General features: G+C 57.1%; 402 protein-coding genes, 2 tRNA genes, 1 other RNA gene, 6 pseudogenes and 1 other annotated feature (1 of these 412 running past the window's edge). Of the genes and pseudogenes, 243 read left to right on the top strand and 168 right to left on the bottom strand.

The features are described from left to right. Positions 1–414 precede the first annotated feature (414 nt). Positions 415–1,818, top strand: coding sequence for a YchO/YchP family invasin (locus FFB58_RS05220; protein WP_039030701.1), 1,404 nt, complete (start codon positions 415–417; stop codon positions 1,816–1,818). A 2-nt stretch (positions 1,819–1,820) separates the two neighbouring features. Here FFB58_RS05220 and narL read toward each other — a convergent pair whose 3' ends face one another. Together narL and narX are read right to left on the bottom strand one after the other, a co-directional pair. Next, complete coding sequence (gene narL, locus FFB58_RS05215; protein ID WP_039030700.1) at positions 1,821–2,471, bottom strand: two-component system response regulator NarL; 651 nt, start codon at positions 2,469–2,471, stop codon at positions 1,821–1,823. Beyond that, complete coding sequence (gene narX, locus FFB58_RS05210; RefSeq protein WP_138369223.1) at positions 2,464–4,260, bottom strand: nitrate/nitrite two-component system sensor histidine kinase NarX; 1,797 nt, start codon at positions 4,258–4,260, stop codon at positions 2,464–2,466. The genes narL and narX overlap by 8 nt, the downstream gene beginning before the upstream one ends. A gap of 309 nt (positions 4,261–4,569) precedes the next feature. On the opposite strand from narX, the gene FFB58_RS05205 reads away from it, so the two are divergent. From FFB58_RS05205 to narI (FFB58_RS05185), 5 genes are all read left to right on the top strand, one after another. Next, positions 4,570–5,964, top strand: a complete 1,395-nt coding sequence (locus FFB58_RS05205) for a NarK family nitrate/nitrite MFS transporter (RefSeq protein WP_138369222.1) — start codon at positions 4,570–4,572, stop codon at positions 5,962–5,964. A gap of 383 nt (positions 5,965–6,347) precedes the next feature. After that, positions 6,348–10,091: a nitrate reductase subunit alpha gene (locus FFB58_RS05200; RefSeq protein WP_138369221.1), complete on the top strand. Its 3,744-nt coding sequence runs from the start codon at positions 6,348–6,350 to the stop codon at positions 10,089–10,091. Then, positions 10,088–11,623, top strand: a complete 1,536-nt coding sequence (narH, locus tag FFB58_RS05195; RefSeq protein WP_039030696.1) for a nitrate reductase subunit beta — start codon at positions 10,088–10,090, stop codon at positions 11,621–11,623. Before FFB58_RS05200 ends, narH (FFB58_RS05195) begins: the two co-directional genes overlap by 4 nt. Continuing rightward, a complete protein-coding gene (gene narJ, locus FFB58_RS05190; RefSeq protein WP_138369220.1) occupies positions 11,620–12,330 on the top strand; it encodes a nitrate reductase molybdenum cofactor assembly chaperone in 711 nt (236 codons plus the stop codon). Before narH (FFB58_RS05195) ends, narJ begins: the two co-directional genes overlap by 4 nt. After that, entirely contained in the window at positions 12,330–13,007 is a 678-nt protein-coding gene (gene narI / locus FFB58_RS05185) for a respiratory nitrate reductase subunit gamma (RefSeq protein WP_039030694.1), read from the top strand. The genes narJ and narI (FFB58_RS05185) overlap by 1 nt, the downstream gene beginning before the upstream one ends. On the opposite strand, the gene FFB58_RS05180 is transcribed toward narI (FFB58_RS05185), so the two are convergent. After that, positions 13,004–13,900, bottom strand: a complete 897-nt coding sequence (locus FFB58_RS05180; RefSeq protein ID WP_039030693.1) for a DMT family transporter — start codon at positions 13,898–13,900, stop codon at positions 13,004–13,006. The genes narI (FFB58_RS05185) and FFB58_RS05180 overlap by 4 nt on opposite strands. Before the next feature lie 107 nt (positions 13,901–14,007). On the opposite strand from FFB58_RS05180, the gene FFB58_RS05175 reads away from it, so the two are divergent. Further along, positions 14,008–14,451 carry an Lrp/AsnC family transcriptional regulator gene (locus tag FFB58_RS05175; protein ID WP_039030692.1) on the top strand — a complete coding sequence of 148 codons (444 nt, stop codon included), beginning with the start codon at positions 14,008–14,010 and terminating at the stop codon, positions 14,449–14,451. 156 nt (positions 14,452–14,607) lie between these two features. Here the strand turns inward: FFB58_RS05175 and FFB58_RS05165 are convergent. From FFB58_RS05165 to FFB58_RS05145, 5 genes are all read right to left on the bottom strand, one after another. Continuing rightward, positions 14,608–14,738, bottom strand: a non-coding RNA gene (locus FFB58_RS05165) — RtT sRNA. Positions 14,739–14,783: 45 nt separating this feature from the next. Then, positions 14,784–14,868 (bottom strand) — tRNA-Tyr (locus FFB58_RS05160). A gap of 34 nt (positions 14,869–14,902) precedes the next feature. After that, positions 14,903–14,987, bottom strand: a tRNA-Tyr gene (locus FFB58_RS05155). Positions 14,988–15,143: 156 nt separating this feature from the next. Continuing rightward, on the bottom strand, positions 15,144–15,986 hold the full coding sequence (purU, locus tag FFB58_RS05150) for a formyltetrahydrofolate deformylase (protein WP_039030691.1): 843 nt from the start codon (positions 15,984–15,986) through the stop codon (positions 15,144–15,146). 45 nt (positions 15,987–16,031) lie between these two features. Next, the gene (locus FFB58_RS05145; protein ID WP_072036690.1) at positions 16,032–16,490 is read right to left on the bottom strand and encodes a YchJ family protein; all 459 of its coding nucleotides are present in this window, start codon (positions 16,488–16,490) and stop codon (positions 16,032–16,034) included. A gap of 115 nt (positions 16,491–16,605) precedes the next feature. Between FFB58_RS05145 and rssA the strand changes: the two genes are divergently transcribed. From rssA to galU, 3 genes are all read left to right on the top strand, one after another. Next, positions 16,606–17,505: a patatin-like phospholipase RssA gene (rssA, locus tag FFB58_RS05140; protein ID WP_039030689.1), complete on the top strand. Its 900-nt coding sequence runs from the start codon at positions 16,606–16,608 to the stop codon at positions 17,503–17,505. A 92-nt stretch (positions 17,506–17,597) separates the two neighbouring features. After that, complete coding sequence (rssB, locus tag FFB58_RS05135) at positions 17,598–18,611, top strand: two-component system response regulator RssB (RefSeq protein ID WP_039030688.1); 1,014 nt, start codon at positions 17,598–17,600, stop codon at positions 18,609–18,611. A gap of 201 nt (positions 18,612–18,812) precedes the next feature. After that, positions 18,813–19,721 carry a UTP--glucose-1-phosphate uridylyltransferase GalU gene (galU, locus tag FFB58_RS05130; protein ID WP_039030687.1) on the top strand — a complete coding sequence of 303 codons (909 nt, stop codon included), beginning with the start codon at positions 18,813–18,815 and terminating at the stop codon, positions 19,719–19,721. A gap of 202 nt (positions 19,722–19,923) precedes the next feature. Here galU and hns read toward each other — a convergent pair whose 3' ends face one another. Then, a complete protein-coding gene (gene hns / locus FFB58_RS05125) occupies positions 19,924–20,337 on the bottom strand; it encodes a histone-like nucleoid-structuring protein H-NS (RefSeq protein ID WP_039030686.1) in 414 nt (137 codons plus the stop codon). 536 nt (positions 20,338–20,873) lie between these two features. Between hns and tdk the strand changes: the two genes are divergently transcribed. Next, entirely contained in the window at positions 20,874–21,488 is a 615-nt protein-coding gene (gene tdk / locus FFB58_RS05120) for a thymidine kinase (RefSeq protein WP_138369219.1), read from the top strand. 63 nt (positions 21,489–21,551) lie between these two features. Here the strand turns inward: tdk and adhE are convergent, their stop codons facing one another. Further along, positions 21,552–24,227, bottom strand: a complete 2,676-nt coding sequence (gene adhE, locus FFB58_RS05115) for a bifunctional acetaldehyde-CoA/alcohol dehydrogenase (protein ID WP_138369218.1) — start codon at positions 24,225–24,227, stop codon at positions 21,552–21,554. 476 nt (positions 24,228–24,703) lie between these two features. Between adhE and FFB58_RS05110 the strand changes: the two genes are divergently transcribed. From FFB58_RS05110 to oppF, 6 genes are all read left to right on the top strand, one after another. Further along, positions 24,704–25,351, top strand: a complete 648-nt coding sequence (locus tag FFB58_RS05110) for a YchE family NAAT transporter (protein ID WP_138369217.1) — start codon at positions 24,704–24,706, stop codon at positions 25,349–25,351. 774 nt (positions 25,352–26,125) lie between these two features. Further along, positions 26,126–27,757: an oligopeptide ABC transporter substrate-binding protein OppA gene (gene oppA, locus FFB58_RS05105; protein WP_039030682.1), complete on the top strand. Its 1,632-nt coding sequence runs from the start codon at positions 26,126–26,128 to the stop codon at positions 27,755–27,757. An 85-nt stretch (positions 27,758–27,842) separates the two neighbouring features. Beyond that, positions 27,843–28,763, top strand: coding sequence for an oligopeptide ABC transporter permease OppB (oppB, locus tag FFB58_RS05100; RefSeq protein WP_039030681.1), 921 nt, complete (start codon positions 27,843–27,845; stop codon positions 28,761–28,763). Positions 28,764–28,777: 14 nt separating this feature from the next. After that, a complete protein-coding gene (gene oppC / locus FFB58_RS05095; protein WP_138369216.1) occupies positions 28,778–29,686 on the top strand; it encodes an oligopeptide ABC transporter permease OppC in 909 nt (302 codons plus the stop codon). Positions 29,687–29,697: 11 nt separating this feature from the next. Then, positions 29,698–30,711 (top strand): ABC transporter ATP-binding protein, encoded by a 1,014-nt coding sequence (locus FFB58_RS05090; RefSeq protein WP_039030679.1) that lies wholly within the window; start codon positions 29,698–29,700, stop codon positions 30,709–30,711. Further along, positions 30,708–31,712: a murein tripeptide/oligopeptide ABC transporter ATP-binding protein OppF gene (oppF, locus tag FFB58_RS05085; protein WP_039030678.1), complete on the top strand. Its 1,005-nt coding sequence runs from the start codon at positions 30,708–30,710 to the stop codon at positions 31,710–31,712. The genes FFB58_RS05090 and oppF overlap by 4 nt, the downstream gene beginning before the upstream one ends. A gap of 59 nt (positions 31,713–31,771) precedes the next feature. Here oppF and FFB58_RS05080 read toward each other — a convergent pair whose 3' ends face one another. Both FFB58_RS05080 and cls read right to left on the bottom strand, forming a co-directional pair. Then, positions 31,772–32,101: an HI1450 family dsDNA-mimic protein gene (locus tag FFB58_RS05080; RefSeq protein ID WP_138369215.1), complete on the bottom strand. Its 330-nt coding sequence runs from the start codon at positions 32,099–32,101 to the stop codon at positions 31,772–31,774. A 32-nt stretch (positions 32,102–32,133) separates the two neighbouring features. Further along, positions 32,134–33,594, bottom strand: coding sequence for a cardiolipin synthase (gene cls / locus FFB58_RS05075; RefSeq protein WP_039030676.1), 1,461 nt, complete (start codon positions 33,592–33,594; stop codon positions 32,134–32,136). Between the two features lie 142 nt (positions 33,595–33,736). Between cls and FFB58_RS05070 the strand changes: the two genes are divergently transcribed. Then, positions 33,737–33,910: a YciY family protein gene (locus FFB58_RS05070; protein WP_098946243.1), complete on the top strand. Its 174-nt coding sequence runs from the start codon at positions 33,737–33,739 to the stop codon at positions 33,908–33,910. A 70-nt stretch (positions 33,911–33,980) separates the two neighbouring features. After that, on the top strand, positions 33,981–34,616 hold the full coding sequence (leuE, locus tag FFB58_RS05065; RefSeq protein ID WP_138369214.1) for a leucine efflux protein LeuE: 636 nt from the start codon (positions 33,981–33,983) through the stop codon (positions 34,614–34,616). A gap of 36 nt (positions 34,617–34,652) precedes the next feature. Here the strand turns inward: leuE and FFB58_RS05060 are convergent, their stop codons facing one another. Continuing rightward, entirely contained in the window at positions 34,653–34,949 is a 297-nt protein-coding gene (locus FFB58_RS05060) for a YciI family protein (RefSeq protein WP_032611245.1), read from the bottom strand. Positions 34,950–35,170: 221 nt separating this feature from the next. Here FFB58_RS05060 and tonB point away from each other — a divergent pair, with 221 nt between their 5' ends. Next, complete coding sequence (gene tonB, locus FFB58_RS05055; protein ID WP_138369256.1) at positions 35,171–35,902, top strand: TonB system transport protein TonB; 732 nt, start codon at positions 35,171–35,173, stop codon at positions 35,900–35,902. A 30-nt stretch (positions 35,903–35,932) separates the two neighbouring features. Here the strand turns inward: tonB and yciA are convergent, their stop codons facing one another. The 4 genes and pseudogenes from yciA to FFB58_RS05035 form a co-directional block, all read right to left on the bottom strand. Then, the gene (gene yciA / locus FFB58_RS05050; protein WP_138369213.1) at positions 35,933–36,328 is read right to left on the bottom strand and encodes an acyl-CoA thioester hydrolase YciA; all 396 of its coding nucleotides are present in this window, start codon (positions 36,326–36,328) and stop codon (positions 35,933–35,935) included. Positions 36,329–36,383: 55 nt separating this feature from the next. Continuing rightward, positions 36,384–36,923: a septation protein A gene (locus tag FFB58_RS05045; RefSeq protein WP_039030674.1), complete on the bottom strand. Its 540-nt coding sequence runs from the start codon at positions 36,921–36,923 to the stop codon at positions 36,384–36,386. A gap of 56 nt (positions 36,924–36,979) precedes the next feature. Then, the gene (locus tag FFB58_RS05040) at positions 36,980–37,723 is read right to left on the bottom strand and encodes a YciC family protein (protein ID WP_039030673.1); all 744 of its coding nucleotides are present in this window, start codon (positions 37,721–37,723) and stop codon (positions 36,980–36,982) included. Between the two features lie 25 nt (positions 37,724–37,748). Then, a pseudogene (locus FFB58_RS05035) lies at positions 37,749–37,841 on the bottom strand (YkgJ family cysteine cluster protein); the annotation flags it as partial. Between the two features lie 221 nt (positions 37,842–38,062). Between FFB58_RS05035 and ompW the strand changes: the two are divergent. Then, entirely contained in the window at positions 38,063–38,695 is a 633-nt protein-coding gene (ompW, locus tag FFB58_RS05030; protein WP_039030672.1) for an outer membrane protein OmpW, read from the top strand. A gap of 32 nt (positions 38,696–38,727) precedes the next feature. Here ompW and FFB58_RS05025 read toward each other — a convergent pair whose 3' ends face one another. The 8 genes from FFB58_RS05025 to FFB58_RS04990 all read right to left on the bottom strand — a co-directional run bounded on the left by FFB58_RS05025 (position 38,728) and on the right by FFB58_RS04990 (position 47,233). Then, positions 38,728–39,000 carry a DUF883 family protein gene (locus FFB58_RS05025; RefSeq protein WP_052246198.1) on the bottom strand — a complete coding sequence of 91 codons (273 nt, stop codon included), beginning with the start codon at positions 38,998–39,000 and terminating at the stop codon, positions 38,728–38,730. A 102-nt stretch (positions 39,001–39,102) separates the two neighbouring features. Continuing rightward, positions 39,103–39,336: a sulfurtransferase-like selenium metabolism protein YedF gene (gene yedF, locus FFB58_RS05020; RefSeq protein WP_039030671.1), complete on the bottom strand. Its 234-nt coding sequence runs from the start codon at positions 39,334–39,336 to the stop codon at positions 39,103–39,105. Continuing rightward, positions 39,333–40,544 carry a selenium metabolism membrane protein YedE/FdhT gene (yedE, locus tag FFB58_RS05015; protein WP_039030670.1) on the bottom strand — a complete coding sequence of 404 codons (1,212 nt, stop codon included), beginning with the start codon at positions 40,542–40,544 and terminating at the stop codon, positions 39,333–39,335. Before yedE ends, yedF begins: the two co-directional genes overlap by 4 nt. Positions 40,545–40,700: 156 nt before the next feature. Further along, positions 40,701–41,510: a tryptophan synthase subunit alpha gene (gene trpA / locus FFB58_RS05010; RefSeq protein WP_039030669.1), complete on the bottom strand. Its 810-nt coding sequence runs from the start codon at positions 41,508–41,510 to the stop codon at positions 40,701–40,703. After that, entirely contained in the window at positions 41,510–42,703 is a 1,194-nt protein-coding gene (gene trpB / locus FFB58_RS05005; RefSeq protein WP_039030668.1) for a tryptophan synthase subunit beta, read from the bottom strand. The genes trpA and trpB overlap by 1 nt, the downstream gene beginning before the upstream one ends. 10 nt (positions 42,704–42,713) lie before the next feature. Beyond that, complete coding sequence (trpCF, locus tag FFB58_RS05000) at positions 42,714–44,072, bottom strand: bifunctional indole-3-glycerol-phosphate synthase TrpC/phosphoribosylanthranilate isomerase TrpF (protein WP_138369212.1); 1,359 nt, start codon at positions 44,070–44,072, stop codon at positions 42,714–42,716. Positions 44,073–44,075: 3 nt separating this feature from the next. Continuing rightward, positions 44,076–45,671: a bifunctional anthranilate synthase glutamate amidotransferase component TrpG/anthranilate phosphoribosyltransferase TrpD gene (gene trpD, locus FFB58_RS04995; RefSeq protein WP_138369211.1), complete on the bottom strand. Its 1,596-nt coding sequence runs from the start codon at positions 45,669–45,671 to the stop codon at positions 44,076–44,078. Next, positions 45,671–47,233 (bottom strand): anthranilate synthase component 1, encoded by a 1,563-nt coding sequence (locus tag FFB58_RS04990; RefSeq protein WP_138369210.1) that lies wholly within the window; start codon positions 47,231–47,233, stop codon positions 45,671–45,673. The genes trpD and FFB58_RS04990 overlap by 1 nt, the downstream gene beginning before the upstream one ends. Positions 47,234–47,257: 24 nt before the next feature. Continuing rightward, positions 47,258–47,352, bottom strand: a sequence feature (Trp leader region). A gap of 159 nt (positions 47,353–47,511) precedes the next feature. On the opposite strand from FFB58_RS04990, the gene rnm reads away from it, so the two are divergent. Next, positions 47,512–48,393, top strand: a complete 882-nt coding sequence (rnm, locus tag FFB58_RS04985; RefSeq protein ID WP_138369209.1) for an RNase AM — start codon at positions 47,512–47,514, stop codon at positions 48,391–48,393. After that, positions 48,390–49,010 carry an L-threonylcarbamoyladenylate synthase gene (locus tag FFB58_RS04980; protein ID WP_138369208.1) on the top strand — a complete coding sequence of 207 codons (621 nt, stop codon included), beginning with the start codon at positions 48,390–48,392 and terminating at the stop codon, positions 49,008–49,010. Before rnm ends, FFB58_RS04980 begins: the two co-directional genes overlap by 4 nt. Positions 49,011–49,333: 323 nt before the next feature. Here FFB58_RS04980 and FFB58_RS04975 read toward each other — a convergent pair whose 3' ends face one another. Together FFB58_RS04975 and FFB58_RS04970 are read right to left on the bottom strand one after the other, a co-directional pair. Next, on the bottom strand, positions 49,334–49,597 hold the full coding sequence (locus FFB58_RS04975; RefSeq protein WP_138369207.1) for a hypothetical protein: 264 nt from the start codon (positions 49,595–49,597) through the stop codon (positions 49,334–49,336). Further along, positions 49,587–50,735 carry a PAAR domain-containing protein gene (locus FFB58_RS04970; protein ID WP_138369206.1) on the bottom strand — a complete coding sequence of 383 codons (1,149 nt, stop codon included), beginning with the start codon at positions 50,733–50,735 and terminating at the stop codon, positions 49,587–49,589. The genes FFB58_RS04975 and FFB58_RS04970 overlap by 11 nt, the downstream gene beginning before the upstream one ends. Positions 50,736–51,119: 384 nt before the next feature. On the opposite strand from FFB58_RS04970, the gene rluB reads away from it, so the two are divergent. Further along, on the top strand, positions 51,120–51,995 hold the full coding sequence (rluB, locus tag FFB58_RS04965; protein ID WP_039030662.1) for a 23S rRNA pseudouridine(2605) synthase RluB: 876 nt from the start codon (positions 51,120–51,122) through the stop codon (positions 51,993–51,995). Positions 51,996–52,023: 28 nt separating this feature from the next. On the opposite strand, the gene cobO is transcribed toward rluB, so the two are convergent. Together cobO and FFB58_RS04955 are read right to left on the bottom strand one after the other, a co-directional pair. Next, entirely contained in the window at positions 52,024–52,614 is a 591-nt protein-coding gene (gene cobO / locus FFB58_RS04960) for a cob(I)yrinic acid a,c-diamide adenosyltransferase (protein ID WP_039031850.1), read from the bottom strand. Continuing rightward, on the bottom strand, positions 52,611–53,372 hold the full coding sequence (locus FFB58_RS04955; protein ID WP_138369205.1) for a YciK family oxidoreductase: 762 nt from the start codon (positions 53,370–53,372) through the stop codon (positions 52,611–52,613). Before FFB58_RS04955 ends, cobO begins: the two co-directional genes overlap by 4 nt. A 249-nt stretch (positions 53,373–53,621) precedes the next feature. Here FFB58_RS04955 and sohB point away from each other — a divergent pair, with 249 nt between their 5' ends. Beyond that, entirely contained in the window at positions 53,622–54,668 is a 1,047-nt protein-coding gene (sohB, locus tag FFB58_RS04950; RefSeq protein ID WP_138369204.1) for a protease SohB, read from the top strand. Between the two features lie 35 nt (positions 54,669–54,703). On the opposite strand, the gene FFB58_RS04945 is transcribed toward sohB, so the two are convergent. Beyond that, positions 54,704–54,955, bottom strand: coding sequence for a YciN family protein (locus FFB58_RS04945; protein WP_138369203.1), 252 nt, complete (start codon positions 54,953–54,955; stop codon positions 54,704–54,706). 396 nt (positions 54,956–55,351) lie between these two features. Between FFB58_RS04945 and topA the strand changes: the two genes are divergently transcribed. The 6 genes from topA to acnA (FFB58_RS04925) all read left to right on the top strand — a co-directional run bounded on the left by topA (position 55,352) and on the right by acnA (FFB58_RS04925) (position 62,812). Beyond that, on the top strand, positions 55,352–57,946 hold the full coding sequence (topA, locus tag FFB58_RS04940) for a type I DNA topoisomerase (RefSeq protein ID WP_039031854.1): 2,595 nt from the start codon (positions 55,352–55,354) through the stop codon (positions 57,944–57,946). Positions 57,947–58,132: 186 nt separating this feature from the next. Continuing rightward, positions 58,133–59,107, top strand: a complete 975-nt coding sequence (gene cysB, locus FFB58_RS04935) for an HTH-type transcriptional regulator CysB (RefSeq protein ID WP_032611190.1) — start codon at positions 58,133–58,135, stop codon at positions 59,105–59,107. Positions 59,108–59,441: 334 nt separating this feature from the next. Continuing rightward, entirely contained in the window at positions 59,442–59,582 is a 141-nt protein-coding gene (locus FFB58_RS04930; protein WP_218015341.1) for a YmiA family putative membrane protein, read from the top strand. Between the two features lie 2 nt (positions 59,583–59,584). After that, positions 59,585–59,755: a hypothetical protein gene (locus tag FFB58_RS22865; RefSeq protein ID WP_072036729.1), complete on the top strand. Its 171-nt coding sequence runs from the start codon at positions 59,585–59,587 to the stop codon at positions 59,753–59,755. 124 nt (positions 59,756–59,879) lie between these two features. After that, positions 59,880–59,981, top strand: a complete 102-nt coding sequence (gene ymiC, locus FFB58_RS23015) for a small membrane protein YmiC (protein WP_231568169.1) — start codon at positions 59,880–59,882, stop codon at positions 59,979–59,981. Between the two features lie 155 nt (positions 59,982–60,136). Next, positions 60,137–62,812 carry an aconitate hydratase AcnA gene (gene acnA, locus FFB58_RS04925; RefSeq protein WP_138369202.1) on the top strand — a complete coding sequence of 892 codons (2,676 nt, stop codon included), beginning with the start codon at positions 60,137–60,139 and terminating at the stop codon, positions 62,810–62,812. A gap of 40 nt (positions 62,813–62,852) precedes the next feature. Here the strand turns inward: acnA (FFB58_RS04925) and ribA are convergent, their stop codons facing one another. After that, positions 62,853–63,443 (bottom strand): GTP cyclohydrolase II, encoded by a 591-nt coding sequence (ribA, locus tag FFB58_RS04920; protein ID WP_039031856.1) that lies wholly within the window; start codon positions 63,441–63,443, stop codon positions 62,853–62,855. Positions 63,444–63,640: 197 nt separating this feature from the next. Here ribA and pgpB point away from each other — a divergent pair, with 197 nt between their 5' ends. The 5 genes from pgpB to yciH all read left to right on the top strand — a co-directional run bounded on the left by pgpB (position 63,641) and on the right by yciH (position 67,287). After that, complete coding sequence (gene pgpB / locus FFB58_RS04915) at positions 63,641–64,405, top strand: phosphatidylglycerophosphatase B (RefSeq protein ID WP_138369201.1); 765 nt, start codon at positions 63,641–63,643, stop codon at positions 64,403–64,405. Positions 64,406–64,556: 151 nt separating this feature from the next. Next, entirely contained in the window at positions 64,557–64,865 is a 309-nt protein-coding gene (locus FFB58_RS04910) for a LapA family protein (RefSeq protein ID WP_039031858.1), read from the top strand. Positions 64,866–64,871: 6 nt separating this feature from the next. Continuing rightward, positions 64,872–66,041 carry a lipopolysaccharide assembly protein LapB gene (lapB, locus tag FFB58_RS04905; RefSeq protein ID WP_039031859.1) on the top strand — a complete coding sequence of 390 codons (1,170 nt, stop codon included), beginning with the start codon at positions 64,872–64,874 and terminating at the stop codon, positions 66,039–66,041. A gap of 182 nt (positions 66,042–66,223) precedes the next feature. After that, positions 66,224–66,961: an orotidine-5'-phosphate decarboxylase gene (gene pyrF, locus FFB58_RS04900; RefSeq protein WP_138369200.1), complete on the top strand. Its 738-nt coding sequence runs from the start codon at positions 66,224–66,226 to the stop codon at positions 66,959–66,961. Beyond that, the gene (gene yciH, locus FFB58_RS04895; RefSeq protein ID WP_039031861.1) at positions 66,961–67,287 is read left to right on the top strand and encodes a stress response translation initiation inhibitor YciH; all 327 of its coding nucleotides are present in this window, start codon (positions 66,961–66,963) and stop codon (positions 67,285–67,287) included. The genes pyrF and yciH overlap by 1 nt, the downstream gene beginning before the upstream one ends. A 116-nt stretch (positions 67,288–67,403) precedes the next feature. On the opposite strand, the gene osmB is transcribed toward yciH, so the two are convergent. From osmB to FFB58_RS04880, 3 genes are all read right to left on the bottom strand, one after another. Next, on the bottom strand, positions 67,404–67,622 hold the full coding sequence (gene osmB, locus FFB58_RS04890) for an osmotically-inducible lipoprotein OsmB (RefSeq protein ID WP_039031862.1): 219 nt from the start codon (positions 67,620–67,622) through the stop codon (positions 67,404–67,406). Between the two features lie 264 nt (positions 67,623–67,886). Further along, a complete protein-coding gene (locus FFB58_RS04885) occupies positions 67,887–68,642 on the bottom strand; it encodes a DNA-binding transcriptional regulator YciT (RefSeq protein ID WP_138369199.1) in 756 nt (251 codons plus the stop codon). 68 nt (positions 68,643–68,710) lie between these two features. After that, on the bottom strand, positions 68,711–68,893 hold the full coding sequence (locus tag FFB58_RS04880; protein ID WP_072036731.1) for a hypothetical protein: 183 nt from the start codon (positions 68,891–68,893) through the stop codon (positions 68,711–68,713). Positions 68,894–69,085: 192 nt separating this feature from the next. Here FFB58_RS04880 and FFB58_RS04875 point away from each other — a divergent pair, with 192 nt between their 5' ends. Beyond that, complete coding sequence (locus FFB58_RS04875) at positions 69,086–69,955, top strand: crotonase/enoyl-CoA hydratase family protein (RefSeq protein WP_039031864.1); 870 nt, start codon at positions 69,086–69,088, stop codon at positions 69,953–69,955. Here FFB58_RS04875 and pdeR read toward each other — a convergent pair. The 10 genes from pdeR to pspF form a co-directional block, all read right to left on the bottom strand. Next, the gene (pdeR, locus tag FFB58_RS04870; protein WP_039031865.1) at positions 69,952–71,943 is read right to left on the bottom strand and encodes a cyclic di-GMP phosphodiesterase; all 1,992 of its coding nucleotides are present in this window, start codon (positions 71,941–71,943) and stop codon (positions 69,952–69,954) included. The two genes, FFB58_RS04875 and pdeR, sit on opposite strands and share 4 nt — an antisense overlap. A gap of 318 nt (positions 71,944–72,261) precedes the next feature. Then, positions 72,262–74,196 carry an exoribonuclease II gene (locus FFB58_RS04865; RefSeq protein ID WP_138369198.1) on the bottom strand — a complete coding sequence of 645 codons (1,935 nt, stop codon included), beginning with the start codon at positions 74,194–74,196 and terminating at the stop codon, positions 72,262–72,264. 89 nt (positions 74,197–74,285) lie between these two features. Further along, the gene (locus FFB58_RS04860) at positions 74,286–75,278 is read right to left on the bottom strand and encodes a CMD domain-containing protein (RefSeq protein ID WP_039031867.1); all 993 of its coding nucleotides are present in this window, start codon (positions 75,276–75,278) and stop codon (positions 74,286–74,288) included. Positions 75,279–75,439: 161 nt separating this feature from the next. Then, positions 75,440–76,228 (bottom strand): enoyl-ACP reductase FabI, encoded by a 789-nt coding sequence (gene fabI, locus FFB58_RS04855; RefSeq protein WP_039031868.1) that lies wholly within the window; start codon positions 76,226–76,228, stop codon positions 75,440–75,442. A 124-nt stretch (positions 76,229–76,352) separates the two neighbouring features. Then, entirely contained in the window at positions 76,353–77,159 is an 807-nt protein-coding gene (sapF, locus tag FFB58_RS04850) for a putrescine export ABC transporter ATP-binding protein SapF (RefSeq protein ID WP_138369197.1), read from the bottom strand. A 1-nt stretch (position 77,160) separates the two neighbouring features. Next, positions 77,161–78,153 (bottom strand): putrescine export ABC transporter ATP-binding protein SapD, encoded by a 993-nt coding sequence (sapD, locus tag FFB58_RS04845; protein WP_039031870.1) that lies wholly within the window; start codon positions 78,151–78,153, stop codon positions 77,161–77,163. After that, on the bottom strand, positions 78,153–79,043 hold the full coding sequence (gene sapC, locus FFB58_RS04840; RefSeq protein ID WP_039031871.1) for a putrescine export ABC transporter permease SapC: 891 nt from the start codon (positions 79,041–79,043) through the stop codon (positions 78,153–78,155). The genes sapD and sapC overlap by 1 nt, the downstream gene beginning before the upstream one ends. Then, positions 79,030–79,995, bottom strand: coding sequence for a putrescine export ABC transporter permease SapB (gene sapB, locus FFB58_RS04835; protein ID WP_138369196.1), 966 nt, complete (start codon positions 79,993–79,995; stop codon positions 79,030–79,032). Before sapB ends, sapC begins: the two co-directional genes overlap by 14 nt. Continuing rightward, entirely contained in the window at positions 79,992–81,632 is a 1,641-nt protein-coding gene (gene sapA / locus FFB58_RS04830) for an ABC transporter substrate-binding protein SapA (protein ID WP_039031873.1), read from the bottom strand. Before sapA ends, sapB begins: the two co-directional genes overlap by 4 nt. Before the next feature lie 88 nt (positions 81,633–81,720). Beyond that, on the bottom strand, positions 81,721–82,695 hold the full coding sequence (gene pspF / locus FFB58_RS04825; protein WP_138369195.1) for a phage shock protein operon transcriptional activator: 975 nt from the start codon (positions 82,693–82,695) through the stop codon (positions 81,721–81,723). A gap of 167 nt (positions 82,696–82,862) precedes the next feature. On the opposite strand from pspF, the gene pspA reads away from it, so the two are divergent. From pspA to FFB58_RS04750, 15 genes are all read left to right on the top strand, one after another. Continuing rightward, positions 82,863–83,531 (top strand): phage shock protein PspA, encoded by a 669-nt coding sequence (pspA, locus tag FFB58_RS04820; RefSeq protein ID WP_039031875.1) that lies wholly within the window; start codon positions 82,863–82,865, stop codon positions 83,529–83,531. 51 nt (positions 83,532–83,582) lie between these two features. Next, positions 83,583–83,807, top strand: coding sequence for an envelope stress response membrane protein PspB (gene pspB / locus FFB58_RS04815; protein WP_039031876.1), 225 nt, complete (start codon positions 83,583–83,585; stop codon positions 83,805–83,807). Beyond that, positions 83,807–84,163, top strand: a complete 357-nt coding sequence (gene pspC, locus FFB58_RS04810; protein WP_039031877.1) for an envelope stress response membrane protein PspC — start codon at positions 83,807–83,809, stop codon at positions 84,161–84,163. Before pspB ends, pspC begins: the two co-directional genes overlap by 1 nt. Before the next feature lie 14 nt (positions 84,164–84,177). Further along, positions 84,178–84,399, top strand: coding sequence for a phage shock protein PspD (pspD, locus tag FFB58_RS04805; RefSeq protein ID WP_039031878.1), 222 nt, complete (start codon positions 84,178–84,180; stop codon positions 84,397–84,399). Between the two features lie 188 nt (positions 84,400–84,587). Further along, positions 84,588–86,285, top strand: coding sequence for a sugar phosphorylase (locus tag FFB58_RS04800; RefSeq protein WP_138369194.1), 1,698 nt, complete (start codon positions 84,588–84,590; stop codon positions 86,283–86,285). Positions 86,286–86,299: 14 nt separating this feature from the next. Then, complete coding sequence (locus tag FFB58_RS04795) at positions 86,300–87,592, top strand: ABC transporter substrate-binding protein (RefSeq protein WP_138369193.1); 1,293 nt, start codon at positions 86,300–86,302, stop codon at positions 87,590–87,592. 20 nt (positions 87,593–87,612) lie between these two features. Next, positions 87,613–88,494, top strand: a complete 882-nt coding sequence (locus FFB58_RS04790) for a sugar ABC transporter permease (protein WP_138369192.1) — start codon at positions 87,613–87,615, stop codon at positions 88,492–88,494. Further along, positions 88,481–89,323, top strand: coding sequence for a carbohydrate ABC transporter permease (locus tag FFB58_RS04785; RefSeq protein WP_032611132.1), 843 nt, complete (start codon positions 88,481–88,483; stop codon positions 89,321–89,323). Before FFB58_RS04790 ends, FFB58_RS04785 begins: the two co-directional genes overlap by 14 nt. Positions 89,324–89,351: 28 nt before the next feature. Continuing rightward, positions 89,352–90,404, top strand: a complete 1,053-nt coding sequence (locus tag FFB58_RS04780) for a zinc-binding alcohol dehydrogenase (RefSeq protein ID WP_138369191.1) — start codon at positions 89,352–89,354, stop codon at positions 90,402–90,404. A gap of 17 nt (positions 90,405–90,421) precedes the next feature. Continuing rightward, positions 90,422–91,210, top strand: coding sequence for a sugar phosphate isomerase/epimerase (locus FFB58_RS04775; RefSeq protein WP_138369190.1), 789 nt, complete (start codon positions 90,422–90,424; stop codon positions 91,208–91,210). An 11-nt stretch (positions 91,211–91,221) separates the two neighbouring features. Beyond that, complete coding sequence (locus tag FFB58_RS04770) at positions 91,222–92,280, top strand: Gfo/Idh/MocA family oxidoreductase (protein ID WP_138369189.1); 1,059 nt, start codon at positions 91,222–91,224, stop codon at positions 92,278–92,280. After that, a complete protein-coding gene (locus tag FFB58_RS04765; protein ID WP_138369188.1) occupies positions 92,274–94,553 on the top strand; it encodes a glycoside hydrolase family 65 protein in 2,280 nt (759 codons plus the stop codon). The genes FFB58_RS04770 and FFB58_RS04765 overlap by 7 nt, the downstream gene beginning before the upstream one ends. Next, a complete protein-coding gene (pgmB, locus tag FFB58_RS04760) occupies positions 94,546–95,220 on the top strand; it encodes a beta-phosphoglucomutase (RefSeq protein ID WP_039031886.1) in 675 nt (224 codons plus the stop codon). The genes FFB58_RS04765 and pgmB overlap by 8 nt, the downstream gene beginning before the upstream one ends. Before the next feature lie 2 nt (positions 95,221–95,222). Then, the gene (locus FFB58_RS04755) at positions 95,223–96,305 is read left to right on the top strand and encodes an ABC transporter ATP-binding protein (protein WP_138369187.1); all 1,083 of its coding nucleotides are present in this window, start codon (positions 95,223–95,225) and stop codon (positions 96,303–96,305) included. 66 nt (positions 96,306–96,371) lie between these two features. Then, positions 96,372–97,283, top strand: coding sequence for an OmpG family monomeric porin (locus FFB58_RS04750; RefSeq protein WP_138369186.1), 912 nt, complete (start codon positions 96,372–96,374; stop codon positions 97,281–97,283). 33 nt (positions 97,284–97,316) lie between these two features. Here the strand turns inward: FFB58_RS04750 and FFB58_RS04745 are convergent, their stop codons facing one another. Next, complete coding sequence (locus FFB58_RS04745) at positions 97,317–98,327, bottom strand: LacI family DNA-binding transcriptional regulator (RefSeq protein ID WP_138369185.1); 1,011 nt, start codon at positions 98,325–98,327, stop codon at positions 97,317–97,319. A 155-nt stretch (positions 98,328–98,482) separates the two neighbouring features. Between FFB58_RS04745 and FFB58_RS04740 the strand changes: the two genes are divergently transcribed. The 3 genes from FFB58_RS04740 (at position 98,483) to tyrR (ending at position 102,596) form a co-directional block, all read left to right on the top strand. Continuing rightward, entirely contained in the window at positions 98,483–99,880 is a 1,398-nt protein-coding gene (locus FFB58_RS04740) for a YcjX family protein (RefSeq protein ID WP_138369184.1), read from the top strand. Beyond that, on the top strand, positions 99,877–100,926 hold the full coding sequence (locus FFB58_RS04735) for a YcjF family protein (RefSeq protein WP_138369183.1): 1,050 nt from the start codon (positions 99,877–99,879) through the stop codon (positions 100,924–100,926). Before FFB58_RS04740 ends, FFB58_RS04735 begins: the two co-directional genes overlap by 4 nt. 128 nt (positions 100,927–101,054) lie before the next feature. Further along, on the top strand, positions 101,055–102,596 hold the full coding sequence (gene tyrR, locus FFB58_RS04730; protein WP_138369182.1) for a transcriptional regulator TyrR: 1,542 nt from the start codon (positions 101,055–101,057) through the stop codon (positions 102,594–102,596). 39 nt (positions 102,597–102,635) lie between these two features. Here tyrR and tpx read toward each other — a convergent pair whose 3' ends face one another. Continuing rightward, complete coding sequence (gene tpx / locus FFB58_RS04725) at positions 102,636–103,142, bottom strand: thiol peroxidase (RefSeq protein ID WP_039031893.1); 507 nt, start codon at positions 103,140–103,142, stop codon at positions 102,636–102,638. A gap of 105 nt (positions 103,143–103,247) precedes the next feature. Between tpx and ycjG the strand changes: the two genes are divergently transcribed. Beyond that, positions 103,248–104,213, top strand: a complete 966-nt coding sequence (gene ycjG / locus FFB58_RS04720) for an L-Ala-D/L-Glu epimerase (protein WP_138369181.1) — start codon at positions 103,248–103,250, stop codon at positions 104,211–104,213. Here ycjG and mpaA read toward each other — a convergent pair. Further along, positions 104,204–104,917, bottom strand: coding sequence for a murein tripeptide amidase MpaA (gene mpaA / locus FFB58_RS04715; RefSeq protein ID WP_138369180.1), 714 nt, complete (start codon positions 104,915–104,917; stop codon positions 104,204–104,206). The genes ycjG and mpaA overlap by 10 nt on opposite strands. 185 nt (positions 104,918–105,102) lie before the next feature. On the opposite strand from mpaA, the gene FFB58_RS04710 reads away from it, so the two are divergent. The 23 genes from FFB58_RS04710 to FFB58_RS04600 all read left to right on the top strand — a co-directional run bounded on the left by FFB58_RS04710 (position 105,103) and on the right by FFB58_RS04600 (position 136,302). Next, complete coding sequence (locus tag FFB58_RS04710; protein WP_138369179.1) at positions 105,103–106,719, top strand: peptide ABC transporter substrate-binding protein; 1,617 nt, start codon at positions 105,103–105,105, stop codon at positions 106,717–106,719. 368 nt (positions 106,720–107,087) lie between these two features. Then, entirely contained in the window at positions 107,088–107,579 is a 492-nt protein-coding gene (tssB, locus tag FFB58_RS04705; RefSeq protein WP_138369178.1) for a type VI secretion system contractile sheath small subunit, read from the top strand. Between the two features lie 42 nt (positions 107,580–107,621). After that, complete coding sequence (tssC, locus tag FFB58_RS04700; RefSeq protein WP_138369177.1) at positions 107,622–109,157, top strand: type VI secretion system contractile sheath large subunit; 1,536 nt, start codon at positions 107,622–107,624, stop codon at positions 109,155–109,157. Between the two features lie 17 nt (positions 109,158–109,174). Further along, complete coding sequence (gene tssK, locus FFB58_RS04695; protein WP_138369176.1) at positions 109,175–110,515, top strand: type VI secretion system baseplate subunit TssK; 1,341 nt, start codon at positions 109,175–109,177, stop codon at positions 110,513–110,515. Then, positions 110,512–111,204 carry a type VI secretion system protein TssL, short form gene (gene tssL / locus FFB58_RS04690; RefSeq protein ID WP_138369175.1) on the top strand — a complete coding sequence of 231 codons (693 nt, stop codon included), beginning with the start codon at positions 110,512–110,514 and terminating at the stop codon, positions 111,202–111,204. Before tssK ends, tssL begins: the two co-directional genes overlap by 4 nt. Beyond that, a complete protein-coding gene (locus tag FFB58_RS04685; protein WP_138369174.1) occupies positions 111,201–112,916 on the top strand; it encodes an OmpA family protein in 1,716 nt (571 codons plus the stop codon). Before tssL ends, FFB58_RS04685 begins: the two co-directional genes overlap by 4 nt. A 5-nt stretch (positions 112,917–112,921) precedes the next feature. Beyond that, positions 112,922–113,413: a type VI secretion system effector Hcp gene (gene hcp, locus FFB58_RS04680; protein ID WP_138369173.1), complete on the top strand. Its 492-nt coding sequence runs from the start codon at positions 112,922–112,924 to the stop codon at positions 113,411–113,413. Positions 113,414–113,585: 172 nt separating this feature from the next. After that, positions 113,586–116,234: a type VI secretion system ATPase TssH gene (gene tssH, locus FFB58_RS04675; protein WP_138369172.1), complete on the top strand. Its 2,649-nt coding sequence runs from the start codon at positions 113,586–113,588 to the stop codon at positions 116,232–116,234. Next, entirely contained in the window at positions 116,231–118,732 is a 2,502-nt protein-coding gene (gene vgrG / locus FFB58_RS04670; RefSeq protein ID WP_138369171.1) for a type VI secretion system Vgr family protein, read from the top strand. The genes tssH and vgrG overlap by 4 nt, the downstream gene beginning before the upstream one ends. A gap of 3 nt (positions 118,733–118,735) precedes the next feature. Continuing rightward, positions 118,736–120,355 (top strand): hypothetical protein, encoded by a 1,620-nt coding sequence (locus FFB58_RS04665; protein WP_138369170.1) that lies wholly within the window; start codon positions 118,736–118,738, stop codon positions 120,353–120,355. Then, on the top strand, positions 120,348–121,472 hold the full coding sequence (locus FFB58_RS04660; protein WP_171029928.1) for a T6SS immunity protein Tli4 family protein: 1,125 nt from the start codon (positions 120,348–120,350) through the stop codon (positions 121,470–121,472). The genes FFB58_RS04665 and FFB58_RS04660 overlap by 8 nt, the downstream gene beginning before the upstream one ends. 43 nt (positions 121,473–121,515) lie before the next feature. Continuing rightward, complete coding sequence (locus tag FFB58_RS04655; RefSeq protein ID WP_138369169.1) at positions 121,516–122,640, top strand: T6SS immunity protein Tli4 family protein; 1,125 nt, start codon at positions 121,516–121,518, stop codon at positions 122,638–122,640. 527 nt (positions 122,641–123,167) lie between these two features. Beyond that, complete coding sequence (locus FFB58_RS23010; protein ID WP_286172522.1) at positions 123,168–123,740, top strand: PAAR domain-containing protein; 573 nt, start codon at positions 123,168–123,170, stop codon at positions 123,738–123,740. After that, a complete protein-coding gene (locus FFB58_RS04645; RefSeq protein WP_286172521.1) occupies positions 123,740–124,519 on the top strand; it encodes a hypothetical protein in 780 nt (259 codons plus the stop codon). Before FFB58_RS23010 ends, FFB58_RS04645 begins: the two co-directional genes overlap by 1 nt. Beyond that, a complete protein-coding gene (locus FFB58_RS04640; RefSeq protein ID WP_138369168.1) occupies positions 124,504–124,851 on the top strand; it encodes a hypothetical protein in 348 nt (115 codons plus the stop codon). The genes FFB58_RS04645 and FFB58_RS04640 overlap by 16 nt, the downstream gene beginning before the upstream one ends. A gap of 84 nt (positions 124,852–124,935) precedes the next feature. Beyond that, complete coding sequence (locus FFB58_RS04635) at positions 124,936–126,120, top strand: hypothetical protein (protein ID WP_353620490.1); 1,185 nt, start codon at positions 124,936–124,938, stop codon at positions 126,118–126,120. Beyond that, positions 126,117–129,554 carry an ImcF-related family protein gene (locus tag FFB58_RS04630; protein ID WP_138369167.1) on the top strand — a complete coding sequence of 1,146 codons (3,438 nt, stop codon included), beginning with the start codon at positions 126,117–126,119 and terminating at the stop codon, positions 129,552–129,554. The genes FFB58_RS04635 and FFB58_RS04630 overlap by 4 nt, the downstream gene beginning before the upstream one ends. Further along, a complete protein-coding gene (tssA, locus tag FFB58_RS04625) occupies positions 129,554–131,155 on the top strand; it encodes a type VI secretion system protein TssA (protein WP_138369166.1) in 1,602 nt (533 codons plus the stop codon). Before FFB58_RS04630 ends, tssA begins: the two co-directional genes overlap by 1 nt. A gap of 43 nt (positions 131,156–131,198) precedes the next feature. Beyond that, a complete protein-coding gene (tssF, locus tag FFB58_RS04620; protein ID WP_138369165.1) occupies positions 131,199–132,953 on the top strand; it encodes a type VI secretion system baseplate subunit TssF in 1,755 nt (584 codons plus the stop codon). Next, on the top strand, positions 132,917–134,002 hold the full coding sequence (tssG, locus tag FFB58_RS04615) for a type VI secretion system baseplate subunit TssG (protein WP_138369164.1): 1,086 nt from the start codon (positions 132,917–132,919) through the stop codon (positions 134,000–134,002). Before tssF ends, tssG begins: the two co-directional genes overlap by 37 nt. Then, positions 133,980–134,525, top strand: a complete 546-nt coding sequence (tssJ, locus tag FFB58_RS04610; RefSeq protein WP_138369163.1) for a type VI secretion system lipoprotein TssJ — start codon at positions 133,980–133,982, stop codon at positions 134,523–134,525. Before tssG ends, tssJ begins: the two co-directional genes overlap by 23 nt. Next, positions 134,525–134,980 (top strand): type VI secretion system baseplate subunit TssE, encoded by a 456-nt coding sequence (gene tssE, locus FFB58_RS04605; protein WP_138369162.1) that lies wholly within the window; start codon positions 134,525–134,527, stop codon positions 134,978–134,980. Before tssJ ends, tssE begins: the two co-directional genes overlap by 1 nt. Positions 134,981–135,003: 23 nt before the next feature. Then, positions 135,004–136,302, top strand: a complete 1,299-nt coding sequence (locus FFB58_RS04600) for a VasL domain-containing protein (RefSeq protein ID WP_138369161.1) — start codon at positions 135,004–135,006, stop codon at positions 136,300–136,302. A 114-nt stretch (positions 136,303–136,416) separates the two neighbouring features. Here the strand turns inward: FFB58_RS04600 and FFB58_RS04595 are convergent, their stop codons facing one another. Both FFB58_RS04595 and FFB58_RS04590 read right to left on the bottom strand, forming a co-directional pair. Further along, on the bottom strand, positions 136,417–136,983 hold the full coding sequence (locus tag FFB58_RS04595; protein WP_138369160.1) for a DJ-1/PfpI family protein: 567 nt from the start codon (positions 136,981–136,983) through the stop codon (positions 136,417–136,419). A gap of 41 nt (positions 136,984–137,024) precedes the next feature. Continuing rightward, on the bottom strand, positions 137,025–138,257 hold the full coding sequence (locus FFB58_RS04590) for a sensor domain-containing diguanylate cyclase (RefSeq protein ID WP_138369159.1): 1,233 nt from the start codon (positions 138,255–138,257) through the stop codon (positions 137,025–137,027). 544 nt (positions 138,258–138,801) lie between these two features. Here FFB58_RS04590 and FFB58_RS04585 point away from each other — a divergent pair. From FFB58_RS04585 to dbpA, 3 genes are all read left to right on the top strand, one after another. After that, positions 138,802–139,929: a methyl-accepting chemotaxis protein gene (locus FFB58_RS04585; RefSeq protein WP_138369158.1), complete on the top strand. Its 1,128-nt coding sequence runs from the start codon at positions 138,802–138,804 to the stop codon at positions 139,927–139,929. A gap of 155 nt (positions 139,930–140,084) precedes the next feature. Continuing rightward, positions 140,085–141,068: a zinc transporter ZntB gene (zntB, locus tag FFB58_RS04580; RefSeq protein ID WP_138369157.1), complete on the top strand. Its 984-nt coding sequence runs from the start codon at positions 140,085–140,087 to the stop codon at positions 141,066–141,068. 486 nt (positions 141,069–141,554) lie between these two features. Continuing rightward, positions 141,555–142,928 (top strand): ATP-dependent RNA helicase DbpA, encoded by a 1,374-nt coding sequence (gene dbpA, locus FFB58_RS04570; protein WP_138369156.1) that lies wholly within the window; start codon positions 141,555–141,557, stop codon positions 142,926–142,928. A gap of 45 nt (positions 142,929–142,973) precedes the next feature. Here dbpA and ttcA read toward each other — a convergent pair whose 3' ends face one another. Next, positions 142,974–143,909 (bottom strand): tRNA 2-thiocytidine(32) synthetase TtcA, encoded by a 936-nt coding sequence (gene ttcA, locus FFB58_RS04565; RefSeq protein ID WP_138369155.1) that lies wholly within the window; start codon positions 143,907–143,909, stop codon positions 142,974–142,976. 242 nt (positions 143,910–144,151) lie between these two features. Here ttcA and FFB58_RS23005 point away from each other — a divergent pair, with 242 nt between their 5' ends. The 3 genes from FFB58_RS23005 (at position 144,152) to FFB58_RS04555 (ending at position 145,453) form a co-directional block, all read left to right on the top strand. Then, positions 144,152–144,229 (top strand): hypothetical protein, encoded by a 78-nt coding sequence (locus tag FFB58_RS23005; RefSeq protein ID WP_225759512.1) that lies wholly within the window; start codon positions 144,152–144,154, stop codon positions 144,227–144,229. A 215-nt stretch (positions 144,230–144,444) separates the two neighbouring features. Further along, complete coding sequence (locus FFB58_RS04560; RefSeq protein WP_138369154.1) at positions 144,445–144,951, top strand: hypothetical protein; 507 nt, start codon at positions 144,445–144,447, stop codon at positions 144,949–144,951. Between the two features lie 85 nt (positions 144,952–145,036). Beyond that, positions 145,037–145,453: a GFA family protein gene (locus FFB58_RS04555; protein WP_138369153.1), complete on the top strand. Its 417-nt coding sequence runs from the start codon at positions 145,037–145,039 to the stop codon at positions 145,451–145,453. Positions 145,454–145,472: 19 nt separating this feature from the next. On the opposite strand, the gene FFB58_RS04550 is transcribed toward FFB58_RS04555, so the two are convergent. From FFB58_RS04550 to nifJ, 3 genes are all read right to left on the bottom strand, one after another. Beyond that, a complete protein-coding gene (locus tag FFB58_RS04550) occupies positions 145,473–145,685 on the bottom strand; it encodes a KTSC domain-containing protein (protein WP_039028499.1) in 213 nt (70 codons plus the stop codon). A 196-nt stretch (positions 145,686–145,881) separates the two neighbouring features. Beyond that, positions 145,882–146,991, bottom strand: a complete 1,110-nt coding sequence (gene ompC / locus FFB58_RS04545) for a porin OmpC (RefSeq protein WP_138369152.1) — start codon at positions 146,989–146,991, stop codon at positions 145,882–145,884. Positions 146,992–147,393: 402 nt separating this feature from the next. Beyond that, entirely contained in the window at positions 147,394–150,918 is a 3,525-nt protein-coding gene (gene nifJ, locus FFB58_RS04540) for a pyruvate:ferredoxin (flavodoxin) oxidoreductase (RefSeq protein WP_138369151.1), read from the bottom strand. A gap of 268 nt (positions 150,919–151,186) precedes the next feature. Here nifJ and FFB58_RS04535 point away from each other — a divergent pair, with 268 nt between their 5' ends. Continuing rightward, the gene (locus tag FFB58_RS04535; protein WP_039028502.1) at positions 151,187–151,453 is read left to right on the top strand and encodes a DUF333 domain-containing protein; all 267 of its coding nucleotides are present in this window, start codon (positions 151,187–151,189) and stop codon (positions 151,451–151,453) included. On the opposite strand, the gene hslJ is transcribed toward FFB58_RS04535, so the two are convergent. Together hslJ and FFB58_RS04525 are read right to left on the bottom strand one after the other, a co-directional pair. Next, the gene (gene hslJ, locus FFB58_RS04530; protein WP_039028503.1) at positions 151,454–151,867 is read right to left on the bottom strand and encodes a heat shock protein HslJ; all 414 of its coding nucleotides are present in this window, start codon (positions 151,865–151,867) and stop codon (positions 151,454–151,456) included. A gap of 260 nt (positions 151,868–152,127) precedes the next feature. Beyond that, the gene (locus FFB58_RS04525; RefSeq protein ID WP_039028504.1) at positions 152,128–153,117 is read right to left on the bottom strand and encodes a 2-hydroxyacid dehydrogenase; all 990 of its coding nucleotides are present in this window, start codon (positions 153,115–153,117) and stop codon (positions 152,128–152,130) included. Between the two features lie 209 nt (positions 153,118–153,326). Here FFB58_RS04525 and FFB58_RS04520 point away from each other — a divergent pair, with 209 nt between their 5' ends. From FFB58_RS04520 to FFB58_RS04510, 3 genes are read left to right on the top strand one after another with little or no spacing between them, the layout of a single operon-like run. Then, the gene (locus tag FFB58_RS04520; RefSeq protein ID WP_138369150.1) at positions 153,327–155,966 is read left to right on the top strand and encodes a YdbH family protein; all 2,640 of its coding nucleotides are present in this window, start codon (positions 153,327–153,329) and stop codon (positions 155,964–155,966) included. Then, a complete protein-coding gene (locus tag FFB58_RS04515) occupies positions 155,963–156,154 on the top strand; it encodes a YnbE family lipoprotein (RefSeq protein ID WP_039028506.1) in 192 nt (63 codons plus the stop codon). Before FFB58_RS04520 ends, FFB58_RS04515 begins: the two co-directional genes overlap by 4 nt. A gap of 7 nt (positions 156,155–156,161) precedes the next feature. Continuing rightward, entirely contained in the window at positions 156,162–156,482 is a 321-nt protein-coding gene (locus FFB58_RS04510) for a YdbL family protein (RefSeq protein WP_039028507.1), read from the top strand. On the opposite strand, the gene feaR is transcribed toward FFB58_RS04510, so the two are convergent. Next, positions 156,483–157,388 (bottom strand): transcriptional regulator FeaR, encoded by a 906-nt coding sequence (gene feaR, locus FFB58_RS04505; protein WP_138369149.1) that lies wholly within the window; start codon positions 157,386–157,388, stop codon positions 156,483–156,485. A gap of 235 nt (positions 157,389–157,623) precedes the next feature. Between feaR and FFB58_RS04500 the strand changes: the two genes are divergently transcribed. Next, positions 157,624–159,123 (top strand): aldehyde dehydrogenase family protein, encoded by a 1,500-nt coding sequence (locus FFB58_RS04500; protein ID WP_138369148.1) that lies wholly within the window; start codon positions 157,624–157,626, stop codon positions 159,121–159,123. A gap of 166 nt (positions 159,124–159,289) precedes the next feature. On the opposite strand, the gene FFB58_RS04495 is transcribed toward FFB58_RS04500, so the two are convergent. The 3 genes from FFB58_RS04495 to paaZ form a co-directional block, all read right to left on the bottom strand. Further along, positions 159,290–160,339 carry a GGDEF domain-containing protein gene (locus tag FFB58_RS04495; protein ID WP_138369147.1) on the bottom strand — a complete coding sequence of 350 codons (1,050 nt, stop codon included), beginning with the start codon at positions 160,337–160,339 and terminating at the stop codon, positions 159,290–159,292. A 168-nt stretch (positions 160,340–160,507) separates the two neighbouring features. Beyond that, entirely contained in the window at positions 160,508–162,775 is a 2,268-nt protein-coding gene (gene tynA / locus FFB58_RS04490; RefSeq protein ID WP_138369146.1) for a primary-amine oxidase, read from the bottom strand. Positions 162,776–162,951: 176 nt separating this feature from the next. Further along, a complete protein-coding gene (gene paaZ, locus FFB58_RS04485; RefSeq protein WP_138369145.1) occupies positions 162,952–164,997 on the bottom strand; it encodes a phenylacetic acid degradation bifunctional protein PaaZ in 2,046 nt (681 codons plus the stop codon). Between the two features lie 282 nt (positions 164,998–165,279). Here paaZ and paaA point away from each other — a divergent pair, with 282 nt between their 5' ends. The 13 genes from paaA to paaY all read left to right on the top strand — a co-directional run bounded on the left by paaA (position 165,280) and on the right by paaY (position 176,443). Beyond that, a complete protein-coding gene (gene paaA, locus FFB58_RS04480; RefSeq protein ID WP_039028513.1) occupies positions 165,280–166,209 on the top strand; it encodes a 1,2-phenylacetyl-CoA epoxidase subunit PaaA in 930 nt (309 codons plus the stop codon). A gap of 11 nt (positions 166,210–166,220) precedes the next feature. Beyond that, on the top strand, positions 166,221–166,508 hold the full coding sequence (gene paaB / locus FFB58_RS04475) for a 1,2-phenylacetyl-CoA epoxidase subunit PaaB (RefSeq protein WP_032611057.1): 288 nt from the start codon (positions 166,221–166,223) through the stop codon (positions 166,506–166,508). Between the two features lie 7 nt (positions 166,509–166,515). After that, positions 166,516–167,262, top strand: coding sequence for a 1,2-phenylacetyl-CoA epoxidase subunit PaaC (gene paaC, locus FFB58_RS04470; RefSeq protein WP_039028514.1), 747 nt, complete (start codon positions 166,516–166,518; stop codon positions 167,260–167,262). A 14-nt stretch (positions 167,263–167,276) separates the two neighbouring features. Next, a complete protein-coding gene (gene paaD / locus FFB58_RS04465; protein WP_138369144.1) occupies positions 167,277–167,774 on the top strand; it encodes a 1,2-phenylacetyl-CoA epoxidase subunit PaaD in 498 nt (165 codons plus the stop codon). 7 nt (positions 167,775–167,781) lie between these two features. After that, a complete protein-coding gene (paaE, locus tag FFB58_RS04460; RefSeq protein ID WP_039028516.1) occupies positions 167,782–168,852 on the top strand; it encodes a 1,2-phenylacetyl-CoA epoxidase subunit PaaE in 1,071 nt (356 codons plus the stop codon). Continuing rightward, positions 168,849–169,616, top strand: a complete 768-nt coding sequence (gene paaF / locus FFB58_RS04455) for a 2,3-dehydroadipyl-CoA hydratase PaaF (RefSeq protein ID WP_138369143.1) — start codon at positions 168,849–168,851, stop codon at positions 169,614–169,616. The genes paaE and paaF overlap by 4 nt, the downstream gene beginning before the upstream one ends. Before the next feature lie 2 nt (positions 169,617–169,618). Then, a complete protein-coding gene (gene paaG / locus FFB58_RS04450; RefSeq protein ID WP_138369142.1) occupies positions 169,619–170,404 on the top strand; it encodes a 2-(1,2-epoxy-1,2-dihydrophenyl)acetyl-CoA isomerase PaaG in 786 nt (261 codons plus the stop codon). 1 nt (position 170,405) lies between these two features. Continuing rightward, positions 170,406–171,827: a 3-hydroxyacyl-CoA dehydrogenase PaaH gene (gene paaH, locus FFB58_RS04445; RefSeq protein ID WP_138369141.1), complete on the top strand. Its 1,422-nt coding sequence runs from the start codon at positions 170,406–170,408 to the stop codon at positions 171,825–171,827. Then, the gene (gene paaI / locus FFB58_RS04440) at positions 171,817–172,239 is read left to right on the top strand and encodes a hydroxyphenylacetyl-CoA thioesterase PaaI (RefSeq protein WP_039028520.1); all 423 of its coding nucleotides are present in this window, start codon (positions 171,817–171,819) and stop codon (positions 172,237–172,239) included. Before paaH ends, paaI begins: the two co-directional genes overlap by 11 nt. Then, a complete protein-coding gene (gene pcaF / locus FFB58_RS04435) occupies positions 172,239–173,444 on the top strand; it encodes a 3-oxoadipyl-CoA thiolase (RefSeq protein ID WP_138369140.1) in 1,206 nt (401 codons plus the stop codon). Before paaI ends, pcaF begins: the two co-directional genes overlap by 1 nt. A gap of 52 nt (positions 173,445–173,496) precedes the next feature. After that, on the top strand, positions 173,497–174,813 hold the full coding sequence (gene paaK / locus FFB58_RS04430) for a phenylacetate--CoA ligase PaaK (RefSeq protein WP_138369139.1): 1,317 nt from the start codon (positions 173,497–173,499) through the stop codon (positions 174,811–174,813). An 87-nt stretch (positions 174,814–174,900) separates the two neighbouring features. Continuing rightward, positions 174,901–175,836 carry a phenylacetic acid degradation operon negative regulatory protein PaaX gene (gene paaX / locus FFB58_RS04425; protein WP_138369138.1) on the top strand — a complete coding sequence of 312 codons (936 nt, stop codon included), beginning with the start codon at positions 174,901–174,903 and terminating at the stop codon, positions 175,834–175,836. Positions 175,837–175,846: 10 nt separating this feature from the next. Beyond that, a complete protein-coding gene (paaY, locus tag FFB58_RS04420) occupies positions 175,847–176,443 on the top strand; it encodes a phenylacetic acid degradation protein PaaY (RefSeq protein WP_039028524.1) in 597 nt (198 codons plus the stop codon). 26 nt (positions 176,444–176,469) lie between these two features. On the opposite strand, the gene nadS is transcribed toward paaY, so the two are convergent. The 3 genes from nadS to azoR form a co-directional block, all read right to left on the bottom strand. After that, positions 176,470–176,754: a NadS family protein gene (gene nadS, locus FFB58_RS04415; RefSeq protein ID WP_138369137.1), complete on the bottom strand. Its 285-nt coding sequence runs from the start codon at positions 176,752–176,754 to the stop codon at positions 176,470–176,472. 266 nt (positions 176,755–177,020) lie between these two features. After that, positions 177,021–177,173, bottom strand: coding sequence for a Hok/Gef family protein (locus tag FFB58_RS04410; protein ID WP_039028525.1), 153 nt, complete (start codon positions 177,171–177,173; stop codon positions 177,021–177,023). Positions 177,174–177,445: 272 nt separating this feature from the next. Next, positions 177,446–178,051 carry an FMN-dependent NADH-azoreductase gene (azoR, locus tag FFB58_RS04405; protein WP_138369136.1) on the bottom strand — a complete coding sequence of 202 codons (606 nt, stop codon included), beginning with the start codon at positions 178,049–178,051 and terminating at the stop codon, positions 177,446–177,448. A gap of 203 nt (positions 178,052–178,254) precedes the next feature. Between azoR and hrpA the strand changes: the two genes are divergently transcribed. After that, positions 178,255–182,157 (top strand): ATP-dependent RNA helicase HrpA, encoded by a 3,903-nt coding sequence (gene hrpA / locus FFB58_RS04400; protein ID WP_138369135.1) that lies wholly within the window; start codon positions 178,255–178,257, stop codon positions 182,155–182,157. Positions 182,158–182,585: 428 nt separating this feature from the next. Here the strand turns inward: hrpA and FFB58_RS04390 are convergent, their stop codons facing one another. The 5 genes from FFB58_RS04390 to FFB58_RS04370 all read right to left on the bottom strand — a co-directional run bounded on the left by FFB58_RS04390 (position 182,586) and on the right by FFB58_RS04370 (position 188,962). Beyond that, a complete protein-coding gene (locus tag FFB58_RS04390; protein ID WP_138369133.1) occupies positions 182,586–183,245 on the bottom strand; it encodes an O-methyltransferase in 660 nt (219 codons plus the stop codon). 98 nt (positions 183,246–183,343) lie between these two features. After that, entirely contained in the window at positions 183,344–184,720 is a 1,377-nt protein-coding gene (locus tag FFB58_RS04385) for an efflux transporter outer membrane subunit (RefSeq protein WP_138369132.1), read from the bottom strand. Continuing rightward, positions 184,717–185,796 (bottom strand): HlyD family secretion protein, encoded by a 1,080-nt coding sequence (locus FFB58_RS04380; RefSeq protein ID WP_138369131.1) that lies wholly within the window; start codon positions 185,794–185,796, stop codon positions 184,717–184,719. The genes FFB58_RS04385 and FFB58_RS04380 overlap by 4 nt, the downstream gene beginning before the upstream one ends. A 34-nt stretch (positions 185,797–185,830) precedes the next feature. Beyond that, positions 185,831–187,477 carry an MFS transporter gene (locus FFB58_RS04375; protein WP_138369252.1) on the bottom strand — a complete coding sequence of 549 codons (1,647 nt, stop codon included), beginning with the start codon at positions 187,475–187,477 and terminating at the stop codon, positions 185,831–185,833. A 162-nt stretch (positions 187,478–187,639) separates the two neighbouring features. Continuing rightward, the gene (locus FFB58_RS04370; RefSeq protein WP_138369130.1) at positions 187,640–188,962 is read right to left on the bottom strand and encodes an MFS transporter; all 1,323 of its coding nucleotides are present in this window, start codon (positions 188,960–188,962) and stop codon (positions 187,640–187,642) included. 391 nt (positions 188,963–189,353) lie between these two features. On the opposite strand from FFB58_RS04370, the gene FFB58_RS04365 reads away from it, so the two are divergent. Further along, positions 189,354–190,157: a YdcF family protein gene (locus tag FFB58_RS04365; protein ID WP_039028533.1), complete on the top strand. Its 804-nt coding sequence runs from the start codon at positions 189,354–189,356 to the stop codon at positions 190,155–190,157. Between the two features lie 199 nt (positions 190,158–190,356). Beyond that, on the top strand, positions 190,357–191,796 hold the full coding sequence (gene aldA, locus FFB58_RS04360; protein WP_039028534.1) for an aldehyde dehydrogenase: 1,440 nt from the start codon (positions 190,357–190,359) through the stop codon (positions 191,794–191,796). Positions 191,797–192,023: 227 nt separating this feature from the next. Here the strand turns inward: aldA and FFB58_RS04355 are convergent, their stop codons facing one another. Then, the gene (locus tag FFB58_RS04355; RefSeq protein ID WP_138369129.1) at positions 192,024–192,950 is read right to left on the bottom strand and encodes an alpha/beta hydrolase; all 927 of its coding nucleotides are present in this window, start codon (positions 192,948–192,950) and stop codon (positions 192,024–192,026) included. A gap of 103 nt (positions 192,951–193,053) precedes the next feature. Then, positions 193,054–194,055, bottom strand: a complete 1,002-nt coding sequence (gene gap, locus FFB58_RS04350; RefSeq protein ID WP_138369128.1) for a type I glyceraldehyde-3-phosphate dehydrogenase — start codon at positions 194,053–194,055, stop codon at positions 193,054–193,056. A 184-nt stretch (positions 194,056–194,239) separates the two neighbouring features. On the opposite strand from gap, the gene cybB reads away from it, so the two are divergent. Both cybB and FFB58_RS04340 read left to right on the top strand, forming a co-directional pair. Continuing rightward, entirely contained in the window at positions 194,240–194,767 is a 528-nt protein-coding gene (cybB, locus tag FFB58_RS04345; protein ID WP_039028537.1) for a cytochrome b561, read from the top strand. Positions 194,768–194,776: 9 nt separating this feature from the next. Further along, positions 194,777–196,045, top strand: a complete 1,269-nt coding sequence (locus tag FFB58_RS04340) for an MFS transporter (protein WP_286172494.1) — start codon at positions 194,777–194,779, stop codon at positions 196,043–196,045. 78 nt (positions 196,046–196,123) lie between these two features. Here FFB58_RS04340 and FFB58_RS04335 read toward each other — a convergent pair whose 3' ends face one another. The 3 genes from FFB58_RS04335 to FFB58_RS04325 all read right to left on the bottom strand — a co-directional run bounded on the left by FFB58_RS04335 (position 196,124) and on the right by FFB58_RS04325 (position 198,281). Continuing rightward, entirely contained in the window at positions 196,124–196,357 is a 234-nt protein-coding gene (locus FFB58_RS04335) for a hypothetical protein (RefSeq protein WP_138369127.1), read from the bottom strand. 119 nt (positions 196,358–196,476) lie between these two features. Then, positions 196,477–196,659 (bottom strand): general stress protein, encoded by a 183-nt coding sequence (locus FFB58_RS04330; RefSeq protein WP_039028538.1) that lies wholly within the window; start codon positions 196,657–196,659, stop codon positions 196,477–196,479. Positions 196,660–196,946: 287 nt separating this feature from the next. Continuing rightward, positions 196,947–198,281, bottom strand: a complete 1,335-nt coding sequence (locus FFB58_RS04325) for a PLP-dependent aminotransferase family protein (protein WP_138369126.1) — start codon at positions 198,279–198,281, stop codon at positions 196,947–196,949. 90 nt (positions 198,282–198,371) lie between these two features. Here FFB58_RS04325 and FFB58_RS04320 point away from each other — a divergent pair, with 90 nt between their 5' ends. Continuing rightward, positions 198,372–199,250, top strand: coding sequence for a DMT family transporter (locus FFB58_RS04320; protein ID WP_138369125.1), 879 nt, complete (start codon positions 198,372–198,374; stop codon positions 199,248–199,250). Between the two features lie 18 nt (positions 199,251–199,268). After that, entirely contained in the window at positions 199,269–200,156 is an 888-nt protein-coding gene (locus FFB58_RS04315) for a dihydrodipicolinate synthase family protein (RefSeq protein WP_138369124.1), read from the top strand. 255 nt (positions 200,157–200,411) lie between these two features. On the opposite strand, the gene FFB58_RS04310 is transcribed toward FFB58_RS04315, so the two are convergent. Next, entirely contained in the window at positions 200,412–201,335 is a 924-nt protein-coding gene (locus tag FFB58_RS04310; RefSeq protein ID WP_286172492.1) for a hypothetical protein, read from the bottom strand. A gap of 493 nt (positions 201,336–201,828) precedes the next feature. Here FFB58_RS04310 and FFB58_RS04305 point away from each other — a divergent pair, with 493 nt between their 5' ends. The 13 genes from FFB58_RS04305 to FFB58_RS04245 all read left to right on the top strand — a co-directional run bounded on the left by FFB58_RS04305 (position 201,829) and on the right by FFB58_RS04245 (position 225,800). After that, the gene (locus FFB58_RS04305; protein ID WP_039028543.1) at positions 201,829–203,421 is read left to right on the top strand and encodes an arylsulfatase; all 1,593 of its coding nucleotides are present in this window, start codon (positions 201,829–201,831) and stop codon (positions 203,419–203,421) included. 48 nt (positions 203,422–203,469) lie between these two features. Next, positions 203,470–204,765, top strand: coding sequence for an anaerobic sulfatase maturase (locus FFB58_RS04300; RefSeq protein ID WP_039028544.1), 1,296 nt, complete (start codon positions 203,470–203,472; stop codon positions 204,763–204,765). Beyond that, entirely contained in the window at positions 204,762–205,760 is a 999-nt protein-coding gene (locus tag FFB58_RS04295) for a MoxR family ATPase (protein WP_138369122.1), read from the top strand. Before FFB58_RS04300 ends, FFB58_RS04295 begins: the two co-directional genes overlap by 4 nt. After that, positions 205,760–206,665, top strand: a complete 906-nt coding sequence (locus FFB58_RS04290) for a DUF58 domain-containing protein (protein ID WP_039028546.1) — start codon at positions 205,760–205,762, stop codon at positions 206,663–206,665. Before FFB58_RS04295 ends, FFB58_RS04290 begins: the two co-directional genes overlap by 1 nt. Beyond that, positions 206,666–207,106 (top strand): DUF4381 family protein, encoded by a 441-nt coding sequence (locus FFB58_RS04285; protein WP_039028547.1) that lies wholly within the window; start codon positions 206,666–206,668, stop codon positions 207,104–207,106. Beyond that, positions 207,099–208,076, top strand: a complete 978-nt coding sequence (locus FFB58_RS04280; RefSeq protein ID WP_138369121.1) for a VWA domain-containing protein — start codon at positions 207,099–207,101, stop codon at positions 208,074–208,076. Before FFB58_RS04285 ends, FFB58_RS04280 begins: the two co-directional genes overlap by 8 nt. Next, positions 208,073–209,596 carry a tetratricopeptide repeat protein gene (locus FFB58_RS04275; protein ID WP_039028549.1) on the top strand — a complete coding sequence of 508 codons (1,524 nt, stop codon included), beginning with the start codon at positions 208,073–208,075 and terminating at the stop codon, positions 209,594–209,596. The genes FFB58_RS04280 and FFB58_RS04275 overlap by 4 nt, the downstream gene beginning before the upstream one ends. Next, entirely contained in the window at positions 209,593–210,603 is a 1,011-nt protein-coding gene (locus FFB58_RS04270) for a BatD family protein (protein ID WP_138369120.1), read from the top strand. The genes FFB58_RS04275 and FFB58_RS04270 overlap by 4 nt, the downstream gene beginning before the upstream one ends. A 3-nt stretch (positions 210,604–210,606) precedes the next feature. Next, positions 210,607–211,602: an HAD family hydrolase gene (locus FFB58_RS04265; protein ID WP_039028551.1), complete on the top strand. Its 996-nt coding sequence runs from the start codon at positions 210,607–210,609 to the stop codon at positions 211,600–211,602. 257 nt (positions 211,603–211,859) lie between these two features. Beyond that, positions 211,860–221,552: an autotransporter-associated beta strand repeat-containing protein gene (locus FFB58_RS04260; RefSeq protein ID WP_138369119.1), complete on the top strand. Its 9,693-nt coding sequence runs from the start codon at positions 211,860–211,862 to the stop codon at positions 221,550–221,552. A 107-nt stretch (positions 221,553–221,659) separates the two neighbouring features. Continuing rightward, positions 221,660–223,276, top strand: coding sequence for a mechanosensitive ion channel domain-containing protein (locus FFB58_RS04255; protein WP_039028553.1), 1,617 nt, complete (start codon positions 221,660–221,662; stop codon positions 223,274–223,276). Next, the gene (locus FFB58_RS04250; RefSeq protein WP_138369118.1) at positions 223,273–224,388 is read left to right on the top strand and encodes a BamA/TamA family outer membrane protein; all 1,116 of its coding nucleotides are present in this window, start codon (positions 223,273–223,275) and stop codon (positions 224,386–224,388) included. Before FFB58_RS04255 ends, FFB58_RS04250 begins: the two co-directional genes overlap by 4 nt. Positions 224,389–224,612: 224 nt before the next feature. After that, positions 224,613–225,800 (top strand): outer membrane protein transport protein, encoded by a 1,188-nt coding sequence (locus tag FFB58_RS04245; protein WP_039028555.1) that lies wholly within the window; start codon positions 224,613–224,615, stop codon positions 225,798–225,800. A 42-nt stretch (positions 225,801–225,842) separates the two neighbouring features. Here the strand turns inward: FFB58_RS04245 and FFB58_RS04240 are convergent, their stop codons facing one another. The 4 genes from FFB58_RS04240 to FFB58_RS04225 form a co-directional block, all read right to left on the bottom strand. Beyond that, complete coding sequence (locus tag FFB58_RS04240) at positions 225,843–226,370, bottom strand: LuxR C-terminal-related transcriptional regulator (RefSeq protein ID WP_138369117.1); 528 nt, start codon at positions 226,368–226,370, stop codon at positions 225,843–225,845. 149 nt (positions 226,371–226,519) lie between these two features. Further along, a complete protein-coding gene (locus FFB58_RS04235; RefSeq protein WP_171029927.1) occupies positions 226,520–227,410 on the bottom strand; it encodes a LysR family transcriptional regulator in 891 nt (296 codons plus the stop codon). Between the two features lie 18 nt (positions 227,411–227,428). Beyond that, positions 227,429–228,154: a hypothetical protein gene (locus FFB58_RS04230; RefSeq protein ID WP_138369116.1), complete on the bottom strand. Its 726-nt coding sequence runs from the start codon at positions 228,152–228,154 to the stop codon at positions 227,429–227,431. A 219-nt stretch (positions 228,155–228,373) separates the two neighbouring features. Then, on the bottom strand, positions 228,374–228,565 hold the full coding sequence (locus FFB58_RS04225) for a hypothetical protein (RefSeq protein ID WP_138369115.1): 192 nt from the start codon (positions 228,563–228,565) through the stop codon (positions 228,374–228,376). A gap of 244 nt (positions 228,566–228,809) precedes the next feature. On the opposite strand from FFB58_RS04225, the gene FFB58_RS04220 reads away from it, so the two are divergent. Further along, complete coding sequence (locus tag FFB58_RS04220) at positions 228,810–229,229, top strand: translesion error-prone DNA polymerase V autoproteolytic subunit (protein ID WP_039028559.1); 420 nt, start codon at positions 228,810–228,812, stop codon at positions 229,227–229,229. Between the two features lie 70 nt (positions 229,230–229,299). Further along, on the top strand, positions 229,300–229,791 hold the full coding sequence (locus FFB58_RS04215; protein ID WP_138369114.1) for a GNAT family N-acetyltransferase: 492 nt from the start codon (positions 229,300–229,302) through the stop codon (positions 229,789–229,791). A 90-nt stretch (positions 229,792–229,881) separates the two neighbouring features. On the opposite strand, the gene FFB58_RS04210 is transcribed toward FFB58_RS04215, so the two are convergent. Continuing rightward, complete coding sequence (locus FFB58_RS04210; protein ID WP_138369113.1) at positions 229,882–230,373, bottom strand: DUF523 domain-containing protein; 492 nt, start codon at positions 230,371–230,373, stop codon at positions 229,882–229,884. 314 nt (positions 230,374–230,687) lie between these two features. On the opposite strand from FFB58_RS04210, the gene FFB58_RS04205 reads away from it, so the two are divergent. The 8 genes from FFB58_RS04205 to pgaD all read left to right on the top strand — a co-directional run bounded on the left by FFB58_RS04205 (position 230,688) and on the right by pgaD (position 241,474). Continuing rightward, positions 230,688–231,191 (top strand): GNAT family N-acetyltransferase, encoded by a 504-nt coding sequence (locus FFB58_RS04205; RefSeq protein WP_197057118.1) that lies wholly within the window; start codon positions 230,688–230,690, stop codon positions 231,189–231,191. Then, on the top strand, positions 231,188–232,300 hold the full coding sequence (locus tag FFB58_RS04200; RefSeq protein ID WP_138369112.1) for a PrpF domain-containing protein: 1,113 nt from the start codon (positions 231,188–231,190) through the stop codon (positions 232,298–232,300). Before FFB58_RS04205 ends, FFB58_RS04200 begins: the two co-directional genes overlap by 4 nt. A 388-nt stretch (positions 232,301–232,688) precedes the next feature. After that, positions 232,689–233,429, top strand: coding sequence for a Slam-dependent surface lipoprotein (locus FFB58_RS04195; RefSeq protein ID WP_138369111.1), 741 nt, complete (start codon positions 232,689–232,691; stop codon positions 233,427–233,429). A 52-nt stretch (positions 233,430–233,481) separates the two neighbouring features. Then, a complete protein-coding gene (locus tag FFB58_RS04190) occupies positions 233,482–234,897 on the top strand; it encodes a surface lipoprotein assembly modifier (protein WP_171029926.1) in 1,416 nt (471 codons plus the stop codon). Between the two features lie 384 nt (positions 234,898–235,281). Further along, positions 235,282–237,684 (top strand): poly-beta-1,6 N-acetyl-D-glucosamine export porin PgaA, encoded by a 2,403-nt coding sequence (gene pgaA / locus FFB58_RS04185; protein ID WP_286172486.1) that lies wholly within the window; start codon positions 235,282–235,284, stop codon positions 237,682–237,684. Between the two features lie 9 nt (positions 237,685–237,693). Then, positions 237,694–239,709: a poly-beta-1,6-N-acetyl-D-glucosamine N-deacetylase PgaB gene (gene pgaB, locus FFB58_RS04180; RefSeq protein WP_138369108.1), complete on the top strand. Its 2,016-nt coding sequence runs from the start codon at positions 237,694–237,696 to the stop codon at positions 239,707–239,709. After that, positions 239,706–241,040 carry a poly-beta-1,6-N-acetyl-D-glucosamine synthase gene (gene pgaC / locus FFB58_RS04175; protein ID WP_138369107.1) on the top strand — a complete coding sequence of 445 codons (1,335 nt, stop codon included), beginning with the start codon at positions 239,706–239,708 and terminating at the stop codon, positions 241,038–241,040. The genes pgaB and pgaC overlap by 4 nt, the downstream gene beginning before the upstream one ends. After that, positions 241,037–241,474 carry a poly-beta-1,6-N-acetyl-D-glucosamine biosynthesis protein PgaD gene (gene pgaD / locus FFB58_RS04170; RefSeq protein ID WP_039028573.1) on the top strand — a complete coding sequence of 146 codons (438 nt, stop codon included), beginning with the start codon at positions 241,037–241,039 and terminating at the stop codon, positions 241,472–241,474. The genes pgaC and pgaD overlap by 4 nt, the downstream gene beginning before the upstream one ends. A gap of 201 nt (positions 241,475–241,675) precedes the next feature. On the opposite strand, the gene FFB58_RS04165 is transcribed toward pgaD, so the two are convergent. Continuing rightward, positions 241,676–242,470: a helix-turn-helix transcriptional regulator gene (locus FFB58_RS04165; protein ID WP_138369106.1), complete on the bottom strand. Its 795-nt coding sequence runs from the start codon at positions 242,468–242,470 to the stop codon at positions 241,676–241,678. A gap of 87 nt (positions 242,471–242,557) precedes the next feature. Between FFB58_RS04165 and FFB58_RS04160 the strand changes: the two genes are divergently transcribed. Next, positions 242,558–243,748, top strand: coding sequence for an MFS transporter (locus FFB58_RS04160; RefSeq protein WP_138369105.1), 1,191 nt, complete (start codon positions 242,558–242,560; stop codon positions 243,746–243,748). A 77-nt stretch (positions 243,749–243,825) separates the two neighbouring features. On the opposite strand, the gene FFB58_RS04155 is transcribed toward FFB58_RS04160, so the two are convergent. Next, complete coding sequence (locus FFB58_RS04155; RefSeq protein WP_138369104.1) at positions 243,826–244,758, bottom strand: LysR family transcriptional regulator; 933 nt, start codon at positions 244,756–244,758, stop codon at positions 243,826–243,828. A gap of 128 nt (positions 244,759–244,886) precedes the next feature. Here FFB58_RS04155 and FFB58_RS04150 point away from each other — a divergent pair, with 128 nt between their 5' ends. The 3 genes and pseudogenes from FFB58_RS04150 to FFB58_RS04140 all read left to right on the top strand — a co-directional run bounded on the left by FFB58_RS04150 (position 244,887) and on the right by FFB58_RS04140 (position 247,683). Further along, a complete protein-coding gene (locus tag FFB58_RS04150; protein ID WP_138369103.1) occupies positions 244,887–246,284 on the top strand; it encodes an amidohydrolase family protein in 1,398 nt (465 codons plus the stop codon). 14 nt (positions 246,285–246,298) lie between these two features. Then, positions 246,299–246,766 (top strand): DMT family transporter, encoded by a 468-nt coding sequence (locus FFB58_RS04145; RefSeq protein WP_205735737.1) that lies wholly within the window; start codon positions 246,299–246,301, stop codon positions 246,764–246,766. 57 nt (positions 246,767–246,823) lie between these two features. Further along, a pseudogene (locus FFB58_RS04140) lies at positions 246,824–247,683 on the top strand (SMP-30/gluconolactonase/LRE family protein). 185 nt (positions 247,684–247,868) lie between these two features. Here FFB58_RS04140 and FFB58_RS04135 read toward each other — a convergent pair. The 6 genes from FFB58_RS04135 to otnK all read right to left on the bottom strand — a co-directional run bounded on the left by FFB58_RS04135 (position 247,869) and on the right by otnK (position 256,661). Then, positions 247,869–249,230 carry a TolC family protein gene (locus FFB58_RS04135; RefSeq protein ID WP_138369101.1) on the bottom strand — a complete coding sequence of 454 codons (1,362 nt, stop codon included), beginning with the start codon at positions 249,228–249,230 and terminating at the stop codon, positions 247,869–247,871. Continuing rightward, on the bottom strand, positions 249,230–252,340 hold the full coding sequence (locus tag FFB58_RS04130; protein ID WP_138369100.1) for an efflux RND transporter permease subunit: 3,111 nt from the start codon (positions 252,338–252,340) through the stop codon (positions 249,230–249,232). The genes FFB58_RS04135 and FFB58_RS04130 overlap by 1 nt, the downstream gene beginning before the upstream one ends. After that, positions 252,340–253,461: an efflux RND transporter periplasmic adaptor subunit gene (locus FFB58_RS04125; protein WP_138369099.1), complete on the bottom strand. Its 1,122-nt coding sequence runs from the start codon at positions 253,459–253,461 to the stop codon at positions 252,340–252,342. Before FFB58_RS04125 ends, FFB58_RS04130 begins: the two co-directional genes overlap by 1 nt. Before the next feature lie 147 nt (positions 253,462–253,608). Next, positions 253,609–254,178 (bottom strand): TetR/AcrR family transcriptional regulator, encoded by a 570-nt coding sequence (locus FFB58_RS04120; RefSeq protein ID WP_039028579.1) that lies wholly within the window; start codon positions 254,176–254,178, stop codon positions 253,609–253,611. Between the two features lie 592 nt (positions 254,179–254,770). Then, positions 254,771–255,409 (bottom strand): aldolase, encoded by a 639-nt coding sequence (locus FFB58_RS04115; RefSeq protein ID WP_138369098.1) that lies wholly within the window; start codon positions 255,407–255,409, stop codon positions 254,771–254,773. Then, a complete protein-coding gene (gene otnK / locus FFB58_RS04110; RefSeq protein WP_138369097.1) occupies positions 255,402–256,661 on the bottom strand; it encodes a 3-oxo-tetronate kinase in 1,260 nt (419 codons plus the stop codon). Before otnK ends, FFB58_RS04115 begins: the two co-directional genes overlap by 8 nt. Positions 256,662–256,986: 325 nt before the next feature. Here otnK and FFB58_RS04105 point away from each other — a divergent pair, with 325 nt between their 5' ends. From FFB58_RS04105 to FFB58_RS04075, 7 genes and pseudogenes are all read left to right on the top strand, one after another. Beyond that, positions 256,987–258,057, top strand: coding sequence for an isocitrate/isopropylmalate dehydrogenase family protein (locus FFB58_RS04105; protein WP_039028582.1), 1,071 nt, complete (start codon positions 256,987–256,989; stop codon positions 258,055–258,057). 52 nt (positions 258,058–258,109) lie between these two features. After that, a complete protein-coding gene (locus FFB58_RS04100) occupies positions 258,110–258,763 on the top strand; it encodes an arylsulfatase (protein ID WP_138369096.1) in 654 nt (217 codons plus the stop codon). Between the two features lie 9 nt (positions 258,764–258,772). Next, positions 258,773–259,657, top strand: coding sequence for an amidohydrolase family protein (locus tag FFB58_RS04095; protein ID WP_138369095.1), 885 nt, complete (start codon positions 258,773–258,775; stop codon positions 259,655–259,657). 14 nt (positions 259,658–259,671) lie between these two features. Next, positions 259,672–261,051, top strand: coding sequence for an MFS transporter (locus tag FFB58_RS04090; RefSeq protein WP_138369094.1), 1,380 nt, complete (start codon positions 259,672–259,674; stop codon positions 261,049–261,051). Then, positions 261,038–261,715 carry an ABC transporter substrate-binding protein gene (locus FFB58_RS04085; protein ID WP_138369093.1) on the top strand — a complete coding sequence of 226 codons (678 nt, stop codon included), beginning with the start codon at positions 261,038–261,040 and terminating at the stop codon, positions 261,713–261,715. The genes FFB58_RS04090 and FFB58_RS04085 overlap by 14 nt, the downstream gene beginning before the upstream one ends. Before the next feature lie 55 nt (positions 261,716–261,770). Next, on the top strand, positions 261,771–261,968 hold the full coding sequence (locus FFB58_RS22855) for a hypothetical protein (protein ID WP_171029925.1): 198 nt from the start codon (positions 261,771–261,773) through the stop codon (positions 261,966–261,968). Further along, positions 261,883–262,110, top strand: a pseudogene (locus FFB58_RS04075) (SDR family oxidoreductase); the annotation flags it as partial. The gene FFB58_RS22855 and the pseudogene FFB58_RS04075, both read left to right, overlap by 86 nt. A 10-nt stretch (positions 262,111–262,120) precedes the next feature. Here the strand turns inward: FFB58_RS04075 and FFB58_RS04070 are convergent. Together FFB58_RS04070 and FFB58_RS04065 are read right to left on the bottom strand one after the other, a co-directional pair. Beyond that, positions 262,121–263,032 (bottom strand): alpha/beta hydrolase, encoded by a 912-nt coding sequence (locus tag FFB58_RS04070; RefSeq protein WP_138369092.1) that lies wholly within the window; start codon positions 263,030–263,032, stop codon positions 262,121–262,123. A 72-nt stretch (positions 263,033–263,104) separates the two neighbouring features. After that, positions 263,105–263,680, bottom strand: a complete 576-nt coding sequence (locus FFB58_RS04065) for a histidine phosphatase family protein (protein ID WP_286172485.1) — start codon at positions 263,678–263,680, stop codon at positions 263,105–263,107. A gap of 213 nt (positions 263,681–263,893) precedes the next feature. Between FFB58_RS04065 and FFB58_RS04060 the strand changes: the two genes are divergently transcribed. Further along, positions 263,894–264,478, top strand: coding sequence for an XRE family transcriptional regulator (locus tag FFB58_RS04060; protein ID WP_138369091.1), 585 nt, complete (start codon positions 263,894–263,896; stop codon positions 264,476–264,478). Between the two features lie 19 nt (positions 264,479–264,497). On the opposite strand, the gene FFB58_RS04055 is transcribed toward FFB58_RS04060, so the two are convergent. Continuing rightward, a complete protein-coding gene (locus tag FFB58_RS04055) occupies positions 264,498–264,941 on the bottom strand; it encodes an acetyltransferase (RefSeq protein ID WP_138369090.1) in 444 nt (147 codons plus the stop codon). 98 nt (positions 264,942–265,039) lie between these two features. Continuing rightward, positions 265,040–265,423, bottom strand: coding sequence for a helix-turn-helix domain-containing protein (locus tag FFB58_RS04050; protein ID WP_138369089.1), 384 nt, complete (start codon positions 265,421–265,423; stop codon positions 265,040–265,042). A gap of 112 nt (positions 265,424–265,535) precedes the next feature. Here FFB58_RS04050 and FFB58_RS04045 point away from each other — a divergent pair, with 112 nt between their 5' ends. The 5 genes from FFB58_RS04045 to FFB58_RS04025 all read left to right on the top strand — a co-directional run bounded on the left by FFB58_RS04045 (position 265,536) and on the right by FFB58_RS04025 (position 268,422). Beyond that, entirely contained in the window at positions 265,536–266,585 is a 1,050-nt protein-coding gene (locus FFB58_RS04045; protein WP_039028592.1) for an NAD(P)-dependent alcohol dehydrogenase, read from the top strand. 76 nt (positions 266,586–266,661) lie between these two features. Next, positions 266,662–267,186, top strand: a complete 525-nt coding sequence (locus FFB58_RS04040; RefSeq protein ID WP_171029924.1) for a GNAT family N-acetyltransferase — start codon at positions 266,662–266,664, stop codon at positions 267,184–267,186. Positions 267,187–267,226: 40 nt separating this feature from the next. Then, positions 267,227–267,622 (top strand): Imm63 family immunity protein, encoded by a 396-nt coding sequence (locus FFB58_RS04035; RefSeq protein ID WP_039028593.1) that lies wholly within the window; start codon positions 267,227–267,229, stop codon positions 267,620–267,622. A 229-nt stretch (positions 267,623–267,851) separates the two neighbouring features. After that, positions 267,852–268,103 carry a hypothetical protein gene (locus FFB58_RS04030; protein WP_072036612.1) on the top strand — a complete coding sequence of 84 codons (252 nt, stop codon included), beginning with the start codon at positions 267,852–267,854 and terminating at the stop codon, positions 268,101–268,103. Further along, positions 268,075–268,422: a phosphotyrosine protein phosphatase gene (locus FFB58_RS04025; protein ID WP_138369088.1), complete on the top strand. Its 348-nt coding sequence runs from the start codon at positions 268,075–268,077 to the stop codon at positions 268,420–268,422. The genes FFB58_RS04030 and FFB58_RS04025 overlap by 29 nt, the downstream gene beginning before the upstream one ends. Before the next feature lie 15 nt (positions 268,423–268,437). Here the strand turns inward: FFB58_RS04025 and FFB58_RS04020 are convergent, their stop codons facing one another. Both FFB58_RS04020 and FFB58_RS04015 read right to left on the bottom strand, forming a co-directional pair. Continuing rightward, the gene (locus FFB58_RS04020; RefSeq protein ID WP_286172484.1) at positions 268,438–268,668 is read right to left on the bottom strand and encodes a hypothetical protein; all 231 of its coding nucleotides are present in this window, start codon (positions 268,666–268,668) and stop codon (positions 268,438–268,440) included. Positions 268,669–268,820: 152 nt separating this feature from the next. Beyond that, positions 268,821–269,381 carry a hypothetical protein gene (locus FFB58_RS04015; RefSeq protein ID WP_138369087.1) on the bottom strand — a complete coding sequence of 187 codons (561 nt, stop codon included), beginning with the start codon at positions 269,379–269,381 and terminating at the stop codon, positions 268,821–268,823. Positions 269,382–269,686: 305 nt separating this feature from the next. On the opposite strand from FFB58_RS04015, the gene FFB58_RS04005 reads away from it, so the two are divergent. The 4 genes from FFB58_RS04005 (at position 269,687) to FFB58_RS03990 (ending at position 274,304) form a co-directional block, all read left to right on the top strand. Continuing rightward, positions 269,687–269,944, top strand: coding sequence for a hypothetical protein (locus FFB58_RS04005; RefSeq protein ID WP_138369085.1), 258 nt, complete (start codon positions 269,687–269,689; stop codon positions 269,942–269,944). Positions 269,945–270,001: 57 nt separating this feature from the next. After that, entirely contained in the window at positions 270,002–270,574 is a 573-nt protein-coding gene (locus tag FFB58_RS04000; RefSeq protein WP_138369084.1) for a DUF1349 domain-containing protein, read from the top strand. 167 nt (positions 270,575–270,741) lie between these two features. Beyond that, the gene (acnA, locus tag FFB58_RS03995; protein ID WP_138369083.1) at positions 270,742–273,390 is read left to right on the top strand and encodes an aconitate hydratase AcnA; all 2,649 of its coding nucleotides are present in this window, start codon (positions 270,742–270,744) and stop codon (positions 273,388–273,390) included. 2 nt (positions 273,391–273,392) lie between these two features. After that, the gene (locus tag FFB58_RS03990; protein ID WP_138369082.1) at positions 273,393–274,304 is read left to right on the top strand and encodes a LysR family transcriptional regulator; all 912 of its coding nucleotides are present in this window, start codon (positions 273,393–273,395) and stop codon (positions 274,302–274,304) included. On the opposite strand, the gene FFB58_RS03985 is transcribed toward FFB58_RS03990, so the two are convergent. Beyond that, entirely contained in the window at positions 274,305–275,393 is a 1,089-nt protein-coding gene (locus tag FFB58_RS03985) for a lactonase family protein (protein ID WP_138369081.1), read from the bottom strand. It abuts the gene before it with no gap. 310 nt (positions 275,394–275,703) lie between these two features. Here FFB58_RS03985 and phbB point away from each other — a divergent pair, with 310 nt between their 5' ends. Next, a complete protein-coding gene (phbB, locus tag FFB58_RS03980; protein ID WP_039028602.1) occupies positions 275,704–276,447 on the top strand; it encodes an acetoacetyl-CoA reductase in 744 nt (247 codons plus the stop codon). A 74-nt stretch (positions 276,448–276,521) separates the two neighbouring features. Then, positions 276,522–277,859: a CitMHS family transporter gene (locus FFB58_RS03975; protein ID WP_138369080.1), complete on the top strand. Its 1,338-nt coding sequence runs from the start codon at positions 276,522–276,524 to the stop codon at positions 277,857–277,859. Between the two features lie 45 nt (positions 277,860–277,904). Here FFB58_RS03975 and FFB58_RS03970 read toward each other — a convergent pair whose 3' ends face one another. Then, positions 277,905–278,798, bottom strand: a complete 894-nt coding sequence (locus FFB58_RS03970) for a GntR family transcriptional regulator (RefSeq protein WP_138369079.1) — start codon at positions 278,796–278,798, stop codon at positions 277,905–277,907. Between the two features lie 562 nt (positions 278,799–279,360). Here FFB58_RS03970 and FFB58_RS03965 point away from each other — a divergent pair. The 4 genes from FFB58_RS03965 (at position 279,361) to FFB58_RS03950 (ending at position 284,001) form a co-directional block, all read left to right on the top strand. Then, a complete protein-coding gene (locus FFB58_RS03965; protein WP_171029923.1) occupies positions 279,361–279,750 on the top strand; it encodes a copper-binding protein in 390 nt (129 codons plus the stop codon). 46 nt (positions 279,751–279,796) lie between these two features. Continuing rightward, entirely contained in the window at positions 279,797–281,818 is a 2,022-nt protein-coding gene (locus FFB58_RS03960) for a protein-disulfide reductase DsbD domain-containing protein (RefSeq protein ID WP_138369078.1), read from the top strand. A gap of 20 nt (positions 281,819–281,838) precedes the next feature. Continuing rightward, the gene (gene dsbG / locus FFB58_RS03955; RefSeq protein ID WP_286172535.1) at positions 281,839–282,570 is read left to right on the top strand and encodes a thiol:disulfide interchange protein DsbG; all 732 of its coding nucleotides are present in this window, start codon (positions 281,839–281,841) and stop codon (positions 282,568–282,570) included. Between the two features lie 168 nt (positions 282,571–282,738). After that, positions 282,739–284,001 (top strand): Y-family DNA polymerase, encoded by a 1,263-nt coding sequence (locus tag FFB58_RS03950; protein WP_138369076.1) that lies wholly within the window; start codon positions 282,739–282,741, stop codon positions 283,999–284,001. A gap of 432 nt (positions 284,002–284,433) precedes the next feature. Here FFB58_RS03950 and FFB58_RS03945 read toward each other — a convergent pair whose 3' ends face one another. Then, on the bottom strand, positions 284,434–285,111 hold the full coding sequence (locus tag FFB58_RS03945; RefSeq protein ID WP_138369075.1) for an SOS response-associated peptidase: 678 nt from the start codon (positions 285,109–285,111) through the stop codon (positions 284,434–284,436). 196 nt (positions 285,112–285,307) lie between these two features. Between FFB58_RS03945 and FFB58_RS03940 the strand changes: the two genes are divergently transcribed. The 4 genes from FFB58_RS03940 (at position 285,308) to FFB58_RS03925 (ending at position 289,804) form a co-directional block, all read left to right on the top strand. Further along, complete coding sequence (locus FFB58_RS03940) at positions 285,308–286,786, top strand: DUF1254 domain-containing protein (protein WP_138369074.1); 1,479 nt, start codon at positions 285,308–285,310, stop codon at positions 286,784–286,786. 14 nt (positions 286,787–286,800) lie between these two features. Continuing rightward, a complete protein-coding gene (locus FFB58_RS03935) occupies positions 286,801–288,264 on the top strand; it encodes a DUF1254 domain-containing protein (RefSeq protein ID WP_138369247.1) in 1,464 nt (487 codons plus the stop codon). Positions 288,265–288,323: 59 nt separating this feature from the next. After that, positions 288,324–288,806, top strand: coding sequence for a glutathione peroxidase (locus FFB58_RS03930; RefSeq protein ID WP_138369073.1), 483 nt, complete (start codon positions 288,324–288,326; stop codon positions 288,804–288,806). 104 nt (positions 288,807–288,910) lie between these two features. Then, the gene (locus FFB58_RS03925) at positions 288,911–289,804 is read left to right on the top strand and encodes a siderophore-interacting protein (protein ID WP_138369072.1); all 894 of its coding nucleotides are present in this window, start codon (positions 288,911–288,913) and stop codon (positions 289,802–289,804) included. Between the two features lie 36 nt (positions 289,805–289,840). Here FFB58_RS03925 and FFB58_RS03920 read toward each other — a convergent pair whose 3' ends face one another. From FFB58_RS03920 to FFB58_RS03905, 4 genes are all read right to left on the bottom strand, one after another. After that, on the bottom strand, positions 289,841–290,872 hold the full coding sequence (locus FFB58_RS03920; RefSeq protein ID WP_138369071.1) for a methionine synthase: 1,032 nt from the start codon (positions 290,870–290,872) through the stop codon (positions 289,841–289,843). A gap of 27 nt (positions 290,873–290,899) precedes the next feature. After that, positions 290,900–291,883, bottom strand: coding sequence for a DUF1852 domain-containing protein (locus FFB58_RS03915; protein WP_138369070.1), 984 nt, complete (start codon positions 291,881–291,883; stop codon positions 290,900–290,902). 163 nt (positions 291,884–292,046) lie between these two features. Continuing rightward, positions 292,047–292,817 carry a hypothetical protein gene (locus FFB58_RS03910; protein ID WP_039028616.1) on the bottom strand — a complete coding sequence of 257 codons (771 nt, stop codon included), beginning with the start codon at positions 292,815–292,817 and terminating at the stop codon, positions 292,047–292,049. A gap of 1 nt (position 292,818) precedes the next feature. Continuing rightward, a complete protein-coding gene (locus FFB58_RS03905; protein ID WP_039028617.1) occupies positions 292,819–293,016 on the bottom strand; it encodes a hypothetical protein in 198 nt (65 codons plus the stop codon). A gap of 173 nt (positions 293,017–293,189) precedes the next feature. On the opposite strand from FFB58_RS03905, the gene FFB58_RS03900 reads away from it, so the two are divergent. The 8 genes from FFB58_RS03900 to FFB58_RS03865 all read left to right on the top strand — a co-directional run bounded on the left by FFB58_RS03900 (position 293,190) and on the right by FFB58_RS03865 (position 300,031). After that, complete coding sequence (locus FFB58_RS03900) at positions 293,190–294,575, top strand: FAD-binding oxidoreductase (RefSeq protein WP_138369069.1); 1,386 nt, start codon at positions 293,190–293,192, stop codon at positions 294,573–294,575. 431 nt (positions 294,576–295,006) lie between these two features. Next, positions 295,007–295,246 carry a regulatory protein YcgZ gene (gene ycgZ, locus FFB58_RS03895; RefSeq protein WP_039028619.1) on the top strand — a complete coding sequence of 80 codons (240 nt, stop codon included), beginning with the start codon at positions 295,007–295,009 and terminating at the stop codon, positions 295,244–295,246. 47 nt (positions 295,247–295,293) lie between these two features. Continuing rightward, the gene (locus FFB58_RS03890; protein ID WP_052246150.1) at positions 295,294–295,593 is read left to right on the top strand and encodes a hypothetical protein; all 300 of its coding nucleotides are present in this window, start codon (positions 295,294–295,296) and stop codon (positions 295,591–295,593) included. Positions 295,594–295,609: 16 nt separating this feature from the next. Further along, positions 295,610–295,888: a biofilm development regulator YmgB/AriR family protein gene (locus FFB58_RS03885; protein WP_039028620.1), complete on the top strand. Its 279-nt coding sequence runs from the start codon at positions 295,610–295,612 to the stop codon at positions 295,886–295,888. A gap of 228 nt (positions 295,889–296,116) precedes the next feature. Then, a complete protein-coding gene (locus tag FFB58_RS03880) occupies positions 296,117–296,392 on the top strand; it encodes a metal/formaldehyde-sensitive transcriptional repressor (protein ID WP_039028624.1) in 276 nt (91 codons plus the stop codon). Between the two features lie 29 nt (positions 296,393–296,421). Beyond that, entirely contained in the window at positions 296,422–297,540 is a 1,119-nt protein-coding gene (locus FFB58_RS03875; protein WP_138369068.1) for an S-(hydroxymethyl)glutathione dehydrogenase/class III alcohol dehydrogenase, read from the top strand. Positions 297,541–297,711: 171 nt separating this feature from the next. Continuing rightward, a complete protein-coding gene (locus tag FFB58_RS03870; RefSeq protein WP_039028626.1) occupies positions 297,712–299,403 on the top strand; it encodes a methyl-accepting chemotaxis protein in 1,692 nt (563 codons plus the stop codon). A 175-nt stretch (positions 299,404–299,578) separates the two neighbouring features. Beyond that, a complete protein-coding gene (locus tag FFB58_RS03865; protein WP_138369067.1) occupies positions 299,579–300,031 on the top strand; it encodes an energy transducer TonB in 453 nt (150 codons plus the stop codon). Positions 300,032–300,077: 46 nt separating this feature from the next. Here FFB58_RS03865 and FFB58_RS03860 read toward each other — a convergent pair whose 3' ends face one another. Together FFB58_RS03860 and FFB58_RS03855 are read right to left on the bottom strand one after the other, a co-directional pair. Further along, positions 300,078–302,456: a glucose/quinate/shikimate family membrane-bound PQQ-dependent dehydrogenase gene (locus FFB58_RS03860; RefSeq protein WP_138369066.1), complete on the bottom strand. Its 2,379-nt coding sequence runs from the start codon at positions 302,454–302,456 to the stop codon at positions 300,078–300,080. A gap of 280 nt (positions 302,457–302,736) precedes the next feature. Then, entirely contained in the window at positions 302,737–303,660 is a 924-nt protein-coding gene (locus FFB58_RS03855) for a LysR substrate-binding domain-containing protein (RefSeq protein ID WP_039028629.1), read from the bottom strand. Positions 303,661–303,933: 273 nt separating this feature from the next. Here FFB58_RS03855 and FFB58_RS03850 point away from each other — a divergent pair, with 273 nt between their 5' ends. Both FFB58_RS03850 and FFB58_RS03845 read left to right on the top strand, forming a co-directional pair. Continuing rightward, on the top strand, positions 303,934–305,277 hold the full coding sequence (locus FFB58_RS03850) for a VOC family protein (protein ID WP_138369065.1): 1,344 nt from the start codon (positions 303,934–303,936) through the stop codon (positions 305,275–305,277). A gap of 42 nt (positions 305,278–305,319) precedes the next feature. After that, positions 305,320–306,828: a carboxylesterase/lipase family protein gene (locus FFB58_RS03845; RefSeq protein WP_138369064.1), complete on the top strand. Its 1,509-nt coding sequence runs from the start codon at positions 305,320–305,322 to the stop codon at positions 306,826–306,828. On the opposite strand, the gene FFB58_RS03840 is transcribed toward FFB58_RS03845, so the two are convergent. Continuing rightward, positions 306,815–307,657, bottom strand: a complete 843-nt coding sequence (locus FFB58_RS03840) for a LysR family transcriptional regulator (RefSeq protein ID WP_138369063.1) — start codon at positions 307,655–307,657, stop codon at positions 306,815–306,817. The genes FFB58_RS03845 and FFB58_RS03840 overlap by 14 nt on opposite strands. Before the next feature lie 110 nt (positions 307,658–307,767). Here FFB58_RS03840 and FFB58_RS03835 point away from each other — a divergent pair, with 110 nt between their 5' ends. From FFB58_RS03835 to rimL, 4 genes are all read left to right on the top strand, one after another. Further along, on the top strand, positions 307,768–308,937 hold the full coding sequence (locus FFB58_RS03835) for a pyridoxal phosphate-dependent aminotransferase (protein WP_138369246.1): 1,170 nt from the start codon (positions 307,768–307,770) through the stop codon (positions 308,935–308,937). Positions 308,938–308,948: 11 nt separating this feature from the next. After that, the gene (locus tag FFB58_RS03830) at positions 308,949–309,722 is read left to right on the top strand and encodes an ABC transporter substrate-binding protein (protein WP_138369062.1); all 774 of its coding nucleotides are present in this window, start codon (positions 308,949–308,951) and stop codon (positions 309,720–309,722) included. Between the two features lie 376 nt (positions 309,723–310,098). Next, on the top strand, positions 310,099–311,754 hold the full coding sequence (locus FFB58_RS03825) for a glucan biosynthesis protein (RefSeq protein WP_138369061.1): 1,656 nt from the start codon (positions 310,099–310,101) through the stop codon (positions 311,752–311,754). A 105-nt stretch (positions 311,755–311,859) separates the two neighbouring features. Further along, positions 311,860–312,411 carry a 50S ribosomal protein L7/L12-serine acetyltransferase gene (gene rimL / locus FFB58_RS03820; RefSeq protein WP_138369060.1) on the top strand — a complete coding sequence of 184 codons (552 nt, stop codon included), beginning with the start codon at positions 311,860–311,862 and terminating at the stop codon, positions 312,409–312,411. Here the strand turns inward: rimL and ydcK are convergent. After that, complete coding sequence (gene ydcK / locus FFB58_RS03815; RefSeq protein WP_138369059.1) at positions 312,406–313,386, bottom strand: YdcK family protein; 981 nt, start codon at positions 313,384–313,386, stop codon at positions 312,406–312,408. The two genes, rimL and ydcK, sit on opposite strands and share 6 nt — an antisense overlap. Before the next feature lie 122 nt (positions 313,387–313,508). Here ydcK and tehA point away from each other — a divergent pair, with 122 nt between their 5' ends. Beyond that, entirely contained in the window at positions 313,509–314,513 is a 1,005-nt protein-coding gene (gene tehA, locus FFB58_RS03810) for a dicarboxylate transporter/tellurite-resistance protein TehA (protein ID WP_138369058.1), read from the top strand. Beyond that, positions 314,510–315,106 (top strand): tellurite resistance methyltransferase TehB, encoded by a 597-nt coding sequence (tehB, locus tag FFB58_RS03805; RefSeq protein ID WP_039028638.1) that lies wholly within the window; start codon positions 314,510–314,512, stop codon positions 315,104–315,106. Before tehA ends, tehB begins: the two co-directional genes overlap by 4 nt. 85 nt (positions 315,107–315,191) lie before the next feature. Here the strand turns inward: tehB and pepT are convergent, their stop codons facing one another. Further along, positions 315,192–316,421, bottom strand: coding sequence for a peptidase T (gene pepT / locus FFB58_RS03800; RefSeq protein ID WP_138369057.1), 1,230 nt, complete (start codon positions 316,419–316,421; stop codon positions 315,192–315,194). 114 nt (positions 316,422–316,535) lie between these two features. Between pepT and FFB58_RS03795 the strand changes: the two genes are divergently transcribed. Together FFB58_RS03795 and FFB58_RS03790 are read left to right on the top strand one after the other, a co-directional pair. Next, positions 316,536–318,128: an ABC transporter substrate-binding protein gene (locus tag FFB58_RS03795; RefSeq protein WP_138369056.1), complete on the top strand. Its 1,593-nt coding sequence runs from the start codon at positions 316,536–316,538 to the stop codon at positions 318,126–318,128. 137 nt (positions 318,129–318,265) lie between these two features. Beyond that, positions 318,266–318,937 (top strand): DUF3313 domain-containing protein, encoded by a 672-nt coding sequence (locus FFB58_RS03790; protein ID WP_039028641.1) that lies wholly within the window; start codon positions 318,266–318,268, stop codon positions 318,935–318,937. A gap of 34 nt (positions 318,938–318,971) precedes the next feature. On the opposite strand, the gene FFB58_RS03785 is transcribed toward FFB58_RS03790, so the two are convergent. Beyond that, positions 318,972–319,868, bottom strand: coding sequence for a DMT family transporter (locus FFB58_RS03785; RefSeq protein WP_039028642.1), 897 nt, complete (start codon positions 319,866–319,868; stop codon positions 318,972–318,974). Between the two features lie 185 nt (positions 319,869–320,053). Here FFB58_RS03785 and FFB58_RS03780 point away from each other — a divergent pair, with 185 nt between their 5' ends. After that, on the top strand, positions 320,054–320,926 hold the full coding sequence (locus FFB58_RS03780; protein WP_138369055.1) for a helix-turn-helix domain-containing protein: 873 nt from the start codon (positions 320,054–320,056) through the stop codon (positions 320,924–320,926). On the opposite strand, the gene FFB58_RS03775 is transcribed toward FFB58_RS03780, so the two are convergent. Beyond that, a complete protein-coding gene (locus FFB58_RS03775) occupies positions 320,906–322,093 on the bottom strand; it encodes a benzoate/H(+) symporter BenE family transporter (RefSeq protein WP_255296768.1) in 1,188 nt (395 codons plus the stop codon). The genes FFB58_RS03780 and FFB58_RS03775 overlap by 21 nt on opposite strands. Positions 322,094–322,161: 68 nt before the next feature. On the opposite strand from FFB58_RS03775, the gene FFB58_RS03770 reads away from it, so the two are divergent. Both FFB58_RS03770 and FFB58_RS03765 read left to right on the top strand, forming a co-directional pair. Further along, a complete protein-coding gene (locus FFB58_RS03770) occupies positions 322,162–322,689 on the top strand; it encodes an XRE family transcriptional regulator (protein ID WP_138369054.1) in 528 nt (175 codons plus the stop codon). A gap of 80 nt (positions 322,690–322,769) precedes the next feature. Then, on the top strand, positions 322,770–324,734 hold the full coding sequence (locus FFB58_RS03765; protein WP_039028646.1) for a U32 family peptidase: 1,965 nt from the start codon (positions 322,770–322,772) through the stop codon (positions 324,732–324,734). On the opposite strand, the gene FFB58_RS03760 is transcribed toward FFB58_RS03765, so the two are convergent. The 7 genes and pseudogenes from FFB58_RS03760 to FFB58_RS03730 all read right to left on the bottom strand — a co-directional run bounded on the left by FFB58_RS03760 (position 324,735) and on the right by FFB58_RS03730 (position 330,300). Next, a complete protein-coding gene (locus FFB58_RS03760) occupies positions 324,735–324,965 on the bottom strand; it encodes a DUF2554 family protein (protein ID WP_039028647.1) in 231 nt (76 codons plus the stop codon). 171 nt (positions 324,966–325,136) lie between these two features. Beyond that, on the bottom strand, positions 325,137–325,265 hold the full coding sequence (locus tag FFB58_RS03755; protein WP_032610877.1) for a DUF2474 domain-containing protein: 129 nt from the start codon (positions 325,263–325,265) through the stop codon (positions 325,137–325,139). Continuing rightward, positions 325,265–326,275: a cytochrome d ubiquinol oxidase subunit II gene (gene cydB, locus FFB58_RS03750; protein WP_138369053.1), complete on the bottom strand. Its 1,011-nt coding sequence runs from the start codon at positions 326,273–326,275 to the stop codon at positions 325,265–325,267. Before cydB ends, FFB58_RS03755 begins: the two co-directional genes overlap by 1 nt. Further along, complete coding sequence (locus FFB58_RS03745) at positions 326,275–327,681, bottom strand: cytochrome ubiquinol oxidase subunit I (protein ID WP_138369052.1); 1,407 nt, start codon at positions 327,679–327,681, stop codon at positions 326,275–326,277. Before FFB58_RS03745 ends, cydB begins: the two co-directional genes overlap by 1 nt. Positions 327,682–328,131: 450 nt before the next feature. Next, entirely contained in the window at positions 328,132–328,611 is a 480-nt protein-coding gene (locus FFB58_RS03740) for a DUF2778 domain-containing protein (RefSeq protein WP_138369051.1), read from the bottom strand. A gap of 59 nt (positions 328,612–328,670) precedes the next feature. After that, positions 328,671–329,089: pseudogene (gene tssD, locus FFB58_RS03735) on the bottom strand (type VI secretion system tube protein TssD); the annotation flags it as partial. Positions 329,090–329,271: 182 nt separating this feature from the next. Continuing rightward, on the bottom strand, positions 329,272–330,300 hold the full coding sequence (locus FFB58_RS03730) for an LLM class flavin-dependent oxidoreductase (protein ID WP_138369050.1): 1,029 nt from the start codon (positions 330,298–330,300) through the stop codon (positions 329,272–329,274). 357 nt (positions 330,301–330,657) lie between these two features. Here FFB58_RS03730 and FFB58_RS03725 point away from each other — a divergent pair, with 357 nt between their 5' ends. The 8 genes from FFB58_RS03725 to FFB58_RS03690 all read left to right on the top strand — a co-directional run bounded on the left by FFB58_RS03725 (position 330,658) and on the right by FFB58_RS03690 (position 339,685). Continuing rightward, positions 330,658–330,846: a hypothetical protein gene (locus FFB58_RS03725; protein ID WP_039028652.1), complete on the top strand. Its 189-nt coding sequence runs from the start codon at positions 330,658–330,660 to the stop codon at positions 330,844–330,846. 112 nt (positions 330,847–330,958) lie between these two features. Beyond that, positions 330,959–332,377, top strand: a complete 1,419-nt coding sequence (locus FFB58_RS03720) for a PLP-dependent aminotransferase family protein (RefSeq protein WP_138369049.1) — start codon at positions 330,959–330,961, stop codon at positions 332,375–332,377. A 291-nt stretch (positions 332,378–332,668) separates the two neighbouring features. After that, positions 332,669–333,814 (top strand): putative ABC transporter substrate-binding protein YdcS, encoded by a 1,146-nt coding sequence (ydcS, locus tag FFB58_RS03715; protein ID WP_138369048.1) that lies wholly within the window; start codon positions 332,669–332,671, stop codon positions 333,812–333,814. A gap of 17 nt (positions 333,815–333,831) precedes the next feature. Continuing rightward, positions 333,832–334,845, top strand: a complete 1,014-nt coding sequence (locus tag FFB58_RS03710; RefSeq protein WP_138369047.1) for an ABC transporter ATP-binding protein — start codon at positions 333,832–333,834, stop codon at positions 334,843–334,845. A gap of 1 nt (position 334,846) precedes the next feature. Then, on the top strand, positions 334,847–335,791 hold the full coding sequence (locus tag FFB58_RS03705; protein ID WP_138369046.1) for an ABC transporter permease: 945 nt from the start codon (positions 334,847–334,849) through the stop codon (positions 335,789–335,791). Next, positions 335,781–336,587: an ABC transporter permease gene (locus FFB58_RS03700; protein ID WP_138369045.1), complete on the top strand. Its 807-nt coding sequence runs from the start codon at positions 335,781–335,783 to the stop codon at positions 336,585–336,587. Before FFB58_RS03705 ends, FFB58_RS03700 begins: the two co-directional genes overlap by 11 nt. A 24-nt stretch (positions 336,588–336,611) precedes the next feature. Then, positions 336,612–338,036, top strand: coding sequence for an aminobutyraldehyde dehydrogenase (gene patD, locus FFB58_RS03695; RefSeq protein WP_138369044.1), 1,425 nt, complete (start codon positions 336,612–336,614; stop codon positions 338,034–338,036). 200 nt (positions 338,037–338,236) lie between these two features. Then, positions 338,237–339,685 (top strand): flagellin, encoded by a 1,449-nt coding sequence (locus FFB58_RS03690; protein ID WP_138369043.1) that lies wholly within the window; start codon positions 338,237–338,239, stop codon positions 339,683–339,685. A gap of 17 nt (positions 339,686–339,702) precedes the next feature. On the opposite strand, the gene FFB58_RS03685 is transcribed toward FFB58_RS03690, so the two are convergent. Further along, positions 339,703–339,885 (bottom strand): DUF1869 domain-containing protein, encoded by a 183-nt coding sequence (locus FFB58_RS03685; RefSeq protein ID WP_039028660.1) that lies wholly within the window; start codon positions 339,883–339,885, stop codon positions 339,703–339,705. Positions 339,886–339,900: 15 nt separating this feature from the next. Next, positions 339,901–340,230, bottom strand: coding sequence for a DUF1971 domain-containing protein (locus tag FFB58_RS03680; protein ID WP_039028661.1), 330 nt, complete (start codon positions 340,228–340,230; stop codon positions 339,901–339,903). Positions 340,231–340,651: 421 nt separating this feature from the next. On the opposite strand from FFB58_RS03680, the gene FFB58_RS03675 reads away from it, so the two are divergent. Further along, positions 340,652–340,825: a GhoT/OrtT family toxin gene (locus FFB58_RS03675; RefSeq protein ID WP_072036615.1), complete on the top strand. Its 174-nt coding sequence runs from the start codon at positions 340,652–340,654 to the stop codon at positions 340,823–340,825. A 9-nt stretch (positions 340,826–340,834) separates the two neighbouring features. Here FFB58_RS03675 and FFB58_RS03670 read toward each other — a convergent pair whose 3' ends face one another. The 8 genes from FFB58_RS03670 to FFB58_RS03635 all read right to left on the bottom strand — a co-directional run bounded on the left by FFB58_RS03670 (position 340,835) and on the right by FFB58_RS03635 (position 354,561). Then, positions 340,835–341,719: a GNAT family N-acetyltransferase gene (locus tag FFB58_RS03670; RefSeq protein WP_138369042.1), complete on the bottom strand. Its 885-nt coding sequence runs from the start codon at positions 341,717–341,719 to the stop codon at positions 340,835–340,837. Then, positions 341,716–342,990, bottom strand: coding sequence for an AMP-binding protein (locus tag FFB58_RS03665; protein ID WP_138369041.1), 1,275 nt, complete (start codon positions 342,988–342,990; stop codon positions 341,716–341,718). Before FFB58_RS03665 ends, FFB58_RS03670 begins: the two co-directional genes overlap by 4 nt. A 42-nt stretch (positions 342,991–343,032) precedes the next feature. Further along, positions 343,033–345,441, bottom strand: coding sequence for an acyl-CoA reductase (locus FFB58_RS03660; RefSeq protein ID WP_138369040.1), 2,409 nt, complete (start codon positions 345,439–345,441; stop codon positions 343,033–343,035). 1 nt (position 345,442) lies between these two features. Further along, positions 345,443–346,570, bottom strand: a complete 1,128-nt coding sequence (locus FFB58_RS03655) for an acyl-protein synthase (protein ID WP_138369039.1) — start codon at positions 346,568–346,570, stop codon at positions 345,443–345,445. A gap of 27 nt (positions 346,571–346,597) precedes the next feature. Continuing rightward, complete coding sequence (locus tag FFB58_RS03650; RefSeq protein WP_138369038.1) at positions 346,598–347,839, bottom strand: MFS transporter; 1,242 nt, start codon at positions 347,837–347,839, stop codon at positions 346,598–346,600. Between the two features lie 233 nt (positions 347,840–348,072). After that, a complete protein-coding gene (locus FFB58_RS03645) occupies positions 348,073–350,235 on the bottom strand; it encodes a virulence factor SrfC family protein (RefSeq protein ID WP_138369037.1) in 2,163 nt (720 codons plus the stop codon). Continuing rightward, positions 350,232–353,213: a virulence factor SrfB gene (locus tag FFB58_RS03640; protein WP_138369245.1), complete on the bottom strand. Its 2,982-nt coding sequence runs from the start codon at positions 353,211–353,213 to the stop codon at positions 350,232–350,234. Before FFB58_RS03640 ends, FFB58_RS03645 begins: the two co-directional genes overlap by 4 nt. Before the next feature lie 4 nt (positions 353,214–353,217). Further along, the gene (locus FFB58_RS03635; protein WP_138369036.1) at positions 353,218–354,561 is read right to left on the bottom strand and encodes an SrfA family protein; all 1,344 of its coding nucleotides are present in this window, start codon (positions 354,559–354,561) and stop codon (positions 353,218–353,220) included. A gap of 281 nt (positions 354,562–354,842) precedes the next feature. On the opposite strand from FFB58_RS03635, the gene FFB58_RS03630 reads away from it, so the two are divergent. Together FFB58_RS03630 and FFB58_RS03625 are read left to right on the top strand one after the other, a co-directional pair. Then, on the top strand, positions 354,843–356,441 hold the full coding sequence (locus tag FFB58_RS03630; RefSeq protein ID WP_138369035.1) for an ABC transporter substrate-binding protein: 1,599 nt from the start codon (positions 354,843–354,845) through the stop codon (positions 356,439–356,441). A gap of 299 nt (positions 356,442–356,740) precedes the next feature. Then, a complete protein-coding gene (locus tag FFB58_RS03625) occupies positions 356,741–356,974 on the top strand; it encodes a YdcY family protein (RefSeq protein WP_138369034.1) in 234 nt (77 codons plus the stop codon). A 1-nt stretch (position 356,975) separates the two neighbouring features. On the opposite strand, the gene FFB58_RS03620 is transcribed toward FFB58_RS03625, so the two are convergent. Together FFB58_RS03620 and FFB58_RS03615 are read right to left on the bottom strand one after the other, a co-directional pair. Continuing rightward, entirely contained in the window at positions 356,976–357,425 is a 450-nt protein-coding gene (locus FFB58_RS03620) for a DMT family transporter (RefSeq protein WP_138369033.1), read from the bottom strand. Beyond that, entirely contained in the window at positions 357,422–357,940 is a 519-nt protein-coding gene (locus tag FFB58_RS03615; protein WP_138369032.1) for a GNAT family N-acetyltransferase, read from the bottom strand. Before FFB58_RS03615 ends, FFB58_RS03620 begins: the two co-directional genes overlap by 4 nt. A 151-nt stretch (positions 357,941–358,091) precedes the next feature. Between FFB58_RS03615 and FFB58_RS03610 the strand changes: the two genes are divergently transcribed. The 4 genes from FFB58_RS03610 to FFB58_RS03595 all read left to right on the top strand — a co-directional run bounded on the left by FFB58_RS03610 (position 358,092) and on the right by FFB58_RS03595 (position 362,417). After that, positions 358,092–358,667: a helix-turn-helix domain-containing protein gene (locus FFB58_RS03610; RefSeq protein WP_138369031.1), complete on the top strand. Its 576-nt coding sequence runs from the start codon at positions 358,092–358,094 to the stop codon at positions 358,665–358,667. 65 nt (positions 358,668–358,732) lie between these two features. Further along, a complete protein-coding gene (locus tag FFB58_RS03605; RefSeq protein WP_138369030.1) occupies positions 358,733–359,773 on the top strand; it encodes an NADP-dependent oxidoreductase in 1,041 nt (346 codons plus the stop codon). Between the two features lie 257 nt (positions 359,774–360,030). Then, positions 360,031–360,699 carry a GntR family transcriptional regulator gene (locus FFB58_RS03600; RefSeq protein ID WP_138369029.1) on the top strand — a complete coding sequence of 223 codons (669 nt, stop codon included), beginning with the start codon at positions 360,031–360,033 and terminating at the stop codon, positions 360,697–360,699. A 179-nt stretch (positions 360,700–360,878) separates the two neighbouring features. Further along, positions 360,879–362,417: a methyl-accepting chemotaxis protein gene (locus FFB58_RS03595; RefSeq protein WP_039028676.1), complete on the top strand. Its 1,539-nt coding sequence runs from the start codon at positions 360,879–360,881 to the stop codon at positions 362,415–362,417. Between the two features lie 35 nt (positions 362,418–362,452). On the opposite strand, the gene pqqU is transcribed toward FFB58_RS03595, so the two are convergent. Beyond that, positions 362,453–364,567: a TonB-dependent receptor PqqU gene (gene pqqU / locus FFB58_RS03590; protein ID WP_138369028.1), complete on the bottom strand. Its 2,115-nt coding sequence runs from the start codon at positions 364,565–364,567 to the stop codon at positions 362,453–362,455. A gap of 265 nt (positions 364,568–364,832) precedes the next feature. On the opposite strand from pqqU, the gene FFB58_RS03585 reads away from it, so the two are divergent. Then, entirely contained in the window at positions 364,833–365,894 is a 1,062-nt protein-coding gene (locus tag FFB58_RS03585; RefSeq protein WP_039028678.1) for a YncE family protein, read from the top strand. A gap of 105 nt (positions 365,895–365,999) precedes the next feature. Here the strand turns inward: FFB58_RS03585 and FFB58_RS03580 are convergent, their stop codons facing one another. Then, positions 366,000–366,545 carry a TetR/AcrR family transcriptional regulator gene (locus FFB58_RS03580; protein WP_138369027.1) on the bottom strand — a complete coding sequence of 182 codons (546 nt, stop codon included), beginning with the start codon at positions 366,543–366,545 and terminating at the stop codon, positions 366,000–366,002. Between FFB58_RS03580 and FFB58_RS03575 the strand changes: the two genes are divergently transcribed. Then, positions 366,481–366,870, top strand: a complete 390-nt coding sequence (locus FFB58_RS03575; protein WP_286172478.1) for a RidA family protein — start codon at positions 366,481–366,483, stop codon at positions 366,868–366,870. The two genes, FFB58_RS03580 and FFB58_RS03575, sit on opposite strands and share 65 nt — an antisense overlap. Before the next feature lie 70 nt (positions 366,871–366,940). On the opposite strand, the gene ansP is transcribed toward FFB58_RS03575, so the two are convergent. After that, positions 366,941–368,437: an L-asparagine permease gene (gene ansP, locus FFB58_RS03570; RefSeq protein ID WP_138369026.1), complete on the bottom strand. Its 1,497-nt coding sequence runs from the start codon at positions 368,435–368,437 to the stop codon at positions 366,941–366,943. Between the two features lie 346 nt (positions 368,438–368,783). Next, on the bottom strand, positions 368,784–369,674 hold the full coding sequence (locus FFB58_RS03565; RefSeq protein ID WP_138369025.1) for a LysR family transcriptional regulator: 891 nt from the start codon (positions 369,672–369,674) through the stop codon (positions 368,784–368,786). Between the two features lie 111 nt (positions 369,675–369,785). On the opposite strand from FFB58_RS03565, the gene FFB58_RS03560 reads away from it, so the two are divergent. Beyond that, positions 369,786–370,184, top strand: coding sequence for a cupin domain-containing protein (locus FFB58_RS03560; protein ID WP_039028681.1), 399 nt, complete (start codon positions 369,786–369,788; stop codon positions 370,182–370,184). Here the strand turns inward: FFB58_RS03560 and FFB58_RS03555 are convergent. Together FFB58_RS03555 and FFB58_RS03550 are read right to left on the bottom strand one after the other, a co-directional pair. Continuing rightward, the gene (locus tag FFB58_RS03555; RefSeq protein WP_138369024.1) at positions 370,156–371,463 is read right to left on the bottom strand and encodes an MFS transporter; all 1,308 of its coding nucleotides are present in this window, start codon (positions 371,461–371,463) and stop codon (positions 370,156–370,158) included. The genes FFB58_RS03560 and FFB58_RS03555 overlap by 29 nt on opposite strands. 2 nt (positions 371,464–371,465) lie before the next feature. Further along, entirely contained in the window at positions 371,466–372,710 is a 1,245-nt protein-coding gene (locus tag FFB58_RS03550; protein WP_138369023.1) for an MASE1 domain-containing protein, read from the bottom strand. 233 nt (positions 372,711–372,943) lie between these two features. Here FFB58_RS03550 and FFB58_RS03545 point away from each other — a divergent pair, with 233 nt between their 5' ends. Further along, on the top strand, positions 372,944–373,558 hold the full coding sequence (locus FFB58_RS03545) for a Fic family protein (RefSeq protein ID WP_138369022.1): 615 nt from the start codon (positions 372,944–372,946) through the stop codon (positions 373,556–373,558). Here FFB58_RS03545 and FFB58_RS03540 read toward each other — a convergent pair. Both FFB58_RS03540 and FFB58_RS03535 read right to left on the bottom strand, forming a co-directional pair. After that, on the bottom strand, positions 373,555–373,701 hold the full coding sequence (locus FFB58_RS03540; RefSeq protein WP_138369021.1) for a hypothetical protein: 147 nt from the start codon (positions 373,699–373,701) through the stop codon (positions 373,555–373,557). The genes FFB58_RS03545 and FFB58_RS03540 overlap by 4 nt on opposite strands. 136 nt (positions 373,702–373,837) lie before the next feature. Further along, the gene (locus tag FFB58_RS03535) at positions 373,838–375,373 is read right to left on the bottom strand and encodes a methyl-accepting chemotaxis protein (protein ID WP_138369020.1); all 1,536 of its coding nucleotides are present in this window, start codon (positions 375,371–375,373) and stop codon (positions 373,838–373,840) included. A 344-nt stretch (positions 375,374–375,717) separates the two neighbouring features. On the opposite strand from FFB58_RS03535, the gene FFB58_RS03530 reads away from it, so the two are divergent. The 10 genes and pseudogenes from FFB58_RS03530 to pptA all read left to right on the top strand — a co-directional run bounded on the left by FFB58_RS03530 (position 375,718) and on the right by pptA (position 384,801). Continuing rightward, positions 375,718–376,257: an adenylate kinase gene (locus FFB58_RS03530; RefSeq protein WP_138369019.1), complete on the top strand. Its 540-nt coding sequence runs from the start codon at positions 375,718–375,720 to the stop codon at positions 376,255–376,257. Between the two features lie 110 nt (positions 376,258–376,367). Next, the gene (locus FFB58_RS03525) at positions 376,368–377,363 is read left to right on the top strand and encodes an LLM class flavin-dependent oxidoreductase (RefSeq protein ID WP_138369018.1); all 996 of its coding nucleotides are present in this window, start codon (positions 376,368–376,370) and stop codon (positions 377,361–377,363) included. After that, positions 377,360–378,481 carry a M20 peptidase aminoacylase family protein gene (locus FFB58_RS03520; RefSeq protein ID WP_138369017.1) on the top strand — a complete coding sequence of 374 codons (1,122 nt, stop codon included), beginning with the start codon at positions 377,360–377,362 and terminating at the stop codon, positions 378,479–378,481. Before FFB58_RS03525 ends, FFB58_RS03520 begins: the two co-directional genes overlap by 4 nt. Positions 378,482–378,496: 15 nt before the next feature. After that, a pseudogene (locus FFB58_RS23000) lies at positions 378,497–380,768 on the top strand (NtaA/DmoA family FMN-dependent monooxygenase). 9 nt (positions 380,769–380,777) lie between these two features. Next, the gene (locus tag FFB58_RS03505; RefSeq protein ID WP_138369015.1) at positions 380,778–381,287 is read left to right on the top strand and encodes a GNAT family N-acetyltransferase; all 510 of its coding nucleotides are present in this window, start codon (positions 380,778–380,780) and stop codon (positions 381,285–381,287) included. A gap of 9 nt (positions 381,288–381,296) precedes the next feature. Continuing rightward, the gene (locus FFB58_RS03500) at positions 381,297–382,220 is read left to right on the top strand and encodes an amino acid ABC transporter permease (RefSeq protein WP_138369014.1); all 924 of its coding nucleotides are present in this window, start codon (positions 381,297–381,299) and stop codon (positions 382,218–382,220) included. Further along, positions 382,204–382,977, top strand: a complete 774-nt coding sequence (locus FFB58_RS03495) for an amino acid ABC transporter ATP-binding protein (RefSeq protein WP_039028692.1) — start codon at positions 382,204–382,206, stop codon at positions 382,975–382,977. The genes FFB58_RS03500 and FFB58_RS03495 overlap by 17 nt, the downstream gene beginning before the upstream one ends. 9 nt (positions 382,978–382,986) lie before the next feature. Next, the gene (locus FFB58_RS03490) at positions 382,987–383,874 is read left to right on the top strand and encodes a transporter substrate-binding domain-containing protein (protein ID WP_138369013.1); all 888 of its coding nucleotides are present in this window, start codon (positions 382,987–382,989) and stop codon (positions 383,872–383,874) included. A gap of 43 nt (positions 383,875–383,917) precedes the next feature. Then, positions 383,918–384,538: a glutathione S-transferase family protein gene (locus FFB58_RS03485; protein ID WP_138369012.1), complete on the top strand. Its 621-nt coding sequence runs from the start codon at positions 383,918–383,920 to the stop codon at positions 384,536–384,538. Positions 384,539–384,570: 32 nt separating this feature from the next. Beyond that, a complete protein-coding gene (gene pptA / locus FFB58_RS03480) occupies positions 384,571–384,801 on the top strand; it encodes a tautomerase PptA (protein ID WP_138369011.1) in 231 nt (76 codons plus the stop codon). A gap of 153 nt (positions 384,802–384,954) precedes the next feature. On the opposite strand, the gene FFB58_RS03475 is transcribed toward pptA, so the two are convergent. Further along, the gene (locus tag FFB58_RS03475) at positions 384,955–385,851 is read right to left on the bottom strand and encodes a LysR family transcriptional regulator (protein ID WP_138369010.1); all 897 of its coding nucleotides are present in this window, start codon (positions 385,849–385,851) and stop codon (positions 384,955–384,957) included. Positions 385,852–385,979: 128 nt separating this feature from the next. Here FFB58_RS03475 and FFB58_RS03470 point away from each other — a divergent pair, with 128 nt between their 5' ends. Genes FFB58_RS03470 through FFB58_RS03460 form a run of 3 tightly spaced genes read left to right on the top strand, consistent with a single transcriptional unit; the run spans position 385,980 to position 389,636 of the window. Further along, positions 385,980–387,287 (top strand): MFS transporter, encoded by a 1,308-nt coding sequence (locus tag FFB58_RS03470; RefSeq protein WP_039028697.1) that lies wholly within the window; start codon positions 385,980–385,982, stop codon positions 387,285–387,287. 15 nt (positions 387,288–387,302) lie between these two features. Then, complete coding sequence (locus FFB58_RS03465; RefSeq protein WP_138369009.1) at positions 387,303–388,370, top strand: tartrate dehydrogenase; 1,068 nt, start codon at positions 387,303–387,305, stop codon at positions 388,368–388,370. Positions 388,371–388,373: 3 nt separating this feature from the next. Continuing rightward, positions 388,374–389,636: a glycerate kinase gene (locus FFB58_RS03460; protein WP_138369008.1), complete on the top strand. Its 1,263-nt coding sequence runs from the start codon at positions 388,374–388,376 to the stop codon at positions 389,634–389,636. A gap of 259 nt (positions 389,637–389,895) precedes the next feature. Here FFB58_RS03460 and FFB58_RS03455 read toward each other — a convergent pair whose 3' ends face one another. Together FFB58_RS03455 and FFB58_RS03450 are read right to left on the bottom strand one after the other, a co-directional pair. Beyond that, on the bottom strand, positions 389,896–390,885 hold the full coding sequence (locus FFB58_RS03455) for a zinc-dependent alcohol dehydrogenase family protein (protein ID WP_138369007.1): 990 nt from the start codon (positions 390,883–390,885) through the stop codon (positions 389,896–389,898). An 85-nt stretch (positions 390,886–390,970) separates the two neighbouring features. Beyond that, the gene (locus tag FFB58_RS03450; protein ID WP_138369006.1) at positions 390,971–391,906 is read right to left on the bottom strand and encodes a LysR family transcriptional regulator; all 936 of its coding nucleotides are present in this window, start codon (positions 391,904–391,906) and stop codon (positions 390,971–390,973) included. Positions 391,907–392,026: 120 nt separating this feature from the next. On the opposite strand from FFB58_RS03450, the gene FFB58_RS03445 reads away from it, so the two are divergent. From FFB58_RS03445 to FFB58_RS03435, 3 genes are all read left to right on the top strand, one after another. Next, positions 392,027–392,905, top strand: coding sequence for an MBL fold metallo-hydrolase (locus tag FFB58_RS03445; protein ID WP_138369005.1), 879 nt, complete (start codon positions 392,027–392,029; stop codon positions 392,903–392,905). A gap of 122 nt (positions 392,906–393,027) precedes the next feature. Next, entirely contained in the window at positions 393,028–395,130 is a 2,103-nt protein-coding gene (gene fusA / locus FFB58_RS03440; protein ID WP_138369004.1) for an elongation factor G, read from the top strand. Between the two features lie 13 nt (positions 395,131–395,143). Continuing rightward, positions 395,144–395,761 carry a trypsin-like peptidase domain-containing protein gene (locus tag FFB58_RS03435; RefSeq protein ID WP_039028702.1) on the top strand — a complete coding sequence of 206 codons (618 nt, stop codon included), beginning with the start codon at positions 395,144–395,146 and terminating at the stop codon, positions 395,759–395,761. Here FFB58_RS03435 and FFB58_RS03430 read toward each other — a convergent pair. Further along, positions 395,755–396,330 carry a flavin reductase family protein gene (locus FFB58_RS03430; protein ID WP_138369003.1) on the bottom strand — a complete coding sequence of 192 codons (576 nt, stop codon included), beginning with the start codon at positions 396,328–396,330 and terminating at the stop codon, positions 395,755–395,757. The genes FFB58_RS03435 and FFB58_RS03430 overlap by 7 nt on opposite strands. A gap of 136 nt (positions 396,331–396,466) precedes the next feature. On the opposite strand from FFB58_RS03430, the gene FFB58_RS03425 reads away from it, so the two are divergent. The 5 genes from FFB58_RS03425 (at position 396,467) to FFB58_RS03405 (ending at position 401,378) form a co-directional block, all read left to right on the top strand. Further along, positions 396,467–397,159 (top strand): ABC transporter ATP-binding protein, encoded by a 693-nt coding sequence (locus tag FFB58_RS03425; RefSeq protein ID WP_138369002.1) that lies wholly within the window; start codon positions 396,467–396,469, stop codon positions 397,157–397,159. Continuing rightward, positions 397,156–398,124, top strand: coding sequence for an ABC transporter substrate-binding protein (locus FFB58_RS03420; RefSeq protein ID WP_138369001.1), 969 nt, complete (start codon positions 397,156–397,158; stop codon positions 398,122–398,124). Before FFB58_RS03425 ends, FFB58_RS03420 begins: the two co-directional genes overlap by 4 nt. Before the next feature lie 38 nt (positions 398,125–398,162). Beyond that, a complete protein-coding gene (locus FFB58_RS03415; RefSeq protein WP_138369000.1) occupies positions 398,163–399,818 on the top strand; it encodes an iron ABC transporter permease in 1,656 nt (551 codons plus the stop codon). Between the two features lie 71 nt (positions 399,819–399,889). Then, the gene (gene nhoA, locus FFB58_RS03410; RefSeq protein WP_138368999.1) at positions 399,890–400,735 is read left to right on the top strand and encodes an N-hydroxyarylamine O-acetyltransferase; all 846 of its coding nucleotides are present in this window, start codon (positions 399,890–399,892) and stop codon (positions 400,733–400,735) included. Between the two features lie 193 nt (positions 400,736–400,928). Next, complete coding sequence (locus FFB58_RS03405) at positions 400,929–401,378, top strand: hypothetical protein (RefSeq protein WP_138368998.1); 450 nt, start codon at positions 400,929–400,931, stop codon at positions 401,376–401,378. A 315-nt stretch (positions 401,379–401,693) separates the two neighbouring features. Here the strand turns inward: FFB58_RS03405 and narI (FFB58_RS03400) are convergent, their stop codons facing one another. The 6 genes from narI (FFB58_RS03400) to FFB58_RS03375 form a co-directional block, all read right to left on the bottom strand. Further along, positions 401,694–402,374 carry a respiratory nitrate reductase subunit gamma gene (gene narI, locus FFB58_RS03400; protein WP_039028710.1) on the bottom strand — a complete coding sequence of 227 codons (681 nt, stop codon included), beginning with the start codon at positions 402,372–402,374 and terminating at the stop codon, positions 401,694–401,696. Then, positions 402,371–403,066 carry a nitrate reductase molybdenum cofactor assembly chaperone gene (gene narW / locus FFB58_RS03395; RefSeq protein ID WP_138368997.1) on the bottom strand — a complete coding sequence of 232 codons (696 nt, stop codon included), beginning with the start codon at positions 403,064–403,066 and terminating at the stop codon, positions 402,371–402,373. The genes narI (FFB58_RS03400) and narW overlap by 4 nt, the downstream gene beginning before the upstream one ends. Then, positions 403,066–404,610, bottom strand: a complete 1,545-nt coding sequence (gene narH / locus FFB58_RS03390) for a nitrate reductase subunit beta (RefSeq protein ID WP_138368996.1) — start codon at positions 404,608–404,610, stop codon at positions 403,066–403,068. The genes narW and narH (FFB58_RS03390) overlap by 1 nt, the downstream gene beginning before the upstream one ends. Beyond that, positions 404,607–408,347: a nitrate reductase subunit alpha gene (locus FFB58_RS03385; RefSeq protein ID WP_138368995.1), complete on the bottom strand. Its 3,741-nt coding sequence runs from the start codon at positions 408,345–408,347 to the stop codon at positions 404,607–404,609. Before FFB58_RS03385 ends, narH (FFB58_RS03390) begins: the two co-directional genes overlap by 4 nt. Positions 408,348–408,413: 66 nt before the next feature. Continuing rightward, positions 408,414–409,805, bottom strand: a complete 1,392-nt coding sequence (locus FFB58_RS03380) for a NarK family nitrate/nitrite MFS transporter (RefSeq protein ID WP_138368994.1) — start codon at positions 409,803–409,805, stop codon at positions 408,414–408,416. A gap of 196 nt (positions 409,806–410,001) precedes the next feature. Beyond that, a complete protein-coding gene (locus tag FFB58_RS03375; protein ID WP_138368993.1) occupies positions 410,002–410,577 on the bottom strand; it encodes a TetR family transcriptional regulator in 576 nt (191 codons plus the stop codon). 115 nt (positions 410,578–410,692) lie between these two features. Between FFB58_RS03375 and FFB58_RS03370 the strand changes: the two genes are divergently transcribed. Further along, on the top strand, positions 410,693–412,180 hold the full coding sequence (locus FFB58_RS03370) for an MFS transporter (RefSeq protein WP_138368992.1): 1,488 nt from the start codon (positions 410,693–410,695) through the stop codon (positions 412,178–412,180). Between the two features lie 89 nt (positions 412,181–412,269). Here FFB58_RS03370 and FFB58_RS03365 read toward each other — a convergent pair whose 3' ends face one another. The 9 genes from FFB58_RS03365 to FFB58_RS03325 all read right to left on the bottom strand — a co-directional run bounded on the left by FFB58_RS03365 (position 412,270) and on the right by FFB58_RS03325 (position 419,484). After that, on the bottom strand, positions 412,270–412,587 hold the full coding sequence (locus FFB58_RS03365) for a helix-turn-helix domain-containing protein (RefSeq protein WP_039028717.1): 318 nt from the start codon (positions 412,585–412,587) through the stop codon (positions 412,270–412,272). After that, positions 412,580–412,969 carry a type II toxin-antitoxin system RelE/ParE family toxin gene (locus FFB58_RS03360; RefSeq protein ID WP_138368991.1) on the bottom strand — a complete coding sequence of 130 codons (390 nt, stop codon included), beginning with the start codon at positions 412,967–412,969 and terminating at the stop codon, positions 412,580–412,582. The genes FFB58_RS03365 and FFB58_RS03360 overlap by 8 nt, the downstream gene beginning before the upstream one ends. Positions 412,970–413,033: 64 nt before the next feature. Next, on the bottom strand, positions 413,034–414,260 hold the full coding sequence (locus tag FFB58_RS03355; RefSeq protein WP_138368990.1) for a Zn-dependent hydrolase: 1,227 nt from the start codon (positions 414,258–414,260) through the stop codon (positions 413,034–413,036). Beyond that, the gene (locus tag FFB58_RS03350; RefSeq protein ID WP_039028719.1) at positions 414,257–414,739 is read right to left on the bottom strand and encodes an L-2-amino-thiazoline-4-carboxylic acid hydrolase; all 483 of its coding nucleotides are present in this window, start codon (positions 414,737–414,739) and stop codon (positions 414,257–414,259) included. The genes FFB58_RS03355 and FFB58_RS03350 overlap by 4 nt, the downstream gene beginning before the upstream one ends. 17 nt (positions 414,740–414,756) lie before the next feature. Then, on the bottom strand, positions 414,757–415,914 hold the full coding sequence (locus tag FFB58_RS03345; protein WP_138368989.1) for a branched-chain amino acid ABC transporter substrate-binding protein: 1,158 nt from the start codon (positions 415,912–415,914) through the stop codon (positions 414,757–414,759). A 27-nt stretch (positions 415,915–415,941) separates the two neighbouring features. Next, positions 415,942–416,661, bottom strand: coding sequence for an ABC transporter ATP-binding protein (locus tag FFB58_RS03340; RefSeq protein WP_138368988.1), 720 nt, complete (start codon positions 416,659–416,661; stop codon positions 415,942–415,944). Then, positions 416,654–417,421 (bottom strand): ABC transporter ATP-binding protein, encoded by a 768-nt coding sequence (locus FFB58_RS03335; RefSeq protein WP_138368987.1) that lies wholly within the window; start codon positions 417,419–417,421, stop codon positions 416,654–416,656. Before FFB58_RS03335 ends, FFB58_RS03340 begins: the two co-directional genes overlap by 8 nt. Continuing rightward, positions 417,418–418,524 carry an ABC transporter ATP-binding protein gene (locus FFB58_RS03330; RefSeq protein WP_138368986.1) on the bottom strand — a complete coding sequence of 369 codons (1,107 nt, stop codon included), beginning with the start codon at positions 418,522–418,524 and terminating at the stop codon, positions 417,418–417,420. Before FFB58_RS03330 ends, FFB58_RS03335 begins: the two co-directional genes overlap by 4 nt. Positions 418,525–418,533: 9 nt before the next feature. After that, complete coding sequence (locus FFB58_RS03325) at positions 418,534–419,484, bottom strand: branched-chain amino acid ABC transporter permease (RefSeq protein ID WP_138368985.1); 951 nt, start codon at positions 419,482–419,484, stop codon at positions 418,534–418,536. A 171-nt stretch (positions 419,485–419,655) separates the two neighbouring features. On the opposite strand from FFB58_RS03325, the gene FFB58_RS03320 reads away from it, so the two are divergent. After that, entirely contained in the window at positions 419,656–420,588 is a 933-nt protein-coding gene (locus tag FFB58_RS03320) for a LysR substrate-binding domain-containing protein (protein ID WP_039028725.1), read from the top strand. A 304-nt stretch (positions 420,589–420,892) separates the two neighbouring features. On the opposite strand, the gene yddG is transcribed toward FFB58_RS03320, so the two are convergent. Beyond that, complete coding sequence (gene yddG, locus FFB58_RS03315) at positions 420,893–421,780, bottom strand: aromatic amino acid DMT transporter YddG (protein ID WP_138368984.1); 888 nt, start codon at positions 421,778–421,780, stop codon at positions 420,893–420,895. Positions 421,781–422,000: 220 nt separating this feature from the next. On the opposite strand from yddG, the gene fdnG reads away from it, so the two are divergent. From fdnG to fdnI, 3 genes are read left to right on the top strand one after another with little or no spacing between them, the layout of a single operon-like run. Further along, complete coding sequence (gene fdnG / locus FFB58_RS03310) at positions 422,001–425,048, top strand: formate dehydrogenase-N subunit alpha (RefSeq protein WP_138368983.1); 3,048 nt, start codon at positions 422,001–422,003, stop codon at positions 425,046–425,048. Positions 425,049–425,059: 11 nt separating this feature from the next. Next, positions 425,060–425,944, top strand: coding sequence for a formate dehydrogenase subunit beta (gene fdxH, locus FFB58_RS03305; RefSeq protein WP_138368982.1), 885 nt, complete (start codon positions 425,060–425,062; stop codon positions 425,942–425,944). Next, complete coding sequence (fdnI, locus tag FFB58_RS03300) at positions 425,937–426,593, top strand: formate dehydrogenase-N subunit gamma (RefSeq protein WP_039028730.1); 657 nt, start codon at positions 425,937–425,939, stop codon at positions 426,591–426,593. The genes fdxH and fdnI overlap by 8 nt, the downstream gene beginning before the upstream one ends. Positions 426,594–426,692: 99 nt before the next feature. Here fdnI and FFB58_RS03295 read toward each other — a convergent pair whose 3' ends face one another. The 3 genes from FFB58_RS03295 to ppk2 all read right to left on the bottom strand — a co-directional run bounded on the left by FFB58_RS03295 (position 426,693) and on the right by ppk2 (position 428,196). Next, the gene (locus FFB58_RS03295) at positions 426,693–427,016 is read right to left on the bottom strand and encodes a CcdB family protein (protein WP_138368981.1); all 324 of its coding nucleotides are present in this window, start codon (positions 427,014–427,016) and stop codon (positions 426,693–426,695) included. Further along, complete coding sequence (locus FFB58_RS03290; protein WP_138368980.1) at positions 427,016–427,204, bottom strand: hypothetical protein; 189 nt, start codon at positions 427,202–427,204, stop codon at positions 427,016–427,018. Before FFB58_RS03290 ends, FFB58_RS03295 begins: the two co-directional genes overlap by 1 nt. Before the next feature lie 173 nt (positions 427,205–427,377). Further along, positions 427,378–428,196 (bottom strand): polyphosphate kinase 2, encoded by an 819-nt coding sequence (gene ppk2 / locus FFB58_RS03285; protein ID WP_138368979.1) that lies wholly within the window; start codon positions 428,194–428,196, stop codon positions 427,378–427,380. A 200-nt stretch (positions 428,197–428,396) separates the two neighbouring features. Here ppk2 and araJ point away from each other — a divergent pair, with 200 nt between their 5' ends. Continuing rightward, positions 428,397–429,572 carry an MFS transporter AraJ gene (gene araJ, locus FFB58_RS03280; RefSeq protein WP_138368978.1) on the top strand — a complete coding sequence of 392 codons (1,176 nt, stop codon included), beginning with the start codon at positions 428,397–428,399 and terminating at the stop codon, positions 429,570–429,572. Between the two features lie 89 nt (positions 429,573–429,661). On the opposite strand, the gene FFB58_RS03275 is transcribed toward araJ, so the two are convergent. The 7 genes from FFB58_RS03275 to adhP all read right to left on the bottom strand — a co-directional run bounded on the left by FFB58_RS03275 (position 429,662) and on the right by adhP (position 438,006). Continuing rightward, a complete protein-coding gene (locus tag FFB58_RS03275) occupies positions 429,662–430,753 on the bottom strand; it encodes an alkylhydroperoxidase domain protein (protein WP_138368977.1) in 1,092 nt (363 codons plus the stop codon). A 9-nt stretch (positions 430,754–430,762) separates the two neighbouring features. Then, positions 430,763–431,752 carry a putative FMN-dependent luciferase-like monooxygenase gene (locus FFB58_RS03270; RefSeq protein WP_138368976.1) on the bottom strand — a complete coding sequence of 330 codons (990 nt, stop codon included), beginning with the start codon at positions 431,750–431,752 and terminating at the stop codon, positions 430,763–430,765. Beyond that, positions 431,749–433,350, bottom strand: coding sequence for an ABC transporter ATP-binding protein (locus tag FFB58_RS03265; RefSeq protein WP_138368975.1), 1,602 nt, complete (start codon positions 433,348–433,350; stop codon positions 431,749–431,751). Before FFB58_RS03265 ends, FFB58_RS03270 begins: the two co-directional genes overlap by 4 nt. After that, complete coding sequence (locus tag FFB58_RS03260; protein WP_138368974.1) at positions 433,347–434,198, bottom strand: ABC transporter permease; 852 nt, start codon at positions 434,196–434,198, stop codon at positions 433,347–433,349. The genes FFB58_RS03265 and FFB58_RS03260 overlap by 4 nt, the downstream gene beginning before the upstream one ends. Next, on the bottom strand, positions 434,195–435,139 hold the full coding sequence (locus FFB58_RS03255) for an ABC transporter permease (RefSeq protein WP_138368973.1): 945 nt from the start codon (positions 435,137–435,139) through the stop codon (positions 434,195–434,197). Before FFB58_RS03255 ends, FFB58_RS03260 begins: the two co-directional genes overlap by 4 nt. A gap of 10 nt (positions 435,140–435,149) precedes the next feature. Continuing rightward, positions 435,150–436,769, bottom strand: coding sequence for a TIGR04028 family ABC transporter substrate-binding protein (locus FFB58_RS03250; protein ID WP_138368972.1), 1,620 nt, complete (start codon positions 436,767–436,769; stop codon positions 435,150–435,152). A gap of 226 nt (positions 436,770–436,995) precedes the next feature. Further along, positions 436,996–438,006 carry an alcohol dehydrogenase AdhP gene (gene adhP, locus FFB58_RS03245; RefSeq protein ID WP_138368971.1) on the bottom strand — a complete coding sequence of 337 codons (1,011 nt, stop codon included), beginning with the start codon at positions 438,004–438,006 and terminating at the stop codon, positions 436,996–436,998. 406 nt (positions 438,007–438,412) lie between these two features. Here adhP and tssD (FFB58_RS03240) point away from each other — a divergent pair. The 4 genes and pseudogenes from tssD (FFB58_RS03240) to FFB58_RS03225 all read left to right on the top strand — a co-directional run bounded on the left by tssD (FFB58_RS03240) (position 438,413) and on the right by FFB58_RS03225 (position 440,479). After that, positions 438,413–438,904, top strand: a pseudogene (gene tssD / locus FFB58_RS03240) (type VI secretion system tube protein TssD). Beyond that, complete coding sequence (locus FFB58_RS03235; protein WP_138368970.1) at positions 438,904–439,269, top strand: tlde1 domain-containing protein; 366 nt, start codon at positions 438,904–438,906, stop codon at positions 439,267–439,269. The pseudogene tssD (FFB58_RS03240) and the gene FFB58_RS03235 overlap by 1 nt, the downstream one beginning before the upstream one ends. 7 nt (positions 439,270–439,276) lie before the next feature. Next, a complete protein-coding gene (locus tag FFB58_RS03230) occupies positions 439,277–439,726 on the top strand; it encodes a Shiga toxin A subunit (protein ID WP_138368969.1) in 450 nt (149 codons plus the stop codon). Positions 439,727–439,879: 153 nt separating this feature from the next. Continuing rightward, on the top strand, positions 439,880–440,479 hold the full coding sequence (locus tag FFB58_RS03225) for an inorganic diphosphatase (RefSeq protein WP_138368968.1): 600 nt from the start codon (positions 439,880–439,882) through the stop codon (positions 440,477–440,479). A 37-nt stretch (positions 440,480–440,516) separates the two neighbouring features. On the opposite strand, the gene FFB58_RS03220 is transcribed toward FFB58_RS03225, so the two are convergent. After that, the gene (locus tag FFB58_RS03220; RefSeq protein WP_138368967.1) at positions 440,517–442,226 is read right to left on the bottom strand and encodes an ABC-F family ATP-binding cassette domain-containing protein; all 1,710 of its coding nucleotides are present in this window, start codon (positions 442,224–442,226) and stop codon (positions 440,517–440,519) included. A 350-nt stretch (positions 442,227–442,576) separates the two neighbouring features. On the opposite strand from FFB58_RS03220, the gene FFB58_RS03215 reads away from it, so the two are divergent. After that, entirely contained in the window at positions 442,577–443,776 is a 1,200-nt protein-coding gene (locus FFB58_RS03215; RefSeq protein ID WP_138368966.1) for an MFS transporter, read from the top strand. A 796-nt stretch (positions 443,777–444,572) separates the two neighbouring features. Here the strand turns inward: FFB58_RS03215 and FFB58_RS03205 are convergent. The 3 genes from FFB58_RS03205 to bdm form a co-directional block, all read right to left on the bottom strand. Further along, positions 444,573–446,270: an NAD-dependent malic enzyme gene (locus FFB58_RS03205; protein WP_039028745.1), complete on the bottom strand. Its 1,698-nt coding sequence runs from the start codon at positions 446,268–446,270 to the stop codon at positions 444,573–444,575. 174 nt (positions 446,271–446,444) lie between these two features. Continuing rightward, complete coding sequence (gene sra / locus FFB58_RS03200) at positions 446,445–446,582, bottom strand: stationary-phase-induced ribosome-associated protein (protein ID WP_039028746.1); 138 nt, start codon at positions 446,580–446,582, stop codon at positions 446,445–446,447. Positions 446,583–446,662: 80 nt separating this feature from the next. After that, a complete protein-coding gene (gene bdm, locus FFB58_RS03195; RefSeq protein WP_039028747.1) occupies positions 446,663–446,878 on the bottom strand; it encodes a biofilm-dependent modulation protein in 216 nt (71 codons plus the stop codon). A gap of 367 nt (positions 446,879–447,245) precedes the next feature. On the opposite strand from bdm, the gene FFB58_RS03190 reads away from it, so the two are divergent. After that, positions 447,246–447,674, top strand: coding sequence for an OsmC family protein (locus FFB58_RS03190; RefSeq protein ID WP_003857069.1), 429 nt, complete (start codon positions 447,246–447,248; stop codon positions 447,672–447,674). 25 nt (positions 447,675–447,699) lie between these two features. On the opposite strand, the gene FFB58_RS03185 is transcribed toward FFB58_RS03190, so the two are convergent. After that, positions 447,700–448,605 carry a LysR family transcriptional regulator gene (locus FFB58_RS03185; protein WP_138368965.1) on the bottom strand — a complete coding sequence of 302 codons (906 nt, stop codon included), beginning with the start codon at positions 448,603–448,605 and terminating at the stop codon, positions 447,700–447,702. A gap of 124 nt (positions 448,606–448,729) precedes the next feature. Between FFB58_RS03185 and FFB58_RS03180 the strand changes: the two genes are divergently transcribed. The 6 genes from FFB58_RS03180 to glgX form a co-directional block, all read left to right on the top strand. Further along, entirely contained in the window at positions 448,730–449,479 is a 750-nt protein-coding gene (locus tag FFB58_RS03180; RefSeq protein WP_138368964.1) for an SDR family oxidoreductase, read from the top strand. A 199-nt stretch (positions 449,480–449,678) separates the two neighbouring features. Beyond that, positions 449,679–450,911 (top strand): diguanylate phosphodiesterase, encoded by a 1,233-nt coding sequence (locus tag FFB58_RS03175; protein ID WP_039028870.1) that lies wholly within the window; start codon positions 449,679–449,681, stop codon positions 450,909–450,911. A 198-nt stretch (positions 450,912–451,109) separates the two neighbouring features. Then, complete coding sequence (locus FFB58_RS03170; protein WP_138368963.1) at positions 451,110–452,660, top strand: methyl-accepting chemotaxis protein; 1,551 nt, start codon at positions 451,110–451,112, stop codon at positions 452,658–452,660. A 258-nt stretch (positions 452,661–452,918) separates the two neighbouring features. Continuing rightward, on the top strand, positions 452,919–454,703 hold the full coding sequence (treZ, locus tag FFB58_RS03165) for a malto-oligosyltrehalose trehalohydrolase (RefSeq protein WP_138368962.1): 1,785 nt from the start codon (positions 452,919–452,921) through the stop codon (positions 454,701–454,703). Further along, positions 454,703–457,219, top strand: a complete 2,517-nt coding sequence (gene treY / locus FFB58_RS03160) for a malto-oligosyltrehalose synthase (protein ID WP_138368961.1) — start codon at positions 454,703–454,705, stop codon at positions 457,217–457,219. Before treZ ends, treY begins: the two co-directional genes overlap by 1 nt. A gap of 27 nt (positions 457,220–457,246) precedes the next feature. After that, on the top strand, positions 457,247–458,145 hold the 5' portion of the coding sequence (glgX, locus tag FFB58_RS03155) for a glycogen debranching protein GlgX (protein ID WP_138368960.1). 1,177 nt of this gene lie beyond the right edge of the window; only the first 899 of its 2,076 coding nucleotides appear in the window; the start codon lies at positions 457,247–457,249; its stop codon lies beyond the right edge, outside the window.

The raw sequence follows: 458,145 nt of genomic DNA, 5'->3' as shown, positions 1-458,145 counted from the left end.
GCTTATCAGGCCTACATGGGCAGACCGTAGGCCGGGTAAGCGCAGCGCCACCCGACAATCATGCACCGTACCCCTGTAGGCCGGGTAAGCGTCAGCGCCACCCGGCAATCATGCACCGTCCCCCCCAGGTCGGGTAAGCGCAGCGCCACCCGACAATCATGCACCGTACCCCCGTAGGTCGGGTAAGCGTCAGCGCCACCCGGCAATCATGCACCGTACCCCCGTAGGTCGGGTAAGCGTCAGCGCCACCCGGCAATCATGCACCGCGCCCCCGTAGGCCGGGTAAGCGCAGCGCCACCCGGCAACAAGACTTCAGGATATTCCTGAAATTTCCCTTTGGGCTGTCATTTTTCCTCAATCACGTTAAGGTATTAACTCTGTTTCCGACAACACAGGCTACCTTTTACGACGGTGATGGTTGTATCTCCCCGCATTCGTTCGCTGTTCCTCCTCCTCTGTTATGCCGGAGCCGTTCACGGTGCCCCGAATTCCTTCATCCATCAGGCGCAAAACCCGTTCGATAACAATGGCGACAGCCTGCCGGACTTAGGCATGGCGACCCCGACGGGAGAAGGCGAAAAGCATCTGGCGGAGATGGCGAAAGCGTTCGGCGAAGCCAGCATGACCGACAACGGCCTGACCACCGAGGAGCAGGCCCGGCAGTTTGCCTTGGGCCAGGTGCGGGAGGCCGTCAGCCAGGAGGTGAACCAGCACATTGAGTCATGGCTCTCGCCGTGGGGCAATGCCAGCGTCGATCTGCTGGTCAACGACGAAGGGCGCTTCACCGGGAGTAAAGGCAGCTGGTTTATCCCCTGGCAGGATAACAACCACTATCTTACCTGGAGTCAGCTTGGCCTGACCCAGCAGGAGGACGGACTGGTCAGCAATGCGGGCATCGGCCAGCGCTGGGTGGCGGGCAAATGGCTGCTTGGTTACAACACTTTTTACGACAATCTGCTCGATGAAAATCTCCAGCGCGCCGGGCTGGGCGCCGAAGCCTGGGGCGAATACCTGCGCCTGTCGGCTAACTACTATCAGCCGTTTGCCAGCTGGCGTGACAGCTCAGAGGTGCAGGAGCAGCGCATGGCGCGCGGATATGATGTCACCGCCAAAGCCTGGCTGCCGTTCTGGCATCACCTCAACACCAGCGTCAGCTTTGAACAATATTTTGGCGACAGCGTGGATCTGTTCCAGACCGGCACCGGATACCACAACCCGCTGGCGGTAAACCTTGGGCTGGATTACACCCCGGTGCCGCTGGTGACCTTTTCCGCCGGGCATAAGCAGGGGGAGAGCGGGGTGAGCCAGAACAACCTCGGCCTGAAGCTCAACTACCGCTTCGGGGTGCCGCTTAAAAAACAACTCTCCGCCGGCGAAGTGGCCGAAAGCCGATCCCTGCGCGGCAGCCGCTACGATCCGCCCGAGCGCCAGAATCTGCCGGTGCTGGAGTTCCGCCAGCGCAAAACCCTATCCGTCTGGCTGGCAACGCCGCCCTGGGATCTTAAGCCGGGTGAAACGGTGATGCTGAAGCTGGACATTCGCAGCCGTCACGGGGTGCGCTCGCTGCACTGGCAGGGGGATGTTCAGGCCCTGAGCCTGACCTCACCGGCGAAAGCCAGTGATACCGAGGGCTGGAGCATTATCCTGCCGGCGTGGGATAGCAGTGAAGGGGCGAGCAACCGCTGGCGGCTGTCGGTGGTGGTGGAAGATGAGGCGGGGCAGCGTGTCTCGTCCAATGAGATCACGCTTGCGCTGACGCAGCCGCTCCTGGCTCTGCCAGAGGACGATCCGCGCTGGACGCTGCTGCCGGACGAGTAAACTCAGAAAATACGTTCCTGATGCACCCACACCGCCGCTTCCACGCGAGACTTCAGCTTCATCTTCTTCAGCATATGTTTCACATGCACTTTGACCGTACTTTCGGTGATGTCCAGACGGCGGGCAATCATCTTGTTCGGCAGCCCCTGGGCAATCAGCTTCAGGATATCGCGCTCGCGCGGGGTCAGCTGGCTGACGTCGCGATCGGAGGTGGCGCGGTTGGCGCGCAGGCTGGCAGCCAGCACCGGGGTTAAGGCTTCGCTCAGCACCATATCGCCTGCTGCCGCCTGTTGCAGCGATTTCAGCAGCTCTTCCGGCTCCATATCCTTCAGCAGGTAGCCGTCGGCGCCGCGTTTCAGGGCGGTGACCACGTCCTCTTCATGGTTCGAGACGCTGAAGACCACCACGCGTCCGGAGAGGGATTTTTCCCGCAGCTTATCCAGGGTTTCGAGGCCGTTCATGCCGGGCATGTTCAGGTCGAGGAGGATCAAATCAGGATCGAGGGCCTCGGCCAGTTCAATACCTTGTTCCCCGTTGCTGGCTTCGCCCACGACGGTAATATCCGACGCCATGCTGATAAGTTGTTTAACACCGGTGCGCAGCATCGGATGGTCGTCGATCAGCAGGATTGTAGCGGGCTCCTGATTAGACATGATGTTCTCCTTGAGCAGTGAAAAGAGGCTTTTCGGGAATAAAGGTGACGATGACGTCAGTTCCGCCAGATTCGCCGGGGCGGACCTGACAATCTCCACGCAGGCTTTGTGCGCGGTCACGCATAATAATCAGACCATAATGGTTACTTCTTTCGGCGTTCTCCGGGAGCCCGCAGCCGTTGTCACGGACCACCAGTCTGACCTGGTTGTCATGCTGGCTCACGGTGAGCGAGACCGCTGTCGCCCCGGAATGTTTCAGCGCGTTGCTCAATGCTTCCCGGGCGATCTGCAGCAGATGAATGGCCTGGTGCGACGGCACAAAACGTGGCGGCAGCTGGTAATCCAGCGAGACGGTAAAGCCGAGGCGGGCGCTGAACTCCTGGCAGCTGGCTTCCAGCGCCGGACGCAGCCCGGGCTCCGTCAGCTGCAGGCGGAAGGTGGTCAGCAGTTCACGCAGCTGCACCCAGGAGGTGTTCAGCTCGTTGCGGATCTGGCTCAGCAGCTGTTTGCTGCTCTCCGGCAGGTCCGTGTCCTGCATCTGCAGACAGCTGACCTGCATCTTCATGCAGGAGAGCGACTGGGCGATAGAGTCGTGCAGCTCCCGGGCGATGGTGGCGCGCTCTTCCATCACAATCAGCTGCTGCTGTTTTTCCTGATGACGGTCGAGGGCCAGGGTCGCGGTCAGCTGCTCTACCAGCGTATCGACCAGCTGCTGCTGATCGTGGCTGAGATGGCGTCCGGCGGGGAGCGTCGCCAGTAAAATACCGTACTGCGTCAGGTTGTCCGCCAGGCGCCACTTCAGGGTGGTGCCGCTGGTGGTCAGCGGCGGCAGGCCGCGCGGGCAGAGGCGACAGCCAATTTCATCGCAGCTGGCATCGGACTGACATGTAAATTCCTGATGGTTATCTTCGTCTTCCAGGTCATAGACGCGTAATTCGATGTCGTGCAGCAGGGTCAGATTCTGCAACCCGTTAAGCACCGGCGAAAGACGTTCGCACAGCGGCACCTGGGAGTGCAGGCGGCGGTTGGCCTGCCAGAGGAAGGAGAGGATCTCGTTTTTCTGCTCCAGCCCGGCGGTTTTTTCGCGAACCCGCTGCTCCAGCACTGCATAGCTTTCCGCCAGCTCGCCGGACATGGTGTTCAGCGCCTCGCCGAGCATGGCCATTTCGTTGCGCCCGTTGATGTGCGCGCGTTGGGTAAAATCACGCTGGGTAACAGCGCGGGCCATCGCCAGCAGCTGCCGCCAGGGGTGCAGCAGCCGGGCGCGCAGCCAGAGGATGGTGAACACCAGCAGCAGGCCCATAAAGACCGCCATCAGCTGCTGCATCAGCACCACCCGTTCAATACGCAGCTCGGTGCTGTGGTCGAACGCCGAGACCAGATTATCCAGACGGCTGACAAAACCGGATACGTCTGCGGCTACCGCATCCGGGTTACGCGCCTGACGCAGCCCGGGCGCCAGCTGGGTATGCCAGTAGGTCTGCAGGGCCTTCAGCTGGGCCTGCTGATTATCCCGACGCGCAGCGAGCTCCAGCTCAGGGCTGAACGCCGTGGCTTCCATTTCGTCGAGTAATGCCCGATCTTTGTCTTCCAGCGGGATTGCCGCCAGCAGGCGGTAGCTCTGCATGCGCAGCGAACCGGCCTTATTAATGGCGTGCGCGCTGCCCTGTACGCCCTGCACCAGCCAGCCGGAGATCGCCATCCCTGTCACCCCGATGGCGGTAGACAGCATGACAATCAGCACCAGCTGGTTAACCAGCGTTAAGGGTGAAAAACAGCGTTTAAACATAGGGCAGTCTGGCTCCTGACAATGCCTGGACTCGGCAAGGGCTCTATTCTCAGGCAACCCCTGGAGTATACCCATACCCCAAAAGGATTACCTACTAATTGCCATTGAAGGGGTGAATGGGAGGAGAGGGGGCATCGGGGGTAGCAGCGCCGTGAAAAACCACACCTTTTTTAGCGAAAAACGCTACTCACTTTGGAGGATGGCGAATTTCGGGCCAGAAATTTGCTTACCTTCCCATTGATTTATATCAACTTCCCGCCAGCTTAAAACCCTGATCTTTGTAGCATCTTTTAAGAATCAGAGGTGTCTATGAGTCACTCAACTATCCCCGAAAGGGATTCTGGCGCAGTCATTACCGAGTGGCGTCCGGAAGATCCGGCGTTCTGGCAACAGCGGGGCCAACGTGTAGCAAGTCGTAATCTGTGGATTTCCGTTCCCTGCCTGCTGCTGGCGTTCTGCGTCTGGATGTTGTTCAGCGCCGTCGCCGTCAACCTGCCGAAAGTGGGCTTCACGTTTACCACCGACCAGCTGTTTATGTTAACCGCACTGCCTGCGCTCTCCGGCGCGCTGCTGCGTGTTCCTTACGCCTTTATGGTGCCGCTTTTCGGTGGTCGCCGCTGGACCGCGTTCAGTACCGGGATCATGATCATCCCGTGCGTGTGGCTGGGCTTTGCGGTACAGGATACCTCTACGCCATTCAGCACCTTCGTGATTATCTCTCTGCTGTGCGGCTTTGCGGGTGCGAACTTCGCCTCCAGCATGGCGAACATCAGCTTCTTCTTCCCTAAACAGAAGCAGGGCGGGGCGCTGGGGATCAACGGCGGCCTGGGCAACATGGGGGTCAGCGTCATGCAGCTGATCGCACCGCTGGCGATCTCGGTCGGTATCTTTGCCGCCTTCGGTGGCGCAGGCGTTGAGCAGGCCGATGGCTCTTATTTGTTCCTGCAGAACGCCGCGTGGATCTGGGTGCCTTTCCTGGTGATCTTCACCCTGGCGGCCTGGTTTGGCATGAACGATCTGGCGGCCTCGAAAGCCTCCCTGAGCGAACAGCTGCCGGTGCTTAAGCGTGCCCATCTGTGGATCATGGCGCTGCTCTATCTGGCCACGTTCGGCTCGTTCATCGGCTTCTCCGCCGGGTTCGCAATGCTGTCGAAAACCCAGTTCCCGGATGTGCAGATCCTGCACTACGCCTTCTTCGGTCCGTTCATTGGCGCGCTGGCACGTTCTACCGGCGGGATGATCTCCGACCGTCTGGGTGGCACCCGCGTCACGCTGGTGAACTTTGTGGTGATGGCTCTCTTCTGTGCGCTGCTGTTCATGACCCTGCCGGTTAACGGCGCGGGCGGCAACTTCGGTGCCTTCTTCGCGGTGTTTATGGTCCTGTTCCTGACCGCCGGGCTGGGTAGCGCCTCTACCTTCCAGATGATTTCGGTGATCTTCCGTAAACTGACGATGGATCGCGTTAAAGCGCAGGGCGGCTCTGAGGAGCAGGCAATGCGTGAAGCGGCCACCGATACCGCAGCCGCACTGGGCTTTATCTCAGCAATCGGCGCCATTGGCGGGTTCTTCATCCCGAAAGCCTTTGGTATCTCTCTGGACCTGACCGGCTCACCGGCGGGCGCCATGAAAGTGTTCCTGATTTTCTATATCGTCTGCGTGTTTGTCACCTGGCTGGTATACGGACGGAATTCTAATAAAAAGTAAGTAAGTTTGATTATCCGTTTGCGCGGCCTGAGGCCGCGCTTTTTTTACGCTACGTTTAGTTACAACATACTTTACACCCGGAACCGCTGTCAGCCCGCAGCTACTGTGATCGCCATCGCTAAACAGGATGGCCTACCCCTTAATACCACCGGGGATAAATGCCCAGTGCTGTTTTGTACGATAAATAAATAATAATCATATAAAACAATATATTACATTGTTTACTTTTGTACCGCTTTAGTGGTAGCTGAAAATTTACCGCGCTGAACATCCCCCATCCCCCTTGATCGTTATCAATTCTCCTCCTCTTTCAGAGCGTTACCTTCGCAGCAAATCAGCAATGTCGATTTAGAGAGCCACAGGCTCCACACAGGAGATACCCGATGAGCAAATTTTTGGACCGGTTTCGCTACTTCAAACAGAAGGGTGAAACTTTTGCCGATGGGCACGGCCAGGTTCTGGAGACTAACCGGGACTGGGAAGACGGTTACCGTCAGCGTTGGCAACATGACAAAGTGGTGCGTTCTACCCACGGCGTAAACTGCACCGGCTCCTGCAGCTGGAAGATTTTCGTCAAAAATGGTCTGGTGACCTGGGAAATGCAGCAGACCGACTACCCACGCACCCGCCCGGATATGCCAAACCACGAACCGCGTGGCTGCCCACGTGGCGCCAGCTACTCCTGGTATCTGTACAGCGCTAACCGCCTGAAATATCCGCTGATGCGTAAACGCCTTATGAAGATGTGGCGTGAAGCGAAAGCGCAGCACAGCGATCCGGTGCTGGCCTGGGCCTCTATTATCGAAGACGCCGACAAAGCGAAGAGCTTCAAACAGGCCCGCGGACGCGGTGGCTTTGTGCGCTCCTCCTGGCAGGAAGTGAACGAGCTGATTGCCGCTTCCAACGTCTACACCGTTAAAACCTACGGCCCGGACCGTGTGGCGGGCTTCTCGCCAATCCCGGCGATGTCGATGGTCTCCTATGCCTCTGGCGCACGCTATCTTTCCCTGATCGGCGGGACCTGCCTGAGCTTCTACGATTGGTACTGCGACCTGCCGCCTGCCTCTCCGCAGACCTGGGGTGAGCAGACCGACGTGCCGGAATCCGCAGACTGGTACAACTCCAGCTACATCATCGCCTGGGGCTCCAACGTTCCGCAGACCCGTACCCCGGACGCCCACTTCTTTACCGAAGTGCGTTACAAAGGTACCAAAACCGTCGCCGTTACCCCGGACTACGCCGAAATCGCCAAGCTGTGCGACCTGTGGCTGGCCCCGAAACAGGGTACCGATGCCGCGATGGCGCTGGCGATGGGCCACGTCATGCTGCGTGAGTTCCACCTCGACAAGCCAAGCCAGTACTTCACCGACTACGTGCGCAAGTACACCGACATGCCAATGCTGGTGATGCTGGAAGAGCGCGACGGTTACTACGCCGCAGGCCGTATGCTGCGTGCCGCCGACCTGGTGGATGCGCTGGGCCAGGAAAATAACCCGGAGTGGAAAACCGTTGCCTGCACCAGCAATGGCGACATGATTGCCCCTAACGGCTCCATCGGTTTCCGCTGGGGTGAGAAGGGCAAATGGAACCTCGAGCAGCGTAACGGCAAGACCGGTGAAGAGACCGAACTGCGCCTCAGCATGCTGGGCAGCCAGGACGAGATCGCCGATGTCGGCTTCCCGTACTTTGGCGGCGAAGGATCTGAACACTTCAACAAGGTTGAGCTGCAAAACGTCCTGATGCACAAACTGCCGGTGAAACGCCTGCAGCTGGCCGACGGCTCTACCGCGTTAGTCACCACCGTTTATGACCTGACCATGGCCAACTACGGTCTGGAGCGCGGTCTTGGTGACGAAAACTGCGCTTCCGGCTATGACGACGTAAAAGCCTACACCCCGGCCTGGGCCGAGCAGATCACCGGCGTACCGCGGGCGCAGATCGTCCGTACCGCGCGTGAGTTTGCTGATAACGCCGATAAGACTCATGGTCGTTCAATGATCATCGTCGGTGCCGGCCTGAACCACTGGTATCACCTCGATATGAACTATCGCGGGCTGATCAACATGCTGATCTTCTGCGGCTGCGTCGGTCAGAGCGGCGGCGGCTGGGCACACTACGTGGGCCAGGAAAAACTGCGTCCGCAGACCGGCTGGCAGCCGCTGGCGTTTGCCCTTGACTGGCAGCGTCCGGCGCGTCACATGAACAGCACCTCTTACTTCTATAACCACTCCAGCCAGTGGCGCTACGAAACGGTTACCGCCCAGGAGCTGCTGTCGCCGATGGCGGACAAATCCCGCTACAGCGGCCACTTAATCGACTTCAACGTCCGTGCTGAGCGCATGGGCTGGCTGCCGTCTGCGCCACAGCTGGGGACCAACCCGCTGCGCATTGCAGAGGAAGCGAAGAAAGCCGGCATGACGCCAGCGGAGTACACCGTTAAATCCCTGAAAGAGGGCTCTATCCGTTTCGCCGCTGAGCAGCCGGAAAACGGTAAAAACCATCCGCGTAACCTGTTCATCTGGCGCTCCAACCTGCTGGGCTCGTCCGGTAAAGGCCACGAGTACATGCTGAAATACCTGCTCGGTACTGAAAACGGTATCCAGGGGAAAGATCTCGGCAAGCAGGGCGGCGTGAAGCCTGAAGAGGTGGAGTGGAAAGACAACGGTCTCGACGGCAAACTGGATCTGGTGGTGACCCTGGACTTCCGTCTGTCCAGCACCTGCCTGTACTCCGATATCGTGCTGCCAACCGCTACCTGGTATGAAAAAGACGACATGAATACCTCGGATATGCATCCGTTTATTCATCCGCTGTCTGCTGCGGTTGACCCTGCATGGGAATCCAAAAGCGACTGGGATATCTACAAAGATATCGCGAAGAAATTCTCCGAAGTGTGCGTAGGGCACCTGGGCAAAGAGACCGACGTGGTCACCCTGCCAATCCAGCACGACTCTGCCGCCGAACTGGCGCAGCCGCTGGACGTCAAGGACTGGAAAAAAGGCGAGTGCGACCTGATCCCGGGCGTGACTGCACCGCACATTATTCCGGTGGAACGTGATTACCCGGCGACCTACGAGCGCTTTACCTCTATCGGCCCGCTGATGGAGAACATCGGTAACGGCGGCAAGGGCATTGCCTGGAATACCCAGAGCGAAATGGATCTGCTGCGTAAGCTCAATTACACCAAAGCGGACGGCCCGGCCAAAGGCCAGCCAATGCTGAACACGGCGATTGATGCGGCAGAGATGATCCTCACCCTGGCCCCGGAAACCAACGGTCAGGTGTCGGTGAAAGCCTGGGCGGCGCTGAGCGAGTTTACCGGTCGCGACCATACCCATCTGGCGCTGAACAAAGAAGACGAGAAGATCCGCTTCCGCGATATTCAGGCGCAGCCGCGCAAAATCATCTCCAGCCCGACCTGGTCTGGTCTGGAAGATGAGCACGTCTCTTATAACGCCGGTTACACCAACGTTCACGAGCTGATCCCATGGCGTACCCTGTCCGGCCGTCAGTCCCTGTATCAGGATCATCAGTGGATGCGTGACTTCGGTGAGAGCCTGCTGGTCTACCGTCCGCCGATTGATACCCGCTCCGTGAAAGCCGTGATGGGTGCGAAATCCAACGGCAACCCGGAGAAGGCGCTGAACTTCCTGACGCCGCACCAGAAGTGGGGTATCCACTCCACCTACAGCGACAACCTGCTGATGCTGACCCTGTCGCGCGGCGGCCCGATTGTCTGGATGAGTGAAGCGGATGCCAAAGATCTGGGCATTGAAGATAACGACTGGATCGAAGTGTTCAACAGCAACGGCGCGCTGACCGCCCGTGCGGTGGTGAGCCAGCGTGTACCGGCCGGGATGACCATGATGTACCACGCCCAGGAACGTATCGTGAACCTGCCGGGTTCTGAGATAACGGAACAGCGCGGCGGTATTCATAACTCCGTGACCCGTATTACGCCAAAACCGACCCATATGATCGGCGGCTATGCGCAGCTGGCCTACGGCTTTAACTACTACGGCACCGTAGGATCGAACCGCGATGAGTTCGTGGTGGTACGTAAGATGAAGAACATTAACTGGTTAGATGGCGAAGGTAATGACCAGGTACAGGAGAGCGTAAAATGAAAATTCGTTCACAAGTCGGCATGGTGCTGAATCTGGATAAATGCATCGGCTGTCATACCTGCTCAGTCACCTGTAAAAACGTCTGGACCAGCCGCGAAGGTATGGAGTACGCCTGGTTCAACAATGTGGAAAGCAAGCCGGGCACCGGCTTCCCGACTGACTGGGAAAACCAGGAGAAATGGAAGGGCGGCTGGATCCGTAAAATCAACGGCAAGCTGGTGCCGCGCATGGGTAACAAAGCGCTGCTGCTGGGTAAGATCTTCGCTAACCCGCACCTGCCGGGCATCGATGACTACTACGAGCCGTTTGACTTCGATTACCAGAACCTGCACAACGCCCCGGAAGGTAAACACCAGCCGATCGCCCGTCCACGCTCGCTGATCACCGGTCAGCGCATGGACAAGATCACCAGCGGGCCCAACTGGGAAGAGATTCTGGGCGGCGAGTTCGAAAAGCGCGCCAAAGACCAGAACTTCGAAAACATGCAGAAGGCGATGTACGGCCAGTTCGAAAACACCTTCATGATGTATCTGCCGCGCCTGTGCGAACACTGCCTCAACCCGGCCTGTGTCGCCACCTGTCCGAGCGGTGCCATCTACAAGCGTGAAGAAGACGGTATCGTGCTGATCGACCAGGACAAATGCCGTGGCTGGCGTATGTGCATCACCGGCTGCCCGTACAAAAAAATCTACTTCAACTGGAAGAGCGGCAAGTCCGAGAAGTGCATCTTCTGTTATCCGCGTATCGAAGCCGGGATGCCAACCGTCTGCTCTGAAAGCTGCGTAGGCCGTATCCGTTACCTCGGCGTGCTGCTGTATGACGCAGATGCCATTGAAAACGCGGCGAGCACCGAGAACGAGAAAGATCTGTACCAGCGACAGCTGGACGTGTTCCTCGATCCGAACGATCCAAAAGTGATCGCCCAGGCGCTGAAAGACGGCATTCCGCAGAGCGTGATTGACGCCGCGCAGCAGTCGCCAGTGTACAAAATGGCGATGGACTGGAAGCTGGCCCTGCCGCTGCATCCGGAATACCGCACGCTGCCGATGGTCTGGTATGTGCCGCCTCTGTCTCCGATTCAGTCTGCGGCTGATGCGGGCGAGCTGGGCAGCAACGGCATTCTGCCGGATGTCGAAAGCCTGCGTATCCCGGTTCAGTATCTGGCGAACCTGCTTACCGCGGGTGACACCCAGCCGGTACTGCTGGCGCTGAAACGTATGCTGGCGATGCGCCACTTCAAACGTGCGGAAACCGTTGACGGCGTCATCGACACCCGCGCGCTGGAAGAGGTGGGCTTAAGCGAAGCTCAGGCTCAGGAGATGTACCGCTATCTGGCGATTGCCAACTACGAAGATCGTTTCGTGGTACCCAGCAGCCACCGTGAGCTGGCCCGTGAAGCCTTCCCGGAAAAAAGCGGGTGTGGCTTTACCTTCGGCGACGGTTGCCACGGTTCAGACAACAAATTCAACCTGTTTAACAGCCGTCGCATCGACGCGATGGATGTGACCAGCAAAACGGAGCCGCACCAATGATTGAACTCGTCATTGTTTCGCGTCTGCTCGAGTACCCGGATGCGGCCCTGGCGCAGCATCAACAGGAACTCTTTGATGCACTCGCGTCATCGGAAAACCTGGACAAAGAGGATGCCCAGACCCTGGGCGTTTTCCTCCGCGATCTGCTCTCCCGGGATCTGCTGGACGTGCAGTCTGACTACAGCCAGCTGTTCGACCGCGGCCGCGCCACTTCGCTGCTGCTGTTTGAACACGTTCACGGTGAATCCCGTGACCGGGGTCAGGCGATGGTCGACTTGATGTCGCAGTACGAGCAGCACGGCCTGCATCTCGACAGCCGCGAGCTGCCGGATCACCTGCCGCTGTACCTGGAGTATCTGGCGCAGCTGCCGAAAGAAGAGGCGCTGGGCGGCCTGCACGATATCGCCCCGATTCTGGCGTTACTGAGCGCGCGTCTGCAGCAGCGTGAAAGCCGCTACGCGGTGCTGTTCGATCTGCTGGTGAAACTGGCAAACGCCTCGGTCGACAGTGAAAAAGTGGCGGAAAAAATCGCCGATGAAGCGCGCGATGATACCCCACAGGCGCTGGATGCGGTCTGGGAAGAAGAGCAGGTGAAATTCTTTGCTGACCAGAGTTGCGGTGAGTCGGAGATCGCCGCTCACCAGCGTCGTTTTGCCGGTGCCGTTGCCCCGCAATATTTGAATATCTCTAACGGAGGACAGCAATAATGCACTTCCTGAATATGTTCTTCTTCGATATCTATCCGTATATTGCGGGTTCGGTATTTCTGATTGGTAGCTGGCTGCGTTATGACTACGGTCAGTACACCTGGCGCGCCGCGTCCAGTCAGATGCTGGATCGCAAAGGGATGAACCTGGCGTCGAACCTGTTCCATATCGGTATTCTGGGCATCTTTGCCGGTCACTTCCTCGGGATGCTGACCCCGCACTGGATGTATGAATCCTTCCTGCCGATGGACGTGAAGCAGAAGATGGCGATGATTGCCGGGGGCGCCTGCGGCGTGATGACCCTGGTCGGCGGCCTGCTGCTGCTGAAGCGTCGTCTGTTCAGTCCACGCGTTCGCGCCACCACCACCGGGGCGGATATCCTGATCCTCTCCCTGCTGATGGTGCAGTGTGCGTTGGGTCTGCTGACCATTCCGTTCTCTGCGCAGCACATGGACGGCAGCGAAATGCTGAAGCTGGTGGGTTGGGCACAGTCGGTGGTGACCTTCCACGGCGGGGCGTCTGAGCATCTGGACGGCGTGGCGTTTGTCTTCCGCGTCCACCTGGTGCTGGGCATGACCCTGTTCCTGCTGTTCCCGTTCTCCCGTCTGGTGCATATCTGGAGCGCGCCGGTAGAGTACCTGACGCGCAGATATCAGATTGTGCGTGCCCGTCGCTAATCAGCCGTTTTAATCTGAACCCCGCACTCGCGGGGTTTTTTTTCGCCCCAGCCGAGATTATTCCCCGCCGCAGCAAACAGGATCAGCGCCCCACCGGCCAGTTGGGTGAGATTCAGCGCATGGCCAAACACCAGATTATCGACAATCAATGCCACAACCGGATAGATAAACGACAGCGAACCGGTGATGGGGGTAGGGAGTTTCTGAATGGCGCTGTAGAGCAGTTGATACATCACCCCCGTGTGCACAATCCCCAGCGTGAGTAAAATCGCCCAAGGAAAATCGCCGGAGAAAGTTGGCATAGTTGCCAGTGGCAGGAGCATCACCACCCCGGTTAAAACCTGAATAAAGGCGATATGCTGCGGCGCGATAGTTTTTAATTTGCGCGTGATGATGGCGGTCAGGGCATAGAAAAAGGCTGCGCCCAGCGCGAGGGCGATCCCCGCGAGCCATTGTGCGTTATGCCCGCCGGTCAGTTCGCTGGAGAGCAGTATCACCACGCCGCCAAAGGCGAGGAACAGCCAGCCCCATTTCACCAGGCTCACCCGTTCACCCATCAACATGCCCATCAGCACCAGCATAAAGGGCTGGGTGTTATAAACCACCGTTGAAAGCCCGATTGAGATACGGTCGAAGGCGGCAAACAGCAGTAGCCAGTTAATGACCAGCGCAACGCCGCCGAGCACGGCCAGCCCCAGAGTGACTTTAGTTAAGGGGCTGAAAGGGTGTTTACTGAAACGAATAAAGAGAAACAGCGCAATGGCACCGATCAGGCAGCGCCAGAACACTACTTCGGTCACCGGTAAACCGGAAAGCAAAACAAACGCGCCGATGGAGCCGGATATCAGCATCGCCAGGCTCATTTGCCAGACGCCTTTTTGAATGTCACTCATCACACACCTCCTGATTAATGCCTTTATTGTTAAAAAATTGTGTCTGGTTTTACAGTGCTGAAGTAAGGTAAGAGTCAGGATTTGCTTTTATAAATTAGGTAAATGCTATGGATTACGTTATTGATGAGATCGACCGCCATATTCTGCGCTGTCTGGTAGAGGACGCGCGTATGTCGCTGAAGGTGTTGAGCGCCCGGGTTGGACTCACGTCACCCAGTACGGCGGAGCGTTTAAAAAGGCTGGAGGAGCGGGGGATTGTTCAGGGGTACGGTGCCCGGGTAAACCTGGCTGCGCTGGGGTATACGCTGCAGGCGCTGGTCCGCGTGCGGCCGTTGCCGGGGTTATTGCATAAGGTGGATAAATACATCCAGCAGATGCCCGAATGTATTGAGAGCGACAAAGTGACCGGCGAAGACTGCTTTGTTATCAGGCTGGTGGTGCGTTCGATTGAACAGCTGGATACGTTGCTGGATGGGCTGGCAGAACACGCGCAGTGCAATACGTCTATTGTGAAGAGTTCACCGGTAACGCGCCGGTTGCCGCCGGTGTAGTGTTTTTTGCCGGGTGGCGGCTGCGCCTTACCCGGCCTACGGATACGGTGCGGTGTTGTCGTTTTGTAGCCCCGGTAAGCGCAGCGCCACCGGGGAATACAGGTGCGCGGGAGTTGGATAATAATGAAGGTTTTGTTTTTATGATGAAGGAAGTGATGGTGGTGGGGGAAGGATTACTCGGCGCGTTGCGCCTCGCTCTTCGGGTCGTTGCCTGCGGCAACGCTTTCTCGCTGCGCTCGAATCGAACCTTAGTCGAAGCTTCTCATCCTTCCCTGCATCGGAAGAATATAGAACATGGTGCAAATATGCGGTTTCGAGCGATTCAGGAGAGATGGTGGTGGGGGAAGGATTCGAACCTTCGAAGTCGATGACGGCAGATTTACAGTCTGCTCCCTTTGGCCGCTCGGGAACCCCACCAGGGGTAATTCAAATTTTGAGGTAAAGCAAGAGATGGTGGTGGGGGAAGGATTCGAACCTTCGAAGTCGATGACGGCAGATTTACAGTCTGCTCCCTTTGGCCGCTCGGGAACCCCACCACGGGGTAATGCTTTTACTGGCCTGCTTCCTTGTGGGAAGCGGGGCGCATCATATCAAATGACGCGCCCCTGTAAAGACTTCCTTTGCTAAATTGAATCGTTTGCCTGATTTTTACGCATAAAGACGTAAAGCTAATCAATTCATTTTATAAAGGATTAAAGAATAATCGTTCTGTTACCGTACACGAAGACACGCTGAGCCAGCACCTGATACAGCGCGCGGCTTAATACATTTTTTTCGACGTCGCGGCCGGCACGCATCATATCTTCCGCCGTGTAGGTGTGATCGACATGAATCACGTCCTGCATGATGATTGGACCTTCATCCAGATTGTCATTCACGTAGTGGGCCGTTGCGCCGATGATTTTCACGCCGCGCTCGTACGCCTGGTGATAAGGACGCGCGCCAATAAACGCCGGCAGGAACGAGTGGTGAATATTGATAATCTTGTTCGGGAAGCGGGCAACAAATGACGGCGTCAGAACGCGCATGTATTTCGCCAGCACCACGTAGTCCGGATCATGCGCTTCAATGGCCTGAGCCATTAAATTGTCATGCTCTTCGCGGGTATGGCCTTCATGGCTGACCAGCTCAAACGGAATATCAAAACGCTCAACCAGAGTACGCAGCGTCTCGTGGTTGCCAATGACCGCAGCGATCTCCACGTCCAGCCCGCCATAGTTGGCTTTCATCAGCAGGTCGCCCAGGCAATGCGCCTCTTTGGTGACCAGGATAACCACGCGGCGACGGCCGGCAGGAGTCAGTTCACGTACCGAACCTTCCGGCAGGGCGCCGTCCAGATCGGCAAGCAGCGTCGCGTCATTGAAAATCCCTTCCAGCTCGGTACGCATAAAGAAGCGGCCGGTACGGTGATCAACAAACTCGTTGTTCTGCACGATATTCAGTTCATGCTTGTAGCAAATATTGGTGATACGGGCGATCAGCCCTTTCTGGTCGGGACAAATGGTGCGCAGCACTTTGCGTTGTGTTGATTGCATTGCCGGAAAATCCTTAAGTGTTTGCTGAAATGGTGTCGTCAGGCCTTACTGGCCGCAACACTTTTTAAATTTTTTACCTGAACCACAGGGGCAGGGGTCATTACGACCGAACTGTGGACGCGTACCGTCAATATAGTACCACTGTCCGCCCTCCTTTAAGAAACGCGAGCGTTCGATGATGGCACCCGCTTTGCCTTGTTCGGTAAAGCGCGCGACAAAACTGACGAACCCCTCGTTTTCATCCCGGCCTGCTGCCGTTTCGTACTGAGTCAGGCCGAGCCACTGCGTATTTGCAAATCCGGCCTCGATCTCCTGACGAAAATCAGTAGCATGGCAGGATGGATGCCAGGTCCTGATCAGGTAGTCTGCGTCCCGCGTCACAAAAGCGGCATATCGGGAGCGCATAAGTGATGCCGGGTCCGGTGCAACCTGTTCACCAGTAAGATATCGCTGGCAACATAGGCTATAATCGAGAGCGCTACCGCAGGGACAGAGTTGAGACACGATTCTCTTCCTGAAATTAAAATATGAATGGCTGACAACGCCAGGGTGGCACTATGTTAACTGAGCGTGTGCAATGACGCTATGCCAGGAATCCAGGGGACGTTAAACAGGGCTAATGAGAAAAGTAAAAATTGGACTGGCGTTGGGCTCAGGTGCAGCCCGGGGCTGGTCGCATATTGGCGTGATCAACGCCTTACAACGTTTAGGTATCGAAATTGATATTGTTGCAGGCTGTTCAATAGGTTCACTGGTGGGGGCCGCCTACTCGTGTGGCAAGCTCCCGGAGCTGGAAACCTGGGTTCGTTCCTTTAGCTACTGGGACGTCCTGCGCCTGATGGATCTCTCCTGGCAACGTGGCGGGTTATTACGCGGTGAGCGCGTCTTTAACCGTTTTCGCCAGGTCATGCCCCTGACCGAATTCTCAAGCTGTCAGATGCCTTTCGGTGCGGTAGCTACCAATCTCAGCACCGGCAGGGAAATCTGGTTCACCGAAGGCGATCTTCATCTTGCCGTACGTGCCTCCTGCAGTATGCCTGGCCTGATGGCGCCGGTTCCGCATAATGGCTACTGGCTGGTTGACGGCGGCGTTGTTAATCCGGTGCCCATTTCACTGACCCGCGCGATGGGGGCCGATATCGTCATTGCCGTCGACCTCCAGCATGATGCCCACCTGATGCAGCAGGATCTTATGCCGGTCAATACCCATACTGATGAGGGCGCGCCAGAAGATCTCGCCTGGCATAAACGCCTGCGAGGACGCTTCACGCGGACCACCCGTAAGCTGGTCACTGCGCCTACCGCCATGGAAATCATGACGACGTCAATTCAGGTGCTGGAAAATCGCCTGAAGCGCAATCGAATGGCGGGAGATCCGCCGGATATATTGATCCAACCTTTTTGTCCACAAATTTCAACGCTCGATTTCCATCGTGCAGAGGCAGCCATTACCGCAGGCGCGCAGGCAGTCGAAAAGAAAATGGATGAATTATTACCTTTAGTGCGGGCAACAGCCTGAGCACGTTTTTTTTGATTACTTCAGCAAAATCTGACAGGCGATAGTACCGATAGCATGCCACTATTTATCTATTGTCAGCGCCGGGAGAGACCATGACACAACCACTAGCCGGAAAACAAATTCTGATAGTTGAAGACGAGCCTGTTTTCCGCTCTTTACTGGATTCATGGCTATCATCGCTGGGGGCGACCACTGCGCTTGCAGCTGATGGGATCGACGCTCTGGAAATAATGGTAGGGCTTAAGCCCGATTTGATGATTTGCGACATCGCCATGCCGCGTATGAATGGCCTGAAGCTGGTGGAGCATCTGCGTAACGCAGGTAACCAGCTTCCAATTCTGGTTATTTCCGCGACGGAAAATATGGCCGATATCGCAAAAGCGTTACGTCTTGGAGTCCAGGATGTATTGCTTAAGCCGGTAAAAGATCTCAATCGCCTGCGTGAAACCGTGCTCGCCTGCCTCTATCCCAATATGTTCAATTCGCGCGTTGAAGAAGAAGAGCGACTTTTTCAGGACTGGGATGCGCTGGTCAATAACCCATCTGCGGCAGCAAAGCTGTTACAGGAACTTCAGCCGCCAGTGCAACAGACCATCTCCGGGTGCAAGGTGAATTACCGCCAGCTGATGGCGGCCGATCAACCAGGTCTGGTGCTGGATATCGCGCCGTTGTCTGAAAACGATCTGGCATTTTATTGTCTGGACGTCACCCGGGCAGGCGATAATGGCGTGCTGGCGGCGTTATTATTGCGGGCATTATTTAATGGCCTGCTCCAGGAACAACTTTCTCACCAGGGGCAGCGTCTGCCTGAGTTAGGTAGCTTGTTGAAACAGGTTAACCAGCTGCTGCGACAAGCCAGTCTGCCTGGTCAATTTCCTTTACTGGTCGGTTATTACCACAGCGGCCTGAAAAATTTGATTCTGGTGTCTGCCGGACTTAATGCCACGCTTAATACAGGTGAGCATCATATTCAGGTCAGTAACGGCGTTCCGTTAGGCACGTTAGGTAATACTTATCTTAATCAAATAAGCCATCGCTGCACCTCATGGCAATGCCAAATTTGGGGGACAGGGGGACGGTTGCGCTTAATGTTGTCCACAGAATAGTCAGTTGAATTTTAAACGGTAGATAGCTTTATCGTCGTTTTACGGGCAATGCTACTATCGGTGCCTGTTTTCATTCGTATTTATCCTAATTAAGCGGTAGCGCGTCCTTTTCAGACCCGGACACCATCTTCAGGCTGATATACTGAACGCGTTATTAATGCAGACTAAAGTTCAAAACATGAACAGTTCAGGAGAGTTTCAATGGCTGCCGTAAATTCGAAAGTGACAAAGGCCGTTATCCCGGTTGCCGGGTTGGGAACCAGGATGCTGCCGGCAACGAAGGCAATTCCAAAAGAGATGCTGCCACTCGTTGATAAGCCATTAATCCAGTATGTGGTCAACGAATGTATTGCCGCTGGCATTACTGAAATTGTGCTGGTAACGCATTCATCCAAAAACTCTATCGAAAACCATTTCGATACCAGTTTTGAACTTGAAGCTATGCTGGAAAAACGTGTTAAGCGTCAGCTTCTGCAGGAAGTTCAGTCTATTTGCCCGCCGCACGTGACTATTATGCAGGTTCGTCAGGGGCTGGCAAAAGGTCTGGGCCATGCCGTATTGTGTGCACACCCGGTCGTCGGGAACGAGCCGGTAGCGGTTATTTTACCTGACGTTATTCTCGATGAGTTTGAATCCGATCTCTCACAGGATAACCTGGCAGAAATGATTAAGCGCTTCGACGAAACGGGCAGCAGCCAGATCATGGTTGAGCCGGTTGAAGACGTTACCGCTTATGGCGTGGTTGACTGCAAAGGCGTTGGCATGAACCCGGGTGACAGCGTGCCAATGGTCGGCGTGGTTGAGAAGCCAAAAGCCGACGTAGCGCCGTCTAATCTCGCTGTAGTAGGGCGTTACGTCCTGAGCGCGGAGATTTGGCCACTGCTGGCTAAAACACCTCCAGGCGCTGGGGATGAAATCCAGCTGACCGATGCCATCGACATGCTGATCGAAAAAGAGACCGTTGAAGCTTACCACATGAAAGGTAAGAGCCATGACTGCGGTAATAAACTCGGTTACATGCAGGCATTCGTTGAATATGGTATTCGTCACCAGTCTTTGGGTGAGGAATTTAAAGGCTGGCTGAAAGATACGCTGGGCATTAAAAACTAATTTTGCGATGACGCGCTAAGCAAAAACCGGTGATAGCCAGGCTACACCGGTTTTTTTATGGCCTTTTTAAGGCGTTTCTTACCAGGGCACGAGAATAATCTGGTTCAATCGTTATGACAGCATGTAACAGAATGTCACACTGTATAAAATAAAGGCATAAAAAATCCCGCATTAAGCGGGATTTTTCGGATAATTTTCTGACTTATTCCTGAATCAGGAAGTCGTCCAGTTGTTTACCTTGCTCATCCATGGCTTTTTTGATAACAGCTGGAGTACGACCCTGGCCAGTCCAGGTTTTAGATTCGCCGTTCTCGTCGATGTAGCTATATTTAGCAGGACGCGCAGCGCGTTTAGCTTTAGTACCGGTTTTAGCGGCAGCCATGCTGTTCAGCAATTCGTTTGGATCAATACCATCTGCGATCAGCATTTCACGATATTGCTGCAGTTTACGCGTACGCTCTTCGATTTCAGCAGCAGCAGCGTTTTCTTCTTCACGGCGCTCGTTAACAACGACTTCTAATTTCTCCAGCATTTCTTCAAGCGTTTCCAGAGTACATTCTCTCGCCTGGGCACGGAGAGTACGGATGTTGTTCAGAATTTTAAGTGCTTCGCTCATTGTAGTAATCTCAAACTTATAATGTGGGGGGTTTGTTGAAGTAATAATAGAGGCATAAATTGATATATGCAATAGGTCATAATGTAAGGAATTCAAAAATACCTAATATTCGACGCTATTAATAATTAAGCCAACTTAAATTTGGTAGGGCAAAAGGTAACCCCGGTTATCCAATGATGCGTTGTAAACCTGACGGTGAACTCTTTTTCGTCTGCAATTTTGTCAGGGTTTATTGTTTCTCAGGATAAATATCAACCTTTCGTATTAGTACTGAAAACACGGTTTCTCGCCAAAATGGTTAATTATTATTGATTCATTTTGAACCCTGTGACGACATTAAAATAAGAGGTTTTTCCTGAACTTAGCACGGTGATAAAGCTCAGATATTTCCTCTTTTTAGTATGATCCCTATATCCTTGTTAAGGGATAAAATCTTCTGAAATCCCTGTAAACAGCGCTGGAGCACGGAAGACCCGACAAAATATGGTACAATCGCGCATCGGTAATAATACACATTGATTAGGGTTTAAGGGCCAATGGCACAACTGTATTTCTACTATTCAGCAATGAACGCAGGTAAGTCGACCGCATTACTGCAATCCTCCTACAATTACCAGGAGCGTGGGATGCGCACGGTGGTGTACACCGCTGAAATCGATGACCGCTTTGGCACCGGGAAGGTCAGCTCCCGAATTGGCCTCTCTTCACCCGCCAGGCTATTTAACCCACAAACCAATCTGCTGGATGAAATTCGAGCAGAAGCCGCCGCTCGGGCGGTGCATTGCGTGCTGGTAGATGAAAGCCAGTTTCTAACGCGTCAGCAGGTACATGAGCTTTCAGAAGTGGTTGATGAGCTTGATATACCGGTGCTCTGTTATGGCTTGCGTACTGATTTTCGCGGCGAGTTATTTATCGGTAGCCAGTACTTGCTAGCCTGGTCAGACAAACTGGTGGAATTAAAAACCATCTGCTTCTGCGGGCGTAAAGCGAGTATGGTGCTGCGCCTCGATCAGTCGGGTAAACCCTATGCGGAAGGCGAGCAGGTGGTTATTGGGGGCAATGAGCGCTATGTATCCGTCTGTCGTAAGCATTACAAAGAGGCGCTGGTCACAGGCTCTCTGACGGCGATTCAGGACGCCTTTCGTCGCTAGCATCTCTGTTTCTTAACAGACATAAAAAAACCCGCCGAAGCGGGTTTTTTATTGAGCGATTAATTAAGCGCTTTTCTTCGCTTTCTTATCCACTTTCACCAGGGCTTCCGCTGCAGGTGCAGCAACCACACCTTCAGAGTATTCACGGCCGTAGTAGGTATCCAGCAGGATCTGTTTCAGCTCGGCAATCAGTGGGTAGCGCGGGTTCGCACCAGTACACTGGTCATCGAAGGCATCTTCAGACAGCTTGTCAACGTGAGCCAGGAAGTCAGCTTCCTGAACGCCTGCTTCACGGATTGACTTAGGAATACCCAGTTCAGCTTTCAGGCTTTCCAGCCATGCCAGCAGCTTCTCGATCTTCGCTGCAGTGCGGTCACCAGGAGCGCTAAGGCCCAGGTGATCAGCGATTTCTGCGTAGCGACGACGAGCCTGTGGACGGTCGTACTGGCTGAATGCAGTCTGCTTGGTTGGGTTATCGTTCGCGTTGTAACGGATAACGTTAGAAATCAGCAGGGCGTTCGCCAGACCGTGAGGAATGTGGAACTGTGAACCCAGCTTGTGCGCCATGGAGTGGCACACGCCCAGGAAGGCGTTAGCAAACGCGATACCGGCGATGGTGGCAGCACTGTGCACGCGCTCACGGGCAACCGGGTTTTTAGAGCCTTCGTTATAGGACGCTGGCAGGTTCTCTTTCAGCAGTTTCAGTGCCTGCAGAGCCTGACCGTCAGAAAACTCAGACGCCAGTACAGAAACATAGGCTTCCAGGGCGTGAGTTACCGCATCCAGACCACCGAATGCACAGAGTGATTTCGGCATCTCCATAACCAGGTTGGCATCGACAATCGCCATATCCGGCGTCAGAGCGTAGTCTGCCAGTGGGTATTTCTGACCGGTTGCATCGTCGGTTACAACGGCAAACGGAGTCACTTCAGAACCGGTACCGGAAGTGGTGGTGACGGCGATCATTTTCGCTTTCACGCCCATTTTCGGGAACTTGTAGATACGTTTACGGATATCCATAAAGCGCAGCGCCAGTTCTTCGAAGTGCGTTTCAGGGTGCTCGTACATTACCCACATAATTTTGGCTGCGTCCATTGGGGAGCCGCCGCCCAACGCGATGATCACGTCTGGTTTGAAGGAGTTTGCCAGCTCTGCGCCTTTACGCACAACGGACAGGGTAGGGTCAGCTTCAACTTCGAAGAACACTTCAGTTTCTACGCCAGCTGCTTTCAGAACAGAGGTGATCTGGTCTGCGTAGCCGTTGTTGAACAGGAAGCGGTCAGTCACGATGAGCGCACGTTTGTGGCCATCAGTAATCACTTCATCCAGCGCGATTGGCAGGGAGCCACGGCGGAAGTAGATAGATTTCGGAAGTTTATGCCACAACATGTTTTCAGCTCGCTTAGCAACGGTTTTCTTGTTGATCAGGTGCTTAGGACCAACGTTCTCAGAGATGGAGTTACCACCCCATGAACCACAACCCAGAGTCAGGGAAGGCGCGAGTTTGAAGTTATACAGGTCACCGATACCACCCTGAGAAGCAGGGGTGTTAATCAGGATACGGGCAGTTTTCATCATCTGACCGAAGTGAGCAACACGTTCTGGCTGGTTATCCTGGTCGGTATACAGGCAGGAGGTATGACCGATACCGCCCATCGCAACCAGTTTCTCAGCTTTAACGACCGCGTCTTCAAAATCTTTCGCGCGGTACATTGCCAGGGTCGGAGACAGTTTTTCGTGCGCAAACGGCTCGCTTTCATCAACGATTTTCACTTCGCCAATCAGGATCTTAGTGCTGGCTGGAACGGTGAAACCTGCCAGTTCAGCGATTTTGTACGCTGGCTGACCGACGATGGCGGCGTTCAGTGCGCCATTTTTCAGGATGATGTCCTGAACAGCTTTCAGCTCTTTGCCCTGCAGCAGGTAGCCGCCGTGGCTGGCGAAGCGTTCGCGAACGGCATCGTATACGGAGTCAACAACAACAACGGACTGCTCGGAAGCACAAATTACGCCGTTATCGAAGGTTTTAGACATCAGTACAGAAGCGACAGCACGTTTGATATCGGCGGTTTCGTCGATAACAACAGGGGTGTTACCCGCACCTACGCCGATAGCCGGTTTACCGGAGCTATAAGCTGCTTTAACCATACCTGGACCACCGGTCGCAAGGATCAGGTTGATGTCCGGGTGGTGCATTAGTGCGTTAGACAGCTCCACAGAAGGCTGATCGATCCAGCCGATCAGATCTTTCGGTGCACCTGCAGCGATCGCCGCTTGCAGAACGATATCCGCAGCTTTGTTGGTTGCATCTTTAGCACGTGGGTGTGGAGAGAAAATGATTGCGTTACGCGTCTTCAGGCTGATCAGCGATTTGAAGATAGCGGTAGAAGTTGGGTTGGTAGTTGGAACGATACCGCAGATGATACCGATTGGCTCAGCGATGGTGATGGTTCCGAAGGTGTCATCTTCTGACAGGACGCCACAAGTCTTCTCATCTTTATAGGCGTTGTAGATATACTCAGAAGCAAAGTGGTTTTTAATCACTTTATCTTCAACGATACCCATACCGGATTCGGCAACGGCCATTTTAGCGAGAGGGATTCGAGCATCTGCAGCAGCCAGGGCGGCGGCGCGGAAGATTTTATCAACCTGTTCTTGGGTGAAATTGGCATATTCACGCTGGGCTTTTTTTACGCGCTCTACAAGTGCGTTAAGTTCAGCGACATTAGTAACAGCCATAATGCTCTCCTGATAATGTTAAACTCTTTTAGTAAATCAGCTGCTCGACAAGAAAACAGTATAGTCAGCGTCATTGCCACTTGCTTTAATTACGTAAAAACAAGGTGTTAACGTTTTTATCTTTCCCCTGATTTACTAAAAGAGCCTCCTATCAGTAGCCTGGGTTCAGACTCTGCATCTCCGTGGTGGCGTAATCAAGATTACTCACTTCTGAGTACCGAAAACATGATCTGTATCAATTTATCCATAAGCTGATACCTTTCAGCAGGGGTATTTTGGGGCATTTCGTCAGATGTTAAATAATTGCAAAAGTAATTGAACCATAAGCACCTATAAAGTACACAAATATTTTACAGTGCAACATCACTATATTTAGCATTAATGTGATGAAAGGCAGGCATAAAAGGCGTATCTTCTGCGCGGTTATTGTTGTTGCCACATTTTATATTACGTCTTGCTTATCAGCGGAGCTAACAGTGAGCCTATCGCTCTTTGATTTTCCAACCTATTTTAAGTTTTTCATCGGCCTGTTTGCGCTGGTGAACCCGGTGGGCATCATCCCCGTGTTTATCAGTATGACCAGCTATCAAACCGCTGTGGCCAGGAATAAAACCAACCTGACGGCAAATTTGTCGGTGGCAATCATCCTGCTGACCTCGCTCTATCTTGGCGATTCAATATTGCAAATTTTTGGCATCTCCATTGATTCGTTCAGAATTGCTGGCGGGATCCTCGTGGTGACTATTGCAATGTCAATGATCAGCGGCAAGCTGGGTGAGGACAAACAAAACAAGCAGGAGAAATCAGAAACCGCCATCCGCGAGAGTATTGGTGTAGTACCGCTGGCGCTGCCATTAATGGCGGGACCGGGGGCAATCAGCTCCACTATCGTATGGGGAACGCGCTACCATAATCTGATGCATCTGGTTGGCTTCTCGGTAGCCATCGCGCTGTTTGCGTTCTGCTGCTGGGGGATATTCCGTCTCGCACCCTGGCTGGTGCGTCTACTGGGGCAGACCGGCATTAACGTTATTACCCGAATTATGGGTCTGTTGCTGATGGCGTTGGGGATCGAATTTATTGTTACCGGTCTGAAATCCATTTTCCCGGGTTTACTCAGTTAGCCATTTCAAACGAAAGAGCGGAGCCTGTGGCTCCGTTTTTTTTGTCATTATCAGCAAATCATATAATGAAAGTTGAAAATCGCTCTATCTATAATAAATTTTATTAATAATTTTGTTGTTATAACTTTCAATAACTTGCCTTCCATCACCCTCCTGTGCTGGTCACAATCCGCGCAATGCGACTGTTATTTTACTCACACGATACTCTGGGGCTTGCTGCAAGATTACTGAGATGATATTAGTAATTTGCTGAATGATTTAGATGAATGTGCTAAATAATAGACAGTTGTTAATTTTTTGTACAAATAACTGTTCGTCTCTGGCAGCGCCAGGCAGTCATCGACAACATTTTCAACATCCCATTGAATAGCGGTAACTTTTCCCGCTTTTGATGCGCGGCAGGGTAGCCCACAGCGTTACGGTAACTTTCGTAAAAGAGAATTGGTTAACAAATTTGCAAAATGTATTGGCACCTAAGTAAGCCATTTGGTACTTTCCGGCCATTCCATTTCAGCGTAATTCCTTTAGTTGAGAATCTTTTTCATTAACGATTCTGACCTATAAGAATTAATACACGCCTCGACAGGGGAGGCGTGTCACAAATCGACGCAAGGCGGCCAGACGAGTCGCCAGTAATAGTAAAGTCGGTGATAGCAAGAAGTAAAAAAACGCCTGACGGCAGCATAAACTCCTACGTTGTCAGGGAACCCCAAAAAGGGGAATTAAACAGGCTGGTAAAAAACCAGTAATTATAAAGAGTGGAGTATCAACACAATGTCCATCATCACAAAAAAAAGTCTGGTCGCTGCGGGGATCTTAACTGCGCTAATCGCAGGCAACGTTGCAATGGCTGCTGACGTACCTGCTGGGGTCCAACTGGCGGAGAAGCAAACGCTGGTCCGTAACAACGGTGCTGAAGTCCAGTCTCTGGACCCGCACAAAATTGAAGGTGTACCTGAGTCTAACGTTAACCGCGATCTGTTCGAAGGTCTGCTGGTCTCTGACGTAGACGGCCACCCGGTTGCGGGTGTCGCTGAAAAATGGGAAAACAAAGACGGTAAAGTCTGGACCTTCCACCTGCGTAAAGACGCAAAGTGGTCTGACGGTTCCCCGGTCACCGCACAAGATTTCGTTTATAGCTGGCAGCGCCTGGCGGATCCAAACACCGCCTCTCCTTATGCGAGCTATCTGCAGTATGGCCATATCGCCAATATCGACGACATCATCACCGGTAAAAAACCGGTTACCGACCTCGGCGTAAAAGCGATCGATGACAACACCTTCGAAGTGACCCTGAGCGAGCCGGTTCCGTATTTCTATAAGCTGCTGGTTCACCCGTCCGTTTCCCCGGTTCCGAAAGCCGCGGTTGAGAAATTCGGCGAGAAGTGGACTCAGCCTGCCAATATCGTGACCAACGGCGCCTATAAGCTGAAAGCCTGGGTTGTTAACGAACGTATCGACCTCGAGCGTAATACCAACTACTGGGACAACGCGAAAACCGTTATTAATCAGGTAACCTACCTGCCAATCTCTTCTGAAGTGACCGACGTTAACCGCTATCGCAGCGGCGAAATCGACATGACCTATAACAACATGCCGATTGAACTGTTCCAGAAGCTGAAAAAAGAGATCCCGGCTGAAGTACACGTTGACCCGTACCTCTGCACCTATTACTACGAGATCAACAACCAGAAAGCGCCATTCAATGACGTTCGCGTTCGTACCGCTCTGAAACTGGCACTGGATCGCGACATCATCGTTAATAAAGTGAAAAACCAGGGCGACCTGCCGGCGTACAGCTACACCCCACCGTATACCGATGGCGCAAAACTGACCCAGCCAGAGTGGTTCGGCTGGTCACAGGAAAAACGTAACGAAGAAGCGAAGAAACTGCTGGCCGAAGCCGGTTATACCGCTGAGAAACCGTTGACCTTTAACCTGCTGTACAACACCTCTGACCTGCATAAGAAACTGGCTATCGCCGTCTCCTCCATCTGGAAGAAAAACCTGGGTGCGAACGTGAAGCTGGAAAACCAGGAGTGGAAAACCTTCCTCGACAGCCGTCATCAGGGCACCTTTGATGTGGCGCGTGCAGGCTGGTGTGCGGACTACAATGAACCGACCTCCTTCCTGAACACTATGCTGAGCGACAGCTCGAACAACACCGCGCACTATAAGAGCCCAGAGTTCGACAAGCTGATTGGCGATACCCTGAAAGTCACTGACGAAGCGCAGCGTGCTGACCTGTATGCGAAAGCAGAACAGCAGCTCGATAAAGACTCTGCAATCGTGCCGGTTTACTACTACGTGAACGCCCGTCTGGTGAAACCGTGGGTAGGTGGATATACCGGGAAAGACCCGATGGATAATATCTACGTTAAAAACTTGTATATTATCAAGCATTAATGGCAATGAGTGGGGCGGGCGATGCCTGCCCCACGGTGTCTACTCATCGTAATACTATATAGGCACACGCCAGAAGGTACGGGCAATGTTGAAATTTATCCTACGTCGCTGTCTTGAAGCGATCCCAACGCTATTTATTCTTATAACGATCTCCTTCTTTATGATGCGTCTCGCGCCGGGAAGTCCTTTCACCGGTGAACGTACGCTGCCACCAGAAGTCATGGCGAATATCGAAGCGAAATATCATTTAAACGATCCTATCTCCACCCAGTATTTCAACTATCTGAAACAGCTGGCCCACGGTGATTTTGGTCCGTCGTTTAAATACAAAGATTATTCCGTAAACGACCTGGTGGCTTCGAGCTTCCCCGTTTCGGCAAAATTAGGCGCCGCGGCATTTTTACTGGCCGTTATTCTTGGCGTGACGGCGGGCGTTATTGCCGCGCTTAATCAAAATACCAAATGGGATTACGCCGTGATGGGGGTGGCAATGACCGGCGTCGTCATACCGAGTTTTGTCGTCGCACCCTTACTGGTAATGATATTTGCCATCACCCTGAAATGGCTGCCCGGCGGCGGCTGGAACGGCGGGGCGCTGCAGTACATGATCCTGCCGATGGTGGCGCTGTCTCTCGCCTATATCGCCAGTATTTCGCGTATTACCCGTGGTTCGATGATTGAAGTGCTGCACTCTAACTTCATCCGTACCGCCCGTGCGAAAGGGCTGCCGATGCGCCGTATCATCTTCCGTCACGCGTTAAAGCCAGCGCTGCTGCCGGTGCTCTCTTACCTGGGCCCAGCGTTTGTCGGGATCATCACCGGTTCAATGGTTATCGAAACCATTTATGGTCTGCCGGGTATCGGCCAGCTGTTCGTTAACGGCGCCCTTAACCGCGACTACTCTCTGGTATTGAGTCTGACCATTCTCGTTGGCGCGCTCACCATCTTCTTTAACGCGATCGTCGACGTGCTGTATGCCGTTATCGATCCGAAAATTCGCTACTGACACTGGAGCTCGCCATGATGTTAAGTAAGAAAAACAGCGAGGCGCTGGAAAACTTCAGTGAAAAACTCGAAGTCGAGGGGCGTAGTCTCTGGCAGGATGCCCGCCGTCGCTTTATGCACAACCGTGCCGCGGTTGCCAGCCTGATTGTGCTGGTGGTTATCGCCCTGTTTGTGACGCTGGCGCCGATGCTGTCTCAGTTCACCTACTTCGATACCGACTGGGGCATGATGTCCAGCGCGCCGGATACCGAATCGGGCCACTACTTTGGTACCGACTCCTCCGGGCGCGACCTGCTGGTGCGTGTGGCCATCGGTGGACGCATTTCGTTGATGGTCGGGATCGCGGCGGCCTTCGTTGCGGTAATTCTGGGGACTTTATACGGATCGCTGTCCGGCTACCTCGGCGGCAAAGTCGACTCGGTGATGATGCGTATTCTGGAGATCCTCAACTCCTTCCCGTTTATGTTCTTCGTCATCCTGCTGGTGACCTTCTTTGGCCAGAACATTCTGCTGATCTTCGTGGCCATCGGCATGGTGTCGTGGCTGGATATGGCGCGTATCGTTCGCGGCCAGACCCTGAGCCTGAAGCGCAAAGAGTTTATCGAAGCGGCGCAGGTCGGCGGGGTCTCTACCGGCAATATCGTGGTTCGCCACATCGTGCCGAACGTGCTGGGCGTAGTGGTAGTGTATGCCTCCCTGCTGGTGCCGAGCATGATCCTGTTTGAATCTTTCCTGAGCTTCCTCGGCCTGGGTACCCAGGAGCCGCTGAGCAGCTGGGGTGCGCTGTTGAGTGATGGCGCAAACTCTATGGAAGTTTCACCGTGGCTGCTGCTGTTCCCGGCGGGCTTCCTGGTGGTGACACTGTTTTGTTTCAACTTTATCGGCGATGGCCTGCGTGATGCCCTCGATCCGAAAGACCGTTAAGGAGTGCCGCCATGACTATTATTGAAACGGCATCTGCCCCACAAGCGCATCAGCAGAGCAACCTTCTGCTGGATGTGAAAGATCTGCGCGTTACCTTCAAAACGCCCGATGGCGACGTGACCGCGGTAAACGATCTTAACTTCAGCCTGCGTGCTGGCGAAACGCTGGGTATCGTGGGTGAATCCGGTTCCGGTAAATCCCAGACGGCGTTCGCGCTGATGGGCCTGCTGGCACAAAACGGTGTTATCGGCGGATCTGCGCTCTTTAACGGCAAACAGATCCTTAACCTGCCGGAAAACGAGCTGAACAAGCTGCGCGCCGAGCAGATCTCGATGATTTTCCAAGATCCAATGACCTCCCTGAACCCGTATATGCGTGTGGGCGAGCAGCTGATGGAAGTGCTGATGCTGCACAAAGGGATGGGCAAAGGCGAAGCCTTTGAAGAGTCGGTGAAGATGCTGGATGCGGTGAAAATGCCGGAAGCGCGTAAGCGTATGCGCATGTTCCCGCACGAGTTTTCCGGCGGGATGCGCCAGCGCGTGATGATCGCCATGGCCCTGCTGTGCCGGCCAAAACTGCTGATTGCCGATGAACCCACCACCGCACTGGACGTGACCGTTCAGGCGCAGATCATGACCCTGCTGAATGAGCTGAAGCGCGAGTTTAACACCGCGATCATCATGATTACCCACGATCTGGGCGTCGTGGCCGGGATCTGCGACAAGGTGCTGGTGATGTATGCCGGTCGTACTATGGAGTACGGTAAAGCGCGCGATGTGTTCTACCATCCGGCGCACCCGTACTCTATTGGCCTGCTGAATGCGGTACCGCGTCTTGATGCGGAAGGGGAGTCGCTGCTGACCATTCCGGGCAACCCGCCAAACCTGCTGCGTCTGCCGAAGGGCTGTCCGTTCCAGCCGCGGTGCCCGCACGCGATGGAAATCTGCAACAGCGCTCCGCCGCTGGAAGAGTTTGCCCCAGGCCGTCTGCGCGCCTGCTTTAAGCCGTACGAGGAGCTGGTATGAACGCGACCGACGAAAAAAGAAATGTTCTGCTCGAAATCGCCGATCTGAAGGTGCATTTCGACATTAAGGATGGCAAGCAGTGGTTCTGGCAGCCGGCCAAAACCCTGAAAGCGGTGGACGGCGTGACCCTGCGTCTGTACGAAGGGGAAACCCTCGGCGTAGTGGGTGAGTCGGGCTGCGGTAAATCCACCTTCGCCCGCGCCATTATCGGCCTGGTGAAAGCCACCGACGGCAAAGTGGCCTGGCTGGGTAAAGATCTGCTGGGGATGAAACCGGATGAGTGGCGCGAAGTGCGCAGCGACATCCAGATGATTTTCCAGGATCCGCTGGCGTCACTGAACCCGCGTATGACCATCGGTGAGATCATCGCCGAGCCGCTGCGCACCTATCATCCGAAGATGCCGCGCACGGAAGTGCGTGACCGCGTTAAGGCGATGATGATGAAAGTGGGCCTGCTGCCTAACCTCATCAACCGCTATCCGCACGAGTTCTCTGGCGGCCAGTGTCAGCGTATCGGTATTGCCCGCGCGCTGATCCTCGAGCCGAAACTGATCATCTGCGACGAACCGGTCTCCGCCCTGGACGTGTCCATCCAGGCGCAGGTAGTTAACCTGCTGCAAAAGCTGCAGCGAGAGATGGGCCTGTCGCTGATCTTCATCGCGCACGACCTGGCGGTGGTGAAGCACATCTCCGATCGTGTCCTGGTGATGTATCTCGGCCATGCGGTTGAGCTGGGCACCTATGATGAGGTCTATCACAACCCGTTACACCCTTACACCAAAGCGCTGATGTCTGCGGTGCCGGTGCCGGATCCTGACCTCGAGCAGAATAAAACTATTCAGCTGCTGGAAGGGGAACTGCCGTCGCCGATCAATCCGCCGTCGGGCTGTGTGTTCCGTACCCGCTGTCCGATTGCCGGGCCGGAGTGCGCGAAGACGCGTCCGGTGCTGGAAGGCAGCTTCCGCCATGCGGTCTCCTGCCTGAAGGTCGATCCGCTCTGAGTGGATAACAGGTAATAAAAAAGGCTGCATTTGCAGCCTTTTTTTATTCGCGCCAGATTTTACTCACGCCAGAGTATGTGGCACAGCTTGTGGTCTTTCTCGCGACACAGAAGGATGCGGGCAAAGATGTCGTTGATCTCACCGCCGTCGGTATCCGCCAGGCCAATCACCACCTCGGCGAAGAAATCCGGGTTCAGGTCGAAATCGACATGTTCAGCCCAGTCTTCAGACGGGTCGAACAACTCCGCGCCGCCACGCTCTTCAAACTGCAGATTAAAGAGAATGACGTCAGCCGGATCGAGATTATCGACGGCCAGTTCAAGAAAGATATCGTAGGCCTGCTCGAGCGTTTCGTCTTCGGTCAGGCGATTGTTTAGATCCATTTCCATGATGACTACCTTTTAACATCGTTGGGCACGTTTTACAGCAACGGACTAAAGAAGTAAAACAGTCGTTCGGCAATTCGCTGCCACAGCGGTCTTTTCATCCACAAACGGGCATCCAACAGGCGGGAGCGGGAGATATAGTCGTCCTGCACGGCGGCCAAATCGCCGCCAAAACCGGCATCGTCGATCACCAGGGTGATCTCAAAGTTGAGCCACAGGCTGCGCATATCCAGGTTCACGGTTCCTACCAGACTGAGTTCGCCGTCGACCAGCACGCTCTTGGTGTGCAGCAGCCCACCTTCAAACTGGTAAATCTTCACCCCGGCCGCCAGCAGTTCACTGAAGAACGCCCGGCTGGCCCAGCCCACCAGCACCGAATCGTTCTTGCGCGGCAGGATGATACTCACATCGACCCCACGCTGGGCGGCGGTACAGATGGCGTGCAGCAGATCGTCGCTCGGCACGAAGTAGGGGGTGGTCATGATCAGGTATTCACGGGCGGAATAGGCTGCGGTCAGCAGCGCCTGGTGGATCAGATCTTCCGGAAAGCCCGGGCCGGAGGCAATGGTGTGAATAGTGTGTCCGCTGGCCTGTTCAAACGGCATGATGTTCGCATCCGGCGGCGGGGGTAGAATGCGTTTGCCGGTTTCGATCTCCCAGTCGCAGGAGTAGACAATCCCCATCGCGGTGGCGACCGGGCCCTCCATACGCGCCATCAGATCGACCCACTGGCCCACGCCGGCATCCTGTTTAAAGAAGCGCGGGTCGACCATATTCATGCTGCCGGTATAGGCAATGTAGTTGTCGATCAGCACCATTTTGCGGTGCTGACGCAGATCCATCCTGCGCAGGAACACACGCATCAGATTGACCTTTAAGGCTTCGACCACTTCCACACCGGCATTGCGCATCATTGATGCCCAGTTGCTGCGGAAAAAGGTCACACTCCCGGCGGAGTCGAGCATTAAGCGGCAGTGGATACCGCGACGCGCGGCGGCCATCAGCGATTCCGCTACCTGATCGGCCATGCCGCCGGGCTGCCAGATGTAGAACACCATCTCAATATTATGCCGCGCCAGCTGTATATCGCGGATTAGCGCGTTCATTACGTCATCGGAGGTGGTCATCAGCTGCAGCTGATTGCCTTTCACCCCGGCAATGCCCTGGCGGCGTTCGCAAAGCTTGAATAATGACGCGGCGACGTCACTGTTCTCTTCGGCGAAGATATGTTTGCAGGATTTGAGATCGTTCAGCCACTTCGCAGTCGAAGGCCACATCGCCCGTGCGCGCTCTGCCCGACGTTTGCCGAGGTGAAGTTCGCCAAAGGATAAATACGCAATAATACCGACCAGCGGCAGGATATAGATAATCAACAGCCATGCCATGGCAGAAGGAACGGCTCTGCGCTTCATCAGGATGCGTAATGTTACCCCCGCGATGAGCAGCCAGTATCCCAGAATGAGCAGCCAACTCACCACGGTGTAGAAGGTTGTCATAATAAAAAATCCTTTTGAAAGCGTATTGTTATGAGTTTACGCGTCAGGATTTTTCTGGCAAATAAAAACGCCAGATAAAAGCGCTGGTCTGACGCAGGCAAGGGACTATAATGAGCGTTCTGTTTTGGGAAGAGTTGTTAACATGAAGCGCAGTAGAACAGAAGTAGGGCGCTGGCGCATGTTGCGACAGACAGGTCGTCGCAAAGCGCGTTGGCTGGAAGCACAATCCCGCCGTAATATGCGTATCCACGCCATCAGAAAGTGCAGTATGAACCGTCATCGCAATGCGTTGCTGTTCGCCGTTCAGGATTACTGAATGACACAAGGGCACCCTCAGAGGTGCCCGATGTTTTTATATGATTCGCTATTTCGAAAAGGAGGATGAGGTGTTTGCGGATTTGGGTGTACTGAATTTCTGGACTTATGTCGTTGGGGCTATTTTTATCGTACTGGTGCCAGGGCCAAATACCCTGTTTGTCTTAAAGACCGGTATTGGTCACGGCGTGAAAAAGGGCTATCTGGCCGCCAGCGGCGTGTTTATCGGCGATGCGGTGCTGATGTTTCTGGCCTGGGCGGGCGTGGCTGCGCTGATCCAGACCACACCGATGCTGTTTAATATTGTTCGCTATCTTGGGGCATTCTATCTGTTATGGCTGGGCGGCAAGATGCTCTGGTCAGTGATAAGGCATAATCAGCAGGGCGAAGCGGGCGGTCTTGAACCAGCCAAAACAATAATGAAACGCTCGCTGGTGCTGAGCATGACCAACCCGAAGGCGATCCTGTTCTATGTCTCGTTCTTCGTACAGTTTATTGATGTTCAGGCGAAGCATACCGGCGTAGCCTTTATGATCCTCGCGGTCACGCTGGAAATCATCAGTTTTGTCTATATGAGCTTCCTGATCTTCTCCGGAGCCTTTGTGACGCGCTACCTGAAAACCAAAAAGAAACTGGCGAAGCTGGGAAATGGCTTGATTGGTTTACTGTTTGTTGGGTTCGCGGCGCGGCTGGCATCGCTGAACTGATGAGAAAAGGCTCCCGGTGCGGAGCCTTTTTTTATCCTAGAAAACTTTTTTAAACGGCTTCACCACGACGTTATCATACACGCCTGCTGCCACATAGGGGTCGTCCTGGGCCCAGGCCTGTGCCGCTTCGAGAGATTCAAACTCGGCAATCACCGTCGAGCCGGTAAATCCTGCCGCACCCGGATCGTTGCTGTCTACGGCAGGCATTGGACCTGCGGTCAGTAATCTGCCTTCGTCATGCAGCAGCTGTAAGCGCGCAAGATGGGCAGGGCGTACGGAGAGGCGTTTTTCAAGAGAATCAGCAACATCTGCAGCAAAAATCACATAAAGCACAGCGGAGCTCCTTAACCGATAAAAGTGGGAATTACGTTATGTGAAAGTACAGGTGACTGCAACGCAAAGATAGCGACAATGTTAAAACCCTTCTCAACACGTGCCTTTTTTCGCCAGCTGAACGGTTAAATCGGGCGAAGTTTAACTGGCTTATTGAATATGATTGCTATTTGCATTTAAAATCGAGGCCTGGCTTTTTAACTGAAACGATTATGACTTCAATGACCCTTGATTTACCTCGCCGCTTTCCCTGGCCGACGCTGTTGTCCGTCGGCATTCACGGAGCCGTCGTGGCGGGTCTGCTTTACACATCGGTACATCAGGTTATTGAAATGCCAGCGCCCGCGCAGCCGATTTCTGTGACCATGGTAACACCTGCGGAGCTGGAGCCCGTGCAGGTGGCGCCACCACCGGAACCTGTTGCAGAGCCTGAACCCGAGCCGGAACCGGAACCTGAAATCGTTCCTGAACCGCCTAAAGAAGCGCCTGTAGTGATTCATAAGCCGGAGCCCAAGCCAAAACCGAAGCCGAAACCAAAACCCGTGAAAAAGGTGGAGGAGCGTCCGAAGCGTGAAGAGCGCCCGGTTGAGCCTCGCACCACCCAGCCGGTCGAGAGAGCGGCCCCGGCTCGCCCGGTCATGAACTCTTCGCCCGCCACCGCGAAGCCGGTAGCAGCGGCCCCGGCAGGTCCACGCGCGTTGAGCCGTAACCAGCCGCAATACCCGGCGCGAGCTCAGGCATTACGTATTGAAGGCCGTGTACGGGTGAAATTTGACGTTACCGCCGACGGACGCGTGGATAATGTGCAGATCCTCTCCGCACAGCCGTCGAATATGTTTGAGCGTGAAGTGAAAACCGCGATGCGCAAATGGCGTTATGAAGCCGGTAAGCCAGGCAGCGGGCTGATCGTGAATATTGTCTTCCGCCTGAACGGCGGGGCACAGATGGAATAATAAAAAAGCCTCCCCATCGGGAGGCTTTTTTTATGCCTGAGGTAACGGGCGAGGTTTACCTTCGCTGTCCACCGCCACATAAATAAACAGCGCTTCGGTGGCTTTATAACGCTGACCGATAGGTTCTGAAGAGACCTTCTTCACCCACACCTCGATATTTATCGACACCGAGGTATTCCCACGCTTCACGCAGCGCGCGTAGCAGCAGACCACATCTCCCACGGCCACAGGGCGTAAAAAGGTCATCCCGTCGACCCGGACCGTCACCACGCGGCCGTGCGCAATCTCTTTAGCGAGGATGGCCCCGCCCATATCCATCTGCGACATCAACCAGCCGCCAAAAATATCGCCGTTCGCATTGGTGTCGGCGGGCATTGCAAGTGTGCGTAAAACCAGTTCACCCTGAGGGGCTTCTTGTGTAGTCATTCTTTTCTCTGCTTGTAACGATGTGGCCAGCGCGTGAGTTGTGCTGGCCGGAAGATCAGTTCTTATCATCCTGCGGCATATGACGATAGATGTAGATACCGCTCAGCAGGGTGAAAATCAGCGTCAGTGCGGTCAGACCGAACACTTTGAAGTTGACCCAGATATTCTGTGGCAACCAGAAGGCGATATAGATATTCGCCAGGCCGCAAAGAATAAAGAACACCGCCCAGGCGATATTCAGACGTGACCAGACGACCTGCGGAAGCGCCAGCTCTTTACCCAGCATGCGCTGAATAAGGGGCTTTTTCATGACCCACTGGCTGAACAGCAGCGCACCGGCAAACAGCACGTAGATGACGGTCACTTTCCACTTGATGAACTCATCGTTGTGGAAAAAGACCGTCAGTCCGCCAAAGAAGGCCACCAGCACGAAGGTGATCAGGGCCATCTTTTCCACCTTGCGGTAGCGCACCCAGCTGTAAATCAGCACCACCGCGGTGGCGACGATCAGGGCAGTAGTGGCCGCGTAAATGTCATACAGCTTGTAGAAGGCAAAAAAGACAACCAGGGGTAAAAAATCAAGAAACTGCTTCATTCTTCTATTCCATCATCAGCGATGGCCTGCGCGTGATGCCCAGGCCATCAGAAAAATTACTGGCGGATTAACGTGTACAGGCGGAACAAATAGACGAGCAGGACTGCGGAGATCAGATTGCTCAGCGTATTTGCCACCACAGCACCGACGTTAGGCGTCAGAACGGCAAGATTCGGTGCAAACAGCAGCAGCAGGGTTTTAGCCAGCAGCCAGCTCATCACCGCCGGGGCAACCAGACGCATATTAGACCATGCCAGCCGGATGCTGCTACGCATGGCGACAAAAATCCCCATGCGGTCCTGTACTACCATCACGGGCGCGAAGGCAAGCACGATGGCCAGCAGCACGCCCGGCACTACCACCAGCATAATCCCTAACTGCACCAGCATGGTGGTTAAAAAGATCAGGATAAACAGTTTTGGCAGCAGCGGCGCGCTGGCCCCAATGGCCCGTAGTGCGCTGACGCGCTGTCCGGCAGATACCAGCTGGATCATCAGCAGCACGCCGCCGGCGAGAATGGCATTACCGATTAAGCCTGAAAAGGTCGAGGCCGCCGAAGCCCGCAACAGGATCTGCTGCTGCTCAGGGGTCATGTTCTGCACCATTTCAAACAGCCCGACGCTGCTGGCAATCTGATCGCCTTCGCTCAGGCTGGCAATCTGCTCCTCACTCGGCGAAAAGGCATGACCAAGTACCACCGTGATAAATGCGCACAACAAGGCAATCAGTAAAAAGGTAAGGAACTGATTGCGGAAAAAATTCCCCGTGTCACGGTAGACAGACTTCGCCGTGATAGACATGCACTCTCCTTGAGTATTGCAGGTGTTAATTAGCGGGCAATTGTACCCTGGATAACTGTACGGTGGCAGTATCAAGCCTTGTATGGAAAAGCATATCTTTGTAAAGCGCCCGTAATCCCTCGCTGTAATTTTGCACGGTTGTTATCGCACTGTGCTCTGTTTGCCTGAAAAAGCAAAATTGATCCAGGCGGCCACTACCAATTTTTGCCCGCGACCGAAAAAATTAATTTAGATCAATGAATGTTAAATCTCTGAATTCAATGTGATCCCGATTGGATCATGATTAATCATTTGTAGGTATATTCCCGTCGCCAATAAAACCATAACGAGGGAATGGATATGAAAAAAGCAGCGCTCGCAGCACTGATTCTGGGTACGCTTTCCGGCAGTGCAATTGCCCACGAAGCAGGTGAGTTCTTCTTCCGCCTGGGGACCGCCACGGTACGTCCTACGGAAGGCTCGGAAAATGTTCTGGGTTTAGGCGGTTTTAACGTCAGTAACAATACCCAGGCCGGGATGACCTTCACCTGGATGGCCACCGACAACGTCGGCGTTGAACTGCTGGCGGCCACGCCGTTTCGTCACCGGGTCGGGACGGGCCCAACCGGAGATATCGCCACGGTTCACCATCTGCCGCCCACCCTGATGGCGCAGTGGTATTTCGGCGATGCCGGGAGCAAGGTTCGCCCCTATGTGGGTGCCGGGGTCAACTACACCACCTTCTTTGATGAGAAGTTTAACGACACCGGTAAAGCGGCGGGCCTCTCTGACCTGAGCCTGAAGGATTCCTGGGGTATGGCGGGTCAGGTGGGGCTGGACTATCTGATTAACCGCGACTGGTTAATTAACGCCTCGGTCTGGTACATGGATATTGATACCGACGTCCGTTTCAAAGCAGGTGGGGAGCAACAAAGTATCAGCACCCGTCTGGATCCTTGGGTGTTTATGTTCTCGGCGGGATATCGCTTCTGACGTAAAGAAGGCCCCGAAGGGCCTTCTGTCTTTTATTTACGACCCAACAACAGGCCAAGGACAATACCCACCGCACCTGCGGCAATGAGGCCGGTAAGCGGATTATTTTTCACCGCGTCGGTAACCTCAGTCACCACGTCGCTGGCCTGTGCAGCATATTTACGTCCGGCACCCTTCAACTGATGTTTTGGTGAATCAACAAATTCACCAAACTGCTGCTGTGCAGCACCGGCCGCTTCATCCAGCTTGTTCTTGGCCTTTTCACCAGCATATTGTGCATCATTATCAAGATTATGGTCTGACATAACGTTCTCCTTTTGTAGTCAATGTAAAGCATAGACGCCACGGGGAGATGCTGAATAAAATGGGATTAATACTTAAAGGGGTGGCCTGTCACCACCCTGACATTACTTCTGGATCAGATAGCGGATAGTCGGCCCATCCTGCTGAATATCCAGCACGGTATAGCCGTGGTTTTTCGCATCGAGCGGGATGTTGTTGATGGACTGCGGACAGTCGCTCACCACCTCCAGGATCTCGCCTTTCTTCAACTGCGGCATCGCCTCAAGAGTGGCGACAGCCGGGTAAGGGCAGGGTTCACCCACCATATCGAGGCGGTAGTCGGGTACGATCTCTTTCATGCGGCTTCCTCACGGATTTCAGTTTTCACGGCAGCGCGACGGAAAAAGCGCTTTTCCTGCGCCAGCACCAGTAAAAAGGCGATCATCAGCAAAAGGTAGGTCACCAGCAGTCCCCCCAGTGGACCAAAGGTGTTGAGAAGGTTCACCTTATCCCAGTTCGTCGCCAGCGCGGGCGATAAATCATCCCAGTAATAGGCCAGCAGGGTGGAGCCAATGACGTTACCCAGACCGACCCACCAGTAGTGCACCTGGCCTTCGACCGCGCGATACATCCAGCCGGTTTCACACCCGCCTGCCAGCACAATCCCGAAGCCAAACAGCAGTCCGCCGATGACGGCATTCGGTCCAGCCCACATGATCTTCGGCTCAACGCCCAGCTGGACGTAGCTGAAGATCCCGATGGCGCTCACCGCCATCCCGGCAATGATCGCTTTCGCCATCATGGTACGGCCGGTGATCCACATGTCGCGAAACGCCGAGGTAAAGCAGATCTGCGCCCGTTCAATCAGCAGGCCAAAGCCGACGCCGAACAGCATCGCCAGACCTAGCTTAGGCTGATTGAGTGCGGTACAGAGCGCCCAGGCCAGCATGCCGAAGAAGACCAGCATCCCGAGGCGAAAACGACGGCGCGCCTGATCCGGTTTCTGGGTTAACGGCGAAGCGGCGCTCACTTTTTGCATTTTGACGGGAATTCGGAACAGGGGCAGCAGGGTAAAGCGCGCGCCAAAGTACGAGCCCACGGCGGTGGCCAGAGCAAAGAACCAGGCGTGCAGGGAGAACTGCGGGATCCCGGTGAAGAAGGCGGCCAGGTTGCAGCCCATCGCCAGACGCGCGCCAAACCCGGCGATAATGCCCCCGATAACCGCCTGGGCGATGCGGATCCGGCTGTGCGGCATGCGCAGCTTGACGTTGTTTGCCCACAGCGCTGCAGCAAAACAGCCGCCGAACATGCCGATTATCATCATGCCGTCGATGCGGGTGAGCGGAGTACCTTCAAGGTGAATCAGTTTGTAATAACCCCACTCTTGGGTGTGAACGCCAGCCAGCTGCAGCAGTTGTCCGCCCCAGCGGGTAAATTCGCCGGTGACCGCCCAGAAGGTGCCGGTAATGCCGAAATAGTAGGTGGAGAGGATCCCCGCAGCGATAACCGCAGGAACAGGTGACCAGAACTTAATTAAATAAGCCTGCTTAAAGTGGTGCCATGACATAGTTAAACCTCTGAACTCAGAAGGATTAAGGAGGAAGACTTATAAGACGGGGGGATAATACGCCGGGAAACTATTTTGGAAAGTGTTAAATGCGTTAAAGCTCGAAGGGATCAATTTATGCATGAAGCCGTCTGGCAAAACCAGACGGCGATTCCATTATTGCGGACGGGTGGCTGCTTTCATGGCACTGACGAAGGATTTCAGCTCGCTCAACATCTGCTCGGGCTTATCGACGTTGTTCTCGATAATTTTGACAATCGCTGAACCGGAAATAGCCCCGGCAGCTCCGGCACCCAGTGCGGCAGTAACCTGCTCAGGTGCCGAAATGCCAAAGCCCTGCAGCGGCGGTGCGGCGTTGTATTCCGCCAGTTTTTCCACCAGATGGTGCAGCGGCAGGGCGGCTTTGTTTTCCGCACCCGTTACGCCAGCACGCGACAGCAGATAGGTATATCCGCGACCGTGGGACGCAATCTGGCGCAGCAGTTCGTCGTCGGCGTTTGGCGGACAGATAAAGATCGGCGCGACGTTATGACGCATCGCCGCCTGGCGGAACGGTGCAGACTCCTCAACCGGCACATCGGCGACCAGCACCGAATCCACGCCCACGCGGGCGCACTCGGCGTAAAACTCGTCGATCCCTCGGTTAAAGACCAGGTTGGCGTACATCAGCAGGCCAATGGGAATAGCCGGGTATTTCTGACGAATGGTCGCCAGCATCTCGAAGCACTGGGTGGGTGTTACGCCTGCGGCAAAGGCGCGCAGGGTGGCACTCTGGATGGTCGGGCCATCGGCCAGCGGATCGGAGAAGGGAATGCCCAGCTCCAGCGCGTCGGCACCCGCCTCAACCAGGGCGTCGATAATCTTCAGCGACTGCTCAGGAGAGGGGTCGCCCAGCGTTACGAAGGGAACAAACGCGCCTTCCTTGCGGGCCTTAAGTTCAGCAAACACGTTATCGTAACGTTCCATCAGATTTCCCCTCGTGCTTTCAGAATATCGTGAACGGTGAAGATGTCTTTATCACCGCGACCGGAAAGGTTTACCACCAGCAGCTGCTCTTTTTCCGGGTTGTCCTGGATCATTTTCAGGGCATGGGCCAGGGCGTGGGAAGACTCCAGCGCCGGAATGATCCCCTCCTTACGGCACAGGGTTTTGAACGCTTCCAGCGCTTCGTCATCGGTAATAGAGACGTACTCGGCGCGACCGATGCTGTTCAGATAGGCGTGCTGTGGTCCGACGGACGGAAAGTCCAGACCGGCGGAGATGGAGTACGACTCTTCGATCTGGCCTTCGTCAGTCTGCATCATCGGCGCTTTCATGCCGAAGTAGATGCCCACGCGACCGTGTTTCAGCGGCGCGCCGTGTTCACCGGTTTCGATGCCATGACCGGCAGGCTCAACGCCAATCAGCCCCACGCTGCTGTCATCGATGAAATCGGCAAACATGCCGATGGCGTTTGAACCGCCGCCAACGCAGGCGATCACCGCATCCGGCAGACGCCCCTCTTTTTCGAGGATCTGCGCTTTGGTCTCTTCCCCGATCATGCGCTGGAATTCACGCACGATGGTCGGGAAGGGGTGCGGACCCGCGGCGGTGCCCAGCATATAGTGGGCGTTTTCATAGTTACCAGACCAGTCGCGCAGCGCTTCGTTGCAGGCATCTTTCAGGGTGGCCGAGCCGCTGTACACCGGGATCACTTCCGCGCCCATCAGACGCATACGGAAGACGTTTGGTGACTGACGCTCAACGTCTTTTGCCCCCATGTAGATACGGCATTTCAGACCGAGCAGGGCGCTAGCCAGCGCCGACGCCACGCCGTGCTGTCCGGCACCGGTTTCGGCGATGATTTCGGTTTTACCCATCCGTTTTGCCAGCAATGCCTGGCCTAACACCTGGTTGGTTTTATGCGCGCCGCCGTGGAGCAGATCCTCACGCTTCAGATACAGCGTAGTGTTGGTGCCCGCCGTCAGGTTACGGCATTTGGTCAGGGCCGTTGGACGACCGGCGTAGTTTTTCAGCAGGTCGGTAAACTCAGCCTGGAAGAGCGGATCTTTTTGTGCACTGACAAAAGCTTCTTCCAGCTGGCGCAGGGCGGGCATCAGGATCTGCGGCACATACATGCCGCCGAACTCACCAAAATAGGGATTTAATAATGTGGTCATCTTCTCTTCCTTAATATGCACGCAGCGTTTTGAACACCGAAGCCAGTTTGCTGGCATCTTTTATGCCCGGCTGCGACTCAACGCCTGAATTAAAATCGAGACCTGCGCAGCCTGCTTTGGCGGCTTCAACGCAGTTGTCCGGGCTTAAACCACCGGCGAGCAGGACGTTATCCAGCTTCTCACCGTTAAGCAGCGACCAGTCAAAACGCTGCCCGGTTCCGCCCTGGCCGTTATCCAGAACATATTTATCGACATGATTGAGCGTGCGCGGCGGCAGGGTGTCCGCCACGCTCAGGGCTTTCCAGATTTGCACATGCGGTTTCAGGCTCTGGCGCAGGGCATCGATATAGCTCTGGTCCTCGCTACCGTGCAGCTGAACGGCGGTGAGGGAGAGCTGGTCTGCAACCTCTGCCACCCTGTCGATCGCGGCATTACGGAACACGCCCACGTACTGCAACGGTGCCGCGGCGATCGTCTCGCGCGCCTGCGAAACGCACACATTGCGCGGGGAGGCATCAACAAAGATCAGCCCGCCATAAATCGCGCCTGCTTCATAAGCCGCTACGGCATCCTGCGGGCGCGTCAGGCCGCATACCTTATTTTCACCCAGCAACACGCGACGTACCGCCGCGCTGAGATCGTCCTGCTCCATCATCGCCGAACCAATCAGGAAGCCGTTGGCGAAATGGCTCAGCTCGCGAACCTGGGCATAATTGTTGATGCCGGACTCGCTGATGACCGTCACGCCTGCACCCAGACGTGGCGCCAGCTGGCGGGTGCGGTTTAGGTCGATGGAGAGATCGCGCAGGTCGCGGTTGTTGATGCCGACGACTTTGGCCTCAAGCGCGATAGCACGCTCCAGCTCCTCTTCGTTGCTCACTTCGGTCAGCACGCCCATCTTCAGGCTGTGCGCCACCGCAGCGAGCTGGCGGTACTGCTCGTCATCCAGCACCGAGAGCATCAGCAGGCAGGCATCGGCCTGATAAAAACGCGCCAGCCAGATCTGATACGGGTCGATAATAAAGTCTTTGCACAAAATCGGCTGCGGCGCGATGCCGCTGACGATGGGCAGAAAATCAAAACTTCCCTGGAAATATTTCTCATCGGTCAGCACCGAAATCGCCGAAGCGTGGCGCTTATAGATGGCGGCGATCTTCGCCGGGTCGAAATCGTCGCGGATCACCCCTTTTGACGGCGAGGCCTTTTTGCACTCAAGGATAAATGCGGTGCGCGCGCCCTGCAGGGCATCATAAAAACGACGGCTGCTCGGTACCACGTCATTCTGGAAACTGGCGAGCGGCTGCTGCTGTTTCCGCGCTTCAACCCAGATGGCCTTATCGGCAACGATTTTCGCTAATACGGTCTGCATTGTTCATCCTCTTGCCGCTAATGCGGTAACCCGGTCGTAGGCTGCGCCAGAGCGCAACACATCAATCACTTTCTGCGCGTTGACCTGTAAATCTTCCTCGCCGTGCAGACGCATCAGCATGGCGACGTTGGCGGCAACAGCGGCCTCATGCGCTGGCTCACCTTTACCTTGTAACAGGCGGGTCAGAATGTCACGGTTTTCTTCCGGGGTGCCGCCTGCCAGCTGTTCCTGGTGATACGGCGTTAAGCCAAAGTCGGCCGCTTCAAGCTGGTAGCTTTTGATCTCACCGTTGTTCAGTTCGGCCACCAGGGTCGGTGCATGCAGGGAGACTTCATCCATCCCGCCGCTGTGCACCACCGCCGCCCGCTGATAACCCAGCACGCGCAGGGTTTCGGCAATCGGCAGCACCAGTTCCGGGCTGTAGACGCCAATCAGCGCCAGCGGCGGGTGCGCCGGGTTGATCAGCGGCCCGAGCACGTTAAACAGGGTGCGGGTTTTCAGCTGCTGACGCACCGGCATCGCATGGCGGAATCCGGTGTGATACTTCGGCGCGAACAGGAAGCAAACGCCCAGTTCATCCAGTGCATCGCGGGATTTTTCCGCGTTCATATCCAGATTGATACCGAAGGCGGCCAGCAGATCCGACGAGCCGGAACGGCTGGAGACGCTGCGGTTACCGTGCTTCGCCACCTTCAACCCGCAGGCTGCAGCGACAAAGGCGCTGGCGGTGGAGATGTTGATGCTGTTGCTGCCGTCACCGCCGGTGCCGACGATATCGGCAAACAGATAGTCCGGGCGCGGGAACGGGGCGGCGTTTTCCAGCAGGGCGGTGGCGGCACCGGCAATCTCCTGGGGCTGTTCACCACGTACTTTCATGCTCACCAGCGCGGCGGCCAGCTGCTCGGGCTTCAGCTCGCCGCGTACCACGGCGGAGAACAGCTGGTGGCTCTCCTGCTGGCTCAGGGTCTGCGCCTGATAAAGTTTTTCCAGGATCGGCTGCAGGCTGTTGGTCTGCTCCAGTTTTTGCAGCGCCCAGTTGAGGGTCTGCTCCAGCAGGCGAGCGCCCTGGGAGGTCAGAATGGATTCCGGGTGAAACTGCATGCCGCAAACCCGGTCCGCATCATGACGCACAGCCATCACCATCCCGTTGTAATGGGCGTTAATGGTCAGGCCCGCCGGTATGTTGCTGCCCACCAGCGAGTGATAGCGCGCCACCGGCAGCGGGTTCATCAGCCCGGCAAACATCGCCTGACCGTCATGTTCAATGCTGGAGGCTTTACCGTGCAGGATCTCTCCCGCCTGGCCGACGTAACCGCCGTAGGCCTCAACAATCGCCTGATGGCCCAGGCAGATCCCGATGATCGGCAGTTTGCCGCGCAGACGAGTCAACAGCTCCGGCATACAGCCCGCTTCACTTGGCGCGCCCGGCCCCGGGGAGAGCATCAGCACCGGGTTTTGCATGGTGGCCAGACGGTCGATTAAGGTCTGAGCCGGAACATGGTTACGGTAAATCACCACGTTGTGACCGTTAGCACGCAGCTGATCCGCCAGGTTATAGGTAAAGGAGTCGATATTATCGAGCAGCAGAATGTCAGCCATCAGAAAATCTCCTGTGCGTGATGGGCAGTCGCAATGGCGCGCAGTACCGCGCGGGCCTTGTTACGGGTTTCGTCAGCTTCAGACTGCGGAACAGAGTCGAGAACGATGCCCGCGCCCGCCTGGACGGTGGCGATCCCCTCTTCAACGTAGGCGGAGCGGATCACGATGCAGGTATCCAGATCGCCGTGGGCGGTGAAGTAGCCCACCGCGCCGCCGTAGCTGCCGCGACGACGGCCTTCAGCCTGAGCAATCAGCTGCATGGCGCGAACTTTCGGCGCGCCGCTCAGGGTGCCCATGTTCATGCAGGCGCGGTAGGCGTGCAGCACGTCCAGATCCTGACGCAGCTCGCCCACGACGCGGGAAACCAGATGCATCACGAAGGAGTAACGGTCCACTTTGGTCAAGTCGGCGACGTAACGGCTGCCCGGGGTGCAGATGCGCGCCAGGTCGTTACGGGCCAGGTCAACCAGCATCAGGTGTTCGGACATCTCTTTCTGGTCGGTGCGCATCTCCAGCTCGATGCGGCTGTCGAGGTCGCGATCCAACGAACCGTCGGCACGACGACCGCGCGGGCGGGTACCGGCAATAGGATAGATTTCAATCTGACGGCTGGTGGCGTCGTACTTCAGGGAGCTCTCCGGCGAGGCGCCGAACAGGGTAAAATCGTTATCCTGCATAAAGAACATGTACGGGCTCGGGTTGCTCTTCTTCAGCACGTCATAGGCCGCCAGCGGGGACGGGCAGGGCAGGGAGAAGCGACGGGACGGCACTACCTGGAAAATCTCGCCGGCGCGAATGGCTTTCTGCATCTGACGGACCACCACGCCGTACTCATCGTCCGTCTGGCTGACGTCGCAGCGCATCTGCTCCACGCGCTGCACCGGCAGTTCCGGCGGGGCTTCATCCATCTGCGCCTGCAGCTGGGCAATGCGCTGCTCCAGACGCTGCTTCTCCGCCAGAATCGGGGTGAACAGGCTGGCCTGAATGCGGGTGTACTTTTTCTGGTGGTCGATCACCAGTAAGGTTTCCGCCAGATAGAAGCAGTAGTCCGGGCAGCGGTTTCCCTGCTCAAGCTCAGGGAGATCTTCAAAACCGGCCACCAGGTCGTAAGCAAACAGCCCACCAAAGAACATCGCTTCGCGCTCGCTTTCCGGCACATTGACCAGGTTTTGCAGCAGGCGGAAGGCATCAAACACCGACAGAGAACAGAGGCGGGCATCTTCATCCAGCAGCTGGCTGACCGGCGGGAAATGCAGGATGCGCTGGTCAGGGCGATGTTCATTCTCAATGCCAGCTGGCAGAACATCATCCAGCAGCGACAGCAGGGCCGCACCGTTTTCAGAAAGCGCCTGCAGGGTGACGGTATCGCCCAAAGCGGTGATGCGCAGGGCGCTGTCGACCAGCAGCAGACTTTTCAGATCGTCTTTACTGTCGATATCCGCAGACTCCAGCAGCAGAGTGGCGGGACGCGCGCCGCACACCTGATGGAACAGGACGGTGGGGTTGTGGCGATACGCCGCCTCGCGGGTCAGCAGTTCGAGGTTCGGTTTGGCTGTTTGCATTATGTTGTTCTCTTTATTCTGTTCATAAAAAAGCCCGCTCAGTGGCGGGCCAGGTATCTGAATGCATGACGCAGACGTACGACACTGCCCGTTAATCAGGAAGTGCGCCACCAGCTGTGCAGAGTAAAATGTGCGGTCATTTTCAGATACCTCGTTGAGTGAACTTGCGTACTAGTTAACTAGTTCGATGGCTTATTGTCAACCCCCCGATTTCAGAATTTCACCACATACCGTTATTATGGCCGCGCAGATATTGACGAGCAGTGACGGGAGCCGCTTTGAGCGACACGAATTACGCAGTGATTTATGATTTACACAGCCACACGCAGGCCTCTGACGGCCTGCTTACGCCTGAAGAGCTTGTCCATCGCGCCCATGAGATGCGAGTGGGCACGCTGGCCATTACCGATCACGATACCACCGAGGCCATTGCAGCCGCGCGGGCAGAGATTACCCGCAGCGGATTGCCCCTGACCCTGATAACCGGCGTGGAGATATCCACCGTCTGGGAAAATCATGAGATTCATATCGTCGGGTTAAACATCGATATTGAAAACCCGGAGATGCGCGCGTTTCTGGATGAGCAAAAAATGCGGCGCGTGCTGCGGGCCGAGATGATCGCCGAACGCCTGGAGAAAGCCCATATTCCCGGTGCCTGGGAAGGGGCCATGCGGCTGGCGAAAGACGGGGCGGTGACCCGCGCCCACTTTGCCCGTTATCTGGTGGAAGCCGGTAAGGCAAATAACATTGCGGATGTATTTAAAAAATACCTCGCCCGCGGGAAAACCGGATACGTTCCTCCCCAGTGGTGTACAATAGAACAAGCTATTGATGTCATTCATCATTCTGGCGGCAAGGCGGTACTGGCGCATCCGGGGCGGTATAACCTCTCCGCCAAATGGCTGAAACGTCTGCTGGCTTACTTTGCCGAACACGGCGGAGATGCGATGGAAGTCGCCCAGTGTCAGCAGGCACCCAACGAGCGCAGTCAGCTGGCTGAATATGCCCGCCAGTATGGACTCCTTGCCTCCCAGGGCTCTGATTTTCATCAGCCTTGTCCCTGGATAGAGCTGGGACGCAAGCTCTGGTTACCTGCTGGCGTCGAGCCGGTGTGGCAACTCTGGGAGCAGCCAACGCCAATTGAAGAGAGGGTAGTATGAGCCAATTTTTTTATATCCATCCTGACAATCCGCAGCCGCGTTTGATTAATCAGGCCGTGGAGATCGTGCGTAAGGGCGGGGTTATCGTCTATCCAACCGATTCCGGTTACGCGCTGGGCTGTAAGATCGAAGATAAATCCGCGATGGAGCGTATCTGCCGGATCCGCCACATCCCGAACGGGCATAACTTTACCCTGATGTGCCGCGATCTCTCTGAGTTATCCACCTACTCCTACGTGGATAACGTCGCGTTTCGGTTGATCAAAAACAACACGCCGGGCAACTACACCTTCATCCTTAAAGGGACGAAAGAGGTGCCGCGCCGCCTGCTGCAGGAAAAACGCAAAACCATCGGGATGCGCGTGCCGTCGAACCCGATTGCCCAGGCGCTGCTTGAAACCCTCGGCGAGCCGATGCTCTCCACCTCGCTGATGCTGCCGGGCAGCGAATTTACCGAATCCGATCCGGATGAGATCAAAGACCGCCTCGAGAAGCAGGTGGAGTTGATTATTCACGGTGGCTATCTCGGCCAGCAACCGACCACGGTAATTGATTTAACGGAAGATGCGCCGGTCGTGCTGCGTGAAGGCGTGGGGGACGTTAAGCCTTTCTTGTAACGGTGTAAGCCGCTATACTACGCGGCCATCAGTTTAGCGGTAATTTCTCCGCTATAATGACCCTATTCGACGCCTGTGAAGGCGTATAAGATAAATATTAATTCATTTGGAATCAATGAGTTAGTTTGTTTTGATTAGTGGTTGTTACCAGCTTGCGTAACAACCATTAGCCACATCTCGATTCTCATCATGAGTTTACACCTTTTCCTTCGTTTTTTGCTCAACAACTCCGTATGTAGCTGTATCGCAAAAGGGCCTTTATAGCTTCTATTGTCTAAAATCACGGAAAAGGGCCAAAGGCTGGATCTCTCCAGCCTTTGGCATCATCTCACTTTTTTGAAGACAAGCAGGATCAGAGGGACGCAGACAGCGAAACCAATGATAGAGGTTAAAGCCGAATCAGAGTGATTTTGCGATAGCTCCTTAACAAACCAGGTGCATTGAGAAGGGGTAAATTCTCCGCCTTGGCTCATTGTCTCTGAAAAGTTAAGAGCGAAGACCAGATCGAAATAAAGCACGATAACGTAATACGCTACGCAGATCAGCGCGATACTCATCCACCTGATCCAGAACTTCTTATTCATCATCGTAAGTGCTTCCCAATGAACCGCCTACTGTACCGCCTGAGTATGGGGATGTTGAGCCTACAACAGCAGCGGAATTGGCAGCAGATTGTTCAATTTTTGCACTCCCTCCCATTGGTTGAGGGCTTTTGTTCTCGGTGTTAGGGTACTGCTGTTTGAATGTATTAGTCATTTCGACAACGAGCATTGAGGAGAAGTCTGCACTCTTTGTTTGAAGATAATTTTGCAGTGATACCGGAATAGTAAAATCTTCTTCTATGTTGATTGGTAGCTGTGTTGTCGTGGATGTGTAACCGTGATCGAATAACTTTGAGCCAGCAAACTTTATCCCCTCAACTGAGTGGGTGGTACAGTTGCTACCAGTCACATCATACTTATCAATCGTGCGGCCTCTTCGCTTTGTACCGTCTTGCATGTTTGGCGTTTGAATTGGTGCTACACCGCTAATCCAAAGGTTTTCGAAGAATTTACGGATTCTTTTAGGATCAGCATCATCAATGCGGAAAGCACGAGCACCCATTTCATAAAGTTCGTATCGGTAATACTTTCGCGCATCTTCATCTTGGAAAAAGTCTAAAATCCCATCCCCAGTGAAGGTACTTTTATCAGTGCGTCCATAGCGACCATAGGTGTAGAGATAGATGCTGTTATGCTCATGCACCGAAACGAAAGCATGACCTGCACTTGTGGTTTCAGTCCAGAGGTAAACGCCGTTAAGTAGCGGGTTATCTTCTGGCTTGCAGATGTCAGCGAAGCTATTTTGCTTCTTCGCTGCCTGTGCATGTTGTTCAGGATCTGACTGTGGGAGAAATGTTGATGTAAGGATCTTTTCTGTGATACCTGAATGTTTCAACGAAAATAGGGTATCTTGTTCATAACGGTCAGGAATAGTAGGGACGAACGTGGCCTTACACGGACAGGAACTGACGCTGCCCAGTGTTCCCGCCAGTCTTCTACCATCGGCCCACGTTTCAGATGTGCCTCCTAATATTTTATATGTCCCCGGATGATTGCCGCATGACACCAGGTCACCTTCCCGCGCTCCGGCTACACCATACCAACTTAGCGTTTCATCCCCAGTTAGTATCTTCCCTCTGCAGGTAGTCGGGTCACCCACCCGAAGGTAAAAACCCATTGCCATAAATCCCTCTATTCTTAATGGATATTAACGAGGTGACTATTTTACATACAATTACTTCATGAGCAATAATGGTCGAACTAAAGTAAAATTGTAGCAAAGGCTCGTTCACTCTTTTCGGACAAGAGGGATGTTTAGGGAAACCAGGTTCATAACCAATGATTCATGGCCCAGACTATCAGCAGCCAGACTTAAACAAATGAAACGTGAAGAAGCATTCCTTTCGAAGTTAATGTAATATGGCAGGTCACGTTTGTGCGGGTGTACTAAATGAGACACCCTTTAATGTAATAAGTACTTACATGACAATGAGATGCTTTTTAAGTTAGCTCATTATTTCATAAAGTACACCAGACGCCTGTGAAGGCGACACCTGAAGGAAGCTCAATGAGCGAGAAATTACAGAAAGTGCTGGCCCGCGCCGGCCACGGCTCACGCCGTGAAATCGAAACCATTATCGCAGCAGGTCGTGTCAGCGTGGACGGTAAAATCGCCACCCTGGGCGATCGTGTTGACATCGTACCCGGCCTGAAAATCCGTATCGACGGCCACCTGATCTCCGTGAAAGAGTCTGCCGAGCAGATTTGCCGCGTGCTGGCTTACTACAAGCCGGAAGGCGAACTCTGCACACGCAACGATCCGGAAGGTCGCCCAACCGTGTTTGACCGCCTGCCAAAACTGCGCGGCGCGCGCTGGATCGCGGTAGGTCGTCTGGACGTTAACACCTGCGGTCTGCTGCTGTTCACTACCGATGGTGAACTGGCAAACCGTCTGATGCACCCAAGCCGTGAAGTCGAACGTGAATACGCGGTTCGTGTGTTCGGTGAAGTTGACGACAATAAGATCCGTGAACTGTCTCGCGGCGTGCAGCTTGAAGATGGCCCGGCAGCGTTTAAAACCATTAAGTTCACCGGTGGCGAAGGCATTAACCAGTGGTACAACGTGACCCTGACCGAAGGTCGTAACCGCGAGGTGCGTCGTCTGTGGGAAGCCGTTGGCGTGCAGGTTAGCCGTCTGATCCGTGTCCGTTACGGTGACATCCTTCTGCCGAAGGGTCTGCCACGTGGCGGCTATACGGAGCTGGATTTAACCCAGACCAACTATCTGCGTGAGCTGGTAGAACTGACCCCGGAAACCACTTCGAAAGTGGCGGTGGAGAAAGATCGTCGTCGCATGAAAGCGAACCAGATCCGTCGGGCGGTTAAACGTCATAGCCAGGTCAGCAGTAATCGCCGCTCTGGCAGCCGTAACAACAACGGCTAAAACAAAACCCGCCTCGGCGGGTTTTTTGTTAATAGTCGATGCCGATTTGCGCTTTAACGCCTGCATCGAAAGCGTGCTTAACCGGTCGTAACTCGCTAACCGTATCCGCCATCTCCATAATATCCCGATGACAGCCGCGCCCGGTGATAATCACCGTCTGGTGTGCCGGACGACTGTTCAGCGCCTCAACCACCTCCTGCAACGGTAAATAGTCGTAGGCCACCATATAGGTGATCTCATCCAGCAGAACCATATTCAGCGTTGGGTCCGCCAGCATACGCTTCGCATGCTCCCAGACGGCCAGACAGGCCGCAGTGTCCGTTTCGCGGTTCTGAGTATCCCAGGTAAAGCCGGTGGCCATGACCTGAAACTCCACCCCATGCGGTTCCAGCAGATTACGCTCGCCGTTTGGCCACTCGCCCTTAATGAACTGAATGACGCCCACCTTTTGACCGTGACCGACGGCGCGCGTTGCCGTGCCAAAAGCCGCAGTGGTTTTGCCTTTGCCGTTGCCGGTAAAGACGATAATAATCCCGCGCTCATCCTGAGCTGCGGCAACGCGGGCATCAACCTGTTCTTTAAGGCGCTGCTGGCGCTGTTGATGACGTTCATCACTCATTGCGATATTCCTGGTTTACGGCCGGGTTGGGCATCAAAGGTCATGCCGGTTTTCCGGCGGCTGTCGTCGCCCATCAGCCACAGATAGAGCGGCATGATATCGGCAGGGGTTTTCAGTTTAAGCGGATCTTCGCTCGGGAACGCGCTGGCGCGCATGCTGGTACGCGTCCCGCCAGGGTTGATGCAGTTCACGCGCAGATGGCGGCTCTGGTACTCCTCAGCCAGCACCTGCATCATCCCTTCGGTGGCAAATTTCGAGGCGGCATACGCGCCCCAGTTTGCCCGGCCCTGGCGTCCGACGCTTGATGAAGTAAAGACCAGCGAGCCGGAATCGGACTGCAGTAATAAAGGAAGGAGGGCCTGGGTAAGGAAAAAGGTGCCGTTAACGTTCACCTGCATGACCTGCTGCCAGATCTCCGGGTTTTGCTCATCCATTGGGCGGACTTCGCCAAGCAGGCCCGCATTGTGGAGCACGCCGTCCAGACGCGGATACTCGGTGGCGATACGCCCGGCAAGCTCCCGGCAGCTCTCCGGGGTGCAGGTTAACAGGTCGAGAATGTACGCGCGGGTGGGGGCTCCGCCTTCACTGGCGATAGCCTGAGCAACATCGCGCAGCTTATCTTCATTACGACCCAGCAGGATAAGGCGCGCACCGTGGCGGGCATAGGTCAATGCCGCCTCGCGGCCAATGCCGTCGCTGGCTCCCGTGACCAGAATAATACGGTTTTGCAGAAGATCTTTTTTAGGTTGATAGTGCAAGGTCACTCCTCAGGCGCGCGTTGGCGCGGCCCATGCTGTGCGGTCTCTTTTCGGCTTTATGCCCGAAAGCGCGGCTGATTACAATCAGTCTACCGGTGAGTTCGCTGTAAAATTAACAATTTGCAAATATTTCATCCACAAATAAACATTTCTGAAGACGGCTCGCAAGGGTATCGTCAGCTGAGAGACGCCTGCTGAAGGCTGTTGTACACTGAGTGAGAAAACAAGTGGTTAAACCAAGGTGGACGCGTGGAATTACTTTCTGAGTACGGATTATTTCTGGCCAAAATCGCGACGGTGGTGATTGCCATTGCGGTGATCGCCGTTCTGATTGTTAACCTGACGCAGCGCAAACGCCAGCGCGGCGAGTTGCGCATTACCCGCTTAAGCGAGCAGTACACGGATATGAAGGAAGAGATGTCAGTGGCGCTGCTTGACGCTCATGAGCAGAAGCTGTGGCACAAAGCGCAGAAAAAAAAGCACAAGCTCGAAGCGAAAGCTGCAAAGCAGAAAGCAAAACAGGAGCATCGTCCTGAAGTGCCGAAACCGCGCGTTTATGTGCTGGATTTTAAAGGCAGCATGGATGCCCATGAAGTGTCATCTCTGCGTGAAGAAGTGACAGCGGTGCTGGCGGTGGCAAGAGCTGAAGACCAGGTTGTGCTGCGTCTCGAAAGCCCGGGTGGGGTGGTGCATGGTTACGGACTGGCTTCTTCCCAGCTGCAACGACTGCGCGATAAGCAGATCCCGCTGACGGTCGCGGTGGATAAAGTCGCTGCCAGCGGTGGCTACATGATGGCCTGCGTGGCCGATAAAATTGTCGCGGCGCCTTTCTCTATTATTGGTTCGATTGGCGTGGTAGCACAGATCCCGAACTTCAATCGTTTCCTGAAAAATAAAGATATTGATGTGGAGCTTCATACGGCAGGCCAGTACAAACGCACGCTGACTCTGCTGGGTGAAAACACCGAAGAGGGGCGACAGAAGTTCCGTGAAGATCTCAATGATACCCACCAGCTCTTTAAAGGGTTCGTGAAAGAGATGCGACCCTCACTGGATATCGACCAGGTCGCCACCGGCGAACACTGGTACGGCACCCAGGCGCTGGACAAGGGGCTGGTGGATCAGGTGGGCACTAGCGACGATCTGCTGCTATCTCTGATGGAAGGGCGCGAACTGGTTGGCGTGCGCTATATGCGTCGTAAAAAGCTGATGGATCGCTTTACCAATAGCGCCGCTGAAAGCGCGGATCGTCTGCTGCTGCGCTGGTTGCAGCGCGGGCAAAAACCGCTGCTCTGAATAAAAACGCGAGGCATTTGCCTCGCGTTTTCGCATCAATCAACCAGATGGTACTTTTCGGAGAGCACATGGGCCAGGTATTTAAACATGTTAAATACTGCCGTGCTGCGCGGGGTCGGCAGACCCTGCTCGTCCAGGAAGTATTCCCCGCTGAACACCAGCACACCATTGCGCTGCTCTACGCCTGTGGCTTCGATTCCTGCCAAGGTGTCGTCATGTTCACGAATGAGTTTATTTGCTTCAGCAAGCAAGGTTACGCGGTCAATTGGTTGGGTAGTTTGCTGCATTATCCACTCCTTAAACAGTGTTATTAGTCTACGCCGCAGCGGTCCCGGGAGCAAATTTTCCCCATTTTGGCGCTTGTCGGGCAAGACGGACAGCGCTGGCGTGATTTGCTTTTGCATGCTAATAAAGTTGCGTAACGGATTTTATCAGGTAGAGTGTGCGCTTTCGTCATTCTGGCAACAGATTTGCTTGACATTCGACCTAAGTCTCGTCGTGCAGTCACACTGAAGCGAGAAAAAGCGCGTTATCTCAACCGCTTGTGTGACGTCGTTTTTGCGACTGAACTGAAAAGAGGGTTGATATCCACTGATGGCGTCGCTATATAACTGTCTCGTCGCCAGTGGAAGGTGAACTCACGCGACGTATTCCTGGAAGAAACAAATTAGGTAAAGGTGAATATGGGTAAAGCTCTCGTTATCGTTGAGTCCCCGGCAAAAGCCAAAACGATCAATAAGTATCTGGGTAGTGACTACGTGGTTAAGTCCAGCGTCGGTCACATCCGCGATCTGCCGACCAGTGGCTCAGCCAAGAAGAGCGCCGACTCTACCTCCACCAAAGGGGCCAAAAAGCCTAAAAAGGATGAACGTAGCGCGCTCGTAAATCGCATGGGGGTTAACCCATGGGATAACTGGCAGGCACAGTACGAAGTACTGCCGGGTAAAGAGAAAGTCGTCTCCGAGCTGAAACAGCTGGCGGAAAAAGCCGACCATATCTATCTCGCAACCGACCTTGACCGCGAAGGGGAGGCCATTGCATGGCACCTGCGGGAAGTGATCGGTGGCGATGACACACGCTATAGCCGCGTGGTGTTTAACGAAATTACCAAAAACGCGATCCGCCAGGCGTTTGAAAAGCCGGGCGAGCTGAATATCGATCGCGTTAACGCCCAGCAGGCGCGCCGCTTTATGGACCGCGTCGTGGGCTATATGGTCTCTCCACTGCTGTGGAAAAAGATTGCGCGTGGTCTTTCAGCTGGCCGCGTGCAATCTGTTGCCGTACGTCTGGTGGTTGAACGGGAACGCGAAATCAAAGCGTTTGTGCCGGAAGAGTTCTGGGAAATTGACGCCAGCGTAACGACGCCAGGCGGCGATACGTTGCCGCTGGAAGTCTCCCATCAGAACGATAAACCGTTCCGCCCTGAAAACCGCGATCAGACTATGGCCGCGGTGGCGATGCTGGAAAAAGCCCGCTATCAGGTACTGGATCGTGAAGACAAACCGACCAGCAGCAAGCCCGGCGCACCGTTTATTACTTCCACGCTGCAGCAGGCGGCCAGCACCCGTCTGGGCTATGGCGTGAAAAAAACCATGATGATGGCTCAGCGTCTGTATGAGGCGGGTTACATCACCTATATGCGTACTGACTCAACCAACCTGAGCCAGGACGCCGTTAACATGGTGCGTGATTACATTGGCGATAACTTCGGTAAGAAATACCTGCCTGAGAGCGCAAATCAGTACAACAGCAAAGAGAACTCGCAGGAAGCGCACGAAGCCATTCGTCCTTCCGACGTCGCTGTGCTGGCGGAATCCCTGAAGGATATGGAAGCCGACGCGCAGAAACTCTATCAGCTGATCTGGCGCCAGTTCGTTGCCTGTCAGATGACGCCTGCGCAGTATGACTCCACCACCCTGACCGTGGGGGCCGGTGATTTCCGCCTGAAAGCGCGTGGACGTATCCTGCGTTTCGACGGCTGGACCAAAGTGATGCCTGCGCTGCGTAAGGGTGATGAAGATAAAACCCTGCCAGCGGTCAACACCGGGGATGAACTCACCCTTGTTGAGCTGACCCCGGCACAGCACTTCACCAAGCCGCCGGCACGCTTCAGCGAAGCCTCGTTGGTGAAAGAGCTGGAAAAACGCGGTATCGGTCGCCCGTCTACCTATGCGTCGATCATTTCGACCATTCAGGATCGCGGCTATGTGCGGACCGAAAACCGTCGTTTCTATGCTGAGAAAATGGGGGAAATCGTCACCGATCGCCTGGAAGATAACTTCCGCGAGCTGATGAACTACGATTTTACCGCGCAGATGGAAAACAGCCTTGACCAGGTGGCTAACCACGAAGCCGAGTGGAAGAAGGTGCTGGACAGCTTCTTCAGCGACTTTACAAAGCAACTGGACAAAGCGGAAAAAGACCCTGAAGAGGGTGGCATGCAGCCGAACCAGATGGTGCTGACCAGCATCGACTGCCCGACCTGCGGCCGTAAGATGGGTATTCGTACCGCCACCACCGGTGTGTTCCTCGGTTGCTCAGGCTATGCGTTATCGCCTAAAGAGCGCTGCAAAACCACCATCAACCTGGTGCCGGAAAACGAAGTGCTGAACGTGCTGGAAGGCGACGATGCGGAAACCAACGCCCTACGCGCCAAACGTCGCTGCACCAAATGCGGCACGGCGATGGACAGCTACCTGATCGATCCGAAACGTAAGCTGCATGTCTGTGGTAACAACCCGACCTGCGACGGCTACGAGATCGAAGAGGGCGAGTTCCGCATCAAGGGCTATGACGGTCCGATTGTGGAGTGTGAGAAGTGTGGTTCTGAAATGCACCTGAAGATGGGGCGTTTTGGTAAGTACATGGCCTGCACCAACGACGACTGCAAAAACACGCGTAAGATCCTGCGTAATGGTGAAGTGGCACCGCCGAAGGAAGATCCGGTTCCGCTGCCGGAACTGCCGTGTGAAAAGTCCGATGCCTACTTTGTTCTGCGTGATGGCGCTGCGGGCGTCTTCCTGGCGGCGAACACCTTCCCGAAATCTCGTGAAACGCGTGCGCCACTGGTCGAAGAGCTTTATCGCTTCCGCGATCGTCTGGCAGAAAAACTGCGCTATCTGGCCGATGCTCCTCAGCAGGATCCAGAGGGTAATAAGACCGTTGTGCGCTTTAGCCGTAAAACTAAGCAGCAATATGTTGCTGCTGAAAAAGACGGTAAAGCGACAGGTTGGTCAGCATTTTATGTTGACGGTAAATGGGTTGAAGGTAAGAAATAACCTTAATTTACTGTAAGTTACCTTTAAAGGGCCGGGGTTCCGGCCCTTTTTTATTGCCCGGTTATTATTTTTTGTTACGGACTATACAGCAAAGATATAAGTGATATAGTGGTTATAGTTAACCCTTTTCTTATTATCAAATCGTCTTAAGCGATTGCCCGTGTGCGCTAAATCGGATGGTCTGGCATGAAACTACAGCAGCTCCGCTATATCGTTGAGGTGGTCAACCACAACCTTAACGTCTCCTCGACCGCAGAAGGTCTCTATACTTCGCAACCCGGCATCAGCAAGCAGGTCCGTATGCTTGAAGATGAACTGGGGATCCAGATTTTCGCCCGCAGCGGTAAACACCTTACCCAGGTTACGCCTGCCGGGCAGGAGATTATTCGTATCGCCCGCGAAGTGCTGTCGAAGGTCGATGCCATTAAATCCGTTGCCGGGGAGCACACCTGGCCGGATAAAGGCTCACTGTATATCGCCACCACCCACACCCAGGCGCGCTACGCTCTGCCCGGCGTCATCAAAGGGTTTATCGAGCGCTATCCTCGCGTGTCGTTGCATATGCATCAGGGCTCGCCGACGCAAATCGCCGAGGCGGTATCCAAGGGCAACGCGGACTTCGCTATCGCCACCGAAGCGCTGCATCTGTATGACGATCTGGTGATGCTGCCTTGCTATCACTGGAACCGCTCGATAGTGGTGACGCCGGAGCATCCGCTGGCGGCGAAAACTTCGGTATCCATTGAAGAGCTGGCGCAGTATCCGCTGGTGACTTACACCTTCGGTTTTACGGGCCGTTCGGAGCTGGATACCGCCTTCAACCGCGCAGGGCTGACGCCAAGGATTGTCTTTACCGCCACCGACGCCGATGTGATCAAAACCTACGTGCGCCTTGGCCTGGGGGTAGGGGTTATTGCCAGCATGGCGGTGGATCCTGTGGCCGATCCCGATTTAGTACGACTGGATACCCAGGGGGTGTTCGGCCACAGCACCACCAAAATCGGTTTCCGTCGCAGCACCTTCCTGCGTAGCTATATGTATGATTTTATTCAACGATTCGCACCACATCTGACCCGCGACGTGGTCGATACCGCGGTGGCGCTACGTTCGAACGAAGATATCGAAGCGATGTTTAAAGATATCAAGCTGCCGGAAAAATAATAACCTTCGGTATCTTTCCCTCGGGAAAGATACCCTTCTCAGTTGTCGTTCTGAATTAAAATCCCCTCCAGTTTTCTCTCATGCCTCATTAACCATGGGGTTACGGCGTTTTTTTCCTGAAACTGCTCAGCAAAGCTGACAAAAATAGAAAATAATTAACCGCTACGCAAATTCCACGTTTCATTTATATATTTCCGCTCAAAAGATTAAATATTTGACGCCACAGGATTCGTAAATTCGCTGGATCTTCGACTAAAGTTTCTTTAGGATTTATCTCAGTCACGATTACTTATACCAATTGTTTGGTATCAAAATGATAAGCGAAATCGATTGTATGAGGTTAGCAATGCCGTCAGGAAGTCACGAGCCGCAAAGGGACCCAGGACTTAAGCGTAAAGCCTGGCTGGCGGTGTTTCTGGGTTCCACGCTGTTTTGGGTCGTGGTGGCGTTTCTGGTCTGGAAATTCTGGGGTTAATTATGGCGGTTCAGGGGCGTAGTGAAGCAGTGAAGCCTGTGTGTCAGCAGCGTGACACGCGTCGCAAAGTCCGTAATGACGCTACAGGTAACGTTCCGGCGTCCTGGAAGTTGTCACCGCAGCAGCAAGCCTTTATTGATTTGTTCGCAGAAGACGAAGCCAAAAAACAATAATTCGTATTATCAGCGTGCGTGATAATAATCTGATGCGCTTTTGTACTCTTTAATAAATACACATCAGCAATATCGAACTGAGGCAAACTCAGCTGTCAAAGAATAAATAAAGCGTGGTGTCGCAATGATGAATAATATATCCGGAGCTAAATACTGGTCGTGGATGGCCGCGTTTTCCCTCTCGATCCTCTTCTGGTGCCAGCTGATCTGGCTCACCCTCCAGTGAATGACGAAAGCCTCGCTCCGGCGGGGCTTTTTGTTTTCCCGCCGAATTTGTCTATTTGAGTTGTTATCAAATCGTTACGGTGACGATGTGTTATCTTTAATTACGGCCCTGATCAAAGTCAGGGTATCGCAATCCCGGTAATTAAGGAGGAGCTTATGTCGTTAACCCTACGCGAAGCCAGTAAGGACACATTGCAGGCTGAGAACAAAACCTATCACTACTACAGCCTGCCGCTGGCCGCAAAGGAACTTGGGGATATCGCGCGCTTACCCAAGTCGCTTAAAGTGTTACTGGAAAATCTCCTGCGCTGGCAGGATGAAGTCTCTGTTACGGCTGAAGATATTCATGCCCTGGCCGGATGGTTGCAGAGCGCCCATGCCGACCGGGAGATAGCCTATCGTCCCGCCAGGGTTCTGATGCAGGATTTCACCGGCGTTCCGGCGGTGGTCGATCTGGCGGCGATGCGTGAAGCGGTCAAACGCCTTGGCGGCGATACCGCCAAAGTGAACCCGCTCTCTCCGGTCGATCTGGTTATCGACCACTCGGTGACCGTGGACCACTTTGGCGATGATGATGCCTTTGAAGAGAACGTACGCCTGGAGATGGAGCGTAACCACGAGCGCTATGTGTTCCTGAAGTGGGGCCAACAGGCGTTCAGCCGCTTCAGCGTCGTCCCACCCGGCACCGGTATCTGCCACCAGGTCAACCTGGAGTATCTCGGCAAAGCGGTATGGAGTGAATTGCAGGATAAAGAGTGGGTGGCCTACCCGGATACGCTGGTCGGTACCGATTCACACACCACCATGATCAATGGCCTTGGCGTACTGGGGTGGGGGGTAGGGGGGATCGAGGCCGAAGCGGCAATGCTCGGCCAGCCGGTCTCCATGCTGATCCCGGACGTGGTCGGCTTCAAGCTGACCGGCAAGCTGAGCGAGGGGATCACCGCCACCGACCTGGTGCTCACCGTCACCCAGATGCTGCGTAAGCACGGCGTGGTGGGTAAATTTGTTGAATTCTACGGCGACGGGCTCGACTCCCTGCCGCTGGCGGACCGGGCCACTATCGCCAATATGGCTCCCGAATACGGCGCCACCTGCGGTTTCTTCCCGATCGATGGTGTGACGCTGGAGTATATGCGCCTCAGCGGGCGCAGCAGCGAGCAGGTCGCGCTGGTGGAAGCCTATGCCAAAGCACAGGGCATGTGGCGTAACACGGGCGATGAGCCGGTGTTTACCAGCACGCTGGCGCTGGATATGGGCGAAGTTGAAGCCAGTCTCGCCGGGCCAAAACGTCCTCAGGACCGCGTGGCCCTGGCGGACGTGCCGAAAGCCTTTGCTGCCAGCAATGAGCTGGAAGTTAACACCGCGCAGAAAGACAGGCGGCCTATTGATTACGTGATGAATGGTCACCAGTATCAGCTCCCGGACGGCGCGGTCGTCATCGCGGCCATTACCTCCTGCACCAACACCTCGAACCCCAGCGTGCTGATGGCGGCTGGGCTGCTGGCGAAAAAAGCCGTTACGCTTGGCCTGAAACGCCAGCCGTGGGTCAAGGCCTCGCTGGCGCCGGGATCCAAAGTCGTCTCTGATTATCTGGCGCAGGCCCGCCTGACGCCTTATCTGGATGAGCTGGGCTTTAACCTGGTAGGCTACGGCTGTACAACCTGTATTGGTAACTCCGGGCCGCTGCCGGATCCTATCGAGACGGCAATCAAGCAGGGCGACCTGACGGTAGGGGCGGTGCTCTCGGGTAACCGCAACTTTGAAGGACGTATTCATCCGCTGGTAAAAACCAACTGGCTGGCCTCTCCGCCGCTAGTGGTAGCTTATGCTCTGGCGGGCAATATGAACATCAATCTGGCAACCGATCCGCTGGGACACGATCGCAAAGGCGATCCGGTCTATCTGAAAGATATCTGGCCGTCGGCGCAGGAGATTGCCCTTGCGGTTGAAAAAGTCTCTACCGACATGTTCCGCAAAGAGTACGCCGAAGTGTTCGAAGGCACGCCGGAGTGGAAAACCATCGAGGTGGCGCGGTCAGACACCTACAGCTGGCAGGATGATTCCACCTATATTCGTCTGTCACCCTTCTTTGATGACATGCTAGCACAGCCCAAACCGCTGGAAGATATTCACGGCGCGCGCGTGCTGGCCATTCTCGGCGACTCGGTAACCACCGACCACATCTCCCCAGCGGGCAGTATTAAAGCCGATAGCCCGGCAGGGCGTTATCTCCAGGGCCGTGGCGTGGAGCGTCGTGACTTCAACTCCTACGGTTCGCGTCGTGGCAACCACGAGGTGATGATGCGCGGTACCTTCGCCAATATCCGTATTCGCAACGAGATGGTGCCGGGCGTGGAAGGCGGGATGACCCGTCATCTGCCTGGAACAGAAGTGATCTCCATCTACGATGCTGCGATGAAGTATCAGCAGGAAGGCACCCCGCTGGCGGTGATAGCCGGGAAAGAGTACGGCTCCGGCTCAAGCCGCGACTGGGCAGCAAAAGGGCCACGACTGCTCGGCGTACGGGTGGTGATCGCCGAATCATTCGAGCGTATCCACCGTTCAAACCTGATTGGCATGGGGATTTTACCGCTGGAGTTCCCGCAGGGGGCATCACGTAAAACGCTGGGGCTGACAGGCGAGGAGCGGATTGATATTGCGGACCTGCAAAATCTTACCCCTGGTGCAACGGTACCGGTCAAACTGACGCGAGCCGATGGGCAAACCGAAGTTGTTGACTGCCGCTGCCGTATTGATACCGCAACGGAACTTACTTACTACCAGAACGACGGCATTTTGCACTATGTCATTCGTAATATGCTGACTTAAAAAAACAGCCCGGCACGCATACGCTGCCGGGCTGTTGTTGTTATTTGTTAAGCAGATGCCCGAGCTTCGCCGCTTTGGTATCCAGATAGTGTTCGTTTTTCGGGTTACGGCCCACGATCAGCGGTACACGTTCAACGATATTGATCCCGGCTTCGGTCAGGATCTCCACCTTACGCGGGTTGTTGGTCAGCAGACGTACTTCGTCCACACCAAGCAGCTTGAACATATCCGCGCACAGGGTGAAATCGCGTTCGTCGGCAGCAAAGCCCAGCTGGTGGTTTGCTTCAACGGTATCATAGCCCTGATCCTGCAACGCATACGCGCGGATCTTATTCAGCAGACCGATGTTACGACCCTCCTGGCGGTGATACAGCAGGATGCCCCGGCCTTCTTCCGCAATGTGCGACAGTGCGGCTTCCAGTTGAAAACCACAATCGCAGCGCAGGCTAAACAGGGCATCACCCGTAAGACACTCGGAATGAACGCGGGCCAGGACCGGCGTCTGCCCGGACGTATCGCCGAACACTAACGCCACGTGATCCTGCCCGGTTGCCAGTTCTTCAAAGCCCACCATCAGGAAATCGCCCCATGGGGTTGGCAGATTGGCTTCTGCCACACGTTTAAGCTGCATGTGATTCTCCAGAAAATGCTGACACGCCTTGTGTCTGTCGCCTGTTTGGCTGTCGGTATTGTCTTATTTTGCCACAAGCTGCGCGGGTTCACCTAATCACGCCCGGCTTAACGAACGTTAAACGCACAATCCGACATTTTTACGCAGCTGTAATTTTTCGGTTATGATTGTGAGGCTTATCGAAAAAAGGAGACGACATGCTTTCAATAGCCCGCCGCACGGCGGTTGGCGCAGGGATATTGCTTATTATGCCTGTGGCTTTATGGATATCGGGCTGGCAGTGGCAGCCAGGCGCGAATAGCGGATGGTTGAAAGCGCTGTTCTGGGTAACGGAGACGGTCACCCAACCCTGGGGGATTATCACCCACACACTTCTTTGCGCCTGGTTTTTGTGGTGCCTGCGTTTTCGTCTGCGAGCCGCCATCATGCTCTTTGCCATCCTGGCAGGAGTCATTCTTATCGGTCAGGGCGTAAAATCCTGGGTCAAGGATCGGGTTCAGGAGCCGCGTCCTTTCGTGGTCTGGATGGAAAAAACTCACCATGTCCCGGTGAACGACTTCTACAATTTAAAGCGTAAAGCGCGCGGTGAGCTGGTAAAAGAACAGCTTGCTGAACAACAGACTATTCCCACTTTTTTACGTAAACACTGGCAGAAAGAGACCGGGTTTGCCTTCCCGTCCGGGCATACCATGTTTGCTGCAAGCTGGGCACTGCTGGGAGTAGGTCTGCTGTGGCCGCGGCGGCGCACGGTGACCATCATCGTACTGCTGGTCTGGGCAACGGGCGTGATGGGAAGCCGCTTGCTGCTTGGCATGCACTGGCCGCGGGATCTGGTGGTGGCGACCCTGATTTCATGGCTGCTCATCACCTGTGCAACCTGGCTTGCCCAGCGATTCTGTGGTCCGCTCACGCCTCCGGCAGAAGAGAAGCGGGAAATCGCCGACAGAGAGCAAGAAAGCTGACTGAGGTTGAAATTCTCATATTTAGCCGCAGATCTGAACGTGGCGCGACGCTTTTTCCGTTTCGCCCACGTCATGAAAATGGTAGTTTATAAGGCTGGTTACGCTATGTTGAACACTCTTTATTCGCTCAAACCACATAACGGGAAGTAATGTGAAATATTTACTCATTTTCTTACTGGTGTTGGCGATTTTTGTCATTTCCGTCACATTGGGCGCGCAAAACGATCAACAGGTAACGTTTAATTATCTGCTGGCGCAAGGCGAGTATCGAATTTCCAGCCTCCTGGCGGTACTGTTCGCTGCAGGATTTGCAATCGGCTGGCTGATTTGTGGTCTGTTCTGGCTTAAAGTTCGGGTAACGCTTGCCCGTGCCGAACGTAAAATTAAACGTCTTGAAAACCAAATTGCGCCTCCGACCGACGTTCCGGTAAGTTCAGGTGTGCCGGTAGCGAAGGAATAATCTAAGATGCTGGAGTTGTTGTTTCTGCTTTTGCCTGTAGCCGCAGCCTATGGCTGGTATATGGGCCGCAGAAGTGCGCAACAAAATAAACAGGATGAAGCGAACCGCCTTTCACGCGATTATGTCGCCGGGGTTAACTTCCTCCTGAGTAACCAACAGGATAAAGCGGTAGACCTGTTCCTCGAGATGCTGAAAGAGGACACCGGTACCGTTGAGGCCCACCTGACTCTCGGTAATCTGTTCCGTTCCCGCGGCGAAGTTGACCGCGCCATCCGCATTCACCAGACCTTAATGGAAAGCGCCTCATTAACCTATGAGCAGCGTCTGCTGGCCGTACAGCAGCTTGGCCGCGACTATATGGCCGCCGGGTTATACGATCGCGCCGAAGAGATGTTTAAACAGCTGGTAGATGAGACCGATTTTCGCATCAGCGCCCTGCAACAGCTCCTGCAGATCTATCAGGCTACCAGCGAATGGCAGAAAGCCATCGACGTTGCTGAACGTCTGGTGAAACTCGGTAAAGACAAACAGCGCGTTGAAATCGCCCACTTCTACTGTGAACTGGCCCTGCAGCAGATGGGCAACGAAGACATGGACAAGGCGATGGCGCTGCTCCGGAAAGGCGCTACCGCCGATCGCAGCAGCGCGCGCGTCTCCATCATGATGGGGCGCGTCTACATGGCGAAAGGGGATTACCAGAAAGCGGTGGAGAGCCTTCTCCGGGTTATCGATCAGGATAAAGAGCTGGTCAGTGAAACGCTTGAGATGCTGCAAACCTGCTATCAGCAACTGGGTATGGCCGAAGAGTGGGTTGCCTTCCTGCGTCGCTGCGTGGAAGAGAACACCGGTGCCGCTGCTGAGCTGATGCTGGCGGATGTGGTCCAGGAGCACGAAGGCAGTGACACGGCACAGGTGTATATTACCCGCCAGCTGCAGCGCCATCCGACCATGCGCGTCTTCCATAAGCTGATGGATTACCATCTGAATGATGCGGAAGAGGGGCGCGCCAAAGAGAGCCTGATGGTACTGCGCGACATGGTTGGCGAGCAGGTGCGCAGCAAGCCGCGCTATCGCTGCCAGAAGTGTGGATTTACGGCCTATACGCTGTACTGGCACTGTCCGTCCTGCCGTGCCTGGTCCACCATCAAGCCAATTCGCGGCCTCGATGGGCAGTAATTTTTAAAAAAGCCCAATATTAGTTACAACATACTGCAAGGTTTTTATCCATCTGGTCCGTGCGCGCTGTAGTCTGGCAGGAACGAAAATGGAGCCTGTTAATTTTTGTGATGCGCAGGTAGAATGCACGCCGTTTATCATTCCCGCGCCGATGCGGCGCCCATCGACGAGAAGGTCCGGTCATGACGTCTGCAGCTTCATCTTCTTCCCGCGTAGTTACTGAATCTCCTGTTGTTGTCGCTCTGGATTACAACAATCGCGACAATGCGTTAGCGTTCGTTGATCGCATTGACCCGCGCGACTGTCGCCTGAAAATCGGTAAAGAGATGTTCACGCTCTTTGGCCCACAAATTGTTCGCGATATGCAGCAGCGCGGTTTTGATGTCTTTCTTGACCTTAAATTCCACGATATTCCTAACACCACGGCTCACGCGGTAGCGGCTGCAGCCGAACTGGGCGTCTGGATGGTTAACGTCCACGCTTCCGGAGGCGCGCGCATGATGACTGCGGCCCGCGAAGCACTGGTGCCATTCGGGAAAGATGCCCCCTTGCTGATTGCCGTCACGGTACTCACCAGCATGGAAGCCAGCGACCTACTGGATCTTGGCATCACGCTGTCACCGGCAGAACATGCCGAGCGCCTGGCGCGCCTGACGCACAGCTGCGGGCTCGACGGTGTTGTCTGTTCTGCCCAGGAAGCGGTTCGCTTTAAGAGCGCTATCGGCCAGGACTTCAAGCTGGTTACGCCCGGCATCCGTCCTGCGGGGAGCGAAGCTGGCGATCAGCGTCGCATTATGACCCCGGAACAGGCGATGGCGGCGGGTGTGGACTATATGGTTATTGGACGACCGGTAACCCAGTCTGCGGATCCGGCGCAAACCCTGAAAGCTATCAACGCATCACTTCATAAGGGGGCATAATGCGCGATACAAACAGCCGCCTGGTCTATTCAACGGATACCGGGCGTATCGATGAACCAAAAGAAGTAGCCGAACGACCAAAAGGCGATGGCATTGTGCGTATACAACGCCAGACCAGCGGGCGGAAAGGGAAGGGCGTATGTCTGGTCACCGGAATTGATGCCGACGATGCGACCCTGGCGCAAATTGCCGCTGAGCTAAAGAAAAAATGCGGATGCGGTGGGTCGGTTAAAGATGGCGTAATTGAGATTCAGGGCGACAAGCGGGATCTGATTAAGTCTCTGCTGGAAGCTAAAGGCATGAAAGTAAAATTAGCTGGCGGTTAACAGTTACAGAAATAAATAAGCCACGGCCTTAGCCGTGGCTTAATATTCATATATTCAGATAAAGCCAGAAATAACAGGGCATTATCAAACGACTGCGGTGGCAATCGGTATATTATTTACTTGCTCACCTCGTGACCGATAATCCCACCCACTGCGGCACCGCCCAGGGTACCCAGCGCGCTTCCGTCGGTCAGAACTGAACCACCGATTGCGCCTGCACCCGCACCAATGGCGGTGTTACGGCTTTGTTTGCTCCAGTTAGAGCAAGCGCTCAGGGAAAACGCCAGCGTAACGGCCAGCATAGCAGCGGATAATTTTTTGCTGTTAAAAGTCATAATTCATTCTCCTGAAATATTGATCCACGGAAATTATTTCGCTTAAGTGGAAACCAATACCCCTCAAGCCGTTTTCCATGAAACTTGTTCGCGCAGGCGTTACAAGATCACGCAAGTGATAGTTACTTCCTGTTATATCGCTAACAATAATTTTACGTCTTTATCACTGATCCGACAGGTAAATAGTCTTAAAGGATTGCTCGGAATAGTCTCAGAGCGAAGGGCGGGAGAATGACGCCCGAATTCTCGGGCGTTGAAACGGCTTCAGGCAGGTTTTTTGACGATATCGACCACCAGGCCGTCATGTTGCAGTTTGGTGGTGTGCGCCTCTTTAATGCCTTCGTCGGTGATCACCCGACTGAAACGCGAGACCGGGCCCATCGTGTAAGGGTGAACCGCACCAAATTTAGAGCTGTCGGTCAGCACAATAGTCTCACAGCCTTTTTCCAGCACCGCATTGACCACGTCCGAGCGCATCATGTCCCGGCCGGTAAAGCCGGTATCAGGCTGCCAGCCGTCAATGCCGATAAAGGCCTTGCTGAAATGGACCTGCTGAACATACTGACGCGTAAGTGGGCCAACCATACTTTCGCTTTTTTTCTGGTAGATGCCGCCCAGCAAAATGACTTCGCTGCGCGTCTCCTTGAGCAGATGAGCAATATAGCTGCTCACCGTCACGATGGTGACTTCTTCTTTCTGTTCAGCCAGCGTGCGGGCGAGCAGGGCATTACAACTGCCGTTCTCGATAAACACCGTTTCGCCATTATTCACCAGAGAAGCAGCGAACTCCGCCAGTTCACGTTTCAGCGCGTAATTGTTCATCATACGCGTCTCGACATCTTCGCTGTCCAGCGGCACGGCGTAGCCGTGGGCGCGACGGAGGTAACTCATTTTTTCCAGAAGATTGAGATCCTGGCGGATGGTGACTTCAGATACGCCGGTCGCTTTGGCCAGATCAACGACGCTTACACGCCCTGTGTCGATCACCATCTGTAATATTATTTGTTGTCGGGAATTCATAGCATCCATATTAAAACGGCATAGCCGTTAGTTGAAAACTGACATAAACACGAGAGGCAATGCGATCGTCAAACTTCCCACGGTGATTTTGGCGGTACTGCAGCGGGGTCTTTCTGCTCGCCTGCGAGGGTCAGTAATTCTGATTTTAATATCTCGAGATTACGAAGAGCAGAGTTCACATCGCCTGCTACCAGAATATCCAGCACAGTATCAATACGTTGCGCAACTTTTAGTGCATCGATATCAGACATAATCTCATCCCTAAATGAAAAGTGAATAAATTCAATGATGCAGAAATTGAAGGCAAAAGAGAAGGGAAAAAGTGTGCTAACGAAAGCACATTAATGGTAGTGATATTTTCATGCTTTTTTATACAGAGGATTTTAGTAGTGGCTTAGTCTAATTCTGCGCGCAAGGCGCTTTTTTCTATGAGGAATTGGACTATGACAATTATCAATCAGGCTACCTGTAAACTGTTCACTGATTCTGTACGATTCACCCAACTCGCCGGTTATTACGAGGAAGAGAGACGTACCGTATGGATGATGTTACGGGCCCAGCCGCGGCCCTGCTTCAATCATGCGCTGATAGAGGAGATCATGAACCTGTCGTGGCTGGTACGACAGTCCGGGTTTGAGGTTGATTTCTGGGTGACAGGTTCGCTGGTGCCCGATATGTACAACACCGGGGGCGATTTACGCTTCTTTGTCGACTGCATTGAGAATGGTCGCCGGGAAGCGCTTCGGGCCTATGCCCGCGCCTGTGTGGACTGCGTCCACGCTGCGTCGCGGGGCTTTGATACCGGGGCGATCACCCTGTCGATGGTGGAGGGCAGTGCGCTGGGCGGAGGCTTTGAGGCCGCGTTGGCGCACCACTTTTTACTGGCGCAGCGGGATACACGCTTAGGTTTCCCGGAGATCGCCTTCAATCTCTTCCCCGGAATGGGAGGCTACTCGCTGGTCGCGCGCCGCTCAGGCATGAAGCTGGCCGAGGAGCTTATCTATAAAGGGGAGTCGCACACCGCGGAATGGCACGAGCAACACGGGCTGGTGGACGTGCTGTTTGAACCTGGCCAGGGCTACGTGGCGACGCGCACCTTCATCGACACGTTACAACCCAAAATGAATGGCGTCAGAGCGATGCTGCGCGCCCGTCAGCGCGTCCTGCAGCTGCCGCGCAGCGAATTGATGGATATCACCGAAGACTGGGTGGATGCGGCATTCTGCCTGCAACCGAAGGATGTGGCCTACATGCAGCGGCTGGTTCTGCTGCAGGATCGCCACACCGCATCGGGCCTGCGTAAAGCCAGTTAACGCGCGTTGCGTGCCTGATAACGTTTAAACCATCGCTCGAATGCGACAGCGGGCATGGGCTTAGCAAACAGAAAACCCTGTCGTTCGTTGACGCCGTTCTTGGTCAGAAAGGCGTCTTCTTTTGCGCTCTCCACCCCTTCAGCAATCACCTGCAAATTCAGCGCCTGAGCGACCGCAACAATCGCGCGTACCAGCGACTGCGATACCGACTGCTTATGGATATCCCGGACAAATGCCTGGTCGAGCTTAATGGCATCAATGGGGAAACGGGCCAGCTGCGACAGGGACGAATAACCCGTTCCGAAATCGTCAAGGTGGATCTGCGCTCCCAGCTTGCTGAACTGCTGGATCACCGACAGCGCCAGCTCTTCGTTTTCAATCAGACAACTTTCGGTCAGCTCGACATCAATCGGGCAGTACTCAAAATTCAGGTCCTTTAAGGCCTGCTTCAGATCGCTGAAAATCGTCTGATCCGCCAGCTGGCGGGCCGAGACGTTAACCGCCACGCGCAGGTTAATACCTTTGTCGCGCCATTTGGCAACCTGGCGCACCACATCGAGCATCACCCAGCGCCCCAGGGGAACGATGAGCCCGGACTCCTCGGCGTAGGAGATAAACTCCAGCGGTGGGATCAGCCCGCGCTCCGGTGACTGCCAGCGAACCAGTGCTTCGAGGGTTCTCACCTCGCCGCGCCAGGTAATTTTAGGCTGGTAGTGGATCACCAGTTGGTCATTATCCAGCGCTTTGCGCAGGTTAGTGTCCAGCCACAAATATTCAAAGACCCGCTGATTCATCTCCGGCGAGAAGACGCAGAACGTGCCGCGCCCGTTCTCTTTTGCGGTATACATCGCGGTATCGGCATTGCGGATCACGCTTTCGCGATCGGTGCCGTGCTGTGGGGCGAGGGAAATACCCAGCGAACAGCCGGTATAGACTTCGATTAAACCAATCCGGAAGGGCTGACGCAGTCGGGTGAGGATCCGCGAAGCCATGGCTTCGAGCGCACTCTGCGACGTGCCGGTTGCCAGCACGATAAACTCATCGCCGCCGAGACGCGCCAGCACCTGCCCATCCTCCAGGCAACTGAGGATCGCCAGCGCCACCGCCTGCAAAAGCTGATCGCCAAACATATGCCCGTAGGCGTCATTCACTTTTTTGAAATTATCGAGATCGAGGTAGACCACGCCGACCTGGCCATCGCCACGGGTGTCGATGGCTTCGCTGATCATATCGTGGATGGCGTTACGGTTTGGCAGGCCGGTAATGGTGTCGGTGTTGGCGAGCACCCGAAGGCGTTCCTGTGCACGGCGCTCTTCGGTGATATCCGTACCTGAACAGATAAGAAAAATTTCGTTTTTCCCGCTGCCGCTGTGCACAAATTTATTACGAAACAGAAATAACCGTTGCCCTTTGCGGGTCTTGATCCAGCGCTCTACTTCATAAGAACTGCCGTCACGAAAAAAACCGCTGATATTGCGGCGGGAGGCAGCGGCTTCGCTGCGGCTCATAAAGAGTTTAAAGACGTTCTGGCCAATAACCTCGTGCTCTTTCATCCCGGTGTATTCTTCGCTCAGACGGTTAAAGCGTTGAATATTGCCGTGCCGATCGAGGATAACAATCACCGAGTTGGCCTCAGAAACCACCTGTTCGGCAAAGGATAAACCCTGGGCCAGATCCCGGGCGACGGAGGGGGTGTCATTCCAAGCGGAGGCGGTGCCGGCCCACTCTTTTTTAGTGGTTTTACGGCCCACGAGGTGCACCGGCACATCAGTTCCGTACAGGGAGAGCGTCATGGTGATGCTGGAGGTGATGACCGTCATCTGGCGAATACTGTCGGCCTGCTCGTCAGTCAGCGCCACCACCTGAGTGGTCTCGGCGCTTTCGCTGGCCGCAAGATGGAGCGCATTGCTGTCCGCCGTCAGTCGCCACCAGGGACTGTGGGTGCCCATGTAACGAAACAGCAAATTTTGCTCCAGATCGTCAATCATGCTCTCTCCCAGGCGCACTTAATTGCACACATCGTGCATTTCCAGTCGGTTTAATCGCGTTAAAATAGCGGTAATGCCGAGCTAAACTTATTGTTTTTTCCCAGTATTCTTATATTAGAACGAGATTAGCAAAAAAGGATACAGACGAATGAATATTCCGGTCACACCTTATGAAGTTCAACAGATTATCGTTAATAAGTGTGATCGCTTTTCGGAATTTGTGGGGGGTAATGGTAAGGAAAAATGATGAATGTGAGGTTAATACAAAAAAAATCGGCTCACCCGCAATGAGTGAACCGACCTTTAAGCAGACAACAATCAGACAGCAGGGCGGGCGATAACGCTGCGTGTTTCCATGCGCACTTCAGCGATAGTCACGTCAATAACTTCGGTCACTTTATACGCCACTTCACCTTTGATCTGCACGGTGCCGTTTTCCTGGCTGCAGACAAGTTCGTCCCGCACGGCGTGCAGGAACGGCGCTGGAATGAAGGCCACGGCGCCGTTATCTACCAGACGCACGCGCATGCCGCCACGGCTGATATCGATGATCTCAGCGGCAAAACGGGTGTCGGTTCCGGCTTTGTCTTTCAGGAAGCGGGCATACAGCCAGTCACCGACATCACGTTCCGCCATGCGGTTAAGGCGACGACGCTCGGCCATTTGCACGGTAGCGTCGTCCTGCGGACGGGCAATGGTTTCGCCTTTGACGATCGCTTTTAGCAGGCGGTGGTTAACCATATCGCCATACTTACGAATCGGCGACGTCCAGGTGGCGTAGGCTTCCAGACCCAGGCCAAAGTGCGGGCCTGGCTCGGTGCTGATCTCCGCGAAAGACTGGAAACGACGGATGCGGCTGTCGAGGAAACCAGACGGCTGAGCATCCAGTTCACGGCGCAGTTTACAGAAGCCGTTCAGGGTCAGGACTTCCTGCGGATCCACATGCACGTCGTGCGTTTTCAGCAGGGCCGCCAGCGCTTCGCTGTTGGCCGGGTCGAAGCCGGTATGCACGTTATAGATGCCGAAACCGAGCTTGTCGCGCAGGACGCGGGCCGCACAGATGTTGGCCGCAATCATCGACTCTTCAACAATACGGTTAGCGATGCGACGTGGTTCAGCAACGATATCCAGCACTTCGCCTTTTTCACCGAGAATGAAGCGGTAGTCAGGACGATCCTTGAACACCAGCGCATGGGTTTTACGCCATTCGCTGCGGCTCAGGCAGACGCGCTGCAGCAGGCGGATTTGTTCGGCAATAGCATCAGATTCTGGCTGCCAGGTGCCGCTATTTTCCAGCCAGTCAGAGACCTCGTCATATACCAGCTTGGCTTTCGATTCGATAAGCGCGGCAAAGAACTCGATGTTCTCTTCAATCGTGCCGTCGGCAGCGATGGTCATGCGGCAGGCCAGGACCGGGCGCACTTCGTTGGCGCGCAGCGAGCATAAATTATCAGACAGCTCACGCGGCAGCATCGGGATGTTGAAGCCCGGCAGATAGTTGGTAAAGGCACGGATTTTGGCCGCGTTATCAAGCGGTGTACCTTCAGCGATCCAGGCCGTAGGATCGGCAATCGCTACGGTTAACAGCAGTTTGCCGTCAGCCTGCTCTTCAACATACAGCGCATCGTCCATATCTTCGGTGCTGGCGCTGTCGATGGTGACAAAATTGAGGGCGGTCAGATCGCGACGCTCCAGACCTTCGTCCAGCATCTCCGTCGCTGCCCCTTCAGGGGCCTCTTTTTCGAGGTTATGGCGTGCGAGAGTGACCCACCACGGCACGAAATGGTCTTCGCCGAAGGTAATAAACTGGGTCAGTTCAGCATAAAAACCGCGATCGCCCTTCAGAGGATGACGGCGCATTTCTGCCACGGCCCAGTCACCTTCTTTGAAATCATGAGTCACGCCACGTTCAGCGCGGCAGGGGATGGCGTCTTTCAGCAGAGGATGGTCCGGAACGATGGACAGACGGTCATCTTTTCTCAGTACCTTACCCACAAAACGGGTCAGGAAGGGTTCAATTAATTCTTCAGGCTCGGCGGATTCACGATCCTTTTCGCTATGGATCACGGCCGTAATACGATCGCCGTGCATCACCTTCTTCATCTGCGGAGGCGGAATGAAGTAACTTTTCTGCGCATCGACTTCAAGGAAGCCAAAGCCTTTTTCCGTGGCTTTTACGACCCCTTCAGCGCGTGGCGTCTGGGAATGCAGTTGCTGTTTAAGCTGCGCTAGCAGCGGGTTGTCCTGGAGCATAGTGATCTATTTTCGTAGCCATATGAGCGGCTGACAGTTTTACGCGAATCTCACTGTTACAGCAAGCGCTCTTTAGGTCATTAGTGTGGTTATTCGCCCCTGCCGATGGCGATTTTCAGCCGGTTCAGCCAGCCGCAAAAAGCGCTCCAGGTAAGCAGGTTGATGGCCTGTACCGGCGGCTGCCCGTCATTCGTCAGCGGGGTAAACTGCGCGGCGCTAAACTGGTCCGGCGATCGCGCCAGTTGCTCTACGGCACGCTTTACCGACTCGTCGTTTTCATATTCTGCGTGAATGCCACTGACCAGAATTTCACCTGTTTGATCGAGGATTGCCGGTTCATGACACAACACCGGTGTAAGCTGCTGCAGTAGCGGCTCCTCCTGCCAGCGTTCAAGGGACGCCAGCTGCTGTGGGCTGGCCTGACATCGCTCGACCCCCGGTACGGCGGGCTGCCATGTATTCAAAGTGTTATCGTCGGGCAGGGCGTGAGGCTGAATGTGGTGTCCCGGCAGCCAGCGAACAGGGTGGCCGAGCAGAGCCTGAAAGACTGCCACCACGCGCGCCTGAAAGCCGACAAAGCCGATAATCTGGTTGATGGTGACAATGTCATATACCGTCAGGCCCACTTCATCGAGCCCCTGCTGCGCTTTGCTGTCGATCACGTCCGGCGAGCTGGCAAGCTGGCGGGCATACTGAGTGATTTGGGCGAGGCGGCGATTGCTTTCACGGGAGGAGTCGGGGCCGGGGAGCGGGGCGAGGAGGGCGGCGTAGTGGTTACACAGACGCTGCACGCCGCAGACCTGCGCCACGGTCAGGGCGGTGCTGAAACGGTCATACGCGCTCAACGTGCGCAGTCGGGTAACCGTCAGGGTACGCGGGAAAAAGAGGTCGCACAGCGTCCGGGCCGGGGTTAACCAGCGTTCACAGGCGGCAAGCAGCGTCGCTGGTAAAACGAGGTTCAGCAAAAAACGATCCGCGACCTGTGCGGCTTCGGGAACCAAAGGCAGGACTTCCGTCGGGCTGCTACTGGACTGGGTCTCATGATACCAGTGGCCTTTGCCAGAAATACGGCGTTGTTCCATGTGCGTTCCTTGATCTCAAAATGGCGATCAATATCCTGGCGTAAGGTGGATAAGCGGAAAAATATTGTTAGGTGATAACAAATAGCGGAACGGAATAACGAGGGGAAAGCGGGGGCGGAACGGGAGGCGAACCTTCCCGCCGGAGCGGGAAGGTAACGAACTTATTTGATTTCCAGCTCGTTCATTGCAGCGATGTTGAAACCGCCGTCAACGTGAACCACTTCGCCGGAGATGCCAGCAGAGAGGTCAGAGCAGAGGAATGCCGCGGAGTTACCCACGTCTTCGATGGTCACGGTGCGACGGATTGGGGTAACCGCTTCGCAGTGTGCCAGCATTTTACGGAAGTCTTTGATGCCGGAAGCAGCCAGAGTACGGATTGGACCCGCAGAGATACCGTTTACGCGCACGCCTTCTGGACCCATCGCGTTCGCCATGTAGCGTACGTTGGCTTCCAGAGAGGCTTTCGCCAGACCCATCACGTTGTAGTTAGGGATTGCGCGCTCAGCACCCAGGTAGGACAGGGTCAGCAGGGCAGCGCCTGGGTTCAGCATGGAGCGGCAGGATTTTGCCATCGCTACAAAGCTGTAGGAGCTGATGTCGTGTGCGATTTTAAAGCCTTCACGGGTGACTGCGTTCACGTAGTCGCCGTCCAGCTGGTCGCCCGGTGCAAAGCCGATGGAGTGAACGAAACCGTCAAATTTCGGCCAGGTTTTTGCCAGCTCAGCGAACATGCCATCGATGCTTTCATCTTGTGCAACGTCGCATTCCAGAACAATGCTGGAACCCAGCTGCGCGGCAAACTCTTCTACGCGGCCTTTCAGCTTGTCGTTCTGGTAGGTGAATGCCAGCTCAGCGCCTTCGCGATGCATAGCCTGTGCGATGCCGTATGCGATGGACAGTTTGCTGGCAACGCCAGTCACCAGAATACGCTTACCGGAAAGAAAACCCATAGCTCTTAATCCTTATATTCATTGTTGTGGCGGCCGTCATCTGTTTGGACAACCGTCGTTAAAACGCGGCGATAATAGCATGTGTCGCGTACAGTGTTAATCCGACCACTCCACACGGGGCGGGTCAGCGATCTTTTCGCCAGGCATCGGCGGTTAAGGCTTCGCCAAAATGGCCGGCAATTAAACGTTTGGTCAAATCGTGAAGCGGTGCGGCCAGCACCGAGGCGGTACTGCCGCGCTCCACCACCGAGCCCTCATGCATCACCAGCACCTGATCGCTGATGTGCTTCATCATTCCCAGATGCTGGGTCACGTAGATATACGAGATACCCTGTTTTTCCTGCAATTCCAGCATCAGGTTGATTAACTGTGAACGCATCGACATATCCAGCGAGGCCAGCGCTTCGTCGGCGATGATCACTTTTGGACGCAGGATCAGCGCGCGGGCCAGACCTAGACGCTGTTTCTGTCCCGGTGCCAGCATGTGCGGATAATAGCTGACGTGATCGGGCAGCAGCCCAACCATTCGCAGGGTCTCGATAATCTGTTTACGCCGCGCCTCCGGCTCAAGGTCGGTATTCAGACGCAGCGGAAAATCGAGGATCTGCGAGATACGCTGGCGCGGGTTCAGCGACGTCGACGGATCCTGAAAAATCATCCTGATCCGCTGGCTGCGGAACGAGTAATCGCCAAATTTCAGCAGATGGTCGTCAATCAGCACTTCACCATCGGAAGGCTCGATCATCCCGGCCAGCATTTTCGCCAGCGTTGATTTCCCGGAGCCATTCTCACCAATGATCGCCAGAGTCTGCTTTTCGCGCAGGGTAAAGCTCAGCGGCTTAACCGCTTCGACGGTCTGACGGTGGAATAAGCCGGTGCGATAGCGAAAGGTCTTACTCAGATTGCGCACTTCCAGCAGGGTTTCGACCATGTCACTCTCTCTCCATGTTCAGCGGGAAATGGCAGGCATACAGATGGTTCCTTGCCCCGGCCAGGCGCGGGGTTTCAATGCATTTACGCTGAGCATATGGACAGCGCGGTCCCAGACGACAGCCAATCGGCAGGTGCTCCAGCAGCGGAATAGCGCCCGGCAGAGTATTCAGGCGGCTTTTATGCGGCATGGAGCTGCCAAAATCGGGGATCGCACGGATCAGCGCCTGGGTATAAGGGTGATGCGGTGTGGTGATCAGGTCTTCACTGCCGGCGGTCTCTACGGTCTGTCCGCAGTACATCACGTCAATCTTGTCCGCCCATTTGCTCAGCATCTGCAGGTCATGGCTGATCAGCAAAATGGTGGTGTTGTTGTTCTGGTTAAGCCGGGTGAGCAGGCGGAAAATTTGCGCCTGGGTGGTGGGCTCCATGGCGTTGGTCGGTTCGTCGGCGATCAGCAGGCGCGGCTGGTTGGCCAGCGCAATGGCGATCATCACTTTCTGACACTCACCGTCGGTCAGCTCATACGGGAAGCTGCGCATGGCGTCTTTATGATCCTTAATCCCCACCCGGTGTAACAGCTCGATGGCCCGGCGTTTGCGCCAGCCAAAACGCTGCCACCAGCGGCCCTTATAGGTCCAGCCGGGGATGTTCTGCATCAGCTGCTTGCCTACCCGCTCCGACGGATCGAGACAGGATTGCGGCTCCTGGAAAATCATCGACACGTTGTGACCTACCAGCTTACGCCGCTCGCGAGCGGAAAGGCGCAGCAGGTCGATATCATCGAAACGCATACGGTCGGCGGTGACGCGCCAGTTATCTTTCGCCACGCCGCAGATCGCTTTCGCAATCAGACTCTTGCCCGAACCTGATTCCCCCACCAGACCGCGGATCTCGCCCTCGCTCAGGGTAATGCTGACGCGATCGACCGCTTTGACCCAGCCTTCGCCGGTTTTAAATTCAATCGTCAGATTGCGAATATCCAGTAACGGCATTATTCCACCCCCGCCACAATGGCGCGACGGATCCCGTCGCCAAGCAGGTTCACCAGTAATACGCTAATCATAATTGCCGCACCCGGCAGCATCACCGTCCAGGGCGCTACGTAGATCAGTTCCAGCGCGTCGCCCAGCATTGCGCCCCATTCCGGAGAGGGCAGCTGTGCGCCAAGATCGAGAAAACCGAGGGCAGCAATATCGAGGATCGCCATCGACAGGGCGCGGGTAATTTCCGTGACCATCCCGGAGGCGATATTGGGCAGCACCGCGAACCACAGAATATTTAAGGTGGTGGCGCCATCGAGACGGGCGGCCACCACGTACTCTTTTTCCAGCTCATCATGCACCAGGCTGTAGACCGAACGTACCATGCGCGGCAGCAGCGCCAGCCACACCGCAAACATGGCGTGGGTCAGATGCGGTCCGGCAAAAGCCACCACGATAATCGCCAGCAGCAGCGAGGGGATCGACAGCAGCGTATCAAGAATATGGTTCGTCACCGCCGAGCGCAGACCGTGGGTCGCGCCGGCAACAATGCCTAACAGCAGACCACACAGCGTGGCGGCCAGCGTGACCACAAAGGCGCCGCCCACCGTCGGCGCGGCACCGCTCAGCAGACGGCTTAACACATCGCGCCCGAGGTCGTCAGTGCCGAGGAAAAAGGAGACTTCGCCGTAGCGAGACCAGGACGGCGGCAGCAGCTGGTAGCCGAGGAACTGCTGGTCGATGCCGTAGGGCGCAAACCAGGATCCGAGGATGCACAGCAGCGCGAGGCCGCCGCAGCCGTACAGGCCGATCATCGCCGTGGTGTCGCCATAGAAGTTACGCCACACGGTGCGCAACGCACCGGGCGTGCGCTTTTCACTATAAACGCTATCGTAAGGCATACCATTCCTTATGTTTCAGCGGGTTAGCCATAGCGCCCAGAATATCGGAGATCACGTTAACGATGATCACCAGCGCGCCAATCACCATTACGCCCGCGGAGATTGCGGCATAGTCCTGCTGGCGAATGGCGTTAATCAGCCAGCGACCGAGACCGGGCCAGCTGAAGACCATCTCGGTGATCATCGCCAGCGTCAGCATGGTGGAGAACTGCAGGCCAAGACGCGGGATCACCGGCGGCAGGGCATTATGCAACACGTGGCGACGTAAAATGGTAAACCGAGACAACCCGCGCGTGGCGGCAGCTTTGACATAATTTTGGTCAAAGACTTCGCTGGTGCTGATGCGCATCAGGCGGATCACCTCCGTGGTCGGTGCCACGGCGAGCGCCAGCACCGGTAACACCATGTGGCGCACGGCGCTGATGATCATCTCATGCCGCCAGACCGAATCTGAGAGCCAGGCGTCAATAATGGCGAATCCGGTCACGGTTTTCACCGCGTACAGCAGGTCAAAACGCCCGGACACCGGCAGCCAGCCCAGCGTCAAGGAGAAAAAGAGGGTCAGCAGTAGCGCCAGCCAGAAGACGGGAACCGAAAACCCGAGCAGGGCAAACGCGCTGATCAGCTTGTCCTGCCACTTGTTGCGGGTGATCCCGGCGAGCATTCCGACCGGGATCCCCACGACCAGCGCAAAGCCAAAGGCCAGGATGCACAGCTCCATGGTGGCGGGGAACACCTCTTTCAGCTGCTCGGCGATGGGCTGGCCGTTAATGCTGGAGACGCCGAAGTCCCAGTGCAGCACCCCTTCAAACCAGAACCACCACGCATTCCACAAGGAAGCACCCTGGAGCGGCGCGTGAGGGGTAAAGTAGCTCAGACTGAAGCCGACAAAGGTCAGGAAGAAGAGGGTGATCAGCAGCAACAGCAGCCGACGTAAGGTAAAAATAATCACGGTTTTTTCACCTCTTCCTGGTTCACGCGGGAGACCCCGGCAAACGATGCATTACCAAACGGGCTGAGCACCAGGCCTTTGATATCGTAGCGATAAGCCTGCAGCCGCAGGGACGAGGCCAGCGGCAGCACCGGCAGCTCTTTGGCGAGAATAATTTGCGCTTCATCATAGGCATCGATGCGCGCCGCCAGCTGCTGGGTCGACAGCGCTTTACGCAGGATGTCGTCAAACTCGCGGTTGCACCAGTGGGCGTAGTTGGTCTGGGAATCAATCGCCGCACAGCTCAGCAGCGGACGGAAGAAACTGTCCGGGTCGTTACTGTCTGTCGCCCAGCCTGTCAGGGTCAAATCATGGTTCATGTCCATCAGGCGCGCCTCCTGAAAACGGCCTTCTACCGGGATAATCACGACTTTGACCCCCACCTGCGCGAGGTCTGCCTGCAGCAGCTCGGCGGTTTTCAGCGGGCTGGGGTTCCAGGCCTGGGAGCTGGTGGGTACCCACAGCTGCAGGGTGAGGTTTTCAGCCCCCAGCGCCTTCAGCTGTTCGCGTGATTTATCCGGATTGTATTCAGTAATTTTAGCCTCGCTATCGTAAGCCCACGAGGCGCGGGGCAAGATTGAGGCGGCGGTTTCGGCGGTACCGTAATAAATGGACTGCATCAGGCGCTGGTTATTGATCGCCAGCGCCAGGGCGTGGCGAACGGCCGGGTTGTTCAGCGGCGGCTTGTTGGTGTTGAAGGCCAGATAGGCGATATTCATGCCCGGGCGCAGGGTCAGACGCAGGCGCGGATCGTCGCGCAGGATGGTGAGCTGGCTGGCGGCGGGCCATGCCAGAACATCGCATTCGCCGGTGAGCAGTTTCGACAGACGCCCTGTTCCGCCGGAGCCTAAATCCACCACCACCTGCGGCATCAGTGGCGTGCCGCGCCAGAATTTCTCATGGCGCGCCAGACGCACGTACTGCCCGGCCCGGTACTCCTCAACCTGGAATGGCCCGGTGCCTACCGGCTGGCGGTCCATCAGCTCCATTTTATCCTGCAGGGTCAACTGGGTGGCGTACTCGGAAGACATCACCGAGGCGTAGTGCGTCGCCAGATGCCACAGGAAAGAGGCGTCCGGGCGCGCCAGGGTGAACTCCACCGTTCTGTTATCCAGTTTGCGCACGTTCTTCACCGTGTCGGCAAACTGCAGGCTATCGAAGTAGGGGAAGTTGCCGCCATTAACGTAGTGCCACGGATGGTTGCGGTTAAAAATGCGCTGGAAGGTGAAAACCACATCATCCGCATTGAGTTTGCGGGTGGGCTTAAACCACGGTGTGGTCTGGAAGCTGACGTCATCGCGCAGACGAAAACGGTACGTGGCACCGCTGTCCAGCACTTCCCAGCTTTCAGCCAGCTCCGGCACCAGACGATAGGTATAAGGATCCACATCCAGCAGGCGGTCATAGAGCTGGGCGGCGAGGGTGTCGACGATCAGGCCGCTGCTCGCTTTTTGCGGATTGAAGGTATTGACCTGCCCACTTACGCAGTAGACAAAGCCGCTGTCGCGAATATCCGCGCTATCCGCCTGCTCAGGCGCGGCAAAGGCCTGGCTACTGAGCAGACCGAGCGCAATCAGGGATGAGAAAACCAGACGCATAATTTTTAAGGTTTTTAGTGACGATCTGCAAAGTGTATCGCACTTACACCTGCTTCGTAAAAATGTCTGCGGATAAGTGCTGAATATCTCAGCGCATCTGATGCTTTTTGAGCAATGCCCTTAACTGATGGTAGGTCAGGCCCAGCAGTTCAGCCGCGCGTTTCTGATTAAATTTCGCCTCGCGCAGGCTCTGTTCCAGCAACTGCTTCTCCTGTTCCTGCTGGAACAGTCGCAAATCCAGCGGCAGAGTGGGGCTTGCAGATTGAGGTTTACTGACAGGCGACCGCGCAGGACGATGAAAAGGATCGATCACAATCTCATCCAGCTCGGTTTCGCTGCTGCCGTGGCGGTAGACGGAGCGCTCAACCACGTTTTTCAGCTCACGAATATTGCCCGGCCAGCGGTAGTCCAGCAGCGTTTCCCGGGCGTGCTGGCTGAAGCCGGGAAACAGCGGCAGACCCAGCTCGCGGCACATCTGAATGGCAAACTGCTCGGCCAGCAGCATGATATCGCTGCGCCGTTCGCGCAGCGGCGGCAGGTTGACGACGTCAAACGCCAGCCGGTCCAGCAGGTCGGCACGGAACCTGTCCTGCTCGACCATCTCCGGCAGATTGGCGTTCGTGGCGCACACCAGGCGCACGTTTACCTGCAGCGGCTGGCTGCCGCCCACGCGCTCCAGTTCGCCATACTCAATGACCCGCAGCAATTTTTCCTGCACCAGCATCGGGGCGGTCGCAAGCTCATCCAGGAACAGCGTGCCGCCATCGGCGCGTTCAAAGCGGCCGGGATGGCGACGCTGCGCGCCGGTAAAGGCCCCCGCCTCGTGGCCAAAGAGTTCGGTATCGAGCAAATTTTCATTCAGCGCGGCGCAGTTCAGGGAGATAAAGGGTCCATCCCAGCGCCCGGAGAGGTAATGAAGGCGGTTGGCAATCAGCTCTTTACCCGTGCCACGCTCGCCGATAATCAGCACTGGCTTATTCAGCGGCGCCAGCCTGGAGACCTGCTCCAGCACTTCGAGAAAGCTGTTGGCTTCCCCCAGTAATGTATCTTTAAATTCAGCCATGATGAAATTAACCACTTATTGGTGTGATTCACTAAGCGAGAGTAGGCCGGGATGGGCGAAAAAGCAATCACCTCGCGTAAAATCAACAAGATAAAAAACTGGCACGGGAATTGTATTAGCTAAACAGCAGGGCTCAGCCCGATAACAGAAAATGTGAGGATTCAATTATGGGTATTTTTTCTCGTTTTGCCGACATCGTGAACGCCAACATCAACTCGCTGCTGGAAAAGGCGGAAGATCCGCAGAAGCTGGTCCGTCTGATGATTCAGGAGATGGAAGATACGCTGGTCGAAGTGCGCTCCACCTCTGCCCGGGCGCTGGCTGAAAAGAAACAGCTGACGCGCCGTATTGAGCAGGCGACCGCCCAGCAGGCCGAATGGCAGGAAAAAGCGGAGCTGGCGCTGCGCAAAGATAAAGACGATCTGGCCCGCTCTGCGCTGATCGAAAAACAGAAGCTGACCGATATCGTCGCTACCCTGGAACAGGAAGTGACCCTGGTGGATGAAACGCTCACCCGCATGAAGAAAGAGATTGCGGAGCTGGAGAACAAGCTGAGCGAAACACGCGCCCGTCAGCAGGCCCTGACGCTGCGTCACCAGGCCGCCAACTCTTCGCGCGACGTGCGCCGTCAGCTCGACAGCGGCAAGATTGACGAGGCGATGGCCCGCTTCGAATCCTTCGAACGCCGTATCGATCAGATGGAAGCCGAGGCGGAAAGCCACAGCTTTGGCAAACAGAAAACGCTGGATCAGCAGTTTGCCGATCTGAAAGCGGATGATGAAATCAGCGAGCAACTGGCCGCACTGAAGGCCAGAATGAAACAAGACAATCAATAATAACGACTGCGGCGCCTGCTGGCGCCGCCACTCATAAAACAAGGAGTAGACATGAGCGCGCTTTTTCTTGCCATTCCGCTGACCATTTTCGTGCTGTTTGTCCTGCCGATCTGGTTGTGGCTGCACTACAGTAACCGTTCTTCCCGGGGAGAGCTGTCGCAAAGCGAACACCAGCGCCTGGCGCAATTAACTCAGGACGCAAATAAAATGCGCGAACGTATTCAGGCGCTGGAAGCGATCCTGGATGCGGAACATCCGAACTGGAGGGATCGCTAATGGCTCTGAACCTGAATAAAAAATTGTGGCGTATTCCCCAGCAGGGGATGGTACGCGGCGTCTGTGCCGGGCTGGCGCATTACCTCGACGTGCCGGTGAAACTGGTACGCGTGGTGACGGTGCTCTCCATTTTCTTTGGCCTGGCCTTTATTACCCTGGTGGCCTATATCATCTTATCCTTCGTGCTGGACCCGATGCCGGACGGCGCGATGAGCGATGAAAATGCCCCCACCAGCAGTGAATTACTGGATGCGGTGGATGCCGAACTGTCGGCAGGCGAAAAGCGCCTGCGGGAAATGGAGCGGTACGTCACCTCGGACACCTTTACGCTGCGAAGCCGTTTTCGTCAGCTTTAACTGAGAGACCTGATATGAACCAACGCTGGCAACAGGCCGGGCAGCGCGTTAAGCCGGGCATGAAAATCGCAGGGAAGCTGGTATTACTGACCGCACTGCGTTACGGTCCCGCGGGCGTAGCGGGCTGGGCGATTAAATCGGTCGCCCGTAAGCCGGTAAGAATGTTGCTGGCCGTCGCGCTGGAGCCGTTACTGAAGAAGCTCGCGACCCGCGTTTCCCGCCGTTATTTCTCCTGATCCCCCATTAAATGAGTCCTTTCCTTAATCCGGAAAGGACTTGTAACGCTTTTCACCTTTTTTCCCTCTTTATTTGCGGCAGTTCACATTAATGCGCTGAGCTGGTTTGCGAACCTCTTTTTCTGCCTGCTGGTCCGTTGACAGACATTTTTCATGGGAGTAGATTGCCACTCCGTGGGACCGCTACCATGGAAAACAATGTGAACACTAAAATTAAGAATTTAATCAGTTTGGTTTACGGGGAATCTTTTTCTGAAGCGCACTTAGCTGTGCTGTTTGAGAAAATCGAAAAATCTTGCTCTGTAATTACTGAAAAGCGTAAAACGGGTTGGGATGAAAAAGATGTTGTCCTGATTACCTATGGCGATCAGTTCACTGCGAAAGGGAAGGAAGCACTGCCGGTATTTACCCAATTTTATAATGAGTGGCTGGCTCGTTCCTTTTCTCATGTCCATCTTCTGCCTTTTTACCCCTGGTCTTCTGACGATGGTTTTTCCGTGATTGATTATCACGCCGTCGCCCCTGAAACTGGAACATGGAATGATATTGCTGAATTAAAGCAGTCAACTAATTTAATGTTTGATTTCGTGTGCAACCATATGTCGGCAAAAAGTCAGTGGTTTGCAAATTATCTTAATCAAACGCCTGGCTATGAAGACTTCTTTATTTCAGTCGATCCTGAAACCGACCTGTCGGCTGTCACGCGCCCCCGGGCATTGCCGCTGTTGACGCCGTTCACCCTTCGTGACGGAACCGTCCGTCACCTGTGGACCACCTTCAGCGAGGACCAGGTCGATCTCAATTTCGCCTCGCCTCAGGTGCTGATCGCAATGGTGGATGTGCTGCTTCATTACCTTGTTGAAGGGGCAAGTTATATCCGTCTGGATGCCGTCGGATTTATGTGGAAGATACCAGGCACAAGCTGCATTCATCTTGAGAATACCCACCGTCTTATCCAGCTTTTCCGCGCCATTTCTGACAGGGTGGCGCCGGGCACGGTGCTGATCACCGAGACCAACGTACCGCACAAAGACAACATCTCTTACTTTGGTGATGGCGAAAATGAAGCGCAGATGGTGTATCAGTTCTCATTACCTCCGCTTGTCCTGCATGCCGTTCATCGTCAGGATGTCCGGGCTCTTTGCGAGTGGGCGGCATCGCTGAAGCTGCCTTCGCAGCAAACTACCTGGTTCAACTTTTTGGCGTCGCACGACGGCATAGGTCTCAATCCGCTACGCGGTATCTTACCTGAGACCGAAATTCTCTCTCTGGTAGAAATACTCCAGAATGAAGGTGCATTGGTTAACTGGAAAAATAATCCTGATGGCACGCGAAGCCCGTATGAAATAAATGTCACTTATCTCGATGCGCTAAGCCATAAGGAGAGTGACAATCATCAACGCATTGCCCGATTTATACTGGCGCACGCTGTGCTGTTAAGTTTCCCTGGCGTTCCGGCAATCTATATTCAGAGTATTCTTGGTTCACGTAATGATTATGGCGGAGTTGAGCGTCTGGGATATAACAGGGCGATTAACCGCAGAAAATACGTTGCCGGGGAAATCGACGGCGAGCTCGTTGATCATAATAATATCCGACATGGTATATATCATAAATTAAGCGAGTTAATCGCGCTGCGCCGGGCGGAAAAAGCATTCCATCCGGACAGTGAAGCAATGTTTGAAACCGTCGGTGAGCATATTTTTAAGATTATTCGCATCGCAACGAACGGCGAGCGCATTACAGCCTTGTTTAACTTCAGTAATCAATATCAAAACCTTTATACAGATATTAATACCGGCAGGGAATTGATCGCCGGAAACGCTATTAACGGTACTACTCTGACCCTTAATCCATGGCAGGTCATGTGGATTAAAGAAAACTAAAAAGGACCTTAAAAATGAAAATGCCCAGGATTGTGCTGATTTCAGCACTGGTTTCGTGCGCCCTGTTATCAGGCTGCAAGGAAGACAAAAAAACGGCCGTCACCATCGAGTTTATGCACTCCTCGGTGGAACAGGAGCGTCAGGCAGTTATCACCAAACTGATTGAGAAATTCGAAAAAGAGAATCCCACCATCAGGGTGAAACAGGTCCCGGTGGAAGAGGATGCCTACAACACCAAGGTGATTACCCTGGCCCGCACCGGCGCGCTGCCGGAAGTGATAGAGGTCAGCCATGATTACGCCAAGGTTATGGACAAGGAGCAGTTGCTGGATCGCGTGGCGATTGGCGAAGCCATTAAAGCCGTAGGCGAAAACACTTTCTACGACGGCATCCTGCGGGTGGTGCGCACGGAAGACGGCGAAGCCTGGACAGGGGTGCCCATCAGCGCCTGGCTGTCCGGCGTCTGGTATCACAAAGATGTCCTCGCGGCTGCGGGCATTGAGGAGCCGCAAAACTGGGAAGCGCTGTTGAAAGCCAGCCAGAAGCTCAACGATCCGGCCAAAAAGCATTACGGCATCGCCCTGCCCACCGCGGAAAGCGTCATGACGGAGCAAGCGTTCTCGCAGTTTGCCCTCTCGGGTGGTGCAAACGTGTTTAATGCCAAAGGCGATGTCGAAATCGATACACCGGAAATGTCCAACGCGCTGGCGTTTTATAAACGTCTGGCAGCCACAACCATGCCGGGCTCGAACGACGTTATGGAGATCAAGGACGCCTTTATGAACGGCTCTGCGCCGATGGCCGTTTACTCCACCTATATCCTTCCGGCTGTCTACAAAGATGGAGATCCCGCCAACCTTGGGTTTGTCGTGCCGACTGAAAAATCTTCCGCCGTCTACGGCATGGTCACGTCGCTGACCATCACCACCGGACAGGCCGAAGAAGAGACCAAAGCTGCAGAGAAGTTTGTCATCTGGATGGAGCAGGCTCAAAACGCCACGGACTGGGTGATGATGTCTCCGGGCGCCGCGCTGCCGGTGAATAAGCTGGTGGTCGGTACCGATACCTGGAAAAACAACGAGGTGATTAAAGCCTTTGGCCAGTTGCCTTACGAACTGATCTCGCAGTTCCCGAATGTGCAGGTTTTTGGCGCGGTGGGCGACAAGAACTTCACCCGCATGGGCGACGTAACGGGGTCCGGCATCATCAGCTCTATGGTGCATAACGTGACGGTGGGGCAACAGGACCTCAGCGCAACGTTAAGCAACAGTCAGAAGCGACTGACTGACCTGATTTCACAACGATAGGCGCGCTGCGGAAGGGAATTATGAAGACGTTGTTTTCTGGTCGTTCAGATATGCCTTTCGCCATGCTGCTGTTGGCCCCCAGCCTGATTTTGCTGGGGGGCCTGGTGGCCTGGCCAATGATTTCCAACATTGAAATCAGTTTTTTACGCTTGCCGTTAAACCCGCGGGTGAGCGCCGTGTTTGTCGGGCTGGATAACTACATCCGCATCCTGAGTGATCCGGCCTTCTGGCACTCGTTATGGATGACCTTCTGGTATACGGCGCTGGTGGTGCTGGGGAGTACCGGGATGGGGCTGGCCGTCGCCATCTTCTTTAACCGGGAGTTTCGCCTGCGCAAAACGGCGCGTTCCCTGGTGATCCTCTCCTACGTGACGCCGTCGATCTCGCTGGTGTTCGCCTGGAAATACATGTTCAACAACGGCTACGGCATTGTGAATTACCTGGGGGTGGATCTGCTGCATCTCTATGACCAGGCCCCGCTGTGGTTCGACAACCCGGGCAGCAGTTTTGTGCTGGTGGTGCTGTTCGCCATCTGGCGCTATTTCCCGTACGCCTTTATCTCGTTCCTGGCGATTTTGCAGACCATCGATAAGTCGTTGTACGAAGCGGCAGAGATGGACGGAGCCAACGCCTGGCAGAGGTTTCGCATCGTCACGCTGCCGGCGATTATGCCGGTGCTGGCTACGGTCATCACCCTGCGAACCATCTGGATGTTCTACATGTTTGCGGATGTGTATCTGCTGACCACCAAGGTCGATATTCTGGGCGTTTATCTCTACAAAACCGCTTTTGCCTTCAACGACCTCGGGAAAGCCGCCGCTATTTCTGTGGTGCTGTTTGTGATCATCTTCGCCGTCATTCTGCTGACCAGAAAAAGGGTAAACCTCAATGGCAACAAATAAACGCGTACTGGGCCGTATTGGTTTTTATCTGGGACTGGCGGTGTTTTTGATTATCACGCTGTTCCCGTTCTTCGTGATGCTGATGACCTCATTCAAAAGCGCGAAGGAGGCGATATCGCTGCACCCGACCATTCTGCCGCAGGCATGGACGCTGCAGCATTATGTCGACATCTTTAATCCGCTGATCTTCCCGTTTGTGGATTACTTCCGCAACAGCATGGTGGTGTCGCTCACCTCGTCGGTTATTGCCGTTTTCCTCGGCACGCTTGGCGCGTACGCCCTGTCCAAACTGCGTTTCAAAGGCCGGGCGACCATCAATGCGAGCTTTTACACCGTCTATATGTTCTCCGGCATTTTGCTGGTGGTGCCGCTGTTCAAAATTATCACCGCATTAGGCATCTATGACACCGAACTGGCGCTCATCATCACCATGGTGACCCAGACGTTGCCGACGGCGGTATTCATGCTGCGCAGCTATTTCGACACCATCCCGGACGAGATAGAAGAAGCCGCGATGATGGATGGCCTCAACCGGCTGCAAATCATCTTTCGCATCACCGTGCCGCTGGCCATTTCCGGGCTGGTCTCGGTCTTTGTCTACTGCTTCATGGTGGCGTGGAACGACTATCTGTTTGCCTCCATTTTCCTCTCCAGCGCCAGCAACTTCACCCTGCCGGTTGGGCTGAACACGCTCTTCAGCACCCCGGATTACATCTGGGGGCGGATGATGGCGGCCTCGCTGGTGACGGCACTGCCGGTGGTGATCATGTACGCGCTGTCTGAACGTTTTATTAAAAGTGGTTTGACCGCCGGTGGCGTTAAGGGCTGAGGCGGCCAGGTTAATCAAGGAGTAGGTCATGAAAAAGTTAGTAGCGACAGCGCCTCGTGTGGCAGCGCTGGTGGAGTATGAAGATCGTCCGGTTGCGGCACACGAAGTAAAGATTCGCGCCCGCTTTGGTGCCCCGAAACACGGCACCGAAGTGGTGGATTTTCGCGCGGCAAGCCCCTTCATCGATGAAGAGTTCAACGCGAAGTGGCAGATGTTTACCCCGCGTGAAGAGGGCGCGGCCCGCGGGATCGAATTCGGCAAGTTCCAGTTGGGCAATATGATTGTGGGCGAGATCGTCGAATGCGGTGCTGATGTGACGGCGTACCATATCGGCGACAGCGTCTGCTGCTACGGGCCATTGCAGGAGACGGTGATCGTCAATGCCGTCAACAACTACAAGCTGCGCAAAATGCCGCAGGGCGCCTCGTGGAAAAATGCCGTCTGCTATGACCCGGCGCAGTTCGCCATGAGTGGCGTTCGCGATGCCAACGTGCGGGTAGGGGATTACGTGGTGGTGGTCGGTCTGGGCGCGATCGGCCAGATTGCCATCCAGCTGGCAAAAAAAGCCGGGGCTTCCGTGGTCATCGGGGTCGATCCTATCGCCCACCGCTGCGATATCGCCCGCCGTCACGGGGCGGATTACTGCCTGAATCCGCTGGGTGCCGATGTCGGTCTGGAGATCAAAAAACTGACCGGCAAGCAGGGGGCCGACGTGATTATTGAAACCAGCGGCTTTGCCGATGCGCTGCAATCTGCGCTGCGTGGCCTGGCCTACGGTGGAACGATCTCCTATGTCGCCTTCGCGAAGCCCTTTGCAGAAGGGTTCAACTTAGGACGTGAAGCCCATTTCAATAATGCGAAGATCGTTTTCTCCCGCGCATGCAGCGAGCCAAATCCGGATTATCCGCGCTGGGACCGCAAGCGTATCGAAGAGACCTGCTGGGAACTGCTGATGAACGGTTATCTCAACTGCGAGGATCTGATCGACCCGGTGGTGACGTTCACGACCAGCGCGGAGAGCTACATGCAGTATGTCGATCGTCACCCGGAACTGAGCATCAAAATGGGCGTCACTTTCTAAGCTAAGGAGAGCAATTAATGAAAATCGCAACGCAAAACCAGGCCTTTTTCCCGACCACGATCCTCGAAAAATTCCAGTACATCAAAAGCATGGGATTTGATGGCTATGAGATTGACGGCAGGCTGCTGGTGGACAATCTCGATGAAGTTAAAGCAGCGATCAAGGCCACCGGCTTGCCCGTGACCACCGCCTGCGGCGGCTACGACGGCTGGATCGGAGACTTCATCGAAGAACGTCGCCTGAACGGTTTACAGCAGATTGAACGTATTCTGGAAGCGCTCGCCGAGGTGGGCGGGAAGGGGATTATCGTGCCCGCCGCCTGGGGGATGTTTACCTTCCGCCTGCCGCCGATGACCTCACCGCGCAGCCTCGACGGCGATCGCAAAGCGGTCAGCGCCTCGCTGCGCTGGCTGGATGAAGTGGCTGCACGCACCGGGACGACCGTCTATCTGGAGCCGCTGAACCGCTACCAGGACCACATGATCAACACCCTGGCCGACGCGCGTCGCTATATCGAAGAGAACGCCCTCAAACACGTTGAGATCATCGGCGATTTTTATCATATGAACATTGAAGAAGACGCGATAACGGATGCCCTGCACCAGAACCGGGATCTGCTGGGCCACGTGCACATTGCCGATAACCATCGTTATCAGCCGGGCAGCGGCAGCCTGGACTTTGCCACCCTGTTCGATCAGTTACGCGCTGACAACTATCAGGGTTACGTGGTCTATGAATGCCGTGTGCGTGCCGACGATCCTGCCCGGGCTTATCAGGACTCACTCAATTATTTGCGTGAATGCTAAGGATGAGCAGCGTGATGAGTGCTTCAACACCTTTGCCTCTGCGCGTCGCCATTATTGGCGCCGGGCAGGTTGCAGACAAAGTGCATGCCTCGTATTACGCCACCCGCAGTGATGTTCAGATGGTGGCTGTCATGGACAGCCGCCTCGAACAGGCTCAGGCGTTTGCACAGCGACATGCTATCCCTTCGGCATGGCAGGACGCGCAAGAGATGCTGCGGGAGGTCAAGCCTGATGTGGTGAGTGTCTGTTCACCGAACCGCTTCCACTTTGAACACGTCATGGCGGCGCTGGAGGCCGGATGCCATGTGATGTGTGAAAAACCGCCCGCCATGACGCCGCAGCAGGCCGATCGGATGCGCGTCGCATCGCGCAAAGCGGGAAAAGTGCTGGCGTATGATTTCCACCACCGTTTTGCGCTCGACACGCAGCTGCTGCGTGAGGCAGTGCTGAACGGGACATTCGGTGAAATTTACTTCACCACGGCGCAGGCGCTGCGCCGCTGCGGTGTGCCGGGGTGGGGCGTTTTTACCAACAAATCGCTACAGGGCGGTGGGCCGCTGATCGATATCGGCATCCATATGCTTGATGCCGCCATGTATGTGCTGGGTTTCCCGGCAGTCAAACGGGTGACGGCGCACAGTTTCCAGAAGCTGGGGAACCGTAAAAACAGCGGCCAGTTCGGTGAGTGGGATCCCGCTCAGTTCACCGTGGAGGATGCCCTGTTTGGCACCATTGAGTTCTGCAATGGCGGCGTGCTGCGTCTGGACACGTCGTTTGCGCTCAATATCCGCGAGCAGTCGATCATGAATGTCTCATTCTGCGGTGAGAAAGCCGGAGCAACGCTGTTCCCGGCACACATTTATAACGACGAGGCGGGGGTTTTACATACCCTGAGCCAGCGTGAAGAGGCTGACGATCGGCGCCATTTACGCAGCATGGAAGCCTTTGTCCGTCACGTGATGGGAGAGCCGGTGATGATCGCCGATGCCGAGCAGGGGCTGGTTATCCAGCAGTTAGTCGCTGCGCTGTATGAAGCGGCGGAAAAAGGGGAAAGCGTGACGTTATGCTGAACCTGTCTCTCTTAACCGATCCGGCGTTTTGTCCACACAGCCTGAATAAATACGCGTCCATCATGGCCTGCGGTAACGGCTATATGGGCATTCGCGCCACCCATGAAGAAGAATACACTCAGCAAACCCGGGGGATGTATCTTGCGGGTCTGTATCATCGCGCGGGACGTAACGAGACCTGCGAGCTGGTTAATCTGCCGGATATTACCGGTATTGAAGTTGAGCTGGATGGCAAGAATTTTACCCTGTTGTCCGGGGAGATCCTAAGCTGGCAGCGCGAGCTGGCCTTTGCTAACGGCGAACTGCATCGCAGCCTGATCTGGCGCTCACCTGAAGGCAGGCGCTATCGTCTGGAAAGCCGTCGCTTTGTGTCACTGGATGCACTACCGCTGGTGGCGATGCAACTGTCGATCACCCCGCTGGACGCGTCCTCGCAGATTGTTCTAAAAACCGGCATCGATGCGACCCAGACCAACAGCGGCAGGCAGCATCTGGACGAGATCTCGGTCAGGGTATTTGATCAGCACTACCTGCAGGGGGTGTATGAAACCCAGGATCGCACCGCTGAGGTGGCGATCTCAGCCTGTTGTCGTCTCTCAAAGGACAGCGACAGCTGCTTTACCGCCAAAAATCGCCGCATTACCGCGCATCATGCGTTGACTGTCTCGCCGGGGGAAACTGTCACTCTGGAGAAACTGGTATGGGTGTCTCACCGCCGCGACAGGGCGCTGTCTACGGAGACTTTCGCTCGTAATGCTCTGGCCGATCTCCAGGCCTGCGCGTCACAGGGATACGCTACACTGCTGGCGCGTTCAGCCAGCGCCTGGGAGAACGTCTGGCGCGACAGCCGGGTGGAGGTGGCTTCGACGCAGGAGTGGGATCAGAGGGCGCTGGACTATGCCGTCTGGCATCTCACCGCCATGACGCCTGCCCATGACGAGCGAAGCAGTATCGCGGCCAAAGGGCTCACCGGGGAAGGGTATAAAGGGCATGTATTCTGGGATACCGAAATATTCCTGCTGCCGTTCCATCTCTTTACCCGTCCGCAGGTTGCCCGCAGCCTGCTGCGCTATCGCTGGTTAAACCTGGCGGGAGCGCGGGAAAAAGCCCGTCGTAACGGCTGGCCGGGTGCGCTGTTCCCGTGGGAAAGTGCGGCAAGCGGCCAGGAAGAGACGCCGGAGTTCGCGGCGATCAACATCCGCACCGGGATACGCCAGAAAGTGGTCTCCGCGCTGGCTGAACACCACATCGTGGCGGATATCGCCTGGGCCGTTGTCGCTTACTGGCAGGCAACGCACGATGACGACTTCATGCGCAGTGAAGGGCTGACGCTGCTGATGGAGACCGCATCGTTCTGGATGGGACGCGCCACAGAAGCCAACGGGCGTCTGGAAATTCATGATGTGATTGGCCCGGATGAATACACGGAGCACGTCAATAACAACGCCTATACCAACTATCTCGCCTGGCATAATGTCGCCAGCGCCCGCCGGTTCATGACGATGTTCGGCCGTGTGGATGCGCGCTTTACGGAAAACGCTAATCGCTTTCTGACGCATTTATGGCTACCGGAGGCAAATGCGGAGGGTGTGCTGCCTCAGGATGATACTTTCATGGCGAAACCGGCTATCGACCTGAGTCGCTATAAAGCGAAAGCCGGTAAACAGACCATCCTGCTGGATTACTCGCGTGCAGAAGTTAACGAGATGCAGATCCTCAAGCAGGCGGATGTGGTGATGCTCAACTACCTGCTGCCGGAACGCTTTACGCCGCAGCAGTGTGTCGCCAATCTGGCGTTCTACGAGCCACGCACCATCCACGACTCTTCACTGAGCAAGGCCATTCACGGGATTGTTTTTGCACGTTGTGGCGATACTGAGCGGGCGTACGCCTTCTGGCGTGACGGCGTTGCCATCGATCTGGGTGACGATCCGCACAGCAGCGATGAGGGGATCCATGCTGCCGCAACAGGCGCTATCTGGTCCGGGGTCATTCAGGGTTTTGCCGGCCTGCAGGTGGTGGAAGGGGAGTTGCATCTTGCGCCGAAATTGCCTGCCCACTGGCGCAGGCTCACTTTCCCGCTGCGCTGGCGCAACGCAAGGCTGTGCGTCACCTTTGAGGACGATCTCTTAACGATCAACACCACGGCACCCGTCACGTTAACCCTGTGGGGAAAAACCCTTAACGCCTCGGGGCGGCAGGTATGGTCTTACAAGGACTTTATGACGTCCGTTACTGGGACCGCTACCATGGAGGGTGGGCACGATGCTTAAGGCTGTTGTTTTCGATCTGGATGGGGTGATCACCGATACCGCCCATCTTCATTTTCTGGCCTGGCGTGAAGTGGCGCAGGAGGCTGGCATCACCATCGACGAGACCTTCAACGGGGAGCTTAAGGGGATAAGCCGCATGGACTCCCTGGTGCGGATCCTGCGACACGGTGGCAAAGAGCAGGCGTTTGACCACCCGCAGCGCCTGGCGCTGGCGAGTAAGAAAAACGATCTCTACGTCCGGTCGCTGGCTTCGCTGACCCATGAGTCACTGCTGCCGGGCATCCGCGAGGTGCTGGCCGAGATCCGCGCGGCGAACGTTCTGATTGGGCTGGCCTCCGTATCCCTTAATGCCCCGGGAATTTTGCAAGCGCTGGGGATAGCGCAGGCGTTTGATTTTTGCGCCGATGCTTCCCGCATTGCCCGTTCCAAACCGGACCCGGAGATCTTCCTCGCGGCCTGCGCCGGGCTGAATGTGCGTCCACAGGAGGCTATCGGCGTTGAAGATGCCGCGGCTGGCGTGGCGGCAATCAACGCGGCGGGCATGTTATCGGTGGGGATTGGGCCCGGGCTGGACCATGCGGGGCTACAACTTCGTTCAACGCGGGAATTGACCTGGAAATGTCTGACCGATTTCTGGGCCTCCCGGACGGTATTGATAAGGAACTAACAATGGCTCAACTGTCCCTGAAACATATTCAGAAAATCTATGATAACCATGTCCACGTGGTGAAAGATTTCAACCTCGAGATAGAGGACAAAGAGTTTATTGTCTTCGTCGGTCCCTCCGGGTGTGGAAAATCAACGACCCTGCGTATGATTGCCGGGCTGGAGGAGATCAGTGCCGGTGAGCTGGTGATTGACGGTGTCTGCATGAATGATGTCCCGGCCAAATCCCGGGATATTGCGATGGTCTTCCAGAACTATGCGCTCTATCCGCACATGACGGTCTACGACAACATGGCGTTTGGCCTGAAGATGCAAAAAATTGCGCCAGCGGTCATCGAAGAGCGGGTTAACTGGGCGGCGCAAATCCTGGGCCTGCGCGATTACCTCAAGCGCAAACCGGGCGCCCTCTCTGGCGGCCAGCGCCAGCGCGTGGCGTTGGGCCGGGCGATTGTGCGGGAAGCCGGTGTCTTCCTGATGGATGAACCGCTCTCCAACCTCGACGCCAAGCTCCGCGTGCAGATGCGCGCTGAAATCAGCAAGCTGCACCAGAAGCTCAACACCACCATGATCTACGTCACCCACGATCAGACGGAAGCCATGACTATGGCGACCCGGATTGTGATCCTCAAAGACGGCATCATTCAGCAGGTGGGGGCGCCGAAACAGGTTTATAACGAGCCAGCAAATATGTTTGTTGCAGGCTTCATCGGCTCTCCGGCAATGAACTTCATTCGCGGTGCGATAGACGATCGTTACTTTGTCACCGAAACCCTGCGTCTGGCGATCCCGGAAGACAAACTCGCGGCGCTGAATAGCCAGGGCTACCAGCGTAAAGCCGTGGTGTTCGGCATCCGTCCGGAAGATATTTTCACGCCACAGGAAGAAGGCGAAAGCATTGCCGCCAGGGTCAGCGTCGCGGAGCTGACAGGTGCAGAATTTATGCTCTACGCCAGCGTAGGCGGGCATGAACTGGTGGTCCGGGCGGGTGCCGCAAATGACTATGCCGCAGGGGATAATATCGGCATCCGGTTCGATATGAATAAGTGCCATTTCTTCGACGCAGAAACGGAAGTGGCAATCCGATAATAAAAGCGTTTGCCGGGAATATCCATTCCCGGTTTTTTGATTGTTAATTATATAGGGAATATATTAATGAGTACTCTACTGAGAAGTGCTGCGCTTGTACTGTGCGCAGGGGTTAGCTGCGCACAGGCAACAGAAACAAAACACTGGGATTTTAATATCGGCGCAATGTATGAAATTGAAAACGTCGAAGGTCAGGGCGACGATAAAGATGGATTATATGAACCCTCCGTGTGGTTTAATGCCACATGGGATGCCTGGACAATTTCACTGGCGATGTATCAGGAAGGGCCGGTCGATTATAGCAGCATGACCCGCGGCAGCTATTTCGATCGACCTGAGGTTGAATTACGCTATCGCGTTATGGGTACCGATGATTTTGTTCTCGGTCTGACCGGCGGCTTCCGTAATTACAGTTATCATTTCAAAGATGAGCATGGCGCGAAAGATGGCACTGCCAATATGCAGCGCTACAAAATTCAGCCTGACTGGGATCTAAAATTAACCGACGACTGGCGTTTTAGCGGCTGGTTTGCCATGTATCAATTTGCCAACGATCTGGAGAAAACCGGTTATTCTGACAGCCGTGTCGAAACAGAAACTGGCTTTACCTGGACTCTCAATGAAACGATTTCGGCCAGAGTTAACTACTATTTAGAGCGTGGTTTTAATATGGATGGTTCGCGTAATAATGGCGAATTTTCCACTCAGGAAATTCGCGCCTATCTGCCGATTTCGTTAGGCAGCACTACCCTGACGCCTTATACCCGTCTGGGGCTGGATCGCTGGTCAAACTGGGACTGGCAGGACGATCCCGATCGTGAGGGGCACGACTTTAATCGACTGGGGCTGCTCTATGCCTATGATTTCAGCAATGGTTTATCCATGACGCTGGAATACGCGTATGAGTGGGAACACCATGATGAAGGTGACAGCGATCGCTTCCACTACGCGGGGATTGGCGTAAATTACGCGTTCTGACAGGTTATACACCAGGGGCGATCGCCCCTGGTGTTAGCGCAGTGACTCAGCCCAGGAAAAATGGGTATCCACGAGCACCTTATGCGGCGCGGGCTGGCCTGCGATACGCCTGAACAGAAGGTCACAACTCTCTTCACCCAGTTTGCGCGTCGGGATATCAAAGCCGCCAGGTGCAGGGGTCAAAATGAGCGACAGCATGGGGTCGCTGTAACCCGCAACCGCAAGCTGCTCGGGGATCTTGATATTTAACGCATCCGCTGCGCGATAGAGGCTGAGTAGCTTCATGCTGTCGGTGGCAAATACCGCATTCGGCGGGGGGGCCGAAGACAACAGCTGAATAGCCGCCGCGAGCGCGCTCTCATGGGTATAACCACCGTCGATCACCCATTCATGCTTAATAGCGACCTGATGTTTTTCGAGAGTGGCTTTATATCCTGCAAGACGGTCAATAGAGACGTGATAATCGAGAGGGGCATGCAGGCAGGCAATATCACGATAACCTTGTTTAATAAATGTCTCCGTCAGCGTGGCGCTGTCATGATAATTATCGGTATCTACGGAGTAGATATTCTGATAGTCGCCTTCCACTTTACCGATAACCACCACCGGAATACCATAAGCATCCAGTCTGGAGAAAAATGACTCATTTGCCGGTGAACTCAGCATGATGATCCCTTTAATCATTTTCTGTTTTATTTTGTTTTCACATTTCAGCAGATCGTCTTCACTGCTTTTTGATGTCTGCAAAATAACGTCAAAACCTTCCTGCTCCGCTTTTGCGGTAATGACATGAAGCACATCAGAGAAAAAAGGATTGCCAGCGGTAGTTTTGGTGGAACGGGTTGAAATAACCATAATGGCATCGAAGCCGGAAGAGGTCAGGGCGCGGGCAAGTTTATTGGGTTCATAATTTAATTCTGCAATCGCCTTGAGCACCTTCTCGCGGGCTTCGGGTGAAATATTGGTTTGCTTATTCAGAACTCTGGACACGGTTGATTTTGAAACGCCAGCAACTCGCGCAATATCATAAATGGTGGGTGACATACACCTTACTCGCTCCTGAAAGACAGCAATTTGACTCATCTTACTGGAGAGAAATCGGCAATAGCAATAATTATGAATTGATAATCAACGATCTGCCCCCATTTATTGTATTCTGAAGCAAGTGATTTCAGAGTTCCACGCAATGAAGGACGGCGATGAAGCGACTTAAAAATGAACTCAATTCTCTGGTTAATCGTGGGGTTGACCGTCATTTGCGCCTGGCGGTCACCGGACTGAGCCGCAGCGGCAAAACCGCCTTTATCACGGCGATGGTCAATCAACTCCTCAATCTGCATGCCGGAGCGCGTTTGCCCCTGCTGAGCGCGGTGCGCGAAGAGCGTCTGCTCGGCGTGAAGCGCGTGCCCCAGCGCGACTTCGGCATTCCCCGTTTTACCTACGACGAAGGGCTGGCCCAGCTGTACGGCTCGCCGCCGACCTGGCCGACGCCCACCCGCGGGGTGAGCGAAATCCGTCTGGCGCTGCGCTTTCGCTCCAACGATTCGCTGCTGCGTCACTTCAAAGAGACTTCGACTCTCTATCTGGAGATCGTCGACTATCCCGGCGAATGGCTGCTCGATCTGCCGATGCTGACCCAGGATTATCTCAGCTGGTCGCGGCAGATGACCGGCCTGTTACAGGGGCAACGTGCGGAGTGGTCCGCCCGCTGGCGTTCGCTGTGTGAGGGGCTCGATCCGCTGGCACCAGCCGACGAAAACCGACTGGCGGCGATCTCTGAAGCCTGGACCGATTATTTGCACCAGTGCAAGAAAGAGGGCCTGCACTTCATTCAGCCTGGCCGCTTTGTACTGCCGGGGGATATGGCGGGCGCGCCGGCGCTGCAGTTTTTCCCGTGGCCTGACGTGGACGCCTTTGGCGTGTCAAAGCTTGCTCAGGCCGACAAACACACCAACGCCGGTATGCTGCGCGAGCGCTTCAACTACTACTGTGAAAAAGTGGTCAAGGGCTTTTATACCAACCACTTTTTACGCTTCGACCGCCAGATTGTGCTGGTGGACTGCCTCCAGCCGCTCAACAGCGGACCGCAGGCCTTCAACGACATGCGCCTCGCGCTCACCCAGCTGATGCAGAGCTTCCACTATGGGCAGCGCACGCTGTTCCGGCGTCTGTTCTCCCCGGTGATCGACAAGCTGCTGTTTGCCGCCACCAAGGCGGATCACGTCACGGTAGATCAGCACGCCAATATGGTGTCGCTCCTGCAACAGCTTGTTCAGGATGCCTGGCAGAACGCCGCGTTTGAGGGCATCAGCATGGACTGTCTGGGGCTGGCTTCGGTGCAGGCCACCCAGAGCGGCCTGATTGACGTTAACGGCGATAAGATCCCGGCGCTGCGTGGCCATCGTCTGAGCGACGGGGCCCCGCTGACGGTCTATCCTGGCGAAGTCCCCGCCCGGCTGCCCGGTCAGGCGTTCTGGGAGAAGCAGGGCTTCCAGTTTGAAGCCTTCCGCCCGCAGACCATGAAAGTTGACCAGCCGCTACCCCATATTCGCCTGGATGCTGCGCTGGAGTTTTTAATTGGAGATAAATTGCGATGACCGAACCTTTAAAACCGCGGATGGATTTTACCGGCACTCTGGAAGAGGAAAATCGCGAAGCCTTCAAGGCGGCACAAACCTTTGATGACGCCCAGGCCGGGAACTTTGCTCCGGTGGTGACCGATATGCTTCCGGCCGTAGAGGGGCAGGCCGAAGCCGTCGTTGAGGCTGCGCTGCGGCCTAAACGTAGCCTGTGGCGCAAAATGGTCAGCGCGGGTCTGGTAGTGGCGGGCGTAACAGTGGTGGGGCAAGGCGTGCAGTGGGCGATTAACGCCTGGCAAACCCAGGACTGGGTAGCCCTGGGCGGATGCGCGGCCGGTGCCCTGATCGTTGGGGCGGGCATAGGCTCTATCGCCACCGAATGGCGACGTCTGTGGCGGCTGCGCCAGCGCGCCCACGAGCGTGATGAAGCCCGGGATCTTCTGCACAGCCACGGCACCGGTAACGGACGGGCCTTTTGTGAAAAGCTGGCAAAACAGGCCGGGCTCGATCAGTCTCACCCGGCGCTGCAGCGCTGGTACGCAGCCATTCACGAAACGCAAAACGACCGGGAAGTGGTCTCGCTGTATGCCCATCTGGTGCAGCCGGTGCTGGACAGCCAGGCGCGGCGGGAGATCAGCCGCTCGGCGGCAGAATCGACGCTGATGATTGCCGTCAGCCCGCTGGCGCTGGTGGATATGGCCTTTATCGCCTGGCGCAACCTGCGTCTGATCAACCGCATTGCCACGCTGTATGGTATTGAGCTGGGTTATTACAGCCGCTTGCGCCTGTTCCGCCTGGTGCTGCTCAATATGGCCTTCGCCGGGGCCAGCGAACTGGTGCGCGAGGTGGGGATGGACTGGATGTCGCAGGACCTGGCTGCCCGTCTATCTGCCCGTGCGGCGCAGGGGATTGGCGCAGGATTGCTGACCGCGCGGCTGGGGATCAAAGCGATGGAACTGTGCCGTCCTCTGCCGTGGACAGAGAACGATAAACCCCGGCTTGGCGATTTCCGTCGGGAATTAATCGGCCAGCTGAAAGAAACGCTCAATAAAAAACCGCAATAACGTCTCTTCCTCGAACAAAATTCCGTCACCACGCTCACAGGCTGTCAATATTTGTTGACAGCCATCTTCCCGATTACGCATATCTGGCTTATCATTTCAGGGTTACCGGCTTATAGAGTGATTTTCCCATGCGTCTCGAAGTGTTTTGTAAGGACCGTCTCGGCCTGACTCGCGAGTTACTCGATCTCCTTGTTTTGCGGAGTATTGACCTGCGCGGAATTGAGATTGACCCAATCGGGAAGATTTACCTGAATTTTGCTGAAATTGCCTTCGATACATTCAGCAGCTTAATGGCTGAAATCCGCCGTATCGCTGGCGTTACGGATGTGCGCACCGTGCCATGGATGCCCTCCGAACGTGAACATCTGGCGCTGAGCGCGCTGCTGGAAGCGATGCCTGAGCCGTTTTTATCCCTGGATCTGAAGTGCAAAATTGACCGGGCAAACCTGGCGAGCTGCCAGCTGTTTGCCCAGGAGCCAGAGAAACTGAGCAACCACAACGCCGCCCAGCTGATCCCTGGCTTCAATTTCCAGCGCTGGCTCGAGAGCAGCCCGCGCTCGACCCACAGCGAGCATGTGATCATCAACGGACAGAACTTCCTGATGGAGATCACCCCGGTCTATCTGCAGGGCGATAACGACGACAGAACCCTGACCGGCTCGGTGATCATGCTGCGCTCCACGGTACGTATGGGGCGCCAGCTGCAGAATCTGTCCAGCCAGGATATGGGTGCCTTCAGCCAGATAATCGCCGTCAGCCCGAAAATGCGTCACGTGGTGGATCAGGCACGTAAGCTGGCGAACCTCACCGCGCCGCTTCTTATTACCGGCGATACCGGCACCGGCAAAGATCTGCTGGCCCATGCGGTGCATCAGGCAGGTCCGCGCGCGGCCAAACCTTACCTGGCGCTGAACTGCGCTTCCATTCCGGAAGATGCCGTTGAAAGCGAACTGTTTGGCCACGCGCCGGAAGGTAAAAAAGGCTTCTTCGAGCAGGCCAACGGCGGCTCGGTGCTGCTGGATGAGATTGGCGAAATGTCGCCGCGCATGCAGGCGAAACTGCTACGCTTCCTTAATGACGGCACCTTCCGTCGGGTGGGGGAAGATCATGAGGTGCATGTGGATGTGCGCGTCATCTGCGCCACCCAGAAGAACCTGGTGGAGCTGGTGCAGAAGGGCGTGTTCCGGGAAGACCTCTATTACCGTCTGAATGTTCTGACCCTGAACATCCCACCGCTGCGCGATTGCCCGCAGGACATCATGCCGTTGACCGAGCTGTTTGTGGCCCGCTTTGCCGACGAGCAGGGCATTCCTCGTCCGAAGTTCTCGGCGGATCTCAACACGGTGCTGACTCGCTACGGCTGGCCGGGAAATATCCGTCAGCTCAAAAACGCGATCTACCGTGCCCTGACCCAGCTTGAAGGCTATGAACTGCGACCGCAGGATATTTTACTGCCGGATTATGACGCCGGAACGGTGGCAGTAGGGGAAGAGGCGATGGAAGGATCGCTGGATGACATTACCAGCCGCTTTGAACGCTCGGTGCTGACTCAGCTGTATCGTAACTATCCCAGCACCCGTAAGCTGGCGAAAAGGCTGGGCGTGTCTCACACCGCCATCGCCAACAAGCTGCGCGAGTACGGTCTGAGCCAGAAGAAGGGTGATGAGTAAAGATAAAAAAGCCTCCGCAGGGAGGCTTTCTTTTTGTCGTTACGCTTTCAACGCTTCGAGCGCGGCAGCATAGTCCGGCTCGGTGGTGATTTCGTTCACCAGGTGGCTGAACACGACGGTGTCGTTTTCGTCGATGACCACAACCGCGCGAGCAGCCAGGCCTTTCAGCGCGCCTTCGGCGATGCCCACACCGTACTGCTCCAGGAATTCCGGGTTACGCAGGGTCGACAGAGTGATAACGTTGCTCAGGCCTTCAGCACCACAGAAACGGGACTGAGCGAACGGCAGGTCGGCAGAAATGCACAGCACAACGGTGTTGTCCATTTCGGTCGCCAGCTGGTTGAATTTACGCACGGACGCGGCGCATACGCCGGTATCGATGCTTGGGAAAATATTCAGCACTTTACGCTTGCCGGCAAACTGGCTCAGCACGACGTCAGACAGATCTTTTGCCACGAGCGTAAACGCCTGCGCTTTGCTGCCTTTCTGAGGAATGGATCCTGCAACAGAAACCGGGTTGCCCTGGAAATGAACGAGTTGTGACATAGTTATCTTCCTGTTTACATATAGTTAACGTCGCCGTTAGTGTATGTCATCAGCCGATAGCACAGCAAACCCTATTTACGCGAAGCCGCTATACAGGAGTGAGTGATGAGAACCCTCAAGGTTTATGAAGAAGCCTGGCCATTACATACGCCGTTTGTTATATCCCGGGGAACCCGGAGCGAGGCCCGTGTGGTGGTGGTCGAAATAGAAGAAGAGGGTGTCAAAGGGGTGGGAGAGTGCACGCCTTATCCCCGTTACGGCGAAAGCATCGACTCGGTGATGGCGCAAATCATGGCCGTGGCTCCCGAACTTGAGCGTGGTCTGACCCGGGAAGCGCTGCAAAGTTTGCTGCCACCCGGTGCGGCACGTAACGCCGTTGACTGCGCCCTGTGGGATTTAGCCGCGCGTCAGCAGGGGATCTCTCTGACGGCGCTGGCGGGGGTGACGCTACCGCAATCGCTGGTCACCGCACAAACGGTGGTGATCGGCGAACCTGCACAGATGGCGTCCAGTGCCAAAGCGCTGTATGACGCCGGGGCGCGCCTGCTGAAGGTGAAGCTGGACGATCGTCTGATCAGCGAGCGGATGGTCGCTATTCGCGGCGCCGTGCCGCAGGCCACGCTGATCGTCGACGCCAATGAATCCTGGCACAGCGAAGGGCTGGCCGCCCGCTGCCAGTTGCTGGCAGATCTGGATGTCGCCATGCTCGAACAGCCTTTGCCATCGGGAGAGGATGCCGCGCTGGCGAATTTCATCCACCCGCTGCCCATCTGTGCTGATGAGAGCTGCCACACGCGGGAGAGCCTTCCGACGCTGAAAGGGCGTTACGATATGGTGAACATCAAGCTGGATAAAACCGGTGGTATCACCGAAGCGCTGGCGCTGGCCGCCGAGGCACGCCAGCAGGGGTTTTCATTGATGCTCGGCTGTATGCTCTGCACCTCGCGGGCGATTGGCGCCGCGCTGCCGCTCGCCAATGAAGTGAAGTTTGCCGATCTCGATGGCCCAACCTGGCTGGCGGTGGATGTTTCTCCAGCGCTGCATTACAGCACTGGCGTTGTTCATCTCTGAGGCTCCCAGCGCAACAGATCTGTCATCGCCCTCAGGTACTTCTCGCTGGCCTCGTCGGACGAGATTGGCGGGAATTCGGCGGTGATACAGTGCAGGCTTAAATCGGCGCACCAGCTGCCAAACGAGCCTGGCGTTTCATAGCCGACGCTGGTCACCAGCGGTAGCGCAAAAGCATCCGCCAGCCAGCGCCCAAGGGCCGTGTGGGCGGGATCTTCAATGCAGGCCAGCGGATCGTGAAACGAAACAACCCAGGCCGGATGCAGTTTATGGATCAGATTACACAGCGCCTGGGTTTCCGGCTCTGAACCGGGTTTATCGCCCGTCAGCAGCACCACGTCCCGATCTGCGGCTGAGCTGTTCCAGCGATAGACCGTCTCGCCTTCCCGCCAGTTGGCCGCCGGGAAGTTACGGTTCAAATCCACGCCACGGGCATTGGCGCGTAACCCCAGCTGGCAGCCGTCCGGGTTAACGGTTAACACCACATGGTGGCGGCGAAGTTCCGGGGCAAGGGTGCGCAGCGCGCAGGAGAGGGTCACAATCGATGAATTTTCATCCCCGTGGGTACCGGCAATGATCAGGCCGCTGTTGCGATCGGCCTGCGGGGCAGGGAACCAGATTAAAGGTGCGCCGAGGAAAGAGCGGCCATAATGTTCGGTTCCCGGCGGGAAAGCGCCACGTTCCGTTCTTGGGCGGGTATGTGACATAGTCGTTCCTGGATCAGAGTTGTATTACTGGCAGTGTTGTGCAAAACACACGGTTTTTCAAATAGTTTCAGCCTGGGGATAAAACCGGCAGATCTCAACTTTCCGATGGAAGTTGTTTGCATTTCCCTGTTCTGAAACAAATAATTACGCATCTGCTCGTTACCCATCATTTCAAAGGGGATCTCATGAAGCATCCGGTTTCGTTGATTTATTCTGCCTTACTGTTGTGTGGCCTCTCTTCTTACTCCTTTGCGGCGGACGTTCCCTCCGGAACGTCGCTGGCTTCAAAACAGGAACTGGTGCGCCATATCAAAGATGAACCTGCTTCCCTTGATCCCGCGAAAGCGGTGGGGTTGCCTGAAATTCAGGTGATCCGCGACCTCTTCGAAGGCCTCGTGAATCAGAACGAAAAGGGCGAACTGGTGCCGGGTGTCGCGACCCGCTGGCAGAGTAATGATAACCGCGTCTGGACCTTCACCCTGCGCGAGAATGCGCAGTGGTCTGATGGAACGCCGGTTACCGCTCAGGATTTTGTCTACAGCTGGCAGCGTCTGGTCGATCCAAAAACCACGTCGCCTTTCGCCTGGTTTGCAGCGCTGGCCGGGATAGTTAACGCCCAGGCCATCATTGACGGTAAAGCACCGCCGGATAAGCTCGGCGTGACGGCGGTGGATAACCGAACCCTGCGCGTGCAGCTCGACAAGCCGCTGCCGTGGTTTGCTAACCTGACGGCGAGCTTCGCCTTCTACCCGGTAAAAAAAGCCAATGTGGAGAGCAGCGCGGAATGGACCCGTCCTGGCGCGCTGGTAGGCAATGGCGCCTACATCCTGAAAGATCGGGTGGTCAACGAGAAGCTGGTGGTCGAGCGCAACACCCATTACTGGGATAACGGCAAAACCGTCCTGCAGAAAGTGACCTTTGTCCCAATCAACCAGGAGTCCTCAGCCACCAAGCGTTACCTGGCGGACGGTATCGATATCACCGAGTCGTTCCCGAAAAATCTCTACCAGAAACTGATGAAAGAGATCCCGGGCCAGGTTTACACGCCGCCGCAGCTGGGCACTTACTACTACGCGTTTAACACCCAGAAAGGCCCAACGGCGGATGCCCGGGTGCGTCTGGCGCTCAGCATGACCATCGACCGGCGCATTATGGCCGAGAAAGTGCTGGGCACCGGCGAGAAACCGGCGTGGCACTTCACCCCGGACGTGACCGCAGGCTTTACCCCGGAGCCATCGCCGTTTGAGCAGATGAGCCAGGAAGAGATGAATGCTCAGGCAAAAACGCTGCTGCAGGCGGCGGGCTACAATGCGCAAAAACCACTGAAGCTGACGCTGCTGTACAACACTTCCGAGAATCATCAGAAAATCGCTATTGCGGTGGCGTCGATGTGGAAAAAGAACCTCGGCGTCGATGTGAAGCTGCAAAATCAGGAGTGGAAAACCTATATCGACAGCCGAAATACCGGTAATTTCGATGTGATCCGCGCCTCATGGGTCGGGGACTACAACGAGCCGTCAACGTTCCTTTCACTCCTGACCTCAACGCACACCGGCAATATCTCCCGCTTTAACGATCCGGCGTATGACAAGGTGATTAATCAGGCATCGCTGGAAACCACGGAGAAGGCTCGTAACGCTGATTACAATACGGCGGAAAAAATCATCGCCGAAAAAGCGCCCATCGCGCCGATCTACCAGTACACCAACGGGCGTTTGATCAAACCCTGGGTGAAAGGGTATCCGATTAACAACCCTGAAGATGTGGCGTACAGCCGCACGATGTATATCGAGAAGCATTAATCGATATCAGAAAATGCGTATAAATTTTAAAATGGCGCTGCTTCAGCGCCTTTTTTTTGCCCTTATTTCTTTATTCCTGGTAAATCATAATTATCATCAATTGCAATAAAGTTAGTAATTAAAAATAAATATAATATGCATATCTCTTTGTAGATTGGTTTTTATTTATTTGTGAAGGTGCGTCTTGTGTTATTAATATGAAAAGGTCAGGTAGTAATACTTGCGATTTTAATTGCAGGCTGTTGTAGGGTCAATGTCCAACTTTGGAACAATAGTTAGTTGATCCTCTGTAATTGTGTGTTCTAATATCTGTGCGTGAACAAATGTAATTTTACTCGACAACTATTCCTTAAGGAAAAGGGACCGCTATGGCTGATTCGTTCCAGAATGAAGTGCCTAAGGCACGAATAAATTTAAAACTGGCTCTTCATACCGGAGGCGCGCAGAAGAAAGTTGAATTGCCACTCAAAATTCTTACGGTTGGCGATTTCAGTAATGGTAAAGAATCACGCGTTCTATCTGAACGTGAGAAAATCAACGTCAATAAAAATAACTTTGATAGCGTACTTTCAGAGTTTAACCCGGAAATTAATCTGACCGTACAAAACACGCTGACGGGAGAGGGTGCGGAAGAGAATATCCAACTTCAGTTCTCAAGCATGAAAGATTTCGAACCTGAACAGGTTGCCCGCCAAATTCCACAACTGCGCGCGATGCTGGCGATGCGCAATTTATTACGCGATCTCAAATCCAATCTCCTTGATAACGCCACTTTCAGAAAAGAGCTCGAGAAAATTCTCAAAGATCCAGCGTTGTCTCAGGAATTGCGTGACGAAATGAGTGCGCTTGCCCCGAAATAAAGTGTGGACACGTCTTTTAATGGATTAACCGGGAATATGCTGATGTCTTTAAATACTGAAAATGGCTCTGTTCAAGGGCAAACTACCGTACTGGAAAAAGAGGGAGTTTATGCCTCTCTGTTTGAAAAAATTAATCTGACCCCGGCGTCCAGCCTGGGAGATATTAATGCGTTTCTGGATGATGCTGCGCTGGCCGAGGCCTCAGCGGGTGAGCGCCTCACGGCCGCGATGCAGGTATTTATGGACTGTATCCGTAAATCCGGCCAGCAGGTAGATAAGCTCGACAAAACGCTTATCGATCACCATATCGCGGAGCTCGATTATCAAATCAGCCGCCAGCTGGACGCGGTGATGCACCACGAAGAGTTCCAGAAAGTAGAGTCATTGTGGCGCGGCCTGAAGCAGCTGGTCGATAACACCGATTATCGACAGAACGTGAAAACTGAAATTCTGGATGTTTCCAAAGATGCGCTGCGCCAGGACTTTGAAGACGCGCCGGAGCTGATTCAAAGCGGACTATACTGGCACACCTACACTGCCGAGTACGACACCCCAGGCGGTGAGCCAATTGGCTCGGTGATCTCTTCTTATGAGTTTGACGCAAGCCCGCAGGATGTGGCGCTGCTGCGTAATATTTCTAAAGTGTCTGCCGCGGCGCATATGCCGTTTATTGGTTCTGTTGGACCAAAATTCTTCCTGAAAGAATCCATGGAAGAGGTGGCTGCGATTAAAGATATCGGCAACTATTTTGATCGCGCCGAATACATCAAATGGAAATCTTTCCGCGATACAGACGACTCCCGCTATATCGGTCTGGTGATGCCGCGCGTACTTGGGCGTCTGCCCTATGGCCCGGATACCATTCCGGTGCGCAGCTTCAACTACGTTGAGCAGGTCAAAGGCCCGGATCACGAGAAATATCTCTGGACCAGCGCGTCGTTCTCTTTTGCTTCCAATATGGTGAAGAGCTTCATTAATAACGGCTGGTGCGTGCAGATCCGTGGCCCGCAGGCCGGCGGTGCGGTGAAAGACCTGCCAATCCACCTGTACGATCTCGGTACCGGCAACCAGGTGAAAATCCCGTCTGAGGTAATGATCCCGGAAACCCGCGAATTTGAGTTCGCGAATCTCGGCTTTATCCCCCTGTCGTACTACAAAAACCGCGATTATGCCTGCTTCTTCTCGGCTAACTCCGCCCAGAAACCGGCGCTGTACGATACCGCCGATGCAACGGCCAACAGCCGCATCAACGCGCGCCTGCCGTATATCTTCCTGCTCTCCCGTATCGCGCATTACCTGAAGCTGATTCAACGCGAAAACATCGGTACCACTAAAGACCGTCGTCTGCTGGAGCTGGAACTTAACACCTGGGTACGCGGCCTGGTCACCGAAATGACCGATCCGGGGGATGAATTGCAGGCCTCGCATCCGCTGCGCGACGCGAAAGTGGTTGTGGAAGATATCGAAGATAACCCAGGTTTCTTCCGCGTGAAGCTGTATGCGGTGCCGCACTTCCAGGTTGAAGGGATGGACGTGAACCTGTCTCTGGTTAGCCAGATGCCGAAGGCTAAATCATAAGCTAAGGCAGGAAGCCAATGAAAACGGAACAACCGTTATGGGGCAGGGGCCAGATGGTCTCTCCCCAGCATTTCCAGCAACAGGCTGCGTATGCGGCCTGGTCCGCGGAATGCATCGCCCGGCTGGGTCTTTCCTGTCCGTGGGGAGTAATTAATGCAGCCTTCGAAAAGGATGCACTGAAACTGGGCCGACTGCAGGCCCGTCATCTGCACATCCGCTTCCCCGACGGGACACTGATTGACACGGATAATGCTGATGACCTCCCACCGGTGCTGGCGCTTGAAAGTGAATTACAGGGCGTAGTGGTGGTACTGGCGCTTCCGCTAATGAGGGCTAATGGCGGCAATTGCCTAAAACCCGATGAGGTGGCTGAGCGGCCTGTTCGCTATCGCCAGCGCTGGCGGGATGTCCGTAACGCTTTTGGGGACGATACCCGTCAGATTGCGGTAATGCGGCCAGAACTAACGTTGCGTTTCGCCCATCAGAACAACAGCGATTACTTGACCTGTCCGGTTGCCCGCCTGCTACAGGATTCGCAGGGGAGCTGGGTATCCGATGAGACGTATCTTCCGCCACTGCTGGCCCTGCAGGGCAGCCGCTGGATGGTGACTCAACTGGAGCAATTGATGACGCAACTGCGTGTCCGTCTGAGTCGCCTGATGGCAATGCGCCGGGAAAGTAACGAGCGTATGGCGGATTTTGCAGTGGCCGACGTGTCTTTGTTCTGGCTGCTCAACGCCCTGAACAGTGCGGAGCCCGTGCTGGGACAATTTCAGCGTCACCCGCAAATTCCGCCTGAGCGTCTGTATCCGGAACTGGCACGTCTGGCGGGCAGCCTGCTGACCTTCTCGCTGGAGCATCAGGTGAATGCGATTCCGGTCTGGCAGCATGAGCAACTGAATAACGTATTTCCACCGCTGTTTGATTTACTGAGCGATCTGCTGGAAGCCAGCTTGCCGTCACGGGTAGTAGCGATTGAGCTTGAGCATGATGCCCGGCTTCACTTCTGGCAGGCTCGTTTGCATGACCCGCGTCTGCGCGAGGGGGCTGATTACTATCTCTCCGTGCGTTCACAGATGTCAGTGGCACAACTGCAGGAGCAGTTACCGCGTCAGTGCAAAGTTGGCAGCCCCGATCATGTCAGAAGTATCGTCAATTCATCGCGGGTGGGCGTACCTCTCACGCCACTGCGTCATGTACCGGCAGCTATCCCGTTGCGTCTGGAAAACCAATATTTCAGCCTTGATGTCTCTCATCCTCTGGCCACCGAAATGCTCCAGGGCGGCATCTGTATGTTTTACGTTCCGGGAATGCTCGGCGAACCTGAACTTGAACTCTTTGCGGTACTAAGAACATGAGTGAGCATAAACGCGGCGCTGATGCGCCCATTGATATTGATGCCCTGCTGCAGGACACCTGGCTGCAGGTGATCAGCCTGCGTCACGGTCCGACATTCCATGATGGAGAAGGTCGTACATTGTGGGAGCGCTGCATTGCTGATGTCGGGCGTGTGCAATGTGAACTCAAAGCTAGCGGTCTCGATGAGACCAGTTGTCAGCATATTCTCACCGCACAGTGTGCCCTGCTCGATGAGGCAGTGAAAGGTCGTGGTGTGGAGGATGATGCCTGTGTGCAGTGGTATGACATTCCCCTGCAGGGGCATTTCCTTGGCACCATGGACGCCGGCGACACGCTGTGCGATCGAATGCGCGATTTGCTGCGCGAACCGGCTCCTGACCACGCTGTCGTGACCTGTTTCCAGCGGGTCATGATGCTCGGATTCCTCGGCAGTTACCGTTCACTGAATGACCCGGATCGCCAGAAACTCGTCAACGCACTCAGTGAACACGTTACGCCGCTCAGCTACCCACAAACCCACCCCGTACTGGCAGAAAGCCATACCGGGCGGGGGATAATGGGCGGTTGGCTGGCGTCATGGCCCGTACGTATTGGTCTGAGTGTAATGGTAGTCGCTGCACTCTGGTGGGGGCTGGATCGCTGGCTGGATCAGATGCTGCTGACCCTGTTGCCGGGGGCAGTGAAATGAGTCCTGCACAACAGCGCGCGCTTGCGTTGTGGGCCGCCCTGCTGAGTGCCGTGGTCTGCCTGAGTTTTCTGCCGGTTTCCAGGCTGGTTTCTGTACTCATTCTGCTGGCGATCCTGGGGCTTATCATGGCGTTCTGGTACGTTGCCGACCGTCGTCTGGAACACAGTATCACTTTGTGCCATTTGGATGACCTCCCGGAAGCGACTTATCGCCAGCCTGTTGTGCTGGTATGTGGTGATCTGGCGCTGGCCTGGCCACATTCGTCACCGGTACTCACTGTCACACAGGGATGCTGGATCCGCGTGGAGGAGAATCAGGATCTGGCGCACGCCGCCCGTCAGATACTGTGGTTACGTCCTGACTGGGGACGTCAGCTGTCGGTGATGGTCAGTGTCTGCCCACAGAAACATGCTGACAGCGAGTGGCTCACCAGTCGATTACTTTCACTGCGTTGGAAAATCAACCAGTTGCGTAAAGAAACCGGACATTCTGTGCCGCTCATTCTGAATGGTCAGATTGGCAGCACGATGACGAATGACATGCTCTGGCAGGCGGCTATTTCGGGTGAGGGGATGAGGGTCTGGCGTGAGTATGCAGCCCCAGGCTCCATTGCCACGTGGGTCACTACCGGCGGAACGTCAGCGATGCAGCAGCAGGTGCTGATGAACAGCCTGATGAATTGGTTCTATCAACATGTCCAGACCGTCTTTATGGATGAGAACCCCGATGTGCCGGCCATCGTACCTGCCGCGGTATTGTGGGGAATGGGGCCGATCCTTGCCGGAAGCCTGGCCACATCGGCCTGGACGGTGTGGCTTTCCCGTCACACCGCGATGCAGCATGTGGCTGGCTGGCAGCCGGTGGGGACGGACAGTACGGTTATTTCCCCATTCCCGGATTTTATCCTGCCGCTGCTGCCGGAAGGGGGCGGACTCACACCTCGGGTCCGTACCTGGCGCTGTGTCCTTGGTCTTTTCACCCTGGCAGCCATTGCTGCGCTGCTCAGCAGTGGCTGGAACAATCGCCAGCTGCTGCATCGCGTGAGCTTCGATATCTCCCGCTACAACAGCATCTCCATGAATGATTACGGTCCGAAAGCCAACGCCGTTGCGGTCCTTCGCGAGGATGCGGCGCTGCTGGATGACCAGGCGCGTAATGGCGTACCGGCCCGGCTGGGCCTGGGTCTTTATCAGGGGGGACGTATGCGCATACCGGTGCTGGAAGCGATCCGCTCGTATGTGCCACCACCTCCACCGCCCAAACAGCAGCCGATCCCTAAACCGGTACCGAAAATTGTGAGGCTCGACAGCATGTCGCTGTTTGACACCGGCAAATGGGCCCTGAAACCCGGCTCGACGAAGCTGCTGGTGAACTCACTGGTCGGGATTAAGGCGAAGCCAGGCTGGCTGATTGTGGTGGCGGGCCACACAGACAGCACCGGGAATAACAAATCCAATCAGATGCTTTCCCTGAAACGTGCGGAGTCTGTTCGCGACTGGATGCGGGATACTGGCGACGTACCGGAGAGCTGTTTTGCGGTGCAGGGCTACGGTGAAAGCCGACCTGTCGCCAACAACGACACGACAGAAGGCCGTGCGCTAAACCGCCGTGTCGAAATCAGTCTGGTACCCCAGGCGAACGCCTGCCAGTTCCCAGACAACACACCCGCGCCATTGGAGAACGATGGCGTTTCAATAAATCAAATGGAGTAATTAACATGGCAATTCCTGTTTATCTTTGGCTGAAGGACGACGGCGGCGCGGACATTAAAGGTTCTGTGGACGTTCAGGATCGCGAAGGCAGCATCGAGGTTGTTGCTCAGGAACATAACCTCTATATCCCGACCGATAACAACACCGGCAAACTGACTGGTACCCGTATCCACACCCCGTTCCTGTTCACCAAGGAAATCGACTCCTCCAGTCCGTACCTGTACAAGGCTGTAACCACCGGTCAGACCCTCAAGTCTGCGGAATTCAAGTGGTACAGAATCAGCGATGCAGGTCAGGAAGTGGAGTACTTCAACACCAAACTTGAAAACGTGAAAGTGGTGAAGGTTAACCCGCTGATGCATGACATCAAAGACCCTTCCAAAGAGAAGCACAACCATCTGGAACAGATTGAGCTGCGCTACGAAAAAATCACCTGGACTTACAAAGACGGCAACATCATTCACTCCGATTCCTGGAACGAACGCGCTACCGCCTAATCCCGATGCGGACAGATTCTTCTGTCCGCAGTTTCTTTGCTGAAGACCTGATAAGCGGGTCTTCAGCAAAGAAAAACACAATGTGCCTGCCTGACCTTATGCGCTTTGGTTTCCTTCTATCAGGAAAAGCGATGGGCGGTAGCGTGTCCGGAACTGATAAAGAGAGACTCTCATGGAAAATCCAGCCATCCTGTTACGCCGTCTTAATCCCTACTGCGCCCGCGCGATGGAAAGTGCAGCCTCCCTGTGCCAGACCCGCGCCCATGCTGAAATCCTGCCTGAACACTGGCTGTTGAAACTGCTGGAACAAGGCGAGGGCGATCTTACGGTCCTGGCTCGCCGTTATGAGTGGGATATGGACGCGATTTGGCAGGATTTACTGGCTTTTATGGACGCGTTACCCCGCTCGGTACGCAGCCGTCCGCAGCTATCGGAGAGCATTCAGGTGCTGATGCAGGATGCCTGGCTGCACGCGTCGTTGGCGGGTGAGGAACATATGCGTAGTATTCATTTGTTGATGGCCCTGGTGGAAAAACCGAAACAGGTACGCTGTGATGGTCTCTGGCCGCTGCTGACGCTGGCGCAAAGCCAGCTTGAACGTCTACGCCCGTTGCTGGATGCGCAATCGGATGAGCGTCCGGAAGCACAAAATGAAGCGGCGCTAGCGAAGGGCGGCGAGGTAGAGTTTGTAGGCCGTGCGGTAGGTGCAGATATAAAAGAGGGCGAACTGAACCCAGCACTGCAGAACGCGCTGGATAAGTTCACCCTCGACGTCACCTTCCGTGCGCGCGAGGGCAAAATCGATCCGGTTTTTGGGCGCGACAATGAAATCCGCCAGATGGTCGATATCTTGTCCCGTCGCCGCAAAAACAACCCCATTCTGGTCGGCGAACCCGGTGTGGGTAAAACGGCACTGGTGGAGGGGCTGGCGCTGCGTATCGCTGAAGGCAACGTCCCGGACAGCCTGAAACTCGTCAGCATTAGAACCCTCGATCTGGGGCTTTTGCAGGCAGGTGCTGGCGTTAAAGGGGAGTTCGAACAGCGGCTGAAAAATATTATTGAAGCAGTTCAGCAGTCCCCGTCCCCGGTGCTGCTTTTTATCGACGAAGCCCACACCATTATCGGCGCGGGCAACCAGGCTGGCGGGGCTGACGCCGCCAACCTGCTGAAACCGGCTCTTGCCCGCGGCGAACTCAGAACCATCGCTGCCACCACCTGGAGTGAGTATAAGCAGTATTTTGAGCGCGATGCCGCACTGGAGCGCCGCTTCCAGATGGTGAAAGTGGACGAACCGGATGACGATACCGCCTGTCTGATGCTGCGCGGCCTGGAATCCCGCTACGCTCAGCATCACGGCGTGCATATCACCGACGAGGCCGTAAAAGCCGCAGTCATGCTTTCGAGACGCTATCTCACAGGACGTCAGTTGCCGGATAAGGCGGTAGATTTGCTGGACACCGCCTCGGCGCGGATCCGCATGAGCCTGGATACCGTGCCAGAACAGCTGACCCGTATGAAAGCTCAGCTTACGGCGCTGGATATGGAGAAGCAGGCGCTGCTGGAAGATCTTGCAATGGGTAAAACCACTCATGGCGAACGTCTGGCAACCATCGAACAGGAAGAAATAGGCATTATTCTGGAGCTTGACGAACGGGAAACGCAGTACGGCCAGGAGCTGAAACTGACGGAACAGTTGCTTGCCTGCCGCGCGGATATCTCCCGCCAGGCGGAGATCGCTGACCTGCAGAACCAGTTAAGTACCGTTCAGCAAAGTAACCCGTTACTGGGCCTGGACGTGGACGCGCGCACCGTCGCCACCGTAATTGCCGACTGGACCGGCGTGCCGCTCTCCTCATTGATGAAGGATGAGCAGACGGAACTGCTGAGCCTGGAGGATAACCTTGGGAAAAGGGTAGTCGGACAGGACGTAGCCCTGAACGCCATCGCTCAACGTCTGCGCGCCTCAAAAACCGGACTTGCGCCAGAAAATGGGCCGCAGGGGGTATTCCTGCTGACCGGCCCCAGTGGGACTGGCAAAACCGAAACCGCGCTGGCGCTGGCGGATGAACTCTTTGGCGGTGAAAAAGCGCTTATCACTATCAACCTCTCGGAATACCAGGAGCCGCATACTGTCTCTCAGCTCAAAGGCTCTCCGCCGGGGTACGTCGGCTACGGCCAGGGCGGTATTCTCACCGAGGCGGTACGCAAACGCCCTTACAGTGTGGTGTTGCTGGATGAAGTGGAAAAGGCGCACCGGGACGTGATGAACCTGTTCTACCAGGTGTTTGACCGCGGCTTTATGCGCGACGGCGAAGGGCGTGAAATTGACTTCCGCAATACCGTGATCCTGATGACCTCGAATCTCGGCAGTGACCACATCATGCAGATGCTGGATGAGCAGCCGGAGGCGACAGAATCGGACCTGCAGGAACTGCTGCGTCCGCTGCTGCGAGATCATTTCCACCCTGCGCTTCTGGCACGCTTCCAGACGGTGATTTATCGCCCGCTCTCACAACCTGCCATGCGCACGATTGTGGAGATGAAACTCGGCCAGGTGAACCAGCGTCTCAACCGCCACTACGGTCTGGTCACTTATATCGACGAGGGCCTGTATGACGCGCTGACCGCCGCCTGCCTGCTGCCGGATACCGGGGCGCGTAATATTGACAGCTTGCTCAATCAACAAATTCTGCCGGTGCTGAGTCAGCAGTTGCTGACCCATATGGCCGCCAGACAGAAACCTCAATCGTTACGTCTTAGCTGGAGCGAAGAAGAGGGGATCGGACTTGAGTTTGACATGGCGCAAGGAGTGCCCGCATGAGCAACCATCCCCCCATCAGATTCAGCCACAGCCACCACCTGCTGGCAGTGAAAGACTGCGAGTCAGCGCCCGACGTGCTGGCCTTTGAAGGCAGTGAGGCCCTGAGCAAAACGTTCCGCTACCGGATAGAATTCACCAGCGCTGACCATGCCATCAGCCGGGAGATGATGCTGATGAAGGCCGCCTCCCTGACGCTGCAGGCCCCGGTGGACCAGGGTTACGGCATCAGAATCCAGCAGCCGGTGCGGGTGATTCAGGGCGTGGTCACGGGGTTTGAACGCCTCGGCACCTCAGAGGATGAAACCCGTTACGCGCTGATCCTGCAGCCGCGCCTGGCCCTGCTTGACCGGTCGCACCAGAACGCCATCTACCAGGACATGTCGGTCCCGCAGATTGTGGAAAAAATCCTCCGGGAGCGCCACGGCATGCGCGGCCAGGATTTCCTGTTCTCGCTCTCAAAAGAATACCCGCGCCGGGAGCAGGTGATGCAGTACGGCGAGGATGACCTGCACTTTATCACCCGCCTGCTGGGTGAGGTGGGTATCTGGTTCCGCTTCACCACCGACACGCGCCTGAACATTGATGTGGTGGAGTTCTGTGATGACCGTCAGGGCTACGGGACAGGCCTGACGCTGCCGTCGGTGCCGCCGTCAGGGCAGCACGCGCAGGGTGTGGACTCGGTGTGGGGGATGGAGAGCCGTCACCGGGTGGTGCAGAAACAGGTCAGCACCCGGGACTACAACTACCGCCAGGCCACGGAAGACATGAACACGCAGGTGGATGCGACCCGCGGGGATGGGACCACCTACGGGGATGCGTATCACTGGGCGGATAACTACCTGACGCCGGGTAATACGTATGACCGCCATCCGGCCCCGGAGTCCGGGGCTTTTTACGCCCGCATCCGGCATGAGCGCTACCTGAATGGCCAGACGCAGGCGCATGGCATCACCAGTTGTCCGGTGCTCTCTCCGGGTCAGGTACTGAAGGTCACCGGCGGTCATGAAGTGGCAGAGGTATTTGCGCAGGGCGTGGTCATCACGGCAATGCACAGCCATGCCCGGCGGGATGAGGATTTTGGCGTTGACTTCGACGGCATTCCGGACAGCACGGATTTTGGTTTCCGCCCGGCACCAGGCTCACGTCCCGTGATGGCCGGGACCCTGCCGGCCCGGGTCACCAGTACCACCGAAAACGACACCTACGGGCATATCGACAAGGACGGTCGCTACCGCGTCAGCATGCTGTTCGACCGGGATAACTGGGAGACCGGGTTCGAGAGCCTGTGGGTGCGTCAGTCCCGCCCGTATGCCGGGGACACTTACGGCCTGCACCTGCCGCTGCTGGCGGGGACCGAAGTGGCGATTGGCTTTGAGAACGGCAACCCGGACCGGCCATACATTGCCGGGGTGCTGCACGACTCGGCCCACGGCGACCATGTCACTATCCGCAACTATAAACGTAACGTCCTGCGCACTCCGGCGAACAACAAAATCCGCCTCGACGATGAGCGCGGAAAGGAGCACATCAAGGTCAGCACGGAGTACGGCGGCAAGAGCCAGCTGAACCTGGGGCATTTAGTTGACAGCGAAAAACAGCAGCGCGGGGAGGGGTTTGAACTCCGGACCGACAGCTGGGGGGCGATAAGGGCGCAGAAAGGGATGTTCATCAGCGCTGACGGCCAGGCGAAGGCGCAGGGCGAGGTGCTGGAGATGGGGGTTGCGCTGAGCCAGCTGCAAATGGCCCTGAAGCAGGCCGAAGCCCTGAGCAGTGCAGCTGAAACAGCCAGAGCTGAACTGGCTGATATCCGGGCCCAGAAGGCACTGCTGGAGCAGACGCTTACCGGGCTGAAACAGTCTGCGTTATTGCTTTCTGCCCCGGCGGGCATTGCACAGAGTACACCGGAGAGTGTGCAGCTGTCGGCGGGTGAAAATGTTATCAGCACCAGCGGTAAACATACTGACTTCAGCGCACTGAAAAGATTTACCGTGGCGGCCGGGGAAAGAGTGAGTTTGTTTGCCCGGAAGCTGGGTATCAAAATTTTTGCCAGTAAAGGAAAGGTGGAGATACAGGCGCAGGGGGATGAAATGACGCTGGATGCGCTGAAAGATATCCGCATCAGCAGCAGCGAAGGCAGGCTTGTCATCCGCGCGAAGCAGGAAATTATACTCACCAGCGGAGGCGGTTATATCCGTATTGCTGATGGCGTCGTGGAGTGCTCGGCGCCGGACAAAATCATCCAGCGGGCGGCGGTGTGGCAGAAGTTCGGCGGGCAGAGTCTGAGCCAGGCGGCGCAGGGCTGGGAGAGCAGCGAATTTGAAATGGGGCCTGAAGTACGGTGGCCCTATTCTGATAAACCTGTTGCGGGTCAAAAAATCAGCCTGACGCACAGCGATGGCACCGTGCAGGAGTTAATGACCTCTGCATCCGGACGAGGGGAAAAGCAAAACATGGTGGACCTGGCATCAATGCAGATAAACCTTAAGGATGAGGACTAACAGATGATTGAAGCCAGTGAAAGCAATAGCGTCCTGCTGGGGTACGACAAGTTTGGTCATCCCCTCTATAAGGTCATTGCCACGCCCAAAGACAAGGAGCAATGGGCCAAACTTTATAAATTGCCGGACAGAGTTATCCCCGTTGTGTTTTTACCGGGGGTAATGGGGAGTAATTTGATGAGTCCAGACGGCAAGTCTATCTGGAAGGTAGATGGAACATGGAGCATGAAATCCTGGTTAGTACGTGGCGCCGAGGAAAGAAAAAAATTACTGGACCCCACCAAAACCGTGGTTGATCCCAGCGGGAAAATCGAGACTGAAAGCCCGGAAGAGCGCCTGTTATTTAAATCTCGCCGGGAAAGAGGCTGGGGGGAAGTGGGGGCGATGAGCTATGGCACTTTCCTCCCCTGGCTCCAGGAGGCGCTAAACGATAACCAGGCAATGTTAAAAAATAAGACCAGCAGTAATGGTAGCCTGACCTTGCGTGAGAGGTTACTGGATAAAGCATTGGGGGCAGAGATCGGTGAGAGTAACCTGACCTCTGAGGAAGTGGCATTGAGCTATCAGTACCTGTTTCCTGTCCATGCTGTGGGCTATAACTGGCTTCAGTCGAATGTGGATTCAGCGAAAATGCTGGCCAAACGTATTGAAAAGATTATTGGCGATTACAAAGCAAGCGGACGCAAATGCGAAAAGGTGATCCTGGTGACCCACTCAATGGGAGGACTGGTTGCCCGCTACTATTCGGAACTGTTGGAAGGTGATTATGGACAGAAAAATATTCTGGGTATTGTGCATGGAGTGATGCCGGACCGCGGTGCGCCGATGGCCTATAAGCGTATGAAAGCGGGAGAGGCAGGGACAGTTGGTTTAGTGATTGGCAGTAGCGGGGGGGAAATGACCCCTGTATTGGCACAATCACCGGGTCCTTTACAGCTCTTGCCTGGCAAGGCATACGGTATGGGATGGTTTCATATTGAGGGCCTTAAGCAGCCTTTGCCTAAGACAGATCCCTACACCGAAATCTACACACAAAGGTCTACGTGGTGGGGGTTATGCGAAGAACGCTTTATTAACCCGGATAATAAAAATATGGATAAACGACAACTAGATAAGGATTGGTTATCTTTCAAAAACATTCTTTTTACAGATGTTCAGATGTTTGTAGAGGATCTTAATGGGCATTATCATGAACATACTTATGCCTTTTTTGGAAATGACGGGAAGAAATACCCCTCTTATGCAGAACTGCACTGGAAGGACATAAGTGGAATACATACCCCGGAAGCCTACCGCTCGCAGGTCAGCGAACAGGGGGAAATCTTCTACCCGGCGGACAAATTTAACCAGACCGTCCGCTATGCTACGCTGGAAACACCCGACCAGGGGTATGTTACCCGCAAATATGAATTATCACCTCCTGCGGAAGACGGCGACGGCACTGTGCCGGTGAGAGCGGCAGTGATCACTTCTCCAAAGTTAAAAGCCCAACTCGGTGTGGGCGTAGACCACGAGGGGGCGTACAAATCTGACAACACCATGGATGCGCGCTGGTTTACTCTTCGCTCAATTATAAAAATTGCACAGCAGGTGAAAAACACAGGGCTTGCTTACCATGAATAATATAAAACAAAAAGCAATTATACTGGTCGCCTTCATCGTAGCGGGATATGGATTGTATGAATATTTTCGCCCTTATGACCCATCGCCACAAACACTGACATCATCACAGCAGGTAGCCATGAACAAAATAAACGCCGAAATGAAACCTTACTGTGTCGGTCGCTATATTCTCGACCTGCCATCATCCTTTACGGCTTATAATGACTCTGCGCCGCTGGATAATAATGTCTGGGCGGCGGTGATTTCCCGGCCTGAGGATACCTATAAAACCTATCTTGCAACAAAGAAGATGTATCATCCTGGTTTTGTGCAGTTAATCGCATTACGTGAAAAGGCTTTACGAGAAAGCGAAACTATTGACGCACAGGATATGCCCTTTTTGAAAAAAGTCTGGCCGTTACCCGCGGGTATGGATGGTGTGATTTTTGAAAGGAATGAAAACGAAAGTGTTGCGGACGCAATGCGCATCCTGGAAGGGTATTTATATACTAATGGTGTGGTTATTAAATTTCAGAAGCAGACCATTAATGATTCGAGCTCTATATATAATGAGCAACGAAGGGGGCGTCCACCCAGAAACTATGTCGCAAGTGATATCAGCCAGATGCAGTTGCTGATGGCGAGAATTAGCGGCAGGGATAATGATGCGATTCCGACGAAGCCAGGCTCCTGTATCACTCATGCGTTTATTGCCACAGATCCGACTTCCGAGGACAGGGAAGATATTTCTGTTGGTTTTGAAAGCAACACACTTGAATATATCAGGATTATTCTTTCCACCGATAATTTTACGCGTGAAAAGGACACAGTACTGGAGAGATCTGGTGAGATAGAGAGTAATTTGTACCGAGGCCAGGTGGAAAGAAAAGGGGCTTTTAATGTCAACGGCCTGCAGGCCCAGGAGTTTCTGGCAACGGGTTTACAGGCATCTCAGGACGAGCCGCGTTACGGTTTTGATATGTTCATCAATGAATTGACGGCCAGCTATAAGACACCCAATTTTATTCTGACCCTGGAGAATGATTCCATGCCGCCGACCTCCTACAGCAAAGAGGAAATTATCGCCTTCTGGGACACCATTAGCCGTAGCGTACGCGTGCGTCCCGGCGCGTTCTGACCTGTCGGAACGGATTGCAGACAGTTAACCGGGAGGCTTCACAATGTATAAAATAAAACGGAAAGTCATTATTTTTGCTGTTTTTGTCGTGCTGGGGATCGGGGTTTATCAGTATTTTTGCCCTTATGACCCATCGCCACAAACACTGACATCATCACAGCAGGTAGCCATGAACAAAATAAACGCCGAAATGAAACCTTACTGTGTCGGTCGCTATATGCTCGACCTGCCATCATCCTTTACGGCTTATAATGACTCAGCCCCGCTGGATAAAAATATCTGGGCTGCGGTAATTTCCAGACCGGAAGATATGTATAAAACTTATCTTGCTACCAAGAAAATGTACCATCCAGGTTTTGTTCAACAGTTGATAAGAAGGGAGGCTGGATTACGTGCAAGCAATACACTCAGAAGTGAAAACATGCCCTTTTTGAAAAAGGTCTGGCAGTTACCGGATGGTATGGATGGTGTAATATTTGAAAGGAATGTAAACGAAAGTGTTGCAGATGCAATGCGAATTCTGGAAGGTTATCTGTATACCAACGGTGTGGTCATCAAGCTACAAAAGCAAACAGTAAATAATTCAGCTTCACGTTATGAAAGGCAACGCAATGGTGATCCAATTCAAAACTATGTAGAAAGTGATGTCAGCCAGATGCAGTTGCTGATGGCGAGAATCAGCGGCAGGGATAATAATGCCATTCCGACGAAGCCAGGATCCTGTATCACCCACGCGTTTATTGCCACAGATCCGACTTCCGAGGACAGGGAAGATATTTCTGTTGGTTTTGAAAGCAACACACTCGAATATATAAAGATTATTATCTCCACCGATAATTTTACGCGTGAAAAGGACACAGTACTGGAGAGATCTGGTGAGATAGAGAGTAATTTGTACCGAGGCCAGGTTGAAAGAAAAGGGGCTTTTATTGTCAACGGCCTGCAGGCCCAGGAGTTTCTGGCAACGGGTTTACAGGTATCTCAGGACGAGCCGCGTTACGGTTTTGATATGTTCATAAATGAATTGACGGCCAGCTATAAGACCCCAAATTTTATTCTGACCATGGAGAATGACTCCATGCCGCCGACCTCCTACAGCAAAGAGGAAATTATCGCCTTCTGGGACACTATTAGCCGTAGCGTACGCGTGCGCCCCGGCGCATTCTGATCGGCCAAAAGGATGGAAAACCTTTTCATTATTAATGTGTTTGTCCGGGATAATGGTAGGAAATATCAGTAAAACATCACAGTTCGCCATGAAAATAATGATTTTTTTTGTGGCGATATGCATAACACAGTTAAAGGTTCGGACTACACCCTTTTTAACAGTAGTACGTAAATTAATGAAACGCTTAAAACCTCAAACCAGGACACCATTAAGAATGTGGAACTCTTACCTAACGGTATTCCGGCGTTATCATGGTTTTTTGGTAGTACACAAACCATCAGGAATACAGCAACAAGAAAGGATGGAAAGAACACAATTTCAGGCTTAATACTAATGAACGTGATGCTACACCGGATAAGCCAAATTTTAATATAGGGTTCGGCAGTAAGCAAAAAAACGTGCTACAGCGAAGCGCAGATGATAGAAATCTGGGGCCGACTGGGGAATTCCGTGCGCTATAAATAGTCGCTAGTAAATTTTTGAATATTTTTCGCATACTCTCATAATATTTCAAACAAGGAAACACGATGGGCGTCGGCTATTTTTTAAGAGTCGGTGATAGTACCACCTGTGGCGGGAAGATCCTTACCGGCGATTCAACGTTTCAATGGTACGGCGTTTCTGCTGCCAGAGAAGGGGATATGGTTAGCTGTGGTAAACACCCGGGAACTTATAAAGTCTTAGGAGGGATCGCTGCTACCTTTAATGAAGGGGGGGCTCTTGCGGGGTCGCTTGATAGTTTTAGCTCCTGTCCGTGCCATGCAAAATTTATCCCTGGCATTTCGGATAGTTACTCTAAGGATGATGCAGGAGGATTGGCAGAAGCAATTCCCACTATTATAGAAGCTAATTCTGTAATGGATAATTTATGGATAAGCTTTTCTCTACCAATAAAAGAAGATTATTCAGGCCTTAATTATCGTTTAACAATGGATGATGGCAGTGTACATCAAGGGGTGATCGATGATCATAACAAGATATACATCTCTACTGTTTCTGCAAGTACCTGTAATTTTGTTGAAATTGAACGTCCGTGCAATAACAATCTCATCGGTGAAAGTTTAACCAGTAAACTATTAAAAAATATTATGGGTGATTAATGGACTATATGATCATTAAAGGTCTATATGAGGCTGGGCAAGAGCATGAGTTGGAAACCCCTATTCTGGATAATGCAATTGCGGCGCTTGAGGGAACCGCAATCAAATTTTCCAGTGATGCTATAAATGATGCTAATGTCAGGGCCAGTTATACATCAAATATTAAAAGAGTAACATCAGAAGTAAAGGAAATGGTTAAAGCCAGGAAAATAACGGTTAAAGAAGCCTCTGAATTTTGCTATGAAATGAGAAATAAAATTCTTGCGGAGCACAGGAAATACACATCATCTACAGGCTTGTCATTTGCTGAAAAGCATAAAAAAGCACCTCCAACATTAGATGACCTCTACGATAAATATGCGTTCAAAAAATTCGAGCGTTCATTTAAAGAGTTAACTGCACAGCAGAAAAGTTTTATTCATTACGAAATTATCGAATCATCTGCACGAGGCAATCCAGAATTCAATGCATCAAACCAAAGACTTAAGGTAATGGGGAAAGTTGGTGTTTTAATAACAGCGTCACTGGCAACCTATGAAATATTAAACGCTGAAAATAAACCCAAAGAAACGATAAAACAGGGTGTGCAAATTGGCGGCGGTGTCGCTGGTGGGTGGTTAGCAGGTCTCGCCGTAGCGCCACTTTGCGGCCCGGGAGCTCCGGTCTGCGCTATTGCGCTAGTATTATTAGGTAGCGCAGCTGGCGGTATAGCAGGTTCAGTAGTTGCTGATAGTCTGGATGAGGAAATTGAGGAGTTTACAGCGTGGAAGATAAACTAGTTTACTTCGATTTGTGTGGCGCACTTTCAGATATATTTGTAGATAATGAAGTCGATTTCAAATATATATCCTCAATAGCAAAAAAATTCCCTGTCGCTATAGTTGAAGAAATTTTTTTTGAATGGGTTGCCCCGGTTTGTTACACCAATCTTCTGACGCCAGCACCTTCTGTATGGGGCGGGTTTGATAAAAAAGCGTTATGGAATGATATTTGCCGCTACAGAAATAAAAAAAGCTTTTGCGCAAAATCTAAACATAAGTGGCTTGTGTCTATTCTTAAAATAACATATAGAAAAGAATGGATGACTCTGAGATATGAAATGCTACAGTAATAATTCTAAAATAATGCATAGCTTAATGTTAGGTTTAGCCTGTTAGTGTGCAGGATGGCATTCAGTTAAAAAGATGCGTTGTTTATGAGTTTTAACTTCTTCTTCGATTTTTTTGAATCAAACATAAACATATCGAGTTTTACTATGGCGTGGCCTATACCTGATATTCCAGAAAAAAATTCGCTTCCACCACCTAACTATTGGTTATGGATAATAGTATTGATACTGATATCAATTGCAGGAGTTGCTTCGAGTTTATGGTTATGGAATATGGCAACTTACTATGAAATCTTCTTTTACGGAGCGCTGCCCGCATTGCTCATTTGGCTTTGTATATTTGGTGTGGTTTTTAATCGCTATGAGCAGTCTGTCGTAGCCAGTAGAGCCTGGAATTTCGAAACAGAACAAACTAAAGCCGAATGGCGCAGTTGGAGTCGACAACAGCTTGCCGTGGTTGGCAATGTTTTGTTTTCTCCGGAAGAAGAAGGAATGCAGGCGCTGTTAGGTGAGTTGGAAAAGGTTCCAGCATTTCCTAAAAAAGCTCGTCCATTATTCAATTCCCCGCATAGTTTTCCGTCATTAATGAAAGAAACAGACCGAAAGCTGGATCAGCAGTACCCTGGCTATCGCCATTTCTTACACTCTATTTACGTTTATGAATCACAAAACAGAGTTGACACAGAATGCAATGAATTGATTTTTCAACAATGGGATCTTATACCCCACTCAGTTCATTCAATGGAATTTTTAGAATCTCTATATGATAAAAATATTACTGACGGGTTGATATTAATTATTTCTCTCCAGGATTGGCCCCCCCGAAGCGTCGGGCAGTCAAGTGAGTTTATTTCTGCTCAGCTTATTACCTCACCTGATTTTGCTCGGCTGCATTCAATGCCTGTTATCGCTGGTATAACGCGTATGATGCCGATGGAAGCAGGAAGCATTATTAATGAGTTAAATATGTTATTTGAATACGTACAGCCCGATAAGCAGTATCTGGAATACGTTTGGCTGATGGGGGCAGCTGAAAAAACCGCCCAGGAGATAATGCAATACGCTGCTCTCCACCACTGGCCGCTGCCAGAAAAAAGGCCTCTGCATTCTATCGATCTCTCTTTTGGACCTCCTGGAGAGATGGCCTTGCCACTTTCCTTGGTTATGCTGTCTGAAGCCGCCAACAAAACGGGTAAGGATCAACTGCTGGTAAGCCAGACGCCGCAGCTAACAGGGACGCTTTGCTTGATTGCCAGGGAGCTTTACGCATGACAGATCAAAAAATAATGCTTAACGCACGCTATGGTTCATGGGGGTACTTCCTTTTAATTCTCGGTCTTGCGGGGTTAAGCGCATTTTTAATTTTTATCAATCAGGAGAGTTTGAACAAACTTGGGATTTCAATTCCAAAAATCTGGACGGTCTGGGGAACTGTCTTTGCCGTTTTGCTTTTTGGCCTGGTTGGCTCACCTGTTTGGTGGCGATGGAAGCAGAGAAGAAATCAAACTGTCTTTAAGCCGCTGGTGGCGGGCAAGAAGCTCGCTCCTTCCTCAGCAGTGGGCAGTACCAGGAGTCAATCATTCTCCAGTTTTGAAAATCATCTTCGAATTCGTTACGGATTTTTCTGGCGTAGCAAAATCCGCCTGCTGCTCGTCACTGGCAATGAAGCCTCAATCGAACAGCTGGCTCCTGGTCTGAAGACCAGCCAATGGCTGGAAGGCGAGCGTACCGTGTTGATTTACGGTGGTAGCCTGGATTCAGAGATCAACAGCGAAAAATATACTGCACTGCGCAAGCTGCGCCGTGGCCGCCCACTCGACGGTATTGTGCGCGTGATTGCCGAAGGCCAGAAGCTCACGCCGCAGATGAGTGATAACGACCTGCGCGGATTGGAGAAAATCAGTGGGGCGTTGCATTATTCTGCCCCGGTTTATTTGTGGCAGCTGTGCAGTAGCGATTGGCCACAATCAGAGCGTAAAACTCAGTCCATTGGTGTGATTTTACCGCTGCGGGCTAAGCCGGACGACGTGGCAGGGCAGTTGAATAAACTGTTGCCTCAGCTACGCGAGCAGGGGCTTTCGCAGATAGCAGATAACCGCGATTATGATTTTATGTTGCGCCTGGCTCAGCAGCTTGAGTATGGCGGCAGCGAAGATTGGAAGATGCGTTTAGCGCCGTGGTTGTACAGCGCACAGCAGCGTGTCCCGCTTCGCGGCTTGATGTTCAGTCTCAAGGGGAATGCAGAGCCCTCAGCCGGTTCCGCCGAAGACGCTGCGCTTCGCGATCACAAACATGCTTTGACGTTCTCCTCCATCTGGCAGGGTATTTTTAAGGACTGTACCCGGGCGTGCGGCCGTCGTGTTGGCATGCCGTGGGAGCGGATGCTTGGCTGGGTGAAGATGGCGGTGATTGGCTCCTGGGGGGGAGGCATACTGATCTCCTTTGCTTTGAACTACGGTCAAATCTCTTCTGTGGCGAACAAGGCGCATGATTTAGTTGAGCATCCTTCCGTTTCTGATTACCACTTGACGGCATTGCATGAACTGCGAAACGACGCTGGTCGCCTGTTGCACAATGTTAAGGAGGGGACGCCCTGGTACCAGCGCTTTGGTCTGGACCATACCCGGCAGTTGCTCGATGCAATGCTGCCCTGGTACGGCGTGGCGAATAACCGCCTGATACGCGACCCGGCGAATCAGGCGCTGACACAGAAACTCAGCGCCCTGGTAAACTCCGCCCCCAATAGTGACCAGCGGGCACAGCTGGCCAGACCGGGTTATGACCAGCTGAAAGCCTGGCTGATGATGGCCCGCCCGGACAAGGTCAACGGGGCATTCTTCGCGCAGACCATGAAAACCCTGCAGCCAGCGCGAACGGGCATTTCAACCGGGCTTTGGCAGAGCCTGGCGCCGGATTTGTGGGCCTTCTACATCAACGAACTGCCGGCGCAGCCACAGTGGAAAATCACGCCTGATGCGCAGCTGGTCAGCCAGAGCCGCCAGGTGCTGCTGCAGCAAATCGGGCGGCGCAACGCGGAAAGCACGCTGTATGAGAACATGCTCAAATCCGTGCGCCGTAACTTTGCCGATGTGTCTCTGGAGGACATGACCGGCGGGACCGATGCCCGTCGCCTGTTCACCACCGACGAGGCCGTGCCGGGCATGTTCACCCGTCAGGCCTGGGAGGGGGGTATTCAGCAGGCTATCGAAAAGGCCGCTAATTCCCGCCGGGATGAAATTGACTGGGTGCTCAGCGATTCCCGAAAAGCCGTGTCGGCTGACCTCTCGCCGGAAGCCCTGAAAGCACGTCTGACGCAACGTTATTTCACCGATTTTGCCGGCAGCTGGCTGGGCTTTCTCAACAGTCTGCAACTTAACCCGGCGAACAACATTGCAGATGTCACAGACCAGCTGACGCTGATGAGTGATGTTCGCCAGTCGCCGCTGATTGCCCTGATGAACACCCTCGCCTGGCAGGGACAGACCGGTCAGCAAAGTGAACGCCTTTCGGAGTCCATCATTAAATCGGCTAAAGACCTGGTGGGTGGACAGGACAAACCCGCGATTGACCAGACAGCGTCAGGCCCGGAAGGACCTCTGGATGAAACCTTCGGCCCGCTGCTTCAGCTTCTGGGTAAAAACAAAGGCAACAACGTGATGTCGGCTGATAACTCCCTGAGCCTGCAGACGTACCTGACCCGCATCACCCGCGTGCGCCTGCGTCTGCAACAGGTGGCCAGTGCCTCCGACCCGCAGGAGATGATGCAGACCCTGGCGCAGACCGTGTTTCAGGGCAAAAGCGTGGACCTGACCGACACCCGGCAGTACGGCAGTCTGATTTCGGCAAGCCTTGGCGAAGAGTGGAGCGGTTTTGGCAGCACGATGTTTGTGCAGCCCCTGACCCAGGCCTGGGAGACCGTGCTTCAGCCGTCGGCGGCGAGCCTCAATGACAAGTGGAGCCGTTCGGTTGTCGCGAACTGGCATACGGCATTTGACGGGCGCTTTCCGTTTGCCGCGAGCAAAAGTGATGCCTCCCTGCCGATGCTGGCCGAGTTTGTGCGCAAGGACAGCGGCCGTATTGAGCGCTTTCTGACGACAGAGCTCGGCGGTGTGTTGCACAAGGAGGGCAGCCAGTGGGTGCCGGATAAGGTCAACAGTCAGGGGCTGAGCTTTAACCCGGCGTTCCTGCGGGCGATTAATCAGCTGAGCCAGCTGTCAGACATCCTGTTTACCGATGGCAGCCAGGGCATCAGCTTTGAGCTGCAGGCACGCCCTGTGCCGCAGGTGGTGGAGACGCAACTGACCGTTGACGGACAAAAGCTGCACTACTTTAACCAGATGGCTGACTGGCAGTCCTTCCGCTGGCCGGGAGATACCTGGAAGCCGGGAACCATGCTGACCTGGACCACGGTTAACGCCGGGGCGCGTCTGTTCGGGGACTACAGCGGGACCTGGGGCTTCATTCGCTGGCTGGAGCAGGGCAAACGCCAGCAGCTTGACCGCAGCCAGTGGATGATGAACTTCACCGCCCCGGATGGCCGTACCCTGCAGTGGGTCCTGCGCTCACAGCTGGGCAGCGGGCCGCTGGCCTTACTGGCACTGCGCGGTTTCACGCTGCCGGATCGGATATTCAGCGTCGACAGCGCGGCCACGGCTCAGGCGCTGATGACCAGCACGGAAAGCAGTGATATGGACGGAATCGAATAATGAATACTTTGCAGAATCTGGTGGTTGCCTTTCAGGCGGACGACATTCAGTTGCGGCAACAGGCTCAGGTGCGCCCGGAACGCTGGCAGTCCTGGCTCGCGCCGGTTAGCGCTACCCATCTGACAGGGGAAGATCCAGGCTATGATGATGATTTTCTGCGTATCCGCGAGGAGGTCAATAAACTTTCCGGCATTGACACCGGGCTGATTTGCACGCTTGCCGAAAAACTGTTGACCACCACCGCAAAAGATATCCGGGTTGCCACCTATTACTGCTGGGCGCGTCTGCACCAGGATGGCGAAGCCGGTTTTGCCGAAGGACTCGAACTGCTGGCGATATTACTGCAGAGCTTCGGCATGCAGCTTCACCCACAGCGGGACCGCAGCCGCAAAGCTGCGCTGGATTGGCTAGCCGGTACCCGTGTACTGGATAGTCTGTCATTGTATCCGGAGGTTGTACGCGAGGATGCACAGCGTACCGCCGGAGCGTTGCTGTTGCTCAGTGACATCATGGAAACAGAGCCGGAGACGTCACGACCAGAGCTGAATGCCCTGTACAGCGCGCTAGAATCCCGCCTGATGAAGGCCGGAGGTGTGGATGCCGTGGTGCCACAGAACGCCAGCAGCCAGACGCGAATCCAACCCTCGTCTTATACGGCAGAACCTGAAGCACCGATACTGAGCCGCATAACCTCCGGTCAGGATTTGCTGGCCCAGGCCCGTACACTTACCGGATACCTGCGTGAGCAACCTGATGGCTGGCTAGCCGCACACAGGCTGATGAAAAGCCTGCGCCATGACACGCTGAGCGCTATCCCGGCACCGGATGCCGAAGGGAAAACGCGTATCGAACCGCCCCGGGCTGACCAACGAGCCATGCTCAAACGCCTGTACCTGCAGCAGAGCTGGCTGGAGATTCTGGAACAGGCAGACAGCACTTTCTCGCGTGGTGCCAATCACCTCTGGCTGGATTTGCAGTGGTATATCCATCAGGCACTTGTGAAGTCGGGGCAGGATGTATTGGCCGACATCATCACCGCCGACCTTAAAGGGCTGTTACGCCGCCTCACAGGGCTTGAAACCCTGGCCTTTAACGACGGTACGCCGTTTGCCGATGAAGTCACGCTGAGCTGGATAAACCAGAGCGTGCTGGACGATATGTCTGGCTGGCGGGATGAACCGGTCAGTGCCGTCAGTGAGGCGGATAACGATATCCTGGCCCTTGAGCCGGAAGCGCTGGAGAAAGCGGACATTGACGGCCTGGAAGCCACACTCCACTGGCTGCAGACACGGCCGGGTACCGACTCTACAAAAGATAAATGGCTGTTGCGCTTGCTGATGGCCCGCGTGGCCGAGCAGAAGGGCAAAAATGAACTGGCGCTGCATCTACTGGGTGAACTCGATGGTGCAGCTCAGACAATCACCCTCAAACAATGGGTACCGGCACTGCTGTTTGAAGTGAAATCACGTCGCCTCAGACTATTGCGCATGAAAGCCACACGCAGTGAAACCGATAAATCACGGCTTCAGCCTGAGATGGACCAGATTCTTGCCGGTCTGATTGCACTTGACCCGGCAGGCAGTGCGGTGCTTTGTGTGTAAAAAAAGCCCAGCCTACCTTTAAAATTTATAAATTCAGGTTCTTATGGACGATTTAACCCTGCGTTATTATGACGCTGAAATGCGCTACCTGCTGGAAGCGGGCGAAGAGTTTGCCCGAGCTCACCCCGAGCAGGCAGCAATGCTCAACCTTGATAAAGCCAGTGCGCGCGACCCGTACGTGGAACGTCTGTTTGAAGGCTTTGCCTTCCTGATGGGCCGCCTACGTGAGAAGCTTGACGACGACCTGCCTGAACTGACCGAAGGGCTGGTCAGCCTGCTGTGGCCGCATTACCTGCGTACCATTCCGTCAATGTCAGTGGTGGAGTTCACTCCTGACTGGCGCGAAATGAAAGAGCCGATGCGTATTGTCAAAGGCTTCGAAGTGAACTCGCGGCCGATCGGCGAGAAGGGGACCCGCTGCCGGTACACCACCACTAAAGAAATGAGCCTTCAGCCACTCTCGCTGGAGCAGGTTCGCCTGGCGACTGATTCCGAAGGTTGTTCAGTCGTCAGGCTGCGGTTTAACTGCAGCCAACTGGCGGACTGGAGCCGTATCGATCTCAGCCAACTTCCGTTCTATCTCAGTGCTGATGCGCCGCTGGCCTGCGCCATGCATGAAGCATTCACCATGAACGTGGCCCGGATGTGGCTACGGATACCCGGTGATGTGGACAGAAGACCGCTCGATGGGTATTTCACCGCGCTGGGATTTGATGATGAGGATACGCTGTGGCCAAAAGGTACCAGCAGCTTTAGCGGCTATCAGCTGCTACTGGAGTACTTCACTTTCCGCGAAAAATTCATGTTCACCGGCCTTCGAGGGCTTGAGACTGTGACTTTCCCGGCAGAACTTCAATGGTTTGAAATCGACATGGTTCTGACGGAGCGCTGGGAACACGACTTCAGCTTTACGGAGAAACACCTGCGATTAAACTGTGTGCCGGTGATTAACCTGTTCCCGCTGGAGTCCGACCCGCTGACGATCAACTCACTGCAAACCGAATACATGCTGCGCCCGATGCGTGTGCAGGATGGCCATACCGAGATATACACGGTGGATTCGGTGATCTCATCGAACCAGCACACCTATGTCCCGTTCTCAAGCTTCCGCCACAAAGGTGGAATGATGCGTCATGAAGCGCCGGAATATTACTACCACACCCGCGTGCGCCGTGGCCCGTCAGGGCTGCATAACACCTGGCTTATCCTCGGGGGCGAAGCTTTTGATAACCACACGGTACCAGAAGATGAAAGCCTGTCGCTGACGCTCACCGGTACTAATGGCCAACTACCACGACGGGCGCTGCAAAGCACTGTGCTCGATACGGTAATGAAAACCACCTCGGCCAGTGTCGCCGTACGAAATCTGTGTGCGCCGACGTTGCCCTGCTACCCACCGGCACAGGACCGTTTTCACTGGCGCGTGCTGAGCCATCTTGGTAGTGGGTTCCTGTCGATGATGGATAACGCCGACGTGCTGCGCGGTACCCTCGCGCTGTACGAATGGACCGACAGCGAGATGAATCGCCGTCGTCTGGAAGCCATCATTGACGTGAAGCACAGTGAAACCGAGCGTTTCGAGCAGGGCTACCTGGTGCGCGGTGTGCAGATTGAGGTGACGCTTGACAGCCACGGCTTTGCCGGGCGTGGCGACATTTGCCTGTTTGGTGAGATGCTGAGCCGTTTCTTCGCGCTGTACACCGACATCTATCTGTTTAACCGCCTGATCATCATTCTGCAACCAACCGGAGAGCGCCTGGAATGGGAAGAGAAGCACAACCGTCGCATTCCCGGCTGACCCCGAGGCTGGAAGCTGACCTCCACTGCATGAATTTTTATCGTTTTTGTCAGTTACTGGAGAAGCGTAATCCGGGCAGGCCGCTGATGGGCTCGACCAGCCATCTGGCACACGATCCGGTGCGATTTGCGCCGCATCCGGGAATGGGGTTCCCGGCGAGCGAACTGAAATCAATTGAATATGATGAAGAGGACGGCACTAACCCGCCGGTCATCCGCACCACCTTTATGGGGATGTACGGCGTGGATGCGCCGCTCCCGACAGCGTATCTCGATGACATCACCCAGCGCAGGGATGGGCACGAGGCGCTGCAGGGATTTCTGGATATCTTCAGTCACCGAATCCTGACGCAGTTCTATCGCATCTGGCGAAAATACTCTTACCCGGCCACGTTTGAGCCTGGCGGGACCGACAGCATTTCGCAGTCGCTGCTGGGTCTGGTGGGACTGGGCATACCGGGTACCGCAGAGCATATTGCGACTCCGGTATCCCGTTTTCTGTCGTTGCTTGGCGTGCTGCGGCAGCCTGGAAAAACCCAGGAGGGGATACAGGCACTGGTGAGCCTGCTGGCACCCGGTACCATAGTGAAACTGAGTCCCTATTGCCTGCGTCCGGTCGAGGTCAGTCAGCCACTGGGTTTTTACGGTGATAAAGATTTTGTGCTGGACGGCAACACGCCGCTTGGCGACGAAGCGATGGATGCCAGCAGCCAGTTGTTGATTGCACTTTTTTCCGATAACGAAAACGAGTCGCAGGGCTGGAGGCCGGACGGCCAGCTGTATCAGGATTTTCTGGTAATGCTGCGCGTCTACCTCGGCTGGCGCTTTAAGGCAAAAATCACGCTGACCACTCTGACCCGCCTGCTGGCCGTTCCGCCACTCGGCGAAGGATCTTTCTGGCTCGGCATGAACGGTGTGCTGGGGGCTGAAAAGGATGAGATTGCAGAGGATATCCCGCCGACCTTTACGACGGAACTGGGCTATTACACAGGTATGCATTCTGCAACACAACAACAAGGAAACCGACGTGTTACGTACAAGTTTGATTAAGCCTGCGAGCTGGCTACCTGCACTGCTGGCGTTCAGCCTGACGGGCTGTGGAGTGACGCAGGGCGTCGCAGACGGCACCAAATCAGTCTACACCGCGGTGTTTTACAAGAAAATTAAGGTGCTCCATCTCGATTTTACGGCTCGTGAAGCACTGAATACGGATTCCCGCGAGAGTAACTCACTGTCTGAGCCGGTGGTGGTCCGTATTTACCAGCTGAAGGAACGCAAAGAGTTCGACAAAACGGTCTATCAGCAATTGCTCAAGGACGGCGAAACGATCCTCAAAGCCGATCTGCTGGCGACACGCGACGTAGTGGTAAAACCGGGCGGGGATGCAAATCTTGATATGCCGATGGAAGAGGACACGCAGTTTGTAGCGGTGGTTGGACTGTTCCGCCATCCGGATTTGACCAACAATACCTGGAAGCAGGTTCTCAAACGTAAAGATCTCGATCCGGATAAACCCCGTATTCTAGAAGCCGGAAATAACCATCTGGCGTTACAACCTCTGAAGGATGACTGATGCCACAGGGATACAACACGCCGTCGCTGTATGAAATGCTGAGTGGTAATTTCTCCGGTGGCCTCAGCCTGCGCCAGGTCAGTGAGCAGAACCAGGTGATTCTATCAGTACTCGATAACATGCAGCGCGTGCTCAACTGTCGCGCCGGTACGCTGGCGCATCTCCCGGATTACGGCCTGCCGGATATGACCAAAATTCTCCAGGGGATGCCGGGTTCAGCGCATCAGCTGATTACCATACTGTCCGCGGTACTGCTGAAGTATGAGCCGCGCTTAAGCAGGGTCACGGTGGTGATGCTTGAGCAGGCGCAGCCGGGTGAATTGCGCTACGCAATCGATGCCGAACTCAAAGGCATCGGCCTTGTACGCTACGGCACCGAGTTCATGCCCGAGGGCAGGGTGCTTATCCGGCACCTTAAACAACAGCAGTATCTGGATGCCCGCTCCGCAATTTAGCCCTTCTTCAGACTGAAAATATCATGACAACACCTTCTGAGCGCCCCTATAAAACCGGGGGCGATCCGCGCACGCTTGCGGACTATGTCGCCCTGCGTAATGAAATGAATAAGCTGACGCATCCGGCGCGCCCGGATGTGAACTGGCTGCAGGCAGAAAAACTGAGCCTGTCCCTGTTTGAACACAACGGCGTGGAGCTGCAAACCGCGGCCTGGTTTACCCTGGCACGCGCATACCTGGCCGGGCTGAATGGGCTGAATGATGGCCTGGCGCTCGTCACCGCCTTAGTCACCCGGGAGTGGGACAATCTGTGGCCGCAGCCACTGCCTGCCCGAATAGAAATCCTCAATACGCTGAGCCAAAGGCTGCAGCGGGTTCTGCGAACGCTGGACCTGACGCATGCCGACCTCATTCAACTGTCTCAGGCAGAGGAGCACATGAATGTTCTGGACCATGCATTAGCGCATCTGGACGTGGCGCGTGTCAGCCAGCTCGATACCCTGCGCGTGCAGACGCATAACGTGGCGGTACGATTGGGAAATAGCGATGGGATGGATAACACGCCCCCTGCAGGCGTTGCCGTGCCGGCTGAAAATACGAATGAGCCGACTGCACAGGTTACGTATGAGCCTGTCGTTCAACCTGTATCACTGCCGGAATCGCCAACACCCGCGAAGCCCTGGAAGCCCTTTGCCGCCGGGATGCTGACCATGCTGGTGCTGGGCGGAACCCTGGTGGGGGGATGGCAGTTAATGCATCAGCCTGATCCCGTGAAGGGGCAGCTTACCTCTTTGCCTGCAGCGCTTTCTGCTGAGCAACTACAAACCCTGCAACACTCTTCTCAGTCATTGGAGAGTGGAATTTTCCAGACACAGCAGCAGCTGGCACAGCTGATAGCACTAAAGCCAGACTGGGCGCTGAGCTATGGTGATAACCTGGTGCAGCAGGCGCTCAGGCTATGGCCTGAACAGGGAAAAAGCCTGACGCAGCAGTGGCAGCAGCAGAAGGTGGCTATTGCGCTGGCACCGGAAAATCTGACCGGCTGGCATCAGGGTGTGACGCAGCTTGAGCAACTGGCGGCCCGGCTTAACGCGCTGGACGAGCAGAAGGGCAAATATATGACCGTCAGCGAACTGAAATCGGCGGTCTTTGCCATTCTGCAGTCGCTTAACCGCACCGTTCCGGCAGAGGAGCAGCTGCGCCAGCTCTCCGTTACTCCCCCCGGGCAAGCCAGTAACGCCGTGCGGCAGAGCCAGGTGGAGCAACATCTGCAGCAGCTGATTGCTTCTTATGCTGCGCTGAAACATGGCCTGGCTGAATAAAGGCTGTTTGGGGCAAACAGAAAATTTCAGGGACGACAGCGTGTTAGCCAGAGAGCGTTATTTTGACGCTGTCGACAGGCTGGCCTGAACCGCCAGCCTGTCTAAATTCAACTCTTACTTCTGCAACACCTCGGCAAATTTCGCCAGCCATTGCGGATGGGCAGGCCAGGCCGGAGCAGTAACCAGATTGCCGTCGACGTGCGCCTGGTCAATACTGATATCGGCATACTCTCCGCCGCTGAGTCGAACTTCCGGCGCGCAGGCAGGGTAGGCGCTACAGGTTCGACCTTTCAGGATGCCAGCCGCGGCCAGCAGCTGCGGACCGTGGCAAACGGCGGCAATCGGCTTATCTGCCTGGTCAAAAGCGCGCACCAGTTCAAGCACCTGCTCATTAAGACGCAGATATTCCGGCGCGCGTCCGCCTGGAATTAACAGCGCGTCGTAATCCGCTTCCTTCACCCCGGTAAAATCGGCGTTGAGAACAAAGCGGTGCCCGGGCTTTTCGCTGTAGGTCTGGGCACCGTCGAAATCATGGATCGCCGTCATGATAAAATCGCCTTTGCTTTTATCAGGGCAGACCGCGTCAACCTGATGACCAATCATCTGCAATGCCTGAAAAGGCACCATGGTTTCGTAATCTTCAGCGTAATCCCCGACCAGCATTAAAATCTTCTTGCTCATCATCATCACTCCTCACGCAATAAACACACCGGCAGGCACTGTCAGGCCGCCAGCACTTTGTTACGACCATCATTTTTGGCGCGATACAGCGCATCGTCCACACGCTTAAACAGCTCGTCGATGCTTTCATTCGGGTTATGCCGCGCGACGCCAATACTCACAGTAAAGCGGGGCAGGCCGGGAATGGCAATGCGGGCGACGGCTGCGCGCAGGGTCTCTGCGATCTGCATCGCTGCATCCAGCGAGGTGCGGGGCAGTAGCAGTACAAACTCCTCACCTCCCCAGCGGAACACGTAATCGTCTTTCCGACTACAGCTTTCCAGCGTCCGTGCGAGGGCAATTAATACTTCGTCGCCTTTCTGATGCCCGAACATATCGTTGATACCCTTAAAATGGTCAGTATCCACCAGCAGCAGGCTGAACTCCTGCTGGGCCGGGAGTTGGTTCGGCGAGGTATTATCGGTGAGATTATAAAACTGACGGCGATTGAGCAGCCCGGTGAGCGAGTCGCGCAGCGCGGCGTGTTCAAGCTCCTGCTCAAGACGTTTTTGCTCGGTGATATCGTGAATAATGCAGAGCATCAGTTTATCGCCGTAGATCTCAATCGGCCCGGCATAGGTTTGTACGTGCCGGGTGGAGCCGTCGGCAAGGCGATGGATAAAGTTGAGCGGCTTATGGCCGCCGGGCAGACGCGCAATCTCCATCATCACCGGCATAATGTTGCGCCCAAGGGTGTTGATCTCCCAGGTGTGCTTGCTGCACATCTCTTCATGGATATAGCCGTAAAAGTTGAGGGCTGCGAGATTGGCATCCACGATCAGGCCGTCCCGGGCGGGATCGATTAACAGCATTGGGGCGCTGTTGGTCTGGAAAAAGCGGGCGTAAAAGCCCTGTTTTTTGCGCTGGTAGGTGCCTGAACGGGTGGCCTTGAGGCCCGTTACCGGCTGCCGCGCCATCCCTTCAAAGACAATCACCTCGCCGAGAGTGTCAAAAACGGCCAGCGAGAGGCGACACGTGAGGCTGGTCTGCTGGCGATCCGCCACCACGCTCCAGACTTCAATAATTTCCTGACGGGCTTTTAAATCCGGCACGTACATCGCAAGTGTCGCCTGGGCATGGGCCGAGCAGACACCTTTACGCAGCATGTCCAGTGTCGCATCCTGCATAATCGTTTTGGCTGCCGTATTGGCGAACAGCACATCCTCCGTTACCGGGGATACTAACCATACGGGCGTTTTAAGCATATCCAGTGCATCAAACCCTGAAGGCGACATAGCTCATCTCATTTATCGTCAACCGAAATACCGGAAGGCCACGACGGAGCGGCACACGCCGGGTTCTTTGAAACATACTCCACTTCATCCGCTCGGGCAGAATTTTTTTGTGATATCAGCGTGAATTTCGTATTAATTTTACCAACTGGAACAGTTTTATTCGCCACTACGCCCGGAGCTATCTATTTAATTCAGTATCGGATCGCTGATATGAAAACATTAATATTATTTTGCATTGAGAGAAGAAATAACCCGCGCCATGCTATTTAAGCAGGGCTAAATACCACACCCCGGAACAGCTATGCAGCTTAAGTATAAAGCTTAAATGGCGTTGTTAAGCATATAATCCGTAAAAAGAGCTGGGTGCGCAATGATTCAGGTGGAACACCCATTCGCGCAGGAGGATCAGGGTTTATGTTCTGCCTTAAGGTAAACTATGGTGTGTATGTCATTAATAGTTTGTCTCTACGAAATGTAAGTGAAAAAATAAAAACTGAATGCTATATAGTTGTTACCTTCCGAAAATAGCGTTGTAGGATCTATTATGCTTAGAAATATAAGTGTGAGGACTTTTATTCTGAGTTATCTGGTAGTTGTGTTTTTGGTAATTGATGGACTGGTAGTATTTTTAGCGCCGCAAATGTCTTTGTTAATATTACTTAACTGTTTATTTGTCATCACATGGGGTTTTCTGTGGCTTTACATGACTCAGTACCTGGTCGTGCCAATCAATACGGTGAAGAAGAGTATCGAAGAGGTTGTCTCTGGGAACCTGGGCGTCACTATCCCGGAATTTGGTAACAACTGCGCTGGCAGACTGATCCCGGGCATAAATACGCTGTCGCACAATCTGGCGACCCTGGTGCGCGAGATCCGATCGTCATCCCATACCGCGATGACGCTTTCTGAACAACTCGCCGCCCGCAGCACGGCGCTGGCCTCTAAAACCGAGCTGCAGTCTGCGTCTCTGATCCAGACCTCCGCCAGCATGGAACAGATGGCCGCCACCACCAAAAATACGGCGGATAACACCCGGCTCGCCAATGAGAAAGCCAGTGTGGCAACACATCAGGCTAAAAAAGGCGGCGAACTGATGGGGCAGGTTGCTAACAACATGCACTCCATTACTGAATGCGCCCAGCAGATGACGGAGATTATCACCCTGATTGACGGCATTGCGTTCCAGACCAACATCCTGGCACTCAATGCGGCGGTCGAAGCCGCCCGGGCTGGCGATCATGGTAAAGGCTTCTCCGTTGTGGCGGGGGAAGTACGCAGCCTGGCGCATCGGAGCGCCGAAGCGGCCAAAAATATCAAATCCCTGATCGACGTCACCAGCAGCAACGTCAGTCAGGGGGCGATGGTAGTAGCGGAAGCCGAAAAGAACATGCATGAGATCGTCAGCGGCTCCGGGCAGGTCAGCAAATTGATGGACGAAATCTCTACCTCGACCTACGAGCAGGAGAGGGGCATCGCACAAATCACCCAGGCGCTGAGCGATCTGGAGCAGGTGACCCAGAGCAACGTGGTCATGGTAGAGGAGCTATCGGGCTCATCGGCGGTACTGAAAAATCAGGTCGTTGAACTGCAAACCCGCACCCGCAACTTCCATCTCGAACCGGGAGCCTCTGCGCCCATGTATGACGGGCGAAGCTATCCCGCCCGTGCCTGACAATAAAGCCTGGTTCGCCAGGCTTTTTTTCGCGCTACAGAGTTCAGGAATAGTCTCTTTTATGAATAAATTCAGCGCGATGCCGGGGGAAAGTGTTGCTTAAGCTGGCAGTCTGGCTAGACTGACAGCAAAGAACAGCTACTGGCGGAGGCGCTGTGGAAGGCATAAAAGGATCGGAAGTTAACGTTCCTGACGCAGTTTTTGCGTGGGTACTGGATGGTAAAGGCGGGGCGAGACCACTCACCGACGATGACGTTATCGATCAGCAGCATCCTTGCTGGCTGCACCTGAACTACACCCACCCGGAGAGCGCCCACTGGCTGGCCTCGACGCCGTTATTACCCAATAACGTGCGTGACGCGCTGGCGGGCGAGAGCCTCCGTCCTCGGGTCACCCGCATGGGCGAGGGGACGTTAATTACGCTGCGCTGCATTAACGGCAGCACCGATGAGCGGCCGGATCAACTGGTGGCGATGCGCCTCTATATGGACGAGCGGCTGATTGTCTCCACCCGGCAGCGAAAAGTGCTGGCGCTGGACGATGTCATCGGCGATTTAAAAGAGGGTACCGGTCCGCAGGATTGCGGCGGCTGGCTGGTGGATGTCTGCGACGCGCTCACCGATCACGCCAGTGAGTTTATAGAAGAGCTGCACGATAAAATCATCGACCTGGAAGACAATCTCATCGACCAGCAGATACCGCCCCGTGGCTTTCTGGCGTTACTGCGCAAACAGCTGATTGTTATGCGCCGCTACATGGCGCCGCAGCGCGATGTCTATGCCCGGCTGGCAAGTGAACGGTTGCCGTGGATGAGCGACGATCAGCGCCGCAGAATGCAGGATATCGCCGAGCGGCTGGGACGCGGGCTGGATGAAATTGATGCCTGTATCGCCCGAACGGCAGTCATGACCGACGAAATCGCCCAGGTGATGCAGGAGTCGCTCTCCCGCAGAACCTACACCATGTCGCTGATGGCGATGGTCTTTCTGCCCAGCACCTTCCTGACCGGCCTGTTCGGCGTCAACCTTGGGGGCATCCCCGGCGGCGATTTCCGCTTCGGCTTCTCGCTGTTTTGCATCATGTTAGTGGTATTGATTGGTGGTGTTGCATGGTGGTTACATCGCAGTAAATGGCTGTAAATTTACATTTTTTTGACGTCATAACATTCTTAAAACGCTATTTTAATTGAGCGAAGTCAAAAAACGATTTACCCATAAGGTGCAATATCTCTCCCGCAGGTGAATGCAACGTCAAGCGATGGGCGTTGCGCTCCATATTGTCTTACTTCCTTTTTTGAATTACTGCATAGCAAAATTGATTCGTACGACGCCGACTTAAATAAGTCGGCTTTTTTTTGCCTGCAATCCAGCAGCGACTACCCTAAAAGAGACCAACGCGTTTTCTGGAGGGTAATATGGCCATGCTCTTAACACTGCTGCTGCAACAAACGCGGCTATCGGACCCGGTGCCTACCGATCCGGTGCCCGTTCCCGATCCTATCCCACGCCCGCAGCCGATGCCGGATCCACCGCCTGATGAAGTGCCGATTAAAATGTCGCATCAGAGGCAGAGATCTGCGAGGATACGCGCCTGCTGACTGTGAGTCTTTTACCGCGAGAATAACTGTGACTGCTTTTTCAACGCTGAACGTTCTGCCTGCCGCCCAACTCGATAACCTTAACGAGTTGGGTTACCTGACGATGACCCCTGTACAAGCTGCCGCGCTGCCAGCGATCCTGGAAGGACGCGACGTCCGTGTGCAGGCCAAAACCGGCAGTGGTAAGACGGCTGCCTTTGGCCTTGGGCTGTTGCAGCAAATTGACGCCACGCTGTTCCAGACGCAGTCCCTGGTGCTCTGCCCGACGCGCGAGCTGGCGGATCAGGTTGCGGGTGAGCTACGTCGGCTGGCGCGTTTTCTGCCGAACACCAAAATTTTAACCCTGTGCGGCGGACAACCCTTCGGCGCGCAGCGTGACTCTCTGCAGCATGCCCCGCACATTATCGTTGCCACGCCCGGGCGCTTGCTCGATCACCTGCAGAAAGGCACGGTCTCTCTGGATGCGCTGCAAACCCTGGTGCTGGATGAAGCCGACCGCATGCTGGATATGGGCTTCAGCGACGCCATTGATGAAGTGACCCGTTTTGCGCCGCCAACACGCCAGACGCTGCTCTTCTCCGCCACCTGGCCAGAGGCGATCGCCGCCATCAGCGGTCGCGTGCAGCAAAATCCGCTTGCCATTGAAATTGACTCCGTAGACGCGCTGCCGGCCATTGAGCAGCAGTTCTTCGATACCACCCAGCGTGGCAAAATCCCGCTGCTGCAAAAGCTGCTCAGCATTCATCAGCCTGCCTCCTGCGTGGTGTTCTGTAACACCAAAAAAGATTGTCAGGCGGTGTGTGATGCCCTGGCCGAGGCGGGGCAGAGCGCCCTGGCGCTGCATGGCGACCTGGAACAGCGCGATCGCGATCAGACCCTGGTGCGTTTCGCCAACGGCAGCGCCCGCGTGCTGGTTGCCACTGACGTCGCCGCCCGCGGTCTGGATATCAAATCCCTGGAGCTGGTAGTAAACTACGAGCTGGCCTGGGATCCGGAAGTGCACGTTCACCGTATTGGCCGTACCGCGCGTGCCGGTAACAGCGGTCTGGCGATCAGCTTCTGCGCGCCGGAAGAGGCGCAGCGCGCCAATATTCTGGCTGAAATGCTGCAAATTAAGCTGAACTGGGTGGATGCCCCGGCAAACGTTAGCATCACGCCGCTGGCAGCAGAGATGGCAACCCTGTGCATCGACGGCGGTAAAAAAGCCAAAATGCGTCCGGGCGATGTGCTGGGTGCGCTGACCGGGGATATTGGCCTGGACGGTGCGGATATCGGTAAAATCGCCGTGCATCCTGCGCACGTGTATGTGGCGGTGCGTCAGTCTGTGGCGCAGAAGGCGTGGAAACAGCTGCAAAACGGTAAGATCAAAGGCAAAAACTGTCGGGTTCGTCTGCTGAAATAAGCGGGTGGGAAAGCGTCTCAGCCTTCACGCTGAGACGCTTTAAAATCACTTCACTTCAATAACGTTCAGACGCATCTCATCCAGCTGAGAGTCATCTTCTTCCGGCTGCCAGCCGACGGGCTGCATCGGGATCTCTTCACGGTCAAACGCCAGATCGCCGCCGTTAACCACTTCAGAACCGTGCTTAATGCCTTTGAAATCAAACAGGTTGATATCGCACATGTGTGAAGGCACGACATTCTGCATCGCGCTGAACATGGTTTCGATCCGGCCAGGATAGCGTTTGTCCCAGTCGCGCAGCATATCGGCAATCACCTGACGCTGCAGGTTTGGCTGCGAGCCGCACAGGTTGCACGGAATGATCGGGAAGGCTTTGGCCTCGGAGAAACGCTCGATGTCCTTCTCGCGGCAGTAGGCCAGCGGGCGGATCACGATGTGCTTCCCGTCATCGCTCATCAGCTTCGGTGGCATACCTTTCATTTTGCCGCCATAGAACATGTTCAGGAACAGCGTCTGTAAGATGTCATCGCGGTGGTGGCCGAGGGCAATCTTGGTGCATCCCAGTTCGGTGGCCGTGCGGTACAGAATGCCGCGGCGCAGCCGGGAGCAGAGCGAGCAGGTGGTTTTCCCTTCCGGGATCTTCTCTTTAACGATGCCGTAGGTGTTCTCTTCAACAATCTTGTACTCAACGCCCTGCTTATCCAGATATTCCGGCAGAATATGCTCCGGGAAGCCTGGCTGCTTCTGATCCAGGTTAACGGCAACGAGCGAGAAGTTGACCGGCGCGCTTTGCTGAAGATTGCGCAAAATTTCCAGCAGGGTGTAGCTGTCTTTGCCGCCGGACAGGCAGACCATGATGCGGTCGCCTTCTTCAATCATGTTGTAATCGGCAATGGCTTCGCCCACGTTACGACGCAGACGCTTTTGCAGTTTGTTCAGGTTGTACTGTTCTTTCTTGGTAATATCTTGATTTTGCGACATTTAATAGTGGCTCAATTCGTTCGTGGCTAAAGCAGCTCAGGCGGCCCGGCCTGAAGAGGGCGGACTGCAGATCAACATGAAAAAAATATGGCGTGTATGGTACGGATTACGGCGATGAATGTCAGCACGTTTTACAGCAAAGGCTCGCGTTCCAGTACACCATGATTTTCGCTATTTGCCGCCTGGCTGTTTTTCTGCAATGCAGTCTATAGTTGTAGTCCATCCACAAAAGGGAGGTACTCATGCAGTATGTTGAAAAAGATGACCCGCGCGAAGCGCCGGAATCGGGCGACAAGAAGCCCCAACCTGTTAAAAAATAGCTGACCGTGAGTCATACCCCCGCCACCCGTTTTTACGGGTGGCTTTTTTATGCCTTTTTCGCCATCTCCTCACTCAGTAGGTAGTGCTGTATCACTGCAACCCACTCACCATAAAGGCGCATAGGCCGATAATAGTTGACCCTGTACGATAGAGAAGAGACAGGTAATAAAGACGATGGTGGGCAAAACAGGACTATTACAATGAGGTGATAACGATGCGTAAACAGTGGCAATTACTGGCGGGTATTTTTATTTTACTGGCAATGTTTTCATCCGTCCGGGCAAACACAACGGCAATGGGGTTGACGTTAGGCAAAACCACGCTCCAGCAATTTATTACGGCTTATCCCTCGTCCCTGCATGAAGGGCGCAGTAAGTGGAGCGACGGCGATATATTCTCTATCCCTAACCGGGAGCTGGGTTTAGAGGGAGTAAAAAACAACGCCGTAATCTTCAATAAGGACGGCAAGATCACCGCCATTATGCTTGAGCTGGATAAGAGCCGATTTGATGAAGTTGAAAGTATGCTGGCGCATAAATATGTCGTGCTGAAAAAACAGATCTCTTTCGCCGGAGATAAATACGCCAGATACCAGAATGACGACGATTTAATCGAGCTTGATGCGCCCTATTTATCGCCGGTGATGAAGCTTACCTATTCAGAACAAATATTTCAGGAAGCGTATCTGAAAAAGAGCGCGGAGGAATATATCCGCCGCTGACGGAGCGTCTGGCATACACTTAGTCAGTACGCGGCATGGCGTCACGCCGCTCATGTAGAACATGCTTACCTGAAAGGAGCCTGCAATGGCGAATACTGTCTCTGCTCAGTGTCACTGCGGCGCGGTCCGCTTTACCGTCGAACTCTCGGACGGGTTCAATACCATCCGGCGCTGTAACTGCTCATTCTGTCGGATGCGCGGGGCGATCGCGGTTTCCGCGCCGTTATCCGGTATCAACATTGTTCAGGGCGAGTCGCTGCTGACCGAGTACCGCTTCAACACTCAGACGGCGGTTCACTATTTCTGTTCTGTTTGTGGGATTTACACTTTCCATCAGCGGCGTTCAAACCCAAATCAGTATGGCGTCAACGTCGCCTGCATTGAGGGTGTGTCGCCGTTTGATTTCCCGGAAGTGCTGGTGATGGAAGGCAGGGTTCACCCCAATGATGGCGGTGGCGGCGTTGCTGGCGTGTTGAGCTATCGCGCCACTCCGGACGAATAAAGATGCAGTTGAGAGGGGCTCAGGCGATTCTTTTCTCTTTGAATTTGCCCTTCACAACGCCATCGTAAAATCGACCTTTTGAAACCACGTTCAAAAAGTCGTTAAAAATCCGTACCGGAACCGGCTGATATTGCCAGGCGCTGCGATCCAGAAAACGGACCTCCAGCGTTTCATTGCATTTATCGTAGGCAATCGAGGCGATGCGCGAAGATTTAACGGTATGATGATTCATAATAGCAAGTCCTTTACAGCCGGGCAGACATGCGATTTATCTTGTATCAACTCGTCCAGTTGGCGCAACAAAAAGTGTGTAAAAGGCGCTATAGCAAATCTGAATATTTGAGCGGGACAGGGAAATGGATATTAAAGAAGCAGATCATTTAACCAATATAAAGCCTTAGCCCGCGCCGTAACGCGGGCTAATTTCATCAGAACTGGTAAACCAGACCCAAAGCTACGATGTCATCGGTGCCGATGCCATTATCTTTGTAGAACTGGTCGTCTTCGTCCAGCAGGTTAATTTTATAATCAACGTAGGTGGACATATTTTTGTTGAAGTAGTAAACCGCACCCACTTCAGCATATTTAACCAGATCCTGATCGCCCTGACCGTTGCCGAGATCTTTACCTTTGGACTGCAGGTAAGAGACAACCGGACGCAGACCTGAATCGAACTGGTACTGCGCAGTCACTTCGAAGTTCTGCGTTTTGTTAGCTACCGCGTGCTCGTTGTCGCCGTACGGGGTCATGTTACGGGTTTCGGAGTACATGGCCGCCAGGTAGATGTTGTTGGCGTCGTATTTCAGACCTGTAGTCCACGCGTCCGCTTTGTCGCCGCCTGCGGTGGTGTTGCTCACCTGGTCGTTGGTACGGTCAGAAGAGGCGTATGCCGCTGCTGCGCTGATGCCCATGCCGAAGTCGTAAGAGGTGGAGATACCGAAGCCGTCACCGTTCTCATGACGCACGTCACGACCGTTGTTGGTGCCTTCGTTACCGTTACCGGAACCTTCGTTGTTGCCTTGGTACTGCAGGGCGAAGTTCAGGCCTTCAACCATGCCGAAGAAATCGCTGTTACGGTAGGTCGCCACGCCGTTGGCGCGACCGGTCATGAAGTTATCGGCATTGGTGTAAGAGTCACCGCCGAACTCTGGCAGCATATCGGTCCAGCCTTCCACGTCGTACAGTACGCCGTAGTTACGGCCGTAATCGAATGAACCGTAGTCGCCAAATTTCAGACCGGCAAACGCCAGACGGGTCCAGGACTGGTTGCCAGAACCTTCAGTGTTATTTGCCTGAACGTTATATTCCCACTGGCCGTAGCCGGTGAGCATATCGTTGATCTGGGTTTCACCTTTAAAGCCGAGACGAACATATGTCTGGTCACCGTCAGCGCTGCTGTTGTCGGAGAAATAATGCAGACCGTCCACTTTACCGTACAGATCTAATTTATTGCCGTCTTTATTATAAATTTCTGCTGCATGTGCTGCGCCAGCCATTAACAGGGCTGGGATCATCAGAGCCAGTACTTTTCTTTGCATGATGACTAATCCTTATGCTGTTTTTATATTTTAAATATTTTTAAACTTTCCATGGAACTTCCTGCGCTGGAAAGTGGTCTCATGCTAAATCACTCTCTCGCCAGACGATAAAACATAATTGTTACCAGTTAAGTAAAATCTAAAGGAATTACTGCTGAAGAAATAGTTATAATTTTGGTGAATGTATTGAATTAAATCATATGAAATAAAAATTACCTTTTCCCGGTAGAAATCAGTACACTTTCCCCGTTATATGCCTGTAGTAAATTTTTCTGATCAATGAACAAATAAGGTTTAAATAGCTGAACTGTTATTTATTCATAAATGGAAGCGGCCCGCCTGAACATTCTGGCGGGCCTTTTTTATGCGTAAAAAAGCCCGGAGATGCCGGGCTTGAACGGGTTATTCGCTGGCCGATTTTTCGGCTTTCCCGGCCATCTGCGCCAGGAAGTCGTAGCGTTTTTGCAGATCGGCGGCGGCGTCTTTCCACAGCTGCTCTGCCACGTCAGGCTGCTGGGCATTGAGCCGACGGAACCGCTGTTCCTGCATCAGCGTTTCTGCCAGCGCATCTGACGGTGGGCGAGAATCCAGCGCCAGCGGCAGTTTGCCCTCATCGGCACGACGCGGGTCAAAGCGGTACAGCGGCCAGAAGCCCGTCGCGGTCAGCTGGCGCATCTGATCGTGGCTGAGCGCCAGATCGTAGCCATGCTCTTCGCAAGGACTGTAGGCGATGATCAGCGACGGGCCAGGGTAGGCCTCAGCCTCCTGGATCGCTTTTACCGTCTGGTTCAGCTGCGCACCCAGCGAGATCTGCGCCACATAAACATGACCGTACATCATCATGCTGACGCCCAAATCTTTACGCGCCTTGCGTTTGCCGTGTTCGCCAAACTTGGTCACTGCGCCCAGCGGCGTCGCCTTCGATGCCTGACCGCCGGTGTTGGAGTAACACTGGGTATCCAGCACCAGAATATTGACGTTCTCGGTGAGGCTCAGGACATGATCCAGGCCGCCAAAGCCGATGTCATACGCCCAGCCGTCGCCGCCAATCAGCCAGATTGACTTCTCAACCAGCGCATCGGCGTCGGTTAACAGCTGCTGCGCACCGTCCACCCCGGCCAGCGCCTGGCGCAGCTCGGCCACCTGCTGACGGCGCACGTCCGGCGTCGCCTCGCTGTGCAGGGCGGTGTTCAGCTCCGCCGGGATCTTATCGGCAAACTGCTCCAGCAGACGCATTACCCGCACGCGGTGCTGATCCACCGTCAGGCGGAAGCCCAGCCCAAACTCGGCGTTATCTTCGAACAACGAGTTCGCCCACGCCGGACCACGGCCGTTGGCGTCGGTGGTGTATGGCGTTGACGGCAGGTTGCCGCCGTAAATGGACGAACAGCCGGTAGCGTTGGCGATCAGCATCCGGTCACCGTACAACTGGGTCAGCAGCTTGATGTACGGCGTCTCGCCGCAGCCGGAGCAGGCCCCGGAGTATTCGAACAGCGGGGTGATCAGCTGCGAAGTTCGGATATCGATGCGCTCCAGGCTGTTGCGATCGATCTCCGGCAGATCGAGGAAGAAGTCGTAATTCACTTTCTCCTCTTCCACATGCTCAAGGCGCGACATCATGTTGATGGCCTTGATCTCCGGGTTCTGTCGGTCTTTCGCCGGGCAGACCTCCACGCAAAGGTTACAGCCGGTGCAGTCCTCCGGCGCCACCTGCAGAACGTATTTCTGGCCGCGCATGTCGCGGGATTTCACATCCAGCGAGTGCAGGCTGGCCGGGGCGTTCTCCATCGCCTCCGGTGATACCACTTTGGCGCGAATGGCCGAGTGCGGGCAGGCCGCCACACAGTGGTTACACTGGGTGCACAGCTCCTCTTTCCAGATCGGGATCGCCTCGGCGATATTGCGTTTTTCCCAACGGGTAGTGCCCATCGGCCAGGTGCCGTCCGGCGGCAGGGCAGAGACGGGCAGGGCATCGCCCAGACCGGCCAGCATCGCGGCGGTCACGGTTTTGACAAAGTCCGGCGCCGCGTCCGACACCACCGGCGGGCGGTTCGGGCTGTGGGCATTTACCGGCTGCAGCGGCACTTCCGCCAGCGACTCCCGCGCCAGCGCCAGGGCCTGCCAGTTGCGCTCCACCAGCTCCTGGCCTTTGCTGCTGTAGCTTTTGGCAATCGCGCCCTGGAGCTCGATCAGCGCGCTGTCGCCCGGCAGAATATGGGTCAGATGGAAAAACGCCATCTGCATCACGGTATTAATACGCGCCGCCAGGCCGCATTCGCGGGCGATTCTGGCGGCGTTAACGACATAGAACTTCGCTTTTTTCTGGTTTAGTACCGCCTGCACTTCCTGCGGCAGGCGCGCCCACACCTCGTCGGCGCTGTAGGGCGTATTCAGCAGGAAAATCCCGCCTGGTTTCAGGCGCTCGGCCATCTGGTATTTGTCGATAAACTGCAGCTGGTGGCAGCCGACGAAATCGGCCTGCGATACCAGATACGCCGAGCGGATCGGCTGTTCGCTGACGCGCAGGTGAGAAACCGTCAGCCCGCCGGCTTTTTTCGAGTCATAGACGAAATAGCCCTGGGCATACCACGGCGTGGAGTTACCGATGATCTTGATGTTGTTTTTGGTGGCCGATACGCTGCCGTCGCTGCCCAGCCCGTAAAAGAGCGCTTCCAGCTTCGCGGTGGAGGGCAGGGTGTTTTCCGGCAGCGACAGGGACAAATTGGTGACATCGTCATAGATGCCGACGGTAAAGCGCGGCTTCGGCTTCGCGGCGCTCAGCTCGTTAAAGATGGCCAGTACGCATTCGGGGCCAAACTCTTTCGACGACAGGCCATAGCGCCCGCCAATCACCCGCGGCAACGTCTCGCGCTCGCCGCTGTTAAAGGCTTCCGCCAGGGCTGTCATCACGTCCAGATAGAGCGGCTCGGCCTGAGCGCCGGGCTCTTTGGTGCGATCCAGCACCGCTACCGACCGCGCGCTTTCCGGCAGCGCCGCCAGCAGATGTTTTGCCGAGAAGGGACGGTAGAGACGCACCTTCAGCACGCCCACTTTTTCGCCCCGGCGCAGCAGTTCATCCACCACCTCTTCACAGGTGCCAATTGCGGAACCCATGATCACAACGACGCGTTCCGCCTGCGGATGGCCGTAAAACTCAAACGGCTTGTACTCGCGCCCGGTTTCAGCGGCAAAGTCGGCCATCGCCTGGTCCACATGGTCATACACCGCGTCGTACCACGGGTTGGTCGCCTCGCGGGACTGGAAGTAGGTGTCCGGGTTGGCGGAGGTGCCGCGGATCACCGGGTGTTCCGGGTTCAGCGCGCGGGCGCGGTGGGCGTCAATCTCCGCCTGAGGCAGCAGCTTTAAGATCGTGTCATCGGCGATCGACTTGATCTTGTTAATCTCGTGGGAGGTGCGGAAACCGTCGAAGAAATGAATAAACGGCACGCGGCTTTTCAGCGTCGCCATGTGGGAGATCAGCGCCATATCCTGCGCCTCCTGCACGCTGCCGGAGCAGAGCAGGGCGCAACCGGTCTGGCGGACGGCCATCACGTCGGAGTGATCGCCAAAAATCGACAGCGCATGGGTGGCGATGGTGCGAGCCGCGACGTGGAGCACGAAAGGGGTGAGTTGTCCCGCGAGCTTATACAGCGTCGGGATCATCAGCAGCAGCCCCTGGGACGAGGTAAACGAGGTGGACAACGCCCCGGTCTGCAGCGCGCCGTGGACGGTGGCAATCGCCCCGGCCTCCGACTGCATTTCCACCACGCGAGGCGTATCACCCCAGACGTTTTTCAGCCCGTTCCCGGCCCAGGCGTCGGCCTGTTCCGCCATGGTTGAGCTGGGTGTAATGGGGTAGATGGCGATCACTTCACTGGTGCGAAACGCGACGGACGCGACTGCGCCATTACCGTCAATAGTTTGCATATGACACCCTTACATTGCGCAAAGAAAAGAGGGACCCGTGACGCTTCGACGGGGCCTGTAGTTATCTTTTAAGTTTAGCAAAGGGGCGCTGAAACGATTTTCGCTTTTGTGTCCTGCTCATTAACGCCATCAATGGTTTGATCAAACTTTTGCCTGAAATTAATCTGCAATTGTTTTCACAGCGCATAAAACCGCGCTTCGGCTCTCGACGGCAGGGCGTGGGGTGCCTATTATGCATAGGTTTTGCAATTCAACGAGGGGAGAGATTATGCGCGCAGCATTTTGGGTTGGGTGTGCCGCTTTGTTACTGTCGGCCTGTAGCAATGAACCTGTTCAGCAGGCAACCGCCGCGCACGTCGCGCCGGGGATGAGGGCGGCTATGTCCAGTTCAGGAGAGGCCAATTGCGCCATGATTGGCGGCTCGCTGTCCGTTGCGCGTCAGCTGGATGGTTCCGCCATCGGCATGTGTGCGCTGCCTAACGGCAAACGCTGCAGTGAACAGTCGCTTGCCGTAGGTTCGTGCGGAAGTTACTGATTACTCTGCGCGTTTAAACACCAGCGTCGACTCGGCCGTCGCCAGGGTTAACACATCTTCCGTCAGATCGACCTGCGTACCGCTGCGCAGCATCGTTCCAATGGCGTGATCCAGCTCGTTCAGCTGTGGCTCGGTACACAGTTTACGCGTCATGGCGAGTTCCTTAACCTTAAGCTCGCCATCAGACAGCTTGCCCTGGCCGCTGAAGCGGTTGCACATCACCCCTGATACCGCCATTTTTTCGCCAAACGTGATTTCCGGCGGCGTGGCGACCGGGGCTATGGCGGTGCCGTTGATGCTTTGCAGCACGAAGCGGTGCTGCTGGAGTTGTTCTTCCTGTACAGAGGCTTTCCCTGGATTGACACAGCCTGTCAGCGCCATGCTGAGGAGTGTTACTGCGACGAGCGTTTTCATGTTTCTTCTCGGTATATTCACTGCGTAAATAGCTAATGGATAGTGTATTGCAGTGGATAAGATTGTCTTGCGGGTTAATCTGAAATGTCCGGGGGATTGGGTTTTGGGTTTTGTAGGCCCGTGCAAGCGTAGCGCCGCCGGGCGGGGTTTATTCCCTCTCCCCTTTGGGGAGAGGGTGAGGGGGAACATGCCGCACTGAGGGTAGTTCCGTTCACTTCAAGAGCAGTGACCCTACATCCCTGTAGGACACGCCCTAAAATTTAAAACAACGCGTTCGGGCTCTTCTCGCCTTTCTCCAGCTGGCTCAAGTTGCCCAGCGTGGTTTCTGAAATGCTGATCAGCGCCTCAGCGGTCAGGAACGCCTGGTGGCCGGTGAACAGCACGTTGTGACAGGCGGACAGGCGGCGGAACACGTCATCCTGAATCACGTCGTTAGACTTATCTTCAAAGAACAGATCGCGTTCGTTCTCGTACACGTCCATCCCCAGTGCGCCGATTTTTTGCGTTTTCAGGGCTTCGATGGCGGCCTGAGAATCGACCAGGCCACCGCGGCTGGTGTTGACGATCATCACACCATCTTTCATCTGGTCGAAGGCGCTCTGGTTCAGCAGATGGTAGTTGTCGGCGGTCAGCGGGCAGTGCAGGGAGATCACGTCGGATTCCGCGTACAGGGTCGGCAGGTCGACATACTCTACGCCCAGTTCCAGCGCGGCTGCGCTTGGGTACGGGTCAAACGCCAGCAGACGCATACCAAATCCTTTCAGGATCCGCAGTGCCGCCACGCCGATTTTACCAGTGCCGATCACCCCGGCAGTTTTGCCGTACATGGTAAACCCGGTCAGACCTTCCAGAGAGAAGTTCGCGTCACGGGTGCGTTGATAAGCACGGTGAATACGACGGTTTAAGGACATCATCAGGCCGATAGCATGTTCCGCCACCGCTTCCGGCGAATAGGCCGGAACGCGCACCACCTGCAGACCCAGCTCTTTCGCCGCATCCAGATCCACGTTGTTGAAGCCCGCGCAGCGCAGAGCGATGTACTTCACACCCTGTTTTTTCAGCTCTTCCAGCACTGGACGACTGCCGTCATCGTTAACGAAAATACAGACTGCATCAAAACCATGCGCGGTTTTAGCGGTTTTTTCGTTAAGCAGAAAGTCGAAAAATTCAAGTTCGAAGCCATACTCCTCGTTAACATGCTGCAGATACTTTTTGTCGTATTGCTTTGTACTGTATACAGCGAGTTTCATAAGACTTTCTCCAGTGAGTTTTCAATTACGTTAGCATGATTAAAATAATCTTACAATTTATAAAATATTATTGAATTTAATAAGTTCTCTGAATAATTATGTAGCAACTATCCTTAAAAATGGCGTTCGCTTCAACTGGCGGGCTAAACATGCCACAATATTCGGCACTGTCGGCTAATTTTTTTGCTAAATCAGGATATTAACTGCCCATGAGGGGTACATACAAAGCCGCGATCGCGCTACTGCTGCTCATCATTCTTTTGCCGTTAACGCTGCTGCTGACCCTTGCGCAGTGGGTGCCAACGCTCGCCGGGATCTGGCTGCCCGCCGGGACCCGCATCGCCTTTGAGAAAAGCCCGCGCTTAACCCGCAACGCGCTGGTGATCGCCGATCTGCGCTATCTGGTGGATGACTGCGAAATTGCCCGCGTCGAAGATGCCACCCTCAGCCACCCCAGCCGCTGGAAAATCAACATCGGCGCGCTGGATCTCAACAGCGCCTGCCTGAGTAAAATCCCCGCCAGCGAGCCTTCGCCCGCCGCACCGAGGACTCTGGCCGAATGGCAATCCCTACTGCCCAACACCTGGCTGACCATCGACCGTCTGACGCTCTCCCCCTGGCAGGCGTGGGAGGGGAAACTCACCGCCTCGCTGACGCCGTCGCTGCAGGAAATTGTCTACCACGGCGATAAGTTTAGCCTGCGGGGAAAACTACGCGGGCGTTCCCTGACCGTCACCGACGTCACGCTTCATCTTCCCGATAATCCCCAGCCGGTAAAACTGGTGGGGGAATTTACCCTGCCGCTGGTGCCGGATGGCCTGCCGGTGCAGGGGCATACGGTGGCGACCTTCTCGGTGCCGCAGATCCCAACGCTTGTGGATGGCGAACTGACGTGGCAGGACAATCAGGGCCAGCTGGTGATGATTGCCCGGGAGAGCGGCGAGCCGCTGCTGGATCTTCCCTGGCAGATCACCCCGGAACAGCTCACCATCAGCGACGGGCGCTGGCGCTGGGATCAGGCCGGAATTCCGCTGAGCGGACGGCTGGGGCTTAAGATCGATAACTGGCAGCAGGGGACGGAAAAGGCTGTTATCAGCGGGCGGATGAACGTGCTGACCCAGGGCGACGCCGGGAAGGGCAATGCGGTGCTGACCTTTGGCCCTGGCAAGCTGAGCATGGATAACAGCGCAATGCCGATGCAGCTTACGGGCATTGCCAAACAGAACGACCTGACGCTCTACGCGAAGCTGCCCGCCACGCTGACCGGCAGTCTTGCCGATCCCCGGCTGGCGTTTGCGCCGGGGGCGCTGCTGCGCTCGCGGGGGCGGATTATCGACTCCCTGAATATCGACGAGGTTCGCTGGCCGCTGGCTGGCGTGGCGCTCACCCGTAAAGGCATCGACGGGCGTCTGCAGGCCATTTTGCGCGCCCATGAGCAGGAGATGGGGGATTTCACCCTGCATCTCGACGGTCGGGCCAGTGATTTCCTGCCGGACAACGGCCTGTGGCAATGGCGCTACTGGGGCGAGGGCAACTTCACCCCGATGCAGGCCCGCTGGGACGTGGCAGGCAGGGGCGAGTGGCGCGACAGCGTGATTGAGCTCAGCGAGCTTTCCACCGGTTTCGACCAGCTAAAGTACGGCACAATGCATGCCAGCGCGCCACGCATGGTGCTGGATAGCCCGATTCGCTGGCAGCGCGATCCTGCTAAGCCGCACTTCAGCGGCGCGTTGTCCTTTGATGCCGGAGAAACCACCTTTACCGGCGGCAGCGTATTACCGCCTTCGACGATCAAATTCAGCGTCGACGGCAGCGATCCGACGTTTTTCAACTACAAAGGCGCCCTCAATGCCCGGGCCATCGGCCCGGTACAGCTGAACGGGCGCTGGGACGGGGAGCGCCTGCGCGGTCAGGCGTGGTGGCCGAAGCAGTCCTTAACCGTCTTCCAGCCGCTGATCCCACCGGACTGGAAGATGACCCTCAAGGACGGCGAGCTCTATGCCCAGGTGGCTTATTCTGCGGCGGCGGATCAGGGCTTTGAGGCCGGTGGTCACGGGGTGCTGAAAAGCGGCAGCGTCTGGATGCCGGACAACAAAATCAACGGCGTCGATTTTGTCCTGCCGTTCCGCTTCGGCCAGGGCACCTGGTCCTTGGGTACCCACGGCCCGGTGACGCTGCGCATTGGCGAAGTGATAAACCAGGTCACCGCCCGCAATATCACTGCGGATCTGCAGGGCGATTACCCCTGGAGCGACCCGAACCCGCTGCTGCTGAGCAACGTCAGCGTCGATCTGCTGGGCGGCAAAGTTGCCCTTCAGCAGCTGCGCATGCCCCAGCACGATGCGGCGCTTCTGCGTGTGCAGAACATCTCCTCCAGCGAACTGATTAGCGCGATTAATCCCAAACAGTTTGCCCTCTCCGGGCCGTTCAGCGGGGCGCTGCCCTTATGGCTGGACAACGACCGGTGGATCATCAAAGATGGCTGGCTGACCAACGCTGGCCCCATGACCCTGCGTCTCGATAAAGACACCGCCGATGCGCTGGTCAAAGAGAACGGGGCGGCGGGGGGCGCGATTAACTGGCTTCGCTATATGGAAATTTCGCAGTCGTGGACGAAACTCAATTTAGATAACCTGGGTGAATTAACCCTCGCCTCGACCCTGCGTGGCGCCAGCCGCGTCGAGGGCCAGACGCAGGCCGTTAATCTCAACTACACCCATCAGGAGAACGTGTTTACCCTCTGGCGCAGCCTGCGTTTTGGCGACAAGCTGCAGACGTGGCTGGAGGAGCACGCAGCACTACCGGATAACCGCTGTCCGACAGGCAAGGAATGTAAGGAACAACCATGAAAAAGCTGGCCGGTGGCTTCACCGCGATTGTGATTTTGACGCTCACAGGCTGCACGCCGAGGATCGAAGTGGCGGCGTCGAAGGAGCCGATCACCATCAACATGAACGTCAAAATTGAACATGAAATCCACATCAAAGTGGATAAAGACGTGGAATCGCTGCTGAAATCGCGCAGCGATCTGTTCTGAGGCCGCCATGAGAAAACGCATTGCGCTGATTGTGCTAACCCTGTTGCTCAGCGCGCCCGCGCTGGCGCTGACCCTCAATGAGGCCCGCACCGAGGGGCGCGTCGGGGAGACGCTGAGCGGGTATATCGCCCCGCGCAGTCACGACAGAGAAACCCTGGCGCTGGTTGAGCAGATCAACAAGGCGCGCACCGACAGCTATCAGAAACTGGCGGACAGCAATAACATTCCGGTGGATGAAGTGGCGAAAATGGCCGGGACAAAACTGGTCCAACGCGCCCGCCCCGGCGAGTACGTGCAGGGGATCAACGGCAAGTGGATGCAGAAGTGATCAGCGGTGGCGTTTGCGGTATTCGCCCGGCGAAATCCCAAAGCGCTGCTTAAACGCCGTTGAGAAGTGGCTATGGTCGGTAAAGCCCCAGCTGTAGCCAATTCCCGCCAGTTTTTCGTCGTCGCGGGCACCGCGCAGCATCTGCGCGCACAGATCCAGACGGCGATTCTTAATGTACTGCGCCACCACCAGCCCTTTCTCGGCAAACATTCGGTAGAGGCTGCGTACCGACATCCCGCATTCCGCCGCAATCCACTCCGGTCGCAGGTGTTCAGCCTGAATATGGTCGTCGATCAGGGTCAGGACCTGAGTAAACTGACGCTCCTTGCGCGGCTGCACGGTTTCACGCTGCTGCAATACCGGGCGCAGCAGGCAGACCATCGCCTCCAGCGCGGCTTCGCTTTCGGTCTCGCTCAGTGCCGGGTTGTTCATGCTGTCCTGCAGCAGACGGTAGCTGAGCTGTACGGTAGGCAGGCTGCGGGAGAGTTTCTGCGCGCAGCTCACCTCCTGAAAACGGAAGTGCTGCTCCAGGATCTGGCGCGGCAGCAGGAGTGAGATCTGACGGGATTTCTCCGGCCAGTAGATCGAGCAGGGGCGGGAGGCGTCAATCAGGGTGATATCCCCTGCGTTCAGCACAATCTGCCGGTCGTCCTGCTCCAGCCCGGCTTCACCTTCCAGCTGAAACACGGTGTAGAACCAGGCATCGTTGCTGGTTTTTATCTCCTGGCGGGTACGAAACAGATTCACGCCGCCAGCGGTGACGGTGCTGAGCTTCAGGTTGCCGGTCCAGGTCGACTCCAGCTCGCCGTAAAACTCGCCGCTCATCGGCCGGGCCGCAAAACTGCCGCAAACCTGGTTTATCTGCGCCAGCCACTGCTGATAATTGTCCGTTTCGTTTGCACGCATGTGTTACCCGCTACGTCGTGAATGTTTAAACATTGTTGCATTTATGTTTCTAATTGCCCGTGACAGGGGGCGAAATCCTGTAAAAAAACCGGCGGCGGCGGAGAGCGAAACGGCAGTATTGTCGCGTTTTGCGGAGCCTGTCACAGCCGACAAAGCGAATGTCACACAGATAAAAGCGCATTGCCGAAACCCATCTTAGACTGCGATGACACCCTGCGAATAATAAGGAATCGCTATGTCTGATACACAGGTCGCAGTACTGCACAGCGTGCAGCAATTTCTGGATCGCCAGCACGGTCTCTGGATTGAGGGACAACCGTCCGCCTCCGACAGCGAAAAGCGTCTGGATATCTATAACCCGGCAACCGGGCAGGTGATTGCCTCCACGGCCGATGCCAGCGCGCAGGATGTCGACCGGGCGGTGATGTCCGGCTGGCGCGCCTTCGTGGCCCGCAGCTGGTGCGGCAAACTGCCCGCTGAGCGTGAACGTATTCTGCTGCGCTTCGCCGATCTGGTGGAGCAGCACACCGAGGAGCTGGCCCAGCTTGAAACCCTCGAGCAGGGCAAATCCATTAACATCTCCCGCGCATTTGAAGTGGGCTGCACCCTGAACTGGATGCGCTACACCGCCGGGCTGACCACGAAAATTTCCGGTAAGACGCTGGATCTCTCCATTCCGATGCCGCAGGGTGCCCGCTACCAGGCCTGGACCCGCAAAGAGCCGATTGGCGTGGTGGCCGGGATCGTGCCGTGGAACTTCCCGCTGTTGATCGGCATGTGGAAGGTGATGCCCGCCCTGGCGGCAGGCTGCTCTATCGTGATCAAACCGTCCGAAACCACGCCGCTGACCCTGTTGCGCGTGGCGGAACTGGCCAGCGAAGCCGGGATCCCGGACGGCGTCTTTAACGTGGTCACCGGCAGCGGTGCGGTGTGTGGCGCGGCGCTGACTAACCATCCGCATATCGCCAAAGTGAGCTTTACCGGCTCGACCGCCACCGGGAAACAAATTGCGCGCTCCGCCGCCGACCGCCTGATGGGCGTAACCCTGGAACTGGGCGGTAAAAACCCGGCCATCGTGCTGAAAGATGCCGATCCGTCATGGGTGATCGAAGGGCTGATGACCGGCAGCTTCCTCAACCAGGGCCAGGTGTGCGCCGCCAGCTCGCGTATTTACATCGAAGCGCCGCTGTTTGATACCGTGGTGAGCGGTTTTGAGCAGGCGGTGAAATCCCTGAGCGTCGGGCCGGGGATGTCCCAGGAGGCGCACATTAACCCGCTGGTTTCCCGCGCCCACTGTGACAAGGTGCAGACCTTCCTCGACGAGGCGCAGTCGCGTCAGGCGGAGCTGATTACCGGTAATCGTGGTCCCAACGACCAGGGTTACTATGTCTCGCCAACGCTGGTGGTGAACCCGGATGCCAGCCTGCGCCTGACCCGCGAAGAGGTGTTTGGCCCGGTGGTGAACCTGGTGCGCGTCGCCGACGGCGAAGAGGCATTACGCCTGGCGAACGATACCGAATACGGTCTGACCGCCAGCGTCTGGACGCAAAACATCAGCAAAGCGCTGGAGTACACCGACCGCCTGCAGGCGGGTACCGTTTGGGTGAACAGCCATACCCTGATCGACGCCAACCTGCCGTTCGGCGGCATGAAGCAGTCCGGCACCGGGCGTGATTTCGGCCCGGACTGGCTGGATGGCTGGTGTGAAACCAAATCGGTGTGCGTGCGGTACTAACGCCCGGCGGCGCTGCGCTTGCACGGGCCTACGACCTTGTGTTCACCCGTAGGTCGGGTAAGGCGCAGCCGCCACCCGACAAAAAACCGCACAGTGCCGTCTGTAGGTCGGGTAAGGCGCAGCCGCCACCCGACACCAAACCGCACCGAACCAAAAATCCGCACCCTTAGCAGGACCAGCGGTTTCGTCCTGCATTTTTCGCCCGGTACAGCGCGGCGTCGGCCTGGGCAATCACCTCGCTGGCCGTTTGACCAACGGTCATCGAAGCGATCCCCATGCTAACCGTGACGCTGTCGCTGACCGTTGAGGCGGCATGCGGAATTGCCGCGGCGCGCAGACTCTCCTGAATGCGCGCTGCCACCCGTTCCGCAACTTTTTCCGTCGCATCAAACAGGATCAGCAGAAACTCCTCGCCACCGTAGCGCGACACCACATCGTCCGGGCTACGCACCACTTTTTTAAGCGCCTGCGCCACCGCCGCCAGACATTCATCCCCGCCCTGATGCCCGTAAAAATCGTTGTAGCGCTTGAACTGATCCACATCGAGCATGATCAGCGCAAAACCTTTGTCCTGTTCGACGGCGTTTTCCAGCACCGCCTCCATCGCCCGGCGGTTGGCGGTGCCGGTGAGTGGGTCCTGATGCGCCAGAGCGTCCAGGCGGGCAATCAGCGCCTGATTCTGCTGATGGCGCAGCCAGGCCTCGTCAAACCAGCGCAGTAAAATAAACCGTCCGTAGACCAGGATCCCCGTAAAGATAAGCCACACCACCAGAAAGCGCAGACTGACGCCCTGGTTCAGCATCACGCTGGCAACGGGCATCGCGATCCACAGCGGCAGTGCATAGCAGACAAGTCCGACGGGATAAAAATAGAGCGCGGCCAGAGAGGTCATCAGGAGAGTGGTGCAGAGCGGCCAGGCGAACGGCAATTGCAGATGGGCGATAAACCAGACGCTACAGAAGGACCAGATGAGCCCCGCCAGCAGCAACAGCAGACTCAGCCCCCGCTTTTTGCGCCAGACCAGCAGCAGGGAGAGGCTAAACAGGACGATTACCGTCAGCATTAGCAGATCTATCGTCGCGGCACGGGCCGTGCCGACCTCGTAAAGACGGTCGATGTCGCTGAATAGCCAGTTTCGCAACAGAACCAGCAGGGCAAAGGTGATGTTAACCAGCGCCAGCCAGGGAATGCTGATGATTAGCCCGCGCGTGACCATGTCCCTGCGTGAAAAAGGTTCTGTCCGAAGGCTTGAAGATTTTCGACGTAACAATGCTTAACCCAAAAAAAAGCAAAAGATAATACTCACTATAAGCACGATAAGCCGATCGGCAAGTCATTAACGGGCAAAAAAAAACCGGGCATTCGCCCGGCCTTTTACACTGACTCACTGCGCCTCTTTCTTCTTACCTAACGACGGTGTCTCGTCGAAGAAGTTCCAGGGTTTGAGCAGGGTATGCACCCATTCGGTTGGCATGATCGGCCACTCTTCCGCTCGCGCCACGTGGGTGGTGCCGGTGGTCATCCACACCACGTCATCCTGGTTATTCAGCGACTCGTTATCCTTGCTGAACTGCCCCAGCCCCTGATCTTTGGTGGAGCGGTTCGGGAATTTCCCTTCCGGGTACATCTCGTTCGGATGGTAGCGGGTCACCCACAGCTGTTTATCCATAAAGCTCAGGCGGTGATAGATCCACTCGTCCGGGGCGAATTTCGCGCCGGTGGCTACCGGGTGTGTGCCGCCCGCGTACGGGATGATCTGGTAAGAGACCGGGTTGCCCATGCGGTTCTCTTTGCTGGTGTTGCTCAGCAGACGAATGGTGCCCGGGTCAAATTTCTGCGCCGCCTGCTGCTCGCTGTCGATGTTGTACTGGTTGATCTGCATGGTACTGGTACGCGGGCCGCCAGCGGTGTTCGGCTTCACTTCCGGATCCATCGCCACCAGGGTGTTGTTGGTGCCATCCACGTCCAGATCCAGACGGAAGTTGTAGATGTGCTGGTGGGTAGTGCCGACGATGTTGTGGTCGATCAGCGTCCCGTACCTGGTATCGTCTTTGGCGCTCGGATCGTGCATGGTTTTCGCCATCACGCCTTTCACCGCTTCGATACCGGTCGCCCCGGCATCGATGCCGATGGTGCCGTTTTCGTGGAAGATCCAGTCGAAGATGTAGTCGTAGTTCCCCACGGTGCTGATCCAGCGCACCACCAGTTCACGACGCTCGGTGCTGACGTTCGGCTGGTTCATCTCCTGGTGCTTATACTCCGGCCCGGCGTAGCGTTCGAAAATCGCCATCGCACGCGGGATCTCCATCGGCGCACCGGTGTAGTCGGGGATGGTCTGATTTAGCAGCACGGCGTTGGACGGCACATCTTTGCCGCGCACCAGCGGAGAGGTCAGGGTGCCCATGCCGTAGTCGCCGGAATCCAGATACGCCTTGAAGTACCAGCCCACGTCCGGGTCACCGTAAGGAACGATCATCCCGCCCAGCGACCCCTCGTACATCACCTGGCGTTTTTTGCCGTTATCGTTAAAGGTGACGGTGGAGATAATTGGCCCGACGCGAGAATCCAGGCTCAGGTGGAAGTCCCAGTTCTGCCAGTGGATCATATTGCCGGTAATGGTGTAGTTCTTGCCCTCGGGCTCCACGATCTCCAGCGGTTTATGCTCTACCGGCTCGCGGTCGCGGCCATCATAAGGACGGGACTGCATCGGCACCGGCACAATTGCGCCTTCTTCAATTTTGACGATCTTCTTCTCAACCAGGTCGACCACCGCCACCAGGTTTTCAATCGGATGCGCCCAGTAGTTGCCGTCGCCGGTATCCAGGTAGCTCACCACTTTCAGCAGCCTGTCTTCCTGCTTCAGGCCATCTTTACCGTCAAAAAAGCCGACGGTCAGCGGGGTGGCCATCACCTTTTTCGGGTCGTTGATGCCGCGTTTTTTCAGGGCGTCGGCATACTCCTGGCTGGAGGTCACGATGTTCTGCACCGCCATAAAGTCATCCAGCAGCACCATGCCGTGGGCGTCCTTGATCGGCTCCCAGTGCAGGATTTTCTTATCCTTCAGATCCACCAGGGCTTCGATAATGAATTTACCGTCCAGCATGGTGATATTGGCCTGACGCGGCGCATCCACCGCCGTGCCGTTCAGCACGAAATCCCACACTTTGGCTTTTTCGGGCTCGGCGAGGGCGATCTGGGTAAAGCGGGTGTTCGGTTTAAAGTCCGGCGAGGCTTTCACAATCTCGACGGCCTGTTTGATCTCATCCGCGGAGAGGGCATTCAGCGGGTGCGGGGTCTTTTCAACCTGGAAGGTCTGATCAAGACCGGACTGGAACACATCGTTGACAAAGGTATCGGAGATCCAGGCCTTGTTTTCTTTCATCACCACCGGCACCTGCAGGGTGAGCGGCTTGCCGTTGACGATGGCGGTCGTTGCGCCCGGCTTCACTTTGATGAAGGCCCCGTCTTTGCTGATGGTGTACATCTGGGCATAGTCATCCCACTGCACATCCGCGCCAAAGTCGGTCAGGGTTTTATCCATCTCGACCATGTGTGCTTCACCACCGTGAGCCAGCACCTGACCGGAAAAGAGACAAGCAACGGCCAACGCCAGCACCGTTTTACGTGGAGAAAAAATTGAGGAGCTTCCCATGATTAACCTCTGTTGTATGTGTTGTTATCCACTCGGGACCGCTGTTCTGCGCGCGGTTTAGTCATTGCCAACATAGCAATATCGCTGTGCGTAGTGTTTGCCTGCATTTGCCAGATGTTTTGTCAGATGTGCCAGAAGCCGGGTAACGTGCGCGACGTTACCCGGAGGGAGGGGGATCAGGCGTCGAAATCCCCGTGCTGACGTGAGACGAGAGTCAGAATGGAGTAGAGCGCCACCGGCTGCTGGTGCTGGTTGAAGATCTCAACCGCCCATTCCACCACGCCGGTCGGTTTCTCTTCCGCCGAGCGCTGTTTCTTCAGCGTCTTGCGCTTGCAGGTCAGACGCACCTGGATGGTATCGCCCGGCTTCACCGGCTCGATAAAGCGCAGGTTCTCCATGCCGTAGTTGGCGATCACCGGCCCGACGCCCGCGTCGACGAACAGCCCCGCCGCGGCGGAGATCAGGAAGTAACCGTGCACCACGCGCTCGCCGAAGATCGACTCCGCCGCGCCAATCTTGTCCATGTGGGCGTAGAAATGATCCCCGCTCAGGCAGGCAAAGTTAACGATATCGGTCTCGGTCAGGGTGCGGCGCGGGGTCAGCAGGCTGTCGCCCGGCTGTAGCTCCTCGAAGTATTTGCGAAACGGATGGACGCGATCTTCCTGCACCTGGGCCCCGCGCACCCACTGCTGGCTGATGGCGGCCAGCATGCTCGGGCTGCCCTGAATGGCGGTGCGCTGCAGGTAGTGTTTCACCGCCCGCAGGCCGCCCAGCTCTTCGCCGCCACCCGCGCGGCCCGGACCGCCGTGCACCAGCTGCGGCAGCGGCGAGCCGTGGCCGGTGGACTCTTTGGCCGACTCTTCGTTGAGGATCTGGATACGACCGTGGGCGCGGGCGGCCCCGGCGATAAACTGTCGCGCCAGACGCAGATCGGCGGTGACCAGCGTCCCGGCAAGGCTGCCTTCACCGGCGCGGGCCAGGGCCATGGCGTGTTCGCGGGACTGATACGGCATCAGGGTCGCGACCGGGCCGAAGGCTTCGGTGGCGTGAACCGCCGGGGTTTCGTCCGGCTGCGGGCAGAACAGCAGCGTCGGCGGGAAGAAGGCCCCGGCAGCACTCAGGTCGGCTTTACCGCCCAGACGAATCTGGCAGCCTGCGCTTACCAGCGCATCCACTTTCTCCTGCACGTCGGCACGCTGATCGGCGTTGACCAGGGCACCCATTTTGATCCCTTCCTGCGCCGGATCGCCAACCGCCACTTTCTCGAGACGGGCGATCAGCGCCTGGCTGACGGCCTCCACCTGCGCCTGCGGCACGATGATGCGGCGGATAGCGGTACATTTCTGCCCGGCTTTGGCGGTCATCTCCCGCACCACTTCGCGGATAAACAGCGCAAACTCCGGCTGTTCCGGGGTGACGTCATCCCCCAGCACGCAGCAGTTCAGGGAGTCGGCTTCCATGGTGAACGGAATGGATTTCGCAACGATGTTCGGGTGCACGCGCAGCGACTGGCCGGTAACGGCAGAGCCGGTAAAGGTCACCACGTCCTGGTGGTCGAGCTGGTCCAGCAGATCCCCCGCACCGCCGCAGATCAGGCTAATGGCCCCGTCCGGCACCAGGCCGCTGTCGACAATGGCTTTTACCATCGCCTGAGTTACCTGGGCGGTGGCGGTGGCCGGCTTGATTATCGCCGGCATTCCGGCCAGCCAGGTCGGAGCCAGTTTTTCCAGCATACCCCAGCAGGGGAAGTTAAAAGCGTTGATGTGCACCGCAACGCCCGATTTGGAGGTCAGGACGTGGCGCGCGGCAAATCCGCCCTCTTTTGAGAGCGGGATCAGCTCATCTTCCGGCCACAGGGTATCGTCCGGCAATTCGCGGCTACCGAGGCTCGCGAAGGTGAACAGCGTGCCGATCCCGCCTTCGATATCCACCCAGCTGTCGGCGCGGGTCGCCCCGGTTTGTGCCGACAGGGCATAGAACGTCTCTTTCTGGCTCAACAGATGTTTAGCCACCGCTTTCAGCATTGCGGCGCGCTCAATGAAGGTCATGGCGTGAAGCGCTTCGCCGCCTTTCTCAATGGCGTAGCGACGCGCGGCGGCCATGTCCAGCCCTTCGCTGGTAACGGACCAGAGGGATTCACCGCTGATGGCGTGTTGAATGGTGCGCTCACGGCCCCGGCCAGACTGCCAGGTGCCGGATAAGAAGCTGGCTAACTGCTGCATCTTTCTCTCCAGATGGTTCGTGATTTCACTATAGATAGTTCGTTTGTGAATCATAAAAAGCAAGTTTCTTGTTAATGATTTATTAACATTGTGATCTCGCTATATCTTCTTCAGTGGCGCAGGCCGCGCTATGCCTGGGCTTCAGAAATGTCTTGCGAGCCTCATCACAAAACAGACAAAGGGATCTTGGGTTTATCATTAACCTTTGTGTAACTTTTATTAAACAACGTGATTCATCATTGAACACGAATTACCAGTTAAACGAATCAAAAGGGTGATGACGTGACGGAAGAACAACGCTTTGAGCAGCGCATCGCGCAAGAGACGGCCATCGAGCCCCAGGACTGGATGCCTGACGCGTACCGTAAGACGCTGATCCGCCAGATCGGCCAGCATGCACACTCCGAAATTGTCGGCATGCTGCCGGAAGGTAACTGGATCACCCGCGCCCCGACGCTGCGCCGCAAGGCCATACTGCTGGCGAAAGTGCAGGACGAAGCCGGGCACGGCCTCTACCTCTACAGCGCGGCGGAAACGCTGGGCTGCGCGCGGGAAGACATCTACCAGAAGATGCTCGACGGCAAGATGAAGTACTCCTCCATCTTTAACTACCCGACCCTGAGCTGGGCGGATATCGGCGTGATCGGCTGGCTGGTGGATGGCGCGGCCATCGTTAACCAGGTGGCGCTGTGCCGTACCTCCTACGGCCCCTATGCCCGGGCGATGGTGAAAATCTGTAAAGAAGAGAGCTTCCACCAGCGTCAGGGCTTTGAAGCCTGCATGGCGCTGGCCCAGGGCAGCGAAGCCCAGCGCCAGATGCTGCAGGACGCTATCAACCGCTTCTGGTGGCCTGCCCTGATGATGTTTGGCCCGAACGACGACAACTCGCCGAACAGCGCCCGCAGCCTGGCCTGGAAGATCAAACGTTTTGGCAACGACGAGCTGCGTCAGCGCTTTGTCGACAACACCGTGCCGCAGGTGGAAATGCTGGGCATGACCGTCCCGGACCCGGATCTGCACTTTGACGCCGAAAGCGGTCACTACCGTTTTGGTGAGATCGACTGGCAGGAGTTCGACGACGTTATCAACGGTCGCGGGGTCTGTAATCACGAACGCCTGGCCGCCAAGAATAAAGCCTGGGAAGAGGGGACGTGGGTGCGCGAAGCCGCACTGGCGCACGCAGAAAAACAACACGCCCGCAAAGTCGCGTAAGGGGAATCAAGATGAGCAAAACATACTGGCCGTTGTACGAAGTTTTTGTCCGCAGCAAACAGGGTTTATCCCACCGTCACGTGGGCAGCCTGCATGCCGCCGATGACCGCATGGCGCTGGAAAACGCCCGCGATGCCTACACCCGCCGCAGCGAAGGCTGCTCCATCTGGGTGGTGAAGGCGAGCGAAATCGTCGCCTCGCAGCCGGAAGAGCGCGGTGAGTTCTTCGATCCGGCGGAAAGCAAGGTCTACCGCCATCCGACGTTCTACACCATCCCTGATGGCATTGAGCACATGTGAGGCAGGGATGAAAACGTTAACGCAATATGTTCTGCGCCTGGGTGATAACGGGCTGGTGCTTTCTCAGCGTCTGGGCGCCTGGTGTGGCCATGCCCCGGAGCTGGAGATCGACCTCGCGCTGGCCAATATCGGCCTCGACCTGCTGGGCCAGGCGCGCAACTTTTTAACCTACGCCGCCGAACTGGAAGGGGCGGGGGACGAAGATACGCTGGCATTCCAGCGCGACGAACGCCAGTTCAGCAACCTGCTGCTGGTGGAACAGCCGAACGGCAACTTCGCCGACACCATCGCCCGGCAGTACTTTATCGACGCCTGGCACGTGGCGCTGTTTACCCGTCTGACCCAGAGCCGCGACGCGCAGCTTGCCGCCATCGCCGCCAAATCCATCAAAGAAGCCCGCTACCACCTGCGCTTCAGCCGCGGCTGGCTGGAGCGTCTGGGCAACGGCACCGAGGTGTCGGGGCAAAAAATGCAGCAGGCGGTGAACGACCTGTGGCGCTTTACCGCCGAACTGTTCGAGGCCGACGAGATTGATCTGGCTCTGGCCGCCGACGGGATTGCCGTCGACCCGCGCAGCCTGCGCGACGAGTGGGAAGCGGAAGTGTTTGCCGGGTTGAACGAAGCGACGCTGAGCGTACCGTCCGAGTCCGCTTACCGTACCGGCGGTCGAAAAGGGCTGCACACCGAACATCTGGGACCGATGCTGGCAGAGATGCAATATCTGCAGCGCGTGTACCCCGGCCAGCAGTGGTAAAGCAGGAGAACACTATGCAGCATGCCGTCGAACTCGCACCCGCCGCCGTCCCGCAGATCTGGTCTCTGTTAAGCCAGATCCCGGACCCGGAGATCCCGGTGCTGACCATTACCGATCTGGGCATGGTGCGCAGCGTTACCCCGCAGGGTGAAGGTTGGGCCATCGGCTTTACGCCGACCTATTCCGGCTGTCCGGCCACCGACCATCTGATGGGGGCGATCCGCGACACGCTGACCGCCCACGGCTATGCCCCGGTGCAGATTACCATTCAGCTCGACCCGGCGTGGACTACAGACTGGATGACCCCGGACGCCCGGGAGCGCCTGCGTCAGTACGGCATCAGCCCCCCGGCCGGACACAGCTGCCACGCGCATCTGCCCGCCGAGGTGACCTGTCCGCGCTGCGCCAGCATCCGCACCACGCTTATCAGTGAATTTGGTTCCACGGCCTGCAAAGCGCTGTATCGCTGCGACAGCTGCCGTGAACCCTTCGACTATTTCAAATGTATCTGAGGTCGCCATGACAACGTTTCATTCCTTAACGGTGGCAAAAGTGGAACCCGAAACCCGCGATGCGGTGACCATCACCTTCGCGGTTCCCCAGGCTTTACAGGAGGCGTATCGCTTCCGTCCGGGCCAGCATCTGACGCTGAAAGCCCATCTTGCGGGCGAAGAGCTGCGCCGCTGCTACTCCATCTGCCGCAGCGCCCGTACCGGCGAAATCAGCGTGGCGGTGAAAGCCATCGACGGCGGCCGCTTCTCGCGCTATGCCCGGGATGAGATCAAACAGGGAATGGCGCTGGAGGTGATGGTGCCCCAGGGGCATTTTGGCTATCAGCCGCTGGCTGAACGTGAAGGCTGCTATCTGGCGATTGCCGCGGGCTCCGGCATCACCCCGATGCTGGCGATCATTGCCACCACCCTGACCACCGAACCGAACAGCCACTTCACGCTGATCTACGGTAACCGCAGCAGCCAGAGCATGATGTTCCGCCAGGCGCTGGCCGACCTGAAGGACAGCTATCCGACCCGCCTGCAGGTGGTCAACATCTTCAGCCAGGAGACGCTGGACAGCGAGCTGCTGCACGGGCGCATCGACGGTGAAAAACTGCAGGCGCTGGGAAAACACTTAATCGACTTCAGCCAGTTTGACGAAGCCTTTATCTGCGGCCCGGCGGCGATGATGGACGAAGCCGAACAGACGCTGAAAGCGCTGGGCATGCCGGAAAAATCGCTGCACCTCGAGCGCTTCAATACGCCGGGCTCGACCGTCAAGCGTACCCATACGGTGCAGACAGAAGGGCAGAAAGTGACGGTGCGCCAGGACGGACGCGACCGCGAGATTACCCTCACCGCCGACGACGAGAGCATTCTCGACGCCGCCCTGCGTCAGGGTGCCGATCTGCCTTACGCCTGTAAGGGCGGGGTCTGCGCCACCTGCAAGTGCAAAGTGGTGCGCGGCAAGGTGGATATGGTCACCAACTACAGCCTCGAGCCGGATGAACTGGCAGCGGGCTACGTCCTGAGCTGTCAGGCTCTGCCGCTGACCAGCGACGTGGTGGTGGACTTTGACGCGAAGGGGATGGCATGAGCGACCTGATTGTTGCCCGTCAAGGACGGGTGCTGCACCTGACCCTCAATCGCCCGGCGGCCCGCAACGCGCTGAACAATGCCTTGCTGGGCGAACTGGCGACCACCCTCGAAGCCGCCGCGACGGACAGCGAAATCTCGGTGTGCGTGATTGCCGGGAACGAACGCTTCTTCGCCGCCGGGGCCGATCTGAACGAGATGGCGGAAAAAGATCTGCCCGCCACCCTCAACGACATTCGCCCCCAGCTGTGGGCGCGGATAAACACCTTCAACAAGCCGCTGATCGCCGCCGTGAACGGCTATGCCCTGGGCGCTGGCTGCGAGCTGGCGCTGCTGTGCGATGTGGTCATCGCCGGGGAGAACGCCCGTTTCGGTCTGCCGGAAATTACCTTAGGCATCATGCCTGGCGCAGGCGGCACCCAGCGCCTGATCCGCAGCGTGGGTAAATCCCTTGCCAGCAAAATGGTCCTGACCGGGGAGAGCATCACCGCCCGTCAGGCGCTGGCGGCAGGACTGGTGAGCGATATTTACCCTGAATCCCTGACCCTTGAATATGCCCTGCAGCAGGCGGCGCTGATGGCGCGCCACTCCCCGCTGGCATTGCAGGCGGCGAAGCAGGCGCTGCGCCAGTCCCAGGAAGTGGCCTTACAGGCCGGGCTGGCCCAGGAGCGTCAGCTGTTTACCCTGCTGGCGGCCACCGAGGATCGCCGGGAAGGGATCGACGCCTTTTTGCAAAAACGCACCCCCGAATTTAAAGGACGCTAACCATGGATTTCATTCTGAGTCACGTTGAGCAGGGCGTAATGACCATCACCCTGAACCGCCCGGAGCGTCTCAACAGCTTCAATGAGGAGATGCACCAGCAGCTGGCGGCGTGCCTGAAGCAGGCGGAGCGCGACGATACCGTGCGCTGCCTGCTGGTCACCGGTGCCGGTCGCGGTTTTTGCGCCGGGCAGGATCTGAACGACCGTAACGTCGACCCGAACAGTCCGGCCCCGGACCTCGGGATGTCGGTGGAGAAGTTTTACAACCCGCTGGTGCGCCGTCTGGCAAAACTGCCCAAGCCGGTGATCTGCGCGGTGAACGGTGTGGCCGCCGGTGCCGGAGCAACTCTGGCGCTGGGCTGCGACATCGTCATTGCCGCCCGCTCGGTGAACTTTGTGATGGCCTTCAGCAAGCTCGGTCTGGTGCCGGATTCTGGCGGCACCTGGCTGCTGCCGCGCCTGACGGGCCGCGCCCGGGCGATGGGCCTGGCGCTGCTGGGCGAGAAAATCAGCGCCGAGCAGGCGCACGCCTGGGGGATGATCTGGCAGGTAGTGGACGACGCCGAACTGACCGACACCGCCCGCCAGCTGGCCGTGCATCTGGCCGCGCAGCCGACTTTTGGCTTAGGTCTGATCAAGCAGGCGATCAACGCTGCGGAAACCAACACCCTGGATGCGCAGCTGGATCTGGAGCGCGACTATCAGCGCCTGGCCGGGCGCAGCGCCGACTACCGCGAAGGGGTCAGCGCCTTCCTCAACAAACGCGCACCGCAGTTTACGGGGAAATAAGATGACGATTCATACCGTAGCGGTCATTGGCAGCGGCATTATGGGTGCAGGCATTGCTGAAGTGGCGGCCAGCCACGGGCATCCGGTTCTGGTGTATGACATCAACGCCGACGCCATCTCCCGCGCCATCGACGGCATCCGCAGCCGTCTCGAATCCCGCGTGGCGCGCGGCAAGCTGGGCGCACACGACGCCGAACAGACGCTCCAGCGCCTGGTGCCGGTCACCGACATTCACTCGCTGGCGGCGGCGGACCTGGTGATTGAAGCCGCCTCTGAACAGATGGCGGTCAAAAAAGCGCTGTTCGCGCAGCTGGCAGAGATCTGTCCGGCTAAAACGCTGCTGACCAGCAACACCTCATCCATCTCCATTACCGCCATTGCCGCCGACCTGCACCACCCGGAGCGCGTGGCGGGGCTGCACTTCTTTAACCCGGCACCGGTGATGAAGCTGGTGGAAGTGGTGAGCGGGCTGGCGACCTCTGAAGAGGTGGTGACCCAACTGAGCGAACTGGCAACGCGCTGGGGCAAGCAGCCAGTGCGCTGCTACTCCACGCCGGGCTTTATCGTTAACCGCGTGGCGCGTCCGTACTACGCCGAAGCCTGGCGCGCGCTGGAAGAGCAGGTTGCCGCCCCGGAAGTTATCGACGCCGCGCTGCGCGAAGGCGCGGGCTTCCCGATGGGGCCGCTGGAGCTGACCGACATGATCGGCCAGGACGTCAACTTCGCCGTCACCTGTTCGGTTTTCAACGCCTTCTGGCAGGAGCGCCGCTTCCTGCCGTCGCTGGTGCAGCAGGAGCTGGTGCTGGCCGGGCGTTTCGGTAAGAAGAGCGGGCAGGGCGTCTACAACTGGCGCAACGAAAAGCCTCAGGTGAACTGGTTTGAGCATGTCGCTGGTAGTGACAGTGTCACGCAACAGCAAAAGAGAAGTGACGGTGTCACCGATATCGGCGGCGTACTGTTGATTGAAACTCAGGGTGAGACCGCCCAGGCGCTGGCGAACCGCTACGCCCAGCCGGTGGTGGTGTTCGACAGGCAGGAAGCCGACGTGACGGTGATTGCTGCCGCCGCCAGCAACCCGACCGCCGCCACCCTTAAAGCGGTGCGCTATTTCCAGCAGCAGGGCAAGCGCGTGCTGCAGGTGGCGGATTATCCGGGCCTGATTATCTGGCGCACGGTAGCGATGATCGTCAACGAAGCCCTCGACGCCCTGCAAAAAGGGGTCGCCAGCGAACAGGATATCGATACCGCCATGCGCCTCGGGGTGAACTATCCGCGCGGTCCGCTGGCCTGGGGAGAACAGCTTGGCTGGCAGCGTCTGCTGATCCTTCTGGAAAACCTGCAACGCCACTACGGCGAAGAGCGTTACCGTCCTTCATCCCTGCTGCGCCAGCGCGCGCTTCTGGAGAGTAGCTATGAGTCATAACGCCTGGCGCAACGCCCGCGCCATGTATGAAAACGATGCCTGCGCCCAGGCCTATGGCATCGACATTATCGAGATGGATGACGGCGTCGCGGTGCTGACCATGACCGTCACGCCGCAGATGCTCAACGGCCATAAAACCTGCCACGGCGGCCAGCTCTTTACCCTCGCCGATACCGCCTTCGCCTACGCCTGCAACAGCCAGGGACTGGCGGCGGTGGCCTCGGGATGCACCATTGATTTTGTCCGCCCGGCGTTTGCCAGTGACAGGCTCACCGCGAAAGCGCAGGTGCGTCATCAGGGCCAGCTGACCGGCGTGTACGACATTGAAATCGTTAACCAACAACAAAAAACCGTTGCCCTGTTCCGTGGGAAATCCCACCGCATCGGCGGCACGATCACAGGAGAAGCATAATGCGTGACGCCTTTATTTGTGACGGGATCCGTACCCCCATCGGCCGCTATGCCGGTGCGTTGTCTGGGGTTCGCGCGGACGATCTCGGCGCTATTCCGCTGCGTGAGCTGCTGGCGCGTAACCCGGGTCTGGATGCGGAGCGCATCGACGATGTGATCTTTGGCTGCGCCAACCAGGCGGGGGAAGACAACCGTAACGTGGCGCGCATGTCCCTGCTGCTGGCCGGGCTGCCGCAGACCGTCTCCGGCACCACCCTGAACCGCCTGTGCGGCTCTGGTCTCGATGCAATTGGCTTCGCGGCCCGCGCCATTCGCGCCGGTGATGGCGACCTGATGATTGCCGGGGGCGTGGAGTCGATGTCCCGCGCGCCGTTTGTGATGGGCAAAGCCACCAGCGCCTTCCAGCGCCAGAATGAAATTTTTGATACCACCATCGGCTGGCGTTTTGTGAACCCGCTCATGGCGCAGCAATTTGGTTCTGACAGCATGCCGGAAACGGCAGAGAATGTAGCGGAATTGTTAAGAATTTCCCGCGAAGACCAGGACGCCTTCGCGTTCCGCAGCCAGCAGCGTACCGCTCAGGCCCAGGCCAACGGCATTCTGGCCCAGGAGATTGTGCCGGTGATGATTAAGGGCAAGAAAGGGGCAGTCACCGAAGTGGTGCATGACGAACATCTCCGCCCGGACACCACCCTGGAGATGCTGGCCGGTCTGAAAGCCCCGTTCCGCGCGGGCGGCGTGGTCACCGCCGGTAACGCGTCCGGCGTGAACGACGGCGCCGCGGCCCTGATTATCGCCAGCGAAGAGATGGCGGCGGCGCAGGGCTTAACCCCGCGTACCCGCATCGTGGCGATGGCCACCGCCGGCGTTGAGCCGCGTTTGATGGGGCTGGGTCCGGTGCCTGCCACCCGCCGCGTGCTGGAGCGCGCCGGGCTGAGCATCAACGATATGGACGTTATCGAACTGAATGAAGCCTTTGCTTCCCAGGCGCTGGGCGTCCTGCGCGAGCTGGGGCTGGCGGACGATGCGCCGCACGTTAACCCTAACGGTGGCGCGATTGCCTTAGGCCATCCCCTGGGGATGAGCGGAGCCCGTCTGGCGCTGGCCGCCAGCAACGAGTTGCACCGTCGTAAAGGGCGCTATGCGCTGTGTACGATGTGCATTGGTGTCGGTCAGGGCATTGCCATGATCCTTGAGCGTGTCTGAACAATTATAAAAATGTGAGTACCCTACTATGACAACGACAACTGCAACGACAATGACATCATCAACAGCGCTTGATGCCATCGAAACCGCCTCCCTTGATGAGCTGCAGGCTCTGCAAACCGAGCGCATGAAGTGGACCTTAAAACACGCGTATGAAAACGTCCCGATGTACAAACGCAAGTTTGATGCGGCGGGCGTTCACCCTGACGATTTCAAAGAGTTAGCGGATATCCGCAAGTTCCCGTGCACCACCAAGCAGGATCTGCGCGACAACTATCCGTTTGATACCTTCGCGGTGCCGATGGAGCAGGTGGTGCGTATCCACGCCTCCTCCGGTACTACCGGTAAACCGACCGTGGTCGGCTACACGCAAAACGACATTGATAACTGGGCCAACATTGTGGCCCGCTCCCTACGCGCCGCGGGCGGCAGCGCAAAGGACAAAATTCACGTTGCCTACGGCTACGGCCTGTTCACCGGCGGTCTGGGTGCGCACTACGGTGCCGAGCGCCTGGGGGCAACGGTGATCCCGATGTCCGGCGGCCAGACCGAGAAGCAGGCCCAGCTGATCCGCGATTTTCAGCCGGACATGATCATGGTGACGCCATCCTACTGCCTTAACCTGATTGAAGAACTTGAGCGCCAGATGGGCGGCGATGCCAGCAAATGCTCCCTGCGCGTCGGCGTTTTTGGGGCCGAACCCTGGACTCTGGCGATGCGCCGCGAAATCGAAAAACGCCTCGGCATTACCGCCCTGGACATTTACGGCCTGTCGGAAGTGATGGGCCCGGGCGTGGCGATGGAGTGTATCGAAACCGCCGACGGTCCGACCATCTGGGAGGATCACTTCTACCCGGAGATCGTCAACCCGAACGACGGCACGCCGCTGGCGGACGGTGAGCAGGGCGAACTGCTGTTCACCACCCTGACTAAAGAGGCGCTGCCGGTGATCCGCTACCGCACCCGCGACCTGACCCGTCTGCTGCCGGGCACCGCCCGCACCATGCGCCGCATGGATCGCATCAGCGGTCGCAGCGACGACATGCTGATTATTCGCGGCGTGAACGTCTTCCCGTCCCAGCTGGAAGAGGAGATCGTCAAGTTTGAACACCTGTCGCCGCACTACCAGCTTGAGGTGAACCGTCGCGGTCATCTTGATTCGCTTTCCGTGAAAGTGGAGCTGAAAGAGAGCAGCCTGACGCTGACCCACGAGCAGCGCTGCAAAGTCTGCCACCAGCTGCGCCACCGCATTAAATCGATGGTGGGGATCTCCACCGACGTGACCATTGTGAACTGCGGCAGCATCCCGCGTTCCGAGGGCAAAGCCTGCCGCGTCTTCGACCTGCGCAAGGCTGCCGCCAACGGCTGATCCTGACCTGCTGGCCCTCTCCGTATTGGGGAGGGCCAGGCTTGCGGGGCTATGCTATGATTCATCCGACAAAATAATCACAACAGAATGTATCAGATGAGTAAACTCGACGCCTTTATCCAGCACGCGGTCAGCTCCGTTCCCGTCAGCGGCACATCGCTGATCTCATCTTTGTACGGTGATGCCCTGTCCCATCGCGGGGGCGAAGTCTGGCTGGGAAGCCTGGCGGCCCTGCTGGAGGGGATGGGATTCGGCGAACGCTTTGTGCGTACCGCGCTGTTCCGTCTTAACAAGGAGGGCTGGCTGGATGTGGTCCGCATCGGTCGACGCAGCTTCTACCGGCTGAGCGACAAAGGGCTGCGCTTAACCCGCCGGGCCGAGACCAAAATTTACCGCGCCGAGCTTCCTGCCTGGGACGGCAAATGGCTGCTGCTGCTCTCCGAAGGGATGGACAAAGCCACCCTGGCAGATGTGAAAAAGCAGCTGATCTGGCAGGGATTTGGCACCCTGGCGCCGAGCCTGATGGCGTCGCCGTCGCAACAGCTGGCGGATGTACAGACGCTGCTGCATGAAGCGGGCGTGGCGGACAACGTGATCTGCTTTGAAGCCCACTCGCCGCTTGCGCTCTCCCGCGCCGCGCTGCGCGCCCGGGTGGAGGAGTGCTGGCAGCTCAGCGAGCAGAACCTGATGTATGAAACCTTTATCGACTCGTTCCGTCCGGTGCTACCTCTGCTGCGCGAGGCCACGCCGGAGGAGCTGACGCCGGAGCGCTGCTTCCAGATCCAGCTGCTGCTGATCCACTTTTATCGCCGGGTGGTGCTGAAGGATCCGCTCCTGCCGGAAGAGTTACTCCCGTCACACTGGGCAGGCCAGACGGCCCGCCAGCTGTGCATCAACATTTATCAGCGCGTGGCGCCAGGGGCGCTGGCGTTTGTCAGTGAGAAAGGGGAAACTTCGGTCGGCGAACTGCCGTCGCCGGGCACCTCTTACTGGCAGCGCTTCGGTGGCCTGACGCCCGCGTAACGGAGGTAATGTGCCTGTATATCAAATCGATGGTCTGACACCGGTTGTGCCACAAGAGAGTTATGTCCACCCGACGGCGGTGCTGATTGGCGACGTGATCCTCGGCAAGGGGGTTTACGTCGGGCCTAACGCCAGCCTGCGCGGCGATTTCGGGCGCATCGTCGTCAAAGACGGGGCCAACATTCAGGATAACTGCATCATGCACGGCTTCCCCGAGCAGGACACGGTGGTGGAAGAGGAGGGGCATATCGGGCACGGTGCCATTCTGCACGGCTGCGTGATCCGCCGTAACGCGCTGGTAGGGATGAACGCGGTGATCATGGACGGAGCAGTGATTGGCGAAAACAGCATCGTCGGCGCGGCGGCCTTTGTGAAAGCGAAGGCGGAAATGCCTGCCGACTATCTGATTATCGGCAGCCCGGCCAAAGCCATCCGCGTGCTCAGCGAGCAGGAAAAAGCGTGGAAAAAGCAGGGCACCCGCGAATATCAGACTCTGGTGGATCGCTGCAAACAGACGATGCATCAGGTCGAACCGCTGCATGAGGCGGAGCCGGATCGTAAGCGGCTGGTGTTTGACGAAAACCTGCGGCCGAAATCGGCCAGCTAACTCTTTGCCCGCCCCTGCGAAGGGGCTTAATGCGTTGCCAGTTCGTAATAGAAGGCGGGATTGGCCTGGATGACCGCCAGCACTTTGGCCGCCAGGCCCGTTGGGTTGCGGCGTCTGGACTCCCAGCTTTTGATGGTGTCCACGCTGGTGCCCAACGCTTTAGCCATTTCAGCCTGAGAAACGTTGAGCTGCGCCCGGATGGCTTTGATATCGGCAATTTCATAGCGGGTAACCCGGGCAGGGGCTTTAGTCCCTTTCTTGATCCCGACGGCCTCTTCCAGAGAGGTCTTCAGTTCCTCAAAAAAATTCATCACATACCTCGGTTTTCAGTATTGACGCCAGTTTCTTCAGTTCGGCCAGTTCTGTCGGGCTATTAATGTACTATGTACGCTGTTGGTGTACATAGTACATATTGTTTTTGCGCAGAGGCTTTTCTGACTGTTCGAAACAATATGAGAGAATGAATCGGATCGTAATCTGTTAATTGAGAGTTAGCCCTCTCATCCGAGAGGGCTAAAAGGTGCATTGAGATCCAGCCTGCTAATGGGATACGCGGGGATTGCTCCCCGCGTTTTAGCTACTTCTTCGATTCGTAAGCGAGAACAGCTTTAAACTCCATACCACGTTCTTTTACGCTCAACTCACATAAGGTTTCGCGTACAAGAAGCGTAAATCCCAGCACTGTGCAGCACAGCACCACAATTGCCACAAGGGCGTACTTTGTCAGCATGTCATTGCCTCCTTGCTCAGAAGGGGCTAACATCCAACTTGCTAGGTTTTGGATGGTAGCCCCAGGTGGATTGAAAAATCTCCTGGGGCTTTTTACTGTCCAGCCTACGGCAAGTTTGCCTGAGGTTGAACAGCCTCAAGCACCCGCCGGCATAATAAGGATTTCTTTGAAGATGCGCAGATTACAGCGCTGATTCTACGAGGCGTCTCGTAAATGCAGGGGACGGCAGGGGAAATAAAAAAACTCCCACCGGGCGGTGGGAGTGGGAAATCTTATGCAGCAACCAGGCTGTCGATAGCGGCTTTGGCGTCGGTCTGGGCTTTCGTCGCCACTTCCGGACCGTAAGCGATACCTTCAGCGAACACGAAATTCACGTCGGTGATACCGATGAAGCCCAGGAACAGGGACAGATACGGGGCAACCAGGTCGGTTGGGGTATCTTTGTGAATACCGCCACGGCTGGAGAGCACGATCGCACGTTTACCGGTCACCAGACCTTCTGGTCCTTTCTCGGTGTAGCGGAAGGTTACACCTGCACGCGCCACCAGGTCGAAATAGTTTTTCAGCTGCGTCGGGATGTTGAAGTTGTACATCGGCGCGTTAATCACGATCACGTCGTGCGCTTTCAGCTCGGCAATCAGCTCATCAGAGAGCGCCAGCGCTTCCTGCTGACGTGGGGTCAGTGGAGCATCGCTCGGACGCAGCGCGCCAACCAGTTCGCCATCCAGTACCGGTACCGGCTGAGCGGCCAGATCGCGGACGGTGATTTCGTCAGCGCTGTGCTGTTCACGCCACTGTTCAACGAAATAATCAGACAGCTGACCAGACTGAGAGTACCCTGCCAGAATACTGGATTTAAGAACTAATACTTTGCTCATGGGTGATTCCTTTGTTGTATTTGATGAGGGGGGTTACCCCGTTGCTTGATGACACTCTATTCACAATCCTGTCGCAGGGATAGCGCAATATATCGAAGCCTATGTTCGAAATTTTTGAATAAGGCGCAAAAACCGTCAATGTGGTACTCTATATCAATCATTAAAAAGAGATTTTATCCGGCAGTGCACTGCCCGTTAACGCTATGACAGAACAACAGAAATTAACCTTCCCGATGCTTATGCAACAGCTTGATACGCTGATGCTGCGTGACAAACAGCGCTTTGCCCGCCGTCTGCACGGGGTGAAGAAGGTTAAAAATCCTGATGCACAACAGGCCATTTTCCAGGAGATGGCGAAAGAGATTGAACAGGCGGCAGGTAAGGTCGTGCTGCGCGAAGCCGCGCGCCCGGCGATCGTCTATCCGGAAAACCTGCCCGTCAGCCAGAAAAAGCAGGAGATCCTCGAAGCCGTGCGCGATCACCAGGTGGTGATTGTGGCGGGGGAGACCGGCTCCGGTAAAACCACCCAGCTGCCAAAAATCTGTATGGAGCTGGGGCGTGGGCTGAAGGGGCTGATCGGTCACACCCAGCCGCGTCGTCTGGCGGCGCGGACCGTGGCAAACCGAATTGCCGAAGAGCTGCAAACCGAGCCGGGCGGCTGCATCGGCTATAAGGTGCGCTTCAGCGACCACGTCAGCGACAACACCATGGTCAAGCTGATGACCGACGGGATCCTGCTGGCGGAGATCCAGCAGGACCGGATGCTGATGCAGTACGACACCATCATCATCGATGAAGCCCACGAGCGCAGCCTGAACATCGACTTCCTGCTGGGCTACCTGCGCGAGCTGCTGCCGCGTCGTCCGGATCTGAAAGTGATCATCACCTCGGCGACCATCGATCCGGAACGTTTTTCGCGCCATTTCAACAACGCGCCGATTATCGAAGTCTCCGGTCGTACCTATCCCGTTGAAGTGCGTTACCGCCCGATGGTGGAAGACGCCGACGACACCGAGCGCGATCAGCTGCAGGCCATTTTCGACGCGGTGGACGAGCTGGGGAATGAAAGCCCGGGCGATATTCTGATCTTTATGAGCGGCGAGCGCGAAATCCGCGATACTGCCGACGCGCTCAGCAAGCGCGACCTGCGCCATACCGAGATCCTGCCGCTGTACGCGCGTCTCTCCAACAGCGAGCAGAACCGGGTGTTCCAGTCCCACAGCGGCCGCCGCATCGTGCTGGCGACCAACGTGGCGGAAACCTCCCTCACCGTACCGGGCATTAAATATGTGATTGATCCCGGCACGGCGCGCATCAGCCGCTACAGCTACCGCACCAAGGTGCAGCGCCTGCCGATTGAGCCAGTATCCCAGGCCTCGGCCAACCAGCGTAAAGGCCGCTGCGGACGCGTCTCGAAAGGGATCTGTATTCGTCTCTATTCGGAAGACGATTTCCTGTCGCGTCCTGAGTTTACCGACCCGGAAATTCTGCGTACCAACCTGGCATCGGTCATTCTGCAGATGACCGCCCTTGGGCTCGGCGACATCGCCGCCTTCCCGTTTGTGGAAGCGCCGGACAAGCGCAATATCCAGGACGGCGTGCGCCTGCTGGAGGAGCTGGGGGCGATCACCACCGACGAGCAGGCCACCGTTTACAAGCTGACGCCAATGGGCCGCCAGCTCAGCCAGCTGCCGGTGGACCCGCGTCTGGCGCGTATGGTGCTGGAGGCGCAAAAACACGGCTGCGTGCGCGAGGCGATGATCATCACCTCGGCGCTCTCCATTCAGGATCCGCGCGAGCGTCCGATGGACAAGCAGCAGGCGTCGGACGAGAAGCACCGCCGCTTCCACGACAAAGAGTCCGATTTCCTCGCCTTTGTGAACCTGTGGAACTATATCGGCGAGCAGCAGAAAGCGCTGTCGTCGAACCAGTTCCGCCGCCAGTGCAAGCTGGATTTCCTCAACTACCTGCGGGTGCGCGAGTGGCAGGATATCTACACCCAACTGCGCCAGGTGGTGAAGGAGCTTGGCATTCCGGTGAACAGCGAGCCGGCGGAGTACCGCGAAATTCATATCGCGCTGCTGACCGGTCTGCTGTCGCATATCGGTATGAAAGATGCCGACAAGCAGGAGTTCACCGGGGCGCGTAACGCCCGGTTCTCTATCTTCCCGGGTTCAGGTTTATTCAAGAAGCCGCCGAAGTGGACGATGGTGGCCGAGCTGGTGGAGACCAGCCGCCTGTGGGGGCGCATTGCCGCGCGCATCGACCCGGAGTGGGTCGAGCCGGTAGCGCAGCACCTGCTGAAACGCTCGTACAGTGAACCGCACTGGGAGCGGGCGCAGGGGGCGGTGATGGCGACCGAGAAGGTCACCGTTTACGGCCTGCCGGTGGTGGCCGCGCGTAAGGTCAACTACAGCCAGATCGATCCGGCCCTGTCGCGTGAACTGTTTATCCGCCACGCGCTGGTGGAGGGCGACTGGCAGACCCGTCACGCCTTCTTCCGCGAAAACCTCAAGCTGCGCAGCGAAGTGGAGGAGCTGGAACACAAAACCCGCCGTCGCGATATCCTGGTGGATGACGAGACGCTGTTTGAGTTTTATGACCAGCGCATCAGCCACGACGTGGTTTCTGCGCGCCACTTCGACAGCTGGTGGAAAAAGGTCAGCCGCGAGACCCCGGACCTTCTCAACTTTGAAAAGAGCATGTTGATTAAAGAGGGGGCGGAACAGGTCAGCAAGCTGGATTACCCGAACTTCTGGCATCAGGGCAACCTCAAGCTGCGCCTGAGCTACCAGTTTGAGCCGGGGACCGATGCCGACGGCGTCACCGTTCACATCCCGCTGCCGCTGCTCAACCAGGTGGAGGAGAGCGGCTTTGAGTGGCAAATTCCCGGCCTGCGCCGCGAGCTGATTATCGCCCTGATTAAATCGCTGCCCAAACCGGTGCGGCGTAACTTTGTGCCTGCGCCGAACTATGCCGAGGCGTTCCTGGGGCGCGCCACGCCGCTTGAACTGCCGCTGCTGGATTCGCTGGAGCGCGAGCTGCGTCGCATGACGGGCGTCACCATCGACCGGGAAGACTGGCACTGGGATCAGGTGCCCGATCACCTGAAAATCAGCTTCCGGGTGGTGGACGACAAAAACAAAAAGCTGCAGGAAGGCCGTTCCCTGACCGATCTGAAAGAGGCGTTGAAAGGCAAAGTACAGGAGACCCTGTCTGCCGTGGCCGACGACGGAATCGAGCAGAGCGGGCTGCATATCTGGAGCTTCGGCCAGCTGCCGGAAAGCTACGAGCAGAAGCGCGGCAACTACAAGGTGAAAGCCTGGCCCGCGCTGGTGGACGAGCGCGACAGCGTGGCGATCAAGCTGTTTGATAATCCGCAGGAGCAGCAGCAGGCGATGTGGCGCGGGCTGCGCCGTTTGCTGCTGTTGAACATCCCGTCGCCGATCAAGTATCTGCACGAGAAATTGCCGAACAAAGCCAAGCTGGGGCTCTACTTTAACCCGTACGGCAAGGTGCTGGATCTGATTGACGACTGCATCTCCTGCGGCGTGGATCAGCTGATCCACGCTGCGGGCGGCCCGGTGTGGACGGAAGAGGGCTTTGCGAAGCTGCACGATAAGGTGCGCGCCGAACTCAACGAGACGGTGGTCAACATTGCGAAGCAGGTCGAGCAGATCCTGACTGCGGTGTTCAATATTAACAAGCGTCTGAAAGGGCGGGTGGATATGACCATGGCGCTGGGGCTGTCGGACGTGAAAGCGCAGATGGCGGGGCTGGTCTATCGCGGGTTTGTCACCGGTAACGGCTACAGGCGTTTAGGCGATACGTTGCGCTATTTACAGGCGATTGAAAAGCGTCTGGAGAAGATGGCGATCGATCCGCACCGCGACCGGGCGCAGATGCTGAAGGTGGAAGCGGTGCAGCAGCGCTGGCAGCAGTGGCTGAACAAGCTCCCGCCAGCCCGCCGCGATGACGAAGATGTCCAGGAGATCCGCTGGATGATCGAAGAGCTGCGCGTCAGCTTCTTTGCACAGCAGCTTGGGACGCCGTATCCGATCTCCGATAAGCGTATTTTGCAGGCGATGGAGCAGATCTCAGGGTAAAACCCTGCCCGGTGGCGCTGCGCTTACCGGGCCTACATGGTTTTTGCGGATGCATGTGGCACCGGTGGTAGTTCCGTTCACCTTACGTTTCTTGCTTCTCTGTTAATCCTGAACCTGTGAACGTGCCAGGGTGGCTCAATCGCCACCACCCTGGCTACCCGGGCTCCCGGCAAGAAAATCGCCGCTTCGCGGTGCCCTCAGCTTATTCCTTCAGGCTTTCGGGTCGGGCACCAGCCTGCATCCTTGCAGGCTATGCCCTCTCGGCGCATCCCTGCGCCTCGCCCCGGCCTTCCGGAAACGCTTCGGCGATTTTCAGCCGGACAAGGGTGCCGCTGTAAGTCATGATTCCCGTGATACTCTCTCATTGCGTTAAAAGTTGACGGGCCGGGTTTTGTAGGCCGGACAAGCGTAGCGCCGCCCGGCGGTTTTTACCCGTTCACCAGCGCCAGCGTAAACCCATCCCAACCCTTCACACCTACCGTCTGTAACGCGGTTGCGGTCAGGCGCGGATTGTCACCGATCATCTCGATAAACCGCCGCACACCGTGCACGCGGGCGTCGTCGCTCTGGCCGTTGATCACTTCCCCGTCGCGCACCACGTTGTCGCCGATAATCAGCGTCCCCGGCCGGGAGTAGTGCAGCGCCCACTCCAGATAGCCAGGATTATTGGGTTTGTCGGCATCAATAAAAATCAGGTCAAAAGGCGGGATGTTATTGAAGCGCTCAAGGGAGAGCAGGGCCGGGCCTTCAATCAGCTCGATATGCTGATCCAGCCCTGCCAGATGAATATTCTGGCGCGCAACGGCGGCATGCGCCGGGTCGGCTTCCAGGGTGATCAGCTTGCCATCAGCGGGCAAGGCGCGCGCCATCCAGATGCTGCTGTAGGCTCCCAGCGTGCCAATCTCCAGAATGCTCCTCGCCTGGGTCATGCGCACAAACAGCGCCAGCAGTTGCCCCTGATTGGCGGCGACGTCGTGGGCCGGTAAACCTGCGCGCTGGTTATTCTCAAGGACCTTCTGCAGCACCTCATCCTGAGGAATAAGCTCGGAAATCATGTAATTATCTACGGCAGACCACTGTTGTTGCATAGATTGACCCCTTAGTGTGTGAGCATTGCCCGGTGGCGTTGCGCTTACCAGGCCAACGAAATCCGTAGGCCTGTGCAAGCGCAGCGCCGCCGGGCGTTTTACACCGACCATCCACCGCCCAGCGCCTTATACAGATCGATCTGCGCCAGCAGAAGGTTATTTTTCGCCTGCACCACGCTGGTCTGCACCGAGAACAGCGTGCGCTGGGCGTCCAGCACGTCCAGATAAGACGAATAGCCGTTGTTATAGCGGTTCTGGGCGATGCGCAATGTCTCCTGGGCCACATCCTGCTGCGCCACCAGCTCGGTGAGCTGCTCGCCGTAACGGGCGATGGCATCCAGGCTGTCGTTTACCTCTTTAAAGGCGTTACGCACCGTTTTCTCATAGCTGTAGAGCGCCTGGTTGCGCTGGGACTGGCCGATATCCACCTGCGCATTCAGCGCCTGGCGGTTCAGCAGCGGGGCCAGAATACTGCCGCCGATGCTCCACAGCTCCAGCGGATTATCCAGCAGGCCGGGCAGGGTGCGATCCTGAATCGATCCCGTCGCCGTGAGGTTGATCGACGGCAGCAGGCTGGCGCGCGAGGCGGCAAGAGTGGCATCCGCCGCGATAAGCTGGCGTTCCGCCTGCACAATATCAGGCCGACGATTAAGCAGTGATGACGGCAGCTGCGACGGGATACGCAGCGGCGTCAGGGTGTCGAAATCCGCGCTGCGGGCAATGGAGCCCGGATTGCTGCCGAGCAGCAGGCTGAGGGCATTCTCCTGGCGGGCAATCTGGTTCTGCACCTGCGGGATCTGGGCCCGGGTCGAGCGCAGTTCCGAGTCGGACTGCATCAGTTCAAGGCGCGAGCTATAGCCGGTCTGATACTGCCGCTGCGCCAGGTTAAAGGCCTCTTCCCGCGCTTTCAGGGTCGACTGCGTGACCCTGAGCTGCTCGTCCAGCGCCAGCAGGGTGACGTAGCCCGATGCCACCGACGAGGCCACGGTCAGATCCGCTGCCGCCGCGGCCGCCTTTTGCGCCTCGAGGGTCGCTTGTGCGGCATCGCTGGTGCGGCGGTTCACGCCCCAGATATCCACGTCATAACTGGCGGTCAGGCTGCCTTTATAGAGCGCGCCATAGACCGGCAAACCGGTCGCCGCCGACTGGGAGCGGGCGCGACCCGCGCTCAGGTCAGCATCCAGGGACGGAAACAGGCTGCCGTCGGCGGCATACACCCGGGCCTGATACTCGTTGATCCGCTCCCGGGCGATCAGCACGTCGCTGTTGTTGCGCAGGGCCTGGTCAACGTAGTGGTTGAGCTGGCTGTCGTGAAAATTGCGCCACCACATCTGCTCTGCCGGGCTGGCTGGGCCGGTCGCGGCTCGCCACTGGGCGGGGATCTGCAACGTCGGTTTTGCCGGGGCGACATCCACTGACTGACAGCCGCTCAGAGCGGCGGCAACCATCAGGGCAACGAGCGGGCGGCGGATCATTTCGCCTCCCGGGTATCAATCGTCACCTGCACCGACATCCCCGGGCGCAGCAGGGCCGACTCCTCCGGCTTGCCGAGCACCTCGATGCGCACCGGAATACGCTGGGCAATCTTGACGAAGTTCCCCGTGGCGTTATCCGGCGTAATGGCGCTGAACTCTACCCCTGTCGCCGGGGAGATGCTCTGCACCCGGCCCTCGTAGGCTTTATCGTTCAGGGCATCGACGGTGAATTTCACCGGCTGGCCGACGCGCAGGTTCGCCAGCTGCGTCTCTTTGATATTGGCGATCACCCAGTGCTGCGGCGGCACCAGGGTGGTGAGATGGGTTCCGGCGGTGACGTAGGCCCCTAAGCGCACGGCAATCTGCCCGAGCTGGCCGTCGCGCGGAGCGACGATGCGGGTATTTTGCAGGTCGATCTGCGCCAGTTCGAGCGCCGCCTTCGCGTTCTCTACGTCCGCCTCCAGCGCGGCGCGGTTAACAATGGCGGTTTGCAGATCCTGGCGCGACATCTCCAGCGTGGCCTTTGCCTGGTCGATGTCGGCGCTGCCCTGGGCGGCGCTTGCCAGAGCGGCATCCCGCTCACGAATCGACAGCGAGCCGTCGGCGGTCAGGTCCTTCACCCGCTTTAAGTCGGCCTGGGTTTTCTGGCTCTGGGCCCGGGCGTTTTTCAGCGCCGCATCGTTACGCTGGATCACCGCCTCGGCGCTTTTGCGCTGTTGCAGGTTGTTGTTCAGGGTGGCCACCTTCATCGCCAGCTGGGCCTCGGCCTGATGCACGCGCTGGCGGTAGATGCGGTCGTCAATCTGCAAAAGCAGGTCGCCTTTCTTCACCCGCTCAAAATCCTGCACCTTGACCTCGGTGATATAGCCGTTCACCTGCGGGCTGATAAAGGTGGTCTGGCCGCGCACGTAGGCGTTATCGGTGAACTGGACATGGCGGGTAAACGGCGGTAGCTGCCAGGCGTAGAGGATCACCAGCACGCCGACGATGCCGATGGCGGCAGCGGCGAACACTGACACCACGCGCAGATTATTACGGGTATTGGCCTGCTCTTTAGCGGCATCCTGCTGACTCATAACTTCTCCAGAAACATCATTAATTTTTTATCCATTATTGACTGCCGGTGGCCTTTTTCAGCGCCAGACGGGCAGTAATGCGCAGCCGCAGCAAGCGCCATAAAATCCACACCAGCGTGGCGGTGGCAATGCCAGCCGTCAGAAGATAAGTATCGTTGTAAGCGAGAATATTTGCCTCCAGCGTGCTGGCGTTCTGCAGCTGCAGCGTGGACTGCACGCTCACCAGCGCATCGTCGCCAATCAGGCTGCGGTACATCTGGCTGTAAATCTGCAGGCGCTCGTTGACCAGCGGATTCAGGCTGGTGAGTTGCTCCGCCAGCAGGCTGGAGTGGTACTTCTCACGCCAGGTCTGGAAGGTGCCGAGAATGGCCGACCCCAGCAGGCCGCCGATGTTCTGGCTCATGCCGAACAGCACCGAAAAACTGACCAGGTTACGCGGGTCGGCAATCACCCCGCCAATCCCGGCCAGCATCGCCGGGGCGAGGAAGAAGGCGCTGCCGAACCCGAGCAGGAACTGGCTCAGCATCAGCTGATCCGGGCGGGTGAGGCTGGTGGACTGGCTGTCGAGCAGCGAGGCGATAATCATCAGCACCAGCGAGGTGATAATCGGCCAGGCGAGCTTTGTGGGTTTGATGGTCAGGCAGCTGGCGGCGATACCGCAGGCGATCCCGGCAAAAATCGACCATGCCAGATGGGTCATCTGCTCGTTTTGCAGGCCGACATACTGCAGCCAGCCGATCACCCCGGTGTTCTGCTCCGCCAGCACGATGCGGATCAGCAGCATAATCAGCCCCAGACGCACAATACTGCCGCTGGAAAGCCAGCGCGTATTCAGCAGCGGGTTGCTGCGGTTATGCTCAAAAACGATGGCTGAGACAATCAGCACCAGCGAACCCGCCAGCGCCCAGCCGATCCACGGCGCTTCAAACCACCAGTCGAGCCGCCCCAGGGACAGCACCGCGCACAGCAGCGCCATGCCCGGCGCCAGCAGAATAAAGGTGATGAAGTCCTTCTTCTCGAACACCTGGCGCCGGTCGCCCGGGGGCAGCTTGAGGGCGATCACGCAGCCCAGCGAGATCAGCGCCAGACCGAGCTCAAAGAGATACAGCCCGCGCCACTCGTCCAGCTGCAGCAGTTCGGTGGAGAACAGCCGCGCAATAGGGATCGCCAGCGAGGAGCCGGTGATGCCGATGGTCAGGGCTTTGAGACGGTGTTTTGCCGGCCAGGCCTGGATCTGATAGTAGATCCCGAGCGAGCTGAGCGCGGCGGCCACCATACCGTGGGCCGCGCGCACCATCAGGGCCGAGCTGAGATCGTTAACAAAGAGGTGAAAAAAGGTCACCAGCACATACAGCACCAGGAACCCTTCGGTGAAGGCGCGCAGGCCAAACTGCTGGCGAAACTTCACCAGCAGCAGGTTGATCGACACGTTGGTCATCACGTAGACCGCCGGGAGCCAGGCGATCTCGGTGGACCAGGCGGCAAAGGTGCCCTGCAAATTTTGCAGGTTGGCGGCGACCATCGCATTGCCCAGCGCGCCGGTCAGACAGACCAGTAATCCCACCACGCCATAGGCGATACGCTTCGGGGTGCTGTGCACCGGCGTGGACGGGGAGCCTAACAGCATCGGCTTTTCGTGAGGCTGCCACTCGCGAGGAGCATAGGGGTCGCGTTGGGGCAGGCGCATAGCGATAAATACCTGTGATATGAATGAATAGTTAGTGGGCTAATGATTCTACGTCTGACGCAATGTCTGATTCAAGTGAATATGATAACGGCGGGTTAAGCAAATGTGAGAGGGAAGTTCAGGAAAAAGCGGCCAGCAGGGCTGGCCGCCTGAGGATCAGAGTTGGTTCGTTTGCGCGTTAATCACCGGGGCGCGCTTCACCCGGCTGGCGCAGAAGATGGCAATCAGCGAGATGGTCACGGTCACCGCCAGATACCAGGCCACCGGCACCCAGTCGCCGTTATATTTCGCCAGCAGGCCGGTGGCAATCAGCGGCGCGGTACCGCCCGCCAGCGCGGCGCCCAGCTGATAGCCGAGGGTGATGCCGGTATAGCGCACGTTGGCGGTGAAAATCTCCGAGCACAGCGTCCCCAGCACCGCGGTGACCGGGGCCCACAGCACCCCGAAGGCGATCACCGTCGCCAGCACAATGCCCCAGGTGGTGCCGGTATTGAGCAGCATAAACCACGGCACGATAAACAGGCCGAGGATAAAGACGCTGACGGCATACATCCGCTGGCGACCGACCTTATCCGACAGCAGCCCCATCAGCGGGATCATCACGGTGGCGACCAGCGCCCCGAGGGTGACCGCCTCCAGCGCCTGCGACTTCTGGTAGCTGAGCGTCGTGGTGGCGTAGCTCACCACAAAGGTTGAGAAAATGTAGAACGGCGCGGTTTCAACCACCTTCAGCCCGGCGGCGATCAGCACTTCGCGCCAGTGGTATTTGAGGGTGTCGCGCAGGGGGGCTTTAGCCACCTTGCCGGAGGATTTCACCTTCTTGAACTCCGGCGTTTCGTCGATATCCTTGCGGATCCACAGGCCCAGCAGCACCAGCACCGAGCTCAGCAGGAACGGAATACGCCAGCCCCAGGAGAGGAAATCCTCCTCGCTGAACAGGGTCATCAGCGAGACGATAAAGGTGGCCATCAGCATGCCGATGGTGACCCCCGCCTGCGGGATGCTGCCAAAGAAGCCTTTGCGCTTTTCCGGGGCGTATTCATAGGCCAGCAGCAGGGCGCCGCCCCATTCGCCGCCGATCCCCATCCCCTGAATGATGCGCATCAGGATCAGCAGGGCCGGGGCCCAGAGACCAATCTGCTCATAGGTGGGTAGCAGCCCAATCATCACGGTTGCACCCCCCATCAGCGACAGGGTTAAGACCAGCGTTTTCTTGCGCCCAATGCGATCCCCGATGTGGGCGAATATCACGCCACCAATGGGGCGGATAAAAAAGGTTAATGAGAACGAAAGATAGGACAAAATCAGGCCGATGACCGGGTCGACCATCGGGAAGAAGATCTTATTAAAGACCAGCGCGGCGGCCGTGCCGTAGAGAAAATAGTCAAACCATTCAATGGCGCTGCCGGTAAGGCTGGCGACCAGCACCTTCTTATTTTTACGTAGAACTGCGGCACTGCTTTCGTGTTGTTGTGTCATAACCGTGATCCCGCCCAGTGGATGATGAAGCGGGTGACACCCGGCGCGCTTCGGGTGCAACCCGATAAAGGAAAAAGGTTGTCGAATTGTTAAGCAACTTAGGGAGGGCTGTTACTTTTGGCAAGCGGCGAAATGTCAAAACTGGTCAGATCACGGTGAAATAAGCAGCTATCGATGCTGACAGGTGCGATATTTCTGGCGCTTAATTTTTTTATCAGGGTAGATTGCAGCATATAATGCAGGTGCAACCTGCTGATTTTTGGACGTTTCTGGTTATTTCAGTTTAATGACTATTCTTATAAGGTAACTGCCGATTTGGCTTTCAGAGGGATCCTCTGTTAAGCGACGGCCCGCGCGTTACCCTGAACGTAAATGCTGCAAGGAGGTAACGATGAGTCTCACGATCTTCCCATCCCTGCCGGATAAAACCCTGGCTGCGGTGAATACCGTCGGCCACTGGCTTGCCGAAGATAACCTGCCTTACAATCCGCCCGCGCTCCGGGCCGACCTGGTGGTGCTGGCCGGTAACGCGGTGATCCCCGCCATCGACGCGGCCTGCCGTCTGGCGTCGGAGCTTGCCGTGCCGTTGCTGATCAGCGGCGGGATAGGCCATTCCACCACCTTTTTATACGCCGCCATTGCGCGGCACCCGCGCTATAACAAAGTACGCACTACCGGCAAAGCCGAAGCCACCATTCTGGCGGAGATCGCCCGGGAGTTCTGGCATATTCCGCCCGAGCGGCTGCTTGTGGAAGACCAGTCCACCAACTGCGGTGAAAATGCCCGCTTCAGCGCGGCGATGATCCAGCATCACCATCTGCCGGTGAAGCGCGGGATCGTGGTGCAGGACCCGACCATGCAGCGCCGCACCATGGCGACGTTTGCCCGTGTCTACCGCGATAAACCGGATGCCCCGGAATGGACCAGCCACCCAGGCGTCGTGCCGCAGCTGCAAAACAGCGATGACGGTCTGGCGTTTCGCGGCGGCGGTGAGGGGCTGTGGCCCGTCGAGCGCTATCTGTCGCTGGTGCTGGGTGAGCTCCCGCGTCTGCGGGATGACATTAATGGCTATGGCCCGCTCGGCCGGGATTTCATTGTACATGTGGATATTCCTGCCGAGGTGGAGGCCGCCTGGCAGATCCTGCGTAATGACGCCGTCCTCACCGAGGCGCTGGCCAGCCGCTCTCTGCTGTAACGCCTTGCCCGTTTGCGCTGAGTTTCACGCAAACGGGCAATCCTCTGTTGCCGGAATGTAATAGTTTTCTCCTGCTGACCCGTTTCTTTTATGAGATATCTCACATAAACAGCGCGATACGCTGGGATTGAGGATCGGGATCTGTAGTTTTTAACAATAATTTTACTTGTTAAAAACAGTGTAATTACAGGAGCGAGTCATGACAGTACCCGTACAACATCCTATGTATATCGATGGACAGTTTGTTGCCTGGCAGGGTGATGCCTGGATTGATGTGATCAACCCGGCCACCGAAGAGGTCATTTCCCGTATCCCCGACGGTAGCGCTGAAGATGCCCGCAAGGCGATCGACGCTGCCGAACGCGCCCAGGATGCCTGGGAGGCGCTGCCAGCCATCCAGCGTGCGGGCTGGCTGCGTAAAATCGCCGCAGGCATTCGCGAGCGCGCCAGTGAAATCAGCGCCCTGATCGTGGCCGAAGGCGGCAAGATCCAGCAGCTCGCCGAGGTCGAAGTCGCCTTCACCGCCGACTATCTCGATTACATGTCAGAGTGGGCGCGTCGCTACGAGGGCGAAATTATCCAGAGCGATCGTCCGGGCGAAAACATTCTGCTGTTCAAACGCGCGCTTGGCGTCACCACCGGCATTCTGCCGTGGAACTTCCCGTTCTTCCTGATTGCCCGCAAGCTGGCTCCGGCGCTGCTGACCGGCAACACTATCGTTATCAAGCCGAGCGAATTTACCCCGAATAACGCCATCGCCTTCGCCAAAATCGTCGACGAAATTGGCCTGCCGAAAGGGGTCTTTAACCTGGTGCTGGGCCGGGGTGAAACCGTAGGCCAGGAGCTGGCGGGCAACCCGAAAGTGGCGATGGTCAGCATGACCGGCAGCGTGGGCGCGGGGGAGAAGATCATGGCTGCCGCCGCGAAGAACATCACCAAAGTGTGTCTGGAACTGGGCGGTAAAGCCCCGGCCATCGTGATGGACGATGCGGATCTGGAGCTGGCGGTGAAGGCGATTGTCGACTCCCGCGTGATCAACACCGGGCAGGTATGTAACTGCGCCGAGCGCGTGTATGTGCAGAAGGGCATCTACGACCGCTTTGTAAACCGCCTGGGCGAAGCGATGAAAGCGGTGCAGTTTGGCAACCCGGCCGAGCGCAACGATGTCGCCATGGGGCCGCTGATCAACGCCGCGGCGCTGGAGCGCGTTGAGCAGAAAGTCGCTCTGGCGGTAGAGCAGGGTGCGAAAGTGGTGCTGGGCGGTAAAGCGGTGGAAGGTAAAGGCTATTTCTATCCGCCAACGCTGCTGCTCGACGTACGTCAGGATATGACCATCATGCACGAAGAGACCTTCGGTCCGGTGCTGCCGGTGGTGGTGTTTGACACCCTGGAAGAGGCGCTGAAGATGGCCAACGACAGCGACTATGGCCTGACGTCCTCTATTTACACCCAGGACCTGAACGTGGCGATGAAAGCCATTAAAGGGCTTAAGTTCGGCGAAACCTACATCAACCGCGAGAACTTTGAAGCGATGCAGGGCTTCCACGCCGGCTGGCGTAAATCGGGGATCGGCGGGGCCGACGGCAAGCACGGTCTGCACGAGTATCTCCAGACCCAGGTGGTGTATTTGCAGTCGTGATAAACATGCCCGGTATTTCTCCCTCTCCCTGTGGGAGAGGGCCGGGGTGAGGGCATCAGGCCGCATAGCCGCCAACATGCCCAGCGGCGCTGCGCTTGCACGGGCCTACGTGTCCGATGCCGGTTGTTGGTTTTGTAGGCCGGGTAAGGCGCAGCCGCCACCCGGCATCCAGACCGCACCACCCCCGTAGGCCGGGTAAGGCGCAGCCGCCACCCGGCGTTACAGGTTTACACCTTCGTCGAAATCCAGTTCATCATCAATTCCGGCCAGACGGCGACCGGCAGGCCCTGGGCATCGCGGATGCCGAACCCGTGCTTCCCACGCTCGAACAGATGCATCTCAACCGGTACCCCCGCGCGGCGCAGGGCGCTGTACATCGCCAGGCTGTTCTCAACTTTTACCGCCGGATCGTCGGCAGCGTGCAGCAGGAAGGTCGGCGGAGCGTCGCGGGTCACCCGCGTTTCCAGCGAATAGCGCTGGATCTGCTCCTCGCCAGGGTTATCGCCCATCAGCTCATGCCGTGAGCCCGGGTGGTAATGTTCGCCCTGCATGGTGATCACCGGATAGACCAGCGCCATAAAGGCCGGTCGGGCAGAGCACTCGTCGACGGCGTCAAGCGGGGCGTATACCGCGTCGTCATGACGGGTGCCAAGGCTTGCCGCCACGTGGCCGCCCGCCGAGAAGCCCAGTACCCCAATGCGCGCCGGGTCCAGCTTCCACTCCCGGGCGCTGGCGCGAATAACCCGCATGGCGCGCTGCACGTCCGCCAGCGGCGCGTCGGCTCCCTCCTCATGACCATCTCCCGGCATGCGGTAGGTCATTACAAACAGGGTATAGCCGCGTGCGTTGAAGAAGGAGGCCAGCGCGCTGCCCTCTTTATCCAGCACCACGCGACGCAAGGAGCCGCCCGGCGCCACCAGAATGCCGACGCCGTTAGGTTTGTCCGGCGCATACACGGTTATCTGTGGCGAGCGGATGCCGGTAACGGCGCGATCGTAGTCGGAGGTGCCGGTGTGGCGGGGTTCGGGGGTAAAAACGGCGTCGCTGGTGCGCGCGCCGGGCGCTTCAGGGGTGGGCCAGATACTAAAGGTTGCCGAGCGGCCAACGGCCTGCGCCATGTTCTGTTCTAATGTTTCGCGGCTCAGTGCTTCCATAATAACGCTCCCTCTCTGGAAAGCGTTTGTTATATCAGGGTTAACGAATTGAAACTCTGAACGGATTCACAGGATGCGGACAGCAGGGCTGTCCGCAATGTGATTAAAGCGCAGCGAATTTATCTAAGGTACGCACCAGCTGGGTGACAAACCCGTACTCGTTGTCATACCAGGCCACGGTTTTCACCAGCTGGACGTCCCCCGCGTCGGTGACCTCCGTCTGGGTGGCATCGAAGACTGACCCAAAGTGCGAGCCGATCACGTCGGAAGAGACAATCTCCTCATCGGTATAGCCAAAGGACTCGTTGCCCTCGGTGGCCTTTTTCAGCGCCTGATGGATCTCATCCACGCTCACTTTTTTCTCCAGAATCGACACCAGCTCGGTCACGGAGCCGGTTTTGACCGGTACGCGCTGGGCGTGGCCTTTCAGCTTGCCGCTCAGTTCGGGGATCACCAGTCCAATGGCCTTCGCCGCGCCGGTGGTGTGCGGAATAATATTTTCCGCCGCCGCACGGGATGCGCGCAGATCTTTGCCGCGCGGGCCATCCACCAGCGCCTGGGTGCCGGTATAGGCGTGGATGGTGGTCATGGTGCCCGCCTTGATGCCAAAGGCGTCGTGCAGCACTTTCGCCAGCGGGGCCAGGCAGTTAGTGGTACAGGAGGCGACAGAGATAATGGTGTCGCTGGCCTCGATGGTGTCGTCGTTGACGTTAAAGACGATGGTTTTCATCTCGCCGGCCGGGGCGGAGATCAGCACTTTTTTAGCACCCGCATCGAGGTGGGCCTGGGATTTCTCCTGCGAGGTGTAGAACCCGGTGCACTCCACCACCAGATCCACTCCGGCGGTTTTCCAGGGGATGTTCTTCGCCTCTTTCTCGGCATAGACCGAAATGTATTTGCCGTCGACGATCAGCGAATCCTCCGTGAAGTCGACGCTCCAGGGGAAGGGGCCATAGTTGGAGTCATGTTTCAACAGGTAGGCCAGCACCTTCGGCGACGTCAAATCGTTAATCGCCACCACGCTATTACTGTCCTGAGTTTCCAGCAACCGACGAAGAACCAGTCGGCCAATACGACCAAAACCGTTAATGCCAATCTTACTCATGATCCTCTCCTGTGTGGACGTACGGTAGGGTGAACTCATCCAGGATTAGACCATGAAGCCCAGCGAGGCAATTGAGGATGGCTCATCTGCGCGGAAGTTTTTGAAAAATCGGGGACAATAATTAATGAATTTTTAACTGAAGCTGGTTATTTTACGTTTTTTGGCATTCTTTCAGGAAATACTTATGCGCAACAAATATACCGGCCTGCAAATTGCGATTCACTGGCTGGTTTTTCTGCTGGTGATCGTCGCCTACTGTGCCATGGAGTTTCGCGGCTGGTTCCCCCGCAGCGACCGTCCGCTGATTAATATGATCCACGTGTCGTGCGGCATTTCCATTCTGGTGCTGATGGTCGCGCGTCTGCTGGTGCGCCTTAAGTATCCCGCGCCGCCGATCGTGCCCAAGCCAAAACCGATGTATATCGGCTTATCCCACCTGGGGCACCTTGCCATCTATCTGCTGTTTATTGCGCTGCCGCTGATTGGTCTGGTGATGATGTATAACCGGGGCAACACCTGGTTTGCGTTCGGGCTGGGAATGCCGCACGCCGCCGAATCGAATTTCGATCTGGTGGATACGCTGAAAGCCTGGCACGTCACCCTGGCGAACCTGGGCTATTTCATTATTGGGATCCACGCCTTTGCCGCACTGCTTCATCACTACTACTGGAAAGACAACACCCTGCTGCGCATGATGCCGAAAAAGCGCTAAGGGCTTCCCGTGTCCCCTCAACTGCGCAAGGTGCTGTTTGCCACCGGAATTGGCCATTTTGTTGAATGGTTCGATTTCGGGCTTTACGGCACTTTAGCCGCCCTGATTGGCATGCACTTCTTCCATGCGGAAGATCCGCTCACGGCGCTGCTGTCGTCGTTTGCGGTTTTTGGCGCCGGGTTTGTGATGCGCCCGCTGGGCGGACTGTGGTTTGGATCGCTCGGCGACCGGATTGGCCGCCGCAGGGTGCTGGCCACGGTGATCCTGCTGACCTCCGGGGCCACTTTTTTAATCGGACTGCTGCCGACCTTTTCCCAGGCGGGGCTGCTCGCCCCGGTGCTGCTGGTGCTGGTGCGGCTGGTTCAGGGATTCGCCGCCGGGGGCGAGAGCGCAGGGGCCACCACCTTTCTGGCGGAGTATGCGCCTGCCCATCGCCGGGGCTTCTTTACCTGCTGGATAGATAACTTCGGCTTTCTGGCCTTTGTGGCCGCCTCGGGCCTGGTGCTGCTGCTCACCTCAGTGCTGGGGGAATCGGCGATGAACGACTGGGGCTGGCGTATTCCGTTTTTGCTCGCCGGTCCGCTGGGCTGGATTGGCCTCTGGCTGCGAACCCATCTTGAGGACTCCCCCGAATTCCTGGCGCTGAAGAAAAGCCATCAAACGGAAGCCGCGCCGCTGCACACGGCGGTCACCACCGAGCGGCGCGCGCTCGGCTTTTGCATTGGGTTTGTGGCGATCAAGGCGGTAGGGCACTGGATGTTGCAGGCCTTTATTCCCGGCTATCTGGCGACGGAACTGCGCTTCCCACAGGAGCAGGCCTATTTCATCACCACCCTCGGTCTTTTAGCCATTGCGGTGATGATCCCTTTTATGGGCTATCTGTCGGATAAGTTTGGCCGCAGGCCGCTGATGCTGGCGGGCTGCATCGGGTTTATCCTCGTGAGCTGGCCTGCGATGGCATTGATGGCGCAGGGCAATATCTTCGCAGCAATACTGGCGATGCTGCTGCTGGGGATCTGTATTGCGCTTTTTGACGGTGCCAGCAGCGCGGCCATGGCGGAGCTGTTTCCTACCCGCATTCGCTTTGGCAGCATCGCCATCGCCTATAACGTGGCGGTGGCGTTTTTTGGCGGCATTACGCCCTGGTTCTCAACGTATCTGCTGGTCGAAAGCGGCAATCAGCACTCGCCAGCGCTGTTTATCATGGCGGCGGCGCTGATCTCTTTCCTCACGGTGCTGCGGGCGAAAGAGACCGCCGGGCTGCCGCTGCGCCCCTGAACGCGGCATAAAAATGCCCGGCGGGGAAGGCCGGGCAAATAACAAAGCACTACAAATGTTGCATCACTTAACAGCTGATTACTTCAGAAGATCCCGGTGCGCGATGGCGTTAACGAGATAGGACTGACGCTGACTGAGCCTCACTTCACGGTCAGCATCCTGACTCCCGACGATGTTGAGCGCCGGTCCGCTATCCGGGGCGCTATCGGGTGAACGGGTACGCTCAGCATCACCCGGAATTATCCAGCCGACATCATCACGGGTGCGATGATTATTACGTGCGTTACGAACTCTTCTTCTTAAATGCATCATATAACCTCCGCATAATTTATCGGGCTGCATTTACAAGGAGTGGTGTTAATTACCGTTCTTTACGTTTCTGAATATATTGTCTGACATATTCGCGTCAGCGGAAGAATATATTCAGACGATTACGCAGCGGGTTTACGTCCGCCGCCCCGGCTATTTTGTCCGCCTTTTTTTCCCGCTTCGGATGCCCGCTGCGGATCGTTTTTGAAGTTACCGCCGCTACTCTGTCCGCCTTTACGGCCCGCCTGGGATGCACGCTCCCGGTCTTCTGCGAAATTGCCGGAACCGCCTCGATGCTTGGTCATAACATGTCTCCAGTTTTCGTTGAGAATATATATTGAAAGAGATTTAACTCTCTCAAATGCGTGCAAAATAACTGTAGACAGAACGGGGGAAAGGTCAATAAGTCTCCCGGCGCGTTTTTTTCCTGCCCGTAGCGAAATCTTTAAATATTTTTTCTGGCGTAATGAATATATCCTCGCCAGTAAATAAGTTAGCGAGGCTTATATGTCTGATGAATAATTTTCGGGCGATAAGAGGTGTTTACAGATTCATAAAATAATTCCACTTTCGAGTGAAATTAAGACTTGTCTTATCGGCTCTGCTCCAGTTCAATCGCCGCTCTGACCTGCTGCAACGCATGGCGTAACGTCTCAACCGATACCGACCCGAGGGCGACGCGGATCGCCTGCGGCACCGTGCCGGAGGTGGAGAAAGGCTCTGCGGTGGAGACGGAGATGTTGTTGTCCATCAGCGCCTTCACCACCCGATCCGCCCGGGCCTCATCCGCCAGCGGCAACCACGCGAAGTAAGAGTTGGGATGCGTAATGCAGGGCAGATCCTTCATCACCGTGTTGAGCACTCGCTGCCGCTGCCGGGCATCTCGCCTTTTCAGGGTTTCGAAGCGGGCCACGGTGCCGTCCTGGATCCAGTGGCACACCATGGCGGTCATCACCGAAGGCGTGTTCCAGGTGGTGGCCCGTATGGCGCGCTCCAGCGCCGGACGCAGCGCAGGCGGGCAGACCACCGCCCCGACCCGCAGGCCGGTGGCCACGTTTTTTGAAAATCCGGTGACGTAGACCGTGCGTTCCGGGGCCAGGCTGGCGATGGGCGGCGGCGGACGGCGGATCAGCCAGCTGTAGGCGGTGTCTTCGACGATCAGCAGATCGTGCTGCCGGGCGATGTTCGCCAGCGCCTGACGCTGGTTGCGGTCCAGCACCCATCCCAGGGGATTATGCAGCGTGGGCATGGTGTAAATGGCACGCACGTGCCGCCTCTGGCAGATCTGGCGTAACGCGTCCAGGTCGGGGCCGGTCGGCGTGGCGGGAATGGCAACCAGCTCAAGGTGATACAGCGCCGCCAGCGCCTTAAAGCCCGGGTAGGTGAGGGCATCCACCGCCACCACGTCGCCGGGCCTGAGCAGCCCCATCAGGGCGATGGTCAGGCCATGCTGGGCACCGTTCACAATCAACAGGTTATCTGCCGAAGGTTGAAAGTGCGGCCCGGAGAGGTGTGCGGCCACGATCTCCCGCTCCGTCTGCCTGCCCGCATGCGGCTGATAGCGCAGGTGCGATTCAATATCGCCGACGCCTGCGATCTGCCTGAGCGCCTCCCGGAGCAGCTCTCCCTGACCCGGCAGGGCGGGATAGTTAAAGTTCAGATCCAGCACATCGGTGGCGACCGCCTGCTGGTCGATCCCCAGCCCGGACGGCAACAGGATCTCCCTGACGAAAGTTCCCCGCCCGGTTTCCCCGCTGACCAGCCCCATCTTCTCCAGCTCGGCATAGACGCGCGTGGCGGTGGCCAGCGAGATATGTTCCCGGGCGGCGAGCGTCCGGTGGGTGGGAAGCCGGGTGCCTGCTGTCAGCGTGGCGGAGCGGATCTGCTGCGCGTAGCGATCCACGATGGCTTTATAGCGGGCTTTCATCAAATGTATCCATGACAATAATTTGATTGTATCGGATTGGCGAGACTACCATCCGCTCAACAGAGGCTCAAGACTGGGAAGGTAACGATAATGAAGAGTGCGGGAGATAAAACCTCGCTTTCGGGCTGGCTGAATGGCCTGCTGGGGGTAGTGATTTTCAGCGGGTCCTTGCCCGCCACGCGGATTGCGGTGCATGATTTCGATCCCTTTTTCCTGACCTTTGCCCGGGCCTCTCTTGCCGGGGTGCTGGCCCTCGTCCTGATCCTCGTGTTGCGGGAAAAACGCCCGCCCGTCGCGCAAATCGTGCCGCTGATGATTGTCTCTTTGGGCGTGGTAGTCGGCTTTCCGCTGCTGACCGCCCTTGCGCTCCAGCACGTTACCGCCGCCCACTCGATTGTGTTTCTTGGCCTGCTGCCGCTGATGACCGCCATTTTCGCGGTGCTGCGCGGCAAGGAGCGGCCAGCCAGAGCCTTCTGGATCTTCTCGGTGCTCGGCAGTCTGCTGGTGGTGGGCTTTGCGCTGTCGCAAAGTGCTTCGCTCTCGTTGATCGGCGATCTGCTGATGCTGGCGGCGGTGGTGGTTTGCGGTCTGGGCTATGCCGAAGGGGCGGCGCTGACCCGCGAATCCGGCGGCTGGCAGGTGATCGGCTGGGCGCTGATCCTGGCGCTACCTTTCATGGTGGTTGCCTCCTGTCTGACAATGCCTGCATCATTCAGCTCTGTTGGTATGCCGGCCTGGACCGCGCTGGGCTATGTGTCGCTGTTCAGCATGCTGATCGGTTTTATCTTCTGGTACAAAGGGCTTGCCCGGGGTGGGATCGCCGCCGTTGGGCAGCTGCAGCTGCTGCAACCCTTTCTGGGGCTGGGGCTGTCCGCCACGCTGCTGCATGAGAAGGTCAGCCCGGTGATGCTGTTAATTACCCTGGGCGTGATTTTATGTGTGACAGGTTCGCGGAAATTTTCCCGATAATTTTATAAGGAATTCAGGATGTTTACAGGTCTGAGTGCATTTCCCCTGACGCCGCTGGTGAAGGGTGAGATTGATGAAAAAGCCTTTGTGGCGCTGATTGAAGCGCTGGCGGCGGCGGGGGTGAATTCCATCGGGGCGCTGGGCTCTACGGGGAGCTATGCCTATCTGACCCGGGAGCAGCGTTTTACCGCCACCCGGCTGGCGGTAAGGGCTGCCGCAGGCGTGCCGGTGATGACCAGTATCGGCAGCGTCAACGCGGAAGAGATCCTGAGGCTGGCAGACGATGCGCAAAAAGCCGGGGTGAGCGGTCTGCTGCTGGCACCGCTCTGCTACCAGAAGCTGACGGCGGAGGAGGTGTTCCGCCTGTACGAGCGCGTGTGCGGTGAAATCTCCGTTCCGCTCTGTATCTACGACAACCCGGCCACCAGCGGTTTTGACTTTACTGATGAGCTGCTGGTGGCGCTGTCGGCGCTGCCTAATATGGGTTCCATTAAGCTCGGCTATATTCCGGCGGATCCGGCGGAGGCTTCCGCCCGCGTGACGGCGCTGAAAAGCCAGGTGGCAGAGGGGGTGACGATTGGCATCAGCGGTGATGCGCAGTCGGCAGCCGGTCTGCTGGCAGGATGTGATGTCTGGTACTCGGTGCTGGGCGGGCTTTTCCCGGATTATTGCCTGCGGTTGACGCAAGCCGCGCTGCGGGGGGATGTGGAGGAAACCCGGCGGCTCAACGACGCGCTGGAGCCGTTGTGGGGGTTCTTCCGTCGGTACGGGAGTTTGCGGGTGATTGCGACGGTGGCGGAGTTGACGGGCAGGGTTGCGGCGCCGTGTTTGCCGTTTCCGTTGCAGACTCTGGTGGGGGAAGAGCGGGAGGCACTGGGACAGGTTTGTCGGCCCGCGCAAGCGTAGCGCCGCCGGGCGGGGCGCGGTGCGCCATTGCCGGGTGGCGGCTTCGCCTTACCCGGCCTACGAACTGCATCTGTAGGCCCGTGCAAGCGCAGCGCCGCCGGGCGGGGTTTATTCCCTCTCCCCTTTGGGGAGAGGGTCAGGGTGAGGGGAACATGCGGATGCGGTGGTGGTTCCGTTCACCATAGTTTCCTTGCCGGGTGGCGGCTTCGCCTTACCCGGCCTACGAATTTTTGTAATGCCGCCGGGCATGGCACCTTAAAAACTCATCGCCAGGCCGATCCCATATCCGCTGGTATTCTGACCAAACATGTAGCGCGCCACCAGGCGCGTGCGGGTGACAAAGACCGGATACTTGCTGCTGTCCAGCTCGATACCTGCCCCAACTGAACTCAGACTGTCAAACCCGAGCCTGCCGCGCTGCTCGCCCAAATATTCCGTATGCGCGCCTTCCAGCACATATCGCACCGGGCTTTTTAACAGCGTCCAGTCGGAGATGGGCGCGCGACGGCGCAGGTACAGGCCGAGGTTCTGGGTGTTCGCATGCCCGTCAACGGCATCGGAAGTGCTGCCGAAGGTTTGCAGGCGCATTGCCGAGTAGCGCAGTTCTATATCGATATCCTGGGGTTTTGATACCAGTTCATAGTCAAGCATCAGCGAACCGCCGGTGCCGTAAGCATTCAGCCTGCCGCCATCCAGAAAATCATAATCCGCGTGTCGACGTCGCTCGATGACCCATGCCCCGATGCGCACATCGCTGGCCATGGTGCCCAGCATCACATTGGCTATCGGGCGCAGGATCAGATTTCCGCCCCAGCGATCGCGATGAAGATGGAAATCCCAGCCAATTCCCCCGGTACCGGTCAGGCTGTTCCAGCGGGTGGGGATGCGCCGTGTTTCCGTGCCATTGCTTACCACGAATTGCGGGTCGTAACGGCTGTAACCCAATGCCCCTTCAACGTAAATCGGGAAGGAGTCGCTCAGGGTGGCGCCGCCGCCAAACTGCGTGATGGTGAGTTCGTTACTTTCATTGCTGCCGGTGCCAATATTCAGGTCGCTGGCGGTTACGTCAGGAACCACCATATAACTCATTAACGTCAGGACGGCATCCGCGCGCTGTTTTATCCGAGGGTTATCCACCGCATATCCCGCCGGGCTATAAACCATCGTGGCAGTCAGCATTAAAAGAAGACCGGGAAAAGCCACACGCATAATGCCTCGCCGCTTCAGCCAGCATGGGGGTTAATTAACTATAGAGCAGGAGAGTTTTTCAGAACCGCCGGACGGCAGCTGATGAACCTTTCAAGAGGGCATACCGATACTACATCAGCGAGATATTTTTATATTATACAAAAAGTTAAAAATAAAAGAGGTTTAAAAATTTCATCTCTTCTTTAGTCGCTTTTTTCGATTGATTTGTGCTTTTGGGAGTAAATAACAGATGAATTCAATGAAGCGACAATTACACGCAACGATACACTAGCGAGAACGATAACTCGCATGTTGTGAATTTAAACTAAATTTAATTAATTATTTAAAATCATTAAGTTAAATATTTTTCTTCATGCGGCGCTGCTATTTTTTATCCATTTTTAAATGTTTTATTTATGACAATTGCCCCATTCATCAGTAGGTTGCCTATACTTTTTTTGCCTCTAATGAAAGGAGTTCCACCATGCTCAAATCCGTTCCATTCAAGCGGACAGTGTTGGCCAGTATGCTAACGCTTGCATCGAGTGCAATTACCGCAGCCTATGCAGCACCCGCTTCATCTACAACCACGGCTCCAACTGCTCCAGAGCAAAATAATTCAAAACCCAATATTGTCGTTATTTTTGGTGATGATGTGGGTTACTGGAACCTCAGTACTTATAACCAGGGCATGATGGGTTATAAGACGCCAAATATCGACAGTATTGCCAATGAGGGGGCGAAGTTTACCTCCTATTATGCCGAGCAGAGCTCAACGGCCGGGCGTTCGTCCTTCATCACCGGGCAGATGCCGTTCCGTACCGGGATGAGTAAGGTGGGCATGCCGGGCGCGCCTCAGGGTCTCAGCAAAGACGATCCTACCATCGCCAACATCCTTAAACAGCTGGGCTACGCCACCGGGCAGTTTGGTAAAAACCACCTCGGTGACCGGGATGAGTTTTTACCTACCGCCCACGGGTTTGATGAGTTCCTCGGTAACCTTTACCACCTGAATGCCGAAGAAGAACCTGAGAACCCGGACTACCCGAAAGATCCTGCATACCGTAAACAGTTTGGCCCGCGCGGCGTAATTAAGAGCAGCGCTGACGGCAAAATCGAAGATACCGGTCCGCTCACCATCAAGCGTATGGGCACCGTCGATGATGAAACCCTCGCGGCCAACAACGACTTTATGGAGCGCCAGGTTAAGGCCGGTAAGCCTTTCTTCACCTGGTACAACACCACCCGCATGCACAACAAGACGCACCTGAAAGACGCCAGTATTGGAGCGACAGGGCTCGGAACCTATGCCGACGGCATGGTTGAGCATGATAAGACGGTAGGTGAAGTGCTGAAGAAAATTAAAGATCTCGGCATCGAAGATAACACCATCGTGGTCTACACCACCGACAACGGCCCGATGCTGGCCACCTGGCCTGACTCAGGGATGACGCCGTTCCGCGGCGAGAAAAATACCGGCTGGGAAGGGGGCTTCCGCGTCCCTGCGATGATCCGCTGGCCGGGCCATATCCAGCCGGGTACGGTGATCAACGATATCTTTGGCAGTAATGACTGGTTCCCGACTCTGGTGGCCGCTGCGGGTGTCCCGGACATAAAAGAGCAGCTGTTGAAAGGCTACAAAACCACCTCCATGACCTACAAGGTTCACCTGGATGGTTATAACCAGCTCGACTTCCTGCAGGGCAAAGGTGAAGACCCGCGTAAAGAGTTCTTCTACTGGAGTGATGACGGTGACCTGCTGGCCATCCGTTACGGCCGCTGGAAAGCGCACTTTATGATTCAGGAACATACCGGCATGGACGTCTGGCGCTATCCGTTTACCGTCCTGCGTGCGCCGATGATCTTCGATCTGGAGATCGACCCGCTAGAGAAAGGCGATACCGGTATGGATTACAACAACTGGTTCTACAGCCGTCTGTTCCTGTTGGGCGGCGCGCAGAAATACGTTGGCGAGATGCTGCAAAGCTTCCAGGAGTTCCCGCCGCGTCAGAAACCGGGCTCGTTTACCGTTTCCGACGTCCAGTCGCTGATTGAGCAAGGCGCGAAGAGTAATTAATTGTCGTTAAACCCGGGTGGGCAACCACCCGGTCATCAGGGGATCGCGATGAAGTACAGCACCACGTTGCCTGTTAAAGCGTTACCGTCCGCAGAAAAATATGACGGCAAGGGGCCAGCGTATACCAGACGCTTCCATGTCATGGCGAAACCCACCGGCTCGACCTGTAATCTCGACTGTTCATACTGTTTTTATCTGCACAAAGAAGAACTTCTGCATCAGGACCGCCACACCGGCATGAGCGATGAAGTGCTGGAAAACTTCATTCGCCAGTACATCGATGGTCAGGATGGCGATCAGGTGGTGTTCTCCTGGCAGGGCGGTGAGCCGACCCTGATGGGACTGGAGTTTTTCGAAAAAGTAGTGAAATTCCAGAAACAGTATCAAAAGCCCGGCCAGCGCATCGAAAACGACTTACAAACTAATGGCGTGCTGATTAACGACAAATGGGCCGAATTTCTCAAAGAACATCGCTTTCTGGTGGGGCTGTCCATCGACGGGCCACGAGAACTGCATGACCGCTACCGCGTGACGCGCAGCGGCAAACCGACCTTCGATAAAGTGATGAAAGGCGTTGAGGCGCTGAAAAAATATAAGGTGCCCTTTAACGCCCTGGTGACGGTAAACCGCACCAATGCGCGCTTCCCGCTTGACGTTTACCGCTTTGTCACCCGTGAACTGGGGGCGACCTACGTCCAGTTTAATCCCTGCGTGGAACCCGTCGATTTCAAAAGCACCGCACCGCAGTTCTGGCGTGATGAGACCATCCCGGTAACCGGCACCCGCCGTGCCAGACCGGGCGATTTAGATTCTATCGTCACCGACTGGTCGGTGGATCCCGACGACTGGGGCACTTTCCTGAAAACCGTGTTCGAAGAGTGGGTGAATAACGATTTAGGCCGCGTGCAGGTGAACCTGTTCGAAACGGCGGTGGCGCAAACCATGGGGATGCCCGCGCAAATCTGTACCGCCTCTGAGTTTTGCGGGAAAGGACTGGCGGTGGAGAAAAACGGCGATATCTACTCCTGCGACCACTATGTCTACCCCGAATACCAGATCGGCAATATCGCCGACACAAAACTGGCGCACATGGCCTTTTCCGAACGGCAGAAAGCCTTTGGCTTAGGCAAAAAAGAGACTCTGCCGGAATACTGCAAACAGTGTCCTTATCTGAAATTGTGCTGGGGTGAATGCCCGAAAAACCGCATTGTCCGCGCCCCGGACGGTGAAGCCGGGCTCAACTATCTATGCCCCGGCATCAAAGCGTTCTTCAACTATGCCGAGCCGATCCTGGTCGGTATCGCCACGCTTCTGAAACGTGACTTTGCAGGATTGCGTAAATGACAAACAGAGAAAAACTGCTTCAGCTTGAGCAGCGCATGAATCAACAGGTGTTAGGCCAGGAGTCGGTCGTAAAAATGCTGATTGTGGCGCTGCTGTGCGATGGGCACGTCCTGCTGGAAGGGCTGCCGGGACTGGCAAAAACCCGAGCGGTACGCGAGCTGGCCCGCCATGTGGAAGGGGAGTTTCGCCGCATTCAGTTCACACCGGATCTGCTGCCGTCGGACATCACCGGCAGTGAGATTTACCAGCAAAATGCCACCCGTGAAGAGGACCAGTTCCGCTTTCGTCCAGGGCCGGTGTTCGGCAACATCATCCTGGCGGATGAGATAAACCGCGCCTCGGCACGCGTGCAGTCAGCGCTGCTGGAGGCGATGGAGGAGCGTCATGTTACCGTCGCCGGAAAAACCTGGCCGCTGCCCGGCGTATTCATGGTGCTGGCTACGCAAAACCCGGTGGATCAGGAGGGGACCTGGCCACTGCCGGAAGCCCAGCTCGACCGCTTTTTAATGAAAGTGCTGGTGGATTACCCGTCAGGTGAAAACGAGCAAAAAGTGATGCAGATGGTGCGGGCCGAACAGCAGCAGAAGTATCTGGCGCAAAGCTCTGAGCCTGCCGCCGTTGAGCCAGAAACCCTGATGCTCTCTCAGCAGGATATTGCCACCTGCTGGCAGGAGATCTCGGCGATTCATGTTGCCCCAACCATTGAAAATTACATTGTGAACCTGGTGAACATGACCCGCCATCCGCAGAAGGTCAGTGACACGCTGGCGGGATACATTGGCATCGGCGTCAGCCCGCGCGGTACCCTGGCGCTGGACCGCTGTGGACGCGCCCTGGCCTGGCTGGAGGGCCGCGACGCGGTGCTGCCGGAAGATATTCAGCGCGTTGCTCCGCCGGTACTGCGCCATCGTCTGATGCTGAGTTATCAGGCCAGTGCCGATAACCGTTCTGCGGACGACATCATTCGGATGTTACTCGACGCTGTGGTGGCGTGATGGACAGCGCACTGCAGGTCGATCGCGACACGCTGATGGCGCTGGCAGGGGAAGCGCGGTTGCTGACCAATCCGCCGGGGCAAATTCCGCCCGGTGCGCTGGCCGGGGAGCGCGTCTCCCGTCAGCAGGGGCGTGGGCTTAACTTTGACAGCCTGCGCCGCTACCAGCCTGGCGACGATGTGCGGTTGATTGACTGGCAGGCCACGGCGCGCCTGAGAACGCCCTGGATCCGCCTCTATAACGAAGAGCGCGAGCGTCCGGTGTTTCTGATTGTCGACCAGCGGCTGGATATGTATTTCTCCACCCGCGGGCAGACCAAATCCGTTGCCGCCGCCAGAATTGCCGGACTGCTGGCCTGGCGCAGCTGGCACGACGGCGACCGAGTCGGTAGCGTGGTATTTGGCGACAGCGATTACAGCCTGCAAAAATGCCGTGCCCCGGCCCGTAATTTACCGGCAGTGCTGGATGATGTGCTGCGCTATAACCAGGCGCTACCTTCGCGCTATCCTGACGAAACCCCTGCCTCTGTCTCGCTTACCCACGTATTGCAACGCACCATGCCCCTTATTCCGGCGGGCGCGTGGGTGGCCGTACTCAGCGATTTTCACGACCTGGATGCAGCCGGAGAAGCTTTGTTAGCAGGCCTGAGACGACGCTGTGAGATCAGCGCTTTCATCACGCTTGACGATCTGCACCTGCGGCTCCCTGCGCACGGCGATCTGGCCGCCCGCTATCAGGGGCGTGAGGCTGCGTTTTCGCTTTCACCTCAGCTAAAAGATGACATCGAACAGAGCATTACCTCCCGGCTGGCGCGTCTGGAAAATCGCCTGACACGCCTCGGTATTCGCGTTAATCAGATTGTGGTCACTCAGGATCTTATCAAACAGTTACAAAAGGGCCTCTGAATGCTGGAAAAAGGATTTAGCGTTCCTGAGCTCGCCGTTCCGGCGCTGCCGCAGGGTATCTCCTGGTTTCCGTTACCTCCAGGCTGGTGGGTGACGGGGGGAGTGGTGCTTATCGCATTGCTGCTGTTCGCCCTGTTCCGTCTGGCGCGCTGGCGGCGTAACGCCTGGCGTCGGGAAGCGCGGGCCTCGCTGCAACAACCCCACAGCGTCGATGGCTGGCTGGAACTGATCAAACGCATCCTGCTGATGCACCAGCCGCGCGCCAGCGTCAGCAACGCCATCACCCCCGAACAACTGCTGCAAAAGGTCGACATCGACGATGATTTGCGCCAGCAGTTAAGCGTCCGATATTGCCAGCCCGATAACCAGCTCGACGCCGGTCGCACCGCGCGTTTGCAGCTTCAGCTGAAAAACTGGCTGGAGAAACTGCCCTATGTCTGAGTATCTGAGCCGGATCGATTTCGCCTGGCCGTGGGCAGCATTGCTGATTTTTCTGCCGCTGATTGGCCGCTATTTTCTGTCGCAGGAGCGAGAGGTCAAAGAGCAGGTCCGGGTCCCGTTTTTACCGGAACTGATTGATGAGCTGAAGCTGAACAGCCAGCCGGTGCGCACCGGTAAACTGTCCAGCCTGCTGTTCTGGCTGGTCTGGCTGCTGCTGGTGGCGGCGCTCTGCCGCCCGGAGTACCTTACGCCGCCCCAGCATATTCAAAAACCCATGCGTGACGTGGTACTAATTCTTGATGTCTCTGGTTCGATGGCGAAAAACGATGTCCAGGGCGGGGTGACACGCCTGCAGGCGGTCCAGGCATCGGTGAGAAAATTTGTCGCGGCACGGCAGTCGGATCGCATAGGTCTGGTGATATTTGCCAGCCAGGCCTGGCCGTTTGCGCCGGTCAGCGAAGATAAGCAGGCGCTGCAAACGCGCATCAATCAACTGGCTCCCGGCATGGTTGGCCAGCAAACGGCCATCGGTGATGCGCTGGGCGTCGGGGTCAAACTGCTGGATAACACCACTGATAAAGCAGCCAGTAAACTGGCTATCCTGCTGACTGACGGCAACGATACCGCTTCGCAGCTGGCACCGGCTCTGGCCGCTCAGCTGGCCGCTGCCCATCACGTTCAGGTGCACACCATCGCCTTTGGCGATATCAACAGTACCGGGGATGACAAAGTGGATCTGCCGCTGATGCAGAACATCGCGCAGATCACCGGGGGGCAATCCTGGACGGCGGCCAACTCCGGGGCCGCGCTGGACAGCGTCTGGAAAGAGATCGACGCCATCACCCCGGTACAGGTGAAATCCATCGGCTGGTCGTGGCACGTTCCGCTCTTCCAGTGGCCGCTGCTGCTGGCGCTGGGGTTACTGGTCCTGCTCGCGGTTGGGCGATTCATTCGGGAGAGAGCAGCATGAGTGATTTTCACTTCACCCATCCCTGGTGGTTAGCGGGTCTGCTCGTTTGTGCGCTGCTGTGGTTTGTGGCGACCGGACAGCGCAGCGCCTGGCAGCAGATCATGGATAAACCCTTTGCCAGGGCACTCATTATTGGACGCAAAAAGCGCATCACCCGGGTATTGCCGTGGCTCTGCGCGCTGGGGGTGATCGCCCTGGCAGGCCCGACCTGGCAGCGGGAACTGCCCGCTGCCCTGACGCCGCAAAGTAATCTGATGGTGGTGTTACAGCAGGATCCGGCCATGTACGCCCAGGATCTTGCGCCCAGCCGCCATCAGCGGATGCAAAGCAAAATTATGCAGCTGATGTCGCGCTCAACCGGCACGCATTTTGGGCTGGTGGTGTATAACGCTCAGGCTTACCTCACCACGCCGCTGACCGTCGATCCCTCGTTCTACTCGCTGTTTCTTCACGCGCAAAATCCTGCGCTGTTGCCCGAGGGCGAAGGCTCCGGGTTACGGCAGGCCATCGCTCTGGCCCTGAAAAATATGCCGGAAACCCCCGATGCGCCGCGCAATATTTTACTGATCGCCGATACCCTCTCGCCGCAGGATGCGGCCTGGCTCGCACAACAAAAACTGCCGCTGCAGATTTGGGTGCCCGGTACGGCGCGCGGCGGCGAACTGCCTGACGATTACGCCCAGCGTGGAATCGATACCCGCCTCAACGTCGAACGTTTCAGCGGCCTGCGTGATGGCGGTATTCCCGTTACGCTGGTGAGCAATGATGACAGCGATCTGCCGGTAATTACCCGTCACATCCAGCAGTCGGTGGCTTCGCAGAACAACGCCCGCGGCGATCTGCACTGGAAAAACAGCGGGTATCTGCTGGTGATCCCGATGCTGCTGTTGCTGCTTTTCGGACGGCGGCAGCTGATTTGTGCCCTGATCGTTGTCGTGCCGCTGCTGTATGCCCCGCAAAGTCAGGCCGCCTGGCTGGATGCCTGGGTAAGCCCGGATATGCAGGGGCAGCTGGCGTTCAACAAGGGCGACTACGCGAAAGCAGCACAACGTTTCCAGGATCCGCTCTGGCAGGGGATTGCGTACTACCGCGCGGAGGATTTTGTCGCCGCCGCGTCGGCGTTTCGCCAGGCTCCGCAGACTGCCGATACGCTTCTGTGGCTGGGTAACAGCTACGCCGGACAAAAGCAGTGGCAGCAGGCCCTTAACAGCTACGATCGCGCGTTAAGCCTGCGTCCTGACTGGGCGCTGGCGCAAAAGAACCGCGCCGCTATCGCCGCCATTATCATGCAGTTGCGCCAGAAAGAGCGCGACCGCCAGGCTGCCCAGGGCAAGGAGCAGGACTACAAGCCCGACGAAATTAAGCACGATCTGAAGAAAGGTCAGGGGGTAAATCAGCAGGATCTTGAGCCCACGGCCAGCAGTAATCCACAGGTGGAGCAGTGGTTCGACAATCTGGAGGTATCACCATCCGGCCTGCTGGAAAATCTCTACCGCGCCAGTACGGAGCCGACGCCATGAAAGCCTTTCTTCTTCTGCTGTTGCTGGCGGTAATACCCGCCCGCGCGGCGATGGATATTACCCGCGAACTGGTCGCACCTGAACATGTCGCGCCAGGCCAGCCGGTGGTTATCGCGGTCACCTTCTGGACCGACAGCTGGTTTAATCCGCCCCCGGAATGGCCCGATTTTGTGATTAAAAACGGGGCATTAATGACCACGCCGCTGCCGAATCAGCTGTTAAGTCGCCGCCAGGGAGGAACAAGCTGGAGCGGTATTCGCCTCGAAAGACAGGTGATGGCGTGGGATGAGGGCGATCTGCTGCTGCCCGCCACGGAGGTCACGCTCACTTCTGCCAGCCAGGCCCCTGTCACCGTGCAACTGCCGGAGCTGAAAACCGCGGTGGCGTGGCCTGAGGGCGTGGAGCAGCCGGACCGCTTCCTTCCCGCCAGTAGCCTGACCCTGACCCAGAAAATTACCCAGTATCACGCCAGCAATGACGGCGAACTGCGGGTGGGGGATGTGGTGGAGCGCGCTGTTACGGTGAATGCCACCGGCATTACCGCGGCGCAGGTCCCGCAGATCCTGTATGCGATCCCCGGAACCGATACCCAACGGCTGACCCCCGAAAACACGTTGCTGAAGTCGGGGCGCGGTCAAATCGAAGGTGCTCAGCGGGTGGAGAAGCTGCGCTATCTCCCGTCCCGGGCCGGTACGATTGTCATTCCGCCCGTTAAATTGCGCTGGTGGGACACAGCCCATCAGCAGTGGCAGGTTGCCGAATTACCGGGGTCCACGTTGCAGGTGGCCGAAGCGCGCGCGCAGGGCAGCGAATCGGCACTTCGGGGGACAACGGATGAACATCACTGGCGAACGGCGCTGATCGTCGCGGCGGTCGTTATCCTGGCTGCCGTTATCCTGTTGACGCGACGTCTGCTGTGGCGAAGCCTTAAATATCTCCATCATAGGTGGCGCAACTTTTGGGCTCCTGTCCCTCTGCCCAAACTGACGCCTGAAAAAAAGAGGTGAACGATGAATAAAAAGTTAATGCTCAGCGTGCTGCTGCTTGGTGCCGTCAGCGGTGCCCATGCGGCGGATCCGCTCTCAGCCTGGAATGATACCGCAGCAAAAAACGCTATCGTGCAGTGGGTACAAAATGCCACGAATCAGGACCGCGCAACCTTTATTCCGGCGGACAAACGTTACGTGGTGTTTGATAACGACGGCACCCTGTGGCCTGAAGCGCCGTTGACGTTCCAGCTGCAGTTTGCGGTGGATGAAGTCAAACGCCTTGCGCCGCAGCATCCGGAATGGAAGAACGATCCGGTGCTGGGCGCTGTGCTGAATAACGACCTGAAGGCGGTCGCCGCCTCGGGTGAAAAAGGGCTGATGCAGATTCTGGCGGCAACGCACAGTGACATCACCACCGAGGAGTTTGACCAGCGCGTCAGCCAGTGGGTGGATAACCAGCGCGATCAACGTTTTGGCTGCCGCTACGACACCATGGGCTACCAGCCCATGCGCCAGCTGCTGGACTATCTGCGGGAGAACGGCTTTAAGACCTGGATCATCTCTGGCGGCGGAATCGACTTTATGCGGGTGCTGAGTAATAAAATGTACGGCATTCCGCCTGAGCAGGTGGTCGGCTCGTTTGCGCTCAGCGACTTTACGCTGACCGATAACGGCACCCAGCTGCGCAAAACCATGAAAGGTGCCTTCAACGACGATGCCGCCGCCAAACCGGTGGCGATCCACCTGTTTATGGGGCAACGTCCGGTGGCCGCCTTCGGTAACAGCGACGGTGATTTAGCCATGATGCAATACACCGCGGCCAATCCGGATTACAGAACATTTGGGCTTATTGTTCATCATACCGATGCCGATCGGGAATATGCCTATGACAGCCATCCTCCTGCCAGCGGAAAACTGGTAGAGGGCTTAAGCGTAGCGAAAGAAAAAGGCTGGACGGTGGTGGATATGCAAAAAGACTGGAAGACCGTTTTCGATCCGGCGCTGTGTAAAAAATAGCCTTTGGCCTGTTTCCCCCTCTTTTACTATCAGCCTTATTCAGGTCGATTTAAAAGAGGGCTTCAGGGTGGATGTACTCTGAATAATGCGTAGTTTTTCTCCCTTCCTCATTACTTTTTCGTATTGAATTTACCGGGCTTTCTGCCAGGTAAAATAAATTTATTCGACTAACCTAAATATATTCATTGTCTGAATGTTTCTTAACTTTTCCGCGTATTTCCATAGATTTCAAACTATTGGGTTAGACAGGGTATGTTATGAACAAAATATATCGTCATGTATGGAGCCATGTGGCAGGCTGTTTTGTCGCGGTAGGTGAACTTTCTACTTCGCATACTGGATCAAAACGTTGTCGGCGCCGCTTATTGGTCACCCGCGCCGCTCCGGTATTACTCTTCGGTTTATCCGGCGTCGCTTCTGCTGACGATGTTAACTGGGCTTCGGTTTACCCCAGTTATTTATTCTCAACCGATCCTGCTTATAACTTCGATACCGTCATTAACACCGGCATTGCATTCAGCATCGATAATGAGGTTTTACCGAATCATTATGCGCCGGGCACCACGCTGAATATTCTCGGGCCGATACCGGTAATGCCGGATGTCACTGCCGGGAATGGCGTTAGCGGACGCACGGTGGCAGTGACCAGTGCCTTGCCCGGGGCCGTTGCGCCGGAAGGCGATCGCATCCTGACCATCACGGCCACCGATTCGCAGGGGGTCGAAACACCTATTACTTCAGCCAATATCGGTGAGTTTACCTATTCGCCAAACCCGGCCAACCCGCAGCAGGATCAGGAGCTCAACGTTGAGGTTCCCGGGCTGGACGGCAGCTTCCAGGTCATCAGTATTTACGACTCAAATACCTTTGTTTCCTCGGATGATACCCCGGTCGGGAACATGCAGTTGTCGGTGTATGACCCCAACTCCGTCCGGATCATGAATGGGTTTGGGATCGCCGAGGTGGGGAATGATGGCGGCACGGCAAACATTAACGTCGGGGCGGATACCAACGGCGCTACGCCCATAGCCGCAGCGGAAAACACTCTCGATCTATTGACCAAAAACTCCACTCTGGCGCGGGCCGATGCGGGAGAGACCGCTACCAGCGCAGTGAACTGGCTGTCCGATAACTACATTCATTTCCGCCCTGCGGCGGTGGTCAGTGCGCAAGCGCAGAGCGTGGGGGCGCAAAGTACCCAGTATAACTACACCCTGACGTTACCGAACTACACCGAATTGCCCGGCGGGCGGGTGATTCAGGTGGGTACCCGCGAATTTAACATCACCTCCTCCGATGACATCGCCGATGTAAACAACTACCTCACAGGACAGGGCGCGTACGCCGGAAGCCCGCAAATTCAGTACTGGCTGACCGCGGGCGCTGAGGTGGATGGCGAAGTAATTGATTCGGCGGTAGAAGCCCAGACCGTCTATAACAGCATCATCACCGGGTTACTCAGCCAGGCGCAAAGCACCCAAATTAATCTCACCTATAACGTCTGGGAAGACAGGCTGGCGCATAACAATAACGCCACCCTCGGCACCGGAGACTTGCGGGTGATCTATGCCAACGGCACGGGCGCAACCGGCACCGTCACCACCGACGCGAGCCTCGCCGTGGATGGGGCCTCGGCGGTGATGGAGGCATTCGACGGCGGGGCGATCGTCAACAACGGCACCATCAACGCCTGGCGCAGTAGCGGCAGCAGCCCCACCTCGGCGGCGATGCTGGCCAGTTACGGCACGGCGCTGAATACCGGGGTGATTAACGCCGGGCTATTCCTTGAGAAAGACGGCGTTAACCAGAATGTGAGCAACGCCGGTAGCGTAGGGATGGTTGGTGTAACGAACGCCACGCTCACCAACCAGGGTTACATCAATGTTGCGTTAACGGATAACGCCTCCCGTACCGCATGGGGGATGGCCGTTGGCGGTAACAGTACCCTCAGCAATACCGGCACTATTACCCTGACGGGTAACAGCCGTAACCCCGATGGACGGGCTGCCGGGTATGCGATTTACAGTGAGTCAACGGGCACCGTAACCAATGCCGGGCAAATTTATCTTGGCGCAACGCCTGTTATCTCCGGGGACACCCCGGAGGCGGTGAATCTGGTGGGCAGCGGGGCGTTAAGCGCCGGGATGTACACCACCGGCCAGGGCAACATGGAGAACACTGCCGACGGTACCATCACGCTGCTCTCCGGCACCCGCAATGCCGCAGGGATGCTGGTTGAGGGCGGCACCGAGGCGGCGACCAACAACGGCCAGCTGAACGTGCTGGGTACCCTGACGCCAACGTCGACCGGCGAGACCTCTGCTGCCGCCAACTACGGCATGTACGTCAAAGACAATGGCGGGGTGGTGACCAACAACGGGAATATTTTTGTTGATGGTGACAACAACATCGCCCTGAATATCCTGGCGCAGTCCGCCAACGCCTCCCTGAACTCCACCGCCAGCAGCGAGATTGTGGTGGGCAGCGCGGGGGATACCGGCGGCACCGATAACCAGCCTTACACCTACCGCAACTATGCCGTCTATGCCGAAGGCCTGAACAACAATGCCGCCCAGGTGACGCTGGATTCCGATATCAGCCTGTTATCGGCGGGGGCGATTGGCGTGCACGCCCGGGGCAATGCCACCATTGATATCGGGGCAGATGCGTCACTGTCGTTCCAGAACTCGCAGCAAATCGGCTATTACGCCTGGGGCCAGGGCTCCAGCATCAATATCACCAATGCCACCATTACTGACAGCGCCCAGACCCAGTCGATTCTCTTCGTCGTCGATCACGGGGCTGTCTTCAACGGCGATACCGGGACCGGCAGCAGCTACGATTTGAACGTTTCAGGCCAGGGCTCGACGGGGGTCTTTGCCAACGGCGTGGACGATCTGAACAATGCCGATCCGGCGGATGACGTCGCCACCCAGTTAACCACCGGGGATGCCACCATTAACGTCTCCGGCGCGGGTGCGGTGGGGGTCAAAGTGACCGGCGGGGCCAACGGGGCGATCACCGACGGGGCGATTAACCTGACGGGCGATAACACCACCGCCGTGCTGGTGGACGGGCGTAACTACAACATCGACGCCACTATCGATCCCGATCCGCGCTTAACCCGCGTCACTTCCGATGCGGTTATCACCTCTGCCGCCGGGCAGACGGGTATTGTGGGGTATAACGTCGGCTACCTCGGCAATCTCACCCTGAATGCGGGGGCGGCGATTGACCTGCTGGGGAACAGCAGCACCGGGATTATTTTACATAACAACGGCGAGGCCACGGTCACCGCGCCGGTCAGCGTCGCTGGCACCAACAACATTGGCGTGGATATTCAGAACGCGGGTCTGCTGAACAACAGCGGGGCGATCACCGTTTCGGGGGCCGCTGGCAGCGGTAACATCGGTCTGCGGGTGCAGGGGGCGGGCGCAACGGTCAGCCAGCTCGGCACCGTCACCGCCAACGGCGGCCTGGCGGCGGTGCAGCTGGCGGGTAACGGAGCGACGCTCACCGTCAACGGCACCGGGAACCAGATCACCGCCAGCAACGGCGCGGACGGGGTGCGCATCGACAGCACCGGAGCCTCCTCCTTCAACGCCAGCAACACCACCATCGACGTGACCGGAACCGGGGCGGGCATCAACAACAATGCCAGCTCCAGTAACATCAACCTGAACAACGTGACCATTAATTCCGGCGATGGCCCTGCTATTCGCACGGCGGTGACCTTCACCGCAGAAGGCACTGGCAACGTCCTGAACGTGGCGGGCAGCGGCAGCGGGTTTGCCTTTATGCAGGCGGACGGCTCGCAAACCACCGGCGATCTGACCATCGGCACCGGCTACACCATCAACGGTAACGGCACCGACAGCACCGGGGTGCTGGCGCGCACCTCCGGCAACGTGAACTCCGGCACTTCCATCACCATGGGGTCAACCGCCGGGGCGGCGATTGAGGCGACCAACGCCAGCAGCCTGAGCAACAGCGGGGTCATCACCACCAGCAGCGACACCGGCAGCACCATCCTGGCGCAGAACACGTCGGCATTCAGCAACAGCGGCACCATCACCTCCACCAGCACCACTAACGCGCAGTCGCTGATTGCCCTGAACGGCACCGCCGCCAGCCGCAGCATCACCAATACCGGCAATATCATTAGCCAGAGCGAGGACGCGACGGTTATTGATGCCTCGGGTACGGCCAATAACACTGTCGTCAACACCGGCACGCTGCGGGCTGCCAGCGACACGGCGCAGGTGGTGCTCACCGGCAGCGGCGTTGATGTGATGAACATCAACGCCGGAACCACCCAGGGGGAGATCACCCTCGGCAGCGGCAGCGACCAGTTTGGCTTTACGGCGGGCGAATTCGCGGGCGGCGTGACCTTCACCGGGGCCGACGGCAACGACAGCGCCACCTTTGGCGATGTGAGCATGACCCGCGTTCGCCACGTGCTGAGCGAAGGGGGCACCAACAGCACCCTGACCTTTAACGGCACCCACAGCAATGCCGGGTCGGCGAATATCGGCTCGCTGGCGGCGGACGATCTGGCAACGGGCACCAACATCGGCACCGGCTGGAGCACCCTGACCCTGGACGGCGATCCCACCGATATCCGCGTGGTCAACGATCTTGCCCTTTCTGGCGCATCGCAGATCAACGTCAACAACGGGGCGACGCTGCGCACCGGGGATAATGCCGTTACCAGCGGCGAGGCGACGGTTCGCCAGTACAACATTGCCACCGTGGGCGCTAACAGCCTGGTGTCCTTTGACGGCGCAGGGGCTCAGACCTACAGCGGCGTCATCTCCGGCTCCGGCGGCATGGAGCGCATCGGCGGCGGCGACACCGTCCTGCTGGGTGACAACACCTACACCGGCAATACGCTGATCGGCCCGGATTCAGAACTGGCGCTGGGCAACGGCGGCACCACCGGGAGCTTAGCCACCACCACCAACATCACCGACAACGGGCTGTTAACCGTCAACCGTTCAGACGACGTGGCGTTAAACGGTGTTATCTCCGGCAGCGGGGCGTTCCGCCAGCTGGGCAGCGGCGTGACGCGTCTGGGCGGCAATAACAGCTACGCCGGAACCACTACCGTCGAGCAGGGCACGCTGCTGATCAACGGCGTGCAGACCGGCACCGGGCTGACCACGGTGATGTCCGGCACCACCCTCGGCGGCTACGGCACCCTGGGCGGCGACGTGGTCTTTGAGACCGGCACCGTGCTGCGTCCGGGGGATGATGCTCGCGGGAACGGCACCGGCGAGCTGACCATCAACGGCGACCTGACCCTGGCGAGCGACACCGACAGCCAGTTCCAGCTGGGAGAAGTTTATACTCCGGGCGGGGCGCTGAACGATCTGGTGACGGTAGCGGGCGATCTCACCCTTGATGGGGTGGTGAACGTGGCGCTCACCGCGGGGGGCAGCTTCCTGCCGGGGGTCTATCGCCTGTTTAACTACGGCGGGGCACTGATCAATAACACCATGGACATCGGCACCTTACCGCCGAACGATGCCAACCAGTATGCCATTCAGACCAACATCGCCAGTCAGGTCAACCTGGTGCTGGATTTTGTGGTGCCTTCCAACCAGCTCCAGTTCTGGGACGGCGATCTGAACGCCACCAACCACGGCGACGGCACCTCCGGCAACGGCATTGTCGATGGCGGATTCGGCTCCTGGAACGCCTTAATTGCTGGCACCAGTAACAACTGGACCCAGAGCAACGGCGTCGGCAACGCCCCGTGGTCCCAGCGCGCCTTTGCCGTCTTCCAGGGCGATGCCGATACCGTGCTGGTCAGCAATGCCTTTGGCGATGTCATCACCAGCGGGATGCAGTTTACGACCGACGGCTATGTGCTGACGCCGGATCTGATCAACCAGGATTCGCAGCTGCACATGGTGTCCACCGGCATCGCGGGCGTGATCACGCCGGATAACAGCTATGACGCGGTGGGCGGAACCCATGGCGACAGCTACTTCGCCATTCGCGTCGGGGATGGCGCGGCGGGTGCGGATGTGAACACCACTCTCAACGTTGACCTGGTGCAGGACAGCGATGCCGACGGGGCGATCCGCCTGCTGAAAACCGATCCGGGCCGTCTGATCCTCGACGGCGACAACCAGTACAGCGGCGGGACAGAGGTCTGGAACGGCACGCTGCAGGTGTCCAAAGATTCCAGCCTCGGCAACGCCGGGACCTTTGTGTTCCTCAAGAACGGCGCCACCTTCCAGACTGGGGCGGATTACACCACCGACCGCCTGTTTATCGTCGATGGCGTGGCGGGCGGTACGTTTGACGTGTACGGCAATACTTTCGCCTCCCAGGGTGGGATTGGCGGCGACGGCCCGCTGGCGGTGAGAGACAGTTCCACCGGAACGGGCGATGGGGTGCTGGATCTTAACGTCGCGAATACGTATCAGGGGAACACCACGATCACAGGTAAAAACGGCACCGGCACCCTGACCGTCAATGCCAACGCCACCGGCGCGCTGGGCCGGGCGGACAGCACTGTGAGCCTGACCGACGCGGCGCGCCTGAATGTGAATAACGACAGCGCGGCCCAGTCGCATCTGTTTGACGTCAACAACGCCACTCTGGCCTTTAACGATACGGCGACGGCGGACGGCAGCACCATCAATCTGACCAACGGTACCCTTGAACTGACCGACACCAGCAGCGGCGGGGTGGCAACGGTTAACGTCGATGCTGACTCGCAAATGCTGCTCTCCGGCAGCGCCGACGCGGGAACCAGCCTGACCACCAACAGCGGCACGGTGGCGTTTGCGGGCAATGCCCAGGCGGCGTCGGCGCGTATCAGTAACCTGGCGGGCGGTAACGTCACGCTGGCGGGCTCCGCAGGCAATACCGCGATCGGTTCCCTCTCCGGGGCCGGTAACGTCGACCTGGGCGCGGCCACCCTGACGGAAGGTAACCTCGGCCTGAACGACACCATCAGCGGGATTATCAGCGGCATTGGCGGCGGGCTGGTGAAAACCGGCGGCGGCACCCTGACCCTGACCGGGGATAACAGTTACACCGGCGCGACTGCGGTTCAGCAGGGCGTGTTGCTGGTCAACGGCGACCAGAGTGCGGCCACCGGGGCGGCGACCGTCGATGCCGGGGCCACTCTCGGCGGCGCGGGAACCCTGGGCGGCAGCGTCAGCGTGGCGGATGATGGCCATCTGACGCCGGGCGCGACGCTGGACAGCGTGGGGGAACTCACCATGGGCAGCCTGACGCTGGCGCAGAATGCCCAGCTTGATTTCCAGTTCGGCCAGTCCGGCACCCCGGGCGGGGCGCTGAACGATCTCCTGACGGTGAACGGCGACCTCAACCTCGACGGCAAGCTCAATATCACCCAGACCCCGGGCGGGAATTTTGACGTCGGCGTCTATCGCGTGATCGACTACAGCGGCACCCTGACCAACAACATTCTGGAGATCGGCACGGCTCCCGCGGCGGCAGACGATCTCTATGTCCAGACCTCAATCGACGGCCAGGTTAACCTCGTGAACCGCACCGGGTACACCATGCGCTTCTGGGATGGCTTTGGCGGCGCGGGCGGGTCGCTGAAAAATAACGACGTGATCGACGGCGGTAACGGCGTCTGGCAGAACAGCAACGGCAATGATAACTGGACCACCGATCGCACTAACCCGGAAGGGGCATTTAACACCCCGTTCAGCGATGGCGCCTTCGCGGTGTTTGGCGGCGAGTCCGGCACCGTGACGGTGGATAATAGCCTCGGGGCGGTGACCATCAGCGGCGCGCAGTTTATGACTGACGGCTACGTTATTAACGACGGGGTGATCACCACCAACACCGCCGACACCGTTCTGCGGGTCGGCGATGGCACCCTGGACGGTGCAGGCTATACCGCCACTATCAATTCCCAAATCACCGGCAGCGGCGGACTGAATAAAACCGATCTCGGCACCCTGGTGCTGAACGGCAGCAATACCTATCAGGGCGGGACCGCCATCAGCGGCGGGGTGTTGCAGGTTTCCGGCGATCCGAACCTCGGCGCTGCGGGCACTGGCATCACCCTCAGCGGCGGTACGCTGCGCTACGGTGCCGCGTTTGATACCGCCCGCGCCGTGACGCTCGCCGGGGACGGCGGGGCGATCGACACCAACGGCAACGATGTCTCGCTGCTCACGGCGGTAGGCGGCAGCGGCAATCTGGAGAAACAGGGTGACGGCACCCTGACCCTGACTCAGGACAGCAGCTTCCAGGGCGAAACCACTATCCGTAACGGTACCCTGCAACTGGGGAACGGCGGCAACAGCGGCAGCGTGCTGGGGAATATCGTCAACCTGGCGACGCTGGTGGTGGATCGCGCCAACACACTGGATCTTAACGGCATCATTAGCGGAACCGGTGATTTTATTCAGCGCGGTGAGGGCACTACCGTCCTGAACGGGCTCAACACGTGGTCCGGCTATACGCTGGTGGAAAACGGCACGTTACTGGCAGGTGGCGAGAACCGGTTCAGCAGTGCCTCCAGCCATATTGTCAGCAGCAACGGTCTGCTTGATACCGGCGGGCATAATCAGACCGTGGCGAACCTGGTGAACCAGGGCACGGTGAATCTGCGCGGCGGCGATGTGGGCTCGACGCTGACGGTGCAGGGCGATTATGTGGGCCTCGACGGTACGCTGAAAATTGCCGCCCAGCAGAACAGCCCGGGCGTGGCGGACCATCTGGTGATCGACGGCGGAACCGCCAGCGGTACCACCCTGCTGGATATCGACGTCAGCCGGCTTGGGGAGCCCACCGAGGGCGACGGCATTCTGGTGGTCGATGCCATCAACGGCGGCGTCACCACGGCGCAAACCACTAAAGACGCCTTCACCCTCGGCTCCGACTATCTGACCGCCGGGGCCTGGGAGTACCAGCTGTTTGCGGGGGATATTAATGGCGCGGGCGAAGACTGGTTCCTGCGTGCCGGCTATCGCCCGGACGTGCCGGGCTTCGATACGCTGCCGTCCATTATCCGTCAGGCGGACCTGTTTGTGCTGGGCACCCTGCACCTGCGCCAGGGCGACGAGCGGCCTTACCGGGCGGACAACCCTGCCGACCAGGAGGGACGTTTCTGGGCGCGTTACCTGACCAAAACCGTCGATCAGAAACTGGATGACGCTACAGGCAGCACCAGCCACAGCCAGTACAACGGCATGCAGATGGGGCTCGATCTGTGGCAGGACGATAAGTGGCGTGCCGGGATGTACACCACCTTTATGGATATCGACAGCGCCATCGACGGCAATACCGGGATGAGCGGGGGGGCGGCGTACAACTCTACCTTCTCCACCTATCTTGGCGGCTATGCCACATGGACCGACACCGACGGCTTGTACGTCGATAACGTTCTGCAGTACGGCTATCACTCGGTCGATCTGAAAAACATGACCGACCATGAAACCTACCACCCGGACGGCAACTCGGTGACCGCCTCCGTGGAAGTGGGTAAACCCTGGTACTTTGGCGACAGCGGCTGGGCATTTGAGCCTCAGGCCCAGCTGATCTGGCAGTGGAGTGATTTCGATGACGTCACCCTCAAGGATCCGGCCAAAACGCGGGTCAGCGTCAAGGCCGACAGCGCGGTGATTGGCCGTCTCGGGGCGCGTCTCACCGCGGAGTACGACACCAACCACGGCATAGTGAAGCCGTACTTGCGGGTGAACTACTGGCAGGAGCTGACCGACGGCCAGGATGAGGTGACCTACCGCAATACCGCCAACAGCAACGGCAAAACCACGCTGAAGGCCAACCAGCAGTTCTCCGCCACCGAGGCGGCAGTGGGTGCCACCTGGATGGTGACCGATGACGTTCAGGCCTACACCGAAGTGGGCAAAACCTGGGACAACAGCGGCAAAACCAGTCTCGATGCCGACATCTCGGCCTCGCTGGGGATGAAGATCCGTTTCTGAGTGGTATTGCATTAGCGAAACGCTGGTCTACGCTCAAATGAGCACAGACCGGCCGTTTCGCGGGCAGTCTGAAAAATAACGATAATTGCGCGTTTCGGGTGGTGGAAATGAACAGGATCCTGCTCGTACTGTTAACGTGTTTTCTCTCTGGTTTTGCTTTTATTTCGCACGCAGCGGAACCGCGTCAGGCGCCCACCGAGCAGGAGCGCGCCCGCACCGTCTATATCTTTCATCAACCCATCGTCATGCTGCAGGCGAAGTTTGGCCTGACCACGCCCGAGGAGCGGGTATTGCGTATCCGCAATACGCTGCGCAACTTCACCCAGGAGGACGTGCGTGAGCCGCTAAAAATAGTGACGGTGTCACGCTACAACCAGCAGGGAAGGCTGATCGTCATGAACGGTAAACCGGTGATGCTGCTGGCGCAGGGGGATCTGGACGAAGGGGATGATTTAACGCTGGATCAGGCCGCCCAGCGGGTGCTGGCCCGTATGGAAGCCCAGCGTATGGCCCTGCGCGATCAGTATGATTCCGGCTGGCTGGCGCTCTCCACCGTGAAAGCGGCGGCGGGATTCCTGGTCTTCATTCTCTTCTGTTATGGCGCATACCGATCGTGGCGCTGGGTACGACGTTTTTATCGTCAGCGGATCATTGAGAACCGTAGCTGGATCCCGCATCGTTGGCGGCGTTTTATCGGTGCCATCGAAACGCGGCTGTACGCCCTGCTGATGATTTTACTGGGGATCGTCGCGTTTTATTTCTGGCTAAGTTGGGTCTTCAGCCTCTTCCCCTGGACCCGCGTATGGGGAACCTCTCTCGGCGACTGGTCGATGCGCGTGCTGCGGCAGATGGCGCTGTCGATTGTCTCGGCGCTGCCGGGGCTGCTGATCGTTATGCTCATTTTTCTTATCACCGCGTTTATCCTCAAGCTGCTGAAAGTGGTCCTGAACCAGGTAGAGGCGGGGCGGCTGCAGCTGCCCGGGATCCACCCGGAAACCGTCGGCGCCACCCGCAAGCTGATTTCGGTGGTGGTGTGGCTGTTTGCCCTCTCTGCGGCGTACCCCTTTTTACCCGGTGCCAACTCGCTGGCCTTTAAGGGGATCAGTGTCTTCTTTGGTTTAATGCTCACCCTGGGATCGGCGGGGGTGATGAACCACGCCATGAGCGGTCTGGTGCTGACCTATTCCCGCGCGCTGCGCAAAGGGGATGTGATCCGGGTGGGGGATAACGAGGGGCAGGTGAGCGAGATAGGCATGCTCGCCACCAAGATCATCACCCGGGAAAATTACGTGGTGACGGTGCCCAATGCGGTGGTGGTGAGCGGCAAAATCACCAACCTCAGCGTGCAGAACCCGGACGGCGGGGTGAACCTGACGGTGGGCGTTACCATCGGGTACGACACCCCCTGGCGGCAGGTCCACGCCATGCTGGAGCTGGCCGCCAAGCGGGCGCAGGGCATCGATCATACCCACGCGCCGCTGGTGCGCCAGCTGAGCCTGATGGACTGGTATATCGCCTATGAGTTGCAGGTCCGGCTCCTGCCGGGCCAGTCGCTGGCGATGGCCCGCAACGAACTGCACAGCCACATACAGGACGTGTTCAACGAGTTTAACGTGCAGATCATGTCGCCAAACTTCGTGATGCAGCCAGAGGGCGCGGTCATGGTGGCGAAAGAGAACTGGTATCCGGCTCCGGCGTCGGCTCCCGACGGTGATAAAGGATGAAGCGGCTGTTGCTGCTGACTGCACTCTGTTGCGGGCAAGCCACGTCGGCTGGCCTGATCGATCCTGAAGACGGCATGCTGGATATGAGCCATAACCTTGAGGATAAGCCTTACGGATTTCTGCCGATCCCGGTGGTGATCACCGAGCCCGCCATCGGCTACGGCGGCGGGCTGTTTGGCCTGTTTTTGCACGGGAAAGGCACCCAGGCTAACGGGCGATTTATCCCTCCGGCGATGACGGCATTCGGCGGAGGCGGTACCGAAAACGGCACCTGGTTTGTCGGCGGCGGCCACCGGCGGACCTGGCAGGAGGACCATATCCGCTATCTGATTGCTGGCGGCTATGCCGATATCAATCTTGATATCTATTCCGGCGATGTCGCCGGGTTCAGCCGCAACAAAGCCATCAACACCGAAACCCAGGGCTACGGCGGCATGCACAAACTGCTGTTCCGCGTCGGGGATTCGCCGGTGTTTCTCGGTGCGTCCCAGTCCTGGAGCAAGGCGGATATCGCCGCCAAAAACAATCCGGTTATCGATCGCGTGTGGCAGCGTGTGTTGGGAGATGACAGCACCTCTTCGTCGCTTGGCGTGGTGGCGGAATATGACACCACCGATAACTTCTTCTGGCCGGGGCAAGGGGTCTCGCTCAGCGGTGAGTACCAGTTTTACGGCCACTTCCTGGGAGGCGATTACCGCTACGATCTGCTGACCCTGGACGGCAAAGTTTTCCTGCCGCTGAACCCCACCTGGACGCTGTCGCTCGCCGGGAACTATCAAATGCTCTCCCAACAGGATCAACACCTGCCGCCGATGGCACGCCCCTATATCAAGCTGCGGGGGATCTCCAGCTATCGCTATCAGGGCGAGGATGTCAGCACCGTGCAGGCCCAGCTCGGCTGGCAGGTGACGCCGCGCTGGGTTGTGCAGGGGTTTGGCGGGGCCGGTAGCGCCGAAGATCGTGCAAGCGATCTCTACACCAGCGCAGAAGTGGCCTGGGGCACCGGGTTTCGCTATCTGATTGCCCGGCAGTACGGGTTACACACCGGGCTGGACGTAGCCTTCAGCGATCACGAGCAGGCGGTCTATTTCAACGTGGGGTCTGGCCTGTAAAAGAGAATGGTTATGAGAAGGACTAAGGTCATGGTGCCGCCTGGCATGTGAGCGCGGCAGGAAACAGCGCAAGGGGACGGTTTTCAGTCCGTTTAAGGCTTTTCTGAAGAAATCTCCGCGTTTTCCCCGGAAGATCCCTGCTCCGGTTTATCAGGGACACAGCAAGGGTGAGCGCAGGGGCGCTATTTACGTTTACTAAACAGACAACAATAAGCAGGTGGCAAATGAAAAAATTGACAGTGATATGTCTGGGGCTGCTTTTCGCCCAGACGGGCCATGCCAGTGGTCTCTACTTCTACGAAATCGGCACGGAAGATACGGCCCTTGCCGGTGCGGGGCAGGCGGCGCGCGCCCAGGATGCCTCAACCATTGTCACCAACCCGGCCGGGATGACCCGCCTTCCGGATCACATGTTCACCGGCGGCGTGCAGATGATGGACGGGAACATTCCTTACACCCTGGATAACGAGTCCGGCCGAAAAAGCCCGGGCGATATCATGAGCGCGTTCCCCAATGCCAGCGGCTTTTACGCGCAAAAAATCAATGACGATCTGTATGCCGGGATCGGCATGTACGGCAACTACGGCCTGGCGACCGACTACGGTGAGTGGGCGGGCGACAGGCTTCTCAAGAAGAGCGCAATGGTCGCTCTGACCCTAAGCCCTTCGCTGGCTTATAAGCTGAACGACCGGGTGTCGATTGGCGGCTCGGTCAACGTTAACTACGGACTCTTCTCGCTGACGCGCAACGTCGACGGTGATGATAAAACCGAAAAAGATCACGACTGGGCCATGAGCTATCGCCTGGGATTACTGATGGAACTCACCGACCAGACCCGGGCGGGGATCACCTGGACCAGTAAAACCGAATATGACTTTGATATTGACGGCAAGGCCCGCTTCCCGAACCTGCCGAACGTTGAATACGATCTGCCGATCTCGGCGCAGGTCCGGGCTCCGCAGCAGATCATGTTAAGCCTGGTGCATGATATTAATCAGACGTGGTCGGTAATGGGCGATCTGGGCTGGCAGGACTGGAGCCAGTTCGGTAGCCCGCAAATTACCGTGGTAGGGCAGGATCTCGACAAGAAAAACCGCCTCAAAGACTCCTGGCACACGGCGCTGGGGGTGCAGTATCGCCCGACAGAGCAGTGGCGTATCAATGCCGGGGTGGCGTTTGACAGCACCATTTATGAATCGCAGGGTGACGTGGCGCTGTCGCTCCCGACCGGCGACGAATGGCGTTTCGCCACCGGCGCGCAATATCAGATAACACCGCAAAGCAATATTGGTTTTGCGGTTTCGTATCTGCATATGCAGTCTTCCCGGGTGCAGTCTCCGGCGATCCTGAAAGGCAGCTATGACGATCCGTACCTGTGGTTTGCCAGCCTGAACTACAGCTATCAGTTTTAAGGCGCGCGCCACTGCCTGGCGGGAGTGGCTATCAAACTGCTGTCACAATGACGGGTCGATGATGGCGGATCTGACCCTGTGCATAGCGAGCATATTTTTTGCTCGCATGTTCAGCTTCTCCTGAATCTTGATACGGTAGGTGCTGGTGGTTTTTTGCGACAGGCTCAGACGCCTGGCAATTTTATGATTCTCCAGGTGAACCAGCTTCAGCACGTCATATTCCCGGCGCGTAAAGTGATGCTGCCTGAAGTGAGGAAAAAAGTTGATCAGATGCTGCAACGGTTGCAGGGTAAAGCGCAACGATGAGTAAATGATGTTATCTATTTTGATGTAGCAATCAGCCTCAATTTCGTTCAGTAAAACAATATATCTGGATTTCTCCTGCCTTACTTTTTTAATAACCTGGTTACGCAGGCCATCGTGGGCAATAGCGATGATGACATCCCGAAATGTACCCAACTCATCCAGCTGGTCCAGATCTGCATCATCACTCATAAATACAGTATTCAGCTTTGAGCAATGAATGCCTGAACAAAGATAATAATTATCGCTTAAGAAAACAGTACGCATAATAATATCGAGTTATAGAGAGTTAAAAGGGAGCAGCTAGGTTATAGATGAAGGAGGGGGCTGTAAAATTAAAACGGCCGCGAAAATTTAAATACTCGATTTAAATTATTTGAATTGTCCTGTAATTACTGAAGTTATGACCTCTGGCCTTATGTCACCGTAGACTGAAACTGCTGAATTAATTTTCCCAGCATGGGGTTGGTGGCGAGGGAGTGATGATAATGAAGATAACACTCATAAGACATATCAAGTTCTGCCGGAACATCCAGAACTTTTATCGGGAGCAGGGGCTGAATATTTTTTGCAATTAACGTTGGTAACAAAATGATAAGGTCGCTGTGGGCGCAAAGCATCACCAGATTGAGCGTACTGCTGGCGACAAAGGCGACATTACGCGTCTGGAAAAGTGCATTAAACCGGTTGGTTTGTTCAACGCTGTCGCTGATCAAATGCATTCCCCGGGACCAGATAGCATGCTGATGCTGCGTCCAGTCAGACAGGGAAAATGTTTCACCGATTTCCGGATGGTTGTGCCGGACAATGGCCGAGATTTCGCTGGTGAAAAATTTAAGCTGGATGATGGAGTTATTCACCGGAAGGCGGGTACCAATATCAATATCCACCTCTTTATTTCTGATCCTGGCTATTCTGGCTTCATCGTTTTCAATGGCTGAACAAAAATTGATGCGCGGGAGCTGCTCCGTGGTAGCAATTAGCGCGGTTGACAGCAGCAGTTCAAGGACGGAATAGCAGCTGACGGTAAAGATATTTTTCTCTGTTGCGGAAAGGACGCTCTCTACGTCAAGTTCGTTGACTATTTTTTGATATTTTTGGCTGAGCTCTTCTGCCAGGCTGCTCGGCACCATCCCCGTTCTGGAACGATAAAAGAGGGCCGAACCGGTGATTTTGCGCGCTTTGTTGAGGGTGTAACTGATGGCGCCGGGAGAGACGCCCAGGAGCTTCGCCGTCTGCATTACGCTGCCGCAGGAGCAAAGCGTATGAATGGTTCTTAAGGTTTTGATATCAAACTTGTGTTCCACTGGCGTCACTTCCTGTTTTTAGATGAATTTCAGCATAAACCGGACCGGTTTAATTTGCAGGATTTTTTGCCAGATGGCAGATAAATCGACGATCCCGGCCATGCCCAGCAACACCAGAATAATCAATAAGGTGGCAACGGTAATAACGAACATAAAGCGGACAATATTTTTGTGCATCTTTTGTTGCTGAGTAACCCGGCGATCCTCTTTTTCATACTCAACGAGGGTGGTGATTGCCTGACCCTGAACGTAATAAATACCCTGGTCTTCGGTTAAATCTCCGCTTATCACCAGCGACTCCAGCAGCAGTTTTATTTTTCGTCTGAAGGCTTCATTTTTAATGTGCTTATACCACAGCGTGCCATACAGCAGGGCGATCACCTCATCCACACTAAACCCGGACGCGGTGCGTGAGGGCCGCTGATTAACATAGCTGGCGACCAGTAGCCTGAGTAAATTAAAACGGTCACGGCTGATGGTTTCGGTATCCGATTTTGCGCCTGAAATCACTCTGCCTTTCAGGCGGGCAATCTGCGTCTTTAGCGTAATAACCTTCAGGGTGCGATCGAGCGCAAACGCAATAATGCTTTTATAAGTCTGCGCATAATTTTTTTTGTAATGGACGATCTCGGCGTCCATCTCAGGAATATCGACAAGTTTTTTTACAATATTGCCATTCTGATACAGCGACGATAATGATAAAGAGGCATCCTGGGCGTTATCCCAGTCCTGTATGTTCTGCAAAATATAACGATTATTTTCTGCATCTTTTAAAAAAACGGAATAATAGTCGTATGGTGTACCTTTCGCGGCGCTATGACTTTGTAACAAAGGTAAATATTTACGCCATAAAAACAGTTTCATCCTATTAATATCGATTATGCTCATTGGTAAATGCCTGATGATGTAAATGTCCTGAAGTCGACAGGATATCTTATTTCGTACATCACATCTAATTCTGCATTAAAAACCAATAAATCCACTCATGCCTTGCGCCAGGAATACCACGCTTTCATGATCAGACTCCCCCTTATCGCCACTGTTCTGGGTGATAACCTCGGCCTTATTTTCGGTCTGTTGGGGCGTGTTGTCAGCACCCGCTTGCGCGCTGACGGAGAGTAAAGCGACGACGAGAACGATAAGCTTAGGAAGCATGGGATTTACCTTTCAGCAGATAAACAACCGGTGTCTGAAATTAAAAAATAGTCGATCCCCCGGGCTTTGCAGAAAGAATCGCTGCGCACCCGTCCTGAAAACATTTACAAAACAAATATTTCTAGCTGCAATAATCACTTATAAGCGAAGCGGTTAAGCAATAAACTGCCATTGCTGGCCCACGACTTGATTGCGCCTCTCGTCACGACTACTGTATATAAAAACAGTATTCGAGGAACGAATCATGGAGTTTTACCAACTTTCAGCGCTGCGCGAGGTGATTGCGCTCCCCCTTTTCAGCGATGTGGTGCAGTGCGGCTTTCCCAGTCCGGCCCAGGACTACGTTGAGCAGCGTATCGATCTGAATAAATTACTTGTTCAACACCCCAGCTCGACCTATTTCGTCAAGGCGGCGGGGGATTCGATGATTGATGCCGGCATCGGCGACGGCGATCTGTTGATTGTCGACAGCGCCAGAACCGCGCAGCACGGAGATATTGTTATCGCCGCGGTGGAAGGGGAATTTACGGTAAAACGCCTCCAGCTCAGGCCTCGGGTGCAGCTTAACCCGATGAACAGCGCCTATTCGCCGATCCTTGTGGGCAGTGAGGACTCTCTCGATATCTTTGGGGTGGTGACCTACATCGTTAAGTCGGCGGATTAGCCAAATTCTGACGCACACGCACTCAGGAAAAGGTAACCTGTCGGCCATAACACGATGAAGAGGTAAAAACATGACCACCCCGGTATTCCGCCAGGCAACCCCTGCTGACGTCGATCGTTGCTTTGAGATTGAAATCACCGCCTATGAAGGGGATGAAGCGGCAACGCGTGAAAAAATTGCCACCCGTATTAACCGCTACCCGGAAGGCTTCCTCTGCATGGAGCTGGAGGGCAAGGTCATCGGCTTTATTAATGCGGGCTGCACGTGGGATGTGGTGATGTCCGACGAAGAGTTTAAGGAGCTGGTGGGGCACGATCCCGCGGCGCCAAACGCGGTGATTATGTCCGTGGTGGTCGACCCGGCTTACCAGGGCAAAGGCTATTCGTCGCTGCTGATGCGTGAATTCGTGTCGCAGATGAGAGCGATGAATAAAAAGACTCTTCACCTGATGTGCAAGGATCGCCACGTCGATCTGTACGCCCACTTTGGCTACCAGTACATCAGGCCGTCCGCCTCCGATCACGGCGGCATGGCCTGGCATGAAATGATGATGACGCTCTGATGTAAACCGCCTGCCGCGGCGCGAGCCCGGCAGGCACATCCTGAACGAAAAGCGAATCAGATACCGTTCGGCTTAAACCTGGAGAACCCTTCATTCCCGTTCTTCAATCCAGCTCACAAGCTCTGCAAACTGCGTTTCTGAAAATACCGCAATGCCATGTTCGGAGAGCAGCGATGCCGCCACTCCCATACCCGGTTTACGCTGACTACGGAAAGAACCGTCATAGATAAACTGGCTTCCGCACGTTGGACTACCATCAGTTAACAATGCAGCAGTGCACCCGGATTCTCGTGCTGCTTGCAGAGCCAGCCAGGCTGCAAGTTGATAATGCTCCGTAACATCCCTTCCAGTATTTTCAATTATTCTGGCTTGTCCGCACATTACGTCTTTACCATCAGCCGACACAATCTCTGCAGGTGGTCTCGGAACAGGTAGCCCGGCCGCTAACTCAGGGCAGTGGATCACCAGGCGCTGCTCCTGTTGCCAGCGAGCAAGTTGATGAGTCATCTGCGCTTTCTCTTTTCCGTTATAACGGACTTTGAGGCCCATCAGACAAGCACTGACCAATATTTTATTTATCATTATTTCTGGGTGTCAGGATGAAAAAGACGAAGGATTGTAACAGCTTGCTCCATCCTCATAAATGAAAGGATTTCAACGTAAGAACGTCCGCGCCTGACACGGAGTGGACGGGGGCGTGGGGCTGAGAGTCTGCTTTGAGCGAGGAGCGGACATTGGATTGACCCGATCAACAATGCGTAGTAAGCACGAGACATGCAAAACAGCAATAAAACGGCTTATGCCGATTGTCCCCTTTACAAATTTAAGCCTGGTCAGATTCTGCTTTGAACGAATATAGTCCTCGCTTATTGGCAGAAATTTAAGAGTGAGGACTAGTGAGAAAAACAGACGCTATTATTTCTTACCGCTGCGCGGATGAAAATGACCTGAAGGTTCTTATCGACCTTTTGTTCGATGATGAGCTGGGCTCAACCCGCGAAATGAATGACAATACATCCTACAGCGCTTACGCCAGGGCATTCACAAGAATCCAGGCCTGTCCTGACAATGATATTCTTCTTGCAGAAATTGAGTCTGAAATTGTCGGCATGCTTCAGTTAACACTCCTGCCGAGTTTGACCCACAAAGGAAGTCTGAGAGCCCAGATAGAAGGTGTACGAGTGAAAAAAGGGTTCCGTGGCAAAGGTATTGGCCGTCAATTATTCAACTATGCTATTGAATCCGCAACGCGCTCAGGTTGCCATATCGTTCAGCTTATGACCGATCGCAAGCGTGCTGGCGCCATCGCATTTTATAACTCCCTTGGATTCAGTGATTCACATCTCGGCATGAAATTAATGCTGGAGCCCTCTGAATCGACGGGAGGTGACCTGCAATGACTTTCAGAACGAACACCGTACCCGCGACTTACGTTCGCGGTGGCACAAGCAGGGCGATTATTTTCAGACGGAACGATCTTCCGGATGATGAAACGCTGTGGAAGCCGATTTTTCAATCGGTAATTGGCAGCCCTGACCCTGATGCTACACAGCTTGACGGCATGGGAGGCGGAATTACCTCTCTGTCTAAAATTGCCGTCGTCTCCCAATCAATACGGCAAGATGCCGACGTTGACTACTTTTTCTTTCAGATAGATCCGTTGACGGGCGACCTGCTGACAGATGCAAACTGCGGTAACATATCTTCTGCCATAGGGCCTTTCGCCTGTGAGCAAGGGTGGATAGATATTTGCAATGGTGTCCGGACCGTGAATATCTATAACGTAAATACCAATAAAATTATTGTTTCAGAATTCAACCCTGAAGCGGAAGAACATGAACTGGTCGCCATCAGCGGTGTGCCGGGTAAGCACTTCCCGGTCAGGCTTTCATTTCTTGAACCTGCCGGGTCAATGTCTCGCGGGCTTTTCCCGACAGGCAACAAATCTGATGCAATCGCTTTTGACGACGGGAGAGAAATTCAGGCGACATTACTGGATGTTACTGTTCCTTGCGTCATCATCAGCGCAAAAGATGCAGGCATTCAGGGAAACGAGGATTACCGCACCCTGCTGGGTGACAGGCACTATACGGACAGGATGGCTGAATTGCGTATAAAAGCCTCTTTACTGATGAAGCTCTGTCACACCGAAAATGACGCTCGTTTTATTAAAACGAATGTTCCGGACGTGATTGTTATCGCACCACCCGAAGATGGCCTTTCTGGTGTGAGGGCGAGATATGTTAGTTGCGACCGTCCCCACAGAGCAGCGCCGGTGACGTCATCAATGGCACTTGCCGCAGCTGTCTGTATCGAAGGAACTGTGGCTTCTGAGATCGGAACTCTTGAGAGAAAAGGTGAAGTGCTCATTCACCATCCTTCCGGAACCCTGGCAGTGCATGCTGAAATCAACTCAGTCGGTGATGTGCTACGCACATCTGTCATCAGAACGATGCGCACTATTATGCGTGGTGAATTGTTGTTAGCCAGGACCATAAAACAGCTGTAATTTTCGAATGTATGAGCACCTTCACGGCGTCCGCTTCTGGCACAAAGCGGACCGTTGCTGAGTTCAGATTTAGTCCCGATGCGTATCGTCTGCCTTATCCTGAGTCGTCAATTATCTCTTTAACTTTATATCCCCTCCTGTTGGTATCTGAACATCGGGTAAATAAGGGCACATAATAAAAAGCGCTAATTAATCGCCTTAAGTCAAATTAACGCCGGTTAACAGATTCGCAGGCGTGAGGTTATTTAAGTTGTTGTTAAGATTAATCTTATAATTAACGGGAATAAGTCCTATTCATTAGAGATGCTGAATGTTTTGGCGTAAATTCATTCGCAAAAATTATGTTACAAATCGTGCGAATTTATTCACAACCAAGGACGTTTAGCGTATGGGGATCTTAAAACCTGGTTTATTACTGACCGCTTTTGTACTGACTGCATGTGGCGGCGGCGGCGGCGGGGGCGGTGGTAGCGACAGCGCGCCCCCGGTAACCACTGCGCCTGAGCAAACGGATAACGGCAATACGGGCACCACGCCGGAAACCCCGGCCACGGCACCGGTCAGCCTGACCACCGGCGGTACCCTTTCCGGTTGGACCTACACCACTCCTGAGGGCCGTGAATATGTTATGCGCGGCACCGGGATCTCTGCGGGCCTGGTGCAAACCCAGCGACTCACCCGTGACGACCGTTCCCCGGTCTCCTCAACGTCATGGTGCTGTGGCCGTATGAGTTACACCACGTTCGGTACCTGGACACAGTTTGAAAAAGGTCAGCATGACGTCTTCTACACCGGGGATGCCACGCTCGCGGCTAACGTGCCAACCCAGGGAACGGCGACCTATGTGGGTCACGGTATGCGTGAAGATATCCTGAGCGATGCCAGCTTTAACATTGATTTTGCTGCGAAAACCATCAACGGCACCATTGCCGGAAATGATACCTTTGGTAGCGAAATTGCGATGCAGGGCAACATTGCCAACGGGGGTTTCACCGGTAATGCGCAATCCGGCGGGCAGGCGGGAACGTTCACCGGCCATTTCAATGGTCCCACGGCTGAAGAGTTAGGCGGTGTGACGCAGTTTGCAGACACCACTAAAAACGCTTCCTTTGGCGCGACACGTCAATAAATCGTTTACCGGTCAGCCTGGCTGACCGGACCTTCAGATGGTAAGCCTTTCTATGACTATTTTGCGTACTGGCGCACTGAGTTTGCTGTGCCCGCTCAGCGTTGCCTTTGCTGCGCCGCCGGAAACCGACTCGATTCCTGCTGCTCCCCACTTTGAACGACTGACCACGCCGGACAAGCGCGCCGGGTCTGGCGATAACACGCTGCATGTGACCAATGCTCAACTGGCGGAACAGCCAGAGCTGGCGATGGCGCTGCTCGATCAGGCCATTCGCGAAGAAAAGTGGCCGATGGTACGTGCCATTTTACCTGTCTACGAGGCGTCACCCAATCCGGATTCAACCCTGATTCTTTTTGCAAAAGCTGGTCTGGCGCGCAGTCAGGGGCATTATGCAGAGGCGATTGAACACTATCGCGCTATTCTGAGTCAGCATCCTGACTATGCGGCGGTGCGTCTGGATTTAGCGCGTGCCATGTTTGAAAATCGGCAGTTTGACGCGGCTGATTATCAATTTCGCCGCGTATTACAAAGCAATCCGCCTGAGAATATTCAGCAGGTCATTGCCCAATATCTTGAGCGCATTCAGAAAGGCAGCGCATTAACGGGTTCATTCAGCCTGAGCTATCTGAATGACAGCAATGTGAATAATGCGTCCTCGGGTAAAACCATTCGGGTTGGCGATCGTCTTTTTATTCGTAATAAGGATAGTTTCCCTCAGCGTGGGGAAGGTTTCTGGTTCAATGGCGCATTACAAAAAGATGTACAACTCTACGATCAGCATGGCTTGCGATTTCTGGGTACGGTAAACGGAAAGAGTTACTGGAATAATCATGATTTTGATGATATTACCACCCGTGCTTATGCCGGATATCAATGGCGTAATTTCCGCCAGCAATTTGCCCTGTTGCCTTTTTATGAAAAAAGATGGTATGGCACCGAGGCGTATTCTTCTGGCCCTGGCGTGCGCGCCGAATACAGTTATTTACTGACGCCCACCTGGCAGGTGAGTCAGGCGCTGGAATATCAGAAGCTGGATTATGATGATCAAGATTATCGATTCCTGCGTGGGCAAAACCGTTACTCTTCCACAACCCTGTCCCATGCCTTCAGTAACCGGGTGTCAGGATTTGCTGGCTTCGATCTGCTCGATCAGCAGACCTTCACCCGCAGTGAATCTAACCATCGGGTAGGTTTGCGCAGCGGGGTGCAGGTTGATATGCCCTGGCAACTCTCTTTTGCCGCCACCACGGCCGTTGCCAGACGCGATTACCAGGCCGACAGCGATATATTCTCGACGCGCCGGAAAGATAATGAACAGATCTATAATCTCTCGCTCTGGCATCGCGACCTTTATTTTTTTGGGGTTATGCCGAAACTGAATTTCACCTGGAAGCGGGTCGATAGTAATATCGATTTCTATGATTATCGACAGAGGAATATCACGCTTTCGCTGGATAAGAATTTTTAACAGGCGTTGCCAGCACTTTTTACTGAGTAGGCAGGAAAGGCCTGATACGAAAGAATGAGATTAACATGAAAAGCACGCTCCGGCGTGTTTTTTTTATTTTATGGGTTGGTAAAAGATAATGGTGGCTGCTAACTTTTTGAGTGGCGCGCAGGGGTTGCTTGAAAAAACGGTAGCGCCTGGCTGAAAAATAATAAATAAGGAAAAAGCATGAGATTATAAATTCATATAGACTTTTTTGTTGCTTGTTTATTTATTGAGTTTCAGTCATCTTTTCGTCATGAATAAATGAAAGGCTCACGTTATAACAGAGATAAAGGGTTAACTATGTTCAGAGTTTCCTGCTCCTCGTGCGTTATTAAACTGCGTTCAGGACGATACTTATTAATGGTGAGCATGTTATTCCCGACATGGGCATACGCCCAAACGTCTGCCTACGATGAACTTATTATTCAGGCACGGGATGGCGACCGCCAGCCTTTATTGCAATACCTTGCCGTTCGGGAACAGCAGACACAGTTAACGGCGGGAGAGATTGCTGACTGGCTTCAGGTTTCCTCATGGGCCAATAATGACGTTGAAACGCTGGCGGTATGGGATCGTTATCGCCAGCGCATGGACATCCCTGCCCGGGGGCAGGTCGCTGCCGCCCGCGCGCTGCGTAACCAAAAGCAGTGGAATGCGTCGCTGGCCGTCTGGGAAACTGTTCTGCAAGACGAGCCCGGTAATAGCGACGCCCGCACCGGCTGGATAATGACGCTCGCAGATGCCCATCGCAACGAGCAGGCCATCACCGAAGCCCGGCGCTGGGCAGACGAGGAGCCGGGGCCAGAGAGAGAGGCACTGCTGGCGTACGTTTATCATGCTCAGGGGAAAAACTGGGATTCCGTCCTGGCGGCCAGCCAACTCGATACCGATTCAGACCAAAACAAAAACGTGGTGCCCACGCTGTTGGCTGCCATGTCGGCCAACCGTATTGCCGGCCCCGCGCTGACCCTTTCAGAGCGCTACCCGCAGCCGGATGCCATTAAACGTCAGCTTGAACTGGATGCGGCGGCGCAAACCGTCCGCGCGGCGTTCACGCCCACCCGCAATGAAGATGAGCGATTTCTGGTGGCAGATAAAGCACTGGCTCGCTATAACGCGCTGATTGACGAGTGGAAAGACAACCCCGAGGCGCAGGCTGATGTGCGACGTGCCAGAATTGACCGGCTGGGGGCGCTGGTTATCCGTAAACATATGGATGACGCGATCGCCGAATTTGAATCGCTCGAGGCGAACGGAAAGCCCGTTCCTGACTACGCCAGAAGATGGGTCGCTTCTGCATATCTTGCGCAGAAGCAGCCGGACAAAGCCGAGTCGCTGCTTGAAAGCATCTATTTTCCGCGTGGCTCAACCCTGGCATCACAGCCGCTGACCATGGACGATCAACAGGAACTGCTGTATGCCCGTCTCGATAACAACCATTTCGACGAAGCGAAGCAGCAGCTGGATACCTACAGTAAAGAGACCCCGTACCTGCAACGGATCTATGGTTCTCCCACACCGCAGCCCAATGACAACTGGCTGCTGGCCAGAACCTTACAAACCGAATATCTGGTCGCAACCAATGATTTGCCTGCAGCCGAGACGCATGCGGAGCGGCTGGCGCGTACAGGATCGGGTAACCAGGCGCTGCGTATTGCCTATGCCTCAGTGCTGCTGGCGAGAGGGTTACCGCGTGCCGCAGAGCGCGAACTTAAGCTTGCCGAAGTCATTGAACCCAGCAACCTGGCGCTGGAACGGCAACAGGCATGGACGGCTATGGAGCTGCAGGAGTGGCGGCAGGCCGACGAGCTGACTAAGGATGTGGTGAAGCGCAGCCCGGATGACGCCGCCACGTTGCAGCTTGAACGACTGATGGCGGTGCATAACAAAGCCGAACTGCGCATAGCCGGATCTCAGGGCATCTCCTCCGACAGTCCGGTCAGCGGCAAAAACGATTTCACCCTCAACACGGCGCTTTATAGCCCACCGATTAACCAAAACTGGCGACTGTTTACCGGCTACAACTTTGCCCGTGGCGATTTTGAGGAGGGGAAGGGAATAAGCCGGGATCTGCTGGCGGGCGCGGAGTGGACCTCAAGGGATATCTGGGCCGAAATGGAGATCTCCGGGCGCAATGATGGCAGCGATCAGAAAATCGGCGGACGCCTCTCCGGCTGGTACGATTTCAGCGACAACTGGCGGGCCGGGGCCTCGGCGGAGCGGTTATCCCGTAACACGCCGCTGCGTGCCCTGCGCAATGGGGTGAACTCCAACGGCGGCGATCTGTGGGTGCGCTGGTATCAGAACGAACGACGCGAATATCAGGTTTCGCTTTCCGGCGCGCACTTCACCGACGGCAACGATCGGCTGGAGTACGGCATCAGCGGTAAAGAACGCCTCTGGACGTCGCCACGTTTTACTCTGGATTTCATCCCTGGCATCGGCGGCAGTAATAACAGCAAAGAAGATGTGCCTTATTACAACCCCAAACGTGATTTTTCGGCGGTGGCAGGGCTGCGCGCCGAACAGGTGCTGTATCGCCATTACGACACGGTCTGGAAGCAGCAGTTTGAGGCGGGAGCGGGCGGTTACTGGCAAAAAGGGCACAGCCCTGGAGCCATCAACCAGTTAGGTTACGGGCAACGAATTCAATGGAATAACGTAGTGGATGCCGGGGTGAAACTGACCTGGGATAAGCGTCCTTACGACGGGAAGCGGGAGCGCAATATTGCCCTCGCATTTGATCTGAATGTCAGGTTTTAAGGGCGCTTCATGATGAAACGATGGCTTCTTGCCGCAGGGGTAATCGTCGGGTGGATGATGATGAGCATGTATGCACTGGCCGCGGCACCGCGTTATCTTCCTCCCGCCGAGCGCCCGGCGCTGTATGCGGACCAGCGCTGGCCCACAAACAGCTTTCTGGTGCTGGCCTGGCATGACGTGGAGGACGGTGCCGCCGATCAGCGCTATCTGTCCGTGCGCACCAGCGCCCTGAACGACCAGTTTGCCTGGCTGAATGATAACGGCTACCACCCGATTAGCGTGCAGCAGGTGCTGGATGCCCATGCCGGGAAAACGACATTGCCTGAAAAGGCGGTGATGCTGACCTTTGATGATGGATACAGTAGCTTCTCGACGCGCGTTCTGCCGCTGCTTCGGTTGTTCAAATGGCCTGCTCTTTGGGCGCCTGTCGGCAGTTGGGTGGATGCCCCGGAACATTCGCTGGTGGATTTTGGCGGACTAAAAACGCCGCGGGAAAAATTTGCCACCTGGAAGATGGTGCGGGAGGCCAGCGAGTCGGGGCTGGTGGAAGTGGGTGCGCACACCTGGGCATCCCATTACGGCCACCAGGCCAATCCGCAGGGCAGTCAGGAGCCCGCGGCCGCTAACCGTTTCTACGATAAAACCCGCGGGCAGTACGAAACGGATGCGCAGTTTGAACAGCGTATGGGGGCCGACCTGGCTCGCATTTCGAACAAAATCAGAGAGGTCACCGGGAAAGCACCGCGCGCCTGGGTCTGGCCCTACGGTGCGGCGAGCGGGACCACGCTGAAGCTCGCGCATCAGCAGGGCTACCAGATGGCGTTCAGCCTGAATCAGGGGCTGGCGAATGCCGCCAGTCTGGAAGACATTCCCCGGGTGCTGATTTCCAACAACCCTTCGCTGCGCAGTTTCGCCAGCCAGATAGCCCAGGTCAGGGAACCTGACACCATGCGGGTTATGCATATCGATCTCGACTATGTGTACGACAAAAACCCGGCTCAACAGCGTAGAAATATCGATGTGCTCATCCAGCGTGTTTTCGACATGAAGATAACCCACGTCTTTTTACAGGCCTATGCCGATCCGAAAGGGGATGGCAACGTCAATGCGCTCTATTTCCGCAATCGCTGGCTACCTATGCGGGCGGATCTGTTTAACTTCGTGTCCTGGCAGCTGCAGACCCGTGCCGGGGTGAAGGTTTACGCCTGGATGCCGGTGCTGGCGTTTGGGTTAGATCCCTCGGTGCCTCGCGTGGCGGCCTGGTCGCCAGATACCGGACGAAGTGCGCCAGATAACCGCCATTATTTGCGCTTATCTCCCTGGAGTGCGGTTGCCCGGCAGAGGATCAACGACATCTACGAGGACCTGGCGCGCCATGCTAACTTCAGCGGCATCCTGTTCCATGATGACGCTTTTTTGACCGACTTTGAGGATGCCTCTCCGGATGCGCTCAAAGCCTATCGTGCAGCAGGCTTCCCGGACAGCATTGCGCAGATCCGCGCCGACCCGCAGCTGCTGGCGCGCTGGACGCGCTTTAAAAGTCGCGCCCTGATTGATTTTACCCGACAGCTCACGCAAACCGTGCGTGCCGTGCGCGGGCCACAGGTCAAAACCGCCCGCAACATTTACGCCATGCCGGTACTGGATCCGCAGAGCGAAACCTGGTTTGCGCAGAATCTGAATGATTTTCTCGGCACCTACGACTGGACAGCCCCGATGGCGATGCCGCTGATGGAAAATGTCCCGGTCAAGGATGCCAATGCCTGGCTGGACAGACTCGTCAGGCAGGTCGCCCGTTACCCTGGCGCACTGGATAAAACGGTTTTTGAACTTCAGGCACGCGACTGGCGTAAGGGGGCAGGGCAGGACGATATTAGCGGTGAAATGCTTAAAGGGTGGATGCGGCAGCTCAAGATGAGCGGCGCCGGAAACTATGGCTACTACCCGGACGATTTCATTAACGATCAACCCCGGATGGCAGAGATCCGTTCTGCTTTTTCCTCTTACTGGTATCCGCAAAAATGACCGATCGCCTCATCGCCTTCATGATCCTTTGCCTGATGTTCAGTTTTCCGCTCGGCGTGGCGGTGATTTTTACCGGTGAAGTGATCCTTAATTTCGTCTTTTTCTGGCCGCTGTTTATGTCGGCCCTCTGGATGAGCGGTGGGCTTTACTTCTGGTTTTACCGCGAGCGCCACTGGCCATGGGGGCCGGGCACGCCGCCACCTGAACTCGCAGGCAATCCGCTGATTTCCATTCTTGTGCCGTGCTTTAACGAAGGGGTGAATGCCCGGGAGACTATCGAAGCGGCGCTGGCGCAACGTTATGAAAATATAGAAGTGATTGCTATTAATGACGGCTCTATAGACAACACCGCGGCCGTGCTGGACAAGCTGGCGAGTGAATATCCGCGGCTGCGGGTGATTCATCTGGCGGAAAATCAGGGCAAAGCGGTAGCCCTGCAGGCGGGTGCGGCGGCGGCGCGCAGTGATTTTCTGGTGTGCATTGATGGCGATGCGCTGCTGGATAAGGATGCGGCGGTATATATGGTCGCACCGCTGCTCAATTATCCTCGCGTGGGGGCCGTGACCGGCAATCCGCGTATCCGCACGCGTTCAACGCTGATTGGGCGAGTCCAGGTGGGGGAGTTTTCATCTATTATCGGCCTCATCAAGCGTACCCAGCGCGTCTATGGTCAGGTCTTTACCGTTTCCGGCGTCATTGCCGCGTTTCGCCGTCGCGCCCTGGCAGAAGTAGGGTACTGGAGCCCGGATATGATCACGGAAGATATTGATATCAGCTGGAAGTTACAGCTGCGCCACTGGTCCATTTTCTTTGAACCTCGTGCGTTGTGCTGGATTTTGATGCCCGAGACGCTGAAAGGGCTCTGGAAGCAGCGTCTGCGCTGGGCGCAGGGGGGCGCGGAGGTGTTTATTATCAATATGCGTCGCTTGTGGGGCTGGGAGTACCGGCGCATGTGGCCTCTGTTTATTGAGTTTTGTATGTCAACCGCATGGGCCTTTGCTTATGCCATCACCATCCTGTTGTTTCTCATCGGGCTGCTTATTCCGATGCCCGATTCTTTATATGTTCAGCACCTTTTCCCTCCGGCTTTTACCGGCCTGATGCTGGGCGTGGTCTGTCTGTTGCAGTTCGCGGTCAGTCTGTTTATTGAACGACGCTACGAGAAGGGTATTGCGGCGTCGCTGTTCTGGGTTATCTGGTTTCCGGTGGTGTACTGGATGTTGAGCCTGTTCACTACGCTTGTGGCTTTCCCGAAAGTCATGCTGCGCCGCAAACGCAGCAGAGCTCGTTGGGTGAGTCCCGATCGCGGTATTGGGAGATTAAAACCATGATGCAACCGTTAATTTTTACTGAACAACAGCGGCTTCCTCGCGTGCTGGATGCCCTGTTAACGATCATTGCCTGGCTGGGGTTTAGCTGGCTGATTTACAGTGGTCTGATAAACGCGATTGAACATGATCCTTTTATAGGGACGAGGCCGTTCTACACCACGCTCAATACGTTGAGTATCTACCTGCTGGTGGCCTGTCTTATTGGTATGGCGCTGATCGGCTGGGCAAAATACAACCAGATTCGCTTTCGTATTGAACGTCGTAAGCGACGGCCGGAACTTGAACGCGATGAAGTGGCGGCAAGTTTCAATATCACCCCCGAACTGGCGCTGGTGATGAGTCAGGCCCAGGTCTTTACCCTCGCCCATTATGATACGGGCGCCATTGACCGCGTGTGGATGGTGAAAACCTTCGCAGGCGTGCAGAGCGAGTAACAAAAAACCTGCCGGTAAGTCTGGATGTTTGCTGGCAGGTTTTTTGGGTTGCCTGCGGTGCGCGTAACGAACCGGCTGCAATGCCCAGGAAAATACCAACACTGGGCAAAACAAGTGCCTGGTATTGGAAATTTTCGGCAGCTATGAGCGAAAAGCGGACCCTGGCGTTCTTTATAAAAATCCGGTTTGTGTTGTTTTGCATTAGTTTAGAGACGAAAAATATCGCGTCGGTGATTTACCCAGTGCTTTTCTGAACATCGTAATAAACGCGCTGACCGAATCATATCCCAGCATTCCGGCGACGCGCTGCACGGACTGACCTTCTGCCAGATGGCTCAGGGCTATCATCAAATGCAGTTGCTGACGCCAGCGACCAAAGCTCATTCCTGTTGCCTCTTTTATCCGTCTGGCCAGAGATCGCTCGCTGATGGCCAGATGAGCAGCCCACTGCTTTAACGTTCGCCGGTCATCAGGCTCATTAAAAAGTGCCTCAGCCATTTTCCGGATTTTAGGATGATCCGATACGGGAAGATGGAGCGCTTTAACCGGCACATCCGGAATATGTTCCAGCAGCACTGCTGCGAGCCTGGCGGTTTTACTGTCAGGAGAATAAACCTGTCCCTGCTCTGCAAGATACAGAACAAGCTCGCGGACCAGAGGCGTAATCGCCAGGGTACAGCAGATTTCCGGCATCACCACCGCGCCGGGTTCGATAAACAGAAAGCAGGTATCTGCATTCTTCGTAATCCGGCAACTATGAGGGATTTCACCCGGAACCCAGACTGCATGTCCCGGTGGAACAAGCCACAGCGCATCCTCAACCTCACAGCTCACTGCACCGCGCAAAGAGAGAATAAGTTGTCCCTTGCGATGAGTGTGCGGACTCTGCCCGGCATACTCGCCTGACGATGAGACATGCAGGGCAATAGCAGCCTGACTGAAAGCATCGGCGTTAAACTCCTCCGGCGAGGTCACAGTTTTTTTATTGACTGGCATGATTTAGCTATATGTTGTCAGGTTATCTATATTCTGTAACTCATGCTTTCTTTAAAGTCTTTCTTTTTTCCAGAGAAAGCAAAATTTATGTCCCACACGACGAACAAGTGGTCTTCAGTCATACTTGTGACCGGCATCCTTTTTATCGCCATTAACCTGCGTGTTCCTTTTACCGCTATCGCACCCGTTTTAGAGTCTATTCGCCATGATTTTGGGCTAAGTATCACAGCCGTTGGGTTGCTTAACTCGCTACCTTTGCTGGCCTTTGCCGCCTTTTCTCCCCTGAGCGCATCCATCTCCCGCAGGTACGGCCTGGAACGCACCCTTTTTGCTGCCCTGGCCGTGATTTCTGCAGGCACCCTGCTTCGCTCCACAGGCAGCGTCTGGGCGCTTTATGGCGGAACCATATTAATAGGTATCGGGATTGCCCTGGGCAATGTCCTTCTGCCAGGTCTTATCAAACGTGACTTTTCCGGTAACGTGGCTTCCGTGACGGGGGCGTATTCTATCACTATGGGTGCCGCGGGTGCCATTGGTTCAGCCATTGTCATTCCTCTGACGCAGAACTGGGGATGGAACATCGCGTTAGCCATGCTGGTTATAGCACCGTTCCTTGCGCTGCTTTTATGGTTGCCGCAGTTAACGAACAAGCATCAGCTGCCAGCCGCGGGTGAGAAACAAGCGGCGTCCGTCGCGGTCTGGCGCTCGCCTCTGGCATGGCAGGTCACCCTGTTTATGGGCCTGAATGCGATGCCGTTTTATGTTGCGGTGGGCTGGCTTCCAGCCATTCTTACGCACAGTGGACTCTCCTCAGCTCAGGCTGGCGAGGTACACGGCATCCTTCAGCTGACCACCGCCATTCCCGGCCTGATTCTGGCGGCCACGCTGCGTCGTCTCAACGATCAGAAATTAGCTGCTGCTGGCGTCAGCCTGTTAACCGCAGTGTCCTTTATCGGCATCCTGTATCTGCCGGGTATGGCGATGCTGTGGGCCGCGCTTCTCGGCTTCGGCTCAGGTGCCAGCATGATGCTGGGTCTGACATTCATCGGGCTGCGTACTAAAAACGCGGGTGATGCTGCCGCCTTGTCAGGCATGGCGCAGAGTGTCGGTTATCTGATGGCGGCGATGGGTCCGCTGTTGCTGGGCAAAGTACAGGAGTTGTCCGGAGGCTGGACGGTGCCATTACTGATGACCGCAGCAATCGCAGTCGCAGGCGCCTGCACCGGAATGGCTGCCGGACGAAACGCTCACCTGGAACCTGCACTGCAGCCGGGCTGAATTCACAGACACAGCAGGGGAACGTTCGGTTCCTCTGCTGAGGGGGTTATTAATTGTCGTACTGAAGAGCCGTCCTCTTACCGGAGCCGTCTTTTACCGGAAAGACCTTTCTCACCTGCGCCTTCGTTGAAAAGTGCGGAGATCCAGTCAGCAAAAGCACGCACGGCGGGAGAGAGAAAACGCTGATGCGGATAGAGCATCGTTACCGGCACGGAGGGGGGCTGCCAGTCTGCCAGAACCTCGATCAGTTTGCCTTGCTGCAGATTCTCCGAAATCACATTCTCAGCGAGCTGCGCCAGCCCAAAACCTTCAAGACACAGTCTGATGTAGAGTCCCGTTTCGTTAACGGCTGCATCCCCCTCAACCGGAACAGAGAAGGCCTCAGTGCCTCGTGTAAAACGCAGTTCACTCGTGCGTCTTCCCGAACCGGAAAAGTAATGAATCGCCCGATGTTGTGACAACGCTTCAGGCGTCTCAGGGACACCGAACTTCCTGAGATAGTCCGGCGAGGCGCAGGTCACCCAGCGAAACCGGCCAAGCGGACGGGCAACCAGTGTGGAGTCCGTTAATTCACCGGTTCGTATGACGCAATCCACCCCTTCCTGCACAAGATCGACCTGTCGATCGCTCACACCAATCATCAGGTAAATATCCGGATAAAGCCGGTAAAAGTCTTTCAGGTGGGGCATGACGATGAAATGGGCGATCCCACCAGGCATATCAACCCGCAGCCGTCCCTGAGGGCGTCTGAGGGAATCAGTCAGGCTGGATTCACTATGCTCAATCAGCGACAGGATCTCCCGGCACTGCGCCAGATACTGCAGGCCTTCAGGAGTAAGGCTGACCCGTCTTGTCGTGCGGTTCAGCAGGCGCACCTGCAGGTATTTCTCCAGGTTTTTAATCGTGCTGGTAACGGTGGAAGAAGGCAGTGAAAGTGTTTCTGCCGCGCGAACAAAACTCCCGGCTTCAGCAACCCGCGTGAAAACTTGCATAGCCTGAATCCGATCCATCGTTCTGCTCCGGGTAAAAGTGAGTCTGATTATTCGCAAATTATGAATTATTAAAACACTTTACGCATCTTTTTCAGGCTAATGGTGTGGCGTATCGTTTCCCCATTGATCAGGAAAGAGGTAAGTTTATGGCCAGTTACATCAGAAATATTGTTAACAATCAAAATGTCATTTCACAGGCTACGTTGATTCGTGGCGCGACGATACTGAGCATGGACGAGAACATCGGTAACATTGAGCGTGGTGATATTCTCATCAACGGCTCAACGATTACCGCCGTGGGCCAGAACCTTGATGTGCCGGGGGCGCAAGTCATTAATGCCACCAATATGATTGCCATGCCGGGAATGGTCGATTCTCATCGTCATGCATGGGAAGGACAGCTGCGCCGCATTAATCCAAACGCCACCTGCCTGGACGACTACAGCAACGCCACACACTTCTCGTTCGCTAAATATTACCGTCCTGCCGATATCTATGTCGGCAACCTGCTGACGGCGCTGGGCGCTATTGATGCGGGCATCACCACGATGATTGATAACTCGCACAACAGCCGAACTGCAGCGCATGCCGATGCCGCCGTCGAGGCCCTGCTTGATACCGGTATTCGCGCCATTCATGCTTCCGGTGCACCGGTAGCCGGCGAATGGGATAAAGCGCACTGGCCCGGAAACTGGCAGCGTCTGCAGGAGAAGTATTTCACCGACAACCCTGAAAGCCTGGTCACTCTCGCCGTCATGGCCCAGCTGGAGCCAGAGTTGTGGGCCGAGGCCCGCAGGCTGGGGCTGTCGATTGTCACGGAGTTCTTTGGCGCTGAGATGGGGGCTGAACTTGAGTCGCTGCATCAGCAGGGGCTTCTGGGGCCGGACAATATTTTCAATCACTGCACGGCGCTGCCTGACCGGGGATGGGAAATTCTGCGGGAAGCGGGTGTGCGGGTAAACGTCTGCCCACGCTCAGATTCGCACTATGGCATCGAAAGCGGGATGTTCGCCATTGAGGCCGCACAGCGTCATGGCATCAAGCCTGGCCTGAGCGTGGACAATGAAACGTCGTACAGCACCGACATGTTTATGGAGATGCGCGTCGCCTTTTACCTGCAGCGGGTAATGGGCATGCATCAGCAGCAGTGCTGCGATGCTGAACAAACGCTGAAAACGCTTCCGGCGGCGCAACTCCTTAAAGCCGCGACTATTGATGGTGCGGCCTGTGCAGGGCTGCAGGAGAAAGTGGGAAGCCTGACGCCAGGCAAGCAGGCTGACCTGGTGCTGATTAACGCCAGTGATCTCAACCTGTACCCGTCCGGAAATGCCTTTGGCACGGTGGTACATGCCGCCGAGCGCAGCAATATCGATACCGTCATGATCGGCGGGCGCATCGTTAAACAGAACGGTAAGGTACTGGGCGTAGACAGCGCGCGACTGCGTGCGGCTATTGATGAGTCGCGTGAGCACCTGTTTGCCGCCTCTGGCTACCAGCCTGACATTTTTGCTGACGCCTTCCTGCCGCTGGAGCAGGCAGACTGACCGGGATGAAAAGCATGATTTATTACGTAATCGCGTTAGCCGCAGGTCTGGGGATCACCCTGCAGACAACCCTGAACAGCCAGCTGGCAAGGGGACTGGAAGGTGATCCGGTCACTGCGGCGCTGTTTTCCTTCACGGCGGGCGCGTTCAGTCTGGGGATTTACGCACTGCTCAGGGGCGGGCTAATGACATCGCTGGCGGCGATCCCGTCACAACCCCTCTGGAGTCTTGCGGGCGGCCTGATAGGCGCATGTGCCCTGTTCAGCTATGTCGTGCTGGCGCCGAAAATCGGATTTTCAGCTCTGCTCGGGCTGGCAATTGTCGGACAGTTACTTTCCTCGCAGATGATTGACCATTTTGGCTTGCTGGGCGCTGTGCAGCGCCCGGTTTCGTTAGTCAGGCTAGGGGGAATGGTTGTCATGCTACTCGGACTTGCTGTCATGCTTTTCGGCGATCGGCTCTCTGCACGTTTTCTGCAGTAACTGCGTTATCCACTTTTGCCATCGTGCAGTACGATCTTTTATATCCGGAGGATTAACATGTTTTCAATTGCAGCTGAGGTCAGGAATACGCTGGGAGAATGCCCGCTGTGGTGTGAAAGAACCCGCAGGCTCTACTGGACTGACATTGAAGCCAGTGAACTTCTCGCCATAGAAGAAGGTATTGATGCTGTGATGCGCTGGTCGCTGCCTGAACGTCTTGGCTCCTTTGCCCTGACTGAACAGGATCACATTCTGCTGATGGGATTCGCGACAAGGCTGGCTTTCTATGATCTCAACAGTGGATTAATTACCCCAGTGGCTGCTTCACCGGGAGACACCGGCACCCGTATAGGTGATGGACGGTGCGACCGTACCGGTAATTTTGTCTTCGGGACGATGGATGACGATTATCCCGTTAAAGTCATCGGTAAGTTTCATCGACTCAATGCGGCAACGCTGACTGTTGAGACGCTTGCATTGCCCGATGTCGCTATACCGAACAGCATCTGTTTCAGCCCCGATGGTGGCACGCTCTATTACTGTGACTCGATGCAGGATCGGATTATGTGCTGCGATTACCCCTCGCTGCAAAACCAGCGCGTGTTCACCAAAATCGAAGGCGGCGGCGCGCCTGATGGTTCCTGCATTGATGCGCAGGGCTATCTGTGGAACGCAGAATGGGGCGGCAGTCGGGTTGTCCGATACAGTCCGGGGGGAGAAATACACAGCATTCTTTCTGCGCCAGCCCTCCAGACAACCTGCCCGGTGCTTGGTGGTTCGTCACTCCACACACTTTCTTGTACCAGTGCCCGGGTAGGACTCGCAGAGCCAACCGCTTATGACGGTGCGCTTTTCAGCATTCGGTCACTTTTTTTGCCGGATTACCAGAAAGCCGTTTTGCAGCGCACAAAATATAACCTCTGGCATTTGATCAGATTCAGGCTTAGAGAAAGCATCCGTTCCTGGCACAAAGCCGACATTCCGCTCTTTAAGACTCTTTCTACCGTCAGTCACTCCAGTCTTCCCGAACCAGGCTCAAACTCACGCACATAGTTCGTCGCCAGCACGGCGCTGGCGACGATGGCATGCCCGGCAAATCCTGCTAAATACCGCCCCCGAGGGACTGCCACAGGGTAATGCGGTTTTCCAGGTCGGTCTGTTGTAGCGCGATCAGCGACGACTGGGCCGACCACAGCGAGCGCCGTGCGGTCAGTACCGTCAGGTAATCTCCCGCTCCCGCCTGATAGCTGCGGGTCGCCACATCCAGCGTTTTTTGTTCTGCCGCCACGTACTCACGCTGGGCATCAAGCTGCTCGCTCAGGGTTTCCCGGCGCGCCAGCGCGTCGGCCACGTCCTTAAACGCGCTCTGAATCGTTTTCTCATAGGTGGCGATCAGCCCCTTCTTCTCCGCTTCGGCGTAGCGCAGCTGCGCCATGTTGTTGCCGCCGCTGAACAGCGGCAGGGTGATGGACGGCGCGAACGACCAGACCTGCATCCCGTGGCTGAACAGGGAGGAGAGTGAATCGCTGCCGACCCCCGCGCTGGCGGTCAGCGAGATGGTCGGGAAGAAGTTAGCCCGGGCGGCACCGATGCTGGCGTTGGCGCTCAGCAGGTTATGCTCCGCCTCCTGAATATCCGGGCGACGCAGCAGCGTGCCGGAGCTGACCCCCGCCGGGATCAGCGTGATGGCGTTGTCGCTCAGGCTCTCCAGGGTGCCGGGCAGCAGGTTGTCCGGCACGGTGTCGCCCGCCAGCAGGTTGAGGGCGTTTTTGTCCTGCATCACCTGCGTTTGGTAGCTCGCCACGCTGGCGCGCGCCTGCTGGTACACCGCCATGGCGGAGCTGACGTCCGTGGCCGCCGCCACGCCCACCTCCTGCTGACGTTTGACGATTTTGAGCGAGTTCGCGGCGCTCTGCTGGGTGGATTTCGCCAGCGCCAGGTTGCTGTTATCCGCTGCCAGCGTCACCCAGGCAGTGGTCAGTTCGCTGACCATCGTCAGGCGGGTGTTCTGCGCGGTGAACTCGCTGGCAAGCCAGGTCTCCCGCGCGGCGCGGGACAGGCTCTGGTTACGGCCAAACAGGTCCAGCTCAAAGCTGGAGACCGTACCGTTGGCTTCATCGCTGGTGGTCACGCCGCCCGCCAGCGTGCGGCTGCGGGTATGGCTCAGCCCGGCATCCAGCGTCGGGAAGAGGGATGAACGCGTTTCGCCATACTGGGCGCGGGCGGCATCGATGTCGGCAATCGCTTTTTGCAGGTCGCGGTTGCTGTTGAGCGCCATCGTCACCACGCTTTTCAGGCGGGCATCGTTCATCACCTGCTGCCACTGGCTGACCACCACGGTGGCCTCGCCGTGGGTGCCGGGCAGGGTGGCCGGGACGGGGGCGGCCGGGCGCTGATAAGTGGGAGCTAACGACACACAGCCTGCGCTCAGCAGGGCCAGGGCTAAAACAGATACACGAAACATTATGACCTCCGGTTTGCGTGTTTACCGGAGAACAGACGTTTCACCAGTACAAAGAATAAAGGAACGAAGAAGATCGCCAGCAGCGTGGCGGCCAGCGTCCCGCCGATGATGCCGGTCCCGATCGCCACGCGGCTGTTGGCCCCGGCCCCGGTGGCAATCGCCAGCGGCGTCACGCCCGCGATAAACGCCAGCGAGGTCATGATGATGGGACGCAGACGTGTCTGGGCGGCACGCAGGGCGGCGCGGGTGAGGGAGTAGCCTTCGGCGACTTTGGCTTCGGCGAACTCCACAATCAGGATGGCGTTTTTCGACGACAGGCCGATGGTGGTCAGCAGCGCCACCTGAAAGTAGACGTCGTTGTTCAGGCCGCGCAGCGAGGCGGCAAGCGCCGCGCCCAGCACCCCAAGCGGGATCACCAGGATGACCGAAATCGGCACCGACCAGCTCTCATACAGCGCCGCCAGGCAGAGGAACACCACCAGGATGGAGAGGGCATACAGGCTCATCGCCTGGCCGCTGGCCAGTTTTTCCTGCAACGACAGGCCGCTCCACGCCCAGGTGGTGCCGGACGGCAGGTTGTTCGCCAGCTGCTCCATCTGGCTCATGGCGGTGCCGGAACTGGCGCCGCTGGCGTTTTCGCCCTGGATCTCATACGCCGCCGATCCGTTGTAACGCACCAGGCTCTCCGGGCCATACTCCCAGCGGGTGGTAGCGAAGGCGGAGAACGGGGTCATGCTGCTGTCGCTGCCGCGCACATACCATTTGTTGAGATCTGTCGGTACGGCACGGGCATCGCTGTCGCCCTGGATGTAGACCTTTTTCACGCGCCCGCGATCGATAAAGTCATTCACGTAGGTGCCGCCCCAGGCGCTGGAGAGGGTGCTGCTGACGTCGCTCAGGGAGAGCCCCAGCGACACGGCTTTGTTGTTGTCGATATCCACCTGCAGCTGTGGCATCTGCGGCAGATCGTTGGCGCGCACCGCCTGCAGGGTGCTCTGCTGGTTGGCCTGGCCAATCAGCTGGTTACGCATCTTCAGCAGGGTGTCGCGGTCGGTATTGCCGGTCGCCATCAGCTCAAAGGTAAAGCCGTTGCTCTGGCCCAGACCGTCAACCGCCGGGGGCGTCATGGCAAAGATGCTGGCATCCCGGATGGTGCTCAGCTCCCGGGTGGCACGCAGGGCAATCGCCTGGGCGGTGTTCTCGTCGCCCTGACGCTCGGACCAGTTTTTCAGGGAGACAAAGGCCATCCCGGCGTTCTGGCCGCTGCCGCTAAAGCTGAAACCCTCGACGGTGAAGATAACGTCGGTGTTGGCTTTCTCTTTGGTGAGGAACCACTCGCGCACCTGGCGGCTGACCTCGGCGGTCCGGACTGCCGTGGCACCCGCGGGCAGGGTGTACTGCACCATGATTTCACCCTGGTCTTCCGTGGGCAGGAAGCTGCCCGGCAGTTTCAGCATCGCCACGCCCATCGCGCCGCAGAGCAGGGCGTAGACCACCAGCATGCCGCCGGAACGACGCAGGCCGCGCAGGACCTTGTTCTGATAGCCGTGTTCGGTCCTGCCGTAGAAGCGGTTAAACGCGCCGAAGAAGCCTTTTCTGTGCGGTGTGGTGTGGCTCAGGATCGCGCCGCAAAGCGCGGGGGTCAGGGTCAGCGCTACCACCACGGAGAGGATCATCGCCGAGATAATGGTGACCGAAAACTGACGGTAGATCACGCCGGTCGAACCGCCGAAGAAGGCCATCGGCAGGAAGACCGCCGAGAGCACCAGCGCAATGGCGACCAGCGCGCCGGAGATTTCGCCCATCGATTTTTCGGTCGCTTCCCGGGCGGGCAGCCCTTCGTCACGCATGATTCGCTCGACGTTTTCCACCACCACGATGGCGTCATCCACCAGCAGGCCTATCGCCAGCACCATCGCAAACAGCGTCAGGGTGTTGATGGAGTAGCCAAACAGCGCCAGCACGCCAAAGGTGCCCAGCAGAACGACCGGGACGGCCAGGGCCGGGATCAGCGTCGCGCGGATGTTCTGCAGGAACAGGTACATCACCACCACCACCAGGATAATGGCTTCGAACAGGGTCTGGATCACGTCCTCAACTGAGATCTTGATGAACTCGGTGCTGTCTTTCGGGTAGGCCACGTCGTAGCCTTCCGGCATCGACTTTTTGAATTCGGCGATTTTGTCTTTCACCGCCGTGGCGGTATTAAGCGCGTTCGCGCCCGGAGAAAGCATTACGGCCATCCCCGCTGCCGGGTGGCCGTTCAGCTTCGCGGTGGCGGTGTAGTCTTCGCTGCCCATCTCCACGCGCGCCACGTCGCCGATGCGCACGACCGCGCCGCTGGCCTGGCTTTTGACGATGATGTTTTTAAACTGTTCCACCGTCTGCAGGCGCGACTGGGCGCGCACCGTGGCGGTCAGCTGCTGCGCGTTCGACGAAGGCAGTGCGCCGATCTTCCCGGCAGAGACCTGCACGTTTTGCGCTTCAATTGCGCTCTGCACGTCGGAGGGCATCAGGGCGTAAGAGGCCAGCTTCGCCGGGTCGAGCCAGATGCGCATGGCGTATTCCGCGCCGAACACCTGCAGGCTGCCGACGCCTTCCACGCGTGCCAGCGGATCCTGCATGTTGCTCACCAGCCAGTCGGCGATATCCGAGCTGCTGGCGGTATCGGTTTTGTCGTACACCCCCATGATCAGCAGGAAGTTGCTCTGGGATTTTTCAACGGTAATGCCGGACTGCTGCACCTCGGTCGGCAGGCGCGATTCCGCCTGCTGAACCTTGTTCTGCACCTGCTCCTGGGCGGTGTCCGGGTCGGTTCCCTGTTCGAAGGTGACGTTAATGCTCACCGAGCCGTCCGAGCTGCTGGTGGAGCTGAAGTAGAGCAGGTTATCCAGCCCGGTCAGCTGCTGCTCAATCACCTGGGTGACGCTGTTCTCCAGGGTTTGCGCAGAGGCACCGGTATAGGTGGCGGAGATTTTGATCGACGGCGGGGCAACGTCCGGGTACTGCGCCACCGGCAGGGTGCGGATCGCCAGCATCCCGGCGAGCATGATCAGAATGGCGATCACCCAGGCAAAGACCGGACGACGCACGAAGAAACGGGAAAACATCAGGCGTCTCCTCCGGTGGTTTTCATCTCTTCGGCTTTCACTTCCTGCCCGGCGGTCACTTTGTCGGTACCTTCCACAATCAGCCTGTCACCCGCCTTCAGGCCGTTCAGCACCAGCCATTTGTCGCCGTAGGTGTCGCCCGTTTGCAGCTGGCGCTGCTCCACTTTGTTGCTGGCATTGACCACCAGCGCGGTGGCGGTGCCTTTGGCGTCGCGGGTAACGCCCTGCTGCGGGGCGAGGATCGCATCATTCATAATGCCTTCGTCCACGCGGGCGCGGACAAACATTCCCGGCAGAAGTTGATGCTGCGGGTTCGGGAAGACGGCACGCAGGGTGACCGAGCCGGTGGATTCATCCACCGCCACTTCGGTCAGCGCCAGGCGGCCTTTTTCGCTGTAGGTGCTGCCGTCCTCCAGGGTTAACGTCACGCTCAGCGTATTGCTGTTGCTGGCAAGGGTTAGCCTGCGCAGGCGCAGCAGATCGGCGCTGGATCGCGTGAGATCGACGTACATGCTGTCCAGGCCGCGTACGGTCGCGAGGGCGGTATCCTGCTGGGCGGTGACCAGCGCGCCGGGCGTCACGGAGGAGATGCCGATGCGCCCGGCAATGGGTGCGGTGACGGTGGTCCAGTTGAGGTTAATGCGCGCGCTCTCCTGGGCCGCTCGCTTCGACGCCACGCTGGCCTTGTCCTGCGCGCAGGTGGATTTTGCGTCTTCCGCGTCCTGGCGCGACACGCCGTCGTCTTTCACCAGTTGGGCATAGCGTTGGGCTTTCTGGCAGTCGGCCTGCACCAGCGCCTGCGCCTGTTTCAGCGCGGCCGCGGCTTCATCAAATGCGGCGCGGTAGCTGGAGGGATCAATCTGATACAGCGCCTGTCCGGCTTTGACGGTATCGCCTTCGGTGAAGAGCCGTTTCTGAATAATCCCGCCCACCTGGGGGCGCACTTCGGCGCTCATGGCGGCGGTGGTCCGGCCGGTCAGTTCACTGACGACGGGAACCGGCTGGCTCATCAGGGTGACAATCCCCACTTCCGGCAGGGGAGGTGGGGGAGCAGATGTTTGTGCATCATCGCACCCGGTCAGGAGGAGTAATGCCGCGATGGGGGTTATTATGGTTTTCATAATCTTTTTCCAGGGTGAACGAAGCCAGCCCTGTTAATGGCTTAACAGGGTGGAGGACTGATTAAAGGCACAGCGATGCCGCATCTCCGGCAGTGCCGGAAATGAAAATAAGGAAATAATCGGGTACGGCTGATTATTTACATGCGATTACTTAGCAGAGAAAAGCATATTTAAAATATCCTGATAAATGGGCTCTAATTGTTCTGACGGCACTTTTAACGGAGTTAATCGACGGTAAATTGTCCCCTCGATCATCACCGCGGTAATTTCCACGCAGCAGCGAATATGGTCATCGCTCAGGTGGGGGAACTGCTTTTTCAGGTGCTCGCAGGCGTTGGCAAACATCCGCGCTTCGGCTTCTTTCAGCATGGCGGCAACCTGCGGGTTGCGCGTGGCCTCGGCGGACATCTCGAGCATGAGCGCATCGTCATCTTCATTGAGGGTTTGTCGCCAGGCCAGCATCTGCGGCATGCCTTCAACCAGCGTTTTGCCCTGCATCTCTTCGATGCGCGAGTCGATGATACGCCGGATCATCTCTTCGATAATGGCGTCTTTGTTGCTGAAGTAACGGTAGATTTGCCCGACGCTCAGCTGCGCTTCACCGGCGATCTGCGACATGCTGGCGGCGTGAAACCCGCTGGAGCGAAAGCAGCGGCGGGCAGCCGTAATAATCTCGTCCTGCCGCTGTTTCTGGCGTTGTTCCAGTTTCGTGCTCATCAGGGCAACCCTGTAAAAGTGAGAATGATCGTTCTCATTATGCATTTCAGGAGCGAATTGGAAAGGCTTTTTTTATTTACATAACGAATTAATATTTCCGGATTTTAATAATGGAGGGAATATGGAGTTTTTATGGAAAAGAGGCGGGGCGGTATTAAGAATATGATGAAAAAAAGGAGGCAAAAAAAGGCAGAGAGTTATCCGCCCTTTTTTTGCCGTGTTATAGTGGAGTAATCCCGGGTACCAGCGCGGCGAGAAGGGCGCAAACGCTCATGACCCAGACTTTGCGACCTACATGGATGTAGGATCGCCCCCGACCCGAAAGCCTGCGGGAATAAGCTGAGTGTACCGCGAAGCGGCGATTTTCCTGGCCGGGAGCCGGGATTGCTAAGGGGGCGGCGGCGAGCCCACTTAGCACGTTCACGGGTGACGCGGCTGACAGAGAAGCACAAATCATACAGTGAACGGAACCACCTCCAGAGTCGCATGTTCCCCCTCACCCCAGCCCTCTCCCCAAAGAGGAGAGGGAGCCGACCGTGCCGCTATTTATTGTGGGGATCCCCTGCGCGAGGAATAACGCAGGGAAATTTTATTATTTCATATTAAAAGTGGCGTTAAGCTCGTCGACGTTTTCCTGAGTCAGGGTATTCATACCAAAGGGTTTCAGCATGAAATAGAGTTTCGCCGTCTCCTCCAGCTCTTCGGCGTTGAATACCGCCTCGCGAAGTGTCTTGCCGGAAATAATTGGGCCGTGACTGGCGAGCAGAATGGCGTTATGTTCCGCCGCCAGTTTTTCGACATGCTCGGCGATCAGCGGTGAACCCGGGCGAATGTAGGGTACGATGGGCAGTTTGCCGACACGCATCACGTAATAGGGGGTGATCGGCGGCAGGGCGTTTTCAGGATCAATGCCCGGCAGGCACGACAGGGCGGTGAGCCACGGCGAATGCAGATGAACAATGCCGCCGCACTGCGGGCGCTGACGATACATCGCCAGGTGCATCAGTACCTCTTTCGAGGCCTTCTGACCCGAAATCTGTTCCCCCTCCATGGTGACTTTACTCAGCTCGTCCGCAACAAGATCGCCAAAGCTGGAGTTGGTGGGGGTCGCCAGAATCGTGCCGTCCGGGAGTTTCAGGCTGATATTGCCCGCGCCGCCGCTGCTGTAGCCGCGCTCAAACATGGAACGGGCATAGCGCACTATCTCTTCTCTTAACTGTTGTTCACTCATCATAATGTTCCTGTGCTTTCTGAAAGAAATCCTGGCTGCCAAAGTTGCCGGATTTGAGGATCACCCACTGCGGTTTGTTGAGGACCTGAGTCCAGGGCACCCCGGGTGCCACAGCCTCGCCAATGATCATCCCCTCAATGTTCAGACCCTGAGTCACCGCGCCGGAGGTCTCGCCCCCCGCGACGATAAACTTGTTAAAGCCAGCCCGGGCAAGCGTCCGGGCCAGCGATGCGAAGAAGGTTTCGATCCTGTCGCTGACGAACGCCGCGCCGTAGTGTTTCTGGATAAGCTCGATGATTTGCGGCGGCTGGGTGGCGTAGACCATCGGGGCCAGCGGTTCACCGCCACGGGCGATGACCCATTGCGAGACGCTTTCCAGATACGCCGGGTCGTGAATGATCTTTTCCACATCCAGCGCCAGGGACGAGGCGCGTTGCTGGTAGAAATCCACCTGCTGATTGGTCATCGCTGAACAGCTGCCGGAGAGCACCACCCCCGCGCCACTGGCCTTGACCTGCATCGTCTGTTTTGCGGTTCCGGCACGCTGTTTATCGAGGGTGGCGATGGCGTAACCCAGCCCGGCCGCGCCCGTCACCAGCGGGAAGTGCGACGTGGCGCTGGCGACGGTCAGCAGATCCTGGTTATCGAGCACGTCGAAAATGAAGTAGCGGGCCCGGTTCGCCCGCTGTTTTTCCATCTCCGCTGCCAGTGCGGCGGGATGGTTTTTAACCGTATCGAGATTGATCAGCCCGCACAGCCCGACAGACTGCGATTCCATCAGCTTCTTCAGGGAGGCGTGCTTCATCGGCGTGACGGGATGGTGCTCCATGCCGCTCTCATTCAGCAGCTCACCCTTCACGAACAGGTGGCCGTGCACGATGGTGCGACCGTTATCCGGTACCGCAGGGCAGATCAGGGTAGCTGGAGTATCCAGAAACTTCATCAGCGCATCGGTCACCGGGCCGATATTGCCCTGGGCGGTGGAGTCAAAGGTCGAGCAATATTTGAAGAGCTGGCGCTGGCACCCCTGCGCCTTCAGCCACGCCGAGGCCGCTAAGGACAACTCCACCGCGTCGTTGACCGGAATCGAACGGCTCTTCAGGGCAATGACAATGGCGTCGGTGTCCTGCGCGTCGAAGCCATCGGTGGGCACGCCATTAAAGAGCACCACTTTCCAGCCTGCGTTGACCATAAAACTGGCAATGTCGGTTGCCCCGGTAAAGTCGTCGGCGATGACGCCTAACTTAGTCATGTTCATTCCTCACAAACCCGTTGATGTCGTTATATTGCTTTTATGTATATATAAATGCAAATGTGGTGATTGTTAAAACGTGGTTAAGATCACATTTTCGGGTCAATTTGCGACACTGTGTCTCAAAGTGCTACCTCCCAGTTGCATCCAGAAGTTGCAGGCATTTAAGACGCAAAAAATTGCTGCCTGCAAGTGTATGAAAGGTAAAGAAAATGCTAAATCTGAAAAGACTTATCGGATAAATGTGATCTGCATCACCTTGCCATAGATGCATTTATTGTTATAAAAATGCAATCGAAAGCAAACAACCTACCTGGAGTTTTTTATGCGCATTCTGGTTCTGCCTTGTGACGGTATCGGCCCTGAAATCACCTCAGCTGCGGTAACCGTGCTGAATTCACTGGATAAAGCCTTCGGCCTGGATTTTGAATTTGATTACGAAGAGGTGGGTTTCACCAGCCTGGAGAAATACGGCACCACGCTGCGTCAGGAGTCGTTAGACAGAGCGAAAACCTACGATGGCATTATCCTGGGCACCCAGTCACACGCAGATTATCCGGCACCGGAAAAGGGCGGTCGCAACGTCTCGGCGGGCTTCCGTATCGGTCTGGATCTGTATGCCAACGTTCGCCCGGCACGGACGCGTCCTTTCCTGACGTCGAACATGAAAGAGGGCAAAACCATGGATCTGGTGATTATGCGCGAGGCCACGGAAGGGTTTTATCCGGACCGTAACATGACCCGCGGTTGGGGGGAGGTCATGCCAAGCCCGGATATGGCCCTGTCCACGCGCAAAATCACCCGTCACTGCTCTGAGCGTATTGCCCGTAAAGCCTTTGAGCTGGCAATGCAGCGTAAGAAAAAAGTGACCGCTATTCACAAAGCCAACAGCTTCCATATGACCGACGGCCTGTTCCTCGAAGCCGTGCGCACGGTGGCAAAAGAGTTCCCGGAAGTGCAGCTCGACGATCTGCTGGTGGACGCCTCCACCGCGCACCTGGTGCGTAACCCGGAACGCTTCGATGTGTTAGTGGCTACTAACTTCTATGGCGACATCATCAGCGATCTGGCAAGCGAACTCTCCGGCAGCCTCGGCCTGGCGGGCTCTATCATGGCCAGCGATACCCACTGCTGCGCTCAGGCGCAGCACGGTTCCGCGCCGGATATTCAGAACCAGGATAAAGCCAACCCAGTGTCAATGATCCTCTCTGCGGCGATGATGCTGGCCTGGTATGCCGAGAAGCACAACCAGCCGAAATTCCTCAAAGCGGCGGACGAGATCGGCCGTGCGGTGGACGAAGTGCTGGAGAACCCGGCAACCCGCACGCCGGATCTGGGCGGCACCTGCGGCACCAAAGCTTTTGCAGAAAAAGTGGCAGCGGCTATTCGCTCCTGAGCATGATTTGCGGCTGCCCTCGTTGCGGGCAGCCCGTTTTCCGGAGAGCACCATGAGCCAACGTATTGTCCTGATCCACGCCACGCCCCTGGCCGTCGCGCCGATTAATGACACCTTCAGGAACCTGTGGCCTGAAGCAGAAATCAGCAATCTGCTCGACGATGCCTTAAGCGTCGATCGGGCCAAAGAGCCAACCCTGACCCCGCGCCTGCATCAGCGTATTCACGCCCTGGTGGAGTATGCCGTCAGCATTGATGCCGCCGCGGTGCTGTTTACCTGCTCGGCGTTCGGGGCCGCCATTGAGTCCAGCGCGCAAGTCGTTCCTCTGCCGGTGCTCAAGCCTAACGAGGCGATGTTCGAGGATGCCCTGGCGAAGGGGCACAATATCGTGATGCTGGCGACCTTCGCGCCCGCCGTAAAAGGGATGGAGGAGGAGTTCAGCGCTCTGGCTTCTGCCCGCCAGGTGGACGCCAGGCTGCAAAGCTACGTGGTGCCCGGCGCGCGTGATGCCCTGAACGCAGGAAATGCCAGCCTGCATAACCAGCTCATCGTCGAGGCGGCGCGGCAACATCAGGGGGCTGATGCGATCCTGCTGGCCCATTTCTCGATGGAGATCGCCTGGCAGGAGGTGAGTTCCGCCGTCTCCTGCGCGGTATTCAGTAGCCCGCAGTCCGCCGTGCATAAATTAAAGCGGATGATGAAGTAAGGCACCGCCGTGAATAATCATAAAGAGACGCAGATTAAATACAGCCGCATATCCTCTGCGCCGGATCTCCTGTTACCTGCCAACAGCTGCGACTGCCATCATCATATTTTTGACCGGCGTTACCCCTGGGCGCCGGATGATGAACGCAACCTCCCTGATGCCAGGGTGAATGATTATCGGGCTTTCCAGTCATGGCTCGGTTTTACGCGCCACGTGCTGGTGCAGCCGTCTTCCTACGGGGCGGATAACCGCTGCTTACTCGATGCCCTGAAGGCCTTTGGGGAGAACGCGCGCGGCGAGGCGGTGGTGACGCCATCCATCAGCGACGCGGATCTGGACACCCTTGCCGACGCCGGGGTGACCGGCATTCGCTTCAATTTTGCTGCCGGGAGTATCACCACGCCGGAGATGCTGCTGCCGTTGGCCGCCCGGGTGGCGGAGCGCGGCTGGCATGTGCAGGTTCATGCCAGCGCCGATCGGCTCTGGGCCCTGCGGTCCGTGCTGAAGCAGGTTCCGGGCAGGCTGGTCATCGACCACTTCTTCCGCCTGCCGCAGCCGGAACCGCTCTCCCATCCGGCATGGAAACTGGCCTGGGAGCTTATCGATTCGGGACGTTGCTGGGTCAAACTCTCTGCCCTTTACCATCAGTCGCAGCGGGATGATGTGTCTGATATGGCGGGAATAATTAAAGGTTTTCTCTTTGATGCCACCGAGCGGGTGGTGTGGGGCAGCGACTGGCCGCACCCGAATCTCATCAGCGCCAATAAAAACATGCCCGACGACGCGCTGATCCTCTCGCGCATTGCGCACTGGGCAAATAACGCCCGGGTCCGGCACCGTCTGTTTGTGCACAACCCGGCAGACCTTTACGGATTTAACTCTTCGTCTTCGTGATAAGGCCGAAAAGAATGACAACACCTGACTCTGCTTCATCTAAAAAGAAACCCACGCACTATCGCTATATGATTTTGCTGATGGTGTTCCTGAGTATCGCGTTAAATCATGGCGATCGCGCCACGTTCTCCATTGCCGGTACCGATATGGTTAACGCCGCTGGCCTTGATATTGTGGCGCTGGGCTACCTGATATCGACGTTCACCTGGGCTTACGTGCTGGGCCAGTATCCCGGCGGATGGCTGCTCGATCGCTTCGGCTCCAAACGGGTGCTGGTGACCGGCGTCTTTACCTGGTCGCTGTTTGTTTTCCTGGTGGGGTTCAGCACCTCGTTTGATAACGTCTGGGTCACCCGGATCATGATCTTCGGCTTTATCTTTATGATGGGGTTGATTGAAGCACCGACCCTGCCTGCCAACTCCCGCTTTCTTGCCGCCTGGTTCCCGGCACGTGAACGCGGTAAAGCGTCCGGGTTTACCACGGCGGCACAGTACTTTGCGCTGGTGGTCTTTTTACCCTTAATGGGCTGGTTTTCTTATAGTTACGGCTGGGAGTCGGTGTTCTGGTTTATGGGCGGGCTGGGCATTCTGGTCTCTCTGCTGATGCACCGGGTGCTTGCCGACACGCCGAAGGTTCACCCGCTGGTGAACAGCGCGGAGCTGGATTACATCCAGTCGGGCGGGGGGCTGACCAACCTTAAGGCCGCGAAAAAAGGTGACAGCGCGGGCAAAGGATATACCCGCAAGCTGCTGACTAACCGCCTGGCGCTCGGCGTCTATATGGGGCAGTTCTTCTTTACCGTGCTCTCGTACTTCTTCCTGACCTGGTTTCCCGTTTACCTGGTACACGATCGCGGCATGACCATTCTCAAAGCTGGGTTTGTGGCCTCGTTACCCGCCCTGTGCGGCTGTGCGGGGGCGCTGCTGGGCGGCGTGTTGTCCGATTACATGCTCTCGCGCGGCTTTAGCCTCTCTGCGGCGCGTAAAACGCCGATTGTGATCGGCATGCTGCTGGCGGTGAGCATGGTGATTTGTAACTACGTCGACTCGGCGTGGATTGTGGTGGCAATCATGTCGCTGGCCTTTTTCGGCAAAGGGTTCGGGGCGATGGGGTGGTGCGTGGTCTCCGACTTCTCGCCAAAAGAGGCGATTGGCCTGAGCGGCGGACTGTTCAATATGATCGGTAATATTTCCGGGATCTTCACGCCGATTATTATCGCCTACATTATTAAAGACACCGGCTCATTTAACGGGGCGCTTATCTTCGTTGGCGTCTGTGCGTTCCTGAATCTGTGCTGTTATTTATTCGTCGCAGGGAAAATCCAGCGTCTGAGTTTTGACACTGATAATCATGAACCTGAGCGACTTGCGGAGGAGCCTCATGTCAGTCACTAAAAACCTGCGTTTTGCTATTAATCTGGGCAATGCTGTTCTGGCAAGGGAGCTACCGGACGGCAGTCCCGGCGGAATAACGGTCCAGCTGGCGCGTAAGATAGCCGCGGAGCTGGGCTGCAGCGCGCAGCTAAAAACCTACCCGGCCGCCGGAAAGGTGGTGGAGGATGCGCAGAAGGATTACTGGGACATCGCCTTTCTGGCGGTGGACCCGCAGCGGGAGACGATCCTGCAGTTTACTCAGCCCTATATCACCATTCAGGGCACGGTGCTGGTTCACGAAGGGAGTTCGTGGCAGAGCGTTGAACAGATGGATAAGCCAGGGGTTGTGATCAACGTCGGTAAGGGGGCGGCATACGATCTGCATCTGACCCGATACCTGCAGCATGCCACCCTCAACCGGCTCGCCTCATCCCAGGCCGCCATTGATGCGTTTCTGCAGGGGGAGGGGGACATGGCGGCGGGAATTCGCCAGCCGCTGGAGCGCACATCTGCCGCGCACTCTGGTTATCGGGTTCTGCCCGATAATTTCGGTCAGATACATCAGGCGATCTGCGTACCCCGGGGTAATGAACAGCGCTACCACCAGCTTGTTGAGATGCTGACCCGCTGGCAGGCGGACGGTGCGGTGCAGGGGATTATTGATCGTGAACTGGCTATGGCGTAATGGTAAAGCCTGGTGGAAATGTGCTTCGACAATCTCCTTCCTGAAGAAGCCAGTCATGGAAGACGTTGACTTCAGCACGCATGACTTTTTGCTGCGCGGTGACCAGATAATAAGACCAATTGAGCTGCCACCGATGGTCGGGATGCAGCTGAGCCAGCTGGCCGGTTTCGGTTTCTCCAGCCGTTGTTCACACGCCGATTTACGAAGGCTTTATTGCGAAAGACGAGGTGAAGGAGGTGATGAACAGCTTTGACAGCTTCCACCCGATCGGTCGCGTAGGTACACCGGTTGATATCGCCGAAACCGTGGCTTTCCTGCTTTCTGACAAGACTGGCTGGGTCACCGGCGCTATCTGGGATATTGATGGCGGCGTGATGGCGGGCCGTAACGCCTGATGACCATGCCTTATTTATTTAAAAATGACTGAACCGCGCTGGAGAACCGTTTTGGCTGATCGAGCATGATAAAGTGAAAACTGTCATCGATGCGTGTGAAATGGATATCTCGCGCATTGGTATAGGCTCGACGGTACATTTCATCCACACCGGAGGCAGGCACCCCGAATAAGGCGTCATACGCATAAACGACCTCAATCGGTGCGCTAATGCGGCCAAGCTCGGGGCGCAAGTCGGTAACCATCAATTCATACACAGCGTCTGCAATGGTTCTGCGATCGGAACTGAGCCCTGCCGCCACCAGAGCGGGCCTCACCGCTTCGGTCTTAGCTAAACGGGCTATGGATGCTTTCTGAAACGCTTCAAATTCTTGCGGCGATTGCGCCAGTATCCACTCCCTTGTAGCAATTGCACGCTGGGAAGCTGTTTCGCTGGTCGCTTCAGGGTCAATCATTAACGAATAGAACGGTAAAGCATCGACAATCATTAAGCGACCAACCCGATCGGGATACCGGGCCCCCAACATCAATGCAATCTCGCCGCCAAGAGAATGGCCAACGATCGCCGGAGCGTTGATGTGCTGGGTGCGGATGTATTCAGCGATGGCGTCAACGACTGGGGCTATGACCTTACCGTCCCGGCTGGAAATAGCAGGTGTACTCGCAAAGCCCGCCAGCTCTAAAATGTGAACGCGGTGGCCAGACTGTAAACCTGATGCTAAATCGGTCCAGATTTCGTGAGACGACGCCAGGCCTGGAATCAATATGACATCCGTTCCTGAGCCTTGCGTCTGAACGGACATCAGCTGCAAATTCGGCTGTTCTGATGCCAGGGGCAGAGATTGAGCTTTGGACGTGGTAATGAACGCAGACATCAGTAAAAAAGTCCCGCCGAGCATCGCACAAATATTTTTGGTATACATCAAATCTTCCTGTTTAAGCCAGCCGGTTTAAAAAAGCGGGAGCCTGGGCTGATTAATTGACCCACTGAGTGCTCAGGCAGAGGAACGGGTCTGGAGTAAGCTGTAAATACCCGCGTTCCAGTAACCACTCCCCTGACGACGGCACTCTCTCCAGCCTGACGATATGAGTTCCTTTGCGATCAACCGATTCATCACCCCATGACCTATGAGCAGCACAGGACCGTTTGATTCTTTTGCAAACGCAATCAGGATATCCGCAGCCCGAGCGGCGCGTTGTTTCGCTATTCCCAGGGACTCTGCGTTACGGGATATGCCACACAGCCACATCACGCGGAAAAAAGCCGCCCAGAAGAGGGGGGACAATCTGAGAGCGGGCATCCGGATTATGGGCAGGTCTGCTTCCCTGAAGACTTTATCAATGAGGTCCGGTTCACGCCCTAATGCCCTCAGGGATGAGAGCGCTCTGGGAAGAGGACTGCTTATGATGTGCAATGCGCTGGATGCTAATGCTTTACTGGATTGCGGGGGCATATCGCTGCCCGTATCAGAGAGATCGTATTCTGAAATCCATTCAGCCATCTCAAGGCTTGTTACCCTCGCAGAGCCAGCATAAGCCGGCTTTCCATGACGCATCAGAATAATTTCCATAAAGAGCTTCGTTTTTCTGGTTCTTTTGACGCAGACAGACTAACGCGATGAAGGCAGGTGGCACCACCACCATATTTAGGGTTGACCGCGGCGATCAGGGTGCGTGAAAGATTAAGAACGTTTGATAAAACCTGATTTTCATAGCTGTTAAATCATCAGTTTCAGCCTGATTTATGAAATGGCATAATCAGGCTGGCGAAACCAGGGGTGAAAATGGAAAAAACATCTAAAAATCAGATACTCGATAGCGACATCGCACGTTTGTTGCTTAAACACAGAAAGGCTCGCAACCTGACTGTCACTGAGCTTGCTCAACGATCGGGCGTCAGTCAGGCCATGATTAGCAAGGTGGAACGAGGCACCTCCAGCCCCAGTGCAACGATACTGAGTCGTTTAGCTAACGCGATGAATCTTACGCTATCAAAGCTTTTCGCAGAGCTTGAGCAACATCAGAACTCACTTGTTCTTTTTGCTCATGAGCAGCAGCACTGGACGGATGAACACTCAGGCATTACCCGCTGGTCGCTTTCCCCTGCAGGGGCCTGCCCGGAACTTATAAGAGTTGAGATTCCGGCTAAGGGTGAGCTGACGATACCCGCCTCCGCGAATGAGCATCTTTCCGGGCAAACACTCTGGATGTTGAGTGGCAGCCTTGATTTTCGCGTCAATCATCAGACCCATCATCTACGCGCCGGTGACTCTCTTGCTCTGACCTTTGCAAGCGAGTGCCAGTTAAGTAATCCTGATAGTGAGCAGGGCTGTTCTTACATCGTTGCTTTTAGCCAAAAAAATCCATGACACTGTGCTGCTATACCGGCTAGTTCCCATTTGCTTTGCTCAGGTGCAACAGGGGATATGGCCTCCCCTGATTATCCCGCTCTGAACGTCCTGAAACCTCAAAACCCATGTGCTGATAAAACCCTACAGCTTGCTGATTTTGTTCATTTACATCGACGCTGAGATCGGGATGCAGGGCGAGGGCATGTGAGATCAAGCGTTTACCCACGCCAAGTCCGCGAGCAGCAGCATCGACAAAAAGCGCTTCCAGATGCCCATCATGCAAAAACATAAATCCCAGGGGTTGGTCATCCTGATTTGTTGCAACCCATACCGGAGTTTCGGAAAAGAAGCCGACAACTTCTTTTCCGATCTCCTGGCGATCCTCTGCTGTCAGAAAATGGTGTGTAGCATCCACTGAACGCTTCCAGATCTGGATAATATCTGGCGCTTCAGCCGGTTGTGACATTCTGATGTTCAACATTTTTATTCCTTAACGTGTTCTTTGCTTTGTGTATTCACATAAAAAATGAGTTCATTAAAATTTACTATAGTGAAAATAAATTCACAATAGTGATTTTATTAGCCGGACGCCGCCTGATAACAGGCTTCCATTTCATCAAGTGCATCCTGATGTTCTAACCCCCACTGGTACATTTGCTCAATGGGCTCGGCAAAGGTTCTGCCGAGTGGGGTCAGCCGGTAGTCGACTTTGGGGGGGATCACGTCGTACACATGGCGGGCAATCAAACCCCGCTGTTCCAGCTCTTTCAGCGTCTGGAACAGCATTTTCTTAGAAATTCCCTCCAGGCTACGCTGTAACTCACCGGTGCGTGCACGCTCATCCGGCCAGTGATACAGCGCGTGCAGCACCATCGTGGTCCATTTAACGGAAAAGAGTTCCATCAGGCGGCGCGGCGGCGAGTCCGCATAAAAATAAAGTTTACCTTCAACCCAGGCTGGCACTGTTCTCTCCTCTGCTTATGGTCACCAAATGGTAACTACTATCAATATGGGATCCTGTTGACTATAGTCTGCCCCCTTGAGTTAGCCTGAACCAGCACATTCCTGAGGTGAGATGAAAATCAATGCATTAGTCGCACATGACGCGACACAACCCCTGACATCGGGCCAGGTTTCGCTGCGCCCGCTACAAAAACAGGACGTCAAAATTGAGATCCTCTACTGCGGCGTGTGCCACTCCGATCTCCATATGGCGCGTAACGAATGGGCGGTAAGTGAATATCCCCTGGTGCCGGGGCACGAGATAGTCGGGCGCGTCCTTGAGACTGGCGACGAGGCCACCCATTTTAAACCGGGTGATATCGTCGGTGTGGGCGTGATGGTCGACTCCTGCCGCGAGTGCCATTTCTGCCAGAGCCATGAAGAGCAGTACTGCGAAGCAGGCTTCACGGCGACCTACAATGGCCTGGATAAATTTACCGGCGAAAGAACCCGGGGCGGCTATGCGCAGAGCGTGATCGTCGATCAACATTTTGTTGTGTCTGTGCCGCGCAACCTGCCGCTTACCGGGGTTGCACCGCTGTTGTGTGCGGGTGTGACTGTCTGGTCGCCGCTGCGCCATTTCAATGTGGCTGCCGGCGATCGCGTGGGTGTCGTGGGTCTGGGTGGGCTAGGCCATATGGCAGTGAAGCTCGCCAGTGCGATGGGGGCGGAAGTGACGCTGTTTACAACCTCCCCGGAGAAGGGCGAAGATGCCCGTCGTCTGGGGGCAAAACGGGTGGTGGTATCGCGCGATGCCGCGCAAATGGCGGCCTGCCAAACCTCACTGGATTTTATCATTGACTGCGTGGCGGCACCGCACGACCTGAACCCTTATCTGGCGACGTTGAAAACCAACGGTCGCCTGGTATTGGTCGGTATTCCGGACCAGCCACACCTCTCGCCGGATATTACGCCCATGGTGTTTCGGCGTTTAAGCATCAGCGGATCGTCAATTGGCAGCATTCAGGAAACCCAGGAGATGCTGAACTTCTGCGGCGAGCATAATATTACCGCCGATATCGAAACGATCGGTGGCGAGGATATTGAGACTGCCTTTGCCCGTATGCTTAAGGGTGACGTAAAGTATCGCTTTGTCATCGATATGCAGGCCACGCGCTGGTAGTGGAGCGACAGGCTATTCCGGGCGGCCATTGCTGGTCGCCTGGCATAATTTTGCGTTAATGAGCGGGGAGACATACATGGAGAGTTCGGTCCTGGAAATCACCATCAGCAATGCGCAGTGTGAACATTTTGATGCACTGCGCGCCATCGAACTGGCTGCCTTTGAGACACTGCGTGGCGCAGGGGCGGTGACAGGTCAGGCTGTCGCAAATAGCCTGAAGGATTTTTGTGACTTCAGCCGCGACGGTGTGCTGCTTGCCGCGTTAGCTGCAGATTCTACCCCCGTCGGGTTTATAGCTGGCACGTTCGAAAGCAGATGGCTGCACATTGCCGAAATTGATGTGCACCCGGACTGGCAAGGGAAGGGGATCGGCAGATTGTTAATGCAGGCGATGCTCGCGTCCACGCGGCAGCGCGGCCTGGCTGGCGCCACATTAACAACAGATAAGGTGGCTGCCTTTAATGCAAAATTTTACGCCTCGCTGGGTTTTGAAATAGTGGAAGGGGAATCGTGCCCGCTTCATCTGATAAGCCAGATAGAAGAGGAAATTGGAAAGGGTTTCGATCCGGCGCGGCGCGTCGGGATGCGGTTAGACTTTTAAGGCTGCCAGGGTTTCTGTAACGTATTGACCATAAAAAATCATGAAAAATATCGAAGAGTTACGCGCCGAACTCCTCAAAATCGGCGTGAAAATGGGCGGTGGGGTCAGACCCAATCATTACTTCACCATCCCTGACAGTCCTGATGGCCTGGCAACGCCATATCTGGAAATTCATGGTGAAGAATATCATTTCGTCGTCGCTGAACGAGGGATCGAAATAGCGCGTAAAGTGACGCTGAGTGATGATGAGATCCTGTACTGGTTTGTTGACTGTGGTGTGGTCGCTCTGGCTGCAGAGTATGCAGCCCTGAACAGCGCCCCTGATAAGGAATTCAGGCATGTTTATTTCCGAAAGCAGTATAGTTTACTGCTGTCCATTAACCCTGAATGGGCAACAAGGAAACGCAAAGAACTGACAGAAATTCTTAGGGGTTAGGGTCAGAAATATTGTTGGTTTGGCAGGGGAGGCGTGGTGTAGAGGGCCTGTTTTAAGGGGTTGTTTTCCCTTCGTTAGATCCCACTATGTCTGTCGCCGAAGCTAGATAAGGGAATATGACTCACCCAACCCGGGATATAAATTGTCTTCGGAAGAAGCTATACTTTTCCAGTTTTTTCTCCCCGTATTATCGCGGCTGCTGACCCGATTAATCTGAGAGAGTAAAATAATGGAAATAAAACGTACCCGAGATTGGCGCAATGCACAGAAGCGACGCAACAAGTCTCGTGATGTCCACAAGGCCTTATTAACCTTCCGTGGCGAAAAAAACTGGAAGATGCTTTACACGCGGTCAGATAAATTGTTACGTGCCGCACAACTGGGGCATGAGTATCCACGTATGACTAACCAACAACGTGCCCTGAGAGGTCTTGAAGAGTATCACTATTCTGATGAACGTACTTTTTATATGCAGTCGTAATCAATGGCGAAGCCCGACGGCGGAACAGGTGTTCCGCCGTTATCCATCCCTTTCCGTACTTTCCGCTGGGACTAGCCGGAATGCTAAAAAAAGAGTCTCTGCTGAATTGCTTCAATGGGCTGATGTTGTCTGCGTGATGGAAGAGAAGCACAAAAACCGTTTATTGGCTCAATATGGCCGGCTCATCGCATTTAAGCCTCTTCATGTGCTCGATATCGCCGATGATTACCTCTTTATGGATCCTGAGTTGATAGCAATATTCAACCATGTCGTACCGGAAAAGCTGGGGCTAACCACTCACGAAACAGCGAGGCGATAAGAGAACTGATAAAAACTACCGAACAAGCAGCTCCAGCCAATCTGGATCCTCAATTTTACGGGAATAGGGCAACATCGCACGATTAATCAGCTCAAAGAATTCTTGCTCCCCCATCTTTACTGCTTCGCTTGCCCTTGGTCCCTCCCATTCATCAAAAAGATGCCAGTAAAGCGATTTCAGCGTATCGACCACCGCCTCGAAAATCTTTACGTCAGGTTCAAACCAATAACACACCAGAAAATACATTTTCTGTTCTGCGTCATGGATGGACGCGCACCGGGAAACTCGAAGCAAGAAGCGGAAGCTGTTAACGATTTAGTTATTGTGGTTTACGAAATCATTCAAACCTGAACGCTGGAGCAATCTGTCGGGCTATTACCCTGAGGGTGAGCCCTTCTTCAAATCAGGATACCCGTTTTGAGATCGAGCTTAAAAGATTCCCAGCCCCCCGGCGGGTCCCACTCTCCCTCACCAAGCACCGTATCATTCTCTATGGATGTAACGATCACGCCATCGATGGCGCACTGCCCGGATTTCCAGAGAATGCCCGCAGCAATATCCATCAGAAAAACGTGGCAGTAAGTGGCGACCAGAACCCGATCCTGTAGTCTGTCAGAATGGATGTCAGGAACTGAATAAATATGGCCAACGTAATCACCCAGTGGATGGCTTTTGAACGCGCGTGTGGCCATCTCAAAAACATGAAAGTGGTCGCCACAAATGATAGCCACGTGGTATTCATTCAGGAGAAAACCAGAAAAGGCGCTGGAAATAAGCCAGCTATCCTCATCTGCATGTATATATAGCTGTAAAATCAGAAGGGGCTCATCATCGTTACTGATTAGCAGTCGCCGATCCTTTTCTCCATTAGGGCCAATAGGATTGACGTCGATGATCGAAACACCTTCTGTTTCATCACCGGGCGCAGACTGTTCAAGCCAGCTCGCTTGTAGTGTCATTGAGTATCCATGTATGAACAGCGATCGTAATAAAAAGGATAGATAATGTTTACCCCGGAATTTATATCTGAAGATGGCGGAGAGTTTGTCCTCGTAGCCAACCACTGCCTGGCCTCACCGGAATCGATAAAACTCAGTATTGCTTATAATACTGCCAGAATATCATATGGGCGATCGCAGCTTCCTCCTCACATTCAAACTTGCAGGGTCGTTTACGACACCAGAGGACAATCCATCTCTGAGCAGGTTTTAGCCCAGATCAGGCAAGCGCTTGAGCAGGTAGCTATTGTGGAGTTTAAAAGCTGATGGGACTTCAGTTAATCATTAAAGCCGATCTTAAGAAGATAGAAAAATCGTTAGGGTCGCTGGCGTCAGAATGCGAGATTTTCCCGGTCGCTGAAGGCCTTTTTGGTATTTCAGTACCAGAAAGAATTCTCTCCTCCCTGGGAGACAATGTCGTTCTACGCAAGCTTCAGAAACTAAAACGTTTTGACCTCTGGCAGGGATCATGGCAAGAATCTGAGCGAAGTTGGCTCCATAAAATAATGAGGGCGAGTGAATAATACAGATGTCATTATTTCTTACCGCTGCGCAGATGAAAAAACCATTTTGGAGCTGTTATGTTTAAATCGTTCGCCTGGATAAATGAGCCTGCAACGTGGCAGTGCCAGAACGGCACTCTACAGGTCACCACCGATGACAAAACTGATTTCTGGCGCGAAACCTGGTACGGGTTTGAACGCTTTTCCGATCATGTCTTTGCCACTGAGGCTGAGGGCGATTTTACTTTCCAGCTCAAAATCTGCGCAGACTTTACCACGCTGTACGATCAGGCCGGATTGATGATGATAGGTGATGAACAGCACTGGTTAAAAGCGGGGATAGAATATAACGACGGCGCGCCCGCCATTGGCAGCGTGCTGACGCTAGGGCATTCCGACTGGGCTACAGGAATTTTTCCCGGCGATGCGCGAGCGTTCTGGCTCAGGCTCACGCGTAAAGGAGACAGCCTGAGACTGCAGTATTCAACGGAGGGACAGACGTGGCCTTTAATACGCCTGAGCTATTTTCCGCCGGGGCCGGTCAGGATCGGTGCAATGTGTTGTACTCCGGAGCGGGCGGGCCTGGATGTCGTGTTTGAGGACATCCTTTTAACGCCGCCGCTGGATAAGGCACTGCATGATTTGAGCTAATGTCACAAGGCCATTCCCAAAATACTTTCCCACCGTACACAGACATTTCCCTTAGCGTTCTCCTTTCGAGAACGCTATCTTATCAAGAGTTCAATTTTCACCCGCTCCCCGGCATGGCAACGTTATCCGCACATGAACATAACAATACTGCTGTGACGGAAGGTTTTATGACATCGACCCTGGCCCTCAACCAATCAGAGCTGATCATTGATAATCAGCCTTACCATTTTCTGGATCTCACCCGGCTGCTGCCGCTGGAGAGATTGCAGACCATCCCTTTCTGCCTGCGCGTGCTGCTGGAAAACGTGGCCCTTCGTTCGCCGGGAGCGCTGCCCGCGTTTTTGCAGATGCTTGCCGGGTCGGCGGAGAAGGGCGAAGTGGCCTTTTATCCCGATCGTCTGATGTTTCACGACACCACCTGCCTGCCGGCGCTGGCCGATTTTGCCGCCATGCGCGATCTCACGACCGAACTGGGCGGCGATGCCACGGCGATTAACCCGCGCATTCCGGCGGTGCTGACTATCGATCACTCGGTGATTGTCGAAAGCTATGCGTCACCCGCCGCGCTGGAAGAGAACCTGCGCTTCGATTTTCGTCGTAATGCCGAACGCTACCGCTTTATTCGCTGGGCAGAAAAGAGCCTGGATAATTTCCGGGTGATCCCGCCCGGCACCGGGATCATCCATCTGATGAACCTTGAGGCCGTCGCAGAGGTGGTGACGGTGGATAACACCGCTGCCGTTCCGCTGCTGCATGCGGACTGCATGATCGCCACCGACAGCCATACCCCAATGATCAACGCCCTGGGCATTTTGGGGTGGGGCGTGGGCGGCCTTGAAGGGCAGGCCGCGCTGGTGGGGGAACCGGTCACGCTGCGTTTCCCTGAGGTGGTGGGTATCTCGCTCTCCGGCGCACTCTCCTCTGAGGTGAGCGACAGCGATCTGGCCCTGCACATCACCCGTCTGCTGCGGGAGACGGGGGTGGTGGGTAAATTTGTCGAGTTCACCGGGCCGGCGTTAGACGCTATGTCGGTTGAATCCCGGGCCACCATCGCCAACATGGCCCCGGAATACGGCGCGACGGTGGTGTTCTTTCCGTTTGACGAACGCAGCGCCGAATACGTTGCCTTAACGGGGCGGAGCGAAGAAAAGCAGGCGTTAATCCGGGCCTATATGCAGGCGCAACACCTGTGGCGCACAGAAGCGTCGCCGCAGCCTGCGTTCAGCCAGCGCATAGAACTCGATCTTTCGACTATCGAGCCCTGCATGGCCGGGCCGGTGAACCCGCACCAGCAGATCCCGCTGGGACAGGCGGCCAGCAGCTTTGAAGAGACGCTGAGCGTCGAAGCGAAAGGGCGGCAGTGGACGCGGGCGGACTACCCGGAGCCGATCCGCCAGGGGGCGGTGGCCATCGCGGCGATTACCAGTTGCACCACCACCGCGAACCCGTGGCTGATTGTTCAGGCGGCACTCTTTGCCCGCAACGCCGCGAAGCACGGCCTTAAGCCAAAGCCCTGGGTGAAAACCTCGTTCTCGCCGGGCTCACGGGCGGTGACCGACTATCTCAGCGAGTCGGGTTTGCTGTCCGAACTGGAAAAGGTCGGTTTTGACGTGACGGGCTACGGCTGCATGACCTGCATCGGCAGCTCCGGGGCGCTGCAACCGGCCATGGAGGCGCTGGTCAACGACGGCCTGCAGGCGGTCTGCGTCCTCTCCGGCAACCGTAATTTCCCCCGTCGGGTGAATCCCTCCCTAGGACACGGCTATCTGACCTCTCCGGCGCTGGTGATCGCCTGGGCCCTCGCAGGCCATATCTCTCATGACATGCTGAACGAACCGCTCGGAGTTGACGACGCGCTGCGCCCGATCATGATGCGCGATCTTATGCCGTCGCGCGAAGAGGTAGAAACCTGGCTCGGGCGGGTAATGAAACGCGAGCACTACGTTAAGCGCCGGGAGATTATCTGGCAGGGTACGGGCCACTGGCAGGAGATCGTTGCCCCGGGAAGTGTGCACTATCCCTGGGAGGCGGGCTCCACCTATCTGCGCCGTCCGGGTTATCTTGAGCGTTTACCCCGGGATCCCGCCGCGCCGCTGACGCTCTCCGGCGCGCATCCGTTCCTGTGGTTAGGGGATGATGTCACCACCGACCATATCTCTCCGGCCGGAGCGATCCCGCTGGCGAGTCTCGCCGGGCAGTGGCTGATTGAGCATCACGAAGATCCGCAGGACCTGAATTTATACTCCACGCGTCGCAGCAATCACGAGGTGATGGTGCGCGGAGCTTTCAGTAATACCGCGCTCTCTAACCGCCTGCTTCCGGCGGCGCTACGTGGCGGCGGCGGAAAGGCCTGGGATGCCGCGCATCAGCAGATCCTGCCCGCGTATGACGCCGCGCAAAGCTGGCTGCAACGTGAAACGCCGCTGGTGATCTTCGCCGGAGAGCGCTACGGCGCGGGCTCCAGCCGGGACTGGGCCGCCAAAGCCCAGGCGCTGCTGGGGGTGAAGGCGGTGATAGCGCAGAGTTTCGAGCGGATCCACCGCACCAACCTGATCGGCATGGGGATTTTGCCTTTGCATCTCGACCCGGCTGACGCCGCGCGCCTGCCGGAGATGGACGGGCGCGAAGCGATCGACGTGGAAGGGCTGGAAAACCTCCAGGCGGGCAGGACGCAGCTGACGATGCGTATCCGGCGGGACAACAGCCTGCTGGGCGAATTCGGGCTGACGCTGACCCTCGATTCGCAGCAGGAGCTGCGTTATCTCCGCCACGGCGGTATTTTGCCGTATGTTATTCAGCAAACGCTGAAGCATTAACCATGGATAAAACAATGCGCTTTGATCTGGTCTCTTTATCACTGTTCGTGGCGGTCGCCGAGGAGCAAAACCTCACCCACGCGGCCCGCAGGAAGCATACCGCGGTATCGGCGGTCAGCAAGCGTATCGCGGAGCTGGAGCAGCAGGTGGGCACCCCGCTGATGCTGCGCATGCCCCGGGGCATCACCCTTACCCCGGCGGGCCACTCCTTGCTCTATCATGCCCGTCAGGTGTTCCGCAATCTTGAGAAGATGGAAGAAGAACTCAGTGACTATGCCGCGGGGATCCGCGGCCATATCCGCATCTACACCATCTCGGCGGCGCTGATGAATAACCTGCCGCGGGTGGTGAGCAACTATCTGGCCCATTATCCGCAGACTGATATTGAGATTGAGGAGCACACCGGGATAAGCGTGGTGCAGGGGCTGCTGTCGGGCGAGGCGGACGTCGGGTTCTTCTCCAACTGGACGTCTGCGGCGGGGATCGTCTCCTGGCCCTGGCAGCACGATCTGCTGTCGGTGCTGGTGTGGCCCACTCACCCCCTGGCGGGGCGCAGCGAGCTGAAATTTGAAGACATTATTGATGAGAAGCTGATTGGCGCGCATCGCAACAGCGCCGTGAGCCACATCCTTGAGCGCCAGGCCCGCGCCTGCGGTAAGACCCTCAGCGTCGGGCTGCGGGTGAGCAGCTTTATCTCCATGGCCGAGCTGGTGGCTCAGCAGCTGGGGATCGCCATTGTGCCGGTGAACGAGGTAGCCTCTTCAACGCTGCACAGCGGCGTGCGGTTAATTCCCCTCGCCGAGCCCTGGGCGCAGCGGGAGCTGCTGGTGGGCGTAAAAGATTACGCCCAGGCCTCGCCGTCGGTTAAATCCCTTATCGGCAGCCTGATCCCCTGTGAACCTGGCCAGGAGTAGTCAGGCAAAACAGATGCAGGTGGGGCTGGCAGTGGCAACCACCACATCCGTTGCCGACAACATGCCGGTTTTGCTGTCGACGTCGAACACCTGAAGAGTGTCGGAATCTTCGTTGGCGCTGATGAACTGCCTGCCGTCGGGCGACAGAGCGGTAAAGCGGGGCGTTTTTCCGCCGCACGGCACCCAGCCAACAGCGGTGAGTGAGCCATCCTGCGGGCTGACGCTGAACACGGCGATGGAGTCATGCCCGCGGTTGGCGGCATAGACAAAACGCCCGGAAGGATGCACCTCGATCTCGCTGGCGTCGCTGCGCAGGTCGTAACCCTCCGGCAGCGCGCTGAGGGTTTGCCGCAGCGAGAGCGTGCCTTTTTCCCGGTCAACGTGAAAAAAGGTGACGGTGCTGCTCAGCTCGCTGATGCCGTACAGCCACTGGCCGTTGGGATGAAAATCGGCGTGGCGGGGCCAGCTGCCTGCCGGGAGCATCACCTCATCGGCAAGGCATGAGCGGGTCTGCTCCCAGTGATAAAGGCGCATCATATCGATGCCGTTGCCCGCCTTGCGGCCCTGAACCGGGACGGCAAAGAGATTGCACCCCGGCGCAAAAACGATCTCGTGCGGACGGGACAGGGAGTCAGAACCGGTATGACCGGCGATGCGGGCGAAATCGATGGGCGGCTCCAGCCCTTTATCGCTGATCGGCAGGGCGGCAATGTTGCCCCCTTCATGGTTGGCGATCAGCAGCGTGTTGCCGTCGGGCGTCAGCGCGGCCCCAACCGGATTATTTCTGCGGGCGGGCTCCAGATCCGGGTGAGGGTGGCGTGGCCCGGTGGTCTGCTCGCTACTTAACGTCAGCAGGCCGGTGTCAGGATCGCGATCGAACACCGCCACGCGGTCGCCATCGCCGTGCAACGCATACAGCCGGTTGCGCCGCATATCAAGCGTCAGCCACGAGGGATTTTCCTGCACGGAAGCCAGGCACTGTAGCGGCTCCCATTTACCCGACTCGGTAATGCGGAACAGGGTGATCCCCTTACCGCGCGCACCGCGCCATGCCGAAGTCCGGCAGCCAACGTAAGCATAGGTTGTCATGATGGCTCCTGTTTTCTTTGCATTTTTTATAATATAAATGCATTTATCGTGCCGTGATGGTTGTCTCGTTTCTCAGTGCCAACCCTCGTTATGCCTGTGTTTGTGCGGCTTTAATGGCAGGTTCCCTGCCATGAAGATAATGAATGCAGATTCTTTTCCGTCCTGATAATTGCATTTAATTATTTGCAAATGCAGAAATTGAACGATCTTGCTCACATTTCCAACAAGGTCAGGTTGCGGAATGACTATGCCCGCCGCTTAATGTTAATGAGAAGTGAGCAATGTTAATAATCTGCAACGGGAGAGGGGTATGACCCAACGTATCGCGTATGTAACATCGGGAATGGGGAGTCTCGGCACGGCTATTTGTCGTCGGCTGGCGCAGGACGGATTTATTGTCATCGCGGGTTGCGGGCCGAATTCCAAAAGAAAAGACGCCTGGCTGGAAGATAACAGGAAATTAGGTTTTGATTTTATTGCCTCTGAGGGAAACGTTGCAGACTGGAATTCCACGGTTAAAGCCTTTGAAAAGATCCGCGCGGAAGTGGGCGAGGTCGACGTGCTGATTAATAATTCCGGCACGGCGCGCAACGTATTATTTCGCGATATGCAGCCCCAGGAGTGGCAGGCGGTTATTGATACCAACATGAACTCCTTATTTAACGTCACGCGTCAGGTGGTGGACAGCATGATGGCGCGCGGTTGGGGGCGCATTATTAATATTTCCTCGTTAAACGCGCAGATTGGCACCGTCGGCCAGGTGAACTACTCCACCGCAAAATATGCCGTCCGGGGCTTTACCCGCGCCCTGGCGCGCGAGGTGTCGGCGCGCGGCGTCACGGTGAATACCGTCTCCCCTGGCTACCTTGCCACCAGCAAACTGAAGACGGTCACTCCCGTTCAGGTTATCGACAAGATTGTGCAGGAAATACCGGTCAGGCGGCTGGGATCGCCAAAAGAAATTGCCTCTATTTGCGCCTGGCTTGCCTCCGATGAAGCCGGATATGCCACCGGGGCGAACTTCTCCGTCAACGGCGGTATGCACATGAGTTAATCGCTTTTCCACAACAATTAAATTACGTACATAACTTCATTACGCATTTAGCAATATCTGCGTCGGAGACTCTTATGCTCTCGTTCCTGGGTTACGGCATGATTGTGGTCTTTATGATCCTTATCATGACCAAAAAATTATCCGCGCTGACGGCCCTGACTATTATTCCCATTCTGTTTGCGCTTATTGCCGGTTTTGGCGGTGAGATGGGCGATATGATGATTGAGGGGTTAAAGAAGGTCGCGCCTACCGCGATTATGGTGATTTTTGCCATTCTTTATTTTTGTACCATGTTCGATACCGGATTATTCGATCCGATAATCCGCTTCTTCCTGCGCATTATTAACGGCGACCCGGTTAAAGCGGTGATGTGTACGGCGCTGCTGGCGGCGATGGTCTCCCTGGACGGCGACGGATCAACCACCTACATGATCTGCGTGACGGCGATGCTGCCGCTGTTTAAGCGTATTCGTCTCGACCCGCTGGCCCTGACCTGCGTGGTATTCCTCTCCGGGAGCGTCACCAACCTGCTGCCGTGGGGCGGGCCGCTGGCGCGCGTGTCGGCGTCGTTAAAGGTGGAGTCGAGCGAGCTGTTTATCCCGCTGATCCCCTCGATGATCTGCGGCCTGGTGGGGGTGCTGGTGCTCTCCTGGTATATCGGCATTCGTGAACGCCGCCGCCTGGGCAAGCTGAGCATTCAGACCAACGGCAACGGCGCGGTTACGGAAGAGGATGCCGAGAGCTATCTGCCTGCCATCAATGAGGTGAATGACGAGCTGCGTCGGCCAAAAATGTTCTGGCTCAATGCCGCCCTGACGCTGGCGCTGATGGCCTCGCTGGTGATGGAACTGCTCCCGCTGTCGGTGCTGTTTATGGTGGCCTTTGCGATTGCGCTGCTGATTAACTATCCGCATCTGGATGCCCAGCGCCAGCGTATCGCGGCCCATGCGCCTGCCGCGCTGAACCAGACCTCTATCTTCCTGGCGGCGGGGATCTTCGCCGGTATTCTCTCCGGCACCGGGATGGTGACCGCCATGTCCAACACGCTGTTAGACGTGCTGCCCCAGTCCTGGGGGCCGTATCTGGCGCCGATCACCGCCCTTATCAGCCTGCCGGGCACGTTCTTTATGTCCAACGACGCCTTCTATTATGGCGTGCTGCCGGTCCTGGCCGAGGCGGCCAAAGCCTACGGTATCGATCCGGTGGAGATTGGCCGCGCGTCGCTGGTGGGCCAGCCGGTGCACCTGTTAAGCCCGCTGGTCGCCTCAACCTATCTGCTGGTGGGGCTTGCCGGGGTAGAGTTCAGCGACCATCAGAAATACACCTTCAAGTGGGCGTTCCTGCTGTGCATAATCTTCCTCGGGTCGGGGCTCTTACTGGGGCTTTATCCGGTCTATTCGGTCGCCAGCTGACAGCAAAACGGCTCACACTGTGAGCCGTTTTTTTGGGGACAAGGGTTAATTTTCCGCGCTGATCCGGCGCATTTTTTTATTATTGAGGGCGACGGAGAGGTGCTGCTTCATGGTGTACGACGCCTCAATCCGCTGTCCGGATTCAATGAGGGCGAGGATGCGCATATGATCTTTCACTTCCGCGTAGTAGCGGTTGCGGTCATCCATGATGCGATAGTCCATCAGCCGACGCATGCGGTTGACGTTACGTAGAGAGATTTCAAAGAAGGGATTGTTGGAAAAACTGATGATCGTTTCGTGAAAACGGTAGCCCGCCAGCTGCAGCTGAGTAGGGGAGAGGCGCTCAATGCCGCTCTCCAGCAGCATTTCCAGCTCGCGGCGGATCTCGTTAATCTTCTCCTGCGGTGCGTTGAACGTAGGCTCCAGGATAGCCATCGGTTCAATGACCATACGGAAGCTGAAAATCTGCTCCAGCGCGGTCTTGGTTTTGGCGACCGGTAAAAAACGCCAGCCGTAGCCCTGCTTACGCTCAACCCATCCTTCGCTGATGCCCCGGGCCAGCACCGTCGACAGCTGGCTTTTGGTGAGGTTATAGCGCTTCATCAGGAACAGCTCGGTCACTTCCGACTCGATCTCATCCCGCAGCCAGTCTTCGGCAAGCTGGTAATACTCCGGCAGATCCAGCTCTTCAGAAGGTGCCGGTTGGGTATCCGCCTGCGGGGCATAGTCCTCTTTAACAAAAAAGCCGCGGTTTTGCTTTTGCAGCAGCACCCCTTTCTGTTCCAGATACACCAGCGCTTCACGAACGGGGGAGCGCGAAACATCAAAGGTTTCCGCCAGCTTAGGTACACTGAGATGCGATCCCGGAGCAATATCGCCGCTGCCGATTAAACCAAGTAATTTCTGTGAGATACGTTCAGTGAGTGCACTAATTTTCATGCAGGCGCCCTGATTCAGGAGAGAAAAATGCAAATTTATAAAATATTATTGCATTTATTTTTCTTTAAAAGCAATGTCCGCTGCACCAGGTTGAGGGAGCACCACAATAAATATTGGCACGGCCTGCCCCCTCTCCATTCAGGGAGAGGGCTGGGGTGAGGGGGAGCATGCGGCTGTGGTGGTGGTTCCGTTCACTGTATGTTTTGTGTTTCTCTGTCAGTCGCGTCAGCTGTGAACGTGCTAAGTGGGCTCGCCGCCGCCCCCTTAGCAATCCCGGCTCCCGGCCAGGAAAATCGCCGCTTCGCGGTGCACTCAGCCGGAGGAGGGAGTCGCTGTATGTCGTTTACTCTCCTGAAATTATTTTATCGCGGAAAGCATACGAAAATTACCGGGTGCTGCGCTTAGCCCTTAAATTAGGCACGCGCATTGAGACGTCGGTTGATTAAGCGGCATTATGCTTTCCTGTGGCTGATTGCGCGGTAAGCTGAGTTCCCCGCACCTTGTCATTACTTTACAAATTGCCCCTTGCCCGAAGACGCGTCGCTCACTATTCTCATTGCCCATGAATATCCTGACGGGTCCGACTCAACATAAAAACAGGCAACTAAGAGCCGTCGCGCTTCTTTTCGTTGCCTGTATTGTCATGCTGATCTGTCTGACCCAGCGGGCCAGCATCCTGCACCACATGCAGGTCAAGGCCGCCACGCTCTCGTTGACCGCTGAAAACAGCCCGCAGGAGCTGACGTCGCCAGGGTTGTCGCCCTGTGAGCTCAGCGCCCACTCCCTGCTGGCCGCCCAACCTCTTCATTTTGATAACCTTCTGCTGTTACCCACACTGCTGGTTCTCGTTTTAGCGGTGCTGATCAAAATCAGCGTCCTGCCGAGGCCGGTCATCCTGTTTCGTCCTCCGCTCCTCCGAATACATCTCAAAAACTGCGTTTTCCGTGAATGACTGAACGGGCTGTCCCTGTTTAGTTAATTTTTCACGGAGAAAATGTATGAATACGCTTTTCAGGAGCCTGTGGTTCCTGTTATTCAGCCTGTCCACCGCTTATGCGGCGGTCCCGGGCTGGCCGATGCAGCCTGATAATTCCCATGCTCAGGTGCATGTCTTACACGATGCGCCCGCGAACGGGAAAGTGCGCCTGCTGCTGGATGTCACCCCCGATGACGGGTGGAAAACCTACTGGCGAAGCCCCGGTGACGGCGGCTTTCGGCCGGTGATCGACTGGACGCCGCAGGCCAGTACGCAGTGGCACTGGCCGCGGCCCGTGCGCTTTACGTCTGCCGGATTCAGCTCGGTGGGCTACGAGAGCCGGGTGGTGTTTCCACTGGAAATCACCACCGATGAGGTGCAGCGACTGCGTGGGAAGCTGACGCTTTCCCTGTGCAGCAATCTCTGTGTCGTCAAAACCTTCCCGCTGGATCTCAACCTGGCATCCGGTCCGTCGACGGGCTTTGCCAGCGCGTGGGATAACGCGATGCGCGCGGTTCCTGCAACCAGCGGGGCGATGGCGGTGAACTCTGTCGCCACTGACGCAGATCAGCTGACGGTGAAACTGACCTCACCGGAAGGCTGGTCCCGGCCTGAACTGTTCACGGATAACCCGCCGGGGGCGACTCTTTCCCCGCCGCAGACGACGATCGACGGCGACATCCTGACGGCACGGTTTAGGGTCAGCGATGAGCAGGGCCAACCGCTGGAGGCCTCTCATCTACAGCAGATCGCGCTGCTGGTCAGCGACGGCAACCGGAGTCAGCAGCTCAGCGTTGATATCAATGCTTCCACCTCGCTGTGGCAGATTCTGGCCGTGGCGCTGGTGGGTGGCCTGATCCTCAACCTGATGCCCTGCGTGCTGCCCGTTCTGGGCATCAAGCTCGCGTCGCTGATGACCCTGGCAGAGAGCACCCGCCGTCAGACGCGGCTGCGTTTTCTGGCAACCGCGTCCGGGATCCTGTTCTCGTTTCTGGTGCTGGCGGCGGTCGTGACCGGGCTGCGGTTGTCCGGAGCCTGGATCGGCTGGGGCTTTCAGTTCCAGAATCCCTGGTTCATCGGCGCGATGGTGCTGGTGACGTGGATTTTCTGTTTCAGCCTGGCGGGCCTGATAGAGATCCGTCTGCCTTCCACGCTCACCACCCGGCTGGCGACCGCTGGCGGCAACGGTACCGGCGGGAGTTTTCTCGAAGGCGCGTTTGCGACCCTGCTTGCCACGCCCTGTACGGCACCCTTCCTCGGTACGGCTGTGACCTTCGCCCTGGCGGCTCCCGTCCATCAGTTGTGGCTCATCTTTTTTGTTCTGGGTATCGGCATGAGTCTGCCCTGGCTGGCCATCAGCATGGTGCCGGGGGTGGCGCGCTGGCTGCCGAAGCCTGGCCCCTGGATGGGGAAGCTGCGTCTGGTGCTGGTGATCCTGATGCTCGGCTCCTGCATCTGGCTGATGTCGCTGCTGATGAAGGAGTGGGGCGCACGCTATGTGCTGATCGGCGGCGGCCTGATGGTGGCGTTTTTCCTTTACCGCTGCGCGAAGGCCATGCCGAACCACCGGGAAAATCTGCGCAGCCTGGCCTTTGGCGTGTTGTTTGGTGCCGGGCTGTATGCTTTTCTGGCTCCGCAACCCCAGGGCAAGGCCGGCTCACCCCTGAACTGGCAGCCGCTGAGTGAGGCCGCGCTCAGTGACGCGCTGAACGCCAGAAAACGCGTGCTGGTGGATATCACCGCCGACTGGTGCCTGAACTGCCGGGTGAATGAAGTCCTGGTGCTTCACCGGCCTGAGGTGATCGCCGCGTTAAACCGCGACGACGTGGTACTGTTGCAGGGCAACTGGAGCCAGCCTTCCGCTGAAATCGAGCAGTTCCTGAGGCGCTACGGCGCCAGCGGCATTCCGTTTAACGCCATTTTTGGCCCTTCAGTTCCGCAGGGGCATGTATTGCCCTCCCTGCTGAGCAAAGACGCCTTGCTGACCGCCCTGGCAAAGGCTAACGCGGCCGCGCCATCTGATTTTACTGAGGAAAAAAAATGAACAAGATCCTGTCCCTGTTGATGTTGACCTTAAGCTTCAGCGCCCTGGCGCAGACCGCTGATTTGCCCGAACCCATTAAACACGTCCAGAAACAGGGCATTGAAATTATTAAACCGTTCAGCGCCCCCGGCGGGGTGGAAGGGTGGCTGGGGAAATATCAGGACATGGGCGTCACGCTCTATCTCACCCCGGATAAAAAGCACGTTATTTCAGGCTATATGTACGATGCCGAGGGCAATAACCTGAGCGAGAAGGTCATCAACGATGAGATCTATATTCCTGCCGGGCGCGAAATGTGGAAACAGCTCACCGCCGCGCCGGGGATCGCAGAAGGTAGCGCGGGCGCGAAGTGTCAGGTGGTGGTCTTCTCCGATCCCTTCTGCCCGTACTGCAACAAGTTCTGGCATCAGGCCCAGCCTTATCTCAAGGATAAAAGTATCAGCACCAAAACCCTGCTGGTGGGCGTGATCCGCCCGGACAGCGCCCAGTATGCGGCGGCGATCCTCTCCGCCAGCGATCCGGCTAAAGTGTGGCATGACCTCGAAAGCAGTGACGGGAAAACGAAACCGGCGCTGAAAAGTAACACGCCGCCAGCGGTGTTTAAGCAGATCCAGCAGAATCAGCAATTGATGGAGCAACTCGGAGCCAGCGGTACGCCTGCCATTTATTACCTGAATAAAGATCGCGCCCTGCAGCAGATCGTCGGTTTGCCTGACGCTAAGCAGATGGCCGATCTGGTGGCCTGCAAATAAGCCTCTTCGGTTATTAACCTGAACCATAGTCTCAGCCGTTGTGCCGGTAAGCATCTTGATTTGTTCGCAAAATCATTGATACTGTATATATATACAGTTAAACGGATTTGAGACTATGCCACCCATCTACCCACGCGTTACCGCGCCCGTAAAAGGGCGCAAATAACCATGTTTGCGCTTGTCGACGTGAACAGCTTTTATGCCTCGTGCGAGACGGTGTTTCGCCCGGACCTGAAGGGAAGGCCGGTGGTGGTGCTGTCGAATAACGATGGCTGCGTGATTGCCCGCAGCGCCGAGGCGAAAGGGCTGGTGACGATGGGGGCGCCGTATTTCAAACAGAAAGAGATTTTCCGCCGCCACGGCATTGTCGCCTTCAGCAGTAATTACGAGCTGTACGCCGATATGAGCAATCGGGTGATGACCACCCTGGAGGAGATGGCTCCGCGGGTTGAGATCTACTCGATTGATGAGGCTTTTTGCGATCTCACCGGGGTCAGCAACTGCTGCAATCTGGAGGCCTTTGGCCGCGAAATTCGCCAGACGGTGCTGCAACATACGCACCTGACCGTCGGGGTGGGTATTGCGCCCACCAAAACCCTCGCCAAGCTGGCCAACTTCGCGGCAAAAAAATGGCAGCGGCAGACCGGCGGCGTGGTGGATTTATCCCGCGTTGAGCGTCAGCGCAAGCTGATGGCGGCGCTGCCCGTCGGCGAGGTGTGGGGTATCGGGCGGCGGATGAGCAAAAAGCTGGAGGCGATGGGCATTCATACCGTGCTGGCGCTGGCGGACACCCCCACGGCCCTGATCCGCAAACATTTCAGCGTGGTGCTGGAGCGCACCGTACGCGAGCTGCGCGGTGAATCCTGTCTGGGGTTTGAAGAGTATGCCCCGCACAAGCAGGAGATTATCTGCTCCCGCTCGTTCGGCGAAAAAGTGACGGATTACGAGGCAATGCGCCAGGCCATCTGCAGCTATGCCGCCCGCGCCGCCGAGAAACTGCGGGCTGAACACCAGTACTGCCGGTTTATTTCAGCCTTCGTGAAAACGTCGCCGTTTGCGCTGAACGAGCCTTATTACGGTAATAGCGCCTCAACCAAACTGCTGACGCCAACGGAAGACAGCCGGGATATTATTGAAGCGGCGACACACTGTCTGGATATTATCTGGAGAGAAGGGCTGCGCTATCAGAAAGCCGGCGTCATGCTGGGGGATTTTTTCAGTTCTGGCGTCGCGCAGCTGAATCTGTTTGATGAAAATCCGCCCCGGCGCAACAGCGCAGAGTTAATGGCGCTTATCGATAAACTTAATGAACAAGGGCGCGGAACCATCTGGTTTGCCGGGCAGGGAATAGAGCAGAAATGGCAAATGAAAAGGGAAATGTTATCCCCGCGATATACCACGCGTTTTTCTGACTTTCTTCGGGTCAGATAAATCTCTTTCACTAAAATAGTGCAAAGGATAAAAGTAATTATTTGTCAGATAAGGAAGATATATCCCTGGGCGATTAAGAATTGCGCTATAGTGGTGACTCTATTCACCTGCCCGGAGGGGCTATTCCCAACATAAAATTTGAGTGCCCGGTTTGCACAAGCAAGAGGTTTCGTTTTACCTCTTTTTGCCCCACGCAAACCCAACCTCATGGTGCTGTTTGTTCCGTCTGCGGAACCCGACTCACCGCACACTCATGCGTGCCGCTTCCCAAAAGGAGACGCTGGCCAAAACAGGTGGTTTAGGTGTTAAAGGGGAGGGTTAATTCTGGCCCTCCTGAATTATTATTTTACCGCTACGCTGGTGATGAATGTATATTTGCTGGCGCTTCGTTATTTCTGCAAATAATCATTATTAATAAAATCGGGTTTTATTTTACGGCTCACTTATTTTATTGATCAATTCTGGCCCCTGATTTTTTACATTCCCCACCGCCCGCGTGACGGCATGCCAGTGGAATTCATCTGCGGGTACCGCGCCCGTCCGGGCGATCTCTTCAGCCTCTTTGCCGCTCACCGTTTCGCGCAGCCATTCGCGTGCTGACTTCGGCGTCAGCACCAGCGGTCGCCGGTCGTGGATATCCACCAGCCCTTTATCTGCCGCGGCGGTCACGATCAGGAACCCTTCCGCAGTATCCCCGCGCTCAAACGGGGTGCTGCCGATCGCCGCCATAAAAATGGGCTGTCCGTCGGCGCGCGCGATAAAGTAAGGCTGCTTTTTGTCTCCCTCTTTTTTCCACTCGAACCAGCCGTCGGCAAAGACAATCGCCCGACCGTGGTTCCACAGCGGCTTAAACATCCGGCTGCTGGCGGCAGTTTCCAGACGGGCGTTGATCAGCGGCGGCTTATCCCACCAGCCAGGGGCGTAGCCCCAGAACACCGGGTCGAGATGCAACAGATCGTCGCGCTCGCTGAGCAGCAATACTTTGGTGCCAGGCGCGACGTTATAGCGCCCGATGGGTTCCGGGTCGTAGAGGATGTCGCACTCCGCTTCATCCGCAAGAAAGGCAAGATACTCTTCCCGGGTCTGCGCCTGGGCGAAACGTCCGCACATAATTACCTCCGAGGGTTTTCTTAAGTATAGGTTGTGTATTTCCCGGATTTTAAATAGCTCAAAACACTATTCATTTTGCAAAACCAACTATCCTTTCTAAGAACATTCTGTCTCGTTTGTTTTATGCCAAAAGTCATCACCGATCGTATGTAAGTCGTTCATTTCGCTTTTACTACTCTTATATCGGGATACACCTATGAAACGCCGAATAGTTACTTCTGCCGTTTTGCTGTCACTCGCTTTAGCCCAACCCGCAATGGCCGCCGACGCGCCGCTTTCCCCCCTGATGAAGCAACTGAATAACGGTAACTGGTTACCGGAGCAGGAAGCGCAGTCATTAAGCGACGAACTCTATTATCAGGATGCGGTTCAGGCCTACATCCAGACCCTGCCGCTGCTGAATACCATTGGCCTGCGCGATGGCTCTGAAGCTGCGTTTGGTAAAGGCTATAACGTCCTGCCGATCTGGAAAGAGCGGATGGACAGCCGGGCGGTGGTGCCTACGCCTAACGGGGATGTGATCTATTCCATGAGTTATCTGGATCTGAAGGAGACGGGGCCGCTGGTGATCAAAGCGCCACCGAACGTCATCGGGATGTTTACCGACTTCTTCCAGAAAACCATTACCGACGTGGGGGCCATCGGGCCAGACCGCGCCCGGGGTGGCCTCTATTTACTTCTGCCGCCGGATTACGACGGTCCTGTGCCGCAGGGGTATTACGCCTTTAAATCCTCAACCTATAACGTCTTCCTCTTCTTCAGAACCATCATGGGGAAAGGTGAAGGCAAACCCGATCCGCTCCCGGCGGTGAAAAATGCCGAAACCACCCGCGTCTATCCCCTCTGGGATGTGGAAAAGGACGTGAAGCCGATGCAGTTCCCGGATGCCAGCGGGAAGCGGGTGAACATGGTTTATCCCACCGACGCCAGCTACTGGCAAAAGCTGAAAACCTTTGTGGATTATGAACCGCTGACCGCGATCCCGGATGCCACCCGCAGCGCGCTGCTCAGCATCGGCATTGTGAAGGGCAAGCCGTTCACCCCGACGGCCAAACAGCAGGAGCTACTGAACAAAGCCGTGGAAACCGCGCCGCGCATGATCCTCGCGCGTCGTCAGGTGGGGCGTGATGACCAGCGTCAGCTCTATTACAAAGACCGTCAGTGGGAGACCTCCTGGGCGGGTGCTACCGCAGAGTGGATGCAGTACGGCACCCTTGATGCCAACCAGCGCGCGGCCTTCTTCCAGATTGCGTACTCCAGCGCGGCGGCAATGGTGATGCATACCACCGGTGCGGGTTCCAAATATCCGTTTGCCACCAAAGACGGGTCCGGCAAGTTCCTGAACGGCAGCAATACCTATAAGTTGCACCTGCCGCCAAACCTACCTGCGGCGCTGTTCTGGGCCGTGACTGCCTACAATATTACCGACGGCACCATGCCGGAAACCGATCAGCTGTTACCGTCCACCAACGGCTATTACAACATCCCGAAAAACAACGATGGCTCTATCGACCTCTGGTTCGGCCCGAATAAACCGGACGGTGTGGAAGATAGCGCCTTTATCAAAACCGTTCCTGACCGTAATTTCCTCGTGGCGCTGCGTCTGTATGGCACCGAAGACGGATTCTACGATCAAACATGGATCCCGGATGACCTGGTCCAGACAAACCAATAAAGGTGAATGACGTGATGAAAATAAAGTATCTGGCACTGTTTACAACTCTGGCGCTTAGCGCGGGCGCGTTCGCCCAGACCGAACCGCTCACCATTCCTCATGCCACCCAGTTCGATCAGCTCACGCAGCCGTCGGCGGATGTCACCATGCCGGAGAGCTATGTCAAAGCCATCGCGCAGCAGGCCTATATCTGGGGCTGGCCGATGGTGAATCAGTTTAACCGTCGGGAAACCATCACCAAAGCGCCTTACCCGGCGCTGAACGGCGGCATGGTGCCGGTAGCGCCGATGGGCCAGCTCAGCATGCTGACGGACTACATCAAGCCGGAGGAGACCTTCGTTACCTGTCCAAACCAGGACGTGGCCTACGGGCTGGGCTTCTTCGAACTGGATAAAGAGCCGATTGTGATCCAGGTTCCCGATTTCGGCGAACGCTTCTGGGTGTACGCCATTTACGATGCCCGCACCAATCAGATTGGTAACGTCGGTAAACCTTACGCCACCAAACCCGGTTTTTATCTGCTTGTCGGGCCCAACTGGAAAGGGGAAACCCCGCAGGGCATTAACGGTGTGATTCAGTCCTCCACCGAAATGGCCAACGTTATTCCTCGCGTCCAGATGGATGACACCCCGGAAGACCGGGCGGCGATCCAGGCCCCGATCAAAGAGATTATGACCTACCCGCTTAGTCAGTTTGACGGCAAAATGAAATCCTTCGAATACTCGAAAATCCCGGCCATCGGCGATAAACCGGATGCCAGCGCGGGCGAGACGCGCTGGGTTATTCCGGAGAAATTCTTCGACCAGTTCGCCAATGTGCTGGAAAAAGTGCCGCCGCTGCCTGGCGAAGAGGCCATGTACGCCCAGTACCGTCACCTTGTCGAGGCTGGCAAGAAAAACCCGGAAATCCGCAAATGGATGGATGCTGCCGCCGTAGAGACGGATAAAACCGTCATTGCTGATTTCTTTAAGTGGAAGAACAACGGCGTACCGGCGGGCAACGGCTGGAACCGTTCAAAAAACAACGCCGAGTTTGGGGTGGACTACTACAACCGTACCGGCACCTCAAAATCAAACATGTTCGATAACAAACCGAACGAAACCCAGTATTTCTACACCGATAACGATGCTGCGGGCACCCAGCTCTCTGGAGACCATGACTACACGGTGACCTTCGCGAAAGGCGAACTGCCGCCGGTGAAAGGGTTCTGGTCATTAACGCTCTATAACAGTAAGCATCTGTTCAGCCCTAACGAGCTGAACCGCTTCTCGCTGGGGACCAAAAACAAAAACCTGAAGTACAACGATGACGGCTCCCTGACGCTGTATGTCAGCAAAACCCGCCCATCAGATGATAAAGTGAATAACTGGCTTCCGGCGCCTGACGGCAATCTGTCCCTCTACATTCGCGCGTACTGGGGTGAACAGCCGATTCTGGATGGCACCTGGCAGCCGCCTAAAATTGAAACGGTGAAGTAAGTTTTTCTGTGGGCACCTTGTCAGTGGCAGGGTGCCATCATGATTTTGAGGTTTTTTGGATGACGAATTTTCATCAACTTTCTGCCACCCGTCTGAGTGGCGAGCCCATCTCCATGGCCGACTATGCGGGTAAAGTCGTTCTGGTGGTCAACACGGCCAGCCAGTGCGGCTTCACCCCACAATATGCAGGTCTTGAAACGCTCTATAAAAAGTACGCCTCTCAGGGGCTGGTGGTGCTGGGTTTTCCCTGCAACCAGTTCGGCAAACAGGAACCCGGCGGGGCTGATGACATCGCCCGGACCTGCCACATCAACTACGGCGTGAGCTTCCCGATGTTCGAGAAAGTCGAGGTCAACGGCGCGGCTGCGCACCCGCTGTTTCGTTACCTGAAGGACGCATTGCCCGGCGTGCTGGGCGGGCGGATCAAGTGGAACTTCACGAAATTCCTGATCGGACGCGACGGCAAGCCGATCAAGCGTTTTGCGCCGATAACCACCCCGGAGAAGATGGAAGCCGCTATCGTGGCTGCCCTGGAAAAGTAAGGTTTTGATTCGCAGTACTCCGCACTTAATAAGCGTTCTCATTATCATTTTCGTTTGTTACCATCGGCACATCACAAATTCACGACGCGCGTTAAGGTGAAGGTATGTCGGCTGTGCAGAGTTATCGCTTATTCAACGTAAAACTGGCGCGAAAAGAGGTGCTTTCGCCCTCTATGCTGCGCTGCGTGTTCCGGGGTGACGACGTGCGCCATATGAAATCAGACGCACCGGATCAGCGCATTAAACTGCTTTTCCCGTCGCTGAACGGCACGCCATTGGCATTGACGCCCGAAGGCTCCTGGTGGGAGCAAATCAAGTCTCTGCCGGAAGCGATACGGCCGATCCTGCGCACCTACACGCTACGTCGGGTGAACGTCGAGGCCTGCGAGATGGAGGTGGAGTTTGTCATGCACGGCACCGAAGGTCCGGCGTCTGCCTGGGCAACAGGGGCACAACCGGGCGATGACCTTCAGATCGTCGCGCCCAACCGTGACTATCCCGAAGACAGCGGGGGCTACGAGTGGGATCCCCATCCTCAGGCAGAACAGGGTCTGATTATTGCCGATGAAACGGCCTGGCCTGCGGTAAAAGGGATCCTGGAGCAACTTGCTCAGCGTGATACGCCCCCGCAGGTACAGGTGTTTATCGAAGTGCCGAAGCAGGGCGACTGTATCGATCTCAGCGCCTATGACTTTGCGGAAGTGCACTGGCGGGCGCGCGAGGTGACCGGGGCCTGCCACGGTGAAGCCCTGCTACAGGCCGTCAAACAGCACGTGAAGCTGCCGGAGTATGCCCTGACCCGGAGTCAGGAGGTGCGGGAAGAGGCCGAAGGAGAACTGCTGTGGGATCGCGCGCAAAGCGATAATCGGTTCCACGGCTGGGTGGCGGCGGAATCCAGCGCGGTGAAGCATCTGCGACGCTATCTGAGCGGGGAACGAAACCTGTCGAAGGAGACAATCAGCTTTATGGCCTACTGGGCTCGCGGCCGCCGTTTGTAATCAGCCGGGCGCGCCTCGCGAGCCCGGCCTGAACGCTTATTTCCCCGCCAGTTCCCTGCGGATAATCTCCGCTCCGGCGCTTAATGCGTTGAGCTTACCGTTCGCCACCTCACGGGATAACGGCGCCATCCCACAGTTGGTGGAAGGGTAGAGTTTGTCGGCATCGACGAACTGCAGCGCCTTGCGCAGCGTAGCGGCCACCTCTTCTGGCGTCTCGACGGTGCTGGTTGCCACGTCGATGGCCCCGACCATCACCTTTTTGCCGCGGATCAGCTCCAGCAGATCCATCGGCACGCGGGAGTTGTGGCACTCCAGCGAGATAATATCGATATTCGAGGTCTGCAGTTTTGGGAACGCCTCTTCGTACTGGCGCCACTCTGAGCCCAGCGTCTTCTTCCAGTCGGTATTGGCTTTAATGCCGTATCCGTAGCAGATGTGCACCGCCGTTTCGCATTTCAGCCCTTCGATGGCGCGCTCCAGGGCGGCGATCCCCCAGTCATTCACCTCATCAAAGAAGACGTTAAAGGCAGGTTCGTCGAACTGAATAATATCGACCCCGGCCGCTTCCAGTTCTCTGGCTTCCTGGTTGAGAATTTTTGCGAACTCCCAGGCCAGTTTTTCGCGGCTTTTGTAGTGGTTGTCGTAAAGGGTGTCGATCATGGTCATCGGGCCCGGCAGCGCCCATTTGATCGGCTGAGTGGTGAGCTGACGTAAGTACTTCGCATCGTCAACAAACACCGGCTTCTGGCGGGAGACGGCACCCACGACGGTCGGCACGCTCGCGTCATAGCGGTTACGGATTTTCACCACTTCGCGTTTCTCAAAATCGACGCCGCAGAGGTGCTCGATAAAGGTGGTGACGAAGTGCTGGCGGGTCTGTTCACCGTCGCTGACGATATCAATCCCGGCCCGCAGCTGATCGTCCAGAGAGAGACGCAGCGCATCCTGTTTCCCGGCAAGTAATTCCTCGTTCTGCAATTTCCACGGCGACCAGAGGGTCTCCGGTTGTGCCAGCCAGGACGGTTTCGGCAGGCTGCCGGCCGTGGAGGTGGGGAGCAATGTTTTCATAACAGGTGACCTTATCGTTTTAATTAATCAAAGCGCGCAGTGAGCAGACCATTGCTCAAGAATATTTTTGTACGGCTTGATGAAATGTTTCTCGGTAAATTTTCCCTGCTCAATCGCCAGTTGGCTACGCTCTTCGCGATCGTAAACAATCTTGGTCAGGGAGTGATCCAGGTTCGTCAGGCTGGGCTGGTAATAGTGCCCGGCGACCGAGTTGGCGTTGTAAATCTCAGGACGATAGATTTTCTGGAAAGTCTCCATGGTGCTGATAGTGCCGATCAGTTCCAGGAAGGTGTAGTCGCTCAGCAAATCGCCGGAGAAGAAAAATGCCAGCGGCGCGGCGCTGTCTGGCGGCATAAAATAGCGAACCTGGAGGCCCATCTTTTTGAAATAGGCCTCCGTCAGTGAGGTGCCTTCCTGCTGGTACTCAATGCCTAAAACCGGATGCACATTGCCAATACGCTGGTAGCTGTTTTTGTTGGAGACGCTCAGGCAGATCACGGGCGGTTTGCTGAAGTTAGCTTTATATTCCGCAGAATTAACGAAGTGCTTAAAGATGTTGCCGTGCAGTTCGCCAAAGTTATCCGGAATGCTGAATTCAGGCTGGTTTTTATTGTGATCGGGCAGCAGTACGCTGAAATCATAATCCCGGACATAGGACGAGAAGTTATTCCCGACGATCCCTTCGATACGCTCATTGGTTTTTTTATCAATGATATTGGTTTTTAAAATTTCAATCGCCGGGAAGGTGGTGGCATTGTCTTCACCTGCGATATTCATCTCAACGGAGATAATGTCCAGTTCGACGGAATAACGATCGCCTTTCGGGTTGTCCCAGTGCGCTAAGGTGTTGAAGCGATTATCCATCATCACCAGGGTGTTGCGCAGGTTCTGCTGACGGTTATCGCCGCGGGCCAGATTGGCAAAATTAGTGGTGATGCGCGTGTTTTCCGAAGGATTGTAATTCTCATCGAAACGGCTGCGCTTAATGGTAAAGGTGAAATCGTTATTCATGGTGACGTTTCCAGGCTCTGGCATAAAGCGTGACGCTGTTGCGAAATCACCCTTTATGTTGCTCATACGTTAATATGAGTAACGTTATGCCAGAGCCAGGAGGGGAGTGAAAGCGACTAAATTTCACTGCAACATGAGCCATCTTCATGATCGTGAAAAAAATTCACTCTGCACTCTCCGCGTGCCGTTCCAGATCCAGCGAACTGGCGCTGGCAGGATCGAAAAGTGAAAGACTTTCAATTTGGTCCAGCATGATCACCTTGCGGAAAGCCATCGCGCTTTTGGGCTGTGAATCGAGCGTAATATCGTGGTCGGCGTACCATTTGCTGTAGTTATGCTCAATGCACAGGCTCAGCGTTTTGCCGTCGCGATAGCCGCTCAGCATCGGGATCAGCACGATATTGGCGGTTTTTTCATATTCCAGGGTCGCGGTATGGATCATGCCGATATAGATCCGCCGCGATTTCAGCGTCACCAGCGCCAGCTCGCCTTCTTCCATACACTGATAGAGCAGCTGTTCAATACCGCTGGCCTGTGACAGGCGCTTGTAAAGCTGCTTGCGGCCTTCGCCGTCCAGCCTGGCGCTGCCCGCCCAGTTCGAACGGTAGAGGCAAAACAGAATGGCGAAGGCCAGCATCACCACTACCGGTGCCTGAATCCCCAGAAAGCTCCAGTTCATAAAGTCCATTTGCCAGTTGGCGTAGTCCTGCGAGGCAAAGTGGAAAGTATTGGCGGCCCAGGAGGCGGCGAGGAGCACCAGCCACACCAGGCCGGTGGCAAGCACGCCCTGCAATACGAAGATGCAGCCGTAGAGCGCCACGAGAAAATAGACGTCCCAGCCAAAGGATCGCTTGATTTTAAAGCGGGTGGAGAGATCGCGGCTGGTGTACCAGTACCCGGAAACCATCAGCACCATAAAGATCGCCGTTCCCATCTCAGGCCCTCTTCAACGCGTTAACATGGCGCAGAAAGTCCTCACGTACCTCCCGGCTTTTGAAGTTGACCGAGGCGTTACCATCCTGATCGATAATAATGCGATCCCCGTCCTCCACGGCTTCAATAATTTCCTGTTGGCTCATTACCTGTAGCAGCGACTCGGGGCTGGAGAAAATCGACGTAAACAGACGCCTCATGGCGTGGGCTCCTTAAAAGTAAAAAGCCTAAGTCTGGTAGGGAAATAGAGATGTTGCCTTAAGGTTATGCTGAAAAGCACCGGGGGAGGCCCGGCTTGCTACCCCATTTTTAACGCCCGACGCTCTCAAACCTACCATAATTAGTAGGGTTAAACAGAGCAGGGGGAACAATCATGAAGGCGTTATCAAAGGCTGAAATCGATGAGTTCAGAGCGCATTTTCAGGGGAAGATACTCTTTCCTGAAGATGACGATTACCACGAGGTGCGTCAGATCTGGAATGCCATGATCGACCGCAAGCCCGCGCTCATCGTTCGCTGCACATCCACCGAGGACGTAGTGCAAGCCATCCAGTTTGGACGCGAGCAACATCTTCTCATCTCAATCCGGGGAGGAGGGCACAACATCGCGGGCAATGCCGTCTGTGACGACGGTCTGATGATCGACCTTTCGCTGATGAAGCGGGTAGAGGTGGATCTGAACACCCGCCGGGCCACCGTCGAGCCCGGCTGCACGCTGGGTGATTTTGATGCGGCGGCACAGGCGCATGGGCTTGCCACGCCGCTGGGCATTAATTCCACCACCGGGGTGGCCGGCCTGACTCTGGGGGGCGGGTTTGGCTGGCTGAGCCGCAAGTACGGCATGACCATCGACAATCTGCTCTCGGCGGAAGTTGTTACGGCAGATGGCCGTCTGCTGCATGCCAGCGGATCCGAAAACGCGGATCTCTTCTGGGGACTGCGGGGCGGCGGGGGCAATTTTGGCGTGGTAACGCGCTTTGAATTCCAGCTGCACCCCGTCGGGCCGGACGTGCTGAGCGGGCTGATCGTTTTTCCGTTCGATCAAGCGAGGTCCGTGATATCACAGTTTGCCCGCTTCACCCAGACGATGCCGGAAGAGCTGAACGTCTGGATGGTCACCCGCAAGGCGCCGCCGCTGCCTTTCCTGCCTGAAGAGGCGCACGGGAAGGAGATGGTGGCGCTCGCTCTGTGCTATGTGGGGCATCCCGAAATGGGCGAGCAACTCATTGCGCCGCTGCGCGGGTTCGGCACGGCAATCGGCGAGCACATCGGCGTAATGCCCTACGTCGCCTGGCAGCAGGCCTTCGATCCGCTGCTGGCAAAAGGGGCGCGTAACTACTGGAAATCGCACAACTTCGTGCAAATCAGCGAGGGCGTCATTGATGCCATCGTCGACTACGCCGCCAGACTGCCGTCACCTCATTGCGAGATCTTCATTGGCACCATTGGCGGCCATACGACCCAGGTTGCGCCCGAGGCGATGGCCTACTCAAGCCGGGATGCAAACTACGTCATGAACGTGCACGGGCGCTGGGAAACCGCCGAAGAGGATGAACGCTGCGTCGCCTGGGCCCGGGAGTTCTTCGCCAAAACCCAGCCTTTCGCCAGCAGCGGAGCCTATATCAACTTCCTCACCCAGGAGGAGACCGACCGTATCGCCTTTGCCTACGGCGCAACCTGGGATCGGCTGGTGGAACTGAAAAGTAAGTACGATCCGATGAATCTGTTCCGGATGAATCAGAATATCAAGCCGGTGTAAGGCCGGGATTGCGCCTGATGACCGTATGCAGTGAAAAACTGGGGTAGCTAAACGTCAGGCGCAGCCCTGGAAAATTTTCTCCTTTCCCAGGGCGTATCTGAACATGCCAGAAGTTGTACAGCCTTTGTGTCGAAATGAGCGGTCCGCAGAGCGGCTTACGATCTGCTGAAAGCTCTGATTACAGGCAGGGAGAGATGCTTGATGGGTAATACTTAAGTTTTATTAATGAAAGACTTACGCAAGAAAGTTTTGTAAATTTTTGAACGCCTGACAATTTTAAGTGCTTGTTAACACGCTGTTATTTGTAAAGATAACTTAGCTGGCTAATTAAAATCGCAAAAACTTGTACAGTCGCCATGTACAACTACTGAGGTTTAGTATATTTTTAACATCAGTTTAACCCCTAACCTAAATGTCAATCCGGAGCACCTATGCGAGGCAACAGTTCGCGCCAAAGTTCAGCTGAGGCAATCACCGCCTATTTTAATAAAGCCAGTATGCGTAGCCAGCAGGAGACCCTGGGCTTGATTGTCGGTGAGATCCTGAATGAGGGACGTAATCTAAGCCGTCTTGCTATCTGTACCAGGTTATTACGCCGGGTAGAACAGACGGAAGATGAAGAAGAAATTGCCCATTACAATCAGCTGATCGCTCTGTTTTTTGAACGATAAAGAATGTTAGCACATCTGTGGCTTAAAGCAGGCACGTGAGAACAGTTATGCACAGAACGAAATCTGAAAGACTGAGAGACGATCTTATTGGCGAAGCTGTGTTGTTAATTTTAAAAGACAACGGTCCAATAAATTTTAAGACGCTGGCAGTCAAACTGAAAATTATGGCCAGCATGGAGCGTGACGCTGAAAGAAGAAGCGCGCTCTCTGCGGCCGCAGTCGAGGTTGAGCAAAAGGTTAAATCCAGTAGTCGCGTACACCCAGAAGCCAGAAAAAATTGTCTTATCAACAGCATGCACCATCTCATGGTGAATACTGCACAGCATAAATACGATAAAAAACATTAACCTTAGAGTGAAAAATATGAATACTGCGACTTCTCTGCATACACAGCATTTCAATGCACTTCAGGATCAGGCGCTGGCAACTTACTTCCGTTCAGCTGGAAGTTCCTTGTCCGTTGAGGCTGCCGTTTTAGGTTCAGCGATAAGATGTATTATTCTCAGCGGAGATAACCTTACCAATAAGCAAATTATTCTGCAGTTGATTTACGCCCTTGAACAAACATCCGATCAAGAGGCTGCCGAAGTCATCCGCAATACGCTCGAAATAGTTGTTGGTTTCACGCGGGATGATATTTAAGCATCGCTTATGCCTGACGGGTTTCACTCATAAGTTGCTTAATAGCGATCACGCATAATACTGCCTACGCCGACTGCCCTTAACCAGGGCAGCAATTTCTCCTGTATTCTCATCAAACCTTTCCCATCCAGACTTTCGCGTTCCCCCAAAACATCTTTGGACATTCCCGTTTGCAGGTCTGTATAAAATAAAATAGTATACCCCCCTACAGTATCCAGGAGCCCTCCGATGCCACATTCACCTGAAGACAAAAAACGTGTCCTGACGCGCGTGCGCCGCATTCGCGGGCAGGTCGATGCCCTGGAGCGGGCGCTTGAATCCGGCGAGCCTTGCCTCTCTATCCTGCAGCAGATCGCCGCAGTGCGCGGCGCCGCAAACGGCCTGATGGGCGAGATGGTTGAAATTCACCTCAAAGATGAGCTGGTGGCGGGCGAGACCACTGCCGATCAGCGGGCCGTCAGAATGGCGGAAGTCGGCCATTTGCTGCGCTCTTATCTAAAATAAAAACCTGACATCACTAAAAGGAAAGCAAGATGAAATCACGTGCTGCTGTTGCATTTGGCCCTGGCCAGCCGTTGAAAATCGTTGAAATTGACGTGGCACCGCCGAAAAAAGGCGAAGTGCTGGTCAAAATCACCCATACCGGCGTGTGCCACACCGATGCGTTTACCCTGTCGGGTGAAGATCCGGAAGGCGTTTTCCCGGCGGTGCTCGGCCATGAGGGCGGTGGCGTGGTGGTGGAAGTCGGCGAGGGCGTCACCAGCCTGCAGCCGGGCGACCACGTCATCCCGCTGTACACCGCAGAGTGTCGCGAGTGTAAGTTCTGCAAATCCGGCAAAACCAACCTCTGCCAGGCGGTTCGCGCTACCCAGGGTAAAGGCCTGATGCCGGACGGCACCACCCGTTTTTCATACAACGGCGAGCCGATCTATCACTACATGGGCACCAGCACCTTCAGCGAATACACCGTCTGCGCCGAAATCTCGCTGGCAAAAGTAAACCCGCAGGCACCGCTGGATAAAGTCTGCCTGCTGGGCTGCGGCGTCACCACCGGCATCGGTGCCGTCCACAACACCGCAAAAGTGAAAGAGGGCGATACCGTTGCGGTATTCGGTCTGGGCGGTATCGGTCTGGCCGTGATTCAGGGCGCAGTGCAGGCGAAAGCCGGACGCATCCTGGCCGTAGACACCAACCCGGAGAAATTCAAGCTGGCTGGCGAAATGGGCGCGACCGATTTCATCAACCCGAACGACTACGACAAGCCGGTGCAGGACGTCATTGTTGAACTCACCGACGGCGGCGTCGACTTCAGCTTCGAATGCATTGGCAACGTCAACGTGATGCGTGCCGCGCTGGAGTGTTGCCACAAGGGGTGGGGCGAAAGCGTCATCATCGGCGTGGCCGGTGCGGGTCAGGAGATCAAAACCCGTCCATTCCAGCTGGTTACCGGCCGCGTATGGCGTGGTTCTGCGTTTGGTGGCGTTAAGGGCCGTACCCAGCTGCCGGGCATGGTAGAAGATGCGATGGCGGGCAAAATTCAGCTCGATCCGTTCATTACCCACCGCCTGCCGCTGGATCAGATCAACGAAGCCTTCGATCTGATGCATGAAGGTAAGTCCATCCGTACCGTTATCCATTTCGGCGATAACTGATAAACCTTTCTCCCGCTGGCCTTGATGGGCAGCGGGACGACATCTCTTTAAAAATCATTGCGAAAGTGTGACCAGTGTTGCGATTTTAGCCGTAATCAAAATCGTTGTAGTGCCGATGACTACTTTACAGGCGTGTTTCCACGCATCTTACCTATGAGAGAGTCAACGGCTATGGACAAAACAACAACAGTTCGGGCGCAACATAAGCTGGGCTTCCTGCACCACATCAGGCTGCTCCCGCTTATCTCCTCGATTTTGGGTGGTATTATTTTGCTGTTTGCCCTGAGCGCCGGGCTGGCAGGCTATTTTTTACTGCAGGCGGACAAAGACCAGCAGGATGTGACGTCTGAAATTCAGGTGCGTACCGGGTTATCAAACAGTTCAAACCATCTGCGCACAGCGCGTATCAATATGATCCACGCGGGTGCGGCCAGCCGTATCGCCGAAATGGACGCGATGAAAAAGAACATCGCCGAAGCCGAACAGCGCATCAAACAGTCGCAGGACAGCTTCGCCATTTACATGAACCGTGGCGTTCGCACCCCGGCGGACGAAGCGCTGGACGGCGAACTGAAAACGAATTACCAGGCTTATATCGACGGCATGCAGCCGATGCTGAAATATGCCAAAAACGGCATGTTCGAAGCCATCATCAACCATGAAAATGAATCGGCGCGTCCGCTGGATGATGCCTATAACGAGGTGTTGCTGAAGGCGATTAAGATCCGTACCGATCGCGCCAATATGCTCACCGAGCAGGCACATACCCGCACCCAGCTGGGGCTGATGTTTATGGTTGGCGCCTTTGGTCTGGCGCTGGTGCTGACGGTGATCACCTTTATCGTGCTGCGTCGCACGGTGATTAACCCGCTGCAACGCGCCGCGAACCGTATTGCGCACATCGCGAAGGGCGACCTGACCCTGGCCGAAGACCTGACCGGGCGCAGCGAGATTGGCCGTCTGACCCACGATCTGCAAACCATGCAGCGTTCGCTGGTGAATACCGTGGGCACCGTGCGCCAGGGCGCGGAAGAGATCTATCGTGGCACCAGCGAAATCTCCGCCGGTAACACCGACCTCTCATCACGTACCGAGCAGCAGGCTGCGGCCATTGAACAGACCGCCGCCAGCATGGAACAGCTGACCGCCACCGTGAAGCAGAACGCCGATAACGCGCACCACGCCAGCAAACTGGCGGAAGATGCCTCCGGCAAAGCCAGCCGCGGCGGCCAGATGGTCTCCGGGGTGGTGAAAACCATGGGCAACATCTCCAGCAGCTCGAAGAAAATCTCTGAGATCACCGCGGTCATCAACAGTATCGCCTTCCAGACCAATATCCTGGCGCTCAACGCCGCGGTGGAAGCTGCCCGAGCCGGTGAGCAGGGGCGCGGGTTTGCCGTGGTCGCCAGCGAAGTCCGCACTCTGGCCAGCCGCAGCGCCAACGCCGCGAAAGAGATTGAGGGGCTGATCAGCGAATCGGTCTCCCTTATCGACCAGGGCTCCGGCGAAGTGGTTGCCGCAGGCAACACTATGAACGAGATCGTCGAAGCGGTTAAACGCGTCACCGATATCATGCTGGAGATCGCTGCCGCCTCCGACGAGCAGAGCCGCGGTATTGTGCAGGTCAGCCAGGCCATCTCGGAGATGGATAAAGTGACCCAGCAGAACGCCTCGCTGGTGGAAGAAGCCTCAGCTGCGGCGGCTTCGCTGGAAGATCAGGCTGCGCGTCTGACCGAAGCGGTAGGGACTTTCCGCCTGCAGGGTATGAACCCGGCCCGCAGCAGCGTTCAGGCCGCGCCAGCAGCGCCAGCCGCACCGCTGCGCCCGGCCGTCGCCGATGGCGATAACTGGGAAACCTTCTGATCCCCACGCGTATCCTGCCCGGTGGCGGCTGCGCCTTACCGGGCCTACGGGTTCGGCACAGCATGTAGGCCCGTGCAAGCGAAGCGCCGCCGGGCAAAAAAAGGGTTCATGTTTCGACATGAACCCTTTTTTATTCCCCGCTATGCTGGTTGTAAGGGCTGAAGAGGAAAAGGCAATGAAACAGTTTACGCAGGTGATTTGCGTCGCATGGTTGCTGGCCGGATGTGCATCGGGCGGCAGCGTGGGCATTGGCGGAATAGGGATTGGCGGCGGCGGGGGCAACAGCGGGGTGGGCGTCGGGCTCTCCTTCCCGGTGGGCGGCAGTTCGTCGACCGTGGATAACGGGCAGGTGGACTGCGACGGCGACGTCTACCGGGTGCAGCCGCGCTATCCTGAGCAGGCCGCGGCGCAGAAATATTCCGGCCGGGTGACGGTGTCGTTTAACGTCAAGCTGAACGGCCGCGCAGCGGACTACGAAGCGGCAGGGGATAAACCTTTCTTCGATGAAACCAAACGCGCGGTAATGCGCAGCTGCTGGCCAGCCGGGGTCCATCAGAACCTGGTGGTCAGTTATCAGAACGGCACAACGGCGACCTGGATCGAAAACTCCCTCACCGCGAAGCCGTAAGCAAAAAAAAGCCGGCCACCTGAGGGCCGGCTTGACGCTAACGCGCTTACTTCTTATCAGGCAACGCGTAGGCGATGATGTAATCCCCGCGATCCGGAGACTGACGCGCACCACCGGCGTTGATGATGATGTACTGCTTGCCGGTTTTCGGCGACACGTAGGTCATCGGGCCGGACTGGCTGCCCACCGGCAGACGGTCTTTCCAGATCTCTTTCCCGTTCGCGGTATCAAACGCGCGCAGGTAGAAATCCTGAGTCCCGGCGAAGAACAGCAGGCCGGACTGGGTGGAGAGAGACGCGCCCAGGGTCGGCATACCGATCGGGATTGGCATATGCATGCGGATCCCCAGCGGGCCGGTATCTTCCACGGTACCGACCGGTACCTGCCACACCAGCTTGCCGGACTTCAGATCCACCGCAGACATAGTACCGAACGGCGGTTTCTGGCACGGAATGCCCAGTGGAGACAGGAAGCGTTCGCGCATCGCGCCAAACGGCGTACCGTCCATCGGCACGATCCCCATCTCAATCCCGCTGGCGTTTTTAGCAACATTCGCGCGCGGCACCATGTAGTTCGCCAGCCCCAGACGCATGTCGTTCACAAACATCAGGCTGTTGTTCGGGTCAACCGACACGCTGCCCCAGTTCATCCCGCCAAGCGAGCCCGGGAACTGCAGGGAGCGATCCAGACCCGGCGGGGTAAAGACGCCCTGATGACGCATCTCTTTAAACTGGATGCGGCACAGCAGCAGGTCAACCGGGGTGGCACCCCACATGTCGGATTCGGTCAGGGTCTGGTTGCCGATCATCGGCATGCCGACAGAGTACGGCTGGGTAGGGGAATAACGCTCGCCTTCGACGTTACCGGCAGGCACCGGACGCTCTTCCACCTTCGCCACCGGCTGGCCGGTTTCGCGGTTGAGCATGAAGATCATGCCCTGCTTGCTGGTCTGCACCAGCACCGGCGTGGAGCCGCCTTTACCGTCCGGCAGATCGTACAGCAGCGGCTGCGACGGCAGGTCAAAGTCCCACAGGTCGTGGTGGGTGGTCTGGAAATGCCAGCGCACCTGTCCGGTCGTGGCATCCACCGCCACAATCGAAGAGCTGTATTTATCATCCAGTTCAGTACGCTCGCCGGCCCAGAAGTCCGGGGTGGCGTTACCGGTCGGGAGGTAAATCAGGTTCAGCTTCGCGTCATAGGACATGGCTGACCAGACGTTCGGCGTCCCGCGGGTGTAGGTCTGGCCTTCCGGCGGCAGCCCGGTGATGTTCGGATTGCCCGGATCCCAGGCCCAGGCCAGTTTCCCGGTATGCACGTCAAAGGCACGCACCACGCCCGGAGGCTCGCCGGTAGAGAAGTTATCCGCTACGCGTCCGCCCACAACCACCACGTTGCCCGCCACCAGCGGGGTGGAGGTTTGCTGATAGTATCCAGGCTTCACTTCACCCATGCCGACGCTAAGATCAACTACGCCATGATCGCCAAAGTCTTCGCAGACCTTACCGTTGTCGGTGTTAAGGGCGATCAGACGGGCATCGGTCGTCGGCAGGAACAGACGGCGCGCACAGGCGGCGGGCTGCGTCTCTGTCGGTGACGTTGTCACGCTTGAGGTGTCTTCAAAATAGCCCAGACCACGGCAGCGCTGCCAGTTTGGCGCAGTGGCTTTGGAATCATAGCGCCACTTCTCTTTACCGGAGTCGACGTCCAGCGCCAGAACCTTGCTGTATGGGGTACAGACGAAGAGCGTATCGCCAATCTGCAGCGGGGTGTTCTGATCTTCCGCGCCGGAGCCGTTGCTCTGCGGGATGTCGCCGGTGTGGGCAACCCAGGCCACCTTCAGATCGTTAACGTTTTGCTTGTTAATCTGGTCCAGCGCCGCAAAGCGGTCGCCGTGGGTGGTGTTACCCCAGTGCTCCCAGTTTTTCTGCTGCTGGCCTTCCGCCACCGGCTTAACCGGCACCGGCTCGCTGGCGCTGACCAGGGTCTGCGGCTTGAACATCCAGCCGAAGCTCACCAGCATCGCAACCGCCAGCACGGCGGCAATACCAAACGCCGGGGCTTTGTTGACCGGACGATCCGCACCGCGCAGGAAAGGCCAGACGAGGGCGGACAGGAACGCCAGCACCGCGAAGGTGAACAGGCGCGAGAAGAGCGGCCAGAAATCCCAGCCCGCATCGTTCACGGCCCAGATCAGCGAGGCGATAAACGCCACCGCATACAGAATAATGCCGCTTGTGCGACCGCGCGCAATAAGAAACGCGGCGACAAGCATCACCACGCCCATGATCAGGAAGTACCAGCTTCCCCCGACGGTGGCGAGCTTAAAGCCCAGTCCACCTACGGCCAGTCCGATGAGCGCCATCAGACCGACCAGCAGCCACTGCAGGATCCGGGGGAACCCACGTAGCGATTTACCTATAGCCATTTCTGTCTCCTGAATAATCTTGTCTTCACTGGACAGGGCAGACTCAACCCTGAACCAAATGGGTAACAGAAGAGAAGATCCTTGATGAAAAAGTCGAACATGACGTCAATGTAGCGCCAAAGAATTCACCGCTGTGTTGTTTGAATGAACCATTTGGTGAATTCGGCGGGTATGATAAATCTGTTAAATTGTTTAGTGCAATTGTTAATGAATGATTTCGCATTATTTGAGTAATGGAAACAAAAAGCCCGTCATCAAGACGGGCTGGAGGGAAGTGTGATCACACCGGCATGGATTTACGTATCGCGCTGAGCAGCGTCTGGGTGGCGGCGGAGAGCGGGGCGTCAACGCGGGTTAAAACCCCAATAGGTTCGCCGGGGCCGGGAGTGGTGACCGGCAATGCCACCAGCGTGCCCTGGCGCAGATCTTCTTTCACCGCCCCGGACGGGACGAACCAGACATAGTCAAAATCCACCGTCAGCTGGCGCGACAGCGAGGCCGAAAGGGTCTCAATACAGCCCGACGGCAGTTTGCAGCCCTGGGTCTGGAGAAGGGTTTCCGCCGTCTGGCGCGGTACGGTGCCTTTCGGCGACACCACCACCGGCCACTCCATCACCCGGCTTAGGGTCACGGTATCATTGAGGATAGGATGACGCGGACGCACCACCAGCTTGAGAGATTCCAGAAAAAGCAGCTCATAGTTCAGGCCGCTCATCAGCTCCGGATCGGACATTCTGCCCATGCCCAGGTCCAGCTCGCCGGACTTCAGCCCCGCCAGCAGCATGGTGTTATTCATGGTGGCGACCTGCAGCGTTATGTTGCGCTGCTGTTTATGGAACTGGCCGATGACCGCCGGAAGAATGCCCAGCGCCGCGGTCGGCAGCGCGCCGATGCGCACCACGTCGCCCGGCGCATCGTTGCGCCGGGTCAGGGACTGGCCCGCGGTATTCAGGGCATCGAGGACTTTGACCGCGTGGGTCAGGAACTGCTCGCCCACCAGGGTGAGCTGCGCGCCCAGGCGTCCACGTTCGAACAGGCGCGTGCCGGTGAGCTGCTCCAGCTCGTTCAGCGTTTTTGAAAGCGCAGGCTGGCTCAGGTTAAGGGTTTCAGCCGCGCGTCCCAGTGTTCCCTGTTGAGCAACGGCCACAAAAGTATGCAGATGGCGCAAACGAATGCGCTGACTAAACAAACCATTTTTTTCCATAGGCGATGTTAAAAACAGAGCGTTACGCGTGACAAGTGAAGTTGTTTAATTTTGATAACCTGCTAGCAAAATATTATTAACATTCAATCTAATTGAGTAACAAGCATTTTTTGGAAAGGGGTTGAAATAGTTGCCCGGGGCCTGAACCGCATAAATTCGTGGTCGTTCAGGAAACGCGCGCCTCTCCATCCAGATCACAATTCGTAAATTCTTCCAAACAGGCGCAATGGCCTTCTCTACACTCCAGGTAATATTCACTGGAGGCATGACATCATGGCGAACACCATCACGGCTGATGATATTCGGGAAAACTTTTCGCAGGCTATGTCGGCGATGTACCAGCAGGAAGTTCCGCAGTACGGAACCTTGCTGGAGCTGGTAGCGGATGTGAATCTGGCAGTCCTGGAAAACAACCCGAAGCTGCACGAACAACTGGCCAACGCGGATGAACTCGCTCGCCTCAACCTCGAACGCCACGGGGCGATCCGTGTCGGTACGGCCCTGGAACTGGCAACCCTGCGACGCATGTTCGCCATTATGGGGATGTTCCCGGTCAGCTATTACGATCTCTCCCAGGCCGGGGTGCCGGTCCACTCAACCGCGTTTCGTCCGGTTGATGACGCCGCGCTGTGCCGCAACCCGTTTCGTATTTTTACCTCGCTGCTGCGCCTCGATCTGATCGACAACCTGCCCCTGCGCGAGAAAGCGGCGGAGATCCTCGCCCGACGCAACATCTTCACCCCCCGCTGCCTGGAACTGATCGACCTGTACGAGGCGGAAGGGGCGTTTACCCCGGCGCAGGCCGAAGAATTTGTTAAGGAAGCGCTGGAGACCTTCCGCTGGCATCGCCACGCCACGGTGGATCACGACACCTACCAGGCGCTGCACAATGAACACCGGTTGATTGCCGACGTGGTCTGCTTCCCGGGCTGCCACATCAACCACCTGACGCCGCGCACGCTGGATATCGACCGGGTGCAGGCGTTAATGCCCGAATACGGTATTGAACCGAAGATGCTGATCGAAGGGCCGCCGCGCCGGGAGACGCCTCTGCTGCTGCGCCAGACCAGCTTCAAGGCGCTGGAGGAGCCGGTGCTGTTTGCGGGAGAGCAGCGGGGCACCCATACCGCGCGCTTCGGCGAGATTGAGCAGCGCGGGGTGGCGTTAACCCCGAAAGGGCGCGACCTCTACGATCGTCTGCTGGCGGAGGCCGGTACCGGAAAGGATAACCTGACCCATCAGCTGCACCTGCAGGAGGTCTTCCAGGCATTTCCCGACAGCGATATCTTCCTGCGCCGTCAGGGGCTGGCGTGGTTCCGCTATCGCCTGACGCCCGCCGGAGAGGCGCACCGCCAGGCCTTTGGCCCCGGCGACGATCCGCAGCCGCTGATCGAGCGTGGCTGGGTGGTCGCTCAGCCCATCACCTATGAGGATTTCCTCCCGGTGAGCGCCGCGGGGATCTTCCAGTCGAATCTTGGCAACGAAACCCAGGCCCGCAGCCACGGCAACGCCAGCCGCGATGCCTTTGAAGAAGCGCTGGGTTGCCCGGTGCTGGACGAGTTCACTCTCTACCAGGAGGCGGAAGAGCGCAGCAAGCGACGTTGCGGTTTGCTCTGAAAACGGTACTCTGCGGGGATGTGACATTAACTGAAGATCGATATGGACAACGTCTCTTCCCCGATAGTGACCACGCGCCACGGCGATATTAGCGGCATAACCGATGGCGATGTGCAGGTTTGGCGCGCCATTCCCTATGCTGCCCCGCCGGTGGGCGCCTTACGCTGGCGTTCGCCGCAGCCGCTAGCGAGCTGGCAGGGCGTGCGTCAGGCCACCGCCTTTTCGCCGTCGAGCTGGCAGAGCAGTGAGTACTGTCAGCAGCTGGGCGGGGGCGATCCGGGCCGCTTCTCGGAGGATTGCCTTTACCTGAACGTCTGGTCGCCGGTGGAGCGCGCCGCGCCGCTGCCGGTGATGGTCTGGCTGCACGGCGGGGGCTTTACCATTGGCGCTGGCGGGCTGCCGCCCTACGACGGCAAAGCGTTGGCGCAGCGCGGGGCGGTGATCGTCACCCTCAACTACCGGCTTGGCCATCTGGGCTTTTTTGCCCATCCGGCGCTGGCGGGAGAAGAGGAGCGGGTGGTGCATAACTTTGCTCTGCTCGATCAGATGGCCGCCCTGGAGTGGGTGCGGGACAACATCGCCCGCTTTGGCGGCGACCCGGACAACGTCACCCTGTTTGGCGAGTCTGCCGGGGCGCGCAGCGTGCTGTCGTTACTGGCTTCGCCGCTGGCTAAGGGGCTGTTCCATAAAGCGATAATCCAGAGCGGCTACACCCTGCCGGATACGCCCCGGACGCAGGCCCTCAGCAAGGGCGAGGCGCTGGCGGCCCATTTTGGTCTTGAGGATGCCACCGCTGAGCAGCTGCGGGCGATCCCGGCCGAGGCGCTCTGGCCGCTGACGGCACCCCTCAACGTGGGCCCGGCCCCGATAGTCGGAGATTGCGTACTGCCCGAGCCGATGCTGGAGGTCTTTTTTGCCGCGCGCCAGCATCCTGTGCCGATCATGGTTGGCTCGAACAGCGATGAGGCGAGCGTAATGGGGGTGTTTGGCGTCGATCTCGCCGGGCAGATCCAGAAGCTGCGCCGGGAGCGGCGGCTGGGGTTAGGATTAATAAAGCTGCTCTATCCCGGCATCAAAGACGACACCGAGCTGGGGCGTCAGGTGTGCCGGGATATGGCCTTTACCACCCTGGGGTTTGTGGTGATGCAGGCCCAGCGGCGGGTAGGGGAGCCGTGCTGGCGCTACTGGTTTGACTACGTGGCTGAAGCCGAGCACGCCACTTACGCCAACGGGGCGTGGCATGGCAACGAGGTGCCTTACGTGTTTGATACGCTCACCCTCGCCGAGCCCGCCCGACAGTATGTGAATGCCAACGACCTGGCGTTTTCCGCTCAGGTCGCCGATTACTGGGTCAACTTCGCCCGCCATGCCAGCCGGCAGTGCGACACGCTGAATGGCCCGACGCGCTGGCCTGCCTGTCACCACGGGCGGGACGTGCTGCTACGCATTGGAGTGAATAAACATGCGGGTTTTAAGCTTGAAAATCGATTTATGCGCGCCCGTATGGCGCTGTTCAAACGGGTAATGAAGCACCACGTCAGCCTGGATTAAGCAGGCATTCGCGAAAGGCGGCCAGCCCCGCCGCTTTGCCGCGCGACTCCCGCAGCACCAGCCGGTAGCTGGCGCCGGTTTTGATACTGCTGGCGTAAGGCCGCACCAGCCGCCCGGCGCGGATATCTTCCGCTACCAGCGTCTCGTCGGCAATCGCCACGCCAAGCCCCTGGATAGCGGCTGTGATCGCCAGATCCATGGTGTCGAAGTGTTGATTTTTGTGCATGGCAGAGGGCTGCATCGCCTGCCGTTCCAGCCACAGCGACCAGTCGGTCTTATCCCGCGTCGGATGCAAAAAGGTCAATGACTCCACCGCTGAGCCCTGGCGTAACGGGCTGATCACCGGGGTTAAGGCCTCCTCGAACAGCAGATCTCCCGCGCTCAGGTGGGTGCCAAAAACAATGGCTGCGTCGTAGGATTCGGTTTTGAAATTCACGCTGTGATCGTTGGTGGTGGTGAGCGCAATCTGCAACTCGGGCTGCTCGCGCTCCACCTGCAGCAGTCGCGGCACCAGCCAGCGCATGGCGCAGGTGGGCACTTTCAGGCGCACCACGGTTTGCTGCGCCCGGGCCTGGTCCGCCACCGTCAGAACCTGTTCATACGAGGCGCGCAAATCCGGCAGCAGGGCGCTGCCCTGGGAGGAGAGGCGCAGCCCGCGGGCGTGGCGCTCAAACAGCGGAAAACCGAACCAGCCTTCAAGGGCGGCGATCTTGCGGCTCACGGCTCCCTGGGTCAGGCACAGCTCTTTTGCCGCATGGGTCAGATTCAGGTGCCGGGCGGTAACAATAAACGCCTCAACGGCAGTAAGCGGGAACGCGCGATGCGACACAGAACCTCCAGTTATGATTTTTTGTCATGGCTATTATGACAACAATTCGATTGTCGCCACAATAGCCTTCAGGTTGAATAGTTATGCAATATCCACCAGAGGGATCCATGATGACGCTGCGCACTCCGATACAAACCCGTTCCAAACTGCCGGACGTTGGCACCACCATTTTTACCGTTATCGGTCAGCTTTCCGCTGAGCACAATGCCATCAACCTTTCTCAGGGCGCGCCGAACTTCGACTGCGACCCCGCGCTGGTAGCCGGCGTCCACCGCGCCATGCAGGCGGGCCACAACCAGTACGCGTCGATGACCGGGCTGACGCCGCTGAAGGAACGCATCGCCGATAAGATCGCCTCGCTGTATGGCACGCAGTACGATCCTGCCAGCGAGGTACTTGTCACCGCCAGCGCCAGCGAAGGGCTCTACTCGGCCATCAGCGGCCTGGTGCATCCCGGCGACGAAGTGATCTACTTTGAACCGTCGTTCGACAGCTACGCGCCGATTGTGCGTTTGCAAGGCGCAACGCCGATCGCCATCAAGCTGACGGTGCCGGATTTCGCGGTGAACTGGGATGAAGTGCGCGCCGCCATTACCTCGCGCACCCGGATGATCATCGTCAACACGCCGCATAACCCGAGCGGACAGGTCTTCTCGGCCGACGATCTGGAACAGCTCGCGGCGATCACCCGCAACACCGACATTATTATTCTCTCTGACGAAGTGTACGAGCACGTGGTGTTCGACGATGTACCGCATCACGGCATGGCGACCCATCCGGGGCTGGCTGAGCGCAGCGTCATCGTCTCGTCGTTTGGTAAAACCTACCACGTCACCGGCTGGCGCGTCGGCTACTGTGTCGCCCCGGCGCAGCTGATGGATGAGATCTGCAAAATCCATCAGTTTTTGATGTTCTCTGCCGATACTCCTATGCAGTACGCGTTTGCCGAACATATGGCCGATCCGCAAACCTGGCTGTCGCTGGCGTCGTTCTACCAGCGCAAACGCGATCTGCTGGTCAACCTACTGGCCGATTCCCCGTTCCGCCTGCTGCCGAGCGCAGGTTCGTTCTTCCTGCTGGCGGATTACAGCCATTTCAGCGATGAACGCGACAGCGAACTGGTGAAGCGGCTGATTGTTGACTACGGTGTTGCCACAATCCCGCTTTCGGCGTTCTATACCGACGGGACAGATAACAAATTAATCCGTCTCTCTTTTGCGAAAGATGAGGCGACATTACGGGCAGGTGCGCAGGCCCTGTGTCGGGTAAAACCACGCTAAGGAGTTCAGTCATGAAATTAAAAGCCTTCGTTGTCGGCCTGGGGTTGCTGTGTTCGTTTTCCTCTTTTGCCGCAACCGAATTACGTTATGGCGTTGAAGCCGAGTATCCGCCCTTTGAGAGCCGCAACTCTTCCGGTGAGCTGGAAGGGTTTGATATTGAGCTGGGCAACGCGATTTGCGCGGCGGCGTCGCTGAAATGCAGTTGGGTCGAGACCTCATTCGACGCGCTGATCCCGGGGCTGGTAGCGAAGAAATTCGACGCCATCAACTCGGCGATGAACATTACTGAGCAGCGTCGCCAGAGCATCGACTTTACCCAGCCGATCTACCGGATCCCGTCCCAGCTGGTGGGCAAAACCGGCAGCGTGGTCGACGCCACGCCGGAAGGGCTGAAAGGCAAAACCATTGGCGTGCTGCAGGGCTCCATTCAGGAAACCTACGCCAAAGAGCACTGGGAGAAGCAGGGTGTCACCGTGGTGTCGTATAAAGATCAGAATATGGCCTGGGGCGATCTGCTGAATGGCCGTATCGACGCCTCGCTGGTGATGTCCGCCGCCGGGCAGGCTGGCTTCCTGAGCAAGCCGCAGGGCAAGGGCTTCGGCTTTATCGGCAAACCGGTGTCGGATGACACCATTCTCGGCAGCGGGATCGGCTATGGCCTGCGTAAAGGCGATGAGGCCACGAAAAAACAGCTTGATGCTGCGATTGATAAAGTCCGCGCTGACGGCACCATCGACAAGCTGGCGAAGAAGTACTTCCCGGGCATCGATGTCAGCGTAAAATAACAATAATCTGATCGTTTAGCCCCTGGCGTTGATGTCCGGCAGGGGCTTTTTTATACCCGTCATACTTCAAGTTGCCTGTGCGTTGGCTTTCCTCGCTCACCCCAGTCACTTACTTTAGCAAGCTCCTGGGGATTCGCTGCGTCGCCGCCTTCATGCAACTCGAATTATTTAGGGTATATACTTTTCTTTACCCGCGTTTCAGGCAATTCCCCTCGACAGAAAAATCTTTCACGCTTTGTTCATATTCTCGCCTGTCAATAATTGGATTCTTAACCGTTTTTGTTTAGGCTGTGCCCCTTTAATGATGTTCTTTCTTGCCGTTGTTTCGCCGTAAGCGAAACCCACTACCCACGACCATAAGGACGTTTTTCCAGGCATGAATCGCAGACGTTTTTTAAAAGGCTCCCTGGCCGTAGCTGCAGTGAGCGGGACCTCCGGACTTTCCGCACTCTTTTCCCAGGCGGCCCATGCGGCTGAATCGGATATCGCGGACGGGTCGAGCCGCCGTTTCGACTTTTCTGTGCTGCAATCCATGGCGCACGACCTGGCGCAAACACCGTGGGGCGGTGCGCCGCGTCCTCTGCCTGAAACCCTGGCAACGCTGACGCCGCAGGCTTACAACAGCATCCAGTACGACGCAAAGCAGTCGCTGTGGAACAACATCGAAAACCGCCAGCTTGACGTGCAGTTCTTCCACGTCGGGATGGGCTTCCGCCGTCGGGTGCGCATGTTCTCGCTGGACAACCAGACCTCTCAGGCGCGCGAGATCCACTTCCGCCCTGAGCTGTTCAACTACCACGACGCGGGGGTTGATACAAAGCAACTGGAAGGCCAGAGCGATTTAGGTTTTGCCGGGTTCCGCGCCTTCAAATCCCCGGAGCTGGCGCGTCGCGATATTGTCTCGTTCCTCGGCGCCAGCTACTTCCGCGCGGTAGACGACACCTACCAGTACGGGCTCTCCGCCCGTGGCCTGGCGCTGAACACCTACGCCGACAGCACTGAAGAGTTCCCGGACTTCACCTCATTCTGGTTTGAAACCGTGAAACCGGGCGCGACCACCTTCACGGTCTACACCCTGCTCGACAGCCCGAGCATCACCGGTGCCTATAAGTTCGTGATCCACTGCGAGAAGACCCAGGTGATCATGGACGTCGAAAACCACCTGTATGCCCGCAAGGACATCCAGCAGCTGGGGATCTCGCCGATGACCAGCATGTTCGCCTGCGGCAACAACGAACGCCGCATGTGCGACACCATTCACCCGCAGATCCACGACTCCGACCGTCTGGCGATGTGGCGCGGCAACGGGGAGTGGATTTGCCGTCCGCTGAATAACCCGCAAAAGCTGCAGTTCAACGCCTATACCGACAAAAACCCGAAAGGTTTTGGTCTGTTACAGCTCGATCGCGACTTCTCGCACTATCAGGACATTATGGGCTGGTACAACAAGCGCCCAAGCCTGTGGGTTGAGCCGCGTAACCAGTGGGGTAAAGGCACCGTGAGCCTGATGGAGATCCCAACCACCGGTGAAACGCTGGATAACGTGGTCTGCTTCTGGCAGCCGGAAAAACCGGTGAAGGCGGGCGACAAGCTGGACTTCCAGTACCGTCTCTACTGGAGCGCGAAACCGCCGGTGCGTTCCCCGCTGGCAAACGTGATGGCTACCCGTACCGGCATGGGCGGCTTCCCGGAAGGCTGGGCCCCGGGCGAGAACTACCCGAAAGTCTGGGCGCGCCGTTTTGCGATTGATTTTGTTGGCGGCGATCTGAAAGCGGCGGCCCCGAAAGGGATCGAGCCGGTGATCACCCTCTCCAGCGGCGAAGCGAAGCAGATTGAAATTTTGTACGTTGAGCCGTTCGACGGATACCGCATTCTGTTTGACTGGTATCCGACCAGCGATTCGACCGATACGGTGGATATGCGTATGTTCCTGCGCTGCCAGGGCGAGGCCATCAGCGAGACCTGGCTGTATCACTACTTCCCGCCTGCGCCGGATAAACGCCAGTATGTTGATGACCGCGTAATGCGATAAACCGTAGGCCGGGCAAGCGCACGCGCCGCCCGGCATTGCAGACCGCAGGGTCCGTGTTCACGCCGGGTGGCGGCTGCGCCTTACCCGGCCTACTAAGGTTGACTGATGAACACCACTAACGAAGAAGAAATTATCCTCGTCACCGCGCATATCGAACTGCGCGCCGCCGACGAACGTTACACTACCGAACTGCACAATCTGGTGGTCAAAAACCGGGCATATCTGCAGGACTTCCTCAACTGGCCGCAGTTTGTCGGCACTGAAGCGGATACCCGCCAGAACATCCTGAGCAACCAGATGCTGCACCAGCGCGGTTACGCCAAAATGTTCCTGATCTTTAACGATAACACGCTGGTGGGGGTGCTGTCGTTTAACGCCATCGAACCGCTTAACAAGACAGGCTATATCGGCTACTGGCTGGATGAAGCTCATCAGGGGCAGGGGATTTTGTCCCGCGCGCTGGAGGCGTTTATTGACTACTACGCCTCGCGTGGGGAGATCCGCCGCTTCGTCATCAAGTGCCGCGTCGACAACGCCGCCAGCAATCAGGTGGCGCAGCGCAACGGCTTCGTGCTGGAAGGGTGCCTGAAAGAGGCTGAGTTCCTCAACGGGAATTATGACGACCAGAACATCTACGCCCGTATCAGCGCTTCATAATGCCCCGAGCAGCGGCGTGCGCGTGATGCGCTGCGCGCCGTTAATCACCTTCGCACCGCGCAGGTGAATCATCTCCCCGTCAGAGGCTTCGATCACCGCATCATCGGTAATTTCAATATGATGTTCGATCAGCACTTCACCCTGAATACGTGCCCGACCCTGGATCACCACTTTGTCATCAATCAGGATTGGCCCGCCGCGTAGCCAGGCCTCACCGCCAATCAGGACATGGTGTTTGATGACGCAGTTGCCCTCAACCAGCGCATTTTCCGCCACCTGGGAGCTGTAGCGCAGGGTGGGTATAGCATCGTCCTCCAGCCCGGCGAGCAGGCGCGCGTTGCCGTACACTTTGGCGCAGTCGCACACCCAGACGTTATTCACCTCGTTGCCTTCGATTAGCGCGTTCTCGAACACTTCGGCGCGATGCTCGACAAAGGCGTAACTGACGATGGCGTTACCGTAGATCTGCGCCTGATGCACCACCCGCGACTGGCTGACCGTGGCCTCGCCGAAGATCCTTAGGATCTGCTCATGGTCCAGGGTGAGCCCTTTGGCGGCAATCACCATGCTGTTGTGCAGCACCCGGGCATTGTCGAAAAGGTGGCACTCACCGCGCACCACTGATGACTGAATGGTGACGTTGTCACTTATTCGTGCGCCGTGGCTGATCTGCGCGCCATCCACCCAGACGTTATCGCCCACTGATGCCTGATGGCTGATGACGCAGGGCTGGGTGATACGCGCATTGCCGCTCACCTGCGCTCCGGCAAAGACCACGCTGTTCTCGTCGTAGATCCAGCAGTCGTGCTCGTGTGACAAGGCCGATTCGTCATCAACCCAGCCGCCCCGCGTGCCGCTTTTTACATCGCTAAAATCCCGCGCGGCGATAATCTGACGCACTTTTACCGCTGTTCTGGTCTCGCCGTCCTGCCAGTGGTGCAGACGGCTCTCATCGCTGAGTCGATATTTATTCATCACTGTGCCCGCCGTTGTCCTCTTCACTAAACGTAGCAAAGTTTACGTTGATCGAAAGAGTGGCATCCGCAAATGAAACGCTTTAAACTAGCATTTCAAATATATTTTATACCTTAAAATAAATGTATAAGACTCAATCCACTGAACGCGTTCTGAATTTGCCCGCTGGCTACTACGGCATGGTGCTGGGGACCATCGGTATGGGCTTTGCCTGGCGTTACGCCAGCACGATCTGGCCGGTATCGCACTGGCCGGGCGAGATCCTGGTCTCGCTGGCGATGGTTATCTGGCTGCTGTTAACCGTGGCGTTTATCACCCGCCTGATGCGTTTCCCGGGCAGCGTGCTGGCGGAGATGCGCCATCCGGTGATGAGCAGTTTTGTCAGCCTGTTTCCGGCCACCACGATGCTGGTGGCGATTGGCTTTGTGCCCTGGTATCGCCCGCTGGCGCTGTGCCTGTTTACCGTGGGCGTGGTGGTTCAGCTGAGCTATGCGGCGTGGCAATCCGCCGGGCTGTGGCGCGGCAAACATCCGGAGGAGGCCACTACTCCGGGTCTTTACCTGCCGACGGTGGCGAATAACTTTATCAGCGCCATGGCCTGCGGCGCGTTGGGGTTTCACGATGCCGGGCTGGTGTTTCTCGGCGCGGGAGTCTTCTCCTGGCTGAGCCTTGAACCGGTGATTTTGCAGCGCCTGCGCAGCGCGGGGGAACTGCCTGCGCCGATGCGTTCATCCCTCGGTATTCAGCTGGCACCGGCGCTGGTGGCCTGTAGCGCCTGGTTCAGCGTGAACGGTGGAGAAGCGGATACCTTCGCCAAAATGCTGTTCGGCTACGGCCTGCTGCAGCTGCTGTTTACTCTGCGGCTGATGCCCTGGTATCTGGTGCAGCCGTTTAATGCGTCGTTCTGGAGCTTTTCGTTCGGCGTGTCGGCGCTGGCCACAACCGGTCTACATCTGGGGCAGAGCAGCCCGTCCGGATTCTTCCACGCCATCGCCATCCCGCTGTTTATTTTTACCAATGCCATCATTGCGCTATTACTGGTGCGAACCTTTATCCTGTTGATGCAGGGAAAACTACTGGTTCGTGCAGACAAAGCAACGCTTATGCAAGCTGAGGAAAAAGAATGACTGTGTTTGATGAGAACTACTTCACCGAAAAATATGGCCTGACCCGCACCCACTCAGAAGTGCTGTACAGCGCCGGGATTGTTAAGCCGGGCAAAACGCTGGATCTCGGCTGTGGCAACGGACGTAACAGCCTCTACCTGGCGGCCAACGGCTACGACGTGACCGCGTGGGATAAGAACCCGATGAGCATCGAGAATATCGAGAGCATCAAGGCGAAAGAGGGCATCACTAACCTGCAGACGGCGATTCAGGATCTCAACAGCCTGCGCTTCGACGGTGAATACGATTTTATTCTCTCCACCGTGGTGCTGATGTTCCTGCAGTCAGAAACTATTCCGGGCCTGATCGACAATATGCAGCGCTGCACCAAACCCGGCGGCTATAACCTGATTGTGGCGGCAATGGATACCGAAGATTATCCGTGCAACGTTGGCTTCCCGTTTGCGTTTAAAACCGGCGAACTGAGCGAATACTATGCGGGCTGGGAGCAGCTGAAATATAACGAGGACGTCGGCGAACTGCACCGAACCGACGCCCAGGGAAACCGCATCAAGCTGCGTTTTGCCACGCTTCTGGCGCGTAAACCGGCTTAACGGGCATTGCCCGGCGGCGCTAGGCTTGCACGGGCCTACGGGTGAGTGCCGTTGTAGGCCGGGTAAGGCGCAGCCGCCACCCGGCTTAACGCGCCGCCAGCAGGCAAATCTGCAGCGCGGTGTTATACGACGCCTCAAACGACTTCAACGGTAAAAACTCAAACTTCGAGTGGAAGTTGTGGGCTCCGGTGAAGAAGTTCGGGGTTAACAGCCCTTTCGCCGACAGCGCTGCGCCGTCGGTGCCGCCGCGCATCGGGGTCGGTTTTGGCGTGATGCCTAAACTTTCCATCGCCTCAAACATCAGGTCGATTGCCCGGCGATCTTCGCCCACCGCGTTGCTGATGTTGCTGTAAGTATCTTCGATGTGCCAGCTCACCTTAGCTGTCGGGTGCTGGGCGGCGATCTTCTCTGCCACGTCGCCAATCTGCGCCTTGCGCGCGGCGAAACTGTCGCGATCAAAATCACGAATGCTCGCCTTCAGCAGCGCCTCGTTTTGCCCGGCCTGAATGCCGTTAAACCAGATATAGCCTTCGCGGCCCTCGGTGTGCTCCGGCGTTTGCAGGCGATCGAAGTGGTTGATGTAATCCGTCGCCATCAGAAGCGGGTTCACTAAGACGCCTTTGGCCGACATTGGATGCGCCGTCACGCCGGTAAAGCGAATTTCCGCCGCCGCCGCGTTGAAGTTTTCATAGACGATCTCCCCGAGCTCGCAGCAGTCGATGGTCCAGGCGAAATCGACGTCAAAACGCTTCAGATCCAGCGCCTTCGCCCCGCACAGGCCAATCTCTTCATCCGGCACAAAAGCCACCACGATATCGCCATGTTTGTGCTCAGCGGTGAGGTTTTCCAGCACCGTCATCACCACGGTCACCGCCGATTTATTGTCGGCTCCCAGCACGCTGGTGCCGTCGCTAAAGATGATCTCTTCATTGAGGTAGGCCAGGATTTCCGGATGTTCGCTGACCTTCAGCCAGATCTCTTTTTCGGCGTTGAGACAGAGATCATCGCCTGTAAATGTCAGGATCTGCGGATTAATGTCCGGTGACAATCCCACGTCGACGGTATCGATATGGGTGATAAAACCGATCCGCGGCGCGCCCGGCACATTCCCCTTTTTCACCGCGGTAACGGTGGCAAATTCGTCAATGACGATATCCGACAAGCCCAGCGTTTGCAGCTCTGCCGCCAGCATCCGCGCCATCTCGTGCTGGCCGGGTGTGGAGGGCAGAGTTTTGACCTTCGGATCGCTCTGGCTGGTGACGGCCAGGTAGCGAAAGAAGCGTTGGGTTAATTGTCTGGCGAGCGCAGAAGCCATGGTGGATCCTTCTTTATTTGAGTTATCAGGTGTTTGCAAAATCACTTTAATGATATTTATGGTTCGGCACGACAAAAATTCATTAGCCGTCAAATTAAAAGACAGGAAAACGCGATGAAAAGCAACCTCACAAAACTGGCGCTGACCGTAGCTGCACTGACGGTCAGTTCCACCGTTGCCGCTAAAACGCTGGTCTATTGTTCTGAAGGATCGCCGGAGAACTTTAACCCGCAGCTCTATACTTCTGGCACCAGCGTGGATGCCAGCGCGGTGCCGGTGTACAACCGGCTGGTGGATTTTACCCCGGGCACCACCGATCTGGTGCCGAGCCTGGCCGAAAGCTGGGACGTGAGCGAGGACGGCAAGGTCTATACCTTCCATCTGCGCAAAGGGGTGAAGTTCCAGAGCAACAAGCTCTTCACCCCGACGCGCGACTTTAATGCCGATGATGTGATTTTCTCCTTCATGCGGCAGAAAGACCCTAAGCATCCGTATCACAACGTCTCTAACGGTAACTACTCGAATTTCGAAAGCCTGGAATTCGGCAAGCTGATCACCGCCATCGATAAAGTGGACGAACACACGGTGCGCTTCACCCTGGCGCACCCGGAAGCGCCGTTTGTCCCGGACCTGGCCTGGTACTTTGCGTCGATCCTCTCCGCCGAGTATGCGGACGCGATGCTGAAAGCCGGCACGCCAGAGAAGGTGGATATGGAGCCGATTGGCACCGGGCCGTTTAAGCTTGCGAAATACCAGAAAGATTCCCGCATTCTGTTCACGGCGTTCCCGGAGTACTGGCAGGGCAAGGCGAAGCTGGATCGTCTGGTGTTTACCATCGTGCCGGATGCGTCGGTGCGCTTCGCCAAACTCGAGAAAAATGAGTGCCAGGTGATGCCGTTCCCGAACCCTGCCGATCTGCCGCGGATGAAGGCGAACAAAGATCTTAATCTGATGAGCAAGGCGGGGCTGAATACCGGCTTCCTGTCATTTAACACCCAGAAACCGCCGCTGGATAACGTCAAAGTGCGCCAGGCGCTGGCGATGGCCATTAATAAACCGGCCATCATTGAGGCGGTATTCCAGGGCACCGGTACGGCGGCGAAAAATCTGCTGCCGCCGGGCGTGTGGAGTGCCGACAGCGAGCTGAAAGACTACGATTACGATCCTGAAAAAGCCAAAGCCCTGCTGAAAGAGGCCGGTTTTGCCAACGGGATGACCATTGACCTGTGGGCAATGCCGGTGCAGCGTCCGTACAACCCGAATGCCAAACGCATGGCCGAGATGATTCAGGCCGACTGGGCGAAAATTGGCGTGCAGACCAAAGTCGTCACCTACGAGTGGGGAGAATACCTCAAGCGCGTGAAGGGGGGCGAACACCAGGCGGCGCTGATGGGCTGGACCACGGCAACGGGCGATCCGGATAACTTCTTTGGTCCGCTCTTTACCTGCACCTCAGCTAACGGCGGTTCTAATTCCGCAAAATGGTGTTATCAACCTTTTGATAAAATTATTGCCGAGGCTAAATCTATTACCGATCGCGATAAACGCGTCGCGCTATATAAACAGGCGCAGCAAATGATGCACGATCAAATGCCGGCGGTAATGATTGCGCACTCAACTATTTTTGAGCCTGTACGCAAAGAAGTCACAGGCTACGAAATTGACCCGTTCGGTAAGCATTTATTCTGGCAAGTGGATATAAAATAATCATTTAACGCTGCCCGTAATGGTTACGGGCAGTCTTTTTCTTATTTATGCTGCTTCCCTCATTTTTTGTCACTTTTTTTTCAGCAAACTTTTGCTATAACTTCAATTGCATATTTGCACTTCACAGGGATACACCCATGCGTACTAATACTTTATTTAAAGTTGCCGCGCTTTCCGGCCTGTTGCTGCTGGCGGGTTGTGCGTCAAAAGTGGCAGAGCCCGATAAATATTCAGGCTTTTTAAAAGATTACTCCGGTTTGAAATCAACCACGTCAGCAACGGGTAAACCGACGCTTCGCTGGGTTGATCCGTCATATAACGAAGCGAATTACGACAGCATTGTCTGGAACCACATCACCTATTATCCGGCGCCGAAGCCAACCACCCAGATCGGTCAGCGTACGCTGGATGAACTGTTGAACTACACCAACGATAAAATGAAAAACGCGATTGGCCAGCGTAAGCCAATCGTGGCGACGCCGGGCCCACGTAGCCTGATCTTCCGTGGTGCTATTACCGGTGTTAGCTCGCAGAAAGAAGGCCTGCAGTTCTATGAAGTTGTCCCTGTTGCGCTGGTCGTTGCCGGTACGCAGATGGCAACGGGTCACCGTACCATGGATACCCACCTCTACTTTGAAGGCGAGCTGATTGACGCTAAGACCAACAAACCGGTCATGAAAGTAGTGCGTAAGGGTGAAGGTAAAGAGCTGAATAACGAAAGCACGCCGATGACCTTCGCGACCCTGAAACAGGTTGTGGATGACATGGCGACCGATGCCACCATGTTTGATGTGCATAAAACCCAATAACACAAAAACGGCCTGCATTGCGCAGGCCGTTTTTTTATGCCGTTCTCAGACGTCTGAACCAGTTCTCCGGCCGGGCAAACATCACCAGATTCCCCGTTAAAATCAGCAGTAACCCCGCAATCCCGTTACTGTGCCAGACATATCCCTCGTACATCGTCGAAAATGAGAGCGCCACCAGCGGAAAGAGCAACGTGCTGTATGCAGCCTTGCCCGCGCCAATTCTTCCGACCAGCGTGAAGTACGCGCCAAAGGCGATCACCGAGCCAAACAGCGCCAGATAGAGCAGCGCGCCCATATAGCTCACCGACCAGACCGGCGTAAAGTCATCCCCGCGGATCAGCGCAATCGCCCCCATCACCAGGGTGCCGTACAGCATCGCCCAGGCGTTGGTGGTCATAGTTTCCAGACCCTTGCGCTGGTGGCGCAGGCTGATCATATTCCCGAGCGAGAAACCGTAAGTACCCAGTGCCGAGAGGGCAATCCCGAACAGCAGACCGGCGCTCCAGCCGCTGGCCAGCAGGTCGTTCCAGAACAGGGTAATAATGCCGAGCAGCCCCAGCGCCGCGGCCAGATAAAAGCGGGCAGGCGGGCGCTGACCAAAAAAGAGGAAGCTGTTCAGGGCGTTATACAGCACTGCCATTGAGAAAATCACCGACTCCAGTCCGGTATTGATATAGGCCGCGGCGGTGTAAAAACACCAGAAGTTAAAGCAGAAGACGCAGCAGCCCTGCAGGCCGCAAAACAGGTGGTCACGTAAGGCAAGCGGGCGCAGGCGTCGCAGGATCAGCAGCACCGTCATAATGGTGGCGGTGGCGACGGCAAAGCGCCAGAAAATAGAGACCGGCGCGGGGACCGGCCCCTGTTGCAGGAAAATGGCAATCCAGGTGGTTCCCCAGATAACAACAACCAGCGCGTACAAAAATGCGTTCATCTTATTTCTCTTCTCAGCAAAGTCTGCGCTCAGTATGGCGAGAGACACGCGAGCCTTCTTTCACGGACTTGCGGCGGACTTGCATATTCTTGCGCTTTTTTCCTGACGCACGCAGAAGAGGACTGGCACTGAAGGGCAGATCTTTTTAGACTTGTTAATTCTTATTAACAGGTGTGTGAGTGGTTATGGCTGAGACCTACGGTGCCTTTGAGAATCTGCGCAAGCATAAAGCGGTATTACATAATGCCGTGGCGCTGAATTCAGGGATCCAGCTGGCGGCCTGGTCAAATAAACGTGACACCATTACGCAATATTGCGATCACCACACGCTGAGCCTTTATATCGCCGACGGTTACGAGAGCTATCACAAAACCACCGCAGGCTGGAAAAACGGCGGCGGGCCGGATCGTTTTTGTCTGATGCCGAAAGAGAGCGAGTCCACTTGGGATATTCGCGACGATCTGTCATTTGTGCATCTCTACTGTACCGACGATCACCTGCGCAACGTGGGGGAGCAGGTATGGGACAAAAGCCCGTACAGTTTTACCCTCGACGAAAATCTGTTTGGCGATGACGCCAGCATTACCGCCCTGTACCGTCATTTTATCCTTGGCTGCGACTGGCAGCAGTCTGCCAATCAGCTGACGCTGAGCACCGCCTCGACGCTGCTCCTGACCCATCTGGTGCAGCACTACAGCAACGTTCAGTGGACGTTGCCGACCGTTACCGGCGGGCTGTCGCCGTTCGTGCTGCGCAACGTGCTGACGTTTATCGAAGAGAATCTGGCCCAGCCGCTGACCCTGGCGGATCTGGCGGCGCAGGCGAGCCTGAGTGAGTTTCACTTTGCCCGCATGTTCCGTCAGTCGATGCAGATGGCCCCGCACCAGTATGTGATGCAGCGGCGGATGGAGAAGGCCAAAACCCTGGTCCGCAGCACCCGTCAGCCGCTTACCGATATTGCGCTGGCCTGCGGGTTCAGCTCCGCCAGCCATTTCAGCAACCGCTTTCGCGCCGCGACAGGGCTTACGCCGTCCCAGCTACGCGCGGCGAGTGCGTAACAGCAGGGCGTAGCAGACGCCGCCCGCCACTAATCCCCAGAACGCCGAACCAATTCCTGCAAGCGTTGCCCCGCTGGCGGTGAGCAGAAAGGTCACGATAGCCGCATCGCGCTCGGCTTCATTGTGCAGCGCCTGGTGCAGACTGCCGCCGATAGTGCCCAGCAGCGCCAGGCCCGCCAGAGTCTGGATCCAGCTTAACGGCAGGGCCGCCATCAGCCCGCTAATCGAGCCGCCAAAAATCCCCGCCAGCAGATAAAACACGCCTGCCGCGGCTGCGGCCAGCCAGCGCTTGCTGGCATCCGGGTGCGCGTCCGGGCTCTGACAGATGGCGGCGGTGATGGCCGCGATGCAGATGGAGTACACGCCGAACGGCGACAGCAGCAGCGCCAGCCCGCCGGTGACGATAATCAGCGGCGAGACGGCTACCGGATAGCCGGAGGCTTTCATGGTGGCGAACCCGGGCGCATTCTGCGAAGCCATGGTCACCAGGAAGAAGGGCAGACCGATGCTGATAAGCGTGGTCAGATTAAAGGTTGGGGCAATAAATTCCGGCATCACCACGGCGAAGGTGAGCCTGTCGGTGACAACGTCACCGTTCAGGGCCGCCACCGCACCGCCCACCAGCAGGGTGGCGACAATGGCATAGCGCGGGGCGAAGGCTTTGGTCAGCAGCCAGGCCAGCAGCATGCTGCCGCACAGCAGTAGATGTCCTTCCAGATTACTGAAGGCCTGCAGACCAAAACGCAGCAGCACCCCGGCGAGCATCGCCGCCGCCAGCGAGTGGGGGATGATCTTCATCAGCCGGGCGAACAGACCGCTGACGCCGCAAATCAGGATTAACGCATTGGCGAAGATAAAGATGCCGATAGTTTCCGACAGGCTCACCCCCTGCAGGCTGGTCGCCAGCAGGGCGGCACCCGGCGTCGACCAGGCGGTCAGCACCGGGGCTTTATACCACCACGACAGCCCCAGGGTGCTGATGCCCATACCAAGCCCTAATGCGGTCATCCAGCCTGCTATCTGCGGTGCCGTTGCACCTGCGGCAGCGGCGGCCTGCCAGATAATGGCGGCGGAACTGGCGTAGCCCACCAGCACGGCGACAAAGCCGGACAGGACGGTGGGAAAGGTGAGCGAGGATGCGCGCATGGGAACTCCGTTGTGCGTTATAACAGCCGTGAATGTAGCACTGTGCGTTATAGCATACAAGTGCTACACTCGCGGCAACGGGAGGGACCATGGACATCACACAACATCTTGCCATCACACTGAAAACGCTGCGTCAGGCGCGCGGCTGGAGCCTGTCGAAGCTGGCAGAAGAGACCGGGGTGTCGAAAGCGATGCTCGGCCAGGTGGAACGCAACGAATCCAGCCCGACGGTTTCGACGCTGTGGAAAATTGCCACCGGGCTTAACGTGCCGTTCTCGACCTTTATCACCCCCGAAGCGGAGAACCCGGCTGTGTTTGATCCCCAGCAGCAGGCGATGGTGGTGAAACCCCTGTTCCCCTGGGATGACGCGCTGAAGTACGATCATTTTTCCATAACCCTGGCACCCGGCGCGCTCAGCGAATCCACGCCGCACGAGGCGGGGGTGATTGAACATGTGGTGGTGATCAGCGGCGAACTGGAAATGCAGATCGACGGCGTCTGGCAGACCCTTATGCCCGATACCGGCCTGCGATTTGCCGGGGATAAACCGCACGCCTACCGCAACAGCAGCGGCCAGACGGTGCACTTTCACTCACTCATCCATTATCCCCGCTAAAGGCACGCAAAACTGTTTCACTGGCCCATACTTCTGACTACAATAGCCGCCATTTTGACCATAACGGATAACGACGAAGTATGCGCCTGCCATCCCATCATCTTGAACTTTTAAGCCCGGCTCGTGACGCCGCCATTGCCCGTGAAGCGATCCTTCACGGTGCCGATGCGGTCTATATCGGCGGCCCTGGATTTGGCGCCCGCCATAATGCCAGCAACAGCCTGCGCGATATCGCCGACCTGGTGCCGTTCGCCCACCGTTTTGGCGCGAAAGTGTTCGTGACCCTGAACACCATTCTTCATGATGATGAACTGGAACCGGCGCAGCGTCTGATCACCGATCTGTACCAGACCGGCGTCGACGCGCTGATCGTCCAGGATATGGGCGTCCTCGAAATGGATATCCCGCCGATTGAGCTGCACGCCAGTACCCAGTGCGATATCCGCAGCGTAGAGAAAGCGAAATTCCTGTCTGATGCGGGCTTTACCCAGATCGTGCTGGCCCGCGAGCTGAACCTCAATCAGATCCGCGACATCCGCCAGGCGACCGACGCCACTATCGAGTTCTTTATTCACGGTGCCCTGTGCGTGGCTTACTCCGGCCAGTGCAACATCTCCCACGCCCAGACCGGGCGCAGCGCCAACCGCGGCGACTGCTCCCAGGCCTGTCGTCTGCCGTACACCCTGAAAGACGATCAGGGCCGCGTGGTCGCTTTTGAAAAACACCTCCTGTCGATGAAAGACAACGACCAGACCGCCAACCTCGGCGCGCTGATCGACGCGGGCGTGCAGTCCTTCAAGATTGAAGGGCGCTACAAAGATATGAGCTACGTGAAGAACATCACCGCCCATTACCGTCAGATGCTCGATGCCATCATCGAAGATCGCGGCGGTCTGGCGCGCAGCTCTGCCGGGCGCACCGAGCACTTCTTTATCCCGTCCACCGACAAGACCTTCCATCGCGGCAGCACCGATTACTTCGTGAACGCGCGTAAAGACGATATCGGCGCATTCGATTCACCGAAGTTTATCGGCCTGCCGGTGGGTGAAGTGCTGAAGGTGACGAAAGAGTATCTGGACGTAGAAGTGACCGAACCGCTGGCCAACGGCGACGGTCTGAACGTGATGATCAAGCGTGAAGTGGTCGGCTTCCGCGCCAATACGGTAGAAAAAACCGCAGAAAACCGCTACCGCGTCTGGCCGAACGAGATGCCTGCCGACCTGTATAAAGCGCGTCCGCATGCGGCGCTTAATCGTAACCTCGACCACAACTGGCAGCAGGCGCTGCTGAAAACCTCCAGCGAGCGTCGCATTGCGGTGGATATCGAGCTGGGCGGCTGGGAAGAGCAGCTGATCCTCACCATGACCAGCGAAGATGGCACCAGCGTGACTCACACGCTGGACGGGCAGTTTGAGGTGGCGAACAACGCCGAAAAAGCGCTGAACAACCTGAAAGACGGTGTCGCTAAACTGGGCCAGACCATCTATTACGCGCGTGATATTCAGGTCAATCTGCCGGGTGCGCTGTTTGTGCCTAACAGCCTGCTGAACCAGTTCCGTCGTGAAACGGCAGAGATGCTGGACGCGGCGCGTCTGGAAAACTACCCTCGCGGCAGCCGCAAACCGGTCTCCGTGCCGCCGCCGGTCTACCCGGATACGCATCTCTCGTTCCTGGCGAACGTCTACAACCATAAAGCGCGGGCGTTCTATCAGCGCTATGGCGTGGAGTTGATTGACGCCGCCTATGAAGCGCACGAAGAGAAGGGCGACGTGCCGGTAATGATCACCAAGCACTGCCTGCGCTTCGCCTTCAACCTGTGCCCGAAACAGGCGAAGGGCAATATCAAAAGCTGGAAAGCGACGCCGATGCAGCTGGTGAATGGCGATGAGGTGTTAACCCTGAAATTTGACTGCCGTCCGTGCGAAATGCACGTCATCGGCAAGATGAAAAACCACATCTTCAAAATGCCTCAGCCGGGCAGCGTGGTGGCCTCCGTCAGCCCTGACGATCTGCTGAAAACGCTGCCGAAGCGCAAAGGCAGTTAATTAGCGAAAATGTGTATCCGGTTTGCGCGACTTCTGCCAGTGGTGATGTTCGCGCAAGCCGTCTGCCGACTCCTCTGCTGCTACCCGCAGCTCATCGCTGTCCGCCTCGTGGCGTAACTGCTGCTCGACGTTCTTCACCCAAAAAAACTCGTGCCCTTTGTGGCCTGCCATCAGCTGACCCGAAAATAACGCACAGGCCAGCAACATTATCGATAACGCTCTTGTAAACATCTTGCCACCATCCGGTTACGTTTGCCCGGTATGATGCCAATAGTTACGTCTGGTTATTATTCAGCTCTTCAAAGGCAGGAAAGGTTTTGTCAGGATTCGTGGGTAAGAAGGGCGCCAGACTATCCCCTCTCCCTTCCAGGGAGAGGGTTAGGGTGAGGGTGAGGGTGAAAATCAGTGAGACTTAAACCCCGCCGCCGTCATCAGCACCCGGAAAAACATTCCCACCAGCGCCAGCGCTAACACGCTGCCGCCCCAGATAATCACCATCCACATCAGGCGTTTCCAGACAGGTTGATTCATCAGTGATAGCCCTCCCCAGGCTGGACTTTTCCGCGAAATACGTAGTAGCTCCAGAAAGTGTAGACAAGGATGATCGGGATAATAAACAGCGCCCCCACCAGCATAAAGCCCTGACTCTGGGCAGGCGCAGCGGCTTGCCATAAGGTAATGGACGGTGGAATGATGTGCGGCCAGATGCTGATCCCAAGCCCGCTAAAGCCCAGGAAGATTAACCCGAGGGTCAATACAAACGGCAGATGATGGCTGTGCGGGTTATTCAGGCTACGCCACTGACACAGCCCCAGAATGACGACCAGAACCGGCACCGGCAGCAGGAAGAACAGGTTTGGCAGGCTAAACCAGCGCTCGGCGATGGCCGGATGCGCCAGCGGTGTCCAGAGGCTGATAACCGCGATGATCGCTAGCAGCGCAAGCAGCAGGCGTTTAGAGACCTGTCGCATCCGGCTCTGCAGCGGGTTTTCGCTTTTCATCACCAGCCAGGTGGCGCCTAAAAAGGCATAGGCTACTGCCAGTCCCAGGCCGCAGAACAGGTTGAACGGCGTGAACCAGTCGAACGGCCCGCCTGCATAAGCGCGGCCTGAAACCGGAAAACCGTTGATCACCGCACCCACGACCACGCCCTGGGTGAAGGTGGCGAGCAGGGAGCCGCCAATAAACGCCTTGTCCCAGAAGGGGCGGTGCGCGGGCGTCGCCTTGAAGCGGAACTCAAACGCCACGCCGCGGAAAATCAGCCCAATCAGCATCAAGGTCAGCGGGATGGTCAGGGCATCGATGATCACCGCGTAGGCCAGCGGAAAGGCGCCAAACAGCGCGGCCCCGCCCAGCACCAGCCAGGTTTCGTTCCCGTCCCACACCGGGGCGACGCTGTTGACCATCACATCCCGATCGTCCGCGTCCTGAATCGCGGGAAACAGAATGCCAATGCCGAGGTCAAAGCCGTCCATCACGATGTACATCAGGGTGGCGAAGACGATGATCACAAACCAGATCAGGGAGAGATCGATGCCCATTATGGTGTCTCCTTGGTAGTAAATTCAGTGCTCGCAGCCGAGAGCGGGCGTGCCGGGCGTCCATCGTTTTCGGTCGGGAAGGTCTCTTCTTCCTGCGGCCCCTTTTTAATCAGGCGCACCATGTAGCTGTATCCCACGCCAAACACCGAGGTGTAGACCACGATGAAGGCCAGCAGGCTAACGCTCATATGCAGATCGCCGTGAGCGGAGACCGCATCTTTGGTGCGCTGTAGCCCGTACACCACCCATGGCTGGCGGCCTACCTCGGTAGTCACCCACCCGGCGAGAATGGCAATGAGTCCCGACGGCCCCATCAACAGGGCAAACCACAGGAACGGCCGGGAGTGGTAGAGCCGCTGCTTATAGCGCAGCCACAGGGCGACGGCACCCAGCAGCAGCATCAGCATGCCCAGCCCGGCCATAATGCGGAACGACCAGAAGACGATGGTAGAGTTGGGGCGATCCTCTTTCGGGAACTCCTTCAGCGCCGGAACCTGCTTATCCAGACTGTGGGTGAGGATCAGGCTGCCGAGCGCCGGGATCTCCAGCCCGTAGTGGGTGCGCTCCTGCTCCATATCCGGCCAGCCAAACAGCAGCAGCGGGGTGGGCTCGCCGGGCGGGTTTTCCCAGTGGCCTTCGATAGCGGCAATTTTGGCCGGCTGATGCTTGAGGGTGTTTAGGCCATGCATATCCCCGACCATCGCCTGAATGGGGGCGACGATCAGCGTCATCCACAGCGCCATCGAGAACATGCGGCGAATGGCGGGGGTGTTGTTTCCGCGCAGCAGGTGCCAGGCCGCAGAAGCCGCGACAAACAGCGCGCTGCTGAGGAACGCGGCAATGGACATATGCAGCAGGCGATACGGGAAGGAGGGGTTAAACACCACCGCGAACCAGTCCACCGGCACCACCTGGCCGTTGACGATCTCAAAGCCCTGCGGGGTCTGCATCCAGCTGTTCGAGGCAAGGATCCAGAAGGTGGAGATGATAGTGCCCAGCGCCACCATGCAGGTGGCAAAGAAGTGCAGCCCCGGCCCGACTTTGTTCCAGCCGAAGAGCATCACGCCCAGAAAACCGGCTTCGAGGAAGAACGCGGTCAGCACTTCATAGGTCAGCAGCGGGCCGGTAATGCTGCCCGCAAACTGGGAAAAACCGCTCCAGTTGGTGCCAAACTGGTAGGCCATCACCAGCCCGGAGACCACGCCCATACCAAAGTTGACGGCGAAAATCTTCGACCAGAAATGGTACAGCGAGCGCCAGACGGGGTTTTTGCTTTTCAGCCATAACCCCTCCAGCACCGCCAGATAGCTGGCGAGACCAATGGTGATCGCCGGGAAAATAATGTGGAAGGAGACAGTAAACGCAAACTGGATCCTCGCCAGGTGAAACGCATCTAAACCAAACATGCACAGCCTCAAGGTCAATCGGTGTGTCTGTTATGGTAAATCAGCGCAAAAGTGAGTATCAGAGACAGAAACGGGGAATTTATCTATAACAGTTTGAATGAAATGGTGAGTTAACCGGGACTGTTATAGTCGATGGGCTTATTGCCCGGCGGCGCTTCGCTTGCACGGGCCTACGGATTGGCATTATGTTTGGGCGTTATTCTCTACGGGTATGACGCTTAAACCTGTAGCGGGCGAACAGCCAGATTAAAAGCGTGGTAAACAACAGAGATAAAATGGACAAAGCAAATATGTAACGATCGTACCACTGAGCCTCGGTCAGAAAACCAAACGTATCTGTGTAGATGTCATACAACCAGACGTCGGGCATAACGATACAAATAAAAGAATAAACGAGACACAGAAGAGCTAACTCTGTTAACCATATAACTACGCTGGTGCTGGGTTTCATTAATAGACCTGTATAGTGCCAAATGCTTTAAGCTCGGCTTTAATAGGAAAAGAACCTGTGCTTAACAATGCATGGTGGAGAATTCGATAGTGGGAATGATTTGGCAATGTAATACATCCTTCACTAATTCCTGAACTGCCTGCTGGATGAAGACGAAAAGCACCGCGCTCTACGTTTTCTATAAATGTTGAGTCATCGAAAACCCTATCGTCCCGGTAAAGTGCAAACCAAAAGTCACGGTTTGAACCACTTTCAAGTTCTTTGAACATATCGTGCCAACGGGAACCGAGACCTCCACGGTAACGAGTAACAATGAAATATTTCCCAGGAGGCAATGGCCCTTTCTTTTTCAAGGCAACAGAATCTGGATTATTTCTGTTGGCTCCGGCGTGTCCAGAATATGCAGGAAAGAACCCGACCCCCGGACAACTCAGGGTAGACAACTGCCCACCATTCAAATGAAATGTGCAACGAATCATCTTTCATTCCACGCATCGGAAAAAATGATATTCCCGTCACAGTGTTTCCACGTGATTTTTTCATAGCGCAGGGCGATTGATTCAAGATGGTTGTGTTTAACTGTTGAAGGATTTTGTACATCATGCATGAGCGGGCAAACAGATACGACTTTTACCCCTTCGAGGAGCATATTAAAGTACTCTTCTTCCAGCCCCGCGTAATTAATGCGATACCATTTAAATTCAGCTGACTTCAGGGTTTGCCCATGGGCAACAGCTTTATAAAGATAAGGACTAGAAGAATCGAACTCTTTTTCAAAACTAACGCGCTGTGGATACGCGTACCCGTTATCTTTCCAGTGTTGCTGTCTGTAGGTAAATGAAGACCGTGGCCAAATCCAAATATTTCAATACTGCCTTCGCGATGACGAACATCAACAGAACCGCGGATATCTGCCCCGCCATTATCTTTTAACCACAAGTACGCCGGAATTGCCATGCCAAACTCCTTTTGTCAGTAAGCTAAAAAAACAGCCATTACTTAACAACGGTTTTAGGACAATGGCCAGGCATAATGTGCCATAGTTATTGCAAATATATCAGTCAGTTATATAAGTAACTGACATAAACAATCAACTATTAATGTCTCGCGTAATACCATTACGCGAGACATCCCGGTATTTACGCGTCACGCCAGCCCATAGCCGGTGCCACATGCTTCAGAATCGACTCAATCACGTGCACGTTATATTCCACGCCCAGCTGGTTCGGTATGGTCAGTAACAGCGTGTCCGCTTCGGCGATGGCTTCGTCCTGTTTCAGTTGGGCAATCAGCTTGTCAGGTTCGGCGGCGTAGCTACGCCCGAAGATGGCACGGGTTTTCTCATCCAGATAGCCCACGCTGTCACTTTCGTTACGGCTGGAGCCGAAGTACATGCGATCGCGATCGTCCATCAGGGCGAAAATGCTGCGGCTGACCGAGACGCGCGGCGTGCGGGTGTGTCCCGCTTCGGCCCAGGCTTCGCGGTAGGCGCGGATCTGTTTTGCCTGCTGGATATGGAATGGCTCGCCGGTTTCGTCGTCTTTCAGGGTGGAGCTTTGCAGGTTCATCCCGAGCTTAGCGGCCCATACGGCGGTGGCATTGGAGCCTGCGCCCCACCAGATGCGATCCCGCAGCCCTTCGGAATGCGGCTCAACGCGCAGCAGTCCCGGCGGGTTAGGGAACATTGGCTGCGGGTTAGGTTTGGCAAAGCCTTCGCCGCGCAGGACGTCCAGCAGCACTTCGGTGTGGCGGCGCGCCATATCCGACTCGTTTTCACCTTCGCCCGGCACGTAGCCAAAGTAGCGCCAGCCGTCGATCACCTGTTCCGGGGAGCCGCGGCTGATGCCCAACTGCAAGCGTCCGCCGGCGATCAAATCGGCTGAGCCCGCATCTTCCGCCATATAGAGCGGGTTCTCATAGCGCATGTCGATAACGCCGGTGCCAATCTCAATCCGGCTGGTTTTCGCGCCAATCGCCGCCAGCAGCGGGAAGGGGGAGGCGAGCTGACGGGCAAAATGGTGCACCCGGAAATAAGCGCCATCGGCCCCCAGCTCTTCTGCGGCGACCGCCAGATCGATGGACTGCAGCAGGGCGTCAGCGGCGCTGCGGGTGCCGGACTGCGGCGACGGGGTCCAGTGACCAAATGATAAAAAACCGATCTTTTTCATTCCGGGTTTTCCTGATGTCAGAGAAATAGCGTGATCGTTACTGTACGGATTACGTAAAGAGATGAAATGCCGTTTATTTCACAGAACCCATCAAAAAATTTGAATGAATACAGCGAGTCGCGTAACCGACAGAATTTTAGCGTAAATAACGCTTGCCTCCTTCCTGGATTCATGCGTTAATGCTCTTTCGGTTTGAAATCCAAAAGATATCTAAGCAGTATTTAAAGCATCTCTCATCACGTTGTGCCTCTCCACAGTCGCTCCTGGGTTTTATCTTTACGCTCTGATTAGTTTTGTCTCAGACCCTTTTGCCTTTAAGGCCCATTAGTTTTACGTGTATACGTACAGGAGATTTACATGAGTTCTACTATCCATTTTCGTTGCCCATGCTGTCATGGCTCGCAGTTCCGCACTTCCATTTTTGACGTGTCTGAAAAAAATCCACACGGCGCAAAGTGCATTTTCTGCAAATCGTCCATGATCACCCTCGACCACTTAGCGGCTTCCCGTCATGCCCGCCAGGTGCCGTTTGAGCTGCGTAAGTAATCCAGCCAGGCGCCGTCACGCCTGCTGACATCCCCCTCACACCTATAACAGTTTATTAATTCTGCCTTTTTTCTCCTGCTGATATACTATGGAACGCAGCAAGGAGAACCCGATGAAAAAATACCAGCGCCTGGCGCAGCAAATCATTTCGCAGATCGAACTCGGCGTCTGGCAGCCCGGCGATAAGCTTCCCTCGCTGCGCGAGCAGGTGACCAGCAGCGGAATGAGCTTTATGACCGTCGGTCATGCGTACCAGATGCTGGAGAGCCAGGGCCACATTGTGGCGCGTCCGCAGTCGGGGTATTACGTCGCGGCCCGTCCGAGCGGGCAACAGCCGGTGCCGCCCGCGCAGGTGATGCGCGACGAGGCGGTCGATATCAATACCTATATCTTCGACGTCCTGCAGGCCAGCCGCGATCCCTCGGTGGTGCCTTTTGCCTCGGCCTTTCCCGATCCGCGACTCTTCCCTTTACAGCAGCTGAACCGCTCCCTGGCCAACGTCAGCAAAACCGCTACCGCCATGAGCGTGATCGAGAACCTGCCGCCGGGGAATGTCGATCTGCGCCACGCCATCGCCCGCCGCTATGCCCAGCAGGGGATGAATATCTCCCCGGATGAAATCGTTATTACCGCCGGGGCGCTCGAAGCCCTCAACCTCAGTCTGCAGGCGGTGACCGAACCGGGCGACTGGGTGATCGTCGAAAACCCCTGTTTCTACGGCGCGCTGCAGGCGCTGGAGCGACTGAAGCTCAAGGCGCTGTCGGTCGCCACCGACGTGCGCGACGGGATCGACCTCAATGCGCTGGCACAGGCGCTGAACGACTATCCGGTGAAAGCCTGCTGGCTGATGACCAACGGGCAGAACCCGCTGGGCTTTACCCTCAGTGCCGAAAAGAAAGCGCAGCTTATTGCTTTGCTCGCGCAACATAACGTCACGCTGATTGAAGATGATGTGTACAGCGAGCTCTATTACGGCCGCGAAAAGCCGCTCCCGGCGAAAGCCTGGGATCGACATGACATGACGCTGCACTGCTCGTCGTTCTCCAAATGCCTGGTGGCCGGGTTTCGTATTGGCTGGGTCGCCGCCGGGAAACATGCACGCCGCATCCAGCAGCTTCAGCTGATGAGCACCTTATCCACCAGTTCGCCGATGCAGCTGGCGCTGGTGGATTATCTCGCCACCAAACGCTACGACGCCCATCTCAGGCGTCTGCGCCGTACCCTGGCCGACCGCAAACAGCAGGCGTGGCAGGCGCTGCTGCGCCATCTGCCCGCCGAGGTGAAAATTCACCATAGCGACAGCGGCTACTTCTTATGGCTGGAACTGCCCGCGCCGCTGGATGCCGGGGAGCTTAGCGCCCGGGCGCTGGGGCATCACATCAGCATCGCCCCGGGTAAAATGTTTTCCACCTCCGATACCTGGACGCCGTTTTTCCGCTTTAATACCTCCTGGGCCTGGGGGGAGCGGGAAGAGCAGGCGGTGATCCAGTTAGCGCGGATAATTAGCGAGATGTTAAAAAATCAAAAATAGGTTTTTTGCGCTATTGATCTGCCGGTCTGAATAATTATTTCTTATCCCGTTAATAACGCCGCAATTAAATTGCGGCGTTTTTTATTATCGCTCATAGGAAATATGCATAACCCCTTCGTCTGCTAACCCCTTGTCTATAATCCAGTTACCGGGGAATGCGCCCCCGGTCACAACCTGGTGAAATTTCTCAGGCCTGCCGGGTGCGCCGCAATGGCGCGGTCTACGTTTAATTAAGGAGATATTCTACCGGCACGGCTGCCGTCTGATTTCATTACGACAGGAGTATTACGTATGAGCAAAAAATTTGCCCGTAGCAGCCTGTGCGCGCTCGGCATGACTATTTTGACTGCGCAGGCGGCAGAGCCTCCAAAAGAGATCGGCAAGGGTGAAGGGCGGCTGGATATCATTGCCTGGCCGGGCTATATCGAACGGGGTGAGACCGATAAAAATTATGACTGGGTCACCCAGTTTGAAAAAGAGACCGGCTGCAAAGTTAACGTTAAAACTGCCGCCACCTCGGATGAGATGGTCAGCCTGATGGCGAAGGGCGGTTATGACCTGGTCACCGCTTCCGGCGACGCCTCCCTGCGCCTGATCATGGGCAAACGCGTGCAGCCGATCAATCCCGATTTAATCCCCAACTGGAAAACCATCGACCCGCGCATCGTCAAAGGCGAGTGGTTTAACGTCGAGGGCAAAGCGTATGGCACACCCTACCAGTGGGGGCCAAACCTGCTGATGTACAACACCAAAACCTTCCCGACGCCGCCTGACAGCTGGGCCGTGGTGTTTAAAGAGCAAAACCTGCCGGATGGCAAAACCAACAAAGGGCGCGTCCAGGCCTACGATGGCCCGATCTACGTTGCCGATGCGGCGCTGTACGTCAAAGCCACCCAGCCGGATCTGGGCATCACCGATCCCTACCAGCTGACGGAAAAACAGTACGCGGCGGTGGTGAAGGTGCTCAAAGATCAGCATGCGCTTATCCACCGCTACTGGCACGACACCACCGTCCAGATGAGTGATTTCAAAAACGAAGGGGTGGTGGCCTCCAGCGCCTGGCCGTATCAGGCCAACGCCCTGAAAGGTGAGAATCAGCCGATTGGCACCGTCTTCCCGAAAGAGGGCGTTACGGGCTGGGCGGATACCACCATGCTGCACGCCGACGCCAAACACCCGATGTGCGCCTATAAGTGGATGAACTGGTCCCTGACGCCGAAAGTGCAGGGCGATCTGGCGGGATGGTTCGGCTCGCTGCCGGTGGTGGCGGAAGGCTGTAAAGCCAGCACCCTGCTCGGCGACAAAGGCTGCGAAACCAACGGTTATAACTATTTCGACAAAATCATGTTCTGGAAAACGCCGACCGCCAACGGCGGGAAATTCGTTCCGTACAGCCGCTGGGTTCAGGACTACATCGCCATTATGGGCGGTCGTTAAACGCCAGGGAGCGGATTATGACGTACGCAGTCGAGTTTAACGAAGTCTCACGCCTGTATGGCGACGTGCGTGCGGTGGATGGGGTGACGATCCGGATACGTGACGGCGAGTTTTTCTCCATGCTGGGGCCTTCGGGCTCCGGCAAAACCACCTGCCTGCGCCTGATTGCCGGTTTCGAACAGCTGAGCGGCGGCACGATTTCCATCTTCGGCAAAGACGCCAGCCTGCTTCCGCCCTGGGAGCGCGACGTCAACACCGTATTTCAGGACTACGCGCTCTTTCCCCACATGTCGATCCTTGAGAACGTGGCCTACGGGCTGATGGTTAAAGGGATCAACAAATCCACCCGCCAGGCACAGGCGCGGGAAGCGCTGGAGAAGGTCGGACTCAGCTTTGCCGAAGCGCGCAAGCCCTCGCAGCTCTCCGGTGGCCAGCGCCAGCGGGTGGCGATTGCCCGGGCGCTGGTCAATCAGCCCCGGGTTTTGCTGCTGGATGAACCTCTCGGCGCGCTGGATCTTAAGCTGCGCGAGCAGATGCAGTTTGAGCTGAAAAAGCTGCAGCAGGAGCTGGGGATCACCTTTATTTTCGTCACCCACGATCAGGGCGAAGCGCTGTCGATGTCTGACCGGGTGGCGGTGTTTAACAACGGGCGTATTGAACAGGTGGATACCCCGCGCGAGCTCTATCTGCGCCCGCGCACGCCCTTTGTCGCCAGCTTCGTCGGCACCTCGAACGTCTTTACCGACGCGACGGTACGGCGCGTCTGCGGCATGTCCGGCAGCTACTCCCTGCGCCCGGAGCATATCCGTCTGGACGGGCAGGGTGAAATTCAGGTACAGGGACAGGTGCAGGCGGTTCAGTTCCAGGGGGCAGCCACCCGCTACGAATTGCGTCTTGCCGAAGGGGAGAAACTGCTGGTGAGCCAGGCCAACCTGAGCGGTTTGACCCAGGCTTCGGGGGTTGAGCCCGGCCAGCAGGTCACCGCCTCGTGGGCGCGCGACGCCATGGTGCCGCTGCATGAGGAGGGGTGAGATGGACATGAGCGTGTCACCTTCACCGGCCTCCCACGGCCTGCCGGGGCGTCTGTCGGCGCTGTTCTGGCGCAGGCCGTCGCTGGGGCTGTTTTTACTCCTGCTCGGGCCGCTGATGTGGTTCGGTATTGTCTATCTCGGGTCGCTGTTTGCCCTGCTGTGGCAGGGGTTCTACACCTTCGATGACTTCACCATGGTGGTGACGCCAGATCTGACCTTCGCCAACATCCGCGCGCTGTTCAATCCCGCCAACTATGACATCATCCTGCGCACCCTGACGATGGCGATTGCCGTCACCATCGGCAGCGCCATTCTGGCCTTTCCGATGGCCTGGTATATGGCGCGCTACACCAGCGGGAAGTGGAAAGCGTTCTTCTATATCGCGGTGATGCTGCCGATGTGGGCCAGCTATATCGTCAAGGCCTACGCCTGGACGCTGCTGCTGGCGAAAGACGGCGTAGCGCAGTGGTTCCTCAGCCATATGGGGCTGGAGCCGCTGCTGACCTCGCTGCTGACGGTGCCGGGCGTGGGTGGCAGTACGCTTTCCACCTCCGGGCTGGGGCGCTTCCTGGTGTTCGTCTATATCTGGCTGCCGTTTATGATCCTGCCGGTGCAGGCGGCGCTGGAGCGTCTGCCGCCGTCGCTGCTGCAGGCCTCGGCTGACCTGGGTGCCCGCCCACGGCAGACCTTCCGCTACGTCGTCCTGCCGCTGGCGATCCCGGGCATCGCCGCCGGGTCGATTTTTACCTTCTCCCTGACGCTTGGCGACTTTATCGTGCCACAGCTGGTGGGCCCGCCGGGCTACTTTATCGGCCAGATGGTCTACTCCCAGCAAGGGGCGATTGGCAATATGCCAATGGCGGCGGCCTTTACATTAGTGCCGATTGTGCTCATTACTGTTTATCTGGCGTTCGTGAAGCGCCTGGGAGCCTTTGATGCACTCTGAACGCGCGCCGCTGTTTCTGAAAATAGCCACCTGGGGCGGGGTGATCTTCCTGCACTTCCCGCTGCTGATTATTGCCATCTATGCTTTTAATACCGAGGATGCGGCGTTCAGTTTCCCGCCCCAGGGGCTGACCCTGAAGTGGTTCAGCGCCGCAGCAGGGCGCAGTGACATCATCGAATCGGTGACGTTGTCACTGAAGATCGCCGCGCTCTCTACCGCCATTGCGCTGGTGCTGGGCACCCTGGCGGCCGCGGCGTTATGGCGTCGGGATTTCTTCGGCAAAAACGCCGTGTCGCTGATGCTGATCCTGCCCATCGCTCTGCCGGGGATCATCACCGGTCTGGCGCTGCTGACGGCCTTCAAAGCCATCAACCTGGAGCCCGGTTTCTTTACCATCATTCTCGGTCACGCCACGTTTTGCGTGGTGGTGGTGTTCAATAATGTGATTGCCCGTTTCCGGCGCACATCCTGGAGCCTGGTTGAAGCCTCCATGGATCTGGGCGCGAACGGCTGGCAAACCTTCCGCTACGTGGTTCTGCCCAATCTCGGGTCTGCGCTGCTGGCGGGGGGAATGCTGGCGTTTGCCCTGTCGTTCGATGAGATCATCGTGACGACCTTTACCGCCGGACACGAGCGGACGTTACCGCTGTGGCTGCTAAATCAGCTCGGACGCCCGCGTGATGTCCCGATAACTAACGTGGTGGCACTGCTGGTGATGCTGGTGACCGCCATTCCAATTCTGGGGGCCTGGTGGCTAACCCGCGACGGCGAAAACCTAGCCGGAAGCGGCAAATAACATTGATTTCAACAGGAAAATGCTATGCAAACTCAACTGCTGATTAATGGTGAACTGGTCAACGGCGAAGGGGAAAAGCAGCCGGTCTATAACCCTGCCACCGGCGAGGTGCTGCTGGAGATCGCCGAAGCCTCGGCGGCTCAGGTGGATGCTGCGGTACAGGCTGCCGACCGGGCCTTCGCCAGCTGGGGTCGCACCACGCCGAAAAGCCGCGCCGAATGCCTGCTGAAACTGGCGGACACCATTGAAGACAATGCCGACGCCTTAGCGGGGCTGGAGTCGCAAAACTGCGGCAAGCCGCTGCACTGCGTTAAAGGCGATGAGATCCCGGCCATTGCCGATGTGTTCCGCTTCTTTGCCGGGGCGGCGCGCACCCTCCACGGCTCGGCGGCGGGAGAATATCTTGAGGGCCATACCTCGATGATCCGCCGCGACCCGGTTGGAGTGGTGGCGTCAATCGCACCCTGGAACTATCCCCTGATGATGGCGGCGTGGAAGCTGGCCCCCGCGCTGGCCGCCGGTAACTGCGTAGTGCTCAAACCGTCCGAGATTACGCCGCTCACGGCGCTCAAACTGGCGGAGCTGGCAAAAGATATCTTCCCGGCCGGGGTCATCAACGTCCTGTTCGGCCGGGGTAAAACCGTTGGCGACCCGCTCACCGGGCACGACAAGGTGCGGATGGTGTCGCTCACCGGTTCAATCGCTACCGGGGAGCACATCATCGGCCATACCGCCTCGACGATTAAGCGCACCCATATGGAGCTGGGCGGCAAAGCGCCGGTGATTGTCTTTGACGATGCCGATCTCGACGCCGTAGTGGAGGGCGTTCGCACCTTCGGATTCTACAACGCCGGGCAGGACTGCACCGCCGCCTGCCGCATTTATGCCCAGAAAGGGATCTACAACGCGCTGGTTGAAAAGCTGGGGGCTGCGGTCTCGAGCCTGAAGATTGGCGCGCCGGATGATGAAAGCACCGAGCTGGGCCCGCTGAGCTCCCAGGCGCACCTGGATCGGGTGTGCAAGGCGGTGGATGAGGCAAAGGCGCTGGGGCATGTGCAGGTGATCACCGGTGGCAGCAAGCACGACGGCAAAGGCTACTGGTTCCAGCCCACCGTGCTGGCGGGGGCGAAGCAGGAGGATGCCATCGTCCAGCGGGAGGTCTTTGGCCCGGTGGTGAGCGTAACGGCGTTCGACGATGAAGAGCAGGTCCTCAACTGGGCCAACGATTCACAGTACGGGCTGGCCTCTTCGGTATGGACCCAGGACGTTGGCCGCGCGCACCGCGTCAGCGCCCATCTGCAGTATGGCTGCACCTGGGTCAACACCCACTTTATGCTGGTGAGTGAAATGCCTCACGGCGGGATGAAAATGTCTGGCTATGGCAAGGATATGTCGGTGTATGGCCTCGAAGATTACACCGTGGTTCGCCATATCATGATCAAACACTGATCCTGCGTTTCCGCCGCTTGCAGCCCTTGCAATCGGCGGGAACGGAATATATTTTTTTAAATACATTAGCTTGGTGAATATATTAAAATGACCACATCGCCACATGGAAAATATATCGTCTGGTTTTATTAAATATTTCCTAAATAAAATTTTGAGCGGGCCGATAGAGTAGTCAGACCAGACAAACGGCCCTGTTCATCATGCTTGCAATTAATCATAACGAGATTGCCGGGCTCTCGCTTAAGTCCCGGAAAGCTAACACCACGTTGCTTTCTCAATCCATTGAGCGGCTCTCCTCAGGACTTCGTATTAACAGCGCAAAGGATGACGCGGCCGGGCAGGCAATTGCCAACCGGATGTTTTCAAATATCAATGCGGATAGCGTTATCACCCGGGGGCTCGACGACGCCATAAGCCTGGCGCAGACGGCGGAAGGGAGCCTCAGCGATATCGGAAATATGCTGATCAAAGCCAAAGGTCTCGCTATCCAGGCGGCGAACGGCACCTTATCGCAGTCGGATCGGGACAGTATTAACCAGGAGTATCAGCAGATCCTGGCAACCATTACCCAGGTCTCTGAACAAACTGAGATTTTTGGCCAATATCCGCTGGCGACTGACAAGCCGGTATTACCGCCGCAATTAATTGGCGATGTTGCGCCGCTGAATACCAAATTCCCGGTGGCGGGTACCGATTATTCCTTCAGCTCGGGAATTATTCCACTGGCCTATATTCCCGCCGGATCGACAAATATCACCATCACTATTGATTCACTGGGCCTGGATGACGATCTGCAGATATTTACCCGCGACGGGAAACATCTCGCCGGCACGCCGTTAAACGGCCCGGATGCGGATTACACCTGGGTCAGCCGGGGAATCACCGACGGGGCAAAAGCCACCGCATCGGTGCTGACCGCCAAAAACGGTTTCAGCAGCGGGGCGGTCTACGATGACTCTCAGCTGATCGACGGCGGCCCCAGCTGGAGCCTGAGCGGCGAAGCGCTGAGCTATAACGGCATGACCATTACCTACAGCGGGGATGGCGACCGTTATGAGGACGTCGCGAGCGGAGCCTGGAACGATGGTGCCAACGGTTCTAACCGCATCGAACGCGTCACGCTGGATACGGTGACGGAAGATCTGCTGGTGATGGTGGTGGGAAGCGGCTCTTTCACCAGCAACATTACCTGGGGAACGCTGCCAGCGCCCACTATTACGCCTGCGGTTCCGCCGAAGCAGAGTCGGCCGATAGAGGTCGTCACCAGCGCCAACTTCGGGGAGGAGATGCAGACCACCACCATTGAGCCGACCCCGACGGATCTGAAGACGCTGCAGCTGGAAGGTACCGACATGACCACCGAGGCGGGTGCCAGGAAAACCATGGGATTACTGGATGCCGCGCTGGATAAGGTGAGCAGCTATCGCGGGCAGTATGGCGCGATGATGAACCGGTTTGAATCGAGCAAAGCGGTGCTGTCCCAGCAGAACGTGGCGATGCAAACCGCCCGCAGCCGCATTCAGGACGCTGATTATGCCGCCGAGGCCAGCCAGCTTGCCCGGGCGCAGATCCTGGAGCAGAGCCAGAATGCGGCCCTTAAAATAGCGAATCAGGTGCCGCAAACGGTGCTGGAACTGCTTAAGATGTAACAGGTTGCGGCGGTAAACTACCAGCCGCACACCTCATGCTCATTTTCCGTGTCGTAAGCGCGCACGGTATTCACCAGGTTTTTCACCACCTCAGCGGCGACGTCCGGGATCAACAGCTCCATCGGCGTCTCCGTCTCATGATCCACCGATACGCCGTTGCTGTTATTGGTAACGGTGACGGTATAGGTTGCTTTACCCATGATGTAACTCCTTCTCTATTTACGACTTCTCAACACGTCGGGTTCGACGAAAAAGTCGATATTGAAATACGTGTCTTCGGTCATCACCTCGATGTGATGCCAGCGTTCAGGCGGAAAGACGCCAAAATGGCCAGCTTCAATAATCAGGATGCTGTCCGGTTCAGGTGAGGTTTCGTCGGCGTAGCCGAGATAACGCACCGCGCCCTGCATGACGCTAAGACGTGGATAGACGCCCGGCCGGGTGCCGGTATCGAGATGGCGCTTAAAGATGCCCGGTGGGGCAGAGGCTTTGGTCCAGAACGGTGTGGAACGGGTATGAATACAACTTTGCGGAATACGCAGCATAACATCCTCCCTGTAAGAATTAGGGTTATTACAGCACGGATGGATGCGCAGTAGTTGCTAAAATGTGCATTTAAAATGCGCTTTTAAGTGGTACTCCTGAGGTAGGCTATACTTACTTATTCCGAGGGCCACAAAGGAGAGTCTGATGCTACAAGTCGATAAAGACAAATCCCGTAAAGTACCCGATTCGGGTAACAAAAAGCCTCAACCGGTTAAGAAATAGAGCCGGAAACCAGGGCCGCCTAGTGCGGCTCTGGTTATTGATAGCCCCGAAAAACCCCGTCAAAAAGTTGTAGCGAATGCTACCCAACTGTTATTACCACGCAAAAAACGTGGATAATGTGTAACAAAAAAACTTGATCCTTATCAACATATGTCGCATATTGCGCGCGGTTATTGAACAGCAAATTGGGTCATTGAAATGACGTTGTACCAAAAGATGTTAATGTTTTACGCCGTCATGGCGACGATTAGCGCCCTGATCACCTGGTTTCTCTCCAAAGATCGTAAACGTATCCGCTTTCTGAGCGCCTTTCTGGTGGGCTCCACCTGGCCGATGAGCTTCCCGGTCGCACTGCTGATCTCGCTGTTTTGATGTTCCCGCTCAGACCCGCGCGTTCGCCTGCAATGCGCTGGCGAAAGGGCAACTGAGCGGCAGTTCCTGTTTACTGAATCCCCGTTGTAACAACCACCACCAGCGGCCCTCGCTGGCAGGTTTAAGCCCCATATCCCGAAATCCCGCATGATGTAAAACCGGCAGGTGGGTCATCAGCCCTTCATCAACCGGTATCCGAACATAGACCAGGCGATTTTCGGGGAAGCGGGCGAGGTCGTCGCAAATGGCTCCCTGCAAGGCATGAACCGTGATATCCACCCGCTCACCGGCGAGCGTCGTTTCCACGGGGACGATTGCGGGGCTGGCCTGGGGCAGCGGGGCTGAGCCAAACCCGTTTGCCAGCAACGATAACCAGCCGTTATGCGGCGCACAAAGCAGGGGAACGGGACGCGGTTTCAGCGCCCGCACGCCAAAAATCACGCTCTCGCGCTGCCCGGCGGCAAAGGGGGATGCGACGTAATCCCGCAGCAGTGCCGTGGCGTGAAATTCCAGCGTTTTTGCCAGCTGCTGGGAGTGGGGATGGCTGCATACCATTTTGATGGTCAGCGTACTGAGCCGCATCTTTTGCGCCGTGGCACACAGATGCTGCCCCAGGGCGGTGGCAATACCTCGATGGCGTATCGACGGATGGGTGACGAACATCGCCAGTTCCGCGTGCCGATCCTCTGGCTGCTGCCGCCAGAGCGTGGCATGCCCGACAATCACGCCGTTTTGTTCCGCCACGGCGCTGCGCCAGTGGCCCTGGCTGTTATGCCAGCCGATCATGCCCGGCAAATAGATATCCGGATAGACATAACGTTCGCCATACACCAGGCGAAACAGCGCGCTGACGCCCGCGGAATCATCTGGCTGAAAGCAGCGGATAGCGATCACGATGTTTCTCCGACGGTTTGATAGGCGCGAAGATCGATAACCCGCAGCAGTTTTCCGGTGCGAGGATTGCAAATGAGTTCCACCTGCTGGCACCACTGAATGCGCAGATGCAGCTGGCGGGCGGCGATCATCTCCGCCAGGGCATGATCGCCATCGACCAGCCCCTGAATCACACGTTCGGCGTGATGCTCACTGCCGGAACAGGCGATGCGCAGGGTGACATAATCACAGTTATCGTTGTGCTCCAGCAGCAGTTGCCACTGCGTCTTGCCGAGCTGCTCTGTTATCAGGGCGTCGATCTCATCCGGGAATATCGACGCATAGCCCACCCGCAGCCGATGGCCCAGGCTGCTGCGCCCCTGAAGTACAAATTTGCGCGTCGGGCTGCCGACAGGTTCACGCCACGCGGCGCGATCTCCCGTTGGATAGCGAATTAACGGCATCAGCCTGCGGGTCAGGTTGGTCACGACCAGCATCCCGCTGCGGTCCATCTCGTCGATAGGTTCGCCTGTCACTTCGTCAATAATTTCTACCCGCGTTTCGGGCTCAAACACCCGGTGCTCGCCGGAGCGGCAGTCCAGGGTGCTTGCGCCTATCAGTCCGGCATCCACGCTGGCGCAGCCGATGGAGGCGACGCGGGCGTGGGGGAAGACCTGTTTCAGCAGCTGCATCTGCTTCGCGAACAGGCTTTCGCTGCCAAACAGCAGGGTGGTGATGGCCGGAAACTGGCGCTGCTGTTCCGCCATGATGGCGGCAAAATTCAGCAGCATCGCGGGTACGCCCACCAGCACGTTGATGTCGTGCTGGACGAGTTGCCCCGCCAGGGCGTGAGGCTCCATCATCCCGCTGAACGGATATTCACACACCGGCGTTTCCATGTGCGACAGCGCGCCGTGGATGAACAGAAAGCTGGAATAGAGATCCCCGGCGAAGAACAGGTTCGCCACGCGATCCCCGGCCTTAAGCTGGGCCGACAGGCTACGGCCAAAGCTGGTGACGAACACCTGCCACTCTTCGCGGCTGTAAACGGAGAGTTTCCCTCCGCCGGTGGTGCCGCCCGTTTTAAAGACAATGCCGTTTTCAACGGTGCCCGTCAGCACCGGCCAGTTCTTTAAGCCCGCGCTCTCTTTCCAGTAGCGCTCGGGGTCGACCAGCGGCAGGTCCGTCAGCGTCCAGCCGCGATCCGGCAGATGCTGAAAATGGTGCGCGTAAAACGGCGAGTGTTGCCGGGCGAAATCGACCAGCTGTCGCAGACTATCTGAGTTTGTCATCTGTCATATTCCTTTAAATTTCATACCATCCTGGTACAGAGCTTATCGACGTCTATCAATCACTAACGGCGTCTTACCGCTTTGTGAATGGCGCTCAAATTCCCTGTAATCGCGCCGCTCCACTTTCACTTCGAGTAACGACGACGCCAGCGCCATCGCCAGCTCCGGGTCGCTGCTGATGCGGTGGAGGGTTTCCCGCCGATCGCCCTCGGTCAGCACCCTGATACGCTCCAGCCCGCTCACGGCGTTATGCTCAAGGATCAGCTGCACCTGCACGCCCGCCAGTGCCGCCAGCGCCTGAGGCTGGATAAACATCGTGCCGATACGCACCATGCTGCCGTGACGGCCCAGCAGTTCGAAACGCGGCGTGACCGCACCGCAGGCGCACTCGCCCTCAACCCAGCGTCCCAGATCACCAATCTCATAGCGCACCACCTTTTGCCCCTCGCGCGCCCGGGAGGTGAACAGCAGGCGGCCCACCTCCCCGACGCCGACCGGTTTGTCGCACTCCCGATCGACGATCTCCAGCCACTGGATATCCGCCATCAAATGGAATACACCGTCAGGGCTGGCCGTACAGGCATGCCCCAGCGGCCCGGCATCCACCGAGCCGTACAGCGCGGAGCGGATCGTCCCGACGCCAAAACTCTCGATAAACTTGCGCTGGACGGCTCCCATATGTTCGCCCCCGAGCAGCAGCTTGCGGACGCCGCCGTAGGCGCGCAGCTGTTTTTCTTCCCGGCAGAAAAGCTGATAAAGAGTGCTTGGCATGCCGATCAGCGTATCAACCTGCTGGTCCACAATGGTCCGGGCAATCCCGGCGTAATCCTCATCGTGCGGCCCGCCCATTGGCAGATGCGTCACCCCAAGATTGTCTAGCACGGTAAAGAAACTGAGCAGGCCGCCATACAGATTTCCGGCATACATCAGGTTGAGTACCTTGTCGTGGGCGGGATCGAGCCCGGCGGCAAACATACCGTGGGCGGCAGCCTGCATCTGGCGGTGATAATCGCGATAGGTAAAGCCCGAGAGCTTCGGCACGCCGCTGCTGCCGCCGCTGCGGAACCAGAGCTGGGCGCTGGCCTGCATGGCGCTTTCATTGAAGGCCAATTTATCCATAATCGGCTGATTCGCGGGCAGCTGCGGCGCACCAGGATTCAGATCCAGCGTTGCCTGGCGAGGCAGGGTCGCCTCATCCAGCGTGACGCTGACTCTGCGCGTCAGTTGGGTAAGGGCAAACACGCCGTCGTGCGGCTCGCCGTCATAACTTTGATGCATTCCGCCCACCGGGGTTACGCGGTTTACGCCCGCCGCCAGTAAAAGCTGGCTCAGCGTCACAATATCCCTGTCGCGAGCCAGCAGGCCGCAGGTTTGCAGGTAGTGCCGCCAGGGGAGAAGGGTCTGAACCAGCTCGTGGCGGGGAAGCGGGCGCAGCAGTACGGTGCGATAGAGCGGTGAGGGCTCGAGTGCAACGCTGTTTTGCAGCAGAATTCGCCAGCCGTCACCGGTCCACTGCTGGCTTTGGGTGCCGGTAAAAACGCTATCCAGTTCAAGAAACGCCGCCATGCTGGTGATATCGGCCGCCGATTTCTCGTCCGGCGTCAGCGTGCCCCAGTGGGCGTGGCGACGCTGCATCGCCGTTGCCAGCCGCTCGCCGGTCTCTTTCATCGTGCGCATATTGCAGGTATCCACAAAGACCACCTGCGGACTGGAACAGGCCTGCTGGTTAAACCGGCAGATCTCGTCGGCCAGCGCACCCAGCGCAGTGTCGGTGATGGCATCCGGCACCAGCCAGGCGAAGCTAATTTTGTGTCCCCAGGGGATCCAGCGGCAGCCGCCAGGCAGCTGCTGACGGATGGCATCCAGCGCCGCATCACCGCCCCATGCGGAAACGCCGTCGGCGTGCTTCAGCAGCAGCGGCAGCGCTTTCGTGGCAACGGGAAGAATGGCCACCCTGTTGGTCAGCATCCCGGTCTCATCGCAGCGTATAAACGCCTGCAGCAGGATGCGGGTTATTCCGTTATCTCTGGCGCTGGTACGCAGCCAGTTGATATTGCCTGCCAGCAGGCTCTCCAGGGTCGCCATAAACGGCAGCAGCTCGGCATTCGCCGGGGTGATATGCACTACCACGCCCAGCGGACGCCAGCTCTCAAAGTGAGGTTTGCGGAAATCCCGGCGACGCAGCGAGAAAGGGCTCTCTCCAAGCTCATGCTCCATTTTGTTGCGCAGTGTCTCAGGCTGGCAGAACTGGCGCACGTCCTCCCGGACAGTGCCTGCGATCTCCGGCAGAAACGCGGGGTCGGCTAAGCGCGCCACAAAGCGTTCGGCGCAGGCCAGCAGGATCTCCGGCGGCAGCGGCTTGCTGAGGGTGGTTGGCACGCTTTTATTTAGCAGAGCCAGGGCCTGCTCTGGGGTCATCTGTGAATGACACTCTCCATGGATCAGATACATATTATTTCTCCCGAATCAGTTCAGATGCCGCCAGCGCACAGCTGCGGGCCTTGCTGTTGCTGGCGCGTCCCAGCAGTTCAAACCAGTCTGTCTGCAGGCCGCAGCCGCAGGTTTCTGCCCGGTGCAGCACCGCCAGGTCGCTCATCACCACGCTGTGCGCCGGACTGGAGGTGATATAAGGCGAGACGAACTGCAAAAAGCCGCTCTGGCCGTAATCGTTAACGGCAAAGGTCGCGGTATCACGGGTCCATGCCCGGGCGTAAACCGGCAGATGGAAATGGTGATGGGCGCACTCCACGTAAGGCACGCAGTGCTCAACTGAGCCGTAGCCATCCCGGCAACGACGATCGTCGATCCCCAACTGCTCCCCCAGGCGGGAATAGAAGTGCTGTTTCGGGATCTCCTGGTCGGCGTGGGTCTTCCAGCCGCCGCCAAAAAAGGTCAGCGAGTCGGCAGGCAGTTTCAGGTCAGGCAGCCCCATCTCCCGCATCCGTTCAAGCACGAACCACATAAAGGCCGGGAAGCCGAGGATCCGCACCGGGGCATCATCTTCGGCAAAGGCCTGCAGCGCGCGGATCACGCCAAAAGGATCAAACTCATGGCCGCGACCGGTGTGGCGCAGGGCGTAGACGGCGGATTTGACCGGGGCATATTTGCAGAGAAACTGATCCGTATAGGCGGTGCCGAGGGTGATGGTCTCTGCCGGTTCATAGCTCAGCAGCAGATAGTTGCAGGGGGTATCCGGCGTGTTCCAGCCGTAATGGTCAAAGATCCTGTCCACCATAAACTGCGCGGCTCCGATGCTGCGGGAATCAAACCGCATCCGGCTTTTCTGACCGCTGGTGCCCGACGACGTCAGCTCCAGCGCCTCTTGTCCGCTGGCGCTGAGGAGAAGGTTGCGCTTGAAGTAGTTAGCGAAAACGGGCGGAAGATGCGCCCAGGAATCCAGCGTCAGGGATGCGGGATCGATGCCATGGTGGCTCAGCCAGCGGGCATAGTCGGGCGTGTTTTGCGCATGATAGGCGACAATTTCGCGCATGGCCGAATCGAACAACTCATCCGTTTCGGCACTGCGTTGGTAGGGGTGTGCAAGCGCGCATAGCGCCTCAACACTGGGGATAGTCATCATAATTAACGTCCATATTCTGTTAGTGACTTAAGCGGCAACCGGTTCATCCGTCCGAGTGAGAAGTGTTTTTATCAGCAGCAGCGCAACCAGCGCCGGGAGCGCGGTAAGAACAATAAAGTCGACCAGGCTCTCTCCGGCTCCCAGCAGGGCCAGCAGGGTGCCGCCGAGGCTGAAGATGCCGACCGAGATCATCCCCAGCATGGCAGAGACCGAACCCATACCGTGCGACGAGGAGAAGAGGGTGAGGCGGTACAGCGTGGCGTTGCAAATTCCCAGCCCGAAGGCGTAAATCCCCAGCCCCGCCGCCAGCACATAAATTGAGTCAAACAGCAGAGTGCTAATTAACGCAATAACCAGACCGGCAAACAGCGGAATGGAAGATAAAAACAGCAGTCGGGAAAGAACGTATTTATCGGCGATGAAATTGAGCGTGATATTTCCGGCGATTAACGCGCCAAATATCGGCAGCTGCCACAGGGCATATTCCAGATTGCTCATATCCAGATTTTTCACCAGCAGCAGCGGAGAAAGGGCGATCCAGGCCATCAGGGGGAGTCCGGTCAGGCCGAGCGCGGCGCACCCCGCCAGAAAACGGCGGTTACGCAGCAGTTCGCCATAGGTCCGGGCAAGGCTTTTCAGATTAAAGGGCTTACGGGCAAGGGGGCTGGCGTCCCGCCGTGCGACGCCGAGGGTTTCCGGCATCCAGCGCAGCAGCCCAAGCGTGCACAGCGCGGCGAAGGCGGCAAGCAGAATAAACAGGCTTTGCCAGGAGATCCAGGTGAGCAGTACGCTTCCCAGCAGCGGCCCCAGCAGAGGGGAAAGCAGGGCGATGTTGGCGATGATTGCGATCAGGCGTATTGCGTCCGCCTCGTTAAAACTCTCCTGCAATGCCGGGTAGCTGACCACCACCACAAACCCCAGCCCCATACCCTGAATAAAGCGCAGCGCCGTGAACTGCTCGATGGTGACGGTAAAGGGCGTTATCACGCAGGCGATGGCAAACAGGGCGGAACCTGCCAGCAATAGCGGGCGTCGGCCATGGCAGTCTGACAGCGGCCCCAGCAGCCACTGGAACGCCACGCCGCCAAGCAGATAGGCATTCAGCGACCAGGGCACGTAGTGCGGCTCAGCCTGGAAATCGGCGACCACCGCCAGCATGCCGGGCATAATGGCATCGCTGGCGATATAGGTCAGAAGTTCAAAGAAGGCGAGTAATAAGCAAAACAGCAACGCCTGACGGCGTGAAATATAGAGCAGGGAATTAAACATAATGGCCTGAGAGGTATTTAATTAGCCTGTGTTTTTAACACCGTATGAAGAAAAATGTCTCTCAAGTTTTATTGAAATTACGCGTTGGTTTATTTCATATTATTTTGCTGAATTAATATATTTTCGAACATCAGTGATATTTATATTCGCCGGTAGCGGTGCAAGCACCTTATCAGGCCTACAATCTGCATTGACTGTAGGCCTGATAAGCGTAGCGCCATCAGGCGTCGGTTTCAGGCGAGCAAGCCCTGCAACTGGCGACGGTCTTCCTGCGTCAGGTCATGGGGGTGCAGATACCCGATGTTATCAATCGCCTGGGTGTACAGCGCCACCAGCCAGTCATAAACATAGGCCGTGGCGGCATGCACCGGCTGCTCCCCGAGGCGGGTTAAGCGTGGCGCGCTGCTGATGACCGCTGGCGTCACAAACACCGGCTGATCCTTGCGGATGCGGCTGGCCGGGCGTTCAGAGGCTGGGGTCTGCGCGTAGCCGACCCAGCCGACAAAGTTACCCAGGGCGGCATGCAGTTGCGCGGCGCTGCTTTTATCGGTATCGACAATTTTCTTCAGCTGCGTGAGCAGGTTCAGGCGGTAGCTGGCGATCACCAGTACATCACCGATCTGCTGGAGGATCGCGGTCTCAAGACCCAGACGGCTGGCGACCGCCTCGTCGCGGCTCCACTGGCGCAGGTGATTGATCCACACCTGATGCGCCAGACGGGCCTTGTCGGTGGGCTGTAACATCTCATCGCTCTCATGGGCGCTGTCGGCAAACAGGTCGATGGCGTCGGTAAACAGACCGTTGACCTGCTCCTCGCGCGGCTGCTGCACGGCGAGCAGCGTCTCAAAGGCGCGCAGCGGCGGGAGTAGCCCTTCCAGAAGCTCGCCGTGACGGGCGGCGCTCCCTTGCAGGGCACGCACCATCGCTTCGGCGGCAAGGCGCTGAGCGGCAGGATCCTGAGTCAGCGGGGCGAGATACCCCTGCATCAGCTGCTGGAGCTGGCGCTGATGCTGCTGGCGTAACGCCTGCAAACGGGTCTGGCGCTGGGAGGGCAGCGTCGCCTGGGACAGCCACTCGATCACCCGCTGCATGCTGCTGGTGTCGAGCGCCTGCAAGGTTCCCCAGTGCTGGCCGGGTTTACCCAGCAGCTGCTGCACGGCTTCGTCGAGATTGGTACGGCGGGTGAAACGCGCATCCTGCGGGGTAATGGCCCACACCAGGCCCGGCAGAGCGGCATCGTCACCCGGCTGGGTGGCTTTCACCCAGTTGAGCAGCATTTTCGCGGTTCGGGCGGTCTGGCCGTGATGGGCGGTGGCATTGCAGATCACCAGCACGTCCGGCTGCAGCTGCTGGCGATAGTGCTCCAGCAGCCACTGCTGTTTGGCCTGGGCGAGAGGCAGATCCGGCTGGGTCGACGGGGCAGGAATATCAATGATATCCACCCCGGCCAGGGCGCACTGTTCAACCGGCAGGATCAGCTCCCGGGTCAGCAGGGCCAGCACGTCCAGCGGAATGCTGATGGCGTTGAGCAGTTCGCCGTTGTGTAGCGGATGCAGCACCGCCTGCTGAACGTCCGGCAAGGAGATGTCGCCGCGGGTGAGGAACCCTTCGGTCGGCAGACCAAAGTTGTCCACCAGCAGGCTCAGCGGCGCGGCCAGCTCCTGGGCATGGCTGGTCTGGTGCAGAATATGCGCCAGCTTGAGCCACTCCTGGGTCAGCTCCTGCTGCTCGCCCCAGAGTAAAGACCAGACGCTGGCCCGGGTGCTCAGATCCAGCGACGGCAGCAGCAGGGCGAACTGGTGCCACAGGGCATCGTCCATCTGCTGAGCCGCAGCGGGAACCGTGTCGCGCCAGTAGTGGGCGATAGTCCCAACGTCAGCGGGGGTGATCCCCGGTACGCTCTGGGGCTGGCGCAGGGCGCGCCACTTCTCCAGACGCGCTTCGATAACCGATTTATCCACCGCCGGGAGCGTGGCGCGGGCCAGAAACACCTGCACCAGTTCGGCTTCGCTGAGCAGGCTCAGGCGCAGTGGAAAGGCGTCGTCTGCCACTTCTGCCGCGTTCGAGGTGAAGCGCAGCGCCATATTGGTCAGGGCGTGGCCGGGATTAATGTGCGAAAAATAGTCAAAGGTTCGCTGGCCGACGGTCACGTTCATTCGCTGACTGTCGCTGCCGCACAGGGTGGCGAGCAGGTGCGCTTTTGCCGCCTGGGAGTGGCCGTACAGGCCGATGGTGCTGCCTGCGGTCAGCGCACGTGCAATCGCGTTTTCCCGCGCGTCGGCCATCGCCAGTCGCGCCAGCAGGGCGTCGGCGTCATTATCGAGGATCGGAGCGTGCTGACGCGTTGCGTTGATCCACCCGATTAACGCCTGAGTAGTGGTCGTCGTGGCTGTCATTTCAGGTATACGCTCCCGCTGTCGATCCAGTAATGGCTACCGCTGTGTCGGCGATCGGCCAGAGTATTCAGTTTAAAGGTCAGGGCATCCGCCGCCACCGGCGTGCCGTCCTGCAGCCAGGCGTCGCTCAGCTCAAAGGCTTCCGGGCCTTCCTGTTTAGTGCCGCCGCAGAGCTTCAGGCGCACGTTCAGCACCCCGTCCCCGGCGATGGACTTTGCCAGCTCGGCCGAGTTAATGCTCAGGGTATAAAGCGGGGTGGCAGGCCAGCGGGCGTTCGCCAGCTGACGGAAGCCGAGGGTAACGTTGCCGCGCAGCGGGAAGTGCAAGCGCGTATCCAGCTTCGCCCCCGGCTTGTCGAGGTCGATGTCCTGATACCAGACGTTCTCGTCGCGCAGGGTATTCACCGTGTTATCCAGCACGCCCAGGTAGCGCACCGTGGAGTAGGCGCCGATATCCGCCGCCTTAAAGTTGAAGCGCGGCAGGCGCAGATCCAGGGCCAGGCTACAGAGCATCGCCCCGACCGCCGCGGTAGATTTCGGGTTGCCGATGCGCCCCTGCTGGCTGAACGGATACCACTCATGCACCCGGTACTTGTCCAGCCACACCATACGGCTGACCGGAACCGGCTGCAGATGGCGGATCAGCGCCTGAACGCCCGGCAGACAGCCCGGACGCCCGGTGATCAGCAGAATATCGCAGGCGTAGTGAGAGATCGCCTCGGCCACCGCGTGCAGCGGCGCGGCCAGGGTGAAGTGCCCGGCCAGCATCGCATCCTGCATCTCGCGGAAGTTGACGTGCAGCGGCACGGCAAACAGGTCGAACGGCGCGGAGCCCGCAGGCAGGGCGTGTTCGATAGCCTGTTGCAGGTAGTTCATCACGTTGCGCGTTGGCTTGCGGGTCAGCAGATCGCCAAAGGTGGCGTGCAGCCCGTCCAGCGGATCGTCGACGTCGCTGGCTTCCCAGGCGGCGAGGATCGCATGGCCAATGGGCATAAACAACTGCAACGCCGTCTGCTGGCGCAGCACCGCCTGGGTGTCGATGCGCCCGGAGTCGCCAAACAGCGAGGCCATCAGCAGGGAGGCATCGGCAATGCCGGATTTCTGCAACTGCGTCTGCAGGGCTGGCAGGATGTAGCGCTGAATGACGTCCAGCAGCGTGTCGTCGCCCGCCACCTTAAAGCCTTCGCGGAACAGCAGCTGCGGGGTGATCTTGACGTTGCTGCCGGAACCATCGTCGAGCTGGTAATGGGTGATCGCCATATCAGTGGTACCGCCGCCGATATCAATCGAGGCCACGCGCAGGGCGCGACCCGGCTGACAACCTGGCTCCGGCTCTCGATCCGGGCGGGCAAGGGCGGCGAAAAACGCTTCCGTCTGGCCGTTGTAGTGGGAGATGGCCTCGTTGTAGAGCCACACCAGCTGGCCGCAGCTGGCCTCGTCCCACTCCATCTGGATCTCCGGCACCGGCACCACGCTTTTTTCCTGCTGCTTACGGCTGGAGAAGTCGTCATCCTGCGGGTGCCAGCCCATCGCTTTCCAGACGATGGCGATAGCTTCGAACATGCGGCGGCGGAAGATCTCCCGCTCCTGCTTCGGCATCGCCGACGGCAGGGTGAGGATCAGGGTGCGCAGCTGACGCGGTGAGGCCGGGAAGCCCAGACGCAGACGGGTGGCAACGCTGTTGATCTGCCCCAGCGCCTGCGCCAGCAGCTCGCAGAGCATGTGGGTCATCAGGGTGCTGCGGCTGTACTGCGGGGAAAACACCGGCAGACGCTCATCCTGCGGCAGGGTGAACAGCGGCTGGCCGTCGTCGTTCATCAGGTTCATCAGCGGGAAGGCGGTCGCCAGCGGTTCGCGCTGGGTTTTGGCATTCATCTGGCTGAAGCGCCAGTCCTGCACCACCGGGGTTTCATCCCACAGATAACGGCGCGGGCTGGAGATGCCGCTGTTGCCTTCGGTGCCCAGACGCTGGGTGGCGAGCTTGCGCGCCTCGTCGCCCACGCGCACGATGGAGGGCCAGACAAAGGCGTCTTCGCGCCCGCTCTCCACCGAGAAGTGCTGCTTGCCGAAACGGGCTTCGGAGAACTCCAGGCGGCTGGTAAACAGCGGCTCATTCAGGAACTGCGGCTCGCTTAACGAGCGCACCTGCAGCTCGGCGGTCTGGCGCAGGCCGTCGTTAGCGTCACCGTGGTCTTCGATGATTACCCCGCAGGTGTGGGTGTTGCCGACATCCAGAATCAGATCCACCGGGATCGCCGGGGTGCTCAGCGTGTGGGTGACAAATTTCACTTCCGGGACAGTGAGCTGCTCGCCCAGCATCGCCAGAACGTTCAGCCAGTGCGCCTGGTACTCAAAGTTGCGCATCGCCAGCTGAAGATCGCGTTCAGCGCGGTTCTCCACGCCGGTCGCGTACTGGGTGAAGGCCTCGCGCAGCCAGCCGTCAATCCAGGTCTGGTCGAGGAAGTTCGCCACTTCATCGTCGCGCCAGGCCAGCGCGAAGCGGGTGCCGTTGAGAATGTCGTTCTCCACCGGCGACAGGGGGCTGGTGGCGTGGGCGGCAATCTGGCTGTCCAGCGCCAGGGTGACGCGGTGGCTGTTTCCGGCGTTATCCGGGGTCTCCAGCTTGCGGACCTGCACGCGCGCCCAGTTATCCGGGCCTTCGACGAAGGTGCGCGGCGGGTTGAAGCGCAGGAACGGCACCGGCAGCCAGACGCCATCCAGTACCGCCAGCGACTGCTGCAGCGGAATGGTACTTTCCGGTTTTACCACTTCCGGCTGTCCGCCGTGGGTGGCGGGCAGAGTGTAGCGGCCGTTGACCAGATCGTAATCCAGGCGCAGCAGGGGGCCGTTGGCGGTTTTACGCACAAAACGCCCGCTCTGGGCGGAGTCCTGCGGGGTCAGGCCGAAATCAAGAAACTGTACGCCGCTGTTGGCAATCAGCGTCACGCTCTGTTTGTAGTCGCAAAGGTTTACCAGCATAGGATCACGCACCTGTCTTCCTGAATGTCAATGGAACCACGGTCTTCGCGTCGTAGCGCGCGCTGCATTCCGCCACGTCACTGGTGCCGGCCTTACAGGTAATTTCCGGCATCGGGTAGCGCGAGCCGTCAGCGCAGCGGGCGTTGCCCCGGGTTTTAATCAGCAGCTCGCCGTTGCTGTGCAGCCCGGAGAAGACCTCCACGCGGCAGACCACGTTATCGCCATGAACGACGCGGGCCGATCCTTTGTTGTTCTGAATCTGATAGCGCATTGACGGCGGCTTGCCGGTGATCGGATCGGTAACGTCCAGCATCACCCGCCAGCTTCCGTTGAGAAAACGCGTCGAGCCGGATTTCACCTGACCGGCTTCCATCACCAGGGCGTCTTTCGGGATCGCGGCAATCACGACCGGCTCCGCAGGGGCAGGTTCAGGGGCTTTTACTTCCGCCACTTCAGCCTGATGTAACGGCAGCTTCAGCGGCAAAGGTTCAACCGCGGCAACCGCTTTGGGCTCAATCGCCACCGGAGCGGCGGCGACGGCGGCTTTTACCGGCTCGGCGATCGGGGACTGTTTCGGCCACAGCAGCGGGGCGGCAACGGCGGCAACCACCACGGCGGCAACCGGCAGGGACCACAGCGGAACGCGGCGCTTTTTCGTCGCCACGACCGTCGGAGCTGGCTCTGGCTCCGGCTCGCTGGCGGTCATCACCGGCGCAGGCTGCGCTTCGTACAGATCGTTCGCGGTGATGTTTACCGTTGCAGGGGCGGCAACCAGCGGTTCATCGGCCTTTTCAAAGACGATGGCCGGGGCGGCTTCCGGCTCTGGCTCAGGCTCAGGCTCGGCGGCAGGCATCGGGACCGGCAGCAGGGAGGCGCGCAGGCAGTCGAGAATATCCTCGCGCGCGTTTTCATTGAGGTTTACAAACCCCCAGAAGGTGATCACCGGCTTACCGTCGACCAGGAACAGGAAGTTTTCGCCCGGGAACTGAAAGGCTTTTGACAGCAGGGAACCAAACAGCTGCTGGGCGGTTTTCGGCGACTGAAGCGACTTTTTGCTCAGGGACTCCACGCTCGACAGGGTGCTTTCCAGCAGGCGCAGCGCACGGAAGCGCGCATCTTCGTCGGCGGCTTTCCAGCTGATAACCGCGCCGTCCACCGGGGAATACCAGTCCACCCGGTCGCCTTCATCGTTGACCTGCGGGATAGCCAGACAATCGACGATCGCCTGCTGTTTGCGCAGACGCAGCGCCTCACGGATTTGCAATGCTGATTCAAAAACGGCCTGTCCGCCGCCGCCAACGGCCTGAAAATCATCCAGATTGCCGCTGCGTAAAAGGGTTTTTGCCACGATTTGGTCCCATAGACTTTTTCACGTGTCTACTTTACGAAATCTGCCGGCAAGCAAACGGCAGAAGAGACGGCAAAAGGGGCGATTTCTTGCAGCATTGAGAGGACGGAAAGTGCTTGACGTTGAATGTACCTTAAGGCAAATCACCGTCCGGCCATTGGCGGGAAAATCAGCGGAAATAACTGCTTGAGAATAACCTGATAGTGTTTCGTTATTTGCCACAGGAATAGGGCTGTGCTGTTATTACAGTTCTTTATAATAAAACCAAACAGGTAATAACCATGTCTACAGGGAAAACTCTCCTCGCGCTGGCGTTAAGCGCGCTGCTGCCAGCGGGCGCCGCATGGGCGGCCAATACCGACACCATTATCTACTGCTCTGAAGCCTCGCCGGAGTCGTTTAACCCGCAGATCGCCAGCTCCGGCCCGACCTTTGTCGCCAGCTCGCAGGTGCTGTATAACCGCCTGATTAACTTCGATCCGGTGAAAAACACCCCGGTGCCATCGCTGGCGGAGTCCTGGACCATCTCCCCGGATGGCAAAACCTATACCTTTACCCTGCGCAAAGGGGTGAAGTTCAACAGCAATAAATTCTTCAAACCAACCCGCGACTTTAATGCCGACGACGTTATTTTCTCGGTTATGCGTCAGAAAGACCCTAAGCACCCTTACCATAACGTCTCCCAGGGCAACTACGAATACTTTAACGACGTCGGCCTGGATAAGCTGATTCAGGAAGTGAAGAAGATTGACGATACCCACGTCCAGTTTGTCCTGAGCGAACCGAATGCGGCCTTCCTCGCCGACTGGGGGATGGACTTCGCCTCGATCCTCTCTGCGGAATACGCCGACGCGATGCTGAAAAAAGGCACCCCGGAGAACGTGGACACCTGGCCGATTGGCACCGGGCCATACGTGCTCCAGCAGTACAAGGTCGACTCGCAGATCCGCTATCTGGCTAACCCGAACTACTGGGATGGCGCGGTTCCGACAAAACACCTGATCTTCTCTATCACCCCGAACGTGGAAACCCGTCTGGCGAAGCTGCAAACCAACGAGTGCCAGATCATTCCTGCGCCATCACCGGTGCAGTTTGACGTGATCAAGAAGAACAAAGACCTGACCCTGCATACCGTTGATGCGTTAAACGTCGGCTATCTGGCGTTCAATACCGAGAAAAAGCCGTTTGATAATGTGCTGGTGCGTCAGGCCCTGAACTACGCCACCGATAAAAAAGCGATCGTCAACGCGGTATTCCTCGGCTCCGGCACGGTGGCAAAATCGCCGATCCCGCCGAACATGATGGGCTTTAACAAAGATCTGCAGGATTACGGTTACGATCCGGAAAAAGCGAAAGCGCTGCTGAAGCAGGCCGGGCTGGAGCAGGGGGCGGAAGTGACGCTCTGGTCGATGCCGGTGCAGCGTCCGTATAACCCGAATTCACGCCGTATTGCCGAGATGATCCAGAGCGACTGGGCGAAGGTGGGTATCAAGGCGAAGATTGTCTCCTATGAGTGGGGCGAATATCTCTCCGGCATGCGCAAAGGTGAGCACGACAGCGCGCTGTTTGGCTGGATGTCGGATAACGGCGACCCGGATAACTTTGCCGACGTGCTGCTGGGCTGCGACAGCATCAAAACCGGCTCCAATGCTGCACGCTGGTGCGACAAGGGCTATGATGACCTGGTGCAGAAAGCGAAGCTGACCAGCGATCCGGCAGCCCGCGCGAAGCTCTACGGCCAGGCGCAGGAGATTTTCTACCAGCAGGCACCCTGGATTGCGCTGGCCAACGGCAAAACATTCTACGCCACCCGCAGCAATATTACCGGGTACAGCGTGAGCCTGATGGGAAGTGATTTCTCGAAGGCAAAAGTGAACTGATAAAAACGCCGGGTGGCGCTACGCTTACCCGGCCTACAGGGCACCGTAGGCCCGCGCAAGCGCAGCGCCGCCGGGCAAGGTTTCAAATGCGGCCCCGTAGGCCCGTGCAAGCGCAGCGCCGCCGGGCAAGGTTTCAAATGCAGCCCCGTAGGCCCGTGCAAGCGCAGCGCCGCCGGGCAAGGTTTCGAATGCAACCCCGTAGGCCCGTGCAAGCGCAGCGCCGCCGGGCAAGGTTTCGAATGCAACCCCGTAGGCCCGCGCAAGCGCAGCGCCGTCGGGCAAACTAACAAGGAGTGACAATGTCACATTTAGAGGATGTGGTCGCCCGCGTTGACGCAGCGATCGCCGAAAGCGTGATTACGCATATGAACGAACTGCTGATCGCCTTAAGCGAAGACACTGAACTGACCCGTGAAGATCGCTATGCCCAGCAGCAGCGCCTGCGCAACGCCATTGCCCATCACGGGAAGCAGTATAAAGAAGATCAGGATGCCCGCCATGACAGCCTGACCAAAGGCGGGGTGATCCTGTAATTCAGAACTGGCGTCTTGCGACGAGCCAGGCGCCAATCACCAGCAGTACCGCGCCGCACGCCGGGCCGATCAGCGCCTTCAGCGGCACCCCCTGACTGCGCACCACGTCCATCACCAGACCGCCAATCAGCTGGCTGGCGACCAGCACCGCGATGGTTGTCGCGGCGCCGACGTACTGATACCCGCTGATGCTGGCGAAGACAAAAAACGACCCCAGCAGGCCAGGAATCAATGTCCACCAGCGCACATGGTGCACCAGTTCGCTGAACCCGGCGACGCCGTTTTTAATCAGCAGGATCGAAACAAACAGCACAATCCCCACCAGCGAGTTAAGCAGCATGGCGATAAGAATGGTGCTGGAGGTCTGGGTGATGCGCACCATTAAGGTGTTCTGCACCACCAGGCCAATGCCCGCCGCAACCAGAAATACCAGCGTCAGGGACTGGTTCATCCGATGTTATCCGGCTCGCTGCGCTCGTCGAGCTGCAGCTGCATAAAGGTCAGATCCAGCCAGCGGCCAAACTTGGTGCCCACCTGCGGCATCTGGCCGGTGGTGATAAAGCCCAGCGTCTCGTGCAGATGAATGGAGGCGCTGTTCTGCGCTTCAATTCCTGCCACCATCACGTGTTTACCGATGCGCTTCGCCTCGATAATCAGCTGTTGCATCAACGCCCGACCGATGCCCTTGCCCTGATGATCAGGATGGACGTAAACCGAATGCTCAACCGTATGGCGGAAGCCGTCAAAAGCGCGCCAGTCGCCAAAGGAGGCATATCCCGTGACCACGCCGTCGTGCTCGCTGACCAGTACCGGATAGCCCATCAGCTGACGCGCCTCGAACCAGGCGATGCGGTTATCGGTATCGACGGTTGTATCATTCCAGATGGCGGCGGTGTGCAGCACGGCATGGTTATAGATCTCGCCAATAGCGGCGCAATCCTCTTTAAGGGCATGGCGAATAAGCATGGTGAAACCTCAGTCTGTGTTGTTCACTATAGTAGTACGATTTGTCACGATATTACACAAACAGACACTGGAATGGCTACGGCATAACTCATATCTTTTAGTTATGAAAAAAGCCCGTTGTAATCCATTACTTTCACTATAGTATGACGGGATGAACAATATGTCAGACAATATGAATCAACGGATCAGCGCGCGCATTCGCCTTGAACGCGAATCGCGGGGATGGTCCCTGAGCGAACTTGCCGAGCGGGCGGGTGTGTCGAGGGCGATGATCCACAAGATCGAACGCGCCGACAGCAGCCCCACCGCGACCCTGCTGGCCCGTCTTTCCGGCGCCTTTGGTATCAGCATGTCCACGCTGATCGCCCGCGCCGAGATGCAGGAAGGCAAGCTGCTGCGCTTTGAAAGCCAGCCCGTCTGGCGCGACCCGCAAACGCACTATCTGCGTCGGCACGTCTCCCCGCGTACCGATCTGCCAATCGACCTGGTGCAGGTGGAACTGCCCGCCGCCAGCGATGTGCCGATGCCCGCGTCCTCTTACGCCCTGGCGCGCCAGCTTATCTGGCTCCAGTCAGGGGAACTGGTTTTTCAGGAGGGGGATACCCGCCATGAAATGCGGGCCGGGGATTGTCTGGAACTGGGCCCGCCGAACGACTGCCGGTTTATCAACGAAAGCAATGCGCCCTGTGTCTATCTGGTCGTCAGGCTTAACCAGTCTGGCTCATAATGCCAAAGCAGACAGAAGCAGATGAAGCTAGGCTCTAAGGACGTTTGTATAAAAAGGAGTGAGGTATGAGTCAATCTTCAACGCAGAATCGTCAATGGGTTCTGGCTTCTCGTCCCCAGGGCGCACCCACCGCAGACAACTTTCGCTTAGAAACCACCGATGTTCCCCAGCCCGCCGATGGCCAGCTTCTGCTGCGCACGATGTGGCTCTCTCTCGACCCTTATATGCGTGGCCGCATGAGCGACGCGCCGTCCTATTCACCGCCGGTGGAGATCGATGCCGTGATGGTAGGCGGCACCGTCAGCCGCGTTGAGGCGTCGAACCATCCTGATTATAAGTCCGGTGAATGGGTGCTCGGCTACAGCGGCTGGCAGGAGTATGAACTCTCTGACGGCAGCGGCCTGGTTAAACTGGGCGAAAACCCGGATCACCCCTCCTGGGCGTTAGGCATTCTGGGGATGCCGGGCTTCACCGCCTATATGGGTCTGCTGGATATCGGGCAACCGAAAACGGGCGAGACGCTGGTGGTGGCCGCGGCGACCGGTCCGGTGGGCTCCACCGTCGGCCAGGTGGGCAAGCTGAAAGGCTGCCGGGTGGTAGGCGTTGCCGGTGGGGCGGAGAAGTGCCGCCACGCCACCGAGGTGCTGGGCTTTGACCAGTGTCTCGATCACCATGCCGACGATTTTGCCGAACAGCTTAAGCAGGCCTGCCCGGACGGCATCGATATCTATTACGAGAACGTGGGCGGTAAAGTGTTTGACGCGGTGCTGCCGCTGCTGAACACCCAGGCGCGGGTGCCGGTCTGTGGGCTGGTAAGTGGATATAACGCCACCGACCTGCCGCCAGGGCCGGATCGTCTTGGGTTGCTGATGGGCACCATCCTGAAAAAACGCATCCGCATGCAGGGCTTTATCATCAACCAGGATTATGGCCACCGCATCGAAGAGTTTCAGCAGGAGATGGGGCGTTGGGTCAAAGAGGGCAAGATCCACTACCGCGAGCAGGTGACCGACGGCCTCGAAAATGCGCCAGAGGCACTTATAGGTTTGCTGAATGGTAAAAACTTTGGCAAAGTCGTGATACGCGTCGCGAACAATAACGAATAGTAACGTATATGGCGGATTATTCCGCCATACTAAACTGTGCAAAATTTCAAATAACGTCTTTAATTATACAGGCATAGAATAGTCAAAACGCAGTATACGAAACGGTTTTTATTATTTAATCAATCAATTTTTGTTTTGATTGATGGTTTTCTTTTGACGTAAATCAGGCATGCAGATACAGGATATATCAAATACTCAGCGGTCCGTATTTAACCGCCTGTGGAATATAAGTTAAGTGTTGGTTACAGGAATAGAACATGCTGGATTTGGATAATTTTGAAAAAGCTCAACGAATGAGCCTGACGATGCAGGTAGAAATGAGTCTCAAAAGTGCGCTGATTGCCGGGGCACTAAAACCAGGGGCACGGCTCGTCACTAAAGAGATTGCGGATAAACTCGGTACCAGTATTACTCCTGTTCGTGAAGCGCTGCTGCGGTTGGTCTCCGCAGGCGCGCTGCACGCTACCCCGGCGCAGGCCTTTCTGGTGCCGGAGGTGACGCTCGAGCGTTACAACGAAGTCAACGCTATCCGCAAGGAGCTGGAGTGCATGGCGGTGGCGGCGGCCTGCAACCAGATGTCTGACGAAAAGTTAGATACGCTGCGCGAACTCTCAGAGAAATTTCATGATGCGATGAGCAACGGGGAAGTGGAGCGCGCGCTGCATACCAACCGGGCGTTTCGCTTCACGCTGTACCACTATGCCGACATGCCCACCCTGATGTCGCTTATCGAGCAGCTCTGGGTGCGCATCGGGCCCTGTTTTAACTGTCTTTACGATCCAGACCTTGTGCTTCCCTGCAAATCCTACCGCTACGAGGAACTGCTTGACGCGCTGGAGAAGGGCGATCAGAACGCCAGCCGGACGGCTATTGATAAAGTAATCGACGAAGCGAATGAAATATTAATCCGACAGTTTGATAACTAACTGCTAAATAAGCGAAGCGGTAATAGCGCTAATTTCGCTCGGTAATTATTTTCCGGCAGACAAGTCGCTGCCGGAAGAGGCTATTTTTTATCCTACTGATAAGACCAGCTTAACTATGAAATAACCCTGAAGCCTGCCGATAACCTTAAAAGGCACAGTCGCCTTTTAAGGAGCCAGGAATGAGTGTCAGTCAACGATTACGTAATATAAAAATGAGCAGAAAGCTCGCGGCAGGTTTTGGTCTGGTATTGCTGCTGGTGGCAGTTTCGACCCTGCTCAGCGTGCAGCGCTTTAAAGAGATTCGCGACGTTTACCAGCAAACCAACCTGATCTACAACATCAATATCGAGGTCTTCCAGGCCAAGATTAACCGCCTGAAATTCCTCTATAACGGTGACGAAAAGTCCGGCCAGCTGATGGCGAACTACGTCAAACACGCCGCGGAACTGACCGAAGAGGCACAGCAGCTGGAGTGGACGGCAAAAGAGAAGGCTATCGTTGACGCGATTGCCGGGCATCTGGCCCAGTTTGGCAGCAGCGTGAGCGAAATGCAGACCGCAATGACGGCCTTAAACGCCGACAAAAACGACCCGGCGGCCACCGCAGCCCTGAAAGCGGCGGAAGACAAGGTCAAAACCGCCGGGGATAACAGCAGTGCCTCTATCCGCGACATTATCGCCCTGGTCAAAACCCATAACGACTCGCTGGCCTACAGCTCCAGCACCATCACCGCCATCATCGGAGTGGCGGCGATCCTCTTCGGCATCCTCGTCTCCTGGTGGGTGACCCGCCAGATCACCCGTCCGGTCAAACACAACCTTCAGCTGGCGGAACGCATTGCCAGCGGCGATCTCAGCTCTGAAATCCGCCCGCAGGGCGAAGACGAGCTGGGCAAACTGACCGGGGCGATGGGGCGGATGAACGACAAACTGCGCCTGATGATTGGCGAGGTGCGCAGCAGCGTGGCCCAGGTGTCGCTGGCGGCCAGTGAAATTGCCGAAGGCAATACCGACCTCTCTTCGCGCACCGAGCAGCAGGCCGCGGCGGTAGTGCAAACCGCCGCCAGCATGGAAGAGCTGACCGCCACGGTGAAAAACAACGCCGATAACGCCCGTCACGCCAGCCAGCTGGCGGCTGAAGCTTCGCAAACCGCCACCCACGGCGGACGCGTCATGCGCGATGTGGTCAGCACCATGAGCGACATTAACACCAGCTCGCAAAAAATCGCCGATATCACCGCGGTCATCAACAGCATCGCGTTCCAGACCAATATCCTGGCGCTGAACGCCGCGGTTGAAGCGGCGCGGGCGGGCGAGCAGGGGCGAGGCTTTGCGGTGGTGGCGAGCGAAGTGCGCAGCCTCTCCCAGCGCAGCTCCCAGGCGGCTAAAGATATTGAACAGCTGATCAGCGAGTCCGTCTCCCGCATCTCAACCGGTAGCGACCTGGTGGCGAAAGCCGGGCAGACCATGGAGCAGGTGGTGGACTCGGTGACCCGGGTGAATGACATCATGGGTGAGATCTCCTCGGCCTCCGAGGAGCAGAGCCGCGGCATCGAGCAGATTTCCCGTGCGGTGATGGAGCTGGACACCACCACCCAGCAAAACGCCTCGCTGGTAGGAGCCTCTTCGACGGCGGCAGGGGCGCTTGAAGATCAGGCCCGTCTGCTGGAGTCGCTGGTGGCGGCGTTCCGCCTCGATCAGCAGGCGCAGATGGCGTAAAACAGAACCGGCAGCCTGGGCTGCCGGTTTTATTATCACTCGAAGCGATACGAGACGGAGAGACCCACCCCGTAGTTACGCCCCGGCGCAGGCTCGTAGTAACGCCCGTTCGATTCGTTGACAATAACCGAGCCGACATACTCTTTGTCGAACAGGTTATCCACCCGACCAAACACGTCCATTCCCCAGTTGCCGTAGTTGAACTTATACCCGGTGTTCAGGCCCATTACCGTGTAGGACGGCGCTTTGGCGCTGTTTTCGTCGTCGGCCATGATGTCGCTCATGTAGCGCACGTCAGAGCCCGCGTACCAGCCCTCGACAGGCTGCCAGCCAAAGGAGGCATAGCCCATATTGCGCGCAATGCCCGGCATCCGGTTGCCGCTACAGTCGCCATCGCCACAGACGTTGGTGCGGTAGGTGGCATCCAGGTACGTCCAGGCCATTTTCAGCTTCCAGTTCTCAGCAAACTGCTGATCGAGGGAGAGCTCCACACCCTGACGGCGAGTTTTACCGGCGTTTTTGTAGCTGGTGCGCCCGCCCGCGCTGGCATCGACCACGATCTCATCGTCGGTATCGGTGCGGAACAGCGCCGCGGTGAACAGGCCGTTGCCGATGCGCGTTTTGCTCCCCACCTCATAGGTGTTGTTGGTCGACGGCTTCAGGCCGAAATTCAGGCCGCTCTGGTTGTCGGTACGGTAAGAGAGCTCGTTGATGGTCGGAGTCTCAAACCCGCGACCCGCGGCGGCATACAGGTTCCAGGCGTCGGTCACGCGGTACTTCAGCGCGCCTGCCGGGAGCCATTTGTGATAGCTGGCGTCGCCGCTGTCATCGCCGTTGGCCCCCTGCACGTAGTGGTCGTTCGAGTCGAACCACACCGAGCTGTAGCGCACGCCCGCGTCGAGAGAGAGCTTCTGCGTCAGCTGCCAGTTGGTTTGCAGGTAAGGGTCGACGTTCCACATCAGGTTGCGTTCGTCGCGGCGTTTCGCCCCTTTAACGCCGTAGTCCGGCACCCCGTTGTTCATCACGTAGTTTTCATACCCGCGACGATCTTCGCTCATGTTTTCGTAGTTCAGGCCGGTGGTGAAGGTCATCGGCACCAGCAGCTCCCCACGGTGGGTCCAGCGGGTGTCGATCCCCTGATAGTGGCGCTGCATATCAATCACGCCGCCGGAGTGGGTGGCTCTGAGCTGCGGCTGATACGGAATCGACTGGTACTGGGTCATCTCGCGTTCACCGGCGTAGGCCATCACGCTGAGGTCGTCCTGGGCGCTGAGCTGGCGCTCATAGCGCAGGCCAGCCTGGGTCTGCTTGATGGTTTTACGGGTGTTGTACTGATCCCCGCGCGGTGACTGGCGCGGGTTGTCCCGCCACTCCTGATAGTCCAGTCCGCCCGGATCGTTGGCTTTCATATCCACGCTGTTGAAAATCAGGCTTAGCTTGCTGGCGTCGTCGATGCGTACGCCCAGTTTGGCGTTGGCGAGATTTTTGCGCGCGCCGCTGTGATCGCGATAGCCGTGGGTGGTGAAGCGGGTGGTCGAGACGGTGTAATCCACGTCGCCCGGGTGGGTGCCGTCGCCCATCGCACCGGTGGCCTTCATGCCGTAGCGCCAGGTGCCGTAGCTGCCGTAGTAGCTGCTGGCCTCGACGGTGTTCGGCTCACGTCCGGTTTCGGTGGTCATATTAAGCACGCCGCCGGAAGCATTGCCGTACAGGGCGGAGAAGGGGCCGCGCAGCACTTCCACGCTCTCGATGCTATTGAGATCGATGTTCGAAGTTTGCCCCTGGCCGTCCGGCATGGTCGCCGGGATACCGTCCACATAGAGGCGAATCCCGCGCACCCCAAAGGTGGAGCGGGCACCAAAACCGCGGGTAGAGAGCTGGAGATCCTGGGCGTAGTTCTGCCGGTTCTGGATCTGTAGCCCCGGCACGCTGCCGAGAGATTCAGAGAGGTTAATGCGCGGCGCGGCCTGACGCATATCTTCGCCGTTTACCACGCTGACGGCGGCAGGGGTATCTAACTCGGAGAGCGTTTGCGGCGATGCGCTGACGATCATGGTCTGTTCGTCGGCGGCCATCGCCGCGACAGGGGCTAACACAACAGGAACCAACAGCAGGGGAAGCGTTGCCCTGCGGGCAGAAAAGATTTTCATGGATTAAGAAACCGGTTAAGGAAAGGACGAACCAAATGGAACATGTGCGTGTATGGTAAATCTTTTGTAAATATTTTGAAAACCAAAACAGCACATAGCGTTAACCCAAGTGTAGGTTAAATCAGCGAACGGGCCCGTTGCGAGCAAGAATTACTCCACATTGAGATAAATAATGATTACTATTCTCATCAATAATCAGGCGAAGCGATGACTTTGCCAGCCGGAAGCGATGTCAGCGATACCATTTACTCAAAAGGGAGTTGTTATGAATTTACGTCACCTGTGCTCGCCGCGTCTGCGTGGCTCACTGCTGTTGGGTTCTCTGCTGGTCGCCGGTACTTTTAATGTTCATGCCGCAGAAGAGATGCTGCGTAAAGCGGTTGGTAAAGGCGCATATGAGATGGCCGTCAGCCAGCAGGAGAATGCGCTGTGGGTTGCCACCACCCAGAGCCGCAAAACGGATAAAGGTGGGGTGGTGTACCGTCTCGATCCGCTGACGCTGGAAGTGACGCAGGCCATTCATAGCGACCTGAAACCGTTTGGTGCCACCATCAACAACGCCACCCAGACGCTGTGGTTTGGTAACACCACCAACAGTGCGGTAACCGCCATTGACGCTAAAACCGGTGACGTGAAGGGCCGTCTGGTGCTTGATGACCGCAAGCGTAGCGAAACGGTAAAACCGCTGCAGCCTCGCGAGCTGGTCGCGGATGACACTACCAACAGCGTGTACATTACCGGCATCGGTAAAGAGAGCGTGATTTGGGTGGTGGATGGCGAAACGCTGAAGCTGAAAGAGACCATCTCCGGTACCGGCAAGTTCAGCACCGGCCTGGCGCTGGATGCGCAGGCGAAGCGTCTGTACACCACTAACGGCGACGGCGAACTGGTGACTATCGACACCGCCACCAACAAAATCATCGAGCGTAAGAAGCTGCAGGACGACGGGAAAGAGCACTTCTACCTGAACCTGAGCCTCGACGTGAAGGGCCAGCGTGCGTTTATTACCGACTCCAAACAGCCGGAAGTGCTGGTGGTTTCCCTGAAAGACGGCAGCGTCATCAGCAAAGTGGCCGCGCCTGAATCCCTGGCGGTGCTGTTCAACCCGGCACGTGATGAAGCCTACGTGACCCACCGTGAAGCGGGTAAGGTGAGCGTGATTGACGCGAAAACCTATAAAGTGACCAAAACCCACGACACCCCGACCTTCCCGAACAGCCTGGCGCTCTCCGCCGACGGTAAAACCCTGTACGTGACGGTGAAGCAGAAGTCGACCCGTCAGCAGGAAGCCACCCAGCCGGATGACGTGATCCGTATCGCGCTGTAAGTTCGCGCGTGATTGTGCCGGGTGGCGGCTGCGCCTTACCCGGCCTACGAATTTTGCCCCGTAGGCCCGTGCAAGCGCAGCGCCGCCGGGCAAAAGGCGGTACATTTATTGCGGACGTTGGCACAGACCGCTTGCCAGCAGTGTAAACACCTCCGTAATGGCAGGCAGCGCCCTCTGTGGATCCTGGCTGGCGGCTATCCACAGCGCAGCATTCATGGCTGCGCTGTTTAACATATAGGCCGCGGCGTCAGCATCCACCGCTTTTATCACACCGCGATCGAGCATTTTCTGGATGCTCTGGCGGGTGGATTCAAGGCAGCTCAGCTGGCCAGGCCACTGCGCGGGATCGCCCAGAAAAGCGGGCCCATCAAGCAGAACGATACGTCTCACCTCGGGGTCGAGCGCCATTTTGATATAGGCGACGCCTTCCGCTAACAGTTTTTCCCAGTCATCCCCCGCATCTGTGGCCTCAGCCTTAGCGCGTTGCGCCATTTCACCGTCCATCTGAGCGACAACGGCGGCGAGGAGACCTTTTTTATCGCCAAAATTGTGGTACAGCGCCCCGCGGGTCAGCCCCACGCTGGCCGTGAGTTCATCCATTGATGCCTCAGCAAAGCCCTTCTCAGCAAAGGCTTTTCGCGCTGCCGCGATCCGTTCCGGTGATTTGCTGTTTGTTTCTGGTCAGGTAGGAAGTTGCGCCGACGGTACGCCGGAGCCGGATTTTGCCGCTCAGGTGCAGCTTGCGTTTGATAATCTGAAAGCGACACTGGCTGCGGCGGGGTGTACTTTTGAGGATCTAATTGATGTCACCACCTTTCATACCGATCCGCAAAATCAGTTTTCAACGATCATGCAGGTTAAACAGTCTCTCTTTCCGCAGCCTCCTTATCCGAACTGGACCGCCATCGGGGTGACCTGGCTAGCAGGGTTTGATTTCGAAATTAAGGTGATTGCGCGGATCCCTCCGAAACCGTAGGCCCGCGCAAGCGCAGCGCCGCCGGGCAAAAAAAAGGGAAGGCTAAGCCTTCCCTTTTTAATTCACGCTTTTACCGTGATGTTTCTTCCACCAGCGGACCATCCCGCTTTTCATCATTCGGGTGTACCGGTGCGGTGCTGTGGATCTCATGCACGCGCTTACGCACGCCAAACCAGCCTGCTACCAGCAGAACCGCCAGCAGTGGAATAGTGGCGATGGTGTAAGTTCCGTTCGGATAATCGAACGCCATCAGCACCAGCACGCTGAACAGGAACAGCAGGGTCAGCCAGGAGGTGACCGGTGCGCCCGGCATTTTAAAGCTGACGTCAGCCGCAGTGCCTTCTTTGATCGCTTTGCGTAGACGCATCTGGCACACCACGATAAAGGCCCAGGAGGCGATAATACCCAGCGCCGCGACGTTGAGGACGATCTCAAACACCTGCGACGGCACCAGATAGTTCAGGAACACGCCAAAGACGTAGACCACCAGCGTCGCCAGAATGCCCGCGTAAGGCACCTGCTGCTTGCTCATCTTCGACATAAACTTCGGCGCAGAGCCGCCCATAGACATGGAGCGCAGAATACGGCCCGTTGAATACAGACCGGAGTTCAGGCTGGAGAGCGCCGCCGTCAGGACCACGATGTTCATGATACTGCCCACGTACGGCACGCCGAGCTTCGAGAAGAAGGTCACGAACGGGCTCTGGCCCGCCTGATAGGCGTTCCACGGCAGAAGCAGCACCAGCAGCACCACGGAGCCGACATAGAACAGGCCGATACGCCAGATCACGCTGTTGATCGCTTTCGGCACCATGTTCTCGGGATCTTTACATTCGCCCGCTGCCGTACCCACCAGTTCAATGGAGGCAAAGGCAAACACCACACCCTGGATCAGCACCAGCGCGGGCAGCAGGCCGTGCGGGAAGAAACCGCCGTTATCGGTGATCAGGTGGAAGCCGGTCATGTTGCCGTCCAGCGGTTTGCCGGTGCCGAGGAACACGGTACCCACCACCAGGAAGATGACGATCGCCAGTACTTTTACCAGCGCAAACCAGAACTCCATCTCGGCGAACCACTTCACGCCGATCATGTTCATGGTACCGACAATGGCCAGCGCGCCAAGGGCAAACACCCACTGCGGCACATCGCCAAACGCGCCCCAGTAGTGCATGTACAGCGCTACGGCGGTGATGTCGACGATCCCGGTCATCGCCCAGTTCACAAAGTACATCCAACCCGCCACGTAGGCAGCCTTTTCACCGAGGAACTCACGGGCGTATGAGACGAAGCTGCCGCTGGACGGACGGTGTAACACCAGTTCGCCAAGGGCGCGGAGAATAAAGAAGGAGAAGATCCCGCACACCAGATAGACCAGCGCGAGGGCCGGGCCAGCCATCTGCAGACGTGCGCCTGCGCCTAAAAACAGCCCGGTACCGATAGCGCCGCCGATGGCGATCATCTGCACCTGACGGTTGCCCATCGCTTTGTGATAGCCCTCTTCGTGGGCATTCAACCAGCGACGTTTCGCAGCATGATGATCGGCTGCGCTTTTATTGCTTGTTTTCATTGAGTTACCTGTTTACCTGTCAAAATCACTTTCATGATGTCCGTAACCCGCAGCGGCAATACAAACGATTGCTTCCGCGCGGAAATATTCTGCCTTTCCAGTCATTCTGCGTATGGATAAGGCAAAACATGGCGAAGCATCCTACCTGCAATTAATATTCGACGCAAAAAATAACGGAGTGAAAGTGATGCATATCGAAGTAAATAGTTCGTGCCGCTAATTGATGAGTTCAGTTCATAACCATAAGCAGTTTGTGGCTGTAGTAGACATAAATGAATCTGCCTATAGTGAATGCGTTCAGAGAAAAACGTATTGCAGCATCTGATGTCCCGCGTCGGAGAATAGATCAGCTACGCCGTAGCGCTTCTACCAGCAGGGCAAAGGCGGTGGTGTGCTGACGGCGGCTGGGGTAGTAAAGGTGATAGCCGTCAAACGCCGGACAGTACGCCTCCAGTACCCGTAACAGCCGCCCCTGGCTGATGGCCTCCTGCACCGTGTCCTCCGGGACATACGTCAGCCCCAGACCGGCCTCAGCGGCATCCAGTCGCTGGGGCAGGTTGTTCAGGGTGAGCTGCCCGTCCACACGGACGCGGATCTCCCGCCCCTCCTGAGTAAACTCCCACGCGTACAGACCGCCGCGCGTCGGCAGACGCATGTTGATGCAGCGGTGATCCGCCAGCTGTTCCGGGCTTTGCGGCTCACCAAAGCGGGCAAAATAGTCCGGGGAGCCGACCACCGCCATCCGCATATCCGGCGCGATGCGCACCGCAATCATATCCTTCGCCACCTGCTCGCCTAAGCGCACCCCGGCATCAAAACGCCCGTCGACGATATCCGTCAGGCCGTTATCCACCGTCACCTCCACATGAATGTCCGGGTACTGGGCCATAAAGGGCTTCAGCACCGGCCACAGCACCGCGCTCATGGCGTGCTCTCCGGCGGTAATGCGGATATTGCCCGCCGGTTTGTCACGCATATCGCGCAGGGCGGTCAGCACCTGCTCGATCTCCAGCAGGTGCGGGCTGAGGCGCATAAACAGCTGTTCTCCCGCCTCGGTAGGGGCCACGCTGCGGGTGGTACGGGTAAGCAGCCGCATATCCAGCCTGGCTTCGAGATTGCGCATGGCGTGGCTGAGGGCCGACTGAGACACGCCAAGCTGGGCCGCCGCGCGGGTGAAGCTGCGCTCCCGGGCAACCACCATAAACGACAGCAGATCGTTGAAGTTGTCTTTCAGCATCGCGTCTCTCCGGATATATGAATTTTGCTCATGGTTCCTTTCTGATTATGCAGTCTAATCCTCGCCGTTCGCATGCGCTACTGTTAACGCAACAGCAAACGAGGAGTCAGCATGAAAATTATCCGTAGTGGTTCATTACCGTCTGCCCGTGGCCCGGAAGCCTGGTTTACCGGCACCGTGCGCATCGACGCGCCGTTTCAGGCCACCGAACCGGCGAAAGTGGGTGGGGCGACCGTCACCTTCGAGCCGGGTGCGCGCACCGCATGGCACACCCATCCGCTGGGCCAGACCCTGATCGTCACCCAGGGGCGCGGCTGGTTACAGGAGTGGGGCAAAGAGGCAGAAGTACTCAATCAGGGCGATATCGCGTGGATCCCACCGGGCGTTAAGCACTGGCACGGCGCCTGCGCCCAGACGGCGATGACCCACATCGCCATTGCCGAAGCGGTGAACGGCAGCCCGGTGGAGTGGCTGGAAAAGGTTAGCGACGAGCAGTATCCGCAGGCGTAAATAGCCGCTTTTTGATCAGCGCAACAAGCGAGACGTCGCCGGGATGAACGATGGCGTGCAGCGCCCGGGTGTAGTCCAGCACCAGCCCGGGCGTCCAGGCCATATTGGTGGCGCGTTTGCGCAACTGCGCGGCGATCCACAGTTCCGGTATAAACAGCAGGCGCACAAAGCCGCCCCGGGCGCAGCGCTCTTTTAGCGCGCCGTCCAGCGCCGCCTCCAGGGCATAGGCCACGCTGCTGGAGCAGTTGCGCCAGGTCAGGTTGTACGTTTCGGTTTGCCGGTACTGGGTCCAGAATCCGGTTAACGAGGCGGCATTAAAGGTCGAGAAGTGGATTTTGCGGTCCGACTCGCACCAGATCCCCGCCTCGTAGCGGTAGCTGGGCTGGTATTTTCCCGCCACGGTGTTCGCCTCCACGGCCTTCAGCAGGTTAAAGAACTCGGAAGGGGAACGGTCGATCTCCGCCGCCGGATAGAGGCTGATATAGAGTTCCGGCGGGCACTCAAGCGCCGCATGGCCGGTTGAGATCACGCCGTTGGCATCCACCGCGGCGATATAGCGGTTAATCACCGGACGCGGCAGGGTCTGCTGTTTTGCCGATCCTTCCGGGGTCCAGACGTGGACGATCAGCTGATTGCCCGAGGTGTTTGTAACGACAGGCGGCAGCGCCTCGCGCGGGCCGGGGATTAGCGCCTGCGGGGCGAGAATATCAAACACCGAGCGGCCGTGGCGGATCTGGCGCATGCGCAGGGAGAGGATGACCGACTGCACCCCGCCGGTGAGCATCACCATGCCGATAAACTGCGAGACGGTGCCGTCGTGCTCCGTAGGAAACGGCAGGAACAAGAAAATCGCAAACAGGATCTGCGCTACGCCTGCCATCAGGGCGCGTCGCCAGTGGCTGAACCGCACCACCACGGCAGAGGCGATGGTGAACAGGCCGGTAATGAAGTACGCAATGCCAAAGACGATGGCCAGCGCCAGGGTGCCGTCATGCCGCCCGGATAAAATCAAAATGGCGATCAGCAGAAACAGACCGCCCTTGAAGTAGAAGATCCCGCGCTGGGTTCCCTTCGCCGCCGAGCCCAGCGTCAGAGAAACCAGGCTGTCGAGGAGCAGAAACAGGCCAAAGACATGCAGCGGAAAATGCAGCCCGCCCTGTAAGCCATCGATAAAAATCGCCAGTCCCAGTCCGCCCCACAAAATGCCCGCCAGCATAAAGAATGGGGCCGCTTTGCGGACAAACGCCGCCCCGGCGAGTAAAAAGGCGATTTGCAGCATCGTTAACCCTCCTCCTGCGTCGTGGGCTGAAACAGGCTTCCTTTATCCTCAGACCAGAATGCCACAATCACCGGGCGATCCCTGTCCGCCATCAGCAGCATATTTCGCTCTGTTATCGCCACGGGCGGGTGGCCTGCAAGGGTCAGCATAAAGCGAAATCGTTCGGCGACCGGCTGGCCTTTTGCCGTTGCCTGCCAGCGGGCGGCCATTTGCGCCTGCTTTTCCGGGTCGGGAATGCGGGAGAGCAGCGCCTCCCGGCTGTTAACCGGGGCTAATGCCGCGGCAAGTGTCGGGTCAGCATGGGGATCCCACGCCAGCCTGCCGGTCTCAGGATCGAGGGAGTAGGCAATACTCCGGGCCTGAATATCCCTTTGCCGGTGCGTTTTCTGGGTGCGGATAAAGACCAGAAGCAGGGCGGCGGCGGAGAGATAACACTGCGCCAGCAAAATCGACTCTTCAGCCGTCAGGCGGGCGAGCCAGAAGGGACCGGTTTCCCGCCAGGAGGCGTAGATCACCACCGCGCTGAACAGGATAAACGCCAGCGACGCCAGGCGATTACCGCACACCACGGTGGCGGCGGTAAGCAGAATCAACGGCAGGCAGGCCAGAGAGTAGATCAGGGCGATATTATCGCTGCGGTCGGGCACCTCGCTGAAGATAAATAGCGTGGCCAGCAGGATCGCGAACACCAGACAAACGCCCCCCAGCGACTCGCGCCGCGCGTCTTTATCCGGTGCCAGCAGACCCATCAGCGGCGGCGTGACAAACAGCGTGCCGGTAACGTTGGCGCTCCAGGCGAGCCAGAACCACGCCATTTGCAGGGTGCCCGCAAGGTAAGAGAGCCAGACCACGCCCGCCAGCGCGCTCAGGGTGCTAAAGACAACCGTGGCAATGATCCAGTTGACGATTTTGTGCAGCCGATCGTAACCCCGGGAGAAGTGGCGCACCGACCAGGCGATACCCAGATGGCTGAGGAGTGAAAACGTCCCCAGCACCAGCGATACGTGAAACGTATGGTGGAAGGTTATGCCCAGTGCAAGACGGGCGATAAACAGCACCAGCCCCAGCGCGAGCCACTGTTTTTTAGCGGTGAGCAGAAAAGCGGCGACGGCGACGCCAGATGGCAACCAGATAAAGGCGGTCCGGATGTCGGGCCCGTCGAGGAAGAGCGAGAGCCAGCCCAGCAGATAATAGAGCGCCCCCCAGGCGAGCAGTGAGCACGCTAACGTCAGTTTCTCTGCATTCATTCAGGGCCCCCGGCGGCGATCGTCGCTATAAAAAGATATGACCTTTTCGCCGGGTTAGCCATTTTTGCGGCGGTGGTGAGTCGTCAGGAACAGGGCGTAAGATATCAGGCCACGCAGCGACCATTCACTGAATCGCGGTAGATAAGGTGAATCTAAAACGCTACGATCGTTCGATTACCATCCAGATCATGCAGGATGCAACGTTGTGAATTTATTGGAGGGGAGGTTATTGCTTGCCAAAATATGAACTTAATTCCGCTGAAGAGCGTTACCAGCCTGGCTCAGATGACTCGGTTCTGGTGAACAGGTTAGGGATCATTGATGCCAGTGAAATGGATGCACTGGAGTCCGGCTTATTGCTGTTGCTGTATGAACAGTTGTTTATCGAAGACCGACCAACTGCACCGCTGACTTTTGAACATATCCGGGAGTGGCATCGCCAGTGGCTGGGGAATGTTTACGATTGGGCCGGGAGATTGCGCAATGCCAACCTTAGCAAAGACGGTTTTCAATTTGCCGCAGCCGACAGGATCCCTTTACTGATTGCTGGCTTTGAGAAGCAGTTTCTTACCCGTTCCGATGGACTAAAATCCCTGACTCGTATTGAGCTGGTGAAGTATCTGGCTGAATGTCATGTTGAGTTTATTTTAATCCATCCATTCAGAGAGGGTAATGGGCGTCTGTCGCGCCTACTTTGCGATGTACATTCGGTTCTGGCGGGAAAAGGCGTACTGGATTACAGCCTGTGGGACGAGCATAAAGATTTCTATTTCAGAGCTATCCAGGCCGGTGTAGCGGGGAACTACAGCCCAATGATGCAACTGGTTAACGATATTTTGCCCGATTAACGGGCGAGACCAACGGCTTTAGCCTGAGCCAGATTCTGTTTAAGTTGCTGCTCAATTTTTTGCACAGACACGCCTGTTTCGATCGCTGTTGAACTGGCAACGGAACGATAAATTTGGGCTTTTGTGACGGTTTTTTTTCTCATGCCAGTTACCTTCTGAACGATTCTGGAAATTCCAGGGATGAACATAACCTTTAGCAAGGTGGTTCGTCAATTTACCCAGGTCCAGATACCACTTCTCTTAATATTAGGGCGAAAATACATTTTCGCCCCAACGATCTTAGCCCCCGAACACCGCAATCGCCTGCTGCAGGCGGGTGGTGCGCTGGGTCAGGTGGTTAGCCGCCTGGGTGACGTGCTCCACCATCCCGCTGTTGTTGTGGGTCATCACCCCAATACGGGAAATGGATTCATTAATCAGGCTCAGGGCCTGGGTCTGCTCCTGGGTGGCGTGTCCAATCTCTTTTATCAGAGCCGACATGTTCAGCACGTTGCCAATCATAGTGGTCAGCTGGGTTTCGGTCTGCTCCACCATATCCACCCCGGCATTGACGCTGGCGACGTTTTTCTCGATCAGCGCCGCGATCTCTTTCGCCGCAGAGGCTGAGTGCTGGGCCAGGTTACGCACTTCTGCGGCCACCACCGCAAATCCGCGTCCGGCTTCACCGGCGCGGGCGGCTTCCACCGCGGCATTGAGCGCCAGGATGTTGGTCTGGAAAGCGATACGGTCGATTACCGCGATGATATCCACAATCTGGCCGTTATCGCGCGAGACAGACTGCATCACGCCGATGGTCTGCTTCATCACCGCCTCGCCGCGGTAGGCGCTGGCGCTGGTCTGGTCGGCCATCTGGATCGCCTCTTCTGCGGTTTCGGCAGTCTGCTTAACCGCGCTGGCAATCTCTTCTACCGCGGCGGCGGTCTGCTGCAGATCGTCCGCCGTCTCCTCCGAGCGGGCCTGCAGCGCATCGCCTTCTTGCGCCACCTGCTGGCTGATATCGCGGATGCCGCCGATCTGCGCCCCGACATCATCCACCAGCGAGTTGAGGTTTAAGCCGGATTGATTAACCAGCCGCATCATTAAGCCTAATTCATCGACGCGATCGAAATGGCTGTGATCCGTTTTGCGACCCGAAACCACACGCTGCATCTGTTTTACGATGGTTTTTAACGGCTGACAAATCTGGTTGTTAAGAAACAACCCAAGCATAATAAACAGCAGCGTCAGCGCCGCTGTCTGTATTATCCCGGCAGGAAGAAATAAAGGAACGGCGAAAGTGAGCAGGGCGGTAATCCCAAGGGCGTAATTAACGCGTTTCGTGATGCTGAGCCGTTTAAATAGTGAAAGAAAAGAGAGAATGCCCTGACGTACCAGCACGCCTTTATAAAAACGGTGGCCTTTTAACTCATTATTTCGCACCCGCTCGTAAAGCGCTTCACTGGCGTCAATCTCCTGGCGCGAGGGTATATTTCGCACAGAGATATAACCGGTCAGGGCGTCATTTTGATAAACCGGCGTCACGTTGGCCCGCACCCAGTAATGATCCCCGTTGTGACGACGGTTCTTCACCATGCCGGTCCAACTCTCGCCCTGCTGCAGGGTAAACCACATATCGCCGAACGCCTCCGGGGGCATATCCGGGTGGCGGATCACATTGTGGGGCTCACCAATAAGATGTTCTTCTTTATAACCACTGGCATCAATAAAGGCTGAGTTCGCGTATGTAATATGACTTTGTGTATCGGTGGTCGACATTAAGGTCGAGCCTTCGTTAAGCAAATACTCGTTTTGTGTAACGTGAATGTTACGCCTCATGAATAACTCCGGGTGATGTCTGAGTAAAGTAAAGCCGCCCAAAAAGAGTTCAGGCAAGAGAAAATTGTTATTTTTAAAAAGAACGGACGGCGTATTCTCCACAAAATCTAATCAGTTGGATAGCGTCACAATTAACTATTTTTTATCTGTTAACGGCGGCTGATGTAATAAAAATGCAATCAACAAAGCGCAGATATAAAGGCCAGCGGGGAATAACCCGACTTAAGCCAAATATAAAGGAATTAATGGATCCATGACAAAAACCGAACTACCAGAAATAGCGTTTCATTAACACTGATTAAACATTATGATATTGACCCCGTTATCCGATCCGCGATGAAACGATGAAAATTAATATTATTGGCACCAGCGGCAGCGGAAAAAGCACCCTGGCCCGCAGAATTGCCGCCGAACTGGCGCTTCCCTGTATCGAAATGGACACCCTGTACTGGCGCCCTGACTGGCAGGGCACCCCGGATGACGTCCTCTTGGCGAAGCTGGAGACTGCCCTCACCGCCAGCCCCGGCTGGGTGCTGGACGGCAACTACAACCGCACCCGGCCCGTGAAGTGGCGTGAGGTCGATCTGGTGGTGTGGGTGGATTACGGCTTCGCCCGCACCCTGCGCCAGGCGGTGACCCGCGCCGCGAAACGCGCCTGGACGCAGCAGGAATTGTGGCCCGGTACCGGCAACCGGGAGAGCTTTCGCCGCTCCTTCTTTAGCCGTGATTCGATCCTGCTATGGACCATCAAAACCTGGCGCAGCAACCGGGCCCGCTATGAATCAGACATGCACAACCCGAACTATGCCCACATTCGCTTCGTGCGCATCACCACCCGTCAGCAGGCCGACGCCCTGATCGCCGGGCTACGTTCTTCGCTGTAATCCAGTGCTGTATATCTGAAATCCGGCAAACCAAATGTAAATTAATTGTTTCTCAGAGGTGAAATCGCCCTTTAATAATGGCGACATGTTTAGTCAAACGAGATTGCAACATGTCCTGGCGAATCAGCATTCTGGATAAAAGTCCTGTCGCAGAACACGAAACGGCCGCCGATGCGCTGGCGCGCACCTTGAGCCTGGCGCAGCAGGCCGAAACCCTGGGTTATCACCGCTTCTGGATTGCCGAACACCACAACACCCCTCAGCTGGCGAGCCCGTCGCCGGAGCTGCTGATTGCCTGGATCCTGGGGCAGACGCGTCGCATTCGCGTCGGCTCCGGCGGGGTAATGCTGCAACACTACAGCCCGTACAAAGTGGCGGAAAACTTCAACCTGCTGGCGGCCATCGCTCCCGGTCGCGTGGATCTGGGCGTCGGCAAAGCGCCCGGTGGTCTGCCGCTCTCGACCCGGGCGTTACAGCTCGGCCTCAGCCAGCAGGAGAAGGGCGATTTCGCGTCCCAGCTGGCACAGCTGAACGGCTGGATCAACCCGACGTCACAGGAGGAGGCGGTTCGCGCCACCCCGCAGCCGCAGGTGCCTGCGGCGGGCTTCCTGCTGGGAGCCAGCACGGAGAGCGCGCGCCTCGCCGCCAGCCTCGACTGGGACTTCGTTTTTGCCGCCCATCTGAATGGCGATCCCGATTTGCTTCGCGAGGTGATCGGCACCTGGCGCGCCCACAGCGCCCGGGAGGTGATTGTCGCGGTGCAGGCCATCGTGGCCCCAACCCAGGAGCAGGCCGAAGCGCTGGCAAGCGCAGTAGAAGTGTGGGGCGTTGAGCTTGCCAACGGCCAGCGCGTAACCGTCGCCAGCGAAGAGCAGGCTTACGCCTTTGCCCGTCAGGCGGGCAGCGAGCCGCTGCGTATCGCCCGTCGCGCCCAGTCTTTACTGGCTGGCACCGCCGAATCCGTACTCGAACAGCTGGAGGCGCTGCATAAGCAGTGGGGCATTGATGAGTTCATCGTCGATACCCCGGTCGCCGACGGCACGGCCCGCGTACAGTCCCTGCGTCTGCTGGCCCAGGCCCGACAGCTGCGGGAGGTGGCGGTATGAGCCTCGAACAACAGCTGATCGCCTGGCGCCGCGAGCTGCACCAGAACCCGGAGCTCTCCGGCGAAGAAGTGGAAACCACCGCCCGCCTGCGTCAGTGGCTGGGGGAGGCCGGGATTAAGGTTCTGCCTTACGACCTGGCGACCGGCGTGGTGGCGGAAGTGGGCAAGGGCGAAAAACAGATCGCCCTGCGTGCGGATATCGATGCCCTGCCCATTGAAGAGCGCAGCGGCGTGGCCTTCACCTCGCAGCGCGCCGGCGTCATGCACGCCTGCGGCCACGACGTTCACACCAGCGTGATCCTCGGCGCGGCCCTGAAGCTAAAAGCGCGTGAAAGCGAGCTTAACGGCAGGGTGCGGATCCTGTTCCAGCCTGCGGAGGAGAACTTCGGCGGCGCGAAAAACCTGGTCCGCGCCGGAGCCCTGCGCGACGTCAGCGCCATTTTCGGCATGCATAACGAACCGGGCTTGCCGGTGGGGCACTTTGCCACCCGTGGCGGGCCGTTCTACGCCAACGTCGACCGCTTTGTATTTCGCATTACCGGCAAAGGGGCGCATGCCGCACGCCCGCATGAAGGTAACGACGCCATCGTGATCGCCAGCCAGCTGGTGACTGCGCTGCAAAGCGTCGCCAGCCGCAACGTAAACACGCTTGATTCGGTGGTGCTGAGCGTGACGCGCATTACCGGGGGCAACACCTGGAACGTCCTGCCGGAAAGCGTCGAGCTGGAAGGCACCCTCAGAACCCATCGCACCGAAGTGCAGCAGAACGTGAAGGCCCGGGTGGCGGAGATCGCCGCCGGGTTCGCCAGCGCCTTTAACGCGCAGATCGATATCACCTGGTACGCCGGGCCCACCGCGCTGGTCAACGATGCGACCTGGGCCGAGTTCGCCACCTCGGTGGCGCGGGAAACCGGCTACGAAACGCAGCAGGCCGAGCTGCACATGGGCGGGGAGGATTTCGCCGTCTACCTGCAGCAGATCCCCGGCGCCTTCGTCAGCATCGGCAGCGCCAGCCAGTATGGTTTGCATCATCCGGCCTTTAACCCGGACGAAGCCTTAATCGAACCCGCCGCGCGATACTTCGCCCGGCTTGCGGAAAAAGCACTGAATCAACTTTAAGGGTAAGGAGTGAATATGTCCGCAACACGACAGCTGCGTCTTGGCACCATATTGCACGGCGCATCGGGGAACATGTCGGCCTGGCGTCACGCGGCGGCTCCCGCCGATGCCAGCATCAATTTTGAATTCGTCAAAGAGACGGCCCTGAAGGCCGAAGCGGGCAAGCTCGACTTTATCTTTGTCGCCGACGGCCTGTACATCAACGAGAAGTCGATTCCGCATTTCCTCAACCGCTTTGAGCCCCTGACCCTGCTGTCGGCGCTGGCGACCGTCACCTCACGGCTGGGGCTGGTGGGGACCTTGTCCACCTCCTACAGCGAGCCTTTCACCGTGGCGCGCCAGTTTGCCAGCCTCGATCACCTGAGCAACGGCCGGGCAGGCTGGAACGTGGTGACGTCGCCGCTGGAAGGGTCGGCGAAGAACTTCTCCCGCGACAAGCACCCGGAGCACGCCCTGCGTTACCGCATCGCCGACGAGTATCTCGACGTGGTGAAAGGGCTGTGGGACTCCTGGGAGGGCGATGCCTTTGTGCGCAACAAAGAGACCGGGCAGTTCTTCGACCCTGAAAAGCTGCACACCCTCGATCATCACGGCGATTTCTTTAAGGTGGCGGGGCCGCTGAACATTGGCCGCACCCCACAGGGCAGGCCGATTGTCTTCCAGGCCGGGGCCTCTGACGACGGCAAAAAGCTGGTGGTAAAACATGCCGACGCCATCTTCACCCATCACGAAACCTTTGAGGAGGCCCAGGCGTTCTGGCACGACGTGAAAAGCCAGCTGAAACAGCATGGTCGCAGTGCCGACGAGCTGCACATCTTCCAGGGGGTGAGCGTCATTGTCGGAAACGATGCCGACGACGTGGAGGAGCAGTACCAGACCACCGCGGCGCTGGTCTCGATCAACGATGCCCTGAACTATCTTGGCCGCTACTTCGAGCATCACGACTTCAGCCAGTACCCGCTGGATGAGGCCTTTCCGGATATCGGCGATCTGGGCAAAAACAGCTTCCGCAGCACCACGGACGAGATCAAACGCAACGCCCGGGAGCGCAACTTAACCCTGCGTCAGGTGGCGCTGGAAGCCGCCTCGCCGCGCCCGCGTTTTTCCGGCACCCCGGAGCAGGTGGCCGACGGCCTACAGCAGTGGTTTGAAGGCTATGCGGCGGATGGCTTTATCATCCAGGGCGGCACGCCGGACACCTTCCCGCGTTTTGTTGACCAGGTGGTGCCGCTGTTACAGGCGCGCGGCCTGTTCCGTACTGAATATCCCGGCACCACCCTGCGTGAGAGCCTGGGGTTAGAGCAGCCTGTAAATCAGTTCACACAACAATAATGAAATCTTAAGAGAACCTGCCATGAAAAAATCATCGCTTATTCTGGCGCTCGCGCTGGCCTTTACCCCTGCCGTCTGGGCAGAAAACGTCAATATTAACGGCACCGGGGTGAGCCTCGAGGCCAACAAAACGCCGATCAATACCGCAAAAAACCCGGAAGCTATCGCCCAGCTCCCGGCCAGCTTCAAGCCGGTGGTGCCGGGGAAATTCACCGTGGCGATCGCCGGGCTCAGCCAGCCGCCGCTGACGGTGTTTGCCGATGACAACAAAACCCTGATTGGCAGCGAAGCCGATATTGCCCGCCTGGTGGCTGACAGCCTCGGGCTGGAGCTGAACGTGGTGCCGACCTCCTGGGAGGACTGGCCGCTGGGCGTGACGTCCGGGAAATACGACGCGGCGATCAGCAACATCACCGTCACCAAAGAGCGCAAAGAGAAGTTCGACTTTGCCACCTACCGTAAAGACTCGCTGGGCTTCTACGTGAAATCCACCAGCCCTATCAAGAAACTTGAGACGGCGGAAGACATCGCCGGGCTGCGGATTATTGTGGGTTCCGGCACCAACCAGGAAGCGATCCTGCTGGCGTGGGATGCCGAAAACCAGAAGAAGGGGCTGAAGCCGTTCACCCCGATCTACACCAAGGATGATGCCGCCCAGACGCTGGCGCTGCAGTCTGGCCGCGCGGACGCCTACTTTGGCCCGAACGTGATTGGCGCCTGGAAAGCAGCCCTGAACGGGAAGACCAAACTGGTGGGCAGCGTGGATGGCGGCTGGCCGAAAGCGGCGCACATCGCCGTGACCCTGAAAAAAGGCAGCGGCCTGGCGGAGCCGGTGCAGACCGCGCTCAACGGCGTGATCAAGAACGGCGACTACGATAAGGTGCTGAACCGCTGGGGTGAAGGCGTGGAGCGCATCCCGAATTCAGAAGTTAACCCGGCCGGCCTCGGCGATTAAGGAGATCCCATGAGCGACCTTTTTCGCGACGTATCGCCGGAGGACGCCGATCTTCAGCTCATCATCGAGGGGCTGTTCGGCGAGTACGCGGCGCGCTACGGCGATTACTTCTCTAAAGATGCCGAGGTGGAACTGACCGAGTGGTATCTGGCGCCTCAGGGGCTGTTTATTGTGCTGGAGCGCGACGGAAAAATTATCGCCACCGGCGCATATAAACCTTTCGATGCGCAGACCGCCGAGATCAAACGTATCTGGACCGACAAATCCCTGCGTCAGCAGGGGCTTGCCGCCCGGGTTGTGCAGGAGCTGGAGCGGCGGGCGGTGCTTGCCGGCTACAGCCAGATCTACCTCACCACCGGCTTTCGCCAGCCGGAAGCGGTACGGCTCTACCTGAGCCAGGGCTACGCGGCGCAGTTCGACCTGTCCCGCGACCCGGAAGAGTACAGCCAGCCGCCGTTCGATGGACGGCTGCGCTTCACCAAAACGCTGGTACGCGAAGCGTTCAGTAAATCGGCATGAGGAACGACAATGAGCAACGTTGAAACCATCAAAGTGGTCCCGGCGCGCTACCCGCTGCGCACCGCTGGCGCCGTTGTCGCGCTGTTTGTCCTGGCGGTGGTCATCCAGTCGGTGGCCTTTAATCCGCGCTGGGAATGGGCGGTCTTTGCCCGCTGGTTCTTTGACCCGGTGATCCTCGAAGGGGTGGGACAGACGCTGCTGCTGACGCTGATCGGCACCGCCCTCAGCGTGGTGATCGGCGGCATGCTGGCGCTTGCGCGGCTCTCCTCCTCGTGGCTGCTGAGCAGCCTGGCGTGGGGCTATATCTGGCTGTTCCGCTCCCTGCCGCTGATTGTGGTCCTGATCATCCTCTACAACTTCTCCTATCTGTACGACACGCTCTCCCTTGGCGTGCCCTTTACCGGCATCACCTGGGGCAGCTTTGAAACGATCAACGTACTGGGGCAATTCTCCACCGCGGTGGTGGGGCTGACGCTGGTGCAGAGCGCCTATACCGCGGAGATCATTCGCGGCGGCTTCTTAGGGGTCGATCACGGCCAGTACGAAGCCGCCGCAGCGCTGGGTTTACCGGCATCGCGTCGCACCCTGCGCATCATTCTGCCTCAGGCGCTGCGCACCATTCTCCCGGCTGGATTCAACGAAATCATCAGCCTCGCCAAGGGCACGGCGATGGTGTACGTCCTGGCGATGCCGGAGCTGTTCTACACCATCCAGATGATCTACAACCGCACCCAGGAGGTGATCCCGCTACTGATGGTCGGTGCCGTCTGGTATCTGGTGATCACCACCGTGCTCTCTGCCATTCAACATCTGGTTGAACGCGGTCTGGCCCGCAGCGAGCGCCGCTCGGCGGTGAACAGCACCCGCGCCACCCGCAGCCGTTCCGTTACCACCCAATCGACACAGGAGCCCGTCCATGCAAGCCTCTCCTGAAGGACATATTTCCATTACCGGCGTAAGCAAGTTTTTTGGCCGCCACAAGGCGCTGGATAACGTCTCTCTGGAGATCCCCCCGGGCTCGGTAACGGTGATCCTCGGGCCGTCCGGCTCGGGTAAATCGACTTTGCTGCGCACCATCAACCACCTTGAGCGCGTGGATGAAGGCTTTATCCAGATTGACGGGGACTACATCGGCTATCGCCGGGAGGGCAACACGCTCTACGAGCTGAAGGAGAAGGCAATTCTCAAGCAGCGCGTCAACGTGGGCTACGTGTTCCAGAACTTCAACCTGTTCCCGCATCTGACGGTGCTGGAGAACCTGATTGAGGCCCCCATTGCCCACAAACAGCTGAGCCGTAAAGCGGCCATCGAGCGGGCTTACGATCTGCTGGACGTGGTGGGGCTGCGGGATAAAGCCGACGCCTGGTCGCGCCATCTTTCCGGCGGTCAGCAGCAGCGGATCGCCATTGCCCGCGCTCTGGCGCTGCGCCCACGGGTGATCCTGTTTGATGAACCGACCTCGGCGCTGGACCCGGAACTGGTGGGCGAAGTGCTGGACGTCATCAAAAAGCTGGCCCGCTCCGGCACTACGCTGGTGGTGGTGACCCATGAGATTGGCTTTGCCCGTGAAGTGGCGGATCAGGTGGTGTTTATGGTTGACGGCAAAATTGTCGAGCAGGGCAGCAGCGACGAGGTGTTGAACCGTCCGTCCCACGCCCGAACGCGGCAGTTCCTGTCCAAAGTGCTGTGAGGAGAGAAGATGAAAAAGGGAGTACTGGCGTTGTTACTGGTGGCCTCTGCAAGCCACGCGGAGATTGATTTAAAGGCCAACGAGCAGCCGCTGCCGGTGACGGTAGATCCGCAGGCGGTGGCGAAGATCCCGGCCAGCTATAAGTTTGTTGAGCCGGGAACCTTAACCGTGGCGATATCGGCCCTCAACTCGCCGCCGCTGGCGTTGCTGGCCAGTGACAACCGTACCCGCATCGGCAGCGACCCGGACATCGCCCGGCTGCTGGCGGGCAGCCTCGGCTTAAAGCTCAAACTGGTGCCGACGGCGTGGGAGGACTGGCCGCTGGGCATCACCTCCGGGCGCTATGACGTGGCGCTGGTGAACATTGCGGTGACCGAGCAGCGTAAACAGAAGTTTGATTTCGCCACCTATCGCGTCGATAACCTGGCCTTCTCGGTGAAATCCACCAGTGACGTGCAGACGATCAAAAACGCCGCCGATCTGGCGGGCAAGAAGGTGATTGTCGGGTCCGGCACCAACCAGGAACGCATCCTGCTGGGCTGGAACGAGGAGAACAAAAACGCCGGGCGCGAGCCTGCGCTACCGGTTTACCTGACCGACGACGCCTCCGGCAATCTCTATATTCAGTCCGGCAGGGCGGATGTGTTCTTTGGCCCGCAGTCGGTCTCGGCCTATAAAGCGGCGCTGACCGGCAAAACAAAGGTGGTGGGGCTGGGGCCGAAAAAAGCCTATGTGGCGACCACCACCAAAAAGGGTAACGAGCTGGTGTATGCCTTACAGGCCGCGCTGGACGGGGCTATCCAGCGGGGTGAGTATCAGCGGGTGCTGGCGCGCTGGGGCGAGCAGGGTGAAGCGGTGGCGCAGTCGGTGGTCAATCCGCCGGGGATCACCTACTGATGCTGCTCTACACTTAGGGTTTTGACCCGCAAGTGGAGAGCGCATGATTAAAGTCTATGGCGTACCGGGCTGGGGCTCAGCCATCAGTGAGGTGATGCTGACCCTGGCCGACATTCCCTATCAGTTCATCGACGTCGAGGGTTTCGATAAACCGGGTGCCACGCGTGAGCTGCTGGAAAAACTCAATCCTCTGTGTCAGGTCCCGACCCTCGAGCTGGAAAATGGCGAGATCATGACGGAAACGGCGGCGATTGCGTTGATGATCCTCGACCGCTGTCCGGAGCTGGCGCCCCCGGTCGGACGCGCGGAGCGCCAGCAGTTTCAGCGCCTGCTGATCTGGCTGGTCGCTAACGTTTATCCCACTTTTACCTATGCGGATTACCCGGAGCGTTGGGCGCCGGATGCGCCTGACCAGTTGCAAAAAAACTGCATTGAATACCGTAAATCGCTCTATCTGTGGCTGGATAATCACCTGAAGGCCGCCCCCTATGCCTTTGGCGAAGAGATCACGCTGGTGGACTGCTACCTGTGCGTGATGCGCATCTGGGGACCCCGCCCGGACTGGTTTGCCGCCAACACGCCGAACATCACGGCGATTGCCGATAGCCTATGCAAGCTCCCGAAACTGCACAAGGTGTTAAAAGACAATAACATTCTCTGCTAGTCTGGAAAGCACATTCAAAAGGAGCCCTGCATATGCCACACGTTGATATCAAATGTTTTCCCCGTGACCTGAACGACGAACAAAAAAGCGCCCTGGCGGCGGATATCGCCGAGGTGATCACCCGTCATTTGAACAGTAAAGATCGCTCCATCTCCGTGGCCCTGAACGAAGTTCAGGAAGCGGACTGGAAAGCGCAGGTCTGGGATACGGAGATTGGCCCGAAGCTGGATGAGCTGATTAAGAAGCCGGGTTATTCGATGTAAGTTTTTTGCCGGGCGGCGGCTACGCCTTGCCCGGCCTACAAAGGACCGTGCGTTGTTCTGCCGGGTGGCGGCTTCGCCTTGCCCGGCCTACACGGGCACGGAACCCGTAGGCCGGGCAAGCGCAGCGCCGCCCGGCAAACAGACCGCACGGTGCTAAACATACAACTCCGGATGCTCGTCAAGCATCAATAGCATATTATCCCGAATCTCATCCTGAGCTCCGGCCATCCACACCGCCTCCAGCGGCATTCCCATCCGATCGGCACCGTTTAGCTTCACAAACTTTACCCCCGGCATCAGATAGCGGCTGCTCCAGGCGGGCACAATCGCCAGCCCAATTCCCGCCGCCACCAGGTTGATAATGGTCTGCTTCTCATCCGCCATCTGTGACACTGTCACCTCAATGCCAGCGTGATGGAACAGATTCATGGTCAGGTCATGGCTGTGTGGGCGTGAGCGCCGCTCGGGCAGGATCATCGGCATCCCTTCCAGCTCCACAATATCTACCGCGTCGCGCTCCGCAAACGGGTGGCTGGCGGGCAGGGCCAGAATACCCGGCTCGTTGCACAAAAACGCCCGGCCAAACTGCACGTCGAGCTGGGCAGGCGGGCGGATAAACACCAGATCCAGCCTGCCGCTTTTCAGCTTCGGCAGCAGATGCACCGTCTTATCCTCGAACAGCTGGATCTCCACCTCCGGGTAGTGCTGGCGGAACAGCTGCAGCAGCCCGGGCAGTAAGCCGATGGCCGCACTGTCGATAGTTCCGACGCGTAAAAGCGGCTGCGAGCGGCGCGGATTTTGACGAAATTGCAACATAATCGCGTCGGCATGGGCGAGCAGTTTTCGCGCCTCTTCCCGCAGCAGGACGCCGTTCTCGGTAAGCGCCACCCGGCGGGTCGATCGGGTGAACAAACGTGTGCCAAGTGCCTCTTCTAAAAGATGAATATTTCTTCCCAGGGCGGAGGGCAGCATATCCAGGCGCTGTGCCGCCTGGCCGAAATGCAGGGTCTCCGCCACCGCCAGGAAACAGCGCAGGTGTTGTAGTTCCATTTTGGCTCGCTCGTGATTATTGCATTTTTTTGTATAAACCGATGCGCATGATCATGCAAGAAATATCAGCATACTCATCAAAGCAGCCCGACTGCGTACCCTACAAAATAATTAGAGGAACACCTCACATGACCTGCACAATCGAACAACGGGTAATGCGCAAAATCACCTTGCGCATCGTGCCCTTCATCATGCTGTTGTACTTCATCGCCTTCCTTGACCGCGTGAACATCGGTTTCGCGGCGCTCACCATGAATGCCGACCTCGGATTCTCTCCGGCGGTGTTTGGCTTTGGGGCCGGGATCTTCTTCCTCGGCTATTTCCTTTTTGAAGTCCCGTCCAACCTTATCCTGCACAAGGTCGGGGCGCGCATCTGGATTGCGCGGGTGATGATCACCTGGGGGCTGGTCTCCGGTGGCATGGCCTTTGTTCAGGGCACCACCAGCTTCTATACCCTGCGTTTCCTGCTCGGCGTGGCGGAAGCCGGGTTCTTCCCGGGGATCATCCTCTACTTAAGCTACTGGTTCCCGGCGCAGAAGCGCGCCCAGGTCACAGCCATCTTTATGGCGGCGGCCCCCATCTCCACCGCGCTCGGCTCGCCGATCTCCGCCGCGCTGCTGGAGATGCACGGCATGATGGGCTTTGCCGGCTGGCAGTGGATGTTTGTTCTGGAAGCGGTTCCGGCGGTGATCCTCGGCGTGGTGGTGCTGTTCTGGCTGACCGACCGCCCGGAAAAAGCGAAATGGCTCAGCGAAGAGGAGCGCGGCTGGCTGATTGGCACCCTGCAACGCGAGCAGGCGGCGAAACAGGCCACGGCGCAGCACAGCGTCTGGAAAGGGCTGCTGGATAAACGCGTGCTGGCGCTCTCCCTGGTCTACTTCGGCACCTCCGCCGGGCTCTATACCCTGGGTATCTGGTCCCCGCAGATCATCAAAACCCTCGGCGTCTCCTCCATGACCGTCGGCCTGCTGAACGCTATTCCGGCGGTGATTGCGGTGGTGGCGATGGTGCTCTGGGCGCGTCATTCGGACAAAACCGGCGAACGCTCGTGGCACGTGATTGCCGCCTGCATCGTGGCTGCTGCCGGGCTGTTTATGGCGGGCAGTACGGCAAGCATCGTCGGCGTGATCCTGGCTCTGACCATCGTTAACTGCGGCATCAGCGCCTCTAAACCGCCGCTGTGGAGCATGCCAACGCTGTTCCTTTCCGGTTCAGCGGCGGCTGCAGGTATCGCCACCATCAACTCACTCGGCAATCTCGGCGGCTTTGTCGGCCCGTTCATGATTGGCCTGATTAAGCAGCACACCGGCAGTTACACCTGGGGGCTGTGGTTTGTCGCCGGGTTACTGATCCTCTCCTCGCTTGTTGTGCTCTGGCTGTCGGCATCCAGCCGTAAAACCCAGACCAGCGAACCCTTAGTTCAGTCAAAACATTAATTAAAGGAAACACAGATGAAAGATTACGCGATTGCAGCCATCCCCGCAGACGGTATCGGTCCGGAAGTGATCACCGCAGGGGTAGAGGTGTTACATGCGCTGGCGCAGCGTCAGGGAAATATGCGTTTCTCGGTACACACCTTTGAATGGGGTTCGGACTATTACAAAACCCACGGCGTGATGATGCCGGAGGACGGACTGGCGCAGTTAAAAGCTTTTGATGCCATCTACTTTGGTGCGGTGGGTGCCCCGGACGTGCCGGACCACATCACCCTGTGGGGGCTGCGTCTGCCGATTTGCCAGGGCTTCGACCAGTACGCCAACGTGCGACCGACCAAAATCCTGCCGGGCATTCGGTCTCCGCTGCGCAAGGCGGTGCCGGGCACCCTCGACTGGGTGATTGTGCGTGAGAACTCGGAAGGGGAATACTCCGGTCACGGCGGGCGGGCGCACCGCGGTCTGCCGGAAGAGGTGGGCACCGAGGTGGCGATTTTCACCCGCACCGGGGTGACGCGCATCATGCGCTATGCCTTCCGTCTGGCGCAGACGCGTCCGCGCAAGCTGTTAACCGTGGTGACCAAGTCCAACGCCCAGCGTCACGGGATGGTGATGTGGGATGAGATCGCCGCCGAAGTCGCTCGTGAGTTCCCGGACGTCACCTGGGACAAAATGCTGGTGGATGCCATGACCGTCCGAATGACCCTGCACCCGGAGTCGCTGGACACCATCGTGGCCACCAACCTGCACGCCGACATCCTCTCCGATCTGGCAGGCGCCTTGGCGGGCAGCCTGGGGGTGGCGCCGACCGCTAATATCGACCCGGAGCGCCGCTTCCCGTCGATGTTCGAACCGATCCACGGCTCGGCGTTTGATATCACCGGCAAGGGCATCGCCAACCCGGTCGCCAGCTTCTGGACCGCGGCGCAGATGCTGGAGCATCTGGGTGAAGGCGAAGCCGCCGCCCGTCTGATGACCGCCGTGGAGCAGGTCTGCGCCGAGGGGATCATGACCCCGGACGTGGGCGGCACGGCCAATACCCGCGAGGTCACCCAGGCGGTGATCCGCGCCATCGCAGAAGGCTGACCTATGGTTCAACACGACGATAGCGCCCTGAGAGGGGCGCTTACTGAGATCTTCAGGGCGGCGGTGAAGAGTGCCGATCCCCACGAAGCGCTTATCAAAGCCCTGCCGGAGAAACCGCGCGGGCGCTGCATTGTGGTCGGGGCCGGGAAAGCCAGCGCCGCCATGGCCGCCGCGCTGGAGGCCGCCTGGCCGGATGTGGATCTGCAGGGCGTGGTAGTGACCCGCTACGGTCACGCGGCCCCGACGCAAAAAATCCGCATCGTCGAGGCGGCGCACCCGGTCTCGGATGCGATGAGCGAAGTGGCCTCGATGCTGATGATGGAGCAGGTGAAAAACCTTACCGCCGACGACTGCGTCATCGCGCTGATCTCCGGCGGGGGCTCGTCGCTGCTGGCCCTGCCGCGTAAGGGGATCACGCTTGCCGACAAGCAGGCGGTGAACAAGGCGCTGTTGAAGAGCGGGGCGACCATTAACGAGATGAATACCGTTCGCAAGCAGCTCTCTGACATTAAAGGCGGCCGCCTGGCGCTGGCCGCCAGACCCGCCCGGGTGATCACGCTTATCATCAGCGACGTGCCTGGCGACGATCCCCAGAGCATCGCCTCTGGCCCGACGGTGGCGGACAGCTCAACAAGCGAAGAGGCGCTGGAGATTATCGCCCGCTACGGTCTGGATCTGCCGGAGCCGGTGATGCGGGTGATGCGAACCCCGCGCGCGCCGGTGACGCCTGCGGACATTGACGAGGATATCCGCCTGATCGCCACGCCGTCCGGGGCGCTGGCCGCAGCAGCAGAGGTGGCCCGGCGGATGGGCTACACCCCATTGATTCTGGGCGATGCGCTGGAGGGCGAAAGCGCCCAGCTGGGGATTGTGATGGCCGGGATCGCGAAATCCGTGAAGCAGCACGGCCTGCCGGTGAAAGGCCCTGCGGTGCTGCTGAGTGGCGGCGAGACCACGGTGACCATTGGCGACACCGGCTGCGGACGCGGCGGGCGCAACACCGAGTTCCTGCTGGCGCTGGCCTGCTCGCTGAAGGGCGAGGAGGAGATCTACGCCATCGCGGGGGACAGCGACGGTATCGACGGCACCGAGGATGCCGCAGGGGCCATCGTCACGCCGGATACGCTGTCGCGCACGGGGCTGGATGCGAAGGCGATGCTGCGCGGACACGACAGTTACAGCTACTTCGCTGCGCTGGGGGATCTGGTGGTGACCGGCCCGACGTTAACCAACGTGAATGATATACGGGTGGTAGTGGTCAGGTGAGGGGGTATCGCCGGGCGGCAGCTTCGCTTTGCCCGGCCTTCAACTGCACGAACCCCAACCGCACCCGTAGGCCGGGTAAGGCGAAGCCGCCACCCGGCAAACCCGCCCCGAACCCCCAGGCCGGGTAAGGCGAAGCCGCCACCCGGCAAAACCCCCCCCCGAACCGTAGGCCGGGTAAGGCGCAGCCGCCACACGGCAAAACCAGCCCCGAACCCCCAGGCCGGGTAAGGCGCAGCCGCCACCCGGCTGGTTTAAAACCTCACACCGTCACCACAATCTTCCCTACCTGGCCGTTCGACTCCATATACCGCTGTGCATCAGCAATCTGTTCCAGCGGAAAGGTTTTGTCGATGAGCGGCTTAAGCGCTCCGCTGCGTAACCCGTCACTGACAAAGGCTTTTGCTCGCGCCATTTTGTCGGCGTTGGTGGTGATCTCAAAAAGCTCATACCCGCGGAAGGTCAGATGTTTGCCGAGGATCGCGAACACCGGCACCGAGAGATCGCGGCTGTCCAGCGCACCGTACTGGAAGAACACGGCGCCGTCAGACATCACCTTCGCAATGTCCCCCACGCCTGGGCCGCCCACCGGGTCAAAGACCATCTGCAGCCCTTTACCCTCCGTAATGCGGTTTAGCTCATCAGCCACATTCTGCTCCTGACTGGCGACCACCGCAGCGGCACCTGCCTCCAGCAGCAGGGCGCGCTTATCGCTTGTGCGCGTCATGGCGACAGGAAGGGCACCGCGCATTCTCGCTATTTGAATGGCCGCCAGCCCGACGCTGCTGGAGGCGGCGTTGATCAGAACATAATCCCCTTTTTTCACCTCGCCGTACTCGACCAGGGCACCAAAGGCGGTGACGTACATCATCCAACTGGCAGCAGCCTGTTCAAAGCTAAGGTTCTCGGGATGTTTCACTACGGCGTGTGCCGGTGCGTTCACGACTTCGCCGTACATGCCATAGACGCTGAACGAAAAGGCAGGGATCACGCTCACCCTGTCGCCAGGGCTAAATTCGGTGACGTTGGTTCCGACGGATTTCACCACTCCGGCAGCTTCATAGCCGAGGCGAGCCGGGAACTGTGGCTCGATGACATACTGACCGGTGCGATACATGATCTCAGCCCGGTTAATGCCGATGGCGTGAACCGCAATCTGTACCTCATCCGCCGACGGGGCGGGCACGGTAACGTCCTGAAGTTCGAGCACATCTGCGCTACCCGTCTGGTTAAACACAACAACTTTCGACATTTTTCACCTCGAATGACTTAACGGACTGTCTGATGAACAAACTGTACCGGGCATCATTCGAGGGAAAAACCGCGCTATCGGAACTTCAATGTTTCTTTATGGGTAACAATCCGGTTAACTGCGCTGATTGTTCGGTAAAGAGTTCGCTTAACCAGTCGATAAAGACCCGCACTTTAGGCGCCAGATAGCGTCGGTCGGGATAGAGCACCGAGATGGGCTTGGTGACGGTGGTATAGTCGGCAAGCACCTCAACCAGCGCGCCAGCCCGGAGATGCGGAGCCAGAACTGCATGGATCCCCTGTAACATACCCAGCCCCGACAGCCCGCAGGAGAGCAATATATCGGAATTATCGACCAGCATGGTTCTGGCGGGACGCACGATCACCGGGGTATCGTCCTGCACAAAACGCCAGTCCATCACCGCACGGCTGTGGCCGGAAAAGAACATTATTGCTTTATGTCCCGCGAGTTCGTCAGGTGTTGAAGGGGTGCCGTATTTTTCCAGATAGGCGGGAGAGGCGCAGGTCACCAGGCGCGCATCCCCAAGACGTCGGGAGATAAGCGTGGAGTCCTGCAACTCCCCAAGACGGATCACGCAGTCAATCCCTTCCGCCACCATATCGACGCGGTGATCGGAGGAGGTCAACTCCAGCTCAATCTCCGGGTATATTTCCTGAAACCTGGACAGCGCAGGGATCAGCACCGCATGGGCAAGCGAAAGCGGGGTATCGACGCGAAGCCGGCCACGCGGCGGGCGGGTAGGTGAGAAAGAATCCAGCACGTCGTCCACCTCATGCAGCAGGACTTTTGCACGCTGGAAAAACAGTTCCCCTTCAGAGGTGAGGCTGGTTTTGCGGGTGGTCCGGTGCAGGAGTTTTGTCCCCAGTTCGTCTTCCAGTTGTTGCAGGGCTTTGGTGACGGCAGGGCGGTGAAGCTGCAGCCTGTCCGCCGCCCGCGTAAAGCTGCCCTGTTCGGCAACCTCTACAAATATGTTCATCAGCTCGAACATCCTGGCGCTCATCGTTTCCGCCTTCCGGGTAGGATTGTTTCTTATGTGATAACAGTGTAATACGAAAACGCCACTTTTTAGCGCATCACCAAATACTTATGCTGATGTCATTCAACCAAAAGAGGTAATGACATGTCACCTGTTCATACTATGCAGGCCCCTGCAGTCAATCGCAAAAAAGTGGGCGATATGGTGGTCACTATGCTCAGCGATGGCTATCTCGACGCTTCATTTGAGCTGTTATCCGGCATTACCGGGTCACAGGCTGAAGCCGTTTTGCAACGGCGCGGCGTCTCTGTGCTGCCACGGATGAACATCAACGTCTATGTGATTCAGAACGGTAAACAGACCATCCTGGTCGACAGCGGAGCGGGGAATTTTAAAGGGTGGGGCGGACGTTTGCCCGTGGCGCTGGCGGCGGCGGGTATCGATCCGTTGCAGATCGATACGATCTTGCTCACCCACGCGCACCCCGACCATATTGGGGGTCTGGCGGGCCCCTTGCAGACGCCGCATTTCCGCAATGTTGAACGGCTGTTTGTCCATCAGGATGAACTGGCGTTCTGGCGGAATAAAACCGTGCAGGCCAGCGCGCCGGATGGGTTTAAGCCCTCATTCTCCCTGGCGCAAAACGCTTTCGCGGCATACGACGAGAAGCTGGTGCCGTTCCGTCAGGAAGATATCCTGCCCGGGATCCACGCCGTGGCCCTGCCTGGCCATACCCCCGGCCACAGCGGCTACGTTGTTGGCGATGAGAAAGCGTCCCTGCTTATCTGGGGCGATATTGTCCATTTCCCGCATATCCAGGTTGAACACCCGGAGGTGACCATCGCCTTTGACAGCGATCCCGTTGCTGCGGCAGCCACCCGCAAACGCCTGCTTGAGCGGGTAGCAACCGACAAACTCACTGTTTCAGGGATGCACTTTAATGCCCCGGTCACTGCAACGGTGAGCCAGGGCCCGGCACAACAGTTCGCCCTGCAATACGACGGCTGGTCACCCGCTGTGTAAATCCCCCACCACCCCACCGCCAAATCACCCGTCCCCCGGTTTACAGGGCACTACACTGATCTACATACCTCCACGCGCTAACCCAGCGCGTGATTTTCATGTCCATTAAATAAGGATGCATCATGAACCGGCCCATTCCTCTCGAGCGTTATCGCAACATCGGTATCTCGGCACATATTGATGCCGGTAAAACCACCACTACCGAGCGCATCCTGTTCTATACCGGGGTGAGTCACAAGATGGGGGAGGTCCATGATGGCGCGGCGATCACCGACTGGATGGCGCAGGAGCAGGAGCGGGGGATTACCATCACTTCGGCGGCGGTGAGCTGCTTCTGGTCGGGCATGGATCGCGAGTTTGAGCCGCACCGCATCAACATTATCGACACCCCCGGCCACGTCGATTTCACCATTGAGGTGGAGCGCTCCATGCGGGTGCTGGACGGCGCGGTGATGGTTTACGACTCGGTGGGCGGCGTGCAGCCGCAGTCGGAAACGGTCTGGCGCCAGGCCAACAAGTACCGGGTCCCGCGCATCGCTTTCGTCAACAAGATGGACCGGCCGGGAGCCGATTTCTTTCACGTTGTGCAGATGATGATCGACCGGCTGAAAGCCCATCCGGTGCCGATTGTCATCCCCATCGGCGCGGAAGATCACTTTACCGGGGTGGTCGACCTGATCCACATGCGGGCCATCCTCTGGGATGACGCTACCCAGGGGATGACCTTCAGCTATGCCCCGGTGCCGGACGATTTGCTGGCGACGGCGCAAGCCTGGCGGGAAAAAATGGTCTCGGCGGCGGCGGAAGCCAGCGACGAGCTGATGGATAAATACCTCGAAACCGGCGATCTCGACGAGGCGGAAATCATCCGCGGCTTACGTAAACGCACGGTGGCCGGGGAGATCCAGCCGATGCTCTGCGGAAGCGCCTTTAAAAACAAAGGGGTGCAGCGGATGCTCGATGCGGTGATCGAGTTGATGCCGTCGCCCCTCGACGTGCCCGCTATCGACGGCGTGGATGAAAAAGGCCAGCACGCCGAACGTCACCCCAACGACGACGAACCCTTCTCGGCGCTGGCGTTCAAGCTGATGTCGGACCCCTACGTCGGCCAGCTGACCTTTATCCGCGTCTACTCCGGGGTGCTGAAAAAATGCGACGCGGTGTTTAATCCGGTGAAGGGCAAAAAGGAGCGCATCGGGCGCATTGTGCTGATGCACGCCAACGACCGTCATGACGTCGAAGAGCTCAGAACCGGGGATATTGCCGCCTGCGTGGGGCTTAAGGATGTCACCACCGGCGATACCCTGACCGACCCCAATGCGGTGATCACCCTTGAGCGGATGGAGTTCCCGGACCCGGTGATCTCCCTCTCTATCGAGCCGAAAACCAAGGCCGATCAGGAGAAAATGGGCATCGCCCTGCATCGTCTGGCGGCGGAAGATCCTTCCTTCCACCTGCATACCGATGAAGAATCCGGCCAGACCATTATCTCCGGGATGGGCGAACTGCATCTTGAGATCATCGTCGACCGCATGAAGCGCGAGTTCGGCGTTGAGGCCAACATTGGCCGTCCGCAGGTGACCTACCGGGAGACTATCCGCAAAGCGGTGAGCGACGTCGAAGGCAAATTTGTCCGCCAGTCCGGGGGCAAAGGGCAGTACGGCCACGTGGTGCTGAGCCTCGAACCGCAGGAGCCGGGCAGCGGCTTCGCCTTTGTCGATGCCACCAAGGGCGGGGTGGTGCCGCGGGAGTATATTCCGTCGGTTGAGAAAGGGCTGCGCGAGGCGATGAACAGCGGCGTGCTGGCCGGCTATCCGGTGGTGGATATCAAAGCGACCCTGACCTTCGGCTCCTATCACGACGTCGACTCCTCGGAGATGGCGTTTCGTATGGCGGCGATCTTTGGCTTTAAGGACGCGGCGCGCAGGGCCGACCCGGTGATCCTGGAGCCGATGATGCACGTGGAGGTCGAAACCCCGGAAGAGTACGCCGGGAATATCATGGGCGACCTCTCGTCCCGGCGCGGGCTGGTGCAGGGAATGGAGGAGCAGTTCGGCAGCCAGATAATCCGTGCCGACGTGCCGCTGGCGGAGATGTTCGGCTACGCCACCACGCTGCGGTCGATGTCGCAGGGGCGGGCGACTTACAGCATGGAGTTTCACCACTACGCCGAAGCGCCGCGCGTTGTGGCCGATGAGATCATCGCCGGACGCTCGAAAAAGTAGCTCCGGGCGAACCATGAAGCGCCTGCATCTCGCTCTCGCCGTCACCGCCGCCCCCCTGTTGCTTCTGGGGTGCGTGGTGATGTCCGGTACCAGCAAGACCGACTTTGCCGCCACGAAACAGGCGGATATGGTCTTTATCGGCCTGCCGGCACCGCTGAACTGGTTTGTGGCCGGGATGCAGGGCACCACGTTTCCGGTCTCCAGCACCCTGTCGCTCACCGCCGCGCACGTCGCGGTGCCGCTTCTGAAGCCGATCAAAGCCCAGCACCCCATCTGCGATGTGGCGGTGATTGCCGATAACAACCTCGGGAAGATCGTCCACCAGTTGGCCTACGCCCGGGCCGGGCGCAACGTCACTCTGTTCGGCTACAGCGCCATCAACAGCCTGCCGAAATCCAGCCGGGGCAAGATCGACGGCTTCGTTAAGCGCAACGGCTGCTACTACGGGATTGTCACCGGGGCGGGGGCGGTATCCGGCATGTCAGGCGGGCCGGTGATCGACAGCCTGACCGGGGAGACGGTGGGGATCATTACCAACGTCATCCCGGGGGAAGGGGCGGTGGTCTTTATCGCGGTGCAGGATTTTACTAACGTGCTGGACCGGATGCGCATCCCCTATAAAACTTACTGACCGGGCGCTTTCACCTGCCGACCGCTGGTGACAAAAGTCCCCGCGCCGAGATGATGCAGGGTATTGCGTTTATCGTCGTCAAACTGCCAGCGTCCGGCCACGAACGCCCGCTCGTCTGCGGCGGCAGAAACCACTTCGCCAAACAGGGTGTCATATTTTTCTGCGGCGGAGGTGGCGGGCAGCAGACGGCACTCCATCCAGGCCAGGCACTTCTCTTCGATCACCGGCAGGCCCAGCACCGGGCCGTTAATCACCGGGATGCCGTAGCAGTTAAACTTATCCTCCTCGCGCCCGCTGACGCTGCCCACGGCGTAGGTCCAGTTGGTGGCCGCTACGCCGGGAACCACAATCCCGAACATGCCGCTGCGCTCAATCAGCTCCCGCGACCAGGCGCTTTTATCCACCACGATGGCGATGCGCGGCGGTTCGAACTCGACCGGCATAGACCAGGCGGCGGCCATCACGTTACGCCGATCAAGGGTGTCATCGCGGCTGGTGATCAGGATGGTCGGGCCGTGATTCAACAGGCGGCTGGCGTGCATTAACTCAACGGGGCGGAAGTGGCTCATAGATTTTCCTCGCAGGACAGGTGCAGGCATTAAACGCCTGAAAGCCATCAGAAATCAATATGCAACAAACACGTCATATATACGTCACATAAGCTGCCTACAGTGGCGTGCATCAAATCCCAAAGAGGATAACAATATGCTCACTTCCATCTCGCTCAAAGGCGTGTCGTACGCTTTTGGCGCGAATACCGTATTGAATCAAATCGATCTGCAAATCGAGCCGGGTAGCGTGGTTGCGCTGCTGGGGCCGTCGGGCTGCGGGAAAAGTACCCTGTTGCGTCTGCTGGCGGGGTTAACCCAGCCCGCAGAGGGGGAGATCCATTTTGGCGATCGCCTGGTGGCGAAAACCGGATGGGCACTGCCGCCGGAAGCCCGGGACATCGGGATGGTGTTCCAGGATTACGCCCTCTGGCCGCACATGACCGTGGCACAGAATGTGATGTTCCCGCTGAGAATGCGCAATGTCCCGCGTCAGGAACGCGACAGCCGCGTGGCGCAGGCTCTGGCGCGCGTTGGCTTAAGCGATTTTGCCGAACGCAAACCGGCCGGGCTTTCCGGCGGGCAGCAACAGCGCGTGGCGCTGGCCCGGGCCATTGTTGCCGAGCCGCGGGTGCTGCTGTTTGACGAGCCGCTCTCCAACCTCGACAGCGAACTGCGTGGAACCTTGTGTCACGAGATGGCCACGCTGCTGCGCCAGCTCGGCACCACCGCCGTCTATGTTACCCACGACCGCCGGGAGGCTGAAATCCTGGCCGATCGCATCGTGCATTTGTCTGCTGGCAGCGTCGCTGCCGATCGTTTGATTACCACCTCAGGGGAGTTCGCATGAAAGCTGCAATGTCCGTCAAAAAAGGAGTGCTGTTAGCCATGGCGTTATCGTCCGTTATGATGTCCAGCGCCCACGCGCTGACCGTCTACACCGCGGGGCCGGGGTCGCTTGCCAAAAATCTGGTCAGCGGTTTTGAGAAGAAAACCGGCGTGAAGGTGGATATTTTCCAGGCCACCACCGGTAAAGTGATGGCCCGCCTCGAGGCAGAGCAGGCCAACCCGCAGGCCGATATTTTGATCTCCGCCTCGTGGGATACCGCAGAAGATCTGCACAACCGTGGCTGGCTGCTGCCGTACCAGAGCGCTAACGCGGCCAACGTGCCTGCGGAGCTGAAATCAGACGACTTTGTCGCCCAGGGCGTGTCGGCGTTAGGCATCGTCTGGAACACCAAAAGCGGCACCCCGGAGCCGAAAGAGTGGCGCGATCTGACCACCGACGCTTTTAAAGATAAAGTCACTACGCCGGACCCGGCGCTGTCTGGGGCGTCGCTGGATCTGCTGATCGGGCTGCAAAATGGCATGGGCGATAAGGCCTGGACCCTGTTTGATGAGCTGAAAAAGAACGGCATGGTGGTGAGCGGCCCGAATGCCCAGGCGGTGACGCCGGTGATGCAGGGGGCGAAAGCGGCGGTCTTTGGCGCGGTGGACTACGTCTCGTATGGCAACATCAGCCAGGGCGAATCCCTGAAGGTGATCTTCCCGGCCAGCGGCACGGTGATTGCCCCGCGTCCAATGATGATCCTCAAATCCAGCCAGCATGCGGATGACGCCAAAGCGTTCGTGGATTACGTCCTGTCGCCAGAAGGCCAGGTGATGGTAGCCGATGCCTGGCTGATGCCCGCCCGTGGCGACGTGCAGGCCAAACGTCCGCTGCTTAACGACCTGAAAATCCTGCCGACCAAAAGCGACGGTTCCAGCGAACGCAGCGACATCCTCAAGCGTTTCAACACGCTCTTCACCTTATAATCATGCGACGGGGGCAACCCCGTCTTCAGGACTGCTTTGTGAATCCTAAATATCTTTCGGTGACGACGCTGGGGCTACTGCTGATCCTGGTGGCGTTTCCGCTGACCTTTATTCTGCTGCAGGCGGTGTTCCCGCAGTTCAGCGCCGGGCAGTTCTCCAGGGCATTCAGCGGCATCGGCACGCTGCTGGCCGAGCCGCAGCTGCCGGGCATGCTGGGCGGGACGCTGCAAATCGCCCTCGGCGTGGCGCTGGTCAGTGCTCTTATTGGTTTTCCACTCGGGGTGGCACGCGGCCTGTTTAATCTGCCGCTACCGAAACTCTGGGATCTGCTGTTTCTGATCCCGTTTTTAACCCCGCCGTACATTGCCGCACTGTCGTGGATGCTGGTACTGCAAACCAACGGCTATCTGCAACAGCTGACCGGGCTCAACCTTAACGATCTGCTGTTCAGCAAGACCGGTATCGTGCTGGTGATGGCGCTCAACATCTTCCCGGTGGTCTATTTTGCCGTGTCGCGCAGCCTGCTGGCGAGCGGGCAGCGTCTGGCCCTGGTGGCGCGCGTTCACGGTGCCAGCCCCGGTCGGGCATTCTGGCATATCACCTTGCCGATGCTCTCGCCGTCGCTGGCGGCGGGGATGCTGCTGGCTTTTACCCTGGCGATTGAAGAGTTTGGCGTGCCCGCCGCGCTGGGTACGCGTGCAGGCGTGCTGATGCTGACCACCGATATCGAGAAAAAGCTCGCCGACTGGCCGATCGATCTCTCTGGAGCATCGATGCTGTCCGTGGTTCTGGTGGCTATCGCGCTCAGCGCCTGGTGGCTGCAGAAAAAGCTGACCGGTCATCAGGATGTGACCAGCATTACCGGCAAACCGACGGAGAATATGGGTGCAAACGCCGGGGTGTTTACGCTGCCGGTGGTGGCGCTCATGGCGCTGGTGGGGGTTATCGCGGTGATCCTGCCGGGAGCCTCGATGGCGCTCTCCGGCGTACTCGGAACCCTGTCCGGCGGGATGACGCTGGCCAATCTGACCGGCGCTCACTATGCGGCCCTGTTCAGCCAGCACGGAGATGCGCTCTCGGCGCTGGGCACCAGCCTGTCCCTGGCGCTGGGCGCGGCCTGTATCACCGGGGTGCTGGGGCTGCTGGCCGCCTGGCTGGTGGTGGTCCAGAAGATCAAAGGTCGGGGTTTGCTGGATGCGCTCTCCCTGATGCCCGCTGCTTTGCCGGGCGTGGTGGTCGGGGTGGGGCTGATCCTGCTGTGGAACCGCCCGTTCTGGCCGGTATCGCCTTATAACAGCTGGGCGATTTTGCTGCTCTCCTATTGTTGCCTGCTGCTGCCCTGGCCGGTGCGCTATGTCGGCAGCGCGCTGCGCCAGCTGGGGGGTAATCTCGAGCCTGCCGCCCGGGTGCATGGCGCGTCGGCATTGCAGGCGCTGCGTTTTATTGTGTTGCCGCTGGTCTCTCCGGCGATGCTGGCGGCGATGCTGATGGTATTCGCTATTGCCTCCCGCGAGCTGGTCACCTCGCTATTGCTGGCTCCGGCGGGTACGCAGACCGTGTCGGTGTTTATATGGCGGCAGTTCGAGCAGGGCTCCGTCGGACAGGGAATGGCGATGGCCACCCTGACGCTGCTGACCGGGCTAGTGTTGATGCTGACGGCGCTGGGGATCATGCAGCGCTCAACGCGCGGGTAAAAAGCACTTTTGCGACAGTGGGCTGAAAAATATAGTTTATAAACAAGGAAGAAATGTTAAAGGAGCCCATCATGACCCCGTTTTTGACCGCTTATTTCGCCCGTACCGGCTGGCAGCAGCCGGTTTCCGTGGATATCGCCACCCTACGGGCGCTGCACCTGCATCACAACAGCGCCATCCCGTTTGAGAATATCGATGTGGTTTTGCCGCGCGAGATCCAGCTCGACGATCACTCCCTGGTCGATAAACTGGTCACCGCCCGACGCGGCGGGTACTGCTTTGAGCAGAACGGCCTGTTCGAGCGGCTGCTTCGCGAGGTGGGCTTTAACGTGCGAAGCCTGCTGGGCAGGGTGGTACTGGCGAACCCGCCGCACATGCCGCCGCGCACCCACCGTCTGCTGCTGGTGGAGCTCGACGGTGAATCCTGGATAGCCGACGTCGGCTTTGGCGGACAGACCCTGACCGCGCCGATTCGTCTCATCGCCGAAGAGGAGCAGGCGACGCCCCACGGGCTCTACCGGCTGATCAACGACGGCAGCGACTGGGTGTTGCAGTTCCGCCATCACGAGCACTGGCAGTCGATGTATCACTTCGATCTCACCGCGCAGTATCAGGCCGATTACGTGATGGGCAACTTCTGGTCCGCGCACTGGCCGCAGTCCCATTTCCGCCACCATCTGCTGATGTGCCGCCACCTGCCCGACGGTGGCAAGCTGACCCTCACCAACTTCCACTTTACCCACTGGCAGGACGGGCAGGCGGTGGAGCAGGTTAACCTGCCGGATGCGGCTGCGTTATATCAGGTGATGCAGGAACGCTTTGAGCTGGGCGTGGACGATCCGAAGCACGGCTTTACCCTGGCCGAACTGACGGCGGTGATGGCCGGGTTTGAAACCCATCCGCAGGCAGGGAAATAGTACGCTGCGGCTTGCAACGCCGGGCGGCACTTGCGCTTGCCCGGCCTACGGTTTGGTGCGGTTGGGTAGGCCTGATTAGGCGCAGCCGCCACCCGGCGAATAGCGGTTCGCATCTTGCTGATATTATGTACAATGCTGCCTGTCGAATAACTTACCGTTACGTTTTTTACTCATCAACACAAGGCACTGAGATATGGAAATCTTATCGCAGAATAAATACTGCTCGCTGGGGATGCTGTTGGGCACCATCGCCCTGATCGTCGGCATTGTGCATTTTTCTTTAGGTCCATTTTCATCCCCACCGCCCACGCTGGAAACGGTAGTCGCTGAACAGGTTGCGGCTGTTAAAAAAGGCATTATTGCTGGTCTCACCGGCAAGTCCCCGGCTGTTGAGGAAAACAACACCCTGGATATTGATAACCTCCTACATAATGGCGGGATTGTTCTTGCGGTAGTGGCGCTGGGGCTGGCTTTTATCGGCGGCATGCGCAAGGAGAATCGCTGGGGAATAACGGGCGCTTTAGCATTCGGTGGAGGAACGTTGATGTTTCACACAGTCCTGTTTGGTATTGGGATTGTTTGCGCCATTCTTCTGCTGTTTTTGATCGTTTCCTTGATTAACGGCGGTTTGCCAGGTCTATAGCCTGCCAACAACGCCGGGCGGCGCGTGCGCTTGCCCGGCCTACGGCGTGGTGCGGTTGGGTAGGCCGGGTAAGGCGCAGCCGCCACCCGGCGGGAGCACGGATTCTGCGGCCAACAACGCCGGGCGGCGCGTGCGCTTGCCCGGCCTACGGTGTGGTGCGGTTTGGTAGGCCGGGTAAGGCGAAGCCGCCACCCGGCGTTTTTATGCGGCATGATGTTCTGGAGTGAGCGGAAGCACCACCAGAGTCGCATGTTTCCCCTCACCCCAACCCTCTCCCCAAAGAGGAGAGGGAGCAAACCCCGTCGTGACGCGGACTCAACGCCGCGATCGCACCAGCTGATAACGTCGCGTAATGTACTCGAACGGCGCGCTCCAGACGTGCACCAGTCGGGTGAAGGGGAAGATCAGGAAGATGGTCATCCCCAGCACCAGATGGACGCGGAAAATAAAGGCCACGCCGGTCAGCATTTCAGACGAGCCCCCCTGGAAGGTAAAGATCCCCTGCGCCCAGCCGACCAGCTTCAGCATTTCGCTGCCGTCCGGGTATTGCGCCGAGAACGGAATGGTTGTCAGGCCGAGCACGCACTGGGTGAGCAGAATGCTCATGATGATGATATCAGGCGTGGTTGACGTCGCCCGTACCCGCTGGTTGAACAGGCGGCGGTAGAGCAGCATCGAGCCACCAATCAGCGTCAGCACCCCGCAAATCCCCCCGGCGATCATCGCCAGCTGCTGTTTAACCGCCATCGGCAGAAACCAGGCGTACATCCAGTGCGGGGTTAACATCCCGAACAGATGGCCGAAGAAAATCCCCAGAATGCCGATGTGGAAAAGGTTCGAGCCCCAGTTCATGCCGCGCTTGTCCAGCAGCTGGCTGGAGGAGGCGCGCCAGGTGTACTGGCCGTAGTCATACCGCAGCCAACTGCCGAGGAAAAAGACCGCGGCGCAGATGTAAGGGTAGATATCGAAGAAAAAGACGTTCAGATGCTGTGTCATTTTGGGCCTCCGGCGCTGACGTCAACGTACTGCGGCGCGACGTCCTGGCTAAAGCGTCGTTGATACTGCTGCATCGGCGAGCTGTCGCAGGCCGTGGCGTTATCTTCAATAAACTTCACCTGTTCCTCTTCCCAGACCGCGTCCAGCGCCTGGCGGGTGTCGTCCCGTTTTTCGCCTGCCACCTGTTTGGTGACACTGTCACTGGATAGCCTACTGCCGGCAAATTTCAGCAGGGCGTCGAAGAGCTGATACTGCGCTACCTCCCGCTGTTTCAACCGCCCGCCGATCAGCGCCAGGATCGGCGCGACGTTCTGCAGACCCTCCCGGGCCTGGGCTTCCGGCAGAATGCTCAGATACTCCAGATAGAGCGGCAGATAGTCCGGCAGTTCGCGGCAGTCGAGTTGCAGCCCGGCCTGCTCGTACTGGTTCATCAGGTCAACCATCGCCTGGCCGCGATCCCGCGACTCGGCATGCACATGCTCGAACAGCAGCAGCGAGGTGGCGCGCCCGCGCTCGAACACCTCGCACCAGGACGCCTGCCGGTCGAGCAGCGGGGCGCTGAGATAGTACTGTGCAAAGGGCAGCAGCGCCGGGGCGTCCTGCGCCACCAGGGCCCGCGCCTCGTCGCGGCTCTCCCACAGCGCCTCGTCCGGGTACTCAATCAGCAGGGCGATAATTTTGAGGATCTGCATCACTCTCCCTCCCCATGTTCGCGCACCTCGGTGATGTTGATGGCGTCGATGCGGCTGCTGTTAAACAGGTTGAATTTGGTGTCGGAGCCGTGGCAGCCGTCGCCAAAGGTAAAGCCGCAGCCGTTGCGCTCCGGGAAGGCGTCGCGGGCCATCTCCCGGTGGCTGGTCGGGATCACGAAGCGGTCTTCGTAGTTAGCGATGGCGAGATAGCGGTACATCTCCTCCACCTGCTCAACGCTGAGGCCCACCTCTTCAATGGCGCGGGTATCGGTCACCCCTTCGACAGTCTGGGAGCGTTTGTAGTGGCGCATCGCCATCATGCGCTTCAGGGCACGCAGTACCGGGCCGGTGTCGCCCGCGCTGAGCATATTCGCCAGGTACTGCACCGGAATGCGCAGGCTTTCCACCGCCGGAAGAATGCTGTCGGTCTGCGGCAGACCACCGGCATCGGCGTAGGACTGGATCGGCGACAGCGGCGGCACATACCAGACCATCGGCAGGGTGCGGTACTCCGGGTGCAGCGGCAGGGCCAGCTTCCAGTCCATCGCCATTTTGTAGACCGGGGAACGCTGCGCCGCGTCAATCACGTTCTGAGGAATGCCCTGCTTAACCGCTTCCTCGATGATGGCCGGGTCGTGCGGATCCAGAAATACATCGCACTGACGCTCGTAGAGATCGGTTTCGTGCTCGGTGCTGGCCGCCTCTTCGATACGATCGGCGTCATACAGCAGCACGCCGAGGTAGCGGATGCGTCCGACGCAGGTTTCCGAGCAGACGGTCGGCTGGCCGGATTCAATACGCGGATAGCAGAAGATGCATTTTTCCGACTTGCCGCTCTTCCAGTTGAAGTAGATTTTTTTGTACGGGCAACCGCTGATGCACAGACGCCAGCCCCGGCACTTGTCCTGGTCGATCAGCACAATGCCGTCCTCTTCGCGCTTGTAGATGGCCCCGCTCGGGCAGGTTGCCGCGCAGCTCGGGTTCAGGCAGTGTTCGCACAGGCGCGGGAGATACATCATGAAGGTGTTTTCGAACTGGCCGTACATCTCCTTCTGCATCCGGTCGAAGTTACGATCCCTTGCGCGTTTCTCGAACTCGCCGCCGAGCAGCTCCTCCCAATTGGGTCCCCATTTGATTTTGTCCATGCGCTTGCCGTCGATCAGCGAGCGCGGGCGGGCGGTAGGCAGATGGCCGCCTTCCGGGGCGCGGTGCAGATCCTGATAGTCGAAGGTAAAGGGTTCGTAGTAGTCGTCAATCTGCGGCATCTGCGGGTTGGCGAAGATTTTCGACAGCACGCCCAGTTTGCCGCCCAGGCGCGGGGTCAGCTTGCCGGAGATGCCGCGGATCCAGCCGCCTTGCCACTGCTCCTGATCTTCCCAGTTTTTCGGATAGCCGATGCCTGGTTTGGTTTCGACGTTGTTAAACCAGGCGTACTCCATTCCTTCGCGCCCGGTCCAGACGTTTTTGCAGGTCACCGAGCAGGTGTGACAGCCGATGCACTTATCAAGGTTCAGAACCATGCCAACCTGTGAGCGGATTTTCATTTTTTCGCCTCCTGTACCTGATCCCGACCTTCGCCGTCCAGCCAGTTAATGTTCTTCATTTTGCGGATCATGATGAACTCGTCGCGGTTGGAGCCCACGGTGCCGTAATAGTTGAAGCCGTACGCCAGCTGGGCGTAGCCGCCGATCATGTGCGTCGGTTTCGGGCAGACGCGGGTCACCGAGTTATGGATGCCGCCGCGCCGTCCGGTCACTTCGGAACCCGGAATGTTCAGGATGCGCTCCTGGGCGTGGTACATCATGGTCATCCCCGGCGGCACGCGCTGGCTGACCACCGCCCGGGCGGTGAGCGCGCCGTTGGCGTTGAAGCACTCGATCCAGTCGTTATCCTCAATGCCCAGCTCCCTGGCGTCGGTTTCACTGATCCAGACAATCGGCCCGCCGCGCGACAGGGTCTGCATCAGCAGGTTTTCGCTGTAGGTGGAGTGGATGCCCCATTTCTGGTGCGGGGTCAGGAAGTTGAGCGCTTTTTCCGGGAAGCCGTTCGGCGGGATCTCGCGCATATGGCTGACGCTGCGGGTATCAATCGGCGGACGATAGGCCACCAGGCTTTCGCCGAAGGCGCGCATCCAGAGGTGATCCTGATAAAGCTGCTGACGCCCGGAGAGGGTGCGCCACGGGATCAGCTCGTGGACGTTGGTGTATCCGGCGTTGTAGGAGACATGCTCGCTCTCAATGCCGGACCAGGTCGGGCTGGAGATGATCTTGCGCGGCTGGGCCTGGATATCGCGGAAGCGGATCTTCTCGTCTTCCTTGTTCAGCGCCAGATGGCTGTGCTCGCGTCCGGTGAACTCCGCCAGCGCTTCCCAGGCTTTCACCGCCACCTGGCCGTTGGTTTCCGGGGCGAGGGCGAGAATCACTTCCGAGGCGTCAATCGCCGTTTCGATGCGCGGACGGCCTTTCGCCGGACCATCGAGCTTGACGTAGTTGAGCTTGCCAAGGAAATCGACCTCGTCCTGGGTGTTCCAGGAGATGCCTTTCCCGCCGTTGCCGAGTTTGTCCAGCAGCGGGCCGAGGGCGGTAAAGCGCTCGTAAGTTTCCGGATAGTTGCGCTCCACCACGGCGATAGTCGGCGCGGTTTTGCCGGGGATCAGATCGCATTCGCCTTTGCGCCAGTCGGCGATATCGAACGGCTGGGAGAGCTCCGCCGGAGAGTCGTGCTGCAACGGCTGCAGCACCACGTCGGTTTCCGTTCCCAGATGGCCGACGCACACCTCTGAGAAGACTTTGGCGATGCCCTTGTAGATCTCCCAGTCGCTGCGCGACTCCCAGGCCGGGTCCACGGCGGCGGAAAGGGGATGAATAAACGGATGCATATCCGAAGTATTCATGTCGTCTTTCTCGTACCAGGTGGCGGTAGGCAGGACGATATCCGAGAACAGACAGGTGCTGGACATGCGGAAGTCGAGGGTGACCAGCAGATCCAGCTTGCCCTCGATGGCGGCGGTCTGCCACTCCACCTCTTCCGGCTTCACGTCATCGGTGTTGCCCAGCTCTTCACCCTGAATACCGTTTTCGGTGCCCAGCAGGTATTTGAGCATGTACTCGTGGCCTTTTCCGGAGGAGCCAAGCAGGTTCGAGCGCCAGACGAACAGGTTGCGCGGGTGGTTGTGCCCGCTGTCCGGCTGCTCGCAGGCCATGCGGATATCGCCGGATTTCAGCGCCTGGGCGGTGTACTCCTGGGGCGACAGTCCTGCGGCATCGGCCTGGGCCTTAATGTGCAGCGGGTTGAGGTTGAGCTGCGGCGCGGAGGGTAGCCAGCCCATGCGCTCGGCCCGCACGTTGAAGTCGATCAGGTGCCCGGTGAACTTCGAGGCGTCCGCCAGCGGGGAGAGCAGCTCCTGGGCGGTCAGTTTTTCATAGCGCCACTGGCTGGCGTGGTTGTAGAAGAAGGAGGTGCTGTTCATCTGGCGCGGCGGACGGTTCCAGTCCAGGGCAAAGGCCAGCGGCAGCCAGCCGGTTTGCGGGCGCAGCTTCTCCTGGCCGACATAGTGCGACCAGCCGCCGCCGCTTTTGCCCACGCAGCCGCAGAAGACCAGCATGTTGATCATCCCCCGGTAGTTCATGTCCATGTGATACCAGTGGTTGACCCCGGCCCCGAGGATGATCATCGACCGGCCGTGGGTTTTATGGGCAGTATCAGCGAACTCCCGGGCGATCTGCTCGATATGGCGACGCGGCACGCCGGTGATCTGCTCCCCCCAGGCCGGGGTGTAGGCTTTGATCTCGGCGTAATCTTTTGCCGCGAGGTTATCCTCCAGCCCCCGGTCGAGGCCGTAATTCGCCAGCACCAGATCGTAAACGCTGGCGACGTGCAGCTGGCGGCCATCGGCAAGGGAGAGGGTTTTGACCGGCAGCTGGCGCACCAGCACCGGCTCCTGCTTCACGCTGCGGAAATGCGGGTTTTCGTTGCCGCCAAAATAGGGGAAAGCCACCCCGGCGACGGTGTCGTGGGTGCCGAGCAGGGAGAGCGCCAGCTCGGTCTCCTGGCCTGCCGCCTGCGATTCGAGGTTCCATTTGCCTTTCTCACCCCAGCGGAAGCCGATAGAGCCGTTTGGCACTACCAGATCCCCGGTGAGGGTGAAGGCGATGGTTTTCCACTCCGGATTATTGGCTTCGCCCAGCCCCTCGGCGAGGTCGGAGGCGCGCAGCATCCGGCCTGGGACCAGGCTGCCGTCGTCCCGGGGATCGAGCATCACCAGCATCGGCATGTCCGTATAGCGGCGGCAGTAGTTGAGGAAGTAGTCGCTGGGGTTATCGAGGTGGAACTCTTTCAGGATCACATGCCCCATCGCCATGGCTAAGGCGCTGTCGGTACCCTGTTTCGGCGCCAGCCACTGGTCGCTGAGTTTCGCCACTTCCGAGAAATCCGGGGTGATGGCGATGGTTTTGGTGCCCTTGTAGCGCACCTCGGTGAAGAAGTGGGCGTCCGGGGTGCGGGTCTGCGGCACGTTGGAGCCCCAGGCGATGATATAGCTGGAGTTGTACCAGTCGGCGGATTCGGGCACGTCAGTCTGTTCGCCCCAGGTCATCGGCGAGGAGGGCGGCAGGTCGCAATACCAGTCGTAGAAGCTCAGACAGGTGCCGCCCAGCAGGGAGAGATAGCGGGTACCGGCGGCGTAGGAGACCATCGACATCGCCGGGATCGGCGAGAAACCCGCCACCCGGTCCGGGCCGTAGTGTTTGATGGTCCAGACGTTAGCGGCGGCGATAAGCTGGTTCAGCTCTTTCCAGCTCGAGCGGACAAACCCGCCGTGGCCGCGGGCCTGCTTATAGCGCTGGCTCTTTTGCGGATCGTTCTGGATGGCGTTCCAGGCCAGGACCGGATCGCTGTGCTGGGCCAGCGCCTCGCGCCAGAGCTCAATCAGCGACTTGCGCACCAGCGGATACTTCAGGCGGTTGGCGCTGTAGAGATACCAGGAGTAACTGGCGCCACGCGGGCAGCCGCGCGGCTCGTGGTTGGGCAGGTCGGGGCGGGTGCGGGGGTAGTCGGTCTGCTGGGTTTCCCAGGTGACCAGCCCGTTCTTGACGTAAATCTTCCAGCTGCAGGAGCCGGTACAGTTCACCCCGTGGGTGGATCGCACAATTTTGTCGAACTGCCATCGCTGGCGATAGCTGTCCTCCCAGTCGCGGTTGGTGTGCATCACCTGACCGTGTCCATCGGCGAAGGTGTCGCCTTTTTGTTTAAAATAACGAAAGCGATCCAACAGTTTACTCATGACGTTTCTCCTGACGGGGCGACGCACCACCCCGGGGTTACACTGCTCACAAAGTATTGAATATCGTTATGATTTTACGTGCTTCTGCCGACGGCCATACACCAGCCAGGTGACGAACACGCAGACGATGTAGAACACCAGGAAGACCTTCATCGCACCGACCGGCGAGCCGGTCATCGCCAGCGACGTGCCGAAGGCTTTGGGAATGAAGAACCCGCCGACGGCGCCAATGGCCGAGATAAACCCCAACGCGGCGGCGGTATCGGTAACGGCCTCTTTCTGCGCCTGTTCGTCGGTGCCGCCGTGGAGTTTCACTCTATAGACGGTGATTTGCCGGAAGATGACAGCGATCATCTGGAAGGTGGATCCACTGCCGAGGCCAGCGGTGAGGAACAACCCCATAAACACCAGATAGAAGGCGGTAAAGCTGCCGGAACCGGTGCCCGGCAGGGTGAGGAAAAGCAGGGCGCTGAACAGCGCCATAAAGATGAAGTTGACCAGGGTGACGCGCACCCCGCCGAGCTTGTCGGAGATCACCCCGCCCGCCGAACGGGCCAGCGCGCCGATAAGCGGGCCGAAGAAGGCCAGATGCAGGATGTTAACGTCCGGGAACTGAGTTTTCGACAGCATGGCAAAGCCCGCCGAAAAACCTATAAACGAGCCGAAGGTGGCCAGATAGAGCAGGCTCAGCAGCCACAGGTGCAGACGCTTAAGCACCGGGAGCTGGCTGGCGATGGTGGCCTTCGAGCTGGCGATATCGTTCATGCCAAAAAAAGCGGCAAGGGTCGCCAGCAGCAGTAGCGGGGCCCAGATCCAGGCTGCGTTCGCCAGGAACAGGCTGGAACCATCGTCCTGCGGCACGCCGTGTACCCCGAGAAGGGTAAACATCGGCAGGAAGATCACCACCGGGGCGACCATCTGCATCACGCTGACGCCCAGATTGCCCAGCCCGCCGTTAATGCCGAGGGCGCTGCCCTGTTTCGATTTGGGGAAGAAGAAGCTGATATTGCCCATGCTGGAGGCGAAGTTGGCCCCGGCAAAACCGCACAGCAGGGCGATGATAATAAATACCGAATAGGGGGTAGATGTATTTTGTACCGCAATACCCAGCCACACGCAGGGAATAATCAGAATAACGGTGCTTAATACCGTCCAGTAGCGACCGCCAAATATAGGCACCATAAAGGAGTAGGGAACGCGTAATATTGCCCCGGAGAGTGACGGCAGGGCGGTTAACATAAATAGCTGATCGGTAGTGAAATTAAATCCGACTTTATTCAGATTCACCGCAACGGCGCTAAATAGCATCCAGACGCAGAATGCCAGCAGCAAACAGGCGACGGAGATAACCAAATTTCGTCGCGCAATCGTCTTACCTTTATTTTCCCAAAATGCAGCGTTTTCCGGTTTCCAGTTACTTAAAAGATAATGATTATTCTTCTCAGTTTGTTGCGACATATTACCCTCTTGCATTCCATAAATGGCAGAAAGAGAAATACATTCAGGCAGATGCCTGAAATTCTGATGAGAATTTTTTGAGTGGTTTTGGGAGTCTTCTGAAAGGATAGATAAAAAAGCGAACCCCTGAGAAAAGAAGGGAGAAGAGGATTCGCTTAATGTGTTACAAATCGTAACAGTTAAATGAAATTAATGGTTAATAAAGCTCAAGCGTAATTAAGGTTTCGAGATGCTGATTAAATGCGGTCTCGTCCATTTCAGGCATATTTAACACGTAAAAACTATCGAGGCCGCAGACCAGACCTATTAAGCGCCAGGCGATATTTTCCGGACGATCGTTAAGCGTAAAAGCCTTTGCGTCTGCCCCGGCGCGAATTATGGCTACCGTCTCCTGATGCCACATCTCCATGGTTAATACGTAGGCGCCTTTTATTTCGTCGTCGCGAATAGCTAACAGCTGCGCTTCGCGCCACAGGCGGATATAGGGCTCGAAACTGCGGTCGTCGCTGCCGAGCATAGAATGCAGGCGTTCACGCCAGCTGGCGTTTTCTGCCACCACGTCGGCGTCCAGCAGGGTGCGGATCAGGCGCACAAAGGCCTGGGCTTTCAGTTCGCCTGCGGAGGAGAAGTGGTGATGGACCTGACCTGTCGCCACTTTTGCCTCGGCGGCGATACGTCTGACGGTCATTGCGGTAAAGCCTTCGCTTAGGGCCACGCGCATGGCGGCCTGCAAAATCTCTTCCCGCCGTTCGTCCTTGCTCAGATAGCTCATTTCTTTTCACTCTCAACCCGGGGACAACGAGTGTAACAAAAAGCTGGACATGCGTTCAACTTTACGTAGGATCCGGTTCTGGACATGTGTCCAGTTTTGGAAAATAAGGAAATTTATGTTTCGTCAGTGGTTAGCGTTAGTGATTATCGTGCTGGTCTATATCCCGGTCGCGATTGACGCCACGGTGCTGCACGTCGCCACGCCGACGCTGAGTATGACCCTGGATGCCAGCGGCAATGAACTGCTGTGGATCATTGATATTTACTCGCTGGTGATGGCCGGTATGGTGCTGCCGATGGGGGCGCTTGGGGATCGGATTGGCTTTAAGCGCCTGTTGATTCTGGGCAGCAGCCTGTTCGGGCTGTCGTCGCTGGCGGCGGCGTTTGCGCCCACGGCCGGGTGGCTGATTGCGGCGCGGGCGCTGCTGGCCATCGGTGCGGCGATGATTATTCCCGCCACGCTCGCCGGGATCCGCACGCTGTTTGCCGACGCGCGCCAGCGCAATATTGCTCTCGGCGTCTGGGCGGCGGTGGGCTCGGGCGGTGCGGCCTTTGGCCCGCTGATCGGCGGCATGCTGCTGGCGCACTTCTACTGGGGCGCGGTGTTTCTGATCAACGTCCCGATTGTGCTGCTGGTGGTCTCTCTGGCGGCGCGTTTTGTGCCTGCGCAGGAAGGGCGGCCCGAGCAGCCGCTCAATATCACCCATGCCCTGATGCTGATTGTGGCGATTTTGCTGCTGGTCTTCAGCGCCAAAACCGCGCTGAAAGGGGCGCTTTCGCCGTGGCTGGTAGCGGTTACGCTCTTAACGGGCGGGATGATGCTGTTTGCTTTTGTGCGCATCCAGCTGCGCGCCCGCACGCCGATGATCGACATGCGGCTGTTCGGTCATCGCGTGATTTTAAGCGGCGTGGTGATGGCGATGACGGCGATGATCGCCCTGGTGGGCTTCGAACTGCTGATGGCCCAGGAGCTGCAGTTTGTCCACGGCTTCACGCTGTTTGAAGCGGGAATGTTTATGCTGCCGGTGATGGTGGCCAGCGGTTTCAGCGGGCCGATTGCCGGGGTGCTGGTAGGGCGTCTTGGGCTGCGGATCGTGGCGACCGGCGGCATGGGGTTAAGCGCGCTCAGCTTTACGGGCCTGTCGATGCTCGATTTCAGCACCCAGCAGTGGCAGGCCTGGAGCCTGATGGTGTTGCTGGGGTTCAGCGCGGCGAGCGCGCTGCTGGCGTCCACCTCGGCGATCATGGCCGCTGCGCCAAAAGAGAAAGCCGCCGCCGCAGGGGCGATTGAGACCATGTCCTATGAGCTGGGTGCGGGACTGGGAATTGCGATTTTTGGCCTGCTGCTGACCCGCAGTTTTTCGGCATCGATTGAGCTGCCCCAGGGGCTGGACGCATCCCTTGCCGGGCAGGCTTCATCTTCAATTGGCGAGGCGGTGAAAGTCGCGCAGGATCTGCCACCGACTCTGGCGGAATCAGTGATTGAGGCAGCGAAAACGGCGTTTATCACCTCCCACAGCGTGGCGCTGGGCAGTGCGGGGGCGATGCTGCTGGTGCTGGCGGTGGGGATCTGGTTTAGTCTGAAGAAGGTGTCGCAGCGGTAAAAAACGCCCGGCGGCACTGCGCTTGCCGGGCCTACAATTTCACGTAGGCCGGATAAGCGCAACGCATCCGGCTTTTTTAAGCTCTCATGTCAGACCATAAAAACTTCCGGACCTTTGATATCAATGATATTAATAATTCGCAGCGCCGCTTTATTGGGTTTACTTTCGTTTCGCTCCCACTTCGATACGCTTTCAACCGACATTCCGGTCGTTATGGCCAGGGCTGCCTGCGACATGTTATAGCGCGTACGTACTTCTTTAATCTCGCCACCGGTCATCTCGCGAACTGCCGGAATATGACGAGCAGCCACTGCAGCATCTATGGATGCCAGCGTCTCATCTTTAACAACACCTAATTTGTTGTAACGCTGAGCCATGCCCTGAATACGTTTCAGCCGTTCAGTCATCACAAGTTACCTCTATCAGTTCTTTATCAGCTACCAGGCCTTTTATCTGTGCTGCGGTCAGCGCGATAAAATCTTCTGCGATCCTGCAATAAGCATCAATTTCGTCATCTTCAAGTTCCTTACCTTTTTTCTTTGAAAGATGACTTTTGAGATACATATCAAAAAAATAAACGTTATCACCATCGCGAAAAAATACGATCGCCCGCGCTCCCTCACGTGGACTCACTGCAGGCAAAGCCAGCCGCTTTTTATAGGTATATTTCCCAAGGTGGTCGCCATGAAGGCCAGAAATTATGGCGTTAGCGGCTTTACACAAAACAGCATTACTGATGCGTGCATCCTTGCGATCCGCCTCAAATTCAGGCGTTAAATAGATCCCCATGGTTATTCCTTAACCTCGCAACCCGTAAGCATGACTATAGTCACGATTACGGGTTATTTCAATCCTACAATTCCTGCGCCGCACTCAACACGCTGTGCAACAACACGTTTGCCCCTTTCTCGGACCACTCTGGCAGGATCTTTTCCGCTTCGTTATGGCTGATGCCTTTCACGCAGGGGATAAAGATCATGCTGGCCGGGGCGATTTTGCTTACGTAACAGGTATCGTGCCCGGCGCCGGAAACCATCGACTTCGAGGAATAGCCCAGCGCGGCCACGGCGTTTTCCGTGCGGGCAAGACAGGCCTCGTCAAATGTAATCGGCGCATAGTCGAAGATGCGCTCGACGTTGGCGCTGACGCCACGGGCAGAGAGATCCGCCGCCGCCTGATGCAGTGCTGCTTCCATCGCCTCCAGCGCTTCACTTTGCGGATGACGGAACTCGACGCTGCACACCACCCGGGACGGGACAACGTTGCGCGAATTAGGGGTCACGTTCGCCATGCCGATGGTCGCCCGGCCATCAGGGGTATGCTGATAGCCAATCTCTTCCACCTTCAACGCCAGCTCCGCAAAGGCGGTCAAAGCATCGCGGCGGCTGTGCATCGGCGTGGTGCCCGCATGCGCGGCAAAACCGTCGAGGGTGATGGTGAACCAGCGCTGACCCATCGCCGCGCGCACCAGCCCGATATCAATGGCTTCATCTTCCAGAATCGGTCCCTGTTCGATATGCAGCTCATAACAGGCGTGGATCGGGAAGGCGCGGGCAGGGCGCTCGCCGCGATAGCCGATGGCCTCAAGGGCATCGCGCACCGTGACCTTTTTGCTGTCCATCCTGGCGTAAGCAAACTCTTCGCTAAGCTGACCCGCCCAGACGCCAGAGGCGAGCATCGCCGGAGCAAAGCGCGCGCCCTCTTCGTTGGTCCAGTTCACCAGCACGATATCGCGCTCGGTTTCGACCTCACGATCGTTCAGGGTGCGCAGCAGCTCCAGTCCGGCCAGCACGCCGTAGATCCCGTCATAGTTGCCGCCGAGCGGCTGGGAGTCCACGTGCGAACCGGTCATCACCGGGGCAAGCGCCGGGTTTTTACCCGCGCGGCGGATAAACATATTGCCCATGCTGTCCACCTCGCAGGTAAAACCGGCCTCCAGCGCCCAGTCGCGCAGCAGGTTGCGGGCAATGCGGTCTTCGTCGCTCAACGCCAGACGGGTGACGCCGCCCGCGGGCGTGCCACCGATCTGCGCCATCATCTCCAGCGTCGACCACAGACGGTCTGCGTTAACGCGGATCATGCTTTGTCCCTGGTGCTGCGATAGCGGAAGTCGCAGCATGCGCCGCCCTGCATAATGGTGGTGGTGCGGGTCAGCTCCACGTCCGGGGCATAGCCGACGATAAATTTCTCGTCGCGGGCACAGGAGAGCAGGTGGCCGATTTCGCCGAGGCCCATCTCGTGGTACATCTCAGCATAGCGACAGCGGGTGACGTTGTAGTTGTACTGCTGGTCGTCGGCGTCGATCACCTTCACGTCGAGGGCGTTATCCTTCTCCCACAGATACTGCAGGGCGATAAAGCTCTTCACGTCCGCGCCGTCCGGCTCCTTGCTGGCAAACTCTTTCCCGGCGTTAATGGCGGCCTGCTCAATGGCCTCGCCAATCACTGCCTGGGCGCGGGTCTTACCGATCTCACGCACCAGAATCTCGTAAATTGGCTTAATAATTTCTGCTTCAATTTTGCGGCGGGCGAGAATGCCCAGCTCATTATTATCACTCATCACATTGCCTCACTGCGTTATTTAGCTTTTGCGCCGCCGAGCACGGTTTGCGGCTGCCATTTTCCATCGACCACTTTATAGACGGTGAACGACGGCGCTTTCAGGTTGCCCTGAGCGTCAAAGGCGATCTGCCCGGTGACGCCGGAGTAGCTGATGGCGCGCAGGGCAGGCAGGTACTCTGAAGGATCAACCGAGTCAGCTTTCTCCATTGCCGCCACCAGCACGCGGGTTGCGTCGTAGGCGAACGGAGCGTGGAGCTCGATATGGGTGTGGTAGCGGGACTGATACGCCTGCTCGAAGGTTTTGCCGCCCGGCATCTGATCCACCGGCAGGCCCGGCTCCAGCGCGACAACGCCTTCACCCTCTTTCTGCGCCAGCTGGAGGAAGGTCTGGCTGACAAAGCCGCCTGCGCCCATCAGGGTGGTGTTCATGCCCAGCTGCTTGATACGACGCGCCAGCGGTGCTGCCTGGCTGTCCACGCCGCCGAAGAAGATGAGGTCGGCGTTTTTGCTGCGAATGGCGGTCAATACGGCGCTAAAATCGACGGTCTTGTCGTCAACGTACTGACGGTCGACAATCTTCACGCCCTGCGCTTCCAGCGATTTAATAAACTCGTCGGCCAGACCCTGACCAAAGGCGGTACGGTCGTCGATCACCGCGATGCGTTTCGCTTTCAGGGTGTTGATGGCGTACTGCCCGGCAAACTGGCCGCCATCATCGTCGTGGCCCATCACGCGGAAGCTGGTGTCGAAGCCCTGTTTTGTATAGGCATGACCGGTGGCGACCGGCGCGACCTGGGCAATACCGGCATCGTGATAGACACGCGCCGCCGGAATGCTGGTCCCGGTGTTCCAGTGACCGACCACGCCCGCTACGCCGCTGTCCACCAGGCGCTGCGCCACGGCCACGGCGGTGCGCGGATCAGACTGGTCATCTTCCGACTGCAGTTTAAAGGTCACTGCCTTGCCGCCGATGGTCGGGTGCTGCTTGTTGATGTCATCAATTGCCAGCTGCGCACCGTTCTCCAGATCTTTACCGATACGGGCGGACGGGCCGGTCAGCGGGCCCGCCAGGCCAATCACCACGGTTTCGCTGTCGGCGGCCCAGGTGCCGGTTGAAGCAAACCCGCTGAGCAGAATGGCGGCGCTGAGCGCACTGATTTTTATGCTTTTCATTGTTTTTCCCTGATATTGGTTGGTGTGTTAAGCGGGCATTTCGCCCAAATAAATCTGTGCAATCTGGTCGTCGTCGAGCATCGCCTTTGACGCGCCGTGATGGACGATGCTGCCGCTGTCCATTACCCAGGCCTGGTCGGTCACCTCAAGCGCCAGCCGGGCGTTTTGCTCGATAAGCAACAAAGCCACGCCGCGCTCGCGCAGCCCGGCGATGACCGCAAATATGTTCTCGACCATTTTGGGCGCGAGGCCCATCGAGGGTTCGTCGAGGATCAGCAGGCGCGGGCGGCTGAGCAGGGCGCGGTTAAGGGCTAAGAGCTGTTGCTCCCCGCCGGAGAGCAGCCCGGCCAGCTGGTGCTGGCGTTCGCCCAGGCGCGGGAATCGCTCGAAAATCTCGTTCATCTCCAGCTTAACAGTGACAGCGTCACGCCGGAGCCATGCCCCCATCTGCAGGTTTTCCAGCACCGTCATGCGGGCGAAGATGCCGCGTCCTTCCGGGACCATCACCAGCCCGTCGCGCAGCAGCGCTTCGGCTTTCTGCTTGCGTACCGGCTGGCCCTTAAATTCAATGTTGCCGCCAAAACGCTCCAGCCCGGTGATGGCCCGCACGGTGGAGCTTTTACCCGCGCCGTTCGCGCCAATCAGCGTGGCCTGTTCGCCTTCGCGCAGGGTAAAGGAGACGTCCCGCACCGCCTGGATACCGCCGTAATGCACGTCCAGACGTTCCACTTTCAGTAATTCAGACATGGGCATTGCCTCCAAGCCAGGCGGCGATCACCGCCGGGTCGCGGCGCACGCTGTCCGGCGTGCCGCTGGCCAGGGTTTTGCCGTAATCCAGTACCGTCAGGCGATCGCAAATGCCCATCACCAGCTTGACGTCGTGTTCAATCATCAGCAGCGTTTTCCCGTCGTCACGAATGCGGGTCAGCAGCTCCCCCAGGGCGACTTTTTCTGCGGCGTTCATCCCGGCGGCGGGTTCATCCAGCGCCAGCAAAAGCGGATCGGTGGCCAGGGCCCGGGCGATCTCCAGCCGACGCTGATGGCCGTAAGCCAGATCGCAGGCGCGGTAGTGGGCAAACTTTGCGATGCCGGTGTACTCCAGCCAGTGCCAGGCCTGCTCAAGCGTCTGCGCCTCTTCTTCCCGGGCGCGCTTGTGCCGACTCAGCGCCGCCCACAGCCCGTTGCGGGTGCGGACGTGGCGACCGACCATCACGTTCTCCAGTACCGACATCTCGTTAAACAGACGCACGTTCTGGAAGGTGCGGGCTATCCCTGCGGCGGTCACTTTCTCGATCTGCGTCGGGAAATAGGCTTTATCGGCAATGGCAAACTCCCCGCTGTCCGCCGGGTAGAGGCCGGTGATCAGGTTAAAGCAGGTAGTCTTGCCCGCGCCGTTAGGGCCGATCAGACCGTAGATCTCACCCTTATTAATGGAGAGCGAGACGTTGTCCACGGCGGTCAGGCCGCCAAAACGTTTGGACATGTTGCGCACGGTTAACAGGCTCATGCTTTCATCTCCTTATGACGGACCGGCCAGATGCCCGACGGGCGAACCAGCATCACCAGAACCAGCGCCAGGCCGTAGAACAGCTGACGAAGGATCTCCGGGTCAATCAGCACCGAACCAAACAGCGCCTGCTGAACCGGGGCCGCCTGGCTGCGCAGTAGTTCCGGCAGGGCGGTCAGCAGCACCGCGCCGAGGATCACGCCAGGGATATGGCCCATCCCGCCTAACACCACCATCGCCAGCACCGCGATGGACTCCTGCAGGGTGAAGGACTCCGGGGAGACAAAGCCCTGGAAGGCACCAAACAGCGCGCCCGCCACGCCACCAAAGGAGGCGCCCATGGCAAAGGCCAGCAGCTTAAAGTTGCGCACGTTGATGCCCATCGCCCGGGCGACGTCTTCATCTTCGCGGATGGCGTGCCAGGCCCGGCCAATGCGGGAGTGCTGCAGGCGAAGGCAGACGAAAATGATCCCCACAATCACCAGCATCAGCAGGTAGTACCACAGCCACAGGGCGGGCACCTTGAAGCCGAACCAGTGATAAACCCCGCTGAACTTCAGGCCGAACAGGTTCAGGGTATCGACGCCGGTAATGCCTTTCGCGCCGTTGGTGATGTTCACCGGGCGGTCGAGATTACGCATCAGAATGCGGATGATCTCCCCGAAGCCGAGGGTCACGATTGCCAGGTAATCGCCGCGCAGCTTCAGCGTCGGCGCACCCAGCAGTATGCCGCACACCGCCGCGACCAGCGCCGCGATGGGGATAATCAGCAGATACGAGGTATGCAGCCCGTCCGGGAACCAGACGTTGAGGATCGGGAACACCTCCGCCAGATGCGGCGAGGCCAGCAGCGCCGCCAGATAGGCACCGACGGCGTAAAAGGCGATAAAGCCCATATCCAGCAGGCCGGTGTAGCCCACCACGATATTCAGCCCCAGCGCCAGCATGATGTAGAGCAGGGCGAAGTCGATCACCCGCACCCAGTAGTTGCCGCCGAGCTGGGTGGCGACAACCGGCGCAAGCAGCAGGGCAAGCACGAACAGCGTCATGCCGGACCAGAATTTACGGCTGGCCGCAGGCGTTTTGATTTCAATAGCAGTCATGATTTTCCCTTATGCCCTGTGCGCCACGCGCTCGCCCAGCAGGCCCGCCGGACGGAAGACCAGTACCAGAATCAGCACGATAAAGGCGAAGACGTCCTGGTAATTACTTCCGAACACGCCATGAGTCAGTTCGCCGAGATATCCGGCGCCCAGCGCTTCGATAATCCCGAGCAGGATCCCGCCAATCATCGCCCCGCGAATATTGCCGATGCCGCCGAGCACCGCCGCGGTAAAGGCTTTAATGCCGGGCAGGAAGCCCATCGAGAAGCTGGCGTTGCCGTAGTTGCTGGCCATCATCACCCCGGCGAGTGCGGCAAAGACACCGCCGATGGCGAAGGTGAGCGTGATGATGGCGTTCGGATTGACGCCCATCAGGGTAGCGACGCGCGGGTTTTCGGCCACCGCGCGCATGCCGCGTCCGAGGCGGGTGTACTCCACGAGCAGCCAGAGCGCGGTCATGACGATCAGGGCCAGCGCCACGGTGACGATGCCGGTAACGGTGACAATGGCGGGCGGATGCGCCTCGCTGCCCGCGGTGACGGCAATCGGGTCCATCGGCAGGATCTGCGGGAACATCAGCGGGTTACGCGTCCAGATCACCATCGCCACGGTTTGCAGCAGCACCGACACCCCAATCCCGGAGATCAGCGGCGCCAGTCGCGGCGCGTTGCGCAGGCGACGATAGGCAAAGCGTTCAACGGCCATCGCCAGCAGGGCGCAGACCGCCATGGCGATCAGCAGCGCAAAGCCGAGCTGCAGCAGTTGAGGCATGGCCGGGAAATGGCTGTTGAGCACGTTCAGCCCCGAGAGGGTGGTCAGCGCGCCGACCATCAAAATATCGCCATGGGCGAAGTTAATAATGCGCAAGATGCCATACACCATGGTATAGCCCAGCGCGATCAGCGCGTAGATGCTGCCCAGCATCACGCCGTTGATCAGTTGTTGTATGAGTGTGTCCAACGTTATTACCCGACAAATTGCTCTTTTCAGCGGATAACATCTATTAATTGAATTAAATTGTGAAATACGCATATATTCTTTCTTATGACATCTGGAGCTTGCTTTATCTGATTGATTTTAAAGATGATGATAAATGGCTGATTCACCTGATTATCCACAACAGATCAACATATGAATAAAACAGAACAATCAACGGGGTTACCGGCCTTTGCCGAGAGCCGACTGGCGAACGATCCACCCCTGCGGGCGGTACGGGCTTTCGAGGCCATTGCCCGGCTGGGTAGCGTGACGCTTGCGGCGCAGGAGCTGGCGATATCGCCGTCGGCGGTGAGCCATCAGCTGAAGGTGCTGGAAGGGTACTTACAGATGCCGCTGACCGAGCGGCAGGGGCGAAGGCTGATCCTCAGCCAGCAGGGACGAGACTATTACCGCTCGATCCGCGCGGCGTTTAATGTGCTGCGCCAGGCCACCGAGCATCTCGTGGAGCAGGTACAGACCCGCCAGGTCACTATCAGCCTGATCCCGCTGTTTGGGATGGGGTGGTTTATCCCGCGTCTGCCTGCCTTTATGCGCGCTAACCCGCAGACCGAGATTAATGTGGTTTACGCCAATCATCGCAACTACCTGAGCGACGCCTCGGATATGTCGATCCGCTTCGGCAACGGCCAGTGGGCGGGATACCAGAGCGAAAAGCTGATCTCCGGGCAGATGGTGCCGGTCTGTAGCCGGGCGTTTTTGCGCCTGCATGGCCATATCGACACCCCGGAACAACTGTTGCAGATGCCACTGCTGCACGATGAGGAGCGTGTGACCTGGCAGCAGTGGTTTGTTCAGCAGGGGGTAAAACGCCCGCCGCGCCGCAGCGGCCCGATGTTCGAGGACGGGCTGCTAACCCTGGCAGGAGTGCAGGCAGGGCTGGGCTGCGCCCTGATGCGCGAGCCGCTGATCGCCCCGTATCTGGAGAGCGGCGAGCTGGTGAAGATTTTCGATATGCCGATTGATGATGGCCGGGATTATTACCTGTGCGTGCGCCAGGACGGGGAGATGACCCAGGACGGGAAGTTGTTGCAGAGCTGGTTGAGGCGGGCGGCGGAGCAGGAATAGATACACCGTAATGTAGGCCGGGCAAGCGTATGCGCCGCCCGGCGTTGCCCCCTTGCCAGGTGGCGGCTACGCCTTACCCGGCCTACGAAAGATCGACCATCGCCTGTGACCTGGAATGCCGGGACAAAATCGCCGGGTGGCGGCTACGCCTTACCCGGCCTACGAAAGAGGGACCATTATCTGTGACCGGGAATGCCGGGGTAAAACGCCGGGTGGCGGCTTCGTCTTACCCGGCCTACGAAACTACGAAACCTGTAGGCCGGGCAAGCGCATGCGCCGCCCGGCGTTGCAGGCCGCAGAAACGTCAACCCACCCGCGACCTGGTCGCATACCAGCACAACAGCGACCCCGCACACACCAGCATCGCACCCTGCCAGAAACTAAACGACAGCGGGGCGTTGAGCAGCACGGCCGCCAGTGCTGCCGACAGCACTGGGGTAAAATAGGACGCCGCCGCCAGCAACGTCACGTTGCCGTGCAAAATACCAATATTCCACGACGCATAACCAAACCCCAGCGCCACGCCGCACATCAGGAGTTTGATCACCACCGGCACGCTAAACACCATCTCGGGCTGATCGCTGAAGGCGTATTTCAGCCACAGGGTTAGCGCCGTCAGCAGCACAAACAGCGTTATCCCGTTCTGGCCGTTGGCGTATTTGCTGGTTACGGTGCAGTAGGTCGCCCAGATAAAGGCCCCCGCAAAGGCGAGGCCGTAACTCAGCGGGTTAGAGACAAGGTTGCGGACAATATCCGCCGGGTTGAGCCCGTTTTCGCCGCCCAAAACCCAGCTGACGCCCAGCAGGGCGATAATCAGACCCGGGATCACCCACAGGGTCGATTTCTGCCCGTTGAATAAAATGGCAGACACGATGGTCAGGCTCGGCCAGAGATAATTCACCATTCCTACTTCAATCGCCTGGTGGCGGGTGGCAGCATAGCCTAACGACAGGGCGAGGCAGATCTCGTAGCTGACAAACAGCGCGCTGCCGGCAATCAGGTAGCGGGGCGAGAAACGACGCAGGTTTGGGAAGCCCACCGTTACCAGACAGAGTAATCCGCTGAGCGTATAGATTGCCGCCGCGCCCCCGACCGGGCCTAACCCCTCGCTGACACCTCTGATCAGACCCACCATCGTGCTCCAGAGCACAATCGCGGCCAGACCGATCAGGGTGGCTCTTTTTCTGTCCATCATCTTTCCACTGGCTAAACATTTCAGGGGCAAATTTATAGCACTGTTTCAGTACCTTCCGCGAATTAATCTGCGCTGCAGTAACCCTTTAGCGTTAGTAAAAGCCGCCAGCGCTGACTATTAAGAGGGCGAAGATCGGCGATATTGATTTGCCGCAAAAAAAACAGGGGCTTTGCTGTTAGTTTTCCGCCGGACTTCTCAATTTCTAACGAGGACAACGATGGACGTCAGTCGCAGACAGTTTTTTAAAATCTGCGCGGGCGGTATGGCCGGAACAACAGTCGCTGCTCTGGGGTTTGCCCCCAAAATGGCGCTGGCTCAGGCGCGCAACTATAAGTTGCTGCGTGCCAAAGAGATCCGTAACACCTGCACATACTGCTCCGTGGGATGCGGGCTATTGATGTATAGCCTGGGTGATGGCGCGAAGAACGCTAAAGAGTCGATTTACCATATTGAAGGCGACGCCGATCATCCGGTCAGCCGCGGGGCATTATGCCCGAAAGGGGCCGGCCTGCTGGATTATGTCCACAGCGATAACCGTCTGCGTTACCCGGAATACCGCGCGCCGGGCTCCGACAAATGGCAGCGGCTCTCCTGGGATGAGGCCTTTACGCGCATCGCGAAGCTGATGAAAGCCGACCGCGACGCCAACTTCGTCGAGACCAACGAGCAGGGCGTGACGGTGAACCGCTGGCTCTCAACCGGGATGCTGTGCGCCTCTGCGGCAAGTAATGAAACCGGCATGCTGACGCAAAAATTTGTGCGCTCACTCGGCATGCTGGCAGTAGACAACCAGGCGCGCGTCTGACACGGACCAACGGTAGCAAGTCTTGCTCCAACATTTGGTCGCGGTGCGATGACCAACCACTGGGTTGATATCAAAAACGCCAACGTCGTGGTGGTGATGGGCGGTAACGCCGCTGAAGCCCATCCGGTGGGATTCCGCTGGGCGATGGAAGCGAAAAACAACAACGATGCGACGCTCATCGTCGTCGATCCGCGTTTTACGCGTACGGCATCGGTGGCGGACATCTATGCGCCGATACGCTCCGGTACGGACATTACGTTCCTTTCCGGCGTGCTGCTGTACCTGATTGAAAACAATAAAATTAACGCCGAGTACGTTAAGCACTACACCAACGCTAACCTGCTGGTGCGGGAAGACTTTGCCTTTGATGACGGGCTGTTCAGCGGATATGACGCCGAAAAACGCCAGTACGATAAGTCCTCCTGGAACTATCAGTTCGATGAGAACGGCTACGCGAAACGCGATGAAACCCTGACCGATCCGCGCTGCGTGTGGAACCTGCTGAAACAGCACGTCTCCCGCTATACGCCGGATGTGGTGGAGAACATCTGCGGGACACCAAAAGCCGACTTCCTGAAAGTGTGCGAAGTGCTGGCCTCCACCAGTGTCGCGGACAGAACCACCACGTTCCTCTATGCGCTGGGCTGGACGCAACACACCGTGGGTGCGCAGAACATCCGTACCATGGCGATGATCCAGCTACTGCTCGGTAACATGGGCATGGCCGGTGGCGGGGTGAACGCCCTGCGCGGTCACTCCAACATTCAGGGGTTAACCGATCTGGGGCTGCTGTCGACCAGCCTGCCGGGCTATCTGACCCTGCCGTCGGAGAAACAGACCGATCTGCAAAGCTACCTGACGGCCAGTACGCCGAAAGCGACGCTGCCGGACCAGGTGAACTACTGGAGCAACTATCCGAAGTTCTTCGTCAGCCTGATGAAATCCTTCTATGGCGACGCGGCGCAGAAGGAGAACGACTGGGGCTTTAACTGGCTGCCGAAGTGGGATCAGTCTTACGACGTCATCAAGTATTTCAACATGATGGCGAAGGGAAAGGTGACGGGCTACATCTGCCAGGGCTTTAACCCGGTGGCGTCATTCCCGGATAAGAACAAGATTGTCGCCAGCCTGAGCAAGCTCAAGTACATGGTGGTGATCGACCCGCTGGTGACCGAAACCTCAACCTTCTGGCAGAACCACGGCGAGATGAACGACGTGGATCCCGCCTCGATTCAGACCGAAGTGTTCCGTCTGCCGTCGACCTGTTTCGCGGAAGAGGACGGCTCCATCGCCAACTCCGGCCGCTGGCTGCAGTGGCACTGGAAGGGGCAGGACGCGCCGGGTGAAGCGCGCAACGACGGCGAAATCCTCGCCGGGATTTACCATCGCCTGCGGGAGATGTACCGCACCGAAGGCGGCAAAGGCGTCGAGCCGCTGCTGCGCATGAACTGGCACTACAAACAGCCGAATCACCCGGAGTCCGAAGAGGTGGCAAAAGAGAACAACGGCTGTGCGCTGGCCGATCTCTATGACGCCAGTGGCGTGCTGATTGCGAAGAAAGGCCAACTGCTGAGCAGCTTTGCCCATCTGCGTGATGACGGTACTACCGCGTCGTCGTGCTGGATCTACACCGGGAGCTGGACCGAACAGGGCAACCAGATGGCTAACCGCGACAATGCCGACCCGTCAGGGCTGGGCAATACGTTGGGCTGGGCCTGGGCGTGGCCGCTGAACCGTCGCGTGCTTTACAACCGCGCCTCGGCGGACGTCAACGGTAAGCCGTGGGATCCGAAACGGATGCTGATCCAGTGGAACGGCAGCAAGTGGACCGGGAACGATATTCCGGACTACAACACCGCCGCGCCGGGCAGCAACACCGGGCCGTTTATCATGCAGCCGGAAGGGCTGGGACGTCTGTTCGCCATCGACAAGCTGGCGGAAGGGCCGTTCCCGGAACACTACGAGCCGATGGAAACGCCGCTCGGGACTAACCCGCTGCACCCGAACGTAGTCTCAAGTCCGGTAGTACGTGTGTACCAGGAAGACGCTGTGCGCATGGGTAAGAAAGATAAATTCCCGTACGTCGGCACCACCTATCGCCTGACCGAGCATTTCCACACCTGGACCAAGCATGCGCGACTGAACTCCATCGCCCAGCCGGAGCAGTTTGTGGAGATAAGCGAAACCCTGGCGCAGGCCAAAGGCATTGCCAACGGCGATCGCGTTAAGGTCAGCAGCCAGCGTGGATTTATTCGCGCCGTGGCGGTGGTGACCCGTCGTCTGCAGGCCCTGAACGTTCACGGCCAGCAGGTGGAAACCGTCGGTATTCCGCTGCACTGGGGCTTTGAAGGGGTGGCGCAGAAGGGCTATATCGCCAACACCCTGACGCCTGCGGTCGGGGATTCCAACTCGCAAACGCCGGAGTACAAGGCGTTCCTGGTCAACATCGAGAAAGCCTGAGGAGCGAAAACATGTCGATGGAAACACAAGACGTCATCAAACGCTCCGCCACCAACGGCTTTACCCCCGCGCCTCGTGCGCGGGATTACAAAGCGGAAGTGGCAAAGCTTATCGATGTCTCCTCCTGCGTGGGCTGTAAAGCCTGCCAGGTGGCCTGTTCCGAGTGGAATGATATCCGCGACGAGGTGGGGCATTGCGTCGGGGTTTACGATAACCCGGCCGATCTGAGCGCCAAATCCTGGACGGTGATGCGTTTTAGCGAAACCGAGCAGAACGGCAAGCTGGAGTGGCTGATCCGCAAAGATGGCTGTATGCACTGCGAGGACCCGGGCTGTCTGAAAGCCTGTCCGTCCGCCGGGGCGATCATTCAGTACGCCAACGGCATCGTCGATTTCCAGCAGGATAACTGCATTGGCTGCGGGTACTGCATCGCCGGGTGTCCGTTCAACGTGCCGCGCCTCAGCAAAGAGGATAACCGGGTTTACAAATGCACCCTGTGCGTGGATCGCGTCAGCGTCGGCCAGGAGCCGGCCTGCGTGAAAACCTGTCCGACCGGGGCCATTCACTTCGGCACCAAGAAAGAGATGCTGGAAGTGGCGCAGCAGCGCGTCGACAAGCTGAAAGCGCGCGGCTATGCCAGTGCGGGGGTTTATAACCCGCAGGGCGTGGGCGGGACGCACGTGATGTATGTCCTGCACCATCTCGACCAGCCGGAGCTGTATCACAATTTGCCGAAGGATCCGGCTATCGATACCTCCATCAACCTGTGGAAAGGGGCGCTGAAACCGCTCTCGGCGGCGGGCTTTATCGCCACCTTTGCCGGGCTGATTTATCACTACATTGGGATTGGGCCGAACAAAGAGGTGGATGACGATGAGGAGGAGCACCATGAGTAAGTCGAAGATGATTGTGCGCACGAAGTTTATCGACCGCGCCTGTCACTGGACGGTGGTGATCTGCTTCTTCCTGGTGTCGCTGTCGGGGATTTCGTTCTTTTTCCCGACCCTGCAGTGGCTGACGGAGACTTTCGGCACCCCGCAGATGGGACGTATTCTGCATCCGTTCTTTGGCGTGCTGATCTTCGTGGCGCTGATGTTTATGTTTGTGCGTTTTGTGCATCACAACATTCCCGATAAACAGGATATTCCCTGGGTGAAGGGCATTGTTGAAGTGCTTAAGGGCAACGAGCATAAAGTCGCCAGAGTCGGTAAATACAACGCCGGGCAGAAGATGATGTTCTGGACCATCATGAGCATGATCTTTGTGCTGCTGGTGACCGGGGTGATTATCTGGCGCCCGTACTTTGCGCAGTACTTCCCGATGCAGGTGGTGCGCTACAGCCTGCTGATCCACGCCACGTCGGCCATTATCTTGATCCACGCCATTCTTATTCATATGTATATGGCTTTCTGGGTTAAGGGCTCGATTAAAGGGATGATCGAAGGGAAGGTGAGCCGCCGCTGGGCGCAGAAACACCATCCCCGCTGGTACCGGGACGTGGAGCGTATGGAAGCGCAGAAAGAGAGTCGTGAAGGAATGAAGTAATCCCATCGCCTGCTGTGCCCGGCGGCGCTGCGCTTGCACGGGCCTACGGGTCAGGTTCCCCCGCTCCGGGCTGCGGTTCTGAGCGGGTTTTATGGGAGGTCAGGTGTTGGTGATTAAGGCATCAATGGCAGCAACAACCCGGGTTCTCGCACTCTGCATGTTAGTCACATAATATTTACTGGTAAGTTTCTTTTTCTCAACGCTGGTAATACCAGGCGTATTCATGAATAGCGTCAGGAAATCGATATTAATGACGGCAGAAGCCGGATTAATATGTCCTGAAAGATTATTCCTGTAACTTAATGGCAGAATTAAACGGGTTGACAGGTCATCGTAATAATCATGCTGAATCACCATCAGATAAGGGTGTAATTCACTGGTTCTGGCCGAAGGATTACGGTAAACGTCAAACTGGAAGCACATTAGATCCCTCCGAAAAAAGGATCGTCAGATAGCAACCCTGCTTTCGCGACAAACTCATTCATAGCTCGCATGAACTCCTTATCGCGTTTCCGTTGTTCGATTCGTTCCTCCGGCGTTAATACCGGGCGCGGCGTGACGCCGGTTAAGTGCTCTTTAATGGCGGTGTTTTGCGGGGCATCCACTTTCATTGTCATTGTCTCCTCTGTTGGTGCAGTCATTATCAATCGCCAACAATTTAAAACAATACTGTTTCGCCTGGTAATTTAAAAAATGCGAGGCGGCGTCCAGACAAATGCAACGTTCTGAAAATTGGAATAATAAGTGTGAATATCCCTCCCGATGTTTTACCGGGAGGTTATATTCAAAACTTCTCTTTAATATAACGGAACGGATAAGCGGTAGGTTTAATTTTGCCGATTTTGCGTTTTGGTAATTTAACCTCTTCTTCCGGCAGGTCTTTATAGGGAATTTGCGACAGCAGGTGCGAGATAATATTCAGCCGCACGCGCTTTTTATCTTCCGAGCGGGCGACAAACCACGGGGCCCAGGCGGTATCAGTGGCAGCGAACATGGCATCCCGCGCTTCGGTGTACTCATCCCACTTCGTGAAGGATTTGATATCCATCGGGGAGAGCTTCCAGGTTTTGCGCCCGTCATTGATGCGGTCGCGCAGGCGGCGCTCCTGCTCTTTCGGCGTCACTTCCAGCCAGTATTTGATCAGAATAATGCCCGCATCGACCATCGCCCGTTCGATGATAGGGGCTCCGTCGAGGAACTTTTCAACCTGCTCTTCGGTACAGAAACCCATTACGCGTTCCACGCCCGCGCGGTTGTACCAGCTGCGGTCGAAAATGACGATTTCTCCTGCTGAAGGCAGGTGGGACACGTAGCGCTGGAAATAGAGCTGGCTTTTCTCTTTTTCGGTTGGGGCTGGCAGCGCCACCACCCGGAATACGCGCGGGCTGACGCGTTCGGTCAGAGCCTTAATCGTGCCGCCTTTGCCCGCGCCGTCGCGACCTTCAAAAACGATACACACCTTCAGGCCTTTACTGACCACCCACCGCTGAAGCTTAACCAGCTCCACATGCAGGCGATGCAGCTCTTTTTCATACTCCGTGCGTTTAAGAGGGGCGGGAGGCGTGGTCGTCGCAACGGTTTTGCTCTTCTTTTTATCTGCCATGATGCGTTCCTTTCAGGGATTCTGCCGGGACGGTGTGACATAACACTTTGAAGTGTAATCAGGGCTGGGCGGAGTGGTGGAAAATATTCACACCCCACCCGAAATAATGGATGAAGCTGCCAGGGAGGTGATTTGAACTGGCTCACCATACAAGATTGTTCAATAATGGCTGTCGCAATTTTTTAACAAGTGGTTGTGGTATGAAAAAGACGGTCTTTTCGTTAGCACTGGGTACCTTCGGTCTGGGGATGGCCGAGTTTGGCATTATGGGCGTACTCACCGAGCTGGCGCGGGACGTGGGGATCTCCATTCCTTCGGCCGGAAATATGATTTCGTTTTACGCTTTTGGGGTAGTGATTGGCGCTCCGATTATTGCGATCTTTTCCAGCAAGTTCTCGCTGAAAACCATTCTGCTGTTCCTGGTGACGCTTTGTCTTATCGGCAATGCGATTTTCACTTTCTCAACTTCGTACACCATGCTGGCGATTGGACGGCTGGTCTCTGGCTTTCCGCACGGCGCGTTCTTCGGTGTCGGCACCATTATCCTTTCCCGCATTGTGCCGCCGGGCAAAGTGACCCTGGCGGTGGCGGGGATGATCGCCGGGATGACGGTGGCCAATCTGGCGGGCGTGCCGCTGGGCACCTGGCTTGGACACCAGTTCAGCTGGCGCTATACCTTCTTCCTGATCGCTGCGTTTAACCTGCTGGTGCTGCTCTCTGTCGTCCTGTGGGTGCCGCAGACGTTCGATAAATCGCAGACCCGCCTGCGTGAACAGTTTCACTTTCTGAAAAAGCCTGAGCCCTGGTTCATCTTTGCCGCCACCATGTTCGGTAACGCCGGGGTCTTCGCGTGGTTCAGCTTCGTGAAGCCGTTTATGCTCAACGTGTCCGGCTTTTCCGAAGGGATGATGACCGCGATCATGATGCTGATGGGCCTTGGCATGGTGCTGGGCAACCTGTTCAGCGGCAAGCTGTCCGGTCGCTACAGCCCGCTGCGGATTGCGGCGATGACCGACCTGGTGATTGTGCTGTCGCTGCTGCTGCTGTTTGCTTTTGGCGATATGCCTGCGGCCTCGCTGGGGATGGGCTTTATCTGCTGCGCCGGGCTGTTCGCGCTGTCGGCACCGCTGCAGATCCTGCTGCTGCAAAATGCTAAAGGCGGGGAGATGCTTGGCGCGGCCGGTGGGCAGGTGGCGTTTAACCTCGGTAGCGCCATTGGAGCGTACTTTGGCGGGATGATGATTACCCTCGGCTTCAGCTGGAGCTACGTGACGTTACCGGCAGCGCTGCTGTCGTTCCTGGCGATGTCGTCATTGTTGGTTTATGGGTATTTGAAAGCCCGGCGGTCGGGAGACTCTGCGCAGGCGTTAGCCTGAGCACGCCAATCGCCCGGCGGCGCTGCGCTTGCACGGGCCTACGGGTTTGGTAGGCCGGGTAAGCGTAGCGCCATTCGGCATAAACCCCCTCACGGAAGCGACGGCTCCCCCAGGGTTAACATCAGGCGGTTAGCCCAGGCAAAGAACGCTGCGGACTGCACCAGGTCCAGCTGGGCCAGGGTATCCAGCCCCTCGCGTTCCAGACCGGCGAGATGCCCAGGCGTCACCGCGGGCGGCGTCACCGAGAGAGCGGCCGCAAAATCAATGCCTGCCTGCCAGCGCGGCGTTTGTCCGGCGCTCAGCGACTCCCCGGGTTGCACCGCCAGCAGCGTTTCCACCGCATCATTATCCTTAGAAAGCTGGCTGGCTTTACGCGCATGGACAGAGGCGCAGTAAATACAGCCGTTGATCTTGCTGGTGACCGCGGCGGCCAGCTCCCGCTCGGCGCGTGACAGCCCGCCTGACGTATAGAAAATCCCTTTATCCGTAAGCGTGCGCTGCTCCAGCACCGGCAGATTGCGCCCCAGCAGGCGGAAATAGTCGGAATCGGTATGGCCGAATTTCGCCAGGATCGCCTGTTCGTCGGCGCTAAATTCCACCAGCGGTTTTGGCGCCAGCCACGGCTCCCAGCCCAGCTCCTGCTGGGTGAATTGCACCGGCGCCGCTTTGCCGTTTTTCGTCAGCGGCACGGTGTGCCAGTGGCCCGCCACCACGGGGACGTCGCTTGCCACCACCGGTTTGTCATTGAGCAGGCGCAACCCTGCGATCAGGCGGCTCTGGAAGCTGACAAAGGCGATCAGCTGCGCCAGGGTGACTATCCCTTCTTTGCTCCAGCCTGCCAGGGTCAGGGCGTTGATCGCCCCCGGCGTCGCCTGGACTGGCGAGAAGGTGAGCAGACGAGCAAAGGTCAGGGCGGGCGTCAGGCGCACCGAGGTGGGATCCGCCAGCCCAAACCCGGCATAATGGGCTGCCAGCGCGTCGGCGTTGTGCCATTTCGCCACTTTTGCCGCCACGGCAAAGCGCTCGTCCAGCGCGAAGTCGGCGTCCTGCTGACTGAATAACGTTTCGTAGCTCCCCTGAGCGTGACGCGTTGCCGCATCCCGGGTCTGTCGCGCCTGTTCCAGTGGGGAACCGGGGGCAATCTCCGCCAGTTCGGCGAGAATATCCTGACTTAATGCCATGGTGACTCCTTATAGAAGATGAGGGGCGATCTGCTCTGCTATTAACTCAATCGAACGTAACGTGTCCTGGTGCGACGGCTCTACGGAATGCACCTGGAATGAAATATCGGTGACGCGCGCCAGCACCGAATCCTTCGCCAGCGAGGCAAGCACCGTCTGCGGCGCGCCGATGTGCGCATCGAACTGGCGACTATAATCCGTGACAGTGTCACCAGTGAGCGCGTGTCCGGCGGCCACGTGCTGCTGCGCCTGACGGGTAAGGCCCGGTTCGGCCACCTTCAGGGCATAGGCATCGCTGTCGGCGACAAAGGCGGTGCGCGAGGCCAGAATGCGCGGGGCCACGCCGGACGGCAGGGCGTCGAGATAGGCATCAATAATCGGGTTCTGGATCTGATCCAGCGTCAGGGAGAGGTTATCCGCCGGGCGCGGCTGGGTGCGGGAGAGCATCAGGCCGTGACCCTGCTGTGCGGCCCGTACTGCGCCCTCCACCGAGAAGGTGGCGATCCACACCCGCTCCGTCAGCCCGGGCGCGGGCGGATAGAGATGGTTATCCGGATGGGTCAGGGAGTCCCCGCGCCAGGCGCTCTGGATCAGATGCAGGTTGTCAGCAAAGGTCGCTGCCCGCTCGTTAATGGTCAGCCCGAACGGCAAAAACGAGGTGGGCGTGCCGCCGGAGCCAAACCCGACCTCGAGACGCCCATCGGCCAGCAGATCCAGCACCGCCGCGTCCTCCGCCACCCGCAGCGGGTTCTCCAGCGGCAGGGTGATAATGGCGGTGCCCAGGCGAATGCGGGTGGTGTGCGCCGCTACGTGGGTGAGAAATACCAGCGGCGACGGCAGGCCGCCTTCATGCTCGTGGAAATGGTGCTGGGCGATCCATGCGCTGTCAAAACCGTAGCGCTCGGCATGGCGGATTTGCTCAGTCGCCAGGCGATAACGTTCTTTGGCTGGGGCATCGTCCAGCAGTCGGGTGAAGAAACCCAGGCGTTTACGCGTCATGCGTACTCCTTCTGTGAAAAATGGGGGATGGCGTCGATCAGCTCGCGGGTGTAGTTGTCCTGCGGCGCGGCGAAAAGCGTGTCGACCGCGCCCTGTTCAACCACCTGGCCGCTGCGCAATACCGTCACGCTGTGGGCAATCCGCCGGACGGTAGCCAGATCGTGAGTGATGAACAGATAGGTCAGGCCCAGCTGCTGCTGAAGCTGCTGGAGCAGGGCGAGGATCTGCGCCTGTACGGTGACGTCCAGCGCCGAGGTGGCTTCATCCAGCACCAGAATGGTCGGCTCAAGAATTAAGGCCCGGGCAATAGCCACGCGCTGGCGTTGCCCACCCGACAGCTCCCGCGCGGTGCGGCTTAACAGCTCCGGCGGCAGGGCCACCCGCCGGGCAACGTTCTCTACCCGGGCGGCACGTTCTGCTTTATCGACGGGGGCAAAATTTTTAAGCGGCTCCTTGATGATCTCAAACAGCGTCTGGCGTGGATCCAGCGAGGCAAAGGGGTTCTGATAAACAAACTGGATCTTCTGCCGCAGCTGACGTCGCGCCTCGTGGCTGAGGGTGGTGGCGTCGATATCATCGATGATCACCTGACCCCGGTCGGCCTGCTCAAAGCCCAGCAGGATGCGGGCAAGGGTGGTTTTGCCTGAGCCGGACTCGCCTACCAGCGCGTGGGTGCTGCCGCGCTGCACGGCGAAGCTGACGTTATCCAGCGCCTGCAATTGATGGCCTTTCCCCAGCGCAAAGCGTTTGCTGATATCGATGGCGCGGATCGCAGGCGAAGCCAGCGGACGACCCGCCACCGGGGCAATGGTTAACCGCTGGCCCTGCAGGTCGCTCAGCAGCTGGCGGGTATAGGCATGCTGAGGGGCGCGTACCACGTCGGCGGTAGCCCCGTGCTCCTGCACCTCGCCGTGGCGAAACACCAGCAGGCGGTCGGCGCGCTGGGCTGCCAGGGCCAGGTCGTGGGTGACAAACAGCACCGCCGTACCCGATTCCCGGCGCAGCACGTCCAGCAGATCGAGAATGCGTTTTTGCACCGTCACGTCCAGCGCGCTGGTGGGTTCATCGGCAATAATCACATCCGGTCGCAGGGCGATGGCGATGGCAATCAACACCCGCTGTTTCATCCCGCCGGAGAGCTGGTGCGGAAACTGCTTCATCCGCTGTTCCGGATGGCTGAGACCCACTTTGGTCAGCAGAGCCAGCACCTGCTGGTCGCACGCGGCGGGGCTGATTTTCTGGTGCAGGCGAATGATTTCCCCCACCTGGGCACCGATGGTTTTCACCGGGTTGAGGGAGTTACCCGGATCCTGCGGCACCAGGCTGATGCGCGCCCCGCGCAGGTTGTTGAGCCGTTTCGCCGACCACTGGCTGAGATCTTCGCCGTTCAGACGGATGCTGCCGCCGTCGCGCCGGGCGTTGTCCGCCAGCAGGCCGATAATCGCCTGGGCGGTGGTGGTTTTACCGGAGCCGGACTCGCCAACAAACGCCAGCATCTCGCCGCGCCCGAGGGTAAAGCTGACGTTATGCACCACCTCGCGCCACTGGCGGCCCGTGCGGTAGCTGATAGTCAGATTTTCAACAGAGAGAACCGTCATGAGCGACCTCCGCTTAACTGACGACTGATACGGTTGGTGGCCAGCACCACGGCGATCACCATCAGGCCGGGGAAGGTGGTCAGCCACCAGGCGGTAGAGAGATAGTTACGTCCCTCGGCAATCAGCAATCCCCACTCCGGGATCGGCGGCGGGGTGCCGTAGCCGAGGAAGCTCAGCGTCGAGAGGGCGAGGATCGCCTGACCAAACTGCAGGGTGGCAAAGGCCAGCACTGCGGTCAGGGAGTTGGGCAGAATGTGGCGCCACAGCACCGTCCAGAAGGTGCCGCCGCTGCCAAACGCCGCTTCGACGTAATCCGTATGGCGGATGCGCACCACTTCACCGCGCGCGAGTCGGGCAAAGCTGGCGATAGACGCCACCCCAACGGCGATGGCGGCATGCACCGTGCCAAAGCCGAGCAAAATAATGACCGTCAGGGAGAGCAGCAGCGAAGGAATAGCGAGCAGCACGTCCACCATACGCATCAGCACCGACTCCACCCGTCCGGCAAACGCCCCGGCAATCACACCGATGGCGGTACCCACGATCAGCCCCATCGCCACGGCCACCAGGGCGGCGCTCAGCGAGTGGGACGCGCCATAGATGATGCGGGTGTACAGATCGCGCCCCAGCTGATCGGTGCCGAGCCAATACCCGGCCTGCGGTGCCAGGCGCTGCGCGCCGGGAATGCCTTCAATCGGGCTGAAGTGGGTAAAGAAGTCCGGTGCGATAGCCGCCAGCGCGGCAACGGCAATAATCGCCCAGGCAAACCACAGCCCCGGCTGCCAGCGAAATGCCCCCCAGGTAGGCACGCGTCTGCGCGCTGCGGCAGCGTAATCGACAAGGCTCATACAGCACCTCCGGTAACGGTTTTCAGCCGGGGATCGAACAGCGGCATCAGCAGATCCACCAGCAGGTTAATCAACACAAAGCCGAGGGCGGAGATCATCACCACCGCCTGTAACACGGCGATATCCTGGTTATTGACCGCCTGCTGGGTCAGCATCCCCAGCCCGCTGCGGCCAAAGACGGTTTCGGTGATCAGCGCCCCGGCGATCAGCTCGCCCAGCAGCAGGCCAGCGATATTCAGCACCGACAGCAGGGCATTGCCGGTAACGTGACGCCAGAGAACGGCGGTTTCGCTCAGCCCTTTGGCCCGCGCTACCGCTACAAACGGCTGGGCGGCGACCTGATCCAGACTGCGCATCAGGATCTGCGCCAGCGGGGCGGAGATCGGAATGGCGACGGTGATAATCGGCAGGATCAGCCCCTGTAGCGGGCCTGGGTTAATCACCGGGATCAGCCTCAGCTGGAATGAAAACAGCTGAATCAAGGCAATACCCAACCAGAAGGTCGGCAGGGAGATAAACAGCACCGGCAGGGACTGAATGGCGTTACTCAAAAAGCGCAGCCCTGGCAGGCGAGAGGCCAGCGCCAGGGCAAAGGCCAGTGCAACCGCCAGCGCAAAGGCGGGCAGCGCCAGGCTCAGGGTGTCCGGCAGGTTGGTGATGATAAGCTCGCTCACCGGCAACCCCGCCTGCACCGAGAAGCCAAAATCGCCGCGCAGCATCGCCCCGAGGGTGTGCAGATACTGCTGCCACAGCGGGCTGTCGGCCCCGTAGGCGATGCGCATCCCTTCGATTTGCGCCGGACTCAGGCCCAGATCCGGGTTCTGGAACTTGATCAGCACCGCATCCCCCGGCAGCACCTGAAGCAGCACAAACGACAGGGTAAACGCCGCCCATAACACCAGCAGCCCCAGCCCGGCCCGTCGCAGCAGATAGTGGCTCATCGTTGCCTCCTTAGTGTTTCTCAAGCCACGCGCCGTAGAACGACGGGCGACCGACCGCTTCAAAACTCACCCCTTTCAGCCACGGCGCACCGGCAAAGACCTGCGGCTCTTCGAAAATCGGGATCACATAGGCGTTATCCAGCAGATAGCGCTGGGCGTCGCCGGTCAGCTGGAGGCGCTTTTGCGGATCCACTTCAGCGGAGATATTCACCAGCAGCTCGTTGAGCTTGTCATCGCGGAAGCTGTTTACCTTGTCGCTGGAGCCGCCTTTTTGCAGCAGAGCGTCGCGGTTATTGGGGTAGAACATGCTCTTAACCACGTCCGGGTCGGCGCGGCCCACTTCCGACACGGTAAGCGGGGTTTTCAGCGGGTCGAGGTTGTCGATAACGCGGCTGCCAGCGTCACCGGCCTTCACGCTCAGGGCGACGCCCACCTGACGCCACTGCTGGGCGACCAGCTGTAACACCTCTTTGTTTTGTGGCTGGGGCAGGGACTCATAGATGGTCAGGGCCAGACGCTGACCGTCTTTGGCGCGAATGCCGTCGCTGCCCGCTTTCCACCCGGCTTCATCCAGCAGAGCGCTGGCTTTGGCCGGATCGAAGGTCAGTTTGTCGCTCAGATCGACATAGCCTGCGGCAGAGTCGGCAATCACCGATTTGGCCTGCGGATAGTTGGGTGAGAACAGGGTTTCCACCACCTGTTTCGCGTTGGTGGCATGCAGCAGCGCCTGGCGCACCCGCACGTCGGCTACCAGCGGATTATCCGGGCGGAAGCTGATGCTGTCGTTCACCCCGCGGGTAGGGGCGGCGTAGATGTGATACCCCTGGTCGGTGGCCTGTTTTTCGTCATAGGCCTGCACCTGGCGGATAAAATCGGCCTGGCCCGCCAGCAGCGCGCCGACGCGAACGCTGTCTTCCGGCGTGACCAGATAAGTAATGCCGTCCAGATTCGCCGGGCCCTGCTGGGCGAGGTTTTTCGGGCCCCAGGCGTAATCTTTACGCGCCTGGAGATTCACCTCCCGGCCGGGCTTCTCATCCTTCACCACGAACGGGCCGGAGCCGATGATATGGCGCGCGTCGCCCAGCTCCTCGAAGTTACGCTGTAAGGTGCTCAGAGAGACCAGACCGGAGCCGATGGTCGCGGTACCCTGTAAAAAGCCCGGCGAGGGCTTTTTGAAGTAGAACTTCACGGTCAGCGGGTCGATCACTTCGCTGCGGTCGTAGTTGTTGATCACTTCCGACACCGGCAGGCGCTGGGCCTTATTGCCTTTGCCGTAGGTATCGAAGTTCTTCGCCACCGCGTTCGCGTCCAGCGGCGTGCCGTCAGAGAAGGTAACGCCCGGGCGAAGCTTAAAGGTGTATTCGGTTTTATCGGCGTTGGTGGTCCAGCTTTCGGCGATCCACGGCTCAACCTGCAGCGTCTTTGGGTTCTGCCAGGTGAGCTTGTCGGTGATCTGATTCAGGATCCCGCCGTTGGGGTAAAACCCGCCCGCCGGGGGATAAAGGTTGGTGTGGGCCTGTTGCTCCAGATAGACCAGCGTGCCGCCTTTAACCGGCGTATCGGCAGCATAAGCCGCCGTCGTCGCAAGAATTAAAGCCGTCAGCAGCGGCAGACGAAATGGGGTTTGCATGGTGAATTCCTTTGTAATCTTCTTGTTAGCGTCGAATGCATCTTCGGGTGGGGCCGAAAAGAAGGGAACAAAGGAATTGAGCTAAGGATTTGCGGAAAGTGGCAATAAAAAACCGCGCCGGGAGTGGCGCGGTTTGGGGGGCTAAACGATTTTCGCCAGCGGATCGGCGTAATGCATGCTGATTCCGCGATGTTCGCTCTCTCCCCATAGGGAAGAGGGAAGATCGTTATGAACGGAAATCAATCACCATACGGCCACGGATCTGGCCCTGTTCCATCTCTTTGAAGATGGCATTGATATCGCCCAGCGGACGCAGCGCCACTTTCGGCACGACTTTGCCTTCGGCGGCAAACTGGAAGGCTTCGGTCAGATCCTGACGGGTGCCGACCAGCGAACCCACTACCTGAATGCCGTCCAGCACCAGACGCGGAATATCCAGGCTCATTGCTTCCGGCGGCAGGCCGACTGCCACCACGCGGCCACCGGCGCGAACGGCATCCACCGCGGAGTTAAAGGCCACTTTCGCCACCGCGGTTACCACCGCAGCGTGGGCACCACCGGTTTTTTGCTGAATGAATTTAGCGGCATCCTCATTGCGGGAGTTAACCACCAGATCGGCCCCCATGCTTTCGGCGAGTTTCAGCTGTTCGTCATTCACGTCAACAGCGATAACTTTGGCGTTAAACACGTTTTTCGCGTACTGCAGCGCCAGATTGCCCAAACCACCCAGACCATAAATAGCGATCCACTGGCCCGGCTTGATCTCAGAGACTTTGACGGCTTTATAGGTCGTCACCCCGGCACAGGTGATGCTGCTCGCGGCGGCGGAGTCCAGTCCGTCCGGCACTTTTACCGCGTAGTCGGCAGTCACGATGCACTCTTCAGCCATACCGCCATCCACCGAGTAGCCTGCGTTCTTCACGGTACGGCACAGGGTTTCGTTGCCGGAGTTGCAGTATTCGCAATGACCGCAGCCTTCAAAGAACCACGCCACGCTTGCGCGATCGCCCGGTTTAAGGGAGACGACGCCAGGGCCTACCTCCTGCACCACACCAATGCCTTCATGCCCGAGGATCACCCCGGTCTTATCGCCAAAATCGCCGTTCTTTACGTGAAGATCGGTGTGGCACACGCCACAGCACTCCATCTTCAGCAGCGCTTCGCCGTGTTTCAGCGGGCGCAGGGTTTTCTCGGTCACTTCTACCTGATGGTCTTTGGTCACGACAGCAGCTTTCATATGTTTCTCCATTTTCATATTGCGGATCTGCAATGCAGGTTAGATAAGACGATATACCTATTAAGGATTAAGTTTTTTAATGGCTGAAGCAAGGGGCTGTAACATTATGAAATCATTTAGCTTAGATGAATTCGATAATCACGAGTGGCATCACGTTTGCCCTTTCATTTTTCATGGTTATTTATACATTAAAGTTATTCGCGTTCGCATATGTAACAGACAGGAGTTTAAATAAATAGTAAATATTAAGGAATATAATTTCGGTGGGATATTGGTTTAGTAAATAATCAGTGTCGCATTGATGGCTGTTTAATTGATTGATATCAACGCTAAGCAAAAAATAGCTGTTCAAAGAACATATATTCAAAGGATACTTTTTGCTCATTTTAAAAATGGAGTTTGATCCATGGCGATACCGGTTTATTTATGGCTTACAGATGATTCTGGCAATCCTGTAAAAGGATCTGTTGATGTTCGTGGAAGAGAGGGAAGCATAGAAATAAGTGAGATTATGCATGCTCTGGAACTACCTGTAGATGACTTAACAGGTAAGATTACGGGCCCATGCGTGCACGGCCAAATGTCTTTCAGGAAAGATATCGATAGTTCTACACCTTACCTTAGTAAAGGAGTGAGTAGCGGCAGACGGTTTAAGGAAGCTATCTTCAGGTATTATCGAATTAACTATAATGGCCAGGAGTAAGAGTACTTTCGTGTAACGCTTACTGATTGCAGAATCACTGATGTTAATGCTTTTATGCTTGATATTAAAGATCCTCGTTTCGAAAAGCACTCCCATCAAGAATATGTTTCTATTAATTATGCAAATATTGAATGGCATTATTTAGATGGCAACATCATTCACTCTCACGGCTGGAATGAAAGGAGGACGGCATAATGACGTGGGTCTATAAAGTTAAGGAGGCTAAGTTTTACCTTGATGGTACCTTCAAGTTTAATGCGCTGTATGCGGGGGCTGTAGGTTACTACAACGATCCTTCTCAACAGTGTGTAAAGAACAAAGGACCATTGCCAGCGGGGAAGTACAAAATTGGCAATCCATTCCAGCATACAACAGCAGGAGGTTACGTGTTAAGACTTACAGCGGACTCCTCAAACAACATGTGTGGAAGAGATGGTTTCTTACTTCATGGCGACAGTGGAAGTCGCCCTGGAGAGGCTTCCAATGGCTGTATTGTTGTTTTGCTTAACCACAGGATTGAGATCCATACAAGCAAAGACAGAGTGTTAATAGTGGAGTAGCACGATTATGTTCAAATATCTTTGTTTTTCCTTTGTAATGCTCCCTGTTTTAGCTCAGGCTAAGATAGGTTCTGAACAGTGTGCTGATGTTGGGCGCGCAATCGAGTTAGCAACTCTTTCATCTTTTACCGATGATTTGAAAATTGATCGTTCGACTATCCTTGAGCATAAAACTGAGGTGAAATTACTTGGAGTGTTCCCTGTTTCTGATATATTGGCCAAACAATTAGCTGAGGATGCTTATAAAAAAGCCATGGCTCAAAAAAATAGTATTGTGCTCTCCAGGGAACAATATTATTCAATTTATCATGATGACAATGTGAAAAGCATTTCAGCGAAGTACACCTTTACCAATCGCGATGGTAAAAAGAATGTATTTATAGCTTTAGGTTATATCAATGATAATGAGTGCTCAGTGGATTATGGAGGTTATCTGACTCTCGCCAGAGAGTTCTGATCCAGAGGCTCATGTAAAAACAAAGGAGACAACCTTCAGGCGGTCTCCTTTACGCATTCTCCAGTCACTATTTCTGCAGCAAATATGTCATGTTTCTGACATAACCAGCCCTTAAGGTGTTGTCTTCTCAATAACCGAAGAGTTAAAAAGACAATGCATCTGGTAAAAAAACTTCTCGCAGTGAGCGTTCTTCTGTCCGCTTCCGTACAGGCGCAAAACATCCTCGAATTCCCACAGCCTGATAACAACCCGGAAGAGTTCTACGCCGTTACCGAAATTCCTGCGGGCGGGATTATTAAGTACGAGACTGACGCCAAAACCGGCTTTATTGTTGCCGATCGTTTCCAGTCGATGCCGGTGGCTTACCCGGCTAACTACGGCTCGCTGACCCAGTCCCTGGCGGGTGATGGCGATCCGCTGGACGTGATTTTCTATACCCGCGCGCCGATGGCGCCGGGCACCCTGATTAAGCTGCGCGCCATTGGCGTGTTGAAGATGATCGACGGCGGCGAGAAGGACGACAAAATCGTTGCCGTGCCGGCCAGCAAAATCGATCCGACCTACGATGACATTAAAGAGTTAAGCGATCTGCCGAAAATTGAACAGCAGCGCCTGGAGTCGTTCTTCCGCGTTTATAAACAGCTGCCGGAAGGGCGCAAATCGGTGGAGCTGAACGGCTTCAACGATGCCGCCACCGCGAAGCAGGAAATTAAACAGGCATGGGATGCCTGGAAAACGCAGCAACCGAAATAAACAATTGCCCGGCGGCGGCTACCCGCCGGGCATTGCCTTACAGCTGCGCCGTCAGCGCGGCAATCTCCTCCTGCCACTGCGCCTGAAGCTGAGGCTTCTGATGTTTAGGCTTACGCAGCCGATCCTCCTCCAGCAGTTTCTCCAGCATAATCAGCCGCTCTAACAGATCCTCAGCGGGTTCTGCCTGGCTTTCTTTCGACACAGCCTCTGCCGTTTGGTCACGCAAACCGCTGTCATCGCGCAGGCGGGCAAATACCGCATCCGCGTCATGCCATTCGCTTAAGACGCCGTTGTCGATCAGCCAGAAGCGGTTGCAGCTCTGGCTGATTAACTGCCGATCGTGGCTGACCAGCAGCACGCCGCCCTCAAACTGTTGTAACGTTTCTGCCAGCGCTTCTTTGCCTTCCATATCCAGATGGTTAGTTGGCTCATCAAGCATTAGCAGGCTGAAGCGCGCCAGCGTCAGGCCAATAAACAGCAACCGCGAACGCTCGCCGCCGCTCAGGGTGCTGACCTTTTGTCCGTGCCGCGCCCAGGCGAACCCGGCGGAGATCAGCGCCATCTTGCGATTCTGAATGTTCGGGGCGAACGGCTCCAGGGCGTCGATCAGCGTGGCCTCATCCGCCAGCTGGTGCAGCGTCTGGTCGTAGTAGCCAGGCGCTACACGAGGGTGGAGGGTTAATCCGGCGTGGTTTTCCGCAGCAATAAACTGCTGCCAGATAAGGCGCATCAGCGAGGATTTGCCACAGCCGTTGCGCCCGACGATGGCGACCCGGTCGCCGCTTTTTAGCCGGACGTTTTCCACTGAGAACAACGGCGGCAGGCCCGGGGCTGGGGCCACGTCGAGCAACGCGATCTCCAGCAACCGGTCGGCCCGCAGGGCATCGCCGTGCAGGGTTAAGGTCCAGGGGCTGCCCGCCGTCAGCGACGTCTGGCTCTCCTTCAGCCGCTCCACCTGGCGCTCCATCTGCTTAGCTTTACGGGCCAGATCCTCGTTGTCGTAGACCTTGCCCCAGGTCGCCAGCCGTTTTGCACTGGCGGTGACCCGGTCGATCTCCTTTTGCTCTGCTTTATGGCGCAGGGCGTCGCTCTCGTCTTTCTCCGCCAGCGCCTGACGCGCCCGGGTGCAGGGAAGGGCGAAGTAGTGCAGCGTTTTGTCCCGCAGGATCCAGCTGCCGTTGGTGACGGCATCCAGCAGCTGCCTGTCGTGGGACACCAGCACAAAGCTGCCGGACCAGCTCTGTAAAAACTGCTCCAGCCACAGCAGCGTGGGCAGATCCAGGTGGTTGCTGGGTTCATCCAGCAGCAGCAGATCCGGCTCGCTTATCAGTGCCCGCGCCAGCAGGAGTCGCGTGTGCTGCCCGCCGCTGAGGGTGGCCGATTGCAGGGCAGTGTCTTCCGGGGTAAAACCCATGTTCGCCAGCAGGGTCTCCGCCCGCCAGCGCTGGCTCTCACGCTCAGCAACCGGCAGCTGCGCCAGAACCGCGTCGAGCATGGTCAACGGGTAGATCTCAGGAGGAAGATGCTGCTCCACCCGCGCCATCAGGCAATGACCGGCCAGCGCCACCGTGCCGGAAAGGGGCGTATCGGTGCCGTCGAGGATCTTCAGCAGGGTACTTTTGCCGCAGCCGTTATCGCCCAGCAGACCGATGCGGTCGCCTTTTTTCAGGCTAAAGGAGAGGTTGTCGAACAGGGTGTCGAAGGCGGTATCAACACGTAAAAATTGTGCAGTCAGTAATGTGCTCATTTGCTTACTCAAGAGTTACAGGCGTAAAAACGCCTCGTCAATCAACGCTGACGATAACCCGGTAAGCCCGAGAGAAGGGGTTGTCTTAGGTGTCTTCGCTCAAGCCGAAGTTATCGCAGCACGAAACCGATAACGCTTGAGCAGATGCGATCACCAAGGTGAAGTGAAATATCAAAAATTTCACAGCACAGCATAATTAGCCTCCTTAGTATTCAGTAGGTTGATGGATGAAGCGAGTGTAGCGGGGAAGCGCGCTTTCAGCAAGGTAAGCTATTTGGTTGCATTTTAAAACTATCTGACCTAGCCTTACAGTGGTTTTATTTTGAAACCATTAAAGGAGTTTTGGGAGCATGAAAGCACAACTGACGTTACTGCCTGGCCAGGCGATATCCGCAGGTCTGTCACGCAGCCTGGTGTGGCTCTTCGCCATCGCCAGCGGCATGAGCGTGGCAAATGTCTATTTCGCGCAGCCGCTGCTTGATGCGCTGGCGCAGGATTTTGCCATCAGTCAGGCGGCAATCGGCGGGGTTGTTACCGCAACCCAAATCGGATGTGCGCTGGCTCTGCTGTTTCTGGTGCCGCTGGGAGACAGGGTCGATCGTCGTCGACTGATGGCGATACAGCTACTGGCGCTGGTTGCCGCGCTGGTGGTGGTGGGGACGGCGCAATCCGCCCCGGTGCTGCTGGCGGGTATGCTTGCCGTCGGCCTGCTCGGTACGGCGATGACCCAGGGGCTGATAGCCTGCGCGGCCAGCGCCGCTGCCCCTCATGAACAGGGGCGGGTGGTAGGAGTGGCGCAGGGCGGGGTCTTTATCGGATTGCTGCTGGCGAGAGTGTTTGCCGGGGGCGTCAGCGATCTGGCGGGCTGGCGCGGGGTCTATTTCTGCGCCGCATTTCTGATGCTGGGGATTGCGATCCCGCTCTGGCGACGACTGCCTGCCTTGCCGCCTGCCGGTTCGCTCACTTATCCGCGCCTGCTCGCTTCAATGCTGACGCTACTGAGGGAGGAAAAGGTGCTCCAGGTCAGGGGCACGCTCGCGCTGCTGATGTTTGCTGCCTTTAATATTTTCTGGAGCGCGTTGGTGCTGCCCCTGAGCGCGCCACCCTATAACTTTTCCCATACCGCTATTGGCGCATTCGGGCTGGTGGGGGTCATTGGCGCCCTGGCCGCATCACGGGCCGGGCAGTGGGCGGACCAGGGGCTGGCGCAACGCACCAGCGCAATGGCGTTGGCGATGCTGCTGCTGGCCTGGTGGCCGCTATCGCTAATGGACGTGTCGCTGTGGGCGCTGGCGATCGGCATCGTGCTGCTCGATCTTGGCGGACAGGCGTTGCATGTTACAAACCAGAGCCTGATTTTCCGCACCCGACCGGAAGCACATAGCCGGTTGGTGGGGCTGTATATGCTGTTTTACGCGGTGGGTAGCGGGCTGGGGGCGATCGGTACGACCATAACCTATGCCCATTTCGGCTGGCAGGGGGTGTGCCTGCTGGGGGCGGGAATGAGTATGCTGGCGCTGGTGTTCTGGTGGGTGACGCGGGGGAGGTAAGGTGCGGTATTTTGCCGGGTGGCGGCTTCGCCTTACCCGGCCTCGGGTTCGGTGCGGTCTTGCCGGGTGGCGGCTTTGCCTTACCCGGCCTACGGGTTCGGTGCGGTCTTGCCGGGTGGCGGCTTTGCCTTACCCGGCCTACGGGTTCGGTGCGGTCTTGCCGGGTGGCGGCTGCGCCTTACCCGGCCTACGGGTTCGGTGCGGTCTTGCCGGGTGGCGGTTTTGCCTTACCCGGCCTTCGGGTTTGGTGCGGTCTTGCCGGGTGGCGGCTTTGCCTTACCCGGCCTACGGGTTCGGTGCGGTGTTTTTCCGGGTGACGGCTTTGCCTTACCCGGCCTACGGGTTCGGTGCGGTGTTTTGCCGGGTGGCGGCTGCGCCTTATCCGGCCTACGGGTGACGGCTTCGCCTTACCCGGCCTACGGGTTCGGTGCGGTCTTGCCGGGTGGCGGCTTTGCCTTATCCGGCCTACGGGTGACGGCTTCGCCTTACCCGGCCTACGGGTTCGGTGCGGTCTGGCCGGGTGGCGGCTTTGCCTACCCGGCCTACGGGTTCGGTGCGGTCTGGCCGGGTGGCGGCTTTGCCTACCCGGCCTACGGGTTCGGTGCGGTCTTGCCGGGTGGCGGCTTTGCCTTACCCGGCCTACGGGTTCGATGCGGTGTTTTGCCGGGTGGCGGCTTTGACTTATCCGGCCTACGGGTTCGGTGCGGTCTTGCCGGGTGGCGGCTTCGCCTTACCCGGCCTGGCGTGACGATTTTGTAGGCCGGGCAAGCGTTAGCGCCGCCCGGCGTTGCAGGAGTTAAATAGACGTCCGGCGGTAGCTGCGGTATTCCGGCTTCCAGAAGTTCTCGTCGATTGCCTGCTGCAGGGCGTCGGCAGAAGTTTTTACCGCCACGCCTTGCTGCTGGGCCATTTTCCCCACCGCAAAGGCGATGGCTTTCGACACCACATGGATATCCTTCAGCTCCGGCAGGACCAGCCCTTCGCCGTTGTTCACCAGCGGAGAGTGCTTCGCCAGAGTTTCGCTGGCGGACATCAGCATCTCATCGGTGATGCGCGACGCGCCGGAGGCGATCACCCCAAGGCCGATACCCGGGAAGATATAGGAGTTGTTGCACTGGGCAATCGGATAGATTTTGTCCTTCCAGACCACAGGTGCAAACGGGCTGCCGGTGGCGACCAGGGCGTTACCTTCGGTCCACGCGATGATGTCCTGCGGGGTCGCTTCCACACGCGAGGTCGGGTTAGAGAGCGGCATCACGATCGGACGCGCGCAGTATTTATGCATCTCGCGGATGATCTCTTCGGTGAACAGCCCGGTCTGGCCGGAAACGCCAATCAGAATATCCGGCTTCACGTTACGCACTACATCCAGCAGGGAGAGCACCTCACTGTCGGTATCCCAGTTTTTCAGGTTCTCGCGCTTTTGCACCAGTTTGGTCTGGAACGGCAGCAGGTTCGGCATGGCGTCGGTCAGCAGGCCAAAGCGATCCACCATAAAGACGCGGGAACGGGCCAGCTCTTCGCTTAAGCCTTCGCGCTGGGTCTGGGCGATGATCTGCTCGGCGATACCGCACCCGGCGGAGCCTGCACCGAGGAAGACGATTTTCTGATAGCTCAACTGGTTGCCTGCCGCGCGGCTGGCCGCAATCAGCGTGCCGACCGTGACCGCCGCAGTGCCCTGAATGTCGTCGTTAAAGGAGCAGATTTCATCGCGATAGCGATTCAGCAGCGGCATGGCGTTTTTCTGGGCGAAATCTTCGAACTGCAGCAGCACGTCCGGCCAGCGATGCTTCACCGCCTGGATGAAATCATCCACGAACTGATAGTACTCGTCGTCGGTGATGCGCGGGTGACGCCAGCCCATATAGAGCGGATCGTTGAGCAGCTGCTGGTTGTTGGTTCCGACATCCAGCACCACCGGCAGGGTGTACGCCGGGCTGATGCCGCCGCAGGCGGTGTACAGCGACAGTTTACCGATTGGAATTCCCATCCCGCCGATCCCCTGGTCGCCAAGACCGAGAATACGCTCGCCGTCGGTTACCACGATCACTTTGATGTTGTGGTTGGAGACGTTCTGCAGGATGTCGTCCATGTTGTGACGGTTCTGATACGAGATAAACACGCCCCGGGAACGGCGATAAATTTCCGAGAAACGTTCGCAGGCGGCACCGACGGTTGGGGTGTAAATCACCGGCATCATCTCGTCGAGGTGGTTTTGCACCAGGCGGTAGAAAAGGGTTTCGTTAGTGTCCTGGATGTTGCGCAGGTAGATGTGCTTGTCGATCTCGGTTTTGAATCCCTGGTACTGGATCCACGCGCGTTCGGCCTGCTCTTCGATGGTTTCGACCACTTCTGGCAACAGACCCAGCAGGTTAAAGCTGCTGCGCTCTTCCATGCTGAAGGCGCTGCCCTTGTTCAGGAGAGGGAATTCCAGCAGAACCGGACCGGCGTAAGGAATATAGAGGGAGCGATGTTTTTTGGCTTTGTTGTCCATGTTACTCACTTGATTTGTGCATATCCGTCCCTGGCACTGTTGTTAATCATCGTTGCTGTCGTGCCCTTAGGGGGTGTCAGGCGGGTAGTATAAATGAGGTGAATGTTAAATACCGCAACATACAAACAAAAACACCACCGGCTAAGCGGTGGTGTCGGTATCTCACTGGCGAACTTACTTCGGTTCGTGGCGTTTTCTGCCGGTGGCATTGGTGACCTGCGTTTCGCTGTCACCCTCAATCACCACTTTGCGCTGGTTAGACAGCTTGTAGTTCAGTCCCAGAATATGGCGTGCCTGACGGTTCGATTTCATATTGACTCCTCCATCCTGTTGATGTTGATAAGGCGAACGAAATGTAACCCCTTAGGTTGCTGATCCAGCATAGCAGGTTTTCAGAAACTGGCGTGTTGGCCGCTGACAACGTAGTTAATGGTCTGCTGGTAGATATCACTGAGGATGTCATTATCTGAGGCTTCCACCCACTTTGTCAGTTCCATCAAAATGTCATCTTCAGTGACAGCGCCCATTTCAGCGCGCAGACCCTGTGCAATAGCGTTAACCAGCTCCGGCTGTGCGGATGTTGTATTTGCAGAATAATAATTAAACATGTTGCCTCCGTGTCGTTTTCTGTTTAATGGTCCGGCTCGCAAAAACATCAGTGGTATTCAGAATGGCAAATATTTATGCCGCTGTGTTTAAGAATCGTCTCAGAAATATTAGTGTCATAAAATCATGCTTTTTCATGATCTTAAAAAACAGAATATATTCTCCCTAACCTTTGAATATATCTTTATGCCATTCGGTTACCCGAAAATAAATATTGCCGAAGACGAATTTAAATTACACGGAAAAAAAGGATTTGCAATACGTCTAACCGCTCTGGCGTCACAGAATTTTCTTGATATTCCACTATTTCGGGCTGCCCTCGCTGCGTGGTCTATACTGAAGGCTTTGTAAGCCAAAAGGAGAGCAATAATGACAATTCATAAGCACGGTTCAGCACACTGGTCTGGCGATATCAAGCGCGGCAAGGGGACGGTTTCTACCGAGAGCGGCGTTCTTAATCAGCAACCCTACGGCTTCAATACCCGCTTTGAAGGGGAGAAGGGTACCAACCCGGAAGAGTTGATCGGTGCGGCGCATGCGGCATGTTTCTCCATGGCGCTGTCATTGATGCTGGGTGAAGCGGGTTATACCGCGGATTCTATCGATACCACGGCGGATGTCTCGCTGGATAAAACCGACAGCGGCTTTGCCATCAGCAAAGTGGCCCTGCAGAGCAAAGTGACCGTTCCGGGGATCGACCCGCAGCAGTTCGACGGCATCATTCAGAAAGCGAAAGCCGGGTGTCCGGTGTCACAGCTGCTGAAAGCTGAAATCACCCTCGACTATAAGCTGAACTGACCGTCCAGCCGGGCGCTCCGCCCGGCTATCCCTTCACCGCGTCCGGAAACACCTCCGCCAGCCACGCGATAAACACCTTCAGACGATGCGTCATATGCCGGTTTTGCGGATAAACCACGTAAAACGGATAGTGTGGCGGACGCCATTTATCGAGGATCTCCACCAGCGTTCCCGCTTCCAGCAGGGCGCCTGCGGAGTACCGAAATGTCTGAACAATCCCCATTCCAGCTACCGCGGCCGCCAGGTGCGCGTTGCTCTCGTTTACCCCGATACGATGCACCAGGTTAATCTCGCGGATCTCACCATCCTGGGTAAAGCGAAACGGCACGGCGCGCCCGGTCACCGGCGAGAGATAACAGACCAGCTTATGGCCGTTGCGAAGCTCTTCAGGGTAGGCGGGAAGGCCGGACTGCTTCAGATAGCCCGGCGTGGCGCAGGTGACCATCTCCGCATTGCCGATGTGCCGGGCAATCAGGGAGGAGTCCTCCAGCGCGCCACCGCGGATCACGCAATCCACATTGCCGCTGATTAAATCCACCGGCCGGTCTGCCACGCCGAGATCGATACGGATTTCAGGGTAGCGGCGCATAAAATCCGGCAGGGCCGGGATCAGCACGTCCCGCGCCGTTGAGCCGCCGACGTCAATGCGCAGATGCCCCTGGGGCTGCTGTTTTACCGAGCTGAACGAGGTGTCGATATCTTCGATATCAATCAGCACCCGGCGGGCCTTTTCGTAATACTCCTGTCCCTCCGGGGTTGCCGTCACCCGCCGGGTGGTGCGCTGCAACAAACGCACGTCGAGATGCGCCTCCAGCGCCTTGACCAGCTTGCTGAGGGTAGCGATGGGCATGTTGAGCGAGTCCGCCGCCCGGGTAAAACTGCCGGTTTCCACTACGCGGGTATAGGCGCGCATGGCCAGTAATTGATCCATAGAGGCACTCAGTGAAACGGAGATTATTTCCCCAGAGAAAAAGTGATTTCCATTTTTGCTGATTTTTCCGTAATCCCGCAAGCGCTACAGTGCATCCACACCCACAACGCGGAAGGAAAATCACATGAACACAACATTAACAGGTAAGGTCGCTCTGGTTACCGGCGGCACCAGCGGTATCGGTCTGGCAACGGCTAAAGAATTACAAGATCAAGGTGCGAAGGTCTATATCACCGGTCGCCGTCAGGCGGAGCTGGACAAGGCCGTCGCCACCCTCGGCGGGCAGATCACCGGCATTCGCGCCGACGCCTCGGTACTGGCGGATCTCGACACGGTCTATGCGCAAATCGCCGAACAGTCCGGGCGGCTGGATGTGCTGTTCGCTAACGCCGGTGGCGGCGACATGCAGCCGCTCGGGGCGATTACCGAAGAGCACTTCGACCGTATTTTTGCCACCAACGTGCGCGGCGTGCTGTTTACGGTGCAGAAGGCGCTGCCGCTGCTGGCGGACAAAGCCTCGGTGATCCTGACCGGCTCCACGGTCTCGGTTAAAGGCACCGCCAACTTTAGCGTTTACAGCGCAAGCAAGGCGGCAGTAAGAAACTTTGCCCGCTCCTGGGCGCTGGATTTACAGGGGCGCGGTATCCGGGTGAACGTGGTCAGCCCGGGCCCGATTAAAACGCCAGGGCTGGGCGAGCTGGTGCCGGAAGATCAGCGTCAGGGTCTGTTCGATGCGTTAGCCGCCACGGTACCGCTGGGCCGCATCGGTGAACCGGAAGAGGTGGGCAAAGCGGTTGCGTTCCTCGCCTCAGATGCTGCCAGCTTTATCAACGCCGTTGAGCTGTTTGTCGATGGCGGGATGGCGCAGATTTAATCTAAATTCTGCCACGGACGGCTGGATAGCTCGCAGCAACATGGACGTTTCAGCTGCCTGTGTTTAAACATTCATCCAGCTTATTTTTGAGCCGAATCGCTTCTTTCCTGATATATCCTTTTAATACTATTAGTCGACAAATGTAATTTATGCTAAACAATAGCTTATAAGACTTCACATTCGACCGGGAACAATGGCTGTGCTGACAACTCTCATTTACAAAAGCCAGTTAAATCCATCCTGCAAATCTTTATCCCTTCTCTCACTTGTTGAAAAAGCCAAATACAGCAATGCCGCGCTGGATGTGACGGGCATTCTGCTGTTTAACGGCCTTGACTTTTTGCAGATCCTCGAAGGGTCGGAAGAGGTCATCGAAAACCTGTTCGTGAAGATAGGCCAGGACAAGCGCCACTTCGGCGTGGTGGAGCTGATGCGGGATTACGCCCCGCGCCGCCGCTTCGAGAACGTCGGCATGCTGCTGTTCGATCTGCGGATCGATACGGCAAAATCGGTGCGGTCGTCCGTCCTGCGCTACAGCAAGCTGGATAATTATCTGGCGGCGGAAGACAGGGTATTTAAATTTATTCAGTCGTTTATCACCCAGCAGAAACAGACGAGCAATGGCTCGGCCTTCCTGCCGGATAAATGGACCCTGACCCCGGAACATGCCCCGTTTGGTAATTCCATCAACGGGCTGATTGATAACCAGGTCTGTCAGTTTGCCCTGCAGCCGATTGTGCAGCCTGGCGAAGGGAAAATCTCCTCGCTCGAGGCGCTGATCCGCGGTAATGACGGCGGAAGCCCGGAGCGATTCTTTAATGCCATCGATCAGGACAAAGTGTACGAAGTGGATCTGCAGACCAAGGCCTACGCCTTTGCGCTGGCCGAGAAAATTGGCATTGGCGATCATAAAATCGCCATTAACCTGCTGCCGATGTCGCTGGTGAACGTCCCGGGCGCCGTCGATTATCTGATGGACCAGATCCTTATCCATGGCCTGCAGCCGGAGCAGGTGGTGATTGAAGTGACCGAAAACGAAATGATCTCCGGCTTCAACCAGTTTAACAGCGCCATCAAGCAATTGCGGGCGGCGGGTATTGGTCTGGCGATTGATGATTTTGGCTCAGGCTATGCAGGGCTCTCGTTATTGACGCGCTTCCAGCCGGATAAACTGAAAATCGATCGCGAGATTGTCAGCAATATTCACCTGAGCGGCCCCAAGCAGGCGATTGTTAAGTCGATAGTCAGCTGCTGCACCGATCTGGAGATTGCGCTGGTGGCCGAGGGCATCGAGAAAATCGAGGAGTGGTGCTGGCTGGAGTCGGCAGGCATCAAGCGTTTTCAGGGTTTTCTCTTCTCCCGACCTAAATTAAACGGGGTGGGCGATATTCACTGGCCGCAATTTTCCAGCGCTGCTTATTTGAGCGATTAAATAGTCGGCAAGCAGATTCGAATAAATAGTTGAATATTTTCAATGCATGGCGGGTTAAAATATTAGCAATAATTTTGTAATGCAGTGATTTTAATAAAGTTAATTATTTTATGGGTTTTTTATAAATAAATAACTTTAACTCAATCTTAAATTTTCGCTGCCGATAATACCTCAGACCGTATTGTTTCTGAGGTATTTATGTCGTTAAAAAAGTCTTCCCTTGCCATTCTTCTTGCCCTGTTGTTTTTCTTTGTCGCCAGTGCCGCAACCAACGTCTGGCTGGCGATTAAGAGCAATAACTCCCTGGATAACGTCAATAAAGAGATTCAGGTGGTGTTATCCATTATCGATCCTATCAACCACAGCCGTACCCTGCGGGTGCGGGTCATGGAGTATATGAAGCAGGTGGAGAGCGGGGATACCACCGGTCTCGACGAAAAGCTGGCCTCCGTTAAGTTGGCGCTGACCAAAGCGGACGGGGCGTTTGCGACGTTTAATGCGGCACCGCGTCTGGCGGATGAAGCGCCGTTAGTGAAAGACTACGACGAGGCCTGGCTGGCCTACCGCGATCGCGGCCTGGCCCCGCTGATTGACGCGGCCGCCGCCCACGACAAGGCAAAGTTTGATGCCCTGATCCCGCAGATCTCCGGTCTCGACCGTCAGTATGAAATCGTCCTCGACCAGGTGCTCTCTATACACCAGAAATACGCAAAACAGCTTAACGACGATGCGCGTTCCCACTTTGCCTCTGGCTTAATCATTATTGCCGCCTTTGCCGCGCTGTTTGTGGTGGTGATTATCGGGGTCAGTGTCCTGATGAAGCGCTTCGTGTTCGCCCCGATTAATCTGGCGCGCGAGCACTGCAGCCAGATTGCCGCCGGTCAGTTGACGGAAGCGGTGCCGCAGAAAGCCGGGTCGAAAAACGAGATCGATCTGCTGATGGGCTCGATGGAGCAGATGCGTCTGGCCCTGCTGGATACCATCTCTCAGGTACGTGAAGCCTGTCGTACCGTGAACTACGCCTCGCAGGAGATTGCTTCCGGCAATATCGACCTGGCGTCCCGTACCGAACAGCAGGCGTCGGCCCTGACGGAAACCGCTGCCAGCATGGAACAGCTGAGCGCCACGGTTGCCAACAACACCGATAACGTCAACCAGGCCGGTAAGCTGGTGCAGGATGCGGTGACCAATGCCCGCACCGGGGAGGCGGTGACCCGCGAGGTGATCGAGACTATGAACACCATCGCCGCTAACTCCCAGCGCATCGAAGATATCACCAGCGTGATTAACAGCATTGCCTTCCAGACCAACATTCTGGCGCTGAACGCCGCCGTTGAAGCCGCCCGCGCCGGGACGCAGGGGCGTGGATTTGCGGTGGTGGCGACCGAAGTTCGTACCCTGGCGCAGAAAAGCGCCGTGGCGGCGAAGGACATTGAGAACCTGATCGCCCAGTCGGTCTCCAGCGTGAAAAACGGTTCGCAGCTGGTGAACCGTTCGGGTGAGGTGATCAATGCCATCATCGCGTCGGTGAATAAGGTGAATGCGCTGATGGAGCAGCTCCAGGTTGCCTCCGAAGAGCAGAGCCGCGGCATTGGGCAGGTCGGGCAGGCGGTGACCGAGATGGACGGCGTGACCCAGCAGAACGCCGCTCTGGTTCAGGAGTCAGCGGCAGCGGCGGCGTCGCTGGAAGAGCAGGCCAGACACCTCTCGCAAAGTATCGCCAGCTTCCGCCTGCCGGAACCGGCGTAAGGCGCTGGTATCGTTTGCTTGCCCGGCGGCGCTCAGCTAGCCGGGCCTACGGTAGGCCGGGTAAGGCGCAGCCGCCACCCGGCAACCCCGCACCGTTACTCCCCTCAACCGCTTCGTCGTGACCCATCTCACATTAAATTTCCTGGTCTATGCTTGATGTTCATGCGCGGTGGATTGCCGCCGCACTTTCTCTTTTTCCCTCTGCGTAACGTTCAACGTTAAGCAACCCGAGGAACACGGGTCAAACGAGGTGGTGGAATGACAGCAAAATCTATTACGTATTGGGGTTGTGAACACGTTGATGCGAACACGGTTCGCTTTCATTTATGGGCCAGCGGCCAGGAGCAGGTTTCCCTGCGCCTGAACGACGAAACCCTGGCGATGCACCCGACCGGTGACGGCGGCTTCGACCTGACGGTTGATTACGTCAAACCCGGTTCGACCTACAGTTATATCCTGTCTGACGGCACCGCCGTGCCGGATCCCGCTTCCCGCGCCCAGCAAGGGGATGTGAATGGCCCATCGCTGGTGTGCGATCCCGACAGCTATGTCTGGCGCAACACCCAGTGGCGAGGCCGACGCTGGGAAGAGAGCGTGGTTTATGAGCTGCATATCGGGACCTTCACCCCTGAGGGCACATTCCGCGCGGCCACCGAGAGACTGCCGTATCTGGCGTCGCTGGGCATCACCATGATTGAGCTGATGCCCGTGTCCCAGGCCGGGGGCAATCGCGGCTGGGGCTACGATGGTGTTCTGCTCTATGCCCCGCACAGCGCCTACGGTACGCCGGACGATCTGAAAGCCTTCGTCGATGCCGCCCACGGGCTGGGGCTGTCGGTGGTGCTGGACATCGTGCTGAACCATTTCGGCCCGGAAGGAAACTACCTCCCGCGCCTGTCGCCGGACTTTTTCCATCCTGAGCGGATGACCCCCTGGGGGAACGGGATTGCCTACGATGTGGCCCCCGTGCGCCAGTTTATAACCGACGTGCCGCTGTACTGGCTGAAAGAGTTCCGCTTCGACGGATTGCGCTTCGACGCTATCGATCACATTACAGATTCGTCTGAAAAACACGTTCTGGAAGAAATTGCTGAACGCATTCGGGAGGAGATTACCGACCGTCCGGTGCATCTCACCACCGAAGACAGTCGTAACATTATTTCCCTGCATCCTTACCGGGAGGACGGCACGCCGGAGCTGTTCACCGCCGAATGGAATGACGATCTGCACAACGCCATTCACGTGCTGGCGAGTGGCGAAACCCACGCCTGGTACCGCGACTTCGCGCATCAGCCGGAGAAATGGGTCGCCCGGGCGCTGGCGGAAGGGTTCTCCTATCAGGGGGAAATCACGCCCCGGCACCGCGAGCCGCGCGGGGTGAAAAGTATCGACCAGCCGCCGGTGGCCTTTGTCGACTTTATCCAGAACCACGATCAGGTGGGCAACCGGGCCCACGGGGATCGTCTGCTCTCCCTGATTGGGGAGAAGCGCACCAAAGTGCTGCTGGCCGCGCTGCTGCTGTCGCCGCACATTCCGCTGCTGTTCATGGGCGAAGAGTATGGCGAAACCCGGCCGTTCCTCTTCTTTACCGATTTCCACGGCGAGCTGGCCCGCGCAGTACGGGAAGGACGGGCGAAAGAGTTTGCCGATCATGCCAGCCATCAGGAAGAAGGGGTGCCCGATCCGAATTCGCCGGAGACCTTCAATCGGTCGAAACTCGACTGGGACAAACTCAACCAGCCGGAGGGCGAGAGCTGGCTGAACTTTACCCGTCATCTGCTGGAGCTGCGTCAGCAGGCGATTGTGCCGCTGCTGGCTACGGCGCGCAGCGGCGGGGGCAAAGTGCTGGAAACAGGACCCGGCTGCGTGGCAGTGACCTGGACGTTTCCTCGGGGGACGTTGTCGCTGGCGTTTAACGTCGGCGGCCATACGGAGGAGATGCCCGACCTGCCGGGAGAAACCCTCTTTGCCTGGCCTGAGATCCACACCGAATTACGGCCCGACACCCTTATTGTCCGACTTGCCCCTGGAGAAACACATTAATGATCCCCACAGCGACCTGGCGTATTCAGTTTCGTAACGGCATGACCTTCGATCGTGCCGCCAGTCTGGTGCCTTATCTGCAACAGCTCGGCATCAGCCATCTGTATGCCTCGCCGATTTTTACCGCTGCCCGTGATTCGACCCACGGCTACGACGTAACCGATGCCAATGAGATCGACCCGACCCTTGGCGGCCGCGCCGGATTTGAACGCATGGTCAGCGCCCTGAAGGCGGCTGGCCTGGGGCTGATCCTCGATATCGTCCCCAACCACATGTCCACCTCGCTGGAAAACGCCTGGTGGCGGGACGTGATTGAGCACGGCGAGAAGAGCCGCTATGCCCGCCATTTTGATATCGACTGGTCGCGCCGCCTGACGCTGCCGTTTTTAGGCGATGACTTTGAGGTGGTGCTGGCAAACGGCGACATCAGCGTGCAGCGCGATCCCGATACCGGCAAACCGGCGCTGGCCGTTTACGATAATTTTTATCCGCTCACCCCCGATAGCTGGATGGGACGCGAAGAGGAGGTGCTGAGCCTGCGCGAGCCCGCCGCGATAACCCGTCTGCATGACCAGCAGCCGTGGCGTCTTACCAGCTGGCGCGATGCTCCGCACGACCTCTCCTGGCGGCGCTTCTTCGAGATCACCGGCCTGGTGGGCGTGCGGGTTGAGGATGACGCGGTCTTTGATGACAGCCATGCGCTGATCCTGGAGCTGGTGCGTTCCGGGGCGGTGGACGGGCTGCGAATCGACCACGTGGATGGCCTGGCCGACCCGCGCGCCTATCTGCAGCGTCTGCGGCAGGAGGCTGGCCCCGAGTGCTATATCACCGTCGAGAAGATCCTCAGCAAAGGCGAGAACCTTCCCAAAGACTGGCCGATCTCCGGCACCACCGGGTATGAATTTATCGCCTCGCTCTCTGAAGTGCTGGTGGATGACGACAAAATTGACCGTCTGCGTCAGGCCTACGACACGGTGATCGGCAGCCCGGTGGATATGGATGCCGAACTGCGGGCGGCGCGCCTGCTGATGGTGGATCGCAATTTCGCCGGAGAGTTTTCTACCCTGGTGAAGCTGGCAACAGACCTTGCGCAGACGGAAGGCATTGCCCTTGAAGAAGAGCCGCTGCGCCTGGCGCTGCGCGAACTGCTGGTGGCCTTCCCGGTGTATCGCACCTACGGTACGCAGCAGGGGATGTCCCCGGCGGACGTGCGCCTGCTCCAGAACGTGCTGGCGCACGTCAGTGCCGACCAGCCGTCTCTTGAGTTGCTGACCCGCATTCTGACCGGCGAGGTCTCCGATGCGGCCCGCGACGCCGCCAGCCAGTTCCGCACCCGCTTCCAGCAGCTGACCGGACCGCTGATGGCGAAATCGGTCGAAGACACGCTGTTTTTCCGCCAGCACATGGATCTGGCGCTCAACGAGGTGGGAGCCGAGCCGGTGCCGCGCGCCTTCTCACTGACGCGTTTTCACAGCGAAATGGCGGCCCGGCGTGAGCGTCAGCCGGACGCGCTCTCCGGCACCTCCACCCACGACACCAAGCGCGGGGAAGATGCCCGCGCCCGGCTCTACACCCTGACCGAAGCCCCGGAGATGTGGGCGGAGTGCGTGGCCCGCTGGCAGCAGCTTAATCAGACCCATGTCCGTTTTCTGAACGACGGTACGGCACCAAGAGGCGCCGACACCTGGATGCTGTATCAGGCGCTGGCGGGGGTCTGGCCACCTGAGCTGGGACCTGAGGACGCGGCGGGACTAAAGGCGCTGGAAGAGCGTTTCCTCGCCTTCGTGGAGAAAGCCCTGCGCGAAGCCAAGCTGCGCACCGACTGGGTGGACAGCAACGAAGCCTACGAGACGGTGGTGCTGGAGTACGCCCGCCATCTGCTGTCGCCGGAAAATCAGGATTTCTTGCGCGACTTTACCCGCTCGTTACGCCCGTTTATCCATGCAGGCCTGGTGAACAGCCTGAGCCAGACCGTGATCAAACTGACGGCGCCTGGCGTGCCGGATGTTTATCAGGGCAGCGAAGGGCTCAACTTCAGCCTCGTCGATCCGGATAACCGTCGCGAGCCGGATTTCACGCAGCTGAGCCAGCAGCTCCAGAGCGCCGACCACCACACCGCCTCCCGGGAGGCAAGCTGGCTGGACGGACAGCTAAAGGTCTATGTGACCAGCACGCTGCTGCACCTGCGCCAGCGCAAACCGGCGCTGTTCCGCTGGGGGAGCTATGTGGCGTTGCTGACCCGTGGCGAAAGGGCGGATAAGGCGATCGCCTTTGCCCGCATGGATGATGATGACGCCTTGATTGTGGTGGCGCCGCGACTGGCGTTTGCCAGCGCTGCGGATGCGTTCCCGGTGAACGGAGCGGCCCTGTGGGGGGAGACAGAGGTCGTTCTGCCTGCCGAACTGGCTGGACGCCGCTATCAGGACTGTTTTAGCGGTGAAATCGTTATGCCAGGCGAAAGCCTGAGATTACATGATGCACAGGATTGCTGGCGGGTGTTAATCGCCTGCAGCTAATGATTAACGTTCGAGGGAAAGACTTTTATGGCAAATGCAAAATCCTATGAAATTCAGTCGGGGCAGAGCTACCCGCTCGGCGCAAACTACGACGACAAGGGCGTTAACTTTGCGCTCTTTTCAGCCTGCGCTGAGCGCGTTGAGCTGTGCCTTTTTGACCCGACGGGCCAGCATGAAATCGCCCGCCTGGAGCTGCCGGAGTACACCGACGAAGTGTGGCACGGCTACGTTCCGGATCTGAAACCGGGGGCCCTGTACGGCTATCGCGTTTATGGCCCTTACGATCCAGAAAACGGCCATCGCTTTAACCCGCATAAACTGCTGCTCGATCCCTATGCCCGCGCCCTGACCGGAGAGCTGAAGTGGAACGCTGCCCATTTTGGTTATGAACTGGGGCATGACGACCTCGATCTCAGCTTTGATACCCGCGACAGCGCGCCTTTCACGCCGAAATGCCGGGTGATCGACCCGCGGGTGTTCGACGGACAGGATCCGCATCGCCCGACGGTGCCCTGGTCTGAAACCATTCTCTATGAAACGCACGTGAAGGGCTTTACCCAGCTTCACCCGGCGATCCCGCCTGAGTTACGCGGCACCTTCGAGGGGATGGGGCATAAAGCGATTGTCGATTACATCAAAAGCCTCGGCATCACCTCGGTGGAACTGCTGCCGGTGCACGCTTTCCCGGACGATCAGCATCTGCTGGACCGGGGCCTGAAAAACTTCTGGGGCTATAACACCCTGAACTTCTTCTCTCCGGCGTCGCGCTATTACGGCCCGAACGGCATTCAGGGGTTCCGCGACATGGTGCGCGCTTTCCACGATGCGGGTATCGAAGTGATCCTCGACGTGGTCTATAACCACACCGCCGAGGGTAACGAGCTGGGCCCGACCCTGTCGTTCAAAGGTATCGACAACTTCTCGTA

Origin of the sequence: Enterobacter sp. MF024 (assembly GCF_005843915.1) — a bacterium.
Taxonomy (GTDB): domain Bacteria; phylum Pseudomonadota; class Gammaproteobacteria; order Enterobacterales; family Enterobacteriaceae; genus Enterobacter; species Enterobacter barmai.
Note: the sequence above shows the minus strand (reverse complement) of the source record. Positions and strands in the feature narration are given on the sequence as shown.

Excerpts from the sequence above, each read along its gene's own strand:
- FFB58_RS03170 (WP_138368963.1), top strand. The coding sequence starts at position 451,110 with ATGTCGTTAAAAAAGTCTTCCCTTGCCATTCTTCTTGCCCTGTTGTTT.
- FFB58_RS03540 (WP_138369021.1), bottom strand. The coding sequence starts at position 373,701 with ATGAGAAAAAAAACCGTCACAAAAGCCCAAATTTATCGTTCCGTTGCC.
- FFB58_RS03680 (WP_039028661.1), bottom strand. The coding sequence starts at position 340,230 with ATGCTGCGTATTCCGCAAAGTTGTATTCATACCCGTTCCACACCGTTC.
- paaG (WP_138369142.1), top strand. The coding sequence starts at position 169,619 with ATGGATTTCATTCTGAGTCACGTTGAGCAGGGCGTAATGACCATCACC.
- FFB58_RS04330 (WP_039028538.1), bottom strand. The coding sequence starts at position 196,659 with ATGACCAAGCATCGAGGCGGTTCCGGCAATTTCGCAGAAGACCGGGAG.
- araJ (WP_138368978.1), top strand. The coding sequence starts at position 428,397 with ATGAAAAAGACGGTCTTTTCGTTAGCACTGGGTACCTTCGGTCTGGGG.
- paaE (WP_039028516.1), top strand. The coding sequence starts at position 167,782 with ATGACAACGTTTCATTCCTTAACGGTGGCAAAAGTGGAACCCGAAACC.
- narJ (WP_138369220.1), top strand. The coding sequence starts at position 11,620 with ATGATTGAACTCGTCATTGTTTCGCGTCTGCTCGAGTACCCGGATGCG.
- FFB58_RS03850 (WP_138369065.1), top strand. The coding sequence starts at position 303,934 with ATGGCGAACACCATCACGGCTGATGATATTCGGGAAAACTTTTCGCAG.
- yciA (WP_138369213.1), bottom strand. The coding sequence starts at position 36,328 with ATGACTACACAAGAAGCCCCTCAGGGTGAACTGGTTTTACGCACACTT.
- FFB58_RS04020 (WP_286172484.1), bottom strand. The coding sequence starts at position 268,668 with ATGTATTTTCTGGTGTGTTATTGGTTTGAACCTGACGTAAAGATTTTC.
- FFB58_RS05090 (WP_039030679.1), top strand. The coding sequence starts at position 29,698 with ATGACTATTATTGAAACGGCATCTGCCCCACAAGCGCATCAGCAGAGC.
- azoR (WP_138369136.1), bottom strand. The coding sequence starts at position 178,051 with ATGAGCAAAGTATTAGTTCTTAAATCCAGTATTCTGGCAGGGTACTCT.
- pcaF (WP_138369140.1), top strand. The coding sequence starts at position 172,239 with ATGCGTGACGCCTTTATTTGTGACGGGATCCGTACCCCCATCGGCCGC.
- FFB58_RS03265 (WP_138368975.1), bottom strand. The coding sequence starts at position 433,350 with ATGACGGTTCTCTCTGTTGAAAATCTGACTATCAGCTACCGCACGGGC.
- FFB58_RS03445 (WP_138369005.1), top strand. The coding sequence starts at position 392,027 with ATGTCACCTGTTCATACTATGCAGGCCCCTGCAGTCAATCGCAAAAAA.
- FFB58_RS23005 (WP_225759512.1), top strand. The coding sequence starts at position 144,152 with ATGCAGTATGTTGAAAAAGATGACCCGCGCGAAGCGCCGGAATCGGGC.
- pdeR (WP_039031865.1), bottom strand. The coding sequence starts at position 71,943 with ATGATTGACGATCTGGAGCAAAATTTGCTGTTTCGTTACATGGGCACC.
- galU (WP_039030687.1), top strand. The coding sequence starts at position 18,813 with ATGGCTGCCGTAAATTCGAAAGTGACAAAGGCCGTTATCCCGGTTGCC.
- sapD (WP_039031870.1), bottom strand. The coding sequence starts at position 78,153 with ATGCCGTTACTGGATATTCGCAATCTGACGATTGAATTTAAAACCGGC.
- sapC (WP_039031871.1), bottom strand. The coding sequence starts at position 79,043 with ATGCCTTACGATAGCGTTTATAGTGAAAAGCGCACGCCCGGTGCGTTG.
- FFB58_RS03690 (WP_138369043.1), top strand. The coding sequence starts at position 338,237 with ATGCTTGCAATTAATCATAACGAGATTGCCGGGCTCTCGCTTAAGTCC.
- FFB58_RS04755 (WP_138369187.1), top strand. The coding sequence starts at position 95,223 with ATGGCTCAACTGTCCCTGAAACATATTCAGAAAATCTATGATAACCAT.
- FFB58_RS03370 (WP_138368992.1), top strand. The coding sequence starts at position 410,693 with ATGTTTCGTCAGTGGTTAGCGTTAGTGATTATCGTGCTGGTCTATATC.
- FFB58_RS03500 (WP_138369014.1), top strand. The coding sequence starts at position 381,297 with ATGAGCAACGTTGAAACCATCAAAGTGGTCCCGGCGCGCTACCCGCTG.
- fabI (WP_039031868.1), bottom strand. The coding sequence starts at position 76,228 with ATGGGTTTTCTTTCCGGTAAGCGTATTCTGGTGACTGGCGTTGCCAGC.
- FFB58_RS04860 (WP_039031867.1), bottom strand. The coding sequence starts at position 75,278 with ATGGAACAACGCCGTATTTCTGGCAAAGGCCACTGGTATCATGAGACC.
- FFB58_RS04710 (WP_138369179.1), top strand. The coding sequence starts at position 105,103 with ATGAAGCATCCGGTTTCGTTGATTTATTCTGCCTTACTGTTGTGTGGC.
- FFB58_RS04260 (WP_138369119.1), top strand. The coding sequence starts at position 211,860 with ATGAACAAAATATATCGTCATGTATGGAGCCATGTGGCAGGCTGTTTT.
- FFB58_RS04195 (WP_138369111.1), top strand. The coding sequence starts at position 232,689 with ATGGGGATCTTAAAACCTGGTTTATTACTGACCGCTTTTGTACTGACT.
- FFB58_RS03650 (WP_138369038.1), bottom strand. The coding sequence starts at position 347,839 with ATGTTTAATTCCCTGCTCTATATTTCACGCCGTCAGGCGTTGCTGTTT.
- FFB58_RS22855 (WP_171029925.1), top strand. The coding sequence starts at position 261,771 with ATGGAAGACGTTGACTTCAGCACGCATGACTTTTTGCTGCGCGGTGAC.
- tssF (WP_138369165.1), top strand. The coding sequence starts at position 131,199 with ATGGACGATTTAACCCTGCGTTATTATGACGCTGAAATGCGCTACCTG.
- tynA (WP_138369146.1), bottom strand. The coding sequence starts at position 162,775 with ATGGGAAGCTCCTCAATTTTTTCTCCACGTAAAACGGTGCTGGCGTTG.
- FFB58_RS04970 (WP_138369206.1), bottom strand. The coding sequence starts at position 50,735 with ATGGCAATGGGTTTTTACCTTCGGGTGGGTGACCCGACTACCTGCAGA.
- FFB58_RS04550 (WP_039028499.1), bottom strand. The coding sequence starts at position 145,685 with ATGAATCATCATACCGTTAAATCTTCGCGCATCGCCTCGATTGCCTAC.
- FFB58_RS03985 (WP_138369081.1), bottom strand. The coding sequence starts at position 275,393 with ATGACAACCTATGCTTACGTTGGCTGCCGGACTTCGGCATGGCGCGGT.
- pgaB (WP_138369108.1), top strand. The coding sequence starts at position 237,694 with ATGATGAAACGATGGCTTCTTGCCGCAGGGGTAATCGTCGGGTGGATG.
- FFB58_RS04745 (WP_138369185.1), bottom strand. The coding sequence starts at position 98,327 with ATGTCACCCACCATTTATGATATTGCGCGAGTTGCTGGCGTTTCAAAA.
- FFB58_RS03595 (WP_039028676.1), top strand. The coding sequence starts at position 360,879 with ATGAGTGTCAGTCAACGATTACGTAATATAAAAATGAGCAGAAAGCTC.
- FFB58_RS03535 (WP_138369020.1), bottom strand. The coding sequence starts at position 375,373 with ATGAGGCGTAACATTCACGTTACACAAAACGAGTATTTGCTTAACGAA.
- FFB58_RS04150 (WP_138369103.1), top strand. The coding sequence starts at position 244,887 with ATGGCCAGTTACATCAGAAATATTGTTAACAATCAAAATGTCATTTCA.
- FFB58_RS03730 (WP_138369050.1), bottom strand. The coding sequence starts at position 330,300 with ATGAAAAAGATCGGTTTTTTATCATTTGGTCACTGGACCCCGTCGCCG.
- FFB58_RS03700 (WP_138369045.1), top strand. The coding sequence starts at position 335,781 with ATGCACTCTGAACGCGCGCCGCTGTTTCTGAAAATAGCCACCTGGGGC.
- FFB58_RS03855 (WP_039028629.1), bottom strand. The coding sequence starts at position 303,660 with ATGGAAAAAAATGGTTTGTTTAGTCAGCGCATTCGTTTGCGCCATCTG.
- FFB58_RS03470 (WP_039028697.1), top strand. The coding sequence starts at position 385,980 with ATGACCTGCACAATCGAACAACGGGTAATGCGCAAAATCACCTTGCGC.
- FFB58_RS04600 (WP_138369161.1), top strand. The coding sequence starts at position 135,004 with ATGACAACACCTTCTGAGCGCCCCTATAAAACCGGGGGCGATCCGCGC.
- FFB58_RS04685 (WP_138369174.1), top strand. The coding sequence starts at position 111,201 with ATGAGTCCTGCACAACAGCGCGCGCTTGCGTTGTGGGCCGCCCTGCTG.
- tehA (WP_138369058.1), top strand. The coding sequence starts at position 313,509 with ATGTATAAGACTCAATCCACTGAACGCGTTCTGAATTTGCCCGCTGGC.
- FFB58_RS04060 (WP_138369091.1), top strand. The coding sequence starts at position 263,894 with ATGGAAAAAACATCTAAAAATCAGATACTCGATAGCGACATCGCACGT.
- FFB58_RS03345 (WP_138368989.1), bottom strand. The coding sequence starts at position 415,914 with ATGAAAAGCATAAAAATCAGTGCGCTCAGCGCCGCCATTCTGCTCAGC.
- FFB58_RS03215 (WP_138368966.1), top strand. The coding sequence starts at position 442,577 with ATGAAAGCACAACTGACGTTACTGCCTGGCCAGGCGATATCCGCAGGT.
- FFB58_RS04980 (WP_138369208.1), top strand. The coding sequence starts at position 48,390 with ATGAGCCAATTTTTTTATATCCATCCTGACAATCCGCAGCCGCGTTTG.
- FFB58_RS03900 (WP_138369069.1), top strand. The coding sequence starts at position 293,190 with ATGAAGGCGTTATCAAAGGCTGAAATCGATGAGTTCAGAGCGCATTTT.
- FFB58_RS03610 (WP_138369031.1), top strand. The coding sequence starts at position 358,092 with ATGAACAATATGTCAGACAATATGAATCAACGGATCAGCGCGCGCATT.
- trpB (WP_039030668.1), bottom strand. The coding sequence starts at position 42,703 with ATGACCACATTATTAAATCCCTATTTTGGTGAGTTCGGCGGCATGTAT.
- FFB58_RS03825 (WP_138369061.1), top strand. The coding sequence starts at position 310,099 with ATGAATCGCAGACGTTTTTTAAAAGGCTCCCTGGCCGTAGCTGCAGTG.
- FFB58_RS04120 (WP_039028579.1), bottom strand. The coding sequence starts at position 254,178 with ATGAGCACGAAACTGGAACAACGCCAGAAACAGCGGCAGGACGAGATT.
- feaR (WP_138369149.1), bottom strand. The coding sequence starts at position 157,388 with ATGCGTGCAAACGAAACGGACAATTATCAGCAGTGGCTGGCGCAGATA.
- FFB58_RS03860 (WP_138369066.1), bottom strand. The coding sequence starts at position 302,456 with ATGGCTATAGGTAAATCGCTACGTGGGTTCCCCCGGATCCTGCAGTGG.
- FFB58_RS03935 (WP_138369247.1), top strand. The coding sequence starts at position 286,801 with ATGAAAATAAAGTATCTGGCACTGTTTACAACTCTGGCGCTTAGCGCG.
- FFB58_RS04525 (WP_039028504.1), bottom strand. The coding sequence starts at position 153,117 with ATGAAACTCGCTGTATACAGTACAAAGCAATACGACAAAAAGTATCTG.
- FFB58_RS03190 (WP_003857069.1), top strand. The coding sequence starts at position 447,246 with ATGACAATTCATAAGCACGGTTCAGCACACTGGTCTGGCGATATCAAG.
- FFB58_RS04655 (WP_138369169.1), top strand. The coding sequence starts at position 121,516 with ATGTATAAAATAAAACGGAAAGTCATTATTTTTGCTGTTTTTGTCGTG.
- FFB58_RS03705 (WP_138369046.1), top strand. The coding sequence starts at position 334,847 with ATGGACATGAGCGTGTCACCTTCACCGGCCTCCCACGGCCTGCCGGGG.
- FFB58_RS03740 (WP_138369051.1), bottom strand. The coding sequence starts at position 328,611 with ATGATTCGTTGCACATTTCATTTGAATGGTGGGCAGTTGTCTACCCTG.
- FFB58_RS04660 (WP_171029928.1), top strand. The coding sequence starts at position 120,348 with ATGAATAATATAAAACAAAAAGCAATTATACTGGTCGCCTTCATCGTA.
- FFB58_RS03940 (WP_138369074.1), top strand. The coding sequence starts at position 285,308 with ATGAAACGCCGAATAGTTACTTCTGCCGTTTTGCTGTCACTCGCTTTA.
- tyrR (WP_138369182.1), top strand. The coding sequence starts at position 101,055 with ATGCGTCTCGAAGTGTTTTGTAAGGACCGTCTCGGCCTGACTCGCGAG.
- FFB58_RS04210 (WP_138369113.1), bottom strand. The coding sequence starts at position 230,373 with ATGATAAATAAAATATTGGTCAGTGCTTGTCTGATGGGCCTCAAAGTC.
- FFB58_RS03525 (WP_138369018.1), top strand. The coding sequence starts at position 376,368 with ATGTCCTGGCGAATCAGCATTCTGGATAAAAGTCCTGTCGCAGAACAC.
- FFB58_RS03335 (WP_138368987.1), bottom strand. The coding sequence starts at position 417,421 with ATGAGCCTGTTAACCGTGCGCAACATGTCCAAACGTTTTGGCGGCCTG.
- FFB58_RS04200 (WP_138369112.1), top strand. The coding sequence starts at position 231,188 with ATGACTTTCAGAACGAACACCGTACCCGCGACTTACGTTCGCGGTGGC.
- FFB58_RS03220 (WP_138368967.1), bottom strand. The coding sequence starts at position 442,226 with ATGAGCACATTACTGACTGCACAATTTTTACGTGTTGATACCGCCTTC.
- otnK (WP_138369097.1), bottom strand. The coding sequence starts at position 256,661 with ATGACTAAGTTAGGCGTCATCGCCGACGACTTTACCGGGGCAACCGAC.
- FFB58_RS03420 (WP_138369001.1), top strand. The coding sequence starts at position 397,156 with ATGAAAGCTGCAATGTCCGTCAAAAAAGGAGTGCTGTTAGCCATGGCG.
- FFB58_RS04240 (WP_138369117.1), bottom strand. The coding sequence starts at position 226,370 with ATGCGTACTGTTTTCTTAAGCGATAATTATTATCTTTGTTCAGGCATT.
- FFB58_RS04865 (WP_138369198.1), bottom strand. The coding sequence starts at position 74,196 with ATGCTCCAGGACAACCCGCTGCTAGCGCAGCTTAAACAGCAACTGCAT.
- pspB (WP_039031876.1), top strand. The coding sequence starts at position 83,583 with ATGAGCGCGCTTTTTCTTGCCATTCCGCTGACCATTTTCGTGCTGTTT.
- paaF (WP_138369143.1), top strand. The coding sequence starts at position 168,849 with ATGAGCGACCTGATTGTTGCCCGTCAAGGACGGGTGCTGCACCTGACC.
- sapF (WP_138369197.1), bottom strand. The coding sequence starts at position 77,159 with ATGGTCGAAACCCTGCTGGAAGTGCGCAATCTGAGTAAGACCTTTCGC.
- FFB58_RS03920 (WP_138369071.1), bottom strand. The coding sequence starts at position 290,872 with ATGAAAACATTGCTCCCCACCTCCACGGCCGGCAGCCTGCCGAAACCG.
- FFB58_RS04255 (WP_039028553.1), top strand. The coding sequence starts at position 221,660 with ATGAACAGGATCCTGCTCGTACTGTTAACGTGTTTTCTCTCTGGTTTT.
- pspC (WP_039031877.1), top strand. The coding sequence starts at position 83,807 with ATGGCTCTGAACCTGAATAAAAAATTGTGGCGTATTCCCCAGCAGGGG.
- pspF (WP_138369195.1), bottom strand. The coding sequence starts at position 82,695 with ATGGCTGAATTTAAAGATACATTACTGGGGGAAGCCAACAGCTTTCTC.
- FFB58_RS03475 (WP_138369010.1), bottom strand. The coding sequence starts at position 385,851 with ATGGAACTACAACACCTGCGCTGTTTCCTGGCGGTGGCGGAGACCCTG.
- ydcS (WP_138369048.1), top strand. The coding sequence starts at position 332,669 with ATGAGCAAAAAATTTGCCCGTAGCAGCCTGTGCGCGCTCGGCATGACT.
- FFB58_RS03990 (WP_138369082.1), top strand. The coding sequence starts at position 273,393 with ATGGATAAAACAATGCGCTTTGATCTGGTCTCTTTATCACTGTTCGTG.
- FFB58_RS03495 (WP_039028692.1), top strand. The coding sequence starts at position 382,204 with ATGCAAGCCTCTCCTGAAGGACATATTTCCATTACCGGCGTAAGCAAG.
- FFB58_RS04220 (WP_039028559.1), top strand. The coding sequence starts at position 228,810 with ATGGAGTTTTACCAACTTTCAGCGCTGCGCGAGGTGATTGCGCTCCCC.
- osmB (WP_039031862.1), bottom strand. The coding sequence starts at position 67,622 with ATGACTTTTAACAGCAAAAAATTATCCGCTGCTATGCTGGCCGTTACG.
- FFB58_RS04250 (WP_138369118.1), top strand. The coding sequence starts at position 223,273 with ATGAAGCGGCTGTTGCTGCTGACTGCACTCTGTTGCGGGCAAGCCACG.
- adhP (WP_138368971.1), bottom strand. The coding sequence starts at position 438,006 with ATGAAAGCTGCTGTCGTGACCAAAGACCATCAGGTAGAAGTGACCGAG.
- aldA (WP_039028534.1), top strand. The coding sequence starts at position 190,357 with ATGACAGTACCCGTACAACATCCTATGTATATCGATGGACAGTTTGTT.
- oppF (WP_039030678.1), top strand. The coding sequence starts at position 30,708 with ATGAACGCGACCGACGAAAAAAGAAATGTTCTGCTCGAAATCGCCGAT.
- FFB58_RS04520 (WP_138369150.1), top strand. The coding sequence starts at position 153,327 with ATGAGGGGTACATACAAAGCCGCGATCGCGCTACTGCTGCTCATCATT.
- FFB58_RS04785 (WP_032611132.1), top strand. The coding sequence starts at position 88,481 with ATGGCAACAAATAAACGCGTACTGGGCCGTATTGGTTTTTATCTGGGA.
- FFB58_RS04190 (WP_171029926.1), top strand. The coding sequence starts at position 233,482 with ATGACTATTTTGCGTACTGGCGCACTGAGTTTGCTGTGCCCGCTCAGC.
- FFB58_RS03605 (WP_138369030.1), top strand. The coding sequence starts at position 358,733 with ATGAGTCAATCTTCAACGCAGAATCGTCAATGGGTTCTGGCTTCTCGT.
- FFB58_RS03330 (WP_138368986.1), bottom strand. The coding sequence starts at position 418,524 with ATGACTGCTATTGAAATCAAAACGCCTGCGGCCAGCCGTAAATTCTGG.
- FFB58_RS03380 (WP_138368994.1), bottom strand. The coding sequence starts at position 409,805 with ATGTCGCAACAAACTGAGAAGAATAATCATTATCTTTTAAGTAACTGG.
- hslJ (WP_039028503.1), bottom strand. The coding sequence starts at position 151,867 with ATGAAAACGCTCGTCGCAGTAACACTCCTCAGCATGGCGCTGACAGGC.
- FFB58_RS04045 (WP_039028592.1), top strand. The coding sequence starts at position 265,536 with ATGAAAATCAATGCATTAGTCGCACATGACGCGACACAACCCCTGACA.
- acnA (WP_138369202.1), top strand. The coding sequence starts at position 60,137 with ATGTCGTTAACCCTACGCGAAGCCAGTAAGGACACATTGCAGGCTGAG.
- FFB58_RS04155 (WP_138369104.1), bottom strand. The coding sequence starts at position 244,758 with ATGGATCGGATTCAGGCTATGCAAGTTTTCACGCGGGTTGCTGAAGCC.
- lapB (WP_039031859.1), top strand. The coding sequence starts at position 64,872 with ATGCTGGAGTTGTTGTTTCTGCTTTTGCCTGTAGCCGCAGCCTATGGC.
- FFB58_RS04875 (WP_039031864.1), top strand. The coding sequence starts at position 69,086 with ATGACAATTATCAATCAGGCTACCTGTAAACTGTTCACTGATTCTGTA.
- ompW (WP_039030672.1), top strand. The coding sequence starts at position 38,063 with ATGAAAAAAGCAGCGCTCGCAGCACTGATTCTGGGTACGCTTTCCGGC.
- FFB58_RS04135 (WP_138369101.1), bottom strand. The coding sequence starts at position 249,230 with ATGTTTCGTGTATCTGTTTTAGCCCTGGCCCTGCTGAGCGCAGGCTGT.
- FFB58_RS04740 (WP_138369184.1), top strand. The coding sequence starts at position 98,483 with ATGAAGCGACTTAAAAATGAACTCAATTCTCTGGTTAATCGTGGGGTT.
- FFB58_RS04085 (WP_138369093.1), top strand. The coding sequence starts at position 261,038 with ATGTCAGTCACTAAAAACCTGCGTTTTGCTATTAATCTGGGCAATGCT.
- rimL (WP_138369060.1), top strand. The coding sequence starts at position 311,860 with ATGAACACCACTAACGAAGAAGAAATTATCCTCGTCACCGCGCATATC.
- ribA (WP_039031856.1), bottom strand. The coding sequence starts at position 63,443 with ATGCAGCTTAAACGTGTGGCAGAAGCCAATCTGCCAACCCCATGGGGC.
- FFB58_RS03885 (WP_039028620.1), top strand. The coding sequence starts at position 295,610 with ATGAATACTGCGACTTCTCTGCATACACAGCATTTCAATGCACTTCAG.
- FFB58_RS04035 (WP_039028593.1), top strand. The coding sequence starts at position 267,227 with ATGAAAAATATCGAAGAGTTACGCGCCGAACTCCTCAAAATCGGCGTG.
- pgaC (WP_138369107.1), top strand. The coding sequence starts at position 239,706 with ATGACCGATCGCCTCATCGCCTTCATGATCCTTTGCCTGATGTTCAGT.
- pgpB (WP_138369201.1), top strand. The coding sequence starts at position 63,641 with ATGCTTTCAATAGCCCGCCGCACGGCGGTTGGCGCAGGGATATTGCTT.
- paaZ (WP_138369145.1), bottom strand. The coding sequence starts at position 164,997 with ATGCAGCAGTTAGCCAGCTTCTTATCCGGCACCTGGCAGTCTGGCCGG.
- paaK (WP_138369139.1), top strand. The coding sequence starts at position 173,497 with ATGACATCATCAACAGCGCTTGATGCCATCGAAACCGCCTCCCTTGAT.
- paaI (WP_039028520.1), top strand. The coding sequence starts at position 171,817 with ATGAGTCATAACGCCTGGCGCAACGCCCGCGCCATGTATGAAAACGAT.
- oppB (WP_039030681.1), top strand. The coding sequence starts at position 27,843 with ATGTTGAAATTTATCCTACGTCGCTGTCTTGAAGCGATCCCAACGCTA.
- FFB58_RS04015 (WP_138369087.1), bottom strand. The coding sequence starts at position 269,381 with ATGACACTACAAGCGAGCTGGCTTGAACAGTCTGCGCCCGGTGATGAA.
- tssC (WP_138369177.1), top strand. The coding sequence starts at position 107,622 with ATGTCTTTAAATACTGAAAATGGCTCTGTTCAAGGGCAAACTACCGTA.
- FFB58_RS04125 (WP_138369099.1), bottom strand. The coding sequence starts at position 253,461 with ATGAAAACCATAATAACCCCCATCGCGGCATTACTCCTCCTGACCGGG.
- FFB58_RS03760 (WP_039028647.1), bottom strand. The coding sequence starts at position 324,965 with ATGTTTACAAGAGCGTTATCGATAATGTTGCTGGCCTGTGCGTTATTT.
- FFB58_RS04975 (WP_138369207.1), bottom strand. The coding sequence starts at position 49,597 with ATGATGAATAAGAAGTTCTGGATCAGGTGGATGAGTATCGCGCTGATC.
- FFB58_RS04595 (WP_138369160.1), bottom strand. The coding sequence starts at position 136,983 with ATGAGCAAGAAGATTTTAATGCTGGTCGGGGATTACGCTGAAGATTAC.
- FFB58_RS03720 (WP_138369049.1), top strand. The coding sequence starts at position 330,959 with ATGAAAAAATACCAGCGCCTGGCGCAGCAAATCATTTCGCAGATCGAA.
- FFB58_RS03785 (WP_039028642.1), bottom strand. The coding sequence starts at position 319,868 with ATGAACGCATTTTTGTACGCGCTGGTTGTTGTTATCTGGGGAACCACC.
- pptA (WP_138369011.1), top strand. The coding sequence starts at position 384,571 with ATGCCACACGTTGATATCAAATGTTTTCCCCGTGACCTGAACGACGAA.
- FFB58_RS03615 (WP_138369032.1), bottom strand. The coding sequence starts at position 357,940 with ATGCTTATTCGCCATGCCCTTAAAGAGGATTGCGCCGCTATTGGCGAG.
- FFB58_RS03435 (WP_039028702.1), top strand. The coding sequence starts at position 395,144 with ATGAAGCGCCTGCATCTCGCTCTCGCCGTCACCGCCGCCCCCCTGTTG.
- FFB58_RS04365 (WP_039028533.1), top strand. The coding sequence starts at position 189,354 with ATGAGTCTCACGATCTTCCCATCCCTGCCGGATAAAACCCTGGCTGCG.
- FFB58_RS03745 (WP_138369052.1), bottom strand. The coding sequence starts at position 327,681 with ATGTTTGGTTTAGATGCGTTTCACCTGGCGAGGATCCAGTTTGCGTTT.
- FFB58_RS04510 (WP_039028507.1), top strand. The coding sequence starts at position 156,162 with ATGAGAAAACGCATTGCGCTGATTGTGCTAACCCTGTTGCTCAGCGCG.
- purU (WP_039030691.1), bottom strand. The coding sequence starts at position 15,986 with ATGCAATCAACACAACGCAAAGTGCTGCGCACCATTTGTCCCGACCAG.
- FFB58_RS03790 (WP_039028641.1), top strand. The coding sequence starts at position 318,266 with ATGCGTACTAATACTTTATTTAAAGTTGCCGCGCTTTCCGGCCTGTTG.
- FFB58_RS03630 (WP_138369035.1), top strand. The coding sequence starts at position 354,843 with ATGTCTACAGGGAAAACTCTCCTCGCGCTGGCGTTAAGCGCGCTGCTG.
- FFB58_RS04380 (WP_138369131.1), bottom strand. The coding sequence starts at position 185,796 with ATGAGTCAGCAGGATGCCGCTAAAGAGCAGGCCAATACCCGTAATAAT.
- FFB58_RS04555 (WP_138369153.1), top strand. The coding sequence starts at position 145,037 with ATGGCGAATACTGTCTCTGCTCAGTGTCACTGCGGCGCGGTCCGCTTT.
- FFB58_RS22865 (WP_072036729.1), top strand. The coding sequence starts at position 59,585 with ATGGCGGTTCAGGGGCGTAGTGAAGCAGTGAAGCCTGTGTGTCAGCAG.
- paaH (WP_138369141.1), top strand. The coding sequence starts at position 170,406 with ATGACGATTCATACCGTAGCGGTCATTGGCAGCGGCATTATGGGTGCA.
- FFB58_RS03945 (WP_138369075.1), bottom strand. The coding sequence starts at position 285,111 with ATGTGCGGACGTTTCGCCCAGGCGCAGACCCGGGAAGAGTATCTTGCC.
- FFB58_RS03600 (WP_138369029.1), top strand. The coding sequence starts at position 360,031 with ATGCTGGATTTGGATAATTTTGAAAAAGCTCAACGAATGAGCCTGACG.
- tehB (WP_039028638.1), top strand. The coding sequence starts at position 314,510 with ATGACTGTGTTTGATGAGAACTACTTCACCGAAAAATATGGCCTGACC.
- FFB58_RS03970 (WP_138369079.1), bottom strand. The coding sequence starts at position 278,798 with ATGAAAATTAGTGCACTCACTGAACGTATCTCACAGAAATTACTTGGT.
- FFB58_RS05200 (WP_138369221.1), top strand. The coding sequence starts at position 6,348 with ATGAGCAAATTTTTGGACCGGTTTCGCTACTTCAAACAGAAGGGTGAA.
- sapA (WP_039031873.1), bottom strand. The coding sequence starts at position 81,632 with ATGCGTCTGGTTTTCTCATCCCTGATTGCGCTCGGTCTGCTCAGTAGC.
- pgmB (WP_039031886.1), top strand. The coding sequence starts at position 94,546 with ATGCTTAAGGCTGTTGTTTTCGATCTGGATGGGGTGATCACCGATACC.
- pgaA (WP_286172486.1), top strand. The coding sequence starts at position 235,282 with ATGGTGAGCATGTTATTCCCGACATGGGCATACGCCCAAACGTCTGCC.
- FFB58_RS03430 (WP_138369003.1), bottom strand. The coding sequence starts at position 396,330 with ATGAGCCACTTCCGCCCCGTTGAGTTAATGCACGCCAGCCGCCTGTTG.
- FFB58_RS04145 (WP_205735737.1), top strand. The coding sequence starts at position 246,299 with ATGATTTATTACGTAATCGCGTTAGCCGCAGGTCTGGGGATCACCCTG.
- FFB58_RS03830 (WP_138369062.1), top strand. The coding sequence starts at position 308,949 with ATGAAATTAAAAGCCTTCGTTGTCGGCCTGGGGTTGCTGTGTTCGTTT.
- ompC (WP_138369152.1), bottom strand. The coding sequence starts at position 146,991 with ATGCAAAGAAAAGTACTGGCTCTGATGATCCCAGCCCTGTTAATGGCT.
- FFB58_RS04325 (WP_138369126.1), bottom strand. The coding sequence starts at position 198,281 with ATGAAAGCCCGCTATAAAGCCATCGTGGATCGCTACGCGCAGCAGATC.
- tssH (WP_138369172.1), top strand. The coding sequence starts at position 113,586 with ATGGAAAATCCAGCCATCCTGTTACGCCGTCTTAATCCCTACTGCGCC.
- narI (WP_039030694.1), top strand. The coding sequence starts at position 12,330 with ATGCACTTCCTGAATATGTTCTTCTTCGATATCTATCCGTATATTGCG.
- ttcA (WP_138369155.1), bottom strand. The coding sequence starts at position 143,909 with ATGTCGCAAAATCAAGATATTACCAAGAAAGAACAGTACAACCTGAAC.
- FFB58_RS04500 (WP_138369148.1), top strand. The coding sequence starts at position 157,624 with ATGTCTGATACACAGGTCGCAGTACTGCACAGCGTGCAGCAATTTCTG.
- FFB58_RS04275 (WP_039028549.1), top strand. The coding sequence starts at position 208,073 with ATGAGTGATTTTCACTTCACCCATCCCTGGTGGTTAGCGGGTCTGCTC.
- pgaD (WP_039028573.1), top strand. The coding sequence starts at position 241,037 with ATGATGCAACCGTTAATTTTTACTGAACAACAGCGGCTTCCTCGCGTG.
- FFB58_RS04665 (WP_138369170.1), top strand. The coding sequence starts at position 118,736 with ATGATTGAAGCCAGTGAAAGCAATAGCGTCCTGCTGGGGTACGACAAG.
- nadS (WP_138369137.1), bottom strand. The coding sequence starts at position 176,754 with ATGAATTTTTTTGAGGAACTGAAGACCTCTCTGGAAGAGGCCGTCGGG.
- FFB58_RS03180 (WP_138368964.1), top strand. The coding sequence starts at position 448,730 with ATGAACACAACATTAACAGGTAAGGTCGCTCTGGTTACCGGCGGCACC.
- FFB58_RS04560 (WP_138369154.1), top strand. The coding sequence starts at position 144,445 with ATGCGTAAACAGTGGCAATTACTGGCGGGTATTTTTATTTTACTGGCA.
- FFB58_RS03755 (WP_032610877.1), bottom strand. The coding sequence starts at position 325,265 with ATGAATCAACCTGTCTGGAAACGCCTGATGTGGATGGTGATTATCTGG.
- FFB58_RS04315 (WP_138369124.1), top strand. The coding sequence starts at position 199,269 with ATGTTTACAGGTCTGAGTGCATTTCCCCTGACGCCGCTGGTGAAGGGT.
- FFB58_RS04030 (WP_072036612.1), top strand. The coding sequence starts at position 267,852 with ATGGAAATAAAACGTACCCGAGATTGGCGCAATGCACAGAAGCGACGC.
- FFB58_RS03965 (WP_171029923.1), top strand. The coding sequence starts at position 279,361 with ATGAATATCCTGACGGGTCCGACTCAACATAAAAACAGGCAACTAAGA.
- FFB58_RS04165 (WP_138369106.1), bottom strand. The coding sequence starts at position 242,470 with ATGCCAGTCAATAAAAAAACTGTGACCTCGCCGGAGGAGTTTAACGCC.
- FFB58_RS03290 (WP_138368980.1), bottom strand. The coding sequence starts at position 427,204 with ATGAAAGTGGATGCCCCGCAAAACACCGCCATTAAAGAGCACTTAACC.
- FFB58_RS03225 (WP_138368968.1), top strand. The coding sequence starts at position 439,880 with ATGCATCTGGTAAAAAAACTTCTCGCAGTGAGCGTTCTTCTGTCCGCT.
- FFB58_RS03675 (WP_072036615.1), top strand. The coding sequence starts at position 340,652 with ATGACGTTGTACCAAAAGATGTTAATGTTTTACGCCGTCATGGCGACG.
- FFB58_RS04800 (WP_138369194.1), top strand. The coding sequence starts at position 84,588 with ATGGAAAACAATGTGAACACTAAAATTAAGAATTTAATCAGTTTGGTT.
- sra (WP_039028746.1), bottom strand. The coding sequence starts at position 446,582 with ATGAAATCGAACCGTCAGGCACGCCATATTCTGGGACTGAACTACAAG.
- FFB58_RS04735 (WP_138369183.1), top strand. The coding sequence starts at position 99,877 with ATGACCGAACCTTTAAAACCGCGGATGGATTTTACCGGCACTCTGGAA.
- FFB58_RS04290 (WP_039028546.1), top strand. The coding sequence starts at position 205,760 with ATGGACAGCGCACTGCAGGTCGATCGCGACACGCTGATGGCGCTGGCA.
- tssL (WP_138369175.1), top strand. The coding sequence starts at position 110,512 with ATGAGTGAGCATAAACGCGGCGCTGATGCGCCCATTGATATTGATGCC.
- FFB58_RS04225 (WP_138369115.1), bottom strand. The coding sequence starts at position 228,565 with ATGCTTCCTAAGCTTATCGTTCTCGTCGTCGCTTTACTCTCCGTCAGC.
- FFB58_RS03975 (WP_138369080.1), top strand. The coding sequence starts at position 276,522 with ATGCTCTCGTTCCTGGGTTACGGCATGATTGTGGTCTTTATGATCCTT.
- FFB58_RS04265 (WP_039028551.1), top strand. The coding sequence starts at position 210,607 with ATGAATAAAAAGTTAATGCTCAGCGTGCTGCTGCTTGGTGCCGTCAGC.
- FFB58_RS04635 (WP_353620490.1), top strand. The coding sequence starts at position 124,936 with ATGAGTTTTAACTTCTTCTTCGATTTTTTTGAATCAAACATAAACATA.
- FFB58_RS04370 (WP_138369130.1), bottom strand. The coding sequence starts at position 188,962 with ATGACACAACAACACGAAAGCAGTGCCGCAGTTCTACGTAAAAATAAG.
- FFB58_RS03295 (WP_138368981.1), bottom strand. The coding sequence starts at position 427,016 with ATGTGCTTCCAGTTTGACGTTTACCGTAATCCTTCGGCCAGAACCAGT.
- narL (WP_039030700.1), bottom strand. The coding sequence starts at position 2,471 with ATGTCTAATCAGGAGCCCGCTACAATCCTGCTGATCGACGACCATCCG.
- hns (WP_039030686.1), bottom strand. The coding sequence starts at position 20,337 with ATGAGCGAAGCACTTAAAATTCTGAACAACATCCGTACTCTCCGTGCC.
- FFB58_RS04590 (WP_138369159.1), bottom strand. The coding sequence starts at position 138,257 with ATGTCGCCTTCAGGGTTTGATGCACTGGATATGCTTAAAACGCCCGTA.
- FFB58_RS05205 (WP_138369222.1), top strand. The coding sequence starts at position 4,570 with ATGAGTCACTCAACTATCCCCGAAAGGGATTCTGGCGCAGTCATTACC.
- FFB58_RS04065 (WP_286172485.1), bottom strand. The coding sequence starts at position 263,680 with ATGGAAATTATTCTGATGCGTCATGGAAAGCCGGCTTATGCTGGCTCT.
- tpx (WP_039031893.1), bottom strand. The coding sequence starts at position 103,142 with ATGTCACAACTCGTTCATTTCCAGGGCAACCCGGTTTCTGTTGCAGGA.
- FFB58_RS04885 (WP_138369199.1), bottom strand. The coding sequence starts at position 68,642 with ATGAATTCCCGACAACAAATAATATTACAGATGGTGATCGACACAGGG.
- paaC (WP_039028514.1), top strand. The coding sequence starts at position 166,516 with ATGAAAACGTTAACGCAATATGTTCTGCGCCTGGGTGATAACGGGCTG.
- FFB58_RS04090 (WP_138369094.1), top strand. The coding sequence starts at position 259,672 with ATGACAACACCTGACTCTGCTTCATCTAAAAAGAAACCCACGCACTAT.
- nifJ (WP_138369151.1), bottom strand. The coding sequence starts at position 150,918 with ATGCAAACTATTGACGGTAATGGCGCAGTCGCGTCCGTCGCGTTTCGC.
- FFB58_RS03685 (WP_039028660.1), bottom strand. The coding sequence starts at position 339,885 with ATGGGTAAAGCAACCTATACCGTCACCGTTACCAATAACAGCAACGGC.
- FFB58_RS03250 (WP_138368972.1), bottom strand. The coding sequence starts at position 436,769 with ATGCAAACCCCATTTCGTCTGCCGCTGCTGACGGCTTTAATTCTTGCG.
- pyrF (WP_138369200.1), top strand. The coding sequence starts at position 66,224 with ATGACGTCTGCAGCTTCATCTTCTTCCCGCGTAGTTACTGAATCTCCT.
- FFB58_RS03270 (WP_138368976.1), bottom strand. The coding sequence starts at position 431,752 with ATGACGCGTAAACGCCTGGGTTTCTTCACCCGACTGCTGGACGATGCC.
- oppC (WP_138369216.1), top strand. The coding sequence starts at position 28,778 with ATGATGTTAAGTAAGAAAAACAGCGAGGCGCTGGAAAACTTCAGTGAA.
- tdk (WP_138369219.1), top strand. The coding sequence starts at position 20,874 with ATGGCACAACTGTATTTCTACTATTCAGCAATGAACGCAGGTAAGTCG.
- yedF (WP_039030671.1), bottom strand. The coding sequence starts at position 39,336 with ATGAAAGAGATCGTACCCGACTACCGCCTCGATATGGTGGGTGAACCC.
- cybB (WP_039028537.1), top strand. The coding sequence starts at position 194,240 with ATGCGCAACAAATATACCGGCCTGCAAATTGCGATTCACTGGCTGGTT.
- FFB58_RS04355 (WP_138369129.1), bottom strand. The coding sequence starts at position 192,950 with ATGGAAGCACTGAGCCGCGAAACATTAGAACAGAACATGGCGCAGGCC.
- acnA (WP_138369083.1), top strand. The coding sequence starts at position 270,742 with ATGACATCGACCCTGGCCCTCAACCAATCAGAGCTGATCATTGATAAT.
- FFB58_RS03425 (WP_138369002.1), top strand. The coding sequence starts at position 396,467 with ATGCTCACTTCCATCTCGCTCAAAGGCGTGTCGTACGCTTTTGGCGCG.
- gap (WP_138369128.1), bottom strand. The coding sequence starts at position 194,055 with ATGAGTAAGATTGGCATTAACGGTTTTGGTCGTATTGGCCGACTGGTT.
- FFB58_RS03905 (WP_039028617.1), bottom strand. The coding sequence starts at position 293,016 with ATGAGGCGTCTGTTTACGTCGATTTTCTCCAGCCCCGAGTCGCTGCTA.
- FFB58_RS04795 (WP_138369193.1), top strand. The coding sequence starts at position 86,300 with ATGAAAATGCCCAGGATTGTGCTGATTTCAGCACTGGTTTCGTGCGCC.
- cydB (WP_138369053.1), bottom strand. The coding sequence starts at position 326,275 with ATGGGCATCGATCTCTCCCTGATCTGGTTTGTGATCATCGTCTTCGCC.
- topA (WP_039031854.1), top strand. The coding sequence starts at position 55,352 with ATGGGTAAAGCTCTCGTTATCGTTGAGTCCCCGGCAAAAGCCAAAACG.
- FFB58_RS03780 (WP_138369055.1), top strand. The coding sequence starts at position 320,054 with ATGGCTGAGACCTACGGTGCCTTTGAGAATCTGCGCAAGCATAAAGCG.
- cobO (WP_039031850.1), bottom strand. The coding sequence starts at position 52,614 with ATGAGTGATGAACGTCATCAACAGCGCCAGCAGCGCCTTAAAGAACAG.
- FFB58_RS03925 (WP_138369072.1), top strand. The coding sequence starts at position 288,911 with ATGTCGGCTGTGCAGAGTTATCGCTTATTCAACGTAAAACTGGCGCGA.
- FFB58_RS03645 (WP_138369037.1), bottom strand. The coding sequence starts at position 350,235 with ATGACAGCCACGACGACCACTACTCAGGCGTTAATCGGGTGGATCAAC.
- FFB58_RS03765 (WP_039028646.1), top strand. The coding sequence starts at position 322,770 with ATGCGCCTGCCATCCCATCATCTTGAACTTTTAAGCCCGGCTCGTGAC.
- FFB58_RS04765 (WP_138369188.1), top strand. The coding sequence starts at position 92,274 with ATGCTGAACCTGTCTCTCTTAACCGATCCGGCGTTTTGTCCACACAGC.
- mpaA (WP_138369180.1), bottom strand. The coding sequence starts at position 104,917 with ATGTCACATACCCGCCCAAGAACGGAACGTGGCGCTTTCCCGCCGGGA.
- FFB58_RS05180 (WP_039030693.1), bottom strand. The coding sequence starts at position 13,900 with ATGAGTGACATTCAAAAAGGCGTCTGGCAAATGAGCCTGGCGATGCTG.
- narH (WP_039030696.1), top strand. The coding sequence starts at position 10,088 with ATGAAAATTCGTTCACAAGTCGGCATGGTGCTGAATCTGGATAAATGC.
- FFB58_RS04040 (WP_171029924.1), top strand. The coding sequence starts at position 266,662 with ATGGAGAGTTCGGTCCTGGAAATCACCATCAGCAATGCGCAGTGTGAA.
- FFB58_RS03560 (WP_039028681.1), top strand. The coding sequence starts at position 369,786 with ATGAAAATTATCCGTAGTGGTTCATTACCGTCTGCCCGTGGCCCGGAA.
- vgrG (WP_138369171.1), top strand. The coding sequence starts at position 116,231 with ATGAGCAACCATCCCCCCATCAGATTCAGCCACAGCCACCACCTGCTG.
- FFB58_RS03365 (WP_039028717.1), bottom strand. The coding sequence starts at position 412,587 with ATGACTGAACGGCTGAAACGTATTCAGGGCATGGCTCAGCGTTACAAC.
- FFB58_RS03355 (WP_138368990.1), bottom strand. The coding sequence starts at position 414,260 with ATGATCCGCGTTAACGCAGACCGTCTGTGGTCGACGCTGGAGATGATG.
- FFB58_RS03875 (WP_138369068.1), top strand. The coding sequence starts at position 296,422 with ATGAAATCACGTGCTGCTGTTGCATTTGGCCCTGGCCAGCCGTTGAAA.
- narH (WP_138368996.1), bottom strand. The coding sequence starts at position 404,610 with ATGAAAATCCGCTCACAGGTTGGCATGGTTCTGAACCTTGATAAGTGC.
- paaX (WP_138369138.1), top strand. The coding sequence starts at position 174,901 with ATGTATCAGATGAGTAAACTCGACGCCTTTATCCAGCACGCGGTCAGC.
- FFB58_RS03375 (WP_138368993.1), bottom strand. The coding sequence starts at position 410,577 with ATGAGCTATCTGAGCAAGGACGAACGGCGGGAAGAGATTTTGCAGGCC.
- FFB58_RS05070 (WP_098946243.1), top strand. The coding sequence starts at position 33,737 with ATGAAGCGCAGTAGAACAGAAGTAGGGCGCTGGCGCATGTTGCGACAG.
- fusA (WP_138369004.1), top strand. The coding sequence starts at position 393,028 with ATGAACCGGCCCATTCCTCTCGAGCGTTATCGCAACATCGGTATCTCG.
- FFB58_RS04645 (WP_286172521.1), top strand. The coding sequence starts at position 123,740 with ATGGACTATATGATCATTAAAGGTCTATATGAGGCTGGGCAAGAGCAT.
- yedE (WP_039030670.1), bottom strand. The coding sequence starts at position 40,544 with ATGTCATGGCACCACTTTAAGCAGGCTTATTTAATTAAGTTCTGGTCA.
- FFB58_RS03565 (WP_138369025.1), bottom strand. The coding sequence starts at position 369,674 with ATGCTGAAAGACAACTTCAACGATCTGCTGTCGTTTATGGTGGTTGCC.
- FFB58_RS04130 (WP_138369100.1), bottom strand. The coding sequence starts at position 252,340 with ATGTTTTCCCGTTTCTTCGTGCGTCGTCCGGTCTTTGCCTGGGTGATC.
- FFB58_RS04105 (WP_039028582.1), top strand. The coding sequence starts at position 256,987 with ATGCGCATTCTGGTTCTGCCTTGTGACGGTATCGGCCCTGAAATCACC.
- trpCF (WP_138369212.1), bottom strand. The coding sequence starts at position 44,072 with ATGCAGACCGTATTAGCGAAAATCGTTGCCGATAAGGCCATCTGGGTT.
- FFB58_RS03350 (WP_039028719.1), bottom strand. The coding sequence starts at position 414,739 with ATGAGTGATAATAATGAGCTGGGCATTCTCGCCCGCCGCAAAATTGAA.
- FFB58_RS03960 (WP_138369078.1), top strand. The coding sequence starts at position 279,797 with ATGAATACGCTTTTCAGGAGCCTGTGGTTCCTGTTATTCAGCCTGTCC.
- pspA (WP_039031875.1), top strand. The coding sequence starts at position 82,863 with ATGGGTATTTTTTCTCGTTTTGCCGACATCGTGAACGCCAACATCAAC.
- FFB58_RS04115 (WP_138369098.1), bottom strand. The coding sequence starts at position 255,409 with ATGAGTGAACAACAGTTAAGAGAAGAGATAGTGCGCTATGCCCGTTCC.
- oppA (WP_039030682.1), top strand. The coding sequence starts at position 26,126 with ATGTCCATCATCACAAAAAAAAGTCTGGTCGCTGCGGGGATCTTAACT.
- tssK (WP_138369176.1), top strand. The coding sequence starts at position 109,175 with ATGAAAACGGAACAACCGTTATGGGGCAGGGGCCAGATGGTCTCTCCC.
- FFB58_RS03320 (WP_039028725.1), top strand. The coding sequence starts at position 419,656 with ATGAATAAAACAGAACAATCAACGGGGTTACCGGCCTTTGCCGAGAGC.
- FFB58_RS03660 (WP_138369040.1), bottom strand. The coding sequence starts at position 345,441 with ATGTATCTGATCCATGGAGAGTGTCATTCACAGATGACCCCAGAGCAG.
- FFB58_RS03490 (WP_138369013.1), top strand. The coding sequence starts at position 382,987 with ATGAAAAAGGGAGTACTGGCGTTGTTACTGGTGGCCTCTGCAAGCCAC.
- trpA (WP_039030669.1), bottom strand. The coding sequence starts at position 41,510 with ATGGAACGTTACGATAACGTGTTTGCTGAACTTAAGGCCCGCAAGGAA.
- pqqU (WP_138369028.1), bottom strand. The coding sequence starts at position 364,567 with ATGAAAATCTTTTCTGCCCGCAGGGCAACGCTTCCCCTGCTGTTGGTT.
- FFB58_RS04410 (WP_039028525.1), bottom strand. The coding sequence starts at position 177,173 with ATGCTGACAAAGTACGCCCTTGTGGCAATTGTGGTGCTGTGCTGCACA.
- fdxH (WP_138368982.1), top strand. The coding sequence starts at position 425,060 with ATGTCGATGGAAACACAAGACGTCATCAAACGCTCCGCCACCAACGGC.
- FFB58_RS04285 (WP_039028547.1), top strand. The coding sequence starts at position 206,666 with ATGCTGGAAAAAGGATTTAGCGTTCCTGAGCTCGCCGTTCCGGCGCTG.
- FFB58_RS03530 (WP_138369019.1), top strand. The coding sequence starts at position 375,718 with ATGAAAATTAATATTATTGGCACCAGCGGCAGCGGAAAAAGCACCCTG.
- ansP (WP_138369026.1), bottom strand. The coding sequence starts at position 368,437 with ATGAAAACAAGCAATAAAAGCGCAGCCGATCATCATGCTGCGAAACGT.
- patD (WP_138369044.1), top strand. The coding sequence starts at position 336,612 with ATGCAAACTCAACTGCTGATTAATGGTGAACTGGTCAACGGCGAAGGG.
- FFB58_RS03230 (WP_138368969.1), top strand. The coding sequence starts at position 439,277 with ATGTTCAAATATCTTTGTTTTTCCTTTGTAATGCTCCCTGTTTTAGCT.
- FFB58_RS03520 (WP_138369017.1), top strand. The coding sequence starts at position 377,360 with ATGAGCCTCGAACAACAGCTGATCGCCTGGCGCCGCGAGCTGCACCAG.
- yciH (WP_039031861.1), top strand. The coding sequence starts at position 66,961 with ATGCGCGATACAAACAGCCGCCTGGTCTATTCAACGGATACCGGGCGT.
- FFB58_RS03620 (WP_138369033.1), bottom strand. The coding sequence starts at position 357,425 with ATGAACCAGTCCCTGACGCTGGTATTTCTGGTTGCGGCGGGCATTGGC.
- FFB58_RS03655 (WP_138369039.1), bottom strand. The coding sequence starts at position 346,570 with ATGATGACTATCCCCAGTGTTGAGGCGCTATGCGCGCTTGCACACCCC.
- ymiC (WP_231568169.1), top strand. The coding sequence starts at position 59,880 with ATGATGAATAATATATCCGGAGCTAAATACTGGTCGTGGATGGCCGCG.
- FFB58_RS05175 (WP_039030692.1), top strand. The coding sequence starts at position 14,008 with ATGGATTACGTTATTGATGAGATCGACCGCCATATTCTGCGCTGTCTG.
- narX (WP_138369223.1), bottom strand. The coding sequence starts at position 4,260 with ATGTTTAAACGCTGTTTTTCACCCTTAACGCTGGTTAACCAGCTGGTG.
- FFB58_RS03665 (WP_138369041.1), bottom strand. The coding sequence starts at position 342,990 with ATGACAAACTCAGATAGTCTGCGACAGCTGGTCGATTTCGCCCGGCAA.
- FFB58_RS04750 (WP_138369186.1), top strand. The coding sequence starts at position 96,372 with ATGAGTACTCTACTGAGAAGTGCTGCGCTTGTACTGTGCGCAGGGGTT.
- FFB58_RS03915 (WP_138369070.1), bottom strand. The coding sequence starts at position 291,883 with ATGAATAACGATTTCACCTTTACCATTAAGCGCAGCCGTTTCGATGAG.
- FFB58_RS03260 (WP_138368974.1), bottom strand. The coding sequence starts at position 434,198 with ATGAGCCTTGTCGATTACGCTGCCGCAGCGCGCAGACGCGTGCCTACC.
- ppk2 (WP_138368979.1), bottom strand. The coding sequence starts at position 428,196 with ATGGCAGATAAAAAGAAGAGCAAAACCGTTGCGACGACCACGCCTCCC.
- FFB58_RS03625 (WP_138369034.1), top strand. The coding sequence starts at position 356,741 with ATGTCACATTTAGAGGATGTGGTCGCCCGCGTTGACGCAGCGATCGCC.
- cls (WP_039030676.1), bottom strand. The coding sequence starts at position 33,594 with ATGACAACCTTCTACACCGTGGTGAGTTGGCTGCTCATTCTGGGATAC.
- FFB58_RS03550 (WP_138369023.1), bottom strand. The coding sequence starts at position 372,710 with ATGAATGCAGAGAAACTGACGTTAGCGTGCTCACTGCTCGCCTGGGGG.
- FFB58_RS04100 (WP_138369096.1), top strand. The coding sequence starts at position 258,110 with ATGAGCCAACGTATTGTCCTGATCCACGCCACGCCCCTGGCCGTCGCG.
- FFB58_RS03880 (WP_039028624.1), top strand. The coding sequence starts at position 296,117 with ATGCCACATTCACCTGAAGACAAAAAACGTGTCCTGACGCGCGTGCGC.
- FFB58_RS03360 (WP_138368991.1), bottom strand. The coding sequence starts at position 412,969 with ATGGGGATCTATTTAACGCCTGAATTTGAGGCGGATCGCAAGGATGCA.
- hcp (WP_138369173.1), top strand. The coding sequence starts at position 112,922 with ATGGCAATTCCTGTTTATCTTTGGCTGAAGGACGACGGCGGCGCGGAC.
- FFB58_RS04535 (WP_039028502.1), top strand. The coding sequence starts at position 151,187 with ATGCGCGCAGCATTTTGGGTTGGGTGTGCCGCTTTGTTACTGTCGGCC.
- FFB58_RS05220 (WP_039030701.1), top strand. The coding sequence starts at position 415 with ATGGTTGTATCTCCCCGCATTCGTTCGCTGTTCCTCCTCCTCTGTTAT.
- FFB58_RS03450 (WP_138369006.1), bottom strand. The coding sequence starts at position 391,906 with ATGAGCGCCAGGATGTTCGAGCTGATGAACATATTTGTAGAGGTTGCC.
- FFB58_RS23010 (WP_286172522.1), top strand. The coding sequence starts at position 123,168 with ATGGGCGTCGGCTATTTTTTAAGAGTCGGTGATAGTACCACCTGTGGC.
- FFB58_RS03275 (WP_138368977.1), bottom strand. The coding sequence starts at position 430,753 with ATGGCATTAAGTCAGGATATTCTCGCCGAACTGGCGGAGATTGCCCCC.
- FFB58_RS03950 (WP_138369076.1), top strand. The coding sequence starts at position 282,739 with ATGTTTGCGCTTGTCGACGTGAACAGCTTTTATGCCTCGTGCGAGACG.
- FFB58_RS03235 (WP_138368970.1), top strand. The coding sequence starts at position 438,904 with ATGACGTGGGTCTATAAAGTTAAGGAGGCTAAGTTTTACCTTGATGGT.
- FFB58_RS04270 (WP_138369120.1), top strand. The coding sequence starts at position 209,593 with ATGAAAGCCTTTCTTCTTCTGCTGTTGCTGGCGGTAATACCCGCCCGC.
- fdnI (WP_039028730.1), top strand. The coding sequence starts at position 425,937 with ATGAGTAAGTCGAAGATGATTGTGCGCACGAAGTTTATCGACCGCGCC.
- FFB58_RS04305 (WP_039028543.1), top strand. The coding sequence starts at position 201,829 with ATGCTCAAATCCGTTCCATTCAAGCGGACAGTGTTGGCCAGTATGCTA.
- hrpA (WP_138369135.1), top strand. The coding sequence starts at position 178,255 with ATGACAGAACAACAGAAATTAACCTTCCCGATGCTTATGCAACAGCTT.
- FFB58_RS03385 (WP_138368995.1), bottom strand. The coding sequence starts at position 408,347 with ATGAGTAAACTGTTGGATCGCTTTCGTTATTTTAAACAAAAAGGCGAC.
- FFB58_RS04310 (WP_286172492.1), bottom strand. The coding sequence starts at position 201,335 with ATGCTGACTGCCACGATGGTTTATAGCCCGGCGGGATATGCGGTGGAT.
- adhE (WP_138369218.1), bottom strand. The coding sequence starts at position 24,227 with ATGGCTGTTACTAATGTCGCTGAACTTAACGCACTTGTAGAGCGCGTA.
- tssA (WP_138369166.1), top strand. The coding sequence starts at position 129,554 with ATGAATACTTTGCAGAATCTGGTGGTTGCCTTTCAGGCGGACGACATT.
- tssB (WP_138369178.1), top strand. The coding sequence starts at position 107,088 with ATGGCTGATTCGTTCCAGAATGAAGTGCCTAAGGCACGAATAAATTTA.
- FFB58_RS03185 (WP_138368965.1), bottom strand. The coding sequence starts at position 448,605 with ATGGATCAATTACTGGCCATGCGCGCCTATACCCGCGTAGTGGAAACC.
- FFB58_RS03205 (WP_039028745.1), bottom strand. The coding sequence starts at position 446,270 with ATGGACAACAAAGCCAAAAAACATCGCTCCCTCTATATTCCTTACGCC.
- nhoA (WP_138368999.1), top strand. The coding sequence starts at position 399,890 with ATGACCCCGTTTTTGACCGCTTATTTCGCCCGTACCGGCTGGCAGCAG.
- FFB58_RS05025 (WP_052246198.1), bottom strand. The coding sequence starts at position 39,000 with ATGTCAGACCATAATCTTGATAATGATGCACAATATGCTGGTGAAAAG.
- tssG (WP_138369164.1), top strand. The coding sequence starts at position 132,917 with ATGGGAAGAGAAGCACAACCGTCGCATTCCCGGCTGACCCCGAGGCTG.
- FFB58_RS04245 (WP_039028555.1), top strand. The coding sequence starts at position 224,613 with ATGAAAAAATTGACAGTGATATGTCTGGGGCTGCTTTTCGCCCAGACG.
- FFB58_RS03910 (WP_039028616.1), bottom strand. The coding sequence starts at position 292,817 with ATGGGAACGGCGATCTTTATGGTGCTGATGGTTTCCGGGTACTGGTAC.
- FFB58_RS04160 (WP_138369105.1), top strand. The coding sequence starts at position 242,558 with ATGTCCCACACGACGAACAAGTGGTCTTCAGTCATACTTGTGACCGGC.
- rluB (WP_039030662.1), top strand. The coding sequence starts at position 51,120 with ATGAGCGAGAAATTACAGAAAGTGCTGGCCCGCGCCGGCCACGGCTCA.
- FFB58_RS03845 (WP_138369064.1), top strand. The coding sequence starts at position 305,320 with ATGGACAACGTCTCTTCCCCGATAGTGACCACGCGCCACGGCGATATT.
- FFB58_RS04025 (WP_138369088.1), top strand. The coding sequence starts at position 268,075 with ATGAACGTACTTTTTATATGCAGTCGTAATCAATGGCGAAGCCCGACG.
- pepT (WP_138369057.1), bottom strand. The coding sequence starts at position 316,421 with ATGGCTTCTGCGCTCGCCAGACAATTAACCCAACGCTTCTTTCGCTAC.
- FFB58_RS04005 (WP_138369085.1), top strand. The coding sequence starts at position 269,687 with ATGGGACTTCAGTTAATCATTAAAGCCGATCTTAAGAAGATAGAAAAA.
- narW (WP_138368997.1), bottom strand. The coding sequence starts at position 403,066 with ATGCAGATCCTCAAAATTATCGCCCTGCTGATTGAGTACCCGGACGAG.
- FFB58_RS04000 (WP_138369084.1), top strand. The coding sequence starts at position 270,002 with ATGTTTAAATCGTTCGCCTGGATAAATGAGCCTGCAACGTGGCAGTGC.
- tonB (WP_138369256.1), top strand. The coding sequence starts at position 35,171 with ATGACCCTTGATTTACCTCGCCGCTTTCCCTGGCCGACGCTGTTGTCC.
- FFB58_RS03725 (WP_039028652.1), top strand. The coding sequence starts at position 330,658 with ATGAGTTCTACTATCCATTTTCGTTGCCCATGCTGTCATGGCTCGCAG.
- FFB58_RS03505 (WP_138369015.1), top strand. The coding sequence starts at position 380,778 with ATGAGCGACCTTTTTCGCGACGTATCGCCGGAGGACGCCGATCTTCAG.
- FFB58_RS04300 (WP_039028544.1), top strand. The coding sequence starts at position 203,470 with ATGAAGTACAGCACCACGTTGCCTGTTAAAGCGTTACCGTCCGCAGAA.
- FFB58_RS04280 (WP_138369121.1), top strand. The coding sequence starts at position 207,099 with ATGTCTGAGTATCTGAGCCGGATCGATTTCGCCTGGCCGTGGGCAGCA.
- FFB58_RS03770 (WP_138369054.1), top strand. The coding sequence starts at position 322,162 with ATGGACATCACACAACATCTTGCCATCACACTGAAAACGCTGCGTCAG.
- FFB58_RS04585 (WP_138369158.1), top strand. The coding sequence starts at position 138,802 with ATGCTTAGAAATATAAGTGTGAGGACTTTTATTCTGAGTTATCTGGTA.
- FFB58_RS04990 (WP_138369210.1), bottom strand. The coding sequence starts at position 47,233 with ATGCAAACAGCCAAACCGAACCTCGAACTGCTGACCCGCGAGGCGGCG.
- FFB58_RS03640 (WP_138369245.1), bottom strand. The coding sequence starts at position 353,213 with ATGCTGGTAAACCTTTGCGACTACAAACAGAGCGTGACGCTGATTGCC.
- FFB58_RS03465 (WP_138369009.1), top strand. The coding sequence starts at position 387,303 with ATGAAAGATTACGCGATTGCAGCCATCCCCGCAGACGGTATCGGTCCG.
- FFB58_RS04495 (WP_138369147.1), bottom strand. The coding sequence starts at position 160,339 with ATGGTCACGCGCGGGCTAATCATCAGCATTCCCTGGCTGGCGCTGGTT.
- FFB58_RS05080 (WP_138369215.1), bottom strand. The coding sequence starts at position 32,101 with ATGGAAATGGATCTAAACAATCGCCTGACCGAAGACGAAACGCTCGAG.
- FFB58_RS03865 (WP_138369067.1), top strand. The coding sequence starts at position 299,579 with ATGAAACAGTTTACGCAGGTGATTTGCGTCGCATGGTTGCTGGCCGGA.
- FFB58_RS04930 (WP_218015341.1), top strand. The coding sequence starts at position 59,442 with ATGAGGTTAGCAATGCCGTCAGGAAGTCACGAGCCGCAAAGGGACCCA.
- pspD (WP_039031878.1), top strand. The coding sequence starts at position 84,178 with ATGAACCAACGCTGGCAACAGGCCGGGCAGCGCGTTAAGCCGGGCATG.
- FFB58_RS03485 (WP_138369012.1), top strand. The coding sequence starts at position 383,918 with ATGATTAAAGTCTATGGCGTACCGGGCTGGGGCTCAGCCATCAGTGAG.
- FFB58_RS04780 (WP_138369191.1), top strand. The coding sequence starts at position 89,352 with ATGAAAAAGTTAGTAGCGACAGCGCCTCGTGTGGCAGCGCTGGTGGAG.
- tssE (WP_138369162.1), top strand. The coding sequence starts at position 134,525 with ATGCCACAGGGATACAACACGCCGTCGCTGTATGAAATGCTGAGTGGT.
- FFB58_RS04070 (WP_138369092.1), bottom strand. The coding sequence starts at position 263,032 with ATGTATACCAAAAATATTTGTGCGATGCTCGGCGGGACTTTTTTACTG.
- yddG (WP_138368984.1), bottom strand. The coding sequence starts at position 421,780 with ATGGACAGAAAAAGAGCCACCCTGATCGGTCTGGCCGCGATTGTGCTC.
- treZ (WP_138368962.1), top strand. The coding sequence starts at position 452,919 with ATGACAGCAAAATCTATTACGTATTGGGGTTGTGAACACGTTGATGCG.
- FFB58_RS04320 (WP_138369125.1), top strand. The coding sequence starts at position 198,372 with ATGAAGAGTGCGGGAGATAAAACCTCGCTTTCGGGCTGGCTGAATGGC.
- paaD (WP_138369144.1), top strand. The coding sequence starts at position 167,277 with ATGCAGCATGCCGTCGAACTCGCACCCGCCGCCGTCCCGCAGATCTGG.
- rssA (WP_039030689.1), top strand. The coding sequence starts at position 16,606 with ATGAGAAAAGTAAAAATTGGACTGGCGTTGGGCTCAGGTGCAGCCCGG.
- FFB58_RS04945 (WP_138369203.1), bottom strand. The coding sequence starts at position 54,955 with ATGCAGCAAACTACCCAACCAATTGACCGCGTAACCTTGCTTGCTGAA.
- paaB (WP_032611057.1), top strand. The coding sequence starts at position 166,221 with ATGAGCAAAACATACTGGCCGTTGTACGAAGTTTTTGTCCGCAGCAAA.
- FFB58_RS05040 (WP_039030673.1), bottom strand. The coding sequence starts at position 37,723 with ATGTCTATCACGGCGAAGTCTGTCTACCGTGACACGGGGAATTTTTTC.
- FFB58_RS04790 (WP_138369192.1), top strand. The coding sequence starts at position 87,613 with ATGAAGACGTTGTTTTCTGGTCGTTCAGATATGCCTTTCGCCATGCTG.
- ycjG (WP_138369181.1), top strand. The coding sequence starts at position 103,248 with ATGAGAACCCTCAAGGTTTATGAAGAAGCCTGGCCATTACATACGCCG.
- FFB58_RS03835 (WP_138369246.1), top strand. The coding sequence starts at position 307,768 with ATGACGCTGCGCACTCCGATACAAACCCGTTCCAAACTGCCGGACGTT.
- FFB58_RS03460 (WP_138369008.1), top strand. The coding sequence starts at position 388,374 with ATGGTTCAACACGACGATAGCGCCCTGAGAGGGGCGCTTACTGAGATC.
- FFB58_RS04215 (WP_138369114.1), top strand. The coding sequence starts at position 229,300 with ATGACCACCCCGGTATTCCGCCAGGCAACCCCTGCTGACGTCGATCGT.
- trpD (WP_138369211.1), bottom strand. The coding sequence starts at position 45,671 with ATGGCTGACATTCTGCTGCTCGATAATATCGACTCCTTTACCTATAAC.
- FFB58_RS03930 (WP_138369073.1), top strand. The coding sequence starts at position 288,324 with ATGACGAATTTTCATCAACTTTCTGCCACCCGTCTGAGTGGCGAGCCC.
- FFB58_RS04630 (WP_138369167.1), top strand. The coding sequence starts at position 126,117 with ATGACAGATCAAAAAATAATGCTTAACGCACGCTATGGTTCATGGGGG.
- FFB58_RS05045 (WP_039030674.1), bottom strand. The coding sequence starts at position 36,923 with ATGAAGCAGTTTCTTGATTTTTTACCCCTGGTTGTCTTTTTTGCCTTC.
- phbB (WP_039028602.1), top strand. The coding sequence starts at position 275,704 with ATGACCCAACGTATCGCGTATGTAACATCGGGAATGGGGAGTCTCGGC.
- FFB58_RS04335 (WP_138369127.1), bottom strand. The coding sequence starts at position 196,357 with ATGATGCATTTAAGAAGAAGAGTTCGTAACGCACGTAATAATCATCGC.
- FFB58_RS04055 (WP_138369090.1), bottom strand. The coding sequence starts at position 264,941 with ATGTTGAACATCAGAATGTCACAACCGGCTGAAGCGCCAGATATTATC.
- treY (WP_138368961.1), top strand. The coding sequence starts at position 454,703 with ATGATCCCCACAGCGACCTGGCGTATTCAGTTTCGTAACGGCATGACC.
- FFB58_RS04775 (WP_138369190.1), top strand. The coding sequence starts at position 90,422 with ATGAAAATCGCAACGCAAAACCAGGCCTTTTTCCCGACCACGATCCTC.
- FFB58_RS03555 (WP_138369024.1), bottom strand. The coding sequence starts at position 371,463 with ATGCTGCAAATCGCCTTTTTACTCGCCGGGGCGGCGTTTGTCCGCAAA.
- FFB58_RS04515 (WP_039028506.1), top strand. The coding sequence starts at position 155,963 with ATGAAAAAGCTGGCCGGTGGCTTCACCGCGATTGTGATTTTGACGCTC.
- FFB58_RS04295 (WP_138369122.1), top strand. The coding sequence starts at position 204,762 with ATGACAAACAGAGAAAAACTGCTTCAGCTTGAGCAGCGCATGAATCAA.
- ycgZ (WP_039028619.1), top strand. The coding sequence starts at position 295,007 with ATGCGAGGCAACAGTTCGCGCCAAAGTTCAGCTGAGGCAATCACCGCC.
- FFB58_RS03255 (WP_138368973.1), bottom strand. The coding sequence starts at position 435,139 with ATGAGCCACTATCTGCTGCGACGGGCCGGGCTGGGGCTGCTGGTGTTA.
- FFB58_RS03340 (WP_138368988.1), bottom strand. The coding sequence starts at position 416,661 with ATGTCTGAATTACTGAAAGTGGAACGTCTGGACGTGCATTACGGCGGT.
- FFB58_RS04390 (WP_138369133.1), bottom strand. The coding sequence starts at position 183,245 with ATGCAACAACAGTGGTCTGCCGTAGATAATTACATGATTTCCGAGCTT.
- FFB58_RS03795 (WP_138369056.1), top strand. The coding sequence starts at position 316,536 with ATGAAAAGCAACCTCACAAAACTGGCGCTGACCGTAGCTGCACTGACG.
- cysB (WP_032611190.1), top strand. The coding sequence starts at position 58,133 with ATGAAACTACAGCAGCTCCGCTATATCGTTGAGGTGGTCAACCACAAC.
- FFB58_RS03710 (WP_138369047.1), top strand. The coding sequence starts at position 333,832 with ATGACGTACGCAGTCGAGTTTAACGAAGTCTCACGCCTGTATGGCGAC.
- FFB58_RS03405 (WP_138368998.1), top strand. The coding sequence starts at position 400,929 with ATGGAAATCTTATCGCAGAATAAATACTGCTCGCTGGGGATGCTGTTG.
- FFB58_RS03870 (WP_039028626.1), top strand. The coding sequence starts at position 297,712 with ATGGACAAAACAACAACAGTTCGGGCGCAACATAAGCTGGGCTTCCTG.
- FFB58_RS04880 (WP_072036731.1), bottom strand. The coding sequence starts at position 68,893 with ATGTCTGATATCGATGCACTAAAAGTTGCGCAACGTATTGATACTGTG.
- FFB58_RS03585 (WP_039028678.1), top strand. The coding sequence starts at position 364,833 with ATGAATTTACGTCACCTGTGCTCGCCGCGTCTGCGTGGCTCACTGCTG.
- dsbG (WP_286172535.1), top strand. The coding sequence starts at position 281,839 with ATGTTGACCTTAAGCTTCAGCGCCCTGGCGCAGACCGCTGATTTGCCC.
- rssB (WP_039030688.1), top strand. The coding sequence starts at position 17,598 with ATGACACAACCACTAGCCGGAAAACAAATTCTGATAGTTGAAGACGAG.
- ydcK (WP_138369059.1), bottom strand. The coding sequence starts at position 313,386 with ATGAATAAATATCGACTCAGCGATGAGAGCCGTCTGCACCACTGGCAG.
- narI (WP_039028710.1), bottom strand. The coding sequence starts at position 402,374 with ATGACACAGCATCTGAACGTCTTTTTCTTCGATATCTACCCTTACATC.
- FFB58_RS03455 (WP_138369007.1), bottom strand. The coding sequence starts at position 390,885 with ATGTCGAAAGTTGTTGTGTTTAACCAGACGGGTAGCGCAGATGTGCTC.
- FFB58_RS04385 (WP_138369132.1), bottom strand. The coding sequence starts at position 184,720 with ATGATCCGCCGCCCGCTCGTTGCCCTGATGGTTGCCGCCGCTCTGAGC.
- FFB58_RS03890 (WP_052246150.1), top strand. The coding sequence starts at position 295,294 with ATGCACAGAACGAAATCTGAAAGACTGAGAGACGATCTTATTGGCGAA.
- bdm (WP_039028747.1), bottom strand. The coding sequence starts at position 446,878 with ATGTTTAATTATTATTCTGCAAATACAACATCCGCACAGCCGGAGCTG.